The organism is Rhodanobacter ginsenosidimutans (assembly GCF_042655685.1).
Classification (GTDB): Bacteria; Pseudomonadota; Gammaproteobacteria; order Xanthomonadales; family Rhodanobacteraceae; genus Rhodanobacter; species Rhodanobacter ginsenosidimutans.
This window is the reverse complement of sequence record NZ_JBHSMM010000001.1, coordinates 1,492,349-1,949,066: the sequence shown is the minus strand read 5'-3', so window position 1 is coordinate 1,949,066 and position 456,718 is coordinate 1,492,349. Positions and strand designations below refer to the sequence as shown.

404 protein-coding genes, 6 tRNA genes, 1 other RNA gene and 5 pseudogenes (2 of these 416 cut by a window edge) are annotated in these 456,718 nt (G+C 65.0%); 234 read left to right on the top strand and 182 right to left on the bottom strand.

All coding sequences use genetic code 11. The features are described from left to right. Positions 1-113 carry the 3' portion of a glutathione S-transferase family protein gene (locus tag ACFPK0_RS08545; protein ID WP_200946337.1) on the top strand. It extends 583 nt beyond the left edge of the window, so the window shows 113 of its 696 coding nt (coding positions 584-696); its start codon lies beyond the left edge, outside the window; its stop codon occupies positions 111-113. A 60-nt stretch (positions 114-173) separates the two neighbouring features. On the opposite strand, the gene ACFPK0_RS08540 is transcribed toward ACFPK0_RS08545, so the two are convergent. Genes ACFPK0_RS08540 through ACFPK0_RS08525 form a run of 4 tightly spaced genes read right to left on the bottom strand, consistent with a single transcriptional unit; the run spans position 174 to position 3,223 of the window. Continuing rightward, positions 174-638, bottom strand: a complete 465-nt coding sequence (locus ACFPK0_RS08540; protein WP_056079179.1) for a hypothetical protein — start codon at positions 636-638, stop codon at positions 174-176. A gap of 11 nt (positions 639-649) precedes the next feature. After that, positions 650-814 carry a hypothetical protein gene (locus ACFPK0_RS08535; protein WP_156458329.1) on the bottom strand — a complete coding sequence of 55 codons (165 nt, stop codon included), beginning with the start codon at positions 812-814 and terminating at the stop codon, positions 650-652. A 13-nt stretch (positions 815-827) separates the two neighbouring features. Then, positions 828-1,811: a cbb3-type cytochrome c oxidase subunit II gene (locus tag ACFPK0_RS08530; RefSeq protein ID WP_377339803.1), complete on the bottom strand. Its 984-nt coding sequence runs from the start codon at positions 1,809-1,811 to the stop codon at positions 828-830. Beyond that, positions 1,808-3,223, bottom strand: coding sequence for a cbb3-type cytochrome c oxidase subunit I (locus ACFPK0_RS08525; protein WP_056603802.1), 1,416 nt, complete (start codon positions 3,221-3,223; stop codon positions 1,808-1,810). Before ACFPK0_RS08525 ends, ACFPK0_RS08530 begins: the two co-directional genes overlap by 4 nt. Before the next feature lie 256 nt (positions 3,224-3,479). Here ACFPK0_RS08525 and ACFPK0_RS08520 point away from each other — a divergent pair, with 256 nt between their 5' ends. The 3 genes from ACFPK0_RS08520 to ACFPK0_RS08510 all read left to right on the top strand — a co-directional run bounded on the left by ACFPK0_RS08520 (position 3,480) and on the right by ACFPK0_RS08510 (position 5,603). Then, positions 3,480-3,959 (top strand): VOC family protein, encoded by a 480-nt coding sequence (locus ACFPK0_RS08520; RefSeq protein ID WP_056079189.1) that lies wholly within the window; start codon positions 3,480-3,482, stop codon positions 3,957-3,959. A gap of 351 nt (positions 3,960-4,310) precedes the next feature. After that, positions 4,311-5,078: a hypothetical protein gene (locus tag ACFPK0_RS08515; RefSeq protein WP_377339800.1), complete on the top strand. Its 768-nt coding sequence runs from the start codon at positions 4,311-4,313 to the stop codon at positions 5,076-5,078. Positions 5,079-5,246: 168 nt separating this feature from the next. Continuing rightward, positions 5,247-5,603, top strand: a complete 357-nt coding sequence (locus ACFPK0_RS08510) for a DUF1428 domain-containing protein (protein ID WP_056079194.1) — start codon at positions 5,247-5,249, stop codon at positions 5,601-5,603. Positions 5,604-5,616: 13 nt separating this feature from the next. On the opposite strand, the gene ACFPK0_RS08505 is transcribed toward ACFPK0_RS08510, so the two are convergent. Next, complete coding sequence (locus ACFPK0_RS08505) at positions 5,617-8,184, bottom strand: hybrid sensor histidine kinase/response regulator (RefSeq protein WP_377339798.1); 2,568 nt, start codon at positions 8,182-8,184, stop codon at positions 5,617-5,619. Here ACFPK0_RS08505 and ACFPK0_RS08500 point away from each other — a divergent pair. Both ACFPK0_RS08500 and ACFPK0_RS08495 read left to right on the top strand, forming a co-directional pair. Beyond that, positions 8,164-8,637 (top strand): MarR family winged helix-turn-helix transcriptional regulator, encoded by a 474-nt coding sequence (locus ACFPK0_RS08500; RefSeq protein WP_056080921.1) that lies wholly within the window; start codon positions 8,164-8,166, stop codon positions 8,635-8,637. The two genes, ACFPK0_RS08505 and ACFPK0_RS08500, sit on opposite strands and share 21 nt — an antisense overlap. Before the next feature lie 56 nt (positions 8,638-8,693). Then, positions 8,694-9,119, top strand: coding sequence for a DUF1398 domain-containing protein (locus ACFPK0_RS08495; protein WP_056079197.1), 426 nt, complete (start codon positions 8,694-8,696; stop codon positions 9,117-9,119). Positions 9,120-9,129: 10 nt separating this feature from the next. Here the strand turns inward: ACFPK0_RS08495 and ACFPK0_RS08490 are convergent, their stop codons facing one another. After that, complete coding sequence (locus tag ACFPK0_RS08490; protein WP_377339795.1) at positions 9,130-11,037, bottom strand: NPCBM/NEW2 domain-containing protein; 1,908 nt, start codon at positions 11,035-11,037, stop codon at positions 9,130-9,132. Positions 11,038-11,181: 144 nt separating this feature from the next. Continuing rightward, entirely contained in the window at positions 11,182-11,574 is a 393-nt protein-coding gene (locus ACFPK0_RS08485; protein ID WP_056079203.1) for a GFA family protein, read from the bottom strand. A 144-nt stretch (positions 11,575-11,718) separates the two neighbouring features. Here ACFPK0_RS08485 and ACFPK0_RS08480 point away from each other — a divergent pair, with 144 nt between their 5' ends. The 4 genes from ACFPK0_RS08480 (at position 11,719) to ACFPK0_RS08465 (ending at position 15,808) form a co-directional block, all read left to right on the top strand. Beyond that, on the top strand, positions 11,719-12,369 hold the full coding sequence (locus ACFPK0_RS08480) for a DUF3348 family protein (protein WP_377339792.1): 651 nt from the start codon (positions 11,719-11,721) through the stop codon (positions 12,367-12,369). An 11-nt stretch (positions 12,370-12,380) separates the two neighbouring features. Beyond that, positions 12,381-14,423, top strand: a complete 2,043-nt coding sequence (locus tag ACFPK0_RS08475; RefSeq protein WP_377339790.1) for a DUF802 domain-containing protein — start codon at positions 12,381-12,383, stop codon at positions 14,421-14,423. 211 nt (positions 14,424-14,634) lie between these two features. After that, entirely contained in the window at positions 14,635-15,300 is a 666-nt protein-coding gene (locus ACFPK0_RS08470; protein WP_377339788.1) for an OmpA family protein, read from the top strand. Beyond that, a complete protein-coding gene (locus ACFPK0_RS08465; RefSeq protein ID WP_377339786.1) occupies positions 15,290-15,808 on the top strand; it encodes a DUF2894 domain-containing protein in 519 nt (172 codons plus the stop codon). Before ACFPK0_RS08470 ends, ACFPK0_RS08465 begins: the two co-directional genes overlap by 11 nt. A 49-nt stretch (positions 15,809-15,857) precedes the next feature. Here the strand turns inward: ACFPK0_RS08465 and ACFPK0_RS08460 are convergent, their stop codons facing one another. After that, on the bottom strand, positions 15,858-16,355 hold the full coding sequence (locus tag ACFPK0_RS08460) for a lipocalin family protein (RefSeq protein ID WP_377339783.1): 498 nt from the start codon (positions 16,353-16,355) through the stop codon (positions 15,858-15,860). A gap of 43 nt (positions 16,356-16,398) precedes the next feature. Between ACFPK0_RS08460 and ACFPK0_RS08455 the strand changes: the two genes are divergently transcribed. Then, positions 16,399-16,842 (top strand): hypothetical protein, encoded by a 444-nt coding sequence (locus tag ACFPK0_RS08455; RefSeq protein WP_377340330.1) that lies wholly within the window; start codon positions 16,399-16,401, stop codon positions 16,840-16,842. Next, positions 16,843-17,064 (top strand): hypothetical protein, encoded by a 222-nt coding sequence (locus tag ACFPK0_RS08450; RefSeq protein ID WP_377340328.1) that lies wholly within the window; start codon positions 16,843-16,845, stop codon positions 17,062-17,064. It begins immediately after the preceding gene. Here the strand turns inward: ACFPK0_RS08450 and ACFPK0_RS08445 are convergent. Beyond that, positions 17,043-17,105 (bottom strand): annotated as a pseudogene (locus tag ACFPK0_RS08445) (MarR family winged helix-turn-helix transcriptional regulator); the annotation flags it as partial. The gene ACFPK0_RS08450 and the pseudogene ACFPK0_RS08445 overlap by 22 nt on opposite strands. 283 nt (positions 17,106-17,388) lie before the next feature. On the opposite strand from ACFPK0_RS08445, the gene ACFPK0_RS08440 reads away from it, so the two are divergent. Both ACFPK0_RS08440 and ACFPK0_RS08435 read left to right on the top strand, forming a co-directional pair. Beyond that, entirely contained in the window at positions 17,389-18,165 is a 777-nt protein-coding gene (locus ACFPK0_RS08440; RefSeq protein WP_377339781.1) for a ThuA domain-containing protein, read from the top strand. A gap of 138 nt (positions 18,166-18,303) precedes the next feature. Continuing rightward, positions 18,304-19,524 carry a PQQ-dependent sugar dehydrogenase gene (locus ACFPK0_RS08435; protein WP_377339779.1) on the top strand — a complete coding sequence of 407 codons (1,221 nt, stop codon included), beginning with the start codon at positions 18,304-18,306 and terminating at the stop codon, positions 19,522-19,524. Positions 19,525-19,760: 236 nt separating this feature from the next. Here ACFPK0_RS08435 and ACFPK0_RS08430 read toward each other — a convergent pair whose 3' ends face one another. Beyond that, the gene (locus ACFPK0_RS08430; protein ID WP_056079230.1) at positions 19,761-20,186 is read right to left on the bottom strand and encodes an Sbal_3080 family lipoprotein; all 426 of its coding nucleotides are present in this window, start codon (positions 20,184-20,186) and stop codon (positions 19,761-19,763) included. Between the two features lie 207 nt (positions 20,187-20,393). On the opposite strand from ACFPK0_RS08430, the gene ACFPK0_RS08425 reads away from it, so the two are divergent. Both ACFPK0_RS08425 and ACFPK0_RS08420 read left to right on the top strand, forming a co-directional pair. After that, complete coding sequence (locus ACFPK0_RS08425) at positions 20,394-21,476, top strand: catalase family peroxidase (RefSeq protein WP_377339776.1); 1,083 nt, start codon at positions 20,394-20,396, stop codon at positions 21,474-21,476. After that, positions 21,473-22,087 (top strand): cytochrome b, encoded by a 615-nt coding sequence (locus tag ACFPK0_RS08420; protein ID WP_056079233.1) that lies wholly within the window; start codon positions 21,473-21,475, stop codon positions 22,085-22,087. The genes ACFPK0_RS08425 and ACFPK0_RS08420 overlap by 4 nt, the downstream gene beginning before the upstream one ends. An 80-nt stretch (positions 22,088-22,167) precedes the next feature. Here ACFPK0_RS08420 and ACFPK0_RS08415 read toward each other — a convergent pair whose 3' ends face one another. The 8 genes from ACFPK0_RS08415 to ACFPK0_RS08380 form a co-directional block, all read right to left on the bottom strand. Next, entirely contained in the window at positions 22,168-22,776 is a 609-nt protein-coding gene (locus ACFPK0_RS08415; RefSeq protein WP_377339773.1) for a YceI family protein, read from the bottom strand. Between the two features lie 249 nt (positions 22,777-23,025). Further along, on the bottom strand, positions 23,026-23,316 hold the full coding sequence (locus tag ACFPK0_RS08410; RefSeq protein ID WP_377339771.1) for a DUF3761 domain-containing protein: 291 nt from the start codon (positions 23,314-23,316) through the stop codon (positions 23,026-23,028). 559 nt (positions 23,317-23,875) lie between these two features. After that, a complete protein-coding gene (locus tag ACFPK0_RS08405; protein WP_377339769.1) occupies positions 23,876-24,559 on the bottom strand; it encodes a M48 family metallopeptidase in 684 nt (227 codons plus the stop codon). A 4-nt stretch (positions 24,560-24,563) separates the two neighbouring features. Further along, complete coding sequence (locus ACFPK0_RS08400; protein ID WP_377339766.1) at positions 24,564-27,716, bottom strand: type I restriction endonuclease subunit R; 3,153 nt, start codon at positions 27,714-27,716, stop codon at positions 24,564-24,566. Further along, a complete protein-coding gene (gene rhuM, locus ACFPK0_RS08395; RefSeq protein ID WP_377339764.1) occupies positions 27,706-28,710 on the bottom strand; it encodes a RhuM family protein in 1,005 nt (334 codons plus the stop codon). The genes ACFPK0_RS08400 and rhuM overlap by 11 nt, the downstream gene beginning before the upstream one ends. A gap of 85 nt (positions 28,711-28,795) precedes the next feature. Continuing rightward, positions 28,796-30,889, bottom strand: a complete 2,094-nt coding sequence (locus tag ACFPK0_RS08390; RefSeq protein ID WP_377339762.1) for a GmrSD restriction endonuclease domain-containing protein — start codon at positions 30,887-30,889, stop codon at positions 28,796-28,798. Next, positions 30,886-32,124 (bottom strand): restriction endonuclease subunit S, encoded by a 1,239-nt coding sequence (locus ACFPK0_RS08385; protein WP_377339760.1) that lies wholly within the window; start codon positions 32,122-32,124, stop codon positions 30,886-30,888. Before ACFPK0_RS08385 ends, ACFPK0_RS08390 begins: the two co-directional genes overlap by 4 nt. Continuing rightward, on the bottom strand, positions 32,124-34,736 hold the full coding sequence (locus ACFPK0_RS08380; RefSeq protein WP_377340303.1) for an N-6 DNA methylase: 2,613 nt from the start codon (positions 34,734-34,736) through the stop codon (positions 32,124-32,126). Before ACFPK0_RS08380 ends, ACFPK0_RS08385 begins: the two co-directional genes overlap by 1 nt. Between ACFPK0_RS08380 and ACFPK0_RS08375 the strand changes: the two genes are divergently transcribed. Continuing rightward, positions 34,626-35,030 carry a hypothetical protein gene (locus ACFPK0_RS08375; protein WP_377340326.1) on the top strand — a complete coding sequence of 135 codons (405 nt, stop codon included), beginning with the start codon at positions 34,626-34,628 and terminating at the stop codon, positions 35,028-35,030. The two genes, ACFPK0_RS08380 and ACFPK0_RS08375, sit on opposite strands and share 111 nt — an antisense overlap. 176 nt (positions 35,031-35,206) lie before the next feature. Here ACFPK0_RS08375 and hutU read toward each other — a convergent pair whose 3' ends face one another. Next, entirely contained in the window at positions 35,207-36,877 is a 1,671-nt protein-coding gene (gene hutU / locus ACFPK0_RS08370; RefSeq protein WP_377339756.1) for a urocanate hydratase, read from the bottom strand. A 137-nt stretch (positions 36,878-37,014) separates the two neighbouring features. Between hutU and ACFPK0_RS08365 the strand changes: the two genes are divergently transcribed. The 5 genes from ACFPK0_RS08365 (at position 37,015) to ACFPK0_RS08345 (ending at position 40,656) form a co-directional block, all read left to right on the top strand. Continuing rightward, entirely contained in the window at positions 37,015-37,749 is a 735-nt protein-coding gene (locus ACFPK0_RS08365) for a sensor histidine kinase (protein WP_056603876.1), read from the top strand. Continuing rightward, complete coding sequence (locus ACFPK0_RS08360) at positions 37,700-38,089, top strand: response regulator (RefSeq protein WP_377339754.1); 390 nt, start codon at positions 37,700-37,702, stop codon at positions 38,087-38,089. The genes ACFPK0_RS08365 and ACFPK0_RS08360 overlap by 50 nt, the downstream gene beginning before the upstream one ends. 80 nt (positions 38,090-38,169) lie before the next feature. Next, on the top strand, positions 38,170-38,565 hold the full coding sequence (locus ACFPK0_RS08355; protein ID WP_377339752.1) for a response regulator: 396 nt from the start codon (positions 38,170-38,172) through the stop codon (positions 38,563-38,565). A gap of 64 nt (positions 38,566-38,629) precedes the next feature. After that, positions 38,630-40,132: an AlkA N-terminal domain-containing protein gene (locus ACFPK0_RS08350; protein ID WP_377339750.1), complete on the top strand. Its 1,503-nt coding sequence runs from the start codon at positions 38,630-38,632 to the stop codon at positions 40,130-40,132. Further along, on the top strand, positions 40,129-40,656 hold the full coding sequence (locus tag ACFPK0_RS08345) for a methylated-DNA--[protein]-cysteine S-methyltransferase (protein WP_377339747.1): 528 nt from the start codon (positions 40,129-40,131) through the stop codon (positions 40,654-40,656). Before ACFPK0_RS08350 ends, ACFPK0_RS08345 begins: the two co-directional genes overlap by 4 nt. A gap of 119 nt (positions 40,657-40,775) precedes the next feature. On the opposite strand, the gene ACFPK0_RS08340 is transcribed toward ACFPK0_RS08345, so the two are convergent. Then, complete coding sequence (locus ACFPK0_RS08340) at positions 40,776-41,225, bottom strand: hypothetical protein (protein WP_056603887.1); 450 nt, start codon at positions 41,223-41,225, stop codon at positions 40,776-40,778. 52 nt (positions 41,226-41,277) lie between these two features. Here ACFPK0_RS08340 and ACFPK0_RS08335 point away from each other — a divergent pair, with 52 nt between their 5' ends. Beyond that, a complete protein-coding gene (locus tag ACFPK0_RS08335) occupies positions 41,278-42,546 on the top strand; it encodes an alkaline phosphatase family protein (protein ID WP_377339745.1) in 1,269 nt (422 codons plus the stop codon). A 133-nt stretch (positions 42,547-42,679) separates the two neighbouring features. Beyond that, entirely contained in the window at positions 42,680-46,150 is a 3,471-nt protein-coding gene (gene mfd, locus ACFPK0_RS08330) for a transcription-repair coupling factor (RefSeq protein WP_377339743.1), read from the top strand. Between the two features lie 149 nt (positions 46,151-46,299). Here mfd and ACFPK0_RS08325 read toward each other — a convergent pair whose 3' ends face one another. Beyond that, positions 46,300-46,965 carry an HAD hydrolase-like protein gene (locus ACFPK0_RS08325; RefSeq protein WP_377339741.1) on the bottom strand — a complete coding sequence of 222 codons (666 nt, stop codon included), beginning with the start codon at positions 46,963-46,965 and terminating at the stop codon, positions 46,300-46,302. After that, a complete protein-coding gene (locus tag ACFPK0_RS08320) occupies positions 46,965-48,143 on the bottom strand; it encodes a phosphoglycerate kinase (RefSeq protein ID WP_377339730.1) in 1,179 nt (392 codons plus the stop codon). The genes ACFPK0_RS08325 and ACFPK0_RS08320 overlap by 1 nt, the downstream gene beginning before the upstream one ends. Positions 48,144-48,276: 133 nt before the next feature. Here ACFPK0_RS08320 and maiA point away from each other — a divergent pair, with 133 nt between their 5' ends. Next, complete coding sequence (maiA, locus tag ACFPK0_RS08315; protein WP_056079269.1) at positions 48,277-48,933, top strand: maleylacetoacetate isomerase; 657 nt, start codon at positions 48,277-48,279, stop codon at positions 48,931-48,933. Positions 48,934-49,099: 166 nt separating this feature from the next. Here maiA and ACFPK0_RS08310 read toward each other — a convergent pair whose 3' ends face one another. Further along, positions 49,100-49,978 (bottom strand): universal stress protein, encoded by an 879-nt coding sequence (locus tag ACFPK0_RS08310; protein ID WP_377339725.1) that lies wholly within the window; start codon positions 49,976-49,978, stop codon positions 49,100-49,102. Positions 49,979-50,201: 223 nt separating this feature from the next. On the opposite strand from ACFPK0_RS08310, the gene ACFPK0_RS08305 reads away from it, so the two are divergent. Genes ACFPK0_RS08305 through mnhG form a run of 6 tightly spaced genes read left to right on the top strand, consistent with a single transcriptional unit; the run spans position 50,202 to position 56,109 of the window. Continuing rightward, positions 50,202-53,096, top strand: a complete 2,895-nt coding sequence (locus ACFPK0_RS08305; RefSeq protein WP_377339723.1) for a monovalent cation/H+ antiporter subunit A — start codon at positions 50,202-50,204, stop codon at positions 53,094-53,096. Next, complete coding sequence (locus ACFPK0_RS08300) at positions 53,096-53,434, top strand: Na+/H+ antiporter subunit C (RefSeq protein ID WP_056079278.1); 339 nt, start codon at positions 53,096-53,098, stop codon at positions 53,432-53,434. The genes ACFPK0_RS08305 and ACFPK0_RS08300 overlap by 1 nt, the downstream gene beginning before the upstream one ends. After that, positions 53,431-54,999 carry a monovalent cation/H+ antiporter subunit D gene (locus ACFPK0_RS08295; RefSeq protein ID WP_377339720.1) on the top strand — a complete coding sequence of 523 codons (1,569 nt, stop codon included), beginning with the start codon at positions 53,431-53,433 and terminating at the stop codon, positions 54,997-54,999. The genes ACFPK0_RS08300 and ACFPK0_RS08295 overlap by 4 nt, the downstream gene beginning before the upstream one ends. Next, positions 54,996-55,481 carry a Na+/H+ antiporter subunit E gene (locus ACFPK0_RS08290; protein ID WP_056603912.1) on the top strand — a complete coding sequence of 162 codons (486 nt, stop codon included), beginning with the start codon at positions 54,996-54,998 and terminating at the stop codon, positions 55,479-55,481. Before ACFPK0_RS08295 ends, ACFPK0_RS08290 begins: the two co-directional genes overlap by 4 nt. Beyond that, a complete protein-coding gene (locus tag ACFPK0_RS08285) occupies positions 55,478-55,759 on the top strand; it encodes a K+/H+ antiporter subunit F (protein WP_056079290.1) in 282 nt (93 codons plus the stop codon). The genes ACFPK0_RS08290 and ACFPK0_RS08285 overlap by 4 nt, the downstream gene beginning before the upstream one ends. Continuing rightward, a complete protein-coding gene (gene mnhG / locus ACFPK0_RS08280; RefSeq protein ID WP_377339716.1) occupies positions 55,756-56,109 on the top strand; it encodes a monovalent cation/H(+) antiporter subunit G in 354 nt (117 codons plus the stop codon). Before ACFPK0_RS08285 ends, mnhG begins: the two co-directional genes overlap by 4 nt. A 51-nt stretch (positions 56,110-56,160) precedes the next feature. On the opposite strand, the gene ACFPK0_RS08275 is transcribed toward mnhG, so the two are convergent. After that, complete coding sequence (locus tag ACFPK0_RS08275) at positions 56,161-57,270, bottom strand: PilT/PilU family type 4a pilus ATPase (RefSeq protein ID WP_056079296.1); 1,110 nt, start codon at positions 57,268-57,270, stop codon at positions 56,161-56,163. 132 nt (positions 57,271-57,402) lie between these two features. Here ACFPK0_RS08275 and ACFPK0_RS08270 point away from each other — a divergent pair, with 132 nt between their 5' ends. From ACFPK0_RS08270 to glmS, 5 genes are all read left to right on the top strand, one after another. Next, a complete protein-coding gene (locus ACFPK0_RS08270; protein ID WP_235577512.1) occupies positions 57,403-57,936 on the top strand; it encodes a DUF4398 domain-containing protein in 534 nt (177 codons plus the stop codon). Next, positions 57,933-58,574 (top strand): hypothetical protein, encoded by a 642-nt coding sequence (locus ACFPK0_RS08265; RefSeq protein ID WP_056079299.1) that lies wholly within the window; start codon positions 57,933-57,935, stop codon positions 58,572-58,574. The genes ACFPK0_RS08270 and ACFPK0_RS08265 overlap by 4 nt, the downstream gene beginning before the upstream one ends. A 549-nt stretch (positions 58,575-59,123) precedes the next feature. After that, on the top strand, positions 59,124-59,351 hold the full coding sequence (locus tag ACFPK0_RS08260) for a YdcH family protein (RefSeq protein ID WP_007081045.1): 228 nt from the start codon (positions 59,124-59,126) through the stop codon (positions 59,349-59,351). A 169-nt stretch (positions 59,352-59,520) separates the two neighbouring features. Next, a complete protein-coding gene (locus ACFPK0_RS08255; RefSeq protein WP_056079301.1) occupies positions 59,521-60,891 on the top strand; it encodes a pyridoxal-phosphate dependent enzyme in 1,371 nt (456 codons plus the stop codon). Between the two features lie 56 nt (positions 60,892-60,947). Further along, complete coding sequence (gene glmS, locus ACFPK0_RS08250; RefSeq protein ID WP_056079304.1) at positions 60,948-62,777, top strand: glutamine--fructose-6-phosphate transaminase (isomerizing); 1,830 nt, start codon at positions 60,948-60,950, stop codon at positions 62,775-62,777. A gap of 39 nt (positions 62,778-62,816) precedes the next feature. Here the strand turns inward: glmS and ACFPK0_RS08245 are convergent, their stop codons facing one another. Next, positions 62,817-64,376, bottom strand: a complete 1,560-nt coding sequence (locus tag ACFPK0_RS08245) for a protein adenylyltransferase SelO (RefSeq protein ID WP_377339712.1) — start codon at positions 64,374-64,376, stop codon at positions 62,817-62,819. Positions 64,377-64,510: 134 nt separating this feature from the next. Here ACFPK0_RS08245 and ACFPK0_RS08240 point away from each other — a divergent pair, with 134 nt between their 5' ends. From ACFPK0_RS08240 to kbl, 4 genes are all read left to right on the top strand, one after another. Then, positions 64,511-65,098 carry a DUF1415 domain-containing protein gene (locus ACFPK0_RS08240; protein WP_377339710.1) on the top strand — a complete coding sequence of 196 codons (588 nt, stop codon included), beginning with the start codon at positions 64,511-64,513 and terminating at the stop codon, positions 65,096-65,098. Positions 65,099-65,218: 120 nt separating this feature from the next. Beyond that, complete coding sequence (gene tdh, locus ACFPK0_RS08235; RefSeq protein ID WP_056080933.1) at positions 65,219-66,241, top strand: L-threonine 3-dehydrogenase; 1,023 nt, start codon at positions 65,219-65,221, stop codon at positions 66,239-66,241. 127 nt (positions 66,242-66,368) lie between these two features. After that, positions 66,369-70,028: a DUF748 domain-containing protein gene (locus tag ACFPK0_RS08230; protein WP_377339708.1), complete on the top strand. Its 3,660-nt coding sequence runs from the start codon at positions 66,369-66,371 to the stop codon at positions 70,026-70,028. Between the two features lie 82 nt (positions 70,029-70,110). Next, entirely contained in the window at positions 70,111-71,310 is a 1,200-nt protein-coding gene (kbl, locus tag ACFPK0_RS08225; RefSeq protein WP_056079316.1) for a glycine C-acetyltransferase, read from the top strand. Positions 71,311-71,370: 60 nt separating this feature from the next. Here the strand turns inward: kbl and ACFPK0_RS08220 are convergent, their stop codons facing one another. The 3 genes from ACFPK0_RS08220 to ACFPK0_RS08210 form a co-directional block, all read right to left on the bottom strand. Next, on the bottom strand, positions 71,371-72,135 hold the full coding sequence (locus ACFPK0_RS08220) for a class I SAM-dependent methyltransferase (RefSeq protein ID WP_056080936.1): 765 nt from the start codon (positions 72,133-72,135) through the stop codon (positions 71,371-71,373). 265 nt (positions 72,136-72,400) lie between these two features. Then, positions 72,401-73,192 (bottom strand): slipin family protein, encoded by a 792-nt coding sequence (locus tag ACFPK0_RS08215; RefSeq protein WP_056079319.1) that lies wholly within the window; start codon positions 73,190-73,192, stop codon positions 72,401-72,403. A gap of 69 nt (positions 73,193-73,261) precedes the next feature. Then, the gene (locus tag ACFPK0_RS08210) at positions 73,262-74,623 is read right to left on the bottom strand and encodes an NfeD family protein (RefSeq protein WP_056603934.1); all 1,362 of its coding nucleotides are present in this window, start codon (positions 74,621-74,623) and stop codon (positions 73,262-73,264) included. A gap of 83 nt (positions 74,624-74,706) precedes the next feature. Here ACFPK0_RS08210 and ACFPK0_RS08205 point away from each other — a divergent pair, with 83 nt between their 5' ends. After that, positions 74,707-75,159: a cupin domain-containing protein gene (locus tag ACFPK0_RS08205; protein WP_056605182.1), complete on the top strand. Its 453-nt coding sequence runs from the start codon at positions 74,707-74,709 to the stop codon at positions 75,157-75,159. A gap of 22 nt (positions 75,160-75,181) precedes the next feature. Here the strand turns inward: ACFPK0_RS08205 and ACFPK0_RS08200 are convergent, their stop codons facing one another. Then, a complete protein-coding gene (locus tag ACFPK0_RS08200) occupies positions 75,182-76,198 on the bottom strand; it encodes an HD-GYP domain-containing protein (protein ID WP_377339704.1) in 1,017 nt (338 codons plus the stop codon). A gap of 258 nt (positions 76,199-76,456) precedes the next feature. Next, entirely contained in the window at positions 76,457-77,374 is a 918-nt protein-coding gene (locus ACFPK0_RS08195; protein WP_235578633.1) for a DUF3014 domain-containing protein, read from the bottom strand. Between the two features lie 192 nt (positions 77,375-77,566). Between ACFPK0_RS08195 and ACFPK0_RS08190 the strand changes: the two genes are divergently transcribed. Beyond that, positions 77,567-78,169: an alpha-ketoglutarate-dependent dioxygenase AlkB gene (locus ACFPK0_RS08190; protein ID WP_377339701.1), complete on the top strand. Its 603-nt coding sequence runs from the start codon at positions 77,567-77,569 to the stop codon at positions 78,167-78,169. On the opposite strand, the gene ACFPK0_RS08185 is transcribed toward ACFPK0_RS08190, so the two are convergent. Further along, positions 78,166-79,245 (bottom strand): mechanosensitive ion channel family protein, encoded by a 1,080-nt coding sequence (locus tag ACFPK0_RS08185; protein ID WP_056079329.1) that lies wholly within the window; start codon positions 79,243-79,245, stop codon positions 78,166-78,168. The genes ACFPK0_RS08190 and ACFPK0_RS08185 overlap by 4 nt on opposite strands. 150 nt (positions 79,246-79,395) lie before the next feature. Here ACFPK0_RS08185 and xth point away from each other — a divergent pair. Beyond that, a pseudogene (gene xth / locus ACFPK0_RS08180) lies at positions 79,396-80,235 on the top strand (exodeoxyribonuclease III); the annotation flags it as partial. Positions 80,236-80,343: 108 nt separating this feature from the next. Here xth and ACFPK0_RS08175 read toward each other — a convergent pair. Further along, positions 80,344-80,532 (bottom strand): CsbD family protein, encoded by a 189-nt coding sequence (locus tag ACFPK0_RS08175; RefSeq protein WP_056079336.1) that lies wholly within the window; start codon positions 80,530-80,532, stop codon positions 80,344-80,346. Between the two features lie 167 nt (positions 80,533-80,699). Between ACFPK0_RS08175 and ACFPK0_RS08170 the strand changes: the two genes are divergently transcribed. Continuing rightward, positions 80,700-81,599, top strand: a complete 900-nt coding sequence (locus ACFPK0_RS08170; protein WP_056080948.1) for an NAD(P)/FAD-dependent oxidoreductase — start codon at positions 80,700-80,702, stop codon at positions 81,597-81,599. 326 nt (positions 81,600-81,925) lie between these two features. After that, positions 81,926-83,608, top strand: coding sequence for a GMC oxidoreductase (locus tag ACFPK0_RS08165; RefSeq protein ID WP_235577516.1), 1,683 nt, complete (start codon positions 81,926-81,928; stop codon positions 83,606-83,608). 82 nt (positions 83,609-83,690) lie between these two features. On the opposite strand, the gene ACFPK0_RS08160 is transcribed toward ACFPK0_RS08165, so the two are convergent. After that, positions 83,691-84,248, bottom strand: a complete 558-nt coding sequence (locus tag ACFPK0_RS08160; protein WP_056079337.1) for an NADPH-dependent FMN reductase — start codon at positions 84,246-84,248, stop codon at positions 83,691-83,693. Between the two features lie 338 nt (positions 84,249-84,586). Between ACFPK0_RS08160 and ACFPK0_RS08155 the strand changes: the two genes are divergently transcribed. Continuing rightward, positions 84,587-86,269, top strand: coding sequence for a sensor domain-containing diguanylate cyclase (locus tag ACFPK0_RS08155; RefSeq protein WP_377339694.1), 1,683 nt, complete (start codon positions 84,587-84,589; stop codon positions 86,267-86,269). Positions 86,270-86,323: 54 nt separating this feature from the next. On the opposite strand, the gene ACFPK0_RS08150 is transcribed toward ACFPK0_RS08155, so the two are convergent. From ACFPK0_RS08150 to ACFPK0_RS08135, 4 genes are read right to left on the bottom strand one after another with little or no spacing between them, the layout of a single operon-like run. Next, positions 86,324-88,591 (bottom strand): thiamine pyrophosphate-dependent enzyme, encoded by a 2,268-nt coding sequence (locus ACFPK0_RS08150; RefSeq protein WP_377339692.1) that lies wholly within the window; start codon positions 88,589-88,591, stop codon positions 86,324-86,326. Between the two features lie 27 nt (positions 88,592-88,618). Beyond that, complete coding sequence (locus ACFPK0_RS08145) at positions 88,619-89,125, bottom strand: nucleotidyltransferase family protein (protein WP_377339690.1); 507 nt, start codon at positions 89,123-89,125, stop codon at positions 88,619-88,621. Further along, the gene (locus tag ACFPK0_RS08140) at positions 89,122-89,664 is read right to left on the bottom strand and encodes a GNAT family N-acetyltransferase (RefSeq protein ID WP_377339688.1); all 543 of its coding nucleotides are present in this window, start codon (positions 89,662-89,664) and stop codon (positions 89,122-89,124) included. The genes ACFPK0_RS08145 and ACFPK0_RS08140 overlap by 4 nt, the downstream gene beginning before the upstream one ends. A gap of 54 nt (positions 89,665-89,718) precedes the next feature. Continuing rightward, positions 89,719-90,888, bottom strand: a complete 1,170-nt coding sequence (locus ACFPK0_RS08135) for an acyl-CoA dehydrogenase family protein (protein ID WP_377339686.1) — start codon at positions 90,886-90,888, stop codon at positions 89,719-89,721. Positions 90,889-91,069: 181 nt separating this feature from the next. Here ACFPK0_RS08135 and ACFPK0_RS08130 point away from each other — a divergent pair, with 181 nt between their 5' ends. Continuing rightward, complete coding sequence (locus ACFPK0_RS08130) at positions 91,070-91,945, top strand: DMT family transporter (RefSeq protein WP_056079346.1); 876 nt, start codon at positions 91,070-91,072, stop codon at positions 91,943-91,945. 27 nt (positions 91,946-91,972) lie between these two features. Here the strand turns inward: ACFPK0_RS08130 and ACFPK0_RS08125 are convergent, their stop codons facing one another. From ACFPK0_RS08125 to ACFPK0_RS08115, 3 genes are all read right to left on the bottom strand, one after another. Further along, positions 91,973-92,902 carry a 5'-nucleotidase gene (locus ACFPK0_RS08125; RefSeq protein WP_056079349.1) on the bottom strand — a complete coding sequence of 310 codons (930 nt, stop codon included), beginning with the start codon at positions 92,900-92,902 and terminating at the stop codon, positions 91,973-91,975. 74 nt (positions 92,903-92,976) lie between these two features. After that, positions 92,977-93,738 carry an NAD kinase gene (locus ACFPK0_RS08120; RefSeq protein ID WP_056603960.1) on the bottom strand — a complete coding sequence of 254 codons (762 nt, stop codon included), beginning with the start codon at positions 93,736-93,738 and terminating at the stop codon, positions 92,977-92,979. Positions 93,739-93,994: 256 nt separating this feature from the next. Further along, positions 93,995-98,929: an NAD-glutamate dehydrogenase gene (locus tag ACFPK0_RS08115; protein WP_377339683.1), complete on the bottom strand. Its 4,935-nt coding sequence runs from the start codon at positions 98,927-98,929 to the stop codon at positions 93,995-93,997. Positions 98,930-99,354: 425 nt separating this feature from the next. On the opposite strand from ACFPK0_RS08115, the gene ACFPK0_RS08110 reads away from it, so the two are divergent. Both ACFPK0_RS08110 and ACFPK0_RS08105 read left to right on the top strand, forming a co-directional pair. Then, positions 99,355-100,536 carry an efflux RND transporter periplasmic adaptor subunit gene (locus ACFPK0_RS08110; protein WP_377339681.1) on the top strand — a complete coding sequence of 394 codons (1,182 nt, stop codon included), beginning with the start codon at positions 99,355-99,357 and terminating at the stop codon, positions 100,534-100,536. 279 nt (positions 100,537-100,815) lie between these two features. Beyond that, positions 100,816-103,989 (top strand): multidrug efflux RND transporter permease subunit, encoded by a 3,174-nt coding sequence (locus ACFPK0_RS08105; RefSeq protein ID WP_377339679.1) that lies wholly within the window; start codon positions 100,816-100,818, stop codon positions 103,987-103,989. A 239-nt stretch (positions 103,990-104,228) separates the two neighbouring features. Here ACFPK0_RS08105 and ACFPK0_RS08100 read toward each other — a convergent pair. Beyond that, a pseudogene (locus tag ACFPK0_RS08100) lies at positions 104,229-105,527 on the bottom strand (acyl-CoA dehydrogenase family protein). A gap of 165 nt (positions 105,528-105,692) precedes the next feature. On the opposite strand from ACFPK0_RS08100, the gene ACFPK0_RS08095 reads away from it, so the two are divergent. From ACFPK0_RS08095 to metH, 3 genes are read left to right on the top strand one after another with little or no spacing between them, the layout of a single operon-like run. Further along, the gene (locus tag ACFPK0_RS08095) at positions 105,693-106,622 is read left to right on the top strand and encodes an ArsR/SmtB family transcription factor (protein WP_056080957.1); all 930 of its coding nucleotides are present in this window, start codon (positions 105,693-105,695) and stop codon (positions 106,620-106,622) included. 46 nt (positions 106,623-106,668) lie between these two features. Next, positions 106,669-107,745 carry a homocysteine S-methyltransferase family protein gene (locus tag ACFPK0_RS08090; RefSeq protein ID WP_377339676.1) on the top strand — a complete coding sequence of 359 codons (1,077 nt, stop codon included), beginning with the start codon at positions 106,669-106,671 and terminating at the stop codon, positions 107,743-107,745. Position 107,746: 1 nt separating this feature from the next. Beyond that, positions 107,747-110,437, top strand: coding sequence for a methionine synthase (metH, locus tag ACFPK0_RS08085; RefSeq protein ID WP_377339674.1), 2,691 nt, complete (start codon positions 107,747-107,749; stop codon positions 110,435-110,437). 46 nt (positions 110,438-110,483) lie between these two features. On the opposite strand, the gene ACFPK0_RS08080 is transcribed toward metH, so the two are convergent. Continuing rightward, a complete protein-coding gene (locus ACFPK0_RS08080; protein WP_056603975.1) occupies positions 110,484-110,825 on the bottom strand; it encodes a lipid-A-disaccharide synthase N-terminal domain-containing protein in 342 nt (113 codons plus the stop codon). A 132-nt stretch (positions 110,826-110,957) separates the two neighbouring features. Here ACFPK0_RS08080 and ACFPK0_RS08075 point away from each other — a divergent pair. After that, positions 110,958-111,032 (top strand) — tRNA-Val (locus tag ACFPK0_RS08075). Between the two features lie 86 nt (positions 111,033-111,118). Here ACFPK0_RS08075 and ACFPK0_RS08070 read toward each other — a convergent pair. The 5 genes from ACFPK0_RS08070 to folC all read right to left on the bottom strand — a co-directional run bounded on the left by ACFPK0_RS08070 (position 111,119) and on the right by folC (position 116,658). Beyond that, the gene (locus tag ACFPK0_RS08070; protein WP_056079370.1) at positions 111,119-111,934 is read right to left on the bottom strand and encodes a ferritin-like domain-containing protein; all 816 of its coding nucleotides are present in this window, start codon (positions 111,932-111,934) and stop codon (positions 111,119-111,121) included. Between the two features lie 102 nt (positions 111,935-112,036). After that, on the bottom strand, positions 112,037-113,512 hold the full coding sequence (purF, locus tag ACFPK0_RS08065) for an amidophosphoribosyltransferase (RefSeq protein WP_056603978.1): 1,476 nt from the start codon (positions 113,510-113,512) through the stop codon (positions 112,037-112,039). Positions 113,513-113,536: 24 nt separating this feature from the next. Beyond that, positions 113,537-114,157: a CvpA family protein gene (locus tag ACFPK0_RS08060; RefSeq protein ID WP_377339670.1), complete on the bottom strand. Its 621-nt coding sequence runs from the start codon at positions 114,155-114,157 to the stop codon at positions 113,537-113,539. Positions 114,158-114,194: 37 nt separating this feature from the next. Further along, positions 114,195-115,247 carry an SPOR domain-containing protein gene (locus ACFPK0_RS08055; RefSeq protein ID WP_377339668.1) on the bottom strand — a complete coding sequence of 351 codons (1,053 nt, stop codon included), beginning with the start codon at positions 115,245-115,247 and terminating at the stop codon, positions 114,195-114,197. Between the two features lie 61 nt (positions 115,248-115,308). After that, on the bottom strand, positions 115,309-116,658 hold the full coding sequence (folC, locus tag ACFPK0_RS08050; RefSeq protein ID WP_377339666.1) for a bifunctional tetrahydrofolate synthase/dihydrofolate synthase: 1,350 nt from the start codon (positions 116,656-116,658) through the stop codon (positions 115,309-115,311). 250 nt (positions 116,659-116,908) lie between these two features. On the opposite strand from folC, the gene ACFPK0_RS08045 reads away from it, so the two are divergent. From ACFPK0_RS08045 to ACFPK0_RS08035, 3 genes are all read left to right on the top strand, one after another. Then, on the top strand, positions 116,909-118,465 hold the full coding sequence (locus ACFPK0_RS08045; RefSeq protein ID WP_377339663.1) for an SDR family NAD(P)-dependent oxidoreductase: 1,557 nt from the start codon (positions 116,909-116,911) through the stop codon (positions 118,463-118,465). 137 nt (positions 118,466-118,602) lie between these two features. Then, a complete protein-coding gene (locus ACFPK0_RS08040) occupies positions 118,603-119,931 on the top strand; it encodes a PQQ-dependent sugar dehydrogenase (protein ID WP_377339661.1) in 1,329 nt (442 codons plus the stop codon). A 26-nt stretch (positions 119,932-119,957) separates the two neighbouring features. Next, on the top strand, positions 119,958-120,836 hold the full coding sequence (locus tag ACFPK0_RS08035; RefSeq protein ID WP_082520114.1) for a formate/nitrite transporter family protein: 879 nt from the start codon (positions 119,958-119,960) through the stop codon (positions 120,834-120,836). A 229-nt stretch (positions 120,837-121,065) separates the two neighbouring features. On the opposite strand, the gene ACFPK0_RS08030 is transcribed toward ACFPK0_RS08035, so the two are convergent. Then, positions 121,066-122,142: a LacI family DNA-binding transcriptional regulator gene (locus ACFPK0_RS08030; RefSeq protein WP_377339658.1), complete on the bottom strand. Its 1,077-nt coding sequence runs from the start codon at positions 122,140-122,142 to the stop codon at positions 121,066-121,068. 375 nt (positions 122,143-122,517) lie between these two features. Here ACFPK0_RS08030 and ACFPK0_RS08025 point away from each other — a divergent pair, with 375 nt between their 5' ends. From ACFPK0_RS08025 to ACFPK0_RS07980, 10 genes are all read left to right on the top strand, one after another. Continuing rightward, on the top strand, positions 122,518-123,711 hold the full coding sequence (locus ACFPK0_RS08025; RefSeq protein ID WP_377339656.1) for a Gfo/Idh/MocA family protein: 1,194 nt from the start codon (positions 122,518-122,520) through the stop codon (positions 123,709-123,711). Next, complete coding sequence (locus tag ACFPK0_RS08020; RefSeq protein ID WP_082545946.1) at positions 123,708-124,949, top strand: nucleoside permease; 1,242 nt, start codon at positions 123,708-123,710, stop codon at positions 124,947-124,949. The genes ACFPK0_RS08025 and ACFPK0_RS08020 overlap by 4 nt, the downstream gene beginning before the upstream one ends. Next, a complete protein-coding gene (locus tag ACFPK0_RS08015; RefSeq protein ID WP_377339654.1) occupies positions 124,946-125,836 on the top strand; it encodes a sugar phosphate isomerase/epimerase family protein in 891 nt (296 codons plus the stop codon). Before ACFPK0_RS08020 ends, ACFPK0_RS08015 begins: the two co-directional genes overlap by 4 nt. Positions 125,837-125,878: 42 nt before the next feature. Continuing rightward, complete coding sequence (locus ACFPK0_RS08010) at positions 125,879-127,570, top strand: GMC oxidoreductase (protein ID WP_377339651.1); 1,692 nt, start codon at positions 125,879-125,881, stop codon at positions 127,568-127,570. 11 nt (positions 127,571-127,581) lie between these two features. Then, entirely contained in the window at positions 127,582-128,169 is a 588-nt protein-coding gene (locus ACFPK0_RS08005; RefSeq protein WP_377339648.1) for a gluconate 2-dehydrogenase subunit 3 family protein, read from the top strand. Between the two features lie 3 nt (positions 128,170-128,172). Further along, positions 128,173-129,234 carry a sugar phosphate isomerase/epimerase family protein gene (locus tag ACFPK0_RS08000; protein ID WP_377339646.1) on the top strand — a complete coding sequence of 354 codons (1,062 nt, stop codon included), beginning with the start codon at positions 128,173-128,175 and terminating at the stop codon, positions 129,232-129,234. Further along, positions 129,231-130,133 carry a hydroxypyruvate isomerase family protein gene (locus ACFPK0_RS07995; RefSeq protein WP_377339644.1) on the top strand — a complete coding sequence of 301 codons (903 nt, stop codon included), beginning with the start codon at positions 129,231-129,233 and terminating at the stop codon, positions 130,131-130,133. Before ACFPK0_RS08000 ends, ACFPK0_RS07995 begins: the two co-directional genes overlap by 4 nt. 22 nt (positions 130,134-130,155) lie before the next feature. After that, positions 130,156-130,938, top strand: a complete 783-nt coding sequence (locus ACFPK0_RS07990; protein WP_377339642.1) for a 3-keto-disaccharide hydrolase — start codon at positions 130,156-130,158, stop codon at positions 130,936-130,938. 130 nt (positions 130,939-131,068) lie between these two features. Further along, positions 131,069-131,995: an ABC transporter ATP-binding protein gene (locus tag ACFPK0_RS07985; protein WP_056079418.1), complete on the top strand. Its 927-nt coding sequence runs from the start codon at positions 131,069-131,071 to the stop codon at positions 131,993-131,995. Further along, positions 131,992-132,759, top strand: a complete 768-nt coding sequence (locus ACFPK0_RS07980; protein WP_056604022.1) for an ABC transporter permease — start codon at positions 131,992-131,994, stop codon at positions 132,757-132,759. Before ACFPK0_RS07985 ends, ACFPK0_RS07980 begins: the two co-directional genes overlap by 4 nt. A 69-nt stretch (positions 132,760-132,828) precedes the next feature. On the opposite strand, the gene ACFPK0_RS07975 is transcribed toward ACFPK0_RS07980, so the two are convergent. The 3 genes from ACFPK0_RS07975 to ACFPK0_RS07965 all read right to left on the bottom strand — a co-directional run bounded on the left by ACFPK0_RS07975 (position 132,829) and on the right by ACFPK0_RS07965 (position 133,943). Next, the gene (locus ACFPK0_RS07975; protein WP_082520116.1) at positions 132,829-133,125 is read right to left on the bottom strand and encodes a BrnA antitoxin family protein; all 297 of its coding nucleotides are present in this window, start codon (positions 133,123-133,125) and stop codon (positions 132,829-132,831) included. Beyond that, positions 133,109-133,393, bottom strand: coding sequence for a BrnT family toxin (locus ACFPK0_RS07970; RefSeq protein WP_056604025.1), 285 nt, complete (start codon positions 133,391-133,393; stop codon positions 133,109-133,111). Before ACFPK0_RS07970 ends, ACFPK0_RS07975 begins: the two co-directional genes overlap by 17 nt. A gap of 115 nt (positions 133,394-133,508) precedes the next feature. Further along, complete coding sequence (locus tag ACFPK0_RS07965) at positions 133,509-133,943, bottom strand: MarR family winged helix-turn-helix transcriptional regulator (protein WP_377339638.1); 435 nt, start codon at positions 133,941-133,943, stop codon at positions 133,509-133,511. A gap of 104 nt (positions 133,944-134,047) precedes the next feature. Here ACFPK0_RS07965 and ACFPK0_RS07960 point away from each other — a divergent pair, with 104 nt between their 5' ends. After that, complete coding sequence (locus tag ACFPK0_RS07960) at positions 134,048-135,568, top strand: FAD-dependent oxidoreductase (RefSeq protein ID WP_377339636.1); 1,521 nt, start codon at positions 134,048-134,050, stop codon at positions 135,566-135,568. 61 nt (positions 135,569-135,629) lie between these two features. On the opposite strand, the gene ACFPK0_RS07955 is transcribed toward ACFPK0_RS07960, so the two are convergent. Continuing rightward, positions 135,630-136,091: a GlcG/HbpS family heme-binding protein gene (locus ACFPK0_RS07955; protein WP_377339634.1), complete on the bottom strand. Its 462-nt coding sequence runs from the start codon at positions 136,089-136,091 to the stop codon at positions 135,630-135,632. Continuing rightward, the gene (locus tag ACFPK0_RS07950) at positions 136,072-137,085 is read right to left on the bottom strand and encodes a zinc-binding alcohol dehydrogenase family protein (protein WP_377339631.1); all 1,014 of its coding nucleotides are present in this window, start codon (positions 137,083-137,085) and stop codon (positions 136,072-136,074) included. The genes ACFPK0_RS07955 and ACFPK0_RS07950 overlap by 20 nt, the downstream gene beginning before the upstream one ends. A gap of 13 nt (positions 137,086-137,098) precedes the next feature. Between ACFPK0_RS07950 and ACFPK0_RS07945 the strand changes: the two genes are divergently transcribed. Continuing rightward, on the top strand, positions 137,099-138,154 hold the full coding sequence (locus ACFPK0_RS07945) for a LysR family transcriptional regulator (RefSeq protein WP_377339629.1): 1,056 nt from the start codon (positions 137,099-137,101) through the stop codon (positions 138,152-138,154). 264 nt (positions 138,155-138,418) lie between these two features. Then, complete coding sequence (ubiM, locus tag ACFPK0_RS07940; protein ID WP_377339626.1) at positions 138,419-139,636, top strand: 5-demethoxyubiquinol-8 5-hydroxylase UbiM; 1,218 nt, start codon at positions 138,419-138,421, stop codon at positions 139,634-139,636. Between the two features lie 466 nt (positions 139,637-140,102). Here the strand turns inward: ubiM and ACFPK0_RS07935 are convergent, their stop codons facing one another. Next, positions 140,103-140,954, bottom strand: coding sequence for a MipA/OmpV family protein (locus ACFPK0_RS07935; RefSeq protein ID WP_056079452.1), 852 nt, complete (start codon positions 140,952-140,954; stop codon positions 140,103-140,105). 173 nt (positions 140,955-141,127) lie between these two features. On the opposite strand from ACFPK0_RS07935, the gene ACFPK0_RS07930 reads away from it, so the two are divergent. Next, positions 141,128-141,847, top strand: coding sequence for a response regulator (locus tag ACFPK0_RS07930; protein ID WP_426698199.1), 720 nt, complete (start codon positions 141,128-141,130; stop codon positions 141,845-141,847). After that, entirely contained in the window at positions 141,844-143,349 is a 1,506-nt protein-coding gene (locus ACFPK0_RS07925) for an ATP-binding protein (protein ID WP_082520117.1), read from the top strand. Before ACFPK0_RS07930 ends, ACFPK0_RS07925 begins: the two co-directional genes overlap by 4 nt. Positions 143,350-143,405: 56 nt before the next feature. Here the strand turns inward: ACFPK0_RS07925 and ACFPK0_RS07920 are convergent, their stop codons facing one another. From ACFPK0_RS07920 to ACFPK0_RS07875, 10 genes are all read right to left on the bottom strand, one after another. Then, on the bottom strand, positions 143,406-144,263 hold the full coding sequence (locus tag ACFPK0_RS07920) for a hypothetical protein (protein ID WP_377339623.1): 858 nt from the start codon (positions 144,261-144,263) through the stop codon (positions 143,406-143,408). Between the two features lie 229 nt (positions 144,264-144,492). Next, the gene (locus ACFPK0_RS07915; protein ID WP_377339620.1) at positions 144,493-145,341 is read right to left on the bottom strand and encodes a nucleotidyl transferase AbiEii/AbiGii toxin family protein; all 849 of its coding nucleotides are present in this window, start codon (positions 145,339-145,341) and stop codon (positions 144,493-144,495) included. Beyond that, positions 145,334-146,356 (bottom strand): type IV toxin-antitoxin system AbiEi family antitoxin, encoded by a 1,023-nt coding sequence (locus ACFPK0_RS07910; protein ID WP_377339618.1) that lies wholly within the window; start codon positions 146,354-146,356, stop codon positions 145,334-145,336. Before ACFPK0_RS07910 ends, ACFPK0_RS07915 begins: the two co-directional genes overlap by 8 nt. Positions 146,357-146,442: 86 nt before the next feature. Beyond that, complete coding sequence (locus ACFPK0_RS07905; RefSeq protein ID WP_377339615.1) at positions 146,443-147,255, bottom strand: hypothetical protein; 813 nt, start codon at positions 147,253-147,255, stop codon at positions 146,443-146,445. Then, the gene (locus ACFPK0_RS07900) at positions 147,249-149,006 is read right to left on the bottom strand and encodes a restriction endonuclease subunit S (RefSeq protein WP_377339613.1); all 1,758 of its coding nucleotides are present in this window, start codon (positions 149,004-149,006) and stop codon (positions 147,249-147,251) included. Before ACFPK0_RS07900 ends, ACFPK0_RS07905 begins: the two co-directional genes overlap by 7 nt. Continuing rightward, positions 149,003-150,478: a type I restriction-modification system subunit M gene (locus tag ACFPK0_RS07895; RefSeq protein WP_377339610.1), complete on the bottom strand. Its 1,476-nt coding sequence runs from the start codon at positions 150,476-150,478 to the stop codon at positions 149,003-149,005. Before ACFPK0_RS07895 ends, ACFPK0_RS07900 begins: the two co-directional genes overlap by 4 nt. A gap of 140 nt (positions 150,479-150,618) precedes the next feature. Beyond that, positions 150,619-153,090, bottom strand: coding sequence for an EcoAI/FtnUII family type I restriction enzme subunit R (gene hsdR / locus ACFPK0_RS07890; RefSeq protein WP_377339607.1), 2,472 nt, complete (start codon positions 153,088-153,090; stop codon positions 150,619-150,621). A 147-nt stretch (positions 153,091-153,237) separates the two neighbouring features. Then, a complete protein-coding gene (locus ACFPK0_RS07885; protein ID WP_377339604.1) occupies positions 153,238-153,492 on the bottom strand; it encodes a Txe/YoeB family addiction module toxin in 255 nt (84 codons plus the stop codon). Positions 153,493-153,517: 25 nt separating this feature from the next. Continuing rightward, the gene (locus ACFPK0_RS07880) at positions 153,518-153,781 is read right to left on the bottom strand and encodes a type II toxin-antitoxin system Phd/YefM family antitoxin (RefSeq protein WP_426698198.1); all 264 of its coding nucleotides are present in this window, start codon (positions 153,779-153,781) and stop codon (positions 153,518-153,520) included. 79 nt (positions 153,782-153,860) lie between these two features. Then, positions 153,861-154,487, bottom strand: coding sequence for an HD domain-containing protein (locus ACFPK0_RS07875; protein WP_377339602.1), 627 nt, complete (start codon positions 154,485-154,487; stop codon positions 153,861-153,863). A gap of 185 nt (positions 154,488-154,672) precedes the next feature. Between ACFPK0_RS07875 and ACFPK0_RS07870 the strand changes: the two genes are divergently transcribed. Both ACFPK0_RS07870 and ACFPK0_RS07865 read left to right on the top strand, forming a co-directional pair. Continuing rightward, entirely contained in the window at positions 154,673-154,930 is a 258-nt protein-coding gene (locus ACFPK0_RS07870; protein WP_377339599.1) for a hypothetical protein, read from the top strand. Continuing rightward, entirely contained in the window at positions 154,927-155,202 is a 276-nt protein-coding gene (locus tag ACFPK0_RS07865; RefSeq protein WP_377339596.1) for a type II toxin-antitoxin system RelE/ParE family toxin, read from the top strand. Before ACFPK0_RS07870 ends, ACFPK0_RS07865 begins: the two co-directional genes overlap by 4 nt. 132 nt (positions 155,203-155,334) lie before the next feature. On the opposite strand, the gene ACFPK0_RS07860 is transcribed toward ACFPK0_RS07865, so the two are convergent. From ACFPK0_RS07860 to serS, 3 genes are all read right to left on the bottom strand, one after another. Next, positions 155,335-155,424: transfer RNA gene (locus ACFPK0_RS07860), tRNA-Ser, on the bottom strand. Between the two features lie 627 nt (positions 155,425-156,051). Beyond that, positions 156,052-156,432, bottom strand: a complete 381-nt coding sequence (locus ACFPK0_RS07855; protein WP_377339593.1) for an LrgA — start codon at positions 156,430-156,432, stop codon at positions 156,052-156,054. Beyond that, on the bottom strand, positions 156,429-157,706 hold the full coding sequence (serS, locus tag ACFPK0_RS07850) for a serine--tRNA ligase (protein WP_377339590.1): 1,278 nt from the start codon (positions 157,704-157,706) through the stop codon (positions 156,429-156,431). The genes ACFPK0_RS07855 and serS overlap by 4 nt, the downstream gene beginning before the upstream one ends. Before the next feature lie 271 nt (positions 157,707-157,977). On the opposite strand from serS, the gene ACFPK0_RS07845 reads away from it, so the two are divergent. From ACFPK0_RS07845 to ACFPK0_RS07815, 7 genes are all read left to right on the top strand, one after another. Then, positions 157,978-160,119 carry an FAD-dependent oxidoreductase gene (locus tag ACFPK0_RS07845; RefSeq protein ID WP_377339587.1) on the top strand — a complete coding sequence of 714 codons (2,142 nt, stop codon included), beginning with the start codon at positions 157,978-157,980 and terminating at the stop codon, positions 160,117-160,119. Further along, positions 160,116-160,862: a DUF3047 domain-containing protein gene (locus ACFPK0_RS07840; protein WP_377339584.1), complete on the top strand. Its 747-nt coding sequence runs from the start codon at positions 160,116-160,118 to the stop codon at positions 160,860-160,862. The genes ACFPK0_RS07845 and ACFPK0_RS07840 overlap by 4 nt, the downstream gene beginning before the upstream one ends. Next, entirely contained in the window at positions 160,855-161,838 is a 984-nt protein-coding gene (arsS, locus tag ACFPK0_RS07835) for an arsenosugar biosynthesis radical SAM (seleno)protein ArsS (RefSeq protein ID WP_377339581.1), read from the top strand. The genes ACFPK0_RS07840 and arsS overlap by 8 nt, the downstream gene beginning before the upstream one ends. Before the next feature lie 136 nt (positions 161,839-161,974). Further along, on the top strand, positions 161,975-163,051 hold the full coding sequence (locus ACFPK0_RS07830) for a methyltransferase domain-containing protein (RefSeq protein WP_056079503.1): 1,077 nt from the start codon (positions 161,975-161,977) through the stop codon (positions 163,049-163,051). Continuing rightward, entirely contained in the window at positions 163,051-163,788 is a 738-nt protein-coding gene (locus tag ACFPK0_RS07825) for a TIGR04283 family arsenosugar biosynthesis glycosyltransferase (RefSeq protein ID WP_056079508.1), read from the top strand. The genes ACFPK0_RS07830 and ACFPK0_RS07825 overlap by 1 nt, the downstream gene beginning before the upstream one ends. Further along, positions 163,785-164,513, top strand: coding sequence for a TIGR04282 family arsenosugar biosynthesis glycosyltransferase (locus ACFPK0_RS07820; protein WP_377339577.1), 729 nt, complete (start codon positions 163,785-163,787; stop codon positions 164,511-164,513). The genes ACFPK0_RS07825 and ACFPK0_RS07820 overlap by 4 nt, the downstream gene beginning before the upstream one ends. A gap of 123 nt (positions 164,514-164,636) precedes the next feature. Next, a complete protein-coding gene (locus ACFPK0_RS07815; RefSeq protein WP_377339575.1) occupies positions 164,637-165,395 on the top strand; it encodes a DUF1499 domain-containing protein in 759 nt (252 codons plus the stop codon). 89 nt (positions 165,396-165,484) lie between these two features. Here ACFPK0_RS07815 and ACFPK0_RS07810 read toward each other — a convergent pair whose 3' ends face one another. The 5 genes from ACFPK0_RS07810 to ACFPK0_RS07790 all read right to left on the bottom strand — a co-directional run bounded on the left by ACFPK0_RS07810 (position 165,485) and on the right by ACFPK0_RS07790 (position 171,526). After that, on the bottom strand, positions 165,485-166,270 hold the full coding sequence (locus tag ACFPK0_RS07810; protein ID WP_377339573.1) for a sterol desaturase family protein: 786 nt from the start codon (positions 166,268-166,270) through the stop codon (positions 165,485-165,487). Positions 166,271-166,289: 19 nt separating this feature from the next. Continuing rightward, positions 166,290-167,642 (bottom strand): replication-associated recombination protein A, encoded by a 1,353-nt coding sequence (locus ACFPK0_RS07805; protein WP_377339571.1) that lies wholly within the window; start codon positions 167,640-167,642, stop codon positions 166,290-166,292. Between the two features lie 40 nt (positions 167,643-167,682). Further along, on the bottom strand, positions 167,683-168,357 hold the full coding sequence (locus ACFPK0_RS07800; RefSeq protein WP_377339569.1) for a YoaK family protein: 675 nt from the start codon (positions 168,355-168,357) through the stop codon (positions 167,683-167,685). Positions 168,358-168,367: 10 nt separating this feature from the next. Next, the gene (lolA, locus tag ACFPK0_RS07795) at positions 168,368-169,027 is read right to left on the bottom strand and encodes an outer membrane lipoprotein periplasmic chaperone LolA (protein ID WP_377339567.1); all 660 of its coding nucleotides are present in this window, start codon (positions 169,025-169,027) and stop codon (positions 168,368-168,370) included. Positions 169,028-169,198: 171 nt separating this feature from the next. Beyond that, positions 169,199-171,526 (bottom strand): DNA translocase FtsK, encoded by a 2,328-nt coding sequence (locus ACFPK0_RS07790; RefSeq protein WP_056079523.1) that lies wholly within the window; start codon positions 171,524-171,526, stop codon positions 169,199-169,201. Positions 171,527-171,990: 464 nt separating this feature from the next. Between ACFPK0_RS07790 and trxB the strand changes: the two genes are divergently transcribed. From trxB to aat, 3 genes are all read left to right on the top strand, one after another. Beyond that, positions 171,991-172,956, top strand: coding sequence for a thioredoxin-disulfide reductase (trxB, locus tag ACFPK0_RS07785; RefSeq protein WP_007079738.1), 966 nt, complete (start codon positions 171,991-171,993; stop codon positions 172,954-172,956). A gap of 86 nt (positions 172,957-173,042) precedes the next feature. Then, a complete protein-coding gene (locus ACFPK0_RS07780) occupies positions 173,043-174,215 on the top strand; it encodes a GNAT family N-acetyltransferase (RefSeq protein ID WP_377339564.1) in 1,173 nt (390 codons plus the stop codon). Beyond that, the gene (gene aat, locus ACFPK0_RS07775) at positions 174,212-174,934 is read left to right on the top strand and encodes a leucyl/phenylalanyl-tRNA--protein transferase (RefSeq protein ID WP_056079531.1); all 723 of its coding nucleotides are present in this window, start codon (positions 174,212-174,214) and stop codon (positions 174,932-174,934) included. Before ACFPK0_RS07780 ends, aat begins: the two co-directional genes overlap by 4 nt. Positions 174,935-175,006: 72 nt before the next feature. Here aat and ACFPK0_RS07770 read toward each other — a convergent pair whose 3' ends face one another. Further along, positions 175,007-175,846: an HD-GYP domain-containing protein gene (locus ACFPK0_RS07770; protein WP_056079534.1), complete on the bottom strand. Its 840-nt coding sequence runs from the start codon at positions 175,844-175,846 to the stop codon at positions 175,007-175,009. A gap of 175 nt (positions 175,847-176,021) precedes the next feature. Beyond that, positions 176,022-177,281 carry a flavodoxin-dependent (E)-4-hydroxy-3-methylbut-2-enyl-diphosphate synthase gene (gene ispG / locus ACFPK0_RS07765; RefSeq protein WP_377339561.1) on the bottom strand — a complete coding sequence of 420 codons (1,260 nt, stop codon included), beginning with the start codon at positions 177,279-177,281 and terminating at the stop codon, positions 176,022-176,024. A 264-nt stretch (positions 177,282-177,545) separates the two neighbouring features. Between ispG and ccoN the strand changes: the two genes are divergently transcribed. The 7 genes from ccoN (at position 177,546) to ccoS (ending at position 183,542) form a co-directional block, all read left to right on the top strand. After that, the gene (ccoN, locus tag ACFPK0_RS07760) at positions 177,546-179,012 is read left to right on the top strand and encodes a cytochrome-c oxidase, cbb3-type subunit I (protein WP_056079540.1); all 1,467 of its coding nucleotides are present in this window, start codon (positions 177,546-177,548) and stop codon (positions 179,010-179,012) included. Positions 179,013-179,138: 126 nt separating this feature from the next. Further along, positions 179,139-179,792: a cytochrome-c oxidase, cbb3-type subunit II gene (ccoO, locus tag ACFPK0_RS07755; protein WP_377339559.1), complete on the top strand. Its 654-nt coding sequence runs from the start codon at positions 179,139-179,141 to the stop codon at positions 179,790-179,792. After that, complete coding sequence (locus tag ACFPK0_RS07750; RefSeq protein WP_235577522.1) at positions 179,789-180,010, top strand: cbb3-type cytochrome oxidase subunit 3; 222 nt, start codon at positions 179,789-179,791, stop codon at positions 180,008-180,010. The genes ccoO and ACFPK0_RS07750 overlap by 4 nt, the downstream gene beginning before the upstream one ends. Continuing rightward, positions 180,007-180,933: a cytochrome-c oxidase, cbb3-type subunit III gene (ccoP, locus tag ACFPK0_RS07745; protein WP_056079547.1), complete on the top strand. Its 927-nt coding sequence runs from the start codon at positions 180,007-180,009 to the stop codon at positions 180,931-180,933. Before ACFPK0_RS07750 ends, ccoP begins: the two co-directional genes overlap by 4 nt. Then, positions 180,920-181,150, top strand: a complete 231-nt coding sequence (locus ACFPK0_RS07740; protein ID WP_056079549.1) for a hypothetical protein — start codon at positions 180,920-180,922, stop codon at positions 181,148-181,150. Before ccoP ends, ACFPK0_RS07740 begins: the two co-directional genes overlap by 14 nt. Further along, entirely contained in the window at positions 181,147-183,375 is a 2,229-nt protein-coding gene (locus ACFPK0_RS07735; RefSeq protein WP_377339556.1) for a heavy metal translocating P-type ATPase, read from the top strand. Before ACFPK0_RS07740 ends, ACFPK0_RS07735 begins: the two co-directional genes overlap by 4 nt. Further along, positions 183,372-183,542: a cbb3-type cytochrome oxidase assembly protein CcoS gene (ccoS, locus tag ACFPK0_RS07730; protein ID WP_377339554.1), complete on the top strand. Its 171-nt coding sequence runs from the start codon at positions 183,372-183,374 to the stop codon at positions 183,540-183,542. The genes ACFPK0_RS07735 and ccoS overlap by 4 nt, the downstream gene beginning before the upstream one ends. Before the next feature lie 68 nt (positions 183,543-183,610). On the opposite strand, the gene ACFPK0_RS07725 is transcribed toward ccoS, so the two are convergent. The 3 genes from ACFPK0_RS07725 to ACFPK0_RS07715 form a co-directional block, all read right to left on the bottom strand. Continuing rightward, positions 183,611-184,033: a hypothetical protein gene (locus ACFPK0_RS07725; protein ID WP_056079555.1), complete on the bottom strand. Its 423-nt coding sequence runs from the start codon at positions 184,031-184,033 to the stop codon at positions 183,611-183,613. Positions 184,034-184,044: 11 nt separating this feature from the next. After that, a complete protein-coding gene (locus ACFPK0_RS07720) occupies positions 184,045-185,001 on the bottom strand; it encodes an XVIPCD domain-containing protein (RefSeq protein WP_156458941.1) in 957 nt (318 codons plus the stop codon). Positions 185,002-185,264: 263 nt separating this feature from the next. Continuing rightward, positions 185,265-187,220 (bottom strand): acetyl-CoA hydrolase/transferase C-terminal domain-containing protein, encoded by a 1,956-nt coding sequence (locus ACFPK0_RS07715; RefSeq protein ID WP_377339551.1) that lies wholly within the window; start codon positions 187,218-187,220, stop codon positions 185,265-185,267. A 59-nt stretch (positions 187,221-187,279) separates the two neighbouring features. Here ACFPK0_RS07715 and ACFPK0_RS07710 point away from each other — a divergent pair, with 59 nt between their 5' ends. Further along, positions 187,280-188,737 (top strand): phospholipase D-like domain-containing protein, encoded by a 1,458-nt coding sequence (locus ACFPK0_RS07710; RefSeq protein ID WP_056079562.1) that lies wholly within the window; start codon positions 187,280-187,282, stop codon positions 188,735-188,737. A gap of 100 nt (positions 188,738-188,837) precedes the next feature. Further along, entirely contained in the window at positions 188,838-190,184 is a 1,347-nt protein-coding gene (xseA, locus tag ACFPK0_RS07705) for an exodeoxyribonuclease VII large subunit (protein ID WP_377339549.1), read from the top strand. Positions 190,185-190,322: 138 nt separating this feature from the next. Here xseA and ACFPK0_RS07700 read toward each other — a convergent pair whose 3' ends face one another. Further along, a complete protein-coding gene (locus ACFPK0_RS07700) occupies positions 190,323-191,414 on the bottom strand; it encodes a hypothetical protein (protein WP_377339547.1) in 1,092 nt (363 codons plus the stop codon). Between the two features lie 250 nt (positions 191,415-191,664). On the opposite strand from ACFPK0_RS07700, the gene ACFPK0_RS07695 reads away from it, so the two are divergent. The 3 genes from ACFPK0_RS07695 (at position 191,665) to ACFPK0_RS07685 (ending at position 198,229) form a co-directional block, all read left to right on the top strand. Next, positions 191,665-193,098 (top strand): aldehyde dehydrogenase family protein, encoded by a 1,434-nt coding sequence (locus tag ACFPK0_RS07695; protein ID WP_377339545.1) that lies wholly within the window; start codon positions 191,665-191,667, stop codon positions 193,096-193,098. A gap of 169 nt (positions 193,099-193,267) precedes the next feature. Further along, complete coding sequence (locus tag ACFPK0_RS07690) at positions 193,268-194,701, top strand: lipase family protein (protein WP_377339543.1); 1,434 nt, start codon at positions 193,268-193,270, stop codon at positions 194,699-194,701. A gap of 105 nt (positions 194,702-194,806) precedes the next feature. Beyond that, the gene (locus ACFPK0_RS07685; RefSeq protein WP_377339541.1) at positions 194,807-198,229 is read left to right on the top strand and encodes a trifunctional glycoside hydrolase family 18/polysaccharide deacetylase/glycosyltransferase family 2 protein; all 3,423 of its coding nucleotides are present in this window, start codon (positions 194,807-194,809) and stop codon (positions 198,227-198,229) included. Positions 198,230-198,310: 81 nt separating this feature from the next. Here the strand turns inward: ACFPK0_RS07685 and ACFPK0_RS07680 are convergent, their stop codons facing one another. Beyond that, positions 198,311-198,778 (bottom strand): YehS family protein, encoded by a 468-nt coding sequence (locus ACFPK0_RS07680; RefSeq protein WP_056079580.1) that lies wholly within the window; start codon positions 198,776-198,778, stop codon positions 198,311-198,313. A 189-nt stretch (positions 198,779-198,967) separates the two neighbouring features. Between ACFPK0_RS07680 and ACFPK0_RS07675 the strand changes: the two genes are divergently transcribed. Next, positions 198,968-199,822, top strand: a complete 855-nt coding sequence (locus ACFPK0_RS07675) for a fumarylacetoacetate hydrolase family protein (protein ID WP_377339539.1) — start codon at positions 198,968-198,970, stop codon at positions 199,820-199,822. A gap of 43 nt (positions 199,823-199,865) precedes the next feature. On the opposite strand, the gene ACFPK0_RS07670 is transcribed toward ACFPK0_RS07675, so the two are convergent. Continuing rightward, complete coding sequence (locus tag ACFPK0_RS07670) at positions 199,866-200,657, bottom strand: YdcF family protein (protein WP_377339537.1); 792 nt, start codon at positions 200,655-200,657, stop codon at positions 199,866-199,868. Between the two features lie 113 nt (positions 200,658-200,770). Here ACFPK0_RS07670 and ACFPK0_RS07665 point away from each other — a divergent pair, with 113 nt between their 5' ends. Both ACFPK0_RS07665 and ACFPK0_RS07660 read left to right on the top strand, forming a co-directional pair. Then, complete coding sequence (locus tag ACFPK0_RS07665; protein ID WP_377339535.1) at positions 200,771-201,367, top strand: IMPACT family protein; 597 nt, start codon at positions 200,771-200,773, stop codon at positions 201,365-201,367. 129 nt (positions 201,368-201,496) lie between these two features. Further along, the gene (locus ACFPK0_RS07660; protein WP_056079589.1) at positions 201,497-203,266 is read left to right on the top strand and encodes an ABC transporter transmembrane domain-containing protein; all 1,770 of its coding nucleotides are present in this window, start codon (positions 201,497-201,499) and stop codon (positions 203,264-203,266) included. A gap of 76 nt (positions 203,267-203,342) precedes the next feature. On the opposite strand, the gene ACFPK0_RS07655 is transcribed toward ACFPK0_RS07660, so the two are convergent. After that, a complete protein-coding gene (locus ACFPK0_RS07655; RefSeq protein ID WP_056079592.1) occupies positions 203,343-203,744 on the bottom strand; it encodes a VOC family protein in 402 nt (133 codons plus the stop codon). Between the two features lie 163 nt (positions 203,745-203,907). On the opposite strand from ACFPK0_RS07655, the gene ACFPK0_RS07650 reads away from it, so the two are divergent. Both ACFPK0_RS07650 and ACFPK0_RS07645 read left to right on the top strand, forming a co-directional pair. Then, positions 203,908-204,465, top strand: coding sequence for a DUF3228 family protein (locus ACFPK0_RS07650; protein WP_377339532.1), 558 nt, complete (start codon positions 203,908-203,910; stop codon positions 204,463-204,465). 373 nt (positions 204,466-204,838) lie between these two features. Next, positions 204,839-205,288, top strand: coding sequence for a hypothetical protein (locus ACFPK0_RS07645; protein ID WP_156458337.1), 450 nt, complete (start codon positions 204,839-204,841; stop codon positions 205,286-205,288). Between the two features lie 121 nt (positions 205,289-205,409). Here ACFPK0_RS07645 and ACFPK0_RS07640 read toward each other — a convergent pair whose 3' ends face one another. Next, a complete protein-coding gene (locus ACFPK0_RS07640; protein ID WP_377339529.1) occupies positions 205,410-206,606 on the bottom strand; it encodes a serine hydrolase domain-containing protein in 1,197 nt (398 codons plus the stop codon). A 300-nt stretch (positions 206,607-206,906) separates the two neighbouring features. On the opposite strand from ACFPK0_RS07640, the gene ACFPK0_RS07635 reads away from it, so the two are divergent. Beyond that, the gene (locus ACFPK0_RS07635) at positions 206,907-207,410 is read left to right on the top strand and encodes a PepSY domain-containing protein (protein ID WP_056079601.1); all 504 of its coding nucleotides are present in this window, start codon (positions 206,907-206,909) and stop codon (positions 207,408-207,410) included. Between the two features lie 103 nt (positions 207,411-207,513). On the opposite strand, the gene ACFPK0_RS07630 is transcribed toward ACFPK0_RS07635, so the two are convergent. Together ACFPK0_RS07630 and ilvD are read right to left on the bottom strand one after the other, a co-directional pair. After that, positions 207,514-209,028, bottom strand: coding sequence for an alpha-N-arabinofuranosidase (locus tag ACFPK0_RS07630; protein ID WP_156458969.1), 1,515 nt, complete (start codon positions 209,026-209,028; stop codon positions 207,514-207,516). 274 nt (positions 209,029-209,302) lie between these two features. Beyond that, positions 209,303-211,144: a dihydroxy-acid dehydratase gene (gene ilvD / locus ACFPK0_RS07625; protein ID WP_056080978.1), complete on the bottom strand. Its 1,842-nt coding sequence runs from the start codon at positions 211,142-211,144 to the stop codon at positions 209,303-209,305. Between the two features lie 107 nt (positions 211,145-211,251). On the opposite strand from ilvD, the gene ACFPK0_RS07620 reads away from it, so the two are divergent. The 3 genes from ACFPK0_RS07620 (at position 211,252) to ACFPK0_RS07610 (ending at position 216,413) form a co-directional block, all read left to right on the top strand. After that, positions 211,252-212,163 carry a LysR family transcriptional regulator gene (locus ACFPK0_RS07620; RefSeq protein ID WP_377339525.1) on the top strand — a complete coding sequence of 304 codons (912 nt, stop codon included), beginning with the start codon at positions 211,252-211,254 and terminating at the stop codon, positions 212,161-212,163. Positions 212,164-212,324: 161 nt separating this feature from the next. Then, positions 212,325-214,748 (top strand): PAS domain-containing protein, encoded by a 2,424-nt coding sequence (locus tag ACFPK0_RS07615; protein ID WP_377339523.1) that lies wholly within the window; start codon positions 212,325-212,327, stop codon positions 214,746-214,748. 438 nt (positions 214,749-215,186) lie between these two features. Then, entirely contained in the window at positions 215,187-216,413 is a 1,227-nt protein-coding gene (locus ACFPK0_RS07610) for an MFS transporter (protein WP_377339521.1), read from the top strand. Position 216,414: 1 nt separating this feature from the next. Here ACFPK0_RS07610 and pbpC read toward each other — a convergent pair whose 3' ends face one another. Both pbpC and ACFPK0_RS07600 read right to left on the bottom strand, forming a co-directional pair. After that, positions 216,415-218,805, bottom strand: a complete 2,391-nt coding sequence (gene pbpC, locus ACFPK0_RS07605) for a penicillin-binding protein 1C (protein WP_377339519.1) — start codon at positions 218,803-218,805, stop codon at positions 216,415-216,417. Positions 218,806-218,822: 17 nt separating this feature from the next. Next, the gene (locus tag ACFPK0_RS07600; protein ID WP_377339516.1) at positions 218,823-224,828 is read right to left on the bottom strand and encodes an MG2 domain-containing protein; all 6,006 of its coding nucleotides are present in this window, start codon (positions 224,826-224,828) and stop codon (positions 218,823-218,825) included. 262 nt (positions 224,829-225,090) lie between these two features. Here ACFPK0_RS07600 and ACFPK0_RS07595 point away from each other — a divergent pair, with 262 nt between their 5' ends. After that, the gene (locus ACFPK0_RS07595) at positions 225,091-226,284 is read left to right on the top strand and encodes an aminotransferase-like domain-containing protein (protein WP_377339514.1); all 1,194 of its coding nucleotides are present in this window, start codon (positions 225,091-225,093) and stop codon (positions 226,282-226,284) included. Between the two features lie 327 nt (positions 226,285-226,611). Here the strand turns inward: ACFPK0_RS07595 and ACFPK0_RS07590 are convergent, their stop codons facing one another. Next, positions 226,612-227,205 carry a TetR/AcrR family transcriptional regulator gene (locus ACFPK0_RS07590; RefSeq protein ID WP_377339512.1) on the bottom strand — a complete coding sequence of 198 codons (594 nt, stop codon included), beginning with the start codon at positions 227,203-227,205 and terminating at the stop codon, positions 226,612-226,614. Between the two features lie 75 nt (positions 227,206-227,280). Between ACFPK0_RS07590 and ACFPK0_RS07585 the strand changes: the two genes are divergently transcribed. The 7 genes from ACFPK0_RS07585 (at position 227,281) to ACFPK0_RS07555 (ending at position 233,586) form a co-directional block, all read left to right on the top strand. Then, positions 227,281-228,300: an NADP-dependent oxidoreductase gene (locus tag ACFPK0_RS07585; protein ID WP_377339510.1), complete on the top strand. Its 1,020-nt coding sequence runs from the start codon at positions 227,281-227,283 to the stop codon at positions 228,298-228,300. Between the two features lie 11 nt (positions 228,301-228,311). Continuing rightward, a complete protein-coding gene (locus ACFPK0_RS07580; RefSeq protein ID WP_377339508.1) occupies positions 228,312-228,689 on the top strand; it encodes a nuclear transport factor 2 family protein in 378 nt (125 codons plus the stop codon). A gap of 135 nt (positions 228,690-228,824) precedes the next feature. Further along, entirely contained in the window at positions 228,825-230,171 is a 1,347-nt protein-coding gene (locus ACFPK0_RS07575; protein WP_377339506.1) for an MFS transporter, read from the top strand. A 93-nt stretch (positions 230,172-230,264) separates the two neighbouring features. After that, positions 230,265-230,789 carry a peptide-methionine (R)-S-oxide reductase MsrB gene (gene msrB / locus ACFPK0_RS07570; protein ID WP_377339504.1) on the top strand — a complete coding sequence of 175 codons (525 nt, stop codon included), beginning with the start codon at positions 230,265-230,267 and terminating at the stop codon, positions 230,787-230,789. 1 nt (position 230,790) lies between these two features. Further along, positions 230,791-231,483, top strand: a complete 693-nt coding sequence (gene msrA / locus ACFPK0_RS07565; protein ID WP_377339502.1) for a peptide-methionine (S)-S-oxide reductase MsrA — start codon at positions 230,791-230,793, stop codon at positions 231,481-231,483. Positions 231,484-231,654: 171 nt separating this feature from the next. Beyond that, positions 231,655-232,332: a glycosyltransferase family 2 protein gene (locus tag ACFPK0_RS07560; RefSeq protein WP_156458942.1), complete on the top strand. Its 678-nt coding sequence runs from the start codon at positions 231,655-231,657 to the stop codon at positions 232,330-232,332. Between the two features lie 189 nt (positions 232,333-232,521). Then, positions 232,522-233,586, top strand: coding sequence for a GGDEF domain-containing protein (locus tag ACFPK0_RS07555; protein WP_377339499.1), 1,065 nt, complete (start codon positions 232,522-232,524; stop codon positions 233,584-233,586). A 37-nt stretch (positions 233,587-233,623) separates the two neighbouring features. On the opposite strand, the gene ACFPK0_RS07550 is transcribed toward ACFPK0_RS07555, so the two are convergent. Next, positions 233,624-236,107, bottom strand: coding sequence for a glycoside hydrolase family 9 protein (locus tag ACFPK0_RS07550; protein ID WP_377339497.1), 2,484 nt, complete (start codon positions 236,105-236,107; stop codon positions 233,624-233,626). Between the two features lie 219 nt (positions 236,108-236,326). On the opposite strand from ACFPK0_RS07550, the gene ACFPK0_RS07545 reads away from it, so the two are divergent. The 6 genes from ACFPK0_RS07545 to ACFPK0_RS07520 all read left to right on the top strand — a co-directional run bounded on the left by ACFPK0_RS07545 (position 236,327) and on the right by ACFPK0_RS07520 (position 245,795). After that, positions 236,327-238,438 carry a M48 family metalloprotease gene (locus ACFPK0_RS07545; protein WP_056079656.1) on the top strand — a complete coding sequence of 704 codons (2,112 nt, stop codon included), beginning with the start codon at positions 236,327-236,329 and terminating at the stop codon, positions 238,436-238,438. A gap of 123 nt (positions 238,439-238,561) precedes the next feature. Then, positions 238,562-240,010, top strand: a complete 1,449-nt coding sequence (locus ACFPK0_RS07540) for an alpha/beta hydrolase family protein (protein ID WP_377339495.1) — start codon at positions 238,562-238,564, stop codon at positions 240,008-240,010. A gap of 427 nt (positions 240,011-240,437) precedes the next feature. Continuing rightward, positions 240,438-240,953 carry a lysozyme inhibitor LprI family protein gene (locus ACFPK0_RS07535; RefSeq protein ID WP_377339493.1) on the top strand — a complete coding sequence of 172 codons (516 nt, stop codon included), beginning with the start codon at positions 240,438-240,440 and terminating at the stop codon, positions 240,951-240,953. A gap of 26 nt (positions 240,954-240,979) precedes the next feature. Further along, positions 240,980-242,521: an XVIPCD domain-containing protein gene (locus ACFPK0_RS07530; RefSeq protein ID WP_377339491.1), complete on the top strand. Its 1,542-nt coding sequence runs from the start codon at positions 240,980-240,982 to the stop codon at positions 242,519-242,521. A 100-nt stretch (positions 242,522-242,621) separates the two neighbouring features. Next, the gene (locus ACFPK0_RS07525) at positions 242,622-243,257 is read left to right on the top strand and encodes a DUF4893 domain-containing protein (protein WP_156458944.1); all 636 of its coding nucleotides are present in this window, start codon (positions 242,622-242,624) and stop codon (positions 243,255-243,257) included. Positions 243,258-243,419: 162 nt separating this feature from the next. Further along, on the top strand, positions 243,420-245,795 hold the full coding sequence (locus ACFPK0_RS07520; RefSeq protein WP_377339488.1) for a glycoside hydrolase family 95 protein: 2,376 nt from the start codon (positions 243,420-243,422) through the stop codon (positions 245,793-245,795). Positions 245,796-245,812: 17 nt separating this feature from the next. Here ACFPK0_RS07520 and ACFPK0_RS07515 read toward each other — a convergent pair whose 3' ends face one another. Beyond that, positions 245,813-246,862, bottom strand: a complete 1,050-nt coding sequence (locus ACFPK0_RS07515) for an MDR/zinc-dependent alcohol dehydrogenase-like family protein (RefSeq protein WP_377339486.1) — start codon at positions 246,860-246,862, stop codon at positions 245,813-245,815. A gap of 114 nt (positions 246,863-246,976) precedes the next feature. Between ACFPK0_RS07515 and ACFPK0_RS07510 the strand changes: the two genes are divergently transcribed. Next, entirely contained in the window at positions 246,977-247,870 is an 894-nt protein-coding gene (locus tag ACFPK0_RS07510) for a LysR family transcriptional regulator (RefSeq protein WP_377339484.1), read from the top strand. A 41-nt stretch (positions 247,871-247,911) separates the two neighbouring features. On the opposite strand, the gene ACFPK0_RS07505 is transcribed toward ACFPK0_RS07510, so the two are convergent. Then, positions 247,912-248,277: a DUF6164 family protein gene (locus tag ACFPK0_RS07505; RefSeq protein ID WP_056604231.1), complete on the bottom strand. Its 366-nt coding sequence runs from the start codon at positions 248,275-248,277 to the stop codon at positions 247,912-247,914. 74 nt (positions 248,278-248,351) lie between these two features. On the opposite strand from ACFPK0_RS07505, the gene ACFPK0_RS07500 reads away from it, so the two are divergent. Together ACFPK0_RS07500 and ACFPK0_RS07495 are read left to right on the top strand one after the other, a co-directional pair. Beyond that, positions 248,352-248,696, top strand: a complete 345-nt coding sequence (locus ACFPK0_RS07500; RefSeq protein ID WP_056079690.1) for a zinc ribbon domain-containing protein YjdM — start codon at positions 248,352-248,354, stop codon at positions 248,694-248,696. A gap of 136 nt (positions 248,697-248,832) precedes the next feature. Further along, a complete protein-coding gene (locus tag ACFPK0_RS07495; RefSeq protein WP_377339481.1) occupies positions 248,833-249,741 on the top strand; it encodes a polysaccharide deacetylase family protein in 909 nt (302 codons plus the stop codon). A 42-nt stretch (positions 249,742-249,783) separates the two neighbouring features. On the opposite strand, the gene ACFPK0_RS07490 is transcribed toward ACFPK0_RS07495, so the two are convergent. Beyond that, complete coding sequence (locus ACFPK0_RS07490) at positions 249,784-250,611, bottom strand: SDR family NAD(P)-dependent oxidoreductase (RefSeq protein ID WP_056079691.1); 828 nt, start codon at positions 250,609-250,611, stop codon at positions 249,784-249,786. A gap of 197 nt (positions 250,612-250,808) precedes the next feature. Between ACFPK0_RS07490 and ACFPK0_RS07485 the strand changes: the two genes are divergently transcribed. The 10 genes from ACFPK0_RS07485 to ACFPK0_RS07440 all read left to right on the top strand — a co-directional run bounded on the left by ACFPK0_RS07485 (position 250,809) and on the right by ACFPK0_RS07440 (position 258,728). Next, complete coding sequence (locus ACFPK0_RS07485) at positions 250,809-251,240, top strand: hypothetical protein (RefSeq protein WP_377339479.1); 432 nt, start codon at positions 250,809-250,811, stop codon at positions 251,238-251,240. 57 nt (positions 251,241-251,297) lie between these two features. Beyond that, the gene (locus tag ACFPK0_RS07480) at positions 251,298-252,197 is read left to right on the top strand and encodes a 3-keto-disaccharide hydrolase (protein WP_377339476.1); all 900 of its coding nucleotides are present in this window, start codon (positions 251,298-251,300) and stop codon (positions 252,195-252,197) included. A 606-nt stretch (positions 252,198-252,803) separates the two neighbouring features. After that, positions 252,804-253,259, top strand: a complete 456-nt coding sequence (locus ACFPK0_RS07475; RefSeq protein ID WP_377339474.1) for a MarR family winged helix-turn-helix transcriptional regulator — start codon at positions 252,804-252,806, stop codon at positions 253,257-253,259. Continuing rightward, complete coding sequence (locus tag ACFPK0_RS07470; protein ID WP_377339472.1) at positions 253,183-253,938, top strand: glutathione S-transferase family protein; 756 nt, start codon at positions 253,183-253,185, stop codon at positions 253,936-253,938. The genes ACFPK0_RS07475 and ACFPK0_RS07470 overlap by 77 nt, the downstream gene beginning before the upstream one ends. 67 nt (positions 253,939-254,005) lie before the next feature. Further along, positions 254,006-254,440: a VOC family protein gene (locus ACFPK0_RS07465; RefSeq protein ID WP_377339470.1), complete on the top strand. Its 435-nt coding sequence runs from the start codon at positions 254,006-254,008 to the stop codon at positions 254,438-254,440. Beyond that, entirely contained in the window at positions 254,437-255,141 is a 705-nt protein-coding gene (locus ACFPK0_RS07460; RefSeq protein ID WP_377339468.1) for a DUF899 domain-containing protein, read from the top strand. Before ACFPK0_RS07465 ends, ACFPK0_RS07460 begins: the two co-directional genes overlap by 4 nt. A 167-nt stretch (positions 255,142-255,308) precedes the next feature. Next, positions 255,309-255,962, top strand: a complete 654-nt coding sequence (locus tag ACFPK0_RS07455; RefSeq protein ID WP_377339466.1) for a glutathione S-transferase family protein — start codon at positions 255,309-255,311, stop codon at positions 255,960-255,962. Between the two features lie 92 nt (positions 255,963-256,054). Continuing rightward, positions 256,055-256,603: a hypothetical protein gene (locus tag ACFPK0_RS07450; RefSeq protein WP_377339464.1), complete on the top strand. Its 549-nt coding sequence runs from the start codon at positions 256,055-256,057 to the stop codon at positions 256,601-256,603. A 147-nt stretch (positions 256,604-256,750) separates the two neighbouring features. Then, positions 256,751-257,419, top strand: a complete 669-nt coding sequence (locus ACFPK0_RS07445; protein ID WP_377339462.1) for a hypothetical protein — start codon at positions 256,751-256,753, stop codon at positions 257,417-257,419. Positions 257,420-257,432: 13 nt separating this feature from the next. Further along, a complete protein-coding gene (locus ACFPK0_RS07440) occupies positions 257,433-258,728 on the top strand; it encodes an XVIPCD domain-containing protein (protein ID WP_377339459.1) in 1,296 nt (431 codons plus the stop codon). Positions 258,729-258,825: 97 nt separating this feature from the next. On the opposite strand, the gene ACFPK0_RS07435 is transcribed toward ACFPK0_RS07440, so the two are convergent. Continuing rightward, the gene (locus tag ACFPK0_RS07435) at positions 258,826-259,227 is read right to left on the bottom strand and encodes a hypothetical protein (protein WP_377339455.1); all 402 of its coding nucleotides are present in this window, start codon (positions 259,225-259,227) and stop codon (positions 258,826-258,828) included. After that, positions 259,224-259,748 (bottom strand): OsmC family protein, encoded by a 525-nt coding sequence (locus ACFPK0_RS07430; RefSeq protein WP_056079714.1) that lies wholly within the window; start codon positions 259,746-259,748, stop codon positions 259,224-259,226. The genes ACFPK0_RS07435 and ACFPK0_RS07430 overlap by 4 nt, the downstream gene beginning before the upstream one ends. Positions 259,749-259,820: 72 nt before the next feature. Between ACFPK0_RS07430 and ACFPK0_RS07425 the strand changes: the two genes are divergently transcribed. Then, positions 259,821-260,489 (top strand): ArsR/SmtB family transcription factor, encoded by a 669-nt coding sequence (locus tag ACFPK0_RS07425; protein WP_377339452.1) that lies wholly within the window; start codon positions 259,821-259,823, stop codon positions 260,487-260,489. Between the two features lie 45 nt (positions 260,490-260,534). Beyond that, a complete protein-coding gene (locus ACFPK0_RS07420) occupies positions 260,535-260,792 on the top strand; it encodes a DNA/RNA helicase domain-containing protein (RefSeq protein WP_377339450.1) in 258 nt (85 codons plus the stop codon). 76 nt (positions 260,793-260,868) lie between these two features. Here the strand turns inward: ACFPK0_RS07420 and ACFPK0_RS07415 are convergent, their stop codons facing one another. Further along, on the bottom strand, positions 260,869-261,873 hold the full coding sequence (locus ACFPK0_RS07415; protein ID WP_377339448.1) for an alpha/beta fold hydrolase: 1,005 nt from the start codon (positions 261,871-261,873) through the stop codon (positions 260,869-260,871). A gap of 31 nt (positions 261,874-261,904) precedes the next feature. Then, positions 261,905-263,554: a diguanylate cyclase domain-containing protein gene (locus ACFPK0_RS07410; protein ID WP_377339445.1), complete on the bottom strand. Its 1,650-nt coding sequence runs from the start codon at positions 263,552-263,554 to the stop codon at positions 261,905-261,907. Between the two features lie 299 nt (positions 263,555-263,853). Between ACFPK0_RS07410 and ACFPK0_RS07405 the strand changes: the two genes are divergently transcribed. Both ACFPK0_RS07405 and ACFPK0_RS07400 read left to right on the top strand, forming a co-directional pair. Continuing rightward, complete coding sequence (locus ACFPK0_RS07405) at positions 263,854-264,591, top strand: alpha/beta hydrolase family protein (RefSeq protein ID WP_377339443.1); 738 nt, start codon at positions 263,854-263,856, stop codon at positions 264,589-264,591. A 239-nt stretch (positions 264,592-264,830) separates the two neighbouring features. Beyond that, positions 264,831-265,760: a hypothetical protein gene (locus tag ACFPK0_RS07400; protein ID WP_056079732.1), complete on the top strand. Its 930-nt coding sequence runs from the start codon at positions 264,831-264,833 to the stop codon at positions 265,758-265,760. A 160-nt stretch (positions 265,761-265,920) separates the two neighbouring features. On the opposite strand, the gene ACFPK0_RS07395 is transcribed toward ACFPK0_RS07400, so the two are convergent. Together ACFPK0_RS07395 and ACFPK0_RS07390 are read right to left on the bottom strand one after the other, a co-directional pair. Then, positions 265,921-266,427 (bottom strand): methylated-DNA--[protein]-cysteine S-methyltransferase, encoded by a 507-nt coding sequence (locus ACFPK0_RS07395; protein WP_377339439.1) that lies wholly within the window; start codon positions 266,425-266,427, stop codon positions 265,921-265,923. 162 nt (positions 266,428-266,589) lie between these two features. Continuing rightward, positions 266,590-267,423, bottom strand: coding sequence for an oxidoreductase (locus ACFPK0_RS07390; RefSeq protein ID WP_377339437.1), 834 nt, complete (start codon positions 267,421-267,423; stop codon positions 266,590-266,592). A gap of 157 nt (positions 267,424-267,580) precedes the next feature. On the opposite strand from ACFPK0_RS07390, the gene ACFPK0_RS07385 reads away from it, so the two are divergent. The 5 genes from ACFPK0_RS07385 (at position 267,581) to ACFPK0_RS07365 (ending at position 272,947) form a co-directional block, all read left to right on the top strand. Beyond that, a complete protein-coding gene (locus tag ACFPK0_RS07385; RefSeq protein ID WP_377339435.1) occupies positions 267,581-268,492 on the top strand; it encodes an AraC family transcriptional regulator in 912 nt (303 codons plus the stop codon). Between the two features lie 71 nt (positions 268,493-268,563). Continuing rightward, positions 268,564-268,986: a hypothetical protein gene (locus ACFPK0_RS07380; protein WP_377339433.1), complete on the top strand. Its 423-nt coding sequence runs from the start codon at positions 268,564-268,566 to the stop codon at positions 268,984-268,986. Between the two features lie 117 nt (positions 268,987-269,103). Further along, positions 269,104-269,646, top strand: a complete 543-nt coding sequence (locus tag ACFPK0_RS07375; RefSeq protein ID WP_377339431.1) for a protein tyrosine phosphatase family protein — start codon at positions 269,104-269,106, stop codon at positions 269,644-269,646. A gap of 255 nt (positions 269,647-269,901) precedes the next feature. Beyond that, positions 269,902-271,458 (top strand): Gfo/Idh/MocA family protein, encoded by a 1,557-nt coding sequence (locus ACFPK0_RS07370; RefSeq protein WP_377339429.1) that lies wholly within the window; start codon positions 269,902-269,904, stop codon positions 271,456-271,458. Positions 271,459-271,621: 163 nt separating this feature from the next. Then, positions 271,622-272,947, top strand: coding sequence for a dicarboxylate/amino acid:cation symporter (locus tag ACFPK0_RS07365; protein WP_377339427.1), 1,326 nt, complete (start codon positions 271,622-271,624; stop codon positions 272,945-272,947). Here ACFPK0_RS07365 and ACFPK0_RS07360 read toward each other — a convergent pair whose 3' ends face one another. From ACFPK0_RS07360 to ACFPK0_RS07345, 4 genes are all read right to left on the bottom strand, one after another. Then, the gene (locus tag ACFPK0_RS07360; protein WP_377340298.1) at positions 272,948-274,240 is read right to left on the bottom strand and encodes an RNA polymerase sigma factor; all 1,293 of its coding nucleotides are present in this window, start codon (positions 274,238-274,240) and stop codon (positions 272,948-272,950) included. 65 nt (positions 274,241-274,305) lie between these two features. Further along, a complete protein-coding gene (locus ACFPK0_RS07355) occupies positions 274,306-274,710 on the bottom strand; it encodes a VOC family protein (protein WP_377339425.1) in 405 nt (134 codons plus the stop codon). Positions 274,711-274,743: 33 nt separating this feature from the next. Next, positions 274,744-275,151 (bottom strand): VOC family protein, encoded by a 408-nt coding sequence (locus ACFPK0_RS07350; RefSeq protein ID WP_377339423.1) that lies wholly within the window; start codon positions 275,149-275,151, stop codon positions 274,744-274,746. A gap of 25 nt (positions 275,152-275,176) precedes the next feature. Continuing rightward, on the bottom strand, positions 275,177-275,596 hold the full coding sequence (locus tag ACFPK0_RS07345; RefSeq protein WP_056079758.1) for a YciI family protein: 420 nt from the start codon (positions 275,594-275,596) through the stop codon (positions 275,177-275,179). Positions 275,597-275,759: 163 nt separating this feature from the next. Between ACFPK0_RS07345 and ACFPK0_RS07340 the strand changes: the two genes are divergently transcribed. Then, complete coding sequence (locus ACFPK0_RS07340) at positions 275,760-276,161, top strand: YciI family protein (RefSeq protein WP_377339420.1); 402 nt, start codon at positions 275,760-275,762, stop codon at positions 276,159-276,161. Between the two features lie 113 nt (positions 276,162-276,274). Then, positions 276,275-276,631 (top strand): DUF1428 domain-containing protein, encoded by a 357-nt coding sequence (locus ACFPK0_RS07335; protein WP_377339417.1) that lies wholly within the window; start codon positions 276,275-276,277, stop codon positions 276,629-276,631. Between the two features lie 136 nt (positions 276,632-276,767). Here ACFPK0_RS07335 and ACFPK0_RS07330 read toward each other — a convergent pair whose 3' ends face one another. Both ACFPK0_RS07330 and gndA read right to left on the bottom strand, forming a co-directional pair. Beyond that, complete coding sequence (locus tag ACFPK0_RS07330) at positions 276,768-277,562, bottom strand: class I SAM-dependent methyltransferase (RefSeq protein WP_377339415.1); 795 nt, start codon at positions 277,560-277,562, stop codon at positions 276,768-276,770. A gap of 150 nt (positions 277,563-277,712) precedes the next feature. Beyond that, positions 277,713-279,122: an NADP-dependent phosphogluconate dehydrogenase gene (gndA, locus tag ACFPK0_RS07325; RefSeq protein WP_377339413.1), complete on the bottom strand. Its 1,410-nt coding sequence runs from the start codon at positions 279,120-279,122 to the stop codon at positions 277,713-277,715. Positions 279,123-279,439: 317 nt separating this feature from the next. Here gndA and ACFPK0_RS07320 point away from each other — a divergent pair, with 317 nt between their 5' ends. From ACFPK0_RS07320 to ACFPK0_RS07310, 3 genes are all read left to right on the top strand, one after another. Next, the gene (locus tag ACFPK0_RS07320) at positions 279,440-280,315 is read left to right on the top strand and encodes an SMP-30/gluconolactonase/LRE family protein (RefSeq protein ID WP_377339411.1); all 876 of its coding nucleotides are present in this window, start codon (positions 279,440-279,442) and stop codon (positions 280,313-280,315) included. A gap of 281 nt (positions 280,316-280,596) precedes the next feature. Further along, positions 280,597-281,046 (top strand): lysozyme inhibitor LprI family protein, encoded by a 450-nt coding sequence (locus tag ACFPK0_RS07315; protein ID WP_377339409.1) that lies wholly within the window; start codon positions 280,597-280,599, stop codon positions 281,044-281,046. Positions 281,047-281,070: 24 nt separating this feature from the next. Continuing rightward, complete coding sequence (locus ACFPK0_RS07310) at positions 281,071-282,618, top strand: XVIPCD domain-containing protein (RefSeq protein ID WP_377339407.1); 1,548 nt, start codon at positions 281,071-281,073, stop codon at positions 282,616-282,618. 182 nt (positions 282,619-282,800) lie between these two features. Here the strand turns inward: ACFPK0_RS07310 and ACFPK0_RS07305 are convergent, their stop codons facing one another. The 5 genes from ACFPK0_RS07305 to ACFPK0_RS07285 all read right to left on the bottom strand — a co-directional run bounded on the left by ACFPK0_RS07305 (position 282,801) and on the right by ACFPK0_RS07285 (position 285,880). After that, on the bottom strand, positions 282,801-283,643 hold the full coding sequence (locus ACFPK0_RS07305) for a glycoside hydrolase family 11 protein (protein ID WP_377339404.1): 843 nt from the start codon (positions 283,641-283,643) through the stop codon (positions 282,801-282,803). A 363-nt stretch (positions 283,644-284,006) separates the two neighbouring features. After that, positions 284,007-284,297, bottom strand: a complete 291-nt coding sequence (locus tag ACFPK0_RS07300; RefSeq protein ID WP_377339402.1) for a HigA family addiction module antitoxin — start codon at positions 284,295-284,297, stop codon at positions 284,007-284,009. Positions 284,298-284,311: 14 nt separating this feature from the next. Next, complete coding sequence (locus tag ACFPK0_RS07295; protein ID WP_056079787.1) at positions 284,312-284,593, bottom strand: type II toxin-antitoxin system RelE/ParE family toxin; 282 nt, start codon at positions 284,591-284,593, stop codon at positions 284,312-284,314. A gap of 39 nt (positions 284,594-284,632) precedes the next feature. Further along, on the bottom strand, positions 284,633-284,959 hold the full coding sequence (locus tag ACFPK0_RS07290) for a transposase (RefSeq protein ID WP_377339399.1): 327 nt from the start codon (positions 284,957-284,959) through the stop codon (positions 284,633-284,635). A 672-nt stretch (positions 284,960-285,631) separates the two neighbouring features. Then, positions 285,632-285,880 carry a hypothetical protein gene (locus tag ACFPK0_RS07285; RefSeq protein WP_377339397.1) on the bottom strand — a complete coding sequence of 83 codons (249 nt, stop codon included), beginning with the start codon at positions 285,878-285,880 and terminating at the stop codon, positions 285,632-285,634. 200 nt (positions 285,881-286,080) lie between these two features. Here ACFPK0_RS07285 and ACFPK0_RS07280 point away from each other — a divergent pair, with 200 nt between their 5' ends. Next, positions 286,081-287,097 carry an alpha/beta hydrolase gene (locus ACFPK0_RS07280; protein ID WP_377340295.1) on the top strand — a complete coding sequence of 339 codons (1,017 nt, stop codon included), beginning with the start codon at positions 286,081-286,083 and terminating at the stop codon, positions 287,095-287,097. Between the two features lie 232 nt (positions 287,098-287,329). Here ACFPK0_RS07280 and ACFPK0_RS07275 read toward each other — a convergent pair whose 3' ends face one another. Next, the gene (locus ACFPK0_RS07275) at positions 287,330-288,247 is read right to left on the bottom strand and encodes an NADP-dependent oxidoreductase (protein ID WP_377339395.1); all 918 of its coding nucleotides are present in this window, start codon (positions 288,245-288,247) and stop codon (positions 287,330-287,332) included. Positions 288,248-288,452: 205 nt separating this feature from the next. Between ACFPK0_RS07275 and ACFPK0_RS07270 the strand changes: the two genes are divergently transcribed. Both ACFPK0_RS07270 and ACFPK0_RS07265 read left to right on the top strand, forming a co-directional pair. Continuing rightward, entirely contained in the window at positions 288,453-289,151 is a 699-nt protein-coding gene (locus ACFPK0_RS07270; RefSeq protein ID WP_377340292.1) for a transposase, read from the top strand. 174 nt (positions 289,152-289,325) lie between these two features. Next, positions 289,326-291,122 (top strand): AIPR family protein, encoded by a 1,797-nt coding sequence (locus ACFPK0_RS07265; protein ID WP_377339393.1) that lies wholly within the window; start codon positions 289,326-289,328, stop codon positions 291,120-291,122. A gap of 223 nt (positions 291,123-291,345) precedes the next feature. On the opposite strand, the pseudogene ACFPK0_RS07260 reads toward ACFPK0_RS07265, so the two are convergent. The 6 genes and pseudogenes from ACFPK0_RS07260 to ACFPK0_RS07235 all read right to left on the bottom strand — a co-directional run. Then, positions 291,346-291,871 (bottom strand): annotated as a pseudogene (locus ACFPK0_RS07260) (methylmalonyl-CoA mutase family protein); the annotation flags it as partial. Between the two features lie 132 nt (positions 291,872-292,003). Beyond that, the gene (locus tag ACFPK0_RS07255; RefSeq protein WP_377339391.1) at positions 292,004-292,240 is read right to left on the bottom strand and encodes a Tsi2 family anti-toxin; all 237 of its coding nucleotides are present in this window, start codon (positions 292,238-292,240) and stop codon (positions 292,004-292,006) included. Between the two features lie 223 nt (positions 292,241-292,463). Continuing rightward, positions 292,464-293,213: a hypothetical protein gene (locus ACFPK0_RS07250; protein ID WP_377339389.1), complete on the bottom strand. Its 750-nt coding sequence runs from the start codon at positions 293,211-293,213 to the stop codon at positions 292,464-292,466. 302 nt (positions 293,214-293,515) lie between these two features. Continuing rightward, positions 293,516-294,499 carry a hypothetical protein gene (locus ACFPK0_RS07245; RefSeq protein ID WP_377339387.1) on the bottom strand — a complete coding sequence of 328 codons (984 nt, stop codon included), beginning with the start codon at positions 294,497-294,499 and terminating at the stop codon, positions 293,516-293,518. A gap of 1 nt (position 294,500) precedes the next feature. Further along, entirely contained in the window at positions 294,501-296,411 is a 1,911-nt protein-coding gene (locus tag ACFPK0_RS07240) for an AAA family ATPase (protein WP_377339385.1), read from the bottom strand. 173 nt (positions 296,412-296,584) lie between these two features. Beyond that, entirely contained in the window at positions 296,585-300,226 is a 3,642-nt protein-coding gene (locus ACFPK0_RS07235; RefSeq protein WP_377339383.1) for a methylmalonyl-CoA mutase family protein, read from the bottom strand. A gap of 334 nt (positions 300,227-300,560) precedes the next feature. On the opposite strand from ACFPK0_RS07235, the gene ACFPK0_RS07230 reads away from it, so the two are divergent. Beyond that, positions 300,561-301,403 carry an energy transducer TonB gene (locus ACFPK0_RS07230; protein WP_377339381.1) on the top strand — a complete coding sequence of 281 codons (843 nt, stop codon included), beginning with the start codon at positions 300,561-300,563 and terminating at the stop codon, positions 301,401-301,403. A gap of 67 nt (positions 301,404-301,470) precedes the next feature. Here the strand turns inward: ACFPK0_RS07230 and ACFPK0_RS07225 are convergent, their stop codons facing one another. Continuing rightward, positions 301,471-302,400, bottom strand: coding sequence for an alpha/beta hydrolase (locus ACFPK0_RS07225; protein WP_377339378.1), 930 nt, complete (start codon positions 302,398-302,400; stop codon positions 301,471-301,473). 10 nt (positions 302,401-302,410) lie between these two features. Continuing rightward, positions 302,411-303,013 (bottom strand): TetR/AcrR family transcriptional regulator, encoded by a 603-nt coding sequence (locus ACFPK0_RS07220; RefSeq protein ID WP_377339376.1) that lies wholly within the window; start codon positions 303,011-303,013, stop codon positions 302,411-302,413. 101 nt (positions 303,014-303,114) lie between these two features. Here ACFPK0_RS07220 and ACFPK0_RS07215 point away from each other — a divergent pair, with 101 nt between their 5' ends. From ACFPK0_RS07215 to ACFPK0_RS07120, 20 genes are all read left to right on the top strand, one after another. Continuing rightward, complete coding sequence (locus tag ACFPK0_RS07215) at positions 303,115-303,912, top strand: M48 family metallopeptidase (RefSeq protein ID WP_056079812.1); 798 nt, start codon at positions 303,115-303,117, stop codon at positions 303,910-303,912. A 193-nt stretch (positions 303,913-304,105) separates the two neighbouring features. After that, the gene (locus ACFPK0_RS07210; protein ID WP_007081959.1) at positions 304,106-305,209 is read left to right on the top strand and encodes a Glu/Leu/Phe/Val dehydrogenase dimerization domain-containing protein; all 1,104 of its coding nucleotides are present in this window, start codon (positions 304,106-304,108) and stop codon (positions 305,207-305,209) included. 132 nt (positions 305,210-305,341) lie between these two features. Further along, the gene (gene yccS, locus ACFPK0_RS07205; protein ID WP_377339373.1) at positions 305,342-307,486 is read left to right on the top strand and encodes a YccS family putative transporter; all 2,145 of its coding nucleotides are present in this window, start codon (positions 305,342-305,344) and stop codon (positions 307,484-307,486) included. Positions 307,487-307,835: 349 nt separating this feature from the next. Next, positions 307,836-308,108, top strand: coding sequence for an acyl carrier protein (locus tag ACFPK0_RS07200; protein ID WP_007081957.1), 273 nt, complete (start codon positions 307,836-307,838; stop codon positions 308,106-308,108). Between the two features lie 35 nt (positions 308,109-308,143). Then, positions 308,144-308,905 (top strand): glycosyltransferase family 2 protein, encoded by a 762-nt coding sequence (locus ACFPK0_RS07195; RefSeq protein ID WP_377339371.1) that lies wholly within the window; start codon positions 308,144-308,146, stop codon positions 308,903-308,905. 40 nt (positions 308,906-308,945) lie between these two features. Then, on the top strand, positions 308,946-310,169 hold the full coding sequence (locus tag ACFPK0_RS07190) for a beta-ketoacyl-ACP synthase (RefSeq protein ID WP_377339369.1): 1,224 nt from the start codon (positions 308,946-308,948) through the stop codon (positions 310,167-310,169). Further along, positions 310,169-311,428 (top strand): beta-ketoacyl-[acyl-carrier-protein] synthase family protein, encoded by a 1,260-nt coding sequence (locus ACFPK0_RS07185; protein WP_377339368.1) that lies wholly within the window; start codon positions 310,169-310,171, stop codon positions 311,426-311,428. The genes ACFPK0_RS07190 and ACFPK0_RS07185 overlap by 1 nt, the downstream gene beginning before the upstream one ends. After that, a complete protein-coding gene (locus tag ACFPK0_RS07180; RefSeq protein ID WP_377339367.1) occupies positions 311,425-312,159 on the top strand; it encodes a beta-ketoacyl synthase chain length factor in 735 nt (244 codons plus the stop codon). The genes ACFPK0_RS07185 and ACFPK0_RS07180 overlap by 4 nt, the downstream gene beginning before the upstream one ends. Further along, positions 312,138-312,926, top strand: a complete 789-nt coding sequence (locus tag ACFPK0_RS07175; protein WP_377339365.1) for a lysophospholipid acyltransferase family protein — start codon at positions 312,138-312,140, stop codon at positions 312,924-312,926. The genes ACFPK0_RS07180 and ACFPK0_RS07175 overlap by 22 nt, the downstream gene beginning before the upstream one ends. Beyond that, complete coding sequence (locus tag ACFPK0_RS07170; RefSeq protein WP_056079827.1) at positions 312,923-313,219, top strand: phosphopantetheine-binding protein; 297 nt, start codon at positions 312,923-312,925, stop codon at positions 313,217-313,219. The genes ACFPK0_RS07175 and ACFPK0_RS07170 overlap by 4 nt, the downstream gene beginning before the upstream one ends. Further along, positions 313,207-313,758: a COG4648 family protein gene (locus tag ACFPK0_RS07165; protein ID WP_056079829.1), complete on the top strand. Its 552-nt coding sequence runs from the start codon at positions 313,207-313,209 to the stop codon at positions 313,756-313,758. Before ACFPK0_RS07170 ends, ACFPK0_RS07165 begins: the two co-directional genes overlap by 13 nt. Next, the gene (locus ACFPK0_RS07160) at positions 313,755-314,384 is read left to right on the top strand and encodes an ApeI family dehydratase (RefSeq protein WP_377339362.1); all 630 of its coding nucleotides are present in this window, start codon (positions 313,755-313,757) and stop codon (positions 314,382-314,384) included. The genes ACFPK0_RS07165 and ACFPK0_RS07160 overlap by 4 nt, the downstream gene beginning before the upstream one ends. Beyond that, on the top strand, positions 314,377-315,375 hold the full coding sequence (locus tag ACFPK0_RS07155) for an LpxL/LpxP family acyltransferase (RefSeq protein WP_377339360.1): 999 nt from the start codon (positions 314,377-314,379) through the stop codon (positions 315,373-315,375). The genes ACFPK0_RS07160 and ACFPK0_RS07155 overlap by 8 nt, the downstream gene beginning before the upstream one ends. Then, on the top strand, positions 315,347-315,790 hold the full coding sequence (locus ACFPK0_RS07150) for an acyl-CoA thioesterase (RefSeq protein ID WP_377339358.1): 444 nt from the start codon (positions 315,347-315,349) through the stop codon (positions 315,788-315,790). Before ACFPK0_RS07155 ends, ACFPK0_RS07150 begins: the two co-directional genes overlap by 29 nt. 8 nt (positions 315,791-315,798) lie before the next feature. Beyond that, positions 315,799-316,518, top strand: coding sequence for a class I SAM-dependent methyltransferase (locus ACFPK0_RS07145; RefSeq protein ID WP_056081004.1), 720 nt, complete (start codon positions 315,799-315,801; stop codon positions 316,516-316,518). Continuing rightward, complete coding sequence (locus ACFPK0_RS07140; protein WP_377339354.1) at positions 316,515-317,726, top strand: beta-ketoacyl-[acyl-carrier-protein] synthase family protein; 1,212 nt, start codon at positions 316,515-316,517, stop codon at positions 317,724-317,726. The genes ACFPK0_RS07145 and ACFPK0_RS07140 overlap by 4 nt, the downstream gene beginning before the upstream one ends. Then, positions 317,723-318,190, top strand: a complete 468-nt coding sequence (locus ACFPK0_RS07135; protein WP_056604403.1) for a hotdog family protein — start codon at positions 317,723-317,725, stop codon at positions 318,188-318,190. The genes ACFPK0_RS07140 and ACFPK0_RS07135 overlap by 4 nt, the downstream gene beginning before the upstream one ends. Continuing rightward, positions 318,183-318,911 carry a 3-oxoacyl-ACP reductase FabG gene (gene fabG, locus ACFPK0_RS07130; protein WP_056079846.1) on the top strand — a complete coding sequence of 243 codons (729 nt, stop codon included), beginning with the start codon at positions 318,183-318,185 and terminating at the stop codon, positions 318,909-318,911. Before ACFPK0_RS07135 ends, fabG begins: the two co-directional genes overlap by 8 nt. A gap of 91 nt (positions 318,912-319,002) precedes the next feature. Beyond that, a complete protein-coding gene (locus ACFPK0_RS07125) occupies positions 319,003-319,443 on the top strand; it encodes a hypothetical protein (RefSeq protein ID WP_056079849.1) in 441 nt (146 codons plus the stop codon). 95 nt (positions 319,444-319,538) lie between these two features. Continuing rightward, entirely contained in the window at positions 319,539-320,696 is a 1,158-nt protein-coding gene (locus ACFPK0_RS07120; protein WP_056079850.1) for an isovaleryl-CoA dehydrogenase, read from the top strand. 110 nt (positions 320,697-320,806) lie between these two features. Here ACFPK0_RS07120 and ACFPK0_RS07115 read toward each other — a convergent pair whose 3' ends face one another. After that, positions 320,807-323,662, bottom strand: a complete 2,856-nt coding sequence (locus ACFPK0_RS07115; protein WP_377339352.1) for a S8 family serine peptidase — start codon at positions 323,660-323,662, stop codon at positions 320,807-320,809. 219 nt (positions 323,663-323,881) lie between these two features. On the opposite strand from ACFPK0_RS07115, the gene ACFPK0_RS07110 reads away from it, so the two are divergent. From ACFPK0_RS07110 to ACFPK0_RS07100, 3 genes are all read left to right on the top strand, one after another. Next, positions 323,882-325,066 carry a thiolase family protein gene (locus ACFPK0_RS07110; protein ID WP_056079859.1) on the top strand — a complete coding sequence of 395 codons (1,185 nt, stop codon included), beginning with the start codon at positions 323,882-323,884 and terminating at the stop codon, positions 325,064-325,066. A gap of 160 nt (positions 325,067-325,226) precedes the next feature. Then, positions 325,227-325,622 carry a hypothetical protein gene (locus tag ACFPK0_RS07105; RefSeq protein WP_056079862.1) on the top strand — a complete coding sequence of 132 codons (396 nt, stop codon included), beginning with the start codon at positions 325,227-325,229 and terminating at the stop codon, positions 325,620-325,622. 175 nt (positions 325,623-325,797) lie between these two features. Further along, positions 325,798-327,405 carry a carboxyl transferase domain-containing protein gene (locus tag ACFPK0_RS07100; RefSeq protein WP_056604419.1) on the top strand — a complete coding sequence of 536 codons (1,608 nt, stop codon included), beginning with the start codon at positions 325,798-325,800 and terminating at the stop codon, positions 327,403-327,405. Positions 327,406-327,438: 33 nt separating this feature from the next. Here ACFPK0_RS07100 and ACFPK0_RS07095 read toward each other — a convergent pair whose 3' ends face one another. The 5 genes from ACFPK0_RS07095 to ACFPK0_RS07075 all read right to left on the bottom strand — a co-directional run bounded on the left by ACFPK0_RS07095 (position 327,439) and on the right by ACFPK0_RS07075 (position 331,101). Further along, positions 327,439-328,290, bottom strand: a complete 852-nt coding sequence (locus ACFPK0_RS07095) for an FTR1 family iron permease (RefSeq protein WP_377339349.1) — start codon at positions 328,288-328,290, stop codon at positions 327,439-327,441. Between the two features lie 5 nt (positions 328,291-328,295). Continuing rightward, positions 328,296-328,634, bottom strand: coding sequence for a cupredoxin domain-containing protein (locus tag ACFPK0_RS07090; protein ID WP_377339347.1), 339 nt, complete (start codon positions 328,632-328,634; stop codon positions 328,296-328,298). A gap of 99 nt (positions 328,635-328,733) precedes the next feature. Next, a complete protein-coding gene (locus ACFPK0_RS07085; RefSeq protein ID WP_056079875.1) occupies positions 328,734-329,027 on the bottom strand; it encodes a DUF6587 family protein in 294 nt (97 codons plus the stop codon). Then, positions 329,024-330,859 carry a ferrous iron transporter B gene (gene feoB / locus ACFPK0_RS07080; protein WP_377339345.1) on the bottom strand — a complete coding sequence of 612 codons (1,836 nt, stop codon included), beginning with the start codon at positions 330,857-330,859 and terminating at the stop codon, positions 329,024-329,026. Before feoB ends, ACFPK0_RS07085 begins: the two co-directional genes overlap by 4 nt. After that, positions 330,856-331,101 carry a FeoA family protein gene (locus ACFPK0_RS07075; RefSeq protein WP_007081932.1) on the bottom strand — a complete coding sequence of 82 codons (246 nt, stop codon included), beginning with the start codon at positions 331,099-331,101 and terminating at the stop codon, positions 330,856-330,858. The genes feoB and ACFPK0_RS07075 overlap by 4 nt, the downstream gene beginning before the upstream one ends. Before the next feature lie 115 nt (positions 331,102-331,216). Between ACFPK0_RS07075 and ACFPK0_RS07070 the strand changes: the two genes are divergently transcribed. The 8 genes from ACFPK0_RS07070 (at position 331,217) to ACFPK0_RS07035 (ending at position 340,718) form a co-directional block, all read left to right on the top strand. Beyond that, complete coding sequence (locus ACFPK0_RS07070; RefSeq protein WP_056604427.1) at positions 331,217-332,011, top strand: enoyl-CoA hydratase-related protein; 795 nt, start codon at positions 331,217-331,219, stop codon at positions 332,009-332,011. Positions 332,012-332,167: 156 nt separating this feature from the next. Further along, on the top strand, positions 332,168-334,174 hold the full coding sequence (locus tag ACFPK0_RS07065) for an acetyl/propionyl/methylcrotonyl-CoA carboxylase subunit alpha (protein ID WP_377339342.1): 2,007 nt from the start codon (positions 332,168-332,170) through the stop codon (positions 334,172-334,174). A gap of 86 nt (positions 334,175-334,260) precedes the next feature. Beyond that, entirely contained in the window at positions 334,261-335,163 is a 903-nt protein-coding gene (locus ACFPK0_RS07060; RefSeq protein WP_056079888.1) for a hydroxymethylglutaryl-CoA lyase, read from the top strand. 38 nt (positions 335,164-335,201) lie between these two features. Next, on the top strand, positions 335,202-335,690 hold the full coding sequence (locus ACFPK0_RS07055; RefSeq protein ID WP_056079892.1) for a GNAT family N-acetyltransferase: 489 nt from the start codon (positions 335,202-335,204) through the stop codon (positions 335,688-335,690). Between the two features lie 55 nt (positions 335,691-335,745). After that, positions 335,746-336,327: a GNAT family N-acetyltransferase gene (locus ACFPK0_RS07050; protein ID WP_056079894.1), complete on the top strand. Its 582-nt coding sequence runs from the start codon at positions 335,746-335,748 to the stop codon at positions 336,325-336,327. A gap of 30 nt (positions 336,328-336,357) precedes the next feature. Further along, positions 336,358-337,125: an SDR family NAD(P)-dependent oxidoreductase gene (locus ACFPK0_RS07045; protein WP_056079897.1), complete on the top strand. Its 768-nt coding sequence runs from the start codon at positions 336,358-336,360 to the stop codon at positions 337,123-337,125. 119 nt (positions 337,126-337,244) lie between these two features. Next, the gene (gene efpL / locus ACFPK0_RS07040) at positions 337,245-337,808 is read left to right on the top strand and encodes an elongation factor P-like protein EfpL (protein WP_056079900.1); all 564 of its coding nucleotides are present in this window, start codon (positions 337,245-337,247) and stop codon (positions 337,806-337,808) included. Between the two features lie 792 nt (positions 337,809-338,600). Further along, positions 338,601-340,718, top strand: a complete 2,118-nt coding sequence (locus ACFPK0_RS07035; protein ID WP_377339337.1) for an FUSC family protein — start codon at positions 338,601-338,603, stop codon at positions 340,716-340,718. 26 nt (positions 340,719-340,744) lie between these two features. Here the strand turns inward: ACFPK0_RS07035 and ACFPK0_RS07030 are convergent, their stop codons facing one another. Beyond that, positions 340,745-341,305: an ECF-type sigma factor gene (locus ACFPK0_RS07030; protein WP_056079905.1), complete on the bottom strand. Its 561-nt coding sequence runs from the start codon at positions 341,303-341,305 to the stop codon at positions 340,745-340,747. Positions 341,306-341,517: 212 nt separating this feature from the next. On the opposite strand from ACFPK0_RS07030, the gene ACFPK0_RS07025 reads away from it, so the two are divergent. The 4 genes from ACFPK0_RS07025 (at position 341,518) to ACFPK0_RS07010 (ending at position 344,982) form a co-directional block, all read left to right on the top strand. Continuing rightward, complete coding sequence (locus tag ACFPK0_RS07025) at positions 341,518-342,552, top strand: amidohydrolase family protein (RefSeq protein ID WP_377339335.1); 1,035 nt, start codon at positions 341,518-341,520, stop codon at positions 342,550-342,552. Beyond that, a complete protein-coding gene (locus tag ACFPK0_RS07020) occupies positions 342,549-343,058 on the top strand; it encodes a hypothetical protein (RefSeq protein ID WP_056079909.1) in 510 nt (169 codons plus the stop codon). Before ACFPK0_RS07025 ends, ACFPK0_RS07020 begins: the two co-directional genes overlap by 4 nt. Positions 343,059-343,093: 35 nt before the next feature. Then, entirely contained in the window at positions 343,094-344,389 is a 1,296-nt protein-coding gene (kynU, locus tag ACFPK0_RS07015; RefSeq protein ID WP_377339332.1) for a kynureninase, read from the top strand. Between the two features lie 95 nt (positions 344,390-344,484). Continuing rightward, positions 344,485-344,982 (top strand): pyridoxamine 5'-phosphate oxidase family protein, encoded by a 498-nt coding sequence (locus tag ACFPK0_RS07010; protein WP_377339330.1) that lies wholly within the window; start codon positions 344,485-344,487, stop codon positions 344,980-344,982. Positions 344,983-345,106: 124 nt separating this feature from the next. Here the strand turns inward: ACFPK0_RS07010 and ACFPK0_RS07005 are convergent, their stop codons facing one another. From ACFPK0_RS07005 to ACFPK0_RS06950, 12 genes are all read right to left on the bottom strand, one after another. Further along, positions 345,107-346,369 (bottom strand): glutamate-5-semialdehyde dehydrogenase, encoded by a 1,263-nt coding sequence (locus tag ACFPK0_RS07005; RefSeq protein ID WP_056079920.1) that lies wholly within the window; start codon positions 346,367-346,369, stop codon positions 345,107-345,109. Further along, a complete protein-coding gene (gene proB, locus ACFPK0_RS07000) occupies positions 346,366-347,544 on the bottom strand; it encodes a glutamate 5-kinase (protein ID WP_056079923.1) in 1,179 nt (392 codons plus the stop codon). The genes ACFPK0_RS07005 and proB (ACFPK0_RS07000) overlap by 4 nt, the downstream gene beginning before the upstream one ends. A 90-nt stretch (positions 347,545-347,634) precedes the next feature. Beyond that, positions 347,635-348,804, bottom strand: a complete 1,170-nt coding sequence (proB, locus tag ACFPK0_RS06995; RefSeq protein ID WP_377339327.1) for a glutamate 5-kinase — start codon at positions 348,802-348,804, stop codon at positions 347,635-347,637. Between the two features lie 157 nt (positions 348,805-348,961). Next, complete coding sequence (gene argH, locus ACFPK0_RS06990) at positions 348,962-350,257, bottom strand: argininosuccinate lyase (protein WP_377339325.1); 1,296 nt, start codon at positions 350,255-350,257, stop codon at positions 348,962-348,964. A gap of 85 nt (positions 350,258-350,342) precedes the next feature. Beyond that, positions 350,343-351,296, bottom strand: a complete 954-nt coding sequence (gene argC / locus ACFPK0_RS06985; protein WP_377339323.1) for an N-acetyl-gamma-glutamyl-phosphate reductase — start codon at positions 351,294-351,296, stop codon at positions 350,343-350,345. After that, complete coding sequence (locus ACFPK0_RS06980; protein ID WP_377339321.1) at positions 351,293-352,615, bottom strand: acetylglutamate kinase; 1,323 nt, start codon at positions 352,613-352,615, stop codon at positions 351,293-351,295. The genes argC and ACFPK0_RS06980 overlap by 4 nt, the downstream gene beginning before the upstream one ends. Further along, complete coding sequence (locus ACFPK0_RS06975; protein WP_377339319.1) at positions 352,608-353,810, bottom strand: acetylornithine deacetylase; 1,203 nt, start codon at positions 353,808-353,810, stop codon at positions 352,608-352,610. The genes ACFPK0_RS06980 and ACFPK0_RS06975 overlap by 8 nt, the downstream gene beginning before the upstream one ends. Before the next feature lie 142 nt (positions 353,811-353,952). After that, entirely contained in the window at positions 353,953-355,209 is a 1,257-nt protein-coding gene (locus ACFPK0_RS06970) for an argininosuccinate synthase (RefSeq protein WP_377339317.1), read from the bottom strand. An 84-nt stretch (positions 355,210-355,293) separates the two neighbouring features. Further along, positions 355,294-355,767, bottom strand: coding sequence for an OsmC family protein (locus ACFPK0_RS06965; RefSeq protein ID WP_377339315.1), 474 nt, complete (start codon positions 355,765-355,767; stop codon positions 355,294-355,296). Next, positions 355,764-356,387 (bottom strand): FMN-binding negative transcriptional regulator, encoded by a 624-nt coding sequence (locus ACFPK0_RS06960; RefSeq protein WP_377339313.1) that lies wholly within the window; start codon positions 356,385-356,387, stop codon positions 355,764-355,766. The genes ACFPK0_RS06965 and ACFPK0_RS06960 overlap by 4 nt, the downstream gene beginning before the upstream one ends. A gap of 10 nt (positions 356,388-356,397) precedes the next feature. Beyond that, positions 356,398-357,405, bottom strand: a complete 1,008-nt coding sequence (locus tag ACFPK0_RS06955) for an N-acetylornithine carbamoyltransferase (RefSeq protein WP_377339311.1) — start codon at positions 357,403-357,405, stop codon at positions 356,398-356,400. Between the two features lie 376 nt (positions 357,406-357,781). Continuing rightward, entirely contained in the window at positions 357,782-358,309 is a 528-nt protein-coding gene (locus ACFPK0_RS06950) for a glycine zipper 2TM domain-containing protein (RefSeq protein WP_377339309.1), read from the bottom strand. Positions 358,310-358,487: 178 nt separating this feature from the next. Between ACFPK0_RS06950 and cysS the strand changes: the two genes are divergently transcribed. Both cysS and ACFPK0_RS06940 read left to right on the top strand, forming a co-directional pair. Continuing rightward, positions 358,488-359,852 carry a cysteine--tRNA ligase gene (gene cysS, locus ACFPK0_RS06945; RefSeq protein WP_056079949.1) on the top strand — a complete coding sequence of 455 codons (1,365 nt, stop codon included), beginning with the start codon at positions 358,488-358,490 and terminating at the stop codon, positions 359,850-359,852. A gap of 67 nt (positions 359,853-359,919) precedes the next feature. Next, entirely contained in the window at positions 359,920-360,345 is a 426-nt protein-coding gene (locus ACFPK0_RS06940; RefSeq protein ID WP_056079951.1) for a SufE family protein, read from the top strand. A gap of 104 nt (positions 360,346-360,449) precedes the next feature. On the opposite strand, the gene dksA is transcribed toward ACFPK0_RS06940, so the two are convergent. Then, positions 360,450-361,667, bottom strand: coding sequence for an RNA polymerase-binding protein DksA (dksA, locus tag ACFPK0_RS16895; RefSeq protein ID WP_417715060.1), 1,218 nt, complete (start codon positions 361,665-361,667; stop codon positions 360,450-360,452). Between the two features lie 122 nt (positions 361,668-361,789). Between dksA and yidD the strand changes: the two genes are divergently transcribed. After that, complete coding sequence (yidD, locus tag ACFPK0_RS06925) at positions 361,790-362,053, top strand: membrane protein insertion efficiency factor YidD (RefSeq protein WP_082520131.1); 264 nt, start codon at positions 361,790-361,792, stop codon at positions 362,051-362,053. Between the two features lie 59 nt (positions 362,054-362,112). Here yidD and ACFPK0_RS06920 read toward each other — a convergent pair whose 3' ends face one another. Further along, positions 362,113-363,423: an MFS transporter gene (locus ACFPK0_RS06920; protein WP_377339306.1), complete on the bottom strand. Its 1,311-nt coding sequence runs from the start codon at positions 363,421-363,423 to the stop codon at positions 362,113-362,115. Positions 363,424-363,531: 108 nt separating this feature from the next. After that, positions 363,532-364,164: a response regulator transcription factor gene (locus ACFPK0_RS06915; protein WP_056079954.1), complete on the bottom strand. Its 633-nt coding sequence runs from the start codon at positions 364,162-364,164 to the stop codon at positions 363,532-363,534. A gap of 80 nt (positions 364,165-364,244) precedes the next feature. On the opposite strand from ACFPK0_RS06915, the gene ACFPK0_RS06910 reads away from it, so the two are divergent. After that, the gene (locus ACFPK0_RS06910; protein ID WP_235578646.1) at positions 364,245-365,852 is read left to right on the top strand and encodes an MASE1 domain-containing sensor histidine kinase; all 1,608 of its coding nucleotides are present in this window, start codon (positions 364,245-364,247) and stop codon (positions 365,850-365,852) included. A gap of 408 nt (positions 365,853-366,260) precedes the next feature. Here ACFPK0_RS06910 and fur read toward each other — a convergent pair whose 3' ends face one another. Then, complete coding sequence (gene fur / locus ACFPK0_RS06905) at positions 366,261-366,683, bottom strand: ferric iron uptake transcriptional regulator (protein WP_007081897.1); 423 nt, start codon at positions 366,681-366,683, stop codon at positions 366,261-366,263. A gap of 77 nt (positions 366,684-366,760) precedes the next feature. On the opposite strand from fur, the gene ACFPK0_RS06900 reads away from it, so the two are divergent. Continuing rightward, positions 366,761-367,231 (top strand): outer membrane protein assembly factor BamE, encoded by a 471-nt coding sequence (locus tag ACFPK0_RS06900; protein WP_056079957.1) that lies wholly within the window; start codon positions 366,761-366,763, stop codon positions 367,229-367,231. Between the two features lie 40 nt (positions 367,232-367,271). Here the strand turns inward: ACFPK0_RS06900 and ACFPK0_RS06895 are convergent, their stop codons facing one another. Both ACFPK0_RS06895 and ACFPK0_RS06890 read right to left on the bottom strand, forming a co-directional pair. Then, positions 367,272-367,571, bottom strand: a complete 300-nt coding sequence (locus ACFPK0_RS06895; RefSeq protein ID WP_377339302.1) for an RnfH family protein — start codon at positions 367,569-367,571, stop codon at positions 367,272-367,274. After that, positions 367,564-367,995 carry a type II toxin-antitoxin system RatA family toxin gene (locus tag ACFPK0_RS06890; RefSeq protein WP_377339299.1) on the bottom strand — a complete coding sequence of 144 codons (432 nt, stop codon included), beginning with the start codon at positions 367,993-367,995 and terminating at the stop codon, positions 367,564-367,566. The genes ACFPK0_RS06895 and ACFPK0_RS06890 overlap by 8 nt, the downstream gene beginning before the upstream one ends. Positions 367,996-368,078: 83 nt before the next feature. On the opposite strand from ACFPK0_RS06890, the gene smpB reads away from it, so the two are divergent. Further along, the gene (gene smpB / locus ACFPK0_RS06885) at positions 368,079-368,567 is read left to right on the top strand and encodes an SsrA-binding protein SmpB (RefSeq protein WP_056604477.1); all 489 of its coding nucleotides are present in this window, start codon (positions 368,079-368,081) and stop codon (positions 368,565-368,567) included. 4 nt (positions 368,568-368,571) lie between these two features. Here the strand turns inward: smpB and ACFPK0_RS06880 are convergent, their stop codons facing one another. The 4 genes from ACFPK0_RS06880 to orn all read right to left on the bottom strand — a co-directional run bounded on the left by ACFPK0_RS06880 (position 368,572) and on the right by orn (position 372,499). Then, on the bottom strand, positions 368,572-369,510 hold the full coding sequence (locus tag ACFPK0_RS06880; protein WP_377339297.1) for an isopenicillin N synthase family dioxygenase: 939 nt from the start codon (positions 369,508-369,510) through the stop codon (positions 368,572-368,574). A gap of 72 nt (positions 369,511-369,582) precedes the next feature. Then, positions 369,583-370,935, bottom strand: a complete 1,353-nt coding sequence (gene glmM, locus ACFPK0_RS06875; RefSeq protein ID WP_377339295.1) for a phosphoglucosamine mutase — start codon at positions 370,933-370,935, stop codon at positions 369,583-369,585. A gap of 52 nt (positions 370,936-370,987) precedes the next feature. Next, positions 370,988-371,896 (bottom strand): dihydropteroate synthase, encoded by a 909-nt coding sequence (gene folP, locus ACFPK0_RS06870; RefSeq protein ID WP_200946321.1) that lies wholly within the window; start codon positions 371,894-371,896, stop codon positions 370,988-370,990. Positions 371,897-371,932: 36 nt separating this feature from the next. Then, the gene (gene orn, locus ACFPK0_RS06865; RefSeq protein ID WP_056079971.1) at positions 371,933-372,499 is read right to left on the bottom strand and encodes an oligoribonuclease; all 567 of its coding nucleotides are present in this window, start codon (positions 372,497-372,499) and stop codon (positions 371,933-371,935) included. 75 nt (positions 372,500-372,574) lie between these two features. Between orn and sbcB the strand changes: the two genes are divergently transcribed. Both sbcB and ACFPK0_RS06855 read left to right on the top strand, forming a co-directional pair. After that, positions 372,575-374,023 carry an exodeoxyribonuclease I gene (sbcB, locus tag ACFPK0_RS06860; RefSeq protein WP_377339292.1) on the top strand — a complete coding sequence of 483 codons (1,449 nt, stop codon included), beginning with the start codon at positions 372,575-372,577 and terminating at the stop codon, positions 374,021-374,023. A gap of 44 nt (positions 374,024-374,067) precedes the next feature. Beyond that, a complete protein-coding gene (locus ACFPK0_RS06855) occupies positions 374,068-374,751 on the top strand; it encodes a DUF2461 domain-containing protein (RefSeq protein WP_377339290.1) in 684 nt (227 codons plus the stop codon). Here the strand turns inward: ACFPK0_RS06855 and ACFPK0_RS06850 are convergent. Further along, on the bottom strand, positions 374,718-376,061 hold the full coding sequence (locus ACFPK0_RS06850; protein WP_056079979.1) for an MFS transporter: 1,344 nt from the start codon (positions 376,059-376,061) through the stop codon (positions 374,718-374,720). The genes ACFPK0_RS06855 and ACFPK0_RS06850 overlap by 34 nt on opposite strands. A gap of 196 nt (positions 376,062-376,257) precedes the next feature. Between ACFPK0_RS06850 and aqpZ the strand changes: the two genes are divergently transcribed. Beyond that, positions 376,258-376,989 (top strand): aquaporin Z, encoded by a 732-nt coding sequence (gene aqpZ / locus ACFPK0_RS06845; protein ID WP_056079982.1) that lies wholly within the window; start codon positions 376,258-376,260, stop codon positions 376,987-376,989. A 48-nt stretch (positions 376,990-377,037) separates the two neighbouring features. Here the strand turns inward: aqpZ and epmA are convergent, their stop codons facing one another. The 3 genes from epmA to rnk form a co-directional block, all read right to left on the bottom strand. Next, positions 377,038-378,006, bottom strand: a complete 969-nt coding sequence (epmA, locus tag ACFPK0_RS06840) for an EF-P lysine aminoacylase EpmA (RefSeq protein WP_377339286.1) — start codon at positions 378,004-378,006, stop codon at positions 377,038-377,040. Next, positions 377,999-380,383 (bottom strand): NAD-dependent DNA ligase LigA, encoded by a 2,385-nt coding sequence (gene ligA, locus ACFPK0_RS06835; protein ID WP_377339284.1) that lies wholly within the window; start codon positions 380,381-380,383, stop codon positions 377,999-378,001. The genes epmA and ligA overlap by 8 nt, the downstream gene beginning before the upstream one ends. Positions 380,384-380,468: 85 nt before the next feature. Then, a complete protein-coding gene (rnk, locus tag ACFPK0_RS06830; RefSeq protein WP_056079987.1) occupies positions 380,469-380,879 on the bottom strand; it encodes a nucleoside diphosphate kinase regulator in 411 nt (136 codons plus the stop codon). Positions 380,880-381,063: 184 nt separating this feature from the next. On the opposite strand from rnk, the gene ACFPK0_RS06825 reads away from it, so the two are divergent. Then, positions 381,064-382,536, top strand: coding sequence for an MFS transporter (locus ACFPK0_RS06825; protein ID WP_377339281.1), 1,473 nt, complete (start codon positions 381,064-381,066; stop codon positions 382,534-382,536). Between the two features lie 58 nt (positions 382,537-382,594). Then, on the top strand, positions 382,595-383,785 hold the full coding sequence (locus tag ACFPK0_RS06820) for a cation:proton antiporter (RefSeq protein ID WP_056079989.1): 1,191 nt from the start codon (positions 382,595-382,597) through the stop codon (positions 383,783-383,785). An 86-nt stretch (positions 383,786-383,871) separates the two neighbouring features. On the opposite strand, the gene ssrA is transcribed toward ACFPK0_RS06820, so the two are convergent. The 4 genes from ssrA to ACFPK0_RS06800 all read right to left on the bottom strand — a co-directional run bounded on the left by ssrA (position 383,872) and on the right by ACFPK0_RS06800 (position 384,757). Next, positions 383,872-384,226: a transfer-messenger RNA gene (gene ssrA, locus ACFPK0_RS06815) on the bottom strand. Between the two features lie 91 nt (positions 384,227-384,317). Further along, a tRNA-Leu gene (locus ACFPK0_RS06810) sits at positions 384,318-384,404 on the bottom strand. 147 nt (positions 384,405-384,551) lie between these two features. Next, positions 384,552-384,625 (bottom strand) — tRNA-Cys (locus ACFPK0_RS06805). Positions 384,626-384,681: 56 nt separating this feature from the next. Next, positions 384,682-384,757 (bottom strand) — tRNA-Gly (locus ACFPK0_RS06800). A 177-nt stretch (positions 384,758-384,934) separates the two neighbouring features. On the opposite strand from ACFPK0_RS06800, the gene ACFPK0_RS06795 reads away from it, so the two are divergent. Then, entirely contained in the window at positions 384,935-386,356 is a 1,422-nt protein-coding gene (locus ACFPK0_RS06795) for an FAD-binding oxidoreductase (RefSeq protein WP_377339277.1), read from the top strand. Between the two features lie 32 nt (positions 386,357-386,388). Here ACFPK0_RS06795 and ACFPK0_RS06790 read toward each other — a convergent pair whose 3' ends face one another. Next, positions 386,389-387,105: a uracil-DNA glycosylase family protein gene (locus ACFPK0_RS06790; RefSeq protein WP_377339275.1), complete on the bottom strand. Its 717-nt coding sequence runs from the start codon at positions 387,103-387,105 to the stop codon at positions 386,389-386,391. A gap of 130 nt (positions 387,106-387,235) precedes the next feature. Here ACFPK0_RS06790 and ACFPK0_RS06785 point away from each other — a divergent pair, with 130 nt between their 5' ends. After that, on the top strand, positions 387,236-387,823 hold the full coding sequence (locus ACFPK0_RS06785; protein WP_200945330.1) for a DNA-3-methyladenine glycosylase: 588 nt from the start codon (positions 387,236-387,238) through the stop codon (positions 387,821-387,823). 246 nt (positions 387,824-388,069) lie between these two features. On the opposite strand, the gene ACFPK0_RS06780 is transcribed toward ACFPK0_RS06785, so the two are convergent. The 9 genes from ACFPK0_RS06780 to ACFPK0_RS06740 form a co-directional block, all read right to left on the bottom strand. Next, positions 388,070-388,145 (bottom strand) — tRNA-Gly (locus ACFPK0_RS06780). 37 nt (positions 388,146-388,182) lie between these two features. Further along, the gene (gene pgsA, locus ACFPK0_RS06775; RefSeq protein ID WP_056080002.1) at positions 388,183-388,788 is read right to left on the bottom strand and encodes a CDP-diacylglycerol--glycerol-3-phosphate 3-phosphatidyltransferase; all 606 of its coding nucleotides are present in this window, start codon (positions 388,786-388,788) and stop codon (positions 388,183-388,185) included. A gap of 71 nt (positions 388,789-388,859) precedes the next feature. Further along, positions 388,860-390,698, bottom strand: a complete 1,839-nt coding sequence (gene uvrC, locus ACFPK0_RS06770; protein WP_056080005.1) for an excinuclease ABC subunit UvrC — start codon at positions 390,696-390,698, stop codon at positions 388,860-388,862. A 53-nt stretch (positions 390,699-390,751) separates the two neighbouring features. Continuing rightward, complete coding sequence (locus ACFPK0_RS06765; RefSeq protein ID WP_377339272.1) at positions 390,752-391,219, bottom strand: low molecular weight protein-tyrosine-phosphatase; 468 nt, start codon at positions 391,217-391,219, stop codon at positions 390,752-390,754. Further along, positions 391,216-391,986 carry a 3-deoxy-manno-octulosonate cytidylyltransferase gene (gene kdsB / locus ACFPK0_RS06760; RefSeq protein WP_056080011.1) on the bottom strand — a complete coding sequence of 257 codons (771 nt, stop codon included), beginning with the start codon at positions 391,984-391,986 and terminating at the stop codon, positions 391,216-391,218. Before kdsB ends, ACFPK0_RS06765 begins: the two co-directional genes overlap by 4 nt. A 132-nt stretch (positions 391,987-392,118) precedes the next feature. Then, positions 392,119-393,423: a 3-phosphoshikimate 1-carboxyvinyltransferase gene (gene aroA, locus ACFPK0_RS06755; protein WP_377339270.1), complete on the bottom strand. Its 1,305-nt coding sequence runs from the start codon at positions 393,421-393,423 to the stop codon at positions 392,119-392,121. A 17-nt stretch (positions 393,424-393,440) separates the two neighbouring features. Beyond that, positions 393,441-394,529, bottom strand: a complete 1,089-nt coding sequence (pheA, locus tag ACFPK0_RS06750) for a prephenate dehydratase (RefSeq protein WP_056080017.1) — start codon at positions 394,527-394,529, stop codon at positions 393,441-393,443. Positions 394,530-394,602: 73 nt separating this feature from the next. After that, entirely contained in the window at positions 394,603-395,688 is a 1,086-nt protein-coding gene (gene serC, locus ACFPK0_RS06745; protein WP_056080020.1) for a 3-phosphoserine/phosphohydroxythreonine transaminase, read from the bottom strand. Between the two features lie 67 nt (positions 395,689-395,755). Next, positions 395,756-396,517 (bottom strand): FHA domain-containing protein, encoded by a 762-nt coding sequence (locus ACFPK0_RS06740; RefSeq protein WP_056604506.1) that lies wholly within the window; start codon positions 396,515-396,517, stop codon positions 395,756-395,758. Positions 396,518-396,626: 109 nt separating this feature from the next. On the opposite strand from ACFPK0_RS06740, the gene ACFPK0_RS06735 reads away from it, so the two are divergent. Both ACFPK0_RS06735 and infA read left to right on the top strand, forming a co-directional pair. Beyond that, entirely contained in the window at positions 396,627-396,902 is a 276-nt protein-coding gene (locus tag ACFPK0_RS06735; protein WP_040670856.1) for a polyhydroxyalkanoic acid system family protein, read from the top strand. A 101-nt stretch (positions 396,903-397,003) separates the two neighbouring features. Next, entirely contained in the window at positions 397,004-397,222 is a 219-nt protein-coding gene (gene infA, locus ACFPK0_RS06730; protein WP_007081871.1) for a translation initiation factor IF-1, read from the top strand. A gap of 132 nt (positions 397,223-397,354) precedes the next feature. On the opposite strand, the gene clpA is transcribed toward infA, so the two are convergent. Beyond that, positions 397,355-399,622 (bottom strand): ATP-dependent Clp protease ATP-binding subunit ClpA, encoded by a 2,268-nt coding sequence (gene clpA / locus ACFPK0_RS06725; protein ID WP_377339266.1) that lies wholly within the window; start codon positions 399,620-399,622, stop codon positions 397,355-397,357. A gap of 64 nt (positions 399,623-399,686) precedes the next feature. Continuing rightward, positions 399,687-400,013 (bottom strand): ATP-dependent Clp protease adapter ClpS, encoded by a 327-nt coding sequence (gene clpS, locus ACFPK0_RS06720; RefSeq protein ID WP_007081869.1) that lies wholly within the window; start codon positions 400,011-400,013, stop codon positions 399,687-399,689. 110 nt (positions 400,014-400,123) lie between these two features. On the opposite strand from clpS, the gene ACFPK0_RS06715 reads away from it, so the two are divergent. Genes ACFPK0_RS06715 through hflD form a run of 3 tightly spaced genes read left to right on the top strand, consistent with a single transcriptional unit; the run spans position 400,124 to position 402,384 of the window. After that, the gene (locus ACFPK0_RS06715; protein WP_056081029.1) at positions 400,124-400,618 is read left to right on the top strand and encodes an NUDIX hydrolase; all 495 of its coding nucleotides are present in this window, start codon (positions 400,124-400,126) and stop codon (positions 400,616-400,618) included. After that, a complete protein-coding gene (gene mnmA / locus ACFPK0_RS06710; protein ID WP_377339263.1) occupies positions 400,615-401,724 on the top strand; it encodes a tRNA 2-thiouridine(34) synthase MnmA in 1,110 nt (369 codons plus the stop codon). Before ACFPK0_RS06715 ends, mnmA begins: the two co-directional genes overlap by 4 nt. 36 nt (positions 401,725-401,760) lie before the next feature. Beyond that, positions 401,761-402,384 carry a high frequency lysogenization protein HflD gene (gene hflD / locus ACFPK0_RS06705; RefSeq protein ID WP_007081866.1) on the top strand — a complete coding sequence of 208 codons (624 nt, stop codon included), beginning with the start codon at positions 401,761-401,763 and terminating at the stop codon, positions 402,382-402,384. A gap of 123 nt (positions 402,385-402,507) precedes the next feature. Here the strand turns inward: hflD and ACFPK0_RS06700 are convergent, their stop codons facing one another. After that, positions 402,508-403,434, bottom strand: coding sequence for a LysR family transcriptional regulator (locus ACFPK0_RS06700; protein ID WP_056080036.1), 927 nt, complete (start codon positions 403,432-403,434; stop codon positions 402,508-402,510). Between the two features lie 230 nt (positions 403,435-403,664). Between ACFPK0_RS06700 and acnA the strand changes: the two genes are divergently transcribed. After that, positions 403,665-406,418 (top strand): aconitate hydratase AcnA, encoded by a 2,754-nt coding sequence (gene acnA / locus ACFPK0_RS06695; protein ID WP_056080039.1) that lies wholly within the window; start codon positions 403,665-403,667, stop codon positions 406,416-406,418. An 87-nt stretch (positions 406,419-406,505) separates the two neighbouring features. Here acnA and ACFPK0_RS06690 read toward each other — a convergent pair whose 3' ends face one another. Beyond that, positions 406,506-406,952, bottom strand: coding sequence for a hypothetical protein (locus ACFPK0_RS06690; RefSeq protein WP_056080042.1), 447 nt, complete (start codon positions 406,950-406,952; stop codon positions 406,506-406,508). Positions 406,953-407,091: 139 nt separating this feature from the next. Between ACFPK0_RS06690 and ACFPK0_RS06685 the strand changes: the two genes are divergently transcribed. Further along, entirely contained in the window at positions 407,092-408,789 is a 1,698-nt protein-coding gene (locus ACFPK0_RS06685; protein ID WP_377339260.1) for an AMP-binding protein, read from the top strand. A 52-nt stretch (positions 408,790-408,841) separates the two neighbouring features. Here the strand turns inward: ACFPK0_RS06685 and ACFPK0_RS06680 are convergent, their stop codons facing one another. After that, a complete protein-coding gene (locus tag ACFPK0_RS06680; RefSeq protein WP_200946322.1) occupies positions 408,842-409,207 on the bottom strand; it encodes a PilZ domain-containing protein in 366 nt (121 codons plus the stop codon). An 891-nt stretch (positions 409,208-410,098) separates the two neighbouring features. Between ACFPK0_RS06680 and ACFPK0_RS06675 the strand changes: the two genes are divergently transcribed. From ACFPK0_RS06675 to arsC, 4 genes are read left to right on the top strand one after another with little or no spacing between them, the layout of a single operon-like run. Continuing rightward, the gene (locus tag ACFPK0_RS06675) at positions 410,099-411,031 is read left to right on the top strand and encodes a segregation and condensation protein A (protein ID WP_056080049.1); all 933 of its coding nucleotides are present in this window, start codon (positions 410,099-410,101) and stop codon (positions 411,029-411,031) included. A gap of 35 nt (positions 411,032-411,066) precedes the next feature. Beyond that, complete coding sequence (scpB, locus tag ACFPK0_RS06670) at positions 411,067-411,936, top strand: SMC-Scp complex subunit ScpB (protein WP_056080052.1); 870 nt, start codon at positions 411,067-411,069, stop codon at positions 411,934-411,936. After that, positions 411,933-413,471 carry a pseudouridine synthase gene (locus ACFPK0_RS06665; protein ID WP_056080055.1) on the top strand — a complete coding sequence of 513 codons (1,539 nt, stop codon included), beginning with the start codon at positions 411,933-411,935 and terminating at the stop codon, positions 413,469-413,471. Before scpB ends, ACFPK0_RS06665 begins: the two co-directional genes overlap by 4 nt. A gap of 31 nt (positions 413,472-413,502) precedes the next feature. Beyond that, a complete protein-coding gene (gene arsC, locus ACFPK0_RS06660) occupies positions 413,503-413,847 on the top strand; it encodes an arsenate reductase (glutaredoxin) (RefSeq protein WP_056080058.1) in 345 nt (114 codons plus the stop codon). Between the two features lie 108 nt (positions 413,848-413,955). On the opposite strand, the gene ACFPK0_RS06655 is transcribed toward arsC, so the two are convergent. The 3 genes from ACFPK0_RS06655 to ACFPK0_RS06645 form a co-directional block, all read right to left on the bottom strand. Then, positions 413,956-414,756 (bottom strand): amidohydrolase, encoded by an 801-nt coding sequence (locus ACFPK0_RS06655; RefSeq protein ID WP_377339255.1) that lies wholly within the window; start codon positions 414,754-414,756, stop codon positions 413,956-413,958. Between the two features lie 2 nt (positions 414,757-414,758). Beyond that, positions 414,759-415,901, bottom strand: coding sequence for a pyridoxal phosphate-dependent aminotransferase (locus ACFPK0_RS06650; RefSeq protein ID WP_056080064.1), 1,143 nt, complete (start codon positions 415,899-415,901; stop codon positions 414,759-414,761). A gap of 73 nt (positions 415,902-415,974) precedes the next feature. Then, positions 415,975-416,952, bottom strand: coding sequence for a LysR substrate-binding domain-containing protein (locus tag ACFPK0_RS06645; protein WP_056080067.1), 978 nt, complete (start codon positions 416,950-416,952; stop codon positions 415,975-415,977). Positions 416,953-417,064: 112 nt separating this feature from the next. Here ACFPK0_RS06645 and ACFPK0_RS06640 point away from each other — a divergent pair, with 112 nt between their 5' ends. From ACFPK0_RS06640 to ACFPK0_RS06600, 9 genes are all read left to right on the top strand, one after another. Next, on the top strand, positions 417,065-417,649 hold the full coding sequence (locus ACFPK0_RS06640) for an FMN-dependent NADH-azoreductase (protein WP_056080070.1): 585 nt from the start codon (positions 417,065-417,067) through the stop codon (positions 417,647-417,649). Positions 417,650-417,921: 272 nt separating this feature from the next. After that, positions 417,922-418,236, top strand: coding sequence for a hypothetical protein (locus tag ACFPK0_RS06635; protein ID WP_377339252.1), 315 nt, complete (start codon positions 417,922-417,924; stop codon positions 418,234-418,236). A gap of 2 nt (positions 418,237-418,238) precedes the next feature. Next, positions 418,239-418,613: a GntR family transcriptional regulator gene (locus ACFPK0_RS06630; RefSeq protein ID WP_056080076.1), complete on the top strand. Its 375-nt coding sequence runs from the start codon at positions 418,239-418,241 to the stop codon at positions 418,611-418,613. Next, a complete protein-coding gene (locus ACFPK0_RS06625) occupies positions 418,610-419,467 on the top strand; it encodes an ABC transporter ATP-binding protein (RefSeq protein ID WP_056080079.1) in 858 nt (285 codons plus the stop codon). Before ACFPK0_RS06630 ends, ACFPK0_RS06625 begins: the two co-directional genes overlap by 4 nt. Beyond that, positions 419,464-420,435, top strand: a complete 972-nt coding sequence (locus ACFPK0_RS06620; protein ID WP_377339249.1) for a hypothetical protein — start codon at positions 419,464-419,466, stop codon at positions 420,433-420,435. The genes ACFPK0_RS06625 and ACFPK0_RS06620 overlap by 4 nt, the downstream gene beginning before the upstream one ends. A 142-nt stretch (positions 420,436-420,577) precedes the next feature. After that, complete coding sequence (locus ACFPK0_RS06615) at positions 420,578-421,231, top strand: GDSL-type esterase/lipase family protein (protein WP_377339247.1); 654 nt, start codon at positions 420,578-420,580, stop codon at positions 421,229-421,231. 33 nt (positions 421,232-421,264) lie between these two features. Continuing rightward, a complete protein-coding gene (locus ACFPK0_RS06610; protein ID WP_377339244.1) occupies positions 421,265-421,966 on the top strand; it encodes a YggN family protein in 702 nt (233 codons plus the stop codon). A 179-nt stretch (positions 421,967-422,145) separates the two neighbouring features. Next, positions 422,146-423,039, top strand: a complete 894-nt coding sequence (locus ACFPK0_RS06605; protein WP_377339242.1) for a retropepsin-like aspartic protease — start codon at positions 422,146-422,148, stop codon at positions 423,037-423,039. Between the two features lie 22 nt (positions 423,040-423,061). Beyond that, positions 423,062-423,586: a hypothetical protein gene (locus ACFPK0_RS06600; protein WP_377339240.1), complete on the top strand. Its 525-nt coding sequence runs from the start codon at positions 423,062-423,064 to the stop codon at positions 423,584-423,586. Positions 423,587-423,616: 30 nt separating this feature from the next. On the opposite strand, the pseudogene ACFPK0_RS06595 reads toward ACFPK0_RS06600, so the two are convergent. Then, positions 423,617-423,751, bottom strand: a pseudogene (locus tag ACFPK0_RS06595) (hypothetical protein); the annotation flags it as partial. A gap of 514 nt (positions 423,752-424,265) precedes the next feature. On the opposite strand from ACFPK0_RS06595, the gene ACFPK0_RS06590 reads away from it, so the two are divergent. From ACFPK0_RS06590 to ACFPK0_RS06580, 3 genes are all read left to right on the top strand, one after another. Further along, positions 424,266-426,581 (top strand): TonB-dependent receptor, encoded by a 2,316-nt coding sequence (locus tag ACFPK0_RS06590; protein WP_377340289.1) that lies wholly within the window; start codon positions 424,266-424,268, stop codon positions 426,579-426,581. A gap of 396 nt (positions 426,582-426,977) precedes the next feature. After that, positions 426,978-428,462: an alpha-L-fucosidase gene (locus ACFPK0_RS06585; RefSeq protein ID WP_377339238.1), complete on the top strand. Its 1,485-nt coding sequence runs from the start codon at positions 426,978-426,980 to the stop codon at positions 428,460-428,462. A gap of 58 nt (positions 428,463-428,520) precedes the next feature. Then, on the top strand, positions 428,521-430,605 hold the full coding sequence (locus tag ACFPK0_RS06580) for a beta-galactosidase (protein WP_377339236.1): 2,085 nt from the start codon (positions 428,521-428,523) through the stop codon (positions 430,603-430,605). Positions 430,606-430,737: 132 nt separating this feature from the next. On the opposite strand, the gene ACFPK0_RS06575 is transcribed toward ACFPK0_RS06580, so the two are convergent. Further along, entirely contained in the window at positions 430,738-432,120 is a 1,383-nt protein-coding gene (locus ACFPK0_RS06575) for a class II fumarate hydratase (protein WP_377339233.1), read from the bottom strand. A 157-nt stretch (positions 432,121-432,277) separates the two neighbouring features. Between ACFPK0_RS06575 and purB the strand changes: the two genes are divergently transcribed. Together purB and ACFPK0_RS06565 are read left to right on the top strand one after the other, a co-directional pair. Next, on the top strand, positions 432,278-433,645 hold the full coding sequence (gene purB / locus ACFPK0_RS06570; RefSeq protein WP_377339231.1) for an adenylosuccinate lyase: 1,368 nt from the start codon (positions 432,278-432,280) through the stop codon (positions 433,643-433,645). A 154-nt stretch (positions 433,646-433,799) separates the two neighbouring features. Then, positions 433,800-434,270, top strand: coding sequence for a GNAT family N-acetyltransferase (locus ACFPK0_RS06565; RefSeq protein WP_377339229.1), 471 nt, complete (start codon positions 433,800-433,802; stop codon positions 434,268-434,270). 65 nt (positions 434,271-434,335) lie between these two features. Here ACFPK0_RS06565 and gstA read toward each other — a convergent pair whose 3' ends face one another. Beyond that, positions 434,336-434,953 carry a glutathione transferase GstA gene (gstA, locus tag ACFPK0_RS06560; RefSeq protein WP_056080115.1) on the bottom strand — a complete coding sequence of 206 codons (618 nt, stop codon included), beginning with the start codon at positions 434,951-434,953 and terminating at the stop codon, positions 434,336-434,338. A 163-nt stretch (positions 434,954-435,116) separates the two neighbouring features. Between gstA and ACFPK0_RS06555 the strand changes: the two genes are divergently transcribed. After that, on the top strand, positions 435,117-435,464 hold the full coding sequence (locus ACFPK0_RS06555; RefSeq protein ID WP_056080118.1) for a winged helix-turn-helix transcriptional regulator: 348 nt from the start codon (positions 435,117-435,119) through the stop codon (positions 435,462-435,464). Positions 435,465-435,549: 85 nt separating this feature from the next. Here the strand turns inward: ACFPK0_RS06555 and cysK are convergent, their stop codons facing one another. After that, positions 435,550-436,488 (bottom strand): cysteine synthase A, encoded by a 939-nt coding sequence (cysK, locus tag ACFPK0_RS06550; protein ID WP_056080121.1) that lies wholly within the window; start codon positions 436,486-436,488, stop codon positions 435,550-435,552. 82 nt (positions 436,489-436,570) lie between these two features. Further along, on the bottom strand, positions 436,571-438,058 hold the full coding sequence (gene cysG / locus ACFPK0_RS06545) for a siroheme synthase CysG (protein ID WP_377339225.1): 1,488 nt from the start codon (positions 438,056-438,058) through the stop codon (positions 436,571-436,573). Positions 438,059-438,359: 301 nt separating this feature from the next. Here cysG and ACFPK0_RS06540 point away from each other — a divergent pair, with 301 nt between their 5' ends. Then, complete coding sequence (locus ACFPK0_RS06540) at positions 438,360-439,358, top strand: LysR substrate-binding domain-containing protein (protein ID WP_007081838.1); 999 nt, start codon at positions 438,360-438,362, stop codon at positions 439,356-439,358. Positions 439,359-439,506: 148 nt separating this feature from the next. On the opposite strand, the gene ACFPK0_RS06535 is transcribed toward ACFPK0_RS06540, so the two are convergent. The 3 genes from ACFPK0_RS06535 to ACFPK0_RS06525 all read right to left on the bottom strand — a co-directional run bounded on the left by ACFPK0_RS06535 (position 439,507) and on the right by ACFPK0_RS06525 (position 443,830). Then, positions 439,507-440,229 carry a phosphoadenylyl-sulfate reductase gene (locus tag ACFPK0_RS06535; protein ID WP_056080131.1) on the bottom strand — a complete coding sequence of 241 codons (723 nt, stop codon included), beginning with the start codon at positions 440,227-440,229 and terminating at the stop codon, positions 439,507-439,509. Further along, the gene (gene cysI, locus ACFPK0_RS06530; RefSeq protein ID WP_056080132.1) at positions 440,226-441,914 is read right to left on the bottom strand and encodes an assimilatory sulfite reductase (NADPH) hemoprotein subunit; all 1,689 of its coding nucleotides are present in this window, start codon (positions 441,912-441,914) and stop codon (positions 440,226-440,228) included. Before cysI ends, ACFPK0_RS06535 begins: the two co-directional genes overlap by 4 nt. Before the next feature lie 80 nt (positions 441,915-441,994). After that, positions 441,995-443,830, bottom strand: a complete 1,836-nt coding sequence (locus ACFPK0_RS06525) for an assimilatory sulfite reductase (NADPH) flavoprotein subunit (RefSeq protein WP_377339219.1) — start codon at positions 443,828-443,830, stop codon at positions 441,995-441,997. A 159-nt stretch (positions 443,831-443,989) separates the two neighbouring features. Here ACFPK0_RS06525 and ACFPK0_RS06520 point away from each other — a divergent pair, with 159 nt between their 5' ends. The 9 genes from ACFPK0_RS06520 (at position 443,990) to pilH (ending at position 454,984) form a co-directional block, all read left to right on the top strand. Then, on the top strand, positions 443,990-444,739 hold the full coding sequence (locus tag ACFPK0_RS06520) for a sulfite exporter TauE/SafE family protein (protein ID WP_056080137.1): 750 nt from the start codon (positions 443,990-443,992) through the stop codon (positions 444,737-444,739). Between the two features lie 24 nt (positions 444,740-444,763). After that, complete coding sequence (locus ACFPK0_RS06515; protein WP_377339216.1) at positions 444,764-445,957, top strand: JmjC domain-containing protein; 1,194 nt, start codon at positions 444,764-444,766, stop codon at positions 445,955-445,957. Next, positions 445,954-446,904: a GNAT family N-acetyltransferase gene (locus tag ACFPK0_RS06510; protein ID WP_377339214.1), complete on the top strand. Its 951-nt coding sequence runs from the start codon at positions 445,954-445,956 to the stop codon at positions 446,902-446,904. Before ACFPK0_RS06515 ends, ACFPK0_RS06510 begins: the two co-directional genes overlap by 4 nt. A 247-nt stretch (positions 446,905-447,151) precedes the next feature. Next, positions 447,152-449,998 (top strand): 2-oxoglutarate dehydrogenase E1 component, encoded by a 2,847-nt coding sequence (locus ACFPK0_RS06505; RefSeq protein ID WP_377339211.1) that lies wholly within the window; start codon positions 447,152-447,154, stop codon positions 449,996-449,998. Between the two features lie 83 nt (positions 449,999-450,081). Continuing rightward, the gene (gene odhB, locus ACFPK0_RS06500; RefSeq protein ID WP_377339209.1) at positions 450,082-451,293 is read left to right on the top strand and encodes a 2-oxoglutarate dehydrogenase complex dihydrolipoyllysine-residue succinyltransferase; all 1,212 of its coding nucleotides are present in this window, start codon (positions 450,082-450,084) and stop codon (positions 451,291-451,293) included. A gap of 111 nt (positions 451,294-451,404) precedes the next feature. Further along, positions 451,405-452,829, top strand: a complete 1,425-nt coding sequence (gene lpdA, locus ACFPK0_RS06495) for a dihydrolipoyl dehydrogenase (RefSeq protein ID WP_056080151.1) — start codon at positions 451,405-451,407, stop codon at positions 452,827-452,829. A 113-nt stretch (positions 452,830-452,942) separates the two neighbouring features. Continuing rightward, positions 452,943-453,539, top strand: coding sequence for an LOG family protein (locus ACFPK0_RS06490; RefSeq protein WP_377339207.1), 597 nt, complete (start codon positions 452,943-452,945; stop codon positions 453,537-453,539). 12 nt (positions 453,540-453,551) lie between these two features. Continuing rightward, positions 453,552-454,550, top strand: coding sequence for a YhdH/YhfP family quinone oxidoreductase (locus ACFPK0_RS06485; protein ID WP_377339205.1), 999 nt, complete (start codon positions 453,552-453,554; stop codon positions 454,548-454,550). Positions 454,551-454,618: 68 nt separating this feature from the next. Next, positions 454,619-454,984 (top strand): twitching motility response regulator PilH, encoded by a 366-nt coding sequence (pilH, locus tag ACFPK0_RS06480; RefSeq protein ID WP_056080160.1) that lies wholly within the window; start codon positions 454,619-454,621, stop codon positions 454,982-454,984. 72 nt (positions 454,985-455,056) lie between these two features. Here the strand turns inward: pilH and ACFPK0_RS06475 are convergent, their stop codons facing one another. Both ACFPK0_RS06475 and ACFPK0_RS06470 read right to left on the bottom strand, forming a co-directional pair. Next, entirely contained in the window at positions 455,057-455,953 is an 897-nt protein-coding gene (locus tag ACFPK0_RS06475) for a DnaJ C-terminal domain-containing protein (RefSeq protein ID WP_056080163.1), read from the bottom strand. An 88-nt stretch (positions 455,954-456,041) separates the two neighbouring features. Continuing rightward, on the bottom strand, positions 456,042-456,509 hold the full coding sequence (locus ACFPK0_RS06470; protein WP_377339201.1) for an Hsp20/alpha crystallin family protein: 468 nt from the start codon (positions 456,507-456,509) through the stop codon (positions 456,042-456,044). A 163-nt stretch (positions 456,510-456,672) separates the two neighbouring features. Between ACFPK0_RS06470 and ACFPK0_RS06465 the strand changes: the two genes are divergently transcribed. After that, positions 456,673-456,718: the beginning of a peroxiredoxin gene (locus ACFPK0_RS06465; protein ID WP_056080169.1), read on the top strand. 452 nt of this gene lie beyond the right edge of the window; the window shows 46 of its 498 coding nt (coding positions 1-46); it begins with the start codon at positions 456,673-456,675; its stop codon lies beyond the right edge, outside the window.

The following is a 456,718-nucleotide window of genomic DNA, read 5'->3' as shown; positions in this document are numbered from 1 at the left end:
AGCGCGCCGAAGCGCTGAAGGATGCACACACGTTCAAGACCGAGATGGACCAGGAATACCTCGACGCGATGTATCCGCACAACGCGGATCGCGCGGCGACAACCGCCGCCTGATTCGCCGGTGTCGTGGTGGCTCGATGGCCACCACGGCATCCCTTGTTCCCCGCTGGCGGATCAGCGTGGCGTCGTCGCCGGTGCAACCTGTGCCGGCGGCGGGCCGTAGGTGGGCGTGTCGCGGTATTGCGCCGGCACATCCCACATGCGCCCGGCGTAGAAGACCGCCCAGGCCACCACGAACAGGCACATCACCCACACCCACACCGGGATCGACGAACGCGCTTCGGCGCGCCGCGGGTCGAACGGGTCGTCGGTGCTGAAGGCGTCCACGGTCAGGCGCAACTCGCCGCGCCGGGTCGAACCCGAGCGCAAGCCCGACACGATGATGCCGGGGCCGTTCTGCACGTGGAACGGAATCTCCTCCACGCCTTCGGCGCCGCTGTGATCCTCGGCGCGGATGATCAGCCGGTGCGGGCCGTCGGCCAGCTTGCGGGTATCGAGGGTCAGTGCGGTCGGCAGTTCGTGATCCGCCACCGGTTGCAGATCGTCGTCGAGGTAGACGCGTACGTGGGGCTTGGACATGGCGGGTTTCCTCAACGGTCCTTGCGCAGGATCTCGTACTTGGCGTGGTGCGGGTCTTTCTCGCCGGGCCGGAAGATCATCCAGAACATCGCGACGAAACAGCCGATGGTGATCGCGCCGGCGATCGCGATGATGGCGACGTTGCCCCAGAACGGCCCGAGAAAAGCATGATGCATGGCGATCTCCTGTTCACGGGCCCTTGGCGCGTACAGCGGCCACGGCGGCCGCGGTCGCCGGCTTGGCGTGGTTGCCCCACGAGCTGCGCTCGTAGTTGACGATGTTGGCGATGTCCGCGTCGCTCAACTGATCGGCGAACGGCGGCATCACGCTGCTGTAGGCCACGCCGCCGATGGTGACGCCGTGCGCACCGTGCAGCACGGTGTGGATGTGTAAGGTCGGGTCGTCGGCATCCACCGCGGCGTTGCCCTTGAGCGGCGGAAACGCACCGGGAATGCCTTCGCCGGTAGCCTGGTGACAGGCCGAACAATTCGCCATGAACAGGCTCTGGCCCTTGCCGGCGTCGTAGCTGTAGCCACCACCGGCAGCCGCGGTTGGCGCCGGTACCGTTGCGGGCGCCGCCGAGGTCATGCCGCCCATGCCACCGTTCATCGTGTAGCCCGGAATCGGCGTCTGCTTCAACGACAACAGGTAAGCCACCAGCGCCTTGGCCTGCTGGGTCGGGATCACCTTGCCCTGCTTCGGCGCAAACGCCGCCGGCACCGGCACCGCCGTCTCGCCGGGCGGCACGGTGGCCACCACATGGAACAGGAACTTGAAGTTCGGCATCACCGACTCGGGCACCACCGCGCGCGGGTCGAACAGATGGATGTACTGCCACACGTCGCTGGGTTTGCTGCTGCCGATATTGGAGAGATCCGGCCCGGTGCGCTCGGAACCGAGAAGCTCCGGCGTCTGGTAGCTGAAATCGCCCGGTGCGGATGGACGTCCAAACACCTTGTCTTCGGCCAGCGGCCGCACCTGCTGGGTATGGCAATACGCGCAACCGTTCGCGGCATACACGGCGCTGCCTTCCGCCTGCAAGGCCGTCAATGGCTTCACGCCCGGGCCCGGCGGGGTTTTCGACAGGTCGATGGCCGGGATCACCGCAATCCCCATCACGATGACGATGTAGACAAGCAGTGCACCGCCGGCAATCTGCAGCAACTTTTTCATGCGGCGGCCCCCTCAGTGCGAGCCAGGATGGGTGAGCCGGCATTACCGGTTTGCCCCGACGTCATCCGCCACACGTTCCACGCAAACACGATGTGGGACAGGAACATCAGCAAGCCGCCGGCCCCACGCCACACCCAATACGGCGCCATGTCCGTCACCGACTGGATGAAGGGCCGCTGGTGCAGCCAGTCCAGCCCCTGGATGGTGCCGCCGATCGACAGCGCGATGACGTAGATGAAACTGCCTACCAGCGCCATCCAGAAATGCAGGGCAATGCCCAGCCGGCCCGGACTCTTGTGCGTTGCTAGCGGCAGCAGCGCATAGATGCCACCCCACACCGCAAACGTGACAAAGCCATACATCGTCAGGTGCGAATGCCCGACCGTGAAGTTGGTGAGATGCCAGATCGCCTGCATCGAGCGGAACGCCTCGACCGTGCCCTGGGTCGAGCCGAACAGGTAGCCGATCACCGCCACGAAAATGAACATCAGCGGATACGAGTGGGTCATGTCGCGATAGCGCCCACGCATCGTCAGCAGGTAATTCGCGCTGCCACCCCACACCGGCACCAGCATCGCCACGCTGAACACGATCGCGGTGGTCTGCAACCACCACGGCAGCGGGCTGAACAGGAAGTGGTGGCCACCGAGCAGCGGATAAAACAGCAGGTTGGTCCAGAACGCGAACACGCCCAGCGCGTAGGAGTAGATCGGGCGGCTGAGGATCTTCGGGATCGCGTAATAGAAGACGCCCAACGCCAGCGGCGTAAACCACATGCCCACCGCGTTGTGCATGTAGAAGCCGGAAATGGCGACCTGCCCCAGGCCATGCTGATACCACGGCAGCGTCGCGACGATCGCGATCACGCAGGTCCACAGCACGCCGCACACCGTGTACCAGTTGGAAAGATAGATGTCCTCGGTGGTGCGTCGCGCCACCGTGCCGATCAGATTCCAGCCGGTCACCAGCAACGCGGCGAGGAATACCAGCCGGATCGGCCACGGCCACTCGCGGTATTCCAGATCACCCCAGTTGTAGCCCAGCTCCAGCGCAATGGTGCCGGCGATGGCGGCAAGGTTGAACAGCGCCAGGCCGATCCAGGCCAGCTTGATGCTGTAAAGCTTCGTGCCGCAACTGCGTGCGGCCACGTAATACGCCAGCCCGACCAGGCCGATGCTGGCCCAGCCGTAGAAGGTGTCGTTGGTGTGGATCGGCCGCAACCGGCCGAAGGTCAGGTACTTCGCCGCCCAGAAATCCGGTGCGCCAAACTTGAATGCCAGCAGCAACCCCACCGCCGTGGCAAAGAGCAGCCAGCAGGTGGCCGAAACGGTGTATGCCGAGAACACGGCGGCCAATGCGCGATCATCGTCCGCGCTCACCGCCGAATGCTGTGCCGTGACAGTTGCCTGCATCGTCCATCCCATCGCACGTGGTACGGCGTCCACACGGGCGTCGGGATTTGTGACCGTATACCCACGCGGAACACGCACCCATGATCTGGATCAGGAAATGCCAGGCCGCGTTCGGTACTGGCCATGTTGGGCCGACGCTTGCCGCGACCATGGGGCGGTGCACACAAGTGCAAGGCTTCGTGTCGATCCGGCCGCGCGCCGTCCGTCGTAGGGGAGTAAGAAGTGCTTTCCGCCACGCTCAACCCGGAGAACCCGCATGACCAGCAAGAACACCATTTGCCTTTGGTATGACGGTACCGCCCTGGACGCCGCCACCTTTTACGCCAGAACATTTCCGGACAGCGCCGTGGGCGCCGTGCATCACGCGCCTGGCGACTATCCGGCCGGCAAGCAGGGCAATGTCCTGACAGTCGAGTTCACGGTCATGGGCATCCCGTGCCTGGGTTTGAACGGCGGCCCGGCATTCCGGCACAACGAGGCGTTTTCATTCCAGGTGGCCACTGACGACCAGGCTGAAACCGACCGCCTGTGGAACGCCATCATCGACAACGGCGGCCAGGCCAGCGAGTGCGGCTGGTGCAAGGATCAGTGGGGCCTGTCCTGGCAGATCACCCCACGCGCCCTGACCGCCGCAGTCACCGACCCCGACCCTGCCGTCGCCAAGCGTGCGTTCGAGGCCATGATGACGATGACGAAGATCGACATCGCCGCGATCGAAGCCGCACGACGCGGCTGATTACGGCCACGCCACCATCAGCTTCCTTCCTCGCCCGCGAGGGAAGGTGTTCGAGATCGCTGTTCGTGACGTTGGCCATGACTTCCTTCCCCCGCCCCGCGGGGGAAGGTGCCGAAGGCGGAAGGGGCGCTCTTGCTCCTGATCCTTTGCTCCCCCTCCCCCTTCCCCACTACACCGCAAACTCCCTCCAATCCCGCCCCATGGCACGCGCACACCGCCATAACTCGGAGTACCGTCCTCGCCCCTGGGGCTCGAAAAGGAAGCATCCCCGGCATGCATGGGGGCTTCAGCGCTTCGGGTGGATCCCGGCCGTGGTATCAATCAATGCGAGGGCTTGCGATGAAAAGATTGATGAACAAAACGTTGGTGCTGACAGCCTTGCTGCTGCCGTTTCCGCTGATGGCAGCGAGTGCGTTCGATGGCACATGGAAGATCGATGTCAGCAAGATCCACGGCTCCGGAACAGCGGAGGTGATGACGCTCAAGGACAGCCTGTACACCTGCAACTGCGCGCCGCCCATCCACATCAAGGCCGACGGCACCGACCAACCCGTCAGCGGGCGGCCGGACATGGACCACATGGCCGTGAAGGTCGTCAGCGACCACGTCGTCGAGCAGACCGCCAAGAAGGACGGCAAGCTCATCTACAGCCGCACTTATACCGTGGCCCCGGATGGCAAGACCGCCACCTTCGACACCACGTCCGATCGCGGCAAGCACGCCAACTTCCACGGAACCCTGAAGCGTGTTGGTCCCGGTGCACCGGGTTCGAACGCCCTGGCCGGCTCCTGGCAGATTGCGAGCTACCAGAGCGCGTCGGAAAACAGGTTGACCTCCACCTACAAGGTCGATGGCGACACGGTGACCATGTCCAACAAGCTCGGTGAGTCCTACACGGCCAAGCTTGGCGGCAAGCCAGTTGCTTTAGCGGGTGACCCGGACCATGACACCGTCGCGGTGAAAATGGTGGGGGATGCCCTGCAGGAGACCAACTACCGGGACGGCAAGCTCACTTCGATATCGAAGATGACGGTGTCGCCGGATGGCAAGCAGATGACCACCGTGGCCACCTTCAAGCCCACCAACCGTGGCCTCACCCTGGTAGCCAACAAGCAATAACCGAGGGCACCCGCCCGATCGTTCCACCGACGAAAGCCCGGCCAGATGCCGGGCTTTCGTCCGGAACCAGCGCAGATCGAAACCTGCTTTCTCCATGCCGATCCAGCGCACTCGTTCGTCGCTACACGAAGGCGGCCACAACGGACGCCATGACCTCAGGAGACAGCCATGCCCTACATCGACGGTTTCGTCCTCGCCGTGCCCAACGCCAGGCGCGAAGCGTTCACCACGCACGCCACCACGTTCGACACCATCCTGCTGGAATTTGGTGCCACGCGCGTCATGGAGTGCTGGGGTGACGACGTGCCCGACGGCAAGCTCACCGACTTCCGGCGCGCCGTGCAGGCCACCGCGGACGAGTCGGTGGTGTTCTCGTGGATCGAATGGCCCGACAAGGCCACCCGCGACGCCGGCATGGCGAAGTTCATGAAAGATCCCCGGCTGGAAGGCGCCAGCGACATGCCGTTCGACGGCCAGCGCATGATCTTCGGCGGCTTCGTGCCGGTGGTCAGCCTGCCCGGTTAGCCCCCGCGACGCCCTATGCCAGCAACTGCGAGATCGTCTGCACCAGCGCATCCCCGCTATACGGCTTGAGCAGCACCTTGGTGCGCGAATCCAGCAGATCGGTATCCGCGTCGAAGCGACCGGTGGTGAAGACCACCGGCAACTCCGCAGTGGTTTGCCGCAGGGTTTTCACCAGATCGATACCGGACGAACCCGGAAGCCTCAAGTCCGCGACCAGCAGATCGATCCGCTCGCGCCGATGCTTCTCGATGGCGGTTTCCGCCGAGCCCGCTTCCACGACGACATATCCCCTCGATTCCAGCATGTCCTTGACCGTGGAGCGAATGGACACGTCGTCTTCGCACAGCAGGATCCTCGACCGTCCCGCGTGGGTGGTGCGCGATGGCCGGGGCCGCGCGAAAAGTGTGGTGTCGGCGGGCGGTCGCGTCGTCCGTGCGGAAAGCACCTCGCGCAGCTTGAGCGCCAACGCTTCCTGCGTGTAAGGCTTGCTCAGCAACTCCACGCCCTGGTCGAGGCGGCCGGCGTGAACAATGGCGTTTTCGGTATAACCCGAGGTGAACAGCACCGCGATGTCAGGCATGCGTTCGCGCGCCTTGATGGCCAGCTCGGGGCTGCGCATCGTGCCGGGCATCACCACGTCGGTGAACAGCAGATCCAGCGCGACGCCGCTTTCGATGATGGACAGCGCGCTGCGGGCATCGGGCGCCTGCAGCACGCGGTACCCGAGGTTGCGCAGCAGCGAGACAGCCGTTTCCCTCACCGCCTCGTCATCCTCCACCACCAGGATCGACTCGGTGCCCCCGCGCATCCGATCCGGCGCGCCGATGGCCTGCGCCTCCTCCGCCTGCATGCTGCGCGGGAGATAGATCTTCACGGTGGTGCCATAGCCCGTTTCGCTGTAGATCTGCACATGCCCGCCCGACTGCTTGACGAACCCGTAGACCATCGACAGGCCAAGCCCCGTGCCGCTGCCTTCCGGCTTGGTGGAAAAGAACGGCTCGAACACCTTCTCCAGCAGATCCGCCGGCACGCCACAGCCGGTATCCGTCACCGCGATGAGCACGTATTGCCCGGCCTTCACTTCATGCTGGCGACGGACGTATTGATCGTCGAGATAGGCATTGCCCGCCTCGATGGTCAGCCGGCCGCGGCCGTCCATCGCATCGCGCGCGTTGATCGCGAGGTTCAGGATGGCGTTTTCCAGATTCGTCCGGTCAACGGACGTGTTCCAGAGCCCGCCACTGATGACGGTCTCGATCTCGATACCTTCCCCCAGCGTATGTCGCAACAGGTCGTCCATGTCACGGACGAGCTTGCCGGGGTTCATGACCATGGGCGCCAACGGTTGGCGGCGGCCAAATGCCAGCAACTGCGAGGCCAGTTTCGACCCGCGCGCCACGCTGGCCATGGCATTGTCGATCCGGCGTCTTGCCCGATCGTTGTCCGCAACGTCATCGCCCAGCAGTTGCAGGTTGCCGCTGATGACCTGCAGCAGGTTGTTGAAGTCGTGCGCCACGCCGCCGGTGAGCTGGCCGATGGCTTCCATCTTCTGAGCCTGATGCAGCGCCCGCCGCATTTCGTCCATTGCCTCCTCGGCGCGCAGGCTTTCGGTCGCGTCGCGGGTGATTTTCGCAAAGCCGATCGGGTTGCCCTCGTTGTCGTCGACCCGGTCGATCACCACGTGCGCCCAGAACAGGGAGCCATCCTTGCGCACGCGCCAGGCCTTGTTCTCGAAGCGACCGTGCTCCAGGGCGTGCGCCAGCCCTCGCTCGGGTTCGCCCGCCGCGCGGTCGGATTCGGTGTAGAACGTCGAGAAGTGCCGCCCCAGGATCTCCTGCTCCGTATAACCCTTGATGCGCTCCGCACCCGCATTCCACGAATGCACGTGGCCTTCCAGGTCAAGCATGTAGATGGCGTAATCGATGACGCTCTGCACCAGGCGACGAAACTGCTCGCCGGTGAATTCGTGCGCGTCGGCTTCGGCCTGCTGCTGGGAAACGTCGCGCGCGACCTCCCACCATCCAATCAGCGCCCCCGCGGCGTCGCACACCGGCTGCACCGTGATGGACGTGGCAAATACCGAACCGTCCTTGCGCCGAAGCACGCCCTCGATCTTCTGGCCGTCGCCATCGTTCCGGCAGGCAGTCCGGGCAATGGACAGTGTCGCCGTCTGCTGCTCATCCGGGTACAGCACGGCCACCGGCATGCCGATCGCCTCCTGCGGCGAATAGCCGGTCAACTGCTCGGCACCCCGGTTCCAGGTCTCGATGTGCCCTTGGGCGTCCACCATGTAAACAGCAACGTCTTCCAGCGATTCGACCAGAAGCCGATAGCGATCACCAATATCCACGGGTCTTCCTTCAGCGATCACGCACGTCAGCTCGACTCTGCCTCCGCCTGAACTACCGGGCGGGAAGGCATGGGCTGACCGAAACGCAGACGATACAACGCGGGGGGACGGTCCGGACAGATGTTGGCCACTCCCCTTCGCAGGATTGCTTGACAGCATGTTTCCATGGAAACAATAATGAGTTCCACGGAAACCATGGCGGGACCGACGATGAAACATCAGGCAGGCCACGCGGCGCCGGACAAGCCGCTTGAAATCCACCTGGGTTACTGGCTTCGACTCGTTTCCAACCATGTCTCCGGAAGCTTTGCCAGCGCCCTGCAGGCCAGGCAGCTCTCGGTCGCGGAGTGGGTGGCGCTGAACCATATCGAAGGGCGCGCCGACATCACGGCGGCCCAGCTCGCTGACGCGATGAACCTGACACGCGGCGCCGTCTCGAAAATCGTCGACAAGCTGGTGAGGAAGCAGTGCGCCGTGCGGGCGTCGAGCCCACGCGACAATCGCGCGCAACTGCTCTCGCTCACCCCGTCCGGCAAGCGCACCCTGCCCCGCTTGCGGGCGATAGCCGACCACAACGACGAACACTTCTTCAGCCGACTCGACGCCGCCGAAAGAGCCGAGTTGCGGCGCCTGCTGCAAAAGCTGGCGGAAGCTCACGCCATAAGCACCGTTCCAGTCGACTGACCAGCGCCTTTCGGCGCCACGGTCCGATCCCCTGAAAATTACCCGGGAGACACACAATGAGCGAGGCGATTTCCAACCTGCAAGCCGCACAGGAAAAGGCGATGGCCGGACGCCCGCGCGTGGGTGGGTTCCCCTACCTGGCCGAAACTCTCCGGTGCGCCGGTGTAACGCGCAACGTGTGGCACCTGCCCGCCTGCGCGAGCCTGTACCAGACGCGGCTGGGCAGCGTGATCCAGCAAGGCACGCCGCTGGTGTCGGGAACCGTCGATGTGCCGCCCTTCGACGAACAGGCGCTGGTGGCCGCGATCCGCACGGATCAGGCCGGCGAAAGCACGTTCCCGCAGTTCCTGCTGGCCGCCTGGCAGGCAGGTGTCATCCGCTATGAAGTCGATTTCACCGAGCGCCACGTGACCTATGAAGGGTGTTGCGGGGAGTCGTACGTCGAACGCTACCCGGCCCCGCCGGCACAGGCGGCCGGCTAGCGCCCGCTCCTCACTCCCGCAACGCGGCATCGCCCCAGGTCACCACCAAAGGCAGGTCGCTGGTCGGTGCTTCGCTGCGCGCGACGAGTTCGACGGTTTTCACATTGGCAAGATCGGCGCTCAGCGTTTGCGCGGCCTGGCCATAAGCCGCCGTGGTCTGGGCAAGCAGGTGGCCGTCACCGAAGACCTGGAACACCACTTTGTCTTTCAGGTTGCGGGTGGAATCGTCCACGCCCACTTTCGCCTCGAAGTGCCTGAAGCCGGCGGCTTTCACTTCCATACGCGAGTTGGCCAGGATGCCGATGCCGGAGGCGAAGACTTTTCCATCCACGGTCAACGCCTGGTCGTACGGCGTGGCATCGGCGCGCGCGCCGCCCCAGCCGCCGTAGCTCGGGCGCTCGCCGCTATTGGTGGTGGCGCCCCAGGGGTTGCTCATGCGATGGACGATCGGATCGGGCACGGGCACGATCACGCCATCACGGGCAATGTTGATGGCGCCGGGTATTTCCGACAGGTACATGCCATCGGCAAGCTGCCGTTTGCCCTTGGCCTTGAACACGCGCGATTCGCGCGGCTGCAAGGTGAAGGTCCGTTCGCCGCCCGTCAGCATCATGGTTTTCTTCGACCACAGGTCGGTGAGTGCCACATCGCCCACCATCTTCAGCTGCGCGGGCGTCAGGGTGATCTCGGCAGGCCCCGAACCGCGGTTGAGCAGCAGCACGGCCTTGGTGCCGGAGTCGCTGAGCGTCTTGACGAAGATCTGCACGTCGTCCGAGTCGTAGGCCATGACCGCCTGGTGGCCGCCACTGTCCTGGTTGAGCCGCACGATGTCCTTGTTCGACCAGATGTCCATCAACGCTTGCGGCGCGTTGCGCAGGTCGTAGCCGATGATCAGCGGCGCGTCGATCATCGCCCACAGCGAGAAATGCGTGCGCGCTTCGGTGAGGTGGTGCACGTCGAAATCGCCGTGGCCGACGAACAGCATGTCCGGGTCGTTCCAGTGGCCGGGGCCGGCGTAGAGCGCACGCGTCGAGGCGCTGTCGAAGGTGTGCAACATGCGCGACCACTGCGGCGTGATATCGCCGCTGGTGCGCCACAGGTTGCCCACGTCCTTGCCCCACGCGCGCACGTTGGCGGCGCCCCAGGCACAGATGGAATACACGTAGTCGCCATCGGGATTGCTGGCGGCCAGGGCGTCGGCCACTTGCTGGTACAGCGCGCGCACGGCCGGGATATTCGTGCGGTTGATGCTGGCCTGGTCGATCAGCGGCGGATACGCGTTGTACTTGTGTTGCTTCACGAAGGGGCGGTCCGCCCCGTACACGTTGATGCCGCAGGCGTCGACCTTGATGTAGTCGAAGCCCCAGTCGGCGAAATACAATTTGATGTCCTGCTGCACGTGGCCGTGCAGGCCGATCTGCCGTTCGGCGATGGTGCCCTCGGGCAGGTTCGGCGAATGAAGGTCATAGGCCTGCGAACAGGCGTTGCCGCCGATGTCGGTATAAATGCCGGCCTTCAGGCCCATGCTGTGCAGCTTGTCGGTGAAGGGGCGGAAGCTGGATGTCTCGCTGCCGCCCACTTTCGCCGACGGGAAGATCGCGGTGCGCACCTGCATGCGCCCGTCGCTGGTGCGCCGTTTCAGCCACCAGCCGTCGTCGATGTTCACGTAGATGTAGCCCAGATCGCGCAGCCCGCTGTCGACCAGCACTTTCGCCGTGCCCATCACCTTGGCCTCGTCGACGTCGGTGCGGAACGCGTTCCATGAATTCCAGCCCATCGGCGGCGTGGCGGCGCGTCCTGCCGTGGCGCCCGTCCAATGTCCTGCGGGCGCGAGCGGATCGGCGGCGGGTTGGGCAGCCGTCGCAGACAGCGCAGTAGCGGCGAGCAAGGTGAAAGCGAGAAGCGTGGCCTTGAGCATGGGTCGTCTTTTTCCCTGATGGATTCGCGGCGGACGTCGGGGTTGTTTCATCAAACCGGAACAACGGATGATTGTACCCAGCCCCGCGGGACCAACCGGGATGGCGGTTGCAGATCGGCGCCGCCGACGTGGTGCGACGCAACGCTAATCCTCGCGTCGGCCCGTGTGCTCGCGATCGCGCGCGTAGTGATGCGCCAGCGCAAACGGCGGCAGCCAGCTTTCGCGGCGGACGGTCCAGTTCTCGTAGGTCGGCACCAGTTGATCGGGCGCATCCAGCGTCCCCAGGTGCACTTCGACCTCGTCCTCGACGCGGGCGAAGACCGACGAGCCGCAGCGGGGGCAAAAGTGCCGCCCAGCGTAATCGCGCGTTTCGCCTTCGATGACCACCGCGTCCTGCGGAAAGATCGCCCCCGCGTAGAAAAGCGCCCCGTGATGCTTGCGGCAGTCGAGGCAGTGGCACAACCCCACCCGATAAGGCTGGCCCGTGGCGCGCAGGCGCACATCGCCGCACAGACAGCCGCCGGTGAATGTCGTCATGGTGTACTCCTCTTTATGCCGGTAAGCCGCAAGTATCCGGAATTCCCGGTGGCGCCGCCGTGCAGGCCGCACCCGCCCGAGAAACACGAGGCCGACCGCCAGCGGCCCCGGCCGGGTTAAACTGCCCGATTTGCTCCGGAATACATGGCCCAAGCAGCACACCGCCCGCCGGTTCGCGGGCCCACCTTCATCCGCCTGCTGGCGCGCCTGACCGAAGCGGAGCTGGCGCCTTCCGGCCCGTCGCTGCCCGACCGGCTGGGCCAATGGCTGGATTGGAAGCACGCGCTGGCGCTGGCGGCAGCGCTCGACGCCCGGCCAGCCGAGGCGGCGGGCGATGCGGGGGCGCCGGACGACCTGCACGCCGAGTGCGCGCGGGCACGCGAGGTGCTGGCGGCCGCAATCAACGACGCCCCGCTGCTTGCGCCGGCGGCACCTGCCGAACCGGACTACGCCGCGTTCCGCCAGCTATGCCTCAACCGCCAGCGCGCCACGCAGGCCGCCGTGGGTCGCCTGCGCGGCAAGCTCCGCGACGCGCTCGCGGCGTCACCCGGCATGGGCCAGCTGGCCGAGGTCGACGCCGCGATGGAAGTGGCCATCACCCCGCGCGAGCACACCCTGCTGGCCAAGGTGCCCGACCTGCTGGGCCAGCGCTTCGAACGCCTGCGCACCGCCGGGGACGCCTCAACCAACTGGCTCGACAGCTTCCGCCGCGACATGCGCAGCGTGTTGCTGGCCGAGCTGGATCTTCGTTTCCAACCGGTGGACGCGCTGCTTGCAGCGCTGCGCACCTCCTGACCCGGTACACCATGTTCAAACGTCCCTTGCTTCTTTCCGTATTTGCCCTGGGCCTCGCCGCGATCGGCTGGATCGTGGCCGGCTACATCGGCAACAACCTGCTGGGCACGGCCATCGCCCTGCTGATCGGCGCCTGCTACCTCGCCGGTGCGTTCGAGCTGTTCCGCTACCGGCAGGCCACCGCCACGCTGCGCCAGGCGGTGGAGGAACTGACCGAACCGCCCGCCGAACTCGGCCGCTGGCTGGAGCGCCTGCATCCGGGGCTGCGCCACGCCGTGCGCCTGCGTGTCGAAGGCGAGCGCGCCGCGCTGCCGGCGCCCGCGATGACGCCGTACCTGGTCGGCCTGTTGGTGTTGCTGGGCATGCTCGGCACCCTGCTGGGCATGATGGCCACGCTGCGCGGCACCGGCACGGCGCTGGGCAGCGCCAGTGATCTTCAGGCGATCCGCGGCTCGCTGGCTGCGCCGGTCAACGGCCTGGCATTCGCCTTCGGCACCTCCATCGCCGGCGTCGCCAGCTCGGCCATGCTCGGCCTGCTCTCGGCGCTGGTCCGTCGCGAACGGCTGGAAACGGTACATGCGCTGGACGCCAGCATCGCCACCACCCTGCACATCCATTCGCAGGCACACCAGCGCGAGGAAGCCTTCCGCCTGCTGCAACAGCAGGCTGCCGCCATGCCCGCCCTGGTCGAGCGGCTGCAGGCGATGGCCGCGACGCTGGAACAGCAAGGCGCCGCTGCCCACGAGCGCCAGCACACCGATCGCGAAGCCTTCCACCGCCATACCGAAGAGACGTATACGCAGCTGGCCCGTTCGGTCGAGCAGTCGCTGCAGGCCAGCGTCACCGACAGCGCGCGCACCGCCGCCGGCGTGTTGCAGCCGGTGGTCGAATCCACGCTGGCCAGCCTGGCCCGCGAGAGCACTGCCATCCAGGCCAGCGTGGGCGACGCCGTGCAGCGCCAGCTCGATGGCCTCGCCGCCGGTTTCGACACCACCGCGCGCACCGTCACCGGCATCTGGAACGACGCGCTCGCCCGCTTCGCCGACACCTTCGAGCAGCGCTCGTCCACCTTGCTGGATGGCGTGGCCACCCGCCTGGATGCCAGCGCCGACCGCGCGGCCGACGCCTGGCAGAGCGCCTTGTCGAAACAGGACGCCGTCCACGCCGAACTGGCCGAACGCAACCGCCAGGCGCTGGCCGCCGCCAGCGAAACCTTCGAGTCGCACGCGGCCGCACTGATGCAGGCGGTCGACCGTTCGCACGCTGAGTTGCAATCGGCACTGCAAAGCCGCGACGACGAACGCCTGGCTGGCTGGGCGCAAAAGCTCGACGCCATCAGCACCGAGCTGGGCACGCAGTGGAAAGCGTCCGGCGACGTCACCGTCAGCCATCAGCAAGCCATCTGCGACACGCTGGAACGGACCGCCGGCGCCATCGCCACGCAAACCGAAGCCGCCGCCAGCAGGACCCTCGCCGAGATCGCACGCCTGGTCGAAGCCGCCTCCGACGCGCCGCGCGTGGCCGCCGAAGTCGTTGGCGAGCTGCGCCAGAAACTCTCCGACAGCATGGTCCGCGACACCGCCATGCTGGAAGAGCGAAGCCGCCTGCTGGCCACACTGGAAACCCTGCTCGACGCCGTCAACCACGCCTCCACCGAGCAACGCAGCGCGGTCGACGCCCTGGTCAGCACCTCGGCCGACCTGCTCGACCGCGTCGGCACCCGCTTCGCCGCGCAGATCGAAACCGAAACCGGCAAGCTCGACACCGCCGCTGCACACGTCACCGCCAGCGCCGTCGAAGTCGCCAGCCTCGGCGAAGCGTTCGGCGCCGGCGTGGCGCAGTTCGGCCAGGCCAACGACGCGTTGATGGAACGGCTGCAGCAGATCGCCGGCGCCCTCGACAGCTCGCTCACGCGCAGCGACGAGCAACTCGCCTACTACGTGGCGCAGGCGAAGGAAGTGGTCGAACTCAGCGTGCTCTCGCAACAGCAGATCATCGCCGACATGCAGCAGCTTGCTGGCCCCCGTGCGCCGGGCAAGGCGGCGAAGGCATGAGCATGCTGCTTTTCCAATGCCATCATTCCGGCGAAGACAAGCGGCTGCCCAGGATATTCCCGGCGGCCGGATCAGCTCCTCCCCCTGCTCGCAGGGGGAGGTTGGGAGGGGGTAAAGCTCTTGCCTCCAAACCAAAAGCACCCCTCCCCAACCCTCCCCTGCATGCAGGGGAGGGAGCCTTCGATCATTGCCGTCCCGCCACGACAACACCATGAGCCACGAAGTCGAAGCCGACGCCGAATCCACCGCGCCTATCTGGGCGTTCGGCGACCTGATGTCGGTGTTGCTGGGCGCGTTCGTGCTGATCCTGGTCGGCGTGATCGGCGTGCAGTTGCAGCTCTCGCACAAACTTGAAGTGGCCGAGCAACAGCGCCAGGCCGAACTGCAGCGCCGCACCACGCTGGAACAAGCCTTGGCCACGCCGCTGGCGCAAGGCCGCGTGACCCTGGTGAACGGCCGCATCGGCATCCGCGGCAACCTGCTGTTCGCGCTCAACTCCGACCAGTTGCAGCCCGACGGCCGCCTGCTCATCCAGAGCCTCGCCGCACCGCTGACGCAATATCTGCAATCGCGCGACGAACTGCTGATGGTCAGCGGCTTCACCGACGACCAGCCGGTGCACGGCGACAACCGCCAATTCGCCGACAACTGGGAGCTCTCCGCCCAGCGCGCCCTCACCGTCGCCCGCGCGCTGATCGCCGCCGGCGTGCCCGCCAACGCGGTGTTCGCGGCGGCCTTCGGCGCGCAACAGCCGGTCAGCGCCAACACCGACGAAGCCGGTCGCGCGAAGAACCGCCGCGTGGAAATCGCCCCGATCCCCCGCTCCTCGGCCGCCAACGCCGCGCCGAAAGACGCCGACCCTGGCCATGCGCGCTGACACCACCACGGCCATCCGTGCGCGACTGATCGCGGCGATGGAACAGCGCACCGCAAGTCTCGATGGCGAAGCACGCCGTGCTCTGGAAACACGGCTGGCCGAACTGCGCACACCAGACGCTGCACCTGACGAAACACCCGCCAACCCACCGCACTCCGGCCTGCGCGAACTCGTCGCGGATCTCGCCCGCGAAGCCTCGCCGCAGAGCGCCGCGTATCCCGACATCCCTGCCCTCGCCGATTTCCGCCAGCTGTGGTCCACCCTCCGTGCCGACAGCCAGCTCCGGCAATCCGTCGCCCATGCCACCACCGACGCCGGCCCGCTCAACTCCACCGCCCTGGCCAACCGCGCCATCGCACTGATGCGGGAACTGTCACCCGCCTACCTGCGCGCATTCCTGGCCTACGTCGATGACCTCGCCTGGCTGGAGCAGATGGACAACGCAAGCTCAGGCGCGGGGTCAGCCGGCTCGAAGAAAAAGCGCGCCCGACGCAAGCCACAGGGTTGAACGTTCGTCATTGACGGCGCGCCCGAATCGCAACGAAAACACGCGCGCTTCACGCGGTACGCCGCCCCGTATGGCGCGTGTAAATCAACTTCTCCACCGGATAGCCAAGCGAACGCGCGTACTCGAGGAACGCGTCGCGCGTGGCCGTGTCCAGTTCCGGCTCACGATGCAGCAGCCACAAATACGCATAGTCCGGCGAGCCGACCAACGCCGTGCGGTAGCCTTCATCCACGCGCAGGATCCAGTAATCGCCCTTGGTGAACGGAATCCAGCGCAACCCTTCCGGCAGGAAGCTCACCTGCAAACGCCCCGGTTCGGCCGGATCGGCCACTGTGGCCACGCCCACCGACTCCTCCAGTTCACCCTCGCCATTGTGGGCGCGGTTGTCCACGCGCAGCGTGCCGTCGGGCTGGCGACTGTAGCTGGCGCTGATGTCGGTGTATTCGGGTGGCTCGTGGCGCATCGGCAGCCGTGCGATTTCGTACCAGGTGCCGAGGTAGCGATCCAGATCCAGCGGAGACACGGTGGGCGGTGGTTGGCGATCCATAGGTTGGCCTCAAGAAAAGAAAACGCAGCTTGGGCGAGCGCGGATGAAGGCCACGACAAAAGGCAAGCCATTACACCGCGTTCGCACGCGCCATGGAAAATGGCCGAACATGGCCTGGGACGATATCGACCTCGATGCGTTGAGGCGGCTCCGGAACGTCTCGTACTACTTCCGCTACCCGCTGACCCGGCGCGACTTCCACGTCCTGCGCATGGACGACCGTGCGCAAGGGCATTACGCGTCCAAGGCGCTGCATTCGGGCTTCACACCCGATGGACGCGTCGACCGGACGACGCCTTACAACGGCGACATCGCCACCCTCTTCCTGCCGCTCGACGCCCGCGTGCCGACCGATGCACAGTTGCTGTTGACCCATGTCGATCCGGCGCAGATCGTCCATCCGAATGGCTCGCGCAATTGGGCAGCAATCCGCGATGCGGCGGAAAACTGCATTCGCGACACATTGCGCCAACGCGACGTCCGTTGAATGACGCAACCCGCCCGGTGGCGTTCCAATGGTTTTCGCCGCCGAGAGGGTGGTTTCGACAAGCTCGCCGATCCGCGCGGCGCGGGCGTCACGATCACGCCGTACCCGGGCACGCCCTTGCCGGACAGCGACAACAACCAGCTGCGACGATCATCCGGGTCCGGCCGGCGCTCGATCAATCCATCCGCCACCAGTTGCGCCGCCGCGACACGCATCGACTGATGCGTCACATTGCGCCGTTGCGCCAAGGCCGCCACGTTCATCGCCCCCTCGCGCTCAAGCAGGCCGAGCACGTCGGATTGCGCGGATTTTTCGGTAGCCGTCCTGTTGCGAATCACCCGCACAAATGTACTGATGGCACGTCGCAGCTCCTCGGCCAGGGCTGCGGCATCGGTGGATGGCGGGTTTTCCATTTTTCGTGCGGTCATGGCTTCGTCTGCGGTATTCCCTGCCCCGGTACCGTAATCGACGCCGATACCCGGCGTCCTCTCTTCCGGCCCATGACGGTGAAGTGCATCCGGCGCCAAAGCAAGTCACACTCGGCGCATGAAAACCATCCCTGCGCTGCTCATCACCCTGCTGCTGGCCACGGCCCTGTTGCCCGGCTGCACATCGCCCGCCACCGACGCGCTCAGCAAGACAAGCGCAAGCGCGACGCCTGCGGAAACCCCGAATATCCTGGTGTTCACCCGCACTGCCGGTTACCACCATGAGTCGATCCCCACCGGCGTGCAGACGCTGCGCGAGCTTGGGCAAGCGGAGGGCATCGACGTGACGCAAAGCGATGACCCTTCCCTGTTCAACGACGCCAGTCTGGCCCGCTTCGATGCGGTGGTGTTTCTCAGCACCACCGGCGACGTGCTCGATGACGCCCAGCAGGCGGCGTTCGAGCGCTACATCGGCAAGGGCGGCGGTTACATGGGCGTGCACGCCGCGGCCGATACCGAGTACGACTGGCCCTGGTACGGCCGCCTCGTCGGCGCCTGGTTCCATAGCCACCCCAAGGGGCTGCAGACCACCGTGGTGCGGTTCGAGAGCGATGAAGCTGCGTTGGCAAGCGAGTGGCAAACCACCGACGAGCTGTACAACTACCGCAGCAACCCGCGCGCCGGCGTCAACGTGATCGCCACCGTGGACGAAAGCCGCTATCAGGGCGGCACCATGGGCGCCGACCACCCGATCGCCTGGTGCTCGAACCGCCTGGGCGGACGTGCCTGGTACACCGGCCTCGGGCACACCGACGCGCAATACGCCGATGCCGTCTTCCGCGCACACCTGCTGCGTGGCTTGCGCTACGTGATCGGCCGCGCGAACACCTGCTGATGGCCTGCCGATAACGGGCAGCTTCGACCCGGTGCCGGAAAGCGCTCACTGCCCCGCGCTTTCGCCGGGTCGAGGCATCGCACCGGACAGCGCCGTCCCATTAAGATGTTCGATCATCCGGACGCAAGGACACATACAATGATGAAGCTGGCGAACGCGGTCTTTCTTGCGGCTCTGCTCACAAGCACAGCTCACGCGCAGACCAACGCAGGCGAGCAACCCGCCGATCCCAACCTCCCCTTTACCATCACCAAGGTGGCAAGCTTCGACCTGCCCTGGCGGATCGCCTTCCTGCCCGATGGCCGCATGCTGGTGACCGAGAAAGTCGGCCGCGTCCAGCTGGTCACACCACAGGGCGCCAAGACCGAACTCAAGGGCGTCCCGGCCAGCTGGTTCCAGGGCCAGAACGGCATGCTGGGCGTCTACCTCTCGCCCCATTACGCCAAAGACCACAACGTGTACCTCACCTATGTCGCACCGGGCGAGTACGGCGGCGGCCTGGCGCTGGGCCGTGGCCAGCTGGTGCTGGACGACAAGCAACCACGGCTCGACAACTTCCAGGTGCTGTGGCACCAGATGCCCACCGGCAAGGGCGGCCAGGCCGGCGCCGCGGTGGCGTTCTCGCCGGATGGCAAATACCTCTTCCTCACCGTGGGCGACCGCCAGCGCTTCACTCCCGCGCAAGACCCCGACCAGCCGGTCGGCAAGATCCTGCGCCTCACGCTGGACGGCAAACCCGCGCCCGGCAACCCTTGGGCCGGCAAGGTCGGCGCCCGCACCATTCCGCTGATCGATCCGCCCGCCGATACCGAGGCGGCCAAGAAAGCGCCCGTGGTCAGTACCTATACCTTCCCTGGCCCCAACCTCACGCCGTCTGAAACCTGGGCCACCGGTTTCCGCACGCCGTACGGCCTCGCCTTCGGGCCCGATGGCCGGCTGTGGGAACTCGAGCACGGCCCGCGCGGCGGCGACGAGCTGAACCTGGTCAAGCGCGGCAAGAACTACGGCTGGCCGCTGGTCTCCTACGGCAAGAACTACGACGGCGTGCCCATCCCTCACCCCGACACCCGCCCCGACCTGGTCAAACCCTTGATCTACTGGGTGCCGGTGATCGCCCCTGGCAACATCATGTTCTACAAGGGCAGCATGTTCCCGCAATGGAATGGCAGCGCCCTGATCAGCGGCATGGCCAGCGAAGCCATCATCCGCGTCACCTTCGACGCCAAGGGCGGCGCCACCGCCACCAACCGTTGGGACGTCGGCAAACGCGTCCGCGACATCGAAGAAGCGCCGGATGGGTCGCTGTGGATGGTGGAGGATTCCAAACCGGGCGGGTTGTATCGGCTTACGCCGAGGTGAGTTGGCGTAAGGCTGGCGCTTCGAACACGCAGCCTGGCAGCGGAAATTGTCCCTTACACGAATGGCGCTTACTTAAGCGCCGTTCGTCCTGAGCGTAGGCCGAAGGCTGAAGTCGAAGGACATGCCGGCGACACGGACAGATCTCACTTGGCGGCGCTTCGACTCCGCCCGCTTCGCGGGCTACGCTCGGCGAGAACGGGGTAGAACTGTCGCCAGCTCCAGATCAGGTGTCAGGTCTAACGCACGCCAGCAAGCAACTGATCGACGACAGGGGCCATCTTTGATTTCACGCCCTGCCACTTGGCCAGGGAGAGGCCACCCTTGCCCCTGAGGTGATATTCCGCTGATCCGATTTGCAGGCCGTCTTTCCACAAGTGGAGTTCGGCATGTGACAGATAAGGCGAGAAATCCCAGGAACGGAGCGCCGTGTAGGTCAACGTCACCGTGCACGAAGCGGCTTCGTTTTCGTTCACCAGCCTGGTTGGCAAGCCGTGACGGCTGAAGCCTTCCCGCACAACGTCCACAAAGCCCTCAACAATCACCTTGGGATTGTTGACGATGCACACTTGGGTGCCCGGCGAGACCGAACGGGCCGGCTTCACCTTGACGGACGTGCAGCCGCCAACGGCGACAAGCGCCGCCAGAAAAATCATCTTCTTCATGTTTTCCCCCTGTAAGCGCGTGACGATACACCTTGCAGCGCGACAACACTCTCCCTGCGGATGGCCCGCACCAAGGTGCATGTAACGAATCGCATGCGCTGAGCGAATACCCCTCACCAACCGCGCCGCAGCCAGCGCCCTTCGTGCGGCCTTGCGACACGACAACGCCAGTAAATGACGTTCGCAGACATGCCCCTGGAGTCGAACATGCACGATCCCACACCACCCCATACGCTGCCCCGCCGAATCGGCGCGTGGAGCCTGATCATCGGCATCGTCGTCATTGTCGCCATAGCGTTCGGCTACGTCGGCGGCTGGCTTGCACCGCATCGGCTCACGCCGAAAAAGCTGGTGAACCAGTTGCAGCACGACGCCGGTACGTTCGCCGGTTATCGCCGCAACCATGCGAAAGGCGTGTGCGTGGTCGGCCACTTCGACAGCAGCGGTCAGGCGCAGACGTATTCCGTCGCGCAGGTGTTCGCGCCGGGGCAACGCACGCCGGTGGTCGGGCGTTTCGCGATACCCAGCGGCAATCCGTATGCGCCGGATTCCAGCGTGCCGATCCGCAGCATGGCGCTGCGTTTCGCGCTGGCGAACGGGCAGCAGTGGCGTACCGGAATGAACAGCATGCCGGTGTTCCCGGTCGCTACGCCGCAGGCGTTTTACGCGCAACTGCAGGCGAAGCAACCGGACCCGGTCACCGGCAAACCCGACCCGGCGAAGATTGCCGCGTTTTTTGCGGCGCACCCAGAAACCGCCGCGTTCCGCGCCTGGGCGAAAACGGCCAGGCCATCGGCAAGCTTCGCTACGGAGAGCTACTGGAGCCTCAACGCTTTCGTGTTCGTCGACGCAGCCGGCCGACGCCAGCCGGTGCGCTGGCGCATGGTGCCCGAGGCGAGTGATGCTGGCGTCGCGACTACGCCGGGCGGCGCGGATTACCTTGCCGCCGACCTCACCGAACGCCTCGCTCGCGGCCCGCAACGCTGGCAGTTGCAGGTGACCCTGGCCAATCCGGGCGACCCGACCAACGACGCGACAAAGACCTGGCCGGACGATCGCCGCACGATCGATGCCGGCACGCTGGTGCTGGAACGCAGCGCGCCGCAGGCCAGCGGCCCGTGCCGCGACATCAACTACGACCCGCTGGTGCTGCCGGCCGGCATCGAGGCTTCCGACGATCCGCTGTTGCCCGCCCGCTCCGCCGCGTACGCGGACTCGTACCTGCGCCGTACCAGTGAGGACGCCCACCTGCCCGGCACCACCGCGCCCAAGCCGGAGACGAGCCGATGAACGCCACCCCCGACCGGTTCACGCTTGCCGCGCGTACCTTGCACTGGCTGATGGCGGTGATGATCGTGGCGATGCTGTTCATCGGCGTCGGCATGGTCGCCACCGTCTCCGCGCGGCACGAATGGCTGCTCGCCATCCACAAACCGCTCGGCATCGCGATCCTGCTGTTGGCGGTGATCCGGCTGGCGGTGCGCCTGCGCCATCCGCCACCGCCGCTACCGGCCGACCTGCCCGCGCTGCAGAAACTCGCGGCGCTGGCCTCGCACTGGCTGCTGTACTTTCTGATGCTGGCGATGCCGCTGATCGGCTGGGCGATGCTCTCGGCCGGCGGCTATCCGGTGATGCTGGGCGACTCGCTGCGACTGCCACCGATCTTCCCCACCAGCCCGGTCGCCTTCGCCGTGCTGCGCCACCTGCACACTGCGTTCGCGATGCTGCTGTTCCTCACCTTCCTGGCGCACATGGGAGCGGCGCTTTACCACGGGCTGATCCGCCGCGACGGCGTATTCGCGTCGATGTTACCCGCGGCGTCACCGCGGGTGGATGGTGATGGCGAGGAAGTCGATGCCGACAACGCTGGTCGTCTTTCCGCCGCCCCGCAAGACGACTGAGGAAAAGAAGGCTGGGGCTAGCTGGGCCACTTCACTCTGACGCCAGTTTTCCCCGCCTTCCCTTCCAAATCGGGAAGGTGTCATTTGTCCTGAACTGCTTCGACCTGAATGCGGAGGGCAACTTTCATATCCATCCCGAACGACTTGCCGCCATCAAGTCCGAATTCGTCTCGCTCGAACGTGCCCAGCGCATCGGCACCGCAACGCAGCCGTGGCTTCAGCATGAAATCAGGGACACATTTGAACCTGTCGATGGTGAGGGTCAGCGGCCTGGTCACCCCGCGCATCGTCAATGCACCGGTGGCTTTGGTTGGCGCCCCATCAACAAAATCCGTGAGCTTGCCGCGATAGTGCGCTGTCGGATATTTCTCCGCGAAGAACGTGCCGCACTCCGTCTGGCACATCGGTGCTTTCGCACCAAGCATTACCTTGTTCAACGCCGGGTTGCCGAAGTCGATGCTGGCGATGTCGACGGTCACATCAATCGCTCCCGTTTTACCGGCCGTGTCGAGTGTGGCCGTGCCGGTGCTGTGATCGAACTTGCCGCGCCAGATCGACAGGCCCATGTGATCAGCTTCGAAGCTGGGGTACGTGTGGTCCGGATCAAGGGTGTAATGCACCGGCGTGGGCGCGGCGACGGCCGTGGTTGCGGCCAGCAGCATCAGCAGTGAGGGCGTGAGAAGGCGCATCGTGGGTTCCCCGTGACGTTGACGTGGTTGATCGTGGCCGACCGAATGTCGACTTTCAGGGTTACGACGAACGGCAAGGCTGCAGATCGACATGTCGCTGCAAGACGTTTCGCGCCTGCAAAGACGCCCATGCCGCCCCATCCTGCTTCAGCAGGTCACCCACATGGCGTCATCTCTGGGAAACCGGGAAAAACAAGGGCCAGGAAGTGAACCTGGCCCCGGTTTCCGAGATCGTTGATTGCCATGCCCCTAAAGCCATCGGGCAACGCCACCATGATGAGAGCAGGTACCACGATGGCTCATGCTGAAGCTGAATGACCCGTCCCGACACTGTGCAGTTGCACCCGATGGAATCGCTCCATTGGCCGTATGCGCAGGGCGATGAACGTCGAACCCCTCACGGTTCGCGTAGCTCCCCTTCTCCACAAGCGTGGCCACACCGACAGGGGCAGTATGTGACGTTGAAGGTTCATGCTTCTGCGCCAGCAACAGACCGGGAACGACGCCAAGCACGAGAATCAGCGGGACGAGCCTAAGCATGGAGCGACCTGAGGCAATTCAACCTGGCTCAAGTAAGCAACAGGCCTGCCAGAACTCGATTGGCAAATACGGCAAGGCCGGAAATATCTTGGATGCTTAGGCTGGAGCGGTCGGCAAGGACGGGCAGGATCACTTCCATCCCCCCGCAGCAAGACGAAGAATGCCCGTCCCTTCGGAGGCTGAAGCTAAACCGCGTTTGAGCACGCCGACACCGCTCTTTTCGACACCTTTTTATCCCGATAGCGGTTTTAGCGGATTAAAGCGCTTGTAAGTGAACCTGACGCCGTTTTTGGCAAGCAGCAAGGGGCGCAGATGCGATTTTAACTAGAACGGTGACTGGCGCGATCCTGGCGCATGAAACACAACGGCGGGTGGTCAGCGACAAGACGGACACATATTCTTCGGCAGCACCGAGGGAGAGCACGTGCGCATCCCCGGCGGCGAAATGGTGACCTTGTTTCCCTTGGACCCTGTCTCCCTGTTTCCGGAGCGAGGCCAGCAGGCTGCGGTTGCCGGTGGCGGCGAAGTCTAAGGCGTCGACCTTGATTGTTGCCGGTCCCTACACATCTTCCTCGAGACGTTGCCCGTTATCGCGCAACCAGTCACGAGCCCGATCCATGGCCGTCAATTGCGCACGAACGATGTTCCAGAATCGTGGCGTGTGGTTGGCCTCGATGAGGTGGGCCAGCTCGTGCACGATCACATAATCGATGACGAACATCGGCGCCTTGATCAGTCGCCAGTTGAAATGGAGGTTGTTCCCGGGCGTGCAGGATCCCCAGCGATAACAGCTGTCGTTGATCGTCGCCTGCTCGAATGCCACGCCAAGGCCATGGGCCTGTGAGCACACGCGCGGCAGGATCTTTTCCCTTGCGCGCTCGACATACCATTGACGAAGCACCTGCCGACGTTGGCGCACATGGGATCTCGGGATGAGGAACTTGCCGGCAAAACGGATACCACCGTCGCTGTCATCCACGAGTTCGATGCGGTAGGCGCGCCCCAGATAAAGCGCGGCTTCGCCGTTGACCAGCTCTTTGCCGGGCGGGTGTGGCAGTGGCTGGTACTTCTGCTCGTGCTGCAGCTTCTCAAAGAGCCACAATCGCTTCTTGTCCACCAGTTGCCGAACCGCTCCATCCGACACGTTTGCCGGCGCATGGACGACCACGGACCGGTCGCGTTCCACCGTAATCGTAAGCTTCTTGCGTTTGGTCGAACGGCGGATTTCGTAGCTCAGTTCCATGGCGTCATGCGGCGTAGAGGATGGTGTCGTGCTTGGCTTCGGCCAGCTCCATCACTCGGCTGATGACCGCCTCGCGCTTGCGTACCAAGTCAGGCACCCTGGCAAACTGCGGTGAAACAAGGATCTGCTGCAACTCCGCCTTCAGCTTGTTGCGAGCCGGAAAGCTCTCCCAGAAGCCGGTCAACTTCAGCTCGCACTCCACGGCGTTGTAGATCTGCTGGGTCAGGTTCACCAGCACGGCGATGCGCTCATCAGGCTTGCCGCCGTAGTCGGGATGCCGCTCCATCGTGGCCCCCAGTTCACGCTGAAACAAGCGAAAGAACGGCAACTGCTTCTTGCGGTTCAGACCGTAGGTCGGTTCGTTGCGGGCATCCCGGATGCGCTTGCGCAGCTTCTCCAGCTCCTCGTAGATCTTGTCCCAGTTGTCCTTGAATTCTTTCAGAGTGGCAGCCAGCGCCTCGGCAAACGAAGCCTGTAGATCCGGATCATCATCCAGTTCCACGTCCAGATGGTGACGAATCGCGTGTTCCACTTCAGCGGCCTTGGTCTTGGTACGTTTGCGCTCGCCGACGTCCCTCTCGAAGTCTTCGTCGAGGATGGAAATCGGCTTGATCTTGGTGTAGATGCCCTTCGATCGCAGATGCGCATCGGCGACGGCACGCAGCTTGGGCGGAATGCCCTGCATGCTCAGGCGCTCATCGTGGAAGTGCTTGCCGGCCAGCAGATTGATTTCGGTCAGCGCCTGGTAGTCGGCCATATAACCCAGCGCCTCCTTGGCCGGGAACACCGTATTCAGCGCTCGCGTGAGCTTCTTGAACGCCAGCATGAAGGCAAAGCGGATGTCTTCGTCGTAGAACACGTCGAAAAAGGCATCGGGGTCGTTAAGGTCGGTCAATCCGTGCCGCTTCAGCAGCGCCATGATCTCAGCATGGGCCGCGGCAAGCTCGCGCAGTTCCTGCTCGGGAAAGCTCAGGCCGTTCGTGATTTCCTTCTGTTCGCGCTCGTCGTAGTTGTCCAGCGCCTTTTTCAGGTGATGGCCAATGCCTACGTAGTCGACGATGAAACCCTTGTCCTTGGCCTCGCCGCCCACACGGTTTACGCGCGCGATGGTCTGCAGCAGGTTGTGCGCTACCACCACCTTGTCCAGGTACATCACCTGCTCCACCGGCGCATCGAAGCCCGTCAGCAGCATGTTGTTGACGATGAGAATGCCGAGTCCACCGTCCACCCCGTCAGCCTTGGCGCCGAAGGCCAGCTTGAAGCGCTTGATGCTGGTCTCATGCCGGCGGCTGTCGCTGTATGCCTTCAGGTGCGGCAGGTCGTTGTGACTGCCGGAAATGATCACGTCGGTCTCGAAGGCCCTGAGCACAGCCAGATCCAGCCCGTCCGGATTGGCCTGCTCGAGCTCTTCCAACGCCGCGGCCAGCGCCGCGTCGATGTGCTTCTTGTAGCGCACCGCGGCTTCGCGCGAGGTGGCCACCACTTGCGCCTTGTAGCCGTTCGGGAACACGTGCGCCAGGTAGTGTCCCACCATGTCGGCCGCCTTGGCGGCGATGGTCGGGTCGGCCTCCAGATAGGCCTGCCGCGAGCCGTAACCGAGAATTTCCAGCCGATCTTCCAGTTGGTAATCACTGAACACGTCCTGGAAATCCGTATCCATCGCCTCGGCATCATCCACCTCGGCGTTGTGGGTGCGGCCCTCGTAGACGATCTCCAGCGTCACGCCGTCGGCGATGGACTGGCGCATGGTGTACTTGTCGATGTAGTCGCCGAACACGCGCTCGGTCTTGTCGATCGGGGTACCGGTGTAGCCAATGCGCGCCGCGCGGGGGATCGCGCGGTCAAGATTGGTCGCCAGCAGGTGGTACTGCGAGCGATGCGCCTCGTCGGTCATCACCAGGATGTGCGGACTGGCGTTGAGCTCCGGGAAGCTCGCTTCCAGCTCGGTCTCGCGGAACTTGTGGATCATTGCCATCACCAGATCCGACGATGTCGATGCCAGCAACTCCTTCAGTCGCTTGATGCTGTCGGCCACCTTCACGGTGAAGCCGATCGCCTGGCTGGTCTCGTTGAGCTGGTCCTCCAACTGGGTACGATCGGTGACGAACACCACCTTCCAGTGCGCCAGCTGAGCGTGTCTGTACATTTCGCGCACCATGAACATCATGGTTAGCGACTTGCCCGAGCCCTGGGTGTGCCAGATGATGCCGCTGCGCTGACGTGGCGTCTTGCCCTCCAGCAGCCGCTTCACCGCCAGCTTTACCGCGCGGAACTGCTGGTAACGGCCCACTACCTTGATCGTCTGGCCGTCATCATTGGTGGAAAACAGCGTGAAGGTGCGGATCAGATCCAGCAGGTTCTGCTTGTCCAACATGCCGGCCACCAGCCGCTGCTGATCATTGGGGCTGCCGGCGCCGTGGTCCAGGTCTTCCAGCGTACGCGGGTACGGATCGGCCCAACGGTAGAAGTATTTTTCCGTGTGCGTGGAGATGGTGCCGAACTTGGCCTGCTGACGGCAGGTGGCGATGATGAACTGGTTGTACCAGAACAGCGGCGCGCTGCCTTCGCCCTTCGCACCGCGCTGCTCGCTGTAGCGCAGCATCTGGTCGATGGCGCAGGCCAGGGCATCGTTGACCTTGGGCGACTTGCACTCCACCAGCACCACCGGCAGGCCGTTCAGGAACAGCACGATGTCGGGAAGGATGTGGTGTTCGGTGCCGAGGATGCGCAGCTTGAACTGGCACACGGCGGTGAAGTCGTTGTTGCGCGGGTCGGTGAAATCCACGAAGCGGACTGTGGGGCTGACCTCCCCGGTCTGCCGGTTCTCGGCCACGCTGGTGCCTTCCAGCAACAGGTGGAGCAGGTGTTGGTTGTTCTTCAGCAAGTCGTTGCCGGGGAAGCTCGCCGTCAACAGCTTCACCACGTCGTCCACTTGGGACTCTTCAAGCCACGGATTGATCACCGTGAGCTGCGCGTGCAGGCGCTTCTCCAGCACCACTTCGATGAAGCTCGCACGTCCCGTGTCGGCCGGCGTCTGCTTCTTGTCCGTCAAGTCGAGAACGTTCCAGCCCAGCCCCTCCAGTTGCTGCAGGAACGGCAGCTCCACATGCTGACGCTCGTCCAGTTTGATATGGACGGGTGTGGGTTTAGTGCTCATGGCCGCTCCGGCTGGCATGCAAGGCAGGGGATCGACCGGAAAGCAGGTTCATGGTCAGGCGCACCATCAGCTCTTTGGCCTTGGGATCGGATTCGGCAATCAGCAAGGTGAGCGCCGTCAGGCCTTGCTCGTTGAGCGTCAGCTCAAGCCCCTGCTTGCGCAGGTACAGCAACAACAGGAACGCACCCGAGCGCTTGTTGCCGTCGGAAAACGGGTGGTTCTTGATCAGGAAGTACAGCAGATGGGCCGCACGTTCCTCGGCGGTGGCATACAGCGGCTCGCCGAACATGGTCTGTTCGATATTGCCCAGGATACCCGCCAGGTTGTCGCCATGGTCGCGCGCAAACAGCTCACTGGCCTCGCCGCGGCTTTTCAGTTCGTCGGCCAGTGCATCCAGCGCCTGACGGGCTTCGGCCGTGGACAATCCCTCGCGCGGATTGCGCTGGCCCGCCGGCACCTGCAGCTTGCCTTCGTCGTAATCGAGCAGCAAACGCCAGGTACGGGCGTAGCCCATGATGATGCCGACCGCCTCGCGGCCGATGTCGGTCACCAGCTCCTGGCGCTCCAGCGTCCGCGACAACAGCGCCATGGCCTGTTCCAGCTCGGCCATGCCTTGCTGCGCCAGGCGGTGCTCGCCGAGGCTGTAACCTTTCGTCAGGTGTTCGCGCAGCACGCGCGTGGCCCATTGGCGGAAGCGCGTTGCACGCACCGAATTGACGCGGTAACCCACGGAAATGATGGCATCGAGGTTGAAGAACTCGATGCCGCGAGCGACCTCACGCTTGCCTTCCCTCTGAACTGTTGCATGTTTTGCAACGGTTCGATCCCTGTCCAACTCCTTGCTGTCAAAAATGTTTTTTAGATGCCGGGAGATGACGGACTTGTCGCGCCCGAACAGGTCGGCCAGCTGTTGCAGGCTCAGCCAGACGGTGTCGCCCTCCAGCCGTACCTCCACCGGCTGCGCGTCCTCCTCGAAAATCACCAGCTCGCTCATGGGAAGCTCCCTGTCTTGCGGCCGCGCCGACGCTTTCCGGCAGAGCGCTGGTCGCGCCTAATGTTCAAGGGGGCGAACCCGGCACTCATGCGGCGGCGGCTTCCTCGTCATCTTCGCCCAGTTGCCGCTCCAGTGCCTGGCGCACCAGGCCCATCACGTAGGGCAGGTCCTCTTGCTGCTCCAGTGCCACCTCCACGCAACCGTTGCCCCAGCGCCCCGTGTTCGTGACGTCGCGGCATTTGTGGCGTGGGTCGTCGATGTCGGGGAACGGCATGTTCAGCGTCAGCCGCAGGCGTTTGGCCTGGGGGACCACGTCAACGAAGTTCGTTTCCGCCTTGTAGGCGACGTAGAGTTTCAGGAATTCCTCGTGCACGCATTCGTCCAGGCCCAGCACTTCCTTGCGGAAGCGCTCGAACAGCTCACGCATCGGCCCGGACGCCAGGTTGGGATGATCTTCCAGCGTGTAGAGCGATTCGACTTGCGGATTCTTTTCGCGATAGGCGGCGAGCAGATCGTCGGCCAGGGCGGGGGCTTGCCAGATATCCAGCGCATGCGTGGCCAGGTGCTCGGCACGCTTCACGATGGCCTGCTCGTTCCAGTCGGCGCAGCTGCCCAGCCCTTCGTTGAGCTTCAGCGGACTCTGCGCAAAGCCGCCTTTCATGTCGCGCTTCTCGGCGAACGGTCGATCGCTGTACTCGGCGTTGTAGCCGGTCAGCGTGAGGTTGCCCAGCGTGTGCAGGTACTGCGCGTGCACGCGCTCCCAGTCGCTGCCCAGTGACTGGCGCCACGCCGCGCTCAGATGGTCGTTCTGCGGCATGATGTGCTCGATGGTGTAGTCCTGCACCATCACCCGCTCCTTGCGGCCAAAATTCTCGAAACGCCGCAGCCAGTAGCTGCGCCGGTTGAACTTGTACAGGTTGCGGATCTGCAGCTGGCGGCGGAACTCCTCGTCGCCCGGAAAGCGCCGGTACGACGGTAGCAGCATGAAAACGGCCTTGACGCTCTCCAGGTAGCGATCCTTCTTGAGCTGGCGACAGAAGGTGGCAAAGGTCTGCCGCTGGGAGTTGGTGGGGATGTCGCAGATGGCGCGGCGGAACACGTAGCTTTCCACCAGCAGCAGGATCTGGTTGAAATCCTTTTTGTCCAGCAGCTGCCGCGTGTAGTCGTGGTACACCTCCATCAGCATCGGGTAGCACACGTCTGCCCGCAGCTCGCGGATGTCCTGGAAGGCGCGCGCCAGCTCCGCATCCTGCTCCTTGCCCAGCGCCATGGCGCAGTAGTAGCGGGCAAATTCCAGCAGTGACGCCAGCAGCGGCTCGACCTTCTGGTCCAGCGAATAGGTCTTGAACTCACTGTATACCTCGTCCTTGCGGGTGCGGTGGTTGCGGGTATGGATGACCAGGAAGAAGCGCATGAACTCGTCGAAGTAGCTGGTGTAATTCTCCGCACCGAACAGCTTTTCCATCGGCCGCCAGTAGTCTTCGTAGAGCCGCGTCTGCTGCTCGTGCGGCAGCCCCATCAGCACGTAGTTGCGGATCAGATCGGCCTGGGTCAGCGCCTTGCCGGTGGAGTTCATGCTCTCGAAGATCATCTGCGGGTTGTCGATGCCCTGCTGCAGGCGCACGTCCACGATCATCAGTTTCTGGATGCCCGTATAGACCACGCCAAGGTTTGCACTCGCCAGCTTGCCGCTGAAGAAATCGAAGTTCTCCCGGATGCGATGAGAAGCGGTCTCCGGCAGCGCCTTGCCATCGAGCAGCGCGATCAGCGTGTCCTTGTCGCTCTTGGTCAGCAGCATCTTGTAGCGCTGCTCGCCCTTGCCGTAGCGGTTCAGCAGAAAATAGTCCTCGACCTCCGCCGCCGACACCGGCGTCTCCACCCCTTCGCTTTCCAGTCGTCGCTTCAGCGCCAGCAACAGCAGCGACAAAGTAGTGATGCGCTGCTGCCCGTCGATCACCAGCCAGCGCGAGATCGCCGCGCTGGTTTCGGCTTCGGGGATGTAGACCGCCGAGCCGATGAAATGGCTGTCCAGCTCCGCATGGCTGCCCGCGCGCAGGATGTCGTGCCAGAGCTGCTCGCAGTGGGCGATCTCCCAGCTGTACGGGCGCTGGAAGATGGGGATGATGAACTGCTTGGCGCCCTGCAACAGTTGGGTGAACTGCAGATCCTGTGCTTTCATGCGGTGGCCTCCTTGGCCGGTTGAAGCAATGGTGTGACGCGGACTTTGCCGGTGAGCAGGTCTTGCATCAGGGCGGTCTTTAGACAAGAAAATTTTTCACGTTGACCGGTAGCGACTTCGATCTCACCATCGCAACCATCGATTACTGCGGATATGTTAGCTTGCTCATCGATTGGTGGAATGCGAATCAAGAGTTGCTCTAGCTTTCGCCGCTGAATCCCTGTCGCTGTTGTACCAGATGATTGCTCATGCATAGTTTTGCGAAACAGTTGCGCACTCAGATAGTGCCGCATAAATTTATTGTCTATTACCCCCACTTTGCCTCGTAGCAAGATGACGCGTTGGCTGAGTATGTAGCGTTCGTTATTCGGTATTTGGGCAACGTTCCCAAGCGGCGCTTCCGTCGTCATGATGACGTCGCCTTTTTTTGCGTCACCGTGAGTCATCCACCGACCATAGAGATTCTCGTCACCGAAATTTGTGTGCTTCTGAAAATTAAGCTTGCCCATCTCGACGTTCATGGCAGAAAGCGCAGGAATCTCACCACCCCAGTCCAAACCAAGCTTCTTCGGTGTCCTCCCACGGAAATCCATGATCTGATCCATGGAGCTGACTATCGAATCGGATTCCCACTCCACAGGGATGCGGCCGAGCGGTGAGTCCTTGAAGGCGTGGGTGGCTTCGGAGCGGAGTTGGCCGTGTTCGTCAATGCCGCGGGTGAGCAAGTCCTGCATCAGGCCGGTCTTGATGCGCTGCTGCTTGGCGATCAGCGCCTCGGTCTGCGCAATCGCCCAATCCACCGTCGACAGCACTTCCGCGATTTTGGATTGTTCGGGTGGCGGCGGAGTCGACACTGGCAAGCGATACAAAACCTCGCGCGCAAGACTCGGAACGCCGGTCGCTTCATTCAGGCTGCGCAGATCGAAGCTCGACAATACGTAGTAGATCCACCTCGGCTCACATTCCGAAAACTTGCTCAGGAAGTATGCAGTGTCAATCGTCCAGAACGACCCGGTCACAAATTGGACCCTGCCTATTGTCCCCTTACGCCCAAGCACGACTGAGTCGCCATCGTAAAGATACGACGTTCCGCATCTACTGCTCTCGCCTGTTCCGTAAACGGGATAGGTGCCGTACGGATCAAGTATCGGTTTCGCATCACGTCCGTAATTGATCTGCGCCAGCTGGCGCAAAGTCTTCATATCCCATTGATCCGCGCCTGCCTGTTTCAACATCACTGATACCTCAATCCCGCCAACATCGTGTTCAGCGACGTCAGTGTCTCGGCGCGCGCCGCGTCAAGTTGGCGGCTCGACACCGCGTACTTGTCCCACAGGTTTTCTACCGCCAGGACCAACCCCCGCTTTTCGGCATTCAGGTAGCGCGCCAACTCAGCGCGCGCAAGGTCATCGAGCTTCTTCAGGATCAACATGCGCGCCTCGGCATCGCTCAGCTGCCCGCCGATGGCCTTGAGCAGGGCATCGATGCGGGCGATGCACGCTTGCAGGGTCTCCTTGTCGCTGACGAGCGCCTTGGCCTGCTTAAGCCCGGTGAGCTTGTCGCCATCCAGCCTGGCCAAGCGCTGGTCGATCTGCGCGATCAGCGTCTGGCTTTCCGCCTTGGCGGCGTCGGCGCCGACGCGCTTCAGCTCCAGCTTTTCTTCGAGTTCGGTGCGCTTGTGCCGGTGTTTGGCCTTGGCGTCCTTGATACGCTTCTCGACGGCTTTGATGGCGGCATCCTGTGCCTTCAGGGCCTTGCGTTCCTTCTCCGCGCTGGCGCCGGTGGCGTTCGCCAGATCATCGATCAGGGACTTCAGCGCTTTCTTGAGCACGGCGGCGCTGGCCTTCTCGTCGGCCTCCGGCTCCCAGCCGGCCACCTCCACGGCAGCCTCCACGGCTTCGTCCAGCTCCGCCTGCGCCTCGGCGATGGTCGCTTCCAGCGCCTCGATGGCGTCGGCATCCTGCTGGAAGAACGCCGCGATCAGGTAGGCGTCGGGAATCAGGCTGTGGTGCCAGCCGCTGGCGATGATGGTCTTGATGTCGTAACGGATCTGCTGCCACCAGTTGACGAACACGCCGGCGCTCTTGAACTCGTCCAGCACGCCCAGCGGCATCAGCCTGGTCTTGAGCGAACGGATCAGCGCGCGGCGGATGTCGGGTGTCTTGCGCCCACCGTTGCCGGCCTGAACATGCTCCAGCTCGGCGAAGTCCTGGCTGGCTTCGCGCCACCAGTCGGCCAGCGCCTGCTGGTGGCGGGCGAGGGTTTGCGTGAGTGCGGGGTCGGCTTCCAGCGCGCGCTTGATCGCGGGCTTGTCGGCGATGACCTCGGCAAAGGCACGGTAACCGGGGCGCTCGGCGCGGAACAGGCTGGCGGGCTGGACACCGAACTGGTTGAAGCGGGGGCCGAGGGCGTCGATTTCGGCCTGCGGGATGCCGCCGATCAGGTGCGCCTGCACGTCCTCGGGTTCGGGGTCGGGCGTGTTGTCCACGTAGCGGCGGATGTTGAGGTTGGCGTCGTGCTCGTCCACGATCTCGCGCTTGTCCACCAGGCGCGAGTACTTGGGCAACTCGCGCCTATTCGTGAACACGAAGTCGATCTTCTCGATGTCTTCCGGGCGCAGCTTGTTCTGCGCCTTGCCTTCGCCGTATTCGCGGTCGGCGTTGATGAACAGGATCTTGTCGCGCTGCTCGTCAGGCTTCTGCTTGTTGCACACCAGCACGCAGGCGGGGATGCCGGTGCCGTAGAACAGGCCCGGTGGCAAGCTGATGATGGCCTCGATGCAGTCGTCGTCCAGCAGCAGCTCGCGGATGAGCTTTTCCTTGCCGCCGCGAAACAGCACGCCGTGCGGCATGACGGTCGCCATGCGTCCGCCGGGCTTGAGGCTGGCCAGCATGTGCTGCACGAACATCAGGTCGGCCTTCTTGCCGGTTTCCGGACACCACTCGCGGAAGCGGCTGGCGAACTTGACGTTGGCGCGGCTGTAGTTCTGCGAGAACGGCGGGTTGGCCAGCACGCGGTCGAACTGGCGGATGCGGCCGCTTTCGAGAATCTGCGGGTCTTCCAGCGTGTCGCCGTTTTCGATGGTAAAGCGGGTGATGTTGTGGAGGATCATGTTCATGTTGCAGATCGACCACACGGTGCCGTTGGAGTCCTGCCCGTAGAGCGCCAGGTCGTTGGCGTCCTGACCCTGCTCCTCCACGTACTGGTGCGCCTGGATCAGAAAGCCGCCAGAGCCCACCGTGGGGTCGTAGATGCTCTGTCCGGCGGCAGGCTTGGTGAGTTGCACCAGCAGGCGCACCACCTCGGCGGGGGTGTAGAACTCGCCACCCTTCTTGCCGGCGCTGTCGGCGAAGTACTTGATGAGGTATTCGTAGGCGGCGCCCAGCAGATCCGGGAATTCGAAGCGGTCATTGACCAGCGGACCGAAGCCGTCGAAGTGGTCGAGCAGGTCCTTCCACTTCTGGTCGGCAATCTTGGTCTTGCCCTTGACTTCGTTGAAGTTGATGTTGCTCTTGAGCACGCCGGCCAGCGAGTCGTTCTCGTCCTCCAGCGCGGCAACAGCCTTGTTGAGCATGGCGCCGATATCATGCTTCAGATCCTTGAGCGCCGGCACGGTGTCGCCGTTCTCATCCAGCCACGAAGCATTCCAACGCGCGCGTACCGGCACGTAGAAGGTTTCGCCGTAGCTGGTCTTGCTTTCCAGCAGCTCGGCCAGCAGTTTGGGCTGATCGGCCAAATGGGCAAAGTCCCGCATGCGCAAGCGTGTCCGCTTGGCATCGAACTCGTCGGACAGGCGCTTGATGAAGAGCAGGCCGAAGATGAATTCCTTGAATTCGGAGGCATCCATCTTGCCACGCAAGATATCGGCCGCGCCCATCAGGAAAGATTCGAGTTGCGACAGGCTAACTTTTGGGTCTTTCAACAGGTTGTCCTTGCTTGGCGGATCAGCCCTGGCGTACATACGGGTGCCAACCGCGTGCCACGGATCGACCATGGTATTCGGATGATGCCCGGCCGCGAAGCATGCGCCAGCCATAAGGGCATGGCCGCCCGGAGATCCCTGATTGGCGCGCTTGTCTCGCAGATGAGCCTGCCTTTCGCCAGCCATTGGTCTGACCGGGCAGACAAGGCGAACGGGTAAAGACGCTATCTTCGCCCGAGCCAGAAGCAGCCGTCAGCGTCTTACGGCGGACCGGCTATGATTTGCGGTGATGCACGCATGTGATGATGCGTTCCGGCCCAGCCATGGTTCGCTCGCTCTCGACATGGCGGTTCCATGCGAGCAACAGCCAGGCTTCAAGCCTGGCCTTCCGGCGCTCAAATCATCGGCAACTTCAGCCCCTGCTCCTTCGCACAAACCACCGCATCCCCATACCCCGCATCCGCATGCCGCATGACACCCGAGGCAGGATCATTCCACAACACCCGCGCAATCCGCTCATCCGCCTCGCGCGAACCATCGCAAACGATCACCACGCCGGAATGCTGCGAATACCCCATCCCCACTCCGCCGCCGTGATGCAGCGACACCCACGTCGCCCCACCAGCCACATTCAACATCGCATTGAGCAACGGCCAATCGGACACCGCGTCGCTGCCATCCTTCATCGCCTCAGTCTCGCGGTTCGGTGACGCCACCGATCCCGAATCCAGATGATCGCGCCCGATCACCACCGGCGCCTTCAACTCCCCGTTCCGCACCATCTCGTTGAACGCCAGCCCCAGCTTGTCGCGCAATCCCAACCCGACCCAGCAAATTCGCGCCGGTAAGCCCTGGAAGCTGATGCGCTCCTTCGCCATGTCGAGCCAGCGGTGCAGGTGTTCGTCGTCGGGGATCAGCTCCTTCACTTTCTGATCGGTCTTGTAGATGTCTTCCGGGTCGCCGGATAGCGCCACCCAGCGGAACGGGCCGACGCCGCGGCAGAACAGCGGGCGCACGTAGGCGGGGACGAAGCCGGGGAATGCGAATGCGTTTTCGCACCCAACGTCCTGAGCCATCTGGCGGATGTTGTTGCCGTAGTCGAAGGTGGGGATGCCCTGGGCGTGGAAGGCCAGCATCGCGTCGACGTGGGTTTTCATCGACAGCTTGGCGGCGCGGGCGGTGCCGACGGGGTCGGCCTTGCGGCGTTCGAACCACTGCTCCACGGTCCAGCCCTGCGGCAGGTAGCCGTTGACGGGGTCGTGCGCGCTGGTCTGGTCGGTGACGGCGTCGGGCTTGACACCGCGGCGCACGAGTTCGGGCAGGATGTCGGCCGCGTTGCCGAGCAGCGCGATGGATTTCGCTTCGCCGGCCTCGGTGTACTTCTTGATGCGCGCCAGCGCGTCGTCGAGGTCGCTGGCCTGCTCGTCGACGTAGCGGGTTTTCAGGCGGAAATCGATGCGGCTCTGCTGGCATTCGATGTTGAGGCCGCACATGCCGGCGAGCGACGCGGCCAGCGGCTGCGCCGCGCCCATGCCGCCGAGGCCGGCGGTGAGCAGCCACTTCCCTTTCAGGTTGCCGCCGTAGTGCTGGCGGCCCATCTCGACGAAGGTTTCGTAGGTGCCCTGGATGATGCCCTGCGAGCCGATGTAGATCCACGAGCCGGCGGTCATCTGGCCGTACATCATCAGGCCTTTCTTATCGAGCTCGTTGAAGTGCTCCCACGTCGCCCAGTGCGGCACCAGGTTGGAGTTGGCGATCAGCACGCGCGGCGCGTCCTTGTGCGTGCGGAACACGCCGACCGGCTTGCCGGACTGCACCAGCAGGGTCTCGTCGTCGTTCAGTTCGCGCAGCGATTTCAGGATCGCGTCGAAGCACTCCCAGTTGCGCGCGGCGCGGCCGATGCCGCCGTACACCACCAGCTCGGCCGGGTTCTCCGCCACCTCCGGATCGAGGTTGTTCTGGATCATGCGGAACGGCGCTTCGGTGAGCCAGCTCTTGCAGCTGAGCTCGCTGCCACGCGGCGCGCGGATGACGCGGGTGGTGTCGATGCGGGTGGGTGCGCTCATCGATGGGCCTCCGTACGAAGACAAAGCAGTATAGGTCACGCGCTGAAGCACGAGCCGCCGCCGGGAGCGTGCCCGGACGTGAATCGACGGTCACCTGGTGCTATGTACACTCGGGCGCCTCATTGGAGAACCCGGACATGCCCACGGTGACGCAATTGGCGGACGAACTGCGCATCGCGAACGAGGCGTTGGCGACGGCGAACAGGAAACTGGCCGACGCCGACGCGCGACACAAGACCATGATCGGCGAACTCAACCACCGCGTGCGCAACATGCTGGCGGTGGTCAGCGCCGTGGCAAACCAGACCCTGGCGAAAGCGGTCGATGAGAACGTGCTGGACGCGTTCCAGGACCGGCTGCAGGCCATGGCGCGCATCTATAAGCTGCTGACGGAAGCGGGCTGGTCGCACCTGCCGTTCCAGGAGCTGGTGCGCGAAACGCTGGCCGCGAACGTCGATCCATCGCGCTTCTCGCTGGACGGGCCACCGTTGAACCTCGCCCCGCGCGAGGCCCTGGCGCTGGGCATGGTCATCCACGAACTGGCGGCGAACGCGCTGAAACACGGTGCGTTGTCCACCGCGAACGGGCATGTGGAGGTGCGCTGGGAAAACCCCGCCGACCGGGCCGATGCCATCGACATCCGCTGGGCGGAATCCGGCGGCCCGCCCGTGGTCGAGCCGCAACATCGGGGCTTCGGCATGCTGATGGTGGAGCGCCAGCTGGCGTACGAGCTGCAGGGTCACAGCACTGTCACCTATGCCCATGGAGGATTGCGGGCCACGCTGCACCTGCCCCCACAGCAGGCGCCCCAGGAGCATGAGCATGAACGCGGCACATCCCGATGGCCAGGTCGTCATGGTGGTGGAGGATGAACTGCTGGTTGCCGCCACTCTCGAAGCCGCACTGGAAGATGGCGGCTATCACGTGCTGGGGCCGGTCGCGACCGTACCGGCGGCGATCGGCCTGCTGCGGACGTCGCAGCCGGACGTGGCGCTGATCGATTACCGCCTGGCAACAACCACCACCGAAACGCTGTTGCCCTCGCTGAAATCGCGGCACATACCGGTTTGCGTGCTGACCGGCTACGGTGCCGGTCAGCTTCCGGCCGCGTACGCCGGGTTGACGGTTCTGGAAAAACCCTTCCGCATCAAGACGTTGATGGCGACCCTGAGCCGGATCGGTTCCGACAACGGCCCACACGCTGCAACATGATTGCGCTGGCAGAGCGCTCCCCGGCTGCGTATGCTGGTCATCGGGGACACCGATGAAACCGGCACGGCAGGAGTGCGCTTATGGACATCGCAGGATTGCGAGTGATGGTGTTCGAGGATGATTTTCTCCTCGCCGGGACGCTAGCGGACGTACTCGGCCGATTGGGCTGCACGGTCGTCCGCTGCATTGCCGCACTTGATCAGGCCATGGAAGCGGCGCGCACGGAAAACTGCGATTTCGCGGTGGTCGACCTGCAACTGCAAGGCGTGATGGCCTACCCGCTGCTGGACTGCCTGGCGCAACGCGGCATCCCCTGCATCATCGCCAGCTGTCAATCGCGCCAGGACATCCCGCCCCGTTACATGTCGATGCCGGCGATCTCCAAGCCGTACACGACGCGCGAACTTCGCCGCGCGATCGACGTCGCCTGCGGTGCCCAATCCGTGCGCGAATCCTCGGGCGATTCACCCGACTGAACCGTGATGCATTGATGTCCGAAAACGGCGAGTTCACGCCGCAGCGCGGTGCTAGCCTGCGCACATGGACATCACCTCATCCCTGCCCGACCCGCATATCTGCGAACAGGCCCGGCTCAGCCGCGACGCGCGTTTCGACGGGCTGTTTTTCACCGCGGTCAGCAGCACCGGCATCTATTGCCGGCCCGTATGCCCGGCACCCGTGCCGAAGCGGGCGAACGTGCGTTACTACGCGAATGCAGCCGCCGCCGAAGCGGCCGGGTTCCGCCCCTGCCTGCGTTGCCGGCCGGAGCTTTCGCCGGGCAACGATCAATGGCAGCGCGGCGACCACGTGGTGGCGCGTGCGCTGAAGCTGATCGAAAGCGGTGCGCTGGAGGAAAGCTCGCTGCCGCAACTGGCCACCCACATCGGCGTCGGGGCGCGCCAGTTGCGGCGGCTGTTCGTGGAGCGCGTCGGTGCGCCGCCGATCAGCGTGCACACCACGCGCCGGCTGCTGTTCGCGAAGCAGTTGCTGACGGAAACCGCATTGCCGGTGACCGAGGTGGCGCTGGCGTCGGGATTCCGCAGCCTGCGCCGTTTCAACGCGGCGTTCGCCCAGGCGAACCGCATCGCGCCGCGCGAGCTGCGCCGCCACCCGCGCGCGGCCGCCGGCGATGCGCTGGTGCTGCGGCTGGGCTACCGGCCGCCGTACGCGTTCGGTGAGCTGCTGGCATTCCTGCGCACGCGCGCCATGCCCGGCGTGGAGCGCGTGGATGACGACAGCTATGCGCGCGTGTTCGGCCCTGCGGATGCGCCGGGCTGGCTGCGGCTCAGTGCGTGGCCGGGCGAGCATGCGCTGCGGCTGCAATTGCATTGCCCGCAATCGAGCCGGTTGCTCGGCGTGGTGACCACGCTGCGGCGGATGTTCGACCTGGACGCGAACCCGCAGGCCATCGCCGATACGTTCCGCGATGACGCCATCCTCGGTCCGCTGCTGGCACGCCGGCCGGGCCTGCGCCTGCCCGGCGGCTGGGACGGTTTCGAGATAGCGGTGCGCGCGATCCTGGGTCAGCAGATCAGCGTGGCGGCGGCACGCACGCTGGCCACACGCATCGTGCAGCGCTGGGGCCAGCCCGTGGCCGAGGCGCCGATGCCAGGGCTGGAGCGATTGTTCCCCACACCGGAAGTGCTGGCGCAGGCGGAGCTGCGCGAGGTCGGCCTCACCACCGCGCGCGCCGCCACCGTGCGCGGCATGGCGCAGGCCCTCCTGGACGGACGCGTGGACTTTCGCGCGGACCAGTCGCTGGATGAATTCGTAGCCCGCTGGGTCGCCCTGCCCGGCATCGGTGAATGGACGGCGCACTACATGGCCATGCGCGCATTGAGCGAACCGGACGCATTCCCCGCTGCCGACCTGATCCTGCGCCGTGTCGCCACCACCGATTCGACGCCGCTGAGCACGAAAGCGCTCAGCCAGCGCGCCGAAGCGTGGCGGCCCTGGCGCGCGTACACCGTGATCCACCTGTGGCGCGGCACGGCGGATGCACCGCCCGCGCCGCGCTCGAAGAAATCGGAGAAGACCCCATGAAAACCCCGACCGACACGATTCACCACGACGAAATGGCGAGCCCGGTCGGCCGCCTGCAACTGGTGGCGGACGCCGATGGCCTGCGCGGCATCTGGTTCGAGCACGAGCGTGATCCGCTGGTCATCCCGCCGCACTGGATTCGGGTGACCGCAGCGCACGCCTCGGCGCCGATCGCCATGGCCCGCGCCCAGCTGACGGAATACTTCGCCGGTAAACGCCGCCAGTTCGACCTGCCGCTGCACCCGATAGGCACGCCGTTTCAGCTTGAGGTGTGGGAGGAACTGGCACGCATCCCCTACGGCGTCACCATCAGCTACGCGGACCTGGCCCATCGCATCGGCCGGCCCCGCGCGATGCGGGCGGTAGGCGCCGCGAACGGCCGCAACCCGTTGCCGATCATCGTGCCGTGTCACCGCGTCATCGGCCGCGATGGCAGCCTCACCGGCTTCAGCGGCGGCCTGGAAATCAAGCGCCTGCTACTGGATCACGAACACGCGGCGCCGGCTGGCGACTTGTTCGCGTAGTTTCTGTTTGTCTGCGCAATCCCTGTAGGAGCGGCTTCAGCCGCGATGCTCTGGCCCTGGTGTCAGCAGGTGCGAAAAGCGTCGCGGCTGAAGCCGCTCCTACAAAAAGTGCCTGGCTTTCACCCGCCGCTGTTTGCCGGCGCCGGGGCCGGCGGCTGCACCGGCACGCCCCAGTAGCGATCGATCAGGCTTTGCTGCTGGGCGCGGTCACGGTCGCGCCGTGCATCGTCCGCACGGTCGAACTGCCGGCCGGCGGACGGATTGTTCGCATAGGGTTGCCTGGCCACGTCCGACACACCTTGCTGCAGTTGTCCGCGCAGCTGGCTTTGCTGGAATTCCTTGCGCAGTTGCTGTTGCTGCACCTGCTGCTGGAATTGCAGATTGGGCCGCGGCGGGATGGGTGCCACCCGCAGCGGCGGCGCGGTTTTCGGCACCGGCGGCGTGGCGGGTTTGCGCTGCACGGATTGTTGCGGCGCGGCCAACGCAATGCCAAGCGGCAACGCCAGGCTGAGGCCGGCGAGCCAGCGGATACGTGCGTCAAAACGTGTGCGTAGCCATGTCATGGTCATGCATCTGCGCGATCATGGAGGAATCATTCCGCTCCATTTTCAGGCATTGCACATGAACATCCTGTTTCGCCTGCTGTGCGCGCTGCTGCTGGCGCTCGGCGCCGGCTGCGCCACGCAGCCGCCCAGCGCGGGCAAAACCGCCGGTACACATCCGCTCCTGCTGATCTCGATCGACGGCTACCGTCCCGACTACCTCACGCGAGGCTTGAGCCCCACCCTGGCGATGCTGGCGCGCGACGGCGTGCGGGCGCAATCGATGCAGCCCTCGTTTCCGTCGCTGACGTTTCCCAACCACTACACGCTGGTCACCGGCCTGCGCCCGGATCACCACGGCGTGGTCAACAACACCATGTTCGATCCCGAATTGGGCAAGTTTTCGCTGGGCAACCGGCGAGCGGTGAGCGACGGCCGCTGGTGGGATCAGGGCACGCCGATCTGGGAGACTGCCGACCGCCACGGCCTGCGCACCGCCACCATGTTCTGGCCCGGTTCGGAAGCGGATATCCACGGCCACCATCCGGATTACTGGAAGCCGTACGACGGCGCCGTCACACCCGACCAGCGCGTGGATCAGGTGCTGGCCTGGCTGGATCTGCCCGCAGACCAGCGGCCGGGTTTTCTCACCCTGTATTTCGATGGCGTCGACCACGCCGGCCATCATCACGGCCCGGATTCACCGCAGGTGGACGACGCGCTGCGCCAAACCGACGCCGCGCTGGCGCGGCTGGTGAAGGGCTTGCGGCAGCGCGGCCTGTTCGAGCGCATCAACCTGATCGTGCTGTCCGACCACGGCATGGCGAGCGTGCCGCTGCAGAACAGCGTGCTGATCGACAAGCTGATCCCGCTGGACCAGGTACAGACGGTGAGCCTGGGCGTGCTGGCCGGCTTCAATCCGTTGTCCGATTCGCCCGCCGCGCAGGCCGCGTTCACCCGCATCGAGAAGAAACTGGAGCAGCCGCAGCCGAACATGGATTGCTGGGACAAGACCCGCGTACCGGCGCGCCTCGCCTACGGCCACAACGCCCGTGTGCCGCAACTGCTGTGTTCGGCGCACGTGGGTTGGCGCATCACCACCACGGCGTACATGGCCAGCCACAAGGGCCGCGTCAGCGTGGGCGAGCATGGCTACGACAATGCGGCGCCCGCCATGCAGGCGCTGTTCGTGGCGCACGGGCCGGATTTTCGTGCGGGCCTCACGGTGGCCCCGTTCGCGAACGTGGATGTCTATCCGCTGATGGCACACCTGCTGGGCATCCCCGCGTTGCCGAACGATGGTGATTACACGGCGGTGGAGGACATGCTGCGTCCGGCGTCACGCTGAAACCTGGGGAACGGCCGCCACCCACCTTCCCGCAAGTTACACTTGCCCGCTTGTCTCCACGTCATCGCCGCCGGCGACCGTGCCCGCCGACGCCATGGCGCGGGGCACGCTTGCGCAACGGCAAGATTGCCCTATGTCGAAATCCCTGCCGCACCCGCCCCTGCCCACCACCCCGAAACAGCGCCGTTACTGGTCGCCACCGGATGGCTCGGCGCGCGCGCTGCTGATCGCGGAAACCGCCCGTGCGCATCCGGGACTGGTGGTCGCGGTGACGCGCGACACCCAACGCGCCCGCGCGCTGGAAGACGAGCTGCGCGTGTTCAGCGGCGGCTTGCCCGTGCTGCATTTCCCCGACTGGGAAACCCTGCCCTACGACGCGTTCAGCCCGCATCCGGAGATCGTGTCGCAGCGCATCGCCACGCTGTACCGGTTGCCCAGCATCCAGCGCGGCGTGCTGGTGGTGCCGGTGGCCACGCTGATGCAGCGGATCGCCCCGCGCAGTCACATCACCGGCGCGGGCCTGGTATTGGACAAAGGCCAGAAACTGGACCTGGCGCACGAGCAGCGCCGGCTGGAAGCCTCCGGCTACCGGCACGTACCGCAGGTCGCCGAGCCGGGTGATTTCGCGGTACGTGGCGCGCTGATCGACATCTACCCGATGGGCAGCGACATGCCCTACCGCATCGAGTTGTTCGATGACGAAGTGGAGTCGATCCGCAGCTTCGATCCCGAAAGCCAGCGCTCGCAACAGCAGGTGGAAAAGATCGAGCTGCTGCCCGCGCGCGAATTCCCGCTCACCGAGGAATCGGCCAAGTCATTCCGCAGCAACCTGCGCGAGCGCTTCCCGATCGACGTGCGCCGCTGCCCGCTGTACCAGGACATCAAGGAAGGCGTTACGCCCGGCGGCATCGAGTACTACCTGCCATTGTTCTTCGAGCAAACCGCCACGCTGTTCGACTATCTCGCCGACGATGCGCTGTTCGTGCTGGGCGAAGGTGCGGGCGAAGCGGCCGACCAGTTTTGGGCGCAGACGGCCGAGCGCTACGACCAGCGTGCCCACGACATCGAGCGCCCGGTGCTACCACCGGCCGAGCTGTACCTGCCGCCGGAGCAATGGCGCGCGCAGCTCAACAAGCGGCTGCGGGTGGAAGTGGTGGACCCCAGCCACGAGCACGCCGTGGCCGTGGGCACCCAGCCTGCGCCGGAGCTGCCGCTGAACCGCAAGGGCGAAGAGCCCGGCACCTCGCTGCGGCATTTTCTGGCCAGCTATCCGGGGCGCGTGCTGATCGCCGCGGATTCGGCGGGTAGGCGCGAGGCCTTGATCGAAACGCTGGCGGCAGCAGGGCTGAAGCCGCAGAACGTGGAGAGCTGGCCTGACTTTCTCCTCCCCCAGGAAGCAGCAGAGGGAATCAAGTTCGCCATCACCATTGCCGGGCTTGAGCAGGGTTTCGCGCTCACCAAACCGCCGATCACCGTGCTCACCGAGCGCGAGCTCTATGGCGAACGGGTGCGCAGCGAGCGCGACCGCAAGCGCCGCCGCGGCACCGCGCGCGATCCGGAAAGCATCATCCGCGATCTCACCGAACTCACCATCGGCGCGCCGATCGTGCATGTCGATCACGGCGTGGGCCGCTACCAGGGCCTGGTGTCGATGGACGTGGGCGGCATGGATGGCGAGTTCCTCACCATCGAATACGCCAAGGGCGACAAGCTGTACGTACCGGTGGCGCAGTTGGGCCTGGTCAGCCGCTACTCCGGCACCGCGCCGGAACTGGCGCCGCTGCATTCGCTGGGCGGTGACGCGTGGGAACGCGCGCGCAAGAAGGCCGCCGAGAAAGTACGCGACGTGGCGGCCGAGCTGCTGGCGATCTACGCCCAGCGCGAGGCGCGCGGCGGCGAGTCGATGCCGATCGATCGGCAGATGGTGGAAGAGTTCGGTCGCGGCTTTCCGTTCGAGGAAACGCCCGACCAGGAAAGCGCGATCGAAGCCGTGCTGAACGACCTGGCCGCACCGCGCGCGATGGACCGGGTGATCTGCGGCGACGTGGGTTTCGGCAAGACCGAGGTGGCCCTGCGCGCCGCGTTCGCCGCCGCCACCGCGGGCCGGCAGGTGGCCGTGCTGGTGCCCACCACGCTGCTGGCGCAGCAGCATTACCGCAATTTCGCCGACCGTTTCGCCGATTGGCCGGTACGCGTGGACGTGCTGTCGCGCTTCAAGTCCAGCAAGGAAGTGAACGAGGCGCTGAAGCGCCTGGCCGACGGCCAGATCGACGTGATCGTGGGCACGCACAAACTGCTGATGCCCGACGTGAAGTTCAAGAATCTCGGCCTGGTGATCGTCGACGAGGAGCAGCGTTTCGGCGTGCGCCAGAAAGAGCAGCTGAAAAAGCTGCGCGCCGAAGTCGACCTGCTGACGATGACCGCCACGCCGATCCCGCGCACGCTGAACATGGCCATGGCCGGCCTGCGCGACCTGTCGTTGATCGCCACCCCGCCTGCCCACCGCACCGCCGTGCGCACCTTCATCGCCGCGTGGGACCCGGCCACCATCCGCGAGGCCCTGCAGCGTGAGCTGTCGCGCGGCGGCCAGGTGTATTTCCTGCACAACGAGGTGCAGAGCATCGAGCGCACCGTGCGCGAGCTGGAAGAGCTGGTGCCCGAGGCGCGCATCCGCATCGCCCACGGCCAGATGCCCGAGCGCGAGCTGGAAAGCGTGATGGCGGATTTCCACCGCCAGCGCTTCAACGTGCTGGCCTGCACCACGATTATTGAAACGGGAATTGATATACCCACGGCCAACACCATCATCATCGATCGCGCCGACCGCTTCGGCCTGGCGCAGTTGCACCAGCTGCGCGGCCGCGTGGGCCGTTCGCATCACCGCGCCTACGCTTACCTGGTGGTGCCTGATCGCAAGTCGATCACCGCCGACGCGCAGAAGCGGCTGGAAGCGCTGGCCTCGCTGGAGGAACTGGGCGCGGGCTTCACCCTGGCCACGCACGACCTCGAGATCCGCGGTGCCGGCGAGCTGCTGGGCGATGAACAATCCGGCCAGATCCAGGAAATCGGCTTTGGCCTCTACACCGAACTGCTGGACCGCGCGGTGCGCGCGCTGAAATCCGGCAAGGTGCCCGACTTCGACTTGAGCAGCGAACACGAGACCGAGGTGGAACTGCACCTGCCGGTGCTGATCCCCGACGATTACCTGCCGGACGTGCACACCCGCCTGACGCTGTACAAGCGCATCGCCAGCGCCCGCAACGAAGCCGACCTGCGCGACCTGCAGGTGGAAATGATCGACCGTTTCGGATTGTTGCCGCCGCCGGCCAAGCAGCTGTTCGCGGTGGCCACGCTGAAACTGATGGCCACGCCGCTGGGCATTCGCAAGCTGGATCTGGGCGCCAGCGGCGGACGCATCGTGTTCCGCGAGAAGCCCGAGATCAATCCGATGACCATCATCAACCTGATCCAGCGCCAGCCGCGCATCTACAAGCTGGATGGCCGGGACAAGCTGAAGATCATCATGGATCTGCCGGGCGCGACGGAGCGCGTGCGGGCGGCACAGGAATTGCTGGTGACGTTGGGCGCGCGGCGGCCGGGTTGAAGCGTGGTCCAAACAAGCCGTCATTCCAGCGAAAGCTGGAATCCAGTGCCTTCATGCAGTGACCGGGAGTCGCTGGATCCCAGCTTTCGCTGGGATGACGGCAATGGCCTGTTTCGCCAGGACAACGCGCGAGCCTCGATCAGCGCACCCTAAGCATCAGCCGCCAGAGCTGCCGCGGCTTCATTGATAAACCCGGCCAGCTCACCCGGATCATTGGCGATGGCAGTCGCCCCGGCCAACGTCAACTCCTCGCGGCTGCCAAAACCCCACAGCACGCCAAACCCGCGCACCCGGTTCGCCACCGCGCCCTCGATGTCGAAACGGCGGTCGCCGATCATCACCGCATGTTCTGGCGCAGATCGGAAATCGGCCAGCGCGGCAGCGATCATCGATGCCTTCTCGCAATGCGGATTGCCCGGCTCCGGGCCATACACATGCTGGAAAGCCGCGCCGAACGGCAGGCTTTCCACGATCGGCAACGCGTGCAGCCGCGGCTTGCTGGTGACCACTGCCAGTTGATGGCCAGCCGCCTGCAGTCCTTCGATCAACTGAGCCAAGCCCGGATACACGGCGTGCTCGCGCCAGCCGATGGCGGTGAACCGGTCGTGGTAATGACCGATGGCGGCAGTGACTTTCGCCGCATCGTTGTCCATCAACGCGGCGAAGCCCTGGTGCAGCGGCGGGCCGATCCAGTCGCGCAAGGCCTCGGGCGTGGGTGCGGGCACCTGCATCTGCACCAGCGCATGGCGGATGCAGCTGAAGATGCCCAGCTCCGAATCGATCAGGGTGCCGTCGAGGTCGAACAGGCAAAGCATTACTTCGACGCCCGCGCCTTCAGTGCGGTGACCGCCGGCAGCTCCTTGCCCTCCAGGAATTCCAGGAACGCGCCGCCGCCGGTGGAGATGTAGGAGACGTCATCGGCGATGCCGTACTTGTCCACCGCGGCCAGCGTGTCGCCGCCACCGGCGATCGAGAACGCCGGCGAGGCGGCGATGGCGCGCGCCAGGGTTTCGGTGCCCTTGCCGAACGCGTCGAACTCGAACACGCCGACCGGACCGTTCCACACCACCGTGCCCGCCTTGGCGATCAGCTCGGCGTACATCTGCGCGGTGCGCGGGCCGATGTCCAGGATCATCTCGTCATCGTGCACCTCATCGACCGCCTTCACCGTGGCCGGCGCCTGCGCGGAGAACGTGGGCGCCACCACCACGTCGACCGGCATCGGCACTTCGGCGCCGCGGGCCTTGGCGTCGGCCAGCACTTTCTTGGCGGCGTCGATCAGATCGGCTTCGTACAGCGAATTGCCGATCGGCAAACCCATCGCCGCGATGAAGGTGTTGGCGATGCCGCCGCCCACGATGAGCTGGTCGACCTTGCCGATGAGGTTGTCGAGCAAGGTCAGCTTGGTCGATACCTTGGAGCCGGCCACGATCGCCAGCAGCGGCCGCGCGGGTTGCTCCAGCGCCTTGCCCAGCGCGTCCAGTTCGGCCGACAGCAACGGGCCGGCGGCGGCAACCGGGGCAAACTTGATCACGCCATGGGTGGAGGCCTGCGCGCGGTGCGCGGTGCCGAACGCGTCCATCACGAAGATGTCGCACAGCGCGGCATATTTCTGCGCCAGCGCGTCGTCGTCCTTGCCCTCGCCCACGTTCATGCGGCAGTTTTCCAGCACCACCACCTCGCCGCTGGCGACCTCGACGCCGTCGAGGTAATCGGCTACCAGCCGTACCGGCGTACCGAGCTGCTCGCCCAGCCAGGTGGCCACCGGCGCCAGCGAGGACTCGGCATCGAACTGACCTTCCTTCGGGCGGCCCAGGTGCGACAGCACCAGCACCTTGGCGCCGGCATCGCGAGCGGCACGGATCGTGGGCAGGGCGGCGTCGAGGCGCTGGGTGGAAGTGATGTGGCCGTTGTCGATCGGCACGTTCAGGTCTTCGCGGATCAATACGCGCTTGTCGCGCAGATCAAGATCGCTCATGCGGGTGACGGACACGGCAGGACTCCAGTGATATGTTTGGACGACCGCCCGGACCAGGGGCGGCCGGGCAGGAACCGCCTATTGTCCGGCGCGGCCCGCGCTGACGCAAACCGGGACACCCTTCCGGACCACCCGCAGGAGCCGAGCCTTGAGCCCTACCCTGACCCTGTACGGTTATTGGCGCTCCAGCGCCGTCTACCGCGTACGCATCGCGCTGAACCTCAAGGCGCTGGATTACCACTACCAGCCGCTGCACCTGCTGCGCGACGGCGGCGAGCAGCACGGCGCCGATTACCGCGCCTTGAACCCGCAGCAACTGATCCCCTGCCTGCTCGACGGCGACCGCGCGATCACCCAGTCGCTGGCGATCATGGAATACCTGGACGAGACCTTCCCCGAACCAGCCCTGCTGCCTGCCGACAGCCGCGGCCGCGCGCGGGTGCGCGAGCTGGCGATGGCAGTGGCCTGCGACATCCACCCGCTGGGCAACCTGCGCGTGCTGCAGCGCCTGGAAGCGCAGTTCGGTGCCGACGACGTGCAACGCGCGGAATGGTCGCGGCACTGGATCGCGACAGGGTTCGATGCGCTGGAAGCCATGTTGGCCGACAACCCCGCCACCGGTCGCTTCTGCCACGGCGACACGCCGGGCCTGGCCGACGCCTGCCTGGTGCCCCAGTTCTACAACGCCTTGCGCTGGAAGCTGCCGCTGGAAAACTACCCCACGCTGCAACGCATCCACGCCGCCTGCAACGAGCTGGAGGCGTTCCAGCAGGCCGCGCCGGAAAGGCAGCCGGACGCCGTCTGACGATCCCTTCTCCCGCTCGCGGGAGAAGGTGCCCGACAGGGCGGATGAGGGCGCTCTTGCTCTGCGCCGTGAAAAGCGTCCCCCCTCAGCCCTTCGGGCAGCTCCCCCCGCGAGCGGGGGGAGCGAAACCCATCAGATCTTCGGGCAACTCAACCGGGGAGCGACATCATTGTTGCGCCCGCACCAACAACACATCACTGGGTACCGCCGGCACAATGCGCCGCGAGGTGCCGCCCACGAGCAGATGAAAGGCCAGGCCGCGGCGGAACGCGCTGATCACCACCAGATCCGCCTCTTCCCGCATCACATGGTCGCGCAGCACGATTTCCGGGTGGCCATGTTCGATAAGGGGTACGACGCGCTCCTTCACGTCGGCGGCAAGCGGCGTGTCGTCCAGGAACGATCGCATCGTGGCCATTTCCATGCGGGCCAGGTCGCTGCTGTGTTCCGCATCCAGCCACAACGAGGTGTACGGGATATCCAGCACGTGCATCAACGCCAGCCGGGCCGCGGGAAACCACTTGGCGGCGGTGGTCAGGCCAAAGCGGGATTCGGCGGTGAAATCGGTACCGACCACCACGTTGGCGTAGGCATCGTGCGGCCGGCTCTTGACCACCAGCAACGAAGCCGGCGACTTGCGCAGCAGTTGCTCGGTAACGCGCCCCAGCGCACTCGGTGACGACGGTTCGGACGCGCCCAGCACGATCAGGTCGCAGCCCTGTTGCACGGCGGTTTCGAGAATGGCGTCGGCCGGGTTGCCATCGGCCACGTGGATGGTGAGGTCGGCGATCTCCTGGCGCAGATCACGGCGGATCTGTCGCTCCACCAGGACCGGGCTGGAGTAGCCCTGTCGCCACGACGGCTGGTTGATCGGCGACAACTCGTCCTCGGCGGGACACGACTGCACGTGCACGACATGCAGCGGCACCTGCCACTGTTGCGCCAGTTGCGCGGCGCGATCCAGGGCGCGGTCGCCGTGGCTGCGCAGATCGGTCGCCAGCAGTATTTTTTGCGGTGGCGCGAGGCTTGAAGCGATCGCAGTCATGCGCGCTCTCCGTGGTCCCTGCAGGTTGACATGAAGGCGCGGCCGGCCGTTTGAACCCGACAGCGCGACCACGACTATAGAGCTTTGCGGGTAGATCGACGCGGCCTGTAGACTCGGAAATGGCGCTCGTTTTCGCGACTCATGCCTTCCGTCCGCGGAAGCGCATGGCGATGCGTGCGCTGCGCGACCGGTGCTGCCGGCGTATTCCCCGAACGGTGGCCCGATGCCTTACGACCTCGCTGCACTCGCCATGCTCTGCCTGCCCTTCCTGGCCAGCGTGGTCGTGTTGATGGTGCGTGGGCGGCAATGGGCGACATGGCTGATGATCGCCACCGCGGCGGCGTGCCTGTTGCTGGCGGTGGGCATCTATCCGGCGATGGATGGCGGCCACGCGTTGCGCCACGTCGTCCATTGGGTGCCGTCGCTGGGGCTGGATCTGGTGCTGCGCGTGGATGGCTTCAGCTGGCTGTTCCTGATGCTGATCTGCGGCATCGGCCTGCTGGTGGGTGTGTATGCCCGCTACTACATGCCGCCGGACGATCCGCTCAATCGTTTCTGCGCGCTGCTGCTGGCGTTCATGGGCTCGATGCTGGGCATCGTGATGTCCGGCAACGTGATCCAGCTGGTGTTTTTCTGGGAGCTGACCAGCATTTTCTCGTTCCTGCTGATCGGCTACTGGAACCAGGGCGCGTCGGCGCGCGAGGGCGCGCGCATGGCGTTGATCGTCACCGCCGGCGGCGGCTTGTGCCTGTTCGCGGGGATGATGTTGCTGGGTCACATCGCAGGCAGCTACGACCTGGATGTGATCCTGGCCGCCGGTGAACAGGTGCGCGCCGACGCGTTGTACACACCGATGCTGGTGCTGGTGCTGCTGGGCGCGCTGACCAAGAGCGCGCAGTTCCCGTTCCACTTCTGGCTGCCGCAGGCGATGTCGGCGCCGACGCCGGTTTCGGCGTTCCTGCATTCGGCCACGATGGTCAAGGCCGGCGTGTTTCTGCTGCTGCGTTTCTGGCCGGTGTTGTCGGGTACCGACGCCTGGTTCTGGCTGGTGGGCGGCGCCGGCCTGCTGACCCTGCTGCTGGGCGCAACCGCAGCCGTGTTCCAGCAGGATCTGAAGGCGGTGCTGGCGTATTCGACGATCAGCCATCTGGGTTTGATCACCATGCTGATTGGCCTGGGCAGCACGCTCGGCGCGGTGGCGGCGATCTTCCACATCGTCAACCACGCTACTTTCAAGGCATCGCTGTTCATGGCCGCCGGTGCGGTGGATCACGAAACCGGCACGCGCGATCTGCGGCGGCTGGGCGGCCTGCGCCACGTCATGCCGATCACCGCCACGCTGGCGGTGATCGCCAGCGCCGCGATGGCCGGCGTGCCCTTGCTCAACGGCTTCCTGTCCAAGGAGATGTTCTTCGCGGTGGCGCTGACCACCCATCGCGGCCCCGCGGTGGACATGGCCGCCGCGGCGATCGCCGTGCTGGCCAGCGCGTTCAGCGTGGTCTATTCACTGCGTTTCGCGCTGGGCGTGTTCTTCGGCCCCGCGCGCGACGATTACCCGCGCCAACCGCACGAACCGCCGCGCTGGATGCGCCTGCCGATCGGCCTGCTGGCGCTGGCCTGCGTGCTGGTGGGCATGCTGCCGGCGCGGGTGATCGGGCCACCGTTGCGCGCGGCGGCGTATTCGGTGCTCGGCGAGGCCACGCCCGCGTTCAGCCTGGCGGTGTGGCACGGGTTGACCCCGCCGCTGTTGATGAGCGCGATCGCACTGGTGGCCGGGTGTGTGGTCTACGTGGTGCTGCGCGGTTATTTCGCGGGGCGCGAAACGCTGCCGCTGCTCGGCCGGTTCAGCGGCAGGCGGATCTTCGAATGGATGCTGACGCTGCTCACCGCCACCTTGCCGGCCGCGCTGGAAGGCTTGTTCCCCAGTCGCCGGCTGCAACCGCAGTTGCTATTGATTGTGCTGGCCGCATCACTGGCGGCGGGCATGGCGATGTGGGGTTCGTCGCTGCCGCTGTCGCTGCATGGCTCGGGTGTCGATCCCGCGTTCGCACTGCTGTGGTTGCTCGGCGGCGCCTGCGCGATAGGCGCCGCGACGCAGGCGAAGTTCCATCGACTCGCCGCGCTGCTGCTCACCGGCGGCGCCGGCCTGGTGTCGTGCATCAGTTTCGTGTGGTTGTCGGCGCCGGATCTGGCGGCGACCCAGTTGCTGGTCGAGGTGGTCACCGCCATCGTTATCCTGCTCGGCCTGCGCTGGCTGCCCAAGCGCATCAGCGGCATGGCACCGGACAGCCGCCGTGCCCGCCTGCGCCGCCGTCGCGACATGGTGATCGCCGCCGGCGTGGGGTTGGGGCTGGCGACGTTGGCCTACGCGGCCATGCTGCATCCGGTGGCCGATTCGATCTCGCACTTTTTCCTGGAGCGCGCGTACACCGAGGGCGGCGGCCACAACGTCGTCAACGTGATCCTGGTCGACTTCCGCGGCTTCGACACCCTGGGCGAAATCAGCGTGCTGGCGATCGTGGCGCTGACGGTTTTCGCGCTGCTGCGCCGCTTCCGTCCGGCGATCGAGAGCGTGGACGCGCCCGCACAGCAACGGTTGCAGGCAGCCTTCGAGGCCAGCGACAACGGCACCGCTTCGGTAGTGGCCGATTACCTGCGCATCCCGGGCCTGATCGTGCAGTTGATGGCGCCGGTGATCGTGCTGTTCGGCCTGCATCTGTTCCTGCGCGGGCATGACCTGCCTGGTGGCGGGTTTGCCGCCGGCATCACCGTGTCGGTGGCGCTGGTGCTGCTGTACATGGCGCGCGGCGCGCGCTGGGTGGAGGTGCGCCTGCGGGTGGCGCCGTTGCGCTGGATCGGCGCCGGCTTGCTGCTGGCGGTGAGCACCGGCCTGGGCTCGCTCGCGTTCAGCTACCCGTTCCTCACTTCGCACTCGCGCCACGCCGACATACCGTTGCTGGGCGAGCTGCCGCTGGCCACGGCGATGCTGTTCGACCTGGGCGTGTTCTTCGTGGTGGTGGGCGCCACGTCATTGATGCTGGTGGCGCTGGCGCACCAGTCGCTGCGCCGCCCGCGGGTATTGGGCGAGCCGGTGGTCGATGCCGAGGGAGATCGCTGATGGAGGCGGTATTGGCATTGGCGATCGGCGTGCTGGCGGCATCGGGCGTGTGGCTGCTGCTGCGCCCGCGCACGTTCCAGGTGATCATCGGCCTCACCCTGATTTCCTACGCGGTGAACCTTTTCATCTTCTGCATCGGCGGCTTGCGCACGGGCGCGGACCCGGTGCTGCGCAGCGGCGCCGACATCACGCAGTACGCCGACCCGCTGCCGCAGGCGCTGGTGCTGACCGCGATCGTGATCAGCTTCGCCACCACGGCGTTGTTCCTGGTGGTGCTGCTGGCCTCGCGCGGGCTCACCGGCAATGACCACGTCGACGGCAAGGACGGCACGCCATGAGCGCGCATCTGCTGGTATTGCCGATCGTGCTGCCGTTGCTGGTGGCCGCGTTGCAATTGCTGCTGGGCGAGCGGCGGCGACGGCTGGTGGCCGCGTTGAGCGTGGCGTCCTGTGTGGCGCTGGTATTGCTGGCCGCCGCCCTGTTGGTGGGCGTGACCGGCGCAGTGGCCGGCGACGGCCTGACGGCGGTCTACCGCGTTGGCGACTGGCCGGCCCGGTTCGGCATCGTGCTGGTGGCCGACCGGCTGTCGGTGCTGATGCTGCTGCTTACCGCGGTGCTGGCGCTGGCCCTGTTGCCGTGCGCGCTGGGTCGCTGGCAACAGCCCGGCGGCCCGGTGCAGCCGATGTTCCAGTTCCTGTTGATGGGCTTGAACGGCACCTTCCTCACCGGGGACCTGTTCAACCTGTTCGTGTTCTTCGAGGTGCTGCTGGCGGCTACTTATGGCCTGGCGCTGCATCGGCCGGGCGCGCGCCGGGTCAGCGCCGGTTTGCATTACATCGCGGTCAACCTGCTCGCCTCGATGCTGTTCCTGGTGGGTGTCAGCCTGATCTTCGGGGTCACCGGCACGCTCAACATGGCGGCGCTGGCCCAGCTGATTCCCACGGTGCCGGACAACACGCGCGCCTTGCTGCATGCCGGCGCCGCGATCCTGGGCGTGGCGTTCCTGGTGAAGGCGGCGATGTGGCCACTGGGGTTCTGGTTGCCGCGCACCTACGCCGCGGCGACGTCGCCGGTGGCCGCGATGTTCGCGATCATGACCAAGGTGGGGGTCTACGTGCTGCTGCGGTTGAGCCTGTTGCTGTTCGGCAGCGATGCCGGCCCGGCCTCGGCCCATTTCGGCGACAGCTGGCTGCTGTGGGGCGGCATGGCGACGGTGGCGGTCGGGGTGGTCGGCATGCTGGGCGCGCGCGACCTGGGCAAGCTGGCCGGCTACAACGTGCTCATCTCCTCGGGCACCCTGCTCGGCGCGATCGGCCTGCAGCATCCGGCGGTCACGGCGGGCGCGCTGGCTTACCTGGTGATCTCCACCCTGGCAATCGCCGCGTTTTTCCTGCTGGCCGGCATGCTGGCGCCCGACGACGAGGCCGAGGCGACGCCACTGCTGGAACCGTACGATCCGGCCGGTGAGGCGCTGTACGCGGACGAAGACGAGAACCGCGCCACGCTGCCGGCGCCGGTGGCGCTGCTGGGCATGTGTTTCCTGGTCTGCGCGCTGGTGCTGGCCGGGCTGCCGCCGTTGTCCGGCTTCCTGGCCAAATTCGCCCTGCTGGCACCGATGCTGGAAACCGGGGCGGGCCGCGGCGCAATAGCGTTGTTCACCCTGGTGGTGGTGGCGGGCTTCTGCACGGTGATCGCGATGTGCCGCACCGGCATCCAGATTTTCTGGGCCGATGAGGATTGGACCTTCCCCCCCATCCGCCTGGGCGAGGCCGTATCGGTGCTGATCCTGCTGGGATCGTGTCTGGCCTTGAGCGTGTGGGCCGACGCCCCGCTGCGCTACCTGGCGGCCACCGCCGAGCAATTGCACGCACCGGCCCATTACATCCGCGCGGTGTTCCCGTGAGGCGCTGGCTGCCGCATCCGCTGATGGCCGGCTTCCTGCTGCTGGCCTGGTTGCTGCTGCGGCAGAGCCTGGCGCCAGCCACCGTGGCCAGCGGCGTGGTGATCGCGCTGGGGCTGGCGTGGGCGTTCGGCAAGCTGCGTCCGCCACGGGCGCGGGTGCGTCATTACCCGCTGCTGGGCAAGCTGCTGCTGCGGGTGTTGCGCGACATCGTGCGCTCCAACCTGGCGGTGGCGTGGATCGTGCTGCGCCGACGCGGGCGGTTCACTTCGGGCTTCGTAGCGATCCCGCTGGAGCTCACCGACCATTACGGGCTGGCCGCGCTGGCCTGCATCATCACCTCGACGCCGGGCACGATCTGGGTCGATCACGACTCGGCCCGCAACGTGCTGCTGATCCACGTGCTGGATCTGGTCGACGAGGCAAGCTGGATCGACACCATCAAGCAACGCTACGAGCGGCCCCTGCTGGAGATCTTCCAATGAGCCATGGTTTCCTGGCGTTCGCCATCGTGGCGGCGCAATACCTGCTGTTGCTGGCGATGGCCTTCTCGATCATCCGCATGGTGCGCGGGCCGCGCGCGCAAGACCGCGTGCTGGCGCTGGACGCGCTGTATGTGAACGCGATGCTGTTGCTGCTCAGCATCGGCATTCGCACCGGCAGCGAGCTGTATGTGGAGGCGGGCCTGATCATTGCCCTGCTGGGCTTTGCCGGCACGCTGGCGTTTTCCAAGTTCCTGCTGCGTGGCGAGGTGATCGAATGAACCATCTCGACGCGCTGCCACCGTGGGCCGCCGTGCTGGTGGGAGTGCTGGTATTGCTGGGCTCGGGCTTTGCCTTCGTCGGCTCGCTGGGCCTGCTGCGCCTGAAGGATTTCTACAAGCGCGTGCATGCACCCACGCTGGGTACCACCTTCGGCGCGTTCTTCATGCTGGCCGGCTCGATCATCTGCTTCTCGGTGGCGCACGGGCGGCCGATCTTCTACGAGATCCTGATCGGCGTGTTCCTCACCCTGACCACGCCGATCACGCTGATGCTGCTGGTGCGCGCGGCGCTGTACCGCAATCGGGTGGAGGAAGCACAGGAGCCGCCCCGGCGCACCACGCTGGAATGAGGCGTGGATGTTTGTCCTTGTGGGCGCCCGTTTGGACCGGCGCCCGGTGGCTCAGAAACCCATGCCGTAAGGGTCGTTGCCCGCCAGTTCCGCGTTGCTGCCGCCTTCGGCCAGGCGGATCTTCAGGGCCAGGCCATCGCGTGAATCGGACTTGTTGAGCGCTTCTTCCAACTCCACGCGGCCTTCCTTGTACAGCCGGTAGAGCGACTGGTCGAAGGTCTGCATGCCTTCCTGCAGGCTGCGATCCATCGCTTCCTTGATCTCGTGGGTCTGGCCACGGCGGATCATGTCGCGGATCAGCGGGGTATTCAGCAGCACCTCGGCGGCGGGAATGCGCCGGCCGTCCTTGCCGATCACCAGGCGCTGGCTGATCACCGCGCGCAGGTTCAGCGCCAAGTTCATCAGCACGTTCTTGTGCGCCGATTCGGGGAAGAAGTTGAGGATGCGTTCCAGTGTCTGGTCGGCGTTGTTGGAGTGCAGCGTGGCCAGGCACAGGTGGCCGGTTTCGGAGAACGCGATCGCCGCTTCCATGGTGTCGGTGTCGCGGATCTCGCCGATCATGATCACGTCCGGCGCCTCGCGCATCGCGTTCTTCAGCGCCTCGTGGTAGCTGTGCGTATCCAGCCCCACCTCGCGCTGGTTGACGATGGATTTCTTGTGCCGGTGCAGGTACTCGATCGGATCCTCGATGGTGAGGATGTGGCCGGACGAGTTGCTGTTGCGCTGGTCGAGCATCGCCGCCAGCGTGGTTGACTTGCCCGAGCCGGTGGCGCCCACCACCAGGATCAGGCCGCGCGGCTCCATGATCAGGTCGCGGAAAATCGACGGCAGCTGCAGCTGGTCGATGCTGGGGATCTCGCTCTTGATCGCGCGGATCACCATGCCCACTTCGCCACGCTGCTTGAACACGTTGATGCGGAAACGGCCGGCGTCCTTCACCGCCAGCGCCATGTTCAGTTCCAGGTCGCGCTCGAACTGCGGCACCTGGCCTTCGTCCATCAGCGAATAGGCGATTTTCTTGACCATGCCGTTGGGCAGTCCGGTATTGCCCAAGGGGTAAAGCTTGCCCTCCACCTTGATGTTCACGGGGGCGCCTGTCGACAGGAACATGTCGGACGCGCCCTTGTCTACCATGAGCTTCAGGAAGTAACCGATGTCCACGTATGACCCCTGTAACAGTGTGCGTTGCAATGAAGGATTATGCCTGCACACAATACGCTTCAAAACTCGATTAGGAATGTGATGGTGCACATCTTTTTCCAGCCGGCGCGGGCCTCCCGCCGACTTTTTGCGATGGCGACCGCCCTGGGCGTGGCGCTGATTATTGGCGGTTGCGCCAGCGTGCCGCCACCGGACAATGCGATGAACCTGGCGCAGAACCAGTTGCAGGCCGCACGCGACGCCGATGCGGCCGATTACGCGCCGGTCGACCTGGGGTTTGCGCAGGACAAGTTCCAGCAGGCACAGAACGCGATGGCGCAGCGCAAATATGCCGACGCCGCCAATCTGGCCGATGAATCGCGGGCCGACGCCGAACTGGCCAGGGCCAAGGCACGACTGGGCGCGGCGCGCGCGCAGATCCAGGCCAAGGTGCAGGAGAACGCCCGACTGCGCCAACAGGGTGAGCAGGATGCGTCATCCCCTGCCCCGGCGGAGAACGACTACGCACCCACCGGGAACGCCGCCCCGCAACTCGACGACATGCCGGCACCGGCGGCTTCGGCACTCACCGCACCGGCGCCGGGCGAAGGTTTTCAGACCGTACCCAGCACCCCGGCCCAACCCGACCAGACTCCCGATCCCACTGCACAGGGGAGCCAGCCATGAAACGTTTCCCCACCCTTTTCGCCGGTGCACTGCTGGCCCTGGCTGGCGCACAAGCCGTGCATGCGGCGCAGGACGACATCGACGTCAACCGCCTCAACAACAGCCTCGATCAACTGGCCAACGATCCCACGTTGGGCAATTACGCCCAGGCCGAACAGGGACGCGCCCACGATGCAATCAACCGGCTGGCCCAGGCGCGTTCGCGCGACCGCGCGCACGAGTTGTATCTGGCCGAGCGCCGGGTGGACCTGGCCAAGGCTGCGGCGCAATTGCAGGATGCCCAGCTCAAGCTGACCCAGCTCGATCGCGAGCACGACCAGATCCTGCTCGACAACAGCCGCCGCGAAGCCGACCGGGCACGCCGCGAGCTGGAGCGCCAGCGCATGCAGTACCAGATGGCGCAGGAAGAAACCGCCCGTCTGCAACAGCAGGGTGAAGCGTATTCGCAGGCTGCCGAGCAGGCCCGCAACGAGGCCGCAAAAGCCAAGCGGCTCGCCGCCGCCCAGAGCAAGGTCGCCAGGGCCGCACGGCGTGAAGCCGAGCTGGCGACCAAGGTGGCCAAGGCGATGCGTTCACAGATGCAAAGCGGCGACGAAGCACCCGCAGCCACCCCGGCACCGAAACCGAAGAAGCCGTAAATCGCGACGTCGGTTTCCCGCGAGCACCGCCCCTCTTCCCAACCCTCTCCCCTGCAGGGGAGAGGGAGCTATCCGGTGTCCTCGAAGTAGGTCCGTAGCGCCAACGCACCGCAAAGTCCGAAGCGACCGTGACCTCCTCTCCCCCTTGGGGAGAGGACACAGGAGAGGGGCCGGTGCTTGCGAAAATGCCCAAAAATACGGGCACCCGACAGCCCGAAGACCGCGCCACACCAAGCCCCGTCACGCACTTTGTCCGCCACCGCCAACCTGAACGCAAAAGCCTGTTTCGACAGGTTTTTTCTTTTAATTTGACCGCGTTCAAACAAGCCGTGAAACCAGCTTGCTAACCCCCCCGGGCCGGTGTAGGGTCAAAGTCCCATGGGCACCCTGACCCATGGGTCACTGACCTGAATTCATGCCCATCAGCGTTCACATCCCCACCCGCGATTCCGGAGTCCCGGCGCGGGTCGTTGGTGCGCGCATGCATTCATACGTCTGCGGGCGACCGCAACCAGGCGCCCGCCAGCCCACTCGCGAGGAGGTCGGATCATGTTTGAAAACCAGCAGCGTGACGATGTCGAGGCTTTGATGAAGGCGGATGCCGAATTCCGCCGGCTCTATCAACGGCACAAGCAACTCGACAGCAAAGTCCACGATGCCGACATCGGCGTACTCCCCATCGACAACCTCACCCTCAACAGCATGAAGAAGGAAAAGTTGCAGGCCAAGGCTCGGCTCGAACGGATGTGGGAAAGTCGCAGAACCCTCACGCATTAACCTGCCCGGTTTGACATGACACGCGGCCCCGGCCTCCTTCGAAAGACGGATGCCGGGGCCGCCGCCGTTCTGGCACCACGCGCGCACCGGAATCGCCCATCTGCTCGGCTATCATTGACGTCTGTCACGCGGCGCATGGCGCCCGACCCCTTCTTGCAACGGAGCAACCATGACGATCCACCAAAGCGTCCTGGAACTGATCGGAAACACCCCGATGGTGCGCACGCAGCACCTCGACACGGGGGGCTGCGAGCTGTTCCTGAAGCTGGAGAACGCGAACCCCGGCGGCTCGGTGAAGGACCGCATCGGCCTTTCGATGATCGAAGGCGCCGAACGCGCGGGCAAGATCAAGCCCGGCGACACCCTGGTGGAAGGCACAGCCGGCAATACCGGCCTCGGCCTTGCGCTGGTGGCGCAGCAAAAGGGCTACCGGCTGGTGCTGGTGGTACCCGACAAGATGAGCCGCGAGAAGATTTTCAACCTCAAGGCGATGGGCGCCGAAGTGGTGCTGACCCGCTCGGACGTGGCCAAGGGCCATCCCGAGTATTACCAAGACATGGCCGAGCGGATCGCCAACGAAACGCCCGGTGCCTACTTCATCAACCAGTTCGGCAACCCGGATAACCCCGCCGCGCACATCCAGTCGACCGGCCCGGAGATCCTCGCCCAGATGGATGGCAAGGTGGACGCCATCGTGGTCGGCTGCGGCTCCTCCGGCACCCTGACCGGCCTGTCGCAGTATTTCGCCGAACACTCGCCGGCCACCGAGATCATCCTGGCCGATCCGGTCGGCTCGATCCTCTGCCAGTACATCAATGAAGGCACGCTCTCGACCAAATCCGCCAGCTGGATGGTCGAGGGCATCGGCGAGGACTTCCTGCCGCTGATCAGCGATTTCTCCCGCGTGCGCAAGGCCTATGCGATTGCCGACAAGGAAAGCTTCCTCACAGCGCGCGAATTGCTGGCGAAGGAAGGCGTGCTGGGTGGTTCATCCACCGGCACGCTGGTCGCCGCCGCGCTGAAATACTGCCGCGAGCAGACCGAGCCGAAGCGCGTGGTGACGCTGGTCTGCGACACCGGCAACAAATACCTGTCCAAGATGTACAACGACTACTGGATGCTCGACAACGGCTTCCTGGAGCGCAAGCAGCACGGCGACCTGCGCGACCTGCTGCTGCGCCCCTACGCCGAGCGCGACACGGTGGTGATCGGCCCCAACGAACTGCTGGTCACCGCCTACACCCGCATGAAACTCTACGACGTGTCGCAGTTGCCGGTGATGGATGGCGACAAGCTGGTGGGCATCGTCGACGAGTCGGATGTGCTGATGCACGTCCACACCGACGAGACCCGCTTCCGCGATCCTGTCTCCGTGGCGATGATCAGCGACCTGCACATGCTGGACATGCGCGAACCGATTACCGCGCTGTTGCCGGTATTCGAGCGTGGGCACGTGGCCATCGTGGTCGACGGCGACGATTTCCTGGGCCTGATCACGCGCATCGATCTGTTGAATTACCTGCGCCGCAAGGTCAACTGACCACTTCCGGCGCGTCACCGCGACCCGCCGCCAACCAATCCAAAAGGATTTCTCCGATGTGTGGAATTGTTGCTGCCGTTGCCCAGCGCGATGTGGCGCCATTGCTGATCGTTGGCCTGAAGGCACTGGAATATCGCGGGTATGACTCGTCCGGCCTGGCCGTGCTGGCCGGTGGCGATATCCAGCGTGTGCGCGCCAAGGGCAAGGTGCGCGAGATGGAAGCGCTTTACCTGGCTGCCCCCCTGCCCGGCGGCACCGGCATCGCGCACACGCGCTGGGCCACCCATGGCGTGCCCAGCCAGGCCAACGCCCATCCGCACATCGCCGGCCACGTGGCAATCGTGCACAACGGCATCATCGAGAACTACGCCAGCCTGCGCGCCGAGTTGCAGCAGGCCGGCCACGTGTTCACCTCGGAAACCGATACCGAGGTGATGGCCGCGCTGATCGACCGTCAACTGAGCAGCGGACTGAAACTGCGTGATGCCGTGCTGGCTACCGTGCGCGAACTGGAAGGCGCCTACGCCATCGCCGTGGTCAGCAGCAACGAGCCCGACCGCGTGGTCGGCGCCCGCCGCGGCGCACCGCTGCTGGTGGGCCTGGGCATTGGCGAGAATTTCCTGGGCTCGGACGCGCAGGCGTTGATCCAGGTGACCAACAAGATCATCTACCTCGACGAAGGCGACGTGGTCGAGATCACCCGCGACAGCGTGCAGATCTGCGGCCTAGACGGCCAGCCGGTCGAGCGCGCCATGCACGAAAGCGAGCTGTCCGCCGATGCGGTCGAGCGTGGCGAGTACCGCCACTACATGCAGAAGGAAATCTTCGAACAGCCGCGCGCCGTGGCCGACACGCTGGAGGCGCGGCTGGGGCCGCACGGCGTGCTGCCCAACATCTTCGGCATCGAGAGCGATGAGCTGCTGCGCCGCACGCGCGGCGTGCACATCATCGCCTGCGGCACCAGCTACCACGCCGGCCTCGTCGCCAAATACTGGATCGAGGAATTCGCCCACCTGCCGGTGAGCGTGGAAGTGGCCAGCGAATACCGCTACCGCGACGCGGTGGTGCCGCCGGACACCTTGCTGGTCGCCATTTCGCAATCGGGCGAAACCGCCGACACGCTGGCGGCGCTGCGCGAGTCGACCCGCCGCGGCTATCTCGGCACGCTGGTGATCTGCAACGTGCCCGAGTCGTCATTGGTGCGCGAGGCGGATCTGAAATTGATGACCCGCGCCGGCCCGGAAATCGGCGTCGCCTCGACCAAGGCCTTCACCACCCAGCTCGCCGCGCTGGCGCTGTTCGCACTGGAACTGGCGCAACGCAACGGCATGGACCCGGCGCGTCATGCGCAACTGTGCACCGAGCTGCAACACCTGCCGCGCGCCATCGAGGACGCCCTGAAACTGGAGCCGGCCATCGTCGAACTGGCGGCCGAATTCATCCATCGCCAGCACGCCCTGTTCCTGGGCCGAGGCGCGCATTACCCGGTGGCGCTGGAGGGCTCGCTGAAGCTCAAGGAAATCTCCTACATCCACGCCGAGGCGTACCCGGCCGGCGAGCTCAAGCACGGCCCGCTGGCGCTGGTCGACGAGAAGATGCCGGTGGTGGCGGTGGCGCCGAACGGCCCGCTGCTGGACAAACTGAAATCCAACCTGCAGGAAGTGCGTGCCCGCGGCGGCCGGTTGATCGTGTTCGCCGACGGCGCGGCCGGCATGGACGACATGACCGAAAACGGCGCCACCTTGCGCGTGGCTTCCGGTGGCAGCTTCATCGCGCCGATCGTGTTCACCGTGCCGCTGCAGTTGCTGGCCTACCACGTGGCCGTGCTGCGTGGCACCGACGTGGACCAGCCGCGCAACCTGGCCAAATCGGTGACGGTGGAATAAGCCGGACGAACCTGCGCGGGCGGCAGCACGCCGCCCGTCTCAGGAGCTGCACGAAAGCATCGAGCATCCCGCCTTGTGCCGCGCCCAGTCAGGGCGCTTCTGCGCGAACGCCTCGCGCCCCGGCTGGTCGTCGTAAGGCCGCCGCATTACGTCGAGCAGTTCTTGGATGCCGCTGGCATCACCGGCTTGCGCCCGGTCGATCACGTTCTGCACCAGGTAATTGCGCAAGACGTAGCGGGGATTGGCCGTGCGCATGCGCTCGCGGCGCTGGGCGACGGTTTGCGGATCGGTGGCCAGGCGCTCGACATAGCGCTTCAGCCACTCGTCCAGCGCCGGCTCCGCGTCACGCCGCTTCGAGGCGTCGTAGAACGCGTCGTCCATGGGCGCCAGCGTGGGCGCGTCAGGGTCGATGTCGCTCAATCCGCGAAACCACAGCGTCATGTCCACTTCCGCCCGCGCCATCAGCGTGTGCAGCGACTGCATCAACGCCACGTCCTCGTCACGGCATTCGACCAGGCCCAGCTTGGCCGCGATGTTGGCGCGGTCGGCCGCGGCATACGCGGCGGCGTAGCGATCCAGCCCGGCCTGCAAGGGTTCGACACCCGAAAACAGCGGCGCCAGCGCGCCGGCCAGCCGGCTCAGGTTCCACCACGCCACGTCCGGTTGCTGGCCGAAGCGGTAACGGCGACGCTGCGCGTCGGTGGTGTTGGGCGTCCAGTCCGGATCGAAGTTGTCGATCCAGCCGTAGGGGCCGTAATCGATGGTGAGACCCAGGATGGACATATTGTCGGTGTTCATCACGCCGTGCACGAAACCCACCCGCATCCAGTGCGCCACCATGCGCGCGGTGCGTTCGCACACCTGCCCGAACCATTCGCCGTACAGCGCCTCGCCCTCCCCGCCAAGCTCGGGAAAATCACGGCGGATGGTGAAGTCGACCAGTTGCCGCAGCAACGCGTCATCGCCTCGCGACGTCGGCAATTCGAAGTTGCCGAAACGGATGAACGAGGGTGCCACACGGCACACGATGGCACCCGGTTCCGGCGCAGCATGGCCGTCGTAGAACATGTCGCGCAGCACCGCCTCACCGGTGTCGATCAGGCTGAGCGCGCGCGTGGTCGGCACGCCCAGGTGATGCATGGCCTCGCTGCACAGGAATTCGCGGATCGACGAACGCAACACGGCGCGCCCGTCCGCACCGCGCGAATACGGCGTGCGTCCGGCACCTTTCAACTGCACTTCCCAGCGCTCGCCGGCTGCATTGATCACCTCGCCCAGCGAGATCGCGCGCCCATCCCCCAACTGGCCGGCCCAGTTGCCGAACTGGTGGCCGCCGTAATTGGCCGCGAACGGCTGCATGCCCGGCAAAAGCGCGTTGCCGCCGAATACCCGCGCGAAAGCCAGCGTGGTGATGTCCGTCGCGCGGATACCCAGCAGGGCCGCGGTTTCTGCCGAATACGCCAGCAACCGCGGCGCGGCCACCGGCGTGGGCTCGACCAGCGAATACAGCGCGCCTTCAACCTGGCGCAAGCCCGCACCCCGCTCGGGGTCGACGGGCAATTCGCGGACAAACGCATTGTCGAAACGCAGCTTGAGCATGCGGAGGCCGATCGGCAGGAGAGACCCATCCTATATCCGGTCGGCGACGATGCCTTGCAAGGCGTCGTCACATGCCGCGAGCCGTAACGCCCATGCGGCTATAGTCCGCCCCACCGACATCTGCGGAAACGCCCATGCCCGATACACCCAGCCTCAACGCCGACGCCCTGCCCGAGGACGCCTCGTACATCGCCGACACCACGCGCTGGGTGGAGCGCGCCGTGATCGGCTTGAACCTCTGCCCATTCGCCCGTGCCCCACACGTGCAGGGCAAGCTGCGCATGCGCGTCAGCCATGCACGCGACACCGACGCGCTGCTCGATGATCTCTGCGGCGAACTGCAATCGCTGAACGCGCTGACGCCCGAAGAGTGCGAAACCGGCCTGCTGATCCACCCGTTCGTGCTCACCGATTTCCTGGATTACAACGACTTCCTCGACGTGGCGGATGCGGCATTGCAGACGCTGGGGCTGGAAGGCATATGGCAGGTCGCCAGCTTCCATCCGGACTACCAGTTTGCCGACAGCAGCCCCGACGACATCACCAATTTCAGCAACCGCTCGCCCTGGCCCACGCTGCACCTGCTGCGCGAGGCGAGCGTGGAGCGGGCGATGGAATCGATGAGTGACACCGATGCCATCTACCGCAACAACATCGCCAGCCTGGAGCGGCTGGGCCACGCGGGCTGGCAGGCGCTGTGGCGCGACGACAAAAAAGGCTGAACGCATCGCGTCATCGCCGGCGTCGCGTGACTTTCGGCAGGCGGCCCTTGTCAGCGCGGTTCTATAATCGAAGCATGCGCGAGAGCGCGCGCCGATCATGGAACCGTGATGCCCAAGATGATGAAGGCGCTGGTCAAGCGCAAGCCCGAACAGGGCATCTGGATGGAAGAAGTCCCGGTGCCGGAGGTCGGCCCGAACGAAGTGCTGATCAAGATCGAGAAAACCGCGATCTGCGGCACCGACCTGCACATCTACAAGTGGGACGAGTGGAGCCAACGCACGATCAAGCCCGGCCTCACCATCGGCCATGAATTCGTGGGACGCATCGTGGAGATCGGCCCCGGCGTCACCGGCTACAAGATCGGCGACCGGGTCTCGGCCGAAGGCCACATCGTTTGCGGCCACTGCCGCAACTGCCGCGCCGGTCGCCAGCATCTGTGCCCCCACACCGTCGGTATCGGCGTGAACCGCAACGGCGCGTTCGCCGAATACATGAGCATGCCCGCCTCCAATCTGTGGCCTATCCCCGACCAGATTTCGTCCGAGCTGGCCGCGTTCTTCGACCCCTACGGCAACGCCGCGCATTGCGCGCTGGAGTTCGACCTGATCGGTGAGGACGTGCTGATCACCGGCGCCGGTCCCATCGGCATCATCGCCGCCGGTATCTGCAAACACGTGGGCGCGCGCAACGTGGTGGTCTCCGACGTCAACGACTACCGGCTGAAACTCGCCGCCGACATGGGCGCCACGCGGGTAGTCAACGTGGCCAACCAGTCGCTGGGCGACGTGGTGAAGGACCTGCACATCGAAGGTTTCGACGTGGGCCTGGAAATGAGCGGCAACCCGCGCGCGTTCAACGACATGCTCGACTGCATGTACCACGGCGGCAAGATCGCCATGCTCGGCATCATGCCGCGCGGCGCCGGCATCGACTGGGACAAGGTGATCTTCAAGGGCCTCACCCTGCAAGGCATCTACGGCCGCAGGATGTACGAGACCTGGTACAAGATGACGCAAATGGTGCTGACCGGCTTTCCGCTGCAGAAAGTGCTGACCCATCAGATCGCCATCGACGATTTCCAGCGCGGCTTCGACCTGATGGATGCGGGCCAGTGCGGCAAGATCGTCTGCTCCTGGAGCTGAACGATTGCGACGCATCACCGGCACCCGCATTACGGTATCTGCGTAAACTTCCCGTAGCCGGCCGCCACCGGCTGCAAGGAAGGCCCGGCAGGCTGTTGCCGGCCCATGACGCCACCGGAAAGTTCGCATGAATGCCCTTCGCTCCATGGCAGGTGCCCACCTGGCGACAACCCGCGACAAGGCACGGCAGCTGTACCAGTCGCATCGCGCGCGCAAGATCGCGCTGATCGCCGCCATCGTGCTGGTGGTGTTCGGCCTGCTGGGTTTCCTCGCCGCGCCGCCGATTATCCGCGGCCAGATCGAGAAGCGTGCCAGCACTGCCCTGTCACGGCCGGTGACGCTGAGCGCGGTGCACTTCAACCCGTTCACCTTGCGTCTGCAGCTGGACCAGCTGCACATCGCCGACCACGACGGCCGCGCGCCCTTCGTGGACGTCGACGAAGCCGTGATCAACGTCTCGTGGACCTCGCTGTTCCGCCGCGCGCCGGTGCTGGACGAGCTGCGCCTGCAGCACCCGCGGATCCACATCGTGCGCACTGCCGACGGGCGCTTCAACTTCACCGACCTGCTGGAACGCTACGCTTCCGAGCCCGCGGACCCGAAGGCGCCACCGGCGCGCTTCTCGCTCTCCAACATCGGCGTGCACGCGGGTGACATCCAGTTCGATGACCAGCTGACCAAGGCCAGCCACCACGTCGAGCAACTGGAGCTGGGCATTCCCTTCATCGCCAACCTGCCCAGCGACACCGACGTGTTTGTGCAGCCGCTGTTGTCACTGCGGGTAGACGGCAGCCCGTTGCGCATCGACGGCCACACCAAGCCCTTCACGGATACCCGCGAAGCAGTGATGCACTTCCAGCTCGACCAGCTGGACCTGCCGCGCTACCTGACCTACGTTCCCGTGCCACTGCCGGTGGCCGTGCCCAAAGGGCGGCTCAGCGGCGACCTGGAGCTGCATTTCGCGCAAACCAGGCCAACGCCCCAACTCCAACTGACCGGACACCTGCAACTGGACGACTTCGCGCTCGCCAGCAATCGCGGCGAGCCGATCCTCGAACTCGGCCACGGCCGCGTCGAGCTGGCCGACGTGCAACCGCTGCTTTCGCGCTACCACCTGGGTGCGCTGCAACTGGACCGTGCGCAGTTGCACTACACCCAAGGCGCCAACGGCCACGGCAACTTCGACAGCCTGACCACCAGCTCAGCACCAGCCGCGCCCGACGCGACGCCGACCGATCTGCGCATCGCCTCGCTGGCGCTGGCTGGCAGCACCATCCGCTACACCGACGCCACCAGGCACAAGCTCGATCTGGATGACCTGCATGGCACGCTGCAGGGCCTGAGCCTGCAACCTGCTCCCGCCGGCCGCATCGATCTGGCCGCCCGGCTGGGCGGCGGCACGCTGTCGACCAAGGGCACGCTGGATCTGGCCGCCAGCCGGCTGGCCGCCCGACTCGGCCTCAAGCAGGTGGATGTGGCCCCGTTGCAAGCCATGGCGCCGCCCATGGCCGCTCAGGTCACCAAGGGCAAGCTCGACGCCGACGGTCAGTTGCAGCTCGACTGGGGCAAGGCGTTCAACGTGCACCTGGCCGACGCGCACGCCACGGTAAGTGGCTTCGCGCTTGAAGCACCGTCGAAGGAACACGGCACGCCGCTGGCCTGGGGCAAACTGCAGGCGGAACTGCGCCTGCTCGACCTGGCCAGCCGCCAGGCGCAATTGGGCACGGTCACCGTCAGCAAGCTCGACCTGAAACTGCAGCGGCAGCACAACGGCGACCTCAGCTTGCTGGAACTGCTGGCAGCACCGGCCGGCCAGCGAAAGGCCGCTGTCGCGGCAGAACACGACCAGCCCTGGCACTGGAGCATCGCCCACCTCGGTCTCGATGATGGCGCGCTCGCCTTCACCGACTTCGCCGCTGGCGCCAAGCCGGTCAGCCTGCAGATGAAGTCGCTCAAGGGCAGCATCGACAACCTGAACGACAAGCTGGGCGACGCACGTCCGTTCAAGCTGCAGGGCACTATCGATCGCGGCACGTTCGCCGCCTCCGGCAAGCTGCGGCCCTCGCCCTTGGGTGCCGATCTGCAACTGCAAACCAGGCGGCTGGACATCGCCCGCTTCGAGCCGTACATCAGCGTGCCGCTGAACGTGACCGTGGCCGCCGCCCGGCTCACCAGCAACGGCAAGCTGCGTTACGACGGCCGCGGCGATACTCCAAAGCTGCGCTACCAAGGCAACGCTGCGCTGGAACGCGTGCGCGTGCAGGACAAGCTCACCGATGACGACTTCCTGCGCTGGCGCACGCTCAGCGCCGTGAACCTCGACGCCAGGGTCGGCGAGGACGCTCCACGCATACACATCGGCGCCCTCGCCCTCACCTCGTTCTACGCCCGCATGATCGTCAACGCGGACGGCAAGTTGAACCTGGCCGACGTGGTTGCCTCACCCGAAGCCGCACCGGTGTCGGTGACCCGCGCCGCCGGCACCACGCCGGCCACGCCGGCCACGCCGACACCACTGCCGCAAGCTCCCGCCGCCACGTCGACCGCGACAGTCGCCACCTCCGCGCCAGCCACGCCTCCGCCCGACATCCATATCGGCGACATCACCCTGGTCAACGGCCAACTCAACTACACCGACAACTTCATCAAACCCAACTACACCGCCAACCTCACCAAGCTCACCGGCAGGATCGGCGCGTTCGGCACCACCCCGGGCGACCCGCCGGCCGCGCTGTCGGTACAGGCGGCGCTGGACGACGATTCGCCGGTGGACATCGACGGCAGTATCAACCCGCTGCAACCAGTGGCCTTCCTGGACATCAAGGGCAAGGCCAACGAGGTCGAACTGACCCGTCTCGCCGCCTACTCCACCCGCTACACCGGCTATCCGATCACCGCCGGCAAGCTCAACGTGGACGTCCACTACATGCTGGACAACCGCAAGCTCAAGGCTGACAACCACATCTTCATCACCCAGCTCACCTTCGGCGCGCGCGACGAAAGCCCTGGCATCAAGCACATGCCGGTGAAGCTGGCGGTGGCGTTGCTCAAGGACACCCAGGGCAACATCGACGTGAACGTGCCGGTGTCCGGCTCACTGGACGACCCGCAATTCAGCATGGGCGGGCTGATCTGGCGCGCCATCGGCAACCTGATCGCCAAGGCCGCCACTGCCCCGTTCCGCCTGCTGGCCGGCGCCTTTGGCGGCAGCGACGAAGACCTCGGTTATGTCGAGTTCGCGCCGGGCTCGGCCGTACTCGACACGGCGGCACAGGCGCGCCTGGGCAAGATCGTGACCCTGCTGCAACAGAAACCCTCGCTCAAGCTCGGCATCATCGGCCGGGTCGACCCAAGCAAGGACCAGGACGGCTTGCGCAAGGTCACGGTGGAAAACCTGGTGCGCCGCGAGAAGTTGCTGAACACCGAAGGCAAGGACGCCGACACGTCCGACGCCGCATTGGCAGCGGTCAACGTCACCCCCGACGAGTACGGAAAATACCTGCGTCGCGCCTATCGCCATGACGATCTGCAGGACAAGCCGCGCAACTTCCTCGGCCTGAAAAAGTCGCTCGAACCCGACGAAATGCGCAGCCTGATGGAAACCGATGTGTCAGTGGACGCCAAGGCCATGCGCGCGCTGGCCGAGCGCCGCGCCGCAGCCGTGCAAACGTGGCTGAAGGGCAAGCTGGACGATGCACGCGTATCACTGCAGCAACCGCAGCTCGACGCCAATGGCATCGACGACAAGGGCAAGAGCACGCGCGCGGATTTCAGCCTGAAGCAATAGCGCCCCGCACACCGTGCCGGGCTTCCTTCCCTGCACCGCGCCAAGCGGTCAAAATCGAGCTTTCCCATCGGCCGGAATCCCCATGAGCTACTCAGCCAAGGCACGTTACGCCAGCGAACTCCAAACCATCCGCGAACAGGGCCTGTTCAAGGCCGAACGCATCATCACCTCGCCGCAGTCCGCCGAGATCGAGCTGGAAGACGGTCGCAAGGTGCTGAACTTCTGCGCCAACAATTACCTCGGCCTGGCCGACAACGCCGAGGTGATCCAGGCCGCCAAGGATGCGCTGGACACGCACGGCTTCGGCATGGCCAGCGTGCGCTTCATCTGCGGCACGCAGGACCTGCACAAGCAACTGGAGGCGAAGATCGCCGCCTTCTTCGGCACCGAGGACACCATCCTCTATGCCGCCTGCTTCGATGCCAACGGCGGCCTGTTCGAGCCGCTGCTGGGTGAGCAGGATGCGGTCATTTCCGATGCCTTGAACCACGCATCGATCATCGACGGCATCCGCCTGTGCAAGGCGCAGCGCTACCGTTACGCCAACAGCGACATGGCGGATCTGGAAGCCCAGCTCCAGGCTGCCGACGCGGCCGGTGCGCGAACCAAGCTGATCACCACCGACGGCACGTTCTCGATGGATGGCGTGATCGCGCCGCTGGCTGAGATCACCGCGCTGGCGGCGAAGTACAACGCGATGGTGCATATCGACGAATGCCATTGCACCGGCTTCCTCGGCGACACCGGCCGCGGCGCGGCGGAAGTGCATGGCGTGATGGACAAGATCGACATCTTCACCGGCACCCTTGGCAAGGCGCTCGGCGGTGCTGTGGGCGGCTTCACCACCGGCCGCAAGGAAGTGATCGAACTGTTGCGCCAGCGCTCGCGGCCGTATCTCTTTTCCAACTCGCTGCCGCCGCACGTGGTCGCCGCCGGCATCAAGGTGTTCGACATGCTGGACAGCGCCGCCGAACTGCGCACGAAGCTGCAGGAGAACACTCGCCATTTCCGCGAGCAGATGACCGCCGCGGGTTTCGACATCAAACCGGGCGTGCATCCGATCGTGCCGGTGATGGTCTACGACGCACCCAAGGCGCAAGCCATGGCCAACGCCCTGCTGGACGAAGGCATCTACGTCACCGGCTTCTTCTTCCCCGTGGTGGCCAAGGGCCAGGCACGCATCCGCACGCAGATGAGCGCGGCGCATACGCGCGAGCAACTCGACCGGGCGATTGCGGCATTCACCCGGGTGGGTCGCAAGCTGGGCGTCATCGGCGGCTGAAGCATCGCGGACAATGTTGCGGCGGGACGTATCACATCCCACCGCGACACCATCCACGCATCACTTCGCGGGCTTGCGGAACCGGTACATGAACTGGTCGGTGTGGCCGCGTATCGACTTGTCGAACACCTTGATGTCGTGCGGATCGGCCGGGTTGCGCAGCGCATCGCTCTCGCCATCGAACACGAAGCCGGCCGATTCCACCTGCGTCTTCACGATCGCCGGATCGATGCGGTGCAGCGTGTTGGTATCACGCATGCCCGAACCTGCCGGCGCCACGTGGTCGATCACCACGAACACGCCACCCGGCTTCAACGCCGCAAACGCCTGCCGATCCAGCGTCACCGGATCGACCTTGCCCATGAACGGGTCGGGATAGTCGTGGTAGTTCTGCGAGGTGAACACCAGGTCGACGGATTCCGGTGCGCGCAGCATCGCCGCCGGCTGGGTCAGCACGCTCACATTCGCGTAATGCGGGTTCGCCGCCAATGCCTTGATCGTCGCGACACCTTCATCGTCGACCTTGGCGTATTCATTCGGCACCACCGCATACACGTGCCCCTGCGTACCCACGACGGCGCTGAATACGCGGGTGAAATAGCCGCTGCCGGGCATCAGCTCCAGCACGTTCTGGCCCGGCTTCACCTCGGTGAAGGCCATGACCTGCGCCACCTTGCGCCGGGCATCATCGGACTGGTCGGCTTGCCGCGCGGGATCGGCAACGGCCTTGGCGACGGCATCGGAAACCGTGGGGGCCGATGTTTCAGCCAGGGTCACCGAGGGCAAGGCGAGAACAAGCAACGCCGCGAGAACAGTCAGACGCATGACGTACTCCTGCATCGAAGGGGGGAGCGCCGATTGTGCGCCTGATGCGCCGCGTGATCGATAGTCACGAAGGGCGCCAGCCCAGGAGTGTGGACGGCAGAAACGCAAGGGGCTGCAGCTTTGCGCTTTTGGCCGGGTTTTCCGCTCCTTTTCGTCAGATAGCTACGGCTATCTTCCTCAAACGATCGAAAAACCCGACTCAAAAGCGCTTCGCCTCGCTCCCTTGGTTTCCACCGCCCACGCTCCCAGCCGGCGCCCTTCCCGGTTACCAGGTGATCGGCTTGTCGTCATCCTTGGCGCGCATGGCGGCGGGGAACGCCTCCATCAGCGGCCGGATCAGATCCAGCGGCAACGGGAACACGATGGTGGACGACTTGCCGGTGTGCGACATGTCGGCCATCGTCTGCAGGTAGCGCAACTGCAACGCCTGCGGCTGCTGCGACAGCATCGCCGCGGCATCGCGCAGCTTTTCGGCTGCCTGCATCTCGCCCTCGGCATGGATCACCTTGGCTCGGCGCTCGCGCTCGGCCTCGGCCTGGCGGGCGATGGCACGCACCATGGTCTCGTTGAGGTCCACATCCTTGATCTCGACGTTTGCGACCTTGATGCCCCACGGGTCGGTGGATTCATCGAGGATGGCCTGCAAGGTCTGGTTGATCGAATCGCGCTGCGACAGGATCTCGTCCAGCTCGTGCTGACCCAGCACCGAGCGCAGCCGCGTCTGCGCCAGCTGGCTGGTGGCCTGCAGGAAGTTCTCCACCTGCAGCACGGACTTGTCTGGCTCGACCACGCGGAAATACACCACCGCGTTGACGCGCACCGACACGTTGTCGCGCGAGATCACATCCTGCGGTGGCACGTCCATCACGGTGATGCGCAGGTCCACCCGGATCATCTGTTGCACCACCGGCAACAGCAGCACCAGACCGGGCCCGCGCGTGCCCGTATAGCGGCCCAGCGTCAGGATCACGCCGCGCTGGTACTCCGGCAGGATCTTCACCGCGGAGAACAGCAGCAATATCGCGATGATGACCAGGACACCGACAAATCCAAACATGACTCTCTCCCATCAACAGTTTTTGGAACGGCACCGCGGAATGGCCCGCGGCGCCGCTTTCCGAGCGCTTCAGAGGGGCTCGACCCGCAACAGCAAACCCTCCCGCCCGACGACACGCACCCGCGCGCCGCTGGGCAGGGCGGTTGCGCAGCGGGCGCGCCAGCGCTCGCCGCGCACCAGGACCCATGTTTCGTTGTTGTCCCCCACCGGTTCGAGCAGCTCGGCGACATCGCTGCGCATGGCGTCGTCGCCGGTCACCTGGAGCGAGCGGCGCGAGCGGAACACCAGCCATACGACCAGTACCAGCAGACCCGCGGCGCATACCGCGATACCGCCAATGACACCCAGGTTCACCGCATAACCCGGCACGCCGGTATTCATCAGCATGATCGACCCCAACACGAAAGAAACCAGTCCACCCACGCCAAACACACCGACGGTGGGCGTCACCGCCTCGGCCACCAGCAGGCCGATGCCCAGCGCCATCAGCGCCAGGCCGGCGTAATTCACTGGCAGCAACTGCAACGCATACAAACCGACCAGCAACGCGATGCCGCCCACGATGCCCGGCAGCATGGCGCCGGGATGCAGGGCTTCCAGCCCTAGGCCGAAGATGCCGGCCAACAGCAACAGATAGGCAATGGTGGGATTGGTGATGATGCCGAGAAAGCGGCTGCGCGAACCCGGCGCGTAATCACGCACGGTGGCATCAGCCAACTGCAGGGTGACCGTCTCGCCGTCGACCTGCACGCGGCGCCCGCTGGCCTTGGCCAGCAGGTCGGCGGCGTCGTTCGCCACGAAATCGATGACGTGCTTCTGCGCCGCCTCGCTGGCGGTCAACGTGGCGGCGCCGCGCACTGCCTGCTCGGCCCAGGCCGCGTCGCGCCCACGCAGTTGTGCCAGCGAGCGGATATAGGCGATCGAATCGTTGAGGACCTTGTTCGATTCGGCGTCCTCGGACGCCGCGGCCTTGCCCGTACTGGATGCCGCCGCCGGCCCTGCATCCGGCTTCTGCAGCGGCATCGGCGTGCTGCCGCCCAGTTTTACCGGCGTTGCCGCGCCAACATGGGTGGCCGGCGCCATCGCGGCGATCTGGGCCGCATAGAGAATATAGGTTCCGGCCGAGGCGGCCCGCGCCCCGCCCGGTGCCACGTAGGCCAGCACCGGCACCTTGCTCGCCAGCATGCCGGCGATGATCTGGCGCATGGAATCGGAAAGACCGCCGGGCGTGTTCAACTGCAGCACGATCGCTACCGCGCCATCGGCAACGGCGCGTTCCGCGGCATCGTCGAAATATTCCGCGGCGGCGGGGCCGATCGGTCCGTTGAGCGACACGCGGGCGACCATCGGCGAGTTCGCTGGCGTCGGCGCAGGTGCCGCCGTCGCAGTGAGCGCAAGCAAGATCGCCAGCAACAAAAGCCAACGCGTCATCACGAACCTCCTGCATCCATGACGGCACTGTAGCGCGGATCATGTTAGTGATCGGGCAAGTTCAAACCCTACCGGAGTACATGATGCCGAAAATAGATATTGCCAGTGTTCCCGAACGCACCGGCTCGAACTACCCCGCCCCTTTCGCCGAACAGGCCGGCAAACGCATCAAGCTGGCCCTGGGCAATGCCGGCAACTTGCAGGACTTCGGCGTCAACCTCACCACGCTGCCGCCAGGCGCCTCATCCAGCCAGCGGCACTGGCACAGCCACGAGGACGAATTCGTGTACGTGCTGTCCGGCGACGTGGTGCTGGTGACCGACGCGGGCGAGCAAACCCTGCACGCCCACGACTGCGCCGCATTTCCGAAAAACGTGGCGGACGGCCATCAGCTGCTGAATCGCGGCAAGGTCAACGCGGTGTATCTGGAAATCGGCTCGCGCCATCCGGACGACGCGTGCACCTATCCGGATGTCGACCTGCATGCACCCGCCGGTGACGCTGGCTATACCCACAAGGACGGTTCACCGTACTAGTGCGGCAGCCCGGCGGGCAATCTCAGAGCGCGGCGTCCGACCCCCACAGCGCTTCCATGCTTACGTTCATGCCCAGCTCGTCGAGATCCACCACCTCGGTCACGGCGTGAGCCGTGGGGTCGCCATGGCGACGAATCGGCGCACCGATGCGCAAACCGTCCTGGGTGGTGATCGAGGACACCCGCGGATTGCGGTCGGTGGCGCCCCGGCGCGTGACCACCGCAATGCTGCCGTTGTGCAGACGCACGCCGGTGCCCGGCGGGTAAATACCCACGGTCTTGATGAACAGCGCCGCATGATGCTCGTTCACCGCCGCCCCCTCGTTGAGAAAGAGCCGCCGCAAGGCCACGTTGGGCAGCATGGCACTGCGGCAGGCGCGGCTGGAAACCCGCGCGCAATAGATATCGGCCAGCGATACCAGCTGGGTCAACGGGTGAATGGCGTCGCCGGATTTCTTTGCGGGGTAGCCGCTGCCATCCGGGCGCTCGTGATGGTCGCGCACGATTTCCAGCCAGCGTTCGTCGCCAACGCCGCGCTGCCGCAGCCAGTCCACGCCGCGTTCGCAATGACCGGTCACGTCACGACGCTGTTCGTCGTTCAACTCGCCCACTTCCTGCAGGCGTTGCTGCAGATCGAGCATGCCGAAGTTCATGGTCAAGGCCCCCGCCACCACGGTGGAGAGGTCGGCCGCAGAGAACGACATGGCCACGCCGGCGATCTGGCATGCGATGGCCGCGTTCACCGAATGGCGAATGGCGTAGGAACCCTCGCGATGCATCAGGATCGAAGCCAACGCGACATCCGCGTTGGCCCGGCAGGCACGCTGCACCGTGGCGGCCACTTGCAACAGAGGCGTGGAGACCTCGTCTCCGACCGGCGCGGCGGACAACAACTGCAACTGGCGTCGTGCACCGAGAATGAGCGACAGCGGCGACGGGTTCCGGTCGGGTTCCGGCGCCGCGGGCTCGTGGGTGGGCGTCGCCCCTGCCCACAACGCATGACGTTCCAGTTTCTCGATCTGGCTTGCGCTGGTTATCACGTGACCGCGGCGCAGGAGAAGCGTGCCCTTCACATCATAGGCATCGCATGGCAACGGTTCGCCAATCTTGAGATCCGATGGATCGATCAGACGCTTTTGCACATTCGCCCCGCTTTCAGGTACCGAGCGGTCGAAGCGGTGTGCTCCCGGGTCGATGGCCTCAACCAACCGACCCTCCATTGCGGCAGGCCTTGCAACTGCAACCGCAACCAGCACCGTGTACCTGTACATACCTGATCGGCGGATGCGCCGTGATCTTTAGCCTGGGCCGGAAGAAGCACCAGGCGCGGGACGTCCGGCGGCCGGCAAATCGGTGCCGACAAGGATCGCGCGGATGGCACGCAGCTTTGCCTTGATCAACGCCTCGTTGGCCGGCCCCGTACGCAACAGAAGCCTCTGGCCCGCCGAAAGGGATTCCAGCGCGGGATCCGCGAACACGTAATGGCTCTTCGATCGCAACAGGAGTGCCGGCTGTGCCAGCTCCGGCGCCGCCAGCAGGTCGTCGATCACCACAATCAACCGGTCGTTGAAATAACCATGGGGGTAGCCAAGCTCCTGATAAGCCTGCTGGAACATGGGGTATGCACGCGCATACCAGGCGACCAACTGCGCCGGATCGACATGCTGCATCACCTCGATATAAGGCGTATAGCGGTCACTGTTCTGCGCGGCCACGGTGATATGGCCATCGGTTTCGACCGTCGCAAACGCACCCTTGGGCGGGTGCGCGGGCAGCATCAACGTACCCATTGCACGCCGCGGCAAGGCATCGATGGTGGCGACGATGCGCGCCACCACCCGTGTCGATACCAGCAAATCACGCCCCTGGTCTCCACCTGTCAGCGCCATGAGCGCGGCGATCACGTCGTCGTCGCTTTCACCGAGCGGCGGCAGTGAGGCAGTGGACGCAGTAGCTGGCACCGCCGCCTGCGTGATCGGATGGCGGGGTGACGTCGCCGTCGCTGGTGCGACCTGCGTTGTGGCCGATGGCGCCGTTTCACCGGCCGCGGGCGGTTGCTGCTTCATCTTGTGCGACACATAAAGAGCCACCACCGCAACCACCAGCACCACGACCACAGCCAGCACCCAACTTGCCACCGATGTTTTCTTTTTCACGCGTACTCCGTCGTTGCCATTGCACAAGCGGTTCGACTGAAAGCGGTCCGGATCGTTCACGGCCCCGCGTCACGCCGACGACACCAGCATGTCCGAAGTGGCCTGCGCATGCGTTGATCTTTCGTTAGCCACCGTGCTTTCACCTCGCGTGTCCATGTATTTCCGCACCATGGCACCCCCTGCACACCGCGCTGCCTTCATGCCCGCCTCCCCCATCCGCTTCGCCGGCGAACGCGCTCCACGGGCCTGATCATGAAGCAGGCCGGTCTTTTCGATGCGGGCGGCACGCGGATACTGCTCGACGATGTCAGCGGCAAGATCACGCTGACGCCGGACCTCATCGATGCGCAAACCGCAGCCCGGTGGTTTCGGGCGTTGCACGACGGCATCGTGTGGAAGAGCGGCCGTCGGGTGATGTACGAACGTGAAGTGGACGTACCGCGATTGCGTGCGCATTTCCGCACCGACGACCCGGCGCTTCCCGACGTGTTGCAACAGGCCCTTGGCCGTGTTCGCGCCGCCTTCGGCGCACCGTTCGACAGTATTGGCCTGAATCTCTACCGCGACCAGCACGACAGCGTGGCGCCACACAACGACAAGCTCGCGGATATCATCAGAGGCCAGCCGATCGTGTTGCTGTCGCTCGGCGCCACCCGCACCATGACGATCCGCGGCAAGCAGCCGCCGCGCCATGTATTGCGGGTGGATCTGGACGCCGGCAGTGCGCTGTTGATGAGTTGGGAAACCCAGCTCCACTACGACCACGCCATTCTCAAACAGCGCGCTCCCATCGGGCCGCGCATCAGCCTGGCCTTTAGGGTGCGCGAAGCGGGCAAGACTGGCGATGGTTCCTAACGGCTGTCGCCTTTGGGAAAGCGCACCCGCTCCGGCTCGGCGTTGAGCCGCTGCAGCATTGCGGCGATCAGGCGGGATTTGACGCTGCCGGCCTGTTTGGGATCCACCACGTAGCGCACGATCGCGTCGATCCAGGTATTGGCGTTGACCCGAAACAGCACCGACGGCCGCTCGTGCACCTGCACCTGGTCCACCGGGGTGGACGCCAGGATGTCGCGGAAAACCTGCACGCGTTCGATCATCGCCTCGCCCAGTTCCGCCTCCGCCGCCTCGCGCATCACCCGGCCCACGAACTCAAAGTCGCTGTCGTAGCCCACCTGGAAGGAAATCTCGTTCCAGATATACGGAAAAACCGGCCATGAATAGTTGTAGATGGCGCTGGTCAGCACGTTGGCATTGGGAAACTTCACCAGGCGCCCGCTGGGATGATCGGTGGAGACATAGGGCCCGCCAACCTCCCACAGCGTCGTATCCAGGTAGGTCACGTCGATGACATCGCCGGTGGCCTCGCCGATGCTTATGCGGTCGCCCACGCGATAGGGCTCGCGCGCAAGGATGTAGATCCAGCCGATGAAGCTGGTGATCGGCGTCTGCAACGCAAAACCCAGCACCAGCGAGATAAGTCCCAGCGAAGCGGCGGCTGCGTACCAGTTGGCGAACAACACCGAAACCACGATGGACGCCAGCACCACGTACACCACCAGGCGCAGGATGCGGCGCAGGTTGTAGCGGGTGACCGCCGTCTCCGCCCGCTCGATGGCGTAAACGCGCGCCAGCCTGGCTGCCGCCAGAGTCAACACGATTGCCATCGCGCCCACGCTGGCTCGCCGCAGCAGCGGAACGTAGCGCGCGGCGAAATCGAAGTAATGCAGCCGCAACAGGTAAAACACCACCGCCAGCACAATCAACGCCAACGCATAGGTCCCCAGCCAGAACTTGTGCCGGCGCGGTACCGCTGGCGGCTTTTCATCGCCGCAGTCGCGCGAGCGCTGCCGCATGGCGCGCTGTACTTGTTCATCTTGGGCCTTCGCCGGGTCGAGGGCGCTGTTGGCGACGGATGGGGAGGGATCGGTCATGCATGCTTTCCCGGCTGGCCGAAGTACGGCGTAGGGCCAGCGAACTACACCGGCGGTACCGATAAAGTGAAAGCCAGCGCCTGCATGCTCACTGCGCGTGCACCATCGCGCCCGCTAGCATCCGGCAGTCCATCCCGATGGAGCCGTCGCGTGTCCCCGCTCAAGCTCGCCACTTTCAATATCAATGGCATCCGCTCGCGACTGCCGATCCTGCTGGCATGGCTGGAGCGCGAGACGCCCGACATCGTCTGCCTGCAGGAACTGAAGGCGCCCGATGATGCGTTTCCGATCGCCGAGATCCGCGCCGCCGGCTACGGTGCGCTGTGGCAGGGACAAACCTCCTGGAACGGCGTGGCGATTCTCGCCCGCGGTGGCGACCCGGTGGAAAGCCGGCGCGGCCTGCCCGGCGATCCGGCCGACAAACAGAGCCGCTACCTGGAGGCGGCGGCGCATGGCGTCATGGTCGGTTGCCTCTACCTGCCCAACGGCAACCCGCAACCGGGGCCGAAATTCGACTACAAACTGGCGTGGTTCGAGCGGCTGATCAAGCACGCCGCGCGCCTCTACAAGAGCGGTCACCCGGTGGTGCTGGCGGGTGATTTCAACGTGGTCCCCACCGACGAGGACATCTACAACCCGCGCTCATGGCTGAAGGATGCCCTGCTGCAACCTGAAAGCCGCGCGTGCTACCAGCGACTACTGGCGCAAGGCTGGACCGACGCCTTGCGTGCCCGTCACCCGGATGATCGCATCTACACGTTCTGGGATTATTTCCGCCAGCACTGGCCGCGCAATTCGGGCCTTCGCATCGACCATCTGCTGCTGAGCGCCGATCTGGCGCCGCGGCTGAAAGATGCCAACGTCGATCGCTGGGTACGCGACCTGCCCCATCCCAGCGATCACGCACCGACCTGGATCACGCTGGACATGGCGGCCCGGCGCAAATCCGCCGCGCCGCGCAAGACCGCCCGCCCGCGGCCGGCCGAGCCTTGACCAGGCCACGAGCGGGCGCGATGGCTGCAGCCCGCCATCGGTTTCTCGGCAAGCGGCCGGTGACAACCGACCCTGGCCAATCCCTGGCCGGGCCATCAAGCGCCGTCAATGGCGACGGTCGGCTTCCCGCTTGGCGTCGTCGTTAGCCTTGCCAACCTTTTTCTGGACCTTGCCGACGTTTTTCTCCACGGCGCCCTTTGCTTCCTGCCATTTGTCGCCCGTGACCTTGCCGGCCACTTCCTTCACGGCACCCTTGACCTCGTGCTTCGTACCCTCGACGCGATTGTGATCCATGCCAACTCTCCGCAAGCCTGCGGCGTGCAGGCGTTTCGTTTGTACGACGAGGGCGGTCGACAGGCCGTGACCGGCCTGTTTGCACGATGTTTGCGGGTGCCGATGCGCACGTTGCATTCACGGTCCGGGCCGGCAAGCTGTGTGACCACCTCGTCCGGACGCTCCGCATGGCCCACACCTACGACTGTCTGATCATCGGCGCCGGTCCCGCGGGACTCACGGCGGCGACCTACCTGGCGCGGTTCCGGCGCGACATCGTGGTGCTGGACGGCGGCCAGAGCCGCGCCCGCTGGATTCCGGCCAGCCACAACTGCCCCGGCTTTCCCTTCGGCGTAGCTGGCAACGAATTGCTGGCACGTTATCGCACCCACGCACGGGAATACGGTGTACCGATCGTGGAAACGCAGGTACAGACCCTGGCCAGAGAGGGCCCTGCCTTTGTCGCCGGTGATGGAACGTGCGAATGGCGGGCACGTCATGTGATCCTGGCCACCGGCGTGGTCGACCGGCTGCCCGAGATGGCGGACGTGGATGACGCCATCCACAGCGGCGTGGTGCGCTTGTGCGCGGTTTGCGATGGCTACGAAGCCCGCGACGAAGCGATCGGCGTACTCGCCCCGGCCGCCGAGGCGCTCGACCATGCCGAATTCCTGCGCACGTTTTCACGCAAGGTCGCCGCGTTGGTCATAGATGAACCCGGCATGCTTGATGACGCATGGCGGCGGCGCGCGGACCGTGCCGGTATCACGTTGTACCCCGCGCCCACCCGGCTGTCGCTGCGCGCCGGCGGTTGCCAGGCGGATTTCAGCGACGGCACCACGCTGCGCATGGATACGCTCTACCCCGTGCTTGGCGCCGAAGCGCAATGCGCGCTGGTTCGCGCACTCGGCGCGCGGCTCGATGCCGTTGGGGCGCTGCATGTGGACGAACGGATGCACACCAGCGTGGAGGGTTTGTATGCGATTGGCGATGTGGTCAGCGGGCTCAACCAGATCAGCGTGGCGGTGGGCCATGCCGCGCTGGCCGCCAGCGCAGTGCACCAGCGTCTTCCGTCGAACCCCCGGTGAGGATCGGTTCCCCGCGCCGTGCCGACAGCCGAGGCCACAGCTGTGCGGGTAGAAGATCAGGTGTTGATCAAGGGCGCGACGTTGCGAACCGACACGCGGTGGTATCGGCAAAAACCAGCCAACGGCAATGCGCGGGAAAGCGCATACACGCGCGAATAAATTCACCGTACCGGTGCCACCACTTGCGGATCGGGGCGAACGACGACGGAATGTTCGAGCCATCGGACTGACGATGTATTCAACACCGCCGGAAAACTTGCATATACTTCCGCCGCTGGGGGCAGCAGGGGCGGCGGCATATAACCGTGCGTCAGGGAGATTCGCGAGTGATAGTCGACTACCAGGATGGTTTGTCTACCACAGATATCGAAGCGGATCTTTGCGTCATCGGCGCAGGACCCGCAGGCATCGCCATTGCACAATCGTTCGTAGGGACGTCGGTGAATGTCTGTCTCATCGAAGGTGGCGGCCTTGCTGGTGAGCATGAAATGCAAGCGCTGTATGAAGGTTCGTCCATTGGGCCGTTGCCGTTCGATGCGTCGACATCACGCATGCGGGCGTTCGGCGGAAGCTGCAATCTCTGGGGCGGCGGGTGCATTCCACTGGCCGAGCTCGACCTGACCGAGCGTGATTGGGTACCGCACAGCGGCTGGCCCATTTCCTACGCCGAACTCGAACCGCATTACCGCCAAGCGCAGAAGTTCTGCGGTATCGGCGAGAAGGCCTTCGAATCGGGTTCGTTTCTGCAATCATTGCCACGCCCGCCAATCGCCTTCGACGAAACCAGCGGGCTGGTCAATCGAACGTTCGTCAGCACCCCCATGATCTTCAGCGACGCCTATCGCGGCGAACTGGAGCGCGCACCGAATATCCGGGTGCTGCTGCACGCGAACCTGCTGGAATTGCGGACCTCACCCGATGGCAGCGTCGTGCAAGGCGCGGTTATCGGCTCGGTCGCCGGGCGCCGCAGCATGGTTCACGCGCGCCACTATGTATTGGCCTGCGGCGGCCTGGAGAACGCGCGAGCGCTGCTGCTTTCCAATGCCGTGGCACCCAACGGACTCGGCAACGACCATGATGTCGTCGGCCGCTATTTCATGGACCACCCCAGCAGCAGGCTAGGCGCGATTTTCGGCGAGGGTGGCGATCAGGTTATACGGCCGTACGACCGTGACCTGGGCAAGGGAGATGTTCCCTCCTATCCGGAGATCACGCTCTCCGATGAGGTGCAGCGTGCCCGCAAGCTGTTGAACGCACGCGTTCACGCGTTTCCGGTGGAAAGGACAGTGCCCCGTGGCTTGCAGGCCTTGCGGCAACTGCGCGCCAGCTGGCGTCGCACCGGGAGCGAGCCGACGGTGGAGGAGCGACTCTGCACCGCCTTGAACCACCGCCCGAGAATGGTGCAGCCATCCGATGCCTCGCCCGCGATGCTGGCGCTGCGCACCGGCATCGGCGCCGTCGATATCCTGCGGGCGTTCGTGAACAAGTTGAACGACCGCCCCAGCGTGGAAAGCGATCATGTCGATCTCGTCGGCTTTTTCGAGCAGGCGCCGAATCCCCAGAGCCGGGTGATGCTTGGCGATGACCGGGATGCCCTGGGCCTGCGGAAGATCTGCGTGGATTGGCGGCTTACCGAGCTCGACCTCCACACCTACCGCGTGGCAGCGGAAATGTTCGGCCAGAACGTGGCTCGCGCATGCGGGGGTCGATTCGAGCCGGAGGCCTGGTTGCGCGACGGCAGCCAAGTACCGCCGATGTACACCACCGCCCATCACCTGGGCACGACGCGGATGGCGGACGACCCGAAGAAAGGCGTGGTCGATCGCCACGGCAAGGTGCATGGCGTAGCCAACCTGCACATAGCCGGCAGTTCCGTATTCCCGACCGGCGGCTGGGCGTTTCCGACACTCACGATCGTCGCCTTGAGCCTGCGCCTGGCCGAAAACATCAAGGCGAAACTGCGGTCGGACGCACTGGCCGAGATGGGGACTCAGGCGAACGCCGCCTGACTCCCTTCATTACAGAATTATCCGGTGTTGTAAACACTCGCCGCCTGGCGCCATGGCCAGGCGGCAGCGGTCGTTGCGACGTTCAGGCCAGGTGCCGGCGCACCCATGCCACGTAACGGTCGACGAAGTCCTGCAGGAATTTTTCGGTGCCGTCGTTGCTGATGTGGCCCTTCTCATCGATCAAGGTATCGTCCTTGAAATGCACGAAAACCTCCGGCTGCGCCAGCGTCGACACGTCCAGATAGGCCAGCGTGTTGCGCAGATGCTGCTGTGCCATGGCGCTGCCCACCGCGCCGATCGAGGCGCCGATCACCGCCCCCGGCTTGCCCGCGAACGAGTTGGTGCCCCAGGGCCGGGACCCGATATCAAGCGCGTTCTTCAGCACGCCGGGCACCGAGCGGTTGTATTCGGGGGTAACGAACAGCAGCGCGTTGGCGGCCTCCACCTGGTGTTTCAGCCGCTTGCACTCGGCCGGGTAATCGCCGTCGAAATCCTGGTTGTAGAGCGGCAAGTTGTCGATCCGGATGTGCTCGAACTCCACCCCTTCGGGCGCCAGCCGCTCCACGGCCAGCGCCAATCGGCGATTGATGGATGCCTTGCGCAGGCTGCCGACGAATACCGCTACCTTGATCTTACCCATGTGTTTGGCTCCGACAGGTTGAGGTCCATTTTGATGCGCCGACCAGTATAGGTTCCTCGGCGTTAGGCACCGTGATGACGCCCGGTTTGGCCCGAAACGACCCAGTGGCACGCCGATTGCTTTGTCGATCTCACGGATCACACTGATTTTTCAGGTTTTCTTGCCGACCCACCCCGTGCAACAATGGAGAGACGCCAGTGCTCATGCCCAGGGCATGACGGACTTGTTGCAGGGAATACGCATAGTCCGGTGAGGGGAAGTCAACGTTCAAGGAACGGTCGATGGCCAGGTCGAAAACAATCAGCGCTTTTTGCCACCTCCCGTGGCTCGGCTGTCTGATGCTGAGCCTGCTGTCGATTGGCATTGTCCGCGCCGCCACACCACTGGATGGCGCCTGGCGCACGGTGCATGCGGGCGATACGCCGCAACAGGTGCTGCAGGATTTTCACAACGGCACGCTGACCCGCTTCGATCCCGCCATGCTGCAGCAGTTCCCGCGCAGCAACCTTGGCAGCTGGGTCGTGCTTGCGCCGCAACCCCCCTGGGTCGATGAAGAAAGGGTGCTGGCGATTTACCCGCCCCCGGCCGGCATCATCACCATCTATCCCGCGGCAACCGACGTCGTCGCCCCCTTGTCGCGCAGGGATATTTCGGCACCGGCCCATGGCCACGGCCGGCTGGCGTGGTACGTGCCGACAACACAACCGCCCTCCGCACCGATTGTGCTGAAGTTCGAACCCACGACCGCCGTCGCCGCACCCGTGCGGTTCGACCTGCAGCCGTGGGGCGAATACCTGCAGAAGGACGCCAGCTGGCTGGTCTTCGCCACCGCGTGCTTCGCCGTGATGCTGGCGATGGTGCTGATGGCACTGTGTTTTTCGCTGATGCTGCGCGACGTCACCTACACCTGGTACGCGGGCTACATCCTCTGTTATGCGCTGATACAGGCCGCGCAGAGTGGCTTCCTGTTTCATCCGCTGGAGTGGCATTGGCTGGACGGGATAGCGCCCGCGCTCGAAGCCATAGCCACCGCCGCCTCGGTGGCATTCGCGTCGCTGTTCATGGTGCGGTTCTGCGAATTGCAGCGCTACGCACCGCTGCTGCGTGTTCTCATCGGCGGGCTGGCCGTCTGCATGGCGGCACTGGTCATCATGCAAGGTAGCCGCATCGACCTGCTCCAGCAGAGGATGTCATTGCTGCTCAATCCGCTGCTGTTGCTGGGGGCCACCTTGCTGTCCATCGCCGCCATCATCGCCGCCGCACGCGGTTCGAGGCATGCGTGGTTTTTCCTGGTCGGTTGGGTACCGCTGCTGGCGCTTACGGCAATCAGCAGCGCACAGATGAACGGCGCGCTGCCCAGCCTGGGCTGGATCAACCAGGCGGCGCTTGGCGTAGGTGCGTTCGAGGCCATCGTGTTGTCGCTGGGTCTGGCCGACCGTGCGCTGGTGCTGCGCCGCGACCGCGACACCGTGCGCGTACTGGCCGAACGCGACATGCTGACCAATGCCTTCAACCGCCGCGCATGGATCGAGCGCGCCGAGAAAGCGCTGGCCAGCGATCCCCCGCAATCACTGGCCGCCCTGTTCCTGGACCTGGATCACTTCAAGCAGCTCAACGACCACCACGGCCACAGCGCGGGCGATCACGCACTGACGTCGGTGGCGGCAGCGCTTGAAACGGAGCTGCGGCCCGCCGACTTGTTCGGCCGCTATGGCGGCGAGGAATTCGTGGTTTTGCTGACCGGTGCCACGGTGGCGCAAGCGATGCAGGTGGCCACACGGCTGTGCCGCCGCGTGCACCGGCTGGAGATTCCGGTGGACGAGGGAGAGCAGCGGCTCACGATCAGCATCGGCATCGCCATGCGTATCGAGGGCGACACCGTTGCGTCACTGGTGGATCGCGCCGACCAGGCCATGTACAAAGCCAAGCTCGGCGGGCGCAACCGCACCTTTCTGCATCGTGTCGCCACGCCACACTCGGCACGACCGCGGTTGCATATCATCGATGGAAACGGCCGGTAACAGGCTTTCGCCGCCGACGCCCACACTGGCGCCTGCTTGAAGCCTCCGGTTCAGTCACCCCAGCTTGCGGGCAGCCGCCACCACATCGTCTACACCCGGCAAAACCAGCAAGGCGGCACTCGCCAGCGGCGTGAAGGTGTCGGCGCCCACGACCCGGCGCAACGGCGTGGCACCGCAGCCGCCTTCGACGATCGCGGTGATCACGCCCTCGCCCACGCCCGCGCTCTTGCGGCCTTCATCCAGCACCAGGATGCGCCTGGCGCTCCTCGCCTGTGCCGCGATGAAAGCATCGTTGAGCGGCGCCAGCCAGCGCAGGTCGACCACGCGTACCTGCCACTTCAGCTCCGCTTCGATCGTGCGCGCGGCGCGCAACGCCATCGGCACGCCGTTGCCGAAGGTGAACACCACCAGGTCGTTCGCCCTTTCGTTGTAGACGCGGCCCTCGCCCAGCGTCATCGCCTGGTCGGGCGCGGGATAGTCGAACTGCCACTGGCCGTCGCCCGCTTCGTAAAGGTCCTTGGTCATGTACAGCGCGATCGGTTCGAGGAAGGCGCACACGCGGCCGTCGACCTTGGCCAGCGCCATCAGCGTGCGCAGCATCATCGCCGCGTCGTCGCCGCGGCTGGGGCAACCGACCACCAGGCCGGGGATGTCGCGCAGCGCGGTGATCGAGTTGTCGTTGTGGAAGTGGCCGCCGAAACCCTTCTGGTAACCCAGCGAGGCCACGCGCATCACCATCGGATTGCGGTACTGGCCGTTGGAGAAGAACTGCAGCGAGGCCGCCTCGCCGCGGATCTGGTCGCAGGCGTTGTGGAAGTACGCCAGGTACTGGATCTCGGGCATAGGCAGCATGCCCATGTTGGCGTAACCCTGGGCCAGGCCCAGGATCATCGTTTCATCGAGCAGCGTGTTGAACACGCGGCTACCCTTGAAGGTCTTGTTCAGCCCCTTGGTGACGGTGTAGACGCCGCCCTTCTGCGCCACGTCCTCGCCGAACAGCAGCGCCTCGGGATACTTCGCCAGCAGGTCGTGCAGGGCCTGGCCGATCTGGATGGCCAGATGCCGCGGCGGCAGTTTCTCGGGCAGCTTCCCCTCGCCGCCGAACACGGCGAGCCGCCTGTCGGCGTAGTCGGCGCGCTCGGCTTCGGCCTTCACCGCGGCCGGCGTGTATGGCGCCAGCGGGGCCATCACGTCGTCCAGCGAGGTCAGGCGATGACGCGAATCCGCATCCTCGGCGGCGGCGAAGCAGCGCTTGCGCGTGGCCTCGTAAAGATTCAGCAGCTCGTCCTTCGAGTACAGACCCGACTCCAGCGCGATACCGGCCGAACGCAGCAACGGGTCGGAGCATTCGACCGCGAACAGCTCCTCGATGCTGCGCCATTCGATCTCGAAATCGGTGCCGGCGTGGCCCATCACGCGGGTGGTCTTCAGGTGCAGGAAGGTCGGCCGGCGCGTCGTTCGGCAATGCTCCACCGCGCGCTGCACTTGGGCATAGCCTTCGGCAAGATCCAGACCGTCGGCGAAGAAATAGTCGAGATTGGCGCGATGCTGGTAATTGCTGGCTACCCAGCCACTCGGTGTCTTCACCGAGATGCCGATGCCGTTGTCCTCGCACACGAACAGCACCGGTGCGGGCAGTTTCTGGTACGCCGTCCAGGCCGCTGTATTGAACGCGGTCTGCGCACTGGCATGGTTGCTGGAGGCATCGCCGAACGAGCAGATGGTGATGCTGTCGTCGGGAATCGGCAGCTGATGGCCGATGCGCCGTGCCTGCTCGATCGCCACCGCAGTGCCCAGCGCCTTGGGCAGGTGCGAGGCGATCGTGGAGGTCTGCGGCAACACCCACAGCGGCTTGGAACCCCACACCTTGTGACGGCCACCGGAGGCCGGATCGTCCTTGCTGGCGGCGAAGGACAGCGCTGAGTCCATCACCGGGTCCATGCCCGGGATCTTGCGGAAACGTTCGGCCATGAAGGCGCCGGAACGGTAATGCAGGAACGCCGGATCGGTGTGGCGGGCCAACCGCGCCACCATCGCGTTGCCTTCGTGGCCGGACGAACCGATCGTGTAGAACACCTTGTTCTGCACGCGCAGCACGCGCGCCATCAGGTCGAGGTGGCGCGAGATCAGTTGCGATTCCAGCAACTCGCGGAAGCCGCGCGCATCCAGCGCACTGCCCGGCAACACGGCCTCGTCGTCGCGTGGCGCGGCACGGGTTTCGCGCTGCCACAGCTGCACGAACTCCAGAAAATTCTGGTCGACGACTTCGGCGCGATTGAAGCCCTTGTGGCGAGCGCCGAGGGCGAAGGGAATGGCTGTCATGGTGTGGTCGTTCTGATCGGGCGGTGGTCAACGGGAAGACAGGACCGGAATGGTGAAAGCAGCAGGCGTGAGTGCCCGCAACGCTTCGGCGTGCCGCATATCCTTTTCCCGTCCGAAACTTTTGAAGAGGCGAATCTGGTCGTCGAGGGAAGGCACCGGTACCGCCAGGCCGTTCACGCCCACCAGCACCAGGCGGCCGGGCGATACCGCCTGCCAGCGCTCATCGGCATGAACTTCAAGCGCGCCCATGATCTCCACCGCCGCGCCGGGAAAACGGAAACGGGCGAAATGCGAACGGAAGCGGCCGGCATCCGGCGGCGTGAACGCGGTTTCGCGCTGCGATGCCCAAACCGCCATCAACGTCTCGGCATCGGCACGCGAGGTCAGCACATCCACATCCGCCGCGCTTGCCTGCGCGCCGAGCAACAAAGCCGCGGTGCTGCCGATCAGGCACCACGGATCGACGCAGTGCACGTGCAGGTCGGGCACGATCTCGGCGAGAGTGGCGTAGAGCGCGGGCGTGAGATGGCTCATGCGCGGCGCCGACGCCATTGTTCGCGACTCTGGCCCCAGATATCGATCACCGCATCCTGGTGTGGAGGAGGCAGCTTGCCCTGGCCTTTCATCGTCGAACCCAGGCGCCTGGCCACGTTTTGCGAGGCGACATTGCCAGGGTCGATGCAATGGATGATGTCGTCCCAGCCAAGCGTGTCGAATGCCCAGTCGATGGCGGCGGTCCCGGCTTCGGTGGCATAGCCCTTGCCCCAGGCGCGCGGATGAAAGGCGTAACCGATCTCGTTGCCCGGCCAGCACTCCGGTTTCCACGGGCCTATCTGGCCCATCCACAGGCCGCTCTTTTTCTCGATCACACCGAACATGCCGAAACCTTGCACGAACCAGGCGCCCGGTTGCCACAGGAAGCGCCGCCATGCCTCCGCCCGCGTCACCGGCCCGCCGATGAACCGGCTCGCATCGGCATTGCCCTGCAATTCCGCGAAGCCGTCGAAATCCCCGGCACGCGGCGGGCGCAGGATCAAGCGGTCGGTTTCCAGAGTCGGACCCAAATGTGTCATGCCTTCGCCACCCTTGCCCGGCCTTCTCCCGTCAACGGAAGAAGCGCCACGAAATCAGAACGCGTTGATGCCGGTCAGCTCGCGGCCCACCACCAGTTCGTGCACGGTTTCGGTGCCCTCATAGGTGATCACCGATTCCAGGTTCAGCGCGTGGCGGATCGCGCCGTGTTCGGTGGTGATGCCAGCGCCGCCGAGAATGTCGCGGCACTGGCGCGCAATGTCGATCGCCATGCGGCAGTTGTTCCACTTCGCCAACGAGACCTGGGTCGGCTGCATCTTGCCGGCATCCTTCAGCCGGCCGAGCTGCAGCGACAGCAACTGCGCGGTGGTGATGCGCCGGGCCATGTCGGCCAGTTTCAGCTGCACCGCCTGGTTGGAGGCCAGCGGCTTGCCGAACAGGATGCGCTCGGCGGTGTAGTCGAGCACTTCCTTGAGGCAGGCCTGCGCCGCGCCGATCGGGCCCCAGGTGATGCCGTAGCGCGCCTGGGTGAGGCAGCCCAGCGGACCCTTCAAGCCCTTCACGTTCGGCAGGCGCGCGCTGTCCGGCACGCGCACGTTGTCGAAGAACAGCGCGCTGGTGACCGAAGCGCGCAGGCTCATCTTCTTGTGGATTTCCTGCGCCTTGAAGCCGGCCGTGTCGGTCGGCACCACGAAGCCCTGGATGCCGTCGTCCGTCTGCGCCCACACGATCGCGATGTGCGCCAGGTTGCCGTTGGTGATCCACATCTTGGCGCCGTTGATGACCCAGTCGTCGCCATCCTTCTTCGCATGGGTCTTCATGTTGGCCGGATCGGAGCCGCCGTGCGGTTCGGTCAGGCCGAAGCAGCCGATCACTTCACCCGCGGCCATCGGCGGCAGGTAATGTTTTTTCTGCTCCTCGCTGCCATAGGCGAAGATCGGGTACATGCATAGCGAGCTCTGCACTGAGGCGAAGCTGCGCAGGCCGGAATCGCCGCGCTCCAGCTCCTGGCAGATCAGTCCGTAGCTGACGCCGTTCATGCCCGCGCCACCGTATGCCTCGGGAATCGTGGCGCCGAGCAGGCCCAGTCCGGCGATCTCCGGAATCAGCTCCTTCGGGAAGCGGCCCTGGTCGAAGCAGTCGCCGATGATCGGCAACACGCGCTCATCGACGAAACGGCCGACGGAGTCCTGCACCATGCGCTCCTCGTCGGTGAGCAGCGAGCGGACATCATAGAGATCGAGCGGGTCGAGACGGGTAGCCATGCAATGGAGTCCGTAGGTCAAGGCAAGCTTCGCATTCTAGTCCGGCCGTCCGGAGCGGTCATGGCAAGCTGCAGCATCGGCGATAGGCGCAGCGGCAGGGCCGTGGGACAATCGTCGCGCCCGCCTCATCGCGCTGCACGCATGCTGCGATCGAAGTTTCCCCCGCCCTCTTCGGATACCCATGTTCAAAGGCATCCTGCTCGGTTTCCTGGCCTTTGCCGCCTTCGCGCTCAGCGACGCGTTCGTGAAGCTGTTGCACGGCTCGCTGCCTGCTTATGAGGCGGTGTTTTTCGGCGCCTTGCTGGGCCTGAGCGCACTGCCCTTCATCAAGGGAGAGGGCGACCGCTGGCGCGAGGTGCTGCTCGCGCAACGCCAGGGTTTGTGGGTCGTGCGCGCCGTCGCCAGCGCCATCGGTACGACCGCCGCCGTGATCGCGTTCACCGCGCTGCCGATGGCCGAGGCTTTCGCGCTGATCTTCCTGATGCCGATCTTCGTCACCATCCTGTCGGTGCTGGTATTGAAGGAGCATGTCGGCTGGCGCCGCTGGTCGGCGGTGGTGGCGGGTTTCCTCGGCGTGCTGGTGGTGTTGCGGCCGGGCTTCCGTGAACTCGGCGCCGGCCACCTTGCCGCGCTTGTCTGCGGCCTTGCCGGTGCCATCTCGATGATTGCCCTGCGCCTGTCCGGGCCACACGAAAAACGCATCACGCTGTACGGCGCCGGCGTGATCGGCTCGACGACGCTCGCCGGTATGCTGATGCTGACCAACTTCCGCTGGCCGCATTTGAGTCAATGGCTGTTGCTGCTCGGCTACGGTTTGCTCGCCGCACTCGGCGCGGTGCTGCTGATGCTGGCCACGCGCAGGGCGCCGGCGAATCATGTGGCACCCACCCAGTACAGCCAGATGCTGTGGGCCGTGCTGCTGGGCTATGTGCTGTTCGACGACCAGCTGGATTGGCCCATGGCAGTCGGCATTGCCATCATCCTCGGCGCCGGCCTGTTCACCTTCGTACGCGAGGACAAGGTCACGCGCTGGTGGAAGCGCACTCGCGTGGTGTGACGATCGATGGCGCGATACCGCAGCGGCTCAGCGGTTGCTGACGCCATGCGGGACATGCCCCGTTGCCACGTGCTTGCGTGCGGATTCCACGTTGGCCGGTGAGTCGTCGAAAAAGATGTCGGCACCGAAGGCATCCAGGAAAGGGCCCTTGTCGCGGCCCCCCAGGAACAGCGCCTCGTCGATGCGCACGCCCCAGCGGCGCAAGGTGAGGATGACGCGCTTGTGCGCGGGCGCGGAACGGGCCGTGACCAAGGCCGTGCGGATCGGCGAGTCTTCGGCGGGAAACGCTGCCTGCAGGCGGTGCAGCGCGGTAAGAAAACCGCGGAACGGGCCCACCGAAAGCGGTTCGGCGGCGTGCTCGGCCTCGCTGCGATGGAACGCTTCCAACCCTTCCTCGCGCGACACCCGTTCACCCTCGTCACCAAACAGCACGGCATCGCCATCGAATGCGATGCGCAACTGCTCGCTGGCGCGCGGCGGCGCGGTGCTAGGCAGGATGGTGGCGGCGGCGACACCGGCGGCGAGCGCGCGGCCGACGTCCTCCGCATTGGCGGAAAGAAACAGATCCGCCTTGAACGGCGCGATGTAATCGGACGTCGGCGCGCCGCTGGTGAAGGCGGCGCGGCTGATCTCCAGCTTGTAGTGCTGGATCGCGTTGAAGATGCGCAGGCCGGTGTCGCCCGAATTGCGTGACAGCAGGATCACCTCGACCGGCGGCACGTCACCGGCCAGCTTGTTGAGCCCCAACAGTTTCTGCACCAGCGGAAACGCCACGCCAGGCTGCAGGATCTCGTTCTCGTGCTCGATCTGGAAGTTGCGGTATGCATCCAGCCCGTCGCGCTCGAACAGCGAGTGGCTGTCACCGAGGTCGAACAACGCGCGCGAGGAAATGGCCACGACCAGTCGGTTGTCGCCGGCAGCTACCGGATCGTGCGCGTCGACGGGAGGAGTGGTCATGCGTCCTGTGCCTGATGGGAGGGATGGTTTTGAATCTAGCAAAGGTGGGGGTATGGGTGGGTGGGGGCAGCTCTTCACTCCGCCGCAAACTGCTCATCCAGTATCCGCTGCTCAAGATTGTGCTCAGGGTCGAACAGCAGCCGTACACCTTGATCGCCCGATTGCCGGATCGTTACCGTCAGCACATCGCGCACTTCATGGAAATCCGCGGTGGCGCTGACCGGTCGCTTGCCCGGATCGATGACGCGAAACGCCACTTCCGTGCGATGCGGAAGAATGGCGCCGCGCCAGCGGCGGGGGCGGAACGGGCTGATCGGGGTCAGCGCCAGCACGTTGGCATCCAGCGGCAGGATCGGGCCGTGCGCGGACAGGTTGTAGGCGGTGGAGCCAGCGGGGGTCGAGACCATGATGCCGTCGCACACCAGTGAGGTCAGCTTCACCGTGCCGTTCAACTGCACTTCCAGATGGGCGGCCTGGTTGCTCTGGCGCAGGAGCGACACCTCGTTGAACGCCTTGGCGACATGCGCGCGGCCGGCCACGTCGGTCACCCGCATTTCCAGCGGAAACAGCGACGCCACGTGCGCCCGCTCGATGCGTTCGGGCAGGTGGTCGAGCTGGTGCATGTTCATCAGGAAACCGACCTGACCCAGTTTCATGCCGTACACCGGCACGTCCAGGTCGCGATAGGCATGCAGGGTGCGCAGCATGAAACCATCGCCGCCCAACGCCACGATCAGCTCGGCCTGGGCTGGCGGTACATCGCCATACCGTTGCACCAATGCGTCGCGCGCCTGTTGTGCGACGGCGGTGTCGCTGGCGACAAAAGCAAAACGCATCGGAAGCCCTGACTGGCGGGAGAAGGCTGAAGGATACGACAGAGGGGGAGCTGCGCCCTAAAGTCCCGAGCTTCCCCGCAAGCCTTAACCCCCTCCCGGCCTCCCCCTGCGACCGAAGGAAGTCCCTTTTGGGACAAGCAGGGGGAGGAGCAGAAACCGAACGACCCGCCACAGGTCCGAGCTTGCCGTAATACCCTCCCCTGCTCGCAGTGGAGGGACCGGGTGGGTCAACCCGCGGGGAACTCCAACCGAAGCCTCAAACCGGCAACTGCGCCAGTTGCGCCAGTCGCCTGACGGCCACCGATGCAATCGGGTAATCGGCATTCTGGGTGAGGATCTCGGCCAGCATGCTGCGCGTGTGTTGCAGCGTGGCGTCGTCGCGTTGCAACCATGCCTGCACCGCGGAGACATCGCCGCTGTCGTCGACGCCCATGCTCAACACCTGCTGTGCCAGCGCCCGGTGCTGCTGGTTCAACTCATCCAGCAGCGAGCCGCGCGCCTGCGCATGCCAGTGGCCTTCCACCGGCAACGCCTCGATCTGGTCGCGCAACCAGCCCAGATCCAGCGCTTCGCCCAGTTCATAGAAGATGCGCGCCACTTTCTCGATCGGCTCGTCGCTTTGGCGGGCGATCTCGGCCATGTCCAGCGCCGCGCGCAGGTCTGGCATGCGGGCCAGCCGCAGGGCCAGCGCCGATGGCATGCCCAGGCCTTCCCATTTCTCGCGGTCGCAGGTGAAGTCGCCCTGGCCCGCCTTGCCCAGCACGTGCGGCAAGGCCTTGCGCAGATCCGACACCACGCCCTGGTAGCGCTCGACGTTGGCGGCGATATCCAGCGTGCCGCCGGGTCGGTTCAACAGCCAGCGCGTCATGTGCCGCAGCAACGCCCAGATTTTCAGGATCGCGTCGGTCTGGGTGCCTTCGGCCACCTTGCTGTCCAGCGCCTCAAGCTCGGCCCACAGCTCGCGGGCATCGAGAATCTCGCGCGCCGCGGTGTACGCCTTGGCGATGGCGGCGGGCCGCTGGCCGGTGTCCTCCTGCATGCGCATCATGAAGGTGGCGCCCATGCGGTTGATGGTGGAGTTGGTGACCGCGGTGGCGATGATCTCGCGTTTCAGGCGGTGGCGCTGCATGTGCTCGGCATACTTCTCATGCAGCGGCTCGGGGAAATAGCGCACCAGCTCGCGCGAGAGGTAAGGATCTTCCGGTACGTCCGAATCGAGCAGTTGCTGGAACAGCCGCATCTTGTCGTACGACAGCAGCACCGCCAGCTCCGGCCGACTCAGGCCCTGTTCGCGGCTCTTGCGCTCGGCCAGCTCGGCATCCGACGGCAGGTTCTCCACCTGGCGGTCCAGCGTGCCCTCAGCCTCCAGCGTGCGGATGAAATGCGCCATGGAACCGAGCCGGCGCACCGACTGGTGCTCCATCAGCGTGATCGCCTGGTTCTGCCGGTAGTTGTCCCACAGCACCAGCTTGCCGACCTCCTCCGTCATCGCCGCCAGTTGCTCGTTGCGGGCATCGACGCTGAGCTCGTTGCGCTTCACCGCATCGTTCAACAGGATCTTGATGTTGACCTCGTGGTCGGAGGTGTCCACGCCGGCGGAGTTGTCGATGAAGTCGGTGTTGAGCAGCACGCCGTTCTGCGCCGCCTCGATGCGGCCCTTCTGGGTGAAGCCCAGGTTGCCGCCCTCACCCACCACCTTGCAGCGCAGCTCCCCGCCATCCACGCGCAGCGCGTTGTTGGCGCGGTCGCGCACGTCGGCATGGCTCTCGCTGGCGGCCTTGACGTAGGTGCCGATGCCGCCGTTCCACAGCAGGTCCACCGGCGCCCGGAGGATCGCGCTGAGCAGTTCGTTGGGCGGCAGGTGCTCGACATCGGCCTTCAACCCCAGCGCGGTACGCACCTCGGCCGAGATCGGGATCGACTTGGCGCTGCGCGGATACACGCCGCCACCAGCGGAGATCAGCGAACGGTCGTAGTCGTCCCAGCTTGAACGCGGCTTGTCGAACAGGCGCTGGCGCTCGGCAAAGGAGCGCGCGGCGTCGGGCTTGGGGTCGAGGAAGACATGGCGATGATCGAACGCCGCCACCAGCTTGATGTGCTCGGACAACAGCATGCCGTTGCCGAACACGTCGCCAGACATGTCGCCGATGCCGACGCAGGTGAAATCCTGCGACTGCGTATCCACGCCCAGCGAGCGGAAATGGCGCTTCACCGACTCCCATGCGCCACGCGCCGTGATGCCCATGCCCTTGTGGTCGTAGCCATGCGAACCACCGGAGGCGAACGCGTCGCCCAGCCAGTAGTCGTGCTCGATCGAAATGGCGTTGGCGATGTCGGAGAACGATGCCGTGCCCTTGTCGGCGGCCACCACCAGGTACGGATCGTCGCCGTCGTGGCGCACCACATCCTGCGGGTGCACCACCTCGCCCTCGACCAGGTTGTCGGTGATGTCGAGCAGGCCGTTGATGAAGATGCGGTAGCAGGCGATGCCTTCGGCCAGCTGTGCGTCGCGGTCGCCATCGACCGGCGGCCGCTTGACGAAGAACCCGCCCTTGGACCCGACTGGCACGATGACGGTGTTCTTCACCATCTGCGCCTTGACCAGGCCCAGCACCTCGGTGCGGAAATCCTCGCGCCGGTCGGACCAGCGCAGGCCACCGCGCGCCACCGCGCCGAAGCGCAGGTGGATGCCTTCGACGCGCGGCGCGCAGACCCATATCTCGCGGTAGGGAATAGGCTTGGGCAGCCCGGGAACCTGATGCGGATCGAGCTTGTAGCTGATGTAATCGCGCGGCGCGCCCTCGTGATGCTGGAAGAAGCTGGTGCGCAGCGTGGCGCCGATGACGCTGACGAAGCTGCGCAGGATGCGGTCCTCGTCCAGGCTGGCGACGTTCTCCAGCAGCACGCCGATGGCGCTTTCCACGGCCTGGATCTGCTCCGCGCGCGGCCGCGACAGGGCGGCGCCGAGATCGGCGATCAACGACGGCTGCGCGCTCTGCACGTTAGCCGGGATCAACGCTTCCATCTCGGCCGCCAGCGTGGCGCCAGCGGCCTTCAAGGCCTCGGCCGACATATCCTCGCGGCGCGGATCGAACCGCGCCAGGAACAGCTCCACCAGCAAGCCGGCGATCGCCGGATAGCGGTTGAGCGTGTCTTCCATATACGCCTGTGAGAACGCCGCGCCCGTCTGCAGCAGGTATTTGCAATAGCCGCGCAACATGGCGATCTGGCGCCAGCTGAGCTTGGCGCCCAGCACCAGCCGGTTGAAACCGTCGTTCTCCGCGTTGCCGCGCCAGATCTGCTCGAAGGCTTCCTCGAACAAGGTACCGACCTGCTCCACGCTGAAGGTGAGCTTGCCGGCCGGTTGCACCTCGAAATCCTGGATCGACAGCGACGCGCCATCGCGCGGGATGTCGTAGACGTGCTCGGTGAGCACGCGCAGGCCCAGGTTCTCCAACTGCGGCAATACCTCGGACAGGGCGATGTCGCCGCCACTGCGGTAAACCTTGAAACGCAGCGTCTCCGGCGCCTTCAGCGGATGGTAGAACGACATCCGCAGCGCGTTTTCGCCCGACAGCAGCGACAGTGCGCGGATGTCTTCGGCGGCCACGGCGGGGCTCACGTCATCGACGTAACCCGGCGGCATCGCCTTGCCGAAACTGTTGGCGAGCAGCATGCCCTCGTGCTCGCCCTGCGAACGCACCAGCGCATCGCGTACATCGTCGTGCCAGTTGCGCACGATCGCCTCGACACCCTGCTCCAGCGTGCCCAGGTCGTAATCGGGGTGATCGCCGATGCGCGGCCGCACCACCACGTACAACCGGGTCAACGCGGCCTCGCCCATCTGCACCGACGAATCCACCTGCTCGGCATGCAACGCCTCGCCCAGCAGCGCCTCGATGCGCTCGCGCACCGAGGTGTTGAAGCGTTCGCGCGGCACGAATACCAGGCAGGCGAAGAAACGGTCATAGCGGTCGCGGCGGACGAACAGCCGGGCGCGCGCGCGCTGGCGCAGCTCCAGGATGCCGCTGGCGGTGGCAAACAGCTCGTCCTCGTTGCTCTGGAACAGCTCGTCGCGCGGCAACACTTCCAGGATGTGGCGCAGCGATTTGCCGGAGTGGGAATCGCGCTTGAGCTCCGAACGCACCAGCACCGATTCGACCTTGTGCCGCACCAGCGGCACATCCTGCGGCCGGGTCATGTAGGCACTGGAGGAGAACATGCCGATGAAGCGTTCCTCCGCCACTGCCTTGCCATCGGCATCGAATTTCAGCACGCCCACGTAATCCATGTAGCCGCTGCGATGCACGTGCGAGCGGGCATTGGTCTTGGTGAGGATGATGGCGTCGGTCGCACCCGAGTGCGGCAGTTCGCTGGCCGCCAGCGAGCGCACCGACCGCGGCGCCAGCGAATGATCGCTGTCACGCAGGATGCCCAGCCCGGTGGAGTCCACCGCGCGCAGCACCTGCTCGCCATCGGCCGCCACCACCTCGTACTGGCGGTAACCGAAGAAGGTGAAGTTGTCGTCGGCCATCCAGCGCAGGAAATCCGCCGCCTCGCGCACGGAATCCTCGTCCAGCGAAAGCTTGCGGTGCGGCAAGTCGGCGGCGATCGCCAATGCCTTGTCGCGCATAGCCGACCAGTCGCCCACGGCCTGGCGTACATCATTAAGCGCGTCGGCAACCTGTGTCTGCAGGCGCGAGCACAGCGCCTCGTCAACGATGCGGTCGATCTCGAAATGCATGATCGACTCGGGCACGCCGGACTCGTCACCGAGCCGCAGGAGCTGCCCCTCGGCGTCGCGCACGGCGTCCAACACCGGGTGGATCACCGCCTGAATCGACTGCCGGTTCTCCGCCACGATCATGCTGACGGTGTCCACCAGGAACGGCATGTCATCGGTGACCACCTGCAACAGGCTGCGGCCGGGGTGACCAGGCACCGCATCCAGCACCCGCACCAGCGCCTGCCCACGGGGTCGGCGTTGCATGAATTGCAGCAAGCCCGCGATCAATCCGGCCCACTGCTGCGGCGTGTGTGCGGCCACGTCGCCCGGCGCCATGCGGGCAAAAAAGACGTCGGTGAAGATGTTCGCCCCCGCCAACTGGGAGGGTTCGAGCCCCTGTGCTTTCAGGGCGTCGAGTACGGCATTGCGGGGGGATGTTGCGGTGGTCGCTTGGATCGCATTCATGGCTTCTACTGGGTAGTGAAAACAAAATGGCGTCATGCAACGTCGCCCCAGAATACTGCCGCGTCGCGAAGCACCACCACCGACCTCCGCCACTTGCATATTTCGCGCGGACAGTGATCCAGTTACGTGGCGCGCAAACGCGTGCGGCATCGGCTGCCTGCCGGCGCTTGTCCATACCACCACACCCGATGTCAACGGGTGGATTCACACCTGATTTAAAATGTAAACTGTCCGGTATAGTCTTGCCGGCCAAGGCCCGATGCTCCGCGAGGATTCGCGAAGCATCCGTCGGGCGCCCCTACCGTCGGCAAGACCCAAAGACATGAGGCAGCCGAGGCACGGCGCTGTATCGATCCCCTGGATCGGCAGCCGCGCACCGGTGCATCCCCACTCTTCCCCGATTCGAGCATCGTTCTGGAGCCGCCATGAAGTCCTCCCTACTGCGCGCACCGTTGTGCCTCTGCCTGCTTGCCCTCGCGGCGTGCAGCGGCAAAGGCAAGGAACAAGGCCCGCCGCAAATGCCCCCGCCGGAAGTGGGCGTGCTGAAGGTACAGCCGCAAAACGCACCCCTGACGCGCGACCTGGTGGGGCGCCTGTCGCCCTATCGCAGCGCCGATGTACGCGCCCGCGTTGCCGGCGTACTGCTGAAGCGCACGTACGAGGAAGGCACCGACGTCAAGAAAGGCCAGCTGCTTTTCCAGATCGACCCGGCGCCGTTGAAGGCATCCCTCAATGCCGCGCAGGCATCGCTGGCGCAGGCGCAGGCCACGGCAACCAACGACAAGGTCACCGCGCAGCGGGTGCGTGAGCTGGCCCCGAAGGGCTACGTGTCGAAAGCCGATCTCGACAACGCGCTGGCCGCCGAACGCAATTCCGCCGCCGCCGTGCAGGCTGCGCGCGCCAACGTGGAAACGGCCCGCATCAGCCTGGGCTACGCCAACGTGACCTCGCCCATCGACGGTCGCGCCGGCCAGCAGCAGGTCACCGAAGGCGCGCTGGTAGGCAATGGCGAAGCCACCCTGCTCACCACGGTGGACCAGATCGATCCGCTGTACGTGAACTTCACCATGAGCGTGGCCTCGCTGGAGAAGATGCGCAGCGCGCAGCGCAGCGGCGACGTCACCCTCGCCGGCGCAAACAAGACCAGCGTGCGGATCACCCTGCCCGATGGCAGCACCTATGCGGAACCTGGCGTGCTGGATTTTTCCGACACCTCGGTCAACCCGGCCACCGGCGCGGTGAACCTGCGCGCCACCATCCCCAACCCGCAACGCACGCTGTTGCCCGGCATGTACGTCACCCTGACCGCCAACCTCGGCCAGCAGCACAAGGTGTTCCTGCTGCCGCAGGCAGCGGTGCAGCGTGACACGGTCGGCGCCTACGCGATGGTGGTTGGCGCCGATGGCAAGGTCGTGCGCAAGGACCTCACCACCAGCGACATGCGTGACGGCCAGTGGGTGGTCAACGACGGCCTCGCCGCGGGTGATGCGGTGGTGGTCTCCGGCCTGCAGAAGGTCAAGGCCGGCGCACCGGCCAAGGCCACGCCGTGGCAGCCTGCGCCACCCGCCGGCGCCAAGTCGGCCGCCAAAGCCCCGAGCGGCAAGTAACGGAAGAGAGCCTGCTCATGATCCCCAAGTACCCCGCGTTGCCCTCGAGTGGTCGTCAGGTGGCAGCGCATGGCGCCGCCCTGACTGGCCGTCAGGGCAAGCCACGCGCTGCCGCATGGCGGCCACTCGAGGGCAACCCGCAGGGCCGGGTCTGTTTGCCCGCATGCCTGCGTCATCACTCAGTCGTGGACGGACGTCCACTCCTTCCTTCTTCCTTGGCCTACGCGCAAACAGATCCCTGCGCGGGGCGCTTGGGGACCATGAACAGGCTCTAAGATCATGCCGAGTTTCTTCATTGACCGCCCCATTTTCGCGTGGGTGGTGGCCATCCTGATTTCGCTGGGCGGCGTGCTGGCGATCCTCAACATGGGTGTGGAATCGTACCCGTCGATCGCCCCGCCGTCGGTCACCGTCAGCGCCACCTACCCCGGTGCCAGCGCGGCCACCACCGAGAAAACCGTCACCCAGGTGATCGAGCAGCAACTGACCGGCATCGACCACCTGCTGTATTTCAGCTCGTCGTCCAGCGCCAGCGGTCGCGCCAGCATCACCCTGACGTTCGAAAGCGGCACCGACCCGGACATCGCCCAGGTGCAGGTGCAGAACAAGGTGGCGTTGGCCACCCCGCGCCTGCCCTCGGAAGTAACCCAGCAAGGCGTCGTGGTGGCCAAGGCGAACGCCGGCTTCCTGATGGTGGTGGCGCTGACGACGGACAATCCGGAGATCGACCGCAACCGCCTCAACGACATCGTGGGTTCCAGCGTGCTGGACCAGATCGCACGCGTACCCGGCGTGGGCAGCACGCAGCAGTTCGGTTCCGAATACGCCATGCGGATCTGGCTGAACCCGGACAAGCTGCAAGGCTACAACCTGTCTGCCACCCAGGTGCTCGCCGCGATCCGCGCGCAGAACGTGCAGTTCGCCGCCGGTTCGCTGGGCTCCGACCCCGCGCCGGAAGGCCAGGGCCTCAGCGTCACGGTATCGACCGAAGGGCGCTTCACCACGGCCGAGCAGTTCGCCGACATCGTGCTGCGTGCCAACAGCGACGGCACCACGGTCAAGCTGGGCGACGTTTCGCGGATCAGCTTCGGCCCCGGCAGCTACGGCTTCGACACCAGTTACGAGGGCAAGCCGATCGGCGCGTTCGCGATCCAGTTGCTGCCCGGCGCCAACGCGCTGGACGTGGCCACCGCGGTACGCGCCAAGATGGACGAGCTGGCACCCAGCTTCCCGCAGGGCGTGACCTGGTTCAGCCCGTATGACAGCACCAGTTTCGTGCGGATCTCGATCAACGAGGTGATCCACACGCTGATCGAGGCGATCATCCTGGTGTTCCTGGTGATGCTGCTGTTCCTGCAGAACTTCCGCGCCACGATCATCCCCACGCTGGTGATCCCGGTAGCCCTGCTGGGCACGTTCCTGGGCATGCTGGTGCTGGGCTTCACCATCAACCAGTTGACCTTGTTCGGCATGGTGCTGGCCATCGGCATCGTGGTGGACGACGCGATCGTGGTGATCGAGAACGTCGAACGCATCATGACCGAGGAAGGCCTCTCGCCACGCGACGCCACGGTCAAGGCAATGGGCCAGATCACCGGCGCCGTGGTGGCGATCACGGTGGTGCTGGCGGCGGTGTTCGTGCCCTCGTCGCTGCAGCCGGGCGCCACCGGCGTGATCTACAAGCAGTTCGCGCTGACCATCGCGGTGTCGATGGGCTTCTCCGCGTTCCTGGCCCTGTCGTTCACGCCGGCGCTGTGCGCCAGCTTCCTGCAGCCGGAACACCACAAGAAAAAGAACATCGTTTTCCGCAAGTTCAACGACATGTTCACCTGGATCACGAAGACCTATACGGGTCACGTCCACGGTGCGGTGAGTCATGCGCCGCGCTGGATGATCGTGTTCGTGGCGGTGGCCGTGCTGGGTGGTTTCCTTTACTCCCGCCTGCCCGGCAGCTTCCTGCCCGAGGAGGATCAGGGCTATGCGCTGGCGATCGTGCAGTTGCCGCCCGGCGCGACGCTGCAGCGCACCGCCAAGGTGATGAAGCAGATGCGCGACATCCTGGACAAGGACGAGGCGGTCGCGGGCGTGCTGCAGGTCACCGGCTTCAGCTTCGTCGGCTCGGGTGAAAACGTCGGCATGAACTTCATCAAGCTGAAGGACTGGGACGACCGCAGCGCCTCGGCCGCCGAATTCATCGGCCGCGCCAACGGCGCCTTGCAGCAGATCCGCGACGCGCAGGTCTTCGTGGTCAACCTGCCGACGGTGCAGGGCCTGGGACAGTTCGGCGGCTTCGACATGTACCTGCAGGACCGCAGCGGCGCCGGTCGCGACGCGCTCACCCAGGCGCGCAACACCTTGCTGGGCAAAGCCAGCCAGAGTCCCATGCTGGTGGGCGTGCGTCCCAATTCACTGGAGGACGCGCCGCAGTTGCACCTGGACGTCGACCGTATCCAGGCGCAATCGATGGGCCTGTCGGTGGGCGATATCTACAACGCGGTCGGCCTGATGCTGGCGCCGGTCTACGTCAACGACTTTGCCTACGGCGGGCGCGTCAAGCGCGTGATCATGCAGGCCGATGCACCGTATCGCATGGGCCCGGATGCGCTGGATCACTTCTTCACCCCCAGCTCGCAGCTCACCGCCAACGGCACGCCGGCGATGATCCCGCTGTCGAACGTGGTGCACACCGACTGGATCGTGTCGTCACCGTCGCTGACCCGCTACAACGGCTATTCCGCGGTGGAAATCGTCGGCTCGCCCACGCCAGGGCATTCCTCGGGCGAGGCGATGGCCGAGATGCAGAAGATCGTCAACGACGACCTGCCCAAGGGCTTCGGCTACGACTGGACCGGTCAGTCCTACCAGGAGATCCTCTCCGGCAACGCCGCCACCTTGCTGATGGTGCTGTCGATCGTGATCGTCTTCCTGGCTTTGGCGGCGCTGTACGAAAGCTGGTCGATCCCGATCGCCGTGTTGCTGGTGGTGCCGCTGGGCATTCTGGGCGCGGTGGTGTTCACCCTGTTGCGTGGCCTGCCCGACGACATCTACTTCAAGATCGGCATGATCACGGTGATCGGCCTGGCCGCGAAGAACGCGATCCTGATCGTGGAGTTCGCGGTGGCCGAACAGCAGGCCGGGCGCACCCTGCGCGAAGCCACCGTCGACGCGGCCCGACTGCGCCTGCGGCCGATCCTGATGACCTCGCTGGCCTTCATCCTGGGCGTGTCGCCGCTGTTCTTCTCCACCGGCGCCGGCGCCAACGCCCGCCACGCCATCGGTACCGGCGTGATCGGCGGCATGCTGTTCGCCACCTTCCTGGGCGTGCTGCTGATCCCGGTGTTCTACATCGTGGTGCGACGCCTGCTGGGCGACAAGCTGGATGGCGATACGCCGGCCAAGCCCGCACTGGATGGGCCGAGCACGTTCGACTCCGATCCGCGACGCGGCGCCTGATCCCCGGCAACAACGAAAAGCCCGGCAGGAAACTGCCGGGCTTTTTTGTGTCATCGCCAGCGCAGGGCCGCCGCCAAATCCCGTTCATCCTGAGCGTAGGCCGAAGGCCGAAGTCGAAGGACATGCCAGTGCGCAGCCACGTTTGGCGGCGCTTCGACTCCGCCCGCTGCGCGGGCTACGCTCAGCGCGAACGGTTGGGGGTGAGTCAACCGCGGCGGGTGCCTGCTCCCGCGTGCCAATCAGCGCAACCCTGTTTCCGCCCGCGCAATCACCATCCGCTGGATCTCGCTGGTACCCTCGTCGATCTCGGTGATCTTGGCGTCGCGGTTGAGCGTTCCAGCGAAAGCTGCCAAAGGCAGCTTGCTGGAGCGCGGCGTTTAGCGCAGACCTGTTTCGGCCCGCGCAATCACCATCCGCTGGATCTCGCTGGTGCCTTCGTAGATCTCGGTGATTTTCGCATCGCGGAAGTAACGCTCCAGCGGCATTTCTTTCGAATAGCCCATGCCGCCGTGGATCTGCACCGCCTGGTGCGCGATCCACATCGCGGCTTCCGAGGCGGTGAGCTTGGCCACGGCCGCCTCGGTGCCGAAGCGGCCACCGCGTTGCTCAGCTTCGCCCTTGGCCCACGCCGCGCGCAGGGTCAGCAGCGTGGCGGCGTCGAGCTTGCACTTCATGTCGGCGATCTTGGACTGGGTCATCTGGAAGCTGCCGATCGGTTGGCCGAAGGCCTTGCGGTCGCGCGACCATTGCAGGGTGGCCTCGTAGGCGGCGCGGGCGATGCCGACCGCCTGCGACGCGATGCCGATGCGCCCCGCGTCAAGCACGCCCATCGCGATCGAGAAACCCTTGCCCTCCTCGCCCAGCAGGTTCTCCTTCGGCAGCACGTAATCGGTGAACTCGATCTCGCAGGTGGCCGAGGCGCGGATGCCCAGTTTCGGTTCGGTCTTGCCCGCATGGAAGCCGGGTAGTTGCGTGTCGATGATGAAGGCCGACACGCCCTTCGCGCCGATGCCCGGCGTGGAGATGGCAAACAGCACGATGTAGCGCGCCACGGGGCCGGAGGTGATCCAGCTTTTCTTGCCATTGATCACCCAGTCACCGCTGGCGTTCTTCGTGGCGCGCGTGTGCATGGCCGAGGCGTCGGAACCCGATTGCGGTTCGGTCAACGCATATGCGCCGATCGCCTCGCCGGTGGCGATGGCGCGCACGTATTTCTGCTTCTGTTCCTCATTGCCGTGCTTGAGGATGCCGTGGCAGAACAGCGAGTTGTTCACGCTCATCACGGTGGCGGTGGCCGCGTCGGCCGCGGCGATCTCGATCATCGCCAGCACATAGGCGATCGGGTCCATGCCGGCGCCGCCGTAGGCTTCGGGCACTTCCACGCCCATCAAGCCCAACTGGCCCATTTCGCGGATGTTCTCCAGCGGAAACTCGGCGCGGGCGTCGAACTCGGCCGCCACCGGCGCAATGCGCTTTTGCGCGAAATCACGGGCGATCGACTGGATCGACAATTGCTCTTCGGTAAACCGGAAATCCACGGGCGCCTCCAAAGTTACGTCAGCAACCATTTTAGAACGTAAGAAGTGAAAGCCTCTGTGCGAACGCAACATGGCCCGACAGCGGGTTGCGGCATGGCCTCTGCTTGACGCATCGCACCACCCGGCCTAGCCTTGTCATCTTTCTATCGCGATAAAGGGATGACGATGGATCTCGCTACCGCCTCCGGCGTGCTGCGGCTACTCGCCGATCCCACCCGGGTGCGCCTGCTGGCCCTGCTCGAAAACGAGGAGCTGACCGTCGCCGAACTGGCCGCCGTGCTGCATCTGGCGCAGCCGCGCGTATCGACCCACCTGGCCAAGCTCAAGGAAGCCGAGCTGGTGCGCGACCGCCGCGCCGGCGTGTCCGCCTATTATCGCGCCAACAACGAGGGCGACGAACACCAGCATGCGCTGCTGCGCTCGCTGCGCGAAAGCATCGACGACGCGTTGCTGCGCGAGGACGCCGCGCGCCTGCCCGGCGTACTGGCCCAGCGCGCCCGCGAACAGGGCTGGGCCGACACCGTGGCCGGCGACATGGAGCGCCACTATTCGCCCGGTCGGACCTGGGAAACCGTGGCCCGCTCGCTGCTGCAATTGCTGGCCACCGGCGACGTGCTGGACATCGCCTCCGGCGACGGCGTGACCGCCGAACTGCTGGCCCCGCATGCGCATTCCATCGTCTGCGTGGATTCCAGCGAGCGCGTGGTCGAAGCCGCCGCCAAGCGACTCAAGCCGTTCACCAACGTGCAGGTGCTGCAGGGTGACATGCACGCACTGGAGCTGGGTGACCAGCGCTTCGACCTGGTGTTGATGCTGCACGCCCTGACCTACGCCGAGGACCCCGCCGGTGCCATCGCCGAAGCGGCCCGCATGCTGCGCCCCGGTGGTCGTCTGCTGGCGGCGACGTTGGGCCGGCACGACCATCGGGCCGCCGTGGAGCCCTTCGACCATCGCAACCTGGGATTCAGCAGCGACCAGCTGGAAGGTTTCGCGCGCGCCGCGGGGCTGGAGGTACTGAATTGCTCCCGCCTCAGTCGCGAACGCAAGGCCCCGCATTTCGAAGTCATCAGCCTGCTGGCACGCAAACCGTCATGACCCCCGACTTTCCTTTTCGCCACCCTGATCAAACGAGCATTGCCCCATGAGCGCCCTCCCCTGGATCCACCCCGAACGCGTCGCCCTGCTGGAGGCGGCACTGGCCACGCGCATCCTCATCCTCGACGGCGGCATGGGCACGATGCTGCAGGCGCACCAACTGGATGAAACCAGCTTCCGCGGTGAGCGCTTCGAGTACGGCCACGACGGCCACGCGCACGACCATGCCGGCAGCTGCGATCTGAAAGGCAACAACGACCTGCTCTCGTTGACCAAGCCCGAGATCATCCGCGGCGTGCACGACGCCTACCTCGAAGCCGGTGCCGACCTGATCGAAACCAACACCTTCAACTCCACCCGCATCAGCCAGGCCGACTACAAACTGCAGCACCTGGCGCAGGAACTGAACCGCGAAGGCGCCAGGCTGGCCCGCGCCGCCTGCGACGCGATGACCGCGAAAACGCCGGACAAGCCGCGCTTCGTCATCGGCGTGCTCGGCCCCACCAGCCGCACCGCCTCGCTGTCGCCGGATGTCAACGATCCGGGTTTCCGCAACGTCACGTTCCAGGAACTGGTGGAGAACTACACCGAATCGGCGAGCGGCCTGATCGAAGGCGGCGCCGACGTGCTGATGGTGGAAACCATCTTCGACACCCTGAATGCCAAGGCCGCCCTGTTCGCGCTGAGCGAACTGTTCCACCAGCGCGGCGCACGCATGCCGGTGATGATCTCCGGCACCATCACCGACCGCTCCGGCCGTACGCTCTCGGGCCAGACCGCCGAAGCGTTCTACTACTCGGTGCGCCACGCGCGGCCGCTATCAGTGGGTTTCAATTGCGCGCTGGGCGCCGAGGACCTGCGCCCGCACCTGCAGACGCTGGCGGGCGTCGCCGAAAGCTACGTCAGCACACATCCCAACGCCGGCCTGCCGAACGCCTTCGGCGAGTACGACGAAACGCCGGAGGAGATGGCCCGCGTGATCGGCAGCTTCGCCCGCGAAGGCTTGCTGAACCTGGTCGGCGGCTGCTGCGGCACCACGCCGGCGCACATCAAGGCGATTGCCGAAGTGGTGCGCGATTGCGCACCCAGGGCGCCGCTCTCACTGGCCACGGAGGCCGCATAACATGACACGCCACACCCGCCTCTCCGGCCTCGAACCGCTGGTGATCACGCCCGACCTGTTGTTCATCAACGTGGGCGAGCGCACCAATGTCACCGGCTCGGCGCAGTTCAAGAAACTGATCAAGGAAGAGCGCTACGACGAGGCCGTCGAAGTCGCCCGCCAGCAGGTCGCCAACGGCGCGCAGGTGATCGACATCAACATGGACGAGGGCCTGATCGACTCCGAGGCGGCGATGACCCGCTTCGTCAACCTGATCTCGTCCGAGCCCGACATCGCCCGCGTGCCGTTCATGATCGACTCGTCCAAGTGGACGGTGATCGAGGCCGGCCTGCGCTGCCTGCAGGGCAAGGGCATCGTCAATTCCATCTCGATGAAGGAAGGCGAAGCCCCGTTCCTGGAGCAGGCGCGCAAGGTGCAGCAATACGGCGCCGCCGCCGTGGTGATGGCGTTCGACGAACAAGGCCAGGCCGACACCATCCAACGCAAGGTGGAGATCTGCTCGCGCGCCTACGAACTGCTGACGAAGGAACTCGACTTCCTGCCCGAAGACATCATCTTCGACCCCAACATCTTCGCCATCGCCACCGGCATCGAGGAGCACAACAACTACGCGGTGGACTTCATCGAAGCCACCCGCGAGCTGAAAAAGCGCTTCCCGGATTGCCACATCTCCGGCGGCGTCTCCAACGTGTCGTTCTCGTTCCGTGGCAACAACATCGTGCGCGAGGCGATCCATTCGGTGTTCCTGTACCACGCGATCCGCGCCGGCATGGACATGGGCATCGTCAACGCGGGCGCGCTGACGATCATGGACGACATCGACCCGCCGCTGCGCGAGCGCGTCGAGGACGTGGTGCTGAACCGCCGCGAGGACGCCACCGAGCGCCTGCTTGAGATCGCCGACAACTACAAGGGCAAGCGCGGCGCCGCCGAGGTCGAGACGCTGGAATGGCGCGAGAAGGACGTGCGCTCCCGGCTCAGCCACGCACTGGTCCACGGCATCGACCAGTACGTCACCGAGGACACCGAGGAAGCGCGGCAGATGTCGACGCGCCCGCTCGACGTGATCGAAGGCCCGCTGATGGACGGCATGAACGTGGTCGGCGACCTGTTCGGCGCGGGCAAGATGTTCCTGCCGCAGGTGGTGAAATCCGCCCGCGTGATGAAAAAGGCCGTGGCCTACCTGCTGCCGTACATCGAGGCGGAAAAGCTGCGCACCGGCGACACCGGCAAGAACAACGGCAAGATCGTGATGGCCACGGTCAAGGGCGACGTGCACGACATCGGCAAGAACATCGTGGCCGTGGTGCTCCGCTGCAACAACTTCGAGGTGATCGACCTGGGCGTGATGGTGCCCGCGCAGAAGATCCTGGAGACCGCGATCGCCGAAAAGGCAGACATGATCGGCCTGTCCGGCCTGATCACGCCGTCGCTGGAAGAGATGGCCAACGTGGCCAAGGAAATGCAGCGGCAGAACTTCCACGTGCCGCTGCTGATCGGCGGCGCCACCACCTCGCGCGCACATACGGCGCTGAAGATCGAGCCGCACTACAAGGCCGGCACGGTGTGGGTGAAGGACGCCTCGCGCGCCGTCGGCGTGGCACAGTCGCTGGTGAGCAAGGACCTGGTCGGTGATTTCCTGGCCAAGGTGCGCGTGGAATACGCCGACGTGCGCGAACGCCATCGCAACCGCGGCCCCGGCAAGAAACTGGTGTCGCTGGAGAAGGCACGCGCGCAGCGCTTCAGCTGCGACTGGGCCGCCTACGAGCCGCCGCAGCCCAAAAAACCCGGCATCACCGTATTCGACGACTACGACCTGTCAGTCATCCGCCGCTACATCGACTGGACACCGTTCTTCCAGGCATGGGAGCTGGCCGGCCACTACCCCGCCATCCTCACCGACGAGGTCGTCGGTGCCCAGGCCACCGAGCTGTTCCGCGACGCCCAGGCGATGATGGACAAGATCATCGGCGAAAAATGGCTCACCGCCCGCGCCGTGGTCGGCCTGTGGCCGGCCGCCAACATCATGGATGACGTGGAGATCTACACCGACGCCAGCCGCACCACGGTGCTCGCCACCCTGCACAGCCTGCGTCAGCAAGCCGACAAGCCACCCGAACGCCCCAACCTGTGCCTCGCCGATTACATCGCGCCGAAGGAGTTCAACAAGCCCGACTGGATCGGCGGCTTCGCGGTCACCGCGGGCCTGGGTATCGAGGAACACCTCAACCGCTTCCTGGCCGACTACGACGACTATTCCTCGATCATCCTGAAGGCGCTGGCCGACCGCCTGGCCGAAGCATTCGCCGAGCACATGCACGAACGCATGCGCAAGGAATTCTGGGGCTTCGTGCCGGAAGAGGCGCTCGACAACGACGCGCTGATCGCCGAGAAATACCGTGGCATCCGCCCGGCCCCCGGCTATCCCGCCTGCCCCGAGCACACCGAGAAGAAAACCCTGTTCGCGCTGCTGGACGCCACCAAAAACGCCGGCATCGAACTCACCGAAGGTTTCTCGATGTACCCCGCCGCCGCGGTCTCGGGCTGGTACTACTCGCACCCCGACAGCCAGTATTTCGTGGTCGGCCGCCTGAGCAAGGAGCAGATCGAGGACTACGCACGCCGCAAAGGCTGGACCCTGGCCGAAGCCGAGCGCTGGCTGGCCTCCAACCTCGACTACGAGCCCGAATAAGCGTGGTTCTGCAGGAGCGCACCCAAGGTGCGCTCCTGCATTGTCTTTACGCGGTCGCGTCTCCGGTAATGCTGTTCTTGCGATTGCGCAGATGCACGTACAGGTTGTACGTGGAAACGAATACCGGGAAGAAATTCGAGAGGATACCCACCGAATCGTTCTTGCCCACGATGAAATACGCCAGCAGCAGCACGCTGCCCAGCACCGACAACCACCAGAACGCCAACGGCATCACCACGCGCTTGTACTTGCGCGTGTAATAGAGCTGCACGAACCATCGGCTGGTGAACATCAGCGTGCCGGTGTAACCCACCAGCTTCCATGGGGTCAGCTGAAAGTGCTGCAGCGCATGGACGATCGACGGGAAATTGGCACTGAAAAAATCCATGGCGACGCACTTCGATTTGTGAGGTCCGCAAGTCTACCAATTCACCCCGTGCTCCCGAGACGTTTCTCCTCGCGCGTCATCAAATAACGTTGACCCACGCCGCAACTGCCCCTAAAATGCAGCGCTCACATTGGGCGGTTAGCTCAGCGGTAGAGCACTGCCTTCACACGGCAGTGGTCAGTGGTTCGATCCCACTACCGCCCACCAAGACAAATAAAAAACCGGCCTTCTGGCCGGTTTTTTATTGCGCACGGTTCAAGCCCGGCATCGAGGCTCGAATCAAAGAGGCCGCGTCACGCCTGTCCTTGCGCAGCAAGCGCCGCCAGGCGATCGAGTTCCGCTTCCACAAAGCCTGCCTCCAGTCGCGCGGGTCGGTTGAACGGGCCGCGCAGATTGACGCCCATGTAGTCGCGTATCAGGGCGAAGAAATGGGCGATGGGTTCGATGCCGTCGCGCTGACAGCAGTGCTGGTACCAGCGGGTGCCGGCGGCGACGTGGGCGACTTCCTCGCGCAGGATCACTTCGAGGATGGCAACGGTTCGGGTGTCGCCCAACCGGCGCAGGCGTTCGATCATGGCCGGAGTGACATCCAGCCCGCGTGCTTCGAGCACGCGCGGCACCAGCGCCATGCGGGCGGTGTCGTCGTGAGCGGTTTTCTCGGCCATCTGCCACAGGCCGTCGTGGGCGTCGAAATCGCCGTAGGCATGGCCAAGCTCCTGCAACCGTTCGGCCAGCATCGCGAAATGGCGCGCCTCGTCATGAGCGCAACTGGCCCAGTCGCGGTAATACGCGGCGGGCTTGCCGCGGAAGCGGTAGACCGCGTCCCACGCCAGGTTGATCGCGTTGAACTCGATGTGCGCCACGGCATGCACCAGCGCCGCCCGACCTTCCTCGCTGCCGAGGCCGCGTTGCGGCAGCTGGCGTGCGTTCACCAGCACGGGTTTCGCAGGTCGGCCAGGCGCGGTGATCGGATCAGGCGCAGGCGACGACGTATCGGGTTGCAGGTCGCCGGCGAGAAACGCTTCCCACGTGGCGTGGGTAAGCCGCAGTTTCTCGGCCGGTTCGGTGGCATCCAGACAGCGTTTGGCCGCGGCGTGAAGATCGGTCATGGCTTTTCCTGTAGGAGCGCACCTTGTGCGCGATGCTTTTCGTTACGTGACGAAGAGCTATCGCGCACAAGGTGCGCTCCTACATGAGGTGGTCGCCCAGCGTTAGACGCTGCGCCTGGCGGCCTTGGCATCGTCCGAACGCAGCATCTGGATCTGCTCCAGGTAACGCTGGTCCAGGCCGGTGACGTACTCGCCGGAGAAACACGAGGCGTCGAACTGCTGCAGCTCCTCGTTGCCGTCCTGCACGGCCCAGATCAGATCCTTCAGGTCCTGGTAGACCAGCCAGTCGGCGCCCAGGATCTTCTCCACCTCGGCCTCGGTCTTGCCGGCGGCCACCAGCTCGGTCACCGAGGGCATGTCGATGCCGTAGACGTTGGGGTAGCGCACCGGCGGCGCGGCGGAAGCGAAATAGACATTCCTGGCGCCGGCGTCGCGGGCCATCTGGATGATCTGCTTCGACGTGGTGCCGCGCACGATCGAGTCGTCGACCAGCAGCACGTTCTTGTTGCGGAATTCCAGGTCGATCGCGTTGAGCTTGCGCCGCACCGATTTAACCCGCTCACCCTGCCCCGGCATGATGAAGGTGCGACCGATGTAGCGGTTCTTGACGAAGCCCTCGCGGAACGGCACGCCCAGCACCCCGGCCAGCGCGCTGGCGGCGGTGCGTGCGGTGTCGGGAATGGGGATGACCGCATCGATGCCGTGATCGGGGCGCAGGCGCAGGATCTTCGCGCCCAGCTTTTCGCCCATGCGCAGGCGCGCCTTGTAGACCGATACGTCCTCGATCATCGAGTCGGGCCGGGCAAGGTAGACGTACTCGAAGATGCATGGCGTGTGCAGCGCGCCCTCGGCGCAGCGGCGGCTGAACAGCTCGCCTGCGTCGGTGATGATCACCGCCTCGCCCGGCTCCACGTCGCGGATGCGCTTGAAGCCGAGCACGTCCAGCGCCACCGATTCCGACGCCACCGCGTATTCGCGGCCTTCGGCGGTGACGCGTTCGCCCAGCACCAGCGGGCGGATGCCGTGCGGGTCGCGAAACGCCAGCAAGCCGTAGCCCAGCAGCAACGCCACGCAGGCATAGCCGCCGCGGGCGCGCACATGCATGCCGGCCACGGCCTTGAAGATGTGATCCGGCGTCAACGCCATGCGGTCCTGGATCTGCAGCTCGTGCGCCAGCACGTTCAGCAGCACCTCGGAATCGGAGTCGGTGTTGATGTGGCGCCGGTCGCCCTCGAACATCTCGCGGCGCAACTCGTCGGTGTTGACCAGGTTGCCGTTGTGCGCGAACGCGATGCCGTAGGGGGAGTTGACGTAGAACGGTTGCGCCTCCGAGGAGCCCTCGGAACCGGCCGTGGGATAGCGGCAATGGCCGATGCCGATGCGGCCGGGCAGCGTCTTCATCGATGCCTCGGTGAACACGTCGCGCACCAGCCCGTTGCCCTTGTGCAGGCGCAGCCGCGAACCGTCCACGGTGGCGATGCCGGCGGCGTCCTGGCCGCGGTGTTGCAACACCGTCAAGCCGTCATAAAGCGCCGATGCCACCTGGGTGGTACCGACAATGCCGATGATTCCGCACATGTTGTTGCCTGCTTCGAAAGTCGTTCAAAAATGAGGGGCGGGAGCGCTGCCTGCAGCCGCGGGATAGGCCTGGTGCGCGGTACTGGCCGGAGCGGGCGTCCGGCCCGATATGGGGGTCAGCAGCGAAGCCGGCAAGCGTGGCAACTGGCTCAGCTGGGCGGGCGCGTGCAGGTTGCGCACCTGGGCCGGCACGCGCTGTTCCAGCCAGGTGGCCACATGCTGAAAATGCGGCAGCAACACCGACTGCTGCCACCACGGATCGCGGGTGAACGCGGTGAATCCGATCAGGAACACCAGCAAGGTCACCAGCAATACACCGCGCACGAACCCGAAGATCATGCCCAGCAGCCGATCGGTGCCGGACAAACCGGTACTCGCCACCAGCCGCGCCACCACGAAGCGCAGCAACGCGCCCAGGATCAACACCGCCACGAAACACAGGCCGTAGCCGGCGATGATCCGCGCCGAGGGCAGCGTGATGATGGTGCCGAAGTGCGACGCCACCGCCGGCCCGAAAACCCAGGCCACCCAGAACGCCGCCGCCCACACCACCAGCGCCAGCACTTCGGCAATCAGGCCACGCCACAGCCCGATCAATACCGACAAGCCGAGCACGCCGATGATCGCGTAGTCGATCCAGTTCATGGATGAATCCGTCCGGCTCGCAGTGGGCGATGCAAGCTCAAGGCACCGACACGATGTTGCCGTCGATGCCCAGCTTGGCCTTGATCTGGTCGTGCACGCGCTGTGCATCCGCGCGCTGCGTCTGCGGGCCGGCGCGCACCCGCCACAATTGCTTGCCACCCACGTTGACCGAATCGACAAAGCCGTCGAAGCCTGCCGCCCGCAACTTGTCGCGCAGCGCGTTGGCGTCGGCCTGGCCGCTCACCGCCGCCAGTTGCACCGCCCAGCCGCCGGCCTTGCTGGCGCTGGCGGTATGTGCGGAGGTGGTCGGGCTGGCGGAGCTGGCTTGCGCGACGCTGTGCTCCAGCGTCGCCGGCACGCCGGAGATGCTATGGGTGATTTTCAGCCGCGCCGCCTCAGCGGCCGTGCGCGTGGCAAACGGGCCGGCGACGACCTTGGTCCGGCGCTGCCCCGCCTGGGTGATCGGATGGCTGCTGACCGGGTAACCCAGGGCGCGCACCTTCTGCTGCAAGGCGGCCGCGCCGGAGGCGCTGGCGTAGGCGCTGAGGTTGATCATGTAGCTGCCCTGCCCACCGGCGTCGGCCACATGGGGCACAGGCTCGGCGGGTTTTGGCGCAGGCTTGGGGGCCGGCGCCGGGGCGGGTTCGGGCTTGGCCTCGGGCTTGGCGGGAGCCGCCGGCTTGGTCGCGACGGGCTCGGCGGCAGCGGGTGCCGGCGTTTCATTGCGGGTCGCGGCCTGCATCGGGATCACCGGCTCGGCGGTGGACGTGCCCGTTCCCGTGGTGACCGTGGTGGGCTCGTGCGCCTTGCCGGCGCGGGGGTCGGTCTCTACATCCAGCGGACGGTTGGAGCCGATGTTCACGGTGGCCAGCTGATCGCCGGAGAACGGCGCTTGCGCCTGCGTCGGCGCCGAGCCGCTGGTGGACAGATCCATGGTGCGCGTCTGCAGGTCGCGGTCCGGCGCCGGCGGAATCGCCAGGCTCACCGCCGCGTCGCCACTTTCCGCCGGCGGCTTGCCGGAAAACCACATGGGAATGAACAGAACCGCCAAGGCGATCAGGACGGCAGCACCCAGCAGGCGTGTATTCAAGGTTTCGCTCCAAGGCGGCTCGCGGCAGGCAGAACGCGATTATAACCGCCAGCGTCCCTGCTCATGGAACCGTCCCAACCGGCACGGTGCGCGCGGCGGCAGATGGTGTGGGCTCCAGCGCCATCTGCGCCAGCACGGCACTGGCCACGAAGAACGAACCGAAAGCCAGGATGCGATCCCCGGCCTGCGCCGTCCGACGCGCCGCAGCGAGCGCGGCCGGCACGTCGGCATGGGTGTCGAACGTTGCGCCGGGCTGGGTCTGCCGCAGGATTCCAGCGAGCGCATCCACGGCCAGGCCACGCGGGCTCACCTGCTCCAGCCCGGCCAGATGCCAGTGATCGATGCGCGTACCCAAGGCACCGATGACGCCGGCCACATCCTTGTCGCCCAGCGCGCCGTACACCGCGTGCACGCGTGCGGGCGGTTGTGCGTCCAGCCAGTCCGCCAGCGCACGCGCGGCCTGCGGGTTGTGGCCCACGTCCACCAGCACGGGCGGGTCGCCGCCCAGCGGTTGCAGGCGTGCCGATGGCGAGGCGGCGCGCAATCCTGTGCCGATCGCCGTAGGCCAGTCGTGCGTCGACAGCGCCGGCTCCGCCGACCACAGCGCATGCAGGGCCGCAATCGCAGCCGCCGCATTGGCGTATTGCACCGGCGCCGACAGCCGCGGATCGGGCAGCTTCATGTCGGCGCCGTCGCGGTGCCGCCAACGCCAACCACCGTCGGCATGACGCTGCGCGTGGAAATCCACGCCGGCCCGCTCGACCCTGGCGCCGCAGGCCGCCAGCGTCTGCAGCAATCCTAAGGGCGGATCCAGCTCACCCACGATCGCCGGCCGCCCGCGGCGCGCGATGCCGGCCTTCTCGCGGCCGATGCTGTCGCGATCGGGGCCCAGCCAGTCCATGTGGTCCAGATCCACCGTGGTGACCACCGCCACGTCGGCATCGATGATGTTCACCGCGTCCAGCCGTCCGCCCAGGCCCACTTCCAGCACGGCCAGATCCAGCCCCGCACGCGCGAACAGATCCAGCGCGGCCAGCGTGCCGAATTCGAAATAGGTCAGGGGGATGGCAGGATCGGAACCGGCCGTGCGCGCCGCCTCGATGCGTTCGAACGAGGCCACCAGCACGACGTCGTCCACCTCGGCGCCGTCGATCCGCACCCGCTCGTTGTAGCGCAGCAGATGCGGCGACGTGAAACTGCCCGTGCGCAGGCCGGCTGCCCGCGCCATCGCCTCCAGCAAGGCCACGGTGGAACCCTTGCCATTGGTGCCGCCCACCGTGATGACACGCCGCGCCACCACCGGCGTGCCCATCCGCTGCCACACCCGCCGCACCCGATCGAGCCCCAGCTCGATGCTGTGTACGTTGACGTGTTCCTGATAGGCCAGCCATTCGGCGAGGTTGCGGGTCATGCGAAAGCTTCTTGTTGAATGGCGGGTGCGGGGCGCGTGGTGGGAATCGATCGGGATCAGCCCGTCATTCTACTGTCCACGGTCGCCGTCGCGGCGCGGGAAAACGCGCACGCCGGGCGGGGATGGGGGAAAGCAGGCAAAATACGCGGTTTCGGCGCTCGCGATGTTGCTTCTGCCTGGTGCGGGTCGCGACTGAAGTCGCTCCTACAAGGGTCGCGCCGATCCATCAATCACAGCGGTAGACCTTTCGATGAACGCCCACCCCACCCTGCCCGCGCGGGATGACGACGAGTCCGCACTGCTGGCGCAATTGCGCGAAACCACCGCGCTGCTGGAGGCGCTGGCCGCCGACCGCCAATTGCTGGACCGCCTGCCCGCCGACGAACGCGCGCGGCTGCAGCTGGCCGTGGCCAATGTCTACCACCCCGACCCGGTGGCACGGCGAGTGAAGCTGAAGGCGGCCGAGAAGGCACGCCACGCGGCGAAGGTGCAGGCCGAGGACGGCGTGCTGAACCGGACCGGCATCCGCACCCTGCGTCGCAAGCCGGTGTTCACCACGCCGAACGTGTTCGCCCCCGAGGGATTCATCGCGCACGACGTCGGTCCCGACGCCGACGCGGCGCAGCCGCGCGAATCGGTCGAGCCGAAGCATTGCTACGTGTGCAAGCAGAAATACACGACGCTGCATTTCTTCTACGACCAGATGTGCCCGACCTGCGCCGCGTTCAATTACGCCAAGCGCACCGAGCTGGCCGACCTGCATGGACGCGTGGCCTTGCTCACCGGCGGCCGCGTGAAGATCGGCTACCAGGCCGGCCTGAAACTGCTGCGCGCCGGTGCCGAGTTGATCGTCACCACGCGCTTCCCGCGCGATTCGGCGGCGCGCTACGCGGCGGAGCCCGACTTTGCCGAGTGGGGCCACCGCCTGCAGGTGTACGGCCTGGACCTGCGTCACACGCCCAGCGTGGAGGCGTTCTGCCAGGAGCTGGTGGCGACCCGGCCGCGGCTGGATTTCATCATCAACAACGCCTGCCAGACCGTGCGCCGCCCGCCGGATTTCTACGCGCACATGATGGAAGGCGAAACCGCCGCGCTGCACGACATGCCCGAGCACGTGCGCAAGCTGGTCGGTCATTACGAAGGCCTGCGTGGCTCGAACATCCTGCCCCAAAGCACTGGCCGCGACACCGCCGTCCCCGGCCTGACCCGCGCCGCCGAGTTGTCGCAACTGCCGCTGCTGCCCGAGGAACTGCTGGCGCAGAGCCACCTGTTCCCCGAAGGTCGGCTCGATCAGGACCTGCAGCAGATCGACCTGCGCCAGCGCAATTCCTGGCGCTTGCTGATGGCCGAAGTGCCGTCGGTGGAACTTCTGGAAGTGCAACTGGTGAACGCCATCGCACCATTCATCATCAATGCGCGCCTGAAGCCGCTGATGCTGCGCACGGCCGAGCGCGACAAGCACATCGTCAACGTGTCCGCGATGGAAGGCCAGTTCTACCGCAGCTTCAAGACCACCCGTCACCCGCACACCAACATGGCCAAGGCCGCGCTGAACATGATGACGCGCACCTCAGCCACCGATTACCACAACGACGGCATCCACATGAACAGCGTCGACACCGGCTGGGTGACCGATGAGGACCCGGCCGAGCTGGCCGCAAAGAAGGTGCTGGAAGAACGCTTCCACCCGCCGCTGGACATCGTCGACGGCGCCGCCCGCATCGTCGACCCGATCATCCACGGCATCAACACCGGCGAGCACGTGTGGGGCCAGTTCCTGAAGGACTACCGCCCCACCGATTGGTAAAGTCGAAACACTCCCTTCTCCCGCTTGCGGGAGAAGGTGCCCGAAGGGCGGATGAGGGCGCTCTTGGCGACCCGCTATTCACACCCGCTTGCCTACCCACGGTATGCACTGCGCTTTACGTGCCCCGGAGCGATGCCATGCGCCACGCATTCGCCATAGCCTTCATCGCCCTCGCCCCACTCGCCCTCGCCAGCTGCGGCGAGTCAGCCCGGTTGACCGTGCATCAAGGCATGGGCCCGAACCCGCAACTGCCGCCGCCGCACAAAACCCTGATCCCCACCGTCAACACCGCCAAGGCGATTGGCTGGTCCACCCATGAACACCCCATCGCTGCGCCGGGCCTGACGGTCCACGCCTTTGCCCGCGATCTGGATCATCCCCGCTGGCTCTACACACTGCCCAACGGCGACGTGCTGGTGGCGGAAACCAACGCGCCCCCCAGACCCGACGACAGCAAGGGCATCAAGGGCTGGGTCGCCAGGCTGATCATGGCCGGCGCCGGCGCCGGCGTCCCCAGCGCCAACCGCATCACCCTGCTGCGCGACGCCGATGGCGATGGCGTCGCCGAGACGCGCAGCGTCTTCCTGCAGCATCTCAACTCCCCGTTCGGCATGGCATTGGTGGGCGATACCTTCTACGTCGCCGACACCGACGCGTTGCTGGCCTTTCCGTACCGCGCCGGTGAAACAAGCATCGCCGCGCCGCGCCGCAGGGTGATCGATCTCCCCGCCGGCACCATCAACCACCACTGGACCAAGAACGTCATCGCCAGCCAGGACGGCCGCAAGCTCTACGTCACCGTGGGCTCCAACAGCAACGTGGGCGAGAACGGCCTGGCCGTGGAAAAGGATCGCGCGCGCATCCTCGAAGTGGACATCGCCAGCGGCACGGCGCGCCCGTTCGCCACCGGCCTGCGCAACCCCAACGGCATGGACTGGCAGCCGCAAAGCGGCGCGTTGTGGACGGCGGTCAACGAACGCGATGAACTGGGCAGCGACCTGGTACCCGATTACATGACCTCGGTGAAGGACGGCGGTTTCTACGGCTGGCCCTTCAGCTACTACGGCCAGCACGTCGATACGCGGGTGAAGCCGCAGAACCCCGCGCTGGTGGCTTCGGCGCTCGTGCCCGACTACGCGCTGGGTCCGCATACCGCTTCGCTGGGCCTGATGTTCTATCGCGGCCAATTGCTCGGCGCGCACTATCGCAACGGCGCATTCGTGGGCCAGCACGGCTCGTGGAACCGCCGGCCGCGCAGCGGTTACAAGGTCATTTTCGTGCCGTTCGCCAACGGTGAGCCCGCCGGCCCGGCGCAGGACGTGTTGACGGGATTTCTCGACAGCGAAGGTCGCGCGCGCGGCCGGCCGGTCGGTGTGGCGATGGACGCGAAAGGTGCGCTGCTGGTGGCCGATGACGTCGGCAACACGGTGTGGCGCGTAACACCGGCTCGAACCGGCGCCGATTGAGCGCCCGTCCCGCCGCGGAGCGCGCCATGAACGACAACAAGCATCGACTCGCCACCGACGCCACCCCGGACGATCACCAGACCGCCGACGAGAAAGACGGCTTCTCCCTTTCCACCGAAGAAAAGCATGACGTGGAGGAGAAGCAACCACCCCGCGCCGCGGTGCTGCACGAAACCATCCGGCTGCAGGGCGAGGAGGAACTGGGGCGCAGTATCCCGGCACTGGGCTGGTCAGCGCTGGCGGCGGGTTTGTCGATGGGCTTTTCCATGCTGGCGCGCGGCCTGCTGCATCGCCATCTCGGCGACGCACCCGGCGCCTTCCTGATCGAAAGCCTGGGCTATCCGCTCGGCTTTCTGGTGGTGATCCTGGCGCGGCAGCAACTGTTCACCGAGAACACGATGACGGCCGTGCTGCCGCTGATGACCCATCCGGACCTGGCCAAGCTCGCTTCGCTGCTGCGGCTGTGGTCGGTGGTTTTCGTGGGCAACATCATCGGCACCGCCCTGTTTGCCTACGGCATCCTGCACATGCCCGTGTTCGACCATGCCACGCACGAGGCCCTGGTCGGCATCGGCGCCGAGGTGATGGCCAACTCGCCGGGGCAGATGTTCTCCAAGGGCATCCTCGCCGGCTGGCTCATCGCCACCATGGTATGGCTGGTGCCCGCTGCCGAGCAGGCGCGGATCACCGTCATCGTGCTCACCACCTACCTGATCGCGCTGGGCGGGTTCACCCACATCATCGTGGGCTCGGTGGAGGTGCTGTACTTGGTGTTCAGCGGCGGCGCCGGGTTCGGCGACTATGTCTTCCACTTCGGCCTGCCGACCCTGCTGGGCAATATCGTGGGCGGCAGTTGCATCTTCGCCTTGATCAGCCACGCGCAGGTGCGCGGCGACGAGGCTTGAGCGCTGCGTCATCGCACAGCCTTGAGACGCCATTCAAAACGCGGTGGAAACTCACCCTCTCACCGTTCTCCCTGAGCGTCGGCCGCGCAGCGGCCAGAGTCGAAGGGCACGCCTCGTGAACTTTCCCGCATCACTTTGACTTCGCCGCCCTGCGGGCGGCTACGCTCAGTGTGATCGGAGGAGGAGTTCGCTGCTCCAAGGGCCTTAAAAATCCAGCCCTCTCCGATCGTCACTTCCGCTTTCGCGGCGACGGTGGCGCCGTCGAACCGCGCACCACCAGATCCGCCGACAGCACCCGCTTGCGCGGCGGCACCTCGGGATCGGCAAGCAACTCGATCAGCATCGCCATGGCCTCGCGCCCCAACGCATTCTTGGGTTGCGCGACGGTGGTCAGCGCGGGCGAGGTGTAACGCGCGAAACGGATGTCGTCGAAACCCACCACCGAAACGTCCTCCGGCACGCGCAACCCGTGCGAACTCAACGCGCGCATGGCGCCGATCGCCATTTCGTCGTTGGAGCAGAACACCGCGCTGAACGACTGCCCTTGCGACAGCAGCAACTCGACGGCGCGCTCGCCGGCCTCGATCGAAAAATCGCCGCTGACCATCAACGCGGGATCGACGGCGAGCTTCGCCCGCTGCAACGCCAGCCGGTAGCCCTTCTCGCGGTCCACGCAGATCGGGCTCGACGGCGGGCCGGCGACGAAGGCGATCTGGCGATGCCCCAGCATCACCAGGTAATCGACGGCGGCGCCCGCGGCGGCGACGTTGTCCACGTAGACGCTGGAAATCTGCTTGTCCTTCACGTACTCGCAGGCGTTGACCACCGGCAGCCGGCCCGGCATGGGAATCTTCGGCACGCGGTGCGACATGGTGATGATGCCGTCGGCCTGGCGCGCGGCGACCATGTCGGCATACGCCTGCTCGCGCACCAGGCTGCTCTGGGTTTCGCCCAGCAGTACCGAGTAGCCGCTCTCGTGCGCTACCTGCTCGATGCCGCGGATCACCTCGGAGAAAAAGGGATTGGCGATGTCCGGCAGCAACGCCACGATCAGTCGCGTCCTTGCCGTGCGCAGGTTGCGCGCCAGCGCATTGGGCGTGTAGCCCACGCGTTTGACCACCTCCTGGATGCGCAGGCGCGTGGTCTCGTTGACCACCTCGGGCCGCTGCAATGCCCGCGACACCGTCGCCACCGAAACGTTGGCGATGGCGGCGATCTCCTTGATCGTCCTCACCCGCGCGGGCGTCGCGGCCGCGCGCGTTGCGCTGGCGGTGGGTCGCTTGCCTCTGGATCCTTCCGAACTCACGGTCTACCACCTCCTCGTCGACGCTGCGCCGCACGATAGCACTCGCCTGGCCAACCAACGCGCCATGCGGGGCGCTTCCCAACCCGTCCACAGCAATTTTTGTGCAACGCAATGTAATGGATTACATCGAACAGTTGCGCGGGCATTTGCGCATCTGTTACACAGCTTGCCACGTATTCCGACGTTTTTTGCATATTCGTCTTGCAACGCCGACTGAGGGAAGCCGGGTAAATCCGTCGTTTCCCGCCATCATGTAATCGAATACATCGCATGCGGCAGCCATGCCGCCGGAGGGGAGATGGCAAGCCAGCCCGTATCGAGCGGCACCCACGCAATGGCAGGCGCAAACGACGCGCCGAACCGCGAGGCATCCGCATGAAGGCCCTCGGCATGGCCCTGGTCGGGCCAGGCTTCATCGCCGCGCATCACATCGATGCCGTGCGCCGGCTGGGCAATGTAGAGGTCGTGGGCCTTGCCGGTTCCAGTCTGGCCTCGGCGCAGAAGCGGGCACGCGAGCTTGGCGTTGGACATGCCTACACGAACTACCACGAGTTGCTGGCCGACCCGGCCGTGCAGGTCGTCCACAACACCACGCCCAATCACCTGCATCGCGAGATTTCGCTGGCGGCCTTGCGCGCCGGCAAGCATGTGATCTCCGACAAGCCGCTGGCCAGCAACCTGCAGGAAAGCCGCGAATTGCACGAGGCCGCGCGCGACGCCGGTGTGGCGCACGTGGTCACGTTCAACTACCGCAGCCATGCGCTGGTGCAACAGGCGCGCGCCATGATCGCCAAGGGCAAATTGGGCGCACCGGTATTCGTGCACGGCTGCTACCTGCAGGACTGGCTGACTGACGACAAGACCTATTCGTGGCGCCTCGATCCCAAGCGCGGCGGCGCCAGTTCCGCGCTGGGCGACATCGGCTCGCACTGGTGCGACCTGGCCGAACACGTCACCGGCGCGCGCATCACCGCGGTGCTGGCCGACCTTTACACGGCGGTGCCGGTGCGCCATGTGGCGGCGGCGCCGACGCGCGCTTTCGCCAAGGCAAAAGCGGCACCGCGGCGCGACGTGAAGATCACCAGCGAGGACACGGCCAGCGTGCTGCTGCGTTTCGACAACGGCGCCCGCGGCTGCGTCACCGTGGGCCAGGTGCTGCCCGGCCACAAGAACGATCTCCGACTGGAAGTGAATGGCCGCCTCGCCTCGCTGGCATGGCGCCAGGAAGACCCCAACGAGCTGTGGATCGGCCACCACGACCGCGCCAACGCCGTGCTGTCGCGCGATCCGGCGTTGCTCGACTCGGCCGCACGCGGCTACGCACACCTGCCCGCCGGCCATCCGGAAGCGTGGAGCGACGCCTTCCGCAACCTGATCGCCGATGCGTACGCCTGGATCCGCAAGGGCGGCACGCCACAGACGAAACCGGCCGCGTTGCCGACCTTCGCCGACGGCTACCGCAACGCGCTGGTGATCGATGCCATGCTCAAGAGCCATGCCGCGGGCGGCGCATGGCAAAACGTGGAAGACGACCGCGAACCACCACGCAAAAGGGGAGTACGGAAATGAAGTGGCGCCTTCGCTTGATGATGCTTTTCCAATACGCGATCTGGGGTGCGTGGTACGTCACCGTGGGCACCTGGCTGGGCCAGACGCTGCATTTCAGCGGCACGGAAATCGGCGCCATCGCCGGCACCACGGCGATCGGCGCGATGATCTCGCCGCTGTTCGCCGGCCTGCTGGCGGACCGCTGGTTTGATACCCGCCGCGTGCTGGTCGCCTTGCAGGTGCTGGGTGCCGCGCTGCTGGTGTTCGCGGCGCAGCAGCAGGCATTCGGCGTGCTCTACGCCACGCTGCTGCTCTACAGCCTCTGCTACATGCCGACCCTGGCGCTGACGACCTCGCTGGCGATGCGGCACATCGATGATCCGCGCGAGGAGTTCGGCGCCATCCGTGTGTTCGGCTCGATCGGCTGGATCGTGGTCGGCCTGGTCGTCGGCGCCGCCGGCATCGAGGCCACCGCATCGCCGCTGTATTTGGCGGCCGGGCTGTCGCTGGCGATGGCGGGCTATTGCCTCACCCTTCCCGCCACCCCGCCGCTGGCCGGCAACAAGCGTTTCGAGCTGCGCCAGGCGCTGCCGCTGGAAGCCCTGCATCTGCTGCGCGGACGCTCGATGGCGGTGTTCGCCCTCGCCTCGTTCCTGATCTGCATCCCGCTGCAGTTCTATTACGCGTTCACCAACCTGTTCCTCAACGAAGTGGGCGTGGTCAACGCGGCCGGCAAGATGACCGGCGGGCAGATGTCGGAAATCCTCTGCATGCTGTTGATCCCCTGGTTCTTCCGCCGCCTGGGCGTGAAGTACATGCTGGCGGTAGGCATGCTGGCCTGGGTAGTGCGCTACGTGATGTTCGCCTTCGGCACACCGGACGAGCTGATGTGGATGTTGTGGCTGGGCATCATCCTGCACGGCATCTGCTTCGACTTTTTCTTCGTGGTCGGCCAGATCTACATCGACCGCGAGGCGCCGCCCGCCCTGCGCGCGGCCACCCAGGGTCTGATCACCTTCATCACCTATGGCCTGGGCATGTTCGTGGGCTCGTGGTTGTCCGGGCTGGCCGTCGATGCCTACGCCGCGACGGACGCCCAGGGCATCGTCGCGCATCAATGGCGCCCGATCTGGCTGACCGCCGCCGGCTTCGCCGCCGCCGTGCTGGTGCTGTTCGTGCTGCTGTTCAAGGACCGCGAACGCGCCGCGGACCCCGACCTTTCCCACCTCGACCTGGCCACCCGGGAGAAAACCCCATGACGATGACCCGCAGGCAGTTCCTGTCCCGCTCGGCGCTTTGCGGCACCGCTGCATTTCTGGCCACCAGCACCGCCGGCAGGGCATTCGCCGCCGCCGCGCAGGGCAAGCCGATGGGCATCCAGCTTTACATGATCCTCAAGGCCTATCAGGACGATCCGGTCGGCGCGCTGAAAACACTCAAGGAAATCGGCTACACCGAGATCGAGGCCATCATCACCAGCACCGCCGCCACCCTGCGCGGCCAGCTGGACGCCACCGGCCTGCGCTGCCCCAGCCTTCACTTCGACGGCATCGGTTTCGAGCCGGGCCTCGAGGCGGCGCACACGCTGGGCGCGCACTACATCGTCAGCAGCATGCTGCCGGCGATCATGCAGAAAGAGCTGGCCGCCAAGGGCAAGCATGGCGAGCAGGACTATTCACTCGACGGCGCCAAACGCACCGCGGAATACGCCAATCGCCTGGGCGAGAAAGCCAAGCAGGCGGGCCTGCAGTATGCGTATCACAACCACCATCTGGAATTTTCCGATGTGGGCGGCGGCCAGACGTTCTACGACGTGCTGCTGAAGGAAACCCGGCACGACCTGGTGAAGTTCGAACTGGACTGCGGCTGGGTCCACGTCGGCGGCAAGAACCCCGCGGATTACTTCAAGGCCAACCCCGGCCGCATGCCGCTGATGCACGCCAAGGATTTCCTGCCCGGTGCCGGCAACGGGAACTACCCGGGCTCCGAACTGGGCCGCGGCACGCTGGACTACAAACCGATCATGGCCGCAGCGGATCAAGCCGGGTTGAAGCATTGCTTCGTCGAGCAGGAAGGCCCGTTCTCGCGCATCAGCCAGCTCGACGCCGCGCGCATCGACTACGACTACCTGCGTCCGTGGCGCTGAGCGCCCACCTTTCCGTCTGATCGCCTTTTCCCCGGGGGCTCCATGAACAACCACATCTACGACGCCATCGTCATCGGCACCGGCATCAGCGGCGGCTGGGCCGCCAAGGAACTGACCGAGAAAGGACTCAAGACCCTGGTACTGGACCGCGGCCGCATGGTCGAGCACGGCGACTACCCCACGGCGATGAAAGCACCATGGGAACTGCCTTACGCCGACGAGCCCACGCAGGAAGATATCCGTCGGCATCCGGTCCACACGCGTCCCTCCTTCTACGGCATCAAGCAATCCACCAAGCACTGGTTCGTCGACGACCTCGACAACCCGTATGAGGAAACCAAGCCGTTCGACTGGTTCCGCGGCTACCAGGTCGGCGGCCGCTCGCTGATGTGGGGCCGGCAGAGCTACCGCTTCAGCCCGATGGATTTCGAGGCCAACGGCAAGGATGGCGTGGGCGTGGACTGGCCCATCCGCTATGACGACCTGGCGCCCTGGTACGACTACGTCGAGGAGTTCATCGGCGTCAGCGGCGACACCGATCACCTGGCGCAACTGCCCGATGGCCAGTACCTGCCGCCGATGGAGCTCAACGCCGTCGAGAAGGACTTCCGCGAGAAGCTGGCCAGCAAGCTGGGGCGCAGGCTCATCATCGGCCGCACCGCCAACCTGTCCGCACCGCTGAAGCACGACAAGAGCCCGCAACGCGCGCCCTGCCAGTACCGCAACCTGTGCATGCGCGGTTGCCCGTACGGCGCCTACTTCAGCAGCAACTCGTCCACCCTGCCCTCGGCCCAGCGCACCGGCAACATGACCATGGTGGCCAACGCCATCGTGCACGAGCTGATCTACGACAACGCCAAGGGCAAGGCCACCGGCGTGCGCGTATTGAATGCCGAAACCGGCCAGCAGACCGACTACTTCGCGCGCATCATCTTCGTCTGCGCCTCCACCTTCGGCACCGCGCACCTGCTGCTCAACTCCACCTCCAGCCGCTTCCCCAACGGCTTCGGCAACGACAGCGGCGAGGTGGGCCACAACATCATGGACCATGTGTTCGGCAGCGGCGCCGGCGCCCTGGTGGATGGCCACGAGGACCGCTATTACACCGGCCGTCGCCCCAACGGTTTCTACATCCCCCGCTACCGCAACATCGGCAGCGACAAGCGCGACTACCTGCGCGGCTTCGGTTACCAGGGTGGCGCCAGCCGCCAGGACTGGACGCGACTGGTCGACCAACCGTTGCTTGGCGACGAGCTGAAACGCGCGGCCGAGGCGCCGGGCCCGTGGCGCATCGGGATGACCGGCTTCGGCGAGATGCTGCCGTCGCACAGCAACCACGTCACCCTGGATCGCAACCGCAAGGACAAATACGGCCTGCCCCTGCTCAACTTCGACGCCGCCCACGGCGAGAACGAAGTCCGCATGGAGAAGGACATCATGAACGACGCCGCCGAGATGCTCAGTGCCGCCGGCTACCGCAACGTGGCGACCTACAAGATCAAGGCGAACGTGGGTGCCGGCATCCACGAGATGGGCACCGCGCGCATGGGCCGCGATCCGAAGACCTCGGTGCTCAATGGCTGGAACCAGATGCACGCCTGCAAGAACGTCTTCGTCACCGACGGCTCCTGCATGGCCTCGTCCGCCTGCCAGAACCCGTCGCTGACCTACATGGCGCTGACGGCACGCGCGGCCAACCATGCCGTGGAAGAACTGAAGCGCGGCAACGTCTGAGGAGAAACGCCATGAACCGTCGCGAATGGTTGAAGTGCATGTCCGCGCTGGCGCTCAGCGCGGCAGGCGCGCCGTTGCTGGCCGTATTCGATGCGCATGCCGCCGCGCAAAAACCCGCCATCGGCCCCCGTTTTTTCAGCCCGCCGCAAGCGGACGTGGTGGCCGCCGTGGTCGACATCATCATCCCGCGCACCGATACCCCCGGCGCGCTGGACGCGGGCGTGCCGCGTTTCATCGAGCAGATGTTCCGGGACGTGTATTCCAAGGCGGAACAAGCGCGCTACCTGGGCGCACTGGCCGCGTTCGAGCGCGCGGGCGGCACGCCGTTCCTGCAACTCGACGCCGCGCAGCGCAAGGCGCTGGTCACCCGGCTGCATGGCGAGGCGCTCGCCAGCGGCCGCCGCATCGACCACAACTCCGCCGCGGCCTTCGTGCTGATGAGCAAGAAGCTGGCGATGCTGGGTTACTTCATGTCCGAACCCGGCTGCACGCAGGTGCTGCAGTACGTGGCCGTCCCCGGTGGCTACCAGGCCGATGTGCCCTTGTCCAAGGCGGGCAATGGCCGCGCCTGGGCTGTCGAAACCGTCTTGAGGCTCTGACCCATGAAAACACTCAAAGGCCCGGGCATCTTCCTGGCGCAATACGCGGGCAACACCGCACCGTTCGACACCTTGCCCAACATCGCCCGCTGGGCGTCGTCGCTGGGTTTTGTCGGTGTGCAGATTCCCTCCAACGACACCCGCCTGTTCGACCTGCAGCAGGCCGCCGCCAGCAAGACGTATTGCGACGACATCACCGGCATGCTGGCCGAACACGGGCTGGCGGTGACCGAGCTGTCCACGCATCTGCAGGGGCAGCTCGTGGCATCGCACCCGGCCTACGACGCATTGTTCGACGGCTTCGCGCCGCCCGCGCTGCGTGGCAACGTGGTCGGGCGCCAGGCGTGGGCGGTTGAGCAGCTCAAGCTGGCGGCGAAAGCCAGCAAGCACCTCGGCCTCACCGCGCACGCCACCTTCTCCGGCGCGCTGGCCTGGCATCTGTTCTATCCGTGGCCGCAACGTCCGGCCGGGTTGATCGAGCAGGCATTTGCGGAACTGGGCAAGCGCTGGCGTCCGATCCTCGACGCGTTCGACGACGCCGGTGTGGACGTTTGTTTCGAATTGCATCCGGGCGAGGACCTGCACGACGGCGCCACGTTCGAGCGCTTCCTCGATGCGGTGGACCAGCATCCGCGCGCCAACATCCTCTACGACCCCAGCCACATGGTGCTGCAGCAGCTGGACTATCTCGCCTTCATCGACCTCTATCACGAGCGCATCCGCGCCTTCCACGTGAAGGACGCCGAGTTCCGCCCCAACGGCCGCTCGGGCGTCTATGGCGGCTACCAGAGCTGGATCGACCGCCCCGGCCGTTTCCGCTCGTTGGGCGACGGGCAGATCGACTTCCGCTCGATCTTCAGCAAGTTCGCGCAATACGGCTACCCGGGCTGGGCCGTACTGGAATGGGAGTGCTGCATCAAGGACGCCGAGCAAGGCGCGGCCGAAGGCGCGACGTTCATCCGCGAACACATCATCAAGGTCACCGAGCGCGCGTTCGATGACTTCGCCGCAACCAGCGCCAACGCCGCGTTCAATCGCCGCGTGCTGGGGATGGACGCGTCATGACCGCCAGCGGCATCACCCGTCGCGATGCGCTGGCCTGGCTCGGCACCACCATCACGGCGCTGGGCGCTGCGCCATGGCTGGCCGCATCGGCCGACAGCGGGTCGCACCCGCCCCGGTCGCAAAAGATGACGCCAGGGCGCCTGAAGCAATCGCTGAGCCGCTGGACCTCGCAGGCGCCGCTGCCGGAATTGTGCCGGCGGCTCAAGGGAATCGGTTTTGCCGGCGTCGATCTGGTCTACGCGGACGAATGGTCGGTGGTCAACGACAGCGGTCTGGCCGTCACCATGGGCTACCCCGCCAAGCGCGACAATTTCCTCACCATGGGTTTCAACAACCCGGCCCATCACGCCGTGCTGCTGAAGGAACTGGAAGCCGCGATTCCGCTGGCCAAGCGCGCGGGCGTGACCAACCTGATCACGATGTTCGGCAACCGCCAGCCGGGCATCGATGAAGGCCATGCCATCGACAACTGCGTCGCCGGGCTCTCGAAAATCGCGCCGTATGCGGCCGAGAACGGCATCACGATCTGCGTGGAGCTGCTGAACAGCAAGGTCGACCACCCCGGCTACCAGGGCGACAGCACGCGCTTCGGCGTCGCCGTGATGAAGGGTGTCGATTCGCCCCACGTGAAGCTGCTCTACGACATCTACCACATGCAGATCATGGAGGGCGACGTGATCCGCACGATCCGCGACAACATCGCCTGGATCGGCCATTTCCACACCGCCGGCGTGCCGGGCCGCCACGAGATCGACGACACCCAGGAGCTCAACTACCACGCCATCGCCAAGGCGATCGCGGATCTGGGTTTCGACGGTTATCTCGCGCACGAGTTCGTACCGACGGGGCCCGACCCGTTCGCCGCCTTCGCCGATGCGGTCAGGGTGTGTACGGTCTGATTTTCCTGTTTCGGAGCTGCCCATGACTTGGCAAACCATGTTGATCTTCACCACGCTGGCTACCGCCGCACCCTCTTTCGCCACTACCGCGGATCACCCGCCGACCGACCCCAAGGCCACCGAACAATGGCAGCCGGTGCCGAAGCTGGTGACACCGGGCAAGCACGACGCCGCACCGCCCTCGGATGCGATCGTGCTGTTCGACGGCCGCAACCTCGATCGATGGGAATCGGTCGACGACCATTCGCCGGCCCGCTGGAAAGTCCACGATGGCGTGCTGACGGTCGACAAGAAGGCCGGCAACATCCAGACCCGGCAGCGATTCAGGAACTATCAGCTGCACCTGGAGTGGCAGGTGCCGGCGGATATCACAGGCGAAGGCCAGGCGCGCGGCAACAGCGGCCTGTTCCTGGCCTCGACCGGGCCGGGCGACGCGGGCTACGAACTGCAGATCATGGATTCGTGGAAAAACCCCACCTACGTCAACGGCCAGGCCGCCAGCGTCTACAAACAGACGCCGCCGCTGGTCAACGCCATGCGTCCGCCGGGCGCATGGCAAACCTACGACGTCATCTGGACGGCGCCGGTGTTCGCCGCCGATGGCGCGCTCACCGCGCCGGCCTACGTCACCGTGCTTCACAACGGCGTGCTGGTGCAAAACCACACCGCGCTGACCGGCGAAACCGTCTACATCGGCAAGCCGGCCTACACGCCGTACACCGACGCGCCGATCAAGCTGCAGGCGCACGGCGATCCCTCGCAGCCCATCAGCTTCCGCAACATCTGGGTGCGTCCGCTGGATTGAGCGGGTATCGCATCGGTCGATGCGTGGCGCCGCCGGCGCGTGCGTAGTGCCGCCCAACGAAAAGCGAACAGCCCCAACGGCCGCAGTGTTTATACTCGGCCGCTTCGCATGCGACAGGAACACACGCACCGTGCAATCGATCATCGACGTGCGCCAGGTGACAAAAACCTACGCCTCGGGCTTCAGCGCGCTCAAGGGCATCGACCTGCAGATCCGCCGCGGCGAGATCTTCGCCCTGCTCGGCCCCAACGGCGCCGGCAAGACCACGCTCATCAGCATCATCTGCGGCATCGTGAATCCCAGCAGCGGCAACGTGCTGGCCGACGGGCACGACGTGGTGCGTGATTTCCGCGCCGCGCGCGAACGTATCGGCCTGGTGCCGCAGGAGCTCACCACCGACGCCTTCGAAACCGTGTGGGACACGGTCAGCTTCAGCCGTGCCCTGTTCGGCAAGCGGCCCAATCCGGCGCACATCGAGAAAGTGTTGCGCGATCTCTCGCTGTGGAACAAGAAAGACAGCAAGCTGATGACGCTGTCCGGCGGCATGAAGCGGCGCGTGATGATCGCCAAGGCGCTGTCGCACGAGCCGCCGATCCTGTTCCTGGACGAGCCCACCGCCGGCGTCGACGTGGAGTTGCGCCGCGACATGTGGGCGATGGTGCGCGCGCTGCGCGACACCGGCGTCACCATCATCCTCACCACGCACTACATCGACGAGGCCGAGGAAATGGCCGACCGCATCGGCGTGATCAACAAGGGTGAGCTGATCCTGGTCGAGGGCAAGGCCGAGCTGATGGAGAAGCTGGGCCGCAAGCAGCTAATCCTGCAACTGCAGGCGCCGATGACGGCGATTCCCGCCGCCCTGTCCGACTACCCGCTGACGCTGTCCGAGGATGGCCAGCAACTGGTCTACACCTTCGATGCCCAAGGCGAGAACACCGGCATCGACACGCTGCTGCGCCGCCTCGGCGAAGCGGGCATCGACTTCAAGGACCTGCAGACCCGCCAGAGTTCGCTGGAGGATATTTTCGTGAGCCTGGTGGAGGACCGCGCATGAAGTTCAACTGGCATGGCATGGGCGCGATCTACCGCTTCGAGATGGCCCGCACCCGCCGCACGCTGCTGCAGAGCATCGTCTCGCCGGTGATCTCCACCACGCTGTATTTCGTGGTGTTCGGCGCGGCAATGGGTTCGCACATGGGCGGCATCGATGGCGTCAGCTACGGCGCCTACATCGTGCCCGGGCTGATCATGCTGTCGCTGCTGACGCAGAGCATCTCCAACGCCTCGTTCGGCATCTACTTCCCCAAGTTCACCGGCACCATCTACGAGATCCTCTCCGCACCGGTGTCGTACCTGGAGATCCTGGGCGGCTACGTGGGTGCCGCCGCCAGCAAGTCGGTGCTGCTGGGCCTGATCATCCTGGCCACCGCGCGGCTGTTCGTGGACTTCGACGTCGCCCATCCGGTCTGGATGGTGGCGTTCCTGATCCTCACCTCGGTGACCTTCAGCCTGTTCGGTTTCATCATCGGCATCTGGGCCGACGGCTTCGAGAAACTGCAGCTCGTGCCGCTGCTGATCGTCACCCCGCTCACCTTCCTGGGCGGCAGCTTCTACTCGATCCACATCCTGCCGCCGCTATGGCAGAAGATCAGCCTGTTCAATCCGGTGGTGTACCTGATCAGCGGCTTTCGCTGGGCGTTTTACGGTGTATCGGACGTCAGCGTGGAAATCAGCATGGGCATGACGCTGCTGTTCCTGGCGGCCTGCCTGGCCGGGGTGTGGTGGATCTTCCGCACGGGGTATCGGTTGAAGGCCTGAAACGCGGGACCAGGCACAAGCTGACGCCGGTCTCGACACAAGCGGCAACAACGAAATGCCATCGGGTGTTCAACGCCGGTCCGACGTGTGCGCGGCGACGAAGCTGCGCAGCACGTCGTTGATCCGCGTCTGGTAACCCGCCCCCCCGTCCTTGAAGTAATCAAGCACGTCCCGGTCGATGCGCAGGGTCACCTGCGCCTTTGGCTCGGCGCGCGCGGGACGATGCGCCGCCCAGAACGCAGGCGACAGCGCCGGAATGTCGCTGTAGTCGATGGCCTCATCCGGCATGTCCGCGACGGCTTGCATGCGTTTGCGTTGCGCGGTGGCGAGCGGCTTAGGGTGTTTGGGATCAATTTTGTACTTCATGATAAATCGCTCGCTCGTAAGCGTTGGCCTTGCGGGCCGAAATGATGCGTGTGACCTCGCCGTGGACACCACGCACGGCGTGCACTACCACCAGCAGCACGGGATCCACCCAGCCGATGCTCAGCCAACGCTCCTCTCCGTACTCCTCGCGATCATCGACCATGTCGATGCGGCCAGGATCGAGAAACACGCGTGCAGCCTCTTCAAACGCGATGCCGTGCTTGCGCAGATTCAAAGCCGCTTTGGCATCATCCCACTCGAAGTCCATTCCTTGGGCCCCATCATATGTAACTACCAAATGTAGTTACATATGATGGGGGAGTCAAACCCGGAGCATCGCTTTGTCACCCCGGTAAAAACCCACGCGCCGGCTCGCGATATGACTACGCCCGCCCCTTGCCCATCGTCTGTGCCTCGATATCGGTGGCAAACCGCTGCAGCAGATTCACCAGCGTGTCGACATCCGCTTCGCTCCATTCGGCGAAGAGCTTGCGCGCCATGCGTTCGCGCGCCGCATCCAGCGCATCGGTCATCGCCTTTCCCTTCGGGGTAACGGCGGCCGCACGCACGCGTGCATCGGTTTCGCTCGCCTGGCGTTGCACCAGACCCAGTGTCTCCAATTTGGTGACTTGTCGGCTCACGGTGGTGTAGTCGCGCCCGGCCCGGCCGGCCAGATCGACGACGCCAATCGGGCCGAGCCGCTCGATCACCACCAGCAAGGGGAACAGTGCGCGGTCCAGCGCGATGCCGGCATCACGTACCAGTCGCTCATCGACCTCCGGCCGGTTCAGCACGCTGACCACGCTGATCAACGCCATGTGCAACGCACGCACGCGGGAGGATATATGTGCATCTTGCACATTTTTTCTGGAAGCCATACGATCCTCAATTCATGTGCATTTTGCACATATATGGAACCACGATGAACGTGTCGAACACCGATGTACTGATTTGCGGCGCCGGTGCCTCCGGCCTGACCCTGGCGATCGATCTTGCGCGGCGTGGTGTCAGCTTTCGCCTGATCGAGAAAAATAATGCGCCTTTCCACGGCTCACGCGGCAAGGGCATCCAACCAAGGACACTGGAAGTCTTCGAGGATCTTGGCATCGTCGACCGCATCCACGCCAGCGGCGGCCCCTATCCGCTGATGCGCACCTACCGCGCGGACGGAAGCCATGACGATATCGCGCTGGGTCAGGAGATCGCGGCCACTCCGGCCGAACCGCACGCCCTGCCGTGGATGCTGCCGCAATTCCTGACCGAACGGATCATGCGCGAGCGCCTGGCGGAGCTCGGGCATCAGGTGGCATTCGGCTGTGAACTGGTGGCGGTGCAGCAGGATGCGCAGGGGGTGATCGTCACGCTCGACGGCCCGCACGGTACGGAAAGCGTGCGCGCCCGCTATCTCGTCGGCGCCGATGGCGGCCGCAGTTTCGTGCGCCAGGCGCTGGGTATCGGTTTCCCCGGCAAGACCCTGGGCGTGCGCGCCATGGTGGCCGACGTCACCCTGCACGGCCTGGAACGGGATGCCTGGCATCGCTTCAACGACACAGACATGCCGCAACAGATCGCGATGTGTCCGCTAGCGGGAACCGGGATGTTCCAGATCCAGGCACCGATCCCGCTCGAAGGCGACGTCGACCTTTCCGTGGCCGGCCTCAACACCATGCTGGCGCAACGCACCGGGCGCAGCGACATCCACGTCAGCGAGGTGTCGTGGGCGTCCGCCTTCCACATGAACGCTCGGCTGGCCGACCGCTACTGCGTCGGCCGTGTTCTCCTGGTCGGCGACGCCGCCCACACGCATCCGCCCACCGGCGGCCAGGGCCTGAACACCAGCGTGCAGGATGCGTACAACCTCGGCTGGAAACTGGACGCCGTACTGGCCGGGGCGCCGGACGCCCTGCTGGACAGCTACGAGGAAGAACGCCGCCCCATCGCCGAAAGCGTGCTCGGCCTCTCGACGCGACTGCTCGATGCCGCCAAGCGCGGCGACAGCCGACGCGGCCGCGAAGTCCGCCAACTCGACCTCGGCTATCCCACTTCGTCACTGAGCCTGGAGGCACCGCAAAGATCGCATGGCCTGCAGCCGGGCGAGCGCGCACCCGACGCACCCATCCATCACGCCACCGGCCTGCCCACCCGCATCTTCGACCTGCTGCGGGGACCACACTGGACGCTGCTGGGCCAGGACGTCGACCGCGACTGCATGACGCCGCACACGCAACTGCGCATCCACGTGTTCGGTGATCGCGGCGACGTGGTCGACACGCAGGGGCATTTCCGCGACGCGTATGGCATGGCGTCGAACAGCTGGGTGCTGGTGCGGCCGGACGGGTACATTGGGACTTTCATCGCGGGTGACGGGATCGATGCTTTGCATGCGTATTTGCAACGCTTTGGCATCGCGTTGGGGAAGATCGCAGACGCCACTCCAGCCTGAATTCCTCCGCGTCACCGCCTGTCCCGGTGGCGCGGCAACTCCCGCCGAAACCGCGAACGACTCAGGCGAGCAGTCCAAGCGCACGCAGCGCATCCTCGGCCGCTTCATGGTCTTGCGCCGACGTGCCGCCGGAGATGCCGATGCCACCCGCAAGCTTGCCATCGAGCATGATCGGCACGCCGCCGCCCACCGCCATCAGCCGCGGATGCTGGCCCAACGGAGCCACCATCGGCTCGCTCATGTAGTGATTCCATTGATGCGTCGACATGCCGAACGATGCAGCGGTCCACGACTTGTCGATGGCCACTTCGGCCGTCAGAAAGGGAGCCGCATCCGCACGTTCAAAGGCGCGCAGGTGACCGCCCGCATCGGTGATGGCAATGGTGGCGGCGAAGCCGCGCTGGGCACATGCCGAACGGGCATGGCCGAGCAATTCATGCGCGGCTTCCAGGCTGAGGATAGGGTTGGTGGTTGCGTTCATGGCGATTCCTGGGGATGAAGAGTCAGCGGGCGGCAACGACAACTTTGCCGATCATGTTGCCGGCCTCGACCAGCGCGTGCGCCTGGATCAGGCCAGCGGCATCGAGGCCATCGATACGTCGGGTGAGCGTGTGCACCACGTCGCCGCGATCGACCAGTTCGGCCATGCGGCGCAGCAAGGCGTGCTGTCGGGCGATGGTGCGCGTGGTGAAGATCGGGCGCGTGTACATCAGCTCCCAATGGATCGAGATGGACTTGGTCTTGAACGGGCCGATGTCGAGCGCGACCGGATCGTCGATCAGCGCGAACTGGCCCTCCGCACGCATCACCGCGGCAATCTGCGGAACGTAGCTCGCGCTTTCATTGAGGCCCACCACGAAATCGACTTCCTTGATGCCCAGCGCCTGCAACTGCGGCGCCCACGGCTCGCGATGGTTGATGACGTGGTGCGCACCGTGCGCCAGTACCCACTCGCGCGTCTGGTCCCGCGAGGCGGTGCCGATGACGGTGACGCCAGTCAACCGACGCGCCAGCTGGGTCAGGATGGAGCCAACGCCGCCGGCCGCGCCCGTCACCAGCAACACGCTGTTCTCGGTGGGATCGGCTTCGTGGACGCGCAGGCGGTCGAACAGCAGCTCCCACGCGGTGATGGCGGTCAGCGGCAGCGAAGCCGCTTCGGCAAAATCCAGCGACCGGGGCATCGGCCCCACGATGCGCTCGTCGACGGCCTGCAGTTCGCTGTTGCTGCCCGGCCGCGTGATGTCGCCCGCATACCAGACGCGATCGCCGGGCTTGAAGCGCGTGGCCAGCGGCCCCGTCGCCCGAACGATGCCGGCAGCATCCCAACCGGGAATGCGGGGCGCGTCTTGCGGCACGTCGCCATGGGCGCGGATCTTGGTGTCCACCGGATTCACCGAGACGGCCTTCACTTCGACCAGAAGGTCGTGATCGCGCAACTCGGGTGTGGCCAGTTCAACGTCCTGCAGGACGTCGGGGTGGTCGATCGGGAGGTTCTGGAAAAAGCCGACAGCTTTCATGGGCGTGCTCTAGGTGATCTGGAGGCGCCATTGTGTCGTTCTTCGTTTTTACGAAAAATGGGTTAATGTCAGTAACACTTACCGCATTTTAAAGAAAATGATTCGACTCGACGACATCCAGATCTTTGTGCAGACGGTCGAGGCGGAGAGCTTTTCCGAGGCCGCCCGCCGGCTCAATATCGCCCCCGGCTTTGCCAGCGCCGCGGTGCAGCGGCTGGAGAAGGCGCTGAATACCCGGCTGTTCGTGCGCTCCACCCGCAGCATGCAGTTGTCCGCGGAGGGCGAACGCTATCTGCCGCATGCGCGCGCCATGATCGATGCACGGTCGCAAGGCCAGCGTGCACTGGCCAGTGCGCAAGACAGCTTGTCCGGAAGCCTTCGTCTTTCGGTGCCTTCGGATTTCGGCAGAAACCTCCTGCTGGGCTGGCTCGACGAATTCCAGCACCAGCATCCGGCCCTGTCCCTGCACCTGCGGATGAGCGATCGCGCCGCCACCCTGACGCGCGAACCGCTGGATGCAGCCGTGCGCTACGGCGCACTGTCGGATTCGTCGCTGGTCGCCATTCCGCTCGTCGAAAACAACCGGCGCGCGCTGTGCGCCGCGCCTTCCTACCTGGAGCGCGCAGGCAAGCCCGCTAACGTGGACGACCTCAGGCACCACAACTGCCTGCGCTTCGTGTGGAGCGAGCAACTCCACGAACGCTGGCTGTTCACCCTGCCCGGCGGCAACAAGACCGTGAGCGTCTCGGGTAATCGCATCAGCGACGACGCCGACACCGTGCGCCGCTGGGCGGTGGCCGGCGAGGGCCTGGTCTACAAATCCCGCATCGACCTCATTCCGGATCTGCGCGCCGGCCGCCTGGTCGAAATTTTCCCGCCAGCCCACTGCGAACCGTCACCGCTCAACCTCATCTGCGCCGACCGCTCGCGATTGACGCCGGCGATCACGCAACTGAAAACCTTCCTGCAGGCACGCTGCGCAAACCTGCTCGACGATTACTGGCAACACGTCGCAGCGAGCGCCGGCACCCGAAAAGGCAAGCCCCGGCGCGCTGCTCCACGTCGCTGACGAACGCCAGCCGTTGCCCGTCATCCCAGTGCCTCGCAACGGCCGAAGGGCCGGTCACGGCGGTATCCAGCGCCGCCACACCACTGCCCACAAGGCACGTCACTCCTGTCTACGCAGGAGCGACGTGCAGAAACCCAGGCCGACGGCAAGCCGCGCCGACTGCGGCAATTGAAACAAGCCACCTTGCCGCTCCCCTGATCAGGGTCAACACACGCAGGCGAGGCAAACGGTAGCTTGCAGCGATTCAATCGGAGCACCCTGCCCATGTCGTTCGATATCGTGATCATCGGCGCCGGCCCTGCCGGACTGTGTTTCGCCCGCTCGCTGGCGGGCAGTGGCTTGCGCATCGCGCTGGTCGAGCGGCAGCCGGAGGCGGCACTGGTCGCACCGGCCGACGACGGCCGTGAAATCGCGATCACCCATCACTCGCAGCGCCTGATGCGCGAGTTGGGCCTGTGGGCACGGCTGCACGACAACGAGATCGGCACCTTGCGCGACGCCATGGTGATCGATGGCGACGACCACGACGGTTTGATGTTCCGCCACGACGAGACCGGCAAATCACAGTTGGGTTGGCTGCTGTCCAATCACGCGATCCGCCGCGCGGCGTATGCCGAAGTGATGGAGCAGCCCGAGTCCGAGCGCATCACCGGCGTGCAGGTAACCGCCGTGCGCACCGCCAGCGACGGCGCCCAGGTCGAGTTGAATACCGGCGACATCCTGCACACCCAACTCGTGGTCGCCGCGGACAGCCGCTTCTCCGAAACCCGCCGCGCCATGGGTATCCCGGCAAGCATGCACGACTTCGGCAAAACCATGCTGGTGCTGCGCATGCAACACGACGTGGCGCACGACCAGGTGGCGTGGGAATGGTTCGGTGTCGGCCAGACCCTGGCCCTGCTGCCGCTGCACGATCCCCACACCTCCTCGGTGGTGCTGACCCTGCCGCCGCAGGAAATGCAGGCCCTGCTGGCACTGGACGACACAGCGCTGGAAACGGCGATGGCCTCCCGCTTCCAGCAACGCCTGGGCGCCATGCGTATAGCCGGCCCGCGTTGCAGCTACCCACTCGTCGGCGTGTACGCCAAACGCTTCGTGGCCGAACGCTTCGCCCTGATCGGCGACGCCGCCGTCGGCATGCACCCCGTCACCGCCCACGGCTTCAACTTCGGCCTGCTCGGCCAGGCCACCCTGGCACGCGAACTGCGCGCCGCCGTTGCCGCCGGGCAACCGATCCACAGCCGCGAACTCCTGCGCCGCTACGAACGCAAACACCGCCTGGCCACCCACCCGTTGTATCTGGCCACGCAGATGCTGGCCGGTTTGTACACCGACGACCGACGGCCGGCGCGGGTGGCGCGCAAGCTGGCATTGCGGGTGGGTGCGCGGTTGCGGCCGTTCCAGATGGCGGTGATGGCGGGGCTGACGGCCGACGCCGGGTCGGACATGCGCTCCGCTGCTTTTCAGCTTGGCCGTCCATAGCGATCAATCACGCTAGCGAAGCGACCTGTCGGTAGAAATTTTTCCCGACATCTTTATCTCGGCTTGGTGCGTTTCCTCGTCGAGGTCACTGACGCGTGGGCTGTCGTCGTTCTCCCTGGATACGGGGTGCGCCAGCAGCCTCTTCACCGTCGTTCGATCACGCCCTCGCCTTCGAGCATGGCGCGCAGAGGCGCGGAACGTACGGCAAAGAGATCGAAGAATCCTACAGACGCAAGCCGTCGCGCATCGCGCAGGATGCGTTCCTCGCACACCCTGCGGGCCGGTTCCGTAGCCCCACTGTCGAGTGTCAGTCTTGCCAACAGCATGAAAGACGCCAGGTCGTTCCATCCAGCAACGGGACTTTGCGATAGCGGCGTGCGAGATGGTTTGCCGAGGCTTCCGTACAACCCTTTCAGGCGCCGCACCCAGCCGGGGCGTCCGATATCTCCGCGCTTATGGCCCGGCATCAGAATCGATACCCCAGAAACACACCGGTGTAGAACTGGTTCGTCCTGCCGTAGCCGGTGACGATGGGACTGTTCTTGGCGTCGCCGGCCAGTCGCTCGTACTTGGCCAGGCCAATAATCGTCCAGCGCTTGCCGAAAGCGTAGTTCAACGTCGTCGTTACGCCATAGCTGGTGATGCCGGCTTTGGGCTGATAGGCCTGCAACCCCGTGGCCAGCGACTGCGCGTCCGAGACACCGAAATAGGTACGCGTACGGGTCGCGTCCGCCCACTGGGTGCTTGCCTGTGCCGTCCAGCGAAGATTCGGCGTAAAGCTCGTGGTATAGCCAAATCCGAACTGGACCGCGGTACCGCTGCTGCGCGTGTTCTTTTCACCCTGCTCCTTTCTGAGGACAGCACCGCGGGTGGCAGCAAGTTCGGCGAACCATGACTTCCCCCGATAGCTGCCGAACACGCCCGCATCGATGCCGCCACTGGTCTTGCCCAGGCCGTGCAATGCGCGATCGTCCGACTCATCCCACTGGGCTTCCGGCGTAAAGCGTGTCACCACGCCCAGCCGAAAGCGATCGTCCTCGCCGAAATGAAACAGGTTCACGCCGATGGCGGGGCCACGCACGAAAAAACGGTCGCGATAGTTGATCGAAAGATAGGGCGCGGGTCGAAGCTCGCTTTTGGCTGCGCCGGGGAAGATCGGCGTGCGCAGGACACCGATGCCGGCCACCACTTTCCAGTCGCTTTCCTGCGTAGCCTGTGAGGCGGACTGGGCGAAGGCCGGGGTGGTCATCATCAGCATCGCCACCCCCGTTGCACATGTCTTGGGGGTCGCGCGCAGGAACAAGGTCATCAGCTTCATCACGGGCAGGCATCCTGGGGGTGGGGAGCCGTGAACTCTAAGAGGCTGCCGGCCATGGGCGATTGCACCGGTCTTGCAGATCGTTTCAATTTGTTTCAGCCGAACCGCAGGCCGCTGGACTGCGTTATCGTCCGGCCATGAAATCCAGTGCCTCCTCCCCTCATCAACCACACGTGCTGATCGTCGACGACGACCAGCGGATACGTGCCATGCTGGCCCGCTTCCTCACTGACCACGGCATGTACGTCACAGCGGCAGGCGACGGGGTTCAGATGCTCGATGCCATGCGCCGCGAGCCTGCCGACCTCATCGTGCTGGACGTGATGCTGCCTGGCGAGAGCGGCTTGTCCCTTTGCCGGCAATTGCAGGATGCGGAGCGGCCCGTTCCGGTCATCCTGCTGACGGCCATGGACGGTGAGGCCGATCGCGTGGTCGGCCTGGAACTGGGCGCCGACGACTACATCGTCAAGCCCTTCAATCCTAGTGAACTGATGGCCCGCATCCGCGCGGTGTTGCGTCGGACCTACGTCAAGCCGGATCAGGCACAGAGCAAGCGGCCGGTCTATCGATTCGCCGACTGGACACTCAATGTCAGTCATCGCAGCCTGACTTCGCCCACCGGCATGCTTACCGATCTGACCAGCGGTGAATTCGATCTCCTGCTGGCCTTCGTGGAACATCCGCAACAAGTACTGAGTCGCGATCGGCTGATGGACCTGGCGCGAGGACGCAACAGCAATCCGTTCGACCGCAGCATCGATGTGCAAATCAGCCGGCTGCGGCGCAAGGTCGAAACCCACCCGCTTGACCCGGCACTGATCAAGACAGTGCGCAACGGCGGCTATTTCTTCGCTGCCGACGTCTGCACCGAAGATAGCCGTCAGACAGCATGAGATTTCGCTGGCATCACCGATTCGGGCTGACGTCGCGCATCGTGATCGTGATCCTGCTGTCGCAGGTGTCGATCGAATTGTTCCAGAACATGCTGAAGCGACTGGTGCCGCCACCGAGCTTCATTCTCATCGACCAGCAGTGGTTATCCGAGCGCACGGCAGAGGCCATTCGTGTGGCGCGCGACACACCGGCTGAAAAACAGCAGGAAAAGCTCGATGCGCTCGCCTCTGCAGGGTGGTTGAGTTTTCATATCGAGCCGGGCGATTCGAAAGCAGACACCAGCGCGCCCAGGCCTGCCGGCGGAGTGCTCCCGCCGACCCGCCACCATGTCCCCGCGCCGATGCCTGGAAAGTCATCCAGTCTGCTGACGTCGGTTGTCCGGGATATCGCGCAGAAAATCGATGTCGATCCGGCCAGGATCCAGGCCAGCGCGGAAACCACATCCACCGATATCGACCTTGAGACCGGCACCCTGGTCGTGCTGGCTGCCAGCCTGCCGACGCGCCTGGTCGACGTTGCGCGCAATCGCATGCAATCGGACATTGCGGTGTTGCGCAGCTTCCGCATCGCGATCGATATGGGCAACTCGCGCTGGCTGGTGGTTTCGCAGCATCTGGATGAGAAAGAGGCCACACGCCGCTTCAGGAACATCGCGATCATCATCGTCACGCTGTTGTTTATCGGCGGTCTGTCGTTCTGGCTGGCACGCCGGCTGGTTCAGCCATTGAAGCGGTTGACCGAGGCCGCCGAACGCCTGGGGAGGGAGCGCAAGCCCACCTTTATCGCCGAGATAGCCATCCCCGAATACGCCGCGATTGCACGGACTTTCAACGAAATGCAGCTGCGCCTGAAGCAGTTTGTCGACGAGCGTACCCACATGCTGGCGGCCATCGCGCACGACCTGCGCACGCCGCTCACGCGGCTGCGCCTGTTTGCCGAATACGTTGACGACCAGACGCAGCAGCGGCAACTTCTTTCCGACATCGCCGAGATGGACGCGATGATCAACAGCACCCTGGCATTCGCCGGTGGCGAAGCCAAGTCCGAGGCACACAGCCGGGTGGATATGGCGGCATTGCTGATCAGCCTGTGCGACAACGCATGCGACGCCGGGGGATGGGTCGACTATCTTGGGCCTGACCACGCACAGCTTCCCTGCCAACCGGTAGCCATGCGCCGGGCGCTGGCCAATCTCATCGAGAACGGCTGCAAGTACGCCGGGCATGTCACGGTCGAACTGGATGACAAAGCCGATTCCATCGTCATCGCCGTCATCGACGATGGACCGGGCATCGCGCCCGAACAGATCGAGCGCGCCTTTGCCCCGTTCCAGCGCCTGGAGGGATCGCGCAACCGTACGACCGGCGGCACCGGCCTCGGCCTGGCGATCGCGCGCGACGTCATCCATGGCCATGGCGGCAACATCCACCTGTTGCCGGTCGAGCCGCATGGTTTGCTTGTGCGAGTAGTTCTACCCAAGCCGGCTACACCGCTGACATGAATCTGGTCGCGAACCCGATGCCTGATGCGTTACCAAACGCGAGCCGCGCCCGCTTCTCAGTGATCGCTTTCAGGAACCACCGAGCCCGCTGGCGACGCGGCACTGCTCGCGCTGGCGAGCTTCTCGGAGCGGGTGTCCCCGGAAGCGTACTGCCCGACCTGCAGGGTGAACTGTGCTTTTTGGCCTGATGCCACCGCCGCAGGATCAACGTACACCTGAATCCTGTAAGTCGTCGCAGCCCCAACGGACTGCGACCACGTCTTGGCCCCGGACGTCGCCGTGTCGACCAGCGGCTTGCCATGAGTCTGGTCATCCACCTTGAAGTGCACCTGGGCGTTGCTGGAGAGGAGGTTGACCTTGACGGTCATGCCCGCGGCGATGGCCACGGTGAAGTTCTGCGACGTGGCGTCGGCCCCCAGTATCCAGCTCTGCACCGCCCATGGCTTGCCGGGTTCAAACGTCACAGCGGTCGCCGGCGCCTGAAAGTCTTCGACGCCGTATTGCCCGATTTGCAGCGCGTACTTCACGGTCTCGCCGGAGGGCACCGCGGCAGGGTCGATATAAACCTGGATCGTATACGTCGTGTCCGTCGGGTTGACCGTTGTCCAGGTGGTCTCGCCAGTCTTCTGCGAATCCAGGACCGGTTTTCTGCGGTTCTGGTCTTTCACCTTGAGCTGCACGTTCGGGCTGCGGGTGAGGAGATTGAGTTTGAACGTCTTGCCCGCCACACCGGCGACTGTGTAATCGACCGACTTGTTGGAACGGTCAAGACTGCCGATTTCCTGCGCCCACACACTGTTTGGCGCAAAGGTCACGGCAACCGGCGTGTCGGCGGATACGGGCAGCGATACGCAGGCAACCGCCACTCCCAGACCCGCGCCGAACGCGCCGCGGAGAAAATCGAAACGTGACATGTGTGGAACCCTCGCATGGTTTGGAATTCGCCGGGGATGCTTCGATGATTCCATCGCGCTGCATCGTGGCCCGCGCATCGGCGCAGCGTTCCAGTGCATGGGCGGCGCCTCACCCCTGAGTCGGTGCCGTCCGCGAACGATACGCCTGATTCGCGTGGCTCGCGATACTGTCCTCGACAGCTTTTCTCCGGAAGGGGACCGGACTGACACATTTTCTGGACTGATTCGCTCAAGGGGTCGCGGCGCCCCGCAATCCCGCATGAAAGGCGCCCAGCAGGTCGAGGTCGATCTGCACGTCGCCGGACCGCATGTCGCCTATCAGCAGCAGCCGGCCACCCGGGTCGATCTCCGTCGCCAGAAGATCCAGCACCGCGTCCAATGCGACTGTGACACCGGCGTTCGCCAACGGGTGCAGCACCTTTCTGGCGTCGTGTCCCAGCAACCATGCGCCGGCACGGGCATGGTCGTAATCGTCCGCTTCGAGCAGCTGGCTCGCTTCCGCATACAGGCGTTCCACGTTGCCCGCCTCTAGATAACTGCGCAGCAGCAGGCGCAGGTCTCCGGCATCGACGCCCGGCCGTTCGTGGCGTCGGTCACGCCAGGCGAGCAGCTTCAGGACGGCTTGCGCCGGCAAGGAGGCGACCGCCACCACCACGTCATCCGGCAGCCGTACCGCGACTGCCTGCGCCGCCGCTTCGCGGTAGCCGAGCATGGTCATCTCGGCAGCATGCGGCAACGGCCAGGCGATGCTGCGATCGGCCCGCTCCACGCCGCCGAAGGGAAGCAGATCCACCCGATGGCACTGCTCGAACTCCAACCGATGCAGCACGCCGGGCACTTCGGCGAAAGATCCGTCGGCAAGCAGGGCGTCCCTCAAACCGGCGAAGCTGTTCCATCCATCCAACCCAAACGCGAAATCCATGTCGGTCGTGGCGCGCGCCACGCGTATGCCATGCGCGAACGACAGCAGCACGTCGCGCGCCATCGCGCCAACCAGCAAGGGCTCGGCATCTGGCTTGGCCCGGCGCATCGTCGCCACTAGCCTGGCCAACACCGCCAGCCCGGCCTGCTCACGCAAATCCAGCGGCGATCCCTGCATGCATTTCCCCTGCGATTTCCAGACAGCGCGCATCGCCGATCGCCAGCAGGTCCGCGTACACCAGCAAGTGCGGCACCATGCCGGGGGTCTCGCCCTCGAAATTCCAAAAGCGTCGCAGCACTTCCACGTTGCCGTTGCGATCCGGCTGCAGACGCTGATCGGTCAGTAGATTTGGTTCGACCTTGTTGCCGTAGAAGGTGGCTGTGCCGGGCCGCAGGTGTTGCGTCAGCCGCGCCGCTGCCGGCTCACCGCCCAGCAGCAAGCCGTAACGCGTTGCGTCGATGGCCTCGACCCAGTCGAGCTTGCGCGTGTCGTAGCGGCCCAGCAGCAGCTTGGGCCGCAGCCGCTGTGGATACGCATCCACCCAGCGCTTGAGCAGCCGTTCCGCATCGATCAGCCGGCGCCCCTTGCGCAACGTGGCCACGAAGCCGAGCTGCGGCAGTTCGGTCATCACCCAGCCCACCGTGCCGTGCGCCACGCCCGCCAGGGCGGCGATCTCCCGATACGGCAGGTCCACCGCCGCCGGCCGGCACAACAGGGCGAACAGCACCTGCAGCCCGGTGGCCTGAAACGCGCGGCCGCCCTGCGTCGGCGGCGCGAGGGCTTCCCTCGGCCGCTCACCCTTCACCCAGACATGCAGCGGCGGCTGCGTCAGCCAGGCGTTGCCCGCGGCATCAATGAACTGCACGCCGCGCCGGCGCAGCTCGTCGGCCATCGGCGGCGTGACGTAGTCGGCCACCAGCAGCCCCTGCTCGCCGTGGTTCGCCAGCTGATGCAGCGCCGCGCCGAGCGTGGCACGGCGCAGGCCGCGCTTCAGCTCGGCGACGTAGCGCAGCTCGCGGCCATCGAAACGCAGGCACAGCACGGCATCGCCGCGCGTCGCCTGGCCGCCAGGCTCCCGTTCGACTACTTCCCATTGCAAGCCTGGCAGCTGCACCGCGGTCAAGGCAGCCTGCAGCAGATCCGGTTCGTGTTGGCGGCGGTGTTTGTCCATGATTGGCATTTGTCCATGTTTTGTGGACAGAAGTCAATTGTGGACAAGATGGGGCCTAGAGCCCGTGCGAGCCCCGCGATGCAAGATCAGGCACTGCGATTCGGGCCTAGCGCATGGCCCGAGCGCAGCAACTCCTGCGCATCGGCCCACAGCGTCTGACGCCACGCGCTGTCCTGCCCCGGTGGCGTGTCGATCAGATCGGCGGGGAACCAGCGATGGGTGTCGAGGGCAAGCACCTGCGGGACGAACAGCTGGCCGTCGTCAAGGCGCACGAGCGCCTCCCGCGTGGCGACATGACCGATGACCATGATGCCGAGGTCGGTTGCGATGGCGCAGAGTGCCATCAGGTTGACGGTGCAAGGCGAGTGATCGAGACGCCAGTGATCGGACAGTAGCCAGTAGCGGCTCAGCTCCTGCGTGTCGAGCGTATCGAAGCGCTCGCCATAGGCAACGCACAGTGATCCGGTGCTTTGCGGACCGAGCGGTTCCTTGCTGGCCACGAAGACGTGGATGATGCGATCGACATCGGGGAAAAGTTCCTGGCGCTGCCGCAGCCAGTCACGATAGATCGACGGGTGCTTGTAACCCTGCACGCGATGATGGCGCTCGGAGTCGACGCCATCGAGCCAGCCGCGGCGCAAGGCAAGCGTGTCCGCCGCCCAGTCGAGCAAGCGTGGCGTGAGTTTCGTCCTGAGCTCATCGGGATCAGCAAAATCCGCGTTGGGCAAGGCCAGTGCCTCGGGCAGCAGGCGCGGAATCTGCACACCCGCAACGCCATGCGCGGCGAAGGCATCCAGCAGGCGTTGGGCCTGGGCGCGGGCGGGATTGCGTCGTTTCTTCCAAGCCGCGATTCCGTCTCGGCACAAATCCAGCGCCGGCTTGATGACGGCGCTCAGCATGAGGATGATTGGGCTGCTGCGCTCACCAGCGCGTCGGCGAGGCGAGACTGGGTGGTGCGGGCTTGCTGCAGGTGTTCGCGCAGATCCGCGCAGAGGCGACGCAGTTGTTCGACGCGGATGACGATACGGTGTTGTTCAGCGAGGGGCGGTAGTGGGATGTCGAAAGCCTTGATCTTTCTCAAAACCAAGTTCTTGTTACCAACTCCCTCCGTTCCATCCTCGGACTGTTTTCGCACGAACGGCGAATTGATAACCAAGCACAAGTAGTCGCGATCCATCAGTTCACTTGGCAATTTGATTAGCGCGACGCTGACAAAGATACTGAAAGGACGAGGATCATCGATGACCACTGCAATGCCCGTTGTTCCGATCTTCGTGAGGAGCAAATCGCCGAGTTCCGGGTTGCAACGTTTGATCAGATCGGCGTGGGCAAGCTCTGAAATGAACCGCGTGACTGAGAAATCAAGACAACCAGTACTAAGGTTCTTTACTGATAGGAAAGGCACCCCATCGGGGAGATACTGCGGTGTGTGGTGCGCGCCGTCAGTAACTAACGTCGCAATCTGACCGAGCTTTGCCCACTCCCACTCGCTCGGCAGGCCAAATGCTGGGCTACCCCTATTTGCCGCGGGCGGCAACCGTTCCTGCTTAATCTTACCGAGATCAACAAGTCTCCTCTTCTCGTTGGCGATACGGTTGAGTAACTGGCTGGCTGGCTCGTCGGTAGGGTCTTGCGGAACGAGCAGGCCGCGGACGGCGAGTTGCAGGAGGGTTTTTTCGAGAGTGTCGACGGCTTCGGGGCGGTCGAGCAGCAGGTCGAAGTGGGTGGCGATGCGCTGCCAGTTTTCGGCCAGCTCTTCGGCGGATGCGCTGGCGGCGAGTGCGTCGAACAGCGTGGCGACGAGCCGCGCATGCTGCTCGTCCTGCAGCCGGCCGTGCGCTTCCAGCGCATCGCAAAGCTGCATCAGCTCCTCGACGCGAGCGACGATGCGGGCTTGTTCGGCGAGGGGCGGAAGGGGGACCAGAACCTTCGAAAACTCAGCGCCAGATATTTCTTTGAATGTTGTTCCGGACGCGGCCGCGTCGATGCCCTTCCCGGCATACTTCAAAAACCAGTAGAGATAGTCTGCCAATCCGTGGACATGGGGCACGCATGATTTGAAACCCTGATTCGTGGCGAGCGGAATCGCCGCAATCGCGACGTATCCGATCGGTGCACGGCTCGAAAAGAGTACGGAACCTCGTGGAAGAAGCTGGGCGGACGACTTACGCAAGCCAGCATCGCTGATGTCTCTACGCCCTCGGCCGATCATCTTGTCGCGGAGGCCATATAGGTCAGCCGGAGTAAGCCACGGTACGCCGTTACCAGAGGCCCACAGCGATGGATCATCCGACCTCGGCGTACCGCCGCCGAGAACTTTCCCCAGCTCTCCCAATCGCACCCATTTCCATCTCGCAGGGATGCTGTAAGGTCCTTCGTCCACAACTGTTTCATGCTTTCGCTTTTCGCGACGACCTGCACCGGGAGCAACTTGTGTCGCAATTGCTGCCAGCAATGCATCGATCGGTTCATCGCCACATTCTTGAGAGCTGAGCTTCCCTCGCACTGCCAGAACCAGAATCAGCTCCCGCAACTTCACCACACCCTTCGGCGCCGTCGCCAGCAGATCGAACGAGTCGTTGAACGCCGGCTCCACTGCCGTCTTCAACGCATAAACCACACTGCGTTCCGCGACCTGCGACTTGCTCATGCCTGCGCCTCGCCATTCAACGCCGCATCGAGCAACGTCTTGAGCTGATCCCGTATCCCCTGCGCTTCGCCCTGTAGTCGCTGGTAGTCGGCCAGCAGCTTTTCGGGATCGAGGCTGACCTGCTCCGCCATGTGCGGGTTCTTCTGGTCGAGGTTCCAGTTGGCTGCCTTGATCGTTTCGATGTCGACCTTCCAGGCGAACTCGTTTTCCACGCGACTGGCGTAGTTGTCGGCCGGGTCGCCCCACCACGCTTTCTCCACGTCAAATTCCTCGATGCGGATCGGCCTGGTCTTGTTGTAGCTCTTTGCGCCGGCCGGGTACTGATGCTCGTAGTACCAGACGTGCTGGGTGGGCTGGCCCTTGGTGAAGAACAGCAGATTGGTCTTGATGCCGGTGTACGGGCTGAACACGCCGTTGGGCAGGCGCACGATGGTGTGCAGGTTGCACTCGGTGAGCAGTTGCTCCTTGATGCGCGACTTGACGCCTTCGCCGAACAGGGTGCCATCGGGCAGCACCACGGCGCCGCGACCGTGGGGTTTCAGCAGGTGCTTGATCAGCACCAGGAACAGGTCGGCGGTTTCCTTGGTGCGCACGTCGGCGGGGAAGTTGGCCTCCACGCCCGGCTCCTCGGTGCCACCGAACGGCGGGTTGGTGACGATTACGTCCACGCGATCCTTCGCGCCGTAGTTGCGCAGCGGATAGGTGAGCGTGTTGTCGTGGCGGATCTCGCTGGGCACGTCGATGCCGTGCAGCAGCATGTTGGTGACGCACAGCAGGTGCGGCAGCTGCTTCTTCTCCACGCCGTGGATGGAGGTTTGCAGGGTGGCCTCGTCCTCGGCGCTGCGCGCCTGCTTGCGCAGGTGCTCCAGCGCGCAGACCAGAAAACCGCCGGTGCCGCAAGCGGGATCGAGTACGGTTTCGCCCAACTTTGGGTCGACCATATCGACCATGAACTGGGTGACAGCACGCGGCGTGTAGAACTCGCCGGCGTTGCCGGCAGACTGCAGGTCGCGCAGGATCTTTTCGTAGATGTCGTTGAACTGGTGGCGGTCGGCCTGGCGATTGAAGTCGATCGCGTTGATCTTGTTGATCACCTGGCGCAGCAGCTGGCCGGACTTCATGTAGTTGAAGGCGTCCTCGAACACGCTGCGGATGACGTAGCCGCGCGGGTTGCGTTTCAGATCGCCGGGCAGTTCCTTCAGCGTGGGGAACAGCTGGATGTTGATGAAGTCGAGCAAGGCATCGCCGGTGCGGCCTTCCGGATCATCCGCCCAGTCGCGCCAGCGCAGGTGCTCGGGCAACGGCGATTTGTAATGGTCCTGCATCACCTCGAGCTGTGCTTCGTGGGCGTCGAAGATTTTCAGGAAGAACAGCCAGGTGAGCTGGCCGATGCGCTGGGCATCGCCGTCGACGCCGGAATCCTGGCGCATGACGTCCTGGATGGATTTGACGATGGAGCTGAGATTGGACATGGAGATCTGCGTTTGATGTTGATTTTCCTTCTCCCACTGGGAGAAGGTGGCCCGAAGGGTCGGATGAGGGTGCGGGCGGAGCGTGAAGTACAGGCTTCGGCCGCACCCTCACCCCAGCCCTCTCCCGAAGGGAGAGGGAGCTAGGAGCCGGGCGAAGCTGAGCGGTACAGCTCAGCTTCCAGCACCTGCAGTGCCTGCAGGTATTGTGGCTTGCCACCGAAGGCGCGCACCAGTTCGATCGGGGTGCCGAGGTGGTCGATGGGCGGCAGACGCAGCACGTCCATGCTTTCCAGGGTCTGCACGCCGCTGTCGGCGTACTTGTCGATCAGCGCGGCGATGACCTGGCGGGCGACCGGGCCGTATTTGGTAAACACGTTGCGCTTGCGCACATGGTTGGCGCGCTCGGCGCGGGTGAGCGGCGGCATGTCGTAGGCGACGTGCAGCACCAGGTCGAACGGGTCGAAGTCCTTGCCCACTTCGTCGGCCAGCGCGTCGAGGAATACGCCGTGATCGTCCAGCTCCGCGATCAGGGCGGCTTTGCGCTCGGCCGTGGTCCATGCCTGCAGGAATGCATCCAACGACTCGTACTGCTTCTTGATGTTGATGCGGGTGTAGTCGCGCAGGCTCTCGGTGATCAGCTTGCCGTCGGCGTCGAGGTACTGCACACGCTCCTTGGAGACGCTGACTGGGACGTGCTTGCCGTCGATGACGAAGCGTTTGACGATCTCGCCGCCTTCGCCAGGACCGGCCGTACTCGGCAAATCGCCGCCCTCGGGACTCCACGGACCGGGCTCTTCCTGCGTGCCGCCAACCGATGGCGATGCCGGAGTCGGCGGTTCAACGGGGTCGTTCGGACCGGGCTGGTAGACCTGCACCGGGTCGCCATCGAACTCCTTGTCGGCAAACATCTCGGTGGCGCGCTTGAAATCCATGATGGTGAACCAGGTCTTGCCCAGATCCTCGCGCAGGCGCGTGCCGCGGCCGACGATCTGCTTGAAGGTGGTCATCGACTTGATGGTCTGGTCCAGCACGATCAGCTTGCAGGTCTGCGCGTCGACGCCGGTGGACATCAGCCGTGAGGTGGTGGCGATGACCGGCAAGGCTTTCTCCGGGTCGATGAAGTTGTCCAGCTCCAGTTTCCCTTCCCGGTTGTCGCCGGTGATCTGCACCACGTACCTGGGCTGGTCGATGCAGATGTCGGCGTTGGCGTTCGACAGCGCCTGGCGCATGCGTCCGGCGTGGTCGATGTCCTCGCAGAAGACGATAGTCTTGGCGTAGCGGTCGGTGACCTTGAGGTACTGGGTGATTTTCTCGGCGACGAGCTGGTCGCGCGCTTCCAGCACCAGCGAGCGGTTCATGTCACTCTGGCCGTAGACGCGGTCCTCGATCAGGTTGCCGTGCTTGTCGGTCATGCCGACGCTCGGGCGCCAACCGTGCACGTCGCGGTCGAGGTCGATGCGGATGACCTTGTACGGCGCCAGGTAGCCGTCGTCGATGCCCTGCTTCAGCGAGTAGGTGTAGAACGGCTCGCCGAAGTAGTCGCTGTTGGAAATCTCCTGGGTTTCCTTCGGCGTGGCGGTAAGGCCGATCTGCGCGGCGCTGCTGAAATAGGTGAGGATCTCGCGCCACGCGGAATCCTCGGCGGCGCTGCCGCGGTGGCACTCGTCGACGATGATCAGGTCGAAGAAATCCGGCGAGAACTGCTTGTAGATGTTGTCCTCGTCCTCGCGACCGGATACGGCCTGGTACAGCGACAGGTAGATTTCGTAGGACTTGTCGACCAGCTTGGTGGTCTTGTGCACGGCCACATCGAGCTGGTCGATGAAGCGCTGGCCCGTCTCGGCGTCGACCCGCTCCACCCCCTTCTGGTTCGGGCTGAGCTTGGCCATCGCGCCCTTGAAGGGCTTGAAGTCGTTGACCATGGTCTGGTCGATCAGGATGTTGCGGTCCGCCAGATACAGGATGCGTTTCTTCGCGCCGGACTTCCACAGCCGCCAGATGATCTGGAAGGCGGTGAAGGTCTTGCCGGTACCGGTGGCCATGACCAGCAACACGCGATCGCGACCCGCGGCGATCGCCTCGACGGTGCGGTTGACCGCGGCGATCTGGTAATAACGCGGCGGCTTGCCGGGGAACCACGCCGATTCCGCCACATGGCGCACGTCCGCTGACCAGCCTTTCCAGGCGCAGTAGCGTTGCCACAGTTCGTCGGGACTGGGGAACTCGTCGAGGGCGATTTCGCGTTCCAGCACACCATCGCCCAGCGTGCGATCACGAAAGAGGAAGCCTTCGCCGTTGCTGGAAAACGCGAACGGCACATCCAGCAGGTCGGCATACGCAATCGCCTGCGCCATGCCGGCGTTGAGTGAGTGGGTGTTGTCCTTGGCCTCGATCACCGCCATCGGGCGATCCGCACGGTGGCACAGCATGTAGTCGGCGCGGCGGATGCTGGATTTGTCGCGCGCGGCACGATGGCCCCGCACCACCATGCGGCCAGCCTTGAGCGTGAATTCCTGAAACACCTGCTCATCCACGTTCCAGCCGCTGGCGACCAAGGCGGGCGTGATGAACTTCAGGCAGATGTCCGCTTCGGACAGTTTTTTCTTATCCATGAAGCATGACTCTGGCGACTCCCCCGACTCGAACACGCCAGAGCATAGGGCGTTGGATCGACCCCGACCAGTCGACGGCGCATGTCGATGTCTTTACACCGCCGCGTGCGTGGTTTTTCAAAGCCGGCCGCGACCGTTGCCTGTTGCTCAATAGCGATACCGCAACTGCGCAATCAGCAGCGCGCCCGCGACGGGCTTGTACACCATGCGGTGCTCGTCGTTGATGCGACGCGACCAGTAACCCGCCAGCCCGTGCCGCAACGGTTCGGGTTTGCCGATGCCTTCGAGGGGATGGCGCATGGTGTCGTCGATCAGCTTGTTGATGCGCGCCACCAGCTTGCGGTCTTGGGCCTGCCAGTGGAGGTAATCCTCCCAGGCCGCGTCGGAGAAGATCAGCTGCATGCCGGTCAAGCTCAGCGGGCCAGGTTCAGCGGGCCAGCTTGCGCGGTTTGCCGCCGCCGGATTCCAGTTGCGCCATCGACTCCAGCAGGCGACGCGCGTTCCTGGGGCTGCGCAACAGGTACGCGGTTTCTTGCATGGACTGGTAATCGGCCAGCGACATCATCACCACCGACTCGTCCTTCTTGGTGATGATCACCGGCGCATGATCCTCGCAGACGCGCTCCATCGTCTCGGCGAGACTGGAGCGGGCCTTGGTGTAGGTGATGGTGTCCATCGGCCGCCTCAACATGTACATTATTCTGTACATAATCTAGCCGACGACCCACGGCCGGTCAAATGCCGTTCGGCGGTCGGTTCAAGCCTGGAAATCAGCCAGCAAGCGCCTTGCGTTCCCCCGCCCCTGCCAGCGCATGCATCAGGTCTACCGTGCTGTCGAGCACCCTGGCGACCTTCCCGCTGCGGGTGGAGAAGATTTCCGTCAGCGCCTGGTAGTAGCCGAGCGTGCCGTCGCGGCCGCCGGTGAAGCGGTCGAATACGAGGGTGGCTATTTCAGGGTCTTCCATATCCTGCACGATGGCGCGGGCGTTGTGGAGTTTGTCGCAGGCGGAGACCAGCAGCGTGGCGTCCGGTGCTTGTTTCAGGTGCGCGAGGTAGGCAAGTTTGCGCTTGACCCAGTCGCGGCGCTTGGCTTCCGGATCGGTATGGCGGGCCTTGCCTTCGGCGGTGCCGTCGGTGCAATCCATGACGATGTTGGCAACGGTGTCGCCGAACTGCGTGCGGATCATGGCCTCCTGCCTCGCGCCGCAATCCTCGACCGTGTCATGCAGCAGGCCGGCGATGACCTGGTCTTCGTTGCCTCCGAATTCGATCACCAGGCTGGCCACGCCGAGCAGGTGATAGAGATACGGAATGTTCGAACCCTTGCGGACCTGCGTGGCGTGGGCGATGCGGGCGTAATCAACGGCCTGGCTGACGCGGTCGGAGAGTGTGGTCACGGTGGATTCCCTGTTGGCTTCACTACGCCGACGATGACGCGGAAGTGTCGCACGGGGCGAGATTGCTGGCCGATGAGGTAATCCGACACAAGGCCTTGCTTGCAGACGGGAAGCGTACGTCCATACACACTTTTTATCGTACGATTTATGATACGATAGATCGAGTTGTACCAAGAGGAATTGCCATGAGTTCGATCAGTGCGAACCATCTGAAAACCCAGGGCGTGTCCGCGATTGCGGAAGCGCTGGCCGACGCGCCCGAGGCGATGGTGTCGGTGCGTGGCAAGGACCGTTTCGTGGTGATGAACATCGAGCATTACCACTACCTGCGCGAGTGCGAGCTGTCCGCGGCGCTGGCCGAGAGTCAGGCGGATATGGCTGCGGGCCGCTTTGTCACGGAGTCGGTGGACGCGCACATGAAGCGCCTGGCCAAACTGCCATGAGCTTCACGCTGGTCTTCACCGACCAGTACAACCGTCGCGCGGCGCGCTTTCTCAAGCGCCACCCGCAAGTGCGCGAGCAGTACCGCAGGACGCTGCTGTTGCTGATGGCCAATCCCCACCATCCGTCCCTGCGGTTGCATGCCCTGGGTGGAAAGCTGGAGGGGCTGCATTCGGTGTCGATCAACCTGTCCTACCGCATCACCTTGGAATTGATCATCCGCGACGAGCAGATCGTGCCGATCAATGTGGGCGATCATGATGCGGTGTATTGAGGTGGGGTCGACGCCACCGACGGCCTGAGGACGCTCTGATTTTGCTCGTCATCCCAGCGAGGCGCTTTTCAAAGGCCGAAGGTCGGTAAAGCGCCAGAAACAAAACGCCCCTTTCGGGGCGCGTTGCGTTTCTGGCGGAGAGAGTGGGATTCGAACCCACGGTAGGCTTACACCTACGGCAGTTTTCAAGACTGCTGCCTTAAACCACTCGGCCATCTCTCCATAAACTCGTTAGCTGCGGCAAGGCGCGCGTTGCGCGCCACTACGGCAGTTTTGCTACGGGCATCCTGCCCTTCGCCCCTTCGGGGCCAGCGGCTGCGCCGCTGTCCGCTTCGGCTTCCTGCCTACGCGTCAAGACTGCTGCCTTAAACCACTCGGCCATCTCTCCATAAAACTCTTTGCCTTGCCCAAGGCGCGCGTTGCGCGCCACTACGGCAGTTTTGTTCCGGGCATCCTGCCCTTTACCCCTTCGGGGCCAGCGGCTGCGCCGCTGTCCGCTTCGGCTTCCTGCCTACGCGTCAAGACTGCTGCCTTAAACCACTCGGCCATCTCTCCATAAACTCGTTAGCTGCAGCAAGGCGCGCGTTGCGCGCCACTACGGCAGTTTTGCTACGGGCATCCTACCCTTCACCCCTTCGGGGCCAGCGGCTGCGCCGCTGTCCGCTTCGGCTTCCTGCCTACGCGTTAAGTGGCTGCTGCCTTAAACCACCCGGCCATCTCTCCAAACCTGGTTCTTTATCCGCCGCTTCTTTATCCGCCGCATCAAACAAACCGGCGGATCGCCCTTCGACTTCGCTGCGCTACGCTCAGGGAGAACGGCTAGGGGTGCTTGCGCGGGGTGCAATCCTATCAGGAACGGCTTTGCGGGGGACGGCTGGAATCCTTCTTCGACAGCGCGACAAGGCAGATTGCCAGGATCGCCACCGGGATCAACGCGCCCAGCAGCGGTAGCAGCAGGATCGGTTGGCGGACGACCATCGGCACGAGTTGGGTGGCGGCGGCGAAGGTGATGATGGCGAGGCGTCCGCGGCGGCTGTGGCGGACTAGCCAGAAGCTGGCCAGGACGAGTGGCAGCGCGATGACGGACAGGTCGAGGTCGACGGTGGGCAGGCGCCACACGCTTTCGAAGCTGAGGCGCATGCCGATTACGGTGGCCAGCACCGCCAGCAGGAAGAAGCTGGTGTAGAACTCCACCCTGCCCCAGCTTCCGCGTGCCGGCGCCGTGGTCATGCGATGCGGTCCAGACCGGCCATGTACGGGCGCAGGGCTTCGGGGATGGTGATCGAGCCGTCGGCGTTCTGGTTGTTTTCCATCACGGCGATGAGGGTGCGGCCGATGGCGAGGCCGGAGCCGTTCAGGGTGTGCACGAGTTCGGGCTTGCCGGTTTCGGGGTTGCGCACGCGAGCCTGCAGGCGGCGGGCCTGGAAGTCTTCGCAGTTGGAGCAGCTGGAGATTTCGCGGTAGGTCTGCTGGCTGGGCAGCCACACTTCGAGGTCGTAGGTCTTGGTGGCGCCGAAACCCATGTCGCCGGTGCACAGCAGCAGCTTGCGATACGGCAGGCCGAGTTTCTGCAGCACGGTTTCGGCGTGGCCGACCAGTTCTTCGAGCTGGGCATAGGAGTCGCTGGCGCGGCTGATCTGCACCATCTCGACTTTCTCGAACTGGTGCTGGCGGATCATGCCGCGGGTGTCGCGGCCGTAGCTGCCCGCTTCGGCGCGGAAGCACAGCGTGTGCGCGGTCATGCGCAGCGGCAGCGCGTCGGCGTCCTGGATGGTGTCGCGCAGCAGGTTGGTGAGCGGGACTTCGGCGGTGGGGATCAGGTAGCGCCTGGTTTCGTTGACCTCGGTGGCGAACAGGTCGTCCGCGAATTTCGGGAGTTGGCCGGTGCCCTGCATGCTTTCGGCGTTGACGATCACCGGCACGTTGCATTCCAGGTAGCCATGCTCGGCGGTGTGCAGGTCGAGCATGAACTGGCCCAGCGCGCGATGCAGGTGCGCCAGTTGGCCGCGCATCACGGTGAAGCGCGCGCCAGACAACTTGGCACCGGAATCGCCATCGAGCCAGCCGTGGCGCTCGCCCAGTTCGACGTGATCCTTCACCTCGAAATCGAAACTGCGTGGCGTGCCCCAGCGACTCACTTCGACGTTGTCTTTCTCGTCGCGCCCTTCCGGCACGGACTCGTGCGGCAGGTTGGGGATGCCCAGCGCGATCTCGGACAGCTTCGCCTGCACGTCGGCCAGCGCCTGCTCGTTGTTCTTGAGCTTGTCGCCGAGGCCGGCGACTTCGGCCATCAAGTCGGTAACGTCCTCACCCTTGCCCTTGGCCTGGCCGATCGCCTTGGAACGCGCGTTGCGCACGCTTTGCAGCTCCTGCGTCTCCATCGAAAGCTGCTTGCGCTGGCTTTCGAGCTGCTCCACGGCCGCCGTGTCCAGCACAAAGCCGCGCGTCGCCAGCCGCTTGGCGGTATCGGCGAGATGCGCTCGCAGCAGCGTCGGGTCCAGCATGGTCGTTCCTTTGGGTGATCAGACCGGCAATTATCGTGGCAGCCGGTGAAGCGGCGCAAACGAGCGAGTCGGTCAATGGGCACGGATCGTCGCGGCGGCGACACGGTGGTTCAGGTAACTTTCCCCTTTGCCGGAACGAAAGACCCCGTGACCCGCACCGGCCGGCCATGCCGGCCTGCCCGACGCTCAACTCACAAAGGACGAGCCCGATGTCGAGACACCCGGTGACTTTTCCACGCGATCACGCACAACCGATGACGGCGGAGATGCCATGAACTGGCGTCGTCTTCTCCCCCGGCTGTTGATCGCGTTGCTGATCGTCGCCGCGATCGTCGGCTTTTTTGCGTTCGACCTGTCGCACTACCTCAGCCTGCATGCGCTCAAGGAGCAGCAGCAGTCACTGCAGGCATGGCGCGCCCAGCACCCCGTGCTGCTGGCGGCGGGCTTTCTGGTGGGCTACATCGTGATGGCGGCCGCGTCGCTGCCCGGCGCGGCGCTGGCCACGATTGCCGCTGGCGCGGTGTTCGGGCTGGTGGAGGGCACGCTGCTGGCCTCGTTTGCGTCGTCGATCGGCGCGACGCTGGCGTTCCTGGCCAGCCGTTTCCTGTTTCGCGATGCGGTGAAGCGCCGTTTCGGCAAGCGCCTGGCCACCATCGATGAAGGCCTGAAGCGCGATGGCGCGTTCTACCTGTTCACCTTGCGGCTGGTGCCGGCGCTGCCGTTTTTCGTGATCAACCTGCTGATGGGCGTGACCGCGCTGCCGGCGCGCACGTTCTATTGGGTCAGCCAGGTCGGCATGCTGGCCGGCACCGTGGTCTACGTGAATGCGGGCACGCAACTGGCGCAACTGGATTCGGCATCGGGCATTTTTTCGCCGCTGCTGATCGGCTCGTTCGTGCTGCTGGGTATCTTTCCCTGGATTGCGCGCGCGCTGGTGGCGCTGGTGCGGCGGCGCAAGCTTTATGCGCGCTGGAAGAAGCCGCGCCGCTTTGATCGCAACCTGGTGGTGATCGGCGCCGGTGCAGCGGGGCTGGTCAGCGCGTACATCGCGGCCACGGTGAAATCACGCGTGACGCTGGTGGAAAAAGGCGCGATGGGCGGCGACTGCCTCAATGAAGGCTGCGTGCCGTCGAAGGCGCTGATCCACAGCGCGCGGCTGGCCGCGCGGGCGCGCGATGCCGTCGCAGCCGGTGTGCAGGTCGGCGAGGTCACCGTCGATTTCGCCGCGGTGATGGCGCGCGTGCAACGGGTGATCGGCGATGTGGCACCGCACGATTCGGTGGAGCGCTACCGCGAGCTGGGCGTGGACGTGCGCAAGGGCCACGCCACCATCGTGTCGCCGTGGGAGGTGCGCATCGATGGCGAAACCCTCACCACCCGCGCCATCGTCATCGCCGCCGGGGCGGAGCCGCTGGTGCCGGACCTGCCGGGCCTGGCCGACTCCGGCTTTCTCACGTCGAACACCTTGTGGGCGTTGCGCGAACTGCCGCAACGGCTGGTGGTGATGGGCGGCGGGCCGGTGGGTTGCGAGCTGGCGCAGGCGTTTGCACGGCTGGGTTCCCGCGTCACCCAGATCGAACTGGGCGACCATCTGCTGAGCCGCGAAGACGACGACGTCTCGGCGTTTGTGGAGGCGCGCCTGCGCGAGGATGGCGTCGACGTGCGCACCGGGCACAAGGCGGTGGCGGTCGAGTCGGACACGCAGGGAAAATCCCTGCGCTGCGAGCACAACGGCGAAACCGTCACCCTGCCCTTCGACGCCTTGCTGGTGGCCGTGGGCCGTCGCCCGCGCGTCGAAGGTTACGGGCTGCAGGCGCTGGGCATTCCAACGCCGCGCACCATCGACACCGATCAATACCTGCAAACGCTATATCCCAACATCTACGCCTGCGGTGACGTGGCCGGCCCCTACCAGCTCACCCACGTGGGCGCGCACCAAGCCTGGCACGCCACCCTCAACGCGTTGCTGGGGGGACTGTGGCGGTTCAAGGCGGATTACTCGGCGATCCCCGCCACCACCTTCGTGGACCCGGAAGTGGCGCGGGTGGGGCTCAACGAACGCGAGGCCGCCGAGCAGGACATCCGCTACGAGGTCACCCGCTACGACCTGGCCGACCTCGACCGCGCCATCGCCGAGGACGGCACGCGGGGCTTCGTCAAGGTGCTCACTGTACCGGGCAAGGATCGCATCCTGGGCGCCACCATCGTCGGCGCGCAGGCCGGCGAGCTGCTGGCCGAGTTCACCCTGGCGATGACCCACGGCCTGGGCCTGGGCAAGATCCTGGGCACCATCCACGCCTATCCGACCTGGGCGGAGGCCAACAAATACGCCGCCGGCGCCTGGCGCAAGGCACACGCACCGCAGGGCGCGCTACGCTGGGCGGAACGTTGGTTTCGCTGGCGGCGACGATGAAAACCCGGTTTCTCCTCTGCATCACGCTGGGCCTTGTCGCCCCGTTGGCCATGGCGAGCGACGGGACGCTGTCGCTGCGTTTTTCCGACAGCGCCACGGGAAGCCAGCTGCCCTCCGGCTGGAAGCATTACGCGATGTCGCGGCACAAGACCAAGGCCGGCGTGATGCTGGTCCGCGACGGTGATGTCACCGTGCTGCACATCGACGCCAACCGCGGCGCCGGCGGCATCGCCCACCCGCTGAAGCTGCCGCCGGATCAGGTGTTGAGTTGGCGCTGGAAGGTGGACCACAGCGTGGCCAGGGCGAACCTCGCGAAGAAGCATGGCGACGATTTCGCGGCGCGCGTCTACGTGTTTTTCGACATGCCCGCCAACGCGCTGACCTTTGGCGAACGAATGAAACTGCGGATGGCGCGCGTGGTCATGGGGCATGCGCTGCCCCGCGCCGCGCTGTGCTACGTGTGGGACAACACGCACCCGGTCGGCACCATCGCGCCGAACGCCTACTATGGCGCCGTGCGCACCATCGTCCTGCAAAGCGGCAATGCCCACGCGGGTCAATGGCAGAGCGAGCATCGCGATGTCGCCGCCGATTTCCGCGCCGCCTTCGGTCGGCCGGCACCAGAAATCACCGGCGTGGCCGTTGCCAGTGACACCGACAACACCAAAGGCCACGTCAACGCGTGGTTCGGCGACCTCACTTTCTCGGCGTCCACCGCCATACCGGAGTCCACCGATGAATGACATCGCCATCGACGTGCGACCATCCTTCGCGCACACGCTGCGCACGCATGGCGTGGCCCTGCCGCGCACGCCGCTGGAAATCCTGCAGGTCAACGTGGGCAAGCTGTGCGACCTGGCCTGCCATCACTGCCACGTCGAAGCAGGCCCCAGGCGCACGGAGATCATGCAGGCCGCCACGGTGAACCGCCTGCTGGCCTTGCTGGCCGATGCGCCAACCATCCATACCGTGGACCTGACCGGTGGCGCACCGGAGATGAACCCGCACTTCCGCCAGCTGGTGCGCGAGTCGCGCGCCATGGGCAAGACGGTGATCGACCGCTGCAACCTCACCATCCTGTTCCGCGAAGGCCAGGAAGATACCGCGCAATTCCTGGCCGACCAGGGCGTCAAGATCGTGGCCTCGCTGCCCTGCTACACCAAGGCCAACGTGGAAAAGCAGCGCGGGCAGCACGTGTTCGATCCGTCCATCCGGGCGCTGCGCATGCTGTCGGAGCTGGGTTACGGGCGCGAGGGTTCGGGCCTGGAAATCGACCTGGTCTACAACCCGCTCGGCGCCACCCTGCCGCCCGCGCAGGCGTCACTGGAGGCGGACTACAGGCGCGAACTGGCGCAGCATTTCGATATCCACTTCAACCACCTGTTCACCATCACCAACATGCCGATCAAGCGCTTCCTGCACCTGCTGGAGCGCGAGGGCCTCTACGACAGCTACATGCAGACCCTGCTGGATGCGTTCAATCCGCAGGCGGCGCTGGGCGTGATGTGCCGCAACCAGCTGTCGGTGGACTGGCGCGGGCACCTGTACGACTGCGATTTCAACCAGGCGCTGGAGCTGCCACTGGGCGGTCGCGAACGCACGCTGTGGGACATCGACGCACTGACCGACATCGAGCATGAGCGGATCGCCTTCGGCAGCCATTGCTACGGCTGCACGGCCGGCGCAGGCAGTTCCTGCGGCGGCGCGCTGACCGTGTAACGGGGACCTGTAGGAGCGACTTCAGTCGCGACGCTTTTGCCCTTCGTCGGCATGAAGAAGAGCGTCGCGACTGAAGTCGCTCCTACAAAGGAACAGGTCCGGCGCTATTCATCAACCTCCAACCCGAAGCACAAACATGACCGAAGACACCCAAACCAAGACCTGCTGCGGCGATGACTCCCGCGTTCGCGACGACGTGCGCGAGTACTACGGCGAGACGCTGAAAAGCAGCACCGACCTGCGCACCACCGCCTGCTGCAGCACCAGCGCCATGCCGCTGCACCTGCGCGAAACCGCCGCCCTGTTGCATCCGGAAATCACCGAACGCTTCTACGGTTGCGGCTCGCCCATCCCGCCTGCGCTGACGGGCGCCACCGTGCTGGACCTGGGCTGTGGCACCGGTCGCGACGTCTATCTGCTGTCGCGCCTGGTTGGCGAGCAAGGCCGCGTGATCGGCGTGGACATGACCGCCGCGCAACTGGCCGTGGCCGAGCGTCATCGCGATTACCACGCCAAAGCGTTCGGCCACGCGCGCAGCAACGTCAGCTTGCTGGCCGGCGATCTGGCCAACCTCGACGCGCTGGGCATCGCCGACAACTCGGTCGACGTGGTGGTCTCCAATTGCGTGCTCAACCTGGTGCCCGACAAGGCGCGTGCGTTCGCGCAGATCCTGCGTGTGCTGAAGCCCGGCGGCGAGTTGTACTTCTCCGACGTGTTCGCCGACCGCCGCCTGCCTGCCGCACTGATGCGTGACCCGGTCTTGCTGGGCGAGTGCCTGGCCGGCGCGCTGTACGTCGAGGACTTCCGCCGCCTGCTGGGCACGCTGGGCGTGGCCGATGCGCGCGTATGCGCCCGCAGCCCGATCGAACTGACCGACCCCGCGGTGGAGCAGCGCATCGGCTTTGCCCGTTTCGAATCCATCACCTGGCGCGCGTTCAAGCTGCCGCTGGAGGATCGCTGCGAGGACTATGGCCAGGTCGCCACGTATCTCGGCACGCTGCCGCACCAGCCGCATGCGTTCGACCTCGATGACCACCACCATTTCGAAACCGGCCGCCCGCTAAGCGTTTGCGGCAACACTGCCGACATGCTGGGCGCCAGCCGTTATGCGGGGCATTTCCGCATCGACGGCGACAAGCAGCGGCACTTCGGCTTGTTCGATTGCGCGCCGGACACGCACGCCGCTGCTGACACGGGCGGCGCCTGCTGCTGATGAACGCGAGCCCCGCCAGCGGTATCGATCACGACACGGCCGCCGCAGGCTCGCTGCGCCTGTCGGTGATCGTGCCGCTGGCACCGGGCGAAACGGCATGGCGTCCTTTGCTCGATCAACTGTCCGAAGGCTTGCCCCACGACAGCGAAGTGATCCTGGTGCATGCCGGCGCGCAAGCATTGCCGCCACTGCCGTCGTCGACACGATCGACGCTGCGCCAGATCGGCAGCCCACCGGGTCGCGCGCGGCAGCAGAACAGCGGCGCCCAGGCCGCGCGCGGACGATGGTTGTGGTTTGTGCATGCCGACTCCCGACTGCAACCGGAAACGCTTGCGGCGTTGCAGCGCTTCACGCAGCGGGCGGATGACGCGCTGGGTTTCTTCGACCTGTCCTTCAGCCGCGACGGCCCGCGGCTGGCCACGTTGAACGCCTGTGGCGCCAACCTTCGCTCGCACTGGCTGAAGATGCCTTTTGGCGACCAGGGCTTGTTGTTGCCGGCGCATTGCTTCACCGCGCTGGGCGGCTTCGACGAGCGCGTGCGCTACGGCGAGGATCACCTGCTGGTATGGACCGCGCGGCGCGCCGGCCTGCCCATCGTCGGCGTCGGCGCGGCGCTGCAAACCAGCGCCCGCAAATACGCACGGCATGGCTGGTGGCGAACGACCTCGCGGCATCTTTGGCTGACCCTGATCCAGGCGTGGCCGCAATGGCGCCGCCTGCGGCGGGAACGACGATGAGCGCGGCGCTGGCCATCTTCGTCAAGACGCCCGGCCACTCGCCGGTGAAGACCCGTCTTGCGGCGAGCATCGGGCAACCACGCGCCGAACACTTCCACCGCCTGGCCGCCGCGGCCGTCGCCGCCGTGGCCCGCGCCGCGATGCCCGCCGCTCAACCGTGCTGGGCTGTCGCCGAACGCGACGCCCTCAATGATCCGATGTGGAGCACGCTGTCCACGCTGTGGCAAGGCGAAGGCACACTCGGCGCGCGGCTGCATCACGTCTGTGCGTTGCTGCAGCAGCGTCACGGGCGCGTGCTGCTGATCGGCGCCGATGCGCCGCAGATCCGGGTCGACCTAGTGTCTGCGGCGCTCGAAGCGCTGGACGATCCCGCCACGCCCTTCGTCTTGGCGCCGGCGCACGATGGCGGCTTCTGGCTGTTCGGCACACGCCAGCCGGTACCGGAGGCTGCGTGGCTGGCGCCGCGTTATTCGTGCACCGATACCGCCAGCGCGTTGATCGACGCCTTGTCGAGCGACGGCGCCATCGCGTCGCTGCCGATGCTCAACGATGTCGATGACGGTGGCGATCTGGCGTCGCTCATCGTCGATTTGAAGGCACTGCCCGCGCCGCTGCCCGAACAACGCGAGCTGCTCGACTGGCTGCTGGAGGAATGCGTGGACGACCCGAGAAGCCCCGATAGATTGCTCCCCCTGCACAGCGGGGGGAGCTGCCCGAAGGGCTGAGGGGGGCGCTTTTCGTCATGCGAAACAAGATCAAGAGCGCCCCATCCGCCCTTCCGCCGACATCCCGCAACAACTGATTGAACGCCACGCCCAAGAGCCCGTACACCAACCTGGAGCCATCGCATGAATACTCGACCACCCTTCCCCTGGACTCGCCGCATCGCCTCGCTCGGTTTGCTGGCCGGCATCATCGCGCTGTTGGCGATGTTGGCCGGGCCGCTTTATCGGGCCGGAATGATCGGCCTGGGCGCCGCTTTCTCGAGCGTGTTCTTCGGTTACTGGCTGGGCCTGCTGGCGGCGCTGTTCGGCGTGGTCGCGCTGCTGCTGGCGCTGTTCGCCCAGCCGCGGCGCTACCTGGTGCGGGCGCTGATCGCTATCGTGCTGGGCGTGATTGCGTTCGTGCCGCCGATGCTGTTCAAGCACAAGGCCGGCTCGGTGCCGGCGATCCACGACATCACCACCGACACGGCCAACCCGCCGCCGTTCCAGACGCTGCTGGCCGAGCGCGCGGACGCACCCAACTCAGCCGTCTACGGCGGTGCCGAGGTGGCGGCCAAGCAGCATGCGGCTTATCCGGACATCCAGCCGCTGCAATTCGACGCGCCGCCGGCGACAGTCTTCAAGGCGGCGTTGGACAGCGCCAAGTCGATGGGCTGGGTGATCGCGGCGCAGGTGCCGGATGAGGGCCGCATCGAGGCCACCGCTACCACGTTCTGGTTCGGTTTCAAGGACGACGTGGTGATTCGCCTGCGGCCCGAGGCCGGCGGTACGCGCGTGGATGTGCGCTCCGAATCGCGCGTGGGCGGCAGCGACGTGGGCGCCAACGCGGCGCGTATTCGCGCGTACAGCCGCAAATTGCGTGAGGCGGTGGGCGCCCACTGACGCGCGCGGTTTTTTGTAGGAGCGCACCCTGTGCTCGATGTTTTTGAGGGACGTCGAAAGGCATCGCGACTGAAGTCGCTCCTACGGGTTCACCGGCGGCGGAACGGTTGCAGCATCAGGGCGCCGAAGCGCTGCTCGCGGCTGTCGCGGAACCGGTCCAGCCCCAGCCGCAGGGTTGCCTGCGGTTGGCGTGGGGCGTCGCGGTAGCTGCGGAACAACCAGTCCCACCACGACAGGTTGAAGCCGAAGTTGCTGTCGTGCTCGTCGCGCAGCACCGAGTGGTGGATGCGGTGCATGTCGGGCGTGACGACCACCCAGCGCAGCGCGCGATCCAGCCCAAGCGGCAAGGCCAGGTTCGCGTGGGTGAACATCGCGAAACCGTTGAGCAGGATCTCGAACGCCAGCACGGCCGCGGGTGCGGCGCCCAGCGCCAGCACCGCGGCAATCTTCAGGCCCATCGAAAACAGGATTTCCAGCGGGTGGAAACGCATGGCGGAGCTGGCATCCAGCGTGAGGTCGCTGTGGTGCAGGCGATGCAACCGCCACAGCCAGCCCACCCGATGCATCAGCCGATGCTGGGCGTAGATCAGCAAGTCCAGCGCCATCAAAGTCACCACGATGGCCAGCCACGATGGCAGCGTCCACAGGTGCAACAGGCCGACGTGGTGTTGCTGCGCCCATAGCGCGGCATCGATGGCCAGCCACGGCAACAGCAAGCGCAGGCAGAGCGCGCCAACCAGGCCGAAGCCCAGGTTCACCGGCCAGCGATGACGCCGGTCGGGATTACCTTGATGCCGCGGCCAGCGCCATTCGGCCAGCACCAACAGCAACAGCAGCACGACGAAGATGGCAGCGCGCCAGGCCACGGCGTTCATCGGCGCATGCCGGCCGCGGTCACGAACCCTGCGCGTCGCGGCGACGCTTGCGCAGGTCGAGCAGCTTCTCGCGCAATTGCAGTTCCAGGCCGCGCTCGACCGGCTCGTAGAACACGGTGCCGACCAGCGCGTCGGGCAGGCATTGCTGATCCAGCGCGATGCCGCCTTCGGCGTCGTGGTCGTACTGATAGCCCTTGCCGTAGCCCATGCCTTTCATCAGCTTGGTGGGCGCGTTGCGCAGGTGCATCGGCACTTCCAGCGTGCCGCCTTCGCGCACCGCGGCGCGGGCCTTGTTGTAGGCCATGTAGGCGGCGTTGCTCTTGGGCGCGATGGCCAGCCAGATCGCCAGCTGGGCCAGGCCCAGTTCGCCTTCGGGGCTGCCCAGGCGTTCGTAGGTATCCCATGCATCCAGCGCCATGCGCCAGGCGCGCGGTTCGGCCAGGCCCACGTCTTCGACCGCCATGCGGGTCATGCGGCGCGCGAGGTACAGCGGATCGACGCCGCCGTCGAGCATGCGGCACAACCAGTACACGGCGGCGTCGGGGTCGGACGAGCGCACGGATTTGTGCAGCGCCGAGATCTGGTCGTAGAACTGTTCGCCCTGCTTGTCGAAACGGCGGGTGCGGTCGGCCAGCACCTGGGTCAGCGTGGTTTGATCGATGCGGCCCGGCTCTGATGAGTCATGGTCAGCCAGTTCGGCGGCGATTTCCAGCAGGGTCAACGCGCGGCGCACATCGCCGTCGGCGGCCTGGGCGATGGAATCCAGCGCTTCGTCGCCGACCTGCAACTGCAACGTGCCCAGTCCGCGCTCGCTGTCCGCCAGCGCACGTTTCAGCGCGGCAATGATGTCGTCGCCGGAAACCGGCTCCAGCACGTGCACGCGGCAGCGCGACAGCAGCGCGGAGTTCAGTTCGAACGAGGGGTTTTCGGTGGTGGCGCCGATGAAGATGATCACGCCGCGTTCGATGTGCGGCAGGAACGCATCCTGCTGGGTCTTGTTGAAGCGGTGCACCTCGTCCACGAACAGCACGGTGCGCCGGCCCTGGGCAAAGTTCACCTCGGCTTCGGCCAGCGCCTTGCGCACGTCCGGCAAGCCGGAGAGCACGGCGGAAATCGCGCGAAAATCCGCGTCGGCGTAGCGCGCCACCAGCAGCGCCAGCGTGGTCTTGCCGCAACCGGGCGGCCCCCACAGCACCATCGAATGGATCTTGCCCGCCTCCAGCGCGCGGCGCAGCGCCTTGTCCGGCCCCACCAGCCGCTGTTGGCCCACGATTTCGTCGAGGCTGCGCGGGCGCATGCGCTCGGCCAGCGGTTTCAGCGCATCGGTTTCGGTGGCGAACAGATCGGCGGACGGGGATGGGTTACGAGGCATGGGCGGATGATAACCCGCCGGTTGTGGGCACCGCGTTCGCTCAGGCGTCGGCCGGGGCCCGGCGGCGATACAGCGTGTAGCCCAGGCCGCACAAACCCGTCAGCGCGGCGGGCACCAGCAGGGTGCGCTCATGCAAGGCGGGGAAAAGCAGCGCGCCCGCGGCACTGCCCAGGGTGAAGGTGACGATCACCAGCACGCACACCCGCACGCGCAAGGTATCCACGGTGAGGCCACGCAGGCGCTGGCCGATGTAGATGCCGAGGTCGGTGAACATGCCCGAGACATGAGTAGTGCGGAACACCATGCCGCTGTACGTGCTGGCCATGCCGTTCTGCAACCCGGCGCCCATCGCGGCCAGGTAAAGCCCCAGCGAATCGTTTTGATGCAGCAATGGCACGGCCGCGAACAGCAGGATCGATTCCAGCACCAGGGTCACCCCGTAACGGCGACCCAGCTGCAGCGTGCTCTGCTGCACGATCATGCCGCTGACCACGGCACCGAGCACGAACGCACCGATCGATAGCAGCCAATGCCACGCCTCGCCGCTGTCGCCAGTGCCCAGCGCCACGCCGAACAGGCTGGCGGAGCCGGTGAGGTTGGTGATCGACTGGTGGCGAAAACCCATGTAGCCGGCGGCGTTGACGATGCCCGCGATGAAGGCGAGCACGCCGCCGCCGAACCAGGCCCAACGCGGCAGTTGACGCAAGACCGGCATGAGGATGCGGTCAGTCTTTCAGCGGCTGCACGTTGATCACCGGCGCATCGCCGATCACGTCGGCGCCCGGCGGCGGCACGAAGTTGAAGGTCGATGGCGGGATCGCCACGTTGCGCTGCCAGCCGGAAAAGCGGATGTCCGTGGTGGAGCCGAGCTGGTCGCGGAAGGTCATGCGCGCCAGGCCGCTGGCGTCGAAACCCAGGTCGGCGTAGTCGAACTGCGGGTCTTTCGCGGTGGAGGTGAGCCGCAGCCATTGCAGGCCGTCGCGCTCGCCGCGTTCGGCCACCTTGAAGTTGTTGTCCAGTTGCGACACGTCGGTGAGCACGGTGAGCGGGCTGTGCGCCTCCTCGGCGCTCTGGATCCGCACGGTGACCTGGTCCAGCTCCGGGTCGTACATCCACACGCGGCTGCCGTCGGCCACGATGGTCTGCTTGTACGGCGTCAACGTCTCCCAGCGAAACTGCCGCGGCGACTGCAGCGCCAGCGTACCCGCGCTGGTCTTGCTGTCGTGCCCGTTGATGTCGATCAGGGTCTGGCTGAAATGACCGGTCAGCGAATGCAGGTTCTGCGCGAACGCATCCAGCCGCGTGCGTGCCGGCCCGGTGGCGGCCTGGGCCACGCTACCGAGCGACAGCAACAGGAGGGCGAAGGCAAAGGTGAAGCGTTTCATCGGATTTCCCAAAGCGATGGCGGTGCGGATTGTGGGGCGTATTGGCTTAACCGGAGCGTGTTCTCTGTAGGAGCGACTTCAGTCGCGATGCTTTTTCTCTGAAGCCCCGGAACAAGAGCATCGCGACTGAAGTCGCTCCTACAATTTTCCCGCATCCCGCATTGCCGCGGCTCAATCCCGCGGCGGCGGGGGCGCCAGCACTTCGCGATTGCCGTTGTGCTGGGGCGCGCTGACCACGCCGTCCTGCTCCATCTGTTCGACCAGGCGGGCGGCGCGGTTGTAGCCGATGCGCAGATGGCGCTGCACGCCGGAGATGGAGGCCCGGCGGGTCTGGGTGACAATGGCGACGGCCTTGTCGTACAGCTGCGCCTCGGCATCGCCACCCTCCTCGCCATCCTGCGGGATGCCGGAATCATTGATGAACTTGCCGTCGCTGGTGGCCTGTACTTCCTCCAGCACGCCTTCGATGTAGTTGGGCTCGCCCTGGGATTTCAGCCAGTTGACCACGCCGTGCACCTCGTGGTCGTCGACGAAGGCGCCATGCACGCGCTCGGGCGTGGCGGTGCCCGGCGGCAGGTACAGCATGTCGCCGTGACCCAGCAGCGCCTCGGCGCCGGACTGGTCGAGGATCGTGCGCGAGTCGATCTTGCTGGATACCTGGAACGCGATGCGGGTGGGGATGTTGGCCTTGATCAGGCCGGTGATCACATCCACCGACGGACGCTGGGTGGCCAGGATCAGGTGCACGCCGGCAGCGCGCGCCTTCTGCGCCAGGCGGGCGATCAGCTCCTCCACCTTCTTGCCGACGATCATCATCATGTCGGCGAACTCGTCGATGATCACCACGATGTTCGGCAATGGCTCCAGCGGCTCGGCGGCCAGGTTGGGCATCTCCGGATTGGGGCGGAACAGCGGATCGAGCAGTGGCTGGCCGGCGTTCTCGGCGTCCTTCACCTTCTTGTTGAAGCCGGCCAGGTTGCGCACGCCCACGGCGGCCATCAGCTTGTAGCGGCGCTCCATCTCGGCCACGCACCAGCGCAGCGCGTTGGCCGCTTCCTTCATGTCGGTGACCACCGGCGCCAGCAGGTGCGGGATGCCCTCGTAGACCGAGAGCTCCAGCATCTTCGGGTCGATCATGATCATGCGCACGTCTTTGGCGCTGGCCTTGTACAGCAGCGAAAGCACCATCGCGTTGACCGCCACCGACTTGCCCGAACCGGTGGTGCCGGCGACCAGCAGGTGCGGCATCTTGGCCAGGTCCACCACGACGGGTTTCCCGCCGATGTCCTTGCCCAGTGCCAGCGCCAGCGGCGATTTCTGCTGGTCGTACTTGTCCGATCGCAGGATCTCGGAGAGATAGACGATCTGCTTGCGGGTGTTGGGGATCTCCAGGCCGATCACGTTCTTGCCGGGGATCACGTCAACTACGCGCACGCTCACCACGGACAGGCCGCGGGCGATGTCCTTGTCCAGGCTGGACACCTGCGAACCGCGCACGCCGGCGGCCGGCTCCAGCTCGAAGCGGGTGATCACCGGGCCGGGGTACACACCCACCACCTTGGCCTCGATGCGGAAATCCTTGAGCTTCAACTCCACCTGGCGCGACAGCACCTCGAGCGTTTCTTCCGAATAGCCCGGGCCCTGCTCCGGCGCCTCGTCCAGCAGCGACAGCGGTGGCAGCTCGCCCGGCGCGGCAGCGCCCACGAACAGCGGGATCTGTGTTTCCAGCCGGGCGCGCTCGCTTTTGGTCACCGGCGCGGGGGCCGATTCGATCCGCACCGGCTCGCGTTTCGCCTGCTTCACCGCGTCGTCTTTCTTCACCGCAGCGCGCTCGGTGCGCGCCAGCCGCGCAGCGCGTTCCTGCGGCGCCTGGCGCAGGCGCTCGCGAACCATCTCGGTCAGCCGCAGCACCGTGTGCCCGGTCCAGTCCATCACCTTGAACCACGACAGCCCGGTGGCCAGCGTCACGGCCACCAGGAACACCGCCAGCAACAGCAGCGGCGCGCCCTTGTAGCCGAAAACGTATTGCAGCCCCTTGCCCACTGCCTCGCCGATCATGCCGCCGGCGCCCTGGGGCGCCATGCCGCTGTCGGGGAAATTGAGCCAGCAAAGGCCCGGCGCGGTAATGAAGAAGAACACCGAGCCGATCAGCCGCAGCGAAGGCTCCCAACGGCTGCTGCTGGGTTCCGCCCGGTGGCGCAGCACGTTCACGCCCAGCAGGACCAGCAGCAGCGGGAATGCATACGCCACCATGCCGAACAGGTAGCGCAGCAGGTCGGCCACGTACGCACCCAGCATGCCGCCGAAGTTGCGCGCGTGATCGGCGCTACCCACATGCGACCAGCTCGGATCCATCGGGTTGTAACTGAACAGGCACACCAGCAGGTATAGCGCCAGCGGCAGCAACAGCAGCGCGCCGGCTTCGCGCAGGCGCCGTTTCAACTCCTCGCTGAGGCCTTCCCGGGCCGGCTGTCTGGCGTTCGTGCTGCGTGTCGCCATGGACGACCTCTTCCTGTTGACCAACGTCAGAGCATACCTTGCAACGCCGGTTGTACCAGCTTGCCGTCAGGGGCACCGCCGGTGCCGGGATTCGGGGTTTTGCGGGCCATCAGGGCAAATCCTGTCAAGGGAGAAGTGTGGCGGAAAATCACCGCGGCGACGCCGGGCCTGCCGTTCGCCTTGAATCGGCGGCTTCGATTCCCCATCCTTGCCGACTGAACCGCCGCTGTTCGTCGGTCATGCGCAAGCCTTCGCGAAAAGCCGCGACCGCATGCCACGGCCGTCGACAGCTGACGAGGATTATAACGGTGCGCCGCTGGACCGGCGATTTTTCAGGACCCTGCCACGCGTCATCGACGCACAGCGACCGCCGGATCAACGGCTTGCGCGGGCAACCCCGGACAACCGCCCCAGCGCACACCATCCCGCAACCGCTGCAAAACTCCGCGGAGTAACTGGCAAAAATGAACACCGTTCCCAAGCACAGTCGACTGCTGATCCTCGGCTCCGGCCCCGCCGGCTACACCGCGGCGGTCTACGCCGCGCGCGCCAACCTCAAGCCGACCATGATCACCGGCCTGCAGCAGGGCGGCCAGCTGATGACCACCACCGACGTGGACAACTGGCCGGGCGACGTCGAGGGGCTGCAGGGGCCGGCATTGATGCAGCGCATGGCCGAACACGCCGAGCGCTTCCACACCGAGATGATCTTCGATCACATCCACACGGTGGATCTGAAGCAGCGCCCGTTCCGGCTGCGCGGCGACTCCGGCGACTACACCGCCGACGCGCTGATCATCACCACCGGCGCCACCGCGAAGTACCTGGGCATCGCCTCGGAGGAGAAGTTCAAGGGCAAGGGCGTGTCCGCCTGCGCTACCTGCGACGGCTTCTTCTTCCGCGAGCAGGCGGTGGTGGTGATCGGCGGCGGCAATACCGCCGTGGAAGAGGCGCTGTACCTTTCCAACATCGCCAGCAAGGTCTACCTGGTGCATCGCCGCGACAAGCTGCGCGCCGAGAAGATCATGCAGGACAAGCTGTTCGAGAAGGCCGCCGCCGGCAAGATCGAGCTGGTGTGGAACCACAGCGTGGACGAGGTGCTGGGCGACGACTCCGGCGTCACCGGTGTGCGCGTGAAGGACGTCAACTCCGGCGCCACCCGCGACATCGAGGCCACCGGCTTCTTCGTGGCGATCGGCCACACGCCCAATACCGGCATCTTCCAGGGCCAGCTCGACATGCACGACGGCTACATCAGGATCCACAGCGGCCAGCAGGGCATGGCCACGATGACCTCGGTCGAAGGCGTGTTCGCCGCCGGCGACGTGGCCGACCATGTCTACCGCCAGGCGATCACCTCGGCCGGCTTCGGCTGCATGGCCGCGCTGGATGCCGAGCGCTGGCTGGATCAGCAGACGCCGGCAGCGTGAGATGTAGGAGCGCACCCTGTGCGCGACAGCTCTTCGTCACGTAACGAAAAGCATCGCGCACAAGGTGCGCTCCTACAGGCCGAACCATGCTCACCACCCGCTTCCATGACGCCATTGCCGACCTGCCCGCCGCGGCGTGGGACGCCTTGCGCAGCGACGACAATCCGTTTGTCTCGCATGCGTTCCTGGCCACGCTGGAGCGCTCCGGCTGCATCCGGCCGGACTGGGGTTGGCAGCCGCATCATCTGGGCATCTACGAGCGCGAGCGGCTGATTGCCGCCGCACCGCTGTACTTCAAGGGCAACTCGCACGGCGAGTTCGTGTTCGATTTCGGCTGGGCGCGTGCCTGGCAGCAGGCTGGCGGCGAGTACTACCCGAAACTGCTCAACGGCGTGCCCTACTCGCCGGTCACCGGGCCGCGGCTGCTGGCTGGCAGCGACGGGCAAACGGTCCTGCTGCAGCGGGCGCTGGTGGAGGCGATGCGCGGCGAAGCGGAGGAGCTGGGGCTTTCCTCGGTGCATGCCAATTTTCTGGAGGCCGGCGAAACCGAGGCGTTTGACGAGGACTGGCTGGTGCGGTCGGACGTGCAGTTCCATTGGCACAACCACGGCTACCGCCATTTCCCGGCGTTCCTGGCCACGCTCAACCACAAGAAGCGCAAGAACATCCTGCGCGAGCGCGAACAGGTGGCGGCCAGCGGCCTTGCCATCGAATGGCGCAGCGGCGACAGCCTCAGCCTGCTCGAATGGCGCCGCGTGCATGCGTTGTACGAGACCACCTTCGACGCCAAGGGCAACCACGCTGCGCTCACCGCCGCGTTCTTCAGCCACCTGGGCGAACTGGGCCAGACCGCGCAACTGGCGCTGGCGCGCGACGGCGAAACCATCGTGGCGATGGCGCTGTTCATTCAGGGCGGCGGCGTGTTGTATGGGCGCTATTGGGGCGCGTCGGTGGACGTACCGGGGCTGCATTTCGAGCTGTGCTATTACCGCGGCATCGACTACGCCATCGCGCAGGGCCTGCAGCGTTTCGAACCCGGCGCGCAGGGCGAGCACAAGCTGGCACGCGGCTTTCTGCCGGTACGCACGCATTCGCGGCATTTCCTGGTCAACCCCGGCTTCCGCGCGGCGGTGGCGGACGCGCTGATCCACGAAGCGGAAGCGGTGGACGGCTATGCGGCCGAACTGCTGGCGCACAGCCCGTATGCGAAGACCCGCGAGGACAACGAAACCGGCTCACCGCGCGACCTGTCGCCGTGATCCGCCTGCCCCTGCTCGATCCGGACGCGCCGGCGTCGTTCCCCGACCCCCGGCAGGCGTTGACGGAACCCAACGGCCTGCTGGCGTTTGGCGGCGACCTTTCGCCGACGCGGCTGCTGGCGGCCTACGGCAAGGGCATCTTTCCCTGGTTCAGCGATGGCGAGCCGATCCTGTGGTGGTCGCCCGATCCGCGTTGCGTGCTGCACACGCAGGACCTGCGCATCAACCGCAGCCTGCGTCGGCAGTTGGCGGGCAAGCATTGGCACCTCACGCTCGACCACGCATTCGACGCGGTGGTTCGCGGCTGTGCCGCGCCGCGCCGGGACGCCTCGGGCACCTGGATCGTGCCGGCGATGGTCGATGCCTACAACCGCCTCTATCACCTGGGCCACGCCCACAGCCTCGAAGTCTGGGAGGGCACGCAACTGATCGGTGGCATCTACGGCATTGCGCTGGGGCAACTGTTCTGCGGCGAGTCGATGTTCAGCCGCCAGAGCGGCGCATCCAAACTGGCGCTGGTTGCGCTGGCCAAGCTGCTGCACGGCTGGGATTTCCCGCTGATCGACACCCAGGTGGCCAACGCACACACCGTGAGCCTCGGCGCTGTCGAGATACCGCGGGCGCAGTACCTGCAGGACGTGGCCACGTTACGTCGCCGGCCCGGTCAGCCGGGCAATTGGGCGGCATTTACGGATGAGCTGATCCAGCCCTGCAAATAGCGGCAGGAGCGCACCCTGTGCGCGAGGCTCTTCGTCATTTTCGGCAAAAAGCGTCGCGCACAGGGTGCACTCCTACGAGAGCGCGGCGCGTGGCGGCTCGGCGGTTTCGGGTGGCTCGCCCAGCGCCTTGATGTCGTCGTAGTGCTCGATGAACAGCGCGACCAGTCGGGGGTCGAGCTGGCTGCCGGCCACCTTGCGCAGGTAGTCGAGGACGTCGGCTTCGGGCCAGGCGGGCTTGTAGACGCGCGGGGAAATCAGCGCATCCCAGATGTCGACGACGCTGAATATCCGCGCCGCCAGCGGGATGGCTTCGCCGCGCAGGCCGGCAGGATAACCGGCGCCGTCCCAGCGCTCGTGGTGGCTGTAAGGGATGTCGCTTGCACCGCGCAGGAAATCCACCCGCTGCAGCATGTCGCCGCCGAACCGCGCGTGCTGGCGCATGACGGCGATCTCCCCTTCGTCGAGCCTGCCCGGCTTGACCAGGATCGCGTCGGGCACCGCCAGCTTGCCGATGTCATGCAGCAAGGCGCCGAATGAGAGGTTGCGCAGCGCATCGCCATGCACCCCTGCCACGCGCGCCAGGCCGGTGGCCATGCGCATCACGCGGCCGGAATGATCCCCGGTTTCCTTGTGCCGGATGTCGATCGCCGACACCAACACGCGCAATGCCTGCTCCTGCCCGTCCAGCAGTCGCTGGGTGGCCTGCTGCAGCCGGCGCATGTCGCGGCCGAGCATCCAATACAGCAACGCGCCGGTACCAAGTACGAAGAACCAGCCCTTGATGCTCTGCAGGAATGGCAGATCGGCGCGGTCGCCGGCCACGGCATTCAACGCGTGGTCGGAAAACCAGATCCACAGTGCCGACACGGATACGTAAAGAACGACGGTGCGCAGCTGTGGGCGTTTCGTCACGGATAGTCATCCCATTGAGGAGGTTTCGCTTCAGGGGCCTGTCGGACTTGTGTGGTCGAGGCGAAGAGCTGGCCTTGCAGCCCAGCCCACTCAAGCCCGACTGACTCCCTGGGTCAACACACGAGCTGGCAACGCAGTGTGAAGAAAACCGTACCCGCGCATTGTGACGCATCCATCAGCTCGTGCGGGCGGTGTATTTGCGCTCCACGTAATCGTCCAGGATGCCCACGAATTCGTTGGCGATATTGTCGCCACGCAGGGTCATCGCCTTTTCGCCGTCGATGAAAACCGGCGCGGCCGGCGCCTCGCCGTTGCCCGGCAGCGAGATGCCGATATTGGCGTGCTTGGATTCGCCCGGCCCGTTGACGATGCAGCCCATCACCGCCAGCGTGAGGTTCTCGACGCCGTCGTACTTCACCCGCCACAACGGCATCTGTTCGCGCACGTGTTCCTGCACGGTCTTGGCCAGCACCTGGAAGAACTCGCTGGTGGTGCGGCCGCAGCCCGGGCAGGCGGTGACCAGCGGCGTGAACGAACGCAGCCCCATCGTCTGCAGCAGCTCCTGCGCCACAATCACCTCGCCGGTGCGGGAGGCGCCAGGTTCGGGCGTCAGCGAGATGCGGATGGTGTCGCCGATGCCTTCCTGCAGCAACACGGCCAGCGCGGCGCTGGAGGCGGTGATGCCCTTGGAACCCATGCCCGCCTCGGTGAGGCCCAGGTGCAAGGCATAATCGCAGCGCGTGGCCAGGTCGCGGTACACGGCGATCAACTCCTGCACGCCGGAGACCTTGCACGACAGGATGATGCGGTCGCGTTCCAGGCCGATCTCCTCGGCCTTGGCGGCCGACTCCAGCGCCGAGCGGATCAGCGCCTCGCGCGCCACCCGCGAGGCGTCCCACGGTTCGGCGCGCTGCGCGTTCTCGTCCATCAGCGCGGCCAGCATGCTCTGGTCCAGCGAACCCCAGTTGACGCCGATGCGCACCGGCTTGGCGTAACGCAGGGCCATTTCGATGATCGACGCGAACTGGGTGTCGCGCTTGGCCCCGAAACCCACGTTGCCGGGGTTGATGCGGTACTTGGCCAGCGCCTCGGCGCAGGCCGGTTCGCGTTCCAGCAACTGGTGGCCGTTGTAGTGGAAGTCGCCCACCAGCGGCACGTCCACGCCCATCATCGCCAGCCGCTCGGCGATGCGCGGCACCGCGGCGGCGGCGGCGGGCGTGTTGACCGTAATGCGTACCAGTTCGGACCCGGCGCGGGCCAGCTCGGCAACCTGCCTGGCGGTGCTGGCGGCGTCCTCGGTGTCGGTATTGGTCATCGACTGCACCACGATCGGTGCATCGCCACCGACGCGGACCTTGCCGACCTGCACGGCAACACTGTGTCGGCGCGGCGCCGGACCTGCCGTGAGAGGCACCTGGGTAACCATTTCGCTCATGCTTCTTGTTCGGGAAAACAGCGCCAAGGATAACCGATCACCGGTACGCCTCCGATGACCCGGCCCGATGGCGCCATGGAGCGAAGGTGGCCGGCGCGCGCCATCGAGCGGCACGGGATATCTTTCACGAAAGCTGCAAGCCGCAGCTGCCAGACTGGGAGCGCACCGGGCAGTTCGGTACGCATTGTCGCAGCGACTTGATTGGCGTCATGGCATCGCGTCACGCTTTACGCAAAATAGCGCAGTTAACCGTCGGGGATCCGCATGCCGAACACCGAGTATTACAACGACAGAGTGGTGCGTCAGTTCCTGCTGGCTGCCGCCGTGTGGGGGATCATCGGCATGTCGGTGGGCGTATATGCCGCTGCCGAACTGGCCTGGCCCGCGCTGAATTTCGACACCTCGTGGCTGACCTTCAGCCGCATCCGCCCCGACCACACCTTCGGCGTGATCTTCGCGTTCGGCGGCTCGGCGCTGATGGGCACCTGCTATTACGTGGTGCAACGCACCGGCCATGCGCGGCTGGCGTTCACCAAGCTGGCCGGCTTCACCTTCTGGGGTTGGCAACTGGTCTGCGTGCTGGCGATGGTGACGATGCCGCTGGGCATCACCCAGAGCAAGGAGTACGCCGAACCCGAGTGGTTCATCGACATCCTGATCGCGATCGTGTGGGTGAGCTTCGGCGTGGTGTTCTTCGGCAGCCTGACGCGGCGCCGGATCAAGCACATCTATGTGGCGAACTGGTACTACGGCGCGTTCATCATCGCAGTGGGCCTGCTGCACATCGTCAACAACCTCGCCTTGCCCGCATCGCTGTTCAAGTCGTACCCGGTCTACGCCGGCGTGGTCGATGCGATGGTGCAGTGGTGGTACGGCCACAACGCGGTGGCGTTTTTCCTCACCGCCGGCTTCCTCGGCATGATGTATTACTTCGTGCCGCGGCAGGCGCAGCAGCCGCTGTGGAGCTATCGCTTCTCGATCGTCAATTTCTGGGCGCTGATCTCGGTGTACATGTGGGCCGGCGCGCACCACCTGATGTACACCGCCCTGCCCGACTGGGTGCAGTCGGTGGGCATGGCGTTCTCGCTGGTGCTGCTGATGCCCAGCCTGGGTTCGGCGGCGAACGGCCTGCTCACCTTCAACGGCTCGTGGCACAGGCTGAAGATGGATCCGGCGGCCAAGTTCATGGTGCTGTCGCTGGTGTTCTATGCCGCCTCGACCTTCGAAGGCTCGATGATGGCGATCAAGACGGTGAACTCGCTGTCGCACTACACCGACTGGACCATTGCGCACGTGCATTCGGGCTCGCTGGGCTGGGTGGCGATGATCACCATCGGCTCGCTGTACGCGATGGCGCCGCGCGCGCTGGGGCAGGAGAAGATGTACTCGCGCAAGGGCATGGAGTGGCACTTCTGGATCCACACCATGGGCCTGCTGCTGTACGTGGGTTCGATGTGGACGGCCGGCGTCACCGAAGGCCTGATGTGGCGCAAGACGCTGCCCGATGGTTCGCTGGCGTATGCGTTCATCGACAGCCTGATCGCGGTCAAGCCGATGTACTGGATCCGCTGGCTGGGTGGCGTGTTCGTGCTCAGCGGCATGGTGATCATGGCCTGGAACCTGTGGCACACCGCCGCCGATGCGCGTGCGCGATTGATCAAGCCGATCCCCGTGCCCATCCCCGAGCCCTACCCGCACCAAGTGCCGGTGCCCCTGCCCGCGGCCAATTGAGGAGCCTGGCTGATGCGCTCGTCCATGATCGCCACTTCGATCGGGTTACCGATTCTGCAAACCCTTCCGGCCCTGCAAGCCCAAAGGCGGCCATCCATCGCCGCACTCTTCAAATAGAGCTCAACCATGGCCTATAAACATTTCGAAGTCATCGAGAAGCACGCCGGCCTGCTCGGCGTCCTGATTGCGATCATGGTGTCCATCGGCGGTCTGGCCGAGATCACGCCCCTGTTCATCCAGGCGCATTCGGTGAAGGCGCCGCCGGGGGTGAAACCCTATGACGCGCTGCGCCTGGCCGGTCGCGACGTGTATGTGCGCGAAGGCTGCTACCTGTGCCACTCGCAGATGATCCGCGCCTTGCGGGCGGAGACGCAGCGCTACGGGCACTTCTCCACCGCGGAGGAGTCGGTCTACGACCGACCGTTCCAGTGGGGCTCCAAGCGCACCGGGCCGGACCTGGCCCGCGTGGGCGGCAAGTATTCCGACCATTGGCAGCGCCTGCACCTGGAGGACCCGCGCCAGGTGGAGCCGGAGTCGAACATGCCGGCGTATCCCTGGCTGAATGACAACAAGCTGGACATCGCCGACGTGCAGGCGCGCATGCGCACCCTGCGCCGGCTGGGTGACCCGTACAGCGACGACGACATTGCCAAGGCCAACGAGGCGCTGGCCGGCAAGACCGAGATGGATGCGCTGATCGCCTACCTGCAGGGGCTGGGCATCAAGAACGAGCCGGTCGCTGCCGTGCCGGTGCCGGCCGGCCACGGAGACAAGCCATGATGAATCCGATCTGGGGCCATATCACCGGCGTGGTGACCGTGGTGCTGATGCTGATCTTCATCGGCATCTGGGTCTGGGCCTGGCGCAAGCGCCATCGTTCAACGTTCAAGCGGATGTCGGAGATTCCGATGGAAGACAAACCCGAGGGCCCGCTGCCCGACCCGGCCGACATTGCCAAAAAGGACGTCGCCGACAACCAGGGGAGCGACCAGCCGTGACCACTGGATTGTCGTTGTGGGTAATGTTCCTGGTGGTGCTGAACCTGGGCATCACGTTCTTCCTTTTCCTGTGGGCGCCGCGGGCCAAGATCCCCACCCTGCCCGACCAGACCAGCGGCCACGTCTGGGCGCACGGCACCGTGCGCGAAGGCGTGCGCAACCTGCCGTTGTGGTGGCTGCTGTTCTCCGGCGCGATGTTCCTGGCCGGGTTCGCCTACCTGGTGCTGTACCCGGGCTTCGGCAGCCACAAGGGTATCCTCGGCTGGACCTCGCACGGCGAGCTGGCCAGGGATGAAGCCGCCAACGACGCGAAACTGGATGAGCTGCTGGAGCGCTTTCGCCAGTATCCGGTGGAGCAGCTGGCCAATGACCCCGCTGCGCTGCAAATGGGCGGGCGGCTGTTCGTGGACAACTGCGCCGCCTGCCACGGCCGCGGCGGCTACGGCAACGTCAAGGTGGGTGCGCCCAGCCTGATCGACAACGACTGGCTGTACGGCGGTACCGGCGCGGACATCCTGGCCAGCATCCACGATGGCCGCAGCGGCTTGATGCCGCCGTGGGCCAGCCTGGGCGAGGACAACGTCAAGAACCTGGCCCAGTACGTGTTGAGCCTGTCCGACTCGCCGCACGACGCGGCCAAGGCCGCGGCCGGCAAGCCGCTGTTCACCACCTGCGCGGCCTGCCACGGCCCCGACGGCAAGGGCAATCCCGCCTTGGGCGCGCCCAACCTCACCGACCACATCTGGTTGCACGGCGGCAAGCTGGAGGACATCGAGCACTCGATCGGCGGTGGCCGCCAGGGTGCCATGCCGGCGTGGAGCACGCGCCTGACCAGTGACCAGATCCGCGTACTGGCCGCTTACGTCTACCACCTCTCGCACCAGGGCGATGCCGCCGCGAGCCAAGGCCATGCCCAGCGCTGACCCGGTGCCGGTACCCGCCAGGGCAGCGTGGTATCGCCAGCCGATCGTGTGGCTGGGAGTGGCGCTGTTCGTGGCTTCGCTGGCCGGTTGCGTGTGGATCATCGTGGTCGCCGCGCACCATCCCGATACGCCGGTGGAACACGCCGGCAGCGGCCTGTTCGGCGTGCCGTCCGCTGCGCACAGCAGCCACGGCCCGCCGCCCGCCAGCCCGCGATGAATGCCTACGCGGCCTGGGCGCACCCGCAACTCGCCGCGCAGGTCATGCGCCCGCGCCGCGATGGCCGCAGCGAAATCGCCCTTCGCGTCGACGGCCTGCATGACGCCCGCCAGATCCTGACCCTGGAGCAGTTGATCCACGCCCTGCCCGGCGTGAAACGCGTGGCCATCGATGCACCGGCCGGACGCGTGCGGGTGGTGTGGGACGCGCGGCGCACGCCGTTGCCGCGCCTGCTCGCCGTTTTCGCCAGCACGCATTGCACCGCGCAGCCGCTGCGCCACGACAGCATCGACGACGCCCGCGCGATCGAGATGCATGCGGCACTGAAGCGCCTGCTGGTCGGTGGCATGTTCGCCATGCAGGTGATGACCTACGCGTTCGTGATGTACATCGGCGCGGTCGATTTCGTGGACTTCACCACCCGCGGGCTGTTCCGCTGGCTGAGCCTGTTGTCCACCATTCCGGTAGTGTTCTATTCGGCGCAACCGTTTTTCGCCGGCGCGCAGGCCGAGCTGCGCCAGCGAAGGCTGGGGATCAACCTGCCGGTGGCGCTGGCGGTGGCACTGGTGTTCCTGGCCAGCTCCGTCAACACGCTGCGCGGCGATGGCGAGATCTATTTCGATTCGGTGAGCATGTTCGTGTTCCTGCTGCTGGGCGGACGCTACCTGGAACTGCGCGCGCGCCATCGCAGCAGCGCGCTGGGCGATGCGGTGATCGATGCCACGCCACTGCTGGCCGAACGCCGCCGCAGCGATGGCCAACTGGAAACCGTGGCCGCTATCGAGCTGGCCCCCGGCGACCTGGTCCACGTCAGCGAGGGCGGCACGGTGCCCGCCGACGGCGTGCTGGAAGGCCATACGGTGCGTGTCGACGAAGCGCTGCTTTCCGGCGAATCGCGGCCGGTGACCCGGCATGCCGGCGAGCGGCTGGTGGCCGGCAGCGTGGTACTGACCGGACCGGCGCAACTGCGGGTGGAATCCAGCGGCTCGCACACGGTCGCCGCGCGGCTGGGTGCATTGGCGGCTCGGGCACGGCAGGCGCGCGCGCCCTCGATGCTGGCCAGCGAACGTGACGCCAGCCGCTTCGTGGCCCGCGTATTGCTGCTGACGGTGCTGACCGCACTGGGCTGGTTGCTGGTCGATCCCACGCGCGCGTTCGAAGCCGCGGTAGCGGTACTGGTGGTGGCCTGCCCCTGTGCTTTCGCGCTGACCTTGCCGGCCACCCTCACCCGCGCGCTGGGCGTACTGGCACAGCGCGGCGTGCTGGTGACCGACAGCGCGGCGCTGGAGCCGCTGGCGCGGGTCGATTTCGCACTGTTCGACAAGACCGGCACGCTGGCCACCCCGCAACTGTCGCTGGCCACGGTGGAACCGCTACGCGGCGACGACCCCGCCCGCACCCTGCAATGGGCCGCCGCACTGGCGCGCGAAAGCTCGCACCCGCTGGCCCGCGCGCTGGCCGCGGAAGCCGCCGCGCATGGCTCCCCGATACGCGCCACCGCGGTGCAAGTCGTCGCCGGCGCGGGCATCCGTGGCGAACTGGAAGGCCGTGCCCTGCGCCTGGGCCGCGCGGAGTTTGCGCTGGAACACAGCGGCGAAAACGCGTCCACGCTGGCTGCGGGTACCCTGGTACTGGCCGATGCGCAGGGCGCCATCGCCGCGTTCCATTTGGACGAACGAGCCCGATCCGACGCCGCGGACACCGTGGAATTTCTTCGCGCCGACAACATCGCCTGCGCCATCGCCAGCGGCGACGTGGCTGAACGCGTGGCCCCGCTGGCCAGCGCGGTGGGTATCGACGACTGGCATGCGCGGCAAACCCCGGCGGACAAGCTCGCCGTGCTGCAGGCCGCGCGGGCACAAGGTCATGTCACCCTGGCCGTGGGCGACGGCACCAACGACGCCCCCCTCCTGGCCGGCGCCGACGTCTCCGCCGCGCTCGACAGCGGCACCGGCCTGGCCCAGGCACATGCTGACCTGTTGCTGCTGGATGGACGTCTGGATGGCCTGGCCAGCGCCCGCGTGATCGCGCGTCAGGTGCGTCACGTGGTGGCCCAGAGCCGGCGCTGGTCGCTGGCCTACAATTTCTGCGCGGTACCGTTCGCCGCGTTCGGGCTGGTGCCGCCGTGGCTGGCCGGCATCGGCATGACCTTGAGTTCGCTGGTGGTCGTGCTCAACGCGCAACGGGTCGGCACGACTACGCCCGCGCGGGGAGCCTCCAGATGAACATCCTGCTGATCCTGATCCCCGTCACCCTGATCGTCATCGGCGTGGCCGTGGCGCTGTTCTTCTGGGCGGTCAACCACCAGCAATTCGACGACCTGGACAGCCCCGCCGTGCTGCCGTTGATGGATGACCCGCCTGCGGACACGGATGAAAAAGATGCGCCCTAGTGACTAACCAGGAGCCAGCACAACGGCGCACATCCGCGAGAATTCACCGCTCCGCCTTGTATCAATCCTCACTGCCAGTAACTGGCCTTGCGCTTGAGATGGATGACCTCTTTGTTTGCCGAGAACGATCCGGTCAGCTCTTGTGGTCCGATCGTTCCGACAAAGTTGCCGCGAGGATCGACGGATTTTGGTACCGAAAATTTGATTGATGTACCGGATATTGTCGCGGGTACCACCACGGGCGTTGTTGGGTCACCCTCGCTCGATTGATAGACGACAAAGTAGCCGTCGCGAGCATAGGTGACGAAAATCTCCGTCCCAAGCAGGTCGCCTCCTTCGTCGTTGTATGCCATGTTCGAAAACATGCCCGTCGGCTTCGGTTGCCCGGCGGTAGCAGCGGTGGCCGCCGTCAAGAAGATGCTGAAAACAAGCATCATCAGGAATACATGGTTCATCCGTTTCATCGTCTTGCTCCCGAAATCGTCAATCATCGGCCCATGCCCTAACCCATGCATGAAACATTCTGTGTGACGGTCACCTGCAGGTTTCCCTGTTGAGCCATCTGCTGCGCCCTGTGCTGGCCTTGCTGTTGCAAGGTCTGATTGACCTGCGCCATCTGCTGTGTGCTTTGCTCGATCGACATATTGACCGCTCTGACCGTATCTACATTTGCGACCTTCGTTACCACGCCAAGCATGGGTTGCTCAGCAGCAAACGCCTTGGAACCATCGTCGCTCAGAACAACACTGTCGATTTGCTTCAAGCCCTGCGATTTTGCCTCGACAGCCAATGCACCGGCCAGGTTTTTACTGATACGATCCGACGCGCGGCCTCGCTCGGCATCAATTTTTTTCACACCGGCATACGCCTGCTGAAATAGCGTGTGATCCGGATGTGAGGCTTCGTCCAGACGTGGTGATACCTGCGCTGATGTACCAGGTGCCGGATATCCTGGCGACGCCTGCTGCGCGTTTTGCTGGTGAGTTGGTGCGTCGTGGTGCTCAGGCGCGCGCGACCGATGGCGTCCGGTCAGCTCGTTATATTGCCGGGTTGCATTCGCGATAGCCGTGTTTCTGTCTATGGGCGGATCCACATAAAAATGCGGCGGGTCGCGCCGGTGAAAATTGCCGCCCCAGCTCAATCCCGCATTGTGTGCGGCCGTTCGAATGATTTCACGCTGCGCTTCGCTGACGGTCGAATAATTCACATCGACGGCAAACCCGGCCGAATGAAGACTGTGCGTGGCCGGGGTAATGGCGTTGGGATCGTGGTGCAACCGTTCCTGATGTTCTGGGGTCCTGAACGCGCTATTGAAATGGAGGCTTACACCGTGAGCTCGCGCATTCGCTATGAAAGCGTTGACCTTTGGAACCATCGATTGGTCGAGATAGGTATGACCCATGCCGGACAGCGTAACGGGCACGAGTTGAGTTGTTGTTCCGTGGTGCGTGTCAGTCATGGACAGGAACTCCCTGGGGTCGTTCAAATGCGCTTCTGGCTACCAGCTACCGGCCTGATGGATGCGTTGTTCGTTCGGTCACAATCTTACTTCTGGCGGAATGCGATTTCGTAGTCCTGGACATCGTGGCCACGCCGGGTAGAGCGCCGCGGGATGGTCGAACCTTTGCCGCGACCGGCGTAGGAACCTTCAGTCGAGGTGCTTCTGCTCTGGCCCCCAAACAAAGAGCATCGCGACTGAGGTCGCTCCCACAGCAACCGCTCCTACCGGGTATTCCGCAACGCCGCCAGCAACACCCGCTGCTGCAGCCGATCCTTCCACGTCGCCGGCGCCGCCAGGCCCATCCGCTTCAAGGCCTCGGCTTCGCCCGTCACCGCGTCGCCTGGCCGGATCACGGCCTTCAGCAGCCGCCACTTTCCACGCCAGCTGAGGGCGCAGCCTTTCAGCCAGTTCAACGCCGGCAGCAGCCGCTGTTCCACGTCGTCGAAATCGCTGCCGAACGGGAACGTGGGCAGCAGGCCCTTGCGCTGCAGCGGCGCCAGCGACTGGCGCAGGCAGTCGGGGCGGTTGTGGCGCCAGGCGGCGGGTATCACGAAGTCCGGCGCCAGCTTGCCATGCGCCTTGGCCTCCGCGCACAGCGCGTCGAGGAAGCAGGCGTCGCTGATCGACAGCATCGCCTCCACGCACTCGCTGTCGCTCTTGCCGCGCAGGTCGGCCACGCCGTATTCGCTGACGTAGATATCGCGCAGATGCCGGGGGATGGTGGTCTGGCCGTAGTTCCAGCGGATGTTGCTTTCCAGGCCGTTGCGGCCCATGCGGGTGGCGCGCAGCAGCAGCACCGAGCGCCCGTCGGCCAACTCGTGCGCCATCGCCACGAAGTTGTACTGGCCGCCCACGCCGCTGACCACCGCGCCCTCCTCCAGCGTGTCGGAAACCGCCGCGCCCAGCAGCGTGGCCATCATGCAGGTGTTGAAGAAGCGTGCGCCGCGCCGCTGCAAGGCGGCCAGCGTCTGGTGGTCGCCGTACAACTGGTTGACGTGGGACACCGGGCACATGTCGATCGCATCGGGATCGGCCGCCTCGGTCTCGCCGAGCCATGCGTACAACTCGCGCGAACCCAGGAAGAACGCGCCGCGCAGGAAATGCCCGCCCGGCGTCGCCGGATTCAACCGGCCCGCGACGGAGGCGCGTTCCAGCGCCAGGTTGTCCCAGCTGCGGCGCTTCAGGATGCCGCCGCGCTGCAGATGCATGAAGCCGTCCATCACCATCTCGCTGGCACCGTACAGGCCGGTGACCAAAGGCGCCGTACCACCCAGGTAGCCGGCCAGCGTGCGCGTGTTGCCGCCCGCATCCAGCGACGCCAGCGCGCCGCGCCACGCGCTGTTGGACTGCTGGCGCAGCAGCAGCGCCTTGACCAGCGCATCGGACAACGCGCCGATGCCGATCTGCAGGCAGCCGCCATCCTTCACCAGCGCACTGGCGTGCAGGCCCAGCGCATATTCGGCCACGTCCAGCGGCAGGCGCGGCAATGCGAACAGCGGTGGCGAGGTTTCCGGCTGCAGTTCGATGTCGAAGAAACTTTCGGGCACTTCGGCCGCGCCGCTCATGTACGGCAGGTCCGGATGCACCACGGCCACGCACAACGGCCGCGGCTTGCCGGCGGCTTGCATCTGGCGCAGGAAATCCAGGGTCAGGTCGGGGTTGCTCGACAAGCTGTAGTGCACGCCGTCGGGGTCCTCGCGCCGCGCCACCAGTTGCACCAGCAGGTTGATCTCCTGCAGCACCAGGTCGCGCGCCACGTGGGTGTAGTTCTGGCTGATGTAGCTGCGCTGCGCGCTGGCCGAATGCAGCAGCGCACCCGACTGCAGGTAGAACTCGTGCACCTCGACATTGGGCGGCAAGGCATCGCGCGCCTGGTCGATCGCGTACTGCGGGTCAATCTGGTCGGCACCGAAATGCCGCCGCAGGAAAGGTTCGAGGAAACGCGCCTCCAACCCCGGCTTGGGCCGCGGACGCGTCAGCGACAGCGCCGTGTACAAGCGCATCGACCGGGTGGTGTCCGCGGCGGTCAACGCGTACAGCGCGTTGAGCAGGCCATGCGGTTTGCCCAGCCCCAAGGGCGCGGCCACGCGCAAGTCCGGGCCTAGCGCATCGGCGACCTGCTGCGCGCAGGTGGCGGTATCGGCGTAAATGCGACGGATCGGCATGCCTGCGATCATGCCAGAAGCGCCGCGCGGCGATGGCGCTACGTCAACAAGGCTTCGCTTACACTCGGGCCATGTCATCGCTACCGCTCATCCCCACCACACCGAGCCGATTACTGGCCGAACAGGCGCTGAGCCGCGCCGCCGGTGCGCCGCTGCTCAACGGCAACGCGGTGGAGTTGCTGATCGATGCCGCCGCCCACTACGAGGCCTGGCTGGCGGCGATCCGCGGCGCGCAGAACCGCGTGCTGCTGGAGAACTACATCATCCGCAACGACGACGTGGGCCGCGCTTTCCGCGATGCCCTGGTCGAGCGCGCGCAGGCCGGCGTGCTGGTGAACGTGGTGGTGGACTGGATGGGTTGCCTGGGCCAGTCGCGCAGCCGCTTCTGGGCGCCGTTGCGGGCGGCCGGCGGCGAAGTGCGGGTGTTCAATCCACCACAACTGGGGCAATCGTTCGGCTGGCTCAGCCGCGACCATCGCAAGGTGCTGGTGGTCGATGGCGTGCAAGGTTTTCTTTCCGGCGTGTGCATCAGCGCGAAGTGGCTGGGTGATCCCGCGCACGATGTGCCGCCGTGGCGCGACACCGGCGTGGCACTGCGCGGGCCGGCTGTGGCCGAAATGGAAGCCGCGTTCGCCCAGAGCTGGGGTGGCATCGGCACGCCGCTGGCACCGTTTGCGCCCTTGCCCGAACCGGACGAACCCGCCGGCTCGGTCGCCCTGCGGGTGATCGCCACCCAGCCGGCCAGTGCCGGCATGTACCGGCTCGATCAATTGATTGCCTCGATGGCGCGCAAGACCCTGTGGCTTACCGACGCGTATTTCGTGGGCCTGGCGCCTTACGTGCAGGCGCTGGTGGCCGCCTCGCGCGACGGCGTGGATGTGCGGCTGCTGGTGCCGGGCAACAGCGATATCCCCGTGGTGGCCAGCATGTCGCGTTCGGGCTACCGGCCGTTGCTGAAAGCCGGCATCCGCGTGTTCGAGTGGAATGGCTCGATGCTGCACGCCAAGACCGCCGTGGCCGACGGCCAGTGGGCGCGGGTGGGTTCGTCCAACCTCAACATCGCCAGCTGGCTGAGCAACCGCGAGATCGACGTTTCGGTGGAGGATGCCGGCTTTGCCGGCCAGTTGGCCGCGCAGTACGAGCGCGACCTGGAGAACGCCACCGAGATCGTGCTGGCGCCACGTCGCCGCCATCCCGGCAGCGAGCGCGTGCGCAGCAGTCAGGACCGGCCGCGCCGGGTGCGCCATGCCGGCGGCAGTTCCAGCCGCGCCGCGGTGGGCGCATTGCGCATTGCCAACACGGTGGGCGCCGTGCTGAGCAACCGCCGCGTGCTGGGCGACACCCCCAGCGGCCCGTTGTTCGCCGGCACCGCCGGGCTGACCTTGCTGGCCGTGGTGTCGCTGCTGTGGCCCGCCTGGGTCGGCTGGCCGCTCGGCCTGCTGGCCGCCTGGTTTGCGCTGAACCTGGGCATCGCCGCCTGGCGCATGTATCGCGGCCGGCGCCGCCCGGCGCCGGGCAAGAGCAGCTGAGGCAGGATGCGGCCTGTTCAAAGCAATCTCTCAGAAAGCTTCGCCAAGCGGATGTTTCTACAGGACTAGGTCTGACGGCGCGTGATAGGCTCGCCGTCCCATGCCCGCCTTCGACGACAGCACCACCCGCCATGTCCTGACGCCCAGTTCGCTCAACCGGCTGGTGCGCGACCTGCTGGGCGATGCGCTGCCGCAGGTGTGGATCGAGGGCGAGCTTTCCAACGTGGCCCGCCCCGCCTCCGGCCATGTGTACTTCACCCTGAAAGACAGCGGCGCCCAGGTGCGCTGTGCGATGTTCAAGATGAAGGCGTCGACGCTGCGCTTCCGCCCGGTCGATGGCCTGCAGGTGATGGTGCGCGCCAAGGTCGGCCTGTACGAGCCGCGCGGCGAATTCCAGCTGGTGGCCGAATACATGGAGCCTTCCGGCGAAGGCGCGCTGCAGCGGGAGTTCGAGCAACTCAAGGCCAGGCTCAACGCCGAAGGCCTGTTCGACCCCTCGCGCAAGCGCGCACTGCCACATTACGCGCGCCGCATCGGCGTGATCACCTCCGCCACCGGCGCGGCGGTGCGCGACGTACTGAGCGTGCTGGCACGGCGCTGGCCATTGGCCCACGTGGAAATTCTGCCGGTACCGGTGCAAGGCCGCGAGGCGCCACCGGCGATCGTGGCGATGCTGCGCAAGGCCTCGGCCTGCGCCCGCTACGACGTGGTGTTGCTGACCCGAGGCGGCGGCTCGCTGGAAGACCTGTGGGCGTTCAACGAGGAGATCGTGGCACGGGCCATCCATGCCAGCGCGGTTCCGGTCATTTCTGCCGTGGGCCACGAGATCGATTTCAGCATCGCCGACTTCGTGGCCGACCTGCGCGCACCCACGCCCTCGGCCGCGGCCGAACTGCTGGTGCCCGATGCGGTGGCGGTGGGCCGCCACCTGCGCCAATTGCAGCAACGCCTGCTGGCGGTGCAACTGGGCCGGTTGCAGGGGCAATCGCAACGCGTCGATCACCTGCTGGCACGCCTGCAGGCGCAACGGCCGCAGGCGCGGCTGCAACGCGACCGCGAGCGACTGGTGCATCTGCAGCGCCGCCTGACCACCGTGCTGCGCGAACAGGACCAGCGCCGCCGCACCCGACTGGAACGCCTGCACGCACGCCTGCTGGCACGCCACCCGCGCAACCAGTTGCCCCTGCTGCAGCGCCGCCTGGCAGAGCAGGACCAGCGCCTGCGCCGCGCCATCACCCAACTGCTGCAGCGGCGCCAGACCCAACTGCGCCACGACGGCCGTGCACTGCACGCCGTGAGCCCGCTGGCCACGCTGGAGCGTGGCTACGCCATCATGTTCGACGCCGACGGCAAGGTGCTGCGTTCGGCAGCAAACGTCGCCACCGGCACACCGCTGCGCGCTCGGCTGGCGGATGGCGAACTTGCATTGCGGGTGTGTGAGGACTGAGCCGCGCAAGCGGCGATTGCCTTCCGCCGGTGCGTTCAGAGGCTCGACCAAACGAATGAAATGGGGCGTTCGACCGCCACTCGAATCCCGATTCGTGGTTCGGCAGCCATGCCGGGATGGCGCCTGACGACCACGCCGCTACATACCGCGAGACACCTCCTTGCCAAACTTGCTGCAGCCGAGAATCGATCCGCTCAACCCGGAATGATTGAACGCGCTGATGTGCGGTTGCATGGTGACCTTGACGGTATCGCCATCCTTTTTTACCTCCACGATCCGCTCGATGCCGGCATCCGATCCGAAACTGAAGTTCTGGCTGGTGTACACGTTGCCCGAACCGTAATCCGTGTCTACATGCCCGGCATAAACGTCGCGGGAGCCACCAAGCACCGCTGAAATGCTGGTCACCAGGTAATACTCGCCAAGCTTCATCCGGGAGAACTGGAACTCGCCGTTTTCGTTGGGCTTCGCTTCCATCCTCGCGACGACCAGGTCCGGATCCGTGACCACCTGATCCTTGCCTCGTTTTGCCTTCTTGCCGAGTGCGAGGATCTGTTGCAAATACGGCGTCACGGGATATAGAAGCACCGGCTGGCTTCCCAACACGAGATTTCCCCGCCAACTCCCGCACACTTGCCCCCTGATGGTCGAGCGCCCCGGCTCCAGCGCGGCTTTGGCCGCAGCCAGATCAAACGGTACGTCCGGCTTGAGGATATTCACGACCGGCTTGGTCACGGGAATCGTGGTGCGCGACTGTTCCAGAGTCTCCGCCGTCATGGCAGGTTCGAACTGATTCGGCACGGCGGGCCGACCGGCCTCGAACTTGCCGACCATCGCGCACAGCCGCTCCGGCACGCCTTTGCTCGCGTTGCCGGGCGGCACAATCGAGGTAAATGAAATCCCGGACGGTTGCTGAACCTGGACCAGCGTCGGTACGGGAGACGGCGGCTTGCCGATCCCCATGCTGGGATTCGGGCTGCTGTAGTCCGGCTCGATGGCAATCACGTATCCGTCGGCGGCGGCTATCTTCCGCACATCGTCGAACGTCTGCCGCACGCTGAGTCCGGCGTGAGTGGATGTCGCCGTGAAAAGCCGCGCGCCATCGCTCGCCGTGACTACATGCAGGCTATCCGCACATAACGCCGTGGCCATGCCGATGGCAGGTGCCGCCATCAGAGCCAGAAACAGGACAATTGTCCGCGCCCATCGCTTATTCAACGAAATAATCATCGATCCTCCATGACATGTACCCAATGGACATCCACGTGCCCACGTTCGACGAACCATGCGCCCCACGCGCCCCGCGAATCCCGAGACCAGTGATCATCGAACGGGACCGTCCACGGTGCGGGAGCATAGCATCCGGCAACGAGCACGGTAGTGCCGACGCCATAGCACGATGCGCCCAGGCAAACCGCCTCACAGGCTCTGAACATCGCCACGTCCTATGCTTGCCCGATCGCAACCGCGGGCAGGCGCCATGTTGAACAAGAGCTACCCCTACTACCTCGCCAACCAGCCACAGCAACCGAACACCGACCTCGTCGTGCGCGACAAATACAGCGGCAGGATCGCCACCCGTGTGGCGGTGCCGGACGCGAAGACGGTCGAGAAGGCCATCGCCGCCGCGGTGAAAGCCACCACGCCGATGCGCAACTTCAAGCCCTGGGCGCGGCAGGCGGTGCTGCGCCATTGCGTGCAGCGCTTCAGCGAGCGCCGCGATGAGCTGGCCGAGGCCTTGTGCATCGAGGCCGGCAAGCCGATCCGCGATGCCGCCGGCGAGGTGACGCGGCTGATCGAGACCTTTCAGATCGCCGCCGAGGAAGCCGTGCGCATCAACGGCGAGACGCTGAACCTGGAACTGGCCAGCCGTCTGGACGGCTATCACGGCTATACCAAACGCGTGCCGCTGGGGCCGGTGTCGTTCATCACGCCGTTCAATTTTCCGCTGAACCTGGTGGCGCACAAGGTCGCCCCCGCCATCGCCGCGGGCTGCCCGTTCGTGCTGAAACCGGCAGAGAAAACCCCGATCGGCGCGCTGATCATCGGCGAAATCCTGGCCGAGACGGATCTGCCCAGGGGCGCGTTCTCGATCCTCCCCATCGATGGCGAGCACGCCTCGCCACTGGTCGAGGACGAGCGCTTCAAACTCCTCTCGTTCACCGGCAGCCAGATCGGCTGGGACCTTAAGGCGCGCGCCGGCCGCAAGAAGGTGGTGCTGGAACTGGGCGGCAACGCGGCCTGCATTGTCGATGCGGACCAGGGCCCGCACCTGAAGCGCGTGGTCGATAGGCTGATCTTCGGCGCGTTCTACCAGTCCGGCCAGAGCTGCATCGGCGTGCAGCGCATCTACGCCCACGACGACATCTACGACGCCTTGAAGAAACGCCTGGTGGCGGCCACGAAAAAGCTGAAAAGCGGCGACCCGAAAAACCCGGACACCTTCCTCGGCCCGATGATCGACGAAGCGGCCGCCAAGCGCCTGCACGGCTGGATCGAGGAAGCGTGTCAGGCCGGCGGCAAGCTGCTGTGCGGCGGCAAGCGCGACGGCAACATGCTGCAGGCCACGCTGATGGAAAACGTACCGGCCGATGCCAAGGCCAATCGCATGGAAGCATTCGGCCCGTTCGCCCTGCTGCAGCGCTACAGCACGTTCGACGAGGCCATCGCGATGGTCAACGATTCGGATTACGGCCTGCAGGCGGGTATCTTCACCGACAGCCTCGACCACGCCATGCGCGCCTGGAACGAGCTGGACCAGGGCGGCGTGATCGTCAACGACATTCCCAGCTTCCGGGTGGACAGCATGCCCTACGGCGGCGGCAAGCTGTCGGGCTTCGGCCGCGAAGGTATCCGCTATGCGATCGAGGACATGACCGAGATCCGGCTGATGGTGATGCGGGAACCTGGATAAAGACCCGCGGGACCTGTAGGAGCGACTTCAGTCGCGACGCTCTTGATTCAGGGCTCCAGAGCAGAAGCATCGCGACTGAAGTCGCTCCTACAGTCGCTCCCTGTCACTGCCATTTCGCCGCGCCACGCATTGCGCCATCATCCCCAGTATCTCCTCGCGGAGCGCTGCCATGACCACGCTTGTGTTCGTCCACGGCTGGAGCGTCACCAATACCTCGACCTACGGGCAACTGCCGCGGCAGTTGCAGCAGCAGGCCGCCGCGGCCGGGATGCCATTGACGCTGGCGGATATCTGGCTCTCGGAATACGTGAGTTTCGACGACGCGGTGACCATGGCCGACCTGGTGCGCGCGTTCGACCACGCACTGCGCGACCTGCACCTGCTGGACGCAAGCATTGCCTGCATCACCCACTCCACCGGCGGCCCGGTGGTGCGCGAATGGCTGCGTGCGCAGCGCGACAAGCCCGGCAGCCACAGCACCATCAAGCTGAGCCACCTGGTGATGTTGGCGCCGGCGAACTACAGCTCAGCCTTGGCGCAGTTGGGAAAAGGCACGTTGGGCAAGCTGAAATCGTGGTGGAACGGGGTGGAACCGGGCCAGCGCATCCTGGACTGGCTGGCGCTCGGCAGCGATGCGTCGCTGTCGCTGAATCTGGATTACATCCATGGCGCCGATCCCACCAGCGCGGGCCAGTACCTGTTCGTGCTGACCGGCGACCGCCCCGACCGCGCGTTCTACGATCACCTCAACAGCTACACCGGCGAGGACGGTTCCGACGGCGTGGTGCGCATCGCCGCCGCCAACCTCAACGCGCGCCACGCGGTGCTGGCGTCCGACGGCAAGGTCGCCACGCTGGACACCCTGGCGCTGAACCTGCAGCGTGGTCCGCGCTGCGCGTTCAAGCTGATCGCCGGCGCATCGCACTCCGGCGATGACCACGGGATCATGGCCAGTGCCGCGCCCGCCACCGTGAACGCGATCCTGCGCTGCCTGCAGGTGCACAGCGCCGCCACGTACGCCGCGCTGTGCACCGCGTTCGAGCAGGAGAACGACGCACGCGATGCCGACAAGGTGGAATTGGAGCCCGCCGGCCCGTTCGCCCCGCGCGTGCACATCCACGACCCGCGCAGCCTGCTGATCCTGCGTCTTTCCGACGAAGCCGGCGAGCCGCTGCCGGAGGCGGGCTTCCTGTTCACCGCCGGACCACAGGCCAGCCCCGACCTGATGCCCGACGGCTTCATTATCGACCGCCAGGCCAATACGAAGACCCACGCGGTATCGCTTTACCTCAACCACAAGCTGCTGGCCGGCGATGACCGCGTGGCCGATCCGCGCAACAGCCGCAAGACCTTGCGCGCGGCAGTGGCCAGCCATCGCCCGTACGGGGCAAGAGTGCAGCCGGCCGATCTCGCCGGGCTGGTCCACCATGCGCTGGCGCAAAGCGCGCCGGCCGACGACCTGTTCAACATGTTGGGCGCGCACCAGACCACGGTGCTGGACGTGGTGCTGCCGCGGCACGTGCATGAGGGCGTGTTCCGCCTGACCCGCGACCTCGCACCACACGACTTCCACAACCCTGTACCCGGCCCGCTCATCAGCTGAGGAGCCTCAGCTGCCGTTGTGGTTTTTGGCCTATGATCGCGCTCGCTCCGCCCGGTCGAAACGTGCCCCGCACGCTGTCCGCGGGTGGCCCCATCGAAAGCGCACATGCAAAAGAAACCCGTCTTTTTCGACCCCACCGGCCGCCGCGCCGTTCGGGTTTCGCTGCTGGTGCTGCTGGCCGGCGTCATCAGTACCTTGTTCGTGGTGGCCTGCGCCGTCAGCCTGTTCGTGGGGCCGACCATGGGCGGCCTGCATATCGGCGAGCATGTCCGCACGCGCCACGCGCTGGCCAACGTCAAGGCCGCTGCACCGGAACTGCTGAAGCCCGCCGCGAAACTGGCCGCCGAGGTGCGCGCCCGCCAGAAACAGCTGCACGCGCCGCACACCCACGCCAGCAAGGCGCCCGCCACCCATGTGCCGCCGCTTTCGCTGGACAAACCCGCCGACCGGCCGTTGGCGATCGGCTTCTACGTCAACTGGGACGACAACAGCTACGCCTCGCTGAAGCGCAGCCTGCCGCAACTGGATTGGGTGATCCCGTCGTGGATGAGCCTCAGCGGCAAGGACATGGCGCTGCACACCAGCATCGACGCCAAGGCGATCAACCTGATTCGCCAACAGAAGCCTTCTACCCCGATCTTGCCGCTGCTGCAGAACGCGGTGGACGCCAACTGGGACGGCCCGGGGCTGGCCCGCATGCTGGCCGACCCGGCGTTGCGGCAGGCGCGTATCGCGCAGATCGTGGCGTTCCTCGCGGCCAACCATTTCCAGGGCGTGACGGTCGACTTCGAGGAAGTGCCCGATACCGCGCAGAGCGACCTGAAGACCTTCCTCGGCGAACTCAACGACGCGTTCGACCCGCATGGCTGGGGCATCGTGCTGTCGGTGCCGTTCGACGACGCCGACTGGGACTACGCCGGCTATGCCGACATCGTCGACTTCGTGGTGCTGATGGCCTATGACGAACACTGGGCCGGCAAGACCCCGGGCAGCATCGCCGGTCAGCAGTGGTTCGAGGACACGCTCGAAAAACGCATGAAGGACCTGGACCCCGCGCAGACCATCGTGGCGATCGGCAGCTACGGTTACGACTGGTCGCACGGCAACAATGCCGAAGCGCTGACCTTCCAGGATGCGATGGACCGCGCGTCGGACGCGCAGGCCGACGTCAGCTTCGACCCCGACACGCAGAACCCGCACTTCTCCTACGACGAAGACGACGGCAGCACCCACCAGGTCTGGTTTCTCGACGGCGTCACCGCGTACAACCAGATCCACGCCGCCGACGAGTACAAGCCCTATGGCTACGCCCTGTGGCGTCTCGGCTCGGAAGACCCGTCGGTGTGGTCGGTGCTCGATCGCCGCTATGGCGCACCGGCGCCCGATCAACTGCGCTCGATCGGCGCGGGCGAGGACATCGACATCGAAGGCCAGGGCGAAGTGCTGGAGATCGCCTCGCAGCCATCGCCCGGCGCGCGCACGATCGAGGTCGACAAGGACGATGGCAGCATCGACGACGAAAGTTACGCCAGCCTGCCCAGCTCATACGTGATCCAGCGCGCCGGCACGCTGCCACGCAAGATCGCGTTGACCTTCGACGATGGCCCGGACCCGGAGTGGACGCCGCAGATCCTCGACATCCTCAAGGCCAGGCATGTGCCGGCCACGTTCTTCATCATCGGCGAGAACGCCGAGATGTCGCCGAAGCTGGTGCAGCGCGAAGTTGCCGAAGGCCACGATGTCGGCAACCACACCTTCACCCACCCCAACCTCGGCGAGAGTCCCGCCGGCATCGTGTCGCTGGAGCTCAACGCCACCCAGCGGCTGTTCGAGGCGCTCACCGGGCACTCGATGCGCCTGTTCCGCGCGCCCTACTTCGGCGACGCCGAACCGACCACCGCCGACGAACTGGTGCCGATCCAGATCGCGCAGAAAATGGGCTACCTCTCGGTGGGCCTGCATGTGGATGCCGAAGACTGGCAGCGCCCCGGCATCGATGCGATCGTGAAGAACGTGGTCGCCGGCATCGAAACCACCAACGTCGACCGCAAGGGCCAGGTCGTGCTGCTGCACGATGGCGGTGGCGAGCGCTCGCAAACCGTGGCCGCGCTGCCGCGCATCATCGACGGCCTGCGCGCGCAGGGTTATGAGTTCGTCACCGTCTCCGCGCTGGCCGGGCTGACCCAGGCGCAGACCATGCCCGCGATCCAGCCCGGCTCGGTGTCGCAATGGGCCGACCGCATGGTGTTCCTGGGGCTGGGCTTTTTCGGCCACTTCATCCGCTGGCTGCTGACCACGGCGATCACGCTCGGCGTGGCGCGGCTGCTGATACTGGGCGGCCTGGCCCTGCTCAACCGCCGCCGCGAAAAGCGGCGCAGCGTGCCAGTGCTCGGCGCCGAGCCGCCGTTGGTGTCGGTACTGATCCCGGCCTACAACGAGGAAAAGGTGATCGCCAGCTCGATCCGGCAGATCCTCCGCAGCCACTACGCCAACCTCGAAGTCATCGTGGTCGACGACGGCTCGATCGACGCCACCTCCGCCGTGGTGCGCCAGCACTACGCCGACGAGCCGCGCGTGCGCCTGATCACCATCCCCAACGGCGGCAAGGCGCACGCCGTCAACACCGCATTGCGCGAATCCCGCGGCACCGTGGTGGTGGCGCTGGATGCGGACACCCAGTTCGAACCGGACACCATCCCGCGTCTGGTGCGCTGGTTCGCCAATCCAAAGGTCGGCGCCGTGGCCGGCAATGCCAAGGTCGGCAACCGGATCAACCTGATCACCTTGTGGCAGGCGCTGGAATACATCACCGCGCAGAACCTGGAACGCCGCGCGCTGGCCGCGCTGGGCGCGATCACCGTGGTGCCCGGCGCCGTCGGCGCGTGGCGTCGCGAAGCACTGGAACAACTCGGTGGCTTCCCCGCCGACACCCTGGCCGAGGATCAGGACCTGACCATCGCGGTGCAGAAAGCCGGCTACACCACCTTGTTCGATGCCGACGCCATCGCCTGGACCGAAGCGCCCGACACCGCCCGCGGCCTCGCACGCCAGCGCTTCCGCTGGTCGTATGGCACGCTGCAATGCCTGTGGAAACACCGCGACGCCACCTTCAACCCGCGCCACGGTTCACTGGGCACGGTGGCGCTGCCGCAGGTGTGGCTGTTCCAGATCCTGTTCTCGGTGGTCTCGCCACTGGTCGACCTGGTGCTGGTCTGGCAGATCGTGGCCACCACACTGGATTACCTGCAACACCGCGGTCAGTTCGACGACACTAACCTGATCCGCATGCTGGTGTTCTACGCCGCCTTCATGGCCGTCGACCTCGCCGCCTCGGCCCTCGCCTTCGCGATGGAGAAGAAGGAAAAATGGAGCCTGCTGTGGTGGCTGGTACTGCAACGCTTCGGCTACCGCCAGCTGATGTATTACGTGGTGGTGCGCTCCGTCTGGACGGCCATCAAGGGCCCGTCAGTGGGCTGGGGCAAGCAGGAGCGCAAGGCCACGGTGAATGCCGGAGCACAAAGCCCGTAGGAGCGCACCCTGTGCGCGATAGCCTTGCGCGAGTGCCGGGTATTGCAGAAACAAAAGCCAACACACCACGGCCCTGCAGGCTCAACCGCGCACCCGCATCGTCAGCCCCTTCAGGAAATTGCGCAGCAACTGGTCGCCGCACAGCTTGAAGTTCTTGTGGTCGCTCTGGCGGAACAGTGCGCTCAGCTCGGGCTTGGACACCGGCATGCCGGCGCTCTCCAGAATCTGGTGCATGTCCACGTCCTTCAGCTCGAAGGCGACGCGCAGTTTTTTCAGCACCACGTTGTTGGTGACGCGCTTCTCCGGCGGCCGCGGCGGCTGGCTTTCGTCGCGGCCGCGGCGTTGCACGACCAGACCGTCCAGGAACAGCACGAGTACCTGGTTGCTGCATTCCTCGTAGCCGGGCTCGCCTTCCTTCTTCAGGTACGCCTGCACCTGCTCCCGCTCCAGTTCCACCGTCGGGTCGGCCAGGTTCACGAGTTGCGCCACTTTCGCGTCGCTGAGATCGAGCATGTAGCGGATGGCGCGCAGTACATCGTTGTTGATCATGGGATCGCCGGGGTTTGCGGGGACGCCATGCTACCGCGACCGGGCTCGGCATGGGCCTGCCGCCGACCATTCGGCCGCCCAAAAGGATCACCGATGCACCTCATTCCATGCACACACGAAGCGGCGAATGCACGATGATCGGTGGAATGCCGGCGGCGGTTTGCCCGGCCCACCCCTGGAATACTGCTGATGAAACTCGTGCGTTATGGCAACCCCGGTCACGAAAAGCCCGGCATGCTGGATACCGAAGGCCGCCTGCGCGACCTTTCCGCCGCCGTGACGGATATCGATGCCGCCGTATTGAGCCGCCACGGCCTGCGCCAGATGGGCGCGCTGGATCCCGAGCGGTTGCCGCTGGTCGAGGGTTCACCCCGTTACGGCACGCCGGTGGCGCAAGTGGGCAAGATGATCTGCGTAGGCCTGAACTACGCCGACCATGCGGCCGAAAGCGGTGCCAAGGTGCCCGAGCAGCCGGTGCTTTTCATGAAGGCCACCAGTGCCATCATCGGCCCCAACGACGATGTGATCCTTCCGCGCGGCTCGGTAAAGGCCGACTGGGAAGTGGAGCTGGGCATCGTGATCGGCGACATGGCGCGCGACGTATCCATCGACGATGCGCTGAACCACGTGGCTGGCTACACGGTGGTCAACGACCTCTCCGAGCGCGAGTTCCAGCTGGAGCACGGCGGCCAGTGGGTGAAGGGCAAGAGCTGCGACACCTTCGGCCCGATCGGCCCCTGGCTGGTCACCGCCGACGAAGTGGCGGACCCGCAGAACCTGGCGCTGTGGCTGGAGGTCAACGGCCACCGCTACCAGGACGCCAGCACGCGCACGATGGTGTTCGGCGTGGCGCATCTGGTGAGCTACATCAGCCGCTACATGACGCTGCTGCCCGGCGACGTGATCAGCTCGGGCACCCCGGCCGGCGTGGGTCTTGGCTTGAAGCCGCCCACCTACCTGCGCGCCGGCGACGTGATCGAGCTGGGCGTGGAAGGCCTGGGGCAACAACGCCAGCAGGTGCTGGCTCATCCCGCCGACCGTTGAAACGCGCCTCCCCGTTCCGTGGCGACGGACACGGGGCTGACGATCACTTCGGCGCCGACGCGTCGTCCACCACGGGTGCGACGTCCAGCGCCGTGCTTTGCGGCGTATTCCAGCCCAACGCGTTGTAGACGTAATAGCGCGCGATACCCGCGTACTCGTGCAGCGCCAGATCCGTCAGCACCAGGTTGCTGGCGCTGGGCCACAGGCTGAAGGTGGCGGCGAGGTAATCGGCGCGGACCGGGGTTGGGTGGATGCCGAAATGCGCGAAGTACAGCAAACCGCGCTGCAGGTGGAAGCCCGACGTCACCAGCCAGATGCGTTGCGCACCCATCGTTTGCAACAACGGACGGCTGAATTGCGCGTTCTGCCAGGTGTTGCGGCTGCGCGATTCCAGTTTCAGATCCGCCACCGGCACGCCGAGTCGTTGCAGCACCGCGCCGTAGGTCACCGCCAGCGGCGTACCCAGCAGCGAAGGGTCGCCGCCGGTCACCAGCACGGTGCAGCGCCGCGCCGCGCTGGTGCACTCGCGATACATCGTGGCGGCCTGCACGATGCGGCCGTAAGCGGCGAAACCGGGCTCCACCGGTTCGTCCGGAACCGGCACCGCGCCCGAGGTCAACAGCACGATCGCATTGTCGGACGCCCATGCCGGTGCCGGTCGCACCACGTACGGCGCCTGCAATCGCTGCAGCAGGAGCATCGGCAACAAACCGCTTCCGGCCAGCAGAAACAGGATCAGCGCCAGCGCGAATACCACGCGGCTGCAGCCACGCCAGCGGACCCAACGCAAGACGCAGGCAAGCACCAGCGCAACGGCAAGAGCAGTGAAGATCATGGCGACCAGCAGCAATCCATCAGCGTCCGATTGTAGGGAAGCCGCGCGCGTACGGCGATCCATCGTCTGCCGCTACGACCCATGACGCGAAATGCATGCGCGACAATAGGCGGATGAGCGAAGCCCTTCACGCCCTCACCGAGCGCTGCCGCCACAGCGAGGAGATCAGGAAAAGCCGCTTCCTGGCCCAGGCCGCGCCCGTGGCCACGGCGGCGCAGGCACTGGATTTCCTGCGCGAGGCGAGCGATCCGGTCGCCACGCACAATTGCTGGGCCTACCGGATTGGGCAGGAATACCGCTTCAACGATGACGGCGAACCCGGCGGCACCGCGGGCCGGCCGATCCTGCAAGCCATCGAGGGCCAGGGCATCGACAACGTGATGGTCGTGGTCACCCGCTGGTTCGGCGGCACCAAGCTGGGCGCGGGTGGCCTGGTGCGCGCCTACGGTGGCACGGCCGCCGAATGCCTGCGGCTGGCACCACGCCAACCCATCGTGGCGATGGCGCGGCTCGGGCTGCATTGCGACTTCGCCGAGCTGGCCCTGCTGAAGGCGCGCCTGAAGGAACTGCAGGCCGAAGTCGAACAGGAAACCTTCGGCGCGGACGGCGTGACCCTGCAACTGCGCCTACCGGACAGCCACGTCGCCGAAGCGCAGGCCCGCATCAACGACATCACTCGCGGCCGCAGCACGGCGAAGCGCCTTGATTAAGACGGGCACTCCTGCTTTTACGAATTCCCAATCCCCAATCCCGCCTCAACCAATTGAATCAACGCCCACACGCCCCACTTCAATGACGGCGTGCCCGGCACGCATCGCCTCCAGCCACTGCGAGATTCCATGAGCGACGCCGCCGAAACGCCGAAACCCTCCCGCCGCATCGGCGCGCTGCGCGAGCTGTGGCCCTTCATCAAACCGCACAGGGCATTGGCGTTCGGCTGGCTGTTGTTCCTGGCGCTGTCGTCGGGCGCGTCGCTGGTATTGCCGATGGCGTTCCGCCACATCATCGACCAGGGTTTCGGCAACTCCAGCCTGGCGGTGATCAACGAAACCTTCCTGGCCATGTTCGGCGTGGCACTGGTGCTGGCCTTCGCCACCGCCGCGCGCTATTTCTGCATCACCCTGCTCAGCGAGCGCGCACTGGCTTCGCTGCGCGATGCGCTGTACGCCCATGTGATCCGCCTGGACGTGAGCTTCTTCGAGAAAGCCCGCGTGGGCGAACTCACCTCGCGCCTCAGCGCCGACACAGAGGTAGTGCAGGCGCTGGTCGGCTCGGGCGTGTCGGTGGCGCTGCGCAGCGCGGTGATGCTGGTGGGCGCCGCGGTGGCGATGGTGTGGACCGCGCCGTCGCTGGCCGGACTGACCGCGCTGGTGATTCCCGCGGTGATGCTGCCGATCCTGGTATTCGGTCGCCGCGTGCAGAAGCTGTCGCGCGCCAGCCAGGATCGCCTGGCCGACGCCGCCGCCATCGCCAACGAAACGCTGAATGCCTCCACGGCGGTGAAGGCGTACGCGCGCGAGACGATCGAAAGTCACCGCTACTCCAGCGCCATCTTCCGCGCACTGGCCACCGCGCGCCGACGCATCGGCATGCGTGCGCTGCTGACGTTGTCGGTGATCGTGCTGGTATTCGGTGCCATCACCCTGGTGCTGTGGGCCGGTGCCCGCCACGTGCTGGCCGGCACGCTGGATGCCGGTGTGCTGGGCCAGTTCGTGCTGTACGCGATCTTCGCGGCCGGCTCGGTGGCCGGCTTGTCGGAAGTGTGGGGCGACGTGCTGCGTGCCGCCGGCGCGATGGAACGCATCGGCGAGCTGCTGGCCGAGCGCCCCGGCGTCACCGCGCCCGAGCAGCCGCTGGCCCTGCCCAGCCCCATGCGCGGCACGCTGCAGTTCGACGACGTCACCTTCCACTACCCCACCCGGCCCAACGCCGCGGCGCTGGAAAATTTCACGCTGGACGTGCAGCCCGGCGAAACCGTGGCCCTGGTCGGTCCCTCGGGCGCCGGCAAGAGCACCGTGTTCGCCATGCTGCTGCGCTTCTACGATCCGCAATCGGGCACGGTGAAGATCGACGGCATCGACCTGCGCGCGCTGGCCCTGCCCGACCTGCGCGGCGCCATTGCGCTGGTGCCGCAGGAAACCGTGATCTTCAGCGGCAGCGCCGCCGACAACATCCGTTTCGGTCGCCAGGATGCCGGCGATACGGAAGTCGTCGAAGCCGCCAGGGCGGCCGAAGCGCATGAGTTCATCAGCGCGCTGGACAATGGCTACGACGCCGAGATGGGCGAGCGCGGCGTACGCCTCTCCGGCGGCCAGCGCCAGCGCGTGGCCATCGCCCGCGCGATCCTGCGCGACGCGCCGCTGCTGTTGCTGGACGAAGCCACCTCGGCGCTGGATGCGCAATCCGAAGCGGCGATCCAGCAGGCACTGGAGCGACTGGAAAAAGGCCGCACCACCCTTGTCATCGCCCATCGCCTGGCCACCGTGCAACGCGCCGATCGCATCGTGGTGATGGACGGCGGCCGCATCGTGGCGCAAGGCACGCACGAAAGCCTGCTGGCCGAAGGCGGTTTGTATGCGGAGCTGGCGCGGCTGCAATTTGTGGCATGAGCCCGCGCAACCTGCCGACCGAAGCGTCACGCGGCGCGGCTGACGCCAGCCATTGATGTTGTCGCCGGGCCCGCCGTCACCGATCTTCCGCACGGTGGCAAACCGCCTCGACCTTGTTGCCTTCGGGATCCAGCAGGAACGCGCCGAAGTATGTCTCGTGGTAATGCGCACGGAGGCCCGGAGCGCCGCCGTCGTCTCCGCCGTGACGAAGGCCGGCCTCATGGAAGGCGCGCACCTGCGCGCGGCTGGCCGCCTTGAAACACCAGTGACGGCGAGGGTCGGCCGCAGCGTTTTCCGAGGCGTAGACCGCCAGACAGGTGTGCGAGTCTTCGGCGGCACTGCAGCGGACACCGTACCCCAGCGCATCCTCGCGATCGTAGACCTTGGCGGCGTCCAGGGCGCCCATGATGGCGTCGTAGAACGGGCGACAACGCGCCAAATCCCTGACCGTGATGGAGACGTGGTCGAGCAAAAACATGGTTGCCCCCGCTTGCGCTGAAGCGGTGCAGTGTGCCACTCCCGCTCCACGCATCGCCAGTCGGCCTTCAGCCCGCCGCAGCCCTGCGGCCGGGAACGCGCAACGCGTTGGTGGAAGCAGCGTCGCGATATCCTCGTGCGCTGACCCATCACCCGCGACCGCCATGTCCATCGTCCTCACCCCGTTCGCCCGCACCCGCCTGTTTCCGCGCGACCGCCGCCCCAGCGCCATCCAGGATTGCAGCGCCGAGGCGTTCGAACGACACCTCAACAACGAACCGCCACTGAAGGTGCTGGATGGCTACGCGCCGTTCTGCAAGCTGCACGTGCACCGCAACTGGACCAGCACGCGCTGCACCGCCACGCCCATCACCGATGCGAACCGCCATCAGCTCCACTCGGCCTACGAGGCACGCAGCCGCGATGAATTGCCGGTTCTGGTGCGCTGGTTCGAAGGCATCGATCCACCCGTCGCCAACTACCTGCTGCCGATCCTTTACAGCCGCGAACAACTGGCGAAGGAAGGCGCGCCCATCGACGCCGACTGGGGCGTGGTCGGCTGCCTCTACACCGCCGAGCCGGAAGAGATTCCGATGGTGCCGATCACCATGCTGCGCAATGCGCTCGGCGTGGCCGAGGGCGGTTCCGGCGTACCGCTCGATCGCGAGGCGTATCGACGTGCGGTGGCGTTCTGGGATGCACACGCGAACTGGCGTGGGTGAACCCCCGGACGTGGCGACGGTTTTGGACGTATTTACTGCCCAAACCGTTCGCGTCGGGTATCCAATCGTGGGATACACCACGATTTCGCCATTGAGCTCATGCGTTGAACTATCTGTTCCCGATAACGTCGTAACGCGAAGTATCGATATTGTTTATGATGCGGGAGAGGGGAATTCCATTACAGTCGAAATCGGTGCAACGACCCATGAAGACTTGCACGGCCGCGTGCCGCACGTGTAACGCCAATTCACCCCCTCATCGCGGCTTGACCCCGGCTTTCATCCGCTGATGCATTAGAAAATTGAACTCAGGGTGTTTCAATTTGCATTCGCTAGATGCAGTTCCATGTCCATAGGAATCGGAGGATATACAGTGCTCAAGACCAAAATCGTTCTAGTACTCGCAGCAGTTTCCGTGACAGTTGGATGTTCGCCCAAATATCAGGTCAAGCTTGATTCGAAACCGCAAAGCGCCAGGGTCGTCTGCAATGGGGCCGATCAGGGCTATGCGCCAGTAACGTTGCCTTACAACACCGTCCCACACGAGACCTATGTCGATGCGAGCAACTGCAACGCCGTCTGGTCCAGCGGAGTCAAGGCAACCTACCCTGCAAAGGTGGAGGTCTCCTCCGGAGGCCAGGCCGAGTTCACGCTGGTGAGGCCGGAGGGTCCAGGTTCCGAGAAGGATGAGAAGTTCAATCGGAAAATCCAGGCGATAAAAAGGGAAACCAAACGAACCCCGGGCATGGATCCGAAGCCCATGAAGGAACATCCACGCCCAATGATGTGTTCTTCGGTAGGCGGCCAGGAAACCTGTTTGTAATCCGCCGCAGGTTGAATTTCGGCGGTGGACATATCGTTCACGCGGGGACTGGCTATTCGTTCAGAACGGACGACCAGTCCCCGTTGACGCCAGACTCCCTCCCGAGTCACGTCGTCAGGTTTCAGTGCGCCACCCGCTTTCCCTCCGCATCCACCGATTCCTTGACGGCCGCCACGAAGGCACGCCGCGCCGCGACCAGCGCATCCGATGTCGCGTGCGGCCAGGCACCCACCTGGGCGATCACCAGCTGGCGCGCGGGATCGACGTAGATCATCTGGCCGAAGATGCCGATGGCGGCATAGCTGCCGTCGGTATCCGTCCACCACAGATAACCGTAGCCACGGTCCGGCGCGTCGACGCTGGCCTGGCGTTGCAATGCGCCCTTGAGCCAGGCCAACGCCACCACCGGCTTGCCGTCGACGCGACCGCCGTCGAGCATGAATTGGCCCAGCCGCGCGTAATCGCCCAACGTGGCCGACAGGCCGCTGCCGCCGGTATCGCTGCCATCGCATTCGTCCTTGATCCAGGTGGCGTCCGACGCCATGCCGTACGGTTTCCAGATCGTCTGCGACAGGTACGCCGCCAGCGAACGATGCGTGGCCCGCTGCACCAGGATGCCGAGCAGGTCGGTTTCGGCGGTGTTGTAGTTCCAGTGCGTGCCGGCGGGCCATTGCCGTGGCTGCTTGCGCAGGTACGACAGCACATGCGCCTGGCCGTCGACGCAGGCGCCGAGGTACATCTGCGCCACATCCGATTTGGGGTCCGCGTAATCCTCGTCCCACTGCACGCCGGAGGTCATCGTCAGTAACTGCTGCACGGTGACGTCGGCGTAGGCGCTGTCGCGCAGCTCCGGAATATAGGTGCCCAGCGTGTCGTGCAGGCTGTGGATTTCGCCGCGCTGGAGCGCGATGCCCAGCAAGGCGGAGGTGACCGACTTGGCCACCGAAAACGACTCCCACCGCTGCTGCGGCCCGAAGCCCAACGCGTAACGCTCGAGGCGAACGCGTCCGTGCTGCAGCACCATCACGCCGGCAAGATGGTGCTGCTCCATGTAACTCGCCAGCGACGTGGATCCACCGAGCGGCAAAGGCTTGCCCGATGGCAGTTCGTGGACATGCGTGCCGCGCGGCGCAAGGTCGCTGGGAAACAGCGTGGCCATCTGGCGGAATTGCGCCTCGCGCTGCGCCTGCGGCCAGAACAGCACCTGCTCGCGCTGCTGGCCGATGGTGGGGGTCGCCGGCCCGGCCGCTGCCGATGGCAACGAGACGGTCAGGCCAAGGGCGGCGACGAGCAGGCGGACACTGATGACACGGTACATGGCGATACGGCCGGAGCGATGGCGGGGCCGTCATTTTACCGGCCAGCACCGCATGGATATGTCCAACATGTTTTGCGCCTATCTTGAAGCGCTGAACAGGGACATCAGGCGGCTGTAGGTTCGCGGGAAGGTTCCGGCTTCACATCCAGACGACGTTGGCGCGGCCGCCTTCACGCTGCATTGCGCACAAGATGGTTCGATCAAGTCATTGCGGAGCAGCTTTCCAGCACTCCCATGACTTGGGCGACGCCGGCCAGCCGGCACGCCATCTGTAGTGCCAACCCGAGAAAGGAGTTATCGATGATCAAGCGCACGCTTCCCCTACTGATTGGACTGTCGGTTTGCAGTGTGGCCCTGGCGCAGGATCCACCTGTCACTACCCAGTCGCAGACAACCACCACCCAGACCACTACCAGTGCATCCACCTGGAGCACCGAGCCCCCCGCGGGCGCGTTGAGCGAGGAGGCCATCAAGACCGCGGTCGCCAACGCGGGCTACAAGGAGGTCAAGGACCTGGAATTCAAGGATGGCGTGTGGCGCAGCGAGGCGCGCGGCGGCAACAAGCAATGGGTGGAGATCGCGGTGGGTCCGGAGACAGGCAGGGTCTACGTCAGCGACGCGCCGTCCAAACTCAACGAGGACGAGGTGAAAGCCAAGCTGGCCGCCGCGGGCTATGAAAAAGTCCACGACGTGGAATACGAACACGGCCTGTGGAGCGCTGACGCCTCCACCCACCACGGCACCGCCGTCGATCTGCTGGTCGATCCGGGTGATGGCAGCATCGTGGCCAAATCGCGCGACTGACATCGCGTCACCCGCAAAAAAGAAAGCCCGGCGCAGCATGGCCGGGCTTTCCTGCATCACGTCGACGGCTACGGTGATTCCGTTGCCGTCAAGGTTGTACGCCTCAGCGCAATTGCAGCATCACGATCGACTTGGCCGGCAGCGCGACCTTCAATTGGTCACCCTGCACGCGCGCGCCGTTGAAGGCCGCCGGCTTCACCGCGTTGGGCTGGTCGAAGGTGTTGCGCGAGGTGATCTTCGGCGCGGTGAGGATCTGCCCGCTGACACCCTTCGCCTGCAGGCCTTGCACCTTCACCTGAACCTGCGCGGCGCGAGCCGGGTCGAGGTTGGTCAACGCCACGTAGACATGGCCGTCCTTCGCCCGCACCGCGGAGCCGTGCACCTCGGGTACCGAAATACCGTCGAGCGTGTACTTCGGCGTGTCGAGCTGCAACGGCAGTTCGGTGGCGTCCTGGTACGGCAGGTACATGGCGAACACGTGGTACGTGGGCGTCAGCAGCATGCGCGGGCCGTCGGTGAGGATCATCGCCTGCAGCACGTTGATCATCTGCGCGATGTTGGCCATCCGCACGCGATCGGCATGGTGGGTGAAGATGTCCAGCGTCAACGAGGCAACCAGCGCATCACGCAGCGTGTTCTGCTGCTGCAGGAAGCCGGGGTTGGTGCCCGGGAGCGGCGCATACCAGGTGCCCCACTCGTCCACCACCAAGGCTACTTTCTTTTCCGGATCGTACTTGTCCATCACCGCGCTGTGGCGGGTGATCAGGTCATCCATCCGCAGTGCTTCGGACAAGGTCTGGATCCAGCCCTTGTTGTCGAAATCGGTGGACGACTGGCTCGGAGGCCAGCCACCGGCCACGGTGTAGAAATGCATGCTGAGGCCGTCCATCAGCTTGCCGGCCTCGCGCATCATCACCTCGGTCCAGTGATAGTCGTCACCGTTGGCGCCGGGCGCGATCTTCAACATGGTCTCGCCGGCGGGCACTTTCACGAACGTCTGGTAGCGCCGGTACAGATCCGCCGCGTACTCCGCGCGCATGTTGCCGCCGCAACCCCACAACTCATTGCCGATACCGAACAGCGGCACTTTCCAGGGCTTTTCGCGGCCGTTGGCGACGCGCTCCTGGGCCAGTGTCGATTTGCCGGTGGCGGTCATGTACTCGGCCCACTGCGCCATCTCCTCAGGCGGCGCGTTTCCCACGTTGCCGGCCACATAAGCCTCGCTGCCGATAAGCTCCACGAAGTTCATGAACTCGTGCGTGCCGAACGCATTCGACTCGGTCACGCCACCCCAGTTGGTGTTGACGCTGGTCGGGCGCTTGCTCTTGGGGCCCACGCCGTCGCGCCAGTGGTATTCATCCGCGAAACAACCGCCGGGCCAGCGCACGTTGGGTACATGCAGGGCCTTCAGCGCCTTGATCACATCGTTGCGATAGCCGTCCGTATTCGGGATGGACGAATCCGGCCCGACCCATAGGCCGCCATAGATGCCCGTGCCCAGGTGTTCCGCGAACTGACCGAACAGATGGCGCGAGACCACGGCGCCGGGCTTGCCGGCCTCGAGGCTGCCGCTCACGGATACGTCGGCGGCCAGTGCCTGGCCCATCCCCAGTGTCATCAGGACGGACAGCGAAAAAAGGTGCCAGCGTCGTGCAGGTTTTTGTGGCATTGCAGATATCCCCGTTGAGTCGATGCGACGGCGGCACCGGCCAAAAAAAACCGACGATGGAAGGCGTCGCTCCGCCTGTCCATGCCGACCGTTCCCACTGAGCGTAACCCGCGACGCGGGCAAAGTCGAAGCACCGCGGGAGCACGCACAGATCCGTTGCATCACGCCCGCGGCGGCCCTTCGGGGCCGGTCACCGCCGTCGCGCGCGGGCGTGGGCCGTCGCTCAATCCTGCAGCAGATCCAGATCGCGCACGGCACCCTTGTCGGCGCTGGTCACCAGCTTGGCGTACGCCTTCAGCGCGGCGCTGACCTTGCGCTTGCGCGGCAATGCCGGTCGCCAGCCCTTCGCCGCCTGGGCCGCACGCCGGCGTTCCAGTTCCTCGTCGCTGACCTCGAAACGCACGATGCGGTTGGGGATGTCGATCACGATGGTGTCGCCAGTCTGCACCAGGCCGATGTTGCCGCCCTCGGCCGCTTCGGGCGACACATGGCCAATCGACAACCCGGCGGTGCCGCCGGAGAAACGGCCGTCGGTGATCAGGGCGCAAGCCTTGCCCAGTCCCTTGGATTTCAGGTAGCTGGTCGGGTACAGCATCTCCTGCATGCCCGGTCCGCCGCGCGGGCCTTCGTAGCGGATGACGACGACGTCGCCGGCTTTCACAAAACCGCTGAGGATGGCCGCCACCGCCGCATCCTGGCTTTCGAGCACCACCGCAGGGCCGCTGAAGGCGAGGATGCTCTTGTCGACGCCGGCGGTTTTCACGATGCAGCCGCGCTCGGCGAGGTTGCCGTAGAGCACCGCCAGGCCGCCATCCTGGCTGTAGGCGAATTCACGCGAACGGATGCAGCCGGACTCGCGGTCGGTATCCAGCGCGTCGTAGCGGCAGCTCTGCGAAAACGCGGTCTGGGTGCGGATGCCCGCCGGGCCGGCACGAAAAAACTCCTGCACCGCGGCATCGTTCGTGCGCGCCACATCCCACGTTTCCAGCGCCTCGGCCAGCGACGGGCTGTGCACCGTGGGGACGGATGTATCGATCAGACCCGCGCGATCCATCTCGCCCAGGATCGCCATCACGCCACCGGCGCGATGCACGTCCTCCAGGTGGTAACTGCTCGACGGTGCCACCTTGCACAGGTTGGGTACCTTGCGCGAGAGCCGGTCGATATCGCTCATGGTGAAGTCGACGCCGCCCTCCTGCGCCGCCGCCAGTAGGTGCAGCACGGTGTTGGTCGAGCCGCCCATCGCGATATCCAGCGACATCGCATTCACGAACGCGGCCTTGCTGGCGATATTGCGCGGCAACGCGCGTTCGTCATCCGTTTCGTAATAGCGGCGGGCCAGCTCCACAATCGTGCGACCGGCCTTGCGGAACAGCTGTTCGCGATCGGCATGCGTGGCCACCAGCGAACCGTTGCCCGGCAACGACAGGCCCAGTGCCTCGGTGAGGCAGTTCATCGAGTTGGCGGTGAACATGCCCGAGCAGGAACCGCAGGTGGGACAGGCGGAACTCTCGATGGCCAGCACGTCGGCGTCGGACACGCTGTCGTCGGCGGCGGCCACCATCGCGTCGATCAGGTCCAGCGCGACCTCCTTGCCGGCCAGCCTGGTCTTGCCCGCTTCCATCGGACCACCGGAAACGAACACCACCGGGATGTTCAGCCGCAGCGCCGCCATCAGCATGCCGGGGGTGATCTTGTCGCAATTGGAAATGCACACCAGCGCGTCGGCGGTATGGCCGTTGCACATGTACTCCACGCTGTCGGCGATGATGTCGCGCGATGGCAGGCTGTAGAGCATGCCATCGTGGCCCATCGCGATGCCGTCATCGACGGCGATGGTGTTGAACTCCTTGCCGACGCCGCCGGCCCGCTCGATCTCCTCGATCACCAGCTGGCCCATGTCTTTCAGGTGCACATGGCCGGGCACGAACTGGGTGAACGAGTTGGCCACCGCGATGATCGGCTTCTGGAAGTCGCCATCCTTCATGCCGGTGGCGCGCCAGAGCGCGCGGGCGCCGGCCATGTTGCGGCCGGCGGTGCTGGTGCGGGAACGGTAGGCGGGCATGAAACTTCCCCTGATGGCGATGGCTGCTGGGCGAACGCCCATTCTGCTTGGCGACCTCCATACCGTCCAATACAATACGTGGAGTCCAGCCATACGACATACGAATAGTGGAACTGCGCCAGCTTCGCTACTTTGCCGCCATCGTCGAGGAAGGCGGCTTCTCCCGCGCCGCCGAACGGCTGCATGTATCGCAACCACCGCTGTCGACCCAGATCCGGAATCTGGAGAACGAGCTGGGCGTGCAGCTGCTGGAACGCAGCAATCGCGGCGTGATGCTGACCACTGCCGGCGCCGTGTTCTACGACGAAGTGCAGGCAGTGCTGGCGCGGCTGGAACATGCCCGGGTGAAGACGGTGCAGACCGAGCGCGGCGACATCGGCATGCTCTCGATCGGCTTCGTGTCGATCGCCGATTACGGCATCCTGCCGCCGGCGCTGAAAAGCTTCCGCACCCGCTTTCCGATGGTGGAAGTGCAGTTGCACGAGTTGACGACGGATGCACAGATCCGCGAATTGCGCGCGGCGCGGCTCGACCTGGGCATCGCCCTGGCGCCCGTCAACGAGCCGGACCTGGCGTTCAAGGGCGTGATGCGCGAGGAGCTGGTGCTCGCCGCACCCGCCGACGCCCCCGCAGCGAAAGGCGACGGGCCGATCAGCCTGCGCAGCCTGTCGAAGGCCAGCTTCATCGTACCGCCACGCGAGGTCGCCTCCGGCCTGTACGACCTCACCATCAGCCATTGCCACGCCTCCGGCTTCGCCCCGCAGATCACCCAGCACGCGCGCCAGATGCAGACGGTGATCGGGCTGGTGTCCAGCGGCATGGGCTTTGCGCTGGTGCCTTCATCGGTGCGCAACCTGCAGCGCCCGGGCGTGCGCTATCGGCCGCTGCGCGGCAAGCCGGCCTTCATCGAGCTGGGCATCCTGCGCCTGCGAAACGCAACCAACCCGCTGGCCGAAAACTTCATCGCGGCGCTGCGCACCGCGGCCGCGGAACGGCGGCCCCGCAAGCCGGCCGGATGAGCTCCCCGGGCCATGCCGTGGCCTGCCGCGCACCGATCCGCCCCTCATTGCCAGCGTGAGCGGAAGTCGGCACGATCCGTACTCATCGGGCTGACCAAACGCTGGCTGGTTTCATGGCGGACGCGTCCTTTCTGTCGGGTGGCGGAGAAATGGGGGCGCTGATGCGCGCCCATGACTGGTCGCAGCACCCGCTGGGCCCGCCGGAAAGCTGGCCGCAGGCCTTGCGCACCTCCCTGCGGTCGATGCTCAACTCGCGCCACCAGATGTGCGTGTTCTGGGGCAGCGAGGCCTTCTGGTTCTACAACGACGCTTACCGGGGAACGCTCACGGTCGAGCGCCATCCGTCGTCGCTGGGCAAGCCGGGACGGCAGGTGTGGGCCGAGATCTGGGACGACATCGGCGCGCAGATCGCGCAGGTGATGCGCGGCGGCAGCGCCACCTGGCACGAAAACCAGCACCTGGTGATGCACCGCGACGGCCGCGACGAGGACACCTACTGGACCTACAGCTACAGCCCGATCGACGACGAAACCGCCGCCAGCGGCGTCGGCGGCGTGCTGGTGGTATGCACGGAAACCACCGAGCAAGTGCTGGTGTCCCGGCGCGCGATGGAGGAACGCCAGCACCTGGCCGAGCTGTTCGAACAGACGCCCTCGTTCATGGCCATGCTGCGCGGGCCCGACCACGTGTTCGAGCTGGCCAATCCCAGCTACCTGCGACTCGTCGGTGGCCGTCCGCTGCTGGGACGCGCCGTGGCCGAAGCCCTCCCCGACGCGGCCAGCCAGGGCTTCGTGGGCCTGCTGGACCTCGTTTACGCCAGCGGTCAGTCGTATGTGGCCACGGCCACGCCGTTCGCCATGCAGCCGGCGCCGGAAGCGCCGGTGAGCCAGCGCTATCTCGATTTCGTCTATCAACCGATCAAGAACGACGCCGGCAAGGTGACCGGCATCTTCGTCGAGGGCACCGACGTCACCGAACGGGCGCTGGCGGAGAAAGCCCTGCGCGCCAGCGAAATCAGGCTGCGCGCGATCAACAGCGACCTGGAGCAACAGGTGGCGCAGCGCATCCACGGGCGGGCACGCACGTGGCAGCTCAGCACCGACATCATGGGCGTGCTCAACGCCGAGGGCGTTTTCGAGCTTTCCAACCCGGCCTGGCAGCGCATCCTGGGTTGGCCCGAGCAAATCATTGCGTCCACGCCGTTCTTCGACTTCGTGCATCCGGACGATCTGGAGCGCACCCGGCTGGCGTACGCCCGCGGCATCGAACTGGGCGAGCCCGCGCTGAGCTTCGAGAACCGCTATCGCCATGCCGAGGGCGGCTACCGCTGGCTGTCGTGGGTGGCCATCCCCGAGGACGGCAAGATCTACTGCAGCGCGCGCGACATCACCGCCGAGAAGGAAGCGGCCGAATCGCTGGCGCGCACCGAAGCGGCCCTGCGCCAGGCGCAGAAGATGGAAGCCGTGGGCCAGCTCACCGGCGGCCTCGCGCACGACTTCAACAACCTGCTCGGCGGCATCATGGGCGCGCTGGAGGTCGCCCAAATGAAGCTGGAGCAAGGCAAGGTCGAGGATGTTCCGCGCCTGCTCTCGCTGGGCGAAACCGCGGTGAACCGCGCCGCTTCGCTCACCCAGCGCTTGCTGGCTTTCTCACGGCAGCAGACGCTGGACCCGCGCTCCACCGACATCAACCGTCTGGTGGCCGGCATGGAGGAACTGATCCGCCGCACCATTGGCCCCTCGGTGCAACTGGAGGTGATCGAGGCGGACGCGCTGTGGCCTTGCCGGGTCGATCCGCCGCAGCTGGAGAACGCGCTGCTCAACCTGTGCATCAACGCCCGCGACGCGATGCCCGACGGCGGGCACCTCATGATCGAAACCGCCAACCGCGCGCTCGACGATCCGGCCGCGGCAGCCGCGTTCGATCTCCAGCCCGGGCGATACGTCTCGCTGTCGGTTGCCGACACCGGCAGCGGCATGAGCGCCGACGTGATCGCGCGCGCGTTCGATCCCTTCTTCACCACCAAGCCGATCGGCCAGGGCACCGGCCTGGGCCTGTCGATGATCTACGGCTTCGCCAGGCAATCCGGCGGCCAGGTGCGGATCCATTCCGAACCCGGCAAGGGCTCGGTGTTCACCATCTACCTGCCACGCCATCACGAGGCGCCGCAGGAGGTGGAGCCCACGCGGCCCGCACGCTTGCCGCAGGCCACCCGGCAACGCGAGACGATCCTGGTGGTCGAGGACGAGCCGTCGATCCGCGAACTGGTCTGCGAGCTGCTGAGGGAGTCGGGCTTCCGCACCTTGCATGCCGCCGACGGCAGCGCCGGGCTGCGCATCCTGCAGTCGGAGACGGACATCGACCTGCTGATCACCGACGTCGGCCTTCCCGGCCTCATGAATGGTCGGCAGATGGCCGACGCCGCCCGCATCGTCCGCCCCGGTCTGAAAGTCCTGTTCGTGACGGGCTACGCCGAGCACTCCGTCGTGGGCGATGGCCACCTGGAACCGGGAATGCACCTGCTCACCAAACCGTTCTCGCTGGACGTGCTGCGACAAAAGATCCACGACATCCTGTCCGTGTAATGCCCACGGTGCCCACCGCCGGAAGCGGGCTATAGAATGAAACGTTCAATCCGCGGAACAGGAGCGCGACCTGGTCGTTCGCCGCACGCCGATGCGGCTCACAATCGCCGCAGCATCGCCCCGGCATCGCGCGTCGAACTGGCCCGCGCCACCGGCAAGGTGGCCGCGCACTTTCATTCCGAATACCTGAAAAGGATTTCACCATTATCGCGGATGAAGTACGCCGCCATGCCCATGAGCCCAGGATCGAATCGGCGAGCCTCGCCGCCGCGCTCGATGGCACCAGCGCCTGGGCGGTGGGTCGTTGCAAGGGGAGTGGCTCATAGCGCGCCGGCGCTTCAACCCACGGCGGGTGGCGGTCCGTATGGAACGACGCGTTCCATGCAGCCTCCCCCGGCCTGTCGATGACGTCTTTCTCCCATCCTGCCCTGTGGATCCATGCGCACCCTGATCACCGACAACCTGCGCTTCGCTGCCCGCAACATCCGCTGGATCGGTGGCTGCTTCCTGCTGACCCTGTTCTCCTCGTTCGGCCAGACATTCTTCGTGGGGCTGTCGGGCAACGACTTGCGCGAGCAGTTCGATCTGTCCGGTGGCGAGTTCGGCGGCCTGTACATGGCCGCGACCTTGATGAGTGCGATCACCCTGCCCTGGCTCGGCCGCACCCTGGACCTGATGCCGGGATGGAAGGTCGCGCGTTTCACCATCCCGTGTCTGGCCGGCGCCTGCGTGTTGCTGGCACTGGCTCCGCATCTCGCCGTGGTGGCGCTGGCGCTCTATCTGCTGCGCCTGTTCGGCCAGGGCATGATGACCGAGATCGCCTTTACCGAAACCGGCCGCTGGTTCGTGGCCAACCGGGGCCGCGCGATGGCGCTGGTGGTGCTTGGTGTGCAGGTGGGCTCGGCGTTGCTGCCGGTGGCGGTGGTGCTGTTGCGGGACGTGGGTGGCTGGCGGTTGCCATGGATCGCTTCGGCCATCGTGTTGATGCTGGTCGGCTATCCATCGGTGCTCCGGCTGCTAGCCACCGAGCGCGTACCGCATTCGACCGAATACCAGGCGGACGGCGCGCGAATGACACGCGACTGGACGCGCGCCGAAGTGATCCGTGACCCCATCTTCTACCTGTTGCTGAGCGGTGTGCTGGCACCGCCCTTCATCGGCACCACGATCTTCTTTCATCAGGGCTACCTGATTGCACTGCGTGGTTACGACGCGCTGGTTTTCGCGGCCGCCTTCCCCGTGATGGCGGTGACAACCGTGGTGTTCGGCCTGATATGCGGTCAACTCGTCGACCGGCTCGGCGCGCTGCGGTTGCTGCCGTTCTTCCTGATCCCGCTGGCCGTCGCCTCGGCAGCGGTTGGCCTGCTGACGCCGGTCTGGGGCATCTACCTTTTCATGTTTCTGCTCGGCATCAGCAGCGGCTTCACCCAGACGCTGCTGGGGGCGCTGTGGCCGGAGGTCTACGGCGCCGCCAACCTCGGCGGCATCCGCGCGATCATCGTGTCGGCCATGGTGCTGTCCACGGCACTGGGGCCTGGCATCAGCGGCGCCTTCATCGATCTGGGCATGGCGCTGCCGACGCAGATGCTATGGATGGCCGGCTGGTGCGTGGTCGCCTCGTTCGGCCTTGCGGCGGCGTCCCGCGCCGTCGTGGCGCGGCAATGAGTTACTGCACCACGCCGACCTCCAGGCTGCGCGCGTCGCTGCGGCCGTGGTCGTCCACCACGCGCAATTGATACGTGCCTGCCTGCACCGGCTGCCATGTCAACGCATGCGCGGGCGTGGCGCGGCCGATATAGGCGTCGTTGACGAACCAGTACAGCGCACGCACGTCGGCGTCACTGGTGGCCGCGAGCACCACGGCATTGCCCTCGGGACGATCCAGCCGCAGCGCGTAGGACGCCCCGCGCAACGGTGAGGTGATCGCCGGCGGATCGCCTTGCGCCTGGCCCGCGTTGGCACAGGCGGGATTGTGCGGCGGCTTGCGGATCGGGATGCCGGCACGGGCGAACACCGCGGCCAGATCCGAAGGCCAGTACTGGAACACCTCGGTGCGTGTCGACCCGCCGGCATACGGCGGACACGCCGGCAGGCCGCTGGCGTTGTCGATCACCACCGGTCGATACACATTGCCCACCCTGATCGGGGATACGCCGGGGATGAACCAGGTCTCGCCGGTCGCCGGGCACCAGCGGCTGGGCAGCATGCCGGTGGCCAGGCACACGCGCACGCGCTTCAGGCCGTCGGGCAACGAGCGTGATGGCGGGCGTAGCTGCGGATGGCCGGCCAGCAGTGCGTCGTGGATGCGGAAGAACAATGGCGCGGCCGCATCGATGCCCACGAACGCCGGGTTCGGCGTGCTGTCGAAATTGCCCACCCACACCACCAGCACGTACGGGCCGAAACCGCCCGCCGTCCAGGCGTCGTGGAACGCCCACGAGGTGCCGGTCTTCCAGAACACCGGCGCGGCAGCGGGCCGGCTGCCGAACGTGGTGCCCGGGCGCGGGTTCTGCTCCAGCATGTCGGTGACGATGAAGCTGGCCGCCTCGCTCAGCAGCCGCTTGCCCGGTACCGCTGGCACGTCCTGACGCAGGCGCAACGGTTTCAGCACACCGCGGTTGGCCAGCAGCGCATACATGCGCGCCAGGTCCTGCATGGTCACGTCGCCGCCGCCCAGCACCAACGCCAGGCCGTAGTGCTGCTCGCTGGCCAGGTTCTGCACGCCAGCCTGGCTCAGGAAGCCGTACAGGTCCGGATCGCGCAGTTGCGCATCGACCCATACAGCGGGAATGTTGCGGCTGTGGATCAGCGCCTGGGTGGCCGTCACCGGCCCAAGGAAACGCCCGTCGAAATTTTCCGGCGTATACGGCCCGAACGAGCTGGGCACGTCGCGCAACACGGTCTGTGGCCCCAGCACACCCTGATCCAGCCCCAGCCCGTAGATGAAGGGTTTCAGGGTGGAACCGGGCGAACGCGACGCCAGCGTGCCGTTGACCTGGCCGTGGATGTCCTTGTTGAAGTAATCGACCGAACCCACCAGCGCCTTGACGTCCATGCTGCGGGTGTCGACCAGCATGGCGCTGGCGTTGCGTACGCCCACGCCAGCCATGTGCTTCACGTAATCGCGCACCTGCCGCTCCAGCAATTGCTGCAGGCCGAGGTCGATGGTGCTGCGCACCTGCGACGGCAGCGGCTCGCCCCGCGCGTTCGCGCCGGCAATCAACTGATCGACCGCGTGCGGCGCCTCGAACGGCAGCTGCGCGATGGTGTGCAACGCCAACGGCATGCGGAAGACCGCGCGCCACCTGGCGTCATCCGGATGCCTGCGCAGCCAGCGCTGGAACAGCCGGTCGCGTGCGGCGGCAAGACGCGGCGCCACCACGGTGACGTCAGGGCCGTGGCGCGCGTCGAGCCGGCGCGACGGATCCTGCGGAATCACCGCCAGCGTCAGCGCCTCGGGCAGGCTCAACCGGGCGGCGGACTTCTCGAAATACACCAGGCTGGCCGCGCCGACGCCCTGGATATTGCCGCCGTAAGGCGCGCTGTTGAGATACGCCGCCAGGATGTCCTTCTTCGAATGGAACAGCTCCAGCCGCAGCGCCAGCGCCACCTGATGCAGCTTGCCCAGCGGCGTGCGCGTATCCAGCCGATACAGCAGCCGGGCAAGTTGCATGGTGATGGTGGAACCGCCTTGCGGATGTCCGTGGCGCACGTAGGTGATCCACGCCCCGCGCAGCAGCCCCCATGGATTGAAGCCCGGATGCCACCAGTACCACTGATCCTCGTGCATCAAGGTGGCGTCGATGAGCTGCGGGGAAATATCCGCCAACGGTGTCCACAGTCGGTATTGGTCGTCGCTGGCCAGGGTCAGCCGCAGCAGGCGGCCGGTGTCGTCATGGATGGCGGTCGATCGCGGCAACGCATCGCGCAGCGACGGATGCGGCCACAGCCGGCAGCCGATCAGGATCGCCGCGATCAGCCCCAGCGCCGCCAGCACGTTCTGCCAGCGGCGCAACCAGCGCCCGGCTCCGGCGCGCGCGGCACTTGCCCACTCCATGCGCACGCGCCCTCAGCTCACTTCGGTCGCACCACGGTCAGCACGCCGGCGGCAGGCGCTTCGGCCTGCACGCTGGGCCGGTACATGGCCGAGGCATAGGCCGGCGGAATCCGGAAGCTGCCCGCATTGGTGGCGCGGATGCGGTACACGAATTCGCGCACGTCCGACGATACCGAACCGTAGATCACCACCCGATCCTCGCGCACGTCGGCGTGATCGGCGTGCCAGCTGGAGCTGTCCAGGCCCAGCGGCGACGTCCATTGCGCCTGCGCGCTCTCGTCGTCGGCATATTCGCCGTCATCCGAGGTGTCGGTGTTTGCGGGCGGCGGCGTGCGCAGCACGGGGTCGAAGCCGCCGGGCAGCAGATCCACCACGGCAATGTCGTCCAGCTCCTCGTCGCCGATGGCGCGAACCTTCACGTGCACGTCGATCTCCTGCCCCACGGTGATCTTGTCCAACGGCCGTCCCTTGTCGTCGGTGTAATCGCGCACGATTTCCAGGCCCTGCTTGATCGCCTTGGCCGGCGCCTGGCGGTCGTAGCCGCTCTGGGTCAGCACGCCCCACGCGCTTTGCGTGCTGTGATTGACGAAGCGCAGCTTGGCCGTCGCCGCATCCCACGTTTGCGCCTGCAGCAGGTGGCCTTGCGCCTTGCCGATGGATGTCACCGCGCCACCCGTGCCGACCGCCTCGATGGAAAGCTTGGCGAGGTTGCCCGGCTCCATGCCGGCGTAACTGTCCAGCGCCAGGATCGTCATCGCCGACGACAGCGTGTTGTAGTCGTTCCGTTGCAGCGGCCAGGCGATGTTCTCGAACACCTGTGGCGGCAGTACCTTGGCCTGCGCCGGGAATTGCCGCGACACGATGTACAGCACGCTGGCATCGCGCACCGCGGGGCTGTAGTACTCGGCGAATTCGAAGCTGTCGCTGTCCGGCTTGCCGCGTTCCAGCACCTTGATCGGCCCGGCGATCAGCTTGTCGGCTTCATCGTCCTGTTGCAGCAACTTGTACGACGCGGCCAGCCAGGCGGCGGCCAGATCGCTGCGCCACTGCTTCGCGTACAACACCTCCAGACGCTGCTGCACGGCGGCGATCTGGTTGGTGGTGACGTTGCCCTGCACGGTCAGCAGGTAGATCGCGTAGGCGCGGTCGCGCAGTTGCGCCAGCGAGGTGAGGCTGTCGTCTGCCGCCAGTTCGCGCAGGTAGGCATTGCCGTTGTCGAGCACGTTCTGCGGTACCGCCACGCCACGCTCGCGTGCCTCCAGCAGGAAGTTCATCGCGTAGGCAGAGACGAACGGCAGCGAGGTCGGCGTGGCCGACCACAGGCCGAAACCACCGGCATCGTTCTGGCGCGTTTCCAGGGTACTGATGAAATCTCCCAGCGCCTTGGCGTTGCTGACCGGCTTGCCCTCGAACGCCGGTTGCAGCGCCTGCACGAATGCGGGTGCCGCATCCCAGTTGGCCACGATCAGGCGCGGCATCGCCGAGCTGATGATCTGCTCGGTGCAGTAGTTGGGGTAGTTGATCAGGTAGCTGGTGAGCCCGCGCGCCAGCACCACCGGCGAGGACGACAGCACCGCGTCGCGCCGCGCATACGGCGCGTACAACGCGCGCAGCGAAGCATCGTCCACCTGGCTACCCGGCTTCACCCGGGTAGTGGAGATCGAGGTGCGATACGGCACGTTCGGCCGCACCGACAGGTCGACCGTCTGCCGGGCCGCGTGCGCACCGTGGCTGGCGCTGAAGGCGAGATCGGCCGAGCCCAGCGTGTCGGTGGCCTTGACCCGGAACAGCAGCACGCCTTCGCGCATCGAGGCCAGGTCGATGTTCTGCGTGGCCGCACCGACCACCGCCAGCCCCGCGCCCGTCTTCAGCGTGACCGCCACCGGCACCGCCTGCTTGCCGATGTCGGTGAGGTTGTTGGCCACGCCCACGCTGACTTCCGCCTCGTCGCCCGGCGCCAGCGTGGTCGGCACGTTCGGCGACAACACGAAATCGCCGCGCACGGTGGTCGTGCCCTGCCAGGTGCCGATGCGGTCGGGCGACACCGCCACCGCCATCACCCGCAACGTGCCGTTGAAATCGTCCGGCACGTCATAATGGAAATCCCTGTCGCCATCGACATCGACGATACCGGACCAGTACGCCACCGGCGCCTTTTTCTTGCGGCTGAACGGGTTCAGCTGCCGCCCGATCGCCGCGTCGGCGTCGCCGCCGGTCGCCGCCGACAGCGACATCAGCTTCTCGAAGTCGGGCAGGATCAGGTCGAGGATCTGCGCGGTGGACACGCCCAGCATGCGCTTGCGGAAGAAGTATTCCAGCGGATCCTGCAATTCGTAGCGCGCCACCTGCAGGATGCCCTCGTTCACCGCGAACAGCACCACTTTCGCCGGCTGGGCCGCATGCAACTTGAACGTGGCGGTGGTGCCAGGCTTGATCAGCGCCCGCACCGCCACGTCCAGCTTGTCCAGGTGCGCCTCACGGCTCAGACGGAACGGCGCCACGCCGTAACTGAGCGGACTCATGAAAACGGCGTCGGACGACGGATCGCGCACGAACTGCACGTTGACGTAGCCGTTGCCCTCGAAACCCGCGGGAATGGTGATGTGCTGCACCGAACTGGTGGTGTCGGTACGGAACCATGCATGCGCGTAGACCTTGTCGCGCTCCAGCGTGATCAGGCCGCTGCCCACGTAGGGCGCATGGATGGCCACCTCGATGGTGTCGCCCGGCTGGTAGACACGCTTGTCCAGGGTCAGTTGCAGCTCGGCATTGCGCTCCAGCGAGCGCGACAGGTTGGCCGCACCGGCCACCGAATACTCCACCCGGTTGACCTCCTTGCCGTCATTGGCGCGCAGGATCAGCAAGGCGTAGTTGCCGGGCTTGTCGGTGGGCAAGGTGTAATCCATACCGCCGGCGGCAATCGTCAGCGGGCGTTTTTCCAGCGGTATTTCCTTGAGCCGCGACTCGTATTTGTAGACGCCCGAATACTGCTTGGTCAGCACCGATACGTATTTGCGCTCGACCAGCTGCGCCGTGAGCCCCGGCAGCGCGATCGACTTCGCCTGCGGGTCGATCGCCACCAGACGCACGCGGCGCACTGCATCGCGGTCGATGTAATCGAGGTTGTCCACGCTCTTGTAGCCCACCAGCCAGTCGTCATTGGAGACCATCGATTCGGTCGCCGCGGCCACGGCGCGGCCACCGTCCGCCTCGTAGACCTTGGCCAGCAGATGCAGCTGGTAGGTCGCGTCCTCGTAGCGCGAAAGATCCAGCGCGAACGCGGCATGGCCCTGGGCATCCGTCTGCTGATCCTGCAGCTCCTGCTGGTAGCCCTGCTTGGCGCGGCGGATGTCGTAGAAGTTCCAGCCGGACCAGCTCTTGAACGCGGGGAACGCCGGCTGCAGGCTCATCGATACCGCCACGCGCCGGTTGGCCGCGGGCGTGCCGAACAGGTTCTGCGCGTCCACCACGCCCTGCAGCTGCGCCGGTTTCACCCAGCCTTCGGTGACGGTTTGCGACAGGCTGGCGCGCACCTTCATGCGATCGGGCAGGAACTCCTTCACCTGCACCGTGGTACTGCCGATCTGCGTGTCGGCCTGGCCATCACGCATGATGTAGAGGTTCACCGTCCACGCGCCGGTGGCCGCGGTGTCGGCCGTGGTGTAGCTCAGCTCGCCGAAACCGGAGCGGTCCAGCGCCAGCGGAAACTGTTTCACCGTATTGCCGCGCGGGTCGACGATCTCCGCCTGCAGCGGAATGCCGGCGACGCTGCGCGTCCAGCTGGCCGCGCGCACGATCAGGCCGATATGCATCATCTCGCCCGGTCGATACAAGCCGCGGTCGGAGAACAGGTGGGCGGACAGCCGGCCCGGATTCGGCGCGTTGTCGGCACCGCCCACGTCGAAGCGCGAGTAATCCAGCTCCCGCCCGCTGGCACCGATCGGCAGGAACGACATGTCCGCGCCATGGGTGACCAGATACATCACCGGCCGCCGGTCGTGATCGAAGCCCGCCAGGCTGGGGAAACTCGCCATGCCGTCGGCACCGGTCGTGCGCGACAGCAAGGTTTTGCCGTTCACCGCCACCACCGCCACCGTGGCACCCGCCACCGGCTGGCCGCCGTGGATGGATTGCACGAACACATCCTGGCTGCTGTCATCGGCCTTCTTCACCAGCATGCCCAGATCGGTGACCACGATCAGGCGGCTGTCGGTGGGCGCGTCACCCATGCTGCCGGCGCTTTCATCGACGGGGTCGCAGGCCGGAATGCCCGCTGACGCCGGCGCGTTCGTCGACGTACCGGCTGCTGGCGCCAACAGTTGTTTTGCCGCCGTGCAGCGGCGGGCCGCATCGCGCTCCGCACGCTTCTCGACCGCCGGATCGTAGCCCCCCAGATGCAGGAGGAAGACGCCGCGCTTGCCGTCGGCCAGATATTTGCCCAGATCGACGCCGGTGTAGCTGGCCTTCGCCGGATCATCGTCGGACAAGGCCTGCTTGACCACGTAGCGCTCGACGATCTGGTCCTCGCTGAAGCCGTACATCAGCTGCGGGTGGCTGTAGTCGCCCTGATTGAGGCTGACCAGATGCTGCAGCTGATCGGGCAGCACGCGGCCCACCACCAGACGCATGCCCGGCAGGTTGCGCGACACCACCGAAAGGCGCTTGCTGCCGCTCATCGACAGCAGCGAGCCGGAGCCGACGAAGCGCAGCAACTGCGGATATTTCGGCACCGTGATCACCCGCGCCACCGGCTGGCCCTGCACATAGCCGCCAAAGGACTTCAGCCCCTTGTCGATCCGAACGTAGATGCGCTGGCCCGGCTGCGCGTGGAAGCCGAAACTTTGCAGCGCCTGGTAGTTCTCTTCCGTCGGCGTGGCGGTGAGCGGCAACACCTGCGATTGCCGCAGCACGTCGGTGCCGACCTGCGACACATCCCACGGATACTGACCGCCGTCACCGCTATCGGGACGACCCGACTTTTGCTTCGGCAACACCCACGCATGGACCAGCGGAACAACCTCGTCCGTGCGCACCGCGCCGGTGAAATTCAGCACCAGCACCTGCTGCGGTTCGTTCTTGTCATCGTCGACCAGGGTCGGCCTGACGTCATCGACGGTGAGGCTGTAGAGGCCGGGGATGCGTACCCGCGCGTGCAGGGCATCGCGCGTGCCGTCGCCGCCGCGCGAACTGGAGACGCCGTCATCCACGTTCACCAGCAGCAGGCCCGGATCATGCGGCAACGCCAGTTGCTGCGAGTGGATCCACGCGTGCAGCTTGTCCTTGCCGTAGGTGACGCTGAACTTGACCGGCGTGGTGGCCTTGCCGTCCGCATCAGCGTTCGACAGGCTGATGCGTTTTTCCAGCTGCGCCGGGTCCACCGGATAGTTGAAGTCCAGCTTCTGGATCACCTGCTTGGCGCTGGCGTTTTGCGGATCCTGGTAGAACTCGCCCTCGCCCAGGGTGGCGGTGAATGCCTCGGTGCTGAAATCGAAGCGGCTCTCGGCCAGGTGCACCTGCGGCGCCAGCAGCTTGGGCGCGTCCAGGCGCACCGTGTACTTCTGCCCCACCGGCCAATCGGCCGAGGGTGTGAACGTGAGGGTGCGGTCGTCCGTCCACTTCCATTGGCCCTTCACCGCGGGGCTACTGGCGATGCCGTCGGTGACGGCCTTGTCGACTTGCTCGATCGGTGCAGCCGAACCGGAGAACGTCACCACCAGCGGCTGGATGACCGGCGTGTCCTGGGTGTAATCGGTGATGGCCGGTGCCGTCACCTCGAATGTCATCTGCTGCGGACGCGGCCGATGCTGATACCACTGCCAGCCAAACCAGCCAGCCAGCGCCAGCCCGACGAAGGCCAGAGCAACGCCGCCGGAACGGCGCGGATGCCGCCGCACCACGTGCATCCAGCCCGGCGCCCCCCAACTGACATCACCCAGCAGGGGCCGCAGGCCGGCGCCAAGCATGCGGGTCAGCCAGCGCATTACACGCCAGGGCAGCATCAGCAGCCATTTCAGCAAATCCATGGTGTTTCCCCATCATCCAGAAGGCGCCGTCCGGCAGGACGGGCGTGACCACTGGTGGGGATAGTAACCGGCGATTGTGGCCAATGTGGGGACGTGCGCGGCGATCGGCGGGAAGGCGCGAACCGTGGGTGCCAGCACGGCGAGCCACCCGATTTTTGGGCAGCCGGTTGTGCCAAGCCGCCTCAAGACGGGACGCAATGAACGCGCGCCGTTCGCGCTTGTTGGATAATCGCCCGACGCCCCTGCCGCCGAAGAGCACCGAATGAACATCGAAAGTCCCAGCCCCATCGCATGGCGTTTTTCCGAGCGTGCCGGGCAGCTGCAAAGCTCGTTCATTCGCGAAATCCTGAAGATCACGCAGCAGCCGCAGATCATCTCGTTCGCTGGCGGCCTGCCCTCGCCGGCCACCTTTCCGGTCGACGCGATGAAGGCGGCATTCGACAAGGTGCTGTCCACGGCCGGCAAGACCGCGCTGCAGTACGGTCCGACGGACGGCTATCCGCCGCTGCGCCAGTGGATCGCCGAGATGCTCTCGAGGGATGGCGCCACGATCGTGCCGGAGCAGGTGCTGATGGTGTCCGGCTCGCAGCAGGCATTGGACCTGCTGGGCAAGGTGCTGATCGACGAAGGCAGTCGCGTGCTGGTAGAAACGCCGAGCTACCTGGGCGCCCTGCAGGCGTTCTCCGTGTACCGGCCCGAATTCAAATCGGTGCTGACGGACGACAACGGCCTGGTACCTTCTTCGATCCCCGCCGTCGCCGAAGGCGCACGCCTGCTGTACGCGCTGCCCAATTTCCAGAATCCGACCGGCCGCACGCTGTCCACCGCGCGTCGCGTCGAGCTGGTGGAAACCTGCGCCGGCCTCGGCCTGCCGCTGATCGAGGATGATCCGTACGGCGCGCTCTCATACAAGGGCAACCCGCTGCCGAAGATGGTGGCGATGAACCCGGCCGGCGTGATCTACATGGGCTCGTTCTCGAAAGTGCTGACGCCCGGTATCCGGCTGGGCTATGTCGTCGCCCCGTTGCCGCTGGTGCGCGTCCTGGAAAGGGCCAAGCAGGCGGCCGACCTGCACACGGCGCAACTCACCCAGATGGTGGTGCACGAGGTGGTGAAGGACGGTTTCCTCGATCGCCACATCCCCACCATCCGCGAGCTGTATGGCAACCAGTGCCAGGTGATGCTGGACGCGATGGCCGAACACTTTCCCGCCAGCGCCACCTGGACCAAGCCCGAAGGCGGCATGTTCATCTGGGCCACGCTGCCGCCGCACATCGACGCGATGGAACTGCTGGACGCCGCGATCAAGGAAAACGTGGCGTTCGTGCCCGGCGCCCCGTTCTACGCGAACGCACCGGAAACCAACACGCTGCGCCTGTCGTTCGTCACTGTGCCGCCGGAACGCATACGCCATGGCATCGCCGTTCTGGGCAAGCTGATCGCCGCACGGATGTAAGTACGAAAGACCGCGCAGCATGGCGGCGTCATATTGTTCCTTCCCCCGCTTGCGGGGGAAGGTGCCGAAGGCGGATGGGGGCGCGGCTAGCCGCGCTGCTGTTGTTCTTCACGCCGACCGAAGAGCGCCCCCATCCGCCCTGTCGGGCACCTTCCCCCGCGAGCGGGGGAAGGAATCAAGAATGATGGGCAACTGTACACGCGCCATCCACGGCGTTCGTCCGGCGGGCGGCTCGCGCCGCACAAAACGGCCATCCTACCGTTTTGTCCCCCTCTACGCAGGGGAAGCGAAAGCGGAGCCTCCGATTCTTCCACGACCTCTCAGCGGCTATCCCTTGGTGCGACGCGCCCCCTTGGGCTTGGCACCGCCACCGGCTTGATCCAACAGCAGCGCCCCGGCGATGACGCCGAACAGACGATCCGCGCGCGACGCCAGCGCGGGCTGATCGCCGAGCCACGCCAGCGCCGCCACCAACGCAAACAGGTCCGCCCCATCGATATCGGCCCGTGCCACGCCTTCCGCTTGTGCGCGAGCGAGCAACCTTGCGCCGGCTGCCTTCATGCTTACGCACGACGCATGGAGCGCCGAGTCCTCGTCATCGATGGCAGCGACCATCGATGCCACCACGTCGCGGTAATCGTTGGCCAGCGTGACCACGTCGCGCAGCCACGTCACCAGTGCGTCGCCCGGCGAAGCTGACGTTTCGCGTTCGATGGCCTTCGTCGTCAGGCCATCGAAGCTTTCGCGCAACAAGGCCTCAAGCAACGACTCGCGCGTGGGGAAGTGCCGGTAAAGCGTGCCGAGCCCGACGCCGGCCCTTCGCGCCACGTCGCGCAGCGACGCGCCGGCGCCCTGCTCGACGACGACGCCGCGCGCAACGGTGAGCAGGTCCTCGTAGTTCTTCCTGGCATCAGCTCGCATGATGGCCTCTTGATAAACGGAGCATTGCTCCGCATAATCGGAACACCGCTCCGTTAATTATAGAAGGACAGGCTGATGCCGACAAACACGATGAAAGCGATCCGGCTGCACACCTTCGGCGGCCCCGACGTATTGCGTTACGAAGACGCGCCGCCGCCCGGAGTGAAGCCTGGCGAAGTGCTCATCCGCGTGCACGCGGTGGGCGTCAATCCACCCGACTGGTATTTGCGCGAGGGGTACGCCAGCTTGCCGCCGGAATGGCGGCCGCCAATGTACCTGCCCATCATTCCGGGGACGGATGTGTCGGGCGTGGTCGCCGCGCTTGCCGATGACGTCGCCAATTTCGCCATCGGTGACGAGGTGTATTCGATGGTCCGCTTTCCCGAAGGCCTTGCCGGGGACAGCAAAGCCTACGCCGAGTATGTCGCGGTGCCCTCGGCGGAAGTCGCACGCAAGCCCGCCGGGATCGATCACGTGCACGCCGCCGGCGCACCGATGTCCCTGCTCACCGCCTGGCAGTTCATGATCGAACTGGGCCACGACGCTCCCAACCCGCTTCAGCCGCACGCGCACCAGCCGGTGCCGCTGGCAGGCAGGACCGTGCTGGTCAACGGCGCCGCCGGCGGCGTGGGTCATTTCGCCGTGCAACTGGCCAGGTGGAAAGGAGCGCGGGTGATCGCCGTGGCGTCCGGCAGGCATGAGGCGTTCCTGCGCGACCTGGGCGCGGACGAATTCATCGATTACACGAAGACGGCGCCCGAAGAGGTGGTTCGCGACGTCGACCTGGTCGTTGACGCCGTGGGTGGACCGGGCGCGGCGCGCTTCCTGCGCACGCTCAAGCGTGGTGGCGCGTTGTTCCCGATCTTTCCGCTGGGCTTCGCTGGTGCGGACGAGGCCGGCAAGCTGGGCGTCACCGTGTCCGCAACGCAAGTCCGCTCAAGCGGCGCCCAACTGGCGGAACTCGGCGAGCTGCTCGACGCCGGGACGGTACGCGTCGCGGTCGACAGCACGTTCGCCCTGGCGGATGCGCGCAAGGCGCACGAACGGGCGGCCCACGGGCATATCCAGGGAAAGATCGTGCTCACGGTCCGCTGAGGGAGCTCGTCATGACCACCCTCAAGGACGCCATCGAAGACCTTCTCAACAATCGCCAGCTGACGGCCGCCGAAGCGGTCGACCGGCACTTCGGTCCCGATTTCCGCCAGCGCACGAACGGGACATGGGACGACCGGGCCACTTTCCTCGCCCGCATCAACCATTTCCGGGACGTGGTCGCGCACGCCACGATCACCGTTTTGGACGAACTTGGTGATGCCGACCGCTACGCCGAACGCCATGTCATCGACCTGCTCGAGCGCGACGGCGGGCGAATCCGGCAAGAGGTCTACGTGTTTGCGACACGGGACCCGGACGGGCGTTTCGCACGCATCGAAGAGACGACGCTGTTGCTCGAACAGCAGCAGGAGATGCCTGGATCGACTTGAAGCGATGGCATGCGGGCGTCGTTGCATCGTCGTCCTGTTCCTCACCATGCCCTTCAGGGCAGCGCACCTCGCCGGCCAATGCGCAATAGACTGCCTGCTCCGACTCCTGCCCTGATCCCCTTCGCACCCACCTGCATGACCCGGCCCGAAAAGCACAGCACGCCCCAAGTCTCGCGCAGCTCCATGATTGTGGCGGCACTGTCGACGGTGGTGGAGTGGTACGACTTCACGCTGTACCTGTATTTCGCCACGGTGCTGTCGCGGGTGTTTTTCGGGGGTGGCGAGAACTCGCTGCTGGCGACGCTGGGCGGGTTCGCCATTTCCTACGCGATGCGGCCGTTCGGCGCGATGGTGTTCGGCCATATCGGCGACCGTCTCGGGCGGCGACGCACCTTGCTGCTGTCGATGATGTTGATGACGCTGGCGATGCTGGCGACGGCGCTGCTGCCCGACTACGCGGCGATCGGGCCGGCGGCGGGCGTGTTGCTGATCCTGCTGCGTTGCCTCATGGCGTTCTCGGTGGGCGGCGAATACACCGGCGTGGTGGCCTATCTGCTGGAAGGTGCGCGGCCGGATCGCCGCGGCCTGATCACCTCGCTGGCGTCCGCCGCCAGCGAGATCGGGGCGCTGCTGGCGGTGGCGCTGTCCGCACTGACGGTAGCGCTGATGAGCGCTGCCCATCTCGACGCCTGGGGCTGGCGCATTCCGTTCTTCGTGGGCGCGGCGCTGGCCGGCTGCGTGTGGTTTGCGCGATCCACCATGCAGGAGTCACCGGATTTCCTGCGCCAGGTGCGGCAGCACACCGTGCCCGATGCGCCGCTGCGCCACACGCTCGCCCACCACAAACCCGCGCTGCTGCGCACCTTCGCCATCTCGGCGCTGGGCTCGATCACCTATTACGTGGGCATCACCTATGTACCGGCGTTCCTGACCTCGTCCGGCATCCTCGCCGAAGGCCGTTCGCTGTGGATGTCGAGCGGCGCTGCCGTGGCGGTCATCCTCGTCACACCGCTGGCTGGTGCGCTATCCGACCGGGTTGGTCGCAAGCCGGTGCTGATCGCGTTCGCCTTCGCCAGCATGCTGTTGCCGCTGGCGATGTTCGGCCTGATGGGCGGCGGCGGTGACTTGGCGATAGCGGGCGGCGCGATCGTGCTGGCCTGCCTTGCCGGCGGCGTCAGTGCCGTGGGCGCGCCGGCCACCGCCGAACAGTTTCCGGGCGAAGGCCGGCTCAGCGGCCTGGCCCTGGGTGTCACCATGGCGACAGCCATCTTCGGCGGCCTGACGCCGTTCCTCGCCGAGCTTCTGGTCCAGCAAACCGGCTGGAACGCGGTGCCCGGCGCCATGATCGCGGCGGTGGCGCTTGTCGTGCTGCCGGCCTTCCTGACCATGCCGGAGACGCGTCCGGGGTGGCATGTAACGAAAACGCACCGGGCAACGAATAGCTTGTTGAGCGACGATCAGGCCGATGGCGGCACGCGCTAGCGCACAACCACCCGCACGAGCCGTCCCGCATCGGAGCTGCCGCTCGACACAAGCTACCCACGGCCACCAACGCCAGTCTTCCGGAGTTGAACCATGAAACGACGCAGTGTCCTGAAATATCTTGGAGCCGCGGCAACCCTGCCCTGGCTGTCAGCCTGCGCGCGCACCGTCGCGCCACCCGCCGGCTCGGACGCCGCAACGGTAAAAGCGCTGGACGTGCCGCCGGCTTTCTGGCGTGACAAGGTCAGCCCCGCGGCGTTCAAGGTGTTGTTCGAGGAAGACACCGAGCGTTCCGGCAGCAGCCCGCTGAATGCGGAAAAGCGTGCCGGCACCTTCCTCTGCGCAGCGTGCTGGTCGCCGTTGTTCGCCAGCGAGCACAAGTTCGAAAGCGGTACCGGCTGGCCTAGCTTCACCCAGGCGCTGCCCGGGCGTACGGCGACCAAGCGCGATTTCGTGCTGATGATTCCGCGCACCGAATACCACTGCGCCCGCTGCGGCGGTCATCAAGGGCACATCTTCCACGACGGCCCGCCGCCGCTGGGCACGCGCTGGTGCAACAACGGGCTGGCGTTGCGCTTCGTGCCGGAAGGTCAGCCGCTGCCCGCGCTGAGAGGCTGACATGAGCATGCATGCCCTGGCCGCGCTGCGGCATCCTTCATGGCTGCGGGCGTTGGCGAGCCTGCCGATGCTGATCGTACTGGCCGCCTGCGCGCCCTCCGGCGCGGGCGCTACCAGCCCGTCATCCAGAACGGTCGACGCTCCGTCATCGGCGCGGACCTCGGGCGGCACGGCCGTAGCCGTGTTCGCGGGCGGTTGCTTCTGGTGCATGCAGCCGCCCTACGACAAGCTCCCCGGCGTGATTTCCACCGAAGCCGGCTACACCGGCGGCCACACATCCCGGCCAACTTACCGGCAGGTATCCGCCGGCGGCACCGGCCATGCCGAGGCGGTGCGGGTGACCTACGACCCGCGCAAGGTCAGCTACCCGAAGCTGCTGGACGTGTTCTGGCACAACATCGATCCGGTGGCGGTGAACCGGCAGTTCTGCGACGTCGGTGACCAGTACCGCAGCGCGATATTCCCGATCGGACCGCAGCAACGCGGCGAGGCCGAGGCAAGCCTGCGCGCGATACAGGCCGACCCACGCTTCAAGCGCCCCATCGCCACCCGCATCGAACCGGCCGCAACCTTCTACCCGGCCGAGGAATACCACCAGGCTTATTACCGGAAAAATCCGCTGCGCTACAAGTACTACCGCTACGGCTGCGGCCGGGACCAGCGCCTGCAGCAGATCTGGGGCAATGCCGGTTAGCTGACGCGGGCCACGCACCGCGCATGCGCTTGCCAGGCTTCACAGCCCGGGAACCTTTTGCGCCCCTGCTTCATCCGATCCGTGCCATGGCCCCGCGCAACCGCGCGGGCGCACGTGATCGTGGCGACCGGACTCGTCCGCGAGCCTCTCCCGAAAAGCCAGCCGAGCTTCATGTCGACACCGTTCTTCTCCATCGTCATGCCCACCTGGAACCGCGTCGCATGGCTCGACCGCGCGCTGGCGTCGGTGCTGGCGCAGCAGGAGTCATCGTGGGAGCTGCTGATTGCCGACGACGGCTCGTCCGACGGCACATGGGCGTCGCTGTGCGACTGGACGCGCCGCGACGGCCGCGTGCGCTGCTGGCGACACGCCAACCGTGGGCCGGCGGCAAGCCGCAATGCGCTGCTGCGCCACGCGCGCGGCAAGTGGATCGTGTTCCTGGACAGCGATGACGAACTGCTGCCCGATCACCTTGCCCTGCGCCGCGAGGCCATCGCCGCGCAACCCGCTACCGAGCTGTGGTTGTCGCCGATGCGCATCGTCGGCAATCCCTTCGTGCCGAGCTGTATGCATCCCGGCGAGATGATCCATGTCGATCGCTGCATCGGCGTGGGCATGATCACCGTCCGGCGCGAGGCGATCCTGCGCGCCGGCGGCTTTCCCGATATCAGTTACGCCGAAGACGCCGCACTGATGACGCAACTGCGGATCATGGGCACACGAACCGCGTGGCTGACCCATCGCACCTACGTCTATCACCGCGATCACGCCGACAGCATCACCGGTCATCAGGCGCGGCAGACCCAGCCTTCCCGGCAGCATGTGGTGGCCGAAACCGTCGCGGGCTGAGCGCCCCCTTGGCGCTCGGCCGGACAGCCGCCATCCCGCAGCCAGAATCGATGCACTTGCGGCGGCGGGCAACCACGCCGGCACCTCAGTTCGCGATGGCGGAGTGGCCGCAACCATCACGGCATGCGCCCTGCCCGCACGCAAATCGGCCTCGGCTACACTCATCTACTCGCCGAGGATTCTCCCCACATGGCGCCATCCGTTTCCCGCGATCGTCTCCTTCACGGCGCAAGCATGATCACCTTGTCGCTGACATCGCTTGCCGGCGCTGCAGCCACCGCGCTCGCCTGGCTCGGGCCCGTGCACCGGCCGATGGACATGGTGATCCCGCCGCTCACGTGCGTCTTCTTTCTTGTCCTGCTGATCATGCTTGTGCGCTGGCCGCATCGCCTTGGTCTCATCATGCGCGTCGCGTTGGCGGCCGCGCTGGCCGCACTTGTCGCGCCAGCGTGGTTCTACACCTGGCAGGCCACGCAGACGCAGGGACTGCGGTTGATCGACATCTATCCGCCGATCGGCTCGCTGCTGCTGGTGCTGATGGTGACGGCAATGATCTACCTGCCGACCCGCGATGGCGTGACGATCGTCGTGGCCGGCTGGCTGCTGGTGGCCTTGCCGGTGCTGGTCTACCTGTTTGCCCATCCCCAGGAAATACGCACGCCGCGAGGCGCCGACCTATTGATGAGCTATGGGCCAGTCTTCGTGCTGCTGCTGGTGCTGCTGCCGGTGCAGCGCAAACTGACCAGAAGGATCCAGCACCTGGTCTCGGAGCAGGCCCACATGGAAGCCATGGTCAACCGGGATCCGCTGACCCGCATCTACAACCGCCGCTTCTGCGAACTGGTACTGCGAGACCTGCTCACCCGGCAGATCCCGGCAGGCGTGATCATGTTCGACATGGATCACTTCAAGGCGATCAACGACACCTACGGCCATCCGGTTGGCGATCGCGTCTTGCAGCAGGTGGCGCAGCGATGTCAGGAGCTGCTGCGCAAGAACGAATGCCTGGCCCGTTGGGGCGGCGAGGAGTTCCTCGTCGTCGTGCCGGATGTCGATGCCACTGCCCTGCACGCACTGGCCGAGCGGCTGCGAAAATCCATCACTGAATTGTCGATCGAGCCGGTGTCGCTGGTGAGCGCATCTGTAGGCATCACGCGGGTGCTGGATGGCGACACCACCGACACCATTTTTCAGCGGGTGGACAAGGCGCTCTACCGGGCCAAGAAGCTGGGTGGCAACATGGTGTCATCGTGATCGATGAACGCAGGATGCCGCCACTTTCCCCTCCCGCCTACTTCCCCTCGTGCTGCGCCGCCAGCGCCAAAAACATGAAGTTGGTGGCGCCGCCGCCCAGCACGTATTCGCGCTGCTGCCAGAAGTAGGGCCAGATTTTCAGCTCCGGCAGGTCGGGTCGAATCAGGGCCGTGCCGGAGATCACGCCGCCGGGGATGTAGCTCCAGTCGGCGCGGTTGCCGCCGTAGGCCACCGTGGCGGACAGCGCGCCCACACCGGAGGCGAACGACTCGGGGTTGTCACCCGGATGCACGCCGAGCACGAAGTTGAGCGCCTCCATCTGCAGCGTGTCCGGCGTGAATTGCGGCCACGCCTTGCGGAAGAAATACTGGCTGACGCCGAACTTCTGGATGTCCCAGCCAGCACCCCAGATGTACGGCACATACGGCACGCCGTACGGTGTCTTGGTGGCGTCCGCGGTGAGTTTGGCCTGATAGGTTTTCACCGCCGCTCCGACCTCGTCGATGAAGGCCTGGTCGTGGATCAGCGGCATCGCTTCGGCCAGCATGGCGCCGGTCTTGTCGATGTGCGCGACGATCTGCGGCTTCAGGGCGATCAGGCGCTGCACGTACGTCGCGTCGGCCGTGGTTTTCGCCAGTTCCGCCAGCGCGAATACCTTGGCGCCAAGGTCGTCGGCGCGGTCGATGGCGTGGCGGTAGAGGTCGAGCGCGGCATCGAGCGACTGCTTCGCCATCGCCGGGTTCGCCGCCTTTAGCACCCGTGCGGCGGTCGCGAGTTGCGCCGCCGTGGTGAGTTCGCGATCGGGGTTGTCCTCGGTGAACACCCAGCGGTCGTCTGGAATGGACGAGGTCGTCGCGGTCTTCTGGCCCGGCTTGAGCGCGGGATCGTAATCGAGCCCGTCCGTCTGGGTGGAGACATCGCCGAGCAGCACGTATTGCTCCAGCGTCGGCTCGATGATGCCGCGATAGGTGCGGCCCAGCGCCTTGTAGCCGCCGAGCACACTGAGCAGGCCATGCTCCATCTGCTGGATCGCGTCGTTGACGCCGTCCGGCCGGTGGATGTGGGCCACCTTCTTCGTCTCGTCGATGCTGGTGGCGTCGTAGTCGAGGCCGAACTCCTCCACCATCTTGGCCAGCAGCCATACCGTGCCCATCTGGCTCTCGACGCGCAGGTCGTAATCGCCGGCATCGTGCCAGCCACCCGAGGTCAGGCCTGGCACGCGGTCGCCGGGCTTGTAGCGGGTCAGCGTATCTGGCCCCTGCGCATAGCCGTCGAAGTGCACGCCGATTTGCGCCATGCGCGCATCGTCCTGATGATCGAGTCCGTGCCAGGTGCGGTAGTTCTCCTTCACCAGCATGTGGCACATCTGCACCGGCAGGAAATATTCGAGCGTGGGCTGCCACACACCGCGATCGTAGACATCGTCGGCAATGCGGAAAACGTGCGTCTTCTGCCCGCGATAGGACAGCTGGTACATGCCGGGGTCGGTCACCGCGCCGAGATCGGCGGTCAGGTAGTTGTAGCGCAGGAAATGGCCCCACGGCTTGGGCCTGAAGCTGGCCACCTGCCGAGGGCCGCCGGCGGTCATCTTGTAGAGGATCAGCGCATCGGCCTTGTCGTCGCGCTTGTCCTGCTCGATCACCACGGTCTTGGCCTGACCGGGTCGATAGCCGACCTGCGACACCTGCACCACCGGCGCGCCGCGCCAGTCCGGATCGACGTTCGGCGTGATGACCCACGACACCGCATTCTTCGTGGCGCCCGGGCGCGTGATCTCACGCACGATGTACCAGCCGTTGTTCTGGTTGCCGCGCCCGTCGAGCAGTTCGAGCCGACCCGTGCGGCTCTCGATCTTCAGCCGTTGCAGCTTGCTTTCCGGCGCCACCACCAGGGTTTTGCCTTCGGCCATGGGGGCGGAAATCAGCTGGCCATGGTCGTCACTGATGGGGCCGTCCGCCTGGCGCGGAAAGATCCCCGACACCTGATCCATCAACCAGCTCTTGCCGAACAGGTCGGTGGGAAACAGCTCGAAATTGAAACCGACCTTGCCTTCCCACTCCGCCGGCAGCGGCTTGTCCAGGTCGACGCTGACCTTGAACGCATCGCCGTCCATCGGCGTCACGCTGACGTGGTAGCTGAAATGGAGGTCGGGGTACTCGATCGGGTTGAAGCCCTTGCGGTTCTTCGTCTCGTCGGGATAGTGCAGCGTCTGGGTGACGGTCTGCGTCGCCGCGTCGACCACCGGTTCGCCGTCGCCCGCCGGCATCGGCGACCACTGCCCCGGCGACGGCTCAAGCCGCAAATCGCCATTGGCCGCCACGCGCGTGCCATGCTGGATCACCGTCACGCCCGTCTGGTGGCCGTCGGGATAGATGTCGGCAAACACCGTGACATTCAGCCCCGGCGCCTCGAAATAGCCCTTGTCGTTGAGCTTCAGCTGCGGCTCGGCCGGGGCCGCGCCGGCTCCTCTTGCAACCAGTGCCACCAGCAGACCGACGGCCATCGAAAGCGTGCGTTTCATTGATATCCCCTGGAGGCGGACCCGGTTCGGCCGCGCTGTGAGCGAACGCCAGAAACTAGCCCACGTGTCCGGGTACGGCAAGCAAGCGACCCGTATCCGTTCGTCGAAGGCTTCGCAAAGCCCGCATCGGAAATCCACGGGCCGGTGCGCCTCACCGGGAACCGCTGCTTCGGCCGCGCTAGACTCATCGCGCGGAGCTCCTCCGCAGGGGAATACGGCATGAGCGAACAACGCGGACGGCCAGGCGATGGCCGCTCTTCCACGGATTTCTTCGGTCGCCAGGACGATGCGCAACGCGCCACGCGGCGCATGCTGTTGCTCCTCGCGCTGGCCGTAACGTTGGTGCTCGTCGCGCTGGTGGCCGCGCTGGCGCTGGGCAAATACGCGTTCATGCACTACTTCGGATTGGTCTACGCGGGCTACTCGCCGTGGCCGGCCACATCCACAATGGCCGGCATCGCCATCGTCGCCGCCGGCGCCATAGGGTGGGTGTCGTGGTCGCGCATGCGCGAACTGGACCTTGGCGGCCGCGTCGTCATGGAATGGATCGGCGCGCGGGACGTCGACCCGGACACCACCGACCCGGTGCACCGCCGGCTCAACAACATCGTGCAGGAAATGGCGATCGCCAGCTCGATCCCGCCGCCCGATGTCTTCCTGCTTGTGCGCGAAGACGGTATCAACGCGTTCGCCGCCGGCCATGGTACCGCCGACGCCGCGATCTGTGTCACGCAGGGCTGCCTGGACAAGCTCACCCGTGACGAGCTGCAGGGCGTGATCGCACACGAATTCAGCCACATCGTGCACGGCGACATGCGGCTCAATATCCGCCTGATCGGCCTGCTTGCCGGGGTGATGTTCCTGGCAACCACGGGGCGCTCGATGATCTACGGCGACTTCAGCAGCGGCAGGAAAGACCCGACCTTCTACATGCTGGGGCAATACAGCATCGGCTTCATCCTGTTGTGCGTGGGCTCCATCGGCCACCTCGCCGGCCGCGTGCTGCAGGCGGCGGTTTCGCGCTCGCGCGAGTTCCTGGCCGACGCGGCCGCGGTGCAGTTCACCCGCCAGCAACTGGGCCTGGTGGGTGCGTTGCGCAAGATCCAGGCGCTCAGCGCAGGCTCCGCATTGCACGGGTTCGACAGCAGCGAGGTGGCGCACATGCTGTTCGGCGAAGGCGGCCGCTGGTCACGACTGCTGGCGACGCACCCGACCGTGCCCGTGCGCATCCGCGCGCTCGGCATGCCCTACCGCGAGCAGGACATCGCACGCATCGCGCGCGATTGGCAGACAACGGTACGGACGGCAGACGCGGACGCCCGTCACGTCTCCCTTGCCGGTTTCGCTCCGGCGATGGCAACGGCCCACGAAGGCAACCGCGCCACCACACGCGTCGCACAAACGCCGGGTACCGCGACACCGAGAGCACTGACGACCAGCATTGGCCAGACTATCGAAACGGCCATCCATACGGCCAACCATTTATTGCAGTCCGTACCCCGCCGGCTCCTTGACGCAGCCGCCAGCACCGATGACGCGCCGGCCCTGATACTGAGCCTGGCCGTCGACACGGACCGGGCGTGGCGCACCACCCAGCTCGATCACATCGAGCACCACCTGGGCGCAACATTCCGCGCACAAGTCGACACCCTGCTCGATGCCGGCACCCGGTTGACGCCAAAAGCGCGTCTGCCCCTGCTGCAGCTCGCCTTGCCACGCTTGCGCCGCATGCCGCACGCGCAGGGGCAGATGTTGTTGCAAGCGCTGGATGCACTGATCCATGCCGACGGCCGCATCGGCCTCTACGAATTCTGCCTGGTGCGTCTGGTTCGCCTGTACCTGGACGAAGCCGCGCAACCGGCGCGCGCCCGCATCGCCGGACCGGCGCGGTTGTTCGACCGACGCGCCGATTTCGCCACGCTGTGCGCGATTCTCGCCGGCCGCGACGGTGTCGACGGCAATGCCGCGCGTCACATCTGGCAGCAGGCCATGGACAGCGCCCTGCCCGATCACGGCCTCGCATACGCCGTGCCACCCGCCTGGCAAACCTCGCTGGATGCGCTGCTGCAACGCCTCGATGCGCTGCGCCCCATCGACAAGGAGCTCGCGATCGAGGGCCTTGCCATCGCCGTGCTCGCCGACCAGCGCGTCACCCTGGAGGAAGCGGAGCTGTTGCGACTGATCTGCGCCTGCCTGCATTGCCCGTTGCCGCCATTCCTGGTGATGGCGGATGGCCGGGGCAAACACGAATACCGATCCGCGTTCACCGAAGGTAGCGAGCCCAATCCATTGACCCGAGAAAACGATGCCCTCACCACGGAAACCCGCTAGCAGATCGAGCTCGAACAAGGCACCCGGGCGTACGAACGCACATAATCGACCGACACAAACCCGCCATCGCGGGCACCGCCGGCAGACGGCGGCATGCACACCGCTTGGCTTCAAGGGAACGCCATGATCCACAGCACGCTCATCCGCCGCGCACTGGCCTTCGCGATGTTGGCTTTCGCCGCCGCAAGCCCCGCGCAGACACCCGGAACCACGCTGGCCGCGTGCCCGCCCGGCACCCAGCGGAACGCGGCCGACGCCGCAGCGGTGGCAGAGCGCAGCCGTGAGCTCAAGGTACTCGGCATCGAGCAGATGAAGCCCGCGGTGGGTGCCTTCGATATCGGCAAACCCTGCAACGCCAATTACGACGAGGCGCTGGCCAATCCTTATCCGAAATTGCCGGACGCGCTCACTACACGCGCAGGGAACAAGGTCACCACGGCATCGCATTGGCGGCGTGACCGACGCCCGGAAATCGCCGAGCTGATGCAAAGCCAGGTCTACGGTTTCGTACCCGACAACGTGCCGGCGGTGACATGGAAAGTCACCCGCACCCTGCATCACGCCATCGGCGGCATCGCCGTGGTCACCAAGGAACTGACCGGCCATGTCGACAACAGCACCTACCCATCCATCGCGGTGAACATCCGCGCCAATCTGGTGACGCCGGCCGATGCGCGCGGCCACGCGGTGCCCGTCATCGTGATGAACGGCAGCCGCCTGCAACCGATCCCCAGGAATCCACCGGCATCGCTTCCGCACAACATCAGCTATTACAGCCTGCTGGGCGAGGACAACCTGGAGCAGCTTCTCCGCCGTGGCTGGGGCTACGTGGCGCTCGACAGCACCAGCGCGCAGCCGGACAGCCTGCCCAACGGCGACGGCATCGGTGGAGGCATCATCGGCCTGGCCAACCGGGGCAAGCCGCGCGGCATGGATCAATGGGGCGCGGTGCGCGCCTGGGCCTGGGCCGACAGCCGCCTGCTGGATTATCTCGTTACCGATCCGGACGTGGACGCCCGGCGGATCGGCATCTTCGGCCACTCGCGCTTCGGCAAGGCAGCGCTGGTGGCCATGGCGTTCGACCCGCGTTTCGCCATCGGCTACATCAGCGCCGCCGGCGCGGGCGGCAGCGCCATCTTCCGGCGCAACTTCGGCGAAACGCTGGCCAACCTCACCGGCCCCGGCGAGTTCTACTGGTTCGCCGGCAACCTGATGAAGTACGCCGCCGTCGGCAGCTCGCCGGACGAGCTGCCGGTGGACAGCCACGAACTCATCGCCCTGTGCGCGCCGCGACCGCTCTTCCTCAGCGGCGGCGTTTTCATGTCCGAGCCGGGAAAGATCCCCGGCGACGCCTGGCAGGACACACGCGGCACCTTCATGGCCGCCGTCGCCGCCAGTCCGGTCTACACCCTACTCGGCGCCAAAGGCCTCGGCACCGACACCATGCCCCCGCCACTGACCCTGATCGACAGCGGCAAGCTCGCCTTCCGCCAACATACGGATGGCCATACGCCCAGCCCGAACTGGCCGTATTTCCTGCGGTTTGCGGCGAGGGAGTTTGCGGAGCCATAGCGGGCTGCTTCGAAACACAGCTGCCGGCCATGAATTGTCTGCGAGCCAGGTAGACGGCGCCATTTTCAGAAATCGAGGGACCATACGATCAACACCGAGCCTGTTGCGCTTTCCCTTACGCAAATTGCAGAGGTGACTCACGTTCGTCGGCTGCGGACCGGTAGTAGGCTCGATGGTGAAAAGCTCATGCCGACCCCACGAGTAGATCGGATGTCGTCCATCACCTTTCGTTCCACAACTTGTTGGTTGTTGGCGTGCTCGCCGTTGCGCCGCGACCTGCCGCGAACAAAACGAAGACGCCTCCAGCGGAAGACCCGGCGGTCATCAGGCTTATGGCAACGATTGCCAAGACGACTCAGACCGCCGACATCCGATCCATAGTCCCTCATAGAGAACCCGATCCTCTTCACACCCAAAGAGCGCTTTCATGAAACCCCACCTCGGATTCACGATCTCATTCCTGGCCTCAACGATCGTTACCGCCGCGTTTGCCGCGCCGTTGCCCCCGCCCTCGCGGATCGAACCCAAGGCCGATGTGGTCAATGGCATCGCCATAAGAGCTGACGTAGAGCGGCTGTCCTATATTTCGCCTCGCTATCTGGGCATCCGCCCTGCCTATGACGCCTGCATAACGGAAACCCTCGGCGTAGTTCCGAAACAGCAGGACTGCGCTGACGCGGAGTACACCTATCAGGACGGCCGCTTGAATCGAGACTACAAGGCGCTTCTGGCCACGCTCGAACACGACGACAGGCAGGCTGCCATCGAGGCGCAACGGGCGTGGCTGCGCTTTCGCGACAAGGATTGCGCGGCCCGCGCCGGTCGATTTGGATCGGACGCTGGTCCAACGACGCAATCGACTTGTCTCATGGAAAGCACCGCCCATCGTGCGCAGCAATTGGAAGACTGGACGAATACCGTCAAAAGGCATCCGGCACGCTGAGAACTCGACGACAAAGGGACTTTGAGATGAGCGAAAGGGAGTTCAGCGGCGGCGACGCATTTGCCCCAACCTCCATGGAGTACCGCGTCTGCCAGATCATGATGAAAAGCGAATTGCGCGGGGGCTTGGGCGCCTACGAAATGGGCAACGCCGGAGCTGCCCAAAGCGGCCCCAGCTTCGGGCCATTCCAATACGACATCGGAGCGAACCAGGACGGGCGCCATCTTCTCGAATCCATCGCTGAAATCGCCACGGACGAAAAGGGGCGGCGAATCATCAGCGAGCATGATCTACAGATCATCCAAGGCCACTTCTACAAGCCGTTCAACGAATTTACGGGCGCCGACAACACGCTCTACGAACAAATGAAGCCCAAGCTCGACGCCGCCATCGGATCCGATGCTGGCGTCAAAGCGATCGATGCGGATTTCGTGCCCACGGTACGACAGAAGGTCGCGTCGATGAACGCCGTCGTGGATGGCATGCCTGCCGGAGCGAACCAGGCTTTCATGCAGCGTAACGATGCCGCCAAACTCATCCTTGTGGACACTCGGAACCAATATGGGGCCGCCGTGAACAGCGGCCTGGAAAAGTTCATCAGCATGACCAGCGCCGATCCCGCGATGGACATGCCGGGCCGTACCAGGGGCACCACCGTCAAGGTCGAAGGAGCGTTCGGCCTGGACGACATAGTTCGCTACAAGCTTGAAACGGCTTATGGACAAACCGACCGCGGGGCAAAGGATGTGCTCCGGCGCATTTCCCACTGCATCGAAGCTGCCGGTGTCGAGAACATCAAGACCGGCTTGTCCGATGAGGAGGCGCAATTTTTCAAAAGCGGATTGGAAACCTACCTCAGGAATCACGGTCGCAACGCGCATATGCTCGACGCTCCGGAACTGAGCGCACTCGCCGAACTCGGCGACCGAAAGCCACCCCTGAAACTTGGAAGTCGAGGTAATGAGGTAAAGGCCCTCCAGCAGGATCTGGCCGAGCTTGGTTACAAACATGACGACCTGCCGCCTAAGGTAGACGGTGCCTTCGGGCCGACGACGCAGGGTATCGTGCGGATATTCCAGCGAGACCATGGACTTGACCCGGACGGCGTCGTTGGAACAAAAACCGCTGAAGCACTTCGCCAAGCCACACTGCAACGATCTGCCCCGATCACGACTTTCGGGGATCCGCAGCACCCGGGACACACCATCTTTCAGCAAGCGCTCGCCGGCATAAGTCGACTCGACACAGCACGGGGCCGGACGCCCGACATGGCCAGCTATAACCTCTCTGGTGCGCTAACGGTGGCCGCACGTCGTGAGGGGCTGGAGCAGATCGACCATGTCCTCCTGAGCGAAGACGCCATGCGAGTTTTTGCAGTGCAGGGCGATTTCAACTCGCCTCTGCGTCGTTTTACCGATGTGGAGGTCGTCAACGGCATGAATACCCCGCTGACGCAAAGCAGTAGCGATTGGCTGCGACTCAATCCGCAGATGCCTTCGGTGCAGGCCAGCACTCCGGCGACGCCGGAGGCAGACGTTCAGATGTCTCAACCGCCAATACCGCACTGAGCAAGGGCGATCGGCGCCACGGTCGGATTTCCCTCCCCTCTACCAAGATGGAACTGCGGGAACAATACGTACAGCGGCCATCCGACGGAAACGCCAAACCATGTCACTACGCAATTCGATTTTCTGCCTCATGATGCTCGCCGCCCCGGCCGTCGCCAGCGCGCAGGAATGCCGCAACTGGAAGGCTGTCGCGCTTCCTTCGGATCGCCCCAGTGTGCAGGTCGACGTCAGCGTCTTGGCCGGTCTTCTTCCCGTGCAACCTGCCAATCCCGACTCGGAATATGCGGACGACGAGATCCGTGCATTGAAGGAAGCCCGCGACCTGCTGCACCGTGCCGGTCATCCGCTTCCTCTGGGGGACATCAGAGGTGCCTGGCGCGTGGCCTCCTACCAGGTGGGAAGAACTGGCGGCTACAGCTACCCCTATTTCGCCGGGCATATCGACCGCACGACATGCGGCTATCGCTTTATCAAAACTCGGGGTTCGCAGCGCCGCAGTGGCGTATTGCTGCCCATGCAGGAAAACGGGCGCACCCTCGCGTTTCTCGGCGTTGCCACCGTCAACGGAAACACCAGCAAACCGTACGGACCGACCAACCGGCCGATGGGACAGCCGATGGGTCTCGAGGGGCCATCCAATTCGGCAGGTCGATTGCTGCGGATCGGACCGGATACCTTGCTGATGATCATGGACGCGGACGACGAGGGCTTCGAGTTGTATCGGCTGGAACGCTGAGTCGTACGCCCCGGGCGATCTCCCAAACAGCGGACTCCCTGCAACGCAGGAAGCAAGGGATCGGGTATTCCCCGATACTCAACCCTTTCCGAAGAGGGCAACGCATTGCATCCGTCAGCCGAACACCCCCAGACAACCAGGCCTGAAGGCATCGCCCGTCGCATGATGTGGGCCCTGGTTACTGCATTCGCCACCTTGCTCATGGCTTCCCAGGCGCGCGCCAGCAGCGCCGCCCTTGTGTACGACAAGCCGGCCAGTCAGTGGAATGAAGCGCTGCCGCTGGGCAATGGCCTGATGGGTGCCATGGTGTTCGGCGGCGTGCCTGACGAGCGCGTCCAACTCAACCTGGGCACGCTGTGGGGCGGTGTGCCGAACGACTACCTCGCGCCCGGCGCCGCAACGCAGCTGAAGCAGATACAGAAGCTCATTTTCTCGGGCAAGGTGGCGCAGGCCGAGACGCTCAGCGCGGGCTTCATGGATGATCCGAAATTGCTGATGCCGTTCCAGCCGTTTGGCGATCTGCGGCTGCATGTCGAGAACAAGGGCACGGTGAGCGATTACCGAAGGGAGCTGCGGCTGGACGATGCGATCAGCACCGTTTCCTATGCGGTCGATGGCGTGCATTTTCGCCGCGAGACCTTCATCTCCTACCCCGACCGGGTGCTGGTGATGCACCTCGGCGCCGATCGGCCGGCCGAACAGAACTTCACCGTCGCGCTGACCTCGCCCCAACCCGGCGCCAAGGTCGCGCTGGTGGGCAAGGACACCATCGAGCTGACCGGGCAGATCGAGCCGCGCGCCAACCCGGCATCGTCGTGGACAGGCTCGTGGTCAAAGCCCGGGATGAGCTATGCGGGACGGCTCGTCATCAAGGCCGAAGGCGGCAGCATCCGCCAGGCCGGCGACCACCTGGAAGTGCACGGCGCCGACGCCGTCACCCTCGTATTCAGCGGGGCCACCAGTTTCAAGTCGTATCGCGATATCAGTGGCGACGCCATGGCGGCGGTTCGCACACCACTGGCCAAGGTCGCGCAGCACAGCTACGAGTCACTGAAGAACGCCCACCTGGCCGACTATCACGCGCTCTTCAACCGCGTGCATTTGCGCCTCGGCAACGACACTTCCGACGACACAGTGGCGACGGACCAGCGCATTCGCGACTTCAAGACCCATGACGATCCGTCGCTGGTGGCGCTGTATTACCAGTACGGACGCTACCTCCTGATTTCCTCCTCGCGTGCGGGTGGCCAGGCAGCCAATCTGCAGGGCATCTGGAACCAGGACCTGTTGCCGCCCTGGGGCAGCAAGTGGACCACCAACATCAATCTGGAAATGAACTACTGGCCGGCCGAGACGGGCGACCTCTGGGAAACCCAGACGCCGCTGTGGGACCTGATCGACGACCTGCAGGTGGCCGGCGCGAAAACGGCGCAGCGCTACTACGGCGCGCGCGGCTGGGTGCTTCACCACAACAGCGACCTGTGGCGCGCCACCGCGCCCGTGGACGGGCCGTGGGGTCTTTGGCCGATGGGCGGCGTCTGGCTGTCCAACCAGATGTGGGACCACTACACCTTCAGCGGCGACGAGACTTTCCTGCGCCATCGTGCCTACCCCGCCATGAAGGGTGCGGCGGAGTTTGTGCTGGATTTCCTGGTGGAAGCGCCGAAAGGTTCGCCAGTCGCCGGCAAGCTGGTAACCAACCCCTCCACGTCGCCGGAGAACCGCTACCTGCTCGATGGAAAACCGGTGGGCCTGACCTACGCCCCCACGATGGACATTGAATTGATCAACGATCTCTTCAACCACGTGCGCGCCGCCGCCCGCCATCTGGGTGTCGATGCGGCGCTCGTATCCCGCATCGATGCCGCCCAGAAACGCCTGCCTCCGCTGCAAATCGGCAGCAAGGGGCAACTGCAGGAATGGATCGAGGACTATCCCGAAACCGAGCCGGACCATCGGCACGTTTCCCACCTCTACGCGCTCTATCCGGGCCACGCGATTTCGCCGGACAAGACGCCAGCGCTGGCCAAGGCCGCGAAACGATCGCTGGAGCTGCGCGGCGATGGCGGCACCGGCTGGTCGCGGGCCTGGAAAATCGCGTTGTGGGCACGGCTCGCCGATGGTGACCACGCCTACAAGCTGCTGCGCGATCTGATCGCCGAAAACACGCTGCCCAACATGTTCGACAACCACCCACCGTTCCAGATCGACGGCAACTTCGGCGGCACGGCGGCGATCGCGGAGATGCTGATGCAAAGCCGTATCGGCGAGGTCACCGTGCTTCCGGCCCTGCCGAGCCGATGGCAGGACGGCGAAGTCGACGGCCTGCGCGCCCGCGGCGGCTTGCGCGTTGGCATCACCTGGCGGGATGGAGCGCCTACCGAAGTGCGCTTGCTGAGCAAGGCCGCCACCTCGGTTCACCTTCGCTACCAGCATCACGATGTGGTCGTGGCGCTTGAGCCGGGCAAGCAGCTCATCGTAAACGCTGCGAGGCTGATGCCCTCGGCAAATGAGCGGCAACCCACTATGGCGGACTGACACCAAGGAAGGTCCGATCAAGCGGCTTGCTCATCATTCCTGCGAGCAACATCAGACCTTCGCCGGGCGGGCGCCGCAACCAGGACAGCCCTGGCACCGTCGGATGGCTCGCAAGCCATGGCCTGCTCGATCTGATCGAGACGGAATTCCTCGCCGATCCGGGTGACGAACAGGGGGTCGTCGATCAGGCTCTCCAGCGTTTTCAGTGCTGCCACAAGTCGCCCCTGCTCCTTCACTGTCCGGCTCTCGAAATTGCTGAACCGCCGCATGGTCAGGTTCTTCATCATGAAAAGCACGGACGGGATGGCGATCGGCACGGCGCCGCCGAGAAAGCCATAGGCATAGATGGTGGAATTCATCGGCAGGCTCGGCGCAATTTTCCCGAGCAGGTCGCCGCCGACGCCATCGAATACGGCGGTTGTCGCCAGCTCGGCGGACAGCGCAGCGAGCCTGTCGGTGAAGCCTTCTTCAGTCACCAGGACATGCTCCACGCCCGACTGGATGAGCGCGCGTCGTGCCGCCTCGGTACGCACCAGAAAAATCGCCGGCAGCTTCCTGCTTCGTGCGAGTGAAGCCATGGCGCAACCCGTGGCCGAATTGCCGGCCGTGACAATCACGCCCTTGTGGCCGGCCTCGGCAATCTCTTCGAGAAAAGCGTAGGCCGTCATGACGTTGACGAGCGAGCCGCAGTAATCCCGCGCACGAACATGGTCCGGCAGGATCAGGCAGGCCGAACAAGGCACGTGTGCCCGCTCGCACCAAAGCCCGACACTCTCCGCGCTTCGGCCCAGCGATCGGTAGACCGCCACCTGCTTGCCCGCATAGTCCGCAGGCACGCCTGCCCCCACCGCGATCACCCTGCCCGCACCCGACGCACCCCATACCTCATGGCGGTCGAGCGCGAGGGGATTGCCGACCGCGGTCGGCATGCGCAGGAACGTCTTGTCGCCCTGGTTGATCGCCGAGGCATCCATCTCGACAAGTACGTGCCCGGCCGCGGGTTCACCCGGCGTGGGGATATCGCGAACCTCCAACGTGCGGCTGGGTGTCACGCAGATCGCTTTCATCGGTTTGCTCCTGGTTCGATGGCTGCGCGCAGCTTAAGCAACCTCATCCATTGCCGAAACGTTCGATAGCGACATACCATCCATTCCATCCTGGAATCGATGGTGGTGACTCACATGGATCGGATGCACGCGATTCGGCTGTTCGTACGCCTCGTCGAATGCGGCAGTTTTTCCGCCGTGGGGCGCGAGGAAGGGATCGGGCAACCCGCCGTCAGCAAGCAGATCGGCGCACTGGAACGGTACCTTGGCGAGCAACTCGTCCTGCGCACCTCACGCCAGGTGGTGATCACCGAGGCGGGGCACGCGTTCTACGAATCGGCCAAGCGGCTGATGGACGATTTCGATGCGCTCGAATCCTCCGTGGGCGAGCGCCGGCAATCACCGCGAGGCACCATCCGGATCAACACCGCACCAGCGCATGGCCGGCTCTGCATCACACCGCTGCTGCCGGAATTTTTCCGGCGGTATCCCGACGTCACGGTTCAGATGTCGGTATCGGAACGGCACGTTGACCTGGTCGGCGAAGGCGTCGATCTGGCGATCCGCCACGGGCGACTGGTGGACTCCTCGCTCACCGCGAGGAAATTGTCGGAGGCGGATGCCGTGCTCACGGCGAGCCGGGATTATCTTGCCCGGCACGGCGTGCCCACCCGGCTCGCGGATCTGGACCAGCACACGTGCATCGTGTTTGCGAAGGATCGCGAGCGTTACCCGTGGTCGCTCAAGGTCGGCAGGGAAACCGTTTCCTATATCCCGCACGGCTCGCTGCTGACCGGCGATGCAGAGCATGTCCGTGCGGCGGTGCTGTGTGGCCTTGGCATCTCCCAGGCGCCACGCTGGCTACTGGCCGAAGAGATCCGGTCCGGCCAGGTGCAGGTATTGCTGCCGAAGTTGCAGCCGGCGCGCGTGCCCATCCATCTCGTCTATCCGGCCGGCCGTCGTGTACCGGTGAGGGTAAGGGTATTTATCGACTACCTGGTGGCGGCGTTTGCGCATCCTTCGCACTGACCGCAAGCGGCCATCCGTAATCGCCCCGACGCGGGCCCGGCTCAACCCCGCAGCAGGAACACCGGCAGCGCCACCATGACCAGCACGAAGAGGATGCCCAGCACGCTCACCACCACGCGCACCGGGTCCGCACGAAGCATCGTGAAGAACGTGTCCGCGGTACCTGCGCGTTTGGCGGCGGCGTACTCCGCGCGGGCGTGATCGCGGCGTTGCCGCTGGAACTCGTCCATGGCAAGCCGGGCGTCGGCGTAGGCGGTGTCCTCGGTCACCCAGATGCCGCCGGCTGAAATGCCCCACATGCTGGGCCTGGTTTCGTAGAACGCGATCCCCTGTGCGTCGAGCATCGCGCGCACGCCGTCGGCCTCGTCATGAGGCACGTTGCGCAGGTTCAAAAGCAGTCTGGACATGGCGTGATGATAGCTGCCCTCGCCGCGGCGGTCCCCTCTAGAATACGTGTTCCCCACCATCAACGGATCTGGCCATGCCCGCGTATCCCGCCTGCCCGCAATGCGGACTCGACGACACCTACCCGGACGGTGCCCAGCTCGTCTGCCCGCACTGTGCCCACGAGTGGGTGGCCGGGGAATCCGCCGAAAACTCCTCGGACGAACCGATCGTGCGCGACTGCAACGGCAACCCGCTGGCCGCGGGCGATACCGTAGTGGTCATCAAGGATCTGAAGGTGCGCGGCAGCTCGATTCCGCTGAAGCAGGGCAGCCTGATCCGCAATATCCGCCTGGTGCCGGATGATGCCGAGCACATCGAGGGCAACGCCGACAAGATCAAGGGGCTGGTGCTCAAGACGTGTTTCCTGCGCAAGGCCTGACAAGGCGCCGTAGGACAAGGCGCCGCAGCGAATGACGAAAAACGTGCCGGGCCCACCATGCGCGAACCGGCACCCGCCCCGAATTTGCCGGACACCGCATCCATCGCACCTGGCCAGGATCAATCTGGAGGTTCTTTTGAAAAACCTGCACTCGCGCCTGCTTTTTGCCGTCTGTTCCGCCATCGCTCTGCCAGCCACCGCGCAGCAACTGGCGATCACTTGGGATGACCTGCCCGCCCATGGGCCGCTTCCTGCGGGCGAAACGCGGGTGGCGATCGCGCAGAAAATCATTACCGCCATGCAGCAGGCGCAACTGCCGCCGGTGTACGGGTTCGTCAACGGCATCCAGACGCGGAACGAGCCGGCCTCCACGCCCGTATTGCAGCTGTGGCGCGACGCCGGATTGCCGCTGGGCAACCACACCTGGTCGCACATGAACCTCAATGCCAATCCGCTCGCGGACTGGGAACAGGATGTGACCAGGAACGAGCCGATGCTGCGGAAGTACATGGGCGCCGCCGATTGGCACTGGCTGCGCTACCCGTATCTGGCCGAGGGCGACACCGCGCAAAAGCGCGCGGCCGAGCGTCGCTTCCTGGCGGAGCGTGGCTACAAGATCGCCAATGTCACCATGAGCTTCAGCGACTACCTCTACAACGAGCCGTACGCGCGCTGCGTCGCGAAAAAAGACAATGCCGCCATCACCAAACTGGAAACCAGCTACCTCGCTGCCGCCGACGCCGCCATCGTCTACAGCCGCGCCATGTCGAAAGCGCTCTACGGCCACGACATCCCCTACGTCCTGCTGATGCACGTGGGCGCGTTCGACGCCCGCATGCTGCCGCGCCTGTTGGCGCTCTATCGAGAACGCGGTTTCAGCTTCGTCACGCTGGAGGAAGCCGAAAGCGCTCCCTTCTACCGCAACGATCTCGACCTCAGCCTGCCGTCGTCACCCGACTCTCTCGAAGCGGCGATGGCCGCACGCGGGTTGCCACTGCCAGCCGCTCCCAGCCCCGGCCTCGATCTGGACAAGCTCTGCCGCTGACTGCCGCTGTGAAGACGCGCACCCGGCGTGGCGCATCTTCGATCACCCCGATTTGCGCCCGGTGAATGCGTCCATCGACGAGTACACCTTGAACACGCTTCCGGCCACCCAATCCCACAGCGGCAACGGCAGCAGCCCGCGCAAGGCGCCGCTCAACGCCACCGTCCACGGCATCATCAATCGCGGCTTGCCTGCCTTCATCGCGGCCCAGGCCTTGTCCACGACATGCGCCGGCTCCAGCAGCGGCGTCAGCAACGGCGCGCGGGCACCGGCGAACATGCCGGTCTTGATGTAGCTGGGGATCAGCGTGGTCACCCGCACGTGGCCGTGGCCCGCGCGCTTGAGCTCCAGCCGCAACGAATCGCTCCAGCCGATCAGTGCCCATTTCGAGCCGGTGTACACGGTCATCCGCGGCACGGAGAGCAACCCGGAGGCCGAGGCCACATTCAATATTCGCGCCTCGTTGCCGGCGGCGATCATGCCCGGCAGGAAGGCCCGGGTGACATGCATCGGCCCCAGCACGTTGACGCGGATGACGAACTCGGTGTCGGTGAGCGGGTCGTGCTCCCAGAACGGTTTGCCGCGGACTACGCCAGCGTTGTTGATCACAATGTCCGGGGTACCGACTTCGGCCTGCACCCGTTGCGCCGCCTCGGCGACCGCCTGCGGCGACGACACATCGACCACCTGGGCCAGCACCCTGGCGCCGCGCGAGGCGAGTTCCGTGCGGGTCGCCTCCAATGCCGCCGCGTCCATGTCCCACAACACCACGGCGGCCGCGTGCTCGGCCACCGCGCGCTCGGCATACAGGCGGCCCATGCCCATGGCAGCCCCGGTGATGAGAACGATCCTGCTTTCGACGGTGCGCATGTTTGTCCCCGGGTTTTGTGCCGCGATTATGCGCCATGGTCGCAAAACCTGACCGGTTTTCGTGGGGTAAAGGGACTTTCAAGCGGGCACCACACCCAAATGATTCAACGGCCATCCAAACGGCCATCGACCACCATGGGCGACACCATCACCCACGTCGTATATCCTTTCGTTTCGCCTTGGAATGAGGGGGAAAAATGGCATTCAAGACGCTGATGACCGCAGCCATTCTGATGAGCCTGGGCCTGGCCTCCGGCGTTGCGGCAAACGAACCTCACGGATCAGCGGCACCTGCTTGCGCACAGGACGGGCGGGCAGAAGCCGGCGGTTACCGGCTCGATGCCAAGCTGACCCGCAACGCGAACGCGTGGCTCCTGACCCCGCAAACAAACATCCAGTTCGCACCGGAGCAATACGGTGGTGCAGCCGTGCCGGGCACGGGGCACATCCATCTCTATTTGAACGGCACCTTGATCGGCCCGATAACGCATGCGGGCCCGGTCAGCCTGCCGCTGCTCGATCGCGAAACCTACGTCGTGAAACTGGCGCTGACCACCAGCGACCACAACGAAGCAAACTTCGGCGTATGCCGCGAAGTGCGCATTGCGGCACCCGTCATCAATGGATAATCGGCGAAATACCGGCATTTGTCCGGCCCGCCATCCACGACTTGAAAAGGCTTGAGCATGAGAATTTTTGCAGCCATCGCGCTGGCGTTCGTCGTTTCACCCGCAGTGTCCGGTGACCTGCCCTCGTTCACCCCCCAAAGCCTGGTGTTGAAAAACATCCCGGCGGCAACCGGGCCAGCCGTTGCTCTGTTCAACGGCAAAAATCTGGACCAGTGGGACGCCTGGCTGGGCTACGCCGATCCGGGCCAGACGTATCTGGCCAAACACGACGCACCCCTCGGTGTGGGCGGCAAGGGAACCATCTTCACCGTGGTGAGCGAGGACGGCGAACCGGCGATCCGCATCAACGGCCCAACCTGGGGCAGCCTGGTTCATCGCGGTGATTACGCCAACTATCACCTGCGGCTCGAATACAAATGGGGCAAGGCACGCTACGCACCACGCCAGGCGATGCTGCCGAACAACGGGCTGCTGTACCACACGCACGGCAAACCCGGCGCGGTGTGGGGCACGTGGGCGCGCTCGGTCGAGTTCGAGATCATGTCCGGCAGCGTCGGCATGGTGGTGCCGGTGGGCGACAAGCTGAGCGTCACGACAACCGCCGCGCACGACGCCTCCATCATCGATCCAAAGCTGCGCTACATGGTCGGCGGCGTGGATGCCAAAGCCATCGGCAACACCGCCACATGGAACGTGGAGAACAACCACAACGCCGACGCACCCGACGGCGAGTGGAACGTGCTCGACCTCTACGTCGTCGGCAACCACGCCATCCACGTCGTCAACGGCGTGCCCGTGATGGAAGTGCGCAACATCTGCGAGCCCGACACGAAAGGCGTCTGCCAACCCCTCACCCACGGCCACATCCAGCTCCAGTCGGAAGGCGCCGAAACCTTCTTCCGCCACATCACGGTTGAGCCGATCAAGCAGCTGCCGGTGATTGAGGTGGTGAAGTAGGCGGAGGCCTGGTGCACTCCGTCAGCCTCCTTGAAAACCCAAGGCAGGCAGCACGGTCTCCGTTACAACTTGCGACCGCGCACGTTGCGCAGCGTTGATGACGCCAGCGCCAGCAACGTCGCGGCGCCGAGCATACGTCGGAACGGGCTGGCGCCGTCGAGCACCTCCAGACCGGCCCACCAAGCAAGCGCCGCGTCGCGCGCGGTACTTCAGCGGTGCCTCCGACCCCGCTGAAGTGCGCGTTGCCAACGCCAGCGCGCTCCACGCGAGCATCGGCCCATTGGGTGATTGCGCGACCGCCATGTGGCCTCGGCGATCGGTGATGAAATGGCGTAACGCTGACGACATGACTTGCTCCTGGCTGGGCCATCAGGCTGGCATGGAAAACGCGCAGGCAAGGTGATCGGCACAGGTATTTCTTCTACCGACAACGGTCATGCGCCGGCGGCAACTGCTGCCACCGTCACGGCGTGATATCGAACGCCGCCTGCTCGGTCGCTTGCGAGCTTCCACCAACCCACCAAGCGCCCAACACCACGATCCGACACCACCAGCCAAGCCACCGGCGCTTGACAGTCCGTTTATGTGCATATACACATATCGCCCATGACACCGGACCTCACCATCTTCGCCACCACCCGTTGCCTGTGCCTCGCGGCGCGGCGTGCGGCGCGTACGATCACGCGCGAATTCGACCAGGCGCTGCGGCCGCATGGCTTGCGCGCCACCCAGTTCACCTTGCTCGCCGCGCTGCATCTGGCCGGTTCGAGCGCCATCGGCGAGCTCGCAGACATGCTCTCTGCCGATCGCACCACCCTGACCCGCAACCTTGCCGTCGCCGAACAACGTGGGTGGGTGACGTTGCGCACCGATCCCGCCGACGCACGTTCGCGCCTGGCGGCGATCACCCCCAAGGGCTCGCGCGCCCTCAAGGCCGCCATGCCCAGCTGGAACGCAACCCAGCAGCGGCTGCTCCAGGACATTGGTGAAGCCACCGCCGCAAGCCTGCATCGACTTGCCGGCGGGCCATGCGTCATGCCACTGCCCAGCCAAGGCGAGTGATACAGCCGTAACGGAAACCGAAAGCCCCTTCCGCCGTATCCTGAGGAGACGCCCGATGAAGCTTTACTGGTCCAATGTCACTTCCCCGCGCAAGGCCTGTGTGGTCGCGAAATACCTGCAATCACCGGTCGAATACGCCTATGTCGATCTTGATCGTGGCGAACAGAAGGCACCGGAATATCTGGCGCTCAACCCCAACGGCAAAGTGCCGACACTCGTCGACGGCACGCGCGTGCTGTGGGAATCCGACGCGATCATGTGCCACCTGGCGGCGCGTTCGGACTCGGACCTGTGGCCACAGGACGATCGCCAGATCGACGTCCTGCGCTGGTTGAGCTGGGCCGGCCAGGAATTCAATCCGGTGGCGAGCCAGCTTTACTTCGAATACATCATCAAGCCGCGCTTCAATATCGGCGAACCCGATGTCGATGCGGCGGGGCGCGCGCAGGAGGCTTTCCGTCAGCTCGCAGCCATCCTCGAAAACCATTTGCAGGACCGCCGCTGGCTGGTGGGCAAGACACTCACCGTGGCGGATTTCTCGCTCGCAATCACCCTGCCTTACGCCGAAGCCGCGCATATTCCGCTTGCCGAATTCCCAGCCATCCAGCGCTGGCACGACACGTTGTGCGAAATCGACGCATGGCGCGAGCCGTTCCCCGAGATCGCCGTCGCTGCCTGAGCCGCTGCGATCGATTGCCGTCGCAGGCAGTCGTTGTGTCCACTCCCGTCCCACAAGAGGAAATGTCATGAATCTGGTCAGCTACCTTTTCTTCAAGGACAACGCCGCCAAGGCGTTCGATTTCTACGCCCATGCCCTCGGTGGCAAGGTCACGATGAAGGTGACCATGGGCGAAATGTCCGGTGCCGAAGCGCTACCGGCAGAAGCCCGCAACCTGATCGCCCACGTGCGGCTGGAAGTCGGCGACGCCGTGTTGATGGGCTCCGACTGGTGCGGCCCCACCCCCAACCCGTATCCCGGTATCCACGGCAATGCCGTGTCGCTGAGCGTCGACGAGCCCGGCGAAGCCGAACGCGTTTTCAAGGCGCTTGCCGAAGGCGGCCAGGTGACGATGCCGATCGCCGAAACGGAATGGGCCCTGCGCTTCGGCATGCTCACCGACCGGTTCGGCGCGAACTGGATGGTCAACTGCAACCGCCCCGTGGCGGGAAACACCCCATGAACGCGCCAGCCATCGCCACGCGCGCGACCTGGCTGGAAGCCCGCAAGACGCTGTTCGAGAAGGAACGCGCCATGACCCACCAACTTGAGGCATTGCATGCCGAGCGCCGTCGGCTGCCCTGGGTGCGGATCGATAAGCGTTACACGTTCCAGGGTCCCGAGGGCACGCTCGACCTCGACGACCTGTTCGGGCGGCAGCAGCAACTGGCGATCTATCACTTCATGCTCACTCCCGGCTCGCACCATGTCTGCCCGGGATGTTCATTCCTGATGGATCACGTCGATGCCGCGCGTCGGCACTTCGAACATGCCGACCTCGCCTTCGCGGCGGTGTCGCGCGCATCCATCGAACGCATCGAAGAAGTACGGCAACGCATGGGCTGGACCTTCCCCTGGGTGTCATCCGGGGAAAGCGATTTCAACTACGACTTTGGCGTCTCGTTCACCGAAGCCGATCGCGCCGCGGGTCGCGCCAGCTACAACTACGGCCTTGCGAGCATCAGCAACAGCCCGGACATGTTCGGCACCAGCATCTTCGCCAAGGATGATGACGGCAACATCTTCCACACCTACTCCACGTATCACCGCGGTGTGGAACTCCTGGCCGGAGCGTTCAACTGGCTGGACCTCACTCCCAAGGGTCGTAACGAAGGCAACGGCACCATGAGCTGGGTGCGGCTGCACGACGAGTACGAAGATTGACGGGTTGCCATGGGCCGTCCTCTTGCCCCCTTTCGGCAAGAGGCGACCGTGCAACGCCTGGCCGATGGAAAGCGGGATTTCCTTCACCAAGAGCCGCAAGCATCGTATTCAAATAGACGTCCATCTCATTCGTATGGGTCGAGTCAACCCCCAAGTGGAGCTGCATGATGACCATCACCATTACCGCGTTCGAAAAATCGCCGGATCGCGGCCAGGGGCTGGCGCGCGACACACGCGTTCGCTGGGCGCTCGAAGAAGCGGGCCAACCTTACGAGGTTCGCCTTGTCTCATTTCGCGCCATGAAAGAGCCCGCCCATTTGGCCATCCATCCCTTCGGCCAGATTCCGACCTACGAGGAAGGCGACCTTGCCCTGTTCGAGACCGGGGCGATCGTCCTGCATATTGCAGAACACCATGCGGGACTGTTGCCGGATGATGCCAACGCCCGGGCACGGGCGATCTCTTGGATGTTTGCCGCCGTCAACACGGTGGAGCCGCCGATCCTTGATCTCGTTACCGCCAAAATACTGGAGGGCGACAAACCATGGAGCATGGAACGTCTGCCCCTGGTCCAGGACCGCATCCGCCATCGGCTTCGCCAGCTTGCTTCCCGGTTGGGTGGCGCAGACTGGCTTGACGGCCTTTTCAGTGCAGGCGACCTGATGATGGCGCACGTACTGCTCCGACTCCGTCCCTCGGGCATTCTGGACGAATTCCCCGGTCTCGCCGCCTATGTTGCTCGCGGAGAAGCCCGGCCTGCGTACAAGCGCGCTTTTGCGGACCAGTTGGCGGTCAACAAACCTGCCCATGGCGGCCGTTGAAGCGATGGGTTGGGAAAAGGGGAAATAAAAGCTGTCCAACGCCCATCAGGCAACAGCTGCCAGTCGATATATTCACGCTGAGAGGACACCGGATGGCCATCTGGGAACTGAGATGCGCGACACCCAACGACTTCGCCATGCTCACGCCTGTCGACCGCGATGACCTTGAGGAGGACGTGTTCGATACCACGGGCACACCCAAGCAATGGCTGGACCGGCCACGGGTGACATACCACGTGGAGAAGCGCCGCAAGGTGCAAAAGCCGCAGGCCAACGTCGGCCTGCTCATCCCCGGAGCCCTGGTGCTGGACGAGAAAGCATGGGCAGCCCTTGGCGGGTTTCTTCTCCGATCCGGCCAACTGCTCGAACTCGACTGTGACGGCGAGCCACGCTGGTTCTACAACGTCACGCGCATGGTCGCCTGCGTGGACACCGCACGCTCGGAAACCTTCGAAGATGGCGGCATCGCGCACGAGGCTTTCGACGAATCCGCCGTCCCCGCCGAACCCCTCGTGTTCAAGGATCCGCACACGGCTCCGGTACGGATGTACGTCAACGATGCTGGCAAGGCCTTGATCGAGCGCATGACCGCCGAGGCCGGTTTGACCGGCATCGAGTGTGGCGAGCCCGGGCCGCTGTAGAGCTCGCAACCCAAGTCGCATCGGCAGTTAGGATATGTAGTCGGTTCAGCGAGCTGCACGCGGCAAGGAACTCCCTCTTCCCCGATCGACAGCAGCGGCTGGATTTTTTGACAAGGGACTTCAGGATCCATTTTCCAAGGAGCTCACATGATCCCCTTTCATGGCCACCAGTCACCTCGGTGCCGCAGTACCATTCGTTTCGGCAAACTGGTCACAGCGTGCGGAGTATGTCTGGCGGCTCTCGCATGCACGGCGTCACCTACCGGCACTTCATCGACAAAGAACATACCCGACGACTTACGCGCATTTGTCGCACCGTCCGACACGCTGCTCGCCTACAAGTTTGCCGACCTCTATGGCGACGCAACGACGGCGGCCGTGATCATCATTCGCCACAAGACCAGCGAAAAGAGCGATTACGATTTCGACAACAATCCCTGCGATCTGATGGTGCTGCGCCGGAAGAACGGCAAGTTGGTCGAAGTCGACCACAGCACAAAGGCGGTGGATTGCACGTACAACGATGTCGCACGCAATGCGCCCGCCATGTCGTTGAACGACAACCTGAGCGCGTCGCCGGCCAACATCGTCTACGTCAACCAGAAAGACAAGGGTGGCAGCAGCTTCCAGTTCTCGTGGTCGAAGGACAAGAGCACGTGGTACTTGCAACGCGCCACGGCATCCAATCCGGCTGGCAACAGCGTCGCCACGGTCGGCGCAGCGTATCCCACGGATTTCGCGTGGACGCCGATGTCATCCGTCGACCCGGATGCCATCGCTGAGATTCTCGAGAACCAGGGAAAGACGACCGAATGAAAGGGAGTTCGCGATGCCACAGTTCAATGAGAGTTCCGCCCTTTTGTTCAAACGCTGCGTCGAAGCAGGCATCGAATCACCTGCCGAGCTCGCCAACATCATGGGTAATGCGTCGGTCGAAACCGGCGGTTTCAGGACGATGCACGAACGACTGGGATACTCCTCGGTAGATACCGTCGTCGATGCCGTGAAGAGCGCCGCCACAAGGTACACGCGTGAGGAGATTCAGGCCGCCGTCGACAGTCACGATCCGAAAGAAGTCGCCAAGGTGCTGTACGAGGGCCGTGCTGACCTGGGCAACAACACGCCGGGGGATGGCTACAGGTTTCACGGCCGCGGCTATTTTCAGTACACCGGGCGGCACAACTACACCACTTTTGGCAACAGGTTCGGAGTTGATCTCGCAAACAACCCCGATCAGGCAGCTGAACCGGAAACAGCGGCAAAACTCGCCATCGCCTACTGGAAGGACAAGATTCCGGAAAAATACCGGGAAGACGCCAAGCGCGCAGGAGCCATCATCAATGGCGGACCCAATGGCGCCAACGAACGCGTGGCACAGTCAGAGCTCTGGAAAAGCACCATTACTCCAGAGCTCGTCAACGGGGTCAAGGATGGAACGATCAGTCTGGATCAACTTGCCATGTTGGGCCTGGACGAGCACGCCAACGTGCACGATTCCGAGCCTAGATTCGGCGAAACCATGCGCAGGGGCGACCACGGCACGGGCGTAGCAGCACTACAGACCAGGCTCGGCCAACTGGGATACACCGATGAATCCGGTCATCCATTACTGTCCGACGGAGACTTCGGTCCAACGACGCTCGGTGCCGTCAAGGCATTCCAGAGTGACCATGGATTGGCCAACGATGGTGTAGTCGGCACTGACACCACCAAAGCACTTCAACAAGCGACCCTGCAGCCATCCCGCTCGCAAACCAGGACCATGGATCACCCGCAACACCCCGGCAACCTCATGTTTCAGCAAGCGCTTGCCTGCGTTGAACGGCTCGATGCGTCGCACGGGCGCGCCACCGATTTCCAGAGCTACAACCTCTGTGGCGCGCTGGCTCTGGCGGCTCGGCAGCAAGGGTTGGAGCGGATCGACCATGTGCTTCTCAGCGAGGACGCCATGCGTGCCATCGCCGTGCAGGGTGACGCCCATTCATTGCTGAGGCACTTCGCGGACGTGGACGTGATGAGCGGCATCACTACACCGCTCGCACAGAGCAGCGCGGACTGGCCGCAACTTCACCCCCAGACGATGCCTTCGCCTGGCCCGATGATGCCGACGCCGATGCAACGCTAGTTCCCAAACCGGGGCGGAGAAATACGGCCGACCATCGCCCTGCGCGGACCTGCAGGACCGTGCCGTACTGCTACAAGCCAGAAGAAACCCGACGTCCTCAGTCCCGGCTTTCGCGCATCCACGTGGCGGAGACCTCGCGGCCACGGGCCAGGTTATCGACCACCAGGATCAGCTGGTTGTCGTGGTCGCTGTAAAGCACCTCGATGTTCACGCCGGCCTCTGCCATGCGTCCGCAAAGCGCGCCCAGCTGGCCGGGCACATCCTGGCGCAGGCGCTGCACCAGGACGTCGCTCACCGCCATGACACGGATGCCCGCATCCGCGAGGGCCGCTTCGGCCTTGCTCGCGGCGGCGTCATGCACCAGAAAGTGCGCGAGGCCCAGCCCGCCGCCGACCCAGGCGCCGCCGCCCTCCACGCTGACTCCGGCACGGCCAAGTGTTTGACCCAGCCGGGCCAGTGAGCCCGGCTGGTGATCCAGGACGATGCTCAAGTCCTTCATGGCAGAAACTCCTTGGCGACCGGTCTCTGCACCGCGACGACCTCGACGTCGGCAGCACACACGACGGGGCGATGCGCGACGGGGAAATTGCACGAGTTGGCAATGAAGCACAGCCGGTGCGCCTGTTCGTGTAGCGCCATGGCACGGTCGACCACAACGTCATCGTCCACCATCACGTTCGGGTGCAGCAGCACGCTGCTGAACTGGCCGCCGCCGTCGGCGCGCGTCTGCATCACACCCTCGGCCCGATCAAGATACGACACGACGCGGAGACGCTGGCGCGCGCACAAGGCCAGGTAGGTCAGCATGTGGCAACTGCTCAGCGCGATCAGCAGCAGGTCTTCCGGATTGTGCAGGTCTGGATCGCCAAGGAAGCCGGGATCCGCCGAGCCGCGCAACGTGGGCTTGCCTTCAACAAGCGCGGCATACTCACGGCCGTAATCGCCGTACCGGCTTGTGCCGTCGCCGTGGTTGCCGTGCCATTCCAGCACGGCGGTATATCGGTGAAGATCGTGGGGCATGGCGGACCTCGCAGCAGTGGGGCGGTCATCATGCGTCGCGTCCACCCGCTTTACTTCGATGGGTATCGAATCATGCCGCAACCCGACCTGGCGAACATCGCCGCCCTGCTTGCCGACCCCAGCCGCGCCACGATGCTGGCAGCCCTGATGGATGGCCGCGCCCTCACCGCCACCGAACTCGCCGCAACCGCACAGGTCAGCGCGCCCACCGCCAGCAGCCACCTCGCGCGGCTGACCACTTCGGGTTTGCTGACCATGATCAAGCAAGGGCGGCACCGTTACTTTCGCATCGCCAACGAAGCCGTCGCGCATGTCGCCGAAACCCTGATGGCGATCGCCGCTGGGCATCCGTCGCCCGCTCCACGCACCGGCCCGTCCGACAAGGCATTGCGCCGCGCCCGCGTGTGCTACGACCACCTTGCCGGCGAACTGGGCGTGCAACTTCTCAATGGCCTGCTCGCCGCCGGTTACCTCAGCGAACGCGACGGCGCGCTCACCCTGCCGCCCGCGGGCGAACGCTGGTGCATCGAGTTCGGGATCGACCTTGCCACCCTGCGCCACTCGCGCCGCCCGCTATGTCGCGGCTGCCTCGACTGGAGCGAGCGACGCACACATCTCTCCGGTGCACTTGGCGCCGCGATCCTGGAGCGAATGCTCGCTCGCGGCTGGGTGCGTCGCCAGAGCCAGGGCCGTGCGCTGGTCGTGTCACCGGCTGGTGTGCGATTTGTCCAACAACTCTAGGCAAATGACTGCGGTGCGACGGACTATTTCGTCCTCTGCACGATCGTGGTGTGGGATGGCGACCTGCGACTCAGCGCCGACCAGTGGGACCATTTCAGCTTCAAGGGCAAACGCTGGGAACACGCCCGCAGCGCGGCCCGGCAACGCTACCTGCTAAACGCATATCGCGTGCTGCTCACACGTGCACGACAAGGGATGGTCATCGTGGTTCCGGAAGGCAGCAGCGAGGATCCGAGCCGGAAGCCAGGCTATTACGACCCTGCCTTCGGGTTGCTCGCCAGTCTGGGCATACCCCGGTTGTAGCGCAAACCGGGGCGGACCAGCTCCTTGCGCGTCACGCCGGGGCCCTGACGATCACCCGCCTTCTCGGCAGCAAGCGTCAATGGCCGTCCAAACCATCGCGCAGTGCCTCGGCGAATGCCTGCGGTTGGTCGATCCAGGCGCAATGCCCGGCATCGCGGATGACGTGCAGGTGGACTTTTCCCGCCTTGGCCAGGGCGGACCACAAGCGGGCTGACGGATCGAGATAGTCGCTGTCACCCTGGATCACCGTGATCGGTACCGGATGCGCGGCGATCGCCGGCCGCACGTCCCACGCGGGCATGCTCGCGGCAATCGCGGCACCCGCCGCGTGGTTGTAGTAGATGCCGCCGCTGGTGAGCTGGTGCCAGCGTTCCACGTGCACCAGGTCCAGCGGCGCGTTGTAGCGGATGCGCAAGCGCATCCTCGCCTGCCGCGGCGTGTCGCGGTGCTTGTCCGACGGCAGGCCGGCTTCGGCCAGCGCCCGCGCGATGGCGTCTTCGCGCGACATCATGGTGGTTTCCCGCTGCTCCAGCGCCTTGTCGTAAGCATCCGACATGTCCTTGTTCATTACCGGCGGCATGCTTCCGGCCAGCACCATGCGCTCCACGTGCGTGGGGTAAGCGCGGTAATAGGCCATGGCCAACAGGCTGCCGAACGAGTGGCCGAACAGCGCCAGTCGATCGCGACCCAGCGCAACCCGCAATGCCTCCAGGTCATCCACCATCTGCCGCATGGTCAGCTTGCCCTCCGTTCCCGCCGGCACCGGCGACAACACGCTGCCGCGCTGGTCGTACAGGACGAAAGCATGCCGCTTCAGCTGCGGTCGCAAGGCATCGATGATGTAGTGGAAATCGCGCCCCGGCCCGCCATGCAGGAACACCACCGGCGCGCCCTGCCCGATCTCGGTCACGAACAACTTCGCAACGTGATCCGTCGTCGGCAGATACCAGGCGTTGCGCTGCACCTGGTTGAAGACATCGTGCGCCCCGGGCTCCGTCGCGCCGTTGGCGTCGGCCGCATTGGCGGCGGTGCATACGAGGCCAGCAGCCAGAACCAAGGTAAAAAGACGAAGCACGCGCATGGCAGCCATCCTTCATGAAGACGGCAAGAGGTTACAGCGCTCCTTTTCCTCGCGCCCCCTCTTCCGAAAAAACGCATACGCCCAATGAGTGGCTCTTGGCCCTATACATGGCGGCATCTGCAGCGCGCAGGTAGTCGTCGGTTGTTGCAAAGCCGGCCTGGCTGCTGACCACCCCGATGCTGGCGCCGCAAGTCACGCTGTGCGCGCCGAGCTGATAGGGAGCAGCGAGGGCAATGGCCATCTGCCGGGCGCGCTCGATCGCACCGACGTGGTCGACAGACTCAAGCAGCACGTTGAATTCGTCGCCACTCATGCGGGCGACGAGATCGACCGCCCGCACACAGGATTCGAGCCGGCGGGCAACCTGCTGCAACAGCTGGTCACCCACATGGTGCCCAAGCGTGTCATTGATGGTCTTGAACTGGTTGAGGTCCAGCAACAGCACGGCGAATGTATTGTCGGCGCGTGCCGGCGCGTCTGCCGCTTGGGAGGCATGGTCCCGATGCAGAGCCACCGCGTGCTCAAGGCGATCGCGGAACAACGGCCGGCCTGGCAGATTGGTCAAGGCGTCGTACGAGCTGCCGCGCTCGGCCAGATCGCTCAATGACCCGGCCATCCGCACGGCAACGCCAGCTTCGAAGTGCGCCACCCCGCGCCAGTTGAGCCACACCAATCGCCCCGATCCATGACGCGCGCGAAAATCCACCGAAAAATTCGGCCGATCGCCCGACAGGTGCCTTCGATACGCCGCCTGCACGCGCTCGTGGTCATCGGGGTCGATGAGCTGCTGCAGGAAGTGCCAGCCGTCATCATGCAGACCGCCGGCGCCGCTCAGCCCGACAATCTCATGGAAGCGCTGGGACACGTGCAGGACATCCGTCTGCAGGTCCCAATCCCAGATGCCGTCATTGGAGCCGCGCGTGGCCAGCGCATAACGGTTGTCGGATTGCACCAGCTCCAGCTCGGTATGTTTCTGCCGGGTCACGTCGATCATCAGGCCGATCATGCGATTCGGGCGATCCTTGTCGACATCCACGCGACACAGGTCGCGCACCCATACGACCTTGCCGGATTTGGTGATCAGCCGGTAACTCATCTCGTACGCATAACTGTGCGTCGCGTTGTACGCGGCGTTGTCAATGACCAAGGCCTCTTCCAGATCATCGGGGTGCACGCGCGAACGCCAGAACCCCGGGTCGGCCCGCCACTCCTCCACCGTGAAACCAAAAAGGCGCTCCACCTGCGGGCTCAGAAACGTATTGCCCACGCCGCGTTCGGCTTCCCAAACCACGCCGTCGATGGTTTCCAGCAGCCGCAGGAAGCGCTGACGGACCTCCACCAGCACCTGCTCGGTAATCTCGACAATCTCGATCAGCACACCCTGGCGGCTGATCACCCGCTCGGCGTCGTCTGTCTTCGGCTGGAGTTTCAGCCGCATCCAGCGATAGTCCGCGTTGGCCACGCGCAACCGGAACACCGGCATGCCCGACCGCAAGGTGCCCGTGTCGTCGGGATGCACGAAGTCCAGCAACGACCGGCCCAGCGCCTCCTCCACCGAATGCCCCGTTAGCTTGTGCCAGGCGGGATTCACGTAGGTGATCGTCCACAAGGCATCGGTTTGCACCACCGCCTCGGGCAGCAGTTGCAGCAGTTCCAGAGGCGGTGTCAAACGGTCGGGCATTGCTGTTTATGCTTACCGAAGCACCCTCACCAGTCCAGCCCTCAGGCATGACGCCTGGGTCGACCAGCCCGGAGTACATCGAGAGGCCGACGCGCCAGCCTGCCGCGTGCGCACTGACCGGGCATCGCATCGCGCTGCCGCGAAATGCGCCGAAACCTGATGCGCGCCCGGCATCGATGGCAGGAAGACAACGGAAGGGTCCCGGGTCAATGGATGCCGATCCGGGTGGCAACAGGGCCAATCGGCACGCCGCGCCGGGAGGCTTCAGGGCGCCGGCAACACGCTGCTAATCTCGCGGCATGAATCTGCGACATGCATCGGCAAGCCTGTTGTTGTGGCTGTGCGCGGCGGCGTACGTCTGCGCTGCCGAGCCCGCAACCATCGAGCGCTCGGCCACGTTGGCCGACGTCTTTCCGGCGGCGCAGGTCCAGGCGCTGCGATCGGTGTTGCCCGCCGATCAGCGGGTAACGTGGGCCGTGCGCTTGCCGTCGACCTCACCGCGCAGCGTGCTGGTATTCGTCAGCCCCAACGCCGCGGCCGACCCACCGCCGGGCTGGGACACGGTGCTGGATCGGCACGCCACGGTGTGGATCGCCGCCCGCGATTTCGGTAATCCGGCACCGAGCCATCAACGCGTACTGGTCGCATTGATGGGATTGGCGCTGGCACGGCGTGACTACGTGCCGACCGACGCGCGTCGCTACATCGGCGGCATGTCCGGCGGCGGACGCATCGCCAGCATCGCCGCCACCACCTTCCCGCAGCGGTTCGACGGGGCGCTGTACCTCGCGGGCGCGGACGATTTCGGCCAGGCCGAGCCAGCGCGGCTCGCCGCCATTGCCGCGAATCGCTACGTATTCCTGACCGGCGACAAGGACTTCAATCGCCGCGAAATGCGGCAGGTCCACCAACGCTATCGCAAGGCCGGCGTACCACAGACCCTGCTGCTCGACCTGCCGCACTTCGCTCATCACTATCCTGGCGCGAACGATCTCGAACGCGCACTGGCCTTCCTCGATGGCGGGGCTGAGCGATGAAGAAGACAGCCACCGCTCCCTTCGATAGCGACGATCGCGCCCGACCTCGATACGCCGTATCCGGAGGCGATGGCCGATGCCACTTGCTGGTGGATCGAGAACGCGCTTCGTCCCGTATGATTCTCTCTCGAATCGGGCTGGCGTCGGGGGGCGCGGGCCGCGATGCGGTGAAGCGATTGCACAATAATCCGAACCACCCTTCCCATACCCGGCGCTGACACCATACGAACGGAGCCCTGATGAGACACAACAAACTCGGCACGCTGGCGACCCTGCTCGCCGTTTCCCTCGCCGCATGCACGCAAGCCCAGGATGCCGAAGATGCCCCATCGGCAAAAGCCGCCCATGGCGAGAACCTGTCCGAAGCCTGCAGCTCCGTCGATGCCGAGACCGGTGAGCTGGTGCCTTTTGCGCGCCTGATCCAGTTACGCATGGAATTGCGCTACCGCACCGATTACCGCCACGAATTCGACAGCGGCGACGGCACCGCAAGCAACCAAACCGAAATGAACGCGCTCGTCCAGGGCTCTGCCGACCTGCTCGCCTGCACATGGAAGGAATTCGGCTACAACCAGTACATGTTCCACCCCGCCAGTGAAGACGACCTGCCGCCCTTTCCCAACACCGCGTCCGGCACCGCAAGCCTGAAAGGTCTGGCGACCACGCATGCCGTGGTACACGGTGAAACCATCACCTCGAAGCAAACCGTGCAGGCCAGCGGCAAGCTCCGGGGGCTCACCTTGGCGATACCGACCCGCGACGAAACCATGCCGGACGACGATGGCACCTGCATCCTGGTGGATTTCGACGCCCCAATGTCCGGCAGCCAGGTGCTCGATGCCACGGGCAGCGAGGGCGGCCACAAGCATGAGGAGTCGTCACCGGCGTCGCTGGTGGACAACAACTATTCGGCGTTCGACGTCAGAACCCACGCCGACGGCGAGTCCGAGTTCACCAATCATTCGCTGAGGCTCTGCGATGGCCCGCGCAACCGGCCCGACCCCATTCCGCAGGATCTGCCCGCCCGTGGCATGACGATCAGCCCGGACGAATCCGTGTGGAGCCGCAGCGGCGAATGGGTCGGCCACAACTCGATGCCATCCGAGCGCCGCTACCTCGACTTTTCACTCAAGGTCGTTCCCCGAACGCTGCCCTATCCGAACCCATAGCACCAGCAAGGACGTCTCACACAATTTGGACGTCCGGACGGCCGTCCTTCGGCCGCACAAAGGTCTTGTGCATTGGCCAGTGCGACACGCTGGACAGCTGGAAAGAGATCATCCTTACGACGCTGAACCGCGGCGGAGGAAATGAAGCGGCCACGGCAGCTCAATCGAACAAGCGGCGCTCGCGCCCTTCGTGATCGAGCAGCCAGCGCTTGCGGGCCAGGCCGCCCGCGTAGCCGGTCAGCGAACCGTTGCTGCCCAACGCGCGGTGGCAAGGCACGAACAGCGAAATCGAGTTGCGCCCCACCGCCGCGCCCACCGGATGAAACGCCTCGGGCCGGCCGATCGCCCGCGCCAACGCGGCGTACGTCGTCGTCTCCCCGCTTGGCACCTCGCACAGCGCGCGCCACACATGCTGCTGGAACGCGGTGCCTTCCGGCGCCAGTGGCATGTCCAGCTGCGTCAACTCACCCCCGAAATAGGCGTCCAGTTGCCGCGCCGCCTCGCGCAACAAGGCCGTCGTGGCCTTTCGCCACCCGGCTTCCGGCGAGATCGCCGGAAAGTACTTCTGCCCCTCGAACCAGCCGCCTTTCAGCGCCCCGTCGCGCTCGGCGACCACGAAAACCCCTAGCGGCGTATCGATGGGAAGGTAAACCAGATTGTCCAGCATGATGAAGACGAAAGCAGAGGGCTGACCACACGGCCGATGCGATGCACGGTACTCCCTGCGGCGGTTCGGGCGAAGCGTGCCCGCCTCGCTCCAAGCGCGCCAAGGGGATGGAGGAAGCCGAGAACGACGGATTCAGCGTCCTGCGTTCCGGTTCCGTGGCAGTCAGCCATCCGTCGAACGCGTCACCGCCTCCCACTTGTCGATTTCGGCAGCAGAAGCAGCGAGCTTTTCGCGAACCAGTTCAAGCGCATCGCTGCCGAGGAGCAAATGGCTGGGCGGCGAATCGCTGTCGATGATGGCCAACATCGCGCGAGCGGCCTTGCGCGGATCGCCCAGTTGTTTGCCGCTCTTTTCCTCGCGGCCCTTGCGGATGGGATCGAACAACGCGTCATAGCCGGCGATGGATCGAGGCGTCCGCAACATGGATCGGCCAGCCCAGTCGGTGCGAAACGAGCCCGGCGCCACCGCCGTCACGGCGATGCCGAAAGCTGCAACTTCCTTGCTCAGCGTGTCGGAAATCCCTTCCAGCGCGAACTTGCTGCCGCAGTAATAGGCAATGCCGGGCATGGTGATGAAACCGCCCATCGAGGTGATGTTGAGGATGTGCCCACGGCGGCGCCCGCGCATGTATGGCAGCACGGCTTTCATCATCGCCACCGCGCCGAACACGTTGACGTCGAACTGGCGACGCATGTCCTCCAGCGGCGATTCTTCCATCACGCCCTCGTGGCCGTAACCGGCATTGTTGACCAGCACATCCACCGGGCCGATGTCGGCTTCGACCTCGGCTATCACGCCATCGATGGCGTCGAAGTCGGTGACGTCGAGGATGCGTGCGAAGGCGCGGGCGGCGTCGAGCGCCTCAAAGGATTGCCTGGCTTCCGCGCTGCGAACCGTACCGACGACCCGGTGGCCGGCCGCGAGCGCCTCTTGCGCGAGAGCGCGACCGAAGCCGCTGCTCACGCCCGTGATCAGCAGTGTTTTTGGAGATGACATGACATAGCCTGCAATGAAAGGGAGGATGCATACTATTCTTCTGGCATGTGGACTTACGCGCCGAATATTCCCTGTTTATTGCCTATTCTTATGAAGTGACAGTGCCATGAAGAGAGCGGGATCGACACCACCCAACGCGGAATCGGATCAGCAACGCATGGTGCGCCTGCTTCGGGCGCTCGCGCCCGCGGAGGGCTACAACCTGACCGCGCTGCCGGACGTACGCATCCTGCGCTCCGACCGCCCGCTGTCGCGCACGCCGGTGCTCTACGACCCCGGGATCGTCATCGTGTGCCAGGGATGCAAGCGGGGCTATTTCCGCGATCAGGTATATCGCTATGACGCGCAGCACTACCTGGCCGTGTCCGTTCCGGTGCCTTTCGTGATGGAAACCGAGGCGTCGAGACAACGCCCTCTGCTGGCCATCTACATGCACCTGGATTTCCAGGTGGCGGCGGAGTTGATGATCCAGATCGACCATCACGGCGCGCCCGCATCCGCGGCTGCGCCGCAAAGCATGATGTCCAGCCCGATGGATGCGGCGATGAAATCATCGGTACTGCGTTTCCTCGAGGCGATGGGCAAACCCCTCGACGCCCACGTACTCGGTCCGGCACTGGTACGGGAACTGTACTTTCATGTGTTGACCGGCGCCCAGGGCAGCGCCATGCGCGCGGCGCTGGCGATGCAGGGGCAGTTCGGCAAGATCGGCAAGGCGCTGCGACGCATCCACGCCGCGTATGCGCAACCATTGAACCTCACGCAACTTGCCAACGAGGCGGGCATGAGCGTGCCGACCTTCCACAGCCACTTCAAGGCGATCACCGGCATGCCGCCCATGCAGTACGTGAAGTCGGCGCGGCTGCACCAGGCGCGGCTGTTGATGGTGCGCCAAGGCATGACAGCCACGGCCGCCAGCTATGCCGCCGGTTACGAAAGCCCGTCGCAATTCAACCGCGAGTTCAAGCGCCTGTTCGGCCGTCCACCCGTCGAGGAAGCCAGGCGCATGCGCGAGAGCTTTGCGCTTCCACCAGCCCACGCGGCGTCCGCATACATTTCATCGCACTGAGCATGTCCAGCGCGGTGGCCGTCGTGCGCAGCGCTTCATCGACACCTTTCTTCCCGGCCCGGAAAACACCCATGACGCATCCGCCCGAACCCGCTGCCAAACGCGCACCTCCACCGCGCATCCCCTCCGTCTTCATCGCGGGCGTGCGCTATGCCCAGGTTCCCGGCGACGTTGAAACGGATGGTCAGATCGGCGGCTTCCTTGCGGCTTACGACGCGTCCAACCGCGAAATCTGGCGCATCAAGGTTTACGACAATCCACGACGCCCCGAACTGGAAGGCGATGTGCAGGACGTATGGTTCCGCTCACTGCGCGCCGAAGGCGGCAAGCTGCTGATCGAGAACGAACGAGGATTGCGGCTTAAGGTCGATCCCGCGACGCGGCACATCTCCGGCCACCCGGCGCCCGCTCCCGGGCCCCCACCGGACACCGATCCTATCTCCGGCCAGCCGCGCATCCGTCGGCCAGAAGCAAAAGATGCCGGGACGATCTGAACGTTCCGGCGCTGCGGGCGGAGGAAGCCCGCAGCGCCGGATCCAACGTCCTCCGCCCTTTTTCGACATCGGGGCGACCCGGCTATCCTGTGAATCATCTACCGCGAGGCGCCCGACATGTTTCGATTCCTGCTGTTGTCATTGATGCTGGCCATCATCCCGCTGGCCGGATACGCCGCCACGCCGGCCGAGGCCGCACTGGCGGGTTTACCGAATGTGTCGTTCCCGGCGCCGCACCGGGTTGCTTCCGGTAGGCTGCACACGGTTGACGTGGCGGCGCTGAAACGCGCCGGCATCGAACAGGTCATCGATCTCAGTGCCGACAGCGAGACGCCCGATTTCGACGAGGCTGCCGCAGTGCGAGCCGCCGGCATCAGCTATCACGCGTTGCCGATCCACGGCGCCGGCGACCTGACGCGCGCCCGCGTCAGACAGTTCGACCGGTTGCTGCAGGACGCGGGCGAGCAACCGACGCTGGTGCATTGCGCCAGCAGCAATCGGGTGGGCGCCATGATCGCGTTACGCGCCGCCCTGGTGGATGGCCTGCCCACGGAAGCCGCGCTGGCCGAGGGTCGGCGATGGGGCATGAAGATCCTGGAGCCCGCCGTACGCGAACGCTTGCACGCATGGTCTGGCGAACCAACCGAAAAACCCCATTGAACACCCGCCATTGCCGCTCATGCACTGGGCGATGCGCCAACTGAGCCGCCAACGTGCCTGCGAGCCATCTTTCGAGATGACTCCGGAACCGGGCATGGGTGCACCGCCCTCTTCCACGTCGTCACCCCTGCGTGCGGGACCTTAAGTAAACCTGACGCCCGTTTTGTTTCTCCGCGATCTCTTCAGGCATCCTTACCCATCGATGCCCAACTGGAGGTCGCAGCGGCCATGACGGATGAATCGAAGATCGCAAACGTGAAACCGGACCACGCCGCCTCGGGAACCTCCGGCGACACGGCAGCGATCGGCAAGATCACGCGCCGGGAATTTCTCGCGGGCTCGGCCATCGCCGCGACCGGTTTGATGATCGTGCCCCGCCACGTTTTGGGCGGGATCGGCTACACGCCGCCCAGCGATCGATTGAACATTGCCGGCATCGGCGTCGGCGGCATGGGCATGCACAACGTGCGCGCCCTGGCCGGTGAGAACATCGTGGCCCTGTGCGACGTGGACTGGCACTACACGGAGAAGAGCTTTCACGGGATGGTCGACGGCTTGGGGAAAGCGCAGGCCCGCCTCGACAAGGCCCGGACCGCCAAGGAACGCCTGAAGCTGCAGGACGAGATCAAGCAGACGAAGCTGCTTTCCAGCAAGTTCAATTCGGTCAAGCGCTATACCGACTACCGCCGCATGCTCGAGCAGCAGAAGGACATCGACGCGGTGGTGATCGCGACGCCCGACCACCTGCATGCCGTGATCGCCAGCGCGGCGATGAGCCATGGCAAACACGTATACGTGCAGAAGCCACTCACCTGGTCGATCGACGAGGCCCGCACGCTGGCCAGGAAGGCCAGGGAAAACCCGAAGATCGTCACGCAGATGGGCAACCAAGGCCACTCGACCGACGACGCCCGGCTGATCAACGAGTACATCGCTGCCGGGGCGATCGGCGAAGTCAGCGAGGTCCACGTCTGGACCAACCGCCCGCTTGCCTACTGGCCGCAGGGCATTCCACGCCCGCAAGCCAGGCCACGGCCGGACGACGCGAGCTGGAACGAGGACGCGGTGATGGATCGGCTCGCCAATGCCATGGTCGGCAATTATCCCAAGCCGGAAGGGCTGGCATGGGATCTCTTCCTGGGCCCCGGTCCCGTCGTCGATTACCACCCCGTGTATCACCCGTTCAACTGGCGCGGCTGGGTGGATTGGGGCGTGGGTGCCATCGGCGACATGGGCGCGCACCTGATCGATTCGCCGTTCTGGTCGCTGGACCTGGGTTTCCCCACGGCCGTGGAAACCGTATCGACGCCATTCAACGGCGCGTCGTATCCCGTGGCGACGATGACGTACTACGAGTTTCCGGCACGCGGCGGCAGGCCGCCGGTGAAGCTCACCTGGTACGACGGCGCCTTGCTGCCGCCCGGGCTGCAAGCGCTGGGTGCGGGGCAGCTGAGCAAGGACGGCGGTGTCCTCTACATCGGCGACAAGGGCAAGCTGATCCACGAGACGTACGGCGCCAACCCGCGCCTGTTGCCGCAGTCGTTGCACGATGCGGTGGGCAAACCTCCGCAGAAATACGCGCGCATCAAGACGTCGCACGAGATGAACTGGGTGGATGCCTGCAAGGGCCGAGCGGAAGCGTCGTCGCCGTTCTCGTACGCCGCACAACTGACCGAGGTGATGCTGCTGGGCATCGTGTCCCTGCACGCGGGCGGCAGGATCGAGTACGACGCGCAGAACATGCGCATCACCAATGCGCCGTCAGCCAACCAGTTCCTGCGGCGCGAGTATCGCGAAGGCTGGGTCATCTAGGACCAGACCGGGAAACCGGATCGAACCCTGGTTTCCCGCCGGGCTACCGCATCAAGGCGGTGGGTGCCCGACGCGTGTCCGAAAAAGCCGGGCCATTCAACCAGGCCCGTTTACCTTTTTGTTTTCAGGTGACGCCGGGAGGCCCATCGCGTACCGTTGCCGCATGGCAAAGCACAAGACGTCGCTCGCGACACGCATCCTCTGGGGACTGGTCATCGGCATCGTGGCCGCGCTGGCCACGCTCGCCATCGGCCAGTGGCATGCACCGACTCTGGCCTTCATGCAACGCGTGTCCTCGGCCGTGTTCGACCCGTTCGGGCAGGTATTCCTGCGCCTGCTTTTTTTCGTGGTCATCCCGCTGGTGTTCTCGTCGCTGGCTTCGGGCATCGTGCAACTGGGGCAGCTGAACAGGCTCGGCCCGCTGGCAGCACGCACCTTCGCCTTGTTCGCGGCCAACATGGTGATCGGCGTGGCCATTGGCCTGGTACTGATGAACCTGCTGCAGCCGGGCCACCACATCGATCCGCTCACCGCGCAGAAACTGATGGCCGAGTACGGCGGCTCGGCCGTGCAAAGCGTGCGCACGCACGCCGAGCAACCCAGCCTCAGCCTCGGCCTGTTGGTGGAAATGTTCATGCCGCGCAACCTGTTCGGCGCGGTAGTGGGCAATAACCGCGGGGTCATCGGCGACGTGCTGCCGCTGATCCTGTTCGCCATCCTGGTCGGCGCCGCGGGCACGCAGCTGGCGCCCGACAAACGCCAGCGCCTGCAGGATGGCCTGGACCTGATCAGCGAGTTGATGACGAAAATCGTCGACTTTGCGTTGCAGCTGGCCCCGTATGCCGTGCCGGCGATGATTTACAGCGTGATCGTGAAGGTGGGGCTGGACGTGGTATTGGCCCTGTCCGTGTTCGTAGTCGGCTGCCTGCTGGCCATGGCGCTGCACCTGTTCGGCACCATGTCGTTGTGGATCGCCTTGCTGGCGCGCAAATCGCCATGGGCATTCTTCAAGAACATCCGGCCCGTGCTGGTCACCGCTTTCAGCACCAGCTCCAGCAATGCCACGCTGCCCACCTCGCTGGCCATCGCCCAGGAAGAACTCAAGCTGCGCCCCACCACCTCGGGCTTCGTGCTGCCGCTGGGCGCAACCATGAACATGAGCGGCACGGCGCTGTTCGAGGGTTGCGTGGTGTTGTTCATCGCACAGGTGTTCGGCGTCGAGCTGAGTCTCGCTACCCAGGTCATCATGCTGTTGCTGGCGGTGCTCAGCGCCGTGGCCGTGTCCGGCATCCCGGGCGGTTCGCTGCCTATGATCGCGGGGTTGCTGGCTACGTTCGGGATACCTCCGGAAGGCATCGGCATCATCATCGGCGTGGACCGCCTCCTCGACATGGCGCGCACCACGGTCAACGTGGGCAGCGATATCGTCACCGCGCAAATCGTCGATGACAGCCTTAAGCGGGCCGAGGCGCGAAACGCGCGGGCGTAGTTACCGTGGGCCGCCCGGCTCATCGCAGGCCTGTGCACGCGCCAGCAGAACCGCTCGTTCACGCGCATTGGCGGTGAGCGATGCCGCCAGCTCGAACGCGTTGCGCGCTTCATCCAGACGACCCAGTTGCCGCAGCAAATCGCCGCGCACCGCCGGCAAGGGCGCGTAGTCGCGAAGCTGCCCTGCGTCCTCCAGCGCGTCGACGATGGTGAGTCCGGCGGCGGCGCCCTGCGCGCGGCTCACCGCCACCGCACGGTTGAGTTCAACCACGGGTGAAGGCATCACCTGCACAAGCTGCGCGTACAAGCCTGCAATCCGCGGCCAGTCGGTATCCTCCATCCGCAATGCGCGTGCGTGACACGCAGCGATGGCTGCTTGCAGCGCATAGGCACCGCCGGCTCCACCGAGGCGTTGCGCACGCTCCAATGCGGCCAAGCCACGCTGGATCTGCAGGCGATCCCAACGCGCGCGATTCTGTTCGGGCAGCAGGATCGGCGTGCCGTCGGCCTCGGTGCGTGCCGGTATCCGAGACGCCTGCAATTCCATCAGGGCCAGCAGGCCGAACACTTCGGCTTGATCCGGCAGCAGCCCCACCAACACGCGCCCCAGCCGCAACGCTTCCTCGCACAACGCAGGACGCATCCAGTCTTCACCACCGGTCGCGGCGTAGCCTTCGTTGAAGACCAGGTAGAGGACTTCGAGCACGGCGTCGAGACGTTCGGGAAGCTCGGCCCTGCGCGGTATCTCGAACGCCACCGCCTCCTTCGACAGCTTGCGCTTGGCGCGCACGATGCGCTGAGCCACCGTCGGCTCGGCTTGCAGGAAGGCGCGGGCGATCTCCGGCGTGCTCAATCCGCCGAGCAGGCGCAGGGTCAGCGCCACCCGCGATTCCATCGGAAGCACCGGGTGGCACGCCACGAACAACAGGCTCAGCAAGTCATCGCCGATGTCGTCGTCCGCCTTGTCCGGCGCTTCGTCACCCTGCATGTCGGCTCCGTGCAGCTCCCGTTCGATGCCGAATGCATCGTGTTTGCGCGCGTGCAAGGCGCGCTGGCGCAGATGATCGATGGCGCGATGCCTGGCGGCGGTCATCAGCCACGCCGCGGGGTTGTCGGGCATGCCATCGCGCGGCCAGCGTTCCAGCGCGCCCAGCAATACGTCTTGCGCCAGCTCCTCCGCGGTGTCGATGTTGCCGGTCATGCGCGCGATGCGCGCCAGCAGCCGTGGCGATTCCATTCGCCACAGCGTGTCCAGGGCACGATGTATCGCGTCGGGGTGGGTGCTTGCCATCATCGCCATCGATCACATCATCCCCGGCAGCCTGCCGCAAGCGTGCCTATCCCTGTCGCACCGGCTCATCAGGTCGGCATCTGCGTCTCGTCCATCCAGAACACTTCCCATTGGTGTCCGTCCGGGTCGGCAAACCCATGCTGAACCATGAAACCGTAGTCCTTCGACTCGATCGTCGGGGTGGCACCGGCCGCAAGCGCCCTGGCCATGAACGCCTCAACGTCGGCACGACTGTCGAGCGACAGCGCCAGCAAGGTCTCGGTGCTGGCACGCGCATCGGCAATGGGCTTGTTGGTAAAGCCGGCGAAGAAGCTTTCCGCCAGCAGCATCACGCCGGTGCGTTCATTGATGATCAGGCACGCCGCATTTTCGTCGGTGAATTTCGGGTTGAACGAGAACTCAAGCGCCTCGAAGAAATCGACGGAGCGCTCCAGATCTTTCACCGGCAGGTTGACGTAGAGATTGCGGGGCATGGTTGTCCTTGGTGTGGGTGGAAGGCACGTGGCTCACGACGCGGACGTCACGCAATTGACCATCCACGGTTGGCCATAACGGTCGTCGCACATGCCGAATCGCGGTGACCACGCCGTCGCGGCCATCGGCATCCGAACCAGCCCACCGTCCGACATCATGGCGAACACGCGCTCGGCCTCCTCGATGTTGTCCACCGCGATGTTGACCGAGGTCGTGGCCTGGCCATCGTGGTTTTCCATGGCGTCGGCGCCCATGATCGAAGCGTCGCCCACCACGAGGTGAACGTTGGCGATCAGTGGCCGCATCGGCTCGGGAATGTCGGGCCCCATCTCGCCATAGGTCGCGCTGGAGACAACGTCGCCGCGCAGGACCTGCGCATAGAACGCGAACGCCTCGCGGCATTTCCCCTCGCGAAACATCAGGTACGGGATCAGTTTCATGGTGTCGCTCCTGCTGGCTGTGGTTTCAGTTGCCAAGTCGCTGGCGCAAGCGCTCCGACTGCGCGCGCAACTCGGGGGTGAATTCGTCGCCGAAGTCGGCGGTGTCGAAAATCGGGCGGATCTCGATCTCGGATGGCCCAGGCATCGGATTCGGACAACGCTTGACCCATTCGATGGCCTCCTCCAGCGAGCGCACCTGCCACAGCCAGAATCCGGCGACCAACTCGCGGGTCTCGGTGAACGGGCCGTCGATCACCCGCCGCTGCGAGCCATCAAACGCGACGCGCGCACCAAGCGAACTCGGATGCAAACCCTCGCCTGCCAGCATCACGCCGGCGTTGACCAGCTCCTCGTTGAACTTGCCCATCGCCTCGAGCAACGCCTGGCTCGGCATCGCGCCGGCCTCGGACTCGTCGGTGGCTTTCACCATCACCATGACTTTCATTGCAGTCTCCTGTTTCGCGGCACGATCTGGCCGCTTGCAAGGAAGACGACGAACGGGCACGCCCCGGATCGACATACCCTGAAAACTATTTTCCCTGGCCCTGTTTGAGCGGATCGCCAGTAGCGGGCATGATCGGCATCCCCGATGCGCTGTGGAGCCCGCGATGCAGTACCTGACCCTGATCCATATCGACCCGGGCTTGCTGGCCGAACTTCCGCAGGCCGAATACGACCGTCTGATGCGCGGTTGCTTCGAGAAAGCCGATGCGCTCCAGCAAGACGGCTCACTGCACGGTTCGCAGCAACTGGAAAACCCCGACAGAGCCAGGACCTTGCGCATACGCGACGGCATCAGCCGCGTCACCGACGGTCCGTTCGCCGAAACGCGCGAGTTCCTGGCCGGGTTCAACCTGATTGAAGCGGACTCGATGGATGCGGCGATGGCCATCGCCCGGGAATTCCCGTGGGCGCGTTTCGGCAGCATTGAAGTGCGTCCGGTGCGCGACATGCAGGCGGTGCGGGAGCACGTCGGCGCAAAGCAGGCAGCCGACGGCAACCGGGAGTAGCGGAAAGTCCGGTCGGCGCGTCAAAACCCGCCGCCGTGTCGATTTCGGCCGCCGTCGTTCGTCGATACAGCAAGGCCGCCATTCCGGTGGCCGTTGCCGCCGAGGAGACAACCATGTCCTATGTCGATGGTTTCGTGATCGCCGTACCCAACGCCAACCGCGAGTCGTTCATCAAACATGCCAGCACCTTTGACGCCATCTTCCTGGAGTTCGGTGCCACGCGCGTGCAGGAGTGCTGGGCTGACGACGTGCCCGAAGGCAAGCTCACCGATTTCCGCCGCGCCGTGCAGGCAAAAGAGGACGAATCCGTGGTGTTCTCCTGGGTGGAATGGCCCGACAAGGTCACTCGCGACGCCGGCATGGAGAAATTCATGAAGGATCCGCGCATGGAGGCGGCCAGCGATTGTCCCTTCGACGGCAAACGCATGATCTTCGGCGGCTTTGCGCCGGTCGTGAGCCTGCCGGCGTAACCGCGGCTCCCACAAAAGGGGCCCGCAAAACGGTGACCCCTTTCTTTGCGTCGCCGGCTTCGGGTCCGTGCATCGCCAGCCTGCGGAAATCAAGACGACCGCGGGTGAACCTGACTGCGTTACCGGCCCCTTCCCTTCAAGGCTTCACAAACCGCAACGTCATCCGGTCCGATTCGCCAACCGCTTGAAGCTTTGCGTGCTCGCTATCCGGCCCCGCCAGATTGGGTGGCAGGCGGTGGACGTTGATGTCTTCGGGATCCTTCGGGTTGGCATTGACCTGGGAGACGCCCGCAAGGCGGAAACCCGTTTTCAGACCCAGTTCGATCAGGTAGTCCTCGGGAATACGGTGCAGCGCTTTCGCGCTTTCCACGGCATCGGAAAACGGTTTGGCGCGATGCTCGACCACACCGAAGACGCCGCCGGGCTTGAGCACCTGAAACGCCGATTTGAACACCACGGCCAAGGTCTCGGGGCTTTGGTTCAGCCAGTCGTGGGTGTTGCGGAACGTGAGCACCATGTCAGCCGAGCCAGGCTTGCCGAGGTTCACCTGCAGCGGTGGCGCAAACGGCACGACTTTCTCGATGTTGCCGAACATGGCGGGATGGGCCTTGATCGTGTCGGCAAACTTCGGCGAGCCCGCTTCAATCAAATGTCCGCGGTCGCGCAGGAACGGCGCCAGGATCTCGGTGTACCAGCCACCACCCGGCGCGATCTCGATAACCGTCATGTGCGGCTGGATGCCGAAGAATTGCAGCGTCTCGACGGGGTGGCGGTAGCGGTCGCGCGCCCTGTTCTCGGCGGAACGCCCCGGGCCGTTGACGGCCTGTTGCAACGAGGCGGTGGTATCCGTCTTCGGTGTGACGGCGTTGGCGAAGCATGGCCACAACAGGGCGCTGGCAAGCAGCAGGAGCTTTCGCGTGGGCTGGATCATGGTTCGAGCCTCCCTTGGTGGAACGTGCAGCGTACTCCGGAGGCGTCGAGGGTCACTACCGCAAATAGCGTTGGGGAACGGGGCCAGTCGAGCTGGCCCCATTCTTTGGTGCTTGTCAGACCGGGGCAAGCCCGTGCCCGCGCAAACGCCTCAGCTCCACTCCGCGTGAAAGCTGCCTTTTTCGTCGATGCGCTCAAATGTGTGGGCGCCGAAAAAGTCGCGCTGGGCCTGCAGCAGGTTGGCGGGCAGGCGTTCGCTGCGGTAGCCGTCGTAGTAGGCGATGGCCGAGGAGAAGCACGGTACCGGCACGCCGGCGGCAATGGCCGCGCTGACCACATCACGCAGCGCTACCTGATAGGTCTTGGCGATGTCGCGGAAATACGGTGCAAGCAGCAGGTTGGCCAGGTTGGCGTTCTCGGCGTAGGCGTCGGTGATGTTCTGCAGGAAGCGGGCGCGGATGATGCAGCCGCCGCGCCAGATCTGCGCGATGGTGCCGTAGTCGAGCTGCCACTTGTACTCGTCCGACGCGGCGCGCAACTGCGCAAACCCCTGCGCGTAGGAGACGATCTTGCTCAGGTACAAGGCCTTGCCGACGGCGGCGATGAACGCCTGCCGATCACCGCTGAAGGCCTTGCTGACAGGCCCTTCGAGTTGCCCGCTCGCCGCGACGCGTTCGTCTTTCAGCGATGACAACACGCGGGCGAACACCGCTTCGGTGATCAGCGGCAGCGGCACGCCAAGATCCAGTGCGCTCTGGCTGGTCCACTTGCCGGTGCCTTTCTGCGCCGCGCGATCGAGTATGACGTCGACCAGATCCTTGCCCGTCTTCTCGTCCTTCTTGCCGAAGATGGTCGCCGTGATTTCGATCAGGTAGCTGTCCAGTTCGCCTTCGTTCCAGCGGGTGTAGACGTCCGCCAATTCCTGGTTGGACAAACCCAGCACGTACTTGAGCATCGCGTAGCTCTCGGCGATCAGTTGCATGTCGCCGTATTCGATGCCGTTGTGCACCATTTTCACGTAGTGCCCGGCGCCGTCCGTGCCCATGTACGCCACACACGGCTTGCCGTCTTTGGCCCGTGCCGCGATCTCGGTGAGAATCGGCTCAACCAGGTCATACGCATCGCGCGGCCCGCCGGGCATGATCGACGGGCCGTGCAAGGCGCCCTCTTCGCCACCGGACACGCCGGTGCCGATGAAGTGCAAGCCAGCCGCGGCCAGCTCCTTGTTGCGCCGGATGGTGTCGTGGAAATTCGTATTGCCGCCGTCGATCAGGATGTCGCCCTTGTCCAGCAGCGGTCGCAGCTGGGCAATGGTGTCGTCGGTCGGCGCGCCCGCTTTCACCATCAGCAGGATGCGTCGGGGCTTCTCCAGTGAATCGACAAACTCCTGCAGCGTGTAGGTGGCGACAAGCTTCTTGTCGCCGTGCTCGGCGATCACCTCGTCGGTCTTCTCGCGACTGCGGTTGTAGATCGACACCGCGTGACCGCGGCTTTCGATATTCAACGCCAGGTTGCGACCCATCACGGCCATGCCGACGACGCCGATTGCCTGCTGACTCATCTTGATCACTCCTCGTGCTTGTTGACTTCAAACGGGGCGAATTCTGGAGCGTGCAAGGTAAGGCGTCAGGCCGTGTGAAGAAATCGTTCAAGTAATGAACCTGACGCTGAGGTTGGGCGCTACCCGCCGAGTCGTTGCCAACCCATCGAGCCAATCGGGTCAGAGCACTTGTTCGCGCTTTTGTCCCCCAAGCAGGTGGGATTTAACTTACTCCGTCCCGGCTTCAGTACATTACCCTGGATAGTTGAGCCACGAGGCGAAGCCAAGGCCGCCGCCACTCCTCCTTCCTCTTCACGACAACGACAAAGGACACGCCCATGATCCGCGCCGTTTGCTTCGCCCTCGCCATCCTCGCCGCCGCTTCAGCGTCCAACGCCGCGGAGATCGTCATCCACGACACCAAGTCGCAGCCCGAGAGCATGGCCGTGGGACCGGACGGCACCCTGTACGTCGGCAGCGCCAGTACGCCCTACGTCTATACGGTGAAGAAAGGCACCACGACGGCAACACCCTTCATCGATGCCAGCGCCGCCGGTCCCGGCACCTTCTTTTTCGGCGTACAGGCCGATGCGGCAACCAACACCCTGTGGACCTGCCAGCTGACGCCCGTGGCGGGTGTCACCCCGGTGCGCCGCAGCACCGCCCTGCGCGGCTTTGATCTGAAATCCGGCGCGCCCAAGCTGAGCTGGACCCTGCCGGGCGACAACTCCACCTGCAACGATTTCGCCGTGGGGCCGGACAAGGCGCTCTATATCACCGACACCGCCAACCAGAAGATCTACCGCCTCGCGCCTGGTGCCCAGGTCCCCACGCTCTATCTCGACCACCGCACCCTGCTCGGCATCGACGGCATCGCCTTCCTCGACGGAACGCTGTACGTCAACAACGTCTTCTTCAACAAGCTCTACCGGGTGCCAGTGGGAGCCGACGGCAAGCCCGGCACACCCGTCGACATCTGGATGGATGCCCCGGTCCACGGGCCGGACGGCATGCGCGCCGCCAACGGCAAGCTGTTCGTCGCCGCCAACGGCAGCGGCGAGATCAGCAGCCTGGCGATCAACGGCGACACCGCCCACGTCACCGTCATCAAGAACGGGCTGAAGACCCCGACCGGCGTCGAACCAGCGGGCGACACCTTGTGGTTCACCGAGCGCGCGACGGGCAAGGTCTGGTCCGTGCCGATGCCGGAATAAGAAGGGTCCGTAAAGGCGAAAACGGCGATCGGAACCGACCCGCACATACTTGCGCGCGAAACCCCACTTTTCGTCATTCCCGCAAAAGCGGGAGGAGCTTTTCAACAGACGAATGTCTGGTCATCCATTGCCTTCGGCATTTTGCCAGGTGCCGATGGCGCTGGATCCTCGCTCTCGTGAGGATGACTAGCTCCAGCAAGTACCGTTCGGATCCGGCACCGTTGGTCCGATGATAGGCTCCAAACCTTGGAAATCAGGACCATACGGACAGGAACCCCAGCATGAAGACATTCAGGCCGCTCGCTATCGCACTCACCCTCAGCCTCGTGGCTCAAGCCGCCGCCGCGATGGGTATGGAAAGCAGAAGCCAAAGCATCAAGAGCCACGCTCCGCCAGGGATCACCGACGAGTTTTACGCTTGTGTCGACCGGGCCGACTCAGACACCAACGCGGCAGCCAATTGCCTGACGGAAGAGCACACTCGCCAGGATGACCGCCTCAATGCGAAGTACAGGGCGCTTCTGGGAAAGCTGAGCCCGAAGGCCAAGGACGAACTGATCAACGCCGAGCGCGCCTGGCTGAAGTTCCAGGAGAAGAACGGCGAACTGGAGAGCTCTGTCTACGGCAGCGAGGCAGTCGCCAATATCCAAGTGACGCAGAACGAGATCTTCCGCATCTGCGAACGCGCCAACGCGCTGGACGACTACCTGTTTATGGCGAACCTGCAGTAATCCCCTTCTTCAAGGATGAAGACCATGCCCCACCTCGATACCCATGACCTCGATGCCATGACCGGCGCCACCTATTTTGTCGTGGGCCGCGGAACGGAAGGGGGACCAGCTTCCTATCGCTTGAGCATCGCCGGCGTTACCGCGGGGACATCCGACCCGAACTGGGGCCACGCAGACCGCGTCAAGGCGAATAGCGGCTACACCATCGGCACAATCCAGGTCGATCTCGGCCAACGCGGGACCTGGGCATTGGGCGCGACCGATGGCACCGCACTGAAACCGGGTGAAACGCCGTACGTGGACGCGATCATCGATCAAGCCTCCGGGTACGCCGAAGCGCATGGCCTCTCTTTCACCAGCGACCGAGCGCACTTGCGAGCCGACCTGTTGAGCCATGGCAATGGAAAGAACCACCGAGACACACTTGCCTTCATCGACACTGATACCCGCGACAGCATCAATGCATGGGCGTCATCCGAGGAAGGAGAGAAGTGGATCCACAAGAACATCGACTATCCGCAGGTAAAGCATGCGACGCAAACCGCGATCGATATGCTCGACAAGTGCGGCACCCATATTGCGGAAGATCATCGTCTGGAGACGGCAGCCATCCTGGCGAAGACCGCAAACCAGATGCCGGCAGCGCTGAAAATATTCGAAAAGGTGCTGAAAGACGGCGGTGACTACGCCGACGTTCTTTCGTCCACCAACGACCTCCATCGAAGACTTGACTGGTATGACGGCCCCAAAGCCGCCGCAATCGCCAAGCAATACAAGCTCGCCTGCGAAGACCCTGCGGTGGCAGCGGCCATCGACCGGGCACACACAAAAGTGGGCGACGCCGACTTCAGCCCTTCAACATCCGCCAATGATCCGGATATCGAACAAGCATTGAATGCCATCGGCCAGCGTCATCGCAGCCACCTTGCACTGTTGCATCAAGGCTCACGCGGCAAAGATGTCACGTCGCTCCAGACCGACCTGGCAAGACTTGGATACACCGATACACACGGCCGCGCACTGAAGCCCGATGGTGATTTCGGAACAGCCACCCGTTATGCGGTCGAGACGTTCCAGCGAAACCATGGCCTGGAGTCGGACGGCAAAGTGGGACACGACACCAGAGAAGCCCTCAAGCACGCTACTCTCCAGCAATCCGCCCTCACAACGATGACTCTCGACAGTCCGCAGCACCCCGGGTTTTCGCTGTTCCAACAGGCTTTCAACGGTGTGGGCCAGCTCGACCAAGCGCAGGGCCGCCCGACGGACTTGCTCAGCTATAACCTCTCCGGCGCACTGGCGCTCTCGGCGCAGAAGGAGGGGTTGCAACGAATCGACCGGGTGATCCTCAGCGAAGATTCCTCCAGCGCGTTCGCCGTGCAGGAAAACGCAGGCTCCTTGTTGCGGAGGTTCGCCTTTGTCGATGTGGTTGGCGGCATCAATACACCGCTCGCGCAGAGCAGCGCGGACTGGTCGTTGATCCAGACGCCTGCGACACAGAACGCTCAGGAACCAGCGCCGCTATCGCAGTCAGCGGATGTGCGGGTGGCGCAGCCACCCTTGCAACGATGAACGAAAGGAGCCGGGGATGGTGAGGTGTCGGTGACGGAACCGATCATCATCGCCAGGGATCTTCCCACCGTCCCCGTGTCCCCATACTGGCCATTGAACGCGCCTACGAAAAGTATCCGCAAGCCTGACGAGGGCAGGTCCACTTCTTCACCGAATCAAGTGAACCTGCCCTCGGTTATGGGTTACTTGCCCGCGTCCCAGACCCGACCCTCCACGGTGCCGCCCTTGTCGACCATGAACACCTCGACCGCAAACACCTGGTAGGTGGGGTCGTCGCTGGCGTCGAAGTTGTCCAGGTTCGGGAGTTTCCAGCCGTTGGCTTCCCAGGCCTTTACGTGGTCGGCAAAGATGATCTTGTGATCCACCCCGAGCGGCTGCTGCTCCTTGGGCCGGCTCCAGTACTGGTAGAACGTGGCGGTGTTGTTGATCGAGGGCTTCTCCCTGCGGACGGTGCGGTAGGTGGTGTACTCCACGCCGTCGCTGACGAAGGAAACGCCCTTCTCACCGCCCTGCCCCGGCGTACGCACGCCGCGCTGGACAACGTAGTACTCCACCAGATGGGCCGGGTCGGTCGGGTCCATGTCCTTGTTGTAGCCCCAGCCATACAGGGTCACGTAGCTGGCGCCCGAATCCTTGTCGAGGTGGTAGCCGATCACGCGGTTGCGGTCGCCATGATCCCAGCCCGCACCACCGACATAGTTGTAGTCGCCACCTACCCAGTCGATGGTGAAGTTGCCTTGCTCATCCAGCTTGAACGAGGCCGCGCCACCATCCTTCCAGTGGGTAAAAAACAGATCGCCCACGTGGCCGGTCGCATGGCTCTGCGTGAGCAGCGTCTCGCCACTGAAGCGCTGGGTATACGCCTTGAACTTGGTGATTGGCGGCTTGGCCTGCGCCGCAGCGGACGGCTGGGGCCGGGACTGCGGCTGCGCCGCATCAGCCACACGCGCCGGGTGCGAGCCGCAACCGGCGATGCCCAGGATCAGGGCAGAAGTCAGGAGGGCTTTGGTGAGGTGACAGGTCATGAGGTGCCGTGCTGAATCAGGGGATGACCCTAGAGCATGGCCTGTCGGTGGCGTTTAGCCAAGGGTGTGGGGTGAAGCAGATTGCGCCTGACAATTTTCGAAGACAACGCACCACGCACCGAAGCAAGACTACCGACGCCTCTCACGTGCCGTTGCGCGGATGGCCGTAGCGGCCAGCGCGCGACGCGTTCGAAAGCGGCAAGTGAACCTGGCTCCGTTTCGGACGCCTCTTCACGCGTAGCGTCGGGCGGTTCACTGGGCGAGAGAACCCAGAAGCTGCGGCGACCGTCCGCGATTCACAGTCGGCGGGGACAGCCGTCCAATGTCAGAAAAGTGCGCTCTGGCTCGCGCTTTTTGTCCAAATCACGCCGCGATTCGTTCGATATGTTGGACCGCCTTGCCCAGCAAACGATGCGCCTCCTCCAAATCAAAGTCTGCCTGCAGGCCCAGCCAGAACCGCTCGCTCGTGCCCAAGGCGACCGCCAGGCGCACGGCGGTATCTGCCGTGACACCGCGCTTGCCGAGCACGATCTCATTGATACGCCGCGGCGGCACGCCAGCAGCGCGCGCCAGTGCGTTCTGGCTGATACCCATCGGAGTCAGGAACTCCTCGAGTAGCACTTCGCCGGGATGGATGTTGGGCAGGCTCTTCATGGTCAAGTCGCTCGTTAGTGGTAATCGACGATTTCCACGTCGTGGGCGTCGCCGTCGATCCACCGAAAACAGACGCGCCATTGATCATTGATCCGGATGCTGTGCTGGCCGTTCCGACTACCCTTGAGGGCCTCGAGCCGATTGGCTGGAGGAATGCGCAGGTCATCGAGCCTGGACGCGTTGCCGAGCATGCGCAGCTTGCGGCGCGCGACGGGCTGGATATCCGCAGGCAGCCGCCGAGATGGCGTACCGCACCAGATCTTTTCCGCTTCCCTGTCGGCAAAATTCCTGATCACGGAACAAACATAACGTTTTCCGTCATATGACGCAAGTCGTCATGGCTGGACAACCGCGAACGCGGATGGGAAGCGAAAGCACGGGAGCGTGAATGTGGAAGTCTGTGGGAAGCATCGAGAAAACCTGGCGTCGGGCAACTTAACTTCCCCAGTTGTCAGTCCATCCGGTGTCAGCAACAAGTGCACGTGATTGCTCATCAACACATATGCATGCAGCCGGCAACCGAATCGCCCCAGCGCCTGCCGCAAGCATTGCAGGTAGCGCTGGCGATCGAGATCATCCAGAAAGCACGGCAACCGATTATTGCCCCGCCGCACCACATGCTGCGCAATGCTGGGAAGATCAAAGCGAGGTTGTCGAGCCATGCCTGCAGCATCGCCGCTCCACCAGCCGACCGCTGTCAACTAAAACCGCCCCACCCATCGTCCAAGCCACCCACCCGACATCAGGCATTGTCCCTGACATCTTTTTTCTGACACCCTTTTTTCACCCTTTCTGTTTTCTCAGCATATGAGACAGAGACGGAGCACGGTGACGCACGCGTGATAGGCGCAATGACCAGAGGAACAGGAAGATGACGAGCTACTACGTCAACCAAAATGCTCAAACCAACGGTGACCATGAAGTGCACACCGCTACATGCGTCTACCAACGCAGCCACATGCAGTATTTAGGCGAATTTCCCACATGCGAAGGCGCTGTACGAGCAGCGAAACCGCATTATCCTCAATCGAACGGCTGCTACACCTGCTCGAAGCCGTGTCATACGACTTGAAGACACTTGGCTGATTCGGATCGAGCCTTTAGCAGATGTCGGTGCCAGGGACGATTCGTACGTCCTGAGCCCCCTAAGCACCCAACAACTGTCCCCGGCACCTTTTTCCCCAGTGAGCTTGCGCCGTCTTGGTCGGCCGAGGCGCCGGAACAGCGGGCACGAGGGAATTTAATTTCCTCCGTCCCGGTGTCGTTGGTCCAGCTACCACCACAACGCGCTGGGGCAGCACACACCACTCATCACCCCGCACCAGCAATACACGCTACTGGCCAGCACACCTGCCGGGCGCCAAGCCGCCTACTACGCGTTGGTGCATGAACACCTGGAAGAACAATTCCTCGACGAAATCCGACAGCACACCCAACAACAGCGCGCATGGGGAAGCGAACGCTTTCGGCAGCAGATCGAGGCCAAAGTCAGATTGAGGTAGTCCGGTTTTGGCGCAACCTTGACCGCGTTGCGGGAAGAACGGGATCGCCAGCAGGTCAAACACGACGAGCGCGCTCGTCATGACCATTTAACTTCCTCCGTCCCGGTTTTCGTGGCCGAGCCTTCGCGGGAGACGTTCGCCAGTCCACTTCCGGTTGCCGCCTGATCGGGTCGCCGGGGCTGACACCTTCTTGCTGAACTTCTTGCGCCGCCTCAAGTCGATGAAGACGCCCTGCCCGCGCCTCGGTCCGGGCTATCGACGGGAGACATTCGTTGAACAGAATGCATCTGAAAGCGGGCGGTGCCCTTTTACTGGCCATGATGCTCGGTCAGGCCAGGGCCACCGAAGCCAGCCACGCCACCGCGTCGCAGCGCATGCCGGACAGCTATGCGCAGACGGCAAAGCTGATCGACCTGGGCGATGGCCGCCATCTCAACCTGCGCTGCTCGGGCAGCGGACCGCAGACCGTCTTGCTGGAGGCTGGCGCAGTCGCCGATTCCTCCACGTGGTTCAAGGTGCAGCCGCTCCTGGCCGCCCACGCGCGCGTCTGCGCGTACGACCGGGCCGGCTTCGGCTTCAGCAGCGAGGGGCCGATGCCGCGAGATCTCGACGCCGACGTGTCGGATCTGCACGCCCTGATCCAGCGTGCCGGCCTCTCGACCCCACTGGTGATGGTGGGGCATTCGCTGGGTAGCAACATCGTTCGGCAGTACGCAAGCCGCTATCCGGCCGACGTGGGCGCGATGGTCCTGCTCGATCCGCCCGCGCAGGACATCGGCCGGTTTGCCCCCGCATGGCAGAAGGACGAGGACACCCTCTCGGTACAGCGGTTCGCGTTTCTTCGCCACTGCGAGGCGGCCGCCGAAAAGCACGAACTGACATCCACCCATAAGGAACTGAGCCAGTGTCTCGGCGGGCCCGATCCGCACGCCAGCGCCAAGCTCAACGCGGTGAACCTGGCCCTGATGTCGAAGCCGGCGTACTGGCACACCGTACTTTCGGTACTCCAGGCCAATGTCGAGGTGTTCAAGCAGCCCGTGTCGAAACAGGAAACGCATGGCTCGATACCCCTGATCGTACTATCCGCCGCCAACACCTATGCCGATGCGCTGCCGCGTGACCGCAAGGGGCTGGAAGAAGCCCGGGCCCACACGCAGGCGCAGATCGTCGCCACATCCTCTCGCGGCACGCTGGTACACGTTCCGGATAGCTCGCATGACATTCAGATCGATCAGCCGGACGCGGCAGTCAAGGCGGTCAGGCAAGCGCTGGGGATGACGCAGCGCGCAGCGAAGTAACGCTGCCCTACCAACAATGGTCGGACACAGGCATTGCACTTGGGGATCTGTAGCGCTTGCGTGCTTATGCCAGCCAGGAACGCGCCCTTGGTGACGAACGCTTCCAGCGCATGGTGGAAACTGCCCTCGGATGTCCTGCCGTGTACCGCCCGCGTGGGCGGTCACCGCGGGCAAGCATCCAGGAAGACATTTAATTAGCCACGCACCTTTACTCCCAACCCGGCCTCGTTCTTCACGGACGAACGCGAATGATCGTCTTCCCGCTGATCCGTCGGGTCGGGTTGAAAGCAGCGACGGCATCGTCGAGGGTGGCGATGTTGCCGATGTTCGGCCGCAATCTGCCGTCCCGTACGCGCTGGACGATCTCGCCCAGTTGGGCGCGGCTGGACTCGACCACGAAGTCGACCGCCAGGCCATCGACGGGCCGCGTTTCGGCCGGCGCGACAATGGTCACCAGCGTTCCGCCGGCTCGAATCAGGCCTGCGGATCGCTTCTGAATGTCGCCGCCGATGACATCGAACACCAGATCGACCTTGCCGACGTCTTCCAGCGTGTCGTTGTCGAGGTCGACGAACTCCTGCGCGCCGAAGTCGAGCACCTTCTGACGGTCAGCGGCGCGGCCGGTGCCGATGACATAGGCGCCCGCTTCACGCGCGAGCTGCGTCACCATCGACCCGACCGCACCGGCCGCGCCGTGCGCGATGACGCTCTGCCCAGCCCGAAGACGGCCGTGCTCGAACAGTCCCTGCCATGCCGTCAGGCCCGAGATCGGCAGGCTCGCGCCCACCGTGAAGTCGACGTCGCCCGGCAGCGGCGCGAGGTTGCGCGCCTCGATCGCCACATACTCCGCCAGGGTGCCGTCGCGATACCAGTCCGCGAGGCCGAATACCCGCTGCCCCACCGATAGCCCGGCCGTGCCGTAGCCCAGCGCAGTGATCACTCCAGCTAACTCGTGCCCGGGAATCGTCGGCGTCCTGCTGCGGTCGAGTCGATCGGTCCAGGTCGAGGGCCACGTCAGCTCGGTTCCGACGAATCCCGACGCATGAATCTGCACCACGACATCGTTTATTGCGGCCTGCGGCTCGGGGCGCTCCACCAGCTTCATCCCGGCCGTTCCCGCGGCCTCGTCGGTTACCACGATCGCCTTCATTGTCATTGTCTCCTCGGTTTGTCCCCTGGGTGGACATGTCGTCGAAATGGAAAGGTCATTGGTTATTCGATGCAAAATGCAGAGTGGTTACCTAAAGCGCGAAAACCGGGGTCAGAGTGCACTTCTGACGGAAGTTCGCGGAATGGCCCGACAGACGGAACCCGCAGCACTGGGAGACTGGAGCCATTCCAGCACGGACGCCGCGATGCCCCGCCAGCCACGACTCGATCTTGCCTACATTCCCCAACACGTCGTCCAACGCGGCAATGATCGCCAACCTTGTTTCTTTACCGACGTAGACCGTGTGCGCTACCTGCAAGACTTGCGCGAGATCTCGATGCGCGAGGGCTGCAACGTCCACGCGTATGTGCTCATGACCAATCACGTACATCTCTTAATGACGCCCGCCGCCAGTGGCCAGATTGCGCGCGTGATGCAATCCCTAGGGCGACGTTACGTGCGCTACATCAACGATCGATACCGGCGCACCGGCACCTTGTGGGAAGGTCGCTACAAGTCGTCACTGGTAGATCGGGAAACCTACTTGCTCCACTGCTATCGCTACATCGAACTCAACCCGGTCCGCGCTCGCATGACCGCCGACCCGCTCGACTATGCCTGGTCAAGCCACGCACACAATGCTTTCGGCCACGACGACCCTTTGATTCATCCCCACCCCGTCTATCTGGCGCTGGGAAGAACCGACGAGGAGCGATACAACGCATACCGCACCCTCGCCATGGAAAACCTGTCCCAAAATCACCTCGACGCCATACGCGCGCATCTTCAACGACAGCACGCGCTGGGCTCAGACCGCTTCCGCAGCGCTATCGAAACGCAGCTGTCACGCCGCGCAGGGCCGGCAAAAATCGGACGTCCGCGCAAAGTGCCTCAAGGAGAATAAACCTTGAAAAGTGCACTCTGAAAAGTGCACTCTGACCCCTGTTTTTGACCCCTGTTTTTCGTCAAAACCGGGCCAGCTCACTCTGTCCCGGTTTCACCCAAGTTCCGCAGTTTTAAGAAAAAATGAGCCCCCTCCGTTCTCGACCACTCTTCTACTTAAAGGGAAATCATAAGGATGAAATACGAAACGTTAGTCCACATTCTTGATGCTATTTGCCAGGAGGCTCCTGAAGGATCGAAGCGCTACAAACCTGATGAAAATGACGTTGAAAAAATGAACCAGGCCAGGGCTCGGGCATTCATCCACCTTTATCTCAAAGTGAAGTTTGGCCTATCAGATTTCTCCGATCGCGAGCGCACCATTACCGACGCGTCAGAAGACGGCGGAATAGATGCCTACCACATCGACTCGGAAGCTAAAGTTGTTTATCTCATTCAGTCAAAATTTCGAACAAACGAAAAGAATTTTGAGGACAAGGAAATTTCCTTAAATGAATTGCTTGCAATGGAAATTGACCGAATTATGAGAGGGGAAGAAACAGGCGAAAACGGAGTTCCTTACAACGGAAAAATAAAGCAACTTCAAAGGGATATTTCTTCAATAGATGACATCGCAAGATACAATTACAAGGTAGTTATCCTTGCAAATCTAGAAAGCGTACCTCCAAATAAAATAAGGCACCTTTGCGGAGGCTATTCTGCGGAGGTATTTAATTACCAAAAGGCATATCAAACTCTCGTTTTGCCGGTATTAACCGGAACATACTTTACCGCAAACGATATCATGATACCCGTAGACCTCTCAAGCAAGAATGCCGGAAGCAAAATAAGCTACAACGTAAAAACAAAGAACTGTGATTGCGAAATAACTGTGCTATTTGTGCCGGTAATCGAAATTGCAAAGATTATGGATAAATACAGGAACGCAATTCTAAAATATAATCCAAGGAGCTATCTAGACCTTGAGGGTAAATCGGTAAATTCATCGATAAAGAGCACTCTTCTAGAGAGGGATACAAATGAATTTGCCTTGTTCAATAACGGAATTACAATGTTGTCTGACGAGACTTATATAAATGAGAGAATTGGGCAAAAAAATAAGGCACAACTTCAGGTTAAGAATCCACAAATCATAAATGGCGGACAAACGTCATTCACTCTTAGCAGAATATATCACTCAGACAAAGTTGCGGCTGAAAAAGACCTTGCAAATAAGGAAGTTCTTCTCAAGGTTATAACTCTTCTTGGTAACGATTCACTGCAGAACAAACTGCAGTTGATTGATGAGATATCAAACGCTACAAATAAGCAAACGCCAGTGATCAATGCAGATAGATTCTCGAATGAATCATTTCATATCACGATTCAGCAGATGGTTTTTGAGAATTTCGGCCTACTCTATGAGAGGAAAAGAGGGGAATTTTCTGATGGCATCAGGGATGGCTATCTATCGGAATCCGAAGTCGTAGAAAGAAACCATTTCTGGAGACTGTACTACACAGCCAACGGAAGAATAGCGAGAGGGTTTCAAAAGAGGCTTTTTCAGCAGAACGAATTTTCAGGCATCGATCCTAACGACCAAAATTCATTCAAGAACCTCTATATGGCGATTCAGGTTTTTGGTGCGATAAAAGGCAGGTATAGGCGGGATCAAAAGATTCCTCGCGAGGAATATGCGAAGGTGTACCTATATGTACGGATCCACGGGAAAGAATCAGCGCTTGATACTGAGAGCATCGAGGCGAATATGCGCGTTGTAAACAAAGCGTTTAAGCTGTTTTTCTCATGGATCGAGAGTCAAGAAGGGAATATTGCCGGGAGAAGAACTTCCGTCAACAGAAAAACTGGCGAAAAGCGTGTGACGTTTAGCCAAGAGAGATATTTTAAGGGTCCGACTTTCGAGAAGGACTTTACCGAGTGGCTGACCGCAAACCGCGCGCTTCTGGATAGTAGCGCCCGAGAGGTGGCTTAGCTCACCTCTTAAAGCGTCACCCCGTTTGAACGACTGGTCAAATCAAGTTGTGTCAGACAGATTTTCACAGGAAACGACGTTGAAGAGAACTTCTCTGCAGGTAGAACTTCGGTGGATCCCGGAAGGGATCTATCTAGGGCTAACTGTGAAGTCCAGATATTTCCAGAATATGCCTACCGCCAACTCGACAATTTTCGTTACTCAGAACGACGTCTTAAGCCCTTCACATATTCCTCCGATACTCCCCCCCCCAAATCGTAAAGCGCATGCGAAATCTGCCCCAACGAGTTGTACTTGACCGCCTCAATCAACTGCTCAAACACATTCCGCCGCTCCCGCGCCGTCGTTTGTAGCACTTTGAGACTGTCAGCCGCCAGCGAGTTCCTCGCCTCGCCATAGCTCCGAACATTAGCAATCTGCGCCCCCTTCTCCTCCTCCGTCGACCGGATCAACTCGATCTCGGTAGCAATCTCCCCCCCCCCATGATCCTTCGGCAGGAACGTATTCACCCCGATCAGCGGCAACGACCCATCATGCTTCTTGTGCTCGTAATACATCGACTCTTCCTGGATCTTCCCTCGCTGGTACATGGTGTCCATCGCCCCCAGCACCCCGCCGCGCTCGCTGATCGCCTCGAACTCCTTGTACACCGCCTCCTCGACCAGGTCAGTCAGCGTGTCAACGACGTAACTCCCCTGCCACGGATTCTCGTTGAAGTTCAGCCCCAGCTCCTTGTTGATGATCATCCGAAACTGGGGTCAGAGTCGACTTTTACACCAACGTCGCCCATTTAAAGTGCACTCTGACCCCTGTTTCCCATCATCCAAACCACCCAGCCGGCATCAGGCATTGTCCCTGACACCTTTTTCCTCTTCTTCCCGCTATTCCCGCAAAGGAACCAACCTGTCGTACGGGGGAAGGTTGCTGCTGGCCAGCTCTTCGGCTTCATAGGCAATGCGCAAGTTGGCGGCGGCCTGCATGTAGCCCATCAGGACTTCCTCCTGATCACTGACGTCATCGTCCTCCCCCGCCTGGTCGATCTGCGCTTCCAGGGAATGGATCTGCGTTTGCACCGCCTGCACGGCCATCAGCAGGGTCTGCCCGTCAACATCAGCCATGGTTTTTTCTCATCGTGCACCAACGGCGCTAGGGGCGATTAACGAGATCCGATAGATACATGAAAATTGCCCCGGACACCTTCCCCATTTTTTCATCATCCAAACCATCCATCCGACATCAGGCATTGTCCCTGACACCTTTTTTAAAATCGGACGTCCGCGCAAAGTGCCTCAAGGAGAATAAGCCTCGAAAAGTGCACTCTGACCCCTGTTTTTGCCTTATTCACACGTCGAGCAAAATTACCTCCTGAACAATCTTATCAGTCTCTGGCAATTCCGAATCCAACAAATCGCGGGGTCTCTTAATTCTGATAAATGAAGACTTGACACCTTTGGCTTGCTTATTTTGAACCACGTCGAGCCTGCCGCTTCTGTGTAAAATGTCGCGAATTGCCGGCCATTTCGGGTCCTGAATCAAGAAATAGCCGTCGTCGTCACCTCCGTGCTCGCGTAGGTAAACCTGACGAATGACGCGCCGAACAACCTTGTAAAAATAATCTAGATGATCAGAGGACCGAAGCGAGGCAATCTGTGCGCAGATCTTTTCATCAATATACGTCTTAACTCGGTCTGCACCGTGAATAACTTCAGAATTATCTTCCGTTCGAACTTCGATATTTCCAATACCAATATTACCCTCGCCGAAACGAGTTTTATCATCTACAACAAGCGTATCGACGACCGTTCCCACCAACTTCAAATTTGTCAGATCAGCAAAGCGCGCATCCAAGCGCCCTAGCCGCGACTCGTTAATAAGAAGCTCTGGCGTGCCTCCAGCAAAGGTGCCATCGATAACATCCAAGTAATCCAGGCGCTTAATAAATCCAAGGCCGGAAAGAACAAGAAGCAACGCACCCGCGTTTGAGCTCAAACTATCAAGTCCAGTCTGGGCCGCGAACTGATGAAGAAGGAAAGCCGCTGCGTCTTTTGTATCTTTCCCGCCAGAGTCAAAAACTTCTGAAAACACTTCCATCAGAAACTGGGGTCAGAGTCGACTTTTAGAGTCGACTTTTACACCAACGTCGCCCATTTAAAGTGCACTCTGACCCCTGTTTCTGTCAATATCAGCCATGGTTTTCGCTCATCGTTGGAGTATGGAATCAAGCGCGCTGTACCGCTCGGGCTATGGCGTTTCGTGCAAGGTTGTCCAGCGCACCTTTGAATGCGTCGATACCGAAACTGGGGTCAGAGTCGACTTTTACACCAACGTCGCCCATTCAAAGTGCACTCTGACCCCTGTTTCGCGTTTCGCTGATCCCTTTTTGCACAAATTCCCTAGCGATTAGCCCCATCGATGTGGAAATCATTATGGAACACCACGTTTGCCAGCTCCAACGCATCCCCGATTTTCCAATAATGTAGGTGGAGTTCGTCGTCTATGTCTGCACGCCACGCCGTAGCCCCATCTGACTTTCTAGAAATTTGTTTACAACCCGCTCCTGGCCCAGATCTCAATGCGTGAGTAATACGCATATTTTTCCCAACAATCATAGACGACGAAGTACGAATCATCGACTCCATCCGACCCATATTGGAACCCAAGTTGCATCGCCCCACACTCTCGAGGAATGCATCACTCAGGGACCAGCCAGCACAGGTCAACGCAAAGCCTGGGGGACCTTTTCTCTGTTTCCACACGGACAAAGCGATTGCCTCCCCGACAAACCCTTGCATCGCTAAGCAAGTTGGCGTCAAGCCCTCATAGAAGTCGTTCATCGACAACTTGACCGGTATGTCGGCTTTTTGCAAACCACAATCAGGCTGCGGATAGCAGTCAACGCTGTCAATAACCATGACGTTAGACTCAACCGAAATGTCTGAACTACTCACTACCACACGAGAAAGCAGTGGTGCTTGTACTCCGTAGTAAACCGACCTAACAACCGCCAACGGAAGCAACTCCATCAAATACTCAACGTGCAGCAGAGAAGATGTCCGTATGCCCGGCAACTCAATATCACAGCTATCTGCCAAAACCGCTGATATTTCCTGGTCTTCAATCTTGGGTAATCGGTCCAGAAGATTCGCCACAATGCGATAAACATCGGACCGCATCGGCCACAGGGAACCAGGCAGATCCCGGCTAAGCGGATAAGTACCATCCGCCTCGAGAAGTTCAACGGCCTGTGCGGTGATCTGAACACTTAGCGCACCTTCGCGACTAGCGTCGTACAAATCAGTCAAGCACTGAACATACTCATCAGGGTCATCCTTGCCAGAAAAAGTCAAAACCCACGGATCCACGATCAACACTGCCATATTAAGAGTTCCGCTTCCTGCTTCTCTTCTTCATGCTCTGCCTAAGAATAGCCGCAGTAGCGAACTCGCTTTCGTCAAAAAATCCCTTTGGCCAGCTATCCAAGTTCCCCAAGTCATCGATTGTAACCTGTCTATAAACCGACTTATTTAGCTCCTTTTCGACGAAATAAATTATGGCCGAATCCGCAACATCGGAACCCTCGTCGGCAGCCGCCCTAAACCTAAGCCTGTTAATTAGATACTCACTATGAGTTTCAACGACACACTGCTTTCTCAGCTTCGTCATGGAAACGAAAAAATCAGCCAATCTTGATTGAACCTTCGGATGAAGGTGCAGTTCCGGCTGTTCAAAGATCAACGTAGAGCCGCCCTCCGCGAGCAAAGCAAGAACAAGAATTGGAAGTACTTGGCTTACCCCGACACCTACCTGAGTGAGATCATGCTGAAGCCCCGAACCCGTCGTAACTATCTTCAGTTCATGACCGAGCTTTCCCAAATCTGATGTATGAAAGTCAGTCCCAACCCCCATGTACTCCAACCAATCCTGGACGGCAGTGAATAGAGTCGCCTTTGACGGCGTCAGCGTCGCCCCATCGGAACTGAACTGCTTGCTACTAACGTAATGGATGACAGTGTTTTTATGAACATCAAGGACCGCAGCAGTATGCTCGCCACGAAATCCAACATCGCTTGGATCATTTGCACCAGCCAAGGGATATACAGGCTTCGGCTCGTCCCTTAGAGGGCCAAGGTATCTAACGCTTCGTGAAAAAAAATTATTTACATAATCAACACCATAACGAACATGCTCGTTAGGCAATTTCATCTCTAAGTTGTACTTTGGAAGCCGGTCATTTTTCAGTAAAGCTTCTATTGCATGCCTATTTTTCAAGATAAGTTCGTTTATTATATGTATATCTTTACTTGGAAAGCCTCTTAGCGACCTAGAAAGCGTAACGAGATCCCCACTGTCCTCAAACAGAGTGAGCGACTCCTTCATTCTACGTCTCGTCAAACTTCCCATAACCTGATCGCCCTCTGTCTCTTCAAGTACGGGCGTCAAAACTTCCTTCAAATATTTAATTACTGGGTCCGGCGCACGCAACATGCTTCGGTTTGCTGGATACCCCCTATGGGATCCGGGCTCAGTGAGTAGCCGCAACTGAATGGCCACCAACGCAGCCACTTCATCGAAACGGCTTGCGATACTTCTAGGCAGAAAATGGTACAGATATACACCAACATCTTTGCTCTTTACGCTGAGTCCATCTAGTCGCCCGCCATCGGCTTCGGGCGAGCTCTGGACTGTGTACTTAAGACTGTCAGCCAGAAGGCCCTGCATACTTGCATCTGAAAGCTTCAATTCAAGAATTCTTGACTCGACGCTGTCATTAGACCTCTCAATCTTTACGGAAGCTGAGGAGATTTTATCTTCATCTTCATAATCGACCTTAATGTTAGACGCGGTGAGCAAAGGCTGCAGCTGCAGGAGCTCTCTATCGATCGTCTCATTAGGTCCTGGTGTAATAGAAAATGAGTAACTAACTGAGACCCGTAAGACTTCACTTCCATGCCGTACATATAAGTTTTCTCGCCAGACCTGACCATCGCCCCCGAACACCGTGGCACTCTCTATATCCGGAACTAAATCAAATCCAACGGTGATACTCTTCTTCTCATCCCCCGATGAAACGATATCCGTAAATGAACCCAAGCGAGCTATGTGCCCATTTAGAACTACGGGTCGCGACATTACGGATGATTGTATAGTTTGAGCAGTTAGCAACATGCTTTGGATAACAGTACTCTTTCCCGCGCTGTTGGCTCCGGTAAATAGAGTCAAAGGCGCCAGCTTTAAATCGGTCTCGTCCATTGCTGACTTAAATTGGGACAGGCGCCATGAAGTAAGCATCGTTTCTCCATATTCATCAGTTTAATTGATATGCCACTAACTTCAGCATGGCATTTTCAGAACGTCCACCAAAGCATTTCTTTGAAACCGGATTTGTGCTTAGACATCTGTATTGGTAGACGAGCACCATCAGGCAGCAGCATTTATTTATAGCCGAGGTCGCTTAAGGTGCCCTACATATTCCTCCGATACTCCCCCCCCACCTCATACAACGCATGACTAATCTGCCCCAACGAGTTGTACTTCACCGCCTCCATCAACCGCTCAAACACATTCCCCCGCTCCCGCGCCGTGTCCTGCAGCCCCCGCAAGCTCCCCGGCACCAGTGAATTCCGCGCCTCACCATACATCTTCACATGCGCAATCTGCGCCCCCTTCTCCTCCTCCGTCGACCGGATCAACTCGATCTCGGTAGCAATCTCCCCACCATGATCCTTCGGCAGGAAGGTATTCACGCCGATCAACGGCAACGAGCCATCATGCTTCTTGTGCTCGTAATACATCGACTCTTCCTGGATCTTGCCGCGCTGGTACATGGTGTCCATCGCGCCGAGCACGCCGCCGCGCTCGCTGATCGCCTCGAACTCCTTGTACACCGCTTCCTCGACCAGGTCGGTCAGCGTGTCGACGACGTAGCTGCCCTGCCACGGGTTCTCGTTGAAGTTGAGGCCGAGTTCCTTGTTGATGATCATCTGGATCGCCACCGCGCGGCGCACGCTTTCCTCGGTGGGCGTGGTGATCGCCTCATCATAGGCATTGGTATGCAGCGAATTGCAGTTGTCGAACAGCGCGTACATCGCCTGCAGCGTGGTGCGGATGTCGTTGAACTGGATCTCCTGCGCGTGCAGCGAGCGGCCTGAGGTCTGGATGTGGTACTTCATCATCTGGCTGCGCGCGCTGGCGCCGTAGCGCTCGCGCATGGCGCGGGCCCAGATGCGGCGGGCGACGCGGCCGATGACGGTGTATTCCGGGTCCATGCCGTTGGAGAAGAAGAAGCTGAGGTTGGGCGCGAAGTCGTCCACCTTCATGCCGCGGGCGAGGTAGTACTCGACGATGGTGAAGCCGTTGCTCAAGGTGAAGGCGAGCTGGCTGATCGGGTTGGCGCCGGCTTCGGCGATGTGATAGCCGCTGATGCTGACCGAGTAGAAGTTGCGCACCTTGTGGTCGACGAAGTACTGCTGAATGTCGCCCATCATGCGCAGCGCGAATTCGGTGGAGAAGATGCAGGTGTTCTGCGCCTGGTCTTCCTTCAGGATGTCGGCCTGCACGGTGCCGCGCACCTGGGTCAGCGTTTCGGTCTTGATGCGGGCGTAGGTTTCGGCATCGACCAGTTCGTCGCCGGACACGCCAAGCAGGCCGAGGCCCAGGCCTTCGTTGCCCTTGGGCAGGTCGCCCAGGTACTGCGGGCGCGGCTTGTCCTTGTACAGCGCGGCGATTTTCTTTTCGGCGGCGGCCCAGCGGGCGTCGTCCTCGCGCAGGTATCTCTCCACGTTCTGGTCGATGGCAGTGTTCATGAACATCGCCAGGATCATGGGTGCGGGGCCGTTGATGGTCATCGACACCGAGGTGCTGGGCGCGCTCAAGTCGAAGCCGGAGTACAGCTTCTTCATGTCGTCGAGCGTGGCGATGTTGACGCCGGAGTTGCCGATCTTGCCGTAGATGTCGGGGCGCGGCGCGGGGTCTTCGCCGTACAGTGTGACCGAGTCGAACGCGGTGGACAGGCGCGTGGCGGCGCCGCCCTGGCTCAGGTAATGGAAGCGGCGGTTGGTTCGCTCGGGCGTGCCTTCGCCGGCGAACATGCGGGTGGGGTCTTCGCCGCTGCGGCGGTATGGGTAGACGCCGCCGGTGTACGGGTAGTGGCCGGGCAGGTTTTCCTTGCCGAGGAAGGTGAGGAGTTCGCCCCAGTCTTTGGATTTGGGTGGGGAGACTTTGGGAATTTTCTGGTGGCTCAGGGATTCGCGGTAGTTGTCGACGCGGATGACTTTGTCGCGGACTTTGTATTCGTTGACGTCGGCGGTGACGGAGGCGAAGAGCGACGGCCACTCGCGAAGCTGGTGGATGGCTTCGTGGGTGAGTTCCTTCAAGGCGGCGTTGTAGCGCTGGCGCAGGGTTAGCAGGCTGCGGTCGGGCTGGTGGGGCGCTTCGACTCCGCCCTGCGGGCTACGCTCAGCGTGATCGGTTTCAGGTTTGCGTGCAGTCTCCTCATCCGATCCTCCTGAGCGTAGGCGCGCGGCGCCGGAGTCGAAGGACGCGCGCAGGTCGGCGCTGCTGTACAGATCGAGCGGGCGCGGCAAAAGTGGATCGCCCAATTCCTTCAACGCCTCGTAATAATGCTGCGCCTTGCTGGCGAATTCGGCCTGGGTTTCGATGGCCTTGTTGATGGCGCGGCCCTGCTCGGCGATTTCGGCGAGGTAGCGGATGCGGGCGCCGGGGATCAGGACGGTGGCGCGGGGTTCTTTCAGGGTGGTGTCGAGCTGAGGCTGGAAATCGCAGCCCGCTTTTCCCATTCCCGATTCCCCATTCCCGATTCCCAACTTGTGCCGCAGCAGGCGGCACAAGTTCGCGAACATCCAGGTGACGCCGGGGTCGTTGAACTGGCTGGCGATGGTGGGATAGACGGGCACGTCCTCGTCTTTCACGGTGAACGCGGTGCGGTTGCGTTTCCATTGTTTGCGCACGTCGCGCAGGGCGTCTTCGGCGCCGCGCTTGTCGTATTTGTTCAGCACAATCAGCTCGGCGAAGTCGATCATGTCGATCTTCTCCAGCTGGCTGGCGGCGCCGTAGTCGCTGGTCATCACGTAGACGGGGAAATCGACCAGGTCGACGATTTCCGAATCGCTCTGGCCGATGCCGGCGGTCTCGACGATCACCAGGTCGTAGGGCTGGCTTTTCAGGAACGCGATGCAGTCGTGCAGCACCACGCTGGTGGCGGCGTGCTGGCGGCGGGTGGCCATCGAGCGCATGAACACGCGGTGGCTGCGCAGCGAGTTCATGCGGATGCGGTCGCCCAGCAACGCGCCACCGCTGCGGCGGCGGGTTGGATCGACGGCCAGCACGGCGATGCGCATGTCAGGGAACGCGTGCAGGAAGCGCAGCAGCAGTTCGTCGACCACGGAGGATTTGCCGGCGCCGCCGGTGCCTGTGAGGCCAAGCACTGGCGTGCTTGGCCGGGATTGGGGATTCGGGATTGGGGATTGGTTAGAGCCGGCTGACCAGCTTTTGCGTAGGTCGACGAGTTCGGCTTCGCTGAAGGCGCCGTCTTCCAGGGCGCTGAGCATGCGGCCGATGCTGATTTCGTCGTCGATGTCGAGCGTGCGTGCTTTTCCCGAATCCCAAATCCCGTATCCCGAATCCCGGTTGCGCGCCGCGCGCGCAACCACATCTTCAATCATCTCCACCAACCCCAGCTTCATGCCATCGCTCGGGTGATAGATACGCTCGACGCCGTAATCCTGCAGCTCGCGGATTTCTTCCGGGGTGATGGTGCCGCCGCCACCGCCGAAGACGCGGATGTGGCCGGCGCCGCGCTCGCGCAGCATGTCGATCATGTATTTGAAGTACTCGACGTGGCCGCCCTGGTACGACGAGATGGCGATGGCGTCGGCGTCTTCCTGCAGGGCGGCGCGCACCACGTCTTCCACCGAACGGTTGTGGCCCAGGTGGATCACTTCGGCGCCTTGCGACTGGATGATCCGCCGCATGATGTTGATGGCCGCATCGTGGCCATCGAACAGGCTGGCGGCGGTGACGAAGCGCAGTGGCGTGGTTTCTGCCGGCTTTGTGCCAGGGGGGACGTGCTTGGCGGGGGAACTCATGGCAACTCCGGACATCGTGTGCGATCAGCGCATCGATTCTAGTGGCGGCAAGCGCCAAGAGCTTGCTGCAGCGCGTGCAACCAGGCCGCTGAACGCGAAACGCAAGCCCCCATTCGGGTCGATTTACGCCATGCCTTGTCTGCTCGCATACTCGGTGCCGGCGGCATGTCATCCATCGAAAACCGGCCGGGGGACCAGTCACGAAAAGATGGGCGGAGACATCTCACCAGCATTGGTCGTCGAGTGCTGCGCGGGCGAACCCCGCGCCGCCGAAAGCCACTCGGCGAGTGGGACAACCGGATCGTTCAACGCAGTCTCATCAAGGAAAGCGCGCATGAAAAGACTAATGCTCGGTGTCATCCTCGCCCTGGCGGCGATGGTTGTGCAGGCCAGCTCCAGCAGCGATGTCGAAGCCTCCGCCATCGTCAATGGGACCCTGGTGGTCGCCCAGGACGGCACGGTGCAGGCCGCGGTCGTCGACGAGCCGGACAAGTACGGGCAGCCGATCGTGGAGCTGGTGCGCGGGGCCGTCTTGCAGTGGAGGTTCCAGCCCGTGCTTCGCAACGGCGCACCCGTGGTCGCCAAATCCACCATGCACGTGCGGGTGGTGCTCAGTAAAAAGCCCGACGGCAACTACACCGCGCGCATCAAGGGCGCCAGCTTCGGCGACAGCGACGCGCCATCCACCGATGCGGTGCACCGTGCTGAAATCAACAAGAAATTCCCGCCGAAGTATCCCGAGGCGGCCATCCGCGGCCGCGTACAGGGAACGGTGTACCTCGCGATGCGGCTGGACCGTAGCGGTCGCGTGGTCGACGCGGTGGCCGAACAGGTCAATCTTGGCAACCGCGGGCCGGACCACCTGCTCAAGCAATTTCGCGACGTGCTGGCCGAGTCGGCGCTGAAGGCGGCGCGCCAGTGGCGCTTCGAGATTCCCACCACCGGCCCGCTGGCCGCGCAGGAAAGCTGGACCGTACATGTTCCGGTCAACTACGCCCTGAACGACCGGAACGCGCCCCGGCCCAACTCTACCTGGGTGAGCTACATCCCCGGCCCGTATACGCCGGCGCCCTGGGTGAACAAGCCCGACGTGAACGCCGCCGATGCGGTCGCCGACGGCGGCGTGCGAACCGATGGCGCAGGTCCGGTACTGCTGTCCACGCTCGACCACGGCTGATACGCCGCAGCGGCTGGGCAATGCCGCCACCCCGACATGGTGGCGGCCCTGTCAATCAGGCGTAACGCTACGCCACGCCGTACGGCAGGTTGGGCGAGCTCACCACGCGCTCGCCCACCGACCCGCCGCGCACGAACGCCAGCGCGGCGTCGATCACCTCGGGTGCGTCGAGCACGCGGCGATGGCCCAGCCCCTGCGTGGTGAGCAGCCGCGCGCCGGGCCAGTGCCGGGCGTAGCGCTCGCCTTCGGCCCACGGCACGTCGCCGTCGTCGAGGTCGTGCACGATCAGCGCGGACTGGCCCAGCGCCGGCAGCCGCTGTTCCACCCGCAGCTCGTCGATGTGCACACCCGTGCGCCGGCGCAACCATTCGTAAAACGGGTGGCGCAGGTAGCTGGCCAGGTGCACGAAGCGGAAGAAGCGCCACGTCGCTGCCTTCATGTCGGCGGCGGGCGCCACCAGAATCAACCGGTTGGCGCGCCAGGTTTCATCCTGCGCAAGGGTAAGCGCGGTGCCGCCGAGCGAATGGCCGATCGCCAGCGCGGCGTTGCCGTAGTGCGCACCGATCGCGCGGATCGTGGCGATGAAATCCGGCAGCGTGCACAGCGTGCCACTGCTGTGGCCGTGACCGGGCTGATCGAAGGTGATCACGGCAAATCCCATCGCCCGCAACGCGGCCACCCACGGCAGAAAACGCAGCCCAAAGCTGGACCAGCCGTGCACCAGCAGCGCGTACGGTTGCGTGGCGGGGTCGCCCCAGACATAGGTGGCGATGGTTTCGCCGTTGACCTGCAACTGGCCGCGCTGCATGTCGTCGCCTGCCTGCGCCGCCTGTGCGCGACGGCGGCTGCTGGCGAACGGTGTGGCAAACAGGCGCGCGGCGCGGTTCACCGTGCGCGTGGGCGCAAGCCGCCCGCCCAGTACAAACGCGGCACGCACGGCGCCCAGCTTGAGGCGGGCGGAAAATCCGGGGCGATCCATCACGGTTCGGGTCGGCATGGGCGGGATCTCAGGCTTGCCAGCTGCGCCACAGGCGCTCGAAGGCGCGCTCGGCGTGACGTTTGGCTTGATCAAAACCGAACAGCCCGCCGTCGTGGTGCAGGCCGAGCATCAGTGCGTAGATTTCGAAGGCGAGCAGTTCGGCGTCGGTGTCGGCGCGCAGGTGGCCTTCATCCACCGCCTGCCCGATCGCCTTGCACAGTTCACGGCGCCAGCCGGCCATCTGCGCCACCACGCTGTCGTGCAGGGGGCCGCTGCGGCCGTCGTATTCGCTGGCCGACGACAGCAGCACGCAGCCGCTCTGGTATTCGCGACCCCAGGCGATCCAGTTAGCCACGATCGCCCGCAGCCGCGGCAAACCCCGCGGCCGTTTCAAGGCCGGCGCCAGCACGGTTGCCATGAAGCGCTGGGCAGCCGCGTCGAGCACCGCCAGTTGCAGACCTTCGCGCGAGCCGAAATGGGCGAACACGCCACTCTTGGACATGCCGACGTCAGCGGCCAGGCTGCCGATGGACAGCCCCTCCAGTCCGTCGTTGCTGGCCAGCGCAAAGGCGTGATCGAGGATGGTTTCGCGCGTGGCGGCGCGTTTTCCGATGGCGACGGGCGTGCTCATGCGCGAACAAATAGCACGATCGTTCGTTCTTTTCAATATCGCCACGCGATCGTGATGTGTTGTACGTATGCTTGCGGTAATCCCGTCCATGGAGGAACACCATGAAATATCGTCACCTGCTGGCGCCCTTGGCCACCGTGCTGCTGAGCGCCTGTGTCACCTCGCCCACCGGTCGCTCGCAATTGATGATGGTGTCCGATACGCAGATGAACCAGATGGGGCTGACTGCGTTCAACGACATGCGCAAGCAGGGCAAGTTCGTCGATGCGCCGCGCGAGCGCGCCTACGCCACCTGCGTGTCGAAAGCGCTGATCTCGGTGCTGCCGCCGCCGTGGAACACGCAGCAATGGGAAGTGCAGATCGTGGACGACGACACCGCCAACGCGTTCGCCCTGCCCGGCGGCCGCATCGGCGTGAACAAGGGCATGTTCAAGCTGGCCAACAACCAGGATCAGCTGGCGGTGGTGCTGGGCCACGAGCTGTCGCACGTGGTGGCGCGTCATGGCGCCGAACGCGTTTCCGACAACATGGCCACGCAGGCGGCGGTGGCGGCGGGCACCGCGTATGCCGGCACGCGCGGCACCAACACCGGCTATGTTGCTGCGGCGCTGGGCCTGGGCGCGCAGGTGGGCATCCTGTTGCCGTTCTCGCGCACGCAGGAAAGCGAGGCCGATACGCTGGGCCAGCGCTACATGGCCAAGGCCGGTTTCGATCCGCGCGCGGCGGTGACGCTATGGCAGAAAATGGGTGCGCAAGGCGGCAGCAAGCCGCCGGCGTTTCTCTCCACCCACCCTTCCACCGGCAACCGGGCGCAGGCGCTGAACCAGCAGGCGCAGCAGTTGATGCCGGTGTACGAGAACGCGCGCAAGAGCGGCCACGCACCGAATTGCCGCATGTAACAGCATCTCCACGCTTTGCTGCGTCGCGGAACTACCTTCACGGACGAAGTATTAGACTCCGCGCCAGTTTCATCGCCCCGGCCTCGGTCGGGGCGATCAGTTTCAGGGTTTTCTGTTTCCGGGGCGGTGGTGGTTGCATCGCCCCAGTCTGTAGATGCCGTCTGGCACCGTAATCCATGGAGTCACCGTTCCAATGATTTTTGAAACCATCGCCAACACGGGTCACGAAGAAGTCGTTTTTTGCCACAACAAGGACGCTGGCCTGAAGGCCATCATCGCGATCCACAACACGGTGCTGGGCCCTGCGCTCGGCGGTTTGCGCATGTGGCCGTACAAGACCGAGCAGGAGGCGGTGAACGACGTGCTGCGGTTGTCGCGCGGCATGACGTTCAAGAATGCGGTGGCCGGCCTGAACCTGGGCGGCGGCAAGGCGGTGATCATCGGCGATCCCAGCAAGGACAAGTCGGAGGCGCTGTTCCGCGCGTTTGGCCGTTTCGTCAATTCGCTCAACGGCCGCTACATCACCGCCGAGGACGTGGGCATCGACGTCAACGACATGGAGTACGTGTTCCGCGAAACCGATTACGTCACCGGCGTGCACCAGGTGCATGGCGGCTCGGGCGACCCGTCACCCTTCACCGCCTACGGTTCGCTGCAGGGCGTGATGGCCTCGCTGCAGGCGAAGTACGGCAACGAGGACGTGGGCAAGTACAGCTATGCCGTGCAGGGCTGCGGCCACGTGGGCGGCGAGTTCATCAAGCTGCTGCGCGAACAGGGTGCCAAGGTGTTCGTCACCGACATCAACAAGGAAGCGGTGCAGCGCTGCGTCGACGAGCTGGGCTGCGAGGCGGTGGGCCTGGACGAGATCTATGACGTCGACGCCGACGTCTATTCGCCCTGCGCGCTGGGCGGCACCGTCAACGAGCAGACCATCGACCGCATCAAGGCGAAGATCATCTGCGGCCCGGCCAACAACCAGCTGGCCACCGACGAGATCGGCGATGAACTGCAGAAGCGTGGCGTGCTGTACGCACCGGATTACGCGGTGAACGCCGGCGGCGTGATGAACGTGTCGCTGGAAATCGACGGCTACAACCGCGAGCGCGCGATGCGCATGATGCGCACGATCTATTACAACCTGGGGCGCATCTTCGAGATTTCGAAGACCGAGAACATCCCCACCTATCGCGCCGCCGACCGCCTGGCCGAAGAACGCATCAACGCGATCGGCAAGATCAAGCTGGCGCATATGGGTAACGGCGGGACGCGCTTCCAGGGGCGCATGCGGGGGCAGTAAGCCCGACTCGCATGTAGGAGCGACTTCAGTCGCGACGCTCTTGCCTTGGACTCTGCAGCAAGAGCATCGCGACTGAAGTCGCTCCTACAGGAAGAGCATCACGGGCGCGGGTTCGCACCGTATGCTTGACGCATGACGCAAACGTCCACTCTCTCCAGCTACTGGTTTCGCCTGCTCGGCTACGACCGCTTTGCCGAATGCGTGCGCGTGCTGCTGGCGCTGGGCGGCATCGTGGCCTATGGGCTGGTCAGTGGCCAGCTGGCCGCGATCATCCCGATCCTGCTGGGCGCCATCGCCTGCGCGCTGGCGGAAACGGAAGACCAGTGGCGCAATCGCCTGATCACCCTGCTGGTGACGCTGGCCTGTTTCTCGGTGGCCGCGGTGGCGGTGGAATGGCTGTTGCCGCATCCGGTGGCGTTCGCGATCGGCCTTTGGTTGTCGACCGTGCTGCTGGTGATGCTGGGCGCGTTGAGCGGGCGCTACAGCACGATCGCCGGCGCCACGCTGATCCTGGCGGTGTACACGATGCTCGCCTCGGACCTCGCCGGCGGTGCGCCGGAGGGTGGCCTGTTGCTGGAGCCGGCGCGGATGCTGGCCGGTGCGGCCTGGTATGGCGTGCTGTCGCTGCTGTGGAGCGCCCTTTCGCCGCAGCAGGCGGTACGGCATGCGCTGGCGCGTTTGTTTCACGCGCTGGCCGATCAACTGGATGGCAAGGCGGCGCTGTTCCTGCCCTTGCGCGGGCGCGATGACCAGGCATTGCAGCTCGCCCTGGCGCGGCGCAACGAGAACGTGGTGGCGGCACTCAACGACACCCGCCTGATGCTGATCGACCGCATCGGCAGCCGCCGCGCACGCGGCACCACCGCGGTATTGCTGCAACGCTATTTCATGGCGCAGGACATCCACGAACGGATCAACTCCTCGCACTATCCCTACGACGCGCTGGCCAGGGCGTTCTTCCACAGCGATGTGCTGTTTCGCTGCGAGCATCTGCTGCGGCTGCAGGCCAGCCGCTGCCGCCAGCTCGCCGATGCGTTGCGCCGGCGCGGCAGGATCGGGCGCGACGACGATGTGGAGGCCGCGTTCGCCGACGTGCGCACCTCGCTCGAATCCCTGCGCGAAACGCCGCACGAGCCGGCGCTGCTGCGCGCCGTCGATGGGCTGGCCAGCAACCTGGCCGCCATCCACGACCTGCTCGATGGCAGGGTGCTGCTGGACAGGCACATGGAATCGACGCTGCAGGACCCGGCGCCACAATCCCTCGCCGACGCCTGGGCGCGCATCCGCGCCCAGTTCAGCCCGCGCGCGCCGCGCTTCCGCCATGCCATACGACTGGCCACCGCCCTGCTGGTGGGCGACGTGGTGATGCGGCTGGTACATCCGCAACATGGCTACTGGATCATGATGACCACGCTGTTCGTGTGTCAGCCGAGTTATCACGCCACCTGGCGCGTGCTGCTGCAACGCATGGGCGGCACCATCGCGGGGTTGGTGATCGGCTGGGCGGCGCTGCACTCGATCACGCCGCTATGGCAGTTGCCGCTGATCGCGTTGACCGGCGTGGCGTTTTTCGCGGCCCGCCATCGGCGCTACGGCGTGGCCACGGCGATGATCACGCTGTTCGTGGTGATGCTGGTGAACCAGGTGGGCGACGGCTACGCGGTGATGCTGCCGCGGTTGTTCGACACGCTGGCCGGCGCCGCGATTGCCGCGCTGGCGATCCACTTCATCCTGCCGGACTGGCAAGCGCGGCAACCGGGCCAGTTGCTGGCCGATACGCTGCACAGCGACGCGCGCTACCTGGCCAGGATCCTGCCGCAATACCGCAACGGCAAACACGACGACCTCGACTACCGCATTGCCCGCCGCGACGCCCACAACGCCATCGCCGCGCTGAGCGGCCTGCTCGGCCAGATGCTGCGCGAGCCCGGCGGCAAGCACCGCCACGATGATGTGCTGTTGCGATTCCTGACCGCCGCCCAGGTCCTGCTGGGTCATTTGTCCACCCTGGGCAGCCACCGGCAGGTGCTGTCCGCCGATGCCGTCAACGCGGTCATGGAGCGGGGGAACCAGGCCGTGGCGGCCTTGCAGCGCGTGGCCGATGCGGTACTGGCATCCGAAAAACCCGCCATCGACCCGGCAGACGTTTCGGCAGATGGTGCCGAACCTTCCCTCCCGAATGACGACGTGGCGACCCTGGTGCTGAACCAGTTGGCGCTGGTGCGCGGCCAATGCCGCAAGCTGGCCGAGCTGACCGCCGAATGGCAGCCGCGCTGAGCGGAAAATAGGTGATTCCCACCCGTCTGTCGGCCTGCCGATGGGCGCCGGAATACCCACGCATTGCGGCTGCGCCAAGGCCGCCATCCGGTGCCGAAAGGTGGCTGACGGCCGCCATGATTCTGGTACACTCCATCACGCGTTTTTGACGCGTAAACCCTTGCCTGAAAAGGGCAAGGGCCACGGGGGACCCGCATCGCGGGGGGATCGGCCAGGCCGCTCCGCCAACATCGGAACCTCATTGGGGACAAGACACGGGGATGCCAGCGTCCCGGTGCGCGAAAGCGCCCGGCCCATCCCCGTCCATGCGCTGCATGGCATCACCGGAACAAGAGCAGGCGGAACAGTTATGAGCACGATGATGATGGAAGCAGGGATCAGCGACGAAGAGATTCTGGGCAGGCTCAGGGAAGTGCTTCGTGACACGTTCGAGATCGACCCGGCGCGGGTCACGCCGTCGGCGCAGTTGTTCACCGAGCTGGAGCTGGACAGCATCGATGCGGTGGATCTGGCGATCCACGTGCAGGAGATGACTGGCATGCGCATCAAACCCGAGGATTTCAAGAGCGTGCGCACGGTGGGCGACGTCATCGCCACCGTGCACACCCTGCTCGCCCGCTGACCGGCGGCGGCTTGCGTCGGATGTCGGTCCCGCTGATGTCAGTGCCCGCGGCGCGCCTTGCGCCGTGCGCGCTGATTCCGATCTACAACCACAAGCGCACGATCGAGCGCACCGTGCAGGCCGTACGGGCGCACGGCCTGCCGGTGATCGTGGTGGACGACGGCAGCGATGCCGACACCCGCGCGGTACTCGATGCGCTGAAAGAAAACGGCGACATCCAGCTTCTGCGCCTGCCGCGCAACCAGGGCAAGGGCGCCGCGCTGGTCGCCGGGCTGCTGGCCGCGCGCGACGCCGGCCATACCCACGCGCTGCAGATCGACGCCGACGGCCAGCACGACACCGGCGACGTGCCGCGTTTCCTGGCCGAATCCCGCGATCACCCCCATGCGATGGTGTGCGGACGCGCGGTCTATGACGACAGCGTGCCCAGGGCGCGCCTGTACGGCCGCTACCTCACCCACGTCTGCGTCTGGGCGGAAACGCTGTCGCTGGCCATCGACGATTCGATGTGCGGCTACCGGCTGTATCCGCTGCACGAAACCTGCGCGGAAATCGCCCGCGCACCATTGCCGGCACGGATGGATTTCGATACCGAGATCGCCGTGCGCCTGCTGTGGCGCGGCGTGCCGGTGCGCAACCTGCCCACGCGGGTGATCTACCCCGAGGACGGGCTGTCGCACTTCCGCATGCTGCACGACAACGCACGCATCACCGCCATGCACACGCGCCTGCTGCTGGGCATGCTGCCGCGCGCGCCGCGTCTCCTGTGGCGCCGCTGGAAGAGGCAGGCTGCATGAAGGCGATCATTCCCCACCACCTAGACGAGAAGCCGTTGCGATGAAGCGTGTGGTGATCACCGGCATGGGCGGCATCACCGCGCTCGGCCACGACTGGGTACCCATCGAGGCGCGGCTCCGCGCGGGCCGCAACGCCGTGCGCGCGATGCCGGAGTGGGATTATTTCGACGCCCTCAATACCCGCCTGGCCTGCCCGGTGGACGACTTCACCCTGCCGCCGTGGCCGCGCCGGCTCAGCCGCTCGATGGGTCGCGTGGCGCAACTGGCGGTGGCCGCCAGCGAGCATGCGATGCGCGACGCCGGGTTGATCGACGACCCCAGCGTCAGCGACGGCCGCATGGGCGTGGCCTACGGCTCGTCCGGCGGCAGCGTGGAGCCGGCGCGGGTGGTCGGCCACATGCTGGACACCGGTTCGATGCAGGGAGTCACGGCCACCAGCTACATCCACATGATGGCGCACACCACGGCGGTGAACATCGGCGTGTTCTTCCAGCTGAAGGGCCGCGTGATTCCCACCTCCAGCGCCTGCACCTCGGGCAGCCAGGCGATCGGCTACGGCTACGAGGCGATCAAGTACGGCCGCCAGACGATGATGCTTTGCGGCGGCGCGGAAGAGTTGTCCGGCCCCGGCGCGGCAGTGTTCGACGCGCTGTTCGCCACCAGCACCCGCAACGACCAGCCAGGCCTGACGCCGCGGCCGTTCGACCGCGCCCGCGACGGCCTGGTGGTGGGCGAAGGCGCCACCACGCTGATCCTGGAAGAGTACGAACACGCCAGGGCGCGCGGCGCCACCATCTACGCCGAAGTGATCGGCTTCGGCTGCAACTCCGACGGCAACCACATCACCCAGCCCACCCGCGAGACGATGGCCACGGCGATGCAGTGGGCGCTGCAGGATGCGGGCATTTCCGGCGAGGCGATCGGTTACGTCAGTGCCCACGGCACCGCCACCGATCGCGGCGACGTGGCCGAAAGCCACGCCACGGCCTCGGTGCTGGGCGCACGCGTGCCGGTGAGTTCGATGAAAAGCTACGTCGGCCACACGCTGGGCGCCTGCGGCGCGCTGGAATCGTGGTGGGCGATCCGCATGATGCGCGAGGGCTGGTTTGCGCCCACCATCAACCTCACCGACGTCGACCCCGAATGCGCCGAGCTGGATTACATCACCGGTGACGGGCGCACGCTTTCCACCGACTGCGTGATGAACAACAACTTCGCGTTCGGCGGCATCAACACCTCGCTGATCTTCCGGGCCTGCGACTGATGGCGTCCGACCTGCTCGACGCGCGCGGCCTGCCCCGGGTGGTGGTGACGGGGATGGGCGTGGTCAGTTGCCTGGGCAATGGCTGCGAGGCGTTCCGCGACGCGCTGCAAAACAACCGCAGCGGCCTGCGCGCGATGGACAGCTTCGCCCGCCGCGGATTGAACACGCGGGTCGGCGGCCCGGTCGACGTCAGCGCCCTGCCCGAGCCGCCACGCAAGCTGCGCCGCTTCCTGGCCCAGCCCGCGCTGTACGCCTGGCACGCGATGGGCGAGGCGATCGAACACGCGGGACTCGGCGCGGACCAGTTGGAAAGTGGCGACTGCGGACTGGTGGTCGGCGGCGGCGCCTCGTTGAACGAATACGAAGTGGGCCTGGACGCTTATCGCAGCAAGGGCGTGGGTCGGCTGTCGCCGTTCCTGGTGTCGCGCGGCATGAGCAGTGCGTTGTCGGCCTGCCTGGCGCATGCGTTCGGCATCCGCGGCGTCACCCAGACGGTGGCCTCGGCCTGCACCAGCGCGACGCTGGCGATCGGCCAGGCGATGGAGCTGATCCAGTTGGGACGCCAGCAGATCGTGCTGACCGGTGGCAGCGAGGAATTGTTCGAAGGCACCGCCACCTGGTTCGACGCGTTCGGCGCGCTGTCCGCGGCCAGCGCCGACCAGCCGCAGCGCGCTTCGCGGCCATATGACCTGCATCGCGATGGTTTCGTGCTGGCCGCCGGCGCCGGTGCGCTGGTGCTGGAATCGCTGGCGCATGCGCGCTCGCGCGGCGCCACCGTGCTGGCGGAGCTGACCGGCTTCGGTGCCGGCACGGATCCGGCCAGCATGGTCGGCCCGGGCGTGGACGGCATGATGCGCGCGCTGCGGCAGGCCTTGCAACAAGCCGGCACGCTGCCCGATTACATCAACACCCACGCCTGCTCCACGCCGCAGGGCGACCTGCAGGAATGGCAGGCAATTGAAGCGGTATTCGCCGAACGCGGCACGCCAGTGCCGGCGATGTCGTCGATCAAAGGTTTGAGCGGCCACGCGCCCGGCGCCGCCGGCGCACTGGATGCGATCGCCAGCATGCTGATGATGCAGCACGATTTCGTGGCGGCGGGCGCACCGGTGATCGACGCCGATCCCGCATTCGCGGCGGCGCCGCTGGTGCAACAAACCCATGCGCGCCGCATCGACAGCGTACTGTCCCACAACTTCGGTTTCGGCGGCAGCTGCGCCGCGCTGATGTTCCAGCGGCCGGCGGAGCAAGCCGCATGATCGCGCTGCGCATCGAACAATGGCGGGCGTGGGCGCCCGGCGTGGCCACCGAAGAAGCGTGGCTGGCCTGGGCGCAATCGCCGCGCGTGTTGGCCGACCAGCAGGAGCAGCCCGAGTGCCTGTCGTTGCCGCCGATGCAGCGCCGCCGCCTGAGCCGGCTGGCGCGGATGACGATGGAAGTGGCCTCGCCCTTGTGCGGCGATGACGAGCAGTTGCCGTTCGTGTTCGCCTCGCGCCACGGCGAAACCACGCGCACGCTCGACCTGCTGGGCGACGTGGCCGGCGAGCAACCGTTGTCGCCCACGCAGTTCGGCCTGTCGGTACACAACGCCATCGCCGGCCAGTGGTCGCTGCTGCGTGGCCAGCGCGGCGAATCGGTGGCGATCGCCGGCGAGGCGGACACCTTCGAGCACGCCATGCTGGAAGCGTCGACCCTGCTGGCCGCCGGCGCCTCGTCGGTGCTGGCGGTGATCGCCGAGGAAGTACCGCCGGATGCCTATGACGGCTGGATCACCGATGTGCCGTTCTCGTACGCCGTGGCCCTGCGGCTGGGCCGTGCTGATGTGGCGATGCCGGGCAACACCTGGCAACTCGACCTGGATCGCCACGACGGCGACACACCGCCCTGCCCCTGGCCGCATGCGCTGGATTTCCTGCGCGCCATGCAAACCGCCGCCCCCTCGTTGCAGCACGCGTGGAAGAGACGTCGATGGCAGTGGCAGCGCAGCTGATGGAACGCCGCCGCGACGCGTGGCTGTGGCGCCTGCTGGCCACGGGCGCCAGCTTTGCCGTGTTCGGCATTGGCGGGGTGATCCTGCGGGTGCTGATCCTGCCGTTGTTTGCACTGCTGCCCGGCGGCCCGCTGGCGCGCCGTCGCCGCGCCCGTGCCGCGATCAGCCGCGCGTTCCATCTGCATGTGCAGTTCATGTACCGCACCCGCGTGCTCGACTTCCACATCGACGGCGCCGAGCGGCTGGGCCGGCCGGGGCAACTGGTGGTGGCCAATCATCCGTCGCTGATCGATGTGGTGTTCCTGATCTCGCAAATGCGCGACACCAACTGCGTGGTGAAGGCCAGCCTGTGGAACAACCCGTGCATGCATGGTGCGGTGCGCGCGGCGCAATACATCAGCAACAACGGCAGCCCTGAAATGCTGGAGCAGGCCGCCAACGTGCTGCGCGGTGGCGAAACCCTGGTGATGTTTCCCGAGGGCACCCGCACCACGCCGGGACAAGCGCCGGTGTTCCACCGTGGCGCCGCGGCCATCGCGCTGCGCGGCGCGCGCACGATCACACCGGTGTACATCTCGGTGGCACCGACCACGCTGACCAAGGCCGAACCGTGGTACCACATCCCCTGGCGGCGGGTGATGGTGCACCTGCGCGTCGGTGACGATATCGACCCGGCCACGTTCGACAACGCCCCCATGCCGATCGCCTCGCGACGCCTGAACCAGCACCTGCATCAACTCTTCCTGCAAGGACTCGACGCCTCATGACCACCCAAGACCCCGTGTCCGCACAGGCCGCGCTGGAGCAGGAAATCGCCCAGCTCATCATCGACACGCTGAATCTGGAACACCTGACGGTCGCCGATGTGGCGGTGGATCAGCCGCTGTTCGGCGAAGGGCTGGGGCTGGATTCGGTCGATGCGCTGGAGCTGGCGTTGGCGCTGCAGAAGCATTACGCCATCCGCATCGAAGCCGACGTCAAGGCATCGCGCAAGCATTTCGCCACCGTGGCCAGCCTGGCCGCCCTCGTGCAGGAGCAGCGCAGCGCATGCGGCAGCTGATCGCCAGGATCGCATTGCCGCTGGCCGGCGTGCTGTATCCGTTTGTCGTGTATTTCGGCACGGAGAAAGTCGCGCCGCCGATCTTCGCGCTGGTGCTGGGCGCGATCTGGCTGATCCGCGCCCCAAGCCTGCTGCGCCAACCGGGCGGGCGCTGGATGGTGGGCATCTCCCTGCTTTACTGCGTGCTGCTGATGTTCACCGGCGAGGCAATGCTGCTGCGCTGGTACCCGGTGCTGATCAACCTGTTCCTGCTCGCCGCGTTCGGCTGGAGCCTGGTCTACGGCCCGCCCTTCATCGAGCGCTTCGCCCGTCTGCGCGAGCCCAATCTGCCGCCGGCTGCCGTGCGTTACACCCGCGTGGTGACCTGGGTGTGGGTGGGCTTTTTCGCGTTCAACGGCAGCATGTCGGCCGCGCTGACGCTGTGGGCGCCGCTGTCGTGGTGGATGCTCTACAACGGCATGATTTCCTACGCGCTGGTGGGCATTCTGTTCGGCGGCGAATGGGTGCTTCGCCAGCGATTGCGCCGGAGCTTTGCATGAGCCCGCTGGCGTCCGCGGCCAGGGCACTCGCCGACCATCCCTGGCTGGATGGCGCGTGGGCCGGCAGCACGGGCGCGTTGCTGTTGCTGAGCCGCCAGGGCCAGGCCGAGTTCCATCGCGAAGGGCGCCAGTCGTTGCTGGACGCATTGCAATCACAGCTCGCCACGCGCGATCTGGCTGTACCGGGCAACTGGCGCCTGCTGGATGCACCGCCACCGGCCACCGACCACGCCACCATCGAGCAACTGCTGGCAACACCGCGTCCGCGCCAGATCACGCCCATCGCCGAACAGGAAAACGCGGGCCGCTGGAAACTGGACCTGGTGCTGCCATCTGACCTGATCCTCTTCGACGACCACTTCCGCACGGCGCCGGTCTTGCCGGGCGTGGTGCAGGTGGCGTGGGCGCTGGCGCTGGCTGCGCCGCGACTGGGCACGTCGAACCACTGCCGCGAGATGGAGGCGCTGAAATTCCAGCGACTGCTGCGCCCCGGCGACCTGCTGCAACTGGACCTGCATTACGAGGACGAGCCCGACACGACGCTCGGAAAGCTGCATTTCGCCTACCGCCTGGCGGGCCAGCATTGCTCGTCCGGACGCCTGCGGGTGACGCTCGCCCATGGCTGAGCACAGCACCGACAAGCAGCATTGGGCCGCGCAGCGCGAGCGCGGAAGCTTCTGGCTGATGAAGCTCACCGCGTTCGGCCTGCGTTTGCTGGGGCGGCGCCCGATGACGCCGGTGCTGTATGGGATCGTGCTGTACTTCTTCGTGTTCGGCCGCCGCGCCCGGCACAACGTGCGCCAGTACCAGGATTACCTCGCCCAATGGAGCGGACGCAGCGAGCTGCGCCCCACCCTGCGCAGCGTGTTCGGCCAGTTCATGGCGTTCGGCGAAAGCCTGCTCGATCGGCTCGACGCCTGGCACGGCAAGCTGAAACTCAGCCAGGTGACGCTGCACGATCCCGATGGCGTGCGCCAGCGGCTGATGAAAAACCGCCAGGGCGGCCGCGGCGAGATCCTGGTCGGCACCCATCTGGGCAACCTGGAGGTATGCCGCGCGCTGGCCGAACTGGGCGAGCAGGTGCCGCTGAACGTGCTGGTGCACACCGCCAACGTGGCCCACTTCAACCGCCTGCAGAGCGCCGCCGGCGATCATCAACTGCACCTGATGCAAGTCAGCGAGATGGACGCCGCGCTGATGCTCGACCTGTCGCAACGGCTGGAGCGCGGCGAATGGCTGGCGATCGCCGGCGACCGCGTACCGCTGCAGGACGGCCGCCGCGTGGTGGTGGATTTCCTCGGTCACCCGGCGCCGTTTCCGCAAGGCCCGTGGATGCTGGCCGGGCTGCTGCGCTGCCCGGTGAACCTGATGTGCTGCCTGAAGATCGACGGCCGCTACCAGATCCACCTCGAATCGTTCATCGACGCGCCGGCATGGGACCGTCGCCAGCGCGAGGCGCTGATCAAGGGTTGGGCGCAGCGCTATGCCGATTACCTGGCGCGCAAGTGCCTGCTGGCGCCGCGGCAGTGGTTCAATTTTCACCCCTACTGGCACGTCGACGCGCCACTACCCGCCACTGGAGAAAACGATGCGCAGCCGCGGCGTGTTGCACCTTGATACCGAGATCACCGTGCCGTTCTTCGACGTCGATTCGATGAGCGTGGTCTGGCACGGCCATTACGTGAAGTACCTGGAGATCGCGCGTTGCGCGCTGCTCGACATGATCGGCCACAACTACCTCGACATGCAGGCGTCCGGCTATGCCTGGCCGATCATCGACCTGCAATTGCGCTATGTGCAGGGCGCGCGCTTCGGCCAGCGGCTGCGCGTGCGCGCGGATCTCGCCGAATGGGAAAACCGGCTGAAGATCAACTACCTGATCAGCGACGCGCAAACCGGCGAGCGGCTGACCCGCGCCAGCACGGTGCAGATCGCGGTCAGCGCCGACGGGGTGATGCAGTTGGTCTCGCCGCAGGTGATGATCGACGCGGTCGAACGCCATCTTCCACCCCCTTCATCAACCCTCGCCTGATGCCTGCCATGAATTACGCCAGCTCCACGTACGTCGAGGAAACCCGCATCGGTTTCCGCTTCCTGAGCACGTTCACCTGGCAGCACCACGTGCTTCGCGTCGCCATCAACGACCTGAAGAAACTCTGCGGCGAACCGGCGCCGCAAGGTGGCGTGCTGCTGGACGTGGGTTGCGGCCAGGGCAAGTCGTTCCGGCTGCTGCAGGATGCTTTCCAGCCACAGCGGCTGATCGGGCTGGACGCCGATCCGCACAGCATTGCGCTGTCGCGCGCCGAAGCCGACAAGGAGCAGATCGGCGCCGAACTGATCGCCGGTGACTGCGCACAGATCGACCTGCCCGACGCCAGCGTCGACATCGTGTTCTGCCACCAGACCTTCCACCACCTGGTCGAGCAGGAACGCGCGCTGGCCGAATTCTGGCGCGTGCTGAAACCCGGCGGTGTGCTGCTCTTTGCCGAATCGACCAAGGCCTATATCGACACCTGGGTGATCCGCTGGTTCTTCCGCCACCCGATGCATGTGCAGAAGAGTGCGGACGGCTATTTGCAGATGCTGCGCGAACAGGGTTTCGTGTTCGGGCCGCAGCAGGTTTCGCTGCCCTATCTGTGGTGGAGCCGCGCGCGCGACTTCGGCCTGCTGGAACGCTGGCATCTGAAACAGCCGCCACCGCCGGGCAAGCGCGAGGAAACCCTGGTCAACGTGGCCGCCCGCAAGCCTGCCGTCCCATGACGGCTTATCTCAACGCGCTGGGCGTGATCTGCAGTCTTGGCCACGGAAAGCAGGAGGTTGCCGCCGACCTGTTCGCCGGCGACGCCAGCAGCATCCGCGCCGAAGCCGGCTGGGCGCCGGGACGCTCGCTGCCGCTGGGTGCGGTCAGCCATGAATTGCCGCCGATACCGCCGGCACTGGCGGCCACGCGGGACAACCGCGCCAACCGCCTGCTGCTGGCCGCGGCGCTGGAGATCGAGGGCGATATCCGTGCCGCCATCCACCGTCACGGCGAGCACCGCGTCGGCGTCGTCATCGGCACCAGCACCACCGGCATCGAGCACACCACCGAAGCGATCGACCATCGACGCCGGCACGGCCAGTGGCCGGACGACTACCGGTATGCCGATCAGGAGCTGGGCGCGCCGGCTGAGTTCCTGGCCGAATGGCTGGCGCTTTCCGGCCCCGCCTATGGCATCTCGACGGCATGCACCTCCGGCGCGCGCGCCCTTATCAGCGCACAGCGCTTGCTGCAGATGGGCGTATGCGACGCGGTGCTGTGCGGCGGCGTCGACACGCTCGCGCGATTGCCGGTGAACGGCTTTCTGGCGCTGGAGGCGCTCGATGCCGACCACTGCCAACCGTTCTCGCAGAACCGTCGCGGCATCAACATCGGCGAGGCCGCGGCGCTGTTCCTGATGACGCGCGAACACGGTGGCGTTGTTCTCGCCGGCAGTGGCGCCAGCTCCGACGCGTACCACATGTCGTCACCCGACCCGCAGGGCCTGGGCGCGCAGCAGGCGATGCGCGATGCGCTTGCCCAGGCGCAGCTCGATCCGGGCCAGATCGACTACGTCAACCTGCACGGCACCGCCACCGAACACAACGACCGCATGGAAAGCCACGCGATGACGACGGTGTTCCCGCACGGCGTGCCCTGCTCCTCGACCAAGTCGCTCACCGGCCACACGCTCGCCGCCGCCGGCGCGCTGGAAGCCGCGTTCTGCTGGCTGAGCCTGCTGGATGGCGCCCACCGTTTACCGCCACACGTATGGGACGGCGTGGCCGATCCGGAGCTGGCCGCACTGGACCTGATCGACGCGCAGCGCCGCCTGCCGGCACAAAGCACGCGGCGACTGATGAGCAACTCGTTCGCGTTCGGCGGCAACAATGCCAGCCTGATCCTGGCCGATGCCAGCGCCGGAAACAGCGAGGAAATCCCGCCATGACGCATGGGCCGATTGCCGACCTGCTGCCCCACACCGGCGACATGATCCTGCTCGATTCGGTGCTGGAGGCCGAAACCGACCGCATCGTCTGCGGACTCGTAGTGCGGCCAGACGGCCCGTTCAACGACGCCGATGGCAGCCTGCCCGCATGGTGCGGCGTGGAGTTGATGGCGCAGGCCGTGGCGGCATGGTCGGGTTGGACGGGGAAGCAGGAGCACCGCGCGGTACGTCTGGGCTTCCTGCTCGGCACCCGCCACTACCGCTGCAATGTGGACGCGTTTGCGCCGGGCAGCGAGCTGGCCGTCGAGGCATTCCGCAGTTTTCACGACGACAATGGCATGGCCATGTTCGCCTGCCGCATCGACGCCGAAGGCATCCACGCCGAAGCCCGCCTGACCGTCTTCAGCCCACCCGACAGCGACGCCTTCCTCGCCTCCCTTGCATCGAGTCAGCCCCATGTCTGAAACCATTCTCGTCACCGGCTCCAGCCGCGGCATCGGCCGCGCGATTGCCCTGCGCCTGGCCCGCGCCGGCTACACGCTGGTATTGCATTGCCGCTCACGGCGCGAAGAGGCCGACGCGGTACGCGGCGAAATCGAGGCGCGGGGCCAGTCGGCCCGCGTGCTGCAATTCGACATCGCCGATCGCGCCGCCTGCGCCGCCGCACTGGAAGCGGACGTGGCCACCCACGGCGCGTACTACGGCGTGGTCTGCAATGCCGGGCTGACCCGCGACGCGGCCTTTCCCGCGCTCAGCGGCGACGATTGGGACAGCGTGCTGCGCACCAACCTGGATGGTTTCTACAACGTGCTGCATCCGTTGATCATGCCGATGATCCGCCGCCGCGCACCCGGCCGGGTGGTCTGCATCACCTCGGTCTCCGGCATCATCGGCAACCGCGGCCAGGTCAACTACAGCGCTTCCAAGGCGGGCGTGATCGGCGCTGCCAAGGCGCTGGCGGTGGAGCTGGCCAAGCGCAGGATCACCGTCAACTGCGTGGCCCCCGGCCTGATCGAAACCGACATGCTCGACCCCGAGGTGCCGGTGGAGCAGATCCTGAAGATGGTCCCGGCCGAACGCACCGGCACGCCCGACGAAGTGGCGGCCGCGGTGGAGTTTTTGCTGGGGGCCGACGCAGGCTACATTACCCGCCAGGTGTTGGCCGTAAACGGCGGCCTGTGCTGAAGGGGATTGTTCAAGCACACGTTACGGAGATGGTTTCCCGTGCTTTGCCGCGGTCAGACGACCGCATCGATTCATCACCAAGGAGTCCCGCATGAAGGCTAAAGTTCTCGCCCTGACCCTGCTCGCGTTGTCCGCTGTTCCCGCCATCGGCATGGCCGAAGACGTGGTGTACCTGTCGTTCCAGGACACCGTGGCCGCCGCCACCGCATCCGGCAAGCTCGATGGCAGCGTGAAGTTCTACCTGGAAGGCAACCAGCCGGCCGGCAAGGTGGACGTGGTCAACAACAACGTCGTCACCAACAAGAAAACCAACGCCTTCGGCAAGTCCAGCCAGGAATCCTGCAGCTGGGCGCTGCAGTCGGCGCTGATCACGCTGCAGGACGCGGCCAAGCAGGCCGGCGCCAATGCGGTGGTGGACATCCAGAGCTACTACAAGAAACAGGTCCACAGCGACCCGAAAAACTACGAATGCCACAAGGGCGCCCTGATGTCGGGCGTGGCGCTGAAAGGCAAGCTGGCCAAGGTTCACTGAGCCAGGACGAAACACGGCGCGGTGTCGCCAGCGAGGCGAGCCGCGCCTGCGTTACCATCGACGACCCAACACCCGCGTCGCCATGGAGTCCGTCAATGCGTCCGTTTCCGCTCGGAGAAGACATCGACCTGCTGCGCGAGACCGTGCACGCGTTCGCGGAGAAAGAGATCGCCCCGCGCGCTGACAGGATCGATCGCGACAACCTGTTTCCCGCCGACCTGTGGCACAAGCTGGGCGAGATGGGCCTGCTCGGCATCACCGTCGACGAAGCGTACGGCGGCACCGGCCTGGGTTTCCTGGCGCACATGGTGGCGATGGAGGAAATCTCGCGCGCCTCCGGTTCGGTCGGCCTGTCGTACGGCGCGCACTCCAACCTCTGCGTCAACAACATCTTCCACAACGGCAACGAAGCGCAGAAGCAGAAATACCTGCCGAAGCTGTGCAGTGGCGAACACGTGGGCGCACTGGCGATGAGCGAACCGGGCGCCGGCTCCGACGTGGTCGGCTCGATGAGCTGCAAGGCCGAGTTGCGCGGCGATGTGTGGGTGGCCAACGGCACCAAGATGTGGATCACCAACGGCCCCGACGCCGATGTGCTGCTGGTGTACATGCGCACCGCACCACGCACCGCGGGCAGCCGCTGCATGACCGCCTTCATCGTCGAAAAAGGCATGAAGGGTTTCAGCACCGCGCAGAAGCTGGACAAGTTGGGCATGCGCGGCTCCAACACCTGTGAGCTGGTGTTCGAGGATTGCGAGATCCCGCCCGAGAACATCGTGGGCGAGGTCAACGAAGGCGTACGCGTGCTGATGAACGGGCTGGACACCGAGCGGCTGGTGCTGTCCGGCGGTCCGATCGGGCTGATGCAGGCGGCGCTGGACATCACCCTGCCCTACGTGCGCGAGCGCAAGCAGTTCAATGCACCGATCGGCACGTTCGAGATCATGCAGGCGAAGGTGGCCGACATGTACACCGCGCTGCAGAGCTCACGCGGCTTCGCCTACCTGGTGGCGCAACAGTTCGACAGCGGCGTGAAGTCACGCATCGACCCGGCCGCCTGCCTGCTCAACGCCTCGGCCAACGCGGTGAAGGTGGCACTGGAGGCGATCCAGTCGCTGGGCGGCAACGGCTACATCAACGAATTCCCCGCCGGCCGGCTGCTGCGCGACGCCAAGCTGTACGAGATCGGCGCGGGCACCAACGAGATCCGCCGCATGCTGATTGGGCGGGAGCTGTTTCACGGGAAGGCGTGAAAAGGCCGGGATTGGGGATTCGGGATTGGGGATTCGTTAGAGCAGAGCGCCCGACCTTCCCGCTCTGAAGCCCCTCTCCCGAAGGAGAGGGGCAAGAGCAAGAGCTAGCTTCAGAACACCCAATTGAAGCTGGCCGTTGCCATTTTCGCCTGCTGGCGCTGACCCAGATACTGGTCGTAGCCCAACTGGAAACTGACCCGCGGGCTGAATGTCCAGTCCAGCGCCGCGCCCGCCATGCCGCCGTAGCGCGCCAGCCCGATACCACCCACCGGCGCCCATTGATTCACGCCGCTGAAGCTGGCCTGGAACACGTCGCCGCGCATCCCGAACGATTGCTGCCACAGCAGATGCGTCTGCAACTGCACGCTGCCGCCGCGGTCGAACTGCCATCCGCGGGTGGCGCGCACACCCAGACCGGCCTGCCAGCGCGCAACAGTTTGCGCCTCCGATTTCAACCCGAACCCGGCGCCCCCCAGTTCGTTGAAACCGTCGCGTCGGATCTGCGCGTACTGCAGGTTGGCATACGGCGTGACAACGCTGCGACCAAACGCCAGGCGGTAGCCACTTTCCCCGTAAGCCACGCCGTAACGGCCACCGCTTCGGCTGCTGACACTGCTGGACTGCGCACCCAGCTCAACCGTGCGCCGCATGTTTTCGCGATAGCTGCCGATGCCGAAGCGGCCCATCGTGTACCACGCGCCATCGATCACGCCGCCGTACAACATGCCTTCCACCGCGTGACTGCGGCCCTGGTCCGCACTCTCGGCCAGGCGGCCAAGGCCCTGGCTCTGGCTCAACGCGAAGCCGGCCACGCCGTTGCCGCCGATACGATAGTCCTGGCCGGCCATCCAGCCGCTGAGGTCGTAACCGACCTCGTTGTAGCCGCTGCGCGACATGCCACCGTGATAGCCCAGGTTCTGCGTCCAGCCACCTGCGCTCGGTGTGCTCAGCAGGTTGTCGAAACGATCCGACAAGGCGCGCGTACCGGCATCGATCGCCTCGAACGTCATCGCCGTGCTGGCCGCATGCAACTGCCCGGACAGGCTTTCCAGCGAGCGTTGCAGCGTTTCGACGTTGGCCGTGCGCTGCAGGCTCGCTGCCGCCTTGATGAAGCCGCTGCTGACTGCCGCACTGCCCGACGTGCCACCACTGAGCTGGCTGTTGATCTGGCCGAACGCCGCATCGACCCGCTGCGCGGCACCGTACGAGGCCGCCGTATAGGCAAGCCCTGATACGGTGGTGGCATTCACCTGAGTGACATTGAGCCAGGCGTTGTTGGCGTCATAGCCCAGCGTGGCATTGAGCAGGGTCACGTTGGAAGCCTTGGCATAGCCGCTGAAGGCGCCGGTCAAGCCGCCCGCCGCGCTCAGCACGACGGTGTGCGAATCGGCAACGTAGCTGCCTTCCTTGCCGATCACATAGAGATCGCCACCGGTGATCGTCGCCTTGCCCGCTACCTGCAACATCGAACCCAGCGACACGGCCAGGCGACCACTGCCTTGCTGGGTGTAATCGCCGGCTACCGAAACATTGCCGCCATTGACCCCGATGACGCCATCGTTGACGACATCGCCACCGATGGCATGCGTGTTGGCCAACGTACCCGACGCACCGATGGTTACGCCCGAAGCCAGCGATTTCGCCACCAGCGTGCCTGCTTGCACCTGGGTCAGCCCGGCGAAGGTCGAGGGCTGGGTCAGGGTCAACGTGCCGGCCCCCTGCTTGACCAGTCCGCCGGCACCCGAGATCGGATTGTTCCAGCTGGAGCTGCCCGGCACGCTCACGGTGACGTCGCCCCAGTTGAACTTGGCCGGCCCGTTGACGGCCTTGCCTACATTGAGCTCGCCATAGCCGAACACCTTGTCCACACCCGCCACACCAAGGTCGTCGGCCGTGCCAAGCAAGGTCTGCCGTACCAGGTCGTTGCTGAAATACGGGTAGGCCTGCCAGACCAGCGCGGCCGCTCCGGAAACCTGTGGTGCCGCCAGCGAAGTGCCGCCGACGACCAGATAGTTGATGTCGGTGGTGGTGTCATCCTTGGCGCTGACGATCACGTCGCCGGGCGCGGCAAAGCAGTAATTCATGGCCACGCCGCAGGCGTTGGAATAGCTGGCCAGTTGGGTCGGATGGTTGCTGTCAACCGCCACCACGGTAAGCCAGCCGCGCTCCAGATCGGGTGCGCGACTCGGCAACGCCGCGACGTCACTGGGGTTGGCCTCGCCACTGTTTCCCGCCGCCATCACGACCAGCCCGCCCCAGGTATTGATGAAGGGGGCGTAGGCGTCGTGGAAGCTCTTTGTCGTGGCCGTGGCGGTATCGGACCAGTACAGCCCGCCCCATGAGTTGTTCGAGATCTTGACGTTGTTGGCTATCAGGTCGTCATTGATCGTGCCCAGCGGGTCGGCGCTAGTGACCAGGTTGCCCTGGCCGGTACCATCGTCGGTCGGCTCGACGTCGCTGATGATGCGTGCCGACACCAGTTGCGCGCCCGGCGCGATGCCACCAGCGAAAAGGCCGAACGCCTTGCCCGCCGCAATTTCCGACACCCAGGTGCCGTGGCCAACCACGTCATCGATGGAGGTGTTGTTGAAGGACGAGTCGACATAGATCAACTCCTTCGCTACCCGGCCGGCGAGCGCAGGGTGGTTGCGCATGATGCCGCTGTCGACGACGCCGATGGTGACCCCGGTGCCATTGAAACCCTGCGTATGCGCCGCCCTGGTATTCGTGATGCTGAGCTGGGCATCGATCGGTGGATCCGGGGTGGGCCCGGGAGTGGGAGTGGGTGTCGGCGTGGGGGTTGGGGTTGGCGCCGGAGTGGGCGCAGGCGTCGGTGTCGGCGTGGGTTTCACGTTGCCGATGCCACCGCCTCCACCGCCTCCACCACCGCATGCGCTCAAGGCCAGCGCCATGCCAACCACCAGCGCCGTCTCGCAGCGACGCACGTTCTCAGCGACAGTTTTCATGTTGTTTCCCCTTTGGAGTCCCGGAACGGGGCATGGCCACCAAACTTCGTGAGCTACGGCGCCGAACTCGAATACTGACACAACGAAAAGCTCACGAGATAGCGCCCGCACCGCATGGTAGCTTCGCCCTTCCCGGTTTGCGGCGACTTGTCGCCAACTGGGATAATCACCGGAATATCCTGCAGGCGCCAGCGCCTCTCAAGCATCGCGGAGATACCCATGTCGGACGACAGCATTGTCATTGCCGGTGCCAAGCGCACCGCAATCGGTTCATTCCTCGGCCAGTTCACCGGCGTTCCCACGCCGACGCTTGGCGCCACCGCGATTCGCGCGGCGCTGGAGCAGTCCGGCGTGGCCGCGGCGGACGTCAGCGAGGTGCTGATGGGTTGCGTGCTGCCTGCCAACCTGGGCCAGGCGCCAGCCCGCCAGGCGGCGCTGGCCGCCGGGCTGCCCGCAAGCACCGGTGCCACCACGGTCAACAAGGTGTGCGGCTCCGGCATGAAGGCCATCATGCTCGGCCACGACCTGATCAAGGCCGGCTCGGCCACCATCGTGGTAGCCGGTGGCATGGAGTCGATGACCAACGCCCCGCACATGGTCAATGCGCGCACGGGTATCCGCTATGGCGACGGCAAGCTGGTCGACCACATGGCGTGGGATGGCCTGACCAACCCTTACGACGGCCAGTCGATGGGCGTCTTCGGCGAACTGTGCGCGGACAAATACCACTTCACCCGCGAAGAGCAGGATGCCTTCGTGATCGGCTCGGTCGAGCGCGCACAAGCCGCGCAGAAGAACGGCGCGTTTGCCGGCGAGATCGTCCCCGTCACCGTCAGCGGCCGCAAGGGTGACGTGCAGTTCGATACCGACGAGCAGCCGGGTCGCTCCGACATCGCCAAGATCCCCAGCTTGCGGCCCGCCTTCCGCAAGGAAAACGGCAGCATCACTGCCGCCAGCTCATCCAGCATTTCCGACGGTGCCGCCGCCGTGGTGCTGCTGACCGCGGCCGACGCCAAGGCACGCGGCCTCACCCCGCTGGCCCGCATCGTGGCCCACGCCACCCATTCGCAGGAACCGGAATGGTTCACCACCGCGCCCGTCGGCGCCATCGGCAAGGTGCTGGAAAAGGCCGGCTGGAATATTGCCGACGTGGACTTGTTCGAGATCAACGAGGCATTTGCGGTGGTGGCGATGGCACCCATGCGCGAGCTCGGCATCCCGCGCGACAAGATCAACGTCAATGGCGGCGCCTGCGCGCTGGGCCATCCCATCGGCGCCAGCGGTGCGCGACTGGTGGTCACCCTGCTCAACGCATTGAAAACGCGCGGCCTCAAGCGCGGCATTGCCACCTTGTGCATTGGTGGTGGCGAAGCAACCGCGATTGCGGTCGAATCCGTAGACTGAACCCTCACGCGGGACGCGCAACAATCCGCTCCGCCAATGAAAGCGGGTTAAACCGGTTTTTAATGTGCACTGAAGCGTTGCTATAAAAATGTGGCGCAGGTTCGACGAAAGCGCTATTAATACACGGCCAAACGGCATTCCACGGCAAAGGAGATCCACCATGAAGTTTACGCGTACCCTACTCGCCTCCGCGCTCGTCGCGCTGTTGGCGGCATGCAGCAACGGCGCGCAGGATTCCGCGCAGGACGCCCAGAAGTCCGCTGATACGGCTCAGCAGGCTGCTGATACCGCGCAGCAGGCTGCTGCGCAGGCTCCGACCACGGAAGCGGTGCAGGCTGCTGATCAGGCCAACACCGCGGCTGACGCTGCCGGTCAGGCGGCTACGCAGGCCCAGCAGGCTGCCAGCGCTGCTTCCACCGCAGCCGGCAACGTTGCTGACCAGGCGACGGACGCCGCTTCGAACGCTGCCGACCAGGCCGACAAGGCTGCCGACGCTGCGAAAGACGCTGCCAGCACCGCGAAAGACGCTGCAGAAGACGCCAAGAAGGGTAATTGATCCCTGGCTGGTTTCCGAAAAAACGGCCGCCTTGTGCGGCCGTTTTTTTTTGCCCGTCATTCGGCACGCACCACCGGTCGAAACGATGAGAGAGTCAATTGGTTGAAACCACCGCCACGGCTATCATCGGGGATCGACCACGCCAATACCCGGCAAAATCCATGGACCTGTCAGCATGAGTGTCATCGCCTCGCAGATCGACCTTCGTTCCCCTGATTACCAGGCAGCCCATGCGCGCCTGCAAGCACTGGTGAACGACCTGCGCGACCAACTGGCCCACGCGGGCAACGGTGGTGGCGAAAAGGCCCGCGACAAGCACACCGCACGCGGCAAGCTGCTGCCACGCGAGCGGATCCGCGCCCTGCTCGATCCGGGCTCGCCATTCCTCGAACTGTCGCCGCTGGCCGCTCACGGCATGTACGACAACGCAGCACCGGCAGCGGGGCTGATCACCGGCATCGGTCGCGTCAACGGGCTGGAAGTGGTCGTGGTCGCCAACGACGCCACGGTCAAGGGCGGCACCTATTTCCCGATGACGGTGAAAAAGCATCTGCGGGCGCAGGAAGTGGCGCTGGAAAATCGCCTGCCCTGCGTCTACCTGGTCGATTCCGGCGGCGCCTTTCTGCCATTGCAGGACGAAGTGTTTCCCGACAAGGAGCATTTCGGCCGCATCTTCTACAACCAGGCGCGGATGTCTGCGCTGAACATTCCCCAGATCGCGGTGGTGATGGGCTCGTGCACGGCCGGCGGCGCCTATGTGCCGGCGATGAGCGACGAAACCATCATCGTGCGCGACGAAGGCACCATCTTCCTGGGCGGTCCGCCGCTGGTGAAAGCGGCCACTGGCGAAGTGGTGGATGCGCAGACCCTGGGCGGTGCAGACGTCCATACGTCCATCTCCGGCGTGGCCGACCATTACGCCGAGAACGACGCGCACGCGTTGTCGATCGCCCGTGACATCGTCGCCAGCCTCAACCGGGTCAAGTCCATGCCGTTGGCGCTTCGGGCGCCGGTGGAACCGAAATATCCCGCCGAAGAGCTCTACGGCGTGATTCCGGAAGACACCCGGCGCCCGTTCGACATCCGCGAAGTGATCGCGCGCATCGTCGACGGTTCCGAACTGCACGAATTCAAAGCGCGCTACGGCAAGACCCTGGTTTGCGGCTTCGCGCATATCCACGGCTATCCCGTCGGCATCATCGCCAACAACGGCATCCTGTTCGCCGAGAGCGCGCTCAAGGGCGCGCACTTCATCGAACTGTGCAACCAGCGCAACGTGCCGCTGGTGTTCCTGCAGAACATCACCGGTTTCATGGTCGGCAAGAAATACGAGCAGGCCGGCATCGCGAAAGACGGCGCGAAGATGGTGACCGCCGTGGCGTGCTCGCATGTGCCCAAGTTCACCGTGGTGATCGGCGGCAGCTTCGGCGCTGGCAACTACGCCATGTGCGGCCGCGCCTTCGGCGCGCGTTTCCTGTGGACATGGCCGAACGCGCGCATCTCGGTGATGGGTGGCGAGCAGGCCGCATCGGTGCTCGCCACGGTCAAGCGTGACGGCATCGAGGCGCGTGGCGGCGAATGGCCGGCCGCCGAGGAAGAAGCGTTCAAGGCACCGATCCGCGAGCAGTACGAGCGCCAGGGCCATCCCTATTACGCCAGTGCGCGGCTGTGGGACGACGGCATCATCGATCCGGCCGACACCCGTCGCGTACTGGGCCTGGCAATCTCCGCGTCTATGAACGCGCCGATCGAACCGCAGCGCTACGGCGTGTTCCGGATGTAAGCCGCGCGCAGGTGCGCTGACTGGTCGGCGCAGCTACTGCGCGGGTTGGCCCAGGCCGTCCGGCGGCGCGTGCTTTGCGACCGCTGCACCAGCATGCCCGCGCGCCCACCGCGCACCAGCCCAGAGCAGCAGCAAGGTCGACGCGAAAAACAGCATCTGCATGCCCGCCGGTTGCGCGTCGTAACCCACCAGAACGTGTGCCGCCTGCCCCGGCAACGAGCCATTGGCGAGCAGCCACGAGCTGTCCCACAACCGGTAACCCAGGGCCGGCACGATGTTCGCCTGGATCAGGTAACGCGCCGCCGTGGATGCCAGGCCCGCGGCCAGCAACACCAGCATCGCGTTGGTGGCGCTGAAGAAATGCCGCAGGGGAATGCGCAGCAATCCGGCGTACAGCGCGTAACCCAGGGCCGCACCGGCGACCACGCCGACCGACAAACCTGCCCACAAGTGGTCCGCACCACCGGCGCGCATGCCGAACAGGAACAGCACGATCTCCGAACCCTCACGCAGCACCGCCAACGCCACCACCGCCAGCAACATCACCATCGAACTGGCACCCGCTTTCACGGCGCTGCCCATGGCCTGCATCTGCCGGCTCAACTCGCGGCCGTGGCTGGACATCCACACCACATGCCAGCCGATCATCAATACGGCGGCCAGCAGCACGCCCGCGTTGAAAACCTCCTGGCCCGCGCCACTCACAGCTGCGGCGAGCCAGTCAGCCGACCAGGCGACGAGCGCCGCGCCGACCACGCCCAGCGCAATGCCGCCGCCGATGAACAAGCCGCGCTGACGCACGCCGCGAGTGGCCGCAGCCACCACGCTGACGATCAGCGCCGCTTCCAGCACCTCGCGAAAAACCAGCAATGCGATAGCCCACATGCGCCCTACTCCACGATCAACGTGCCCTGTGCGGTGGGCTGATGGAAATCACCAAAAAAGTGGTAGCGGCCGGCTTTCAACGGGCCCACGAAAAGTGTGGCGCTGCTTTTCGGCATGACGATTTTCTCGGCGGGAAAATCGTTGCTCTCGAACTCCTCCGGCGAGGGATCCTTGTTGATCACTTCCAGTTTCACTCGCGTGTCGGCCGGAATGTGCAACTCCGTGGGCTGGTAGCGGTGGTCCTGCAGCACCAGCGTGTAATCCTTCGACTCGGCAGCCACGGCAAGCCCCGAGGTGGCGAGCGACAGCAACACCCCAAACGCGATGGATCCTGTGTATTTCACGACGATGTCCGACGACCTTGATCGGCTAATGATAATCATTCTCACAAATGAGCTCAAGCGGAACACGGGTACATCGGCAAGAAGGGCTCGATTTTCAGCCTAGCGCCGAGGCCTGAATTCCAGCGGCTGTGGTTCGACCTGCGCACCGGCTGGCGGCTTGGGTCCGCAGGCGCCGCAGGTGGCGCAACCGTCGCTGCAATCGCCGGTGGCTTCCTTCGGCTTCAGCCGGCGCCCGAACGCACGTACCCAGGCCGGCCGATCTTTCTGGTTGAAGCGGATGGACCCCGCCGCCAGCCAGCGGTTGGTGAGCTTGGGCGCCAGCTTGCGCAACACGATGAACACGCTGGCCAGCACGATCAGCCCCACGATCACGTATTGCAGCCCCATGCTCATGCCAGCGCGCTCGCTACCTGGTAAACGACGAAAGACGCCGCGTACGCCAGCACGAACATGTAGCCGAACGAGATGGCCACGTTGCGCCAGGAGTCGGTTTCACGGCGGATCACCGCCAGCGTCGACATGCACTGCGGTGCATACGCAAACCACACCAATAGCGACAGCGCGCTGGCCAGCGAGATCTGCCCCGCCAACGCCTGGCCCAGGCCGCTCGCCTCGCCGCCGACCAGGTAAACCGTGGCCAACGCCGCCACCGCCGTTTCGCGCGCGGCGAAAGCCGGGATCAGCGCCAGGCTGATCTGCCAGTTGAAACCGATCGGTGCGAACACGTACTGCAGCGCCCGCCCGATGTAACCGGCGAAGCTGTACTCGATGGCCGGCCCCGTGGCACCCGCCGGCGGCGACGGGAAAGTGGAGATGAACCACATCAGGATGGTCAGGCCCAGGATCACGCCGGTCAGGCGCTTCATGAAAATCGCGCCGCGCTCGTACAGGCCAATCGCCACATCGCGTACCTTGGGCAACCGATACGACGGCAGTTCCATCAGCAACGCGTGCTCGCTCTTGTCGCGACGGATGTGCTTCATCACCCAACCCACCGCCATCGCGCCCAGGATGCCGGCCAGGTACAACGCAAACAGCACCACGCCCTGCAGGTTGAACACGCCGAACACGCGACGGGTGGGTATGAACGCGCCGATCAACAACGCGTACACTGGCAATCGCGCCGAGCAGGTCATCAATGGCGCGATCAGGATCGTGGCCAGGCGGTCGCGCGGGTCCTGGATGCTGCGCGTGCCCATGATGCCGGGGATGGCGCAGGCAAAGCTCGACAGCAGCGGAATGAACGAGCGTCCGGTCAGCCCCACCGACAGCATCAGCCGATCGAGCAGAAACGCGGCGCGCGGCAGGTAGCCCGACTCCTCCAGCACGATGATGAACAGGAAAAGGACCAGGATCTCGGGCAGGAAACCCAGCACCGTGCCGATGCCGCCGAACAGGCCGTCGGTTACCAGACTCTGTAGCGGCCCGGCTGGCATCAGCGCGGCGGCCTGCTCGCCCATCCAGCCGAAACCGTCGCCGATCAGGTCGGTCATCGGCTTGCCGATCGAGTACACCGCCTGGAACACCAGGAACATCACCACGGCCAAAATCATCAGGCCGAATACGGAGTGCAGCGTCCAGCGGTCCAGCGCATCATCGATGACGGCCGTGGCGCGCGGCATCGTCACCGTCGCCGCCAACAGCTCACGTACTTGCGCATGCAGATCGGCGCGGCTGGCCGCATCGTCCGCTTGCACCGGCGCGGCGGCGGGCACCTCGCCATCCACGCGTTCGATCAGTGCCTTGGCGCCGCCGCGCTTCACCGCGATGGTTTCCACCACCGGCAGGCCGAGCCGTTCCTGCAATTGCGGCACGTCGATGACGATGCCGCGCTGGCGCGCGGTATCCATCATGTTCAACGCCAGCACCACCGGCCGGCCCAGCCGCTTCACCTCCAGCACGAAGCGCAGGTGCAGGCGCAGGTTGGTGGCATCGGCCACGCAGACGATCAGGTCCGGTGGCGTCTCACCCGGGTAATTGCCGGCGCAGACGTCGCGGGTGATCTGCTCGTCCGGGCTGTTGGCCTCGAAACTGTAGGTGCCGGGCAGATCCAGCAATTGCAGCACCCGGCCGGACGGCGCGGTAAAGCGGCCTTCCTTGCGCTCCACCGTGACGCCGGCGTAATTGGCCACCTTCTGGCGGCCACCGGTGAGCTGGTTGAACAACGCCGTCTTGCCACAGTTCGGGTTGCCGACCAGCGCGATCTTCAGCGTGGAAGCACTCACGCGGCGACCTCGACACGCACGCTGACCCGGGCCGCTTCGGCGCGACGCAGCGCAAAGCGGGTCGAGCCGATCTGGATCAACAACGGATCGCCGCCCATCGGGCCGATCGCCACCACCCGCAACGGCTCGCCATCGACAAAGCCCAGGTCGCGTAAACGTTGTGCAATCGGGTCGGACGCGTGCGCATCATCCACGCGGTCGACGACGGCGGGAGATCCCTTGGGCAGCTCGGAAAGGCGCACGGCTTTTCTCAAATAAGAATTGTTCGCATTGTATCCCCTCACGTGGCCGGTTGCACCGCACGACACGGTCATCCGCGGGCAGCGTTTATGATGCGGTTCTTTGCCGGATGCACTCATGACCGACTCGATCCTCAGCGAACGGCGCGACGGCATCTGCTGGCTCACGCTGAACCGGCCGCAGGTCCACAACGCGTTCGACGACGCGCTGATCGCCGCGCTCACCCTCGCCCTCGAACAGGCCGGTGCCGATCCGGCCGTGCGCGCCGTGGTGCTGAGCGGCAACGGCAGCTGTTTCTCCGCCGGCGCCGACCTCAACTGGATGCGCGGCATGGCCAGCGCCAGCGAGGCGGAGAACCACGCCGATTCCCTGCGCCTGGCCCGCCTCATGCGCACGCTGCAATACCTGCCCAAACCCACCGTGGCACGGGTCAACGGCGCCGCTTATGGCGGTGGCGTGGGGTTGGTGGCTTGCTGCGACATCGCCATCGGCGTGGACGGCAGCAAGTTCGCCCTGTCCGAGGTGAAGCTGGGTCTGGTGCCGGCGGTCATCTCGCCGTATGTCGTCGCCGCCATCGGCCTGCGCCAGGCACGGCGGCTGTTCATCACCGGCGAAGTGTTCGACGCCGCCACGGCGGCCCGCATCGGCCTGCTTCACGCCAGCGTGCCGGCGGGTGAACTCGACGAAGCCATCGCACGCCAGCTGCATCTGCTGGGCAAGGCAGGCCCGAACGCCCAGCACGAAGCCAAGCAACTGGCGCTGCGCATCGGTGGCGCGGACGCGGCGCAGGCCGAGCGCATCGATGAAGAGAATGCGGCGCTGATCGCCCGCCTGCGCGTTTCCGAGGAAGGCCAGCATGGGCTCGCCGCTTTCCTCGACAAGCGCGCACCGGCATGGGTGGGCGGCCTCTGAAGCGATGGCCAAGCCGTGCAGTCGTTGGCCGCCGAAAGCCTGCTCGGCGAACCGCTTGACGGGCATTTCCATGCTGCGCCGCGCATCGGTTGCCATGCGCCTATCTGTTAGCGTTACAAGCTTTGCACCACCATCAAACGGTTGCAGGAATACCCCATGTTCGAACGCGTCCTGATTGCCAACCGCGGTGAGATTGCCTGCCGCGTGATCCGCACCTGCCGGCGCCTGGGCATCCACACCATCGCGGTGTATTCGGAAGCGGATCGCGATGCCCAGCACGTGCGCCTGGCCGACGAAGCCTGGCCGATCGGCGGGCCGCGCCCGGCCGAGTCGTACCTGCGCGGCGATGTCATTCTCGAGGTGGCGAAAAAATCCGGCGCGCAGGCGGTTCATCCCGGCTACGGCTTTCTTTCCGAAAACACCGGTTTCGCCCGCGCCTGCACCGACGCCGGCATTGTCTTCATCGGCCCGAAACCCGAAAGCATCGACGCGATGGGCTCCAAGGCCGCGGCCAAGGCGCTGATGGAGAAACACGCGGTGCCGCTGGTGCCGGGTTATCACGGCGAAAACCAGGATGCGGCATTCCTTGCGGGGCAGGCGCAAAAAACCGGCTTCCCGCTGATGATCAAGGCCGCCTCCGGCGGCGGCGGCAAGGGCATGCGGATCGTGCGCGATGCGGCGGAATTCGCCGATGCGCTGGCCTCGGCGCAGCGCGAGGCGACGAGTGCGTTCGGCGATGCGCGGGTGATCCTGGAGCGCTACGTCGAGCACCCGCGACACATCGAGTTCCAGGTCTTCGGCGACACCCACGGCCAGGTGATCCACCTCAACGAGCGCGAGTGCTCGGCGCAGCGCCGCTACCAGAAAGTGCTGGAGGAAACGCCCTGCCCGTCGCTCGACGACGCCACCCGCCAGGCCATGGGCCAGGCCGCGGTGGCGGCGGCGAAAGCGGTCGACTACGTGGGCGCCGGCACGGTGGAGTTCATCGTGGCGCGGCGGGCCGATGGCAGCCCGGGCGAGTTCTTTTTCATGGAGATGAATACGCGGCTGCAGGTCGAGCATCCGGTCACCGAGATGACGCTGGGGCTGGATCTGGTCGAATGGCAATTGCGCGTGGCCGCGGGCCAGCCGCTGCCGTTGCAGCAGGACCAGGTGCGCGCCCACGGCCACGCGATCGAGGTGCGGTTGTACGCGGAAGACCCGGACCAGAATTTCCTGCCCGGCTCCGGCAAACTGCAGACGCTGCGCCTGCCCGAGCCGTCGCCGCATGTGCGCCTGGATGGCGGCGTGGTCGAAGGCGACACGGTGACGATCTTCTACGATCCAATGATCGCCAAGCTGATCGTGTTCGATGCCACCCGTGCGAAAGCGCTGCAGCGATTGCGCGAAGCGCTGGCGGCCAGCGAGATCATCGGCCCCAAGTCCAACATCGGTTTTCTGGAGCGGCTGGCACGGCATCCGGCTATCACCGAAGGGCGCATCGACACCGGCTATCTGGATCGCCACCTGGATGAATTCGTGGTGGGCGACGCGGCGCCAGGCGACCGCGTGCTGTTCGCCGCCGCCACCGCCGCCTTGCTGCATGACGAAGCGCATGTGGACAGCGCACCCGCCGACCCGCATTCGCCCTGGGCGCGCGCCGACGCCTGGCGCATCGGCCATGCCGGCAAACGAATCATCGCCTTGACCTGGCGCGAGCAACGCCACGACATCGAAGCCCATGGCGACGGCGGCGACTATCGCCTGCGTCATGGTGAGGCCACCTGCGACGTGCGCGGCGCGCGGCTGCTGGAAAACGCGCTGAGCGCGCGCTTCGGCGGCGAGGCGCAGCGCCTGCCGCTGCGGGCCGATTCACGGCATGTCCTGCTGCACGACGCCGATGGCCAGCGCTACAGCTTCACCCGCGCCGTGGCGTTCGCCTGGGAAGCCAGCGATGCGGCCGGCGGCAACCAGGTGATCGCGCCGATGCCCGGCCGCATCGTGCTGGTGAAGGCGCAGGCTGGCGATCAGGTCGAACAGGGCCAGGATCTGCTGGTGATGGAGGCGATGAAGATGGAACTGGCCTTGAAGGCGCCGCGCGCTGGCACCATCGAAAGCGTGAGCGCAGCGCAAGGCGAATTCGTCGAGGCCGATGCGGTGCTGGTGAAATTCGCCGAAACATGAGCTGCAGGAGCGACTTCAGTCGCGATGCTCTTCGTAACGTAACGCATCGCGGCTGAAGCCGCTCCTGCATCAATCCGGAGCTTGCCATGACCTCTTCCGACCACGTACGCATTGTCGAAGTCGGCGCGCGCGACGGGCTGCAGAATGAAAAGACGCTGCTGCCGGCGGCGGTGAAGATCGAACTGATCGACCGGCTGTCGGATACCGGCTTGCAGACCATCGAGGCCACCAGTTTCGTCAGCCCGCAATGGGTGCCGCAGCTGGCCGACGCGGCGGAAGTGTTCGGCGGCATCCACAAGAAACCGGGCGTGAGTTATCCGGTACTGGTGCCCAACATGCAGGGCTACCAGCGCGCGCTGGCCGCCGGTGCCACCGACGTGGCCGTGTTCACGGCCGCTTCGGAGGCATTCAACCGCCGCAACATCAACGCCTCCATCGACGAATCCATCGAGCGTTTCGCACCCGTGCTGGAACAGGCGCGGGTCGATGGCGTGAGCGTGCGCGGCTATGTGTCCACCGTGCTGGGTTGCCCCTACCAGGGCGACGTGCCGGTGAGCGACGTGGTGCGCGTGGCGCAGCGTTTGCACCGGATGGGTTGTCACGAAATATCGCTGGGCGACACCATCGGCGTGGGCACGCCGGCCAAGGCGCGGGCCATGCTGAAGGCGGTGGCCGGCGAGTTACCGATGGCGGCGCTGGCGGTGCATTTCCACGACACCTACGGCCAGGCGCTGGCCAATATCCTGGCCTGCCTGGAGGAAGGCGTACGCGTGGTCGACAGCGCCGTGTCCGGCACGGGCGGTTGCCCCTACGCCAAGGGCGCCACCGGCAACGTGGCCAGCGAGGACGTGGTCTACATGCTGCACGGCATGGGGCTGGAAACCGGCATCGATCTCGACCTGCTGATCAACACCGGCGCGTGGCTGGCCACCCAACTCCACAAGGAAACCGCCAGCCGCGTGACCCGGGCGCGCACCGCCGCCGCCTGAGCTACCATCCTCCACCGCCACTGCGGCGACCCCACGCCATGACCGACACTTTCCTGATCCGCCCGATCCAACCCGACGACGACGCGGCCATGGCCGCGATCATCCGCGCCGTGATGCCCGAGTTCGGCGCCGACGGCCCCGGCTTCGCCATCAACGATGCCGAGGTGGACACGATGTACACCTCCTACGCACAGCCGCGCAGCAGCTATTTCGTGGTCGAGCGCGACGGCGTGGTGATCGGTGGCGGTGGTGTCGCGCCGCTGCAGAACGCCGAGCCGGATGTGTGCGAACTGCGCAAGATGTACTTCCTGCCCACCGCGCGCGGCATCGGCGCCGGCAGCGCGATGATCCAGCGCTGCCTCGACGCGGCCCGCGCGCATGGCTTCAAACGCTGCTATCTGGAAACCCTGACTGGCATGGATGCCGCGCAAGTGTTGTACAAGCGCAGCGGTTTCACCCCGCTATGCGCGCCGCTCGGTGGCACCGGCCATTTCGGCTGCGACCGCTACTTCATCCGCGACCTGTGAGCGCGACGATGCCCGACCACGATCCCTGCATCCCTGCGCGAAAGGCCGTCACCCGATGATCCGCATTGCCCGCGACGGGGATGCCGCCGCCATCCACGCCATCTATGCGCCGTCCGTCACCGACGGCGTGGCCACCTTCGAAACCGAACTGCCCGGCGTGGATGCCATGGCCGGGCGCATCCGGGCCAAATTGCAGCATTACCCATGGCTGGTATGGGAAGAGGCCGGCGACGTGCTCGCCTATGCCTACGCCGGACGTTTCCGCGAGCGCGCTGCCTACGACTGGATCGCCGAAACCTCGATCTATGTGCACGGCAATGCGCAGCGGCGTGGCATTGCGCGACGGTTGTACGGCGTGCTGCTGGAGGTGATGCGTGAACAGGGCATCACCCAGGCTGTGGGCGTGATCACCCTGCCCGGCACGGTCAGCGTGGCGATGCACGAAGCCATGGGGTTCACCCCGGCCGGCGTGTGGCGCCAGAGCGGCTACAAGCTGGGCCAATGGTGGGACGTGGGCGTGTGGCAGAAGGAGCTGCAACCGGCGACAAACCCGCCCCGGCCGGTCACGCCATTTCCCCAGCTTGCGCCCGCAACGTTGCGGACATGGCTGGGTCACGGCGACGACGCGCTCGGTTAAGATGGCGGCCTTTCCCACTGGGGACGGCTCATGCAGCTCAATCAGGTCAAGGCAATCATCACCGGCGGCGCTTCCGGGCTCGGCCTGGCGGTGGCGCGGCAACTGGTCGCCAGCGGCGGCAAGGTAACGCTGTTCGACGTCAACGACGCCAACGGCCAGGCCGCCGCCAGCGAACTGGGCGACGCCGCGCGTTTCCTGCGCACCGATGTCACCTCCGAAGATGGCGTGGCCACCAACGCCGCCGCCGCGCACCACGCGATGGGCGGGCTGAACGTGGTGATGAACTGCGCCGGCATCCTGGGCGCGGGCCGCGTGCTGGGCAAGCAGGGCGCGATGCCGCTGGCCAATTTCTCCGGCACCGTCATGGTGAACCTGGTCGGCAGCTTCAATGTCGCCAAGGCCGGCGCCGCGCTGATGCAGCACAACGACGCGGGCGAGGATGGCGAGCGCGGCGTGATCATCAACACCGCCAGCGTCGCCGCCTACGAGGGCCAGATCGGACAGGCTGCCTACTCCGCCTCCAAAGGCGGCGTGGTGGGCATGACCTTGCCGATGGCGCGCGAACTGGCCCGCTTCGGCATCCGCGTCGCCACCATTGCCCCCGGCATTTTCTGGACGCCGATGGTCGACGGCATGTCGGACGAGGTGCAGGCCTCACTGAGCGCGTCGATCCCGTTCCCCGCCCGCCTGGGCCAACCTGACGAATTCGCCAACACCGTGGCCTTCATCCTCGGCAATCGCTATATCAATGGCGAGACGATCAGGCTGGACGGGGCGGTGAGGTTGCAGCCCAAATGAGGGAATCGGGAATAGGGAATGGGGAATAGGAAAAGCCGGCTCCCCACCCTTTCCGCTTCCTTCGTTGTGAACAGATTGTCCGATTCCCCATTCCCGATTCTCCATTCCCGGTCGAACCCATGAAAGCTTCCGATACCAAGAAAGGCAACGTCGTCGAGCACGAAGGCACCGTGTACCAGGTGCGCGACATCGAGCGCAGCTCGCCCAGCGCGCGGGGTGGCAATGTCACCTATCGCTTCACCTTGTACTCGATCCCGGGCGGGCGCAAATACGACCTCAGCCTGCGCGCCGACGACGACATCAGGGAAATGGATCTGGTGCGCCGCGCGGCGAATTTCTCGTACATGGACGACGGTGCGTTCGTCTTCATGGATGCCGAGGATTACACCCAATACCCGCTGTCGCCCGAGCTGGTCGGCGACAACGCCGGCTACATCGTCGAAGGCATCGAGGGCTACTACGTGCAGCTGATCGACGACGCGCCGGTGGGCCTGCAGGTACCCAGCAGCGTGATCCTCACCGTGGTCGACACCGCCCCCGAAATGAAAGGTTCCAGCGCCACCAAGCGCAACAAGCCGGCAAGCCTTTCGACCGGCATCGAGATCCAGGTGCCCGAGTACATCGCCAACGGCGAGAAAGTCTGGGTAAACACCCTGACCGGCGAATTCAGTGGTCGAGCCTGACACGGAATGCCCAAAGGCATTCCGTGTCAGGCTCGGGCGAGGCAGGAAGCCGAGCGGCAGCACTCCATGGACGGCTGCTTGCCTCAGCTCACCAACGCGTTTGCGGAATGCCCAAAGGCATTCCGCGCGTCAGGCTCGGGCGAGGCAGGAAGCCGAGCGGCAGCGCTCCATGGACGGCTACTTGCCTCAGCTCACCAACGCGTTTGTGGAATGCCCAAAGGCATTCCGTGTCAGGCTCGGGCGAGGCAGGAAGCCGAGCGGCAGCGCTCCATGGATGGCTGCTTGCCTCAGCTCACCAACGCGTTTGCGGAATGCCCAAAGGCATTCCACGCGTCAGGCTCGGGCGAGGCAGGAGCCGAGCGGCAGCGCTCCATGGACGGCTACTTGCCTCAGCCCGCCATCGCGTTTGCGGAATGCCCAAAGGCATTCCGCGCGTCAGGCTCGGGCGAGGCAGGAGCCGAGCGGCAGCGCTCCATGGACGGCTACTTGCCTCAGCCCGCTTCACATGAAGTGAGCGACATTTCGCGCCCCAGGACCTCCAAAAACCACGTCATTCCAGCGAAAGCTGGAATCCAGTGACTTCCAGCCGCTGAAAGAGGCCCTGGATTCCAGCTTTCGCTGGAATGACGGGTCTGATGAGATTGTTCGCCCCCCATTGCGCGCATCAACCGAAGACGGGACGGAAACCAGGCGCGACGCGCACCCAACCCGCCCCCCACAACACCCAAAGCCTCGCCTCTCCTGCGCTACTCTCATCACGTGTAAACCCGAACCGTAGCGCCAAGGAACACCATGTCCAGCAGTGCCTACTCGCTACGCGCTCACGCGATCGAGAGCCTGGTCCGCATCAAGCGACCCGATGTGCCGTGGCGGGTGGTTGTGCGCAATACGGCGGCGGTGGCGTTGCCGCTGGCGATCGGCTTGGGCACCGGCCATCCGCAGGTGGGTCTGGGCGTGGCCGCTGGCGCGCTCAACACGATGTTCTCCGATCAGCCCGGCCCGTACCGGCAGCGCATGCGCCAGTTGCTGTTGGCGTCGCTGGCAGCCGGCACGGCCTCGTTGCTGGGGTTCCTGATCGGCGGCCATCTGCTGCCGATCCTGCTGGCCACCGCGGCGTTCGGGTTTTGTGGCGGGCTGCTGGTGGTGTTCGGCACCGATACCGCCCGGGTCGGCATGACCAGCATGATCCTGCTGGTGATCACGGCAGCCACGCCGATGCCACTGGCGCAGGCGGCCAGCGCATCCGCTTTGATTGTTTGCGGCGGCCTGTTGCTGGCGCTGTTTTCGCTGGCCGCGTGGCCGTTGCAGCGCTACTGGCCCGAGCGCCAGATACTGGCCACCGTGTACACCGGCCTGGCCGCTCAAGCCACGCAGCCATCACAGGACAACGCCGACGCGCCCGCCCTGACCGACGCGATGACGACCTTGCAGCACACCTTGCTGGGCCGGCACCGCTCGCATGGCCGGGCGATGGAGGCGTTCGGCGTGCTGCTGGAACTGGCCGAACGGATGCGGCTGGAATTCGTCGCCATGGGCGAGCTGGACGCGGACAACGACGTCTATCGCAAATTCCGCGAGCAGGCCGCCGAAGTGCTTTCGGGCATTGCCACGGCACTGGAAGAAGGCGAAACACCCACCCAGGCCACCCGCTCGCTGCAATGGTTGCAAGCGTGCGAGACCGAGATCGACGGCACCCAGCGCAGCGTCGGCATGAACCGGCACGTGCACGCGCTGACCGGCCAGCTGTCCGCCGCGGTGCGCAACGCCGACTGGGCCGGCAGCCGGGGTGAATTGCGCGCGCGGGCCGCGGAAACGCAGTTGCCCCAGGCACTGCGCAGCAGCTCCACCGTGGCCACGTTGCGCGCCAACCTCACCGTGCACTCGGTGGCGTTCCGCCATGCCATACGCACGGCCGCGTGCCTCACGGCGGCACTGTGGCTTTCGCGCCTGCTGGACCTGCCGCATGGCTACTGGCTGCCGATGACGGCGGCGATCGTGCTGCGCCCGGACTTCGCCGCCACCTTCAACTTCGGCCTGCTGCGCATGCTGGGTACGGTGGCCGGCCTGGTGGTCACCACCGTCTTGCTACATGTCACCCCCGACCAGCCGTGGGCGCATCTGCTGTTGCTGGCCATCCTGTGCATGACGTTCCGCTACCTGGCCAGCGCCCACTACGGCATCGCGGTGGCGGCGCTGACCGGCACGGTGGTGATTTTGCTGTCGTTCGATGGCGTCAATTCCGGCGTGGCGGTGATGGATCGCGTGATCAACACCACGCTGGGTTGCGGCATGGCCCTGTTCGCCTACGTCGCCTGGCCGACGTGGGAGCGCGGCCGCGCGCGCGCCGCCCTGGCCCGGATGCTGGAGGGCTACGCCGATTACCTGGCCGCGCTGGCGCAACCCGGCCAGCGCACGGCCCATCATGAAACCCGCACCGCGGCGCGGACCCGGCGCAGCAACGCGCAGGCATCGCTCGAACGCATGCGCGCCGAACCGGCCACGCCGCCCGAGCTTCTGAAAGTGGCGCGCGCCCTGTTCGCCAACGGCAACCGGCTGGCCCGCACGGCGATGACGCTGGAGGCCCTGATCGACGACAACGACGCCCTGCCCGAGCAAGGGGAAACCGGCAACTTCATCGAGCTGGTGGCGAACACGCTGCGCGAGATCGCCGATGCCCTGCGCGAACAACGCGCGCCCATCGACCTGCCCGACCTGCGCGCCCTGCAGCAGACGCTGGTGGTGTTGCTGCTGATGTCCGAGAACCGCGCTGGCGCCGACCTGCTGACCCGCATCAGCGATCGCCTGGTCGACAACGTGAACACGCTGGCCCACGTGGTGCAACAGAGTGTCACCACCTCGGATGGCCAGCGCTTGCGCTCCCACCCGGGCAAACCCACCCAGGCAACCTGAGCCGCGGCCAGGTCGGTGCGCGGCCGCTAGCGCTCCAGCTCGCGCTGCAACCAGGCCCGCGCCACGCGCCACTCCCGTTGCACGGTGCTGGTGGAGATGTCCAGCGCCGCGGCAATCTGCTCGCCGGTCATGCCCATGAAAAAGCGCATGGCCACGATGTTTGCCTGGCGCGGGTCCAGCGCAGCCAGCAGGTCGAGGCATTCGGCCAGCACGGCGTAGTCGACGTTGTCGGAAAGCTCGGCGGTGATCTCCAGCAACTGCATGCGGCCGGCTTCCTGCGGCCGCTTGGCGGCCTTGCGCCGGCGCGCCGAATCCACCAGCACTTCACGCATGGCACGCGCGGCCACGCCCAGCAGATGGTGCCGGTTGGCCCATTGCGGCGGTTCCGAGCTACCGAAAACCTTCAGGTACGCCTCGTTGACCAGGGCCGTCGCGCTGAGCGTGCGCTCCATCTGCTCGCGGTTGAGCTGGGCCTTGGCGATGCCGTGCAGCGCCGCGTACATGTGGCGCAGCGCCTCGTTCAACGCCTGCGGGTTTCCCGACTGCGCAGAATGCAGCAAGCGTGTGACTTCGGCTTGATCGCTCATCGGATTCCGCCTCTCGCGCATGGCGGCGGTTCGATGGCCGAAACCCCGACCTCACCCCGTCCAGACTGCCGCATGCAAGCCCTTATCGTAGCCGGAAAGCCGTTTGGCGTCTGGATGGATGTCACTTCCTGACGGCCTTTCTGCGCCATTCCAGCCACCGGATTGTGCGACCGCGGCACGACACCGCCGCGGCCCGGTTTTACACTGCCCGGATGCTGAAGATCGACAGCCATGCGCACATTCTCCCCCGTGACTGGCCGAATCTGGCGGCCAAGTACGGCAACGACCGTTTTCCGGTGATGACCCACTCCGACGGGCGCCATCGCATCTACAAGGGCGGCCGTTTTTTCCGCGAAGTGTGGGACTCGGCCTTCGACCCGCAGCAGCGTATCGACGATTACGCCCGCTTCGGCGTGGACGTGCAGGTGATCTCCACCGTGCCGGTGCTGTTCTCCTACTGGGCGCCGGGCTACCAGGCGCTGGAGCTGCACCGCCACCTCAACGACCACGCCGCCAGCCTGTGCCGCGACTATCCGCGCCATTACGCGGCGCTCGGCACGGTGCCGCTGCAGGCGCCGGAGCTGGCGATCGCCGAGCTGGAACGCTGCATCGACGAGCTGGGGCTGCAAGGCGTGCAGATCGGCTCCCACTGCGGCGACTGGAACCTGGACGCGCCGCAGCTGTTCCCGTTCTTCGAGGCCGCCGCCGATCTCGGCGCCGCCGTGATGGTGCACCCGTGGGACATGATGGGCACCGCCACCATGCCCAAGTACTGGCTGCCCTGGCTGGTCGGCATGCCGGCCGAGCAATCGCGCGCCGCCTGCTGCCTGGCGTTCGGCGGCGTGCTGGAGCGGCTACCGAAACTGCGGGTGATGCTGGCCCACGGCGGCGGCAGTTTTCCCTACACCATCGGCCGCATCGAGCACGGCTTCCGCATGCGCCCGGACCTGGTCGCCACCGACAACCCGCGCAACCCGCGCGACTACCTGAAGCGATTCTATTTCGACTCCTGCGTGCACGACGAGCAGGCCTTGCGATATCTGCTGGATGTGACGGGCGTCGAGCAGGTCATGCTCGGTACCGATTATCCTTTCCCACTGGGGGAACAGCAGCCCGGCAGCGGCATCGAGGAACTGGCACGCGGCGACGCCGATCGCGCCCGCCTGTTCCACGGTACCGCGCTGGAATGGCTGGGCCTGCCCAAACACCGTTTCGCCCCTGACGCCCCACCATCGGAGCAAGCATGATCTTCCCGCGTACCGTCCTTATCGCCAGCGCCATGCTGCTGGCCGCCAGCGTGCACGCCGCCGACGTGAGCATGGCCAATGGCCAGGTCCACTTCACCACCCCCAATGGCTGGCTGGACATCATGGAAACCGAGGGCGACCCCGAGGCGCGCGTCTTCCAGGTGCCGGACCCCTCGCCCACCGCGCAAAGCAGCTTGGCCCGCGTCACCGTGACGGTGAAGCAGACCGCCGACATCCCCGCCTTCCAGCAGTACGTCGGCGAGGCCACCGCCAAGGCCGCCGCCCTGCCCGGCTACACGGCCACCGCCCACGGCGGCGCGAACAACACCTATACCTACACCGCGCAGGAAGCCGGGGCGCAGTTCAACTACAGCGAGCGCTACTGGTACAAGGGCAACCATTCGATCCAGCTGCGTTGCGTACGGCCGCAGCAGAGCCAGGCCGGTGCCACCTGGGCAGCGGCATTCGACAAGGGCTGCGATGCGATCGCCGCGCAACTGAAGTAACCGCGAAACGCATCCGCCGCGAGGACAGTTCATCCATGCACGATTACCAAGCCAGCGCCGCCTGGACGCAGGCCCGCGACGCCGCCGATCCCCTACGCCACTTCCGCGACGAGTTCCTGATTCCGCCGCACGAGGACGGCAGTGGCCGCGCGGTCGATTCCGTCTATTTCTGCGGCAACTCGCTGGGCCTGCAGCCTCGCGCCGTACGCGAGGCGGTCAACGCGGAGCTGGATTACTGGGGCGAGCTGGGCGTGGAAGGCCATTTCAAGGGCCGCCTGCCGTGGATGGATTACCACGAGTTCCTGCGCGACGACCTGGCAGCCATCGTCGGCGCGCAACCGGGCGAAGTGGTGACGATGAACACGCTTGGCGTGAACCTGCACCTGATGATGGTCAGCTTCTACCGCCCCACGCCCGCGCGTTCCGCGATCCTGATCGAGGCGGGCGCATTTCCTACCGACCGCTATGCGGTGGAGTCGCAGATCCGCTTCCACGGCTTCGATCCCGCACGCGACCTGATCGAGATCGAACCGGACGAACCCAACGGCACCTTGTCGCTGGCGGCGATCGAGCAGGTCCTGGCCGAGCACGGCGCGCGCACGGCCCTGGTGATGCTGCCGGGCGTGCAATACCGCAACGGGCAGGCGTTCGACTTGGCGGCGATCACCGCGCTGGCGCATCGACACGGCTGCAAGGTGGGCTTCGACCTGGCCCACGCGGTGGGCAACCTGCCGCTGCAGCTGCATGACAGCGGCGCCGATTTCGCGATCTGGTGCAGCTACAAATTCCTCAACGGCGGACCTGGCGCCATCGGCGGCGCATTCGTTCATGCGCGCCACGCCAACGCCGTGCTGCCCCGCTTCGCCGGCTGGTGGGGCCACGACAAGGCCACGCGGTTCCAGATGGGGCCAGAGTTCATCCCCACGGCCGGTGCCGACGGCTGGCAACTGTCCAATCCGCCAATCCTGGCGCTGGCCCCGTTGCGCGTATCGCTGGAAGTTTTTCGCCGCGCCGGCATGGCCCGCCTGCGCGAAAAATCGGTGCGACTCACCGGCTATCTTGAATGGCTGGTGCACACGCAGTTGAACGACCTGCTGCACGTGGTGACACCCGAAGAACCCGAACGCCGTGGCGCACAACTGTCCATCCGCGTTACCGACGGCCGCGAGCGCGGCCGGGCACTGTTCGAGTACCTGATGCAACACGGCATCATCGGCGACTGGCGCGAGCCGGACGTGATCCGCATCTCACCGGTGCCGCTGTACAACCGCTTTGCCGATTGCCTGGCGTTTGCACATGCGGTTCGACGCTGGCATGACGCATCCGCTTGACCGGCAACACCATCCGACACTGCTGAACATCGATTTCATCGGACGTTGAGTTGCATTGCGCCATCGTGGAGCTTTCGACCACGACGGAGTCCGCCATGAAGAACGACGCGCCGAACCAGGGTGACCTGCGCAAGCTTGGAGAGCTCATCGACGATATCGAGGTGGCGATGCTGACCACGCGAGCCGCGGACAATTCACTGGTCAGCCGCCCGCTGGAAACGCTCAAGCTGGACGCGAACGGAGAGCTGATTTTCTTTACCGCCGCCAACAGCCACAAGGTGGCGGAACTCACCGACGACCATGAGGTGAATCTCGCCTACGCGCACCCGGGCGAGCATCGCTACGTGTCGGTACGCGGCCGAGCCCGCATGGATCGGGAGGCCGACACCATCAATGAACTCTGGTCGCCCGCGCAAAAGGTGTTTTTCCCCGACGGCAAGGACGATCCCAACCTGATGGTGCTGCGCGTGCAGGTACGCGATGCCAGTTATTGGGAGGCAGGAAATTTCGTCGAACGGGCGCTCGACCTGGCGCGCGGCATGATCAGCGACGCGCCCGGCGACATCGGCGAGCACGGCCATCTGGAAGGCTGAATCACCGCGTCCGCCCCCATGCCCTACCAGGCGAGCGTGCAGGAGCGCACCCTGTGCGCGATGCTCTTCGTTACCCAACCAAAGGCATCGCGCACAGGGTGCGCTCCTACAAATCCACGCGTCCCTACGCGCGACTTTGCGGATGCCGCACCTGGCCGTCCCCGCGCACCACGAAACGTTCGATAGTGAGCGACTCGGCACCCATCGGGCCGTAGGCGTGCAGGCGCGTGGTGGAAATGCCGATTTCCGAACCCAGCCCCAATTCGCCACCATCGGAGAAACGCGACGACGCGTTGACCATCACCACCGCACTGCGCAGCGCGTGCACGAATGCGTCGGCCGTCCCCTGGTCGGTGGTGGCGATGACCTCGGTGTGATCGGAGCCGTAGCGGCGGATATGCGCGATGGCATCGTCCGCGCTATCCACCACACGAATGGCCAGGATCAGGTCGAGGAATTCGGCGGCGTAGTCGTCCTCGCTGGCGACGGCCATGTCCGGCACCTGCTCGCGGCTGCGTTCGTCGCCGCGCAGTTCGACACCGCGCTGGCGCAGCGCTGCCGCGGCCTTCGGCAGGAACTCGGCGGCCACATCGCGATGTACCAGCAGCGTCTCCAGCGCGTTGCATACACCGGGCCGCGAAGTCTTGCCGTCGATCAGCAGATCCAGCGCGAGCGTGAGGTCCGCTGCCTTGTCCACGTAGAGATGGCAGACGCCCTTGTAGTGCTTGATCACCGGCACGCGCGCGTGTTCGGTGACGAAACGGATCAGGCCTTCGCCGCCGCGCGGGATGGCCAGGTCGATGATGTCGGCCAGCTGCAGCAGTTCGACCATCGTCTCGCGGCGCAAATCTTCGACGAGAGTGACGGCCGCGGCGGGAATGCCATGCTTCTGCAGCGCCACATGCAGCGCTGCCGCGATCGCGGTGTTCGAATGCAGCGCTTCGGAACCACCGCGCAGGATGACCGCATTGCCGGCCTTCAGGCACAGCGCCGCGGCATCGGCGGTGACGTTGGGACGTGCTTCGTAAATCATCGTGATCACGCCCAGCGGAATGCGCACGCGCTCGATCGCCAGCCCGTTGGGCAGTTGATCGCGCCGCGTCACCTGACCCACCGGATCAGGCAGGTCGGCCACCTCGCGCACAGCGTTGGCGATGGTCGCGACGCGCCCCGCATCCAGACGCAGCCGGTCGAGCATCGCGCCCTGCACGCCCTTGGCGGCGGCCTGCGCCATGTCTTTTTCGTTGGCGGCAAGGATGGTATCGGTCTGGCTGTCGATCGCCTGGGCCATGTCCAGCAGCAGCAGGCGCCGGGCGGTGTTGTCGAGCGCCGCGATGGCGGTGGCGGCGTCGCGGCAGGCCAGGGCCTGGGTACGGATGTCGCTCATGCGTATTCTCCTGTCAGCAACCCGGTATCGCCCAGCGTGGCCAGGTCGTCGCGATGGACGACGTTTTCGCCATAGCTGTAACCGAGGCGGTCGCCGATGTCCCGGGTGTGGGTTCGTGCGATGCGATTGATTTCCGCCGCGCCATATTGCGCGATGCCGCGGGCGATGACGTGCAGCATGCCATCATCGCCGCCCGTGACGATCTCGACCATGTCGCCACGCTGGAACATGCCATCCGCACGGATGATGCCCATGGGCAGCAACGATGCCCCCTCGCGCACGATGGCGTGCGCGGCGCCGGCATCGACGTGGATATGGCCCGTCACCGCCGGCATGTGCCGCAGCCAGTATTTGCGCGCATGCAGGCGGGTGGCGCTGGTATGCAGCAGCGTGCCGCGCAGCTGGCCGCGCGCAAGCAGGCTCACCACTTCGCTGTCGCGGCCGTTGAACAGCGCGGTCTGGATACCCGCCGTCGCGGCTTTCTCCGCCGCCTCCAGCTTGGTGCGCATGCCGCCCGTGCCCACGGACGACCCGGCGCAGCCCGCCATCGCCATGATCCCGGTAGTGAGTTCGAGCACTTCGTTGACTGGCTCGGCATCGGGATTCGTGCGCGGGTCGGCCGTATACAGGCCGTCGATGTCGGTGGCGATCAGCAGCAGGTCGGCGTCGACCAGTGCCGCCACGATGGCCGCGAGATTGTCGTTGTCGCCCAGGGTGAGCTCGTCGATGGCCACGGTATCGTTCTCGTTCACCACGGGCATGATCTTGTAGTTGAGCAGCTCGCTCAGCGTGGCGCGCGCGTTGAGGTAGCGGCGCCGGTCGCGCAGGTCGTCATGGGTCAACAGCACCTGCGCCAGCGGATGGTCGAACAGGCGTTGCCACAACGCCACGGTCTGCGTCTGGCCCAGCGCCGCCATGGCCTGTCGGGCGGCATTGCTGGTGTCTTCGTGGGAATGGTCGCGCAGCATCAGGCGGCCGGCGGCGACGGCGCCCGACGACACCAGCACGATCTCGCGACCGTCGGCGTGGCAGGCTGAAATGAATTGTGCAAGGCCCAGGGCGTAGCGCGTACTGAGTCCGCCAGTGTCGGCGGCGAGCAGGCTGCTACCCACTTTCAATACGGCGCGCCGCCATGGCGGCAGGGTTTGTGGTGTGAATGGTCGTGTCTGGGTCATCGTCCTCTACAAGTGGCCAAGGGAAATGCAACGTCGTGAATCCCGCATTTTAACCGATGCCCGCCGCGGGGTCGGCGGGGTGACTTCCAGCTAGCGCTGCGGCAACGCATCGCCGGTGGCATCGGTGAGGGTTGCCATGTCGTCGCGATGCACTACCTCGTCGCCATAGCTGTAGCCGAGCACGGTTTCAATCTCGCGGCTGTGCCGGCCCGCCAGGCGTCGCACCTCGGCGGCCGAGTACTGGCTCAACCCACGCGCCACCGATTGGCCGTCCATATCGATAATCTCGACCAGGTCGCCGCGATGAAACTCGCCCTCGGCACCGGTCATGCCACCAGGCAGCAGCGAGGCGTGGCCGCCGGCCAGCGCGCGTGCCGCGCCTGCGTCGATACGGATGCTGCCGAGTGCGGCGGGCGCGTGACGCAGCCAGTGCTTGCGCGCATGCATTCGCGTGCTTGCCGCGGCAACAAGGGTACCGTGCAACATGCCATGCTGCAGCGCCTCTACCGTGGCAGCGTCGCGGCCGCTGAACAATGCGGTGGGAATGCCGGCGGTTGCCGCGCGCGCCGCGGCCTGCAACTTGGTGCGCATGCCGCCGGTGCCGACCTTGCTGCCGCTGCCGCCGGCCATCGCCATGATCTGCGGGGTCAGGGCAGGAATCTTCGCGAACGGCACGGCATCAGGGTGATGCCGGGGATCTGCGCTGTACAGCGCATCGACGTCGGACGCGATCAACAGCAGGTCGGCATCGACCAGGGTGGCCACGATGGCGGCCAGGTTGTCATTGTCGCCCAGCTTCAACTCATCCACCGACACGGTGTCGTTCTCGTTGATCACCGGCAACACATCCAGCGCCAGCAGCTCGCGCAAGGTGGCACGCGCGTTGAGATAGCGGCGGCGATTGCGCACATCGTCGTGGGTCAGCAGCACCTGGGCCACCGACTGCGACGCCAGCGATTGCCACAGCGCGATCATCGGCGCCTGCCCCAGCGCCGCCAGCGCCTGTCGCGCCGCGATATCCGGGCCCGCGCCCGACTTCGCCCGCAACATGGCCCGTCCGGCGGCCACGGCGCCCGAGGACACCAGCACCACCTGACGGCCCGCGCGATGGCTGGCCGCCATGAAATCCGCCAGCGCGGCCGCGTACTGCGGCGTAAGCCCGCCGCCATCGGCCGCCAGCAGGTTGCTGCCGACTTTCAGCACGGCCCGCTTCCACGCGGGCAGAGGCTGGGCGGGCAAGCTTCGGGTTGCCGGATTCATCGCTCGCTTCCCGACAAGACGATCGAGGTGGAACGAGCAAACATGCGGACGGCCGGATGGACGTCTGGACGTCCATGATGCCGCATGCCCGCACGATGCAACGCCTTTGCCGAATGGACTGTGGACATCTCCCCTTCCCTCTCCATGCCGATCTTGTTCAGCCGCGTATGGCGTCGAGGCGCTGTTGCACCTGGTCGAGCTTCAGGTCATGGCCAGAACCGGGCGAGACGCGCGCCTGCAGGCTGGACTCGGGCGTGCGCCCGGCACCGGCCGCGCTGGCGGCTTCGGCGGCGGCGCGGTACGCATCGCGGAATGGCACGCCGGCCGCTGCCTGCTCGATCGCCACGTCGGTGGCGTACATCGACGGCTCGATCGCCGCACGCATGGCCGGCTCGTTCCACTGGAAACGTGCCAGCAGATCGGGCACCAGCTCCAGCGCCGACAAGCCGTGCGTCACGCCATGAAACAGCGAGCCCTTGGAAAACTGCAGGTCGCGCTGATAACCCGAGGGCAGCGACAGCAACTGCTCGATCTCGCAGCGCGCCGCCGCCACACTGGCATAGCTGGCGCGCAGCAATTCGATCACGTCCGGATTGCGCTTGTTCGGCATGATCGAGCTGCCGGTGGTGTACTCGGCCGGCAGTTTCACGAAATTGAATTCGGCGGTGGTGAACAGCGACAGATCCCACGCCATGCGGCGCAGATCCAGCAGCGCACTGGCAATCGACTCCAGCACCGCCATCTCGAATTTTCCGCGCGACAACTGCGCGTAGACCGGCGACACCTGCATGCGGGCGAAGCCCAGCGCCTGTGTGGTGTGCGCGCGGTCCAGCGGAAGATTCACGCCATAGCCGGCGGCGGTGCCCAGCGGGTTGGCGTCGATCCACACGGCGGTCTGCTGCGCGCGCAGCGCGTTGTCGGTGAAACCCTCGGCAAATCCCGCGAACCACATCGCGGTGGACGACACCACGGCACGCTGCAAGTGCGTATAGCCCGGCAGCGGCAACGTCGGTTCCGCCGCACGATCCAGGCAGACCTGGGCGATGTCGTGGCACAGCGTCTGCAGCGTGGCCAGCTTTTCCTTCAGCCAAAGCCGGGTGGCCACCAGGATCTGGTCGTTGCGGCTGCGCCCGGTATGCACGCGGCGGCCGGCGTCGCCAAGTCGTTCGGTAAGTCGCGCCTCGATCGCGGAATGGCCGTCTTCATGGCGCTCATCCAGCACGAACGCGCCGCTGCGGAAATCCTCGGCCAGCGCATCCAGCTCGCGCTTCAGCGCCGCCGCCTCGTCCGCGCCGACCACGCCGATGTTCGCCAGGCCTTCCACATGTGCCTTGCTGGCGGTGATGTCATGCAGGAAGAACTCGCGGTCCAGCAACACGTCGTTGCCGGCCAGGAACTGCATGATCTTCGCATCGATCTTGATGCCGTCTTTTTGCCAGAGGGGCTGGGTCATCGTAGGAAATCCTGTAGGAGCGCACCCTGTGCGCGATGGCTTTGACGAGGCCTTGTGGAAGAGCTTTCGCGCACGGGGTGCGCTCCTACACCGGTATGCCGGTGTACTCGTCCACGCCCAGCGCGCGGTTGATGTTCTGCATGGCCTGGGTGGCGGCGCCTTTCAGCAGGTTGTCCAGCGTCGCCACCACGACTACCCGCTTGCCATCGGCCGAGACCGCAAAGCCGCCGACTTCGGCACGATGCGTGTGGGCCACGCGGCTCACCCACGGCGCTTCGTCGGTGACATCCACCAGCTTTTCGCCGTCGTAGGCGGCGTGGAAGCGCGCCAGCACATCCTCGCGCTTCACCGAACGCGACAAGTACAGGTTGGTAGTGACGGTAAGCCCGCGGAAATGCGGTGCCACGTGCGGCATGAATTCCACCGGCAGGCCGAGATGGCGACTGGCCTCCTTCTCGTGCATGTGGCCAGTCAATGCATACGGCATCAGGTTGTCGCGCAGCTTTTCCGGATCGTTCTTGTCCGACGGCGTGGTGCCGGCGCCGGAGTAACCCGATACGCCAAAGCACACCGGCGGCGCCGCCAGCAGATCCTTCAGCGGTGTTACCGAAAGCTCGATCGCGGTGGCGTAGCAACCGGGATTGCTGATGCGCTTTTCGCCGCGCCAGCGGCCGCGGGTCAGCTCGGGCAGGCCGTAATACCAATGGTCGTCGAAGCGGTAATCCGCCGACAGGTCGAGCAGCAGCGTGTCGGGCCGGCTGGCCTCGATCGCGGCCACATACGGCGCCGCCTTGCCATTGGGCAACGCCAGGATCACCACGTCGGCCTTCTGCGCCGCCACGGCGTCGGCGTCGAGGCTGGCGTAGCGCAGCTCACCGGCAAAACCCTCGACGTGATCGGCCACGCGCTCGCCATCGAGTTCGCGCGAGGAGACGAAGGACAGCTCCAGCGCCGGGTGCGCCGCGATGAGGCGGATCAACTCCATGCCGGTGTGCCCGCGTGCGCCCACGATGCCGATGCTCTTTTTTTCCGTGCTCATGATTCCCGATCCAGCAGTGTCGGCTGCCGCGTGGCGCAATGGGCCACGCAACGGCCGATGTCATCGAAATTGTCCAGCCCGTACCAGAACACCTTCCAGCGCTCCTGCTTGAGGCTGCCGTCGGACTCGGCGTAATAGAACGGGTTGATCGCGTTGCCGTGGCGCGAACGCCAGAACAGCCGCGGATGCGCCTCGCGCATCACCTGCCACACGGCGCGACCCAGGCCTTCGCCCTGCGCGTCGTCGAGCACCGCGAATTTGTCGAGATACGGCATACCGCCCTCTTCGGTGAGGATCATCGCGGCGCGGTAATTCTCGCTGACGTAAACACAACGCGGCTTGGTGCGCTCGAAGTAATCGGCCACCAGCATGCGACCGAAACTGGACTCGATCAGCGCGCGCAGCCGATCCAGGTCGATACCTTCCCACGAGTCGTATTTCAGGACGCGCTCACCGCGACGCACCAGCGTGCCCGAACCCTTGTGGGTGAACAGCTCCTTGGCCAGCTCGGACGGCCGCGTGATCGACACCGACGAGGTCAGCGGCAGGTCGGACAACAGGTCGGCGATCTGCTCGATCTTCAGTCGCATGCCGCCGTTGATCCACGGCTGCGCCATCAGATGGTCATACTCGGTGCTGAGGTTGATCGAATCGATCACCTTGCCCTTCTCGTCCAGCAAGCCGCCGGTGCCGGTGAGGAACACGATCTTGTACGGCTGCAGCACGCGCACCAGTTCGTTGGCGGCGAAGTCGGCGTTGATGTTGAGGATCTGCCCGCTCGGCGTTTCGCCGAGGCTGGCGATCACCGGGATCGAACCGGCACGCAGGCTGGCATCGATCGGTGCCAGGTTGATGCTGTCCACCTTGCCGACCAGGCCGTACACGGACTGATCCAGGTAGCTGGACGCGAACACGCCCGACGGCACCGAGGTGGCACGCGCGTCCATGCCTTGCAGCGCTTCCACCAACCGCAGGTTCTGCGCCTGGAACACCTTGCGCACGATCGCCAGCGCTTCGGGCGAGGTGACCCGCAGGCCGTTGACGGTCTCCTTCACGATGCCCGCGGCGGACAACTCCTCGTCCAGTTGCGGACCGGCACCGTGCAGCACGATCGGCGTCAGGCCGACCTGCTGCAGGAAGGTCAGCGACGAGGTCAACGCGGACAGGTCGTCGCGCAACACCGCGCCGCCGACTTTCACCACGGCAAAGCGCTTGGCGTCCAGTTGCGAAAAGCGCTTCAGGTACTGCTGGATTTCCTTCGCGCTGCCCATGCTCGAAAGCAGGCGCACGATGGTCTGACGGGTACTCTTGTTATGCATTTCCACGATCGACGATCCGGTAGATGGTTTGTGCGTACTGCTGCAATTGGTCCAGCGCCACCCATTCGTCGGCGCTGTGCGCCTGGGCGATGTCGCCGGGGCCATAGACGAAGGCGGTATAGCCAGCGGCGGAGAACAGCGCCGCTTCGGTCCAGAAGTCCACCGCGTTGCCGACCGGGATACCCAGCTCGTCGGCCAGGTCGCGCGCGCGCAGGCGGCGCTCCTCGGCCCGCGCCGTGTCGCCTGCCGGCAGCGAGGGGCCGCGGAAGGTCTCCTCGAAATGCGCAGGCGCCGGTTCGGCCAAGGCGCGGAAGTTTTCCAGCAGACCGTCAGGCTGCATCGTGGGCAGCGGCCGCATGCCGAAGCGCAGCTCGGCGCTGGGCGCGATCATGTTGGCCTTGATGCCGCCTTCGATACGGCCGATGTTGAAGCGCAGACCGGTGAGGCCGCCGAAACGCTCATGCGACTGCGCGTCCACGAAATCCAGCGCCGCATCACCCCAGCGCACCGCCTGGTGCAGCGCGCTGTCGCTGGCCTTCTGCTCGCCCGAGGCATGGCCGGCGTGGCCGGCGAAGCGCATCAGCACCGACTGGATGCCGCGATGCGCCAGCACGGCCTCACCCTTGGTCGGCTCGGCAATGATCACTGCTTGATAGCTCCCCTCTCCCTTTGGGAGAGGGGTCGGGGGAGAGGGTACGGCCGGAGTCATACCGTTAGCTCCGCCCGCACCCTCACCCCGACCCTCCCCCACAGGGAGAGGGGGAAAAGCACGGAGAAAACCCGCGATGCACCGAGGATCGTTGGCTTCCTCATCGGTGGAGAACAACAGCGCCATGTCGCCGTCGCTGGCATTGGCCACGGCCACCAACGCCGCCGCCGCGCCCTTGATGTCACAGGCACCAAGGCCGATCGCCCGATCCGACGTGACACGCAACGCATGCGGATCGGCCGTCCACGCCGGCGAATCGGGCACCGTATCCAGATGCACGTTGAACAGGTATTTCGGCTGGCCACGCACCGCGTGCAGGCTCACCGCACCGGCGCCGTGATCGGTCACGGTCACGTCAAAGCCAGGCAACTGAGCGCGCAGGTAATCGAAGATGCCGCCGGTGTCGATCACCCGCGGTGGGTTACGCGTGTCGAAGCCGACCAGCGCACGCAGGTGCGCCAGAGTCGCCTCGAGCAACGCGCTCATCGGACAACCTCACGCTGCAAAGCCCCTCTCCCTGTGGGAGAGGGATTGGGGAGAGGGTACGGGCGAAGCGAGGCTTCGAGGCACATCCGTACCCTCTCCCCCTGCCCCTCTCCCAAAGGGAGAGGGGAGTAGAGCTGAGCGCTCATGCCTTGTCGCTCCGATTTACCTCGGCCCACAGCGTGCTGCTCATGCCGAACAGCTTGATGAAGCCTTCCGCCTCTGCCACGCCCCAGTCGGCCGACTGTGCATAGGTGGCGCCCTTGGCGTTGAGGATGTGCTTCGATTCGATCGCCACCGCGCTGACCACGCCGCCATGTGTCTCCAGCGTCACTTCGCCATTGACGGTGGACTGGCTGGACGCAAGGAATGCTTCCAGGTCGGTCTTGATCGGGTCGTGGAAGAAACCCTCGTACACCACTTCCACCCACTTGCGCGCCACGTCGGGCTTGAAGCGGTTCTGCTGCTTGCTGAGCACGGCTTCTTCCAGCGCGCGGTGCGCGGTCAGCAGCGAAATCAGGCCGGGCGCTTCATAGATGATGCGGCCCTTCAGGCCGATCGTGGTGTCGCCGGTGTAGAGGCCGCGACCCACGCCGTAGGGCGCAAACAGGGCGTTCAATTTCGCCAGCAGCTTGTGGCCGGCGATCTTTTCGCCGTTCAGCGACACGGCTTCGCCACGCTCGAAGCCGATCTTCACCTGCAGCGGTTTGGACGGCCATTCGGCGCGCGGCTTGCACCAGCCCACCGCACCTTCGCCCGGCGCCTGCCACTTGTCGATCTCGCCGCCGGACATGGTCAGGCCCAGCAGGTTTTCGTTGATAGTGTAGGCCTGCTGCTTGGCGCGCACGCCGAAGCCGCGCTCCTCCAGGAAGGCCTGCTCGTAGGCGCGTGTCTGCGTGTGTTCCTTCTGGATCTCGCGGATCGGCGCCACGATCTCGTAGTCACCCAGCGATTTCACCGCCAGGTCGAAGCGCACCTGGTCGTTGCCCATGCCGGTGCAGCCGTGCGCGATGGCGCGCGTACCCAGCTCGGCGGCGCGCTTCAGCGCGGCCTCCACGATCAGGTAGCGGTCGGACACCAGCAACGGGTACTGCCCCTGGTAGCCCTCGCCCGCCCACACGAACGGCTTGACGAAGCCGCTCCAGATCGCGGGGCCGCCGTCGACGGTGACGTGGCTGGCCACGCCCAGCTCCTTCGCGCGGTTCTCGATGAAGGCGCGCTCCTCGGCGTCCACACCGCCGGTGTCGGCGAACACGGTATGCACCGCCCAGCCGCGCTCCTTGAGGTAAGGCACGCAGAAGCTGGTGTCGAGGCCACCGGAGAAGGCAAGCACGATGTGCTTGCCTTCTCCGGTGGCAGGAATGGGGAATGGGGAATGGGGAATGGTAGAAGCGTTCGACATAATGGTTTTCCTGAAAAATGCGGACGTAGCAAAAACAGACGAGTTACGAAAAGCTGCTCTGGACGATTCCCTATTCCCGATTCTCTATTCCCGGCTCACAACAATGCGCGGTTCGCAGCGCACCGGGAAATTCACGGAATTGGCAATGAAACAGGCGTGGTGGGCCGACTCGTGAGCCGCTTCGGCCTTGGCCGCATCGCTGGCCGCGCTGATCGTGACGGTGGGGCGCAACACCACTTCGACGAAATGACCGCCATCCCCTTCCATGGCCATGGTGCCCTCAGCCGCATCGACATACTTCGTCACCACCACACCGGCCACCGTCGCCATGTGCAGGTAGGACAGCATGTGGCAGGTCGACAAGGCGGTGACCAGCATGTCCTCGGGGTTGTGCTTTGCGGCGTCGCCCCGGAAGCTCGGGTCGGACGACCCGGCCAGCGGCGGCTTGCCCTCGATGCGGATGACGTGGTCGCGGCTGTAGTTGCGATAGCCGTCCGTGCCGCTGCCGAGGTTGCCGGTCCATTCCACGTCGACGCGATAGTGATGCTGATGGTTCACGATGCGGATTCCTCGCGTTGGTTCATCATGGCGGCCAGTTCCACGTCGCCATCGCGATCGCGCTGGCGCAAGCCGGCGATCACCCCTTCGCGGTTGCGCGCGGGATGGTTCTGGCTGAGCTTGAACTTGCCTTCGATGCGTTCGACCGTGACTTCGATACCGACGATCGCGCCCAGCAATTTCTCGACGTGATCCTCGGGCGCATCGCTGATTGTCCATGGCCGGGGCTGGCCTGATTCATGGTGATCGGTGAGCGCTTCCAGCTGGCGGCGAACCCATGCGGCGTCATCGACCACGCGCAGCCGGCCATGCACGTGTACCACGGTGTAATTCCAGGTCGGCACTTCGCGCCCGGTCTCGTGCTTGCTCGGATACCAGTTTGGGCTGATGTAGCCCTGCGGCCCCTGGAACACCACAAGCACCGGGGACCCATCCATCGCCACCAACTCGTTGCCACGGGCGACATGTGCCTGCAGCGCGTCGCCGTTCCATTCGAACGGCAGATGGTTTGCCGCCAACCCACCCTGCGCCTGCACGACCACGGTGGCGAACGGATAGGCACGAACCAGATCGCGCAGGACCTCGCTGCGTGTTTCGCGAAATGACGTGGGCGCGTACATGGTAGCTGTCTCAGCCCTGGCCGATCAGCGAGGCCATGACTGCCTTCTGCACGTGCAGGCGGTTCTCGGCTTCATCGATGGCGATGCATGCGGGCGAATCCATCACCGCATCGGTGGCCTTGATATTCCGCCGCAATGGCAGGCAATGGCTGAACAGGCCGTTGTTGGTCAGCGCCATCTTCGCTTCGTCGACGATGAAGTGCTTGCTGGCCTCGCGGACGGGCTTTTCCTGCTCCCAGCGACCGAAATAAGGCAACGCGCCCCAGCTCTTGGCGTAGACCACGTCGGCGCCGCTGTAGGCCTCTTCGATATTGTGACTGACCTTGAGCGAGCCGCCGTTCTGCTCCGCGTTCAGACGTCCATACGCCATGTAGCGCTCGTCCAGCACGTAATCCGGCGTGGGGCACAGCAACGTGACGTCCATGCCCATCTTGGTGGCGATCAGCAAGGCGGAGTTCGCCACCGCGGTGTTCAGCGGCTTGGGATGGTAGGTCCAAGTCAGCACGTACTTCTTGTTCTGCAGGCTGCCCAGGTGTTCCTTCAGCGCCAGCGCATGCGCCAGCTCCTGGCAGGGATGGGTGATCGTTTCCATGTTGATCACCGGCACCGTGGCGTAGTGCGCGAATGCCTTGATCACGGTGTCCTGGCGGTCCACCGCCCAGTCCTGGAATTTGGGAAACGCGCGCACGGCGATCAGGTCGACATAGCGCGAAAGCACGCGCGCCACCTCGGCGATGTGCTCCTCGGTGTCGCCATCCATCACGCTGCCGACTTCGAACTCGATCGGCCACGCATCCTTGCCCGGCTGCAACACCACGGCATGCCCGCCCAGCTGGAACGCACCCAGTTCGAAGCTGGTGCGCGTGCGCATCGAGGGGTTGAAGAACAGCAGCGCGATCGACTTGCCGGCCATTTGCTGCCCGCCGGGCGAGCGCTTGAATTCGGCGGCTTGGGTCAGCAGCGCGTCGATCTCGGCGCGGCTGTAATCCTGGGTGGTCAGGAAATGTCGAGGTGCCATGGGGCGATACCTTGAGTGAGAGTCAGCCAATAGATACGTGTGAAACCAATTCCGAAAACGCAAAAACCCGGCACGAGGGCCGGGCTTTTTCGTCTATCCGCATAATTAACGTGCGCGACTGCCTACCCGGCCGAAAGTCGGTACCGCGGTCGGCGCGCGCGCGACGTCATGCCAGCGGCCATGCGGGCGCTGGTGAGGACGTTGGCGGTATAGACGGCTATGGACATGCGCGGAAATCGGTGATCAGCGTTGAACATGAACATGCATGATGGCGGGAATTTCGCTGCCTTGCAACAAAAATCTGCCGCCAGCCGCACACGCGATGCAAACGAATACGCCGCCCGAAGGCGGCGCATTCCGGTGACGCTGGCGCGGGTCAATCGGCCGGCTGCACGTTCACCCGGACCCGAAGCCGTTCGCCCGGATCGTAATTGAGCCGGGACACGTAGACCTCGCCCCGATACTTGTATTCGACGTCGTAGCCAACGATACGGCGCTGCCCGCTGACCGTGCTGACCTGCCGGCACTGCGTCTGCGTGGTTTCATACGTGCCGCCATGGTTGGACGCACGATTGCCCACGGCACCGCCCGCCACCGCGCCTGCCACGGTCGCCGCGCGGCGTCCATCGCCCTTGCCCACGGTGTTGCCCAGCACGCCACCGACGACGGCGCCGAGGATCGTGCCCGCGGTGCTGTTGCCGCGCTCCTGATGCACCACTTGCTGGTCGTAGCACTCCTGCCGCGGCACTTCGGTCTGGGTGATGGCCGACACCGGATCGACGCGCAATACGTCGGCCCAGCCGTAATGCGTGTTGTCGTCGCCATTGGCGTAGCGCCCGTCCTGGGCCTGGACGCCCGTCGTCGCCAAGGCCAGCAACAGCATGGGAAACAGCAGCTTGGTCATTACGAACTCCGATCAATAAGCACTGCAAGGATTGCGGTTGCTCCGTCATTGCAACAAATTCACGCTGAATAAACGCTTAGAATCAGCGGGTTCCGCCCGCCCCGCTTACACCTTGTTAAGATGCCGGGCTGCCGTAAAACGCCAGCACGCTTGTTCTCCATCGCGGATGCTCCAACCCATGCCGATTTCGCTCTACAACGGCCTCACCCGCCGGCTCGAACCCTTTGTTCCGCTCGACCCGCAACGGGTGACGATGTATGTGTGCGGCCCCACCGTCTACAACTTCGTGCACATCGGCAATGCGCGCCCGCCGGTGGTGTTCGATGTGCTGGCGCGGCTGCTGCGGCGGCATTACCCGCAGGTGGTGTACGCCCGCAACATCACCGACGTCGACGACAAGATCAATGCCGCCGCGCAGCAACAGGGCGTGCCGATCACCACCATCACCGACCGCTTCGCCCAGGCCTTCCGCGACGACATGGCCGGCCTCGGTGTGGCCCCGCCGGACATTGAGCCGCACGCCACCGCGCATATCGGCGAGATCGTCGCGATGGTCGAGCAGTTGCTCGCCAGCGGCCACGCATACGCCGCCGAGGGTCATGTGCTGTTCGATGTGGGCAGCTACCCGGCGTACGGCGAGCTGTCCGGCCGCGACACCGAGGAATTGATCGCCGGCGCGCGGGTGGACGTGGCGCCCTACAAGAAAAGCCCTGGCGACTTTGTGCTGTGGAAGCCGTCCACCCCGGAACTGCCCGGCTGGGACAGCCCGTGGGGCCGCGGTCGTCCCGGCTGGCATATCGAATGCTCGGCGATGAGCGCCGCCCACCTGGGCGAAACCATCGATATCCACGCCGGCGGCATCGACCTGCAGTTTCCGCATCACGAAAACGAGATCGCCCAATCCACTTGCGCGCATGGCGGCAAGGCGTTCGCCCGTTACTGGCTGCACAACGGCATGCTCACCTTCGGCGGCCGCAAGATGTCCAAGTCGCTGGGCAACGTGCTGCTGGTGCACGAACTCCTGCAGCAGCATCCGGCCGAGGCACTGCGCCTCATGTTGCTGCGCGGCCATTACCGCCAGCCGCTGGACTGGTCCGAAGACGCCATCCAGCAGGCGGTAAACACGCTCGATGGCTGGTACCGCGTGCTGCGCGACCTGGACGGGATCGACCTCCCCGAAGGCGCGCTGCCGGTGCCGCCCGCCGTCGAGGCCGCGCTGTGCGATGACCTCAATACCCCGCAGGCGCTGGCGGAGTTGTCGCAACTGGCCGATGCCGCGCGCCAGGCCGGCACGGCCGCGGCCAAGGCTGAGCTGCTCGGTGGCGGCGCCTTGCTCGGCCTGCTGCAGCAGGCACCCGAAGCATGGTTCCAGCGCGGCGGGGAAACGATCGACGCCGTCCACATCGAAGGTCTGTTGCAGCAGCGCCGCGACGCCCGCGCCGCGCGCGACTTCGCCCGCGCGGACGCCATCCGCGCCGAGCTGGACGCGCTGGGCATCGTGATCGAGGACAGCGCCCAAGGAACCCGCTGGAGCGTCAAGTGAGGGTTATGGATGCGCTGATGAGCCGGCCGCATCCCCCCGCCTCCACCCGTTGCGCGATAATGAGCCGATGAATACGCAAACCAGCGCCGACGAGGCGCAGCAGGAAATCGCCGAGGAATTCGCCTATTTCGGCGACTGGACCGAGCGTTACCAATACCTGATCGACCTGGGCAAGCAACTGCCGCCGTTTCCGGAGGAGCACAAGACCGAGGACTACCGCGTGCTCGGTTGCCAGTCGATGGTCTGGCTGGTTCCCAGCGGCGATGCCCAGTGCATGCATTTCGAGGCGATCAGCGATTCGGCCATCGTTTCCGGCCTGATCGCGTTGGTGCTGCGCGTGTACTCGGACCGCCCGGCACGGGACATCGTGGATACCGAACCCGCCTTCATCGGCACCATTGGCCTGGCCAAGCACCTCTCGCCCACCCGCTCGAACGGGCTGGCGTCGATGCTGGCGAAATTGAAGGGTTACGCCGCGCAGGCACTGGCCTAGCCACACGTCCACGACTGCGCATCGAGCGCACTCGCCGCGCGTACGCCGGCAAAGAAAAAGCCCCGCTTGAAGCGGGGCTTTTTCATGTCATTGAAACAGAGCGATCAATCGCCCATCTGCTTCTGCAGATGTTCGCGACGCTCCTGCGCATCGAGCGACAAGGTGGCGATGGGGCGGGCATCGAGCCGGTCCACGCCGATTTCCTCGTCGGTCTCCTCGCAGAAGCCGTAGCTGCCTTCCTCGATCCGACGCAACGCCTTGTCGATCTTGGAAATCAGCTTGCGGTAGCGGTCACGCGTGCGCAGTTCCAGCGAGTTTTCGGTTTCGCGGGTGGCGCGCTCGGCCTCGTCACCGACATCGCGCACTTCTTCGCGCAGGTTGTCCATGGTCTGGCGCGATTCTTCCACCAACTGGTCGCGCCAGTCGCGCAGCTTGTTGCGGAAGTAGGCCAGGTGCTGCGGGTTCATGTACTCCTCGTCGGAGGACGGACGATACCCCTTGGGCAAGGCGATGACGCTGGTGGAAGGCAGCGCGTAGCGCCCGTCTTCCCGAGTGACACCGTTTTCAAGCTTTTTTGTAGCCGATTTATTCATTGATGATGACGAATTTTTATGATTATGGTGAGAGGCATGGTGCGCGGGAGCCGGGGCCTTCCGCGGGGTCACCATGGCGATGGCACTTGCCACCTTGCCTTTGTAGAGCGCGGTGGTGGAAGCCGGAACAGCCTGTTTGTTGGGTGCAGCCACCGGTGCGGGCCGGGGAGCGGATTTGGCCGACACGGCAGCCTTTGCCGTTTTGTCCTTGGTCGGCAGCGGCGCCTTGGGTTTCGAAGCAGGCTTCGAAGCAACCTTCGCCGCGGGTTTTGCCGGTGGTGCAGACTTCTTCGCTACCGGCTTGATGGGGGTTTTCGAAACCGTCGAGCGCCTGGATGCTGGTTTCTGCGCCGACTTCTTTGCGACCGCCGGTTTGACCGACGCCTTCGTCACAGCTTGCTTCACGGGGGCTTTTTTTGCCACCCCTTTCTTCGGCGCGCTCTTTGCGCTAGCCGGTTTGGCAGACGCTTTCGCTGCCGGCCTGGCCGTGACTTTCTTTGCCGTCACAGCAGCCGACTTCGCCTTTTTCACGGTCGCCGGCTTGCGTGCCGCCGTGGTCTTTGCGGCGGGCTTCGCCGCAGCGGCCGGGCGCTTGGCGGTTGCCGACTTCGCCACGGGCTTGGCTTTGCCGCCCTTGACGGCGGCAGCCTTGGGCTTGCCGGCCGACTTGGTCGGAACCTTGTCCTTTTTAACCTTGGCAGCGGTCGAACTACGCGTCGTATTCGCCATATTCCTTCACCGTTTTTGGCCGTGGCGGCCGGGAGTTATAGCCCATGTGCCCTACACCGGCAAGCTCGATTCTGGAATACTCGTGGCACTGAATTCCCCAGCTCGCCGCGGTTACGTCTGTCTTGACCCGATTGATACTGTTGTTGCTCCGTTTCTACAAGCGTTGGCTCAGCCCACTGCTGGGACCGCGCTGCCGATTTCATCCCAGTTGCTCTGATTATGCACGTATCGCGGTGACGCGCTTCGGCCCGTGGCGTGGAAGTTTGTTGACCGGCTGGCGACTGCTGCGCTGCCAGCCGCTGTGCACGGGTGGTGAGGATCCGGTGCCCGAGCATTTCCACCTTGCCCGCTGCCGATCACACGACCACACCACCGGTCCCCATTGACCGTCGAGCGGCGACATTACCCGAGATCCAGCGACGCCGTCGCTGATCCCGCCCCTGCATTAGATCGCGACCGTCGGCTCACCTGACGCAACGGGTTCGTGCGCGGAACGCGGCGTGATCAGCAAGGCCAGCAACGTCACCACCGCTGCCGCGGCAAGGTAATAGCCGACGTAGGCCAGGCCACGCGTCGCCGCCAGCCAGGTGGCGATATACGGCGCCAGCGACGCACCGAAAATGCCCGCCATGTTGAACGCCAGCGATGCGCCGGTATAGCGCACTGCGGTGGGAAACATCTGCGCCAACGCCGTGCCCAGGGGGCCGTATGTCAGCCCCATCACACCCAGGCCCAGCGAAAGGAACAGGAGAACGCTGGTCATGCTGCCGGCCGTGAACAGCGGCGCGAAACCGATACCGAAAGCCAGGATCAGCAAGGTGGAAAGCACCATCGCCAGACGCGCACCGTAACGATCGGCGAAGATGGCCGACAGGGGGATGGTGATACCGAACAGGATCACGCCGAGCATCTGCAGCAGCAGGAATTCTTCGCGCGAATAACCCAGCCGCGTGGTGGCCCAACTCAGGGCGAACACCGTCATCAGATAAAACAATACGAACGTGGCCAGCGCCGTGAAGGTGCCGGCCAGCAGTGCGCGCGGATGGTGGGTGAGCACGGTCAGCATCGGCATGCGCACGCGCTCATGGCGCGATATCGCGCGGGCGAAGTCGGGCGTCTCGTGCAGCTTCAACCGCATCCACAAGCCGATCACCACCAGCGCCGCGCTGCCCAGGAACGGAACGCGCCAGCCCCAGGCGAAGAATGCGGCCTCGCCGATACCCTGGGTCAGCCACAAGAACATGCCGGAAGACAGGAAGAAGCCGATCGGCGCACCGAGCTGCGGAAACATGCCGTACCACGCACGCTTGCCCGGCGGTGCATTCTCGGTCGCCAGCAACACGGCGCCGCCCCACTCGCCACCCAGACCCAGACCCTGGCCGAAACGGCACAGCGCGAGCAGCACGGGCGCAGCCACGCCGATGTCCGCATAGGTGGGCAACAAGCCGATGGTCACGGTGGAAATGCCCATGGTCAGCAAGGCCGCCACCAGGGTCGCCTTGCGCCCGACGCGGTCGCCGAAGTGGCCGAACACGGCCGAACCGATCGGGCGCGCGAAGAACGCCAGCGCAAACGTGGCCAGCGATTCCAGCGTGGCCGAGGTGGCGTCCGCCGCGGGGAAAAACAGCGTCGGGAAAATCAACACCGCCGCCGTGGCGTAGATGTAGAAATCGAAGAACTCGATCGTGGTGCCGATCAGGCTGGCAAAAAGAATGCGGCGCGGCGAATTGACCGGCACGACCTCGGTGTCACTCATGCCATGGCTCCCCTGTTGGCTGGACGGCAATTCTGACAGAGCGCAGCCCACCGCGGCATCATCGCGGTTCATCGCGGATGGCCGTCCATTCGAGGGCTTGCTGGTAGGTCAGGCCGCCGGCAACAGGCTGCGTTCGCTGGCCATGCGGTAAAGCTCGAGCTCGGAACCGGCGCCGAGTTTCCCCATCACGCTGGCCCGATGGATATAGACGGTTTTCTGGCCAATGCCCAGCTCGGCAGCCACCTGTTTGGGCGCGCGCCCGGCGGCAAGCAGCAAAAAGACTTCGCGTTCGCGGGCCGTCAGCCGGTGGATGGGATCAAGCGCGTCGCCTGGCCGTTCCGCACGCCGCTTGCGGATATCCGAGCTCAGGAAGCTCTCACCATTCATCACGGCGCGCAGCCCGGCCACCAGTTCCTCCGGCGCCACGCCCTTGGTCACGTAGCCGCTGGCGCCACGGCGCATGGCTTCGGAAATGTACGGTTCGCCATCGTGCATGCTCAGCACCACGATGCGGGTCTGCGGCGCCACGCTCAGCAGATGCTCGATCAGCGGCAGCCCGCTGCCGTCAGGCAACGACAGATCCAGCGCCACGAGATCGGGGAGCCACTGGGTTACCGCCTCCACCGCGTCGTCGGCGCAACGGCATTCGGCGATCACGTCCAGATCGGGCTCAAGCTCGATCAGGCGCTTGAACCCTTCGCGGACGATGGCGTGGTCGTCAACCAGAACGATACTGTGCATGTCCCTACTTTACACACGCGCGTGCGCCACGGCACGACTTCCACTTCCTAAGGAACCACCGCCGCGACATGGTGCCGCACATGTACCATCGCGCCATGCTATCGAAGTCGTTCCTCACGTCATGTCTCGGCCCCATGCTGGGGCTCGCTTATTTCCTGGCGTGGATGGCGCTGTGGCCCACGGCGCAGCCATTCTGGATGTTGCCGTACGGGCTGCGATTCGGCGCCCTGCTGCTTGCACCCATGCGTTATTGGGGCTGGCTGCTGGGCGCGGAATGTGTCGCCTCGTTCGGCATCGTCATGAACCAGGGCGCGCCCGCCGGCTGGAACGGTCTCCTTTTCGGCGAACTGCCGGACATGCTGGTGATGGCCGGCGGCTTGTGGCTGGTGCGCCGGTTCGGCTGGCAGGTCACATTGAATACACCCCAGCAGATGGCGCGGCTGCTGTTGATCGTGCTGGTGCTGGTGGCTGCCACCGCGATCACCGACGCCACGGCGCTCACCGCGCTCCATCGTGGCAGCGACCAGATGCTGAGGATCCTGGGCGAACAACTGCTCAGCCATTATCTGGCGATTCTCCTGCTGGTCCCCCTGATGGTGATGCTGTTGCAGGATCGACTGGACCGCGGGGCGCTGATCAGCCTGTTGATCGACGGCGTGCTGGTGATGCTGCCTTCGATGGCAATCCTGCTTCTGCTGTCGCGACAGGCCGCTCCCGAGCCGCAATTCGCCCGCGTGCTGTCTCTGGCACCGATCCTGTATTTCGCGTTCCGGCATGGCTGGCGCGGAGCCAGCCTGGCCATGCTGGTCACCAGCGTGGGCATTACCCTGGCCGAGCACCGCCTGGGCTATGCGCCCTCGACTGCATCGGCCTATCTGCTGCTGGCGGTGGCCGGTACCGGCGCCATCATGCTGGGATCGGCCACCGACGCCTTGCGCGAGAGCAGCGCGTACGTGGCCGAGCAGAACGCCTACATGGGGGCGGTCAATTACCACCTCGACCAGCTCACCGGCCAGCTGCGCAATGCCGCGCGCGGCAACCTGCGCGCCGACGAAAACCAGCGCAGACACCTGGCCGCCGAACTCCACGACGAACTGGGGCAGAACATCACCGCCATCCAGACCCACGTGAAACTGGCGGAAGCGCGTCTGCGGCAGGCCGGGCTGGAAGACATCAGCAGCTCGATCAACACCATCCTGGGGCATATGCGGCGGGCCCTGCATCGGCTGCTCGACGACTTGCGCCCCGCGGTGCTGGACGAGTTCGGCCTGATGCGCGCGCTTGACGAAGGCCCGATACGCGACTTGCTGACCACCGCGGGCATCGCGTACCACACGGACCTGTACGGCGATCCACGTCAGCTCGACGAGGACATCCGCACGGCGATCTATCGCCTGGCGCAGGAAAGCGCCACCAACGCCGTCAAGCACTCCGGCGCCACCGAATTCCGCTTGCGCCTGCGCATTGGCAAACGCCAGGGCATCGCGCTGGCACTGCTGGACCTGCGCGACAACGGTACCGGCCTGCCCGCTCGCGTACCTCGTGGCGGACGCGGCCTGCAGGGCATGCGCGACCGGGTGACCTCACTGGGTGGGGATTTCAGGCTGCACCCGCAGCAGCCCGGCGTTCACCTGCGGATCCTGCTGCGAAACAGCAACGGTGGCGCCGACCCTTCCGCGCTGGCGTGAGGCGCAGCGAACAAAGAGCCTGCCTGACCGGATGCCACCGATGTCATTGAGCTTCAAGGCGGAGGCCACGGTGAATCACCGCGTCACCTAGGAATTTTTCCAATATCCGGCCCGTGAAAGCTTCGTTAGTATCGTTCCATCGATGTGGGGGAGCCACCATCGCAAGATGGTGTATCGAAGCAACCGTGGGGACGGGCGCTTCGAGAAAAACGGCAGGATGCCGTTTTTGCCGCGACTTGTGGCGTACCCGATGCCAGCGAGCAATTCGCTGAATCGGAGCTCGACAGGTAACGGAACAACCGCAGGCGGACAGGAGTCCAACTGCGGTTTTTTTTGTGCTTTTTTTGTCCCCCTACCCGGATCTTGCCGAGTGCCGCCAGGCGGCATCAGCGCCCGGGGACCGAAGGCTCAGGCCTTCCCGGCCCGCCGCTTGGGACGCACGTAGAGAACCAGGCTGTGGTCCTCGATAACGTAGCCATGCCGGGCCGCGATTTCGTGCTGCAGCCGCTCGATCTCCTCGCTGACGAACTCAATCACTTTTCCGCTGTCCACATCGATCATGTGGTCATGATGTTTGCCGCGGTCGAGTTCGTAGACAGCCTGGCCGCCCTCGAAATTGTGCTTGACGACGATGCCTGCTGCCTCGAACTGGGTCAGCACGCGATAAACCGTCGCCAGGCCGATGTCTTCCTGATGGGCCAGCAATTTCTTGTAGACGTCTTCGGCGGTGAGATGATTGCCCTCCTCCTCGTCGAAGATCTGCAGGATGCGCATGCGCGGATGGGTGACCTTGAGGCCAACCCGACGCAGTTCCCTGGTTTCCTGTTCCATCACTGACCTCCAGGCGCACAGCGCTACCGAAACGGTAGTGTATCATCCGACACCTTTATGATTGGGACGCACCACGCATGCAAAAGCTGATCTCCCTGCTGGTTTTCACCATGCTGGCGGTCTCCATCGCCGGCTGCCACATCGTCTACACACCCGATGTGCAACAGGGCAACCTGCTCGACAAGAAGACGGTCGATCAGCTGAAGCCGGGGATGACCAAGCGTCAGGTGCTGGTGCTGATGGGCACACCGTCGGTGGCCACGCCCTTCGAGCAGAGCCGCTGGGATTACGTGTCCACGCAGTCGCATCGCGGTGGCCCGATCAAGATACGCACCCTCACGCTGACCTTCAACAACGACACGCTGGTACGTACCGAAGGTGACTTCTTCCCGCAGGACGCGGAGAAGCTGCTGGAAGACAGCAAGAAGTATCACGCCGACTATCCGGTCAACGAAACCGAGGGCGACAAGAGTGAGAAGCCGAAACAGGACGACGGCGGTTTCGGCGCGGGCGCCAGCAGCGGCGGGGATAACGACGACGGTCAATGACCGTGTGAAGTAACCGGCCGGGCACGCCCGGTACGGTTTCTCAGCGGCGCCGCGCCCGCCGCCGACGCGCTTCCATGGGGTCGAGCACGAGCGGCCGGTAGATTTCCACCCGGTCGCCTTGGCCAAGCACCTGATCTGGGGATACCCGACGCGAGAAAATACCCAATCGCGTCGGGTCAATCGTGCCCACTGGCACGTCCCTTTCCAGTTCCGAAGCAGTGACCGCTTCCATCACCGTGCTGCCAGCCGGCAATTCCAGGCGACGAACGATCTGCCGCGTTGCATCGGCATACACCACTTCCACCGTAATCGCGGAGCCGTCTGGCGTAGCGTCATCCATACAGGCGCTCGGCCTCCCGGCAGAAGTCGTCGACCATGCGGTTGCCCAGGCTCTGGAAACCCAGCTTGAGCAAGGCACCGCCGAAGCGGCCAGCGAATTCGAAATCCAGTGCCAGCGCCACCTTGCAACCGCTGTCACCGAGCGCGGCGAACGTCCACACGCCATCGAGCGAGCGGAACGGGCCACCGACCAGCCGGATGTCGATGCGCTGCGGCGGCTCGGCCGTGTTGCGGGTGGTGAAGCTGTGGCGCAGACCGGCGAAATTCAGATCCAGCCGTGCTTCCAGCACGTTGCCGTCGCGTTCGATCACTTCCGACGAAGCGCACCAGTTGAAACGCTTTGGGTATGCTTCCACATCATTGACCAGATCGAACATCTGCTCGGGCGTAAAACGCACCAGCGCACTGCGACGAATTTCGATCACGGCAGCCTCTTCAAATCATCAATGGCCTGGCCCCTTCCGCGGTCGCGTCAACAGCAGGGCCGAAAGGCGAGAGTTTAACGGACATGGCCAAAACGAAGGACAAGGACACCAAGGGCAGCGGCACCATCGCGCTCAACAAACGCGCGCGCTTCGAGTACCACATCGACCAGCGCTTCGAGTGCGGCGTGGCCTTGCTGGGTTGGGAGCTGAAGGCATTGCGCGCCGGCCGGATCAACTTCGGTGACAGCTACGCGGTGGTGCTGAAAAACGAGATCTTCCTGGTCGGCGCCTCGATTCCACCGTTGATCAGCGCGTCCACCCACGTCATCGCCGAGGATCGGCGCACCCGCAAGCTGCTGCTGCATCGCAAGGAGATCGACCAACTGGTCGGCGCCGTCGAGCGCAAGGGCTACACCCTGGTGCCCACCGCGATGTACTGGAAGGGCAACAAGGTGAAGGTGGAAATCGGCCTGGCCCGCGGCAAGCAGGAGCACGACAAGCGCGACACCGAGAAACAGCGCGACTGGCAGATCGAGAAGCAGCGCACCATGCGCTCGCACAACCGCGCCTGAGGGCTCAGCCGATCAGCTTGATCTCGCGCAGCCGCTGCATGAGGTACTCGTGCGCGGTGATCGAGGTGTCATAGCGGCGCGGGTTGTCCGGCGTGATGCATGACGCCAGCGGATCGAGCACCACGTCCGGGTTCGGGTGCAGGAAGAACGGCACCGAATAGCGCGGCTTGCGCGCATTCTCGTTCGGCGGATTGACCACCCGGTGCGAGGTGGACGGAAACACGTGGTTGGTCAGCCGCTGCAGCATGTCGCCGATGTTCACCACGATGGCGTCGCCCTCGGTGGTGATCGGCAGCCACTTGCCGTGGCTCAGCACTTCCAGCCCCTCGGCGCTGGCGCCGACCAGCAAGGTGATCAGGTTGATGTCCTCATGCGCGCCGGCGCGCACGTTGGGGATGTCGATGGTGTCGTCGATCGGCGGATAGTGGATCGGGCGCAGGATCGAATTGCCGACGTCGGTCTTGTCCTCGAAGAAGTTTTCAGGCTGCTCGATGTGCAGCGCCAGCGCGCGCAGCACGCGGCTGCCGAGATCGTCCAGCGCCCGGTACAGGCCGTAGCCCCAGCGCTTGAAATCCGGCACCTCGGCCGGCCATACATTCGGCGGCATCACGTCGGCGAACTTCGAATCGCGCGGGATCTCGCGACCGATGTGCCAGAACTCCTTGAGGTCGGCGTACTGGCTGTCCTTGGCCGTTTCCACCTTGAACGGCGTGTAGCCGCGCGCGCCGCCGCTGCCGGGGATGTGGTACTTCAGCTTGGCTTCGGCAGGCAGCGCGAAGAAGCGCTGGAACGCGTCGTAGGAGCCGTCGATCAGCTCGCGGGCGATGCCGTGGCCGCTGATGCAGCAGAAGCCGAATTCGCGATACGCCGCGCCCAGTTCGGCGACGAAGGCGTCGCGGTCGCTGTCGTAGCGGCGGATATCGAGGGTGGGAACGTGTTGCATGGCTGTAGTCCAGTTGGGCCCGCATGGGCGGTGCACGTCGGGCCTACCATGGCGACCCGTACAACTACAGGTTCACGAACGTTCGGCCACCGATTTTACTATCCCCGCCAGCTTCTCCGCCAACGATTGCACCTCGTCGGCGTCGGCGCCCTCGATGGTGACGCGCACCAGCGGCTCGGTACCCGACGCACGCAAAACCACCCGGCCGCGACCGCGCAGCACGTCTTCCACCTCGGCCTGCGCCTGGCGCACCTCGACACTGTCCAGGGACTCGCGGGCACCGTTGGCGCGCACGTTCAGCATCACTTGCGGCAGTTTTTTCAGCCCCGCGCGGGCGCCGGCCAGGTCCTGGCCGGTTTCCCCCAGCGCTTCCATCACGGCCAGGGCCGAGACGATGCCGTCGCCGGTGGTGGCGCGGTCCAGGCACAGGATGTGGCCGGAGGTTTCACCGCCGAGCATGCCCTGGTGCTGCTTGAGTTGCTGCATCACGTAGCGGTCGCCCACATTGGCGCGGATCAGCGGTACATCGATGTCCGCCAGCGCCAGCTCCAGGCCGTAGTTGCTCATCAAGGTGCCCACCACCGGGCCGCGCAGCAGGCCGCGCCGATGCAGGCTGTGGGCCAGCACATAAAGGATGTCGTCGCCGTCGGCCAGCGCGCCGTGGCGGTCGACCAGCACCACGCGATCGCCATCGCCATCGAAGCCGATGCCGATGTCGGCGTGATGCTCAAGCACCGCCTGCTGCAGCGCCTGCGGGTGGGTGCTACCCACGCCATGGTTGATGTTGAAGCCGTCGGGCTTGTCGCCGATGGACACCACCTCGGCGCCCAGCTCGGCAAAGACGCGCGGTGCCACCTGGTACGTCGCGCCGTGGGCGCAATCGAGCACCAGCTTCAGCCCGCGCAGGCTGAAATCCTCGGGCACGGTGGCCTTGCAGAATTCGGTGTAGCGCGCCACCACATCGGTGAGGCGGCTGGCCTTGCCCAGCTTCTCCGACGCCACGGTGACGAAGTCGGCATCCACTTCCTGCTCGATCGCCAGCTCCACCTCGTCGGACAGCTTCTCGCCGTCGGCGGAGAAGAACTTGATGCCGTTGTCGTGGTGCGGGTTGTGCGAGGCGCTGATCACGATGCCGGCGCTGGCGCGCATCGAGCGGGTGAGAAACGCCACCGCGGGCGTGGGGATCGGGCCGAGCAGGCCCACGTCGACGCCCGCGGCCACCAGGCCCGCCTCCAGCGCCGACTCGAACATGTAGCCGGACACGCGCGTGTCCTTGCCGATCAGGACCAGCGGGCGGCCCTTGCTGTTGCGCGCCAGCACGCTGCCGGCGGCGCGTCCCAGGCGTAGCATGAAATCCGCGCTGATCGGCCACTCACCCACCATGCCGCGGATACCGTCGGTGCCGAAATACTTGCGTTGCGTCATGGGGTTTCCTTGTCCATTCCCGGCCATCCGGCCGGCGGAAGAAGTGGATGGATCAATCGTCGTCGGGCCAGCGCGGCATCGCGCTCTTTTCCTCGCGGCGCGGCGCCGCGTCCAACGCCTGCACCGGCTGCCACACCGCCAGCGCATCCACCGTGGCAGCCACATCATGAACGCGCACCATGCGCGCGCCGCGCTGTACCGCGATCAACGCGGCGGCGACCGAGCCGGCCACGCGCTCGGCGGGTACCTGCCGCCCGGTCAGCGTGCCGATCATCGACTTGCGCGACAAGCCCGCGTACACGCCGCTGCCCAGCGAGGTGAAGCGATCCAGCGCGGCCAGCAGCGCCAGGTTGTGCTCCAGCGTCTTGCCGAAGCAGAAACCCGGGTCGACCATCACGTTCCTGCGCTCGATACCGGCCAGCTCGCAGGCGAACAGCCGGTCGGTGAGGAAGCGATGCACCTCGCCGACCACGTCGTCGTAATGCGGCGCGTCCTGCATGCTGCGCGGCTCGCCCTGCATGTGCATCAGGCACACCGGCACGCGCAGCTCGGCGACGGCTTCCATCGCGCCCTCGCGGCGCAGCGCGTAGACGTCGTTGATCATGCCCGCGCCGGCGGCTACCGCCGCGCGCATCACCTCGGGCTTGGACGTGTCGATGGCGATGGGCACCTCGCTGCGCGAGGCCAGTTGTTCGATCACCGCGATGACGCGGTGCAGCTCCTCGTCCACCGGCACATCGGCCGCGCCCGGACGGGTGGATTCGCCGCCCACATCGATCATGTCGGCGCCCTCCTCCACCATCTGCAGCGCGTGCGCCACGGCAGCGTCCACGCTGTCGTGGCTGCCACCGTCGGAGAACGAATCGGGGGTGAGGTTGAGAATGCCCACCACGCGTGGGCGATCCAGCCGCAGTGGCCGGCCGTGGCAATCGAGTACGGGCGCCAGCAGATCCATCGACATGCAATTACCTCGTGGTGACGCCGCGCCGGGGCGACGTCACGGCGTGTGCAGCCCGCCCAGCTGGCCCATGAACTGGCGATAGTGGCGCAGTTCGCTGATGGAGTCGCGGATGTCGGACAGCGCCGTGTGCGCCGATTCCTTGCCGAAACTCTTGGCGATATCGGGCGCCCAGCGCCGCGCCAGCTCCTTCAGCGTGGACACGTCCAGGTTGCGGTAATGGAAGTAGCGCTCCAGCCGCGGCATCTCGCGATGCATGAAGCGGCGGTCCTGGCAGATGGAGTTGCCGCACATCGGCGACTTGCCCGGCGGCACCCAGGCGCGCAGGAAATCCACCGTGGCCTGCTCGGCCATGGCGTGGTCGGTTTCGGAAATCAGCACCTGCCGCCACAAACCGGATTTGTGATGCTGGTTCCGGTTCCAGCTGTCCATCGATTCCAGCTGGTCGATCTCGTGGCGGATGGCGAACACCGGGCCATCGGCCAGCACGTTCAAATCCTTGTCGGTAACCACCGTGGCGATCTCCAGGATGGAGTCGTTGTCGGTGTCGAGGCCGGTCATCTCCAGATCGATCCAGATCAGGTTCTCGTCGTTGGCTTGGCTCATGGGTCCTCCTTGGGAGCGCCAGTTTATCAGCCTTGCCTCCGCTTGCCCGTGATCGGCGCGTGAGATGATTCATCCATGCAGACCTTTTTCTGGCACGACTACGAGACCTTCGGCGCCGACCCGCGGCGCGACCGGCCGGTGCAGTTCGCCGGTATCCGCACCACGCTGGAGCTGGAGGTCATCGGCGAGCCGGTGATGTTCTACGGCAAGCCGCCGCGGGAAATGCCGCCCCATCCCGACGCATGCATGATCACCGGCATCACGCCCCAGCTGGCTGAGCACGAGGGTGTGATCGAGGCCGAGTTTGCCGCCCGTGTGCACGAGCAGCTGGCCCAGCCCGGGACCTGCGGCGTGGGCTACAACTCGCTGCGCTTCGATGACGAGATCACGCGACAGATGCTGTACCGCAATTTCTACGAGCCGTATGGGCGGGAATGGGAAAACGGCAACTCACGCTGGGACCTGATCGACCTGGTGCGCCTGTGCCAGGCGCTGCGGCCGGAAGGCATCGTGTGGCCGACCCGCGAGGACGGCTCGCCCAGTTTCAAGCTGGAGCACCTGGCCCAGGCCAACCAGTTGAAACAGGAACGTGCGCACGACGCGTTGTCCGACGTCTACGCACTGATCGACTTGGCGCGGCTGATCCGCGTACGCCAGCCGCGGCTATGGGACTGGTATTACGCCCTGCGCCGCAAGCAGAAGGTGTTCGAGCTGCTCGACGTGGTGAACCGCACGCCGATGGTGCACGTGTCCTCGCGCTACCCCGCCAACCGGCATTGCCTGGCGCTGATCGTGCCGTTGGCGACGCATCCGACGCGTGCCGGCGAGATCATCGTGTACGACCTTTCCACCGACCCGGCCGAATGGCTGGCGCTGGACGAGGACGACATCGCCGACCGCATCTTCACCGCCCGCGCCGACCTGCCCGAAGGCATCGAGCGCATCCCGCTGCGTACCGTCCGCGCCAACCACGCGCCCGCGCTGGCGCCGCTATCTGTCTTGCAGAGCGTGGACACGGCGCGGCTGCAACTGGACGTCGATCGCTGCCTGGCCCACCGCGACGTCCTGCACGCGGTGGACGGGTTGGCGGAAAAGTTGCGCCGCGTATTCCAGCGCGCCAGCGCGTTGCCACCGCCGGAAGACCCCGAGCTTGCCCTGTACGGCGGCGGCTTCCTTCCCGATGCCGACAAGCGCCTGCTGGCCCAGGTGCGCGCCACGCCACCGGAACAGTTGGGCGAGCGCGCATTCCCGTTTCGCGATGCGCGCTACCCGGAGCTGCTGTTCCGCTACCGCGCCCGCAACTGGCCGGACACGCTGGGTGCGGACGAGCGCGAGCGCTGGCGGCAGTTCTGCCGCGACCGGCTCACCCGCCATACCGCGCTGACCGGTTTGACCCTCGACGATTACTTCGCGCGTCTGGCCGAACTGCGGGCCGACCCTGCCGCCCAAGGCAAATTGGCCCTGATCGACCAGTTGCAGGCCTGGGGCGAACAGCTTGCCCTCGACTTGCCGCTGTCTGCCTGATTCCTATCTGCCCGACCGCGACTCACTCTCCCCAACGAAACGCCATGCCCACAAGCTATTTCACCCCCGCCACCTTCCGCTTCCTGCGCGCGCTCGACCGTCACAACGAACGTTCCTGGTTTCACGAGCACAAGGACGACTACGAACGCCACGTGCGCGAGCCGTTCCTGCAACTGATCACCGACATGCAGCAACCGCTGGCGGCCATCAGCGAGCACTACCGCGCCGATCCGCGCAAGAACGGCGGCTCGCTGTACCGCATCTATCGCGACACCCGCTATTCCAACAACAAGCTGCCGTACAAACCCTGGCAAGGCTCGCGCTTCTTCCACGTGCGCCGCCACGAAATCCAGGCGCCGGGCTTCTACCTGCACATCGAGCCGGGCGACTGCTTCGCCGGCGGCGGCATGTGGCACCCCGAACCGGATGCGCTGAAGCACATCCGCGGGTTTCTGGTCGACAACCCGGCAGCATGGAAACGCGCCACGCGGGGCAAGGCATTTGGCGATCTGCAACTGGGCGGCGAATCGCTGATCCGGCCGCCACGCGGCTACGACCCCACGCACGAGTTGATCGACGACCTGAAGCGCAAGGATTTCATCGCCTCCGCGCCCTTCAGCGAGGAACTGGCCTGCTCCAGCGAACTGCTGCCCTGGACGGTCGCCACCTTCAAGCAGGTCGCGCCGCTGGTCGACTACCTTTGCGCCGCGCAGGAACTGGAATTCTGAACCGCCATGGCGCTGCCCCGGGCCAGCAGCCATAGCGCCACGGCCGCACCGATCAACGCGGTGAACGCCACGTAATGCGCCGGCGCCAGCACCCCGGCGTGGCGCACCAGCAAACCGATCAGCGGCGGCGTCAGCCCGCCGAACAGCGCATAGGCGATGTTGTACGAAAACGACAGGCCCGAAAAACGCACGGCCGGCGGAAACGCCGCCACCATCACCGCCGGCACCACGCCCACCACGCCCACGGCGAAACCGGCCAGCGCATACAGCGCGATGAAATGCGCGCCGCCCGCCTGCAGATCCAGGTACAGCACATAATTGCTCAGCAGCAATCCGATCGCCCCCGGCAGCAGGGCGCGCGCATACCCGACGCGATCGGCCAGCCAGCCGTGAAACAGGCAACCCAGCGCCAGCGCGAACGAGGCCACGCTGTTGCCCAGGAAGGCGCGCGCCGGCGCGATATGGAAGGCCGACTGCGCCAGCGATGGCGTCATCAGGATCACCACCACGATCGCCGCCGTGAGCATCCAGGTCACCAGCATCGACAGCAGCACGCCGGGCAAATGCCGCTCCAGCACCCGCTTCAGTGGCAGGCCGGAAACCAGTTCCTTGCGTGCCTGCATCGCCTCGAACACGGGCGTCTCGCTGAGCCATCGGCGCAACCAGACTGCAAGCAGGCCGAACACACCGCCGATCAGGAACGGCAATCGCCAGCCATAGTCGAGTACCTGCGCCGGCGTCATGCCGCGGTTGATCGATGCCGCGATCAGCGAACCGATCAGGATGCCGACGGTCAGCCCCGAGGTAAGACTGGCGCAGGCGAATCCGGTCCGCCGCGGCGGTACATGCTCAGCCACGAACACCCACGCACCGGGCACCTCGCCCCCCACCGCAATGCCTTGCACCACCCGCAGCAGCAGCAACAGCAACGGCGCCAGCATGCCGATCTGCGCGTACACCGGCAGCAGGCCGATGCACAGCGTGGGCACCGCCATCAGGAACACGCTGAGCATGAACATCCTCTTGCGCCCCAGCGTGTCGCCGTAATGCGCCATCACGATGCCGCCCAGCGGCCGCGCCAGGTAGCCGGCCGCGAAGATGCCGAATACCTGCAACTGCGCCAGCCAGGGCGCCGTTGCAGGGGGAAAGAACAGATGACCGAGGGGAATCGCGAAAAACACGAACACCACGAAATCGTAGAACTCCAGCGCACCGCCCAGCGCCGACAGGCCCAGCGTGCGGATGTCACGGCGATCAAGAGTCCGGTCGGCGCCAGGGTCGCGGAAGAATTCGGGAGGTTTTGTTGCCATCAATCAGCACCTGATACCCGGCGGGGCGTCGCGCAAGATGAGCAAGAATATCCGAGCTCGGTGATGGATCGCGGCACCCCACGCAAGTTGATTTGCTACGCTCTGGTCGCCGCCGACCAAGGCTTGGGGAGCAGCGGCGCCTGATGGTTCACGTTGACCGGGCTTTTCCTTTCACACCGTTGCAAGGAGCATTTCAATGAACATGGGCAAACGTATGACGGCCGAATTCTTCGGTACGTTCTGGTTGGTTCTGGGTGGTTGTGGCAGTGCGGTGCTGGCTGCCGGGTTTCCCCAACTGGGTATCGGCTTCGCCGGTGTGGCACTGGCGTTTGGCCTGACCTTGCTGACCATGTGTTACGCCATCGGCCATATTTCCGGCTGCCACATCAATCCGGCGGTGACCTGCGGCCTCGCCGCCGGCGGCCGGTTTCCGCTGAAGGAAGTGATCCCGTACATCGTGGCGCAGGTACTCGGCGGCCTCCTCGCGGGGCTGGTCCTGTACGTGATCGCCTCGGGCAAGCCCGGCTTCGATGCCGCGGCCAGCGGTTTTGCTTCCAATGGCTTCGGCGCGCATTCGCCGGGCGGCTATTCGATGGGCGCGGCCGCGCTGTGCGAACTGGTGATGACCGGTTTCTTCATCTTCATCATCATGGGCGCAACGCACCGGAGTGCACCGGTGGGTTTTGCCGGCATCGCGATCGGCCTGGCGCTGACCCTGATCCACCTGATCAGCATCCCGGTCACCAACACCTCGGTAAACCCGGCGCGCTCCACCGGCGTGGCGTTCTTCCAGGGCGACTGGGCCGTGCACCAGCTGTGGTTCTTCTGGGTGATGCCCATCATCGGCGGCATCATCGGCGGGCTGATCTACCGTTATCTGTGGAGCGATCGGGACGCCCTGCCGGACATCAAGGGCGATACGGTCTGAGTTGATCCGGGCGCACGACGCGCAGCCCATGGGCCGCGCGTCATGCGCTCAAGCGTCGGCGAACGGGAACGCCAGCACGTCGGCGATCGCGTCGGTGCCGGCAAGACACATCAGCAGGCGCTCGACGCCGAGGGCCACGCCCGCGCAGTCGGGCATGGCGCCAAGTACGGCCAGCAGCTTTTCATCGAGCGGTACCTCCCGCGCGCCACGTTTGCGGCGCACCGTGTTGTCGCGCTCGAAACGCCCGCGCTGCTCAGTCGCGTCATTCAGTTCGTGATAGCCGTTGGCCAGTTCGTAGCGCCCCAGGTACAGCTCAAAACGTTCGGCCAGCGGCGGCTCGCCGGGTCGGATCCGGGCCAGCGCGCACTGGCTGGCCGGGTAATCGTGGATCACCGTGATGCGATCGGTCGGGAATGTCGGCTGCATTCGATGGGTGATCAGCAGATCGAGCCAGTCATCGCGCATCAGGCCGTCGGGATCGATGCCGAACTCGGCCAGCGGCGCACGCAATGTTTCCACAGTGGCCTGGTCGGGATCGATGGCCAACGCGTCCAGAAACAATTGCCGGTACGTCGTCACCAACACATCAGCGCGCTTGCCCGCCATCGCCAACGCCGCCTGCACCAGCGCGATGGTTTCCTCCATCAACCGATGGTGATCCCAGCCCACCCGGTACCACTCCAGCATGGTGAACTCGGGATTGTGCCGCCCGCCGGCCTCGCCATTGCGAAACACCCGGCCCAGCTCGTAGCAATCGCCGACGCCCGCCGCCAGCAACCGTTTCAACGGGTATTCGGGTGAGGTCCGCAGCCAGCGTTCGCGTGCGCCGGCGTCCACGTGGCCGCTGAAATGCGTGGTGAAGCTCTCGATGTTCGGTTCGGTGTTGCCGGCGGCGGAGAGGATCGGCGTTTCCACTTCCAGCACGTGGCGATCGGCGAAAAACGAGCGAACCAGGGCATAGAGGCGCGCACGCAGATGCAGGGACGGCAGAAGCACGCTCTTCGTTTCGTCACTCATGCGTTGTCAGCAACGCCAGCAGTTGCGCCTCGTCCCATACCGGCACGCCCAGCTCCTGCGCCTTGTCCAGCTTCGATCCCGCCGCTTCGCCGGCGACCACCACGCTGGTTTTCTTCGACACCGAACCGGAGACCTTCGCCCCCAGCGCTTCCAGGCGGGCCTTGGCGTCCTCGCGGGTGAGCGAAGCCAGAGTGCCAGTAAGCACGAAGGTCTGGCCGTCCAGCGGGGCGCGAGCGACGGCGGCCGTGGCGGGGATGGCATCCAGCAAACGCCGCATGGCCGTTTCCGTCTCGCGCAGGGTGGCCAGCGCCGATGGGTCGGCGAGATGGTTGTCCAGGGCGGTGGCGGCGGCTTGCGGCACGCCGGCCGTGATCCAGTGGGCAACGCCGCCGGCCAGCAATTTGTCGACGCTGGGGAAATGTTCGGCCAGCACGCGACAGCTCTTGGGGCCGAGCTTGCTGACGCCGGTCAGGCCCAGCAATACACCCAGATCCAGCCGCTCGCGCAGCAGCGGTGACGGCGCCGCTTCATCGCTGAACACGATGCCGGCGGCCAGCAGGTCATCAACCACCTGCTGGTTGCCCTCCTGCGCAAAGAAACCAGCGATGGAGGCAGCCACTTCGTCGCCCACATCCGGCAGCACGCGCAGCACGCTGGCCGGCATGCTGCGCACGAACTCCAGCCGGCCCAGCCAGCTGGCCAGTGTCTTGGCGGTGCTTTCGCCGATGTGCATGATGCCCAGCGCGAACAGGAAGCGGGCCAGCGTGGTCTGCTTGCTGGCCTCGATGCCGGCGACCAGGTTTTCGGCCCAGCGCGTCGCCACCTTGCCGGCCTTGACCGTTTCGGGCGTGGTGCCGTCGCGCTCGTCGAGCGCCTGTTTCATGGCCACGAAGCCTTCGACGGTGAGCGCGTACAGATCGGCCGGCGTATGCACGATGTCCAGTTCCACCAGCGCCTCGGCGAAGCGCTGGCCAAGACCTTCGATGTCCATCGCGCGGCGCGAGGCGAAGTGGATCAACGCCTCCGTGCGCTGGGCGCCGCATACCAGTCCACCGGAACAACGCCAGGCCGCGGCGCCCTCCTCGCGCATCAATGCGGAGCCGCACACCGGACAATGCGCCGGCATGGTCCAGGGCACGGTGTCCGCCGGGCGTTGATCAGTCACGACGCGCACCACTTCGGGGATCACGTCGCCCGCGCGGCGCACGATCACGGTGTCGCCTACGCGCGCGTCGAGCCGCGCGACCTGATCGGCATTGTGCAAGGTGGCGTAGGTCACGGTGACGCCGGCCACCTGCACCGGCTCCATCCGTGCACGCGGGGTTGCCGCGCCAGTGCGGCCGATCTGGATTTCGATGTCGAGCAACCGCGTGGTCTGCTCCTGCGCGGGGAATTTGTGCGCGATGGCCCAGCGCGGTGCCCGCGACACGAAGCCCATCTCGCGCTGACCGGCATAGTCGTCCAGCTTGTAGACCACGCCGTCGATGTCGTACGGCAAACTGTCACGCCTTGCGCCGATGCGCTGGAAATAGGCGATCAGGCCATCGAAACCGCGCGCCGTAGCCACCTCGGGCGATACCGGAAAACCCCACTCGCGCAACTGCTGCAAAGTGGCCGAATGGGTGGGCGGCAGCTCACCGCCCTCGACCACGCCGATGGCGTAGGCGAAGAAGCTCAGCCGCCGCTTCGCCGTGATCGCGGGGTCGAGCTGGCGCAGCGAACCGGCGGCGCCGTTGCGCGGGTTGGCCAGCGGCTTTTCGCCATGCTTGCGGGCGTAGTCGTTGAAGGCCTCGAAATCCTTGCGCAGCATGATCACTTCACCGCGTACTTCGAGCACGTCGGGCCAGCCCTCGCCGCGCATTTTCAGCGGGATGGCGCGCACCGTGCGCAGGTTCGCGGTCACGTCCTCGCCGGTTTCGCCGTCGCCGCGGGTGGCGCCCTGCACGAACACGCCGTGCTCGTAGCGCAGGCTGATGGCCAGGCCGTCCAGCTTGGGTTCCACCGAAAATACCGGCGCGCAGCGATCCAGCGTCTGCTCGATGCGTCGCTCGAATTCGGCGATCTCGTGGAAGCGTTCGCGTTCGGTATCGCCGGCCTCTTCGAACGCATTGCCCAGCGACAGCATCGGGATGGCGTGGCGCACTTCGGCAAAACCGCCGTGCGCCCGAGCGCCCACGGTGCGCGTGGGCGAGCTGGTCGAGGCCAGTGCGGGGTGTGCGGCTTCCAGCGCTTCCAGTTCCCGCATCAGCCGGTCGTAGTCGGCGTCGGTGATGTCCGGGTCGTCGAGGACGTGGTAGCGGTAGTTGGCCTGCTCGATCGCCGCCCGCAAGGTGGCGGCGCGGGCGATGGCTTCAGACGGGGGCGAGGGTTCGGTCATGCGCGTCTCCATGTCCCGCGCATTTTAGCGAGGCCGCGTGAACCCGCCGAGTCGCCGCTTCGGCGGCGACCCGGCAACGACATGCTCAGCGATGGAAATGGCCAGCGGCTTCGGGCTGGTAGTCGATACCCAGCACGCGCAGCCGACGCTGATGGCCATCCGGCGTGGGCCAATCGATATGCTGGCCAAGCGACAAGCCGAGCAGCGCACTGCCCACCGGCGCCAGGATGGAAATGGTGCCTGGCGCGCCGGCGGCATTGGGGTAAACCAGGGTCAGGGTGAGCTTCTCGCCGTTGTGCTCGTCTTCGAAACTGACGGTGGAGTTCATCGTCACCGTGTCGGCGGGCATGGCGGTGGGCTCGACCACCTCGGCGCGATCCAGCTCGGAGATCAGCGCGGCACAACGGGCCGCTTCGGCGGCGGGCAGCCGTTCCAGCAACGCTTCGATGCGTTCCATGTCGATGCGGGAGACAGTAATCGGTGGCTTGTTGCTCATGGCTCTTCCTGGTGCAGGCGGCGTTGCCGCACAAAAGCACACGCCGGAACGAAACCGCCCCGGCGCGTGTGGTCATTGTATGGCCGTCAGGACCTATGTAGTCACGATCGGCGGATGAAACAAGGGTAACTCTGCGCAGGACGCTCACGAAAAGCAAGCCGTCATGGCGGATACCATGCACCGCATGTCTGCCCCAGCGCCTGTGGATTCCCCGTCCGCTCCTGCTTTCGACCCGCCTGCGGCCGCTGTCGGCGAGCCGCCGCGGCTGTCGTCCCGCGTGCAGTTTCGCGGCCTGTTGTACCTGGTGGCCGCGGCGTTCTTCATGCAATCGCTGGATTCCACCGTGGTCAACACGGCGGTGCCGGCGATGGCCGGGGCGCTGGACGTGACGCCGCTGGGCATGCGCACGGCGTTGACCAGTTATGTACTGACGCTGGCGATCCTGATCCCGGCTAGCCCGTGGCTCTGCGATCGCCTGGGCACGCGGCGGGTGTTCGGCATCGCGATCATGGTGTTCGGGCTGGGCTCGCTGTTGTGCGGGCTGGCGCAGACGCTGCCGCAACTGGTCGGCGCCCGCGTGCTGCAGGGCGTGGGCGGCGCCTCGCTGATGCCGGTGGGCCGCTACGTGCTGGTGCGCAGCATCGAGAAACGCGAATTCGTGCGTGCCATGAGTACGGTGTCCACCTTCGGCCTGCTCGGCTCGGTGCTGGGCCCGTTCATGGGCGGTGCGCTGGTCGAGTACACCTCGTGGCGGCTGATCTTCCTGATCAACGTACCGGTGGCGATCGCCGGCTACTGGATGAACCGCCGCGACATGCCCGACTACCGGCTGGAACGCGCCAACCGCTTCGACTGGCGCGGCTTCATGATGTTCGCCGCGGCCTCGGCGCTGCTGCTGGTCGCCTCGGAGCTGGCCGGCAGCACGCCGGTGCCGTGGTCGCGCATCGGCTTGTACACGCTGGCGGCGGTGGCGCTGGGCGCCCTGTATGTATGGCACAGCCGGCGCACCGCGCATCCGGTGGCCGACCTTAACCTGCTGCGCGTACGCAGCGTGCGCGTGGCGCTGGCCGGGGGCTTGTTCACCCGGCTGGGTATCTCGGGCATGTTCCTGCTGCTGATGCTGTTTCTGCAGATCGGATGCGGCTGGTCACCGCTGGCGGCGGGCCTGATGATGGTGCCTCAGGCGCTGGGGTCCATCATCGCCAAATGGGCGATCAACCGGGTGCTGGTGCATTTCGGCTACCGCCGGCTGCTGCTGGGCAACACCTTGATCGTGGCTGCGCTGCTGGCCATGTTTGCCCTGCTGGGCCCGACCACGCCGGTATGGGCCATCGGCCTGCTGGCGTTCTTCTATGGCGCTTTCGCCGGCATGCAATACACCGCGATGAATACGCTGATCTACACCGACCTCGACATCAAGCATGCATCGATGGCCTCGTCGATGGCCTCCACCGCGCAATACCTGGCGATGAGTTTCGGCATCGCGCTGGCCACCTTGTTGATGCAGGCGATGCTGGACGGCCACGCCCACGAGCAGTACGTGGTGGCGTTCCGCTGGACGGTACTGATCCTGGCCGCGATCACCGCCGGGGCCAGCCGCGTGTTCAGCCAGTTGCGGCACGATCGCCCGCCCGCCGGCGCCCCAGCGGCGGGTTGACGACCACCGCACGGCACCGCGCATGTAGCATGTCCGCTTCACCACGCGGACGTGTCACATGCATGACCCCAGCAGCATCCTGTTCACCCTGTTCATCGTTTTTGTGGCGGCCCAGATCGGTGGCGAAATTGCCCAGCGGCTGAAATTGCCCGGCGTGGTGGGCGAGATCGCGGCCGGTTGTGCCGTCGGCCCCTCGCTGCTCGGCTGGATCACTCCGGCGCAGATACTCCCTGGCACGCCGCTGGACGTGCTGGCCGAGGTCGGCGTGATCCTGCTGCTGTTTGCCGTGGGCCTGGAGACGCGGCTGGAGGATCTGAAAAAGGTCGGCAAGATTGCATTCGCGGTGGGCGTCATCGGCGTCATCGTGCCGTTCGCGATGGGCAGCGTGTGGGCCCACGGCAACGGTTTCGACTGGGACCGTTCGCTGTTCGTGGCCGCCGCCTTCGTCGCCACCTCCGCCGGCATCACCGCCCGCGTGCTGCAGGAGCTGGGCGCGCTGCAACGGGTGGAAAGCAAGGTGATCCTGGGCGCCGCCGTGATCGATGACATCCTCGCCATGCTGCTGCTGGGCGTGGTGGTGTCGCTGCAGGGCGGCGGCTCGTTCGACGCGCTGCACCTGCTGATGGTGCTGGCCGGCGCCGTAGGCTTCATCGTGGTGATCGGCTGGGGCGGCGCCCGCGTGATGCGCTGGAATTCGCGCTGGCTGGATACGCCCATGGGCCCGCATTCGCCCCTGATGATTGTGCTGGCGCTGTGCCTGGGGCTGGCCTGTTTGTCCACCGTGTTCGGCCTGGCGGCGATCATCGGCGCCTTCCTGGCCGGCATGATCGCCTCGGAAACCCGCCAGCAGCACACGCTGGAACAACAGGTGAAACCGCTGCTGGCGTTGCTCACGCCGTTCTTCTTCGTGGTCACTGGCAGCAAGATCGACCTGCATGAACTGGCCGACGGCGACACCCTGATGATGCTGGCCGTGGTCACCGGGATCGCGGTGATTTCCAAGTTGGTCGGCGGCTGGCTGGGTTCACTGCCGCTGGGCACGCGCAGCGCCACCATCATCGGTTTCGGCATGGTGCCGCGCGGCGAAGTGGGCATCGTGGTGGCCACCCTCGGTCTCGCCGCCGGCGTGTTCGACAACCGCATCTACGCGTTGATCGTGGCCATGTCGCTGCTCACCGCCATGGTCACCCCACCGATCCTGGCGTGGTTGCTGAAACGGTCGGAAGTCAGCGACGGCACACCTTCGTAAGCGTCACGCGTACGTGATACCAGGCACAAAAAAAGCCGGAATCCTTGGGGATTTCGGCTTTTTCTGGACTGCGTTGTTGCTTGTATTGGTGGAGGTGGCGGGAGTCGAACCCGCGTCCGAGGATGCTCAATGCCCAGATCTACATGCTTAGCTCACCGTTCGATCTCGTTTCGCGACAAGCACGGTGGGCAAAGCGCACCGCGAAACCAGCCTGATTGATCTAGCCTAGAACCGCCAGGCAGCAGCGTTCGGCGATCTCATGATAATGACCCTACACCGACGAGCATGAGCACAAGTGGGTTCGGGGCTTACGCCTTAAGCGGCGAGAGCGTAGTTGTCGTCGTTGGCAACTATGAGTTTGCTGCTGGATTTACGAGGAAAGCTGCCCCCTCGGCATGCACCAAGTCATCTCACTACCCCCGTCGAAGCCAGGACACCCCCGGGGAAAACGATATGACCAGACAAGTATATGGGGTCGCCGCGCGCGGCATCAATGCAAATCGCAGGCGTTTGCCGGTGCCGTTCAGGACGCTGGTGCCCGGGGCGGGGATCGAACCCGCATCGCCTTGCGGCGGAGGGATTTTAAGTCCCTTGCGTCTACCAGTTTCGCCACCCGGGCGCGGATGTCGGGTCATGCCGGACGCATCGGCCGGCGGCGCGAATCGTAACATGCGCGGTCCGCGATCCATGGCACTCGAAGCGGCGGCCGCGGCAACAAAAAACCCGCCATCGGCGGGTTCAAGTGGGCGTGCAACGTGCTGCGCAATGGAGGCCAAGGTCGGAATCGAACCGGCGTACGCGGATTTGCAGTCCGCTGCATGACCACTCTGCCACCTGGCCGTTGCGCAATTGCTTCTTAAAAAACAAAACCCCGGTGAACCGAGGCTTTGCAAAACTGGAGCGGGAAACGAGACTCGAACTCGCGACCCCGACCTTGGCAAGGTCGTGCTCTACCAACTGAGCTATTCCCGCATCTGAGCCGCGAATGATAGCAGAACGAGGGCCGATGTGAAGCCACCTTTGTGCAACGTCGGCGCCGTGACACCGACTTCGCGCAAGGACGGAGCACGAACGGTCGCGGACAGCGACGATCCCGCCGTGTGCGGCGCTTACAATGTGTGCTCCCCCCGTCGTGAGCGGCGAACCGTGATGAGTGTCCTGGATACCCTGCGTGCCACCGTGGGTGACGCACATGTACGCGAAGGCACCGACGCCGCTCCCTATCTGACCGACTGGCGCGAGCGCTACCGCGGCCACGCGCTAGCGGTGGTGAGCCCCGCCTCCACCGACGAAGTCGCCGCCGTGGTGCGAACCTGTGCGACCGCCGGCGTGCCGATCGTGCCGCAGGGCGGCAATACGGGATTGTGCGGCGGCGCCACGCCGGACGATTCGGGCCGCGCCGTCGTGCTCTCGCTGCGGCGCATGAATCGCATCCGCGCCATCGACCCGTACAACGACACCATGGATGTGGAGGCCGGCTGCGTGCTGCAGTCGGTGCAGGACGCCGCGCGCGAGGCCGGCCGGCTGTTTCCGCTGAGCCTGGGCTCCGAGGGTAGCTGCACCATTGGCGGCAACCTGGCGACCAATGCCGGCGGAACCCAGGTGCTTCGCTACGGCACGATGCGCGAACTGGCCCTGGGGCTGGAGGTAGTCACGGCACGCGGTGATATCTGGCATGGCCTGCGCGGCTTGCGCAAGGACAACACCGGTTACGACCTGCGTGATCTGTTCATCGGCAGCGAGGGGACGCTAGGTGTCATCACCGCCGCGACGTTGCGGCTCTACCCGCTGCCCGTGGCGAGCTGCACGGCGCTGGTGGCGCTGTCTTCGATCGACGATGCCGTCGCGCTGCTGTCGCTCGCGCGGCGCGGTCTCGGCGCCTCGCTGACGGGCTTCGAGTTGATGGCCGGCGACTGTCTCGCTTCGGTCACGCGTGCTTTCCCCGCCCAACGACTGCCCTTCGAGGGCAATGCCGCGACGCTGCCCTGGTATGTGCTGCTGGAGCTTTCCGACAGCGAAAGCGAGGCGCATGCGCGAGAGCGGTTCGAGACCGTCCTGGGCGACGCCGTCGCCAACGACAGTGCCCGCGACGTGGTGATCGCCAGTTCGTTCGCCCAGAGCCGGGCCTTGTGGCATCTGCGCGAAAGCATTCCGCTGGCGGAAAAGGCGGCAGGCAAGGCGGTGAAACACGACATCTCGATTCCCGTGTCGCGCATGGCCGAATTCGTGCGCGACACGAACGAAGCCCTGCAACACATCTTTCCCGGCGTGCGCCATGTCATCTTCGGCCATCTGGGCGATGGCAACCTGCATTACAACGTCGCCCCTGGTGCCGGCTGGACCGATATCGCCTTGCTGGCACGGCAGGAGGCGATCTTCGACGTGGTGCACGCCCACATAGGCCGCGTTGGCGGATCGATCAGTGCAGAGCATGGCATCGGCCAGCTCCGACGCGACGCGCTCGCGCAATTCAAGGATCCGATCGAGCTCGCCTTGATGCACACGATCAAGCACGCGCTGGACCCGCACGGCACCATGAACCCCGGCAAGGTGCTGATCGCCGATTCGTGAACGCCACTGCGCAACGGCGGCTCGACGTTCGATCAGGGCGCTGGTGGCAGCCAGGGTCCAAGCACCTGCTCGGCCAGCGCGGGCCAGTTCCGGTTCGCCGCCGGATTGGCCGGGCTGGGGTGAAGCAGATAGCGCACATCCGCGTCCGCGCCGAGTACGGCGGTGGCGCGCTGCTGCGCATAGCGTCCGATGCCCACCACAACGGATGGCTTCAATACATGGACCACGGCTGCCAGCGCGCTGTCGCACAGCGCCATCAGGGCGTCGGCTTCTGCCTTGTCCAGCCGCTCCGGAATGAGGTTGCGTCCATCCTTGAGAAAAAGCAGCGGACAGTAGTTCCAGACGAAAAAGCGCTCGAAGAACGCCTCGGGCGTACCCACGCGCGCCTGCGCCCAACGCCAGACGCGCGAGCCGCTGCCCTCGTTGCGATGGCAGGCCATGCCGAGGATCGGATAGCGGGGATGCTGTGGCGGCAGCGGTTCGCGCAGTCGCGACGCGATGTGGAACCAATCGCGTACCATCGCCACGTCACCGAACGGCACGCCTGTCTGCGCCATCCCCCACGGTCCCGGATTCATGCCCAGCAGCAACACGCGCCCGCGTACGGCGCCGTAGCGCTGAAGGTATTCGCGGTGCGCGCTCCACGCATACACGAGCGGGTTATAGACATGGCTGGGCGTGTTCCAGCGCAACTGGTCGATGTCCCGCGCGAATTTTCGGACGATCTTGATCAGGCCGGTGGTGGTCATCTGTGGGGTGGAACGCAGCGGATAACGTGGCAGTGTAACGCTGGGGTAGGCAGTCAGCCGCCCGATATGTGCCTTCGGCTACGCTGGCGGGTGACACCCGCTGTCTGCGGGCAACGAGGATATGGACAGCATGTCCAGCTGCATTTTGCTTGACCGGGGGTTCTACCAGCGCGACCCGCGCGAGGTGGCGCCGGCTTTGTTGAACAAGGTATTGCTGCGCGACGACGGGCGCAGCGGCCGCATCGTCGAGGTGGAGGCTTATTGCGGCGCCAACGACGCGGCCGCGCATACCTACCGCGGCAAGAGTCGGCGCAATGCCAGCATGTTCGGGCCAGCTGGACATATGTATGTGTACTTCACCTACGGCATGCACTGGTGTTGCAACGCCGTTTGCGGGGAAGTGGATGAAGGCGTGGGCGTGCTGCTGCGGGCGTTGGCGCCATTGACCGGCCTGGAGCGGATGCGCGCGGCGCGTGCGGCCTGTCGGCGCGACCGGGATTTGTGTCGCGGGCCTGCCCGCCTGTGCAAGGCGTTCGACATCGACGGAAGCTGCGATGGCCTCGACCTCGTCGGCGGGCTCGGCAGCCTGACCATCGTCGATGACGGCACGCCGCCACCGGCCAAGCCGATCGAAACCTCACGCGTAGGGGTTTCCCAGGCCGCCGACGAGCCATGGCGCTGGTACGTCGCCGATGAACCCCACGTCTCGCGTCGGTAGGTCGATGTCGCGCAGGCGCGCGTCATCGAGACCGGTGGCGGCGGGAGATTCGTGAAAGCTGCCTCGTCGTAGCCGTTCTCGCGAGCCGCGCAGGACCCAGCCAGACGTGTCGATCGCAGATACAGGGACCAGGGCAGCGCGGCGAACGCCGCTTTCACCGAGCCCAGATCCGGAAACGAAAAAGGGAGCTTTCGCTCCCTTTTCGAGGAATCCGCGAGGGGCCCATCGGCCCGGCGGATCGAATTCTGGAGCGGGAAACGAGACTCGAACTCGCGACCCCGACCTTGGCAAGGTCGTGCTCTACCAACTGAGCTATTCCCGCATTGGAGCCGCGCATTCTAATACGTGAATCCGGAGCGTCAAGCGTTTTTGCTTTTTGCCGCCGATTGCGTGTCGGCGCTGAGGATCGGCCACGCCGCGCGCAGGTAATGCAGGCCCGACCAGATCGTGAGCACGCCTGCGATCACCAGCAGCGCTTCGCCGATGTGGTACAGCCGCAACGCCTCGGCGGCTTTCTCGTGCTGCACGATCAGCACCACCAGCGCCACCATCTGCATGACAGTCTTCAGCTTGCCGATGAAAGCCACCTTGACCGTGGCGCGCATGCCGATTTCAGCCATCCATTCGCGCAACGCCGACACGCTGATCTCGCGCCCCACGATCACCGCCGCGGTCACCGCCATCAGGATCCCGGGCCAGCCGCCGCGGTGCGATTCCACCAGCAGGAACAGCGTCACCGCCACCATCAACTTGTCCGCCACCGGGTCCAGGAACGCGCCGAAGGCGGAGGTGAGGTTCATGCGCCGCGCGAGGTAGCCATCCAGCCAGTCGGTGAACGCGGCCAGCAGGAAAACAACCGCCGCGGTGGCATTGTGGCCGGGGAAAGGCAGGTAGAACACGACGACCATGACCGGCAGCAGTGCAACACGGAACAAGGTCAGCCAGGTCGGCAGATTGATGCGCATGATTCGATCCAGTGATTTGTCACAGTGTCTCACGCACGCGCGCAGTCGGTGAGTGAAAACTGCTGCGGTGTTCAGCCGTGCAACATGGCGTAGATGCGTTCGGCCAGCCCGCGATCGATGCCCTTCACCTGCATCAGCTCCTCGACACCGGCGGCTTCCACGCCCTGCATGCCGCCGAAGGTCTTCAGCAACGCCGAGCGGCGGCGCGCGCCGATGCCCGGTACGTCCTCCAGCACGCTGCGCTCGCGTGCCTTCTCGCGCCGCTTGCGGTGGCCGCTGATGGCGAACCGGTGGGCTTCGTCGCGTACCGCCGCCACCAGATGCAGCGCGGGCGATGAGGAACCGGGATGCAGTTCGCCGCCGAGGGTGCGATCGTCGCGCGCCAGCACCAGGGTTTCCTCACCGGCGCGCCGGCCCGGCCCCTTCGCCACGCCGACCACCACGATGCCGCTGACGCCCAGGTCGTCCAGCACAGCCAGTGCCTGCGCCACCTGGCCACCGCCACCGTCGATCAACAGGATGTCTGGTCGCGCGCCCTCGCCTTCGGCCAGCTTGCGGAAGCGGCGGGTGAGCGCCTGGTGCATCGCCGCGTAGTCGTCGCCCGGCGTGATGCCTGCGATATTGAAGCGGCGGTAGTGGGATTTTTCCGGGCCCTCGGGGCCGAACACCACGCACGAGGCCACGGTGGCCTCGCCCATGGTGTGGCTGATGTCGAAGCATTCGATGCGCCGCGGCGGCTCGTCCAGGCCCAGCACCTTCTGCAGGTCGTCGAAGCGCGTACCCAGCGTCTGCCGACTGGCCAGACGACCCGTCAGCGAGGCCTGCGCGTTGCGCTGGGCCATCTGCAGGAAGCGCGCCCGTTCGCCGCGCACGCTGGCCTTCAATTCCACCGGATGGCCCGAGTGCTGCGCCAGCATGTCGCCCAGGATCTGCTGGTCGGCCAGGTCTTCACCCAGCACCAGTTCGCGCGGTACCGGCCGGTCGAGGTAGTACTGCGCGATGAACTGGGTGAGCACGTCGGCGGGTTCGGCATCCAGCGGCAGGCGCGGGAAGAAATCGCGCGTACCCAGGCTGATGCCGTTGCGGAAAAACAGCACGCTGACGCAGGCCATGCCCGCCTCGATGCAGCAGGCGAGCACATCCATGTCGGCGCTGGCGCCCTGCACGTGGTGCTGCGCCTGCAACTGGCGCAATGTGGCCACCTGGTCGCGCAGTTTGGCCGCGCGCTCGAAGTTCAAGGCCTTGCTGGCCTGCTCCATCGCCTCGGCCAGCTCGTCGATCACGGCGCTGCTGCGGCCTTCCAGAAACATCTCGGCATGCCGCACGTCCTGCGCGTAATCGGCCACGCTGATCAGGCCGACACAGGGCGCGCTGCAGCGACCGATCTGGTACAGCAGGCAGGGCCGCGAACGGTTGCGGAAATAGCTGTCCTCGCACTGGCGCACCTTGAACAGCTTCTGCATCAGGCTGAGGCTTTCGCGCACCGCCCAGGTGCTGGGATACGGCCCGAAATAGCGTCCCGGCAGGTTGCGTGCGCCGCGGTGGAACGCCAGCCGCGGGTAGTCCTCACCACTGGAGAGGTAGATGTACGGGTAGCTTTTGTCGTCGCGCAGCAGGATGTTGTAGCGCGGCTTCAGCGACTTGATCAGCTGCGATTCCAGCAGCAGCGCCTCGCCCTCGGTGCGGGTGACGGTGATCTGCACGCGCGCGATCTGCGCCACCATCGCGGCGATGCGCGGCTCCATCCGCGGCTTCAGGAAGTAGCTGCCTACGCGCTTCTTGAGGTTGCTGGCCTTGCCAACATAGAGCAGCTCGTCCGCCGCGTTGAAGTAGCGGTAGACGCCAGGCGAGCCGGTAAGCGTGTGGACAAAGGCCTTGCCGTCGAAGGCCGGCGACGATGGTGACTGCATGTGCTGATTCTAGCCGTTTTGGCCAGGTACGCCGCGCCGCGGCAACGCACCATTCAACGGTTGCGCAGGCGCTCGATCAGCCCGGCAACGCCGCGCTCGGCCAGATCCACGCACTGCCGAAAGCCCTCGGCTTCGCCGTAATAAGGGTCGGGGAAATCCTGTACCGACGTCACCCCGGCCCACGGCAGGAACAACGCGGCCTGCCCTGCGGCGCCGGGTCGTGCCAGGCGATTCAGTTCGAGCAGGTTGTCGCTGTCCATCGCCAGCAACCAGTCATGGCGATCGAAATCCGCCGACTGCAATTGCCGCGCTCGGTGGCTTTCGAGATCGAACCCCGCCGCACGAGCCGCCGCACGCATGCGCGGATCGGCGCCGTGGCCGGCATGCCAGCCACCGGTACCGCAGGAGGCCAGCGTCACCGCCAATCCGGCTTCGGCGCAGCGCTTGCGGGCCACGCCTTCCACCAGCGGCGAACGGCAGATGTTGCCGAGGCAGACGAACAGGATGCGCGGCGTGCTCATGCCTGGCTCCGCAACCAGGCTTCGGCACGCAGAAGGTCCGCCTCGGTATCGATGCCGGGCGGGAACGGTTCAGGCGACAGACGCACCGCGATGGCGTGGCCGTGTTCCAGCACGCGCAGTTGCTCCAGCGACTCGGCCTGCTCCAGCGGCGTACGCGAGAGCCGGGTGTACTGGCGCAGAAAGCCGGCCCGGTAGGCGTAGATGCCGATATGGCGCAGGAATGGCGTATGGGCGGGCAAGGCGTCACGACTTGCCGCGAATGCATCGCGCGCCCACGGCAAGGGCGCGCGGCTGAAGTACAGCGCACGGCCATTGGCGCCGCGCACCAGTTTCACCACGTTCGGGTCGAACAGCTCGTGTGCGTCCTCGATCGGCGCAGCCAGCGTCGCCATCGGCGCGTCGTCCTCGGCCAGCGCACGCGCCACCTCGCGGATGCCGGCCGCCGGCGCGAACGGCTCGTCACCCTGCAGGTTCACCACGATGGCATCGTCAGGCCAGCCGTAATGCGCCACGCATTCGGCCAGGCGGTCGCTGCCCGAGGCGTGGTCGGCGCGGGTCATGCACACTTCCACACCCTGCCCGGCCAACGCCTCGGCAATGCGCGTGTCGTCCACCGCCACCACCACCTGCGTGGCGCCGGCCTGCAACGCCCGCTGCGCCACGCGCGCCACCATCGGCACGCCGTCGATCGGCCGCAACGGTTTGGCCGGCAGGCGGGTGGAACCGTAGCGCGCGGGGATGGCGACGATGAAGGAGGGATCAGGCATGACGACCTCGGCAAGCAAGGCGCCAAGCCTACCTTGCCGCCCTGGAACAAGGTAGGAGCGCACCCTGTGCGCGATGCTCTTGCTGTTGCGAATTGCGAATCCCGCAAAAGCCGTCGCGCACAGGGTGCGCTCCTACGCGCATGCGATGGCGAAGCCGCAGGCGTTGGCCAATTCCCGGTAGCCGGGGAACGAGGTGGCGACATGGCTGCAATCGCGCACGTGCACCGGTGCGGTGGCGACCAGGCCGGCCACGGTGAAGCTCATGGCGATGCGGTGATCCATGTGGGTTTGCACTTCGCCGCCACCCAGCGCGCCGCCGTCGATGATCGCGCCGTCGGGCGTTTCCTCGATGCGTGCACCCAGCGCGCGCAGGCCGGTGGCCATGCTGGCGAGGCGGTCGGATTCCTTCACCCGCAGCTCGGCGGCGCCGCGCACCACGGTGCGACCGTTGGCCACCGCGGCAGCGATGAACAGGATCGGGAACTCGTCGATCATGTCCGGCACCAGCGCCTCGGGCAGTTCGATGCCCTGCAGCGGTGCGTGACGCACCAGCAGATCACCCACCGGCTCGCCGCCGCTTTTGCGGGGGTTTTCGATCTGGATATCCGCACCCATCAACCGCAGCGCCTGAAGCAAACCGGTGCGTCGGGGGTTGAGGCCCACCGCTGGCAGGCGCAGTTCGGAACCGGGCACGATGCTGGCCGCCACCAGGAAGAACGCCGCCGAGGAAAAGTCCGCCGGTACGTCGACATCGGTGGCATGCAGGGCGTGGCCGCCGTCAAGCTTCGCGCTACCCGGCGAGAAGGTAATCGGCCAGCCGAACGCCGCCAGCATCCGCTCGGTGTAGTCGCGCGTGGGATGCGGCTCGATGATCTCGGTACTGCCTGCGGCATATAGCCCGGCAAGCAGCAGGGCGGATTTTACCTGGGCGCTGGCCACCGGCAACGCGTAGCGAATGCCATGCAATGGCTGCGCGCCATGGATATGCAGCGGCGGCAAACCTTCCTGCGTATCGATGCGTGCGCCCATCTGGCCCAGCGGATCGGTGACCCGCCGCATCGGACGCTTCGACAGCGAGGCGTCGCCGATCAAGGTGCTGTCGAACGCCTGCCCCGCCAGCAAACCCGCCAGCAAGCGCATGCCAGTGCCTGCGTTGCCGCAATCGAGCGGTTCCGCCGCGGCGCGCAAACCGTGCAGGCCCACGCCGTGCACCAGACGCTCGCCCTCGGCGGGCGTTTCGATCTTCACCCCGAGTTGCGCCAGGACCGCCGCCGTGGCGCGGGTGTCCTCACCTTCGAGAAAACCGCGGATGCGCGACGTGCCATCGGCCAGCGCAGACAGCATCAGCGAACGATGGGATATCGACTTGTCACCGGGAATACGCACGCTGCCGTGCAATGGCTGGCCCTGGCCGCTGACCCAGTCAAATGAATTCACTCCACCCTCTCCTGCGTTCAAGGCAATGCCACCGGGTAGGAACCAAGCACGCGCACGGTGCCGGCGTTGCCGTCGATCTCCTTCACTGCCGCCTGCACGCCCTCGTCGGAAATGTGGCCGGAGATGTCGATGAAGAAGGCGTACTGCCATTTGCCGGTGTGAGCCGGTCGCGACTCGATGCGGTTCATGCTCACCTTGTGCCTGGCCAGCGGGCTGAGCACGTCGTAAAGCGCGCCGGGTTTGTCGTTGACGGTGACCAGCAGCGAGGTGCGGTCGTTGCCCGACGGCGGGAACAGCGAGCGGCCGATGACCAGGAAACGGGTGGTGTTGTCGGCGCGATCCTCGATCGCCTCGGCCACGGTTTTAAGGCCGTACACGCGCCCGGCGGTTTCGCCAGCGATGGCGGCCACGTCGTCGGCGTGGCGCGCCAGGCGTGCGGCCTCGGCATTGCTGCTGACGGCAATGCATTCCACCGTGGGCAGGTTCAACCGCAGCCAGCTCTTGCACTGCTGCAGTGACTGCGCGTGGGCATAGACACGCTTGACGTCCTCCAGCCGGCCGTTCTGCGAATGCAGGCATTGGTGCACGCGCAGCTCCACCTCGCCGCAGATGATCGCCTCGGAGGTGAGGAACAGATCCAGCGTTATCTGGATCATGCCCTGCCCGGAATTCTCCACCGGCACCACGCCGAAATCGGCATTGCCGGCGGCGACTTCCTGGAACACTTCCTCGATGCTGCCCAGCGGCAGACTGTAGGCGGCGTGGCCGAAATGCTTGCGCACGGCCTGTTCGCTGAAGGTGCCCTCGGGGCCGAGATAGCCGATCTTCAGGGGGTCTTCCTGCGCCAGGCAGGAGGACATGATTTCGCGGAACAACCGTACCATTTCGGTATCGGGCAGCGGGCCGTCGTTGCGGTCGACCACCATGCGCAGCACGTGCGCCTCGCGCTCGGGGCGGTAATAGTCGATCGCGGAAAGCCCGGCGCCCTTCACCTGTGCCACTTCCTGCGCGCGGCGCGCACGCTCGGAAATCAGCTCCTGGATCTGGCGGTCGATGCTGTCGATGCGCTCGCGCATGTCACTCAGCGAGATCTTGGGGTCGCTCATGGTTCAGCCGCCTGGATGGAAAGAAGTCCAAATGATGAACGGGCATCTTGCCTGAAGAGCCCGTCCCCGGCCATTACCCGTGGCGCTTGGCAAAGTCCTGCATGAAGCCGGTCAACGCCTCGACCGCTTCGAACGGCACCGCGTTGTACAGCGACGCGCGCATGCCACCGAGCGCCTTGTGGCCCTTCAGCGCGATCAGCCCGGCCGCTTCGGATTCCTGCAGGAAAGCGGCGTCGAGCGCGCTGTCGTGCAGGGTGAAAGGCACGTTCATGCGCGAACGCGCGGCCACGTCGACGGGGTTGCGGTAATAACCGCCCGAGCCATCGATGGCCTGGTACAAGGTCTCGGCCTTGGCGCGATTGCGCTCGGCCATGGCTGCCAGGCCGCCCTGCTCCTTCAGCCACTGCAGGGTCAGGCCGGTGATGTACCAGCCCCAGGTGTTGGGCGTGTTGAGCATCGAACCGGCGGCGGCGTGTTCGGCGTAGCGAAGAATCCGCGCCATCGGGCGCGTAGCCCGCTGCAGCAGGTCGCGCCGCATCACCATCACCACGAAGCCGGCCGGGCCGATGTTCTTCTGCGCGCCGGCGTAGATCAGCCCGAACCGCGAAACGTCGATGGGCTCGGACAGGATGTTGGAGGACATGTCCGCCACCAGCGGCACGTCGCCCACGTCGGGGACGTCGTGATACTCCACGCCGTGGATCGTTTCGTTGGAGGTGTAGTGCACGTAGGCGGCATTCGGATCGAGCTGCCACTCCGCGCGCGGCGGCATGCGCAGATAGCTTTGCGCCTTGCTGCTGGCAGCCACGTTCACACGCACGTACGGCGCCGCTTCACTTGCGGCCTTTTCGCCCCAGTGACCGGTGATCAGGTAATCGGCACTGCCGTCAGGGGCCGCCAGGTTCATCGGGATCTGGGCGAAATGCTGGGTGGCGCCGCCCTGCAGGAACAGCACCGCGTAATCATCCGGAATGGCCATCAGCTGGCGCAGGTCGGTTTCAGTCTGCGCAGCCAGTTCGCCAAAGCGCTTGCCGCGGTGGGATTGCTCCATCACCGATGCGCCGCTGCCGTTCCAGTCCAGCATGTCACGCTGCGCACGTTCGAGCACGGCCAGCGGCAACGCCGCCGGACCAGCGCTGAAATTCCAGATTCTGCTCACTGCGATGGCTCCCTAGGTAGGTCAAGTATTATGGCGCAGCGCAACAACCGCCGGTCAAGCGGCGCCATCAGAAACGGATCAGCAACACCATCGCGATACCCAGCGCCAGCACCGCTGCGGTAACGATGAGCCACCAGACTTCACCGCGCGGTCCGGCCACGACTTCGGGCGCGATCGGCAGGTGCAGTTCGGGCATGGGCGCCTCGGGCATCATGCCGGGCGCATCCACCACGAAGCGATGCGAGGCCACGCCAATCTGGTCGCCCGGCTGCAGCGCCAGCCGCCCGGTCACGACCCCGTTGACGCGCAAGGGGTAATTGGCCGAAGCCTGGCCGGCCTCCAGCATCAGTTCGCCGTCGTGCCAGAAAATGCGCAGCGAAGCCTGCTCGCCCTGCGGCAGGTCGAGCGGCACGCGGCTCTGCGAGCCAAGTTCGAGACTGTCGCGCAACGACAGCACGCGCCCCGACAGCGGCCCACCCACGGCCCGCAGCGCAACGGTGCAACGCCCTTCCTGCGACACCTGCAAGGCCGGGCGCCGCGCCGGGTCTTCGTCATCGCGCAACAGCATGCGGCAACCGCCCACGCTGACCACGTCACCAGCGCGCAGCAACGCCCGCTCGCGTACGGGGCGCGCGTTTACGTGGATGCGCGCGGCGGAGGAAAGCACCTGCAGCACCCAGCCGCGACGATCGTGCTGGATCCGCACGTGATGCTCCGCGGCATGGCTGGCCGCCAGCACCAGGTCGTTGTCGGGCGCGCTGCCGATGCGCAGTTGAGGCTGCGTCCAGAGGAAGTCCTCGCGGGCCGAACGGGGAAACTCGATGCGCATCGCTGTACCAGGCAGGAGAAGCGAAACTCTAGCATGCGCAAGCCGCCAAACCGCCGTGCAACCGAAGGCACCGCTGCCTTAAACTACGCCGCTTACTGCGGAGCGCGGCATGTCCAGAATCCAGCTGAAACGACCCCACCAGATGACGCCTGCCGAGGCCCGCTCGGTGATCGACCAGATCGCCGCGCGCATGCGCGAAAAGTTCGGCATGGCATGCGAGTGGCAGGGGGATGCGTTGCGCTTCACCCGGCCCGGCGTCAAGGGCGACATCGCCATCGGTGCCAGCGAGATCCTGGTCAACGCCGAACTGGGCCTGATGCTGTCGCCGATGAAAGGCATGATCGAACAGGAAATCCAGCGCAAGCTCGACGAGCACTTCGCCTGACCCCGGGCGGTCGCGACTGATGATTCTTTGACCAGGGCCACATCCGTGGCATACTCGTCGGCTTACGCAGCCACGATGGCTGTGCACGAACACCGGACCACATGGCAAAAGACGACGTCATCGAAATGGAGGGTACGGTCCAGGAGACCTTGCCCAACACCATGTTTCGCGTACAACTGGAGAATGGGCATGTTGTCATCGCCCATATTTCCGGCCGCATGCGCAAGCATTACATCCGCATCCTCACGGGCGACAAGGTCAAGATCGAAATGACCCCGTACGACCTGAGCAAGGGGCGGATCACCTACCGCATGAAGTAAACCGGCGTGACGTAGTCGGCCCGTTGGCTTTGCCACGGCCTGCACTCAACTGGCGCGATCCGGATGCTCGAAGACAAAAGGCGGCGCAATGCGCCGCCTTTGTTTTGCCTCGCGTTTGAGCGCAGTTACCGGTTACACCACTACCGGAAACTTCTCGCTGGCCTCGCAATCGACCTGCAGCTCGCCGTCACGCACGCTGAGCCGCACCTTGCCGCCGTCAGCCAGCTTGCCGAACAACAACTCGTCGGCCAGTGCCCGCTTCACCTTCTCCTGGATCACGCGGGCCATCGGGCGTGCACCCATCTGCGCGTCGAAGCCATGCTCGGCCAGCCAGTGGCGGGCGTCCGCATCCACGTCCAGCACCACCTGCTTCTCGGCAAGCTGGCTTTCCAGCTCGATCAGGAACTTGTCCACCACGCGCAGGATGTGCTCGAAATCCAGCGCGCTGAACTGGATGATCGCGTCCAGCCGGTTGCGGAACTCCGGAGTGAAGATGCGGCGGATCACTTCCATCGCGTCGGACTCGTGCTTCTGTTCCACGAAACCGATACTGCGCCGCGAAGCCAGCGCCGCGCCCGCGTTGGTGGTCATCACCACCACCACGTTCTTGAAGTTGGCCTCGCGACCATTGGTGTCGGTGAGCACACCGCGGTCCATCACCTGCAGCAGGATGTTGAACACGTCCGGGTGGGCCTTCTCGATCTCGTCCAGCAGCAGCACCGCATGCGGATGCTTCACCACCGCCTCGGTCAACAGCCCACCCTGGTCGAAGCCGACGTAGCCGGGAGGCGCGCCGACCAGCCGCGACACGGAGTGGCTCTCCATGTATTCGGACATGTCGAAGCGGATCATCTCGATGCCCAACTGCATCGCCAACTGTTTGGTGACCTCGGTCTTGCCCACACCGGTAGGGCCGGCCAGCAGGAAGCAGCCGATCGGCTTGGACGGATCGGCCAGGCCGGAACGGGCCATCTTGATCGAGGCGGCCAGAGCTTCGATCGCCGGGTCCTGACCGAACACCACCATCTTCAGATTGCGCTCGAGATTGCGCAGCACATCGCGGTCGGACGCGGAGACCTGCTTGGCGGGAATCCGCGCCATCTTGGCGACGATGTATTCCACCTCGCCCACGTCGATGGTGCCGGTGCGCTCGTCATCCGGCAGCAGGCGCTGACGCGCGCCGGCCTCGTCGATCACGTCGATCGCCTTGTCCGGCAGCAGCCGGTCGGGAATGTGCTTGACGGAAAGATCCACCGCGGCCTTCAGCGCCTCGTTGGTGTAGGCGACGTGGTGATGCTCCTCGAAGCGCGAACGCAGGCCCTTCAGGATCTCGATGCTGTCCGCCACGGTGGGCTCGACCACGTCGATTTTCTGGAAGCGCCGCGCCAGGGCGCGGTCTTTCTCGAACACGCCACGGTATTCCTGGAACGTGGTCGAGCCGATGCAGCGCAGCTCGCCCGACGCCAGCATCGGCTTGATCAGGTTGGACGCATCCATGGTGCCGCCCGAGGCGGAGCCGGCGCCGATGATGGTGTGGATCTCGTCGATGAACAGGATCGCGCCCGGCTGCTTCTTCAGCTGGGTGATCACGCCCTTCAGGCGCTTCTCGAAATCACCGCGATACTTGGTGCCGGCCACCAGCGCGCCCAGGTCGAGCGACCAGATGGTGGCCTCTTCCAGCACCTGCGGCACTTCACCGTCCACGATGCGCTTGGCCAGGCCCTCGGCCAGCGCGGTTTTGCCCACGCCGGCCTCACCCACGTACAGCGGGTTGTTCTTGCGGCGGCGGCACAGCACCTGGATGGTGCGTTCGATCTCGTCGGTGCGGCCGATCAGCGGGTCGATCTTGCCTTCCAGCGCCAGTTCGTTGAGGTTGCTGGCGAACTCGTGCAGCGGGTTGCCCTTGGCCTCGCCTTCCTCGCCCTCGCGCTCCTGCCCGCCGGCCGAGCCTGCAGCCGGCTCTTCGCCGATCTTGGCGATGCCGTGCGAGATGTAATTGACCACGTCGAGGCGGGTGATCTCCTGCTGGTGCATGAAATACACCGCATGGGAATCCTTTTCACCGAAGATCGCCACCAGCACGTTGGCGCCGGTGACTTCCTTGCGACCGGAGGATTGCACGTGATAAACGGCGCGCTGCAGTACGCGCTGGAAGCCCAGCGTCGGCTGCGTATCGCGCTCGTCGCCTTGCGGCAGCACCGGCACGGTCTCGGCGATAATGCGCTCGAGCTCGCTGCTCAAGCGTGGCAGGTCGACGCCGCAGGCGCGCAATGCGCCCAGCGCCGACTGGTTGGTGGTGAGCGCCAGCAACAGGTGTTCCACGGTCATGAACTCGTGGCGTTGCTCCCGGGCCTGCTTGTAGCAATGGCCGATGGTGACTTCGAGATCCTTGCTGAACATTCGGATCGACTCCGCTGAGGTTGGAAGCGACTTGTTGTCGCCATGCCCACCAAAATGGGGGTGCTCAAGCCTTTTCCATAGTGCACAACAATGGGTGCTGATGAGCGCGTGAATATTCGTTTACCTGGGTCACCTTGGTCTCGGCCACCTCCCGGGTAAAAACCCCGCAAACGCCGCGTCCACGAGTATGCACGTGCAACATCACCTGTACCGCCTGCTCCTGGTCGAGGTTGAAGAAGCCACGCAACACTTCAACCACGAAATCCATCGGGGTGAAGTCGTCGTTGAGCAGCAATACCCGAAACAGGGGTGGTCGCGCCACCTCCGGCTTGGCCGATTCCACCGCCAGTCCCCGGCCGTGATCATGTTCGTGTTCGGATTCGTGGGCCATGAGTTCTTGAGTGTTGTTTTCGATACCGAGTATACGCTGCGGTACTTGGCGCCCCGCGGCGAGAACTGCATGAGGTAATGGCACAATGGGCGCTTTTCCAGTGCCTGCCCATGCCTGATTCACTTACCCCGCGAAATGTCTGGTGTCCCCATGTCACGGTGGCCTGTGTCGTCGCCAATGGCGACCGCTACCTGATGGTGGAGGAAGATGCCTGCGGTCGCCTCGCCTACAACCAGCCCGCGGGCCACCTGGAAGACCACGAAAGCCTCACCGACGCCGCGTTGCGCGAGACGCTGGAGGAAACCGGCTGGACGGTCGAGCTGCAGCACCTCATCGGCGTGCAGCAATGGCGCAGTACCGAGCATGGCGAGAGCGTGGTCCGCTTCAGCTTCGCGGCGCGTGCCGTGAGCCACGACCCGGCCCGAGCGCTGGACACCGGCATCCATCGCGCGCTGTGGCTGACCCGCGCCGAAATCGCTGCCTTGGGCGATCGCGTGCGCAGCCCGCTGGTGCTGCTCAGCATCGACGCCTGGCTGGCGGGCCAGCGCTTGCCGTTGCAAACCCTGGACTACCTGCCGGGCAACCCGCCGGACACGCCCGCATGAAGGTGATGCTGGGTATTTCCGGTGGCGTCGATTCCTCGGTCGCCGCCTTGCTGCTGCAACAGGCCGGCCACGAGGTCGAGGGCCTGTTCATGCAGAACTGGGAGGAGGACGAGCGCAGCGGGCCGTGCACCACCGATGCCGACCGCAAGGACGCGGTGGCCGTATGCGGACGGCTGGGTATCCCGTTCCATGCGCGAAATTTCGCGGCGGAGTACTGGGATGGCGTGTTCGCCCATTTCCTCGACGAATACCGCGCCGGCCGCACGCCCAATCCCGACGTGCTGTGCAACCGCGAGATCAAGTTCAAGACGTTCCTGCACGAGGCGCAGGCGCTGGGTGCGGAGAAGATCGCCACCGGCCACTACGCCCGCGTGGACCGGCGCGATGGTCGCTACCGGCTGCTGCGCGCCGTGGATGCGGCCAAGGACCAGAGCTATTTCCTGCACGCGCTGGGCCAGCAGCAACTGTCCGCCACGCTGTTTCCGCTGGGCGGCATCGAGAAACCGCGGGTTCGCGAACTGGCCCGCGAAGCGGCGCTGCCCACCCATGCCAAGAAGGATTCCACCGGCATCTGTTTCATCGGCGAGCGCGATTTCCGCAGCTTCCTGGCGCAGTACATCCCTGCCCGCCCCGGCGAGATGCGCACGCCCGATGGGGAACTGATCGGTGAGCACCAGGGTGCGATGTATTACACGCTGGGCCAACGCAACGGCCTCGGCATCGGCGGGCGCCATGGCGCCAGTGGCGAGGCCTGGTTTGTGGTGGGCAAGGATGTCGCCAGCAATGTGCTGTACGTGGCGCAGGGCGGCGAGAACCACTGGCTCCATTCGCACCGGCTGGAAACGGAAGCGCCGAGCTGGGTCGCCGGCGAGGCGCCCGCGTCGCACTTCCGCTGCACGGCGCGCACTCGTTATCGCCAGTTCGACCAGGCCTGCGAAGTCACGGTGCATGCCGACCGGTTGGAGGTACGCTTCGACGAACCCCAGCGCGCCGTCACCCCCGGCCAATCGGTGGTTCTCTATGATGGCGAGGCCTGCCTCGGTGGCGCCGTGATCGCCGCCACCGACGCCACCTATGGTGGCCTGCCACCTCTCCTCTCCTCTTGATCAGCGAGTCACGTTCTGGTGTTTGAAACTTTTTCGATGAATGAAGAGCGGGTGCTGGCGTTGGCCGGCATCTTCCAGGCGTGCTCGCTGGCGCAGAAGCTGGCCAACGAAGGGCGCTGCGACGACGCCGCGATGGAAGCGGGCGTGGCCAGCATTTTCCGCATCGACGCGCCGTCGGTGGTGGGCGTTTACGGCTCGGTGGCCACCATGCGGCCGGGCTTGCGCCGATTGGTGTCGCAACTGGACGAGAGCGACCGCGACATGGCGCTGACGCGCATGGTGGTCACCGTGATGCGGCTGGAACGCAGCCTGTCCGCACGCCCGGACCTGCTTGAGCAGCTGCAGCAGGGCATCGTTGCGGCGCAGCGCCAGGTGGAGCATTTCGGGCAGGCATCGCAGCAGGTCACGGGGCGGCTGGCGGAGCTGTATGTCTCCACCCTGTCTTTGCTGACCCCGCGCGTGATGGTCAACGGCAACCCGCAACAGTTGCAGCAACCGGCGGTGGTGGAGAAGATTCGCGCCAACCTGCTGGCCGCCGTGCGTTCGGCCGTGTTGTGGCGTCAGGTGGGCGGCCGCCAGTGGCAACTGCTGCTGTATCGGCGCCAGTGCAGCATGCTGGCGCGCGGATTGCTGACCGGCGCGATGCTGGACAACGGCTGAGCGGCGGCGCGCCGCCCTGTAGGAGCGGCTTCAGCCGCGACGCTCTTGTTTTGGAACTCCAGAAGCAGAAGCATCGCGGCTGAAGCCGCTCCTACAAAAAAGCAGTGCCGGGAACCCGCGTACTTAACCCAGCAACTTCAGCCCCGGACGCGCCCGCGCCAGCCGGCGCAGCAAGGTGGCAAATACCTGAAGGTTGTCCTGCCACGGCGACGCGTCGCGCCAGTACAACGCGATCTCGCGGCCGGTGGCCTGCCCTTTCAGCTTGGCCAGCACGATATTCGGCATCGACGCCAGCCGCTCATGCGCCAGCGCGGGCACCAGCGCGTAACCGCCACGCAGACTGACCAGCGCCGCCAGGCTTTCCAGACTCACATCCTGCACGTGGCCGTGATCGGCGCCATCACCGCCAAGGCCGTCGGCGTGGCTCTCGGCCATCAGCGTGGCCTGGGCCGGGTCGAGCTGCTCCAGCGTCACGCTGCGCTGGCTGGCCAGCGCGTGGTCGGCGCGCAGCATCAGTTCCCACGGCTCGAAAAACAGCGGCTTCATCGCGATGCCGCTGATGGCGGGAACCAGCGGCGCCAGCACCGCATCCAGCTCACCCTCGTGCAGGCGGCGCAGCAGGCCACGCGGTTTGCCTTCGGAAATCACCAGCCGGGCACCCGGAAAATGCTGCGGGAACGGCGAAATGAGATGCGGCAACAGGTACGGCCCCAGCGACGCCGGCAAACCCAGCCGCAATTCGCCACCAAAGGCCACCGCGCCGGCGCGGGCCAGCTGCTGCAGGTGCTCGGCTGCAGCCAGCACCGCGTCGATCTGCTGCAGCAGGCGACGGCCGCCCGCGGTGGGCACGATGCTGCGGCCACCGCGTTCGAACAGCGGCGCGCCCAGCGCCTGTTCCACCTTCTGCACCTGGTGCGACAGGCCCGACGGACTGATGTGCATGGCGCGCGCGGCGCTGTTGAAACTGGCATGGCGATGCACCGCCTGCACCAGCGCGAGATCACGCAACGACACTGCCGCCAGGGTGGTCGAAATCATCGAATGCTGCATGTCATCAAAAGCGTTTGCGCCACGGGTATGCGGACCCCATGCTGGGTGGACGGTCGCCGAAGTCTACTCGTCGCGCGGCATTGCATACGTTTCCGCCATTCCGTGACGCCAACCTGCGGGTGTTCGTTCGCGAGTTCCCCGCGTTTGGGCGATAATTGGCAAATTTGCCGGGACGGCCAACCGTCGCCGTGGTCATCATCCCAGCCGCAGGATTCAGCCAGGAGCTTCCCATGAAAGACACCTTTTCCGCACGCGACACACTCGAAGTCAACGGCAAGCAATACGCCTTTGCCAGCCTCGCCAAGCTGGGCCAGCGCTTCGACCTGAAGCGGCTGCCGTATTCGATGAAGATCCTGCTGGAAAACCTGCTGCGCCACGAGGATGGCGTGGACGTGACCAGCAAGGAAATCGAAGCAGTCGCCACCTGGGACGCGAAGAAGGAGCCGGACACCGAAATCTCCTTCATGCCCGCCCGCGTGCTGCTGCAGGACTTCACCGGCGTGCCGTGCGTGGTCGACCTAGCGGCGATGCGCGACGCGATGAAGGCGCTGGGCGGTGACCCGACCCTGATCAACCCGCTGTCGCCGGCCGAACTGGTCATCGACCACTCGGTGCAGGTCGACGTGTTCGGCAGCGAAGACGCGCTGGAAAAGAACGTCGCCATCGAATTCGAGCGCAACCAGGCCCGCTACAGCTTCCTGCGCTGGGGCCAGAAAGCCCTCACCGATTTCAAGGTGGTGCCGCCGCGTACCGGCATCGTGCACCAGGTGAACCTGGAGCACCTGGCCCGCGTGGTGATGGCCAATGAGGTCGACGGCCAGCAGTGGGCCTACCCGGACACCGTGTTCGGCACCGACTCGCACACCACCATGGTCAACGGCCTGGGCGTGCTGGGCTGGGGCGTGGGCGGCATCGAGGCCGAGGCGGCCATGCTGGGCCAGCCGTCGTCCATGCTGATTCCGCAGGTGGTCGGCTTCAAGCTGTCGGGCAAGCTGCCCGAGGGCGCCACCGCCACCGACCTGGTGCTGACCGTGACGCAGATGCTGCGCAAGCAGGGCGTGGTCGGCAAGTTCGTGGAGTTCTTCGGCCCGGGCCTGCAGCATCTGGCGCTGGCCGATCGCGCCACCATCGGCAACATGGCACCGGAATATGGCGCCACCTGCGGCATCTTCCCGGTCGACGCCGAATCGCTGCGCTACCTGCGCCTGTCCGGCCGCAGCGACGAGCAGGTCGCGCTGGTCGAGGCGTACGCCAAGGCCCAGGGCCTGTGGCATGACGAGAACAGCCCGCACGCCGAATTCACCACCACGCTCGAGCTGGACCTGGCCGACGTCAAGCCGTCGATGGCCGGCCCGAAGCGCCCGCAGGATCGCGTACTGCTGACCGACGTCAAGCAGAACTACAACGACAGCCTGGGCGCCACCACGGTCAATCGCGCGCCGAAGAACGGCGCGGCGGAAGCCTTTGCCAGCGAGGGCGGCGCCACCGCCATCGGCAACCCGAACAACACGATCGCCGACGGCCGGGTGCGGGTCGAGATGAATGGCGACAGCTTCAAGGTCGGTGACGGCTCGGTGGTGATCGCCGCGATCACTTCGTGCACCAACACCTCCAACCCCGCCGTGATGCTGGCCGCCGGCCTGGTCGCCAAAAAAGCCGCCGCGCGTGGCCTGAAGGCCAAGCCGTGGGTGAAGACGTCGCTGGCACCGGGCTCCAAGGTCGTCACCGATTATCTGGAAAAGACCGGCCTGCTGACCGAGCTGGAAAAAACCGGCTTCTACCTGGTCGGCTACGGCTGCACCACCTGCATTGGCAACTCCGGCCCGCTGCCGCAGGAAATCAGCCAGGCGATCAGCACCGGTGACCTCACCGTGGGCGCCGTGATTTCCGGCAACCGCAACTTCGAAGGCCGCGTGCACGCCGAAGTGAAGATGAACTACCTGGCCTCGCCGCCGCTGGTGGTCGCCTACGCGCTGGCCGGCTCGCTCGACATCAACCTCACCACCGAACCGCTGGGCCAGGGTTCCGATGGCAAGGACGTGTTCCTCAAGGACGTGTGGCCGAGCAACCAGGAAATCAGCGACCTGCTGGCCAGCGCGGTCACCTCGGACATGTTCAAGAAGAACTATGCCGACGTGTTCAAGGGCGACGAGCGCTGGAACGCCATCGCCTCGCCGGACGGCGCGCTGTACGCGTGGGACGAAGCGTCCACCTACATCAAGAACCCGCCGTACTTCGACGGCATGACGATGGAACTGAACAAGGTCGAGGACATCCACGGCGCACGTTGCCTGGGCCTGTTCGGCGACTCGATCACCACCGACCACATCTCGCCGGCCGGTTCGATCAAGAAGGATTCACCCGCCGGTCGCTTCCTGATCGAGCGTGGCGTGCAGCCGATCGACTTCAACTCCTACGGTTCGCGCCGCGGCAACGACGACGTGATGGTGCGCGGCACCTTCGCCAACATCCGCATCAAGAACCAGATGCTGGACGGCGTCGAAGGCGGCTTCACCCGCCACATCCCCAGCGGCGAGCAAATGGCAATCTATGACGCCGCGATGAAGTACAAGGCATCGGGCACGCCGCTGGTGGTCATTGCGGGCAAGGAATACGGCACCGGCTCCTCGCGCGACTGGGCGGCCAAGGGCACATTGCTGCTGGGCGTGAAGGCCGTGATCACCGAGAGCTTCGAGCGCATCCATCGCTCGAACCTGGTCGGCATGGGCGTGCTGCCGCTGCAGTTCAAGGACGGCGAGAACGCCAAGACGCTGGGCCTGACCGGCAACGAAACGTTCGACATCAGCGGTCTGGATGACGGCCGTTCGAAGGAAGCCACCGTCACCGCCACTGCACCGGATGGCAGCACCAGGCAGTTCACAGTGCACGTGATGCTGTTGACCCCGAAGGAGCGCGACTTCTTCCGTCACGGCGGCATCCTGCAATACGTGCTGCGCCAGCTGGCAGGCAAGAAAGCCGCCTGAGTTTCAGTGCCACCTGGAAAAAAGGAGCGCCCCGAAAGGGGCGCTTTTTTTTGACCTGGCCATGCCTGGCGAATCCCGCGAACGGCCCTACATCACGCGTTTCCACGTCGCGGTGTAGCAACGCCAATCGCCATCCTCGTTGCGCCACGCCGATTCGACTTGATACACGCCCATCTGGTCAGGCAGCAGCTTGCCACCGCTGGTCAATGTGACCGTGAACGTAGCCACCATCCGCTCACCGCGGTGCTCGATCGACACCGGCCCCATCGTGACGCCCACATGGTCGCCGCGCAGCGCCAGCAAACGAACCATGCCGGTCAACTTGCGCCGGTCCAGCCTGCCTGCGTTGCCGTCGAAATCCTCGCTGAGCGGCTCGGCCAGATCCCCGGCCGAACCGGCCTCGGCTGCCTGCGCCATGGCGACGATCGCCTCGCGTACCCGCGTTTCATCCGGCGTGCGGCGACAGCCCGGCAGCACCAGCGCAAGCAGGACAAGCGCGCCTGCGATGAGGATCGTTTTCTTCGGTCGGATCATGGCGGGACTCGTTGCGGTGCGGCTTGCCGCTATACGCGGGCGCATGTTCCAATGAATTGGAATGCGTGGTTCATGACGGATAGTGCCACCGTTGTGAATCCATGCGGTCCATGGTCATCGACAAACAGGGAACCCGAGCATGAGCAATGAGCGTCCGTGGCTGGCGAATTATCCGGCGGGCGTCCCCGCGCAGATCGATACGGGCCGCTACGCATCGGTGGTGGCCGTGGTGGAGGAAGCGTTCGCGCAATTCCGTCAGCGGCCGGCGTTCTCCAGTTTCGGCAAGCAGCTCAGCTACGGCCAGGTCGATGAGTTGAGCCGCCAGTTCGCCGGCTACCTCACCGGCGTCCTGAAGCTCGCCAAGGGTGATCGCGTCGCGATCATGATGCCCAACGTGCTGCAGTATCCAATCGTGCTGTTCGGTGCGCTGCGTGCGGGGTTGGTGGTGGTCAATACCAACCCGATGTACACCGCGCGCGAACTGAAACACCAGTTGGAAGACTCCGGCGCCAAGGCCATCGTGGTGCTGGACAACTTTGCGGCCACGCTGCAGCAGTCGCTGGCCGGCACGCAGATCGAGCACATTGTGACCACCGGCATCGGCGACATGCTCGGTTTCCCCAAGGGTGCGCTGATCAATTTCGTGCTCAAGCACGTCAAGAAGATGGTGCCGTCGTTCCGGTTGCCGCAGGCGGTGCGGTTCCGCGATGCACTGGCACGTGGCGCCACCCATCCGTTGCCCGCGGTGACACTCACGCGGGACGACCTGGCCTTCCTGCAATACACCGGAGGCACCACTGGCGTGGCCAAGGGCGCCATGCTGACCCACGGCAACATGGTGGCGAACATGTTGCAGGCCAGCGCGTGGATCGGCACCGAGCTGGTTACGCCGGGTGAGGAAGTCATCATCACCGCGCTGCCGCTGTACCACATCTTTTCGCTGACGGCGAACGGACTGGTGTTCATGAGCCTGGGCGGGTTGAACTGGCTGATCACCAACCCGCGCGACATGCCCGGCTTCGTCAAGGAGCTGAAAAAATCCCGGCCCACCGCGATCACCGGCGTCAACACACTGTTCAACGGCCTGCTCAACACGCCCGGTTTTGCCGAACTGGATTTCTCGCGCCTGCACCTGACCCTGGGCGGCGGCATGGCGGTGCAGCGGTCGGTGGCGGAGCGCTGGAAAAAAACCACCGGCTGCACCCTGGCCGAAGCCTACGGCCTCACGGAGACCTCGCCGGCGGTGTGCATCAACCCGCTGAACCTGGCCGCTTACAACGGCTCGATCGGCCTGCCGATCCCCTCCACCGACGTGGCGATATGGTCGGAAGACGGCCAGCCCCTGCCCATCGGCGAGATCGGCGAATTGATGGTGCGTGGCCCGCAGGTGATGAAGGGGTACTGGAACCGCCCCAACGAAACCGCCAATGTGCTGGATGCCGAAGGCTGGTTGCACACCGGCGACATCGCACGGATGGACGAGAGCGGCTACGTCTATATCGTCGACCGCAAGAAGGACATGATCCTGGTGTCCGGCTTCAACGTGTATCCAAACGAGGTCGAGGACACCGTGATGCAGCATCCCGGCGTGGCCGAGGTGGCGGCTGTTGGCCTGCCCGACGAGCATTCCGGCGAGGTGGTGAAACTGTTCGTGGTGCGCAAGGACCCGAACCTGACCATCGAGGCACTGAAGGCCTTCTGCCGCGAAAACCTCACCGGCTACAAGCGGCCCAAGCTGATCGAATTCCGCGATGCGTTGCCCAAGAGCAATGTGGGCAAGATCCTTCGCCGCGAGCTGCGCGACGAGCACAAGCCAACGCCGGCAAGCGCCAGCTGATCGGGTTCAGCGCCTGCGGACACGCAGGCGCGACCTCGTGGGTCGAGCGGACCTACTTCCAGTTCTCCAGGATGTCGGCATAGCCGCCCAGCAGATTCCATAGCGGTACCTGCTTGTCTTCGGGAATGTGGGTATAGGAAAAACCGATGTGGTGCTCGGATATACGCGCCACCTCCGCCTGCAGATGGATGTGCAGGTTGTGCCCGAAAATCATGTCGAGCACCCAACTCTGCCCCGGTTCGCCGACCCAGCCCAGCGGTCGGCGCAACAACGCCCCCGTCGCGGAGATATCAACCAGTTCGGTGGGGTGGGATTTGTCGCCGCGACACATCAACACGGTGGTCTCGATCTGCATTCGAGCCGGTCGCAATTGTTCGTATGGCGCGCCGGCGTCGTCTCGTTCGTTTTCGTCGATCATCAAAGATTCCTTCCACCCACGATGGCGTCTGGCACCACAAAGCATGTTCATTCGTTGCCACCCCGCATCCTTGACCAGGCAGCGCCAATGACATCCGGGGCTGCCGATATGCACCCCGCAACGGCAGCAGACAACCGTTTGCAGTGGGGCTCATGCGTGGTCAAGCAATCAACATGCCACGCCACGAAGCCACTGCGCCAGTGGTAGCGGTTGCAACGGACGGATCGCCTGATGATCCATTCCCGCTGGCGTACCCGTCCTGTCGGCAAGTGTGCACCCATTCCCGACCGTGATGCGCCCTGTCCCGTCGATGGATGCGGGGTTACCCGGAGCGTCACAGCGACCAATTGGGTCACATCACGCCCGGCTGCCGACATCCGGTCCTGGGCGGATCGCCCTGCCGCCGGAACGCGCCGGCATGAACGAAACCCCGCACGTGTATCCGATATAAGGCTGGACTTGTCCTGTGGCAGCCGTTACGCTTCGACCACGCGTGGTTCCCCGGCAACAGGCTTGCAGCGCATTGCGCTGGCGGGACAGTCAACCGGTGCTCGGGCAGACCGATAACGACCACCGACAAGCAACCAGCGAAACCGGGGCTCCACCATCTCTGGCTGACGTCATTGCCGCTGTGACGGCGGATTGCGACGCACCGCGGAGACGGTCAACCCACATGACCGAACCGCCATCGAGTGGCTTCGTCATGTCGGCAACGGCGCCAGGCAATCTTGCCGTTCGCCATTGACAGCTGAACCAGATGTAGCCGGGAATGACGCATTGAGGCGCGCTCCAAGTACGGACATTGCCGCGGGGCATCCCGGTAAATGGACGGGTTCCAATCACGTTGAACGCACTGCCAGCCGCTGAAGGCGGCCTTTACGACATGCATTGATGAGCACTGAGCCGGTCGAGCCCCAGAGCCTGGTAACCGCACCGCAGGATGCGTTCGCGTCGGTGCCGCAGCAGCAGGAAATGCCGCTGGCGATCGTGCGCGGCGAACCGATGCTGCAGATGCCGCAGGATCTGTACATCCCGCCGGACGCGCTCGAGGTGATCCTGGAGTCGTTCGAGGGGCCGCTGGACCTGCTGCTGTACCTGATCCGCCGGCAGAACCTGGACATCCTGGACATCCCGGTGGCCGAGATCACCCGGCAGTACATGAGCTACATCGAGCTGATGCGCGATGTGATGCGACTGGAACTGGCGGCGGAATACCTGCTGATGGCCGCGATCCTGGCCGAGATCAAGTCGCGGCTGCTGCTGCCGCGACCGCCGCTGGAAGAAGGGCTGGAAGAGGATCCGCGCGCCGAACTGGTGCGGCGCCTGCAGGAGTACGAACGGTTCAAGCGGGCCGCGGAAGACATCGAGGCGTTGCCGCGGGTCGAGCGCGACACCGTGGTGGTACATGCCGAAACGGGCGAGCGCAACGTGATCAGGTTGCCGCCGCCGCTGGAGCTGACCGAACTGCTGCTGGCCCTGAAAGACGTGATGCACCGGGCCGAACTGTTCGGGCACCACGCGATCAAGCGCGAGGCGCTCAGCGTAAGGCAGCGCATGGGCGAGTTGCTGAGCCGGCTGGACGACAACAGCTTTCATCGCTTCGAAAGCCTGTTCGACCCCGCCGAGGGGCGTCTGGGCATCGTGGTGACCTTCCTGTCGATGCTGGAGCTGGCCAAGGAAATGCTGGTGGAAATCGTGCAGGAGGCGCCGCTGGCACCGATCTACGTCAAGGCAAAGATCAGCCACGGCGAAGACCTCGCCGACCTGGCGGACGATTCCGGCCAGGCGGATACACCGGCACGCAACGACGCGTTCGGCGAATGAACGACATTTATTGAATCGGCATCCGACCCAAGGTTATGCAGATCGAGCAAATCAAACCCATCATCGAGGCCGCGCTGCTGGCCTCCAGCCAGCCGATGACCACCCATCAGCTCGGCGACCTGTTCAATGAAACCGATGAAGTCGGTCACGAACAGATCGCCCGCGCGCTGGAAGCACTGGCCGGCGATTGCGAAGGCCGTGGCGTCGAGTTGAAGGAGGTCGCCTCCGGCTTCCGCTACCAGGTGCGCCAGGACGTGCATCCATGGATCTCGCGGATGTGGACCGAGCGGCCCAGCCGCTACTCCCGCGCGATGCTGGAGACACTGGCCCTGATCGCTTACCGCCAGCCGATCACCCGCCCCGAGATCGAGCAGATCCGTGGCGTGGTGGTTTCCTCCAACATCATCAAGACGATGGAGGAGCGCGAGTGGATCCGCGTGGTCGGTTACCGCGACGTGCCTGGCAAGCCGGCGCTGTTCGGCACCACCCGCGCGTTCCTGGACTACTTCAACCTGAAATCGCTGGACCAGTTGCCGCCGCTGTCGGAAATCCGCGACATGGAAGACCCGCAGCTGCGCTTCGAACCCGAACCCCTGCCCGCCCGCGTCGAACGCGACCTGCCCATCGATCCGGACGACGCCGTGCCGGACGAAGCGGAAGCGGAAGACGACGCAAGCACCACCGACATCCAGGCAGCCGCCGACGACGCGGATGCCGATCACCACGAAACCGACAACGCGACCAGTGCTGACATGCCGGCCGCTTCACCCGAGTCCGACGAGACCGGCTCCGACACGAGCCCCGCCGTCGCCAACCCGATTGCCACTGCCGATGAGGCAGCGAACCCCGCCGCGGACGTCGAACCCGACGCCGCAAGCCAAGATTCCGAGGAGTACCGCGCATGACTGCGCCGCAAAAATCCGTCCTGTCCCTGAAGCGCGAACCGCGCGACGAAGCCGCCGCCCAACTGGAAGAGCGCCTGCACAAGGTGCTGGCCAACGCGGGCCTGGGCTCGCGCCGCACGCTCGAAGTGCGCATCCAGTCCGGCGAAGTCGAGCTCAACGGCACGCGTGCCGAAATCGGCACCAGCGTGCATGCCGGCGATCGCGTCACGCTCGACGGCAAGCAGTTCGTGGTGGCTACCGACAGCCGCGACGACACCGAAGTGCTGATCTACCACAAGCCCGAAGGCGTGCTGACCACGCGCGACGACCCCGAAGGCCGCCCCACCGTGTTCGAACAGCTGCCGCGCCTGAAGGGTGCGCGCTGGGTCGCCGTGGGCCGCCTGGACATCAACACCACCGGCCTGCTGCTGCTGACCACCGATGGCGAACTGGCCAACGCCCTGATGCACCCCAAGAGCGGCCTCGAGCGCGAATACCTGTGCCGCGTGCATGGCGAAGTGCCCGACGAGATCATCGAGCGGTTGAAGGCCGGCGTGGAGCTGGACGATGGCCCCGCCCGTTTCGACGAAATCGCCGTGATCAGCCGTGGCGGCAGCCACAGCTGGTTCCGCGTGGTGATCCGCGAGGGTCGCAACCGCGAAGTGCGCCGCCTGTGGGATTCGCAGGGCTTCCTGGTCAGCCGCCTCAAGCGCATCCGCTACGGCCAGATCGAACTGCCGCGCAACCTGCGCCGCGGCGACTGCGAGCCACTCGATGCCGAAGCGGTAAAAAAATTGCGCCAGACCACTGGCTTGGGCGCGCCGCAACCGGTGCTGACCCTGAGCCCGGTGCTGCACCAGCGCCGCGCCAACCGCAGCGTCACCGAATACCGCCCCGAGCGCGGCGCCGGCACCGCCTGGACCGGCGGCCAGGACGAAGCCCGCGAGATACGCGCGTTTGACCGCATCCGCGAAGAGCCCACCCGTGGCCGCAAGCCGCCGCGGCGCGACGGCAAGGAAGTCAACGGTAACGTGGCCCGCCCCGAGCGTGCCGGCGGCGCACGCAGCGGTGGCGCCGGCCGCGGCCGGCGCGTGGCGCCGGGCCAGGAACTGCCCTCGGTACGCACCTGGTTCGCCGGTGAAAGCCGCGACGGCGCGAACCGCGCTGGCGGCGCACCGCGCGGCAACACCGCCGGTGGCGCCGGCAATCGTCGCCCCGCGGGCGGCAAGCCGTTCGGCGCACGCGCCGGTGGCGAGAACCGCAGCGGCGGCAACCCGTATAGCGGCTTCGGCGGCGAATCGCGCGGCACCGGCGGTGGCAACGGCAATCGCGCCCCGGGCGCACGGCCGCAGGGTCAGGGCAATCGCGCGCACGGCAATCAGGCTGGCGGCGGTCGTCCGCAAGGCCAGGGTGGCAACCGTCCCCAAGGCGCCGGCCGACCGCAGGGTCAGGGTGGCAACCGTTCGCAGGGAGCCGGTCGTCCGCATGGACACGGCGGCGCCGCCGGTGGACGCCCGCCGGGTGGCCGTGGCGGCAATCGCTCGGGCAACCGCTGAGCCGGTCGCAAACTGATCGGAGCCACTAACGATGGTGCGTATCTACCACAACAACCGCTGCACCAAGTCCCGCGCCACGCTGGCCTTGCTGGAAGCGCGTGGCGACGACATCGAGGTCATCAACTACCTCGACAACCCGCCCACCGCGGCCGAGCTGGCCGTGTTGCTGAAGCAGTTGGGGATGACCGCCCGTGCGCTGTTGCGCACGGGTGAAGCGGAATACCAGACGCTGGGGCTGGCGGACGAATCACTCGACGAACCTGCCCTGATCGCAGCGATGGTGGCGCACCCGAAACTGATCGAGCGCCCGATCGTCGTCGCCAACGGCAAGGCCGCCATCGGCCGCCCGCCCGAGACGGTGCTGGCGATACTCTGAGCGCACTCCTGTAGGAGCGACTTCAGTCGCGACCCGGGGTAACGGCAAGACCAGGTCGCAGCTGAAGCCGCTCCTACAGGGGGTTATCCCCGTGCGGGGAACCAGGTATCAGTCGAGGTCCAGCGAAAACGCATCCGCATCCATCCATGCGGGAAAGCGCTCGCGGTGCGCCAGCAGCACCGCCGGGTCCAGCGTCACGGTGGCCACCTGTTCCTGCGCACCGAGCTCGATCAACGCCTCACCTACCGGATCAACCGCCACGCTGTCGCCGGCATACGGCAACTCGTTGCCGTCCACGCCGACGCGGTTCACGCCGATCACGTAGCTGAGGTTTTCGATCGCCCTGGCGCGCAGCAGCGTGCGCCACGGATGGCGTCGCGGTGCGGGCCAGTTCGCGACGAACAGCGCCAGATCGTAATCCATGCCGCCCTCCGCATCGGCCAGCCGGCGATTGCGCAGCCACACCGGAAAACGCAGGTCGTAGCAAACCTGCGGCAGGATGCGCCAGCCTTTCAGCGTCACGATCAGGCGCGCATTGCCGCCGCCGTAGCGGGTGTGTTCGCCAGCCATGCGGAACAGGTGGCGTTTGTCGTATTGCTGGAAACTGCCGTCGGGCTGCATCCACAGCAAACGGTTGTAAACCACGCCATCTTCCAGGATCGCCAGGCTGCCGCAGATCACCGCACCCACCTCGGCCGCCAGTGCACGCAGCCAGGCCACGCCCTCGCCCTGCATGGTTTCCGCGCTGGCGCGGGTGTCGTTGCTGAAGCCGGACAGGAAGGTTTCCGGCAGCACGATGAGGTCGCTGCCCCTGGCCTGGCGCACCAGCGCGCCGTAGTAGTCGCGATTGGCCGGTGCGTCGTGCCAGCGGGTGGCGCCCTGCACCAGCGAGACCTTCAACGGCTGCATGCTCACAGCCGGCACAGGCGTTCGGCGCCCGCCTCCATGGTGGCGTCGCTCTTGGCGAAACACAGCCGCAACAATCGCGTGCCGGGCGCGGTCTCGTAAAACGGCGTCAACGGAATCCCTGCCACGCCGCCCTGCTCCACCAGCCAGCGGCTGAAGGCCACATCGTCTTCATCGCGGATCGCCGAATAGTCGACCAGCTGGAAATAACCGCCCGGCACATCCAGCAGCTTGAAGCGCGACGGCGCCAGCAAGGCGCGGAACCGATCGCGCTTGGCCTGATAGAACGCCGGCAACTCCAGGTAATGCTCGGGGCTGCTGGCCATGAACTCGGCAAATGCCACCTGCGCCGGATGGAACGTGCAGAACGTGAGGTACTGATGCACCTTGCGGAACTCGGCCGACAACGCCGGCGGCGCGATCGCGTAACCGACCTTCCAGCCCGTGCAGTGGTAGGTCTTGCCGAACGAGGAGATCACAAAGCTGCGCTCGGCCAGCTCCGGATGGCGCAGCACGCTTTGGTGCTGCGCGCCGTCGTACACGATGTGCTCGTAGACCTCGTCGGACAACACCACGATGGACGTGTCGCGCACGATCGCCGCCAGCTCGTCCAGGTCGCCCGCCGACAGCACGGCGCCCGATGGGTTGTGCGGGCTGTTGACCAGGATCATGCGGGTTTTCGGCGTAATCGCGTCGCGCACGCGCTGCCAGTCGATCGAGAACGCCGGTACAGTCAGCGGGATGTGCACCGCGCGGGCGCCCTGCAAGTCGATCGCCGGCTCGTAGCTGTCGTAGGCCGGGTCAAACACGATCACCTCGTCGCCCGCGCGAACCACCGCCGCCATCGCCGCGAACAGGGCTTCGGTGGCGCCGGAGGTCACCGTGATCTCGCGGTCGACGTCGACCTTGCGGCCATACAACCGCTCGGTCTTCAGCGCGATCTGCTCGCGCAGGCCGGCGGTGCCGTGCATCGGCGCGTACTGGTTGCGGCCTTCATCCATGGCGCGCGCAAGCGCATCGCGCAGCGGCTGCGGTGGTTCGAAATCCGGAAAGCCCTGCCCCAGGTTCACCGCCTTGTGTTCCAGCGCCAGCTGGCTCATCACGGTAAAGATGGTGGTGCCGACTTTCGGAAGCTTGGTTTCGATCATGATGATTTGGCCGTCTGGATGCCTGAATCGGGAATGGGACATTATATCGACGCTGCCCTGCGCATTGGCGTGATCAGCGGCAGGCAGGCAGATCATCCAGCGGACGCTTCTTGCATTGCTCGTGCCTCAGCGAGGTGGTGGCCGGCAGTCGCTCGGCCAGGAAATCCACCAGTGCGCGCACGCCGGGCAGCATGCCGCGCCGGCTGGGATAGACAAAGTGCATGGTGCCGCCGGGAACGCTCCAGTCCGGCAGCACCACTTCCAGCTCGCCGCTGGCGATGGCCGGCGCGCAGACGGACTCCGGCAACAGCGCAACCCCCATGCCGCGGCGGGCGGCTTCCAGCAGCACGGCGAAATCGCCGGTGATCAGCCGCGCCTGCACTTCAACGACAGACTGCTTGCCGTCGGCATCGATCAGCTCCCACACCTGCGCGCCCTCGTGCTCGCGCATCGACAGCGCCGGCAAGCGGGCCAGCTCATCGGGTTGCGATGGGCGCCCCTGCGCGTCGAGCAGCGTGGGGCTGGCCACCAGTTTGGTCTGCGCCTGGCCGAAACTGCGCATGACCAGGTTGGCGTCGGTATCCAGCTTGGTGCGTACACGGATGGCCAGGTCGTAGCCCTCGCCGATCACGTCGACGCGGCGATCGCTGGACAACAGCCGTACCTGCATTTTCGGATACAGCGCCAGGAAATCCGGCAGCAGATACGCCAGCACCGTCTGCGTCAGCGATATCGGACAGCTCAGCCGCACCACGCCGCGCGGCTCCGCGCGCAACTCGTCCACGGCATCCTGCGCGGCCTGCGCCTCCTCCAGCACGGCGCGGCAATGCGCGTAGAAGCGCTCGCCCACCTCGGTGACCATGAAGCGTCGCGTGGTCCGCTGCAGCAGGCGCACGCCCAGCCGCTCCTCGAGCTGGGCCACGCGCTTGCTGAGGCGGGATTTCGGCACGCCCAGCGCCCGCCCGGCAGCGGAAAAGCCGCCGTGTTCGACCACGGCCGCAAAGAAATACAGGTCGTTGAGATCCTGCAGCGCACCCGTCAATACCGTCATGACTGTTTCCTTTTCAGAACGATAAGTCCGATAACTGCGGACTTATCGCCACATTGTTTCGAATATATCCTGATTTCGTCGCCGGTCTTCCGGCCCAAACAGGAAACCAGCCATGAAAATCGTCCATATCGATTCCAGCGCCCTCGGCAGCTACTCGGTGTCGCGCCAGCTCACCGCCGACATCGTAGCGGAGCTGAAGCAGGGCACGCCCGACGCCACCGTCAACTATCGCGACCTCGCGGCGCAACCGCTGACGCACTGGTCGCCGGTCGCCGACGCCAATGACCCCGCTGCCGTGGCGGGGAACGCGATGCTGGAAGAGTTTCTCGCCGCCGACGTGGTGGTGATTGGTGCGCCGATGTACAACTTCGGCATCCCCAGCCAGCTCAAGGCATGGCTCGACCGCGTGCTGGTCGCCGGCAAGACCTTCCGCTACACCGCGAACGGCCCCGAGGGCCTGGCCGGTGGCAAGCGGGTGATCGTGGCCTCCAGCCGCGGCGGCTTCTACGGCGAGGGGACCGGACGCACCGCCGTGGATTTCCAGGAACCCTACCTGCGGGCGGTATTCGGCTTCATCGGCATCGGCGAGATCGAAATCGTGCGGGCCGAAGGCGTGGCGGTGGGCGACGAACAGAAATCGGCAGCGCTGAAATCGGCGCAGGACGCGATCCACATGCTGGTGGCCGAAGCCGCCTGACGCGCCACACGACGCCAGCGGCAGCGGTCCGTGCGTCGATAACAACCACCGGTAGCGGCACGTCGCTCCCCACGGCGGCCGCATACCGGAACCGCCAAGCAAAGGCCAGCCTCACAAGCTGGCCTTTTGCGTGGCTGAAAGGCCATCCCCAGCGCTCCGGCCACCCCTGCCATCAGTCATATCCCGATTTCAGGCTCCGCCCATTGACGGCTCAAAACATGGTGTTATAGTTCACTACAACACCGGTCAACGAGTTCACTGAGGAGCACGCCATGAAATCGCAAAACCTCATCGCCAGCATCGCCGCTGCCCTGTTCACCTTCGCCACGCTGGGCGCGGTCACCTACAACGTCGATGTCCCGCCGGCACCTGCCGCCGCGACTCATCGGGCCGTCACCGACCTGCCCATGATCGTGGTCCACCCCACCGCCGCCGAGCGGCGCGAGGCCGCGCTGATCGACAGCGGCGACTTCATCGGCGCCGCCGCCGGCCATGGCGGCGGGCCGCACCTGAGCCTGGTCAGCTCGCAATTGGCCATGCCCTACTATTCGTTCGCCAATCAATTCGGCGGCATCAGCAAGGAATAAGCATGACCATCACCTGGAACGACAACGCGCCGATCTACCGCCAGCTGCAGCAACGCGTGGTGGCGATGATCCTGGACGGCGCCTTGAACGAGGGCGACCCGTTGCCGTCGGTACGCCAGGTGGCAGCGGATTACCAGATCAACCCGCTGACCGTCTCCAAGGCCTATCAGGAACTGGTCGATCAACAATTGGTGGAAAAACGGAGGGGCTTGGGCATGTTCGTCATCGAAGGCGCTCGCGAGGCGCTGCTGAAATCCGAGCGCGAGCGGTTTCTTCGCGAGGAGTGGCCCGTACTGTTCGCCCGGCTGCAGCGGCTGGGGCTGGATCTGAAGACTTTGCTGCGCGAAGCGAGCACCCACACGGAGCAACAATCATGAGTGCGGTCATCACGGCCAGCAGGCTGGGCAAGCGGTACAAATCCTCGGTGGCGCTGGATGACGTCAGCTTCCAGATCGAGCCCGGCCGCATCGTCGGCCTGATCGGCCCCAACGGCGCGGGCAAGACCACGGCGTTGAAGGCCATCCTCGGCCTCACCGATTTCACCGGCGAGTTGAACGTGCTGGGCTACGACCCGCGCAAGCAGCGCGACAAGTTGATGGGTGACGTGTGCTTCATCGCCGACGTGGCCGTGTTGCCACGCTGGATCAAGGTCAGCCAGGCGGTGGATTTCGTCGCCAACGTGCACCCGCGTTTCAACCGCAAGAAGTGCGAGGCCTTCCTGGCGCGCACCAAGCTGCAACCGAATCAGCGCGTGCGGCAGATGTCCAAGGGCATGATCGTGCAGTTGCACCTGGCGCTGGTGATGGCGATCGACGCACGCCTGCTGATCCTGGACGAACCCACCCTCGGCCTGGACATCCTCTATCGCAAGCAGTTCTACCAGAACCTGCTGGAGGACTATTTCGACGAGAACAAGACGATTATCGTAACGACCCATCAGGTGGAGGAAGTCGAGCACATCCTCACCGACCTGATGTTCATCCGTGACGGCAGGATCGTGCTGGACGCCGACATGGATGCGGTCGGCGAACGCTTCATCGAGGTGATGGTCAACGCCGACCAGGCCGACGCCGCCCGGGCCCTGAAACCCATCGACGAGCGCCAGGTTTTCGGCAAGAGCATTTTTCTGTTCGACGGCGCGAGCCGCGCGACGCTGGAGCCGCTGGGCGAAACCCGCCGCCCCTCCGTCAGCGACTTGTTCGTGGCCACCATGAAGGGAACCTACGCATGAACAACCAGACGTTGAAAGACCTGTACTGGCTGGTGAAACGCGAATTCTGGGAGCACCGTGGCGGGTTCTTCTGGGCACCGGTCATCACCGGCGGCATCTTTCTGCTGCTCAACATCATGGGCATCATCACCGCCGAAGTCCTGGGCGCCCGCAACGGCATCAACTTCGGCGCCAGCGGCGGCCTGCAGCAGGTCATCGCCGAAATGGATGCCGGCGACCTGAGCAAGGTCGGGTTTGCGCTGGACATCGCGATGTATTCGGCCATGGGCCTGCTGGTGGTGGTGCTGGGTTTCGTGGTGTTTTTCTACTGCCTCGGCGCGCTGTACGACGACCGCCGTGACCGCAGCATCCTGTTCTGGAAATCACTGCCGGTGTCAGACACCAGCACCGTGCTATCCAAGGTCATCAGCGCCACCGTGCTGGCACCGGTCATCGCCGTGGTCGTGGGCATCATCGTGGGCATGCTGCAGCTGCTGATACTTGCGGTCACCCTGTCCTTCCACGGCGTCAACGTGTGGCAGTTGCTGCTGCTGGCCCATCCATTCCGGGTGATGTTCAACCTGATCGGCTACATCCCGCTGTATGCGCTGTGGGCGGCACCGGCCGTCGGCTGGCTGCTGATCTGCTCCGCCTGGTCCCGCAGCAAGCCCTTCCTGTGGGCGGTGGCACTGCCGGTGGGCGTGGGTCTGCTGGTGACCTGGTTCGGCATCATGGGGCTTTTCAACCTGCCCACCGCCTGGTTCTGGAAAAACATCGTGCAGCGCGCCCTGCTGAGCGTGTTCCCCGGCACCGGCAGCATGTTCGGCGACAGCATGATCCATATCTCGGGCAACACGGGAACGGACGTCCTGGACTTGGCGCAGACCTGGCACCTGGCCGCCTCACCCAGCCTGTGGATCGGCGTGGTTGCCGGCGTGGTCCTGCTGGCCGGCGCCATCTGGTTCCGCCGCTGGCGCGACGACGCCTGAGCTCGGTGACGGACGGGTCGCCCGGCCCGTCCGTTACACAAACATTCGCCCGGTCCATTCTCGGACATTGGCCAACACCACGACTTGCCCTGCCCGAATTCGCTTTGCGATTTCGCCGGCCCACTGCGCCCCAAGGATCACCATGAAATCGCTCCATGCCACCCTGTTCGCGCTCTTCACGCTCGTCGCCATACCGCTCGCATCGTCGGCGCATGGTGTCGGCGCAGCCACGCCGCCGACACGCACCGTATTGCTGGTTGGCGACAGCCTGAGTTCCGCGCATCGCACCCCCGCCGAGGCGGGCTGGGTCAATCTGCTGCAGCAACGCGTCAGCGCCGCCAGCACCACGGCGCCGAAGATCATCAACGCCAGCCGCGGCGGCAAGACACTGACCGATGCCCTGAAGGAACTCCCCGGGTTGATCGCCGCCCACCACCCGCGGCTGGTCATCCTGGAGCTTGGTGCCAACGACGCCATCCTCGGTGCAAGCCGGCAGCAACTGGAAACCGACATGACACGCCTTATCGACATGGCGCAGGCGTCGGGGGCAAAGGTTGCCGTGCTGGGCTTCCGGATTCCGCCCAAGCTGGACAAGGACCATTGCGCGGACATGCTGGCCGGCGTCTATCAGCGGATACAGCACGACAAGCAGATCGTGCTGCTGCCCTCGTTGATGGCCGGCATTTCCGACCAGCCCGCCCTGTTGCTGGACGACGGCGTGCATCCCGGCGTCGACGCGCAGAAACTGCTGCTCGACAACACATGGGCCACGCTGCGCCCGTTGCTGCTCAACTGATCCCGTGATCGACTTCGACCAAGGAGCACATCCATGAAACCGTTCTCTTACCGCGCCCTCGCACTGGTTCTGCTGCTGCCGCTGGCCGCATGCAGTCAGGCCCCTGATTCCCAGCCCGCGTCGACCGGGCAAACAACACCAGCGAGCAAGAACGGTGAAACTGCGCCGCGCTCGTTGCTCGCCAGAGGGATCGACAAGGCCATGCAGGAAGCCAAGAAGGATCTTGTCACCAAGAACATCGAACTGGACCATGTCCACTTCAGCAACGACGACAGCAACGACGACAACGACAAGCGACCAAAAGCCGAGATCACCCCGCAGGGCGATCTGTTGATCACCGGCAAGAAGGTCGACGCCACACCGGCACAGCGCGCCTTGCTGCTGGACTACCGCCAGCAGATCGTGGGCATCGCCTCCGCCGGCATGGACATCGGTACGCAGGGCGCGGACCTGGGCATGCAGGCCGCCAAGACCGCGATGATGGGCGCCTTCAGCGGCAAGAGCGACAAGCAGATCGAGGCCGCCATCAAGCCGCAGACCGACAAGATCGAGGCCGCCGCCCGCCAGCTTTGCCAGCAGCGCATGCCGGCCCTGCTGGCCAGCCAGCAGAAACTGGCCGTCGCCATGCCGCAGTTCCAGCCGTACGCCACGATGGAACAGAAGGACATCGACGACTGCGCCAAGGACATGACCGACGAGGATGGCAAGCACGGCTTTGCCGTGTTCTCCGACTGACGAGCAACACGACACCCTCATCGGAATCCATGATTTCGGAACAAGGTGATCCAGCCTGCGCAAGCACACTACGACGTAGCCAACTTGGTGGCGCGGCTGGCCCGACAATTCATTAAAAGGCGGATGGCTGCTCCGCCGGTCACCCCATGTGCTGGAGGTGGCAACCGGAGGTAACGTCAATGTCGCGTCGTGGATTGTTTCTATCGATTCTTGCCGTACCGGGCCTTGCCATGGCCCAGCAGACACTTCCCTTCCACCTTCACGACAACCTGGTCAGCGTCCAGGCGACGATCAACGGGAAGACTGTCAATGCGGTCCTGGACAGTGGCTCCGGGGCCATGATCGTCAGTAAATCGCTCGCCACCGAGCTCGGGCTGCAGTTGGGGCATTCACCGCTGCAGGCGTCCGGTGGGGGCACAGGTAACCAAAGCCTTTTTCCCGTGAAGCTGAAGAACGTCGAATTCGATGCGCTGGCCCTGCACGACGTACCGGGCTACGCCATCGACCTCGGCTCAATATCGTCTTCATCGGGCCTCAGGATCGACGCCCTTCTGGGATACCCGTTTTTCGAAAATCACGTCGTTCGCGTGAATTACGCTGAGTCAACCGTATCCATCTACCCCGAAAACGATCCCCCGGGCTGCCCCAACCCGATTTCCTTCGAGCTCATACACAACGTCCCTGTTGTGACAGCGACGGTCAAGAGCCAGGCGACTTCAGCACCAGAGACTGTGCATCTCGTCATCGATCTGGGAAGCCGGAATCACAACTACCTTGGAACCGCTTTCCTGCAATCCAACGCCGGCAAGGCGCTTTACACCAATGGCCACAAGCAAGCGGTCGGCGAAGGCACGGGTGGACGCGCCATGGGTGTGGTTTCTGAATTCGCAGAGCTGAGTGTCGGCACACAGCACTTTCACAACGTCAAATTTGCCCTGACCGAACAAGTAAAAGCCTTCAACCTGGAACAGGTGGATGGGTCCCTGGGAGTCCCTTTGTGGGCGGGTGGGATAATCACGTTCAATTATCCCAAACAGCAGATCTGCATCCAGGCACCGCGCAAGTCATCGTGAGCATTCGCTCAGGGAGCCACCCATGAAAGCAACCATCCACCTGCTTCTTGCCGCCACGATGGCGGCCTCACTCACTGCCTGCCACGCGCCCCAGACCGCCATCGCCACGGGAAACGGCGCTATCTTGCTGTACGGGGACACGATTACCCTGCGCGTCATCGATACGCCGAAAGCCACGATCAGTGCCGATGGTGCGTTCGCGATCGACGGCAAGACGGTGACGGTCACGCCTGCCGAACGCAGCCTGCTGGTCAACTACAACCGCAACGTGCGGAACGTGCACGAAACCGGCCTTGCCATGGGCAAGACCGGTTTCAAGATGACGACCAAGGCAATCGAGAACAAACTCTCAGCCACACCGGATCTGGCGGACAAGGCCGCCGAGGCCAGCAACCTGAAGACATTGAGCTTGGGCATCTGCAAAGCAGAGGTCGCGATCAAGGTCGCGCAGGACCAGCTTGCCGCACAAATGGCGGCCTTCAAGCCCTACGCCGCCATCATCAGCACTTCCGATGTGAAGAGCTGCGACAACGGCACCAAGTATTGATGCACCCGCCTTGGCCACACGCTGGATGGCTCATCCCTCGTGGATACCACCACGGGTTAGCGTCATCGGATCGAGCAGTTTCTTCAACTCGTCCTTCGACAAACCGGTGGTTTCCAGCGCCACGTCCATGATCGGGCGATGCTGCTTGTACGCCTGCTTGGCGGTCTACGCGTCCTACCCCTAGCTGATCACCGGATCGACCTTGCCGGCATGATTGACGAGCCCGACTGAAGCAGCGCGGCCGAGGCCTGTCAACTTGACGGCTCAGCGGCCTGCGTTCACCAAGGCGACCCTCGCCGTGGTGCTCGATGTGCGCAGCAAACTCGCCTTCGACGAGTTTCGTGTCGCGAACATCCTGGCGGCTCCATGAAGGCATGCATTCCAATTTCGATCGGAGATGCTGCCGCAACGCGCCGGCACCGTTTGACGCAAACGCACAAACAAAACTATCGGTTCAATTGGGCAATTTCACAATTGTCATATTATTTTATTAAAAGCCAGAATAATTCCCGACATAGACAGGTACGCCTTTGCTGGCATGTGTCCGCTTGCGAGGCGTCCGACGAGGAGCCCAGCTTGGCCCTTTTCGCAACCACATCAAGGTGTTATTTGCGCAAGACGCCGGTTGAACCAAACAACCGTTGAATAGGGATCAAATGAATCAGCTTGCGAGCACAACATCCGACCAGCGGCGCTGGCCGAACCCGCGACTGGGTCGCATCTCGGCCGCGATTGCCATCGCTCTGGCCCTGGCCCATGTGCCAGTACATGCGGAAACATCGGCAGTCGCCGGCCAGGACAGCACGCAGCAGCAGACCGCCGACGCGTCGCCGTCGAATACAACTATTTTGATTTGGCGAGCAAGGGCAAGCCGTCGGCCTCCTTCCTGTACAGCAACCGCTGGAACACCGACGTCGGTGAATTTGGTGTGCTGGTCGATGTGGCCTACCAGAAACACGCTTACCGCCGCGACGAAATCAGCACCGAGCCGTTCTACGAGATCCAGGCCAGCCCCGATTCCGCACAGACCAACTACCCGGGCTACGACGGGAAAACACTGTATGTACCGCATGGCGGTGATATCGGCCAAGCCGGCGGGGACAGGCGTCGGCTGGGAACCGTGGTGGCATTGCAGTGGCGCCCGAACGACGATGTCGAGCTGTACGCACAGGGATTCCGATCTGCCTACAAATTCCTGACGCACGCCACCTCGTACGCCGTCTATACCGGCGATTCGCCGATCATTCCCGATGCAAGCCAGCCCTTCAGTTTTGATCCGAACGGCAACTTCCTCAGCGGCACGTTCAATGGCACAGGCGACGGCAACGGCGGCGTGACCGATGGCGTTGGTGTGGACTCCAATGCATCACTGACCCAGCGCTATTCGGTGACCACCGACCTGTCGCTTGGCGGCAGCTGGAACGTGACCAACAACCTGACCTTGACCACTGACCTGCAGTACACCAAGGCCACCACCAAAGAAACCAATGTCATCCTCGACATGGGTACCAGAACGCCTTATCTGTTTCAGGACATCAGTGGCCGGACGCCGACGCTGCAGGTACCGGCCGGTTACACCACCAATCCCGCCAACAACACCTACAGCTGGCTACTGGACAACAAGGACCGCAGTACCGGCAACGAATTCGCCTGGCGGGCGGATGCCGAGTACACGCTCGGTGGCGACTTCTTTCGGTCGATCAAGGCCGGTGTGCGCACGACCAATCGCCGGGCAGTCACCGACAGCACCAATTACAGCCATTTCGTGACGTTGGGTCAGCCGCTGTCGGACTATCCCGATTCGACCTGGGTCACCACGAGCTACGGCAATTTCTTCCGCGGCGAATCGAACACGTTCGGCAGCATCCTTTCACCGAATCCGGCCGAGCTGGCGGACTACCCCGATTCGCTGCCCACGTACGGCATCAACAGCCTGCTCCAGTACACGCCGTCAGGACGCAACAATCAGGGCGAGAAGACCTATGCAGCCTACGGCGTCCTGCGCTTCGGCTGGGACATGGGCAATATTCCCGTCGATGGCAACGTCGGCATGCGTGCGGTCCAGACCAAGGTCGACTCATCGGGATTCCGCAACGAGCCAGGCAACTCCGGCAGGCTGCTCCCCCTTGACGTCAGCCAGAGCTACAACTCCTACCTTCCCAGCCTCAACCTGAGCGTACATCTGACCCCCGATCTGCAGTGGCGCCTGGCGGCCTCCAAGGCCATATCGCGACCCAATTTCAGCGACATGAATCCCAACCTGTCGCTGAACGTCGCCGACGCCAACAGTGCCACCCCGTCCTACACCGGCGCGGCGGGCAATCCCAACCTCAAGCCGATGACTGCCAAACAGTACGACACATCGCTTGAGTGGTACTACGGCAGAGGAAGCCTCCTGTACGGCGATCTGTTTTACAAGAACGTGAGCGGCTTCATCGCCAACACGGTCTTCAACGAGTCCTACGATAGTCATGCCTATCAGGTGTCGCGACCGGTCAACGGCGGCGACGGCATCATCAAGGGCGCCGAGATCGGCTGGCAGACTTTCTTCGACTTCCTGCCGGCACCCTTTGATGGACTCGGGCTGCAGACCAACTACACCTACGTCTACAGCGCGGCGCCCAGCCCGGGGGCGACGGACACCTCCGGCAACACGCTGACGGTACCGCTCGAAGGCCTGTCCAAGAACAGCTACAACGTGATCGCCATGTACGAGAAAGGTCCCTTCCAGGCACGTATTGCCTACAACTGGCGCAGCCTGTGGGTGATTACCACGCAAGGCGTCGGCTCGGGCAACCTGCCGGAGTACAACAAGGCCTACGGCCAGGTCGACGTCTCGGCGACCTACGAGATCAACGATCATTTCCAGCTCACCGCATCGGCGGTCAACCTGGCCAATGCCCATACCGATATCCAGTCCGGACTCCATGGGCGGCCGCGCCATCTTCAGATCGACGACCGGCAGTTCACGCTGAAGGCCCAGTTGAGCTTTTGAATGCCGGGGCCGATGCCGTGTGCTTTCCCCCTTCTACACACAGTCTCGGCCTCGGCCCCTATACGTCATGTGGCGTATGGGGATCTGTCTTTTTCTTCGACCACCGTGGCCGGCTCGGCGGCAACGAGCCGGCTCGTTCGAGCACACCAGCGCGTTGTGGACCACACACCTGCATCCGCACGGGATGAACGACATTGCCATCGATCCGCCCGATCCGGACCATGTGATGATCGCTACCGGCTACGGCATTCGCTACTCGAAGGATGAGCCAGGTGGCCAATAATCAGTGGGATGGGACTCATGATCATGCTTGATCGGCGAAAATTTCTTGGGGCGTCGATTGGATCAATCGCCGCCGCGATTTCCTCCGGCACTTTTGCGCGCACTCCCGGCGCGATGCCCGCCCCCGCGCGCGCCGAGCTGGATGATCCGGGCAAACCCAAGTCGGTGCCTGGCCGTTTCCAGCCCACGGTCGAATCGCTGAGGACATACCAGACACCCGAGTGGTTTCGGGATGCCAAGTTCGGCATCTGGGCGCATTGGGGCCCGCAGGCGGTGCCGCGGCAAGGTGACTGGTACGCGCGCTTCATGTACGTCCCGGGGCATCCCCATTACGACTATCACGTCAAGACTTACGGTCATCCTTCGGAATTCGGGTACAAGGATCTCATCCCGCTGTGGACGGCCGACAAGTTCGATCCCGACGCGCTGATGGAAAAATATGCCGCCGCCGGAGCGAAGTACTTCGTCTCGATGGGCGTTCATCACGACAATTTCGATCTGTGGAATTCGCGCCATCACCGCTGGAACGCCACCGCGATGGGGCCGAAGCGCGACATCGTCGGCGCCTGGAAAACGGCGGCCAGGCGGCAAGGTCTGCGCTTTGGCGTTTCCGAGCACCTCGGCGCCAGCTATTGCTGGTGGTATCCCAACCACCTCTATGACCAGTTCTGGCCGAAGCTCGGCATCGGCTATGACGGTGCCGATCCGCGCTATCGCGACCTCTACCACGACAATCGCGATCAACCGTTTCGCAACACGCCGGACAGTTGGTACACCAGCAACCCCGACTACCATTTGAAGTGGTACAAGCGGATTCGCGATCTCGTCGACAACTACCAACCCGACCTGCTCTATTCCGACGGCGGCCTGCCATTCGGTGCGATCGGCCGCTCGCTGCTCGCCGATCTCTACAACAGCAGCATGGCTCGCAGCGGAAAGCTGGAAGCGGTTTACAACAGCAAGGATTCCGGGTCCGGCGAATTCCACAGGGAATGGGCGGTGCAGGACGTCGAGCGCGGCGTGCTGAAGGGCATCAACCCGCTGCCCTGGCAAACCGACACCTCGAATGGCGACTGGTTTTTCAACGAGAACTACAGCTACAAGACCGCCGATGATGTCGTCACCATGCTTGCCGACATCGTCAGCAAGAACGGCAACATGTTGCTCAACGTCGTGCTCCATGCCGACGGCAGCCTGCCGCCCGAGTCGGAGCAGTTGCTTGCCGACCTGACGGCGTGGATGGCCGTCAACGCGCAGGCCATCCACGGCACGCGGCCGTGGAAGATCGACGGCGAAGGCCCGACCGAGGCTGCCGCCGGCATGTTCAAGGAAAAAGTCGCCTACACCGCCAGGGACATCAGGTTCACGACCAAGGGCGATCGTCTTTTCGCGATTACGCTTGGCCAGCCGACGGGTAGCGTTGCCATCACCTCGCTGGCAACGGGCAATCCGCACGAAGGGCGGTCGGTAAAACGGATCCGGCTGCTCGGCCATCGCGGCGCGATGGCCTTCCGACAGACCGGGCAAGCGCTGGTCATCGACGCGCCAGCGACGCTGCCGACCCGCCACGCCAGCGTGTTCGAAATCACCTTCGCCTGACCGTGTATCCCTCCGCGCGACAGCAACGATCACTCGCCTCCGAAACGGATAACGACAGATGAATTTCAAAAAACATTCGGCCGCCAAAGTGGTGAAAATCGCAATCATGCTTGCACTGTGTGCCGGGTTCGCACCCGCACCGCAGGCACACGCGCAGAGTCCCGCCGGTCATCCGGACTGGCCGGGCAAAGGACAGTTGTTCGTCGGCACGTGTTACCAGCCGATCGACCGCAGCCCGGCGCAGATCAAGCACGATATCGCGATCATGAAAAACGCCGGCTTCACCATGGTCCGCATGGGCGATCTGTCGTGGGATTCGTTCGAGCCGAGCGAAGGCCAGTTCGAATTCGAGTGGTTCGACAAGATCCTCGCCCAGATGCACGCTGCCGGGATCAAAGTGATTGTCGACATCCCCGGCTTGCCTGCGCCGATCTGGCTGCATCAGAACTATCCCGGCGTCGATATCGTCAACCAGGACGGTGTCCGGCTTCATCCGGCAACCCGCTACTCGGACAACATCAGCGATCCGGACTACCGGCGTCTCACCCGCCAACTCGCCGTGAAAATGCTTGAGCGCTACGCGCACAATCCGGCCGTGGTGGCGGTTGGCTATGACAATGAGGTGGGCAGCTCGCCAATGTCTTATTCGGAGTCCGACCGCGGACGGTTTATTGTCTGGCTCAAGCAGCGCTACGGGACTATCGCCGCCCTCAACAAGGCGTGGGCGACGCAGCGCTGGTCGCGGCGGATCAACGACTGGAATCAGGTCTACCTGCCCTACGGAAATGGCCCGGGACCGAACGAACGCAATCTCGATCTGCATCGCTTCTGGTCTGACGTAACCATTGCCGATCTCACTGACCTCGATAACGTGCGCAAGAAATATGCACCCAACCTGCCCGCCGTATCTAACCTGTGGCCCAACGCGCCGGCCAAGGGTTTCAATTACCTGCGCTCATGGGACCAATACTCGACCTACGGCGCCGAAGGTTTCTATCCCAATCCCGACGATCCGATGAGTGCCGCGTTCGAGGTCATGATGGTCAAGGCCGGGCATCAAACACCGGTCTGGTTCAACGAATTCACCGCTGGCGGCGGCGGTGATTACGGCATGCCTGGGCGCTCGCGCATGTGGGCTTATTTCGGCCTTGTCTATTATTCGCAGACGTACCTGGCCTGGACATTCAATTCGCATATCGGCGGCGAGGAGCAGTCGTTGTTCGGTCTGCTCGATCATGATGGCCGGCCCTCATGGAAGGTCAGCGAATTCACCACCATTGCCGGTGAATTCAAGAAGCTCCAGACGATGGGTTTTCCGCGCTATCAACAGCCACAGGTCGCCATCGAAGATTCCTACGAGACCGAGTGGGTGACCAACCCGCCGCCTGGACCGAATACGATGAAGCAGTACGTTACCGACAACTACAGCGACCAGCTCAAGGCGGCGTTCAAACCCTTTTACAGGGACAACATCGACACCGCCGTGATCGATATCGCCCACGATCCGATCGACCACTACAAGCTCGTGCTGCTGCCAGCCACCTATGTGATGGATCAGCCAACGGCGGACGCGATCCGGCACTATGTCGCCAATGGCGGCACCGTGATCATGACCGGCTATTCGGCCAAGGTGGACGAGACCGGCAAGTGGTTCGAAACGCCACTGCCAGGGCGCTTGGCCGATGTTTTTGGACTGCGTACCAGTCAGTTCTATCGTTCGAAGCAACCGCTCAAGATCAGCTTCGGCGGCAAGCAGCTGACCGGTTTGGACGGCTATTACGAAGTGCTTGAACCAAGCACCGCCAAGGTGCTGGCCACCTTCGGAAACACCCCGCAGAAGGGCCCGGCCATCACTATCAACCATTTTGGCAAGGGCAAGGCGATCTATCTCGCGACGGCGTCTCAAGCAGCGTTCATCGCGCCGCTGGTCCGATCGCTATATGCCCAGCTTGATATTCAGCGCGGGCCTGATACGCCGAGCGGCGTCGTCGCCCGCGTCGTCGACGGGCGCACCCTGTACGTCAATACCAACGAGGAACCCGCGACCGTCTCCTTCACCGGCACCAAGCGTGATGTGCTGACAAGCAGTTCACACGACCGCACGTTGAACCTGCCGGGCCATGGCGTCGCCTTGATCCAGTAGGAAGGCGACAGCCTGGGAGGTTTCGCCTCTCTCACCTATTCGCGATGTTTCATCGCGAACACTCGACACGGTGAGAGAGGCGCTGTCGGTTCGGCCCAACCCATGCGTTGATGGATTCGCCCGAAGCCGCGGTTATTTGCCCTGGACACCGCCCTTGGTCAGCGTCATCGGATCGAGCAATTTCTTCAACTCGTCCTTCGACAAACCGGTGGTTTCCAGCGCCACGTCCATGATCGGGCGATGCTCCTTGTACGCCTGCTTGGCGGTGGCGGCCCCTTTCTCATAACCGATCACCGGATTCAGCGCGGTGACCAGGATCGGGTTCATCGCCAGCGCCTGGTTCACCCGCGCCTTGTTGACCTTGAAGCCGGCGATGGATTTGTCCGCCAGCAGCACGCTGACATTGGCCAGGATGCCGATCGACTGCAGCAGGTTGTGCGCGATCAGCGGCAGCATCACGTTGAGCTGGAAATTGCCGGACTGCCCGGCGATGGTGATCGACACATCGTTGCCGATCACCTGTGCGGCGACCATCGCCACCGCCTCGGGAATCACCGGGTTGACCTTGCCCGGCATGATCGAGGAACCGGGCTGCAGCGCCGGCAGCTCGATCTCGCCCAGGCCCGCCAGCGGGCCGGAATTCATCCAGCGCAGGTCGTTGGCGATCTTCATCAAGCCTACCGCCAACGTCTTCAACTGGCCGGACAATTCGACTGCGGCATCCTGCGCCGCCATGCCCTCGAAATAGTTCTCCGCCGACTCGAACTTCACCCCGGTCAGTTTCTTCAGCTGCTGTGCGATCGCCGGGCCGAACTTTGGATCGGCATTGATACCGGTGCCCACCGCCGTGCCACCCTGCGGCAACCGGCGCATGCGTTTCAACGCATCCTCGATGCGCTCGATCGCACTGGCGATCTGCGCCGACCAGCCCGACAACTCCTGGCCGAAGGTGATCGGCATCGCGTCCATCAGGTGGGTACGGCCGGTCTTGGGCGTGTTCTTCAATTCGCGGGCGCGCTTGTCGATCACCTTCCTCAGATGCTTCAGCGCGGGCAGCAACTGCTCGCTGGTGGTGAGCGCGGCGCTGACGTGGATCGTGGTGGGGATCACGTCGTTCGAGCTCTGCCCGTAATTGACGTGGTCGTTCGGATGCACCTTGGCACCGGCCGCCACCGCCAGATGCGCGATCACCTCGTTCGCATTCATGTTGGTGCTGGTGCCGGAGCCGGTCTGGAAGATGTCGATCGGGAACTGTGCGTCGTACTGCCCGTCCGCCACCGCCAGCGCCGCCTTGCGGATCGCCGCGGCCTGCCCCTTTTTCAGATGACCCAGCGACAGGTTCACGTCGGCCGCGGCGGCCTTGATCAGGCCCAGCGCGCGGATGAATGGGCGCGGCAGGTGCAGGCCGGAGATCGGGAAGTTGTCGATCGCGCGCTGGGTCTGCGCGCCGTACAGCGCGTCGGCGGGCACCTGCAGTTCGCCCATGCTGTCGTGCTCGATGCGGAAGTTGCTCATTGGGGAGATCCTTTTATTTCTCGGTCGCAACCATTCATGCCAAACGGGGCGCTGAAAGCGCCGCGCCCGGGGGAAACGGGACAAAACACTATAGGCCGCCAAACACCAAGCCGCCGTCAATGTAAAATGGCGGTTTTCCTCCCGCCGGAACCCGCCGATGTCCACTCACACCCTGACCGCCCTGTCCCCGCTGGACGGCCGCTACGCCGGCAAGGTCGAAGCATTGCGCCCGATCTTCAGTGAGTTCGGCCTGATGCACCGGCGCGTACACGTGGAGATCGAATGGCTGCTGGCGCTGGCCGCCGAACCGAAGATCGTCGAACTGCCGCCGTTCAACGCTGCCCAGATCGCCATTCTGAAAGCCATCGCGGACGATTTCAGCGTGGCCGACGGCGAGCGCATCAAGGCGATCGAAGCCACCACGAACCATGACGTGAAGGCGGTCGAGTATTTCATCAAGGAAAAGATCGGCGCCGACGCCAGCCTGGCCCAGGCCAAGGAGTTCGTGCATTTCGCCTGCACCAGTGAAGACATCAATAACCTCTCCTACGCGCTGATGCTGCGCGACGCGCGCGCCCAGGTCTTGCTGCCGCAACTGGACGCCGTCACCGCGCAGTTGCGCGAACTGGCCCACGCCAACGCCGCGCTGCCGCTGCTCTCGCGCACCCACGGCCAGACCGCCTCGCCCAGCACGCTGGGCAAGGAAATCGCCAACGTGGTGGCGCGCATCGAACGTCAGCGCCGACAATTGGCTGCGGTGGATGTCTCGGGCAAGATCAACGGCGCCGTGGGCAACTACAACGCCCACGCCATCACCTACCCCGACCTCGATTGGCAGTGCTTCTCGCAGACTTTCGTGGAAAGCCTGGAGCTGGACTACAACGCCTACACCACCCAGATCGAGCCACACGACAACGTCGCCGAATACTGCGATGCCGTGCGCCGCGCCAACACCATCCTGATCGACCTGGCCCGCGACATCTGGGGTTACATCTCGCTGGGTTATTTCAAGCAGACGCTGAAGGCCGGCGAAGTCGGCTCGTCGACCATGCCGCACAAGGTCAATCCGATCGACTTCGAAAACGCCGAAGGCAACTTCGGCCTCGCCAACGCGCTGCTGGGCCATTTCGCGGAGAAGCTGCCGATCAGCCGCTGGCAGCGCGACCTCACCGACTCCACCGTGCTGCGCGCACTGGGCACCGCCTTCGGCCATACGCTGGTGGCACTGGAATCGTTGAAGAAAGGCCTGGGCAAGCTCAACGTCAACGCCGACCGCATCGCCGCCGACCTCGACGCCAGTTGGGAAGTGCTGGCCGAAGCGGTGCAGACCGTGATGCGCCGCTACGGCCTGCCGCAACCGTACGAACAGCTGAAGGCGCTAACCCGCGGGCATGGCATCACCAAGGAGTCTATGCGCGAGTTCATCGGCGGGCTTGATCTGCCGGCCGATGCGAAGCAGCGCCTGCTGGAGCTGACGCCGGGCAGCTATATCGGCTTGGCTGAAGGGCTGGCGAAAGACATCTGACCAGTTCGAAACTCGCCGCGACGACAAACCTGTAGGAGCGACTTCAGTCGCGATGCTCTTGCCTTTGGGCTCCAGAGCAGAACCATCGCGACTGAAGTCGCTCCCACAACTGAGCACGCTTGGCAATTTTTCGAATCAATCCGGGAAAAAAGCCGTGGACATTCGACTCGACAACCTCGAAGGCCCGCAGATCCTGGAACTGCTGCGCGAGCATCTGGAATCGATGGCGCCGACGGCCCCGCCGGAAAGCCGCCACGCTCTCGACCTGGCTGGCCTTCGGAGCGACGACGTCACGTTCTGGAGCATCTGGGATGGTGCGGCACTGGCCGGATTTGGTGCCCTCAAGCACCTGACGGCAGCGCACGCCGAAATCAAATCCATGCGTACTGCCGGCTCCCATCTGCGTCGTGGCGTCGCGTCCATGATGTTGCGCCATCTGATTCGGGAGGCTGCTGTCAGTGGTTATTCGCGCCTCAGCCTGGAGACGGGTTCCATGGAATTCTTCGAGCCGGCACGTCGCCTTTATGCGTCCTTCGGATTCGCTCCCTGCGCACCCTTCGCGGACTACCGGCCGGACCCCAACAGCGTGTTCATGACGAGGTCGATCGATACCACCGACGCCTGACCATTCCATGGGACCGGACCCGCCTTGCGGGCCCGGTCAACTCGGACATTGCCGTACGCGCCGCTTTATGCGGCTTTGCTGAGCAACCCTTCAGCCTCAAGCGCCGCCTGCACCGCGGGCCGCGAGGCTACGCGCTGCTGGAACGCGGCCAGCGCGGTGAAGCGGGAGAGATCCAGGCCCACGTGGCCGGCCCAGTTGGTGACGGTGAACAAGTACACATCGGCCACGGTGAATTGCTCGCCCAGCAGCCACGGCTGTTTCGCCAGCGCATTCTCGATGAGCTGGTAGCGCCGCAACAGGTAGCTTTCGCGCTCGGCGCGCGCGGCTTCCGGCGTGTCCGGATTGAACAGCGGGCTGTAATTCTTGTGCAGTTCGGAGTTGATGTAACCCAGCATTTCCTGCAAGCGGTAGCGCGGCAACGTACCGTTGGCGGGAGCCAGGCCGCTCTCGGGCTTCAGATCGGCCAGGTACTGCACGATGGCGGTGCCTTCGGTCAGTATTTCGCCGTTGTCCAGCACCAGGGTCGGCACGTAGCCTTTCGGGTTGATCTGCCCGAAATCCGCGCCGCTCTCGGTGAGTTTGGTCTTGATGTCGGTCTTTTCCAGTTGCAGCGGGATGCCCGCCTCCAGCGCCACGATATGCGGGGACAGGGAACAGGCACCGGGGAAGTAATAGAGTTTCATCGTTGATCCATGAGGGGGTGGAACACGCGCTGCACACGCGGGATCGCCGCGCGAATCGCGGCGACGCAGTGCATGCTAGCCACCGTGGTTACTTATGGATACCAACCGGCGCCGAATCAGGCGAAAATGCGGTATCCCACCAGTAACCGGTTCCCCTGAAGCCATGGGCCTGCCCGTACGCAAAAACAACGCATCGATACCGCCGACCTGCCCGCTGAGCGAGAGCATGGCGCTGCTGCGCGGCGCCTGGGCGCCGAACGTGATCTGGTATCTGAGCGCCGGGCCGCGCCGTTTCGGGGAATTGCGACACGACATTCCACGCATCTCCGCGCGGGTATTGAGCGCGCGGTTGCGGGAGCTGGAATCACGGAGTCTGGTGACACGTCGTGCGCTGGACAGCTCGCCACCATCGGCCGAGTACGCACTGACCGAGTTGGGCCGTGAACTGCTGCCGGCGATCCAGGCGCTGGCCAACGTGGGTGAGAAGGTAATGGCGCGACGGGCCAGCTGACGCCGACTGCAACTGCCTAGAACCACCGCTGCCGCACGACCGACAGCAAGGCGGGCGGGCCGTGGGCGACCCGCCGCCACAACGATCAAACCTCGTCGGAACCCTCGTTGACGCCCTCGAACAGGAACGTCGACAGGTAGCGCTCGCCGGTGTCCGGCAGCATCGCCAGCAGCACGGAGCCTTCGGGCGCGGTCTGCGCCACCTGCAGCGCGGCCGCCAGCGTGGCGCCGGAGGAAAGGCCGGTGAAGATGCCTTCCTTCTGCGCCAGCACGCGCGCGGTGTCGCGGGCCACCACGTCGTCCACGGTTACCAGTTGGTCGACCACCTGGCCGTTGAGCACGGCAGGCAGGAAGTCCGGCGTCCAGCCCTGGATCTTGTGCGAGGCCCATTCCTTGCCGCCCAGCAGCGAGGCGGCGGCGGGCTCGGCACCGACGACCTTGACCTCCGGGCGCGCCACCCTGAGCACTTCGCCCACGCCGGTAAGCGTGCCGCCGGTGCCCCAGCCGCTGACAAAATAGTCGAGGCGGCGACCAGCGAAGTCGCTGATGATTTCAGCGGCCGTGGTCTGGCGGTGGTAGGCCGGATTGGCCGGGTTGTCGAACTGGTTGGCGAGGAACCAGCCGTGCTTGTCGGCCAGCTCCTGCGCCTTCGCCGAGGCACCGCTGCCACGCAGCGCCGCCGGGGTGAGCAGAACCTTGCCACCATAGGCGCGGATCAGCTTGCGCCGTTCGATCGAGAAGGAGTCCGGCAACACCGCCACGAAGGGATAGCCACGGGCCGCACACACGGCCGCCAGCGCCACACCGGTGTTGCCCGAGGTGGACTCCACCACGGTCTGGCCAGGCTTCAGCACGCCGCGCTGCTCGGCGTCGAGGATGATGGCCAACGCCAGGCGGTCTTTCACCGAACCGGCCGGGTTGAACGCTTCGACCTTCACGTAGATATCCACGTGGGCCGGTGCCAGCCGCTGCAGCTTCACGATGGGCGTGCGGCCGATGGTGTCGAGGATGCTGTTGTAGATCATGGAAACGCTCCGTGGGTAAAGAAAAGCGCGCTGCCGGAATCTCGGCAACGCGCAGCATGAAAGAACCGCGGTGACGCAGGGGTTACGCGCGATGGATGGCGCGCAAGGTCTCCACCGTGGCGTGCCGGGCGGGGCGCGGCACGGGCTGGGGCGGTGCCGCGGGCTCGATGGCGACGGGCGACCCCAGCGGCTCGGCGCCGAACCAGGCCAGCCGATGGCTGAGCGACGCTACCTCGCCCAGGATCAGCAGCGCCGGCGAGCGCACATCGTGGCGACGCGCCTGTACCGGCAGGTCGGCCAGCGTGCCGGTCACCACGCGCTGGTCCGCACGCGAACCGTTTTCGACCAGCGCAAACGGCGTTTCCGCTGCCCGGCCATGCGCAAGCAACTGCGCCTGCACCGTTTCCAGCCCGGCCACGCCCATGTAGACCGCCAGCGTCTGCCGCTCCTGCGCCAGCGCGGCCCAGTCGAGCGTGTCCATCGATGAGCGGCAATGCGCGGTGACCAGGCGCACCGACTGGGCGTGGTCGCGATGGGTCAGCGGCACGCCGGCGTAGGCGGCGCAGGCCAGCGCCGCGGTGATGCCGGGGACCACTTCATAGGCAATGCCGTGGTCGCGCAGGTATTCCAGTTCCTCGCCGCCACGGCCAAAGACAAACGGGTCACCGCCTTTCAGGCGTACCACCCGTTTGCCGGCACGCGCGTGTTCCAGCATCAACGCATGAATCTGATCCTGGGTGGCATGGTGGTTGCCGGCCTGCTTGCCCACCTCGATCCGGTCGGCGTCGCGCCTGGCCAGTTCCAGTATGTCCGGGCTGACCAGTCGGTCGTGCAGGATCACATCCGCCTCGTTCAGCGCGCGCAGCGCACGCAGAGTCAGCAGGCCCGGATCGCCCGGCCCCGCGCCCACCAGCACCACCGACCCCACAGCCTCCGCGCGGGGCGCGGCGAGTGCCTGTTCGGCCGCGGCGGTGGCTGCTTCGGGCTGGTTGCGGCGAAGCAGGTCAGCGACCGGACCGGTCAGCAGTTTTTGATAGAACTGGCGACGCAGGGCGAGGTCCGGATAGCGCCGGCGGATACGCTTGCGCAAGCGTGCGGCCAGCGCGGCGAGCGGCCCGACCGAGTGGTCGATCAACGTTTCCAGCCGCTCGCGCAGCAGCCGGCCCAGCATCGGCGCCTCGCCACTGCTGGAAATGGCCACGATCACCGGCGAGCGGTCGATCACCGCCGGCACGTGGAAACTGGACAACTGCGCGTCATCCACCACATTGACGAAAATGCGCTGCAAGGTGGCCAGTTCGGCCACCTGGGCGTTCAGCGCCTGATCCGAGGTGGCGGCCACCACCAGCCAGGCGTGGTCGATCCAGCTGGCCTCGAACACGCCCGCGCGATGCGCGATGCGGCCCTTCCTGACCAGGCTTTCCAGTTGCGGCGTCAGCAATGGCGCGCCGACCGTCACCTGCGCCTTGGCGGCCAGCAGCGCCGCCACCTTGCGCTCGGCCACGGCACCACCGCCCACAACCAGCACGGCGCGGCGGGAAAGATCGGCAAACAACGGATACAACTTCATGGGGACATACGGCATCGACGCCACGGCAGCGCGGCACCGTAACGCTATAGGCGCGGCCATTGTTGGGGAAATGACTTGTGATGCCGTTGATATACCTCAAGGTTATGAGCACCACCCTGATGTAGTATGACAACATTGTTTGGGCGTTTAGACGTCTGAATTTGCCAAGGCCGCCTGAAGTCGCCTGTCGTCCAGCCAGGTATCCGGCAAGGCCGGGACGTTATGCCACAGGCGTGTCGAAGCCACCGCAGCGCCTCCGTCTGCCCGTACACTCCTCATCGGTACACTGCGAACCCACGCCATGACCCTGACCCAACTGCGCTACCTCATCGCCATCGCCGATTGCGGACTCAATATCACCGCCGCCGCCGAACGCGTGCACGCCACGCAACCGGGCGTCAGCAAGCAGTTGAAGCAACTGGAGGACGAACTCGGCCTGCAGCTGTTCACGCGCAAGGGCAAGAGCCTCGATGGCGTGACCGATGCGGGCGCCCGCGTGCTCGAGCGCGCCCGCGTGATCCTGGCCGAAGCGGTCAACATCCGTTCCATCGCCGCCAACCTGCGCAACGAGGAACACGGCGAACTTCGCATCGCCACCACGCACACCCAGGCCCGCTTTGCCCTGCCGCCGTCGATCGCGGCACTGAGCCGGCGCTATCCGCAGGTCAGCGTGCACCTGCAGCCCAGCGGCGACGCGGAAGTACTGGCGTTGCTGGAAGGTGGCCGCGTCGACCTGGCCGTGGTCAGTACCTCGGGGGCGGCGCCAGCCAGTGGCATCGCCCTGCCCGCGTACCGCTGGAATCGCGTGGTGCTGATGCCGCATACGCACCCGCTGGCCTCGCTCAAGCGCGCGCCGACCCTGGCCGAACTGGCCGATTTGCCGCTGGTCAGTTACGACTCCTCGGTAAAGCCCGAATCCTCACTGCGCCGTGCGTTCGCCGCCGCGGGGCTGGTGCCACAGATCGCCATGACCGCCGCCGATGCGGACCTGATCAAGACCTACGTGCGCGCCGGCATGGGCATTGGCGTACTGGCGGAAATGGCCATGTTGCCCAGCGATGGCGACGACTTGCGCACGATCACCGCCGATGCGCTGTTCCCGACCTGCACCACCTGGATCCTGCTGCGCCGTGACAGCGTGCTGCGTGACTACACCCTGGACTGGATCGTGCAGTTCGCGCCGCACCTGAACCGCGCCGACGTGCGCAGCACGGTAACCAACGGCACGCCGCATCCGGCGACCGTGGTTCCGCATTGGCGCCAGAACGTGGCGCGGGCCCGGAAAGCCAGCGTGGAGTGAGAGGCTTTGACTTTTCGCTTCCCCCGCATCGCGGGGGAAGCTGCCCGGAGGGCTGAAGGGGGCGCTTTTTGCTCGGCGCGAGCCAGGCAAGAGCGCCCTCTTCCGCCTTCGGCACCTTCTCCCGCAAGCGGGAGAAGGAAAGGCCTCGTTACACCAGTTCGTGCAGGCCGCATTCGCGCTTCAGGCCGAAGAAGCGGGTGTCTTCGGCGTCCATGCCCGGCTCCCAGCGGCGGGTGGTGTGGGTGTCGCCGATGGAGACGTAGCCCTGCTCCCACAGCGGGTGGTACGGCAGGCCGTGGCGTTGCAGGTACATGCCCACGTCGCGGTCGGTCCAGTCGGCGATGGGATGGAACTTCCAGTGGCCGCGCTGCCATTCGACGAACGGGATTTCGTGGCGGCTCTTGGACTGGCTGCGACGCAGGCCGGCGAACCAGCCGTTGATCTCCAGCTCGGCCAGTGCGCGCTGCATGGGCTCGACCTTGCGGATGCGGTTGTACTGCTCCAGGCCTTCCAGCCCCTGCTCCCACAGTCGACCGTAGCGGGCCTCGGCCCAGGCGCGGCCGATCGCGGGGCGGTAGACCTTCAGGTTCAGCGACAGCTGTTCCGTCAGCGTATCGACGAATTGATAGGTCTCGGGAAACAGGTAGCCGGTGTCGATCAGGATCACCGGAATATCCGGCTTCTGCTGGCTGACCAGATGCAGCGAGACGGCGGCCTGTGCACCGAAGCTCGACGACAGCGCATGGTTGCCGGCAGTGTTCTTCAGCGCCCATTCCACCCGCTGCTCGGCAGTCAGGCTCGCCATCCAGGCGTTGATATCCGCCAGCGCGCGCGGGCTGTGGTCATTGAAAGGGAGCTGGATCGCGTTCATGCGTTCACCTTCAGCGGAATCTTCCGCGGTTCGCTCAACACACCCACGCGCAACAGGAAATCACCGAAGTATTCGCCCGCGTTGCGCTCGGCGGCGTAACGGCCGAACAAGCCATCCAGCACTTCCAGGATGACCGCCTCGTCGACGTTCTCGCGATACGCCTGGTTGAGCCGTTGCCCCTGGAAATCCGCACCCAGGCGCAGGTCGTAGCGACCCGGTGCGCGACCGACCAGGGCAATTTCCGCCAGGTAGGGACGCGAGCAGCCGTTGGGGCAGCCGGACAGGCGCAGCAGGATCGGCGCGTCGATCAGTCCGTGGCGGTCCAGCAGGGTTTCCAGCTTCAGCAGCAAGCTGGGGAGGTAGCGCTCGCTTTCCGCCATCGCCAGGCCGCAGGTGGGCAAGGCCACGCAGGCGATCGAATGCTGGCGGATGCCGCTGTACCGCTTGTAGCCATCCATGTGATGGCGGGCGACCAGCTCGTCGATGGTGTCGCGATCCTCGGCGGCCACGTTGGCGATGATGAGGTTCTGGTTGCAGGTCAGCCGGATGTCGCCGGTGTGGATGTGCGCCAGCTCGCGCATGCCGCTGAGCCAGGTGTGCGCCTCGGTGTCGAGCAGACGACCCGATTCCACCTGCAAGGTGAGGTGCCAGCGGCCGGCGTGGCCCTTGACCCAGCCGTAGCGGTCGCCGTTGTGATCGAAATGGAACGCGCGCGCGGGCTCCAGCGCGAAACCGAGCCGCTTTTCGATCTCGGCCTTGGTTGCATCCAGGCCATAGGTGTCCACCGTGTATTTCAGGCGCGCGTGCTTGCGCTCCTCACGGTCGCCCCAGTCGCGCTGCACGCCGATCACGGTTTCGGCCAGCACCACCAGGTTTTCCGGCCGCACGAAGCCGATGATGTCGGCCAGCCGCGGATAGGTGGCCGGATCGCCGTGGGTGGCGCCCATGCCGCCGCCGATGCCGACGTTGAAACCCACCAGTTCGCCGTTCTCGATGATCGCGATCAGTGCCAGATCCTGCGAGTAGACATCAATGTCGTTGAGCGGCGGGATGGCCACGCCGATCTTGAACTTGCGCGGCAGATAGGTGGGGCCGTACAGCGGCTCCTGCTCGTTGGCGGCTTCCTCGCCCACCAGCTTTTCGCCGTCCAGCCAGAACTCGTGGTACGCGCGGGTTTTCGGCTTCAGATGCTCGGACAAGCGCGCCGCCCAGGCATACGCCTTCTCGTGCGCTTCCGACTCGATCGGGTTGGTGTTGCAGATCACGTTGCGGTTGACGTCACCGCAGGCGGCGATGGTGCTGGCTGCCGCGGCGTTGATGGCCGCGATGCTGGCCTTCAGGTTCTTCTTGAGGATGCCGTGCCACTGGAAGGTCTGCCGGGTCGTGATGCGCAGGCCGCTGCTGGCGTAGTTGCTGGCCAGTTCATCGAACGCCAGCCACTGCGCGGGCGTCATCACGCCGCCTGGCAAGCGCGCGCGCAGCATGAACGCATAGGCCGGCTCCAGCTTCTGGCGGCGGCGCTCGTCGCGGATGTCGCGATCGTCCTGCATGTAGCTGCCGTGGAATTTCAGCAGCTTAGTGTCCGACTCGGCGATGGCGCCGGTGACGGTGTCAGCCAGCCCTTCGGCGATGGTGCCGCGCAGAAGACGGCTTTCGGATTTGATGTGTTCGAGATGGGAAGGCATGGGAATGTTGTTCTGAAGAGTGCGGCCATGGATGGCCGCTTTTTGACTCTGGCGTTCACGGATGAACGCAGAAATAAACCTCAATAGACGTCGCGGGCGTAACGGCCCTGTTGCAGCAAGTCGGCCAACCAGGCCTTGGCGTCGTCCGCACTGAGACCGCCGTGGACGGAGGCCACGTCGAGCAGCGCTTCGTGCACGTCCTTGGCCATGTGCGCGGAGTCGCCGCAGACATACAGGTGGGCGCCTTCGTTCAGCCACGCGTACAACTCGCGGCCGTTCTCGCGCACCCGCTGCTGCACGTACAGCTTCTCGGCCTGGTCGCGGGAGAACGCCAGGTCCAGCCGGTGTAGCGCGCCGCTGCGCAAGGCTTCCTGCCATTCCACCTGGTAGAGGAAGTCCTGCGAGAAATGGCGGTTGCCGAAGAACAGCCAGTTGCGGCCGCTGGCGCCCGTCGCCTGGCGCTCCTGCACGAACGCGCGGAACGGCGCAATGCCGGTGCCCGGGCCGATCATGATCACGTCGCGGCTGCCATCGGCCGGCAGGCGGAAGCGCTCGTTCTCCTCGATGAACACCGGCACCCGGGCGTCATCATCGGTCGTGGCGAGGAAGGTGGATGCCGCACCGAAGTGCTTGCTGCCATGCCTTTCGTACTCGACCACGGCCACCGTGAGGTGCACTTCGTCCGGACCGACCAGCTTGGGGCTGGAAGCGATCGAGTACAGCCGCGGGGTCATCGGCCGCAACGCGGCGACGAGCTGGTCGGCATCCCACGCGGCGGGGAATTCGCGCAGCAGGTCGATCGGCTGATGGCTTTCCAGCAACGCGGCAAAATCCGCCTTGTGCTCGGGCTCCAGTACGCGCTGCAGGTCGTGGTTGCCGCTGAGGGAGGCATGCGCCGCCAGCAACGGGCGGGTCAACCGGGTGATGTCGCGTTCCTGGCTCAACCAGCGGGCCAGCGGCAGGCGCTTGCCTTCGTGAGCCACTTCCCGAGTGCCGTCGAGCTTCAGCGCCGACAGCCACTGGTCCACCAGTACCGGCGGATTGCTGGGCCATACACCGAGGGCGTCGCCCGCTTCGTAACGCAGGCCGGAGCCTTCCAGCGACAACTCCAGATGACGCACGTCGCGGTTGCTGTCGCGCGACACGATGCGCTGGTTCTCCAGCACTTCGGCGGCGAACGGCTTTTCGCGTGAATGCAACGGGGCCGCGTTGACGGCATGCAACGGGCTGACCGGGCGCGCAGCCGCCGCGGGTGCACTCAGCGCCTGCTTCACCGTCTCCAGCGCGCCCTGCGACCACGTCGCCGCGGCCGCCTCGAAATCCACATCGGCCTCGCCCAGCGCCGCGAACCGGGTCGCACCCAGTTCGGCCAGCCGGGCATCGAGGTCGCGGCTTACCGCGCAGTACTTCGCATAGCTGGAATCGCCCAGGCCCATCACCGCGAACTTCAGCTGCGGCAGCTTGGGCGCCCGCTTGCCGGCAATGAACTCCATGAAGCCGATCGCGTCATCCGGCGGATCGCCTTCACCCTGGCTGCTGATCACCACCACCAGGTGGCGCTCCTGCGCCAGCTCACGCAGCGGGTAGGCACCGGCGCGCAGCAGCCTGACGCCCAGGCCGGCGGCCTCGGCCTTGCCGGCGAGCTTTTCCGCCACGCGCTTGGAGTTGCCGGTCTGGCTGCCGTAGACCACGGTCAGCCGCTCGGCCGGGCGCTCGGCCGGCGGCGGGGCATCGGCAACCACCGCCAGACCGGCGTGGCCGGGAATGCGCGTGGCCAGCGATGCCAGCGCCGCACTATAGGCGGACACCCAGTAGAGATCCGCCGGCGAGAGGCCGTCGGTCAAACGCGCCAGCAGCGCGAGCCGTTCCTCCCCAAGTGCAGGGGTGGGAAGAATGGGTTTCAACGCAACGTTCACGGCGCTTCCTTTTGGACGTCTTTACTTCTTGGCGTCCAATCCTAGGTACCTGCCGGTATCAGGTAAAAGCATATGTCGGCATGTGCTTATGCCCGCTCTTCATTTCAGCGCAGGCGATGACGGTCTGATACTCTCGCCGGCCTCCATCACCAGATATCCATGCCCAATTTCGCCGAGTTGTTCGTCTTCATCGCCGTCGGTGCTTTCGCCCAACTGGTCGATGGAGCACTGGGCATGGCCTATGGCGTGACCTCGGCCGGACTGCTGATGGGCCTGGGCGTACCGCCGGTGTCGGCCAGCGCCAGCGTGCATTACGCGGAAACGTTCACCTGCGGCGCCTCCGGGCTCAGCCACCTGCTGGCTGGCAACGTGCGACGGCGGCTGTTCCTGGCGCTGGTGATCCCCGGCGTGATCGGCGCCTTGCTGGGTGCCTACGTGGCGATCAACGTGCCGGCGCACTGGATGCGGGTGGCACTGACGCCGTATCTGCTGGGCATGGGGCTGTTCCTGCTGTTCCGCGGCACGCGCCCGCCCGGTGACCGCACGGACGTGCCGCGCGGCACGTCGGCCCTGGGTTCGGTCGCCGGCTTCGTGGATGCCATCGGCGGCGGTGGCTGGAGCGCATTGACCGTCACCGTCCTGCTGGCGCGCGGCTTGCCACCGCGCGCCGTGATCGGCAGCGTGCACCTGGCCAAATGCGTGGTCAGCGTGGCGGCCAGCATCAGCTTCCTGCTCAGCATCGGCACCACCCATCTCACCGCCGTTTTCGGGCTAATCATCGGCGGCGTGCTGGCAGCGCCGTTCGGCGCCGTGTTCATCCGCCGCATCCCCGGCCGGCTGGCCACCTATCTCGCCGGTTTCGCCGTGCTGGCGCTGGGCTTGCACAATGCGTTCCGGCTGCTTGTCTGAGCATCCAGCATCTACAATGGCCGGATGACCCCGACCCCAACTTTCCCCATCGAAGTCCGCGGCAGCGCAAGCCAGCCGCTGGGCATGAGCCCGACCCGGTTCCTGCGCGATTACTGGCAGAAACGGCCCCTGCTGATCCGCAGCGCCTTTCCGGATTTCGAACCGCCGCTGCAGCCGGATGACCTGGCCGGCCTGGCCTGCGAGCCGGCCGCGCTGGCACGGCTGATCGTGCATGACCCCAAGCACGACCGCTGGCATGTCAATTCGGGCCCGCTGAGCGAAGCCGATTTCGCCCGCACCCCGGACAGCCACTGGACGCTGCTGGTGCAGGACGTGGACAAATGGGACGCCGACGTGGCGCGCCTGCTGGAGCCTTTCAGCTTCCTGCCCAGCTGGCGCGTAGACGACATCATGGTGTCGTACGCCGAGCCCGAGGGTGGCGTCGGCGCCCACGTGGACCAGTACGACGTCTTCCTGCTGCAGGGGCTGGGCCAGCGCCACTGGGCGATCAGCGACGATCCGCTGGCGCCGAAGGCGTTCCGCGCCGACGTGGAACTGAAACAACTGGCGAGCTTCGAGCCGACACACGAATGGCTGCTGCAACCGGGCGACATGCTCTACCTGCCGCCTGGCGTGCCGCACGACGGCATCGCGTTCGGCGGGCCCTGCATGACGTTCTCGGTGGGCATGCGCGCGCCATCGCAGGCGGAAATGACCGGCGATCTGGCCGACTACATCGCCGACCTGCTGCCGGACGAACTGCGCTACGCCGATCCCGACCTGAAGCCGGCGCGCGCCGCCGGCGAGATCGATCGCGCCGCCCTGGCGCGCATCGTCGACGCCCTGCCGTTCGCCGCCGCACTGGATGAAACCCTGTTGCGCGACTGGTTCGGTCGCTTCATCACGCGCTACCGCAACGCGCAGGTCGTGGCCCCGCTGGCGCGGCCGCTGACCGAGGCCGCGCTGAAGAAGCAGCTTGCCGCGGGTGCCAGCCTATTGCGCCATCCGTGGTCGCGACTGGCCTGGAGCCAGGGCAAGAGCGGCTGCACGCTGTATGTCAGCGGCCAGGCCCACGCCGCCTCGCCGGCGCTGGCGCAGGCCTTGTGCGAACAGCGCGCATGGCGGCCGTCCGGCTCGCTCACCGACCCGGAGTTCGACCTGCTGCGCACGCTGGTGAACGAAGGCCACCTGCTGCCGCGCAAGTCGCGCCGTCAATGAAACTCCAGCATTTCCACGTCGAAGCCGCCGACTGGAGCCGCGAGGCACAACGCGATGCCCTGCTCGCCCTGCGCCACGAAGTCTTCGTGCAGGAACAAGGCGTGCCCGAGGAACTGGAGCGCGACGACCTGGACGCCTACTGTCACCACGTGCTGGCACGCGACGACAGCGGGGAGCCGATCGGATGCGGCCGCCTCACGCCGCAACACAAGATCGGCCGCATGGCGGTACGCCAGCCATGGCGTGGCCAGGGCGTGGGCGCCGCGATGCTGCGCGAGCTGGTCGAAAAGGCGCGCGCGCTGGGCTGGCCCGACGTGAGCCTGGGCGCGCAGCTGCCCGCCATCGGGTTCTACGAACGGCAGGGGTTCAGCGCGCATGGCGAGGTATTCGACGACGCCGGTATCGCGCACCGCGCCATGCGGCTTTCGCTGTCCGCCACGGAACGTCCGGAAACGCCACGCAAGCTGACCGAAGCGCTGCCGGCGACCACCCGCGTCGAACTGGCCCTTGCGCGCCTGCAACTGTTGCGCGACGCGCGCCACCGCGTCGAGCTGTACGCGCCGCTGTTGCCGGTCGATATCTACGCCAGCGACGACGAACTGGAGCAATGGCGCCGCCTGGCCACCTCGGGCCGCAATGCCCACATCCGCATCGTGCTGCACGACCCGGCCGCGGCGCTGCGTGACGACCACCGCCTGATTGCGCTGGCCCAGCGCCTGCCCAGCGCGATGCACATCCGCACGCCGCTGGAGGACGCCGACCTGAGCTACGGTTCGTCCTACCTGCTCAACGACGTCGGCGGCTACCTGCTGTTGCCCGACGCCACCCGTCCTCCGGGCCGCGGCGCGCGCCATGACCGCGCGGCGCAGGCGCCGCTGCGGCAGCATTTCGATCATGCGTGGGACCGGTCCGCGCCGGCCAGCATGCTGCAGATACTGGACATATGAACGCCCGCTGGCCCGGTGACGTGGCGGCGGCATGCCGTTTCCTACACGGCTGCGGGCGCAAACTGCGAGGGTATGGCCGCGATGGCCGATGACCCGGCACAAACGCCCGCGGACAACGGCGCGACGGGACTTTCACGGTTGTCCTGCCGGCGTGACGGAGGGCTATAATTATAGGAATTGCCGCCAGCCATCATCCCCATCGATCAGCACGGTGGCTGCAAGCATCTCTTCCCCAACCGGTGGTGACGTGAGCAAGAACCTGATCCGCGAATTCCTGGAATCATCGCAACTCGCCGGCGGCAACGCCGACTACGTCGAAGCGCTGTACGACGCCTGGCTCGCCGATCCGTCATCGGTGCCCGAGCAGTGGGCCGGCTATTTCGACACGTTCAAGGGACGCGAGGCGGGCGATGTCTCCCCGCGCGCCGCCATTGCCCGCATCGAGGCCGCGCAGAAACAGCGCCGCCTCAGCGGAGGCACGGCACCCGCGGCGGCATCCGACGGCCACGCCAGCAAGCAGGCCGGCGTGCTGCGCCTGCTGACCGCCTACCGTTCACGCGGCCACCTGGCGGCCGACCTGGACCCGCTGGGGCTCACCGAGCGCATGCCCGCACCCGACCTGGGCCTGGCCTTTCACGGCCTGGCCGAATCCGACCTCGACACCGAGTTCGATTGCGGCACCTATGCCGGTGGCGGCCAGCGGATGAAGCTGGGTGAACTGCTGGCGCGCCTGAAAAAGGTCTACGCCGGCACGGTCGGCGCCGAGTTCATGCACATCAGCAACCACGAGCAGCGCAACTGGGTTTACACCCGGCTCGAAAAGGCCAACGGCAGCGCGGGTCTGGATGCCGATGGCAAGCGCCGCATCCTGGCCGAACTCACTGCCGCCGACGGGCTGGAGCGCTACCTGCACACGAAATACGTGGGCCAGAAGCGTTTTTCGCTGGAAGGCGGCGACAGCCTGATCCCGCTGCTGAACGACGTGGTGCGGGCCTCCGGCGACAACGGCATCAAGGAGATGGTGGTGGGCATGGCCCATCGCGGCCGTCTCAACGTGCTGGTCAACATCCTCGGCAAGCCGCCGAAGATGCTGTTCAACGAGTTCGAGGGCAAGTTCGAACACGCCGACGATCCGTCCTACTCGGGCGACGTGAAGTACCACATGGGTTTTTCCGCCGACGTGAAGACGCCCAAGGGCGGCTTGCACGTGGCGCTGGCGTTCAATCCGTCCCATCTGGAGATCGTCAACCCGGTGGTCGCCGGCTCGGTGCATGCGCGCCAGATCCGCCGCCGCGACACCATGCACCAGCTGTCGATGGCGGTGCTGATCCACGGCGACGCCGCGTTCGCCGGCCAGGGCGTGAACATGGAACTGTTCAACATGTCGCAGGCGCGCGGCTTCAAGATCGGCGGCAGCTTGCACATCGTGATCAACAACCAGGTCGGCTTCACCACCTCCAACCCGCAGGACGCGCGCTCCACCATGTACTGCACCGACCTGGCCAAGATGGTCAACGCGCCGGTGTTCCATGTGAACGGCGACGATCCCGAGGCGGTGATCGAGGTCACCCGGCTGGCCTACGAATTCCGCAAGACCTTCCGCAAGGACGTGGTCATCGACCTGGTCTGCTACCGCCGCCACGGCCACAACGAGGCGGACGAACCTGCCGCCACGCAGCCGGTGATGTACCAGATCATCCGCAAGCGCAAGCCCACCCGCGAGCTGTACGCGCAGCAGCTGGTGAAGGAAGGGGTGATCGCCGAAGGCGACGGACAGAAGATGTTCGACGCCTACCGGGGCCAGCTGGAGGCCGGCGACACCGTCGCCAACCTCGATCCCGACGCCGCGCACAGCAATATCGTGGACTGGTCGCGCTTCATCGGCGGCAAGTTGACCACCCCCGCCGACACCACGGTGCCGAAGAAGAAACTGCAGGAACTGCTGGCGAAGATCCTGGATGTGCCCAAGGACATCACCCTGCAGGGACGCGTGGCAAAGATTTACGAAGACCGGCGCAAGATGGCCGCCGGCGAGCTTCCTGCCGACTGGGGCTTCGCCGAAAACCTGGCCTACGCCACCCTCATCGACGCGGGCAACGAGATGCGCCTGGTGGGCCAGGATTCCGGCCGCGGCACCTTCTTCCATCGCCATGCCGTGCTGCACGACCAGAAGGACGGCCACACCTACATGCCGCTGGCCAACGTGCGCGCCGGTGCCGACGTGGAAATCATCGACTCGCTGCTCAGCGAGGAAGCGGTGATGGCGTTCGAATACGGCCACTCCACCACCGACCCGGACACGCTCAGCATCTGGGAGGCGCAGTTCGGCGATTTCGCCAACGGTGCGCAGGTGGTGATCGACCAGTTCATCAGCTCCGGCGAAGCGAAGTGGAACCGCCTCTGTGGCCTGGTGCTGCTGTTGCCGCACGGCTACGAAGGCCAGGGCCCGGAGCACTCCTCCGCTCGCCTGGAGCGCTTCCTTCAGATGTGCGCGATGGAGAACATGCAGGTCTGCGTGCCGACCACGCCGGCGCAGGATTTCCACATGATCCGCCGCCAGATGCTGCGCCCGGTGCGCAAGCCGCTGGTCGTGATGACGCCCAAGTCGCTGCTGCGGCACAAGCTGGCGGTGTCTACGCTGGACGAGCTGGCCAACGGCAGCTTCCAGCTGGTGATCGGCGAACACCGCAAGCTGGCCGCCAAGAAGGTCAAGCGCGTGGTGTTCTGCTCGGGCAAGGTCTATTACGACCTGCTGGAATCGGCGGAAGCGAAGAAGCTGGCCGACGTCGCCATCGTGCGTGTCGAGCAGCTGTATCCGTTCCCGCGGGACGAGGTCAGCGCCGAGCTGGAGAAATACCCGGCCGCCAAGGAAGTGGTGTGGTGCCAGGAAGAGCCGATGAACCAGGGCGCCTGGTTCCAGATTCGCCACCACCTGCAAGCCTGCAGCGGCGCGAACCACAGCCTTTCATACGCGGGCCGCGCGCGCCTGCCGGCACCGGCGGCCGGCCACCTCAACACGCATGCCGCCGAACAGGCGGCGTTGGTCGAACAGGCGCTGATCGAACCGGTCGGCACCGACCATTCCGCAGAATAGACTTCCTGGATAGTGCGGCCACGGATGGCCGCTTTTGATTTTGCGCCCACGGATGAGCGCACTCACTCAAGAGCCCTTTTCTCATGTCCATCGAACTCAAAGTCCCCGTTCTACCCGAGTCCGTCTCCGACGCCACCATCGCCGCCTGGCACAAGAAAGCCGGCGACGCGGTGAAACGCGACGAGAACCTGGTCGACCTCGAAACCGACAAGGTGGTGCTGGAAGTCCCTGCGCCGGTCGATGGCGTGCTGAAGGAAATCCGCCACGACGTGGGCGACACGGTGAACAGCGAGCAGGTCATCGCGATCATCGAGGAAGGCGCCGCGGCCGCAGCACCGGCGCCGGCTGCTGCGCCGGCTGCCGCTGCTCCTGCTCCCGCGCCTGCCGCCGCGGCACCCGCCCCGGCGGCGTCGAAGGCCGCCGCCGAGCTTTCGCCTGCCGCGCAGCGCGTCGCTACCGAGAACAAGGTCGACACCTCCGCCATCGCCGGCACCGGCCGCGACGGCCGCATCATCAAGGAAGACGTGGTCAACGCCGGCTCGCGCCCTGCCGCGGCTCCCGCCGCCGCGCCGGCAGCGAAGCCGACCCCGGGTTCGCGCCCGGAAGAGCGCGTGCCGATGACCCGCATGCGCCTGCGCATCGCCGAGCGACTGATGCAGTCGAAGAACTCCATCGCCATGCTCACCTCGTTCAACGAGGTGAACCTCAGCGAAGTGGTGAAGATGCGCAAATCGCTGGGCGAGGCTTTCCAGAAGGAAAACGGCATCAAGCTCGGCTTCATGAGCTTCTTCGTGAAAGCCGCCGCCGAAGCGCTGAAGCGCTACCCGTACGTCAACGCCTCGGTTGACGGCAACGACGTGATCTACCACGGCTACCAGGACATCTCGATCGCCGTGTCCACCGACAAGGGCCTGGTCACGCCGGTACTGCGCGACGTGCAGGACATGAGCTTCGCCGACATCGAGAAAGGCATTGCCGAATACGCAAAGAAGGCGCGCGACAACAAGCTCAGCCTGGACGACCTGCAGGGCGGCACCTTCACCATCACCAACGGCGGCACCTTCGGCTCGCTGCTGTCCACCCCGATCGTGAACCCGCCGCAGAGCGCCATCCTGGGCATGCACACGATCAAGGAACGCGCCATCGTCGAGAACGGCCAGATCATTGCCGCACCGATGATGTACATCGCGATCAGCTACGACCACCGCATCATCGACGGCAAGGACGCCGTGCTGTTCCTGGTCGACATCAAGAACCAGCTGGAGAATCCGCAGAGGATGTTGCTGGGGCTCTGACGAGCCCGGGAATCGGGAATGGGGAATCGGGAATCGTCAAAGCGAAGCCTGCCCTGCCCCAACGATTCCCTATTCCCTACTCCCGATTCCCTATTCCCGTGAGCGAATGAAATGAGCGAACAATTTGATGTCATCGTCATCGGCGCCGGCCCGGCCGGCTATGTGGCCGCGATTCGCGCCGCGCAGCTGGGGCTGAAGACCGCCTGCATCGACGCCTTCACCGGCAAGGACGGCAAGCCGGCGCTGGGCGGTACCTGCCTCAACGTGGGCTGCATTCCGTCCAAGGCGCTGCTCGATTCCTCGCGCCAGTTCTGGAACATCGCGCACAACCTGCCGGTGCACGGCATCAGCGTGGGCGACGCCAAGGTCGACATGGGCACGTTCATCGGCCGCAAGGACAAGATCGTCAAGCAGTTCACCGGCGGCATCGGCCAGCTGTTCAAGGCGAACAAGGTCACGCCGTTCTTCGGCACCGGCAAGCTGTTGAAGGGCAACAGCGTCGAGATCACTGGCGCCGACGGCAAGAAAGAGACGATCAGCGCCACCAACGTGATCCTGGCCTCCGGCTCCGTCCCGATCGAACTGCCGTTCGCCAAGTTCGACGGCAAGGCGATCGTCGACAACGCCGGCGCGCTGGACTTCGCCGAAGTGCCCAAGCGCCTTGGCGTGATCGGCGCCGGCGTGATCGGCCTGGAGTTGGGCAGCGTGTGGCGCCGCATGGGCGCGGAAGTGACCATCATCGAAGCGCTGCCCGATTTTCTCTCGGTGGCCGACGCCGACATTGCCAAGGTTGCCGCGAGGGAGTTCGCCAAACAGGGCCTGGACATCAAGCTCGACGCCAAGCTCAACAAGGCCGAGGTGAAGAAGGACGGCGTGCATCTGGTCTACACCAACAAGGACGGCGAGCAGAAACTGGTGGTCGACAAGCTGCTGGTCGCCGTGGGCCGCCGCGCCTACACGCAGAACCTGCTGGCCGACGACACCGGCGTGAAGCTGGACGAGCGCGGCCGCATCCTGGTCGACGAGCACTGCCACACCGGCGTGGACGGCGTCTGGGCCATCGGTGATGCCGTGCGCGGCCCGATGCTTGCCCACAAGGGCTCCGAGGAAGGCGTGGCGGTGGCCGAGTGGATCGCCGGCAAGGCCGGCCACGTCAACTACGACACCATCCCGTTCGTGATCTACACCGAGCCGGAAGTGGCCTGGGCCGGCAAGACCGAGAAGGAACTGAAGGACGCCGGCGTGCCGTACAAGGTCGGCAGCTTCCCGTTCGCCGCCATCGGCCGCGCCGTGGCGATGAACGAGGCCGTCGGCCAGGTGAAGATGATCGCCCACGCCGAAACCGATCGCATCCTCGGCGTGCATATGGTCGGCCCGGGCGTCTCCGAGCTGATCGCCGAGTGCGTGGTGGCAATGGAGTTCAAGGGCTCGTCCGAGGATCTGGCACGCATCGTCCACGCGCACCCGACCTTGTCCGAAGCCGTGCACGAGGCCGCCTTGTCGGTCGACAAGCGCGCCATCCACAAGGGCAACTGAGCGCTCGCGCAAGTCAACACGGCCCGCTCGTGGCGACATGGGCGGGCCGTCTCGTTTTCAGAAAAACCGTTCCGGGTTTCAGCCGGACCCAAGCCGATTGAGGTTCCAGAAACATGCCCCAGCCCACCGCCCTCTGCGTCTACTGCGGCTCCAGCTCCGGCAAGCATCCCGAATACGCCGAGCAGGCGCGCGCATTCGGGGCCGGAATGGCCGAGCGTGGTATGGCGCTGGTTTATGGTGGTGGCAAGGTCGGGTTGATGGGCACGGTGGCTGACGCCGTGCTTGCCGGTGGCGGCAAGGTGATTGGCGTGATCCCGCGCCAACTGGTGGATCTGGAAGTGGCGCATCCCGGTCTCAGCGAGCTGGTGGTGGTGGACACCATGCACCAGCGCAAGACCCGCATGTACGAACTGTCCGACGCCTTCGTCGCCCTGCCCGGCGGCTTCGGCACCATGGACGAGATGTTCGAGATGCTGACCTGGGCGCAGTTGGGGCTGCACCGCTATCCCTGCGCCTTCCTGGATGCGCGCGGCTATTACCGCGACCTGCGCGCAATGATGGACCACATGGTCGACGAACGTTTCGTACGCCCCGAACAGCGCGACAGCCTCTGGTTCGGCGATGACATGACCGCGCTGTTCGACTGGATGCAGACCTACGAAGGCACCTACCTGCCCAAGTGGATCGACAACCAGAGCGTCGACGCCTGACGGGAAATCCGCATGACCCGCTTCCAAGCCTTCCGCATCCACCACGACGACGACGGCCACCGGGCCGGGCTCGAAACGATGGACACCGACGCGTTGTCGCCGGGCGAAGTACTGGTCAAAGCGGCGTACTCGTCGGTCAACTACAAGGACGCGCTGGCCGGCACGGGCAAGGGCCGCATCCTGCGCCGCTACCCGTTGAACGGCGGCATCGACGTGGCCGGGCACGTGGTCGCGTCGAGTGATCCCGCATTCAAGGAGGGCGACGCCGTGCTGTGCACCGGCAGCGGCCTGTCCGAAACGCGTGATGGCGGGTTCGCGCAGTACGCGCGCCTCGATGCACGCTGGACGATCCCGCTGCCCGCCGGCCTCAGCCTGCGCGAAAGCATGGTCATCGGCACCGCCGGCTTCACCGCGGCACTTGCCCTGCTGCGGATGCAGGACAACCGGCAGACACCGGAGCTGGGGCCCATCGCGATCAGCGGTGCCAGCGGCGGCGTGGGCCAGCTGGCCATCGACATCTTCAGCCGCGCCGGCTACGAAGTTCACGCGATCAGCGGCAAGCCCGACCATTTCGACGCGCTGCGCGCGCTGGGCGCACACGCTTGCATCGACCGGCATCAATGGGACTTCAGTGGCAAACCGATGGACTCGGCGCGCTTCGGCGGCGCGCTGGATACAGTGGGCGGCGGCATGCTGAGCGGCCTGCTGCCCCTGATCCACCCCTACGGCAACGTGGCGCTGTGCGGCAACGCGGGTGGTATCGCATTCGACAGCACCGTGATGCCGTTCATCATCCGCGGCGTCAGCCTGCTCGGCGTGGCCTCGGCAGGCACCGCGCGGGACATCCGCGACACCATCTGGCAGCACTTGGCCGGCGACTGGAAACCTCGTCAGCTGGCGCGCATCGCCACCGATGAAATCGCCCTGGCGCAACTGCCAGCGACCTTTACACGCATGCTCGCGGGCGGCGCTTTCGGGCGCACCGTGGTAAACAATACGCTCGGTTTCTGAGCGCACCGCGCTTGGAACTGCAGCATCAGCAGCATAGAATTAACGCAACTCGCAGGGACAATCACCTTATGGCACGCATCCTGATCGTCGACGATTCCCCGTCGCAATTACTGGGCATCAAACGCATCGTCGAAAAGCTCGGGCATGAAACCCTGACCGCCGAAGATGGAGCCGCCGGCGTCGAAGTGGCCAAGCAGCAGCTGCCTGACCTGATCCTGATGGACGTGGTCATGCCCAATCTCAACGGCTTCCAGGCCACCCGCACCATCAGCAAGAATCCCGGCACCTCGCACATCCCGATCGTGCTGGTAACCACCAAGGACCAGGAAACCGATCGCGTGTGGGGCATGCGCCAGGGCGCCAAGGCCTATGTCACCAAGCCGATCAAGGAAGACGAACTGGCCAAGACGCTGCAGGAATTGCTGCAAGGCTGATCTTCGGCAACACCTCACCAACAAAAACGACACCCGCAGGTGTCGTTTTTTTATGGGCGATGACGCCGCCGGTTACTTGCGCGGATCGTAATCCTTGAACTGCTTGCGCAGATCCTCATACGCCTCCGTTTGCCCTGCCGTCTCCGCCGCCGGCGCCCGGATCGACAACTCCACCAGTTGATCGCCCGCCGGCGTGCCCGGCATGCCGCGCCCTTTCAACCGCAGCTTGCGCCCCGACTGGCTGCCAGCGGGTATGCGCAGATCCACCGTACCAGCCAGCGTCGGCACCGGCACCGTGGCGCCCAGCGCGGCCTCCCACGGGCTGATCGGCAACACATGCACCACGTTGCGGCCATCCAGGCGGAACCGCGGATCATCGCGTATGCCGATTTCCAGCAGCAGATCGCCCTTGGGGCCGCCGGCCACGCCAGCCTGGCCCTGCCCGGCCAACCGGATGACCTGGCCGGGCTGGATACCGGCCGGAATCTTCACCTCCAGCACGCGCTCGCCACCGGCCGGGTCCTGCATGGCCAGCCGCGTGCGGCCGCCATCGAACGCCGTCTGCAACTCGATCTGCACCGACGCCTGCACATCGCGACCACGGCGCGGACGTGCCTGCCCGCGCGCACCGGCGGCACCGCCACGACCGAACAGGCTTTCGAAGAAATCGCTGAAATCGCCGCCCGTGTCGTTGAAACCCTGGCTTTGACCCTGCCAGCCCGGCGGCGGCCGGAACTGTTCACCACCGCGATAGCCACCCGCGCGCAACTGGTCATAGGAGCGGCGCTTCTCCGCATCCATCAGCACTTCCTGCGCCTCGTTGGCGGCCTTGAACTTCTCCTCGGCGCCCGCGTCCTTGTTCTTGTCCGGGTGGTATTTGCGCGCCAGCTTCCGATATGCCGCCTTGATCTCGGCCTCGGTCGCGTCGGGCTTGACGCCCAGAATGTCGTAATAATCTTTGAATTCCACTACCACTCCCCAACGAACGCAAAACCCGCGGCGAATCCGTGCCGCCGCGGGTGTTCATGCAACATAGTCCGGCCCGTGGCCGGCCGGCTCAATGGCCGGTGTTGATGGTAATGCGTCGCGGCGTTGCCAGTGCCTTTTTCGGGATCACGATTTCCAGCACGCCGAGCTTGCCGTTGGCGGTGATGCCCTCGGCGTCAGCACTGTCCGGCAGGGCAAAGCGCCGGTGGAATGCCCCGCGCGCCCGCTCGACCCGGGTGAACTTGCCCTTGGTGGCCTCGTTGCCCTCGGCGCCGAGATCAGCTTCGCGCTCACCCTTGATGGTGAGGATGCCCTTGTCCATGCTCACTTCGATCTGCGCGGGATCCACGCCGGGGATATCCGCCAGGATCACGAAGCGCTGCTCGTCCTCGCGAATGTCCACCCGCGGCGCCCACTGGCTGGTGACCACGTTGGATGCATCGCTGTCTGCCGGTTGCAGGAAGCGATCAAACGCCTGGCGGATTTCCTCAGGCAGGGCATTGTTCGCGTTCCAGATGGAATGACGACCCAGGTTCATTGCACGTCTCCTCAAGATGAATGCGGCCCGTCGCCGCCTGCAGTGAAAGTAGGTGCTTCCGCGGGCGATTCAAGGCAATGGCACGCTTGCCGCGCGGCCCCTCGCTACCCCGTTCACCTGGCGTATGCCGTAGCATCACACTTCCTGATTACCGGCTTTGCACATGCCCATCCAGCCAGGCGACAAACTCCCCGACGTGGCGATCCGGG

Excerpts from the sequence above, each read along its gene's own strand:
- ACFPK0_RS07175 (WP_377339365.1), top strand. The coding sequence starts at position 312,138 with ATGGCAGTGGCAGCGCAGCTGATGGAACGCCGCCGCGACGCGTGGCTG.
- ACFPK0_RS07065 (WP_377339342.1), top strand. The coding sequence starts at position 332,168 with ATGTTCGAACGCGTCCTGATTGCCAACCGCGGTGAGATTGCCTGCCGC.
- ACFPK0_RS07575 (WP_377339506.1), top strand. The coding sequence starts at position 228,825 with ATGACCCGGCCCGAAAAGCACAGCACGCCCCAAGTCTCGCGCAGCTCC.
- ACFPK0_RS08540 (WP_056079179.1), bottom strand. The coding sequence starts at position 638 with ATGTCCAAGCCCCACGTACGCGTCTACCTCGACGACGATCTGCAACCG.
- ACFPK0_RS07970 (WP_056604025.1), bottom strand. The coding sequence starts at position 133,393 with ATGGACTTCGAGTGGGATGATGCCAAAGCGGCTTTGAATCTGCGCAAG.
- glmS (WP_056079304.1), top strand. The coding sequence starts at position 60,948 with ATGTGTGGAATTGTTGCTGCCGTTGCCCAGCGCGATGTGGCGCCATTG.
- ACFPK0_RS08345 (WP_377339747.1), top strand. The coding sequence starts at position 40,129 with ATGAAAACCCCGACCGACACGATTCACCACGACGAAATGGCGAGCCCG.
- ACFPK0_RS07185 (WP_377339368.1), top strand. The coding sequence starts at position 310,169 with ATGGCGTCCGACCTGCTCGACGCGCGCGGCCTGCCCCGGGTGGTGGTG.
- ACFPK0_RS07110 (WP_056079859.1), top strand. The coding sequence starts at position 323,882 with ATGTCGGACGACAGCATTGTCATTGCCGGTGCCAAGCGCACCGCAATC.
- mnhG (WP_377339716.1), top strand. The coding sequence starts at position 55,756 with ATGAACCATCTCGACGCGCTGCCACCGTGGGCCGCCGTGCTGGTGGGA.
- argC (WP_377339323.1), bottom strand. The coding sequence starts at position 351,296 with ATGAGCACGGAAAAAAAGAGCATCGGCATCGTGGGCGCACGCGGGCAC.
- ACFPK0_RS08510 (WP_056079194.1), top strand. The coding sequence starts at position 5,247 with ATGCCCTACATCGACGGTTTCGTCCTCGCCGTGCCCAACGCCAGGCGC.
- ACFPK0_RS08435 (WP_377339779.1), top strand. The coding sequence starts at position 18,304 with ATGATGAAGCTGGCGAACGCGGTCTTTCTTGCGGCTCTGCTCACAAGC.
- ACFPK0_RS06910 (WP_235578646.1), top strand. The coding sequence starts at position 364,245 with ATGTACCATCGCGCCATGCTATCGAAGTCGTTCCTCACGTCATGTCTC.
- kynU (WP_377339332.1), top strand. The coding sequence starts at position 343,094 with ATGCACGATTACCAAGCCAGCGCCGCCTGGACGCAGGCCCGCGACGCC.
- clpA (WP_377339266.1), bottom strand. The coding sequence starts at position 399,622 with ATGTTCAGCAAGGATCTCGAAGTCACCATCGGCCATTGCTACAAGCAG.
- cysI (WP_056080132.1), bottom strand. The coding sequence starts at position 441,914 with ATGCCTTCCCATCTCGAACACATCAAATCCGAAAGCCGTCTTCTGCGC.
- trxB (WP_007079738.1), top strand. The coding sequence starts at position 171,991 with ATGAACACCGTTCCCAAGCACAGTCGACTGCTGATCCTCGGCTCCGGC.
- ACFPK0_RS07520 (WP_377339488.1), top strand. The coding sequence starts at position 243,420 with ATGATGTGGGCCCTGGTTACTGCATTCGCCACCTTGCTCATGGCTTCC.
- ACFPK0_RS07820 (WP_377339577.1), top strand. The coding sequence starts at position 163,785 with ATGAGCGCGGCGCTGGCCATCTTCGTCAAGACGCCCGGCCACTCGCCG.
- ACFPK0_RS07155 (WP_377339360.1), top strand. The coding sequence starts at position 314,377 with ATGGCTGAGCACAGCACCGACAAGCAGCATTGGGCCGCGCAGCGCGAG.
- ACFPK0_RS08095 (WP_056080957.1), top strand. The coding sequence starts at position 105,693 with ATGGATCTCGCTACCGCCTCCGGCGTGCTGCGGCTACTCGCCGATCCC.
- ACFPK0_RS07405 (WP_377339443.1), top strand. The coding sequence starts at position 263,854 with ATGAATCTGCGACATGCATCGGCAAGCCTGTTGTTGTGGCTGTGCGCG.
- ACFPK0_RS08475 (WP_377339790.1), top strand. The coding sequence starts at position 12,381 with ATGTTCAAACGTCCCTTGCTTCTTTCCGTATTTGCCCTGGGCCTCGCC.
- ACFPK0_RS07285 (WP_377339397.1), bottom strand. The coding sequence starts at position 285,880 with ATGACGAGCGCGCTCGTCGTGTTTGACCTGCTGGCGATCCCGTTCTTC.
- ACFPK0_RS07315 (WP_377339409.1), top strand. The coding sequence starts at position 280,597 with ATGAAGACATTCAGGCCGCTCGCTATCGCACTCACCCTCAGCCTCGTG.
- ACFPK0_RS07355 (WP_377339425.1), bottom strand. The coding sequence starts at position 274,710 with ATGCCCCGCAATCTCTACGTCAACCTGCCGGTGAAAGATCTGGAGCGC.
- ACFPK0_RS07320 (WP_377339411.1), top strand. The coding sequence starts at position 279,440 with ATGATCCGCGCCGTTTGCTTCGCCCTCGCCATCCTCGCCGCCGCTTCA.
- ACFPK0_RS07300 (WP_377339402.1), bottom strand. The coding sequence starts at position 284,297 with ATGAAGAGCCTGCCCAACATCCATCCCGGCGAAGTGCTACTCGAGGAG.
- ACFPK0_RS07735 (WP_377339556.1), top strand. The coding sequence starts at position 181,147 with ATGAATGCCTACGCGGCCTGGGCGCACCCGCAACTCGCCGCGCAGGTC.
- odhB (WP_377339209.1), top strand. The coding sequence starts at position 450,082 with ATGTCCATCGAACTCAAAGTCCCCGTTCTACCCGAGTCCGTCTCCGAC.
- ACFPK0_RS07165 (WP_056079829.1), top strand. The coding sequence starts at position 313,207 with ATGCGGCAGCTGATCGCCAGGATCGCATTGCCGCTGGCCGGCGTGCTG.
- ACFPK0_RS08530 (WP_377339803.1), bottom strand. The coding sequence starts at position 1,811 with ATGAAAAAGTTGCTGCAGATTGCCGGCGGTGCACTGCTTGTCTACATC.
- ACFPK0_RS08440 (WP_377339781.1), top strand. The coding sequence starts at position 17,389 with ATGAAAACCATCCCTGCGCTGCTCATCACCCTGCTGCTGGCCACGGCC.
- mfd (WP_377339743.1), top strand. The coding sequence starts at position 42,680 with ATGTCGAAATCCCTGCCGCACCCGCCCCTGCCCACCACCCCGAAACAG.
- ACFPK0_RS07590 (WP_377339512.1), bottom strand. The coding sequence starts at position 227,205 with ATGCGAGCTGATGCCAGGAAGAACTACGAGGACCTGCTCACCGTTGCG.
- ACFPK0_RS07035 (WP_377339337.1), top strand. The coding sequence starts at position 338,601 with ATGTCCAGCAGTGCCTACTCGCTACGCGCTCACGCGATCGAGAGCCTG.
- ACFPK0_RS07740 (WP_056079549.1), top strand. The coding sequence starts at position 180,920 with ATGCCCAGCGCTGACCCGGTGCCGGTACCCGCCAGGGCAGCGTGGTAT.
- ACFPK0_RS06675 (WP_056080049.1), top strand. The coding sequence starts at position 410,099 with ATGAGCACTGAGCCGGTCGAGCCCCAGAGCCTGGTAACCGCACCGCAG.
- ACFPK0_RS07055 (WP_056079892.1), top strand. The coding sequence starts at position 335,202 with ATGACCGACACTTTCCTGATCCGCCCGATCCAACCCGACGACGACGCG.
- ACFPK0_RS07180 (WP_377339367.1), top strand. The coding sequence starts at position 311,425 with ATGATCGCGCTGCGCATCGAACAATGGCGGGCGTGGGCGCCCGGCGTG.
- ACFPK0_RS07440 (WP_377339459.1), top strand. The coding sequence starts at position 257,433 with ATGCCACAGTTCAATGAGAGTTCCGCCCTTTTGTTCAAACGCTGCGTC.
- ACFPK0_RS08500 (WP_056080921.1), top strand. The coding sequence starts at position 8,164 with ATGAAACATCAGGCAGGCCACGCGGCGCCGGACAAGCCGCTTGAAATC.
- ACFPK0_RS07085 (WP_056079875.1), bottom strand. The coding sequence starts at position 329,027 with ATGAGCATGGGGCTGCAATACGTGATCGTGGGGCTGATCGTGCTGGCC.
- ACFPK0_RS07630 (WP_156458969.1), bottom strand. The coding sequence starts at position 209,028 with ATGACACTGGGGATGGGCCAGGCACTGGCCGCCGACGTATCCGTGAGC.
- ACFPK0_RS07700 (WP_377339547.1), bottom strand. The coding sequence starts at position 191,414 with ATGATTATTTCGTTGAATAAGCGATGGGCGCGGACAATTGTCCTGTTT.
- ACFPK0_RS07135 (WP_056604403.1), top strand. The coding sequence starts at position 317,723 with ATGACGCATGGGCCGATTGCCGACCTGCTGCCCCACACCGGCGACATG.
- pilH (WP_056080160.1), top strand. The coding sequence starts at position 454,619 with ATGGCACGCATCCTGATCGTCGACGATTCCCCGTCGCAATTACTGGGC.
- ACFPK0_RS08295 (WP_377339720.1), top strand. The coding sequence starts at position 53,431 with ATGAGCGCGCATCTGCTGGTATTGCCGATCGTGCTGCCGTTGCTGGTG.
- ACFPK0_RS08020 (WP_082545946.1), top strand. The coding sequence starts at position 123,708 with ATGAAGTGGCGCCTTCGCTTGATGATGCTTTTCCAATACGCGATCTGG.
- hsdR (WP_377339607.1), bottom strand. The coding sequence starts at position 153,090 with ATGGATAAGAAAAAACTGTCCGAAGCGGACATCTGCCTGAAGTTCATC.
- ACFPK0_RS07380 (WP_377339433.1), top strand. The coding sequence starts at position 268,564 with ATGACGCATCCGCCCGAACCCGCTGCCAAACGCGCACCTCCACCGCGC.
- arsC (WP_056080058.1), top strand. The coding sequence starts at position 413,503 with ATGGTGCGTATCTACCACAACAACCGCTGCACCAAGTCCCGCGCCACG.
- mnmA (WP_377339263.1), top strand. The coding sequence starts at position 400,615 with ATGAAGGTGATGCTGGGTATTTCCGGTGGCGTCGATTCCTCGGTCGCC.
- ACFPK0_RS07045 (WP_056079897.1), top strand. The coding sequence starts at position 336,358 with ATGCAGCTCAATCAGGTCAAGGCAATCATCACCGGCGGCGCTTCCGGG.
- ACFPK0_RS07480 (WP_377339476.1), top strand. The coding sequence starts at position 251,298 with ATGAGAATTTTTGCAGCCATCGCGCTGGCGTTCGTCGTTTCACCCGCA.
- xseA (WP_377339549.1), top strand. The coding sequence starts at position 188,838 with ATGCCCGCCTTCGACGACAGCACCACCCGCCATGTCCTGACGCCCAGT.
- ACFPK0_RS07210 (WP_007081959.1), top strand. The coding sequence starts at position 304,106 with ATGATTTTTGAAACCATCGCCAACACGGGTCACGAAGAAGTCGTTTTT.
- ACFPK0_RS07105 (WP_056079862.1), top strand. The coding sequence starts at position 325,227 with ATGAAGTTTACGCGTACCCTACTCGCCTCCGCGCTCGTCGCGCTGTTG.
- ACFPK0_RS07230 (WP_377339381.1), top strand. The coding sequence starts at position 300,561 with ATGAAAAGACTAATGCTCGGTGTCATCCTCGCCCTGGCGGCGATGGTT.
- ACFPK0_RS07995 (WP_377339644.1), top strand. The coding sequence starts at position 129,231 with ATGACCGCCAGCGGCATCACCCGTCGCGATGCGCTGGCCTGGCTCGGC.
- ACFPK0_RS08155 (WP_377339694.1), top strand. The coding sequence starts at position 84,587 with ATGCTGAGCCTGCTGTCGATTGGCATTGTCCGCGCCGCCACACCACTG.
- ACFPK0_RS07195 (WP_377339371.1), top strand. The coding sequence starts at position 308,144 with ATGTCAGTGCCCGCGGCGCGCCTTGCGCCGTGCGCGCTGATTCCGATC.
- ACFPK0_RS07215 (WP_056079812.1), top strand. The coding sequence starts at position 303,115 with ATGAAATATCGTCACCTGCTGGCGCCCTTGGCCACCGTGCTGCTGAGC.
- ACFPK0_RS07365 (WP_377339427.1), top strand. The coding sequence starts at position 271,622 with ATGGCAAAGCACAAGACGTCGCTCGCGACACGCATCCTCTGGGGACTG.
- ACFPK0_RS07395 (WP_377339439.1), bottom strand. The coding sequence starts at position 266,427 with ATGCTGGACAATCTGGTTTACCTTCCCATCGATACGCCGCTAGGGGTT.
- ACFPK0_RS07655 (WP_056079592.1), bottom strand. The coding sequence starts at position 203,744 with ATGTTTTTGCTCGACCACGTCTCCATCACGGTCAGGGATTTGGCGCGT.
- ACFPK0_RS07690 (WP_377339543.1), top strand. The coding sequence starts at position 193,268 with ATGACCACGCTTGTGTTCGTCCACGGCTGGAGCGTCACCAATACCTCG.
- ACFPK0_RS07975 (WP_082520116.1), bottom strand. The coding sequence starts at position 133,125 with ATGAAGTACAAAATTGATCCCAAACACCCTAAGCCGCTCGCCACCGCG.
- ACFPK0_RS07550 (WP_377339497.1), bottom strand. The coding sequence starts at position 236,107 with ATGAAACGCACGCTTTCGATGGCCGTCGGTCTGCTGGTGGCACTGGTT.
- ACFPK0_RS06715 (WP_056081029.1), top strand. The coding sequence starts at position 400,124 with ATGCCTGATTCACTTACCCCGCGAAATGTCTGGTGTCCCCATGTCACG.
- ACFPK0_RS06915 (WP_056079954.1), bottom strand. The coding sequence starts at position 364,164 with ATGCACAGTATCGTTCTGGTTGACGACCACGCCATCGTCCGCGAAGGG.
- ACFPK0_RS07410 (WP_377339445.1), bottom strand. The coding sequence starts at position 263,554 with ATGCCCGACCGTTTGACACCGCCTCTGGAACTGCTGCAACTGCTGCCC.
- ACFPK0_RS07845 (WP_377339587.1), top strand. The coding sequence starts at position 157,978 with ATGAACTGGCGTCGTCTTCTCCCCCGGCTGTTGATCGCGTTGCTGATC.
- ACFPK0_RS07865 (WP_377339596.1), top strand. The coding sequence starts at position 154,927 with ATGAGCTTCACGCTGGTCTTCACCGACCAGTACAACCGTCGCGCGGCG.
- ACFPK0_RS07640 (WP_377339529.1), bottom strand. The coding sequence starts at position 206,606 with ATGTACCGTGTCATCAGTGTCCGCCTGCTCGTCGCCGCCCTTGGCCTG.
- ACFPK0_RS07515 (WP_377339486.1), bottom strand. The coding sequence starts at position 246,862 with ATGAAAGCGATCTGCGTGACACCCAGCCGCACGTTGGAGGTTCGCGAT.
- ACFPK0_RS06655 (WP_377339255.1), bottom strand. The coding sequence starts at position 414,756 with ATGCAGCCGTTGAAGGTCTCGCTGGTGCAGGGCGCCACCCGCTGGCAC.
- ACFPK0_RS06690 (WP_056080042.1), bottom strand. The coding sequence starts at position 406,952 with ATGATCCGACCGAAGAAAACGATCCTCATCGCAGGCGCGCTTGTCCTG.
- ACFPK0_RS07095 (WP_377339349.1), bottom strand. The coding sequence starts at position 328,290 with ATGTGGGCTATCGCATTGCTGGTTTTTCGCGAGGTGCTGGAAGCGGCG.
- ACFPK0_RS06825 (WP_377339281.1), top strand. The coding sequence starts at position 381,064 with ATGTCTGCCCCAGCGCCTGTGGATTCCCCGTCCGCTCCTGCTTTCGAC.
- ACFPK0_RS07030 (WP_056079905.1), bottom strand. The coding sequence starts at position 341,305 with ATGAGCGATCAAGCCGAAGTCACACGCTTGCTGCATTCTGCGCAGTCG.
- fabG (WP_056079846.1), top strand. The coding sequence starts at position 318,183 with ATGTCTGAAACCATTCTCGTCACCGGCTCCAGCCGCGGCATCGGCCGC.
- ACFPK0_RS08120 (WP_056603960.1), bottom strand. The coding sequence starts at position 93,738 with ATGCGTTTTGCTTTTGTCGCCAGCGACACCGCCGTCGCACAACAGGCG.
- ACFPK0_RS07800 (WP_377339569.1), bottom strand. The coding sequence starts at position 168,357 with ATGCCGGTCTTGCGTCAACTGCCGCGTTGGGCCTGGTTCGGCGGCGGC.
- ACFPK0_RS07635 (WP_056079601.1), top strand. The coding sequence starts at position 206,907 with ATGATCAAGCGCACGCTTCCCCTACTGATTGGACTGTCGGTTTGCAGT.
- ACFPK0_RS08185 (WP_056079329.1), bottom strand. The coding sequence starts at position 79,245 with ATGACCGATCCCTCCCCATCCGTCGCCAACAGCGCCCTCGACCCGGCG.
- clpS (WP_007081869.1), bottom strand. The coding sequence starts at position 400,013 with ATGGCCCACGAATCCGAACACGAACATGATCACGGCCGGGGACTGGCG.
- kbl (WP_056079316.1), top strand. The coding sequence starts at position 70,111 with ATGAGCTACTCAGCCAAGGCACGTTACGCCAGCGAACTCCAAACCATC.
- ACFPK0_RS07385 (WP_377339435.1), top strand. The coding sequence starts at position 267,581 with ATGGTGCGCCTGCTTCGGGCGCTCGCGCCCGCGGAGGGCTACAACCTG.
- ACFPK0_RS08465 (WP_377339786.1), top strand. The coding sequence starts at position 15,290 with ATGCGCGCTGACACCACCACGGCCATCCGTGCGCGACTGATCGCGGCG.
- ACFPK0_RS08170 (WP_056080948.1), top strand. The coding sequence starts at position 80,700 with ATGGCCCACACCTACGACTGTCTGATCATCGGCGCCGGTCCCGCGGGA.
- ACFPK0_RS07115 (WP_377339352.1), bottom strand. The coding sequence starts at position 323,662 with ATGAAAACTGTCGCTGAGAACGTGCGTCGCTGCGAGACGGCGCTGGTG.
- aqpZ (WP_056079982.1), top strand. The coding sequence starts at position 376,258 with ATGAACATGGGCAAACGTATGACGGCCGAATTCTTCGGTACGTTCTGG.
- ACFPK0_RS06515 (WP_377339216.1), top strand. The coding sequence starts at position 444,764 with ATGACCCCGACCCCAACTTTCCCCATCGAAGTCCGCGGCAGCGCAAGC.
- ACFPK0_RS07170 (WP_056079827.1), top strand. The coding sequence starts at position 312,923 with ATGACCACCCAAGACCCCGTGTCCGCACAGGCCGCGCTGGAGCAGGAA.
- ACFPK0_RS07720 (WP_156458941.1), bottom strand. The coding sequence starts at position 185,001 with ATGACTGACACGCACCACGGAACAACAACTCAACTCGTGCCCGTTACG.
- ACFPK0_RS07530 (WP_377339491.1), top strand. The coding sequence starts at position 240,980 with ATGAGCGAAAGGGAGTTCAGCGGCGGCGACGCATTTGCCCCAACCTCC.
- ACFPK0_RS08000 (WP_377339646.1), top strand. The coding sequence starts at position 128,173 with ATGAAAACACTCAAAGGCCCGGGCATCTTCCTGGCGCAATACGCGGGC.
- kdsB (WP_056080011.1), bottom strand. The coding sequence starts at position 391,986 with ATGCCTGATCCCTCCTTCATCGTCGCCATCCCCGCGCGCTACGGTTCC.
- ACFPK0_RS07435 (WP_377339455.1), bottom strand. The coding sequence starts at position 259,227 with ATGAAGGACTTGAGCATCGTCCTGGATCACCAGCCGGGCTCACTGGCC.
- cysK (WP_056080121.1), bottom strand. The coding sequence starts at position 436,488 with ATGATCTACAACAGCATCCTCGACACCATCGGCCGCACGCCCATCGTG.
- ACFPK0_RS08385 (WP_377339760.1), bottom strand. The coding sequence starts at position 32,124 with ATGTTGAAACAGGCAGGCGCGGATCAATGGGATATGAAGACTTTGCGC.
- ACFPK0_RS08420 (WP_056079233.1), top strand. The coding sequence starts at position 21,473 with ATGAACGCCACCCCCGACCGGTTCACGCTTGCCGCGCGTACCTTGCAC.
- ACFPK0_RS06795 (WP_377339277.1), top strand. The coding sequence starts at position 384,935 with ATGAGTGTCCTGGATACCCTGCGTGCCACCGTGGGTGACGCACATGTA.
- ACFPK0_RS07580 (WP_377339508.1), top strand. The coding sequence starts at position 228,312 with ATGACCACCCTCAAGGACGCCATCGAAGACCTTCTCAACAATCGCCAG.
- ACFPK0_RS07560 (WP_156458942.1), top strand. The coding sequence starts at position 231,655 with ATGTCGACACCGTTCTTCTCCATCGTCATGCCCACCTGGAACCGCGTC.
- ACFPK0_RS07070 (WP_056604427.1), top strand. The coding sequence starts at position 331,217 with ATGACCGACTCGATCCTCAGCGAACGGCGCGACGGCATCTGCTGGCTC.
- ACFPK0_RS07810 (WP_377339573.1), bottom strand. The coding sequence starts at position 166,270 with ATGAACGCCGTGGCCTGGCGCGCTGCCATCTTCGTCGTGCTGCTGTTG.
- ACFPK0_RS06605 (WP_377339242.1), top strand. The coding sequence starts at position 422,146 with ATGTCGCGTCGTGGATTGTTTCTATCGATTCTTGCCGTACCGGGCCTT.
- ACFPK0_RS08175 (WP_056079336.1), bottom strand. The coding sequence starts at position 80,532 with ATGGATCACAATCGCGTCGAGGGTACGAAGCACGAGGTCAAGGGTGCC.
- ACFPK0_RS06765 (WP_377339272.1), bottom strand. The coding sequence starts at position 391,219 with ATGAGCACGCCGCGCATCCTGTTCGTCTGCCTCGGCAACATCTGCCGT.
- efpL (WP_056079900.1), top strand. The coding sequence starts at position 337,245 with ATGAAAGCTTCCGATACCAAGAAAGGCAACGTCGTCGAGCACGAAGGC.
- ACFPK0_RS07815 (WP_377339575.1), top strand. The coding sequence starts at position 164,637 with ATGAATACTCGACCACCCTTCCCCTGGACTCGCCGCATCGCCTCGCTC.
- ACFPK0_RS08060 (WP_377339670.1), bottom strand. The coding sequence starts at position 114,157 with ATGAACTGGATCGACTACGCGATCATCGGCGTGCTCGGCTTGTCGGTA.
- ACFPK0_RS06900 (WP_056079957.1), top strand. The coding sequence starts at position 366,761 with ATGCAAAAGCTGATCTCCCTGCTGGTTTTCACCATGCTGGCGGTCTCC.
- ACFPK0_RS07805 (WP_377339571.1), bottom strand. The coding sequence starts at position 167,642 with ATGCCTCGTAACCCATCCCCGTCCGCCGATCTGTTCGCCACCGAAACC.
- ACFPK0_RS08470 (WP_377339788.1), top strand. The coding sequence starts at position 14,635 with ATGAGCCACGAAGTCGAAGCCGACGCCGAATCCACCGCGCCTATCTGG.
- ACFPK0_RS08430 (WP_056079230.1), bottom strand. The coding sequence starts at position 20,186 with ATGAAGAAGATGATTTTTCTGGCGGCGCTTGTCGCCGTTGGCGGCTGC.
- ACFPK0_RS07270 (WP_377340292.1), top strand. The coding sequence starts at position 288,453 with ATGCCCCGCCAGCCACGACTCGATCTTGCCTACATTCCCCAACACGTC.
- ACFPK0_RS06580 (WP_377339236.1), top strand. The coding sequence starts at position 428,521 with ATGAATTTCAAAAAACATTCGGCCGCCAAAGTGGTGAAAATCGCAATC.
- ACFPK0_RS06940 (WP_056079951.1), top strand. The coding sequence starts at position 359,920 with ATGAATACGCAAACCAGCGCCGACGAGGCGCAGCAGGAAATCGCCGAG.
- ACFPK0_RS07250 (WP_377339389.1), bottom strand. The coding sequence starts at position 293,213 with ATGGAAGTGTTTTCAGAAGTTTTTGACTCTGGCGGGAAAGATACAAAA.
- ACFPK0_RS07855 (WP_377339593.1), bottom strand. The coding sequence starts at position 156,432 with ATGACCACGGCGCCGGCACGCGGAAGCTGGGGCAGGGTGGAGTTCTAC.
- ACFPK0_RS07840 (WP_377339584.1), top strand. The coding sequence starts at position 160,116 with ATGAAAACCCGGTTTCTCCTCTGCATCACGCTGGGCCTTGTCGCCCCG.
- ACFPK0_RS07950 (WP_377339631.1), bottom strand. The coding sequence starts at position 137,085 with ATGAAAGCTGTCGGCTTTTTCCAGAACCTCCCGATCGACCACCCCGAC.
- ACFPK0_RS07830 (WP_056079503.1), top strand. The coding sequence starts at position 161,975 with ATGACCGAAGACACCCAAACCAAGACCTGCTGCGGCGATGACTCCCGC.
- ACFPK0_RS07345 (WP_056079758.1), bottom strand. The coding sequence starts at position 275,596 with ATGAAAGTCATGGTGATGGTGAAAGCCACCGACGAGTCCGAGGCCGGC.
- ACFPK0_RS08125 (WP_056079349.1), bottom strand. The coding sequence starts at position 92,902 with ATGACCACTCCTCCCGTCGACGCGCACGATCCGGTAGCTGCCGGCGAC.
- ACFPK0_RS08015 (WP_377339654.1), top strand. The coding sequence starts at position 124,946 with ATGACGATGACCCGCAGGCAGTTCCTGTCCCGCTCGGCGCTTTGCGGC.
- ACFPK0_RS08525 (WP_056603802.1), bottom strand. The coding sequence starts at position 3,223 with ATGCAGGCAACTGTCACGGCACAGCATTCGGCGGTGAGCGCGGACGAT.
- ACFPK0_RS06630 (WP_056080076.1), top strand. The coding sequence starts at position 418,239 with ATGACCATCACCTGGAACGACAACGCGCCGATCTACCGCCAGCTGCAG.
- ACFPK0_RS07360 (WP_377340298.1), bottom strand. The coding sequence starts at position 274,240 with ATGATGGCAAGCACCCACCCCGACGCGATACATCGTGCCCTGGACACG.
- ACFPK0_RS07020 (WP_056079909.1), top strand. The coding sequence starts at position 342,549 with ATGATCTTCCCGCGTACCGTCCTTATCGCCAGCGCCATGCTGCTGGCC.
- infA (WP_007081871.1), top strand. The coding sequence starts at position 397,004 with ATGGCAAAAGACGACGTCATCGAAATGGAGGGTACGGTCCAGGAGACC.
- hutU (WP_377339756.1), bottom strand. The coding sequence starts at position 36,877 with ATGAGCGCACCCACCCGCATCGACACCACCCGCGTCATCCGCGCGCCG.
- purF (WP_056603978.1), bottom strand. The coding sequence starts at position 113,512 with ATGTGCGGAATCATCGGCATTGTCGGTACCACCCAGGTGGCATCGGCG.
- folP (WP_200946321.1), bottom strand. The coding sequence starts at position 371,896 with ATGTCGATGGATCTGCTGGCGCCCGTACTCGATTGCCACGGCCGGCCA.
- ACFPK0_RS07935 (WP_056079452.1), bottom strand. The coding sequence starts at position 140,954 with ATGAAGCTGATGACCTTGTTCCTGCGCGCGACCCCCAAGACATGTGCA.
- ACFPK0_RS06535 (WP_056080131.1), bottom strand. The coding sequence starts at position 440,229 with ATGAACGCGATCCAGCTCCCTTTCAATGACCACAGCCCGCGCGCGCTG.
- ACFPK0_RS07960 (WP_377339636.1), top strand. The coding sequence starts at position 134,048 with ATGAACGTGTCGAACACCGATGTACTGATTTGCGGCGCCGGTGCCTCC.
- ACFPK0_RS07500 (WP_056079690.1), top strand. The coding sequence starts at position 248,352 with ATGCCCGCGTATCCCGCCTGCCCGCAATGCGGACTCGACGACACCTAC.
- lpdA (WP_056080151.1), top strand. The coding sequence starts at position 451,405 with ATGAGCGAACAATTTGATGTCATCGTCATCGGCGCCGGCCCGGCCGGC.
- ACFPK0_RS08150 (WP_377339692.1), bottom strand. The coding sequence starts at position 88,591 with ATGACAGCCATTCCCTTCGCCCTCGGCGCTCGCCACAAGGGCTTCAAT.
- ACFPK0_RS06600 (WP_377339240.1), top strand. The coding sequence starts at position 423,062 with ATGAAAGCAACCATCCACCTGCTTCTTGCCGCCACGATGGCGGCCTCA.
- ACFPK0_RS07450 (WP_377339464.1), top strand. The coding sequence starts at position 256,055 with ATGGCCATCTGGGAACTGAGATGCGCGACACCCAACGACTTCGCCATG.
- ACFPK0_RS07415 (WP_377339448.1), bottom strand. The coding sequence starts at position 261,873 with ATGCGCGTGCTTCGTCTTTTTACCTTGGTTCTGGCTGCTGGCCTCGTA.
- ACFPK0_RS08460 (WP_377339783.1), bottom strand. The coding sequence starts at position 16,355 with ATGGATCGCCAACCACCGCCCACCGTGTCTCCGCTGGATCTGGATCGC.
- ACFPK0_RS07660 (WP_056079589.1), top strand. The coding sequence starts at position 201,497 with ATGAGCGACGCCGCCGAAACGCCGAAACCCTCCCGCCGCATCGGCGCG.
- pgsA (WP_056080002.1), bottom strand. The coding sequence starts at position 388,788 with ATGCGCATCAATCTGCCGACCTGGCTGACCTTGTTCCGTGTTGCACTG.
- ACFPK0_RS06950 (WP_377339309.1), bottom strand. The coding sequence starts at position 358,309 with ATGACCAAGCTGCTGTTTCCCATGCTGTTGCTGGCCTTGGCGACGACG.
- ACFPK0_RS07275 (WP_377339395.1), bottom strand. The coding sequence starts at position 288,247 with ATGAAGGCGATCGTGGTAACCGACGAGGCCGCGGGAACGGCCGGGATG.
- ACFPK0_RS08110 (WP_377339681.1), top strand. The coding sequence starts at position 99,355 with ATGAAGTCCTCCCTACTGCGCGCACCGTTGTGCCTCTGCCTGCTTGCC.
- ACFPK0_RS08405 (WP_377339769.1), bottom strand. The coding sequence starts at position 24,559 with ATGGAACTGAGCTACGAAATCCGCCGTTCGACCAAACGCAAGAAGCTT.
- ACFPK0_RS07310 (WP_377339407.1), top strand. The coding sequence starts at position 281,071 with ATGCCCCACCTCGATACCCATGACCTCGATGCCATGACCGGCGCCACC.
- ACFPK0_RS08310 (WP_377339725.1), bottom strand. The coding sequence starts at position 49,978 with ATGACTGCGATCGCTTCAAGCCTCGCGCCACCGCAAAAAATACTGCTG.
- ACFPK0_RS06510 (WP_377339214.1), top strand. The coding sequence starts at position 445,954 with ATGAAACTCCAGCATTTCCACGTCGAAGCCGCCGACTGGAGCCGCGAG.
- cysG (WP_377339225.1), bottom strand. The coding sequence starts at position 438,058 with ATGAAGTTGTATCCGTTGTTTGCCGATCTTTCCCGCCGCGCCGTGCTG.
- ACFPK0_RS06975 (WP_377339319.1), bottom strand. The coding sequence starts at position 353,810 with ATGAGCGCGTTGCTCGAGGCGACTCTGGCGCACCTGCGTGCGCTGGTC.
- pheA (WP_056080017.1), bottom strand. The coding sequence starts at position 394,529 with ATGAGCGACCCCAAGATCTCGCTGAGTGACATGCGCGAGCGCATCGAC.
- hflD (WP_007081866.1), top strand. The coding sequence starts at position 401,761 with ATGAATGAAGAGCGGGTGCTGGCGTTGGCCGGCATCTTCCAGGCGTGC.
- ACFPK0_RS07400 (WP_056079732.1), top strand. The coding sequence starts at position 264,831 with ATGAGACACAACAAACTCGGCACGCTGGCGACCCTGCTCGCCGTTTCC.
- ACFPK0_RS08535 (WP_156458329.1), bottom strand. The coding sequence starts at position 814 with ATGCATCATGCTTTTCTCGGGCCGTTCTGGGGCAACGTCGCCATCATC.
- smpB (WP_056604477.1), top strand. The coding sequence starts at position 368,079 with ATGGCCAAAACGAAGGACAAGGACACCAAGGGCAGCGGCACCATCGCG.
- ACFPK0_RS07280 (WP_377340295.1), top strand. The coding sequence starts at position 286,081 with ATGCATCTGAAAGCGGGCGGTGCCCTTTTACTGGCCATGATGCTCGGT.
- ACFPK0_RS06700 (WP_056080036.1), bottom strand. The coding sequence starts at position 403,434 with ATGCAGCATTCGATGATTTCGACCACCCTGGCGGCAGTGTCGTTGCGT.
- scpB (WP_056080052.1), top strand. The coding sequence starts at position 411,067 with ATGCAGATCGAGCAAATCAAACCCATCATCGAGGCCGCGCTGCTGGCC.
- ACFPK0_RS06895 (WP_377339302.1), bottom strand. The coding sequence starts at position 367,571 with ATGGATGACGCTACGCCAGACGGCTCCGCGATTACGGTGGAAGTGGTG.
- ACFPK0_RS08375 (WP_377340326.1), top strand. The coding sequence starts at position 34,626 with ATGGGCAAAGTCCCGCATGCGCAAGCGTGTCCGCTTGGCATCGAACTC.
- ACFPK0_RS08255 (WP_056079301.1), top strand. The coding sequence starts at position 59,521 with ATGACGATCCACCAAAGCGTCCTGGAACTGATCGGAAACACCCCGATG.
- ACFPK0_RS07140 (WP_377339354.1), top strand. The coding sequence starts at position 316,515 with ATGACGGCTTATCTCAACGCGCTGGGCGTGATCTGCAGTCTTGGCCAC.
- ACFPK0_RS08090 (WP_377339676.1), top strand. The coding sequence starts at position 106,669 with ATGAGCGCCCTCCCCTGGATCCACCCCGAACGCGTCGCCCTGCTGGAG.
- ACFPK0_RS07880 (WP_426698198.1), bottom strand. The coding sequence starts at position 153,781 with ATGTTGAGGCGGCCGATGGACACCATCACCTACACCAAGGCCCGCTCC.
- ACFPK0_RS08080 (WP_056603975.1), bottom strand. The coding sequence starts at position 110,825 with ATGGATTTTTTCAGTGCCAATTTCCCGTCGATCGTCCATGCGCTGCAG.
- ACFPK0_RS07695 (WP_377339545.1), top strand. The coding sequence starts at position 191,665 with ATGTTGAACAAGAGCTACCCCTACTACCTCGCCAACCAGCCACAGCAA.
- ACFPK0_RS07545 (WP_056079656.1), top strand. The coding sequence starts at position 236,327 with ATGAGCGAACAACGCGGACGGCCAGGCGATGGCCGCTCTTCCACGGAT.
- ACFPK0_RS07350 (WP_377339423.1), bottom strand. The coding sequence starts at position 275,151 with ATGAAACTGATCCCGTACCTGATGTTTCGCGAGGGGAAATGCCGCGAG.
- ACFPK0_RS08300 (WP_056079278.1), top strand. The coding sequence starts at position 53,096 with ATGGAGGCGGTATTGGCATTGGCGATCGGCGTGCTGGCGGCATCGGGC.
- ACFPK0_RS07200 (WP_007081957.1), top strand. The coding sequence starts at position 307,836 with ATGAGCACGATGATGATGGAAGCAGGGATCAGCGACGAAGAGATTCTG.
- ACFPK0_RS07505 (WP_056604231.1), bottom strand. The coding sequence starts at position 248,277 with ATGTCCAGACTGCTTTTGAACCTGCGCAACGTGCCTCATGACGAGGCC.
- ACFPK0_RS07990 (WP_377339642.1), top strand. The coding sequence starts at position 130,156 with ATGACTTGGCAAACCATGTTGATCTTCACCACGCTGGCTACCGCCGCA.
- ACFPK0_RS07650 (WP_377339532.1), top strand. The coding sequence starts at position 203,908 with ATGTCCATCGTCCTCACCCCGTTCGCCCGCACCCGCCTGTTTCCGCGC.
- ccoS (WP_377339554.1), top strand. The coding sequence starts at position 183,372 with ATGAACATCCTGCTGATCCTGATCCCCGTCACCCTGATCGTCATCGGC.
- ACFPK0_RS07340 (WP_377339420.1), top strand. The coding sequence starts at position 275,760 with ATGCAGTACCTGACCCTGATCCATATCGACCCGGGCTTGCTGGCCGAA.
- ACFPK0_RS07535 (WP_377339493.1), top strand. The coding sequence starts at position 240,438 with ATGAAACCCCACCTCGGATTCACGATCTCATTCCTGGCCTCAACGATC.
- ACFPK0_RS07615 (WP_377339523.1), top strand. The coding sequence starts at position 212,325 with ATGCGCGCCCATGACTGGTCGCAGCACCCGCTGGGCCCGCCGGAAAGC.
- ACFPK0_RS08390 (WP_377339762.1), bottom strand. The coding sequence starts at position 30,889 with ATGAAAGCACAGGATCTGCAGTTCACCCAACTGTTGCAGGGCGCCAAG.
- ACFPK0_RS07525 (WP_156458944.1), top strand. The coding sequence starts at position 242,622 with ATGTCACTACGCAATTCGATTTTCTGCCTCATGATGCTCGCCGCCCCG.
- ACFPK0_RS07600 (WP_377339516.1), bottom strand. The coding sequence starts at position 224,828 with ATGGATTTGCTGAAATGGCTGCTGATGCTGCCCTGGCGTGTAATGCGC.
- ligA (WP_377339284.1), bottom strand. The coding sequence starts at position 380,383 with ATGACCGAACCCTCGCCCCCGTCTGAAGCCATCGCCCGCGCCGCCACC.
- tdh (WP_056080933.1), top strand. The coding sequence starts at position 65,219 with ATGAAGGCGCTGGTCAAGCGCAAGCCCGAACAGGGCATCTGGATGGAA.
- ACFPK0_RS07465 (WP_377339470.1), top strand. The coding sequence starts at position 254,006 with ATGAATCTGGTCAGCTACCTTTTCTTCAAGGACAACGCCGCCAAGGCG.
- ACFPK0_RS08230 (WP_377339708.1), top strand. The coding sequence starts at position 66,369 with ATGAATGCCCTTCGCTCCATGGCAGGTGCCCACCTGGCGACAACCCGC.
- lolA (WP_377339567.1), bottom strand. The coding sequence starts at position 169,027 with ATGAAACGCTTCACCTTTGCCTTCGCCCTCCTGTTGCTGTCGCTCGGT.
- ACFPK0_RS08355 (WP_377339752.1), top strand. The coding sequence starts at position 38,170 with ATGGACATCGCAGGATTGCGAGTGATGGTGTTCGAGGATGATTTTCTC.
- ACFPK0_RS08215 (WP_056079319.1), bottom strand. The coding sequence starts at position 73,192 with ATGTTTGGATTTGTCGGTGTCCTGGTCATCATCGCGATATTGCTGCTG.
- ACFPK0_RS07455 (WP_377339466.1), top strand. The coding sequence starts at position 255,309 with ATGACCATCACCATTACCGCGTTCGAAAAATCGCCGGATCGCGGCCAG.
- ACFPK0_RS06955 (WP_377339311.1), bottom strand. The coding sequence starts at position 357,405 with ATGGCACCTCGACATTTCCTGACCACCCAGGATTACAGCCGCGCCGAG.
- ACFPK0_RS08425 (WP_377339776.1), top strand. The coding sequence starts at position 20,394 with ATGCACGATCCCACACCACCCCATACGCTGCCCCGCCGAATCGGCGCG.
- rhuM (WP_377339764.1), bottom strand. The coding sequence starts at position 28,710 with ATGAGCGAGCTGGTGATTTTCGAGGAGGACGCGCAGCCGGTGGAGGTA.
- ACFPK0_RS08160 (WP_056079337.1), bottom strand. The coding sequence starts at position 84,248 with ATGGGTAAGATCAAGGTAGCGGTATTCGTCGGCAGCCTGCGCAAGGCA.
- ACFPK0_RS08265 (WP_056079299.1), top strand. The coding sequence starts at position 57,933 with ATGAAACGTTTCCCCACCCTTTTCGCCGGTGCACTGCTGGCCCTGGCT.
- ACFPK0_RS08455 (WP_377340330.1), top strand. The coding sequence starts at position 16,399 with ATGAAGGCCACGACAAAAGGCAAGCCATTACACCGCGTTCGCACGCGC.
- serS (WP_377339590.1), bottom strand. The coding sequence starts at position 157,706 with ATGCTGGACCCGACGCTGCTGCGAGCGCATCTCGCCGATACCGCCAAG.
- ACFPK0_RS07925 (WP_082520117.1), top strand. The coding sequence starts at position 141,844 with ATGAGATTTCGCTGGCATCACCGATTCGGGCTGACGTCGCGCATCGTG.
- ACFPK0_RS07375 (WP_377339431.1), top strand. The coding sequence starts at position 269,104 with ATGTTTCGATTCCTGCTGTTGTCATTGATGCTGGCCATCATCCCGCTG.
- ACFPK0_RS06970 (WP_377339317.1), bottom strand. The coding sequence starts at position 355,209 with ATGTCGAACGCTTCTACCATTCCCCATTCCCCATTCCCCATTCCTGCC.
- ACFPK0_RS08350 (WP_377339750.1), top strand. The coding sequence starts at position 38,630 with ATGGACATCACCTCATCCCTGCCCGACCCGCATATCTGCGAACAGGCC.
- ACFPK0_RS08325 (WP_377339741.1), bottom strand. The coding sequence starts at position 46,965 with ATGCTTTGCCTGTTCGACCTCGACGGCACCCTGATCGATTCGGAGCTG.
- ACFPK0_RS06585 (WP_377339238.1), top strand. The coding sequence starts at position 426,978 with ATGCCCGCCCCCGCGCGCGCCGAGCTGGATGATCCGGGCAAACCCAAG.
- ACFPK0_RS08270 (WP_235577512.1), top strand. The coding sequence starts at position 57,403 with ATGGCGACCGCCCTGGGCGTGGCGCTGATTATTGGCGGTTGCGCCAGC.
- ACFPK0_RS08205 (WP_056605182.1), top strand. The coding sequence starts at position 74,707 with ATGCCGAAAATAGATATTGCCAGTGTTCCCGAACGCACCGGCTCGAAC.
- ACFPK0_RS08245 (WP_377339712.1), bottom strand. The coding sequence starts at position 64,376 with ATGCTCAAGCTGCGTTTCGACAATGCGTTTGTCCGCGAATTGCCCGTC.
- ACFPK0_RS08115 (WP_377339683.1), bottom strand. The coding sequence starts at position 98,929 with ATGAATGCGATCCAAGCGACCACCGCAACATCCCCCCGCAATGCCGTA.
- proB (WP_056079923.1), bottom strand. The coding sequence starts at position 347,544 with ATGACCCAGACACGACCATTCACACCACAAACCCTGCCGCCATGGCGG.
- pbpC (WP_377339519.1), bottom strand. The coding sequence starts at position 218,805 with ATGGAGTGGGCAAGTGCCGCGCGCGCCGGAGCCGGGCGCTGGTTGCGC.
- ACFPK0_RS08415 (WP_377339773.1), bottom strand. The coding sequence starts at position 22,776 with ATGCGCCTTCTCACGCCCTCACTGCTGATGCTGCTGGCCGCAACCACG.
- ACFPK0_RS06555 (WP_056080118.1), top strand. The coding sequence starts at position 435,117 with ATGGGCCTGCCCGTACGCAAAAACAACGCATCGATACCGCCGACCTGC.
- ACFPK0_RS07145 (WP_056081004.1), top strand. The coding sequence starts at position 315,799 with ATGAATTACGCCAGCTCCACGTACGTCGAGGAAACCCGCATCGGTTTC.
- ACFPK0_RS07050 (WP_056079894.1), top strand. The coding sequence starts at position 335,746 with ATGATCCGCATTGCCCGCGACGGGGATGCCGCCGCCATCCACGCCATC.
- ACFPK0_RS07555 (WP_377339499.1), top strand. The coding sequence starts at position 232,522 with ATGGCGCCATCCGTTTCCCGCGATCGTCTCCTTCACGGCGCAAGCATG.
- ACFPK0_RS08010 (WP_377339651.1), top strand. The coding sequence starts at position 125,879 with ATGAACAACCACATCTACGACGCCATCGTCATCGGCACCGGCATCAGC.
- ACFPK0_RS06615 (WP_377339247.1), top strand. The coding sequence starts at position 420,578 with ATGAAATCGCTCCATGCCACCCTGTTCGCGCTCTTCACGCTCGTCGCC.
- ACFPK0_RS08035 (WP_082520114.1), top strand. The coding sequence starts at position 119,958 with ATGAACGACAACAAGCATCGACTCGCCACCGACGCCACCCCGGACGAT.
- argH (WP_377339325.1), bottom strand. The coding sequence starts at position 350,257 with ATGACCCAGCCCCTCTGGCAAAAAGACGGCATCAAGATCGATGCGAAG.
- ACFPK0_RS06650 (WP_056080064.1), bottom strand. The coding sequence starts at position 415,901 with ATGATCGAAACCAAGCTTCCGAAAGTCGGCACCACCATCTTTACCGTG.
- rnk (WP_056079987.1), bottom strand. The coding sequence starts at position 380,879 with ATGAGCAACAAGCCACCGATTACTGTCTCCCGCATCGACATGGAACGC.
- ACFPK0_RS08360 (WP_377339754.1), top strand. The coding sequence starts at position 37,700 with ATGAACGCGGCACATCCCGATGGCCAGGTCGTCATGGTGGTGGAGGAT.
- metH (WP_377339674.1), top strand. The coding sequence starts at position 107,747 with ATGACACGCCACACCCGCCTCTCCGGCCTCGAACCGCTGGTGATCACG.
- ACFPK0_RS07540 (WP_377339495.1), top strand. The coding sequence starts at position 238,562 with ATGATCCACAGCACGCTCATCCGCCGCGCACTGGCCTTCGCGATGTTG.
- ACFPK0_RS08485 (WP_056079203.1), bottom strand. The coding sequence starts at position 11,574 with ATGACGACATTCACCGGCGGCTGTCTGTGCGGCGATGTGCGCCTGCGC.
- ACFPK0_RS07750 (WP_235577522.1), top strand. The coding sequence starts at position 179,789 with ATGATGAATCCGATCTGGGGCCATATCACCGGCGTGGTGACCGTGGTG.
- ACFPK0_RS07965 (WP_377339638.1), bottom strand. The coding sequence starts at position 133,943 with ATGGCGTTGATCAGCGTGGTCAGCGTGCTGAACCGGCCGGAGGTCGAT.
- ACFPK0_RS07255 (WP_377339391.1), bottom strand. The coding sequence starts at position 292,240 with ATGGCTGATGTTGACGGGCAGACCCTGCTGATGGCCGTGCAGGCGGTG.
- ACFPK0_RS07685 (WP_377339541.1), top strand. The coding sequence starts at position 194,807 with ATGCAAAAGAAACCCGTCTTTTTCGACCCCACCGGCCGCCGCGCCGTT.
- ACFPK0_RS07265 (WP_377339393.1), top strand. The coding sequence starts at position 289,326 with ATGAAATACGAAACGTTAGTCCACATTCTTGATGCTATTTGCCAGGAG.
- ACFPK0_RS08495 (WP_056079197.1), top strand. The coding sequence starts at position 8,694 with ATGAGCGAGGCGATTTCCAACCTGCAAGCCGCACAGGAAAAGGCGATG.
- ACFPK0_RS07390 (WP_377339437.1), bottom strand. The coding sequence starts at position 267,423 with ATGTCATCTCCAAAAACACTGCTGATCACGGGCGTGAGCAGCGGCTTC.
- gstA (WP_056080115.1), bottom strand. The coding sequence starts at position 434,953 with ATGAAACTCTATTACTTCCCCGGTGCCTGTTCCCTGTCCCCGCATATC.
- ACFPK0_RS07725 (WP_056079555.1), bottom strand. The coding sequence starts at position 184,033 with ATGATTGACGATTTCGGGAGCAAGACGATGAAACGGATGAACCATGTA.
- ACFPK0_RS07220 (WP_377339376.1), bottom strand. The coding sequence starts at position 303,013 with ATGAGCACGCCCGTCGCCATCGGAAAACGCGCCGCCACGCGCGAAACC.
- ACFPK0_RS06920 (WP_377339306.1), bottom strand. The coding sequence starts at position 363,423 with ATGAGTGACACCGAGGTCGTGCCGGTCAATTCGCCGCGCCGCATTCTT.
- ACFPK0_RS07485 (WP_377339479.1), top strand. The coding sequence starts at position 250,809 with ATGGCATTCAAGACGCTGATGACCGCAGCCATTCTGATGAGCCTGGGC.
- ACFPK0_RS07475 (WP_377339474.1), top strand. The coding sequence starts at position 252,804 with ATGACACCGGACCTCACCATCTTCGCCACCACCCGTTGCCTGTGCCTC.
- yccS (WP_377339373.1), top strand. The coding sequence starts at position 305,342 with ATGACGCAAACGTCCACTCTCTCCAGCTACTGGTTTCGCCTGCTCGGC.
- ACFPK0_RS07460 (WP_377339468.1), top strand. The coding sequence starts at position 254,437 with ATGAACGCGCCAGCCATCGCCACGCGCGCGACCTGGCTGGAAGCCCGC.
- ACFPK0_RS07150 (WP_377339358.1), top strand. The coding sequence starts at position 315,347 with ATGCGCAGCCGCGGCGTGTTGCACCTTGATACCGAGATCACCGTGCCG.
- ACFPK0_RS08410 (WP_377339771.1), bottom strand. The coding sequence starts at position 23,316 with ATGCTTAGGCTCGTCCCGCTGATTCTCGTGCTTGGCGTCGTTCCCGGT.
- ACFPK0_RS08520 (WP_056079189.1), top strand. The coding sequence starts at position 3,480 with ATGACCAGCAAGAACACCATTTGCCTTTGGTATGACGGTACCGCCCTG.
- ACFPK0_RS07235 (WP_377339383.1), bottom strand. The coding sequence starts at position 300,226 with ATGAGTTCCCCCGCCAAGCACGTCCCCCCTGGCACAAAGCCGGCAGAA.
- ACFPK0_RS06960 (WP_377339313.1), bottom strand. The coding sequence starts at position 356,387 with ATGTACGCGCCCACGTCATTTCGCGAAACACGCAGCGAGGTCCTGCGC.
- ACFPK0_RS07060 (WP_056079888.1), top strand. The coding sequence starts at position 334,261 with ATGACCTCTTCCGACCACGTACGCATTGTCGAAGTCGGCGCGCGCGAC.
- ACFPK0_RS06640 (WP_056080070.1), top strand. The coding sequence starts at position 417,065 with ATGAAAATCGTCCATATCGATTCCAGCGCCCTCGGCAGCTACTCGGTG.
- ACFPK0_RS07160 (WP_377339362.1), top strand. The coding sequence starts at position 313,755 with ATGAGCCCGCTGGCGTCCGCGGCCAGGGCACTCGCCGACCATCCCTGG.
- fur (WP_007081897.1), bottom strand. The coding sequence starts at position 366,683 with ATGGAACAGGAAACCAGGGAACTGCGTCGGGTTGGCCTCAAGGTCACC.
- ACFPK0_RS06520 (WP_056080137.1), top strand. The coding sequence starts at position 443,990 with ATGCCCAATTTCGCCGAGTTGTTCGTCTTCATCGCCGTCGGTGCTTTC.
- ACFPK0_RS08480 (WP_377339792.1), top strand. The coding sequence starts at position 11,719 with ATGGCCCAAGCAGCACACCGCCCGCCGGTTCGCGGGCCCACCTTCATC.
- ACFPK0_RS07120 (WP_056079850.1), top strand. The coding sequence starts at position 319,539 with ATGCGTCCGTTTCCGCTCGGAGAAGACATCGACCTGCTGCGCGAGACC.
- ACFPK0_RS06620 (WP_377339249.1), top strand. The coding sequence starts at position 419,464 with ATGAACAACCAGACGTTGAAAGACCTGTACTGGCTGGTGAAACGCGAA.
- ACFPK0_RS07710 (WP_056079562.1), top strand. The coding sequence starts at position 187,280 with ATGTCATCGCTACCGCTCATCCCCACCACACCGAGCCGATTACTGGCC.
- ACFPK0_RS08450 (WP_377340328.1), top strand. The coding sequence starts at position 16,843 with ATGACGCAACCCGCCCGGTGGCGTTCCAATGGTTTTCGCCGCCGAGAG.
- ACFPK0_RS08400 (WP_377339766.1), bottom strand. The coding sequence starts at position 27,716 with ATGAGCACTAAACCCACACCCGTCCATATCAAACTGGACGAGCGTCAG.
- ACFPK0_RS07430 (WP_056079714.1), bottom strand. The coding sequence starts at position 259,748 with ATGCCCCACGATCTTCACCGATATACCGCCGTGCTGGAATGGCACGGC.
- ACFPK0_RS06880 (WP_377339297.1), bottom strand. The coding sequence starts at position 369,510 with ATGCAACACGTTCCCACCCTCGATATCCGCCGCTACGACAGCGACCGC.
- ACFPK0_RS07125 (WP_056079849.1), top strand. The coding sequence starts at position 319,003 with ATGAAGGCTAAAGTTCTCGCCCTGACCCTGCTCGCGTTGTCCGCTGTT.
- ACFPK0_RS07680 (WP_056079580.1), bottom strand. The coding sequence starts at position 198,778 with ATGATCAACAACGATGTACTGCGCGCCATCCGCTACATGCTCGATCTC.
- ACFPK0_RS06855 (WP_377339290.1), top strand. The coding sequence starts at position 374,068 with ATGCCCACAAGCTATTTCACCCCCGCCACCTTCCGCTTCCTGCGCGCG.
- ACFPK0_RS08190 (WP_377339701.1), top strand. The coding sequence starts at position 77,567 with ATGAAGCAGGCCGGTCTTTTCGATGCGGGCGGCACGCGGATACTGCTC.
- ACFPK0_RS07245 (WP_377339387.1), bottom strand. The coding sequence starts at position 294,499 with ATGGCAGTGTTGATCGTGGATCCGTGGGTTTTGACTTTTTCTGGCAAG.
- ACFPK0_RS07005 (WP_056079920.1), bottom strand. The coding sequence starts at position 346,369 with ATGAGCGACATCCGTACCCAGGCCCTGGCCTGCCGCGACGCCGCCACC.
- ACFPK0_RS08220 (WP_056080936.1), bottom strand. The coding sequence starts at position 72,135 with ATGCGTCTGACTGTTCTCGCGGCGTTGCTTGTTCTCGCCTTGCCCTCG.
- ccoN (WP_056079540.1), top strand. The coding sequence starts at position 177,546 with ATGCCGAACACCGAGTATTACAACGACAGAGTGGTGCGTCAGTTCCTG.
- ACFPK0_RS08135 (WP_377339686.1), bottom strand. The coding sequence starts at position 90,888 with ATGGCTACCCGTCTCGACCCGCTCGATCTCTATGATGTCCGCTCGCTG.
- dksA (WP_417715060.1), bottom strand. The coding sequence starts at position 361,667 with ATGGCGAATACGACGCGTAGTTCGACCGCTGCCAAGGTTAAAAAGGAC.
- ACFPK0_RS06635 (WP_377339252.1), top strand. The coding sequence starts at position 417,922 with ATGAAATCGCAAAACCTCATCGCCAGCATCGCCGCTGCCCTGTTCACC.
- ACFPK0_RS06575 (WP_377339233.1), bottom strand. The coding sequence starts at position 432,120 with ATGAGCAACTTCCGCATCGAGCACGACAGCATGGGCGAACTGCAGGTG.
- cysS (WP_056079949.1), top strand. The coding sequence starts at position 358,488 with ATGCCGATTTCGCTCTACAACGGCCTCACCCGCCGGCTCGAACCCTTT.
- ACFPK0_RS08260 (WP_007081045.1), top strand. The coding sequence starts at position 59,124 with ATGTTTGAAAACCAGCAGCGTGACGATGTCGAGGCTTTGATGAAGGCG.
- ACFPK0_RS06470 (WP_377339201.1), bottom strand. The coding sequence starts at position 456,509 with ATGAACCTGGGTCGTCATTCCATCTGGAACGCGAACAATGCCCTGCCT.
- ACFPK0_RS07100 (WP_056604419.1), top strand. The coding sequence starts at position 325,798 with ATGAGTGTCATCGCCTCGCAGATCGACCTTCGTTCCCCTGATTACCAG.
- msrA (WP_377339502.1), top strand. The coding sequence starts at position 230,791 with ATGAGCATGCATGCCCTGGCCGCGCTGCGGCATCCTTCATGGCTGCGG.
- ACFPK0_RS06485 (WP_377339205.1), top strand. The coding sequence starts at position 453,552 with ATGACCCGCTTCCAAGCCTTCCGCATCCACCACGACGACGACGGCCAC.
- epmA (WP_377339286.1), bottom strand. The coding sequence starts at position 378,006 with ATGAGTGACGAAACGAAGAGCGTGCTTCTGCCGTCCCTGCATCTGCGT.
- ACFPK0_RS07780 (WP_377339564.1), top strand. The coding sequence starts at position 173,043 with ATGCTCACCACCCGCTTCCATGACGCCATTGCCGACCTGCCCGCCGCG.
- ACFPK0_RS07490 (WP_056079691.1), bottom strand. The coding sequence starts at position 250,611 with ATGCGCACCGTCGAAAGCAGGATCGTTCTCATCACCGGGGCTGCCATG.
- ACFPK0_RS08305 (WP_377339723.1), top strand. The coding sequence starts at position 50,202 with ATGCCTTACGACCTCGCTGCACTCGCCATGCTCTGCCTGCCCTTCCTG.
- arsS (WP_377339581.1), top strand. The coding sequence starts at position 160,855 with ATGAATGACATCGCCATCGACGTGCGACCATCCTTCGCGCACACGCTG.
- ACFPK0_RS07290 (WP_377339399.1), bottom strand. The coding sequence starts at position 284,959 with ATGGCTCGACAACCTCGCTTTGATCTTCCCAGCATTGCGCAGCATGTG.
- ubiM (WP_377339626.1), top strand. The coding sequence starts at position 138,419 with ATGTCGTTCGATATCGTGATCATCGGCGCCGGCCCTGCCGGACTGTGT.
- ACFPK0_RS07585 (WP_377339510.1), top strand. The coding sequence starts at position 227,281 with ATGCCGACAAACACGATGAAAGCGATCCGGCTGCACACCTTCGGCGGC.
- ACFPK0_RS07790 (WP_056079523.1), bottom strand. The coding sequence starts at position 171,526 with ATGGCGACACGCAGCACGAACGCCAGACAGCCGGCCCGGGAAGGCCTC.
- ACFPK0_RS06785 (WP_200945330.1), top strand. The coding sequence starts at position 387,236 with ATGTCCAGCTGCATTTTGCTTGACCGGGGGTTCTACCAGCGCGACCCG.
- ACFPK0_RS07025 (WP_377339335.1), top strand. The coding sequence starts at position 341,518 with ATGCTGAAGATCGACAGCCATGCGCACATTCTCCCCCGTGACTGGCCG.
- ACFPK0_RS06645 (WP_056080067.1), bottom strand. The coding sequence starts at position 416,952 with ATGACGGTATTGACGGGTGCGCTGCAGGATCTCAACGACCTGTATTTC.
- ACFPK0_RS08130 (WP_056079346.1), top strand. The coding sequence starts at position 91,070 with ATGTTCAAAGGCATCCTGCTCGGTTTCCTGGCCTTTGCCGCCTTCGCG.
- ACFPK0_RS07895 (WP_377339610.1), bottom strand. The coding sequence starts at position 150,478 with ATGTCCAATCTCAGCTCCATCGTCAAATCCATCCAGGACGTCATGCGC.
- ACFPK0_RS07445 (WP_377339462.1), top strand. The coding sequence starts at position 256,751 with ATGATCCCCTTTCATGGCCACCAGTCACCTCGGTGCCGCAGTACCATT.
- ACFPK0_RS07190 (WP_377339369.1), top strand. The coding sequence starts at position 308,946 with ATGAAGCGTGTGGTGATCACCGGCATGGGCGGCATCACCGCGCTCGGC.
- ACFPK0_RS08005 (WP_377339648.1), top strand. The coding sequence starts at position 127,582 with ATGAACCGTCGCGAATGGTTGAAGTGCATGTCCGCGCTGGCGCTCAGC.
- ACFPK0_RS08340 (WP_056603887.1), bottom strand. The coding sequence starts at position 41,225 with ATGACCATGACATGGCTACGCACACGTTTTGACGCACGTATCCGCTGG.
- ACFPK0_RS07870 (WP_377339599.1), top strand. The coding sequence starts at position 154,673 with ATGAGTTCGATCAGTGCGAACCATCTGAAAACCCAGGGCGTGTCCGCG.
- ACFPK0_RS08040 (WP_377339661.1), top strand. The coding sequence starts at position 118,603 with ATGCGCCACGCATTCGCCATAGCCTTCATCGCCCTCGCCCCACTCGCC.
- ACFPK0_RS07980 (WP_056604022.1), top strand. The coding sequence starts at position 131,992 with ATGAAGTTCAACTGGCATGGCATGGGCGCGATCTACCGCTTCGAGATG.
- ACFPK0_RS07595 (WP_377339514.1), top strand. The coding sequence starts at position 225,091 with ATGAACATCGAAAGTCCCAGCCCCATCGCATGGCGTTTTTCCGAGCGT.
- ACFPK0_RS07305 (WP_377339404.1), bottom strand. The coding sequence starts at position 283,643 with ATGACCTGTCACCTCACCAAAGCCCTCCTGACTTCTGCCCTGATCCTG.
- ACFPK0_RS06680 (WP_200946322.1), bottom strand. The coding sequence starts at position 409,207 with ATGATCGACGAAAACGAACGAGACGACGCCGGCGCGCCATACGAACAA.
- ACFPK0_RS06665 (WP_056080055.1), top strand. The coding sequence starts at position 411,933 with ATGACTGCGCCGCAAAAATCCGTCCTGTCCCTGAAGCGCGAACCGCGC.
- ACFPK0_RS06820 (WP_056079989.1), top strand. The coding sequence starts at position 382,595 with ATGCATGACCCCAGCAGCATCCTGTTCACCCTGTTCATCGTTTTTGTG.
- proB (WP_377339327.1), bottom strand. The coding sequence starts at position 348,804 with ATGAATCCGGCAACCCGAAGCTTGCCCGCCCAGCCTCTGCCCGCGTGG.
- acnA (WP_056080039.1), top strand. The coding sequence starts at position 403,665 with ATGAAAGACACCTTTTCCGCACGCGACACACTCGAAGTCAACGGCAAG.
- gndA (WP_377339413.1), bottom strand. The coding sequence starts at position 279,122 with ATGAGTCAGCAGGCAATCGGCGTCGTCGGCATGGCCGTGATGGGTCGC.
- ACFPK0_RS07335 (WP_377339417.1), top strand. The coding sequence starts at position 276,275 with ATGTCCTATGTCGATGGTTTCGTGATCGCCGTACCCAACGCCAACCGC.
- ACFPK0_RS07910 (WP_377339618.1), bottom strand. The coding sequence starts at position 146,356 with ATGGACAAACACCGCCGCCAACACGAACCGGATCTGCTGCAGGCTGCC.
- glmM (WP_377339295.1), bottom strand. The coding sequence starts at position 370,935 with ATGACGCAACGCAAGTATTTCGGCACCGACGGTATCCGCGGCATGGTG.
- ACFPK0_RS07225 (WP_377339378.1), bottom strand. The coding sequence starts at position 302,400 with ATGCCGACCCGAACCGTGATGGATCGCCCCGGATTTTCCGCCCGCCTC.
- ACFPK0_RS07665 (WP_377339535.1), top strand. The coding sequence starts at position 200,771 with ATGAGCGAAGCCCTTCACGCCCTCACCGAGCGCTGCCGCCACAGCGAG.
- ACFPK0_RS06740 (WP_056604506.1), bottom strand. The coding sequence starts at position 396,517 with ATGCGCATCGAGTTTCCCCGTTCGGCCCGCGAGGACTTCCTCTGGACG.
- ACFPK0_RS07675 (WP_377339539.1), top strand. The coding sequence starts at position 198,968 with ATGAAACTCGTGCGTTATGGCAACCCCGGTCACGAAAAGCCCGGCATG.
- ACFPK0_RS07670 (WP_377339537.1), bottom strand. The coding sequence starts at position 200,657 with ATGATCTTCACTGCTCTTGCCGTTGCGCTGGTGCTTGCCTGCGTCTTG.
- ACFPK0_RS07510 (WP_377339484.1), top strand. The coding sequence starts at position 246,977 with ATGGATCGGATGCACGCGATTCGGCTGTTCGTACGCCTCGTCGAATGC.
- ACFPK0_RS06790 (WP_377339275.1), bottom strand. The coding sequence starts at position 387,105 with ATGACCACCACCGGCCTGATCAAGATCGTCCGAAAATTCGCGCGGGAC.
- ACFPK0_RS07900 (WP_377339613.1), bottom strand. The coding sequence starts at position 149,006 with ATGAGCAAGTCGCAGGTCGCGGAACGCAGTGTGGTTTATGCGTTGAAG.
- ACFPK0_RS08335 (WP_377339745.1), top strand. The coding sequence starts at position 41,278 with ATGAACATCCTGTTTCGCCTGCTGTGCGCGCTGCTGCTGGCGCTCGGC.
- ACFPK0_RS07330 (WP_377339415.1), bottom strand. The coding sequence starts at position 277,562 with ATGATCCAGCCCACGCGAAAGCTCCTGCTGCTTGCCAGCGCCCTGTTG.
- purB (WP_377339231.1), top strand. The coding sequence starts at position 432,278 with ATGTCCACTCACACCCTGACCGCCCTGTCCCCGCTGGACGGCCGCTAC.
- ACFPK0_RS08240 (WP_377339710.1), top strand. The coding sequence starts at position 64,511 with ATGCCCGATACACCCAGCCTCAACGCCGACGCCCTGCCCGAGGACGCC.
- ACFPK0_RS08210 (WP_056603934.1), bottom strand. The coding sequence starts at position 74,623 with ATGACGCGTTGGCTTTTGTTGCTGGCGATCTTGCTTGCGCTCACTGCG.
- ACFPK0_RS06685 (WP_377339260.1), top strand. The coding sequence starts at position 407,092 with ATGAGCAATGAGCGTCCGTGGCTGGCGAATTATCCGGCGGGCGTCCCC.
- ACFPK0_RS07920 (WP_377339623.1), bottom strand. The coding sequence starts at position 144,263 with ATGTCACGTTTCGATTTTCTCCGCGGCGCGTTCGGCGCGGGTCTGGGA.
- ACFPK0_RS07425 (WP_377339452.1), top strand. The coding sequence starts at position 259,821 with ATGCCGCAACCCGACCTGGCGAACATCGCCGCCCTGCTTGCCGACCCC.
- ACFPK0_RS07610 (WP_377339521.1), top strand. The coding sequence starts at position 215,187 with ATGCGCACCCTGATCACCGACAACCTGCGCTTCGCTGCCCGCAACATC.
- ACFPK0_RS08105 (WP_377339679.1), top strand. The coding sequence starts at position 100,816 with ATGCCGAGTTTCTTCATTGACCGCCCCATTTTCGCGTGGGTGGTGGCC.
- ACFPK0_RS07885 (WP_377339604.1), bottom strand. The coding sequence starts at position 153,492 with ATGCAGCTGATCTTCTCCGACGCGGCCTGGGAGGATTACCTCCACTGG.
- ACFPK0_RS07010 (WP_377339330.1), top strand. The coding sequence starts at position 344,485 with ATGAAGAACGACGCGCCGAACCAGGGTGACCTGCGCAAGCTTGGAGAG.
- ACFPK0_RS06490 (WP_377339207.1), top strand. The coding sequence starts at position 452,943 with ATGCCCCAGCCCACCGCCCTCTGCGTCTACTGCGGCTCCAGCTCCGGC.
- ACFPK0_RS08380 (WP_377340303.1), bottom strand. The coding sequence starts at position 34,736 with ATGGATGCCTCCGAATTCAAGGAATTCATCTTCGGCCTGCTCTTCATC.
- ACFPK0_RS08365 (WP_056603876.1), top strand. The coding sequence starts at position 37,015 with ATGCCCACGGTGACGCAATTGGCGGACGAACTGCGCATCGCGAACGAG.
- ACFPK0_RS06540 (WP_007081838.1), top strand. The coding sequence starts at position 438,360 with ATGACCCTGACCCAACTGCGCTACCTCATCGCCATCGCCGATTGCGGA.
- orn (WP_056079971.1), bottom strand. The coding sequence starts at position 372,499 with ATGAGCCAAGCCAACGACGAGAACCTGATCTGGATCGATCTGGAGATG.
- sbcB (WP_377339292.1), top strand. The coding sequence starts at position 372,575 with ATGCAGACCTTTTTCTGGCACGACTACGAGACCTTCGGCGCCGACCCG.
- ACFPK0_RS08515 (WP_377339800.1), top strand. The coding sequence starts at position 4,311 with ATGAACAAAACGTTGGTGCTGACAGCCTTGCTGCTGCCGTTTCCGCTG.
- ACFPK0_RS06735 (WP_040670856.1), top strand. The coding sequence starts at position 396,627 with ATGTCCAGAATCCAGCTGAAACGACCCCACCAGATGACGCCTGCCGAG.
- ilvD (WP_056080978.1), bottom strand. The coding sequence starts at position 211,144 with ATGCCCGCCTACCGTTCCCGCACCAGCACCGCCGGCCGCAACATGGCC.
- ccoO (WP_377339559.1), top strand. The coding sequence starts at position 179,139 with ATGGCCTATAAACATTTCGAAGTCATCGAGAAGCACGCCGGCCTGCTC.
- ACFPK0_RS06610 (WP_377339244.1), top strand. The coding sequence starts at position 421,265 with ATGAAACCGTTCTCTTACCGCGCCCTCGCACTGGTTCTGCTGCTGCCG.
- ACFPK0_RS07240 (WP_377339385.1), bottom strand. The coding sequence starts at position 296,411 with ATGCTTACTTCATGGCGCCTGTCCCAATTTAAGTCAGCAATGGACGAG.
- ACFPK0_RS07905 (WP_377339615.1), bottom strand. The coding sequence starts at position 147,255 with ATGCTGAGCGCCGTCATCAAGCCGGCGCTGGATTTGTGCCGAGACGGA.
- ACFPK0_RS06850 (WP_056079979.1), bottom strand. The coding sequence starts at position 376,061 with ATGGCAACAAAACCTCCCGAATTCTTCCGCGACCCTGGCGCCGACCGG.
- ACFPK0_RS08140 (WP_377339688.1), bottom strand. The coding sequence starts at position 89,664 with ATGACACATTTGGGTCCGACTCTGGAAACCGACCGCTTGATCCTGCGC.
- msrB (WP_377339504.1), top strand. The coding sequence starts at position 230,265 with ATGAAACGACGCAGTGTCCTGAAATATCTTGGAGCCGCGGCAACCCTG.
- ACFPK0_RS08145 (WP_377339690.1), bottom strand. The coding sequence starts at position 89,125 with ATGAGCCATCTCACGCCCGCGCTCTACGCCACTCTCGCCGAGATCGTG.
- ACFPK0_RS08070 (WP_056079370.1), bottom strand. The coding sequence starts at position 111,934 with ATGACCGATCTTCACGCCGCGGCCAAACGCTGTCTGGATGCCACCGAA.
- ACFPK0_RS07715 (WP_377339551.1), bottom strand. The coding sequence starts at position 187,220 with ATGATCGCAGGCATGCCGATCCGTCGCATTTACGCCGATACCGCCACC.
- ACFPK0_RS06625 (WP_056080079.1), top strand. The coding sequence starts at position 418,610 with ATGAGTGCGGTCATCACGGCCAGCAGGCTGGGCAAGCGGTACAAATCC.
- uvrC (WP_056080005.1), bottom strand. The coding sequence starts at position 390,698 with ATGCAGTCACCATCGTCGCCGGCCTTCGACGGCAAGGCCTTTGTCCAC.
- ACFPK0_RS08285 (WP_056079290.1), top strand. The coding sequence starts at position 55,478 with ATGAGCCATGGTTTCCTGGCGTTCGCCATCGTGGCGGCGCAATACCTG.
- ACFPK0_RS06980 (WP_377339321.1), bottom strand. The coding sequence starts at position 352,615 with ATGCATAACAAGAGTACCCGTCAGACCATCGTGCGCCTGCTTTCGAGC.
- ACFPK0_RS08045 (WP_377339663.1), top strand. The coding sequence starts at position 116,909 with ATGAACGCCCACCCCACCCTGCCCGCGCGGGATGACGACGAGTCCGCA.
- ACFPK0_RS07825 (WP_056079508.1), top strand. The coding sequence starts at position 163,051 with ATGAACGCGAGCCCCGCCAGCGGTATCGATCACGACACGGCCGCCGCA.
- folC (WP_377339666.1), bottom strand. The coding sequence starts at position 116,658 with ATGACCCGCAACCTCGCCGAATGGCTGGCCTATCAGGAACACGTCAAC.
- ispG (WP_377339561.1), bottom strand. The coding sequence starts at position 177,281 with ATGAGCGAAATGGTTACCCAGGTGCCTCTCACGGCAGGTCCGGCGCCG.
- ACFPK0_RS08490 (WP_377339795.1), bottom strand. The coding sequence starts at position 11,037 with ATGCTCAAGGCCACGCTTCTCGCTTTCACCTTGCTCGCCGCTACTGCG.
- ACFPK0_RS08025 (WP_377339656.1), top strand. The coding sequence starts at position 122,518 with ATGAAGGCCCTCGGCATGGCCCTGGTCGGGCCAGGCTTCATCGCCGCG.